The sequence below is a fragment of the Streptomyces sp. NBC_00637 genome (genome assembly GCF_045161545.1).
GTDB lineage: Bacteria > Actinomycetota > Actinomycetes > Streptomycetales > Streptomycetaceae > Streptomyces.
Window position 1 is genome coordinate 113780 of record NZ_CP109047.1, and the last position, 445772, is coordinate 559551.

General features: G+C 70.1%; 413 protein-coding genes, 6 tRNA genes and 6 pseudogenes. 227 read left to right on the forward strand and 198 right to left on the reverse strand.

All coding sequences use genetic code 11. The features are described 5' to 3' along the window. The first annotated feature begins 1204 nt into the window (after positions 1-1204). Positions 1205-3793: a hypothetical protein gene (locus tag OG440_RS38480; protein WP_406011595.1), complete on the forward strand. Its 2589-nt coding sequence runs from the start codon at positions 1205-1207 to the stop codon at positions 3791-3793. A gap of 254 nt (positions 3794-4047) precedes the next feature. Here OG440_RS38480 and OG440_RS38485 read toward each other — a convergent pair whose 3' ends face one another. The 6 genes from OG440_RS38485 to OG440_RS38510 all read right to left on the reverse strand — a co-directional run bounded on the left by OG440_RS38485 (position 4048) and on the right by OG440_RS38510 (position 8114). Next, the gene (locus OG440_RS38485) at positions 4048-4563 is read right to left on the reverse strand and encodes a hypothetical protein (RefSeq protein ID WP_331752815.1); all 516 of its coding nucleotides are present in this window, start codon (positions 4561-4563) and stop codon (positions 4048-4050) included. 91 nt (positions 4564-4654) lie between these two features. Continuing rightward, on the reverse strand, positions 4655-4897 hold the full coding sequence (locus tag OG440_RS38490; RefSeq protein WP_331752817.1) for a hypothetical protein: 243 nt from the start codon (positions 4895-4897) through the stop codon (positions 4655-4657). A 210-nt stretch (positions 4898-5107) separates the two neighbouring features. Next, positions 5108-6478: a hypothetical protein gene (locus tag OG440_RS38495; RefSeq protein ID WP_331752819.1), complete on the reverse strand. Its 1371-nt coding sequence runs from the start codon at positions 6476-6478 to the stop codon at positions 5108-5110. 288 nt (positions 6479-6766) lie between these two features. Beyond that, the gene (locus OG440_RS38500) at positions 6767-7282 is read right to left on the reverse strand and encodes a hypothetical protein (protein ID WP_331752820.1); all 516 of its coding nucleotides are present in this window, start codon (positions 7280-7282) and stop codon (positions 6767-6769) included. Then, a complete protein-coding gene (locus OG440_RS38505; RefSeq protein WP_331752822.1) occupies positions 7276-7677 on the reverse strand; it encodes an ATP-binding protein in 402 nt (133 codons plus the stop codon). Before OG440_RS38505 ends, OG440_RS38500 begins: the two co-directional genes overlap by 7 nt. After that, the gene (locus OG440_RS38510) at positions 7677-8114 is read right to left on the reverse strand and encodes a hypothetical protein (protein WP_331752824.1); all 438 of its coding nucleotides are present in this window, start codon (positions 8112-8114) and stop codon (positions 7677-7679) included. Before OG440_RS38510 ends, OG440_RS38505 begins: the two co-directional genes overlap by 1 nt. 155 nt (positions 8115-8269) lie before the next feature. On the opposite strand from OG440_RS38510, the gene OG440_RS38515 reads away from it, so the two are divergent. The 12 genes from OG440_RS38515 (at position 8270) to OG440_RS38570 (ending at position 24516) form a co-directional block, all read left to right on the forward strand. Next, complete coding sequence (locus OG440_RS38515) at positions 8270-9370, forward strand: hypothetical protein (protein ID WP_331752826.1); 1101 nt, start codon at positions 8270-8272, stop codon at positions 9368-9370. A 16-nt stretch (positions 9371-9386) separates the two neighbouring features. Continuing rightward, the gene (locus tag OG440_RS38520) at positions 9387-10052 is read left to right on the forward strand and encodes a YdcF family protein (protein WP_331752828.1); all 666 of its coding nucleotides are present in this window, start codon (positions 9387-9389) and stop codon (positions 10050-10052) included. 46 nt (positions 10053-10098) lie between these two features. After that, a complete protein-coding gene (locus tag OG440_RS38525; RefSeq protein ID WP_331753499.1) occupies positions 10099-10785 on the forward strand; it encodes a WbqC family protein in 687 nt (228 codons plus the stop codon). 291 nt (positions 10786-11076) lie between these two features. Further along, entirely contained in the window at positions 11077-12477 is a 1401-nt protein-coding gene (locus OG440_RS38530; protein WP_406011596.1) for a DUF2637 domain-containing protein, read from the forward strand. Positions 12478-12675: 198 nt separating this feature from the next. After that, positions 12676-13341 (forward strand): hypothetical protein, encoded by a 666-nt coding sequence (locus OG440_RS38535; RefSeq protein ID WP_331752832.1) that lies wholly within the window; start codon positions 12676-12678, stop codon positions 13339-13341. Next, positions 13338-14909: a hypothetical protein gene (locus OG440_RS38540; RefSeq protein ID WP_331752834.1), complete on the forward strand. Its 1572-nt coding sequence runs from the start codon at positions 13338-13340 to the stop codon at positions 14907-14909. Before OG440_RS38535 ends, OG440_RS38540 begins: the two co-directional genes overlap by 4 nt. Continuing rightward, the gene (locus OG440_RS38545) at positions 14906-16003 is read left to right on the forward strand and encodes a hypothetical protein (RefSeq protein ID WP_331752835.1); all 1098 of its coding nucleotides are present in this window, start codon (positions 14906-14908) and stop codon (positions 16001-16003) included. The genes OG440_RS38540 and OG440_RS38545 overlap by 4 nt, the downstream gene beginning before the upstream one ends. After that, a complete protein-coding gene (locus tag OG440_RS38550; RefSeq protein WP_331752837.1) occupies positions 16000-20685 on the forward strand; it encodes a helicase-related protein in 4686 nt (1561 codons plus the stop codon). The genes OG440_RS38545 and OG440_RS38550 overlap by 4 nt, the downstream gene beginning before the upstream one ends. Before the next feature lie 179 nt (positions 20686-20864). Continuing rightward, complete coding sequence (locus OG440_RS38555; RefSeq protein ID WP_331752839.1) at positions 20865-21878, forward strand: hypothetical protein; 1014 nt, start codon at positions 20865-20867, stop codon at positions 21876-21878. Further along, the gene (locus OG440_RS38560; RefSeq protein ID WP_331752841.1) at positions 21875-23296 is read left to right on the forward strand and encodes a hypothetical protein; all 1422 of its coding nucleotides are present in this window, start codon (positions 21875-21877) and stop codon (positions 23294-23296) included. The genes OG440_RS38555 and OG440_RS38560 overlap by 4 nt, the downstream gene beginning before the upstream one ends. Before the next feature lie 91 nt (positions 23297-23387). After that, a complete protein-coding gene (locus OG440_RS38565; RefSeq protein WP_331752843.1) occupies positions 23388-23912 on the forward strand; it encodes a hypothetical protein in 525 nt (174 codons plus the stop codon). A 310-nt stretch (positions 23913-24222) separates the two neighbouring features. Beyond that, positions 24223-24516 carry a hypothetical protein gene (locus OG440_RS38570; protein ID WP_406011597.1) on the forward strand — a complete coding sequence of 98 codons (294 nt, stop codon included), beginning with the start codon at positions 24223-24225 and terminating at the stop codon, positions 24514-24516. Here OG440_RS38570 and OG440_RS38575 read toward each other — a convergent pair whose 3' ends face one another. Next, on the reverse strand, positions 24517-24855 hold the full coding sequence (locus OG440_RS38575; RefSeq protein WP_331752846.1) for a hypothetical protein: 339 nt from the start codon (positions 24853-24855) through the stop codon (positions 24517-24519). Between the two features lie 433 nt (positions 24856-25288). Here OG440_RS38575 and OG440_RS38580 point away from each other — a divergent pair, with 433 nt between their 5' ends. From OG440_RS38580 to OG440_RS38635, 12 genes are all read left to right on the forward strand, one after another. Next, positions 25289-25828 carry a hypothetical protein gene (locus OG440_RS38580; RefSeq protein ID WP_406011598.1) on the forward strand — a complete coding sequence of 180 codons (540 nt, stop codon included), beginning with the start codon at positions 25289-25291 and terminating at the stop codon, positions 25826-25828. Between the two features lie 354 nt (positions 25829-26182). Beyond that, positions 26183-28063: a hypothetical protein gene (locus tag OG440_RS38585; protein WP_331752850.1), complete on the forward strand. Its 1881-nt coding sequence runs from the start codon at positions 26183-26185 to the stop codon at positions 28061-28063. A 235-nt stretch (positions 28064-28298) separates the two neighbouring features. After that, entirely contained in the window at positions 28299-29342 is a 1044-nt protein-coding gene (locus OG440_RS38590; RefSeq protein ID WP_331752851.1) for a conjugal transfer protein, read from the forward strand. Positions 29343-29405: 63 nt separating this feature from the next. Next, positions 29406-29633 carry a hypothetical protein gene (locus tag OG440_RS38595; RefSeq protein ID WP_331752853.1) on the forward strand — a complete coding sequence of 76 codons (228 nt, stop codon included), beginning with the start codon at positions 29406-29408 and terminating at the stop codon, positions 29631-29633. Between the two features lie 12 nt (positions 29634-29645). Beyond that, on the forward strand, positions 29646-30227 hold the full coding sequence (locus tag OG440_RS38600; RefSeq protein ID WP_331752855.1) for a hypothetical protein: 582 nt from the start codon (positions 29646-29648) through the stop codon (positions 30225-30227). Continuing rightward, positions 30224-31051 carry a cell division protein FtsK gene (locus OG440_RS38605; protein WP_331752857.1) on the forward strand — a complete coding sequence of 276 codons (828 nt, stop codon included), beginning with the start codon at positions 30224-30226 and terminating at the stop codon, positions 31049-31051. The genes OG440_RS38600 and OG440_RS38605 overlap by 4 nt, the downstream gene beginning before the upstream one ends. Beyond that, a complete protein-coding gene (locus OG440_RS38610; protein ID WP_331752859.1) occupies positions 31048-31899 on the forward strand; it encodes a hypothetical protein in 852 nt (283 codons plus the stop codon). Before OG440_RS38605 ends, OG440_RS38610 begins: the two co-directional genes overlap by 4 nt. Then, on the forward strand, positions 31896-34484 hold the full coding sequence (locus OG440_RS38615) for an ATP-binding protein (protein ID WP_331752861.1): 2589 nt from the start codon (positions 31896-31898) through the stop codon (positions 34482-34484). Before OG440_RS38610 ends, OG440_RS38615 begins: the two co-directional genes overlap by 4 nt. Positions 34485-34540: 56 nt before the next feature. After that, a complete protein-coding gene (locus tag OG440_RS38620; protein WP_331752863.1) occupies positions 34541-36715 on the forward strand; it encodes a hypothetical protein in 2175 nt (724 codons plus the stop codon). A gap of 127 nt (positions 36716-36842) precedes the next feature. Next, complete coding sequence (locus OG440_RS38625) at positions 36843-37664, forward strand: hypothetical protein (RefSeq protein WP_331752865.1); 822 nt, start codon at positions 36843-36845, stop codon at positions 37662-37664. A gap of 2 nt (positions 37665-37666) precedes the next feature. Then, positions 37667-38851 (forward strand): peptidase M23, encoded by a 1185-nt coding sequence (locus tag OG440_RS38630; RefSeq protein ID WP_331752867.1) that lies wholly within the window; start codon positions 37667-37669, stop codon positions 38849-38851. A 324-nt stretch (positions 38852-39175) separates the two neighbouring features. Then, complete coding sequence (locus tag OG440_RS38635; RefSeq protein WP_331752869.1) at positions 39176-40402, forward strand: MFS transporter; 1227 nt, start codon at positions 39176-39178, stop codon at positions 40400-40402. A 455-nt stretch (positions 40403-40857) separates the two neighbouring features. Here OG440_RS38635 and OG440_RS38640 read toward each other — a convergent pair whose 3' ends face one another. Next, complete coding sequence (locus OG440_RS38640) at positions 40858-41196, reverse strand: hypothetical protein (RefSeq protein WP_406011599.1); 339 nt, start codon at positions 41194-41196, stop codon at positions 40858-40860. Positions 41197-41596: 400 nt separating this feature from the next. On the opposite strand from OG440_RS38640, the gene OG440_RS38645 reads away from it, so the two are divergent. From OG440_RS38645 to OG440_RS38675, 7 genes are all read left to right on the forward strand, one after another. Next, positions 41597-42415 (forward strand): hypothetical protein, encoded by an 819-nt coding sequence (locus OG440_RS38645; protein WP_331752873.1) that lies wholly within the window; start codon positions 41597-41599, stop codon positions 42413-42415. A gap of 93 nt (positions 42416-42508) precedes the next feature. After that, positions 42509-42853, forward strand: coding sequence for a hypothetical protein (locus tag OG440_RS38650; RefSeq protein ID WP_331752875.1), 345 nt, complete (start codon positions 42509-42511; stop codon positions 42851-42853). Positions 42854-43150: 297 nt separating this feature from the next. Beyond that, positions 43151-43684 carry a hypothetical protein gene (locus OG440_RS38655; RefSeq protein ID WP_331752876.1) on the forward strand — a complete coding sequence of 178 codons (534 nt, stop codon included), beginning with the start codon at positions 43151-43153 and terminating at the stop codon, positions 43682-43684. Positions 43685-43950: 266 nt separating this feature from the next. Next, positions 43951-44310 (forward strand): hypothetical protein, encoded by a 360-nt coding sequence (locus OG440_RS38660; RefSeq protein WP_331752878.1) that lies wholly within the window; start codon positions 43951-43953, stop codon positions 44308-44310. 303 nt (positions 44311-44613) lie between these two features. Beyond that, a complete protein-coding gene (gene trpA / locus OG440_RS38665; protein ID WP_331752880.1) occupies positions 44614-45453 on the forward strand; it encodes a tryptophan synthase subunit alpha in 840 nt (279 codons plus the stop codon). Between the two features lie 59 nt (positions 45454-45512). Further along, entirely contained in the window at positions 45513-46268 is a 756-nt protein-coding gene (locus tag OG440_RS38670; RefSeq protein WP_331752882.1) for an HNH endonuclease family protein, read from the forward strand. Positions 46269-46562: 294 nt separating this feature from the next. Further along, complete coding sequence (locus tag OG440_RS38675) at positions 46563-47807, forward strand: hypothetical protein (protein ID WP_331752884.1); 1245 nt, start codon at positions 46563-46565, stop codon at positions 47805-47807. Between the two features lie 8 nt (positions 47808-47815). Here OG440_RS38675 and OG440_RS38680 read toward each other — a convergent pair whose 3' ends face one another. Both OG440_RS38680 and OG440_RS38685 read right to left on the reverse strand, forming a co-directional pair. Then, positions 47816-48202, reverse strand: a complete 387-nt coding sequence (locus OG440_RS38680; RefSeq protein ID WP_331752886.1) for a hypothetical protein — start codon at positions 48200-48202, stop codon at positions 47816-47818. Positions 48203-48268: 66 nt separating this feature from the next. After that, complete coding sequence (locus OG440_RS38685; RefSeq protein ID WP_406011600.1) at positions 48269-48784, reverse strand: hypothetical protein; 516 nt, start codon at positions 48782-48784, stop codon at positions 48269-48271. Positions 48785-49817: 1033 nt separating this feature from the next. On the opposite strand from OG440_RS38685, the gene OG440_RS38690 reads away from it, so the two are divergent. After that, on the forward strand, positions 49818-52136 hold the full coding sequence (locus OG440_RS38690) for a hypothetical protein (protein WP_406011601.1): 2319 nt from the start codon (positions 49818-49820) through the stop codon (positions 52134-52136). A 279-nt stretch (positions 52137-52415) separates the two neighbouring features. Here OG440_RS38690 and OG440_RS38695 read toward each other — a convergent pair whose 3' ends face one another. Continuing rightward, the gene (locus tag OG440_RS38695) at positions 52416-53081 is read right to left on the reverse strand and encodes a hypothetical protein (RefSeq protein WP_331752893.1); all 666 of its coding nucleotides are present in this window, start codon (positions 53079-53081) and stop codon (positions 52416-52418) included. A 114-nt stretch (positions 53082-53195) separates the two neighbouring features. Further along, positions 53196-54248 carry a hypothetical protein gene (locus OG440_RS38700; RefSeq protein ID WP_331752895.1) on the reverse strand — a complete coding sequence of 351 codons (1053 nt, stop codon included), beginning with the start codon at positions 54246-54248 and terminating at the stop codon, positions 53196-53198. A gap of 545 nt (positions 54249-54793) precedes the next feature. Between OG440_RS38700 and OG440_RS38705 the strand changes: the two genes are divergently transcribed. From OG440_RS38705 to OG440_RS38715, 3 genes are all read left to right on the forward strand, one after another. Next, positions 54794-55402 carry a BlaI/MecI/CopY family transcriptional regulator gene (locus tag OG440_RS38705; protein WP_331752897.1) on the forward strand — a complete coding sequence of 203 codons (609 nt, stop codon included), beginning with the start codon at positions 54794-54796 and terminating at the stop codon, positions 55400-55402. A 149-nt stretch (positions 55403-55551) separates the two neighbouring features. Continuing rightward, a complete protein-coding gene (locus tag OG440_RS38710) occupies positions 55552-56472 on the forward strand; it encodes a TnsA-like heteromeric transposase endonuclease subunit (RefSeq protein WP_406011602.1) in 921 nt (306 codons plus the stop codon). Positions 56473-56788: 316 nt separating this feature from the next. Beyond that, the gene (locus OG440_RS38715) at positions 56789-57616 is read left to right on the forward strand and encodes a sugar nucleotide-binding protein (protein ID WP_331752901.1); all 828 of its coding nucleotides are present in this window, start codon (positions 56789-56791) and stop codon (positions 57614-57616) included. 327 nt (positions 57617-57943) lie between these two features. On the opposite strand, the gene OG440_RS38720 is transcribed toward OG440_RS38715, so the two are convergent. The 6 genes from OG440_RS38720 to OG440_RS38745 form a co-directional block, all read right to left on the reverse strand. Then, entirely contained in the window at positions 57944-58741 is a 798-nt protein-coding gene (locus OG440_RS38720; RefSeq protein WP_331752903.1) for a hypothetical protein, read from the reverse strand. A 101-nt stretch (positions 58742-58842) separates the two neighbouring features. Further along, positions 58843-59160, reverse strand: a complete 318-nt coding sequence (locus tag OG440_RS38725; RefSeq protein WP_331752905.1) for a hypothetical protein — start codon at positions 59158-59160, stop codon at positions 58843-58845. Continuing rightward, entirely contained in the window at positions 59160-59627 is a 468-nt protein-coding gene (locus OG440_RS38730) for a hypothetical protein (RefSeq protein WP_331752907.1), read from the reverse strand. Before OG440_RS38730 ends, OG440_RS38725 begins: the two co-directional genes overlap by 1 nt. Before the next feature lie 118 nt (positions 59628-59745). Beyond that, complete coding sequence (locus tag OG440_RS38735) at positions 59746-60273, reverse strand: hypothetical protein (RefSeq protein WP_406011603.1); 528 nt, start codon at positions 60271-60273, stop codon at positions 59746-59748. A gap of 70 nt (positions 60274-60343) precedes the next feature. Next, positions 60344-60889 (reverse strand): hypothetical protein, encoded by a 546-nt coding sequence (locus OG440_RS38740; protein ID WP_406011604.1) that lies wholly within the window; start codon positions 60887-60889, stop codon positions 60344-60346. Between the two features lie 363 nt (positions 60890-61252). Next, the gene (locus OG440_RS38745; RefSeq protein WP_331752911.1) at positions 61253-62221 is read right to left on the reverse strand and encodes an AAA family ATPase; all 969 of its coding nucleotides are present in this window, start codon (positions 62219-62221) and stop codon (positions 61253-61255) included. 325 nt (positions 62222-62546) lie between these two features. On the opposite strand from OG440_RS38745, the gene OG440_RS38750 reads away from it, so the two are divergent. Beyond that, a complete protein-coding gene (locus OG440_RS38750; RefSeq protein WP_331752913.1) occupies positions 62547-62861 on the forward strand; it encodes a hypothetical protein in 315 nt (104 codons plus the stop codon). Positions 62862-63525: 664 nt separating this feature from the next. On the opposite strand, the gene OG440_RS38755 is transcribed toward OG440_RS38750, so the two are convergent. The 5 genes from OG440_RS38755 to OG440_RS38775 form a co-directional block, all read right to left on the reverse strand. Further along, the gene (locus tag OG440_RS38755; RefSeq protein WP_331752915.1) at positions 63526-64785 is read right to left on the reverse strand and encodes a hypothetical protein; all 1260 of its coding nucleotides are present in this window, start codon (positions 64783-64785) and stop codon (positions 63526-63528) included. 252 nt (positions 64786-65037) lie between these two features. Next, complete coding sequence (locus tag OG440_RS38760) at positions 65038-65781, reverse strand: VWA domain-containing protein (RefSeq protein ID WP_331752917.1); 744 nt, start codon at positions 65779-65781, stop codon at positions 65038-65040. An 86-nt stretch (positions 65782-65867) separates the two neighbouring features. After that, positions 65868-66602 (reverse strand): DUF6884 domain-containing protein, encoded by a 735-nt coding sequence (locus OG440_RS38765; protein WP_331752919.1) that lies wholly within the window; start codon positions 66600-66602, stop codon positions 65868-65870. A gap of 210 nt (positions 66603-66812) precedes the next feature. Then, the gene (locus OG440_RS38770) at positions 66813-67292 is read right to left on the reverse strand and encodes a hypothetical protein (RefSeq protein WP_331752921.1); all 480 of its coding nucleotides are present in this window, start codon (positions 67290-67292) and stop codon (positions 66813-66815) included. A 5-nt stretch (positions 67293-67297) separates the two neighbouring features. Next, entirely contained in the window at positions 67298-67777 is a 480-nt protein-coding gene (locus tag OG440_RS38775; protein WP_331752923.1) for a hypothetical protein, read from the reverse strand. Positions 67778-68396: 619 nt separating this feature from the next. On the opposite strand from OG440_RS38775, the gene OG440_RS38780 reads away from it, so the two are divergent. The 4 genes from OG440_RS38780 (at position 68397) to OG440_RS38795 (ending at position 71864) form a co-directional block, all read left to right on the forward strand. Beyond that, positions 68397-69308: a hypothetical protein gene (locus OG440_RS38780; RefSeq protein ID WP_331752927.1), complete on the forward strand. Its 912-nt coding sequence runs from the start codon at positions 68397-68399 to the stop codon at positions 69306-69308. A 526-nt stretch (positions 69309-69834) separates the two neighbouring features. Further along, on the forward strand, positions 69835-69972 hold the full coding sequence (locus OG440_RS38785) for a hypothetical protein (RefSeq protein WP_331752930.1): 138 nt from the start codon (positions 69835-69837) through the stop codon (positions 69970-69972). Positions 69973-70139: 167 nt separating this feature from the next. After that, positions 70140-71006 (forward strand): hypothetical protein, encoded by an 867-nt coding sequence (locus OG440_RS38790; RefSeq protein WP_331752932.1) that lies wholly within the window; start codon positions 70140-70142, stop codon positions 71004-71006. 129 nt (positions 71007-71135) lie between these two features. Beyond that, complete coding sequence (locus tag OG440_RS38795; RefSeq protein WP_406011605.1) at positions 71136-71864, forward strand: hypothetical protein; 729 nt, start codon at positions 71136-71138, stop codon at positions 71862-71864. A gap of 164 nt (positions 71865-72028) precedes the next feature. On the opposite strand, the gene OG440_RS38800 is transcribed toward OG440_RS38795, so the two are convergent. The 14 genes from OG440_RS38800 to OG440_RS38865 all read right to left on the reverse strand — a co-directional run bounded on the left by OG440_RS38800 (position 72029) and on the right by OG440_RS38865 (position 81708). Further along, positions 72029-72304, reverse strand: a complete 276-nt coding sequence (locus tag OG440_RS38800) for a tetratricopeptide repeat protein (protein ID WP_331752936.1) — start codon at positions 72302-72304, stop codon at positions 72029-72031. A 677-nt stretch (positions 72305-72981) separates the two neighbouring features. After that, the gene (locus tag OG440_RS38805) at positions 72982-73440 is read right to left on the reverse strand and encodes a hypothetical protein (protein WP_331752940.1); all 459 of its coding nucleotides are present in this window, start codon (positions 73438-73440) and stop codon (positions 72982-72984) included. Between the two features lie 1008 nt (positions 73441-74448). Beyond that, positions 74449-75243 (reverse strand): hypothetical protein, encoded by a 795-nt coding sequence (locus OG440_RS38810; protein WP_406011606.1) that lies wholly within the window; start codon positions 75241-75243, stop codon positions 74449-74451. Positions 75244-75373: 130 nt separating this feature from the next. Further along, entirely contained in the window at positions 75374-76657 is a 1284-nt protein-coding gene (locus tag OG440_RS38815) for a hypothetical protein (protein ID WP_331752944.1), read from the reverse strand. After that, the gene (locus OG440_RS38820; protein WP_406011607.1) at positions 76654-76890 is read right to left on the reverse strand and encodes a hypothetical protein; all 237 of its coding nucleotides are present in this window, start codon (positions 76888-76890) and stop codon (positions 76654-76656) included. The genes OG440_RS38815 and OG440_RS38820 overlap by 4 nt, the downstream gene beginning before the upstream one ends. Continuing rightward, positions 76874-78583, reverse strand: coding sequence for a DUF2637 domain-containing protein (locus OG440_RS38825; RefSeq protein ID WP_331753500.1), 1710 nt, complete (start codon positions 78581-78583; stop codon positions 76874-76876). Before OG440_RS38825 ends, OG440_RS38820 begins: the two co-directional genes overlap by 17 nt. A gap of 192 nt (positions 78584-78775) precedes the next feature. After that, positions 78776-78925 (reverse strand): hypothetical protein, encoded by a 150-nt coding sequence (locus OG440_RS38830; protein WP_331752948.1) that lies wholly within the window; start codon positions 78923-78925, stop codon positions 78776-78778. Next, complete coding sequence (locus OG440_RS38835; protein ID WP_331752950.1) at positions 78925-79104, reverse strand: hypothetical protein; 180 nt, start codon at positions 79102-79104, stop codon at positions 78925-78927. The genes OG440_RS38830 and OG440_RS38835 overlap by 1 nt, the downstream gene beginning before the upstream one ends. Continuing rightward, the gene (locus OG440_RS38840; protein WP_331752952.1) at positions 79104-79304 is read right to left on the reverse strand and encodes a hypothetical protein; all 201 of its coding nucleotides are present in this window, start codon (positions 79302-79304) and stop codon (positions 79104-79106) included. The genes OG440_RS38835 and OG440_RS38840 overlap by 1 nt, the downstream gene beginning before the upstream one ends. Then, a complete protein-coding gene (locus tag OG440_RS38845) occupies positions 79301-79495 on the reverse strand; it encodes a hypothetical protein (protein ID WP_331752954.1) in 195 nt (64 codons plus the stop codon). The genes OG440_RS38840 and OG440_RS38845 overlap by 4 nt, the downstream gene beginning before the upstream one ends. 271 nt (positions 79496-79766) lie before the next feature. Then, positions 79767-79943 (reverse strand): hypothetical protein, encoded by a 177-nt coding sequence (locus tag OG440_RS38850; protein WP_331752956.1) that lies wholly within the window; start codon positions 79941-79943, stop codon positions 79767-79769. Continuing rightward, positions 79940-80293, reverse strand: a complete 354-nt coding sequence (locus OG440_RS38855; RefSeq protein ID WP_406011608.1) for a hypothetical protein — start codon at positions 80291-80293, stop codon at positions 79940-79942. The genes OG440_RS38850 and OG440_RS38855 overlap by 4 nt, the downstream gene beginning before the upstream one ends. A gap of 493 nt (positions 80294-80786) precedes the next feature. Continuing rightward, positions 80787-81044, reverse strand: a complete 258-nt coding sequence (locus OG440_RS38860) for a WhiB family transcriptional regulator (protein ID WP_331752960.1) — start codon at positions 81042-81044, stop codon at positions 80787-80789. Between the two features lie 220 nt (positions 81045-81264). Next, complete coding sequence (locus OG440_RS38865) at positions 81265-81708, reverse strand: hypothetical protein (RefSeq protein ID WP_331752962.1); 444 nt, start codon at positions 81706-81708, stop codon at positions 81265-81267. Positions 81709-82451: 743 nt separating this feature from the next. On the opposite strand from OG440_RS38865, the gene OG440_RS38870 reads away from it, so the two are divergent. From OG440_RS38870 to OG440_RS38880, 3 genes are all read left to right on the forward strand, one after another. After that, a complete protein-coding gene (locus tag OG440_RS38870; RefSeq protein WP_331752964.1) occupies positions 82452-83264 on the forward strand; it encodes a GntR family transcriptional regulator in 813 nt (270 codons plus the stop codon). Further along, entirely contained in the window at positions 83261-83800 is a 540-nt protein-coding gene (locus tag OG440_RS38875; protein WP_331752966.1) for a GNAT family N-acetyltransferase, read from the forward strand. Before OG440_RS38870 ends, OG440_RS38875 begins: the two co-directional genes overlap by 4 nt. 110 nt (positions 83801-83910) lie before the next feature. Further along, entirely contained in the window at positions 83911-84411 is a 501-nt protein-coding gene (locus tag OG440_RS38880) for a GNAT family N-acetyltransferase (RefSeq protein WP_331752968.1), read from the forward strand. Positions 84412-84415: 4 nt separating this feature from the next. Here OG440_RS38880 and OG440_RS38885 read toward each other — a convergent pair. The 8 genes from OG440_RS38885 to OG440_RS38920 all read right to left on the reverse strand — a co-directional run bounded on the left by OG440_RS38885 (position 84416) and on the right by OG440_RS38920 (position 94838). Next, a protein-coding gene (locus OG440_RS38885) for an IS5 family transposase (protein WP_406011644.1) occupies positions 84416-85290 on the reverse strand; the annotation gives its coding sequence in 2 pieces (ribosomal slippage) (positions 84416-84915 and positions 84915-85290; 876 coding nt in all). A 631-nt stretch (positions 85291-85921) separates the two neighbouring features. Next, entirely contained in the window at positions 85922-86641 is a 720-nt protein-coding gene (gene lexA, locus OG440_RS38890) for a transcriptional repressor LexA (protein ID WP_331752972.1), read from the reverse strand. Positions 86642-86776: 135 nt separating this feature from the next. Further along, positions 86777-87250, reverse strand: coding sequence for a hypothetical protein (locus OG440_RS38895; protein ID WP_406011609.1), 474 nt, complete (start codon positions 87248-87250; stop codon positions 86777-86779). A 156-nt stretch (positions 87251-87406) separates the two neighbouring features. Next, a complete protein-coding gene (locus OG440_RS38900) occupies positions 87407-88399 on the reverse strand; it encodes a DNA polymerase thumb domain-containing protein (RefSeq protein WP_331753501.1) in 993 nt (330 codons plus the stop codon). A gap of 5 nt (positions 88400-88404) precedes the next feature. Beyond that, a complete protein-coding gene (locus OG440_RS38905) occupies positions 88405-91851 on the reverse strand; it encodes a DNA polymerase III subunit alpha (RefSeq protein WP_331752975.1) in 3447 nt (1148 codons plus the stop codon). 207 nt (positions 91852-92058) lie between these two features. Next, positions 92059-93306 (reverse strand): aminotransferase class V-fold PLP-dependent enzyme, encoded by a 1248-nt coding sequence (locus OG440_RS38910; protein ID WP_331752977.1) that lies wholly within the window; start codon positions 93304-93306, stop codon positions 92059-92061. A 126-nt stretch (positions 93307-93432) separates the two neighbouring features. Then, entirely contained in the window at positions 93433-94329 is an 897-nt protein-coding gene (locus tag OG440_RS38915) for an alpha/beta hydrolase (RefSeq protein ID WP_331752979.1), read from the reverse strand. Between the two features lie 2 nt (positions 94330-94331). Continuing rightward, positions 94332-94838 carry a GNAT family N-acetyltransferase gene (locus OG440_RS38920; RefSeq protein ID WP_331752981.1) on the reverse strand — a complete coding sequence of 169 codons (507 nt, stop codon included), beginning with the start codon at positions 94836-94838 and terminating at the stop codon, positions 94332-94334. Positions 94839-95050: 212 nt separating this feature from the next. Here OG440_RS38920 and OG440_RS38925 point away from each other — a divergent pair, with 212 nt between their 5' ends. Continuing rightward, positions 95051-95920, forward strand: a complete 870-nt coding sequence (locus OG440_RS38925; protein ID WP_331752983.1) for an RNA ligase family protein — start codon at positions 95051-95053, stop codon at positions 95918-95920. Between the two features lie 63 nt (positions 95921-95983). Here the strand turns inward: OG440_RS38925 and OG440_RS38930 are convergent, their stop codons facing one another. The 9 genes from OG440_RS38930 to OG440_RS38970 form a co-directional block, all read right to left on the reverse strand. Continuing rightward, complete coding sequence (locus OG440_RS38930; RefSeq protein ID WP_331752984.1) at positions 95984-96430, reverse strand: hypothetical protein; 447 nt, start codon at positions 96428-96430, stop codon at positions 95984-95986. Between the two features lie 137 nt (positions 96431-96567). After that, positions 96568-97476 carry a hypothetical protein gene (locus OG440_RS38935; protein ID WP_406011610.1) on the reverse strand — a complete coding sequence of 303 codons (909 nt, stop codon included), beginning with the start codon at positions 97474-97476 and terminating at the stop codon, positions 96568-96570. Between the two features lie 190 nt (positions 97477-97666). Further along, positions 97667-98143, reverse strand: a complete 477-nt coding sequence (locus OG440_RS38940; protein WP_331752988.1) for a hypothetical protein — start codon at positions 98141-98143, stop codon at positions 97667-97669. Between the two features lie 128 nt (positions 98144-98271). Continuing rightward, positions 98272-98592, reverse strand: coding sequence for a hypothetical protein (locus tag OG440_RS38945; protein ID WP_406011611.1), 321 nt, complete (start codon positions 98590-98592; stop codon positions 98272-98274). 72 nt (positions 98593-98664) lie between these two features. After that, a complete protein-coding gene (locus OG440_RS38950) occupies positions 98665-99309 on the reverse strand; it encodes a DUF721 domain-containing protein (protein WP_331752991.1) in 645 nt (214 codons plus the stop codon). Continuing rightward, a complete protein-coding gene (locus OG440_RS38955) occupies positions 99306-100694 on the reverse strand; it encodes a transcriptional regulator (protein WP_331752993.1) in 1389 nt (462 codons plus the stop codon). The genes OG440_RS38950 and OG440_RS38955 overlap by 4 nt, the downstream gene beginning before the upstream one ends. An 89-nt stretch (positions 100695-100783) precedes the next feature. Continuing rightward, complete coding sequence (locus OG440_RS38960; RefSeq protein WP_331752995.1) at positions 100784-101281, reverse strand: hypothetical protein; 498 nt, start codon at positions 101279-101281, stop codon at positions 100784-100786. Then, positions 101281-102081, reverse strand: a complete 801-nt coding sequence (locus OG440_RS38965) for a sortase (protein WP_331752997.1) — start codon at positions 102079-102081, stop codon at positions 101281-101283. Before OG440_RS38965 ends, OG440_RS38960 begins: the two co-directional genes overlap by 1 nt. A gap of 121 nt (positions 102082-102202) precedes the next feature. Beyond that, a complete protein-coding gene (locus OG440_RS38970) occupies positions 102203-103363 on the reverse strand; it encodes a collagen binding domain-containing protein (protein ID WP_406011612.1) in 1161 nt (386 codons plus the stop codon). Positions 103364-103798: 435 nt separating this feature from the next. On the opposite strand from OG440_RS38970, the gene OG440_RS38975 reads away from it, so the two are divergent. Then, the gene (locus OG440_RS38975) at positions 103799-104512 is read left to right on the forward strand and encodes a helix-turn-helix transcriptional regulator (RefSeq protein ID WP_331753001.1); all 714 of its coding nucleotides are present in this window, start codon (positions 103799-103801) and stop codon (positions 104510-104512) included. A 51-nt stretch (positions 104513-104563) separates the two neighbouring features. On the opposite strand, the gene OG440_RS38980 is transcribed toward OG440_RS38975, so the two are convergent. From OG440_RS38980 to OG440_RS38995, 4 genes are all read right to left on the reverse strand, one after another. After that, entirely contained in the window at positions 104564-105499 is a 936-nt protein-coding gene (locus OG440_RS38980) for a squalene/phytoene synthase family protein (protein WP_331753003.1), read from the reverse strand. Positions 105500-105545: 46 nt separating this feature from the next. After that, a complete protein-coding gene (locus OG440_RS38985; RefSeq protein WP_331753005.1) occupies positions 105546-106859 on the reverse strand; it encodes a hypothetical protein in 1314 nt (437 codons plus the stop codon). A 76-nt stretch (positions 106860-106935) separates the two neighbouring features. Next, entirely contained in the window at positions 106936-108303 is a 1368-nt protein-coding gene (locus OG440_RS38990) for a DUF6545 domain-containing protein (protein WP_331753007.1), read from the reverse strand. Further along, positions 108296-108892 carry an ImmA/IrrE family metallo-endopeptidase gene (locus OG440_RS38995; protein WP_331753009.1) on the reverse strand — a complete coding sequence of 199 codons (597 nt, stop codon included), beginning with the start codon at positions 108890-108892 and terminating at the stop codon, positions 108296-108298. Before OG440_RS38995 ends, OG440_RS38990 begins: the two co-directional genes overlap by 8 nt. A 909-nt stretch (positions 108893-109801) precedes the next feature. On the opposite strand from OG440_RS38995, the gene OG440_RS39000 reads away from it, so the two are divergent. Both OG440_RS39000 and OG440_RS39005 read left to right on the forward strand, forming a co-directional pair. After that, positions 109802-110749, forward strand: a complete 948-nt coding sequence (locus tag OG440_RS39000) for a zinc-binding dehydrogenase (protein WP_331753011.1) — start codon at positions 109802-109804, stop codon at positions 110747-110749. A 100-nt stretch (positions 110750-110849) separates the two neighbouring features. Beyond that, a complete protein-coding gene (locus OG440_RS39005; RefSeq protein WP_331753013.1) occupies positions 110850-111653 on the forward strand; it encodes an IclR family transcriptional regulator C-terminal domain-containing protein in 804 nt (267 codons plus the stop codon). Positions 111654-111886: 233 nt separating this feature from the next. Here OG440_RS39005 and OG440_RS39010 read toward each other — a convergent pair whose 3' ends face one another. The 3 genes from OG440_RS39010 to OG440_RS39020 are packed head-to-tail and all read right to left on the reverse strand — an operon-like array spanning position 111887 to position 114278. Continuing rightward, entirely contained in the window at positions 111887-112375 is a 489-nt protein-coding gene (locus tag OG440_RS39010; RefSeq protein WP_331753015.1) for a gamma-glutamylcyclotransferase family protein, read from the reverse strand. 14 nt (positions 112376-112389) lie between these two features. Next, positions 112390-112938, reverse strand: coding sequence for a GNAT family N-acetyltransferase (locus OG440_RS39015; RefSeq protein ID WP_331753017.1), 549 nt, complete (start codon positions 112936-112938; stop codon positions 112390-112392). 23 nt (positions 112939-112961) lie between these two features. Next, positions 112962-114278, reverse strand: a complete 1317-nt coding sequence (locus OG440_RS39020; protein WP_331753019.1) for a hypothetical protein — start codon at positions 114276-114278, stop codon at positions 112962-112964. Between the two features lie 887 nt (positions 114279-115165). Between OG440_RS39020 and OG440_RS39025 the strand changes: the two genes are divergently transcribed. The 29 genes and pseudogenes from OG440_RS39025 (at position 115166) to OG440_RS39165 (ending at position 145751) form a co-directional block, all read left to right on the forward strand. Continuing rightward, positions 115166-115585 (forward strand): ATP-binding protein, encoded by a 420-nt coding sequence (locus OG440_RS39025; RefSeq protein WP_406011613.1) that lies wholly within the window; start codon positions 115166-115168, stop codon positions 115583-115585. Positions 115586-115667: 82 nt separating this feature from the next. Beyond that, a complete protein-coding gene (locus OG440_RS39030) occupies positions 115668-116372 on the forward strand; it encodes a hypothetical protein (RefSeq protein WP_406011614.1) in 705 nt (234 codons plus the stop codon). Positions 116373-116739: 367 nt separating this feature from the next. Beyond that, entirely contained in the window at positions 116740-117984 is a 1245-nt protein-coding gene (locus OG440_RS39035) for a helix-turn-helix domain-containing protein (protein ID WP_331753025.1), read from the forward strand. Between the two features lie 124 nt (positions 117985-118108). Then, positions 118109-118756: a hypothetical protein gene (locus OG440_RS39040; RefSeq protein ID WP_331753027.1), complete on the forward strand. Its 648-nt coding sequence runs from the start codon at positions 118109-118111 to the stop codon at positions 118754-118756. Between the two features lie 128 nt (positions 118757-118884). Next, a complete protein-coding gene (locus OG440_RS39045; protein WP_331753029.1) occupies positions 118885-120300 on the forward strand; it encodes an ATP-binding protein in 1416 nt (471 codons plus the stop codon). Between the two features lie 2 nt (positions 120301-120302). Beyond that, the gene (locus tag OG440_RS39050) at positions 120303-120722 is read left to right on the forward strand and encodes a roadblock/LC7 domain-containing protein (RefSeq protein ID WP_331753031.1); all 420 of its coding nucleotides are present in this window, start codon (positions 120303-120305) and stop codon (positions 120720-120722) included. 23 nt (positions 120723-120745) lie between these two features. Beyond that, entirely contained in the window at positions 120746-121072 is a 327-nt protein-coding gene (locus OG440_RS39055; RefSeq protein WP_406011645.1) for a DUF742 domain-containing protein, read from the forward strand. Beyond that, positions 121050-121667 (forward strand): ATP/GTP-binding protein, encoded by a 618-nt coding sequence (locus OG440_RS39060; protein WP_331753035.1) that lies wholly within the window; start codon positions 121050-121052, stop codon positions 121665-121667. The genes OG440_RS39055 and OG440_RS39060 overlap by 23 nt, the downstream gene beginning before the upstream one ends. After that, the gene (locus OG440_RS39065; RefSeq protein ID WP_331753037.1) at positions 121664-122878 is read left to right on the forward strand and encodes a cytochrome P450; all 1215 of its coding nucleotides are present in this window, start codon (positions 121664-121666) and stop codon (positions 122876-122878) included. The genes OG440_RS39060 and OG440_RS39065 overlap by 4 nt, the downstream gene beginning before the upstream one ends. 9 nt (positions 122879-122887) lie before the next feature. Beyond that, positions 122888-124123: a cytochrome P450 gene (locus tag OG440_RS39070; protein WP_331753039.1), complete on the forward strand. Its 1236-nt coding sequence runs from the start codon at positions 122888-122890 to the stop codon at positions 124121-124123. A 430-nt stretch (positions 124124-124553) separates the two neighbouring features. After that, positions 124554-125327: a hypothetical protein gene (locus OG440_RS39075; protein WP_331753041.1), complete on the forward strand. Its 774-nt coding sequence runs from the start codon at positions 124554-124556 to the stop codon at positions 125325-125327. A 257-nt stretch (positions 125328-125584) separates the two neighbouring features. Then, positions 125585-126019 (forward strand): hypothetical protein, encoded by a 435-nt coding sequence (locus OG440_RS39080; RefSeq protein WP_406011615.1) that lies wholly within the window; start codon positions 125585-125587, stop codon positions 126017-126019. Between the two features lie 47 nt (positions 126020-126066). Further along, a complete protein-coding gene (locus tag OG440_RS39085) occupies positions 126067-127881 on the forward strand; it encodes a glycoside hydrolase family 15 protein (protein ID WP_331753502.1) in 1815 nt (604 codons plus the stop codon). Positions 127882-128062: 181 nt separating this feature from the next. Beyond that, positions 128063-128518: a hypothetical protein gene (locus tag OG440_RS39090; protein WP_331753047.1), complete on the forward strand. Its 456-nt coding sequence runs from the start codon at positions 128063-128065 to the stop codon at positions 128516-128518. Positions 128519-128537: 19 nt separating this feature from the next. After that, positions 128538-128792 carry a helix-turn-helix domain-containing protein gene (locus OG440_RS39095; RefSeq protein ID WP_331753049.1) on the forward strand — a complete coding sequence of 85 codons (255 nt, stop codon included), beginning with the start codon at positions 128538-128540 and terminating at the stop codon, positions 128790-128792. A gap of 99 nt (positions 128793-128891) precedes the next feature. Further along, complete coding sequence (locus OG440_RS39100) at positions 128892-129884, forward strand: hypothetical protein (RefSeq protein ID WP_406011616.1); 993 nt, start codon at positions 128892-128894, stop codon at positions 129882-129884. A gap of 81 nt (positions 129885-129965) precedes the next feature. Then, positions 129966-131465 (forward strand): amino acid permease, encoded by a 1500-nt coding sequence (locus OG440_RS39105; protein WP_406011617.1) that lies wholly within the window; start codon positions 129966-129968, stop codon positions 131463-131465. Further along, positions 131462-132862 (forward strand): glutamine synthetase family protein, encoded by a 1401-nt coding sequence (locus OG440_RS39110; RefSeq protein ID WP_331753053.1) that lies wholly within the window; start codon positions 131462-131464, stop codon positions 132860-132862. The genes OG440_RS39105 and OG440_RS39110 overlap by 4 nt, the downstream gene beginning before the upstream one ends. A gap of 37 nt (positions 132863-132899) precedes the next feature. Beyond that, positions 132900-133793, forward strand: a complete 894-nt coding sequence (locus OG440_RS39115) for a hypothetical protein (RefSeq protein WP_331753055.1) — start codon at positions 132900-132902, stop codon at positions 133791-133793. Between the two features lie 138 nt (positions 133794-133931). Beyond that, entirely contained in the window at positions 133932-135047 is a 1116-nt protein-coding gene (locus OG440_RS39120) for a hypothetical protein (protein ID WP_331753057.1), read from the forward strand. A gap of 179 nt (positions 135048-135226) precedes the next feature. Further along, positions 135227-136099 carry a class I SAM-dependent methyltransferase gene (locus OG440_RS39125; RefSeq protein WP_331753059.1) on the forward strand — a complete coding sequence of 291 codons (873 nt, stop codon included), beginning with the start codon at positions 135227-135229 and terminating at the stop codon, positions 136097-136099. Next, complete coding sequence (locus OG440_RS39130) at positions 136096-136695, forward strand: GntR family transcriptional regulator (protein WP_331753061.1); 600 nt, start codon at positions 136096-136098, stop codon at positions 136693-136695. The genes OG440_RS39125 and OG440_RS39130 overlap by 4 nt, the downstream gene beginning before the upstream one ends. Further along, on the forward strand, positions 136692-136874 hold the full coding sequence (locus OG440_RS39135) for a hypothetical protein (protein ID WP_331753063.1): 183 nt from the start codon (positions 136692-136694) through the stop codon (positions 136872-136874). The genes OG440_RS39130 and OG440_RS39135 overlap by 4 nt, the downstream gene beginning before the upstream one ends. Before the next feature lie 86 nt (positions 136875-136960). Further along, entirely contained in the window at positions 136961-137806 is an 846-nt protein-coding gene (locus OG440_RS39140; RefSeq protein ID WP_331753065.1) for a hypothetical protein, read from the forward strand. After that, positions 137803-138372, forward strand: a pseudogene (locus OG440_RS39145) (TetR/AcrR family transcriptional regulator); the annotation flags it as partial. The gene OG440_RS39140 and the pseudogene OG440_RS39145, both read left to right, overlap by 4 nt. Before the next feature lie 641 nt (positions 138373-139013). Beyond that, positions 139014-139286, forward strand: coding sequence for a tetratricopeptide repeat protein (locus OG440_RS39150; RefSeq protein WP_406011618.1), 273 nt, complete (start codon positions 139014-139016; stop codon positions 139284-139286). Between the two features lie 73 nt (positions 139287-139359). Further along, positions 139360-141708 (forward strand): Helicase associated domain protein, encoded by a 2349-nt coding sequence (locus tag OG440_RS39155; protein WP_331753068.1) that lies wholly within the window; start codon positions 139360-139362, stop codon positions 141706-141708. A gap of 150 nt (positions 141709-141858) precedes the next feature. Further along, a complete protein-coding gene (locus OG440_RS39160; protein WP_331753070.1) occupies positions 141859-142674 on the forward strand; it encodes a hypothetical protein in 816 nt (271 codons plus the stop codon). A 323-nt stretch (positions 142675-142997) separates the two neighbouring features. Then, entirely contained in the window at positions 142998-145751 is a 2754-nt protein-coding gene (locus tag OG440_RS39165) for a Helicase associated domain protein (RefSeq protein ID WP_406011619.1), read from the forward strand. A 529-nt stretch (positions 145752-146280) separates the two neighbouring features. On the opposite strand, the gene OG440_RS39170 is transcribed toward OG440_RS39165, so the two are convergent. The 4 genes from OG440_RS39170 to OG440_RS39185 all read right to left on the reverse strand — a co-directional run bounded on the left by OG440_RS39170 (position 146281) and on the right by OG440_RS39185 (position 151011). Further along, positions 146281-146688, reverse strand: coding sequence for a thioesterase family protein (locus OG440_RS39170; RefSeq protein ID WP_331753073.1), 408 nt, complete (start codon positions 146686-146688; stop codon positions 146281-146283). Positions 146689-147123: 435 nt separating this feature from the next. After that, positions 147124-147666: a GNAT family N-acetyltransferase gene (locus OG440_RS39175; protein WP_331753075.1), complete on the reverse strand. Its 543-nt coding sequence runs from the start codon at positions 147664-147666 to the stop codon at positions 147124-147126. After that, a complete protein-coding gene (locus OG440_RS39180; protein WP_331753077.1) occupies positions 147663-149099 on the reverse strand; it encodes a hypothetical protein in 1437 nt (478 codons plus the stop codon). The genes OG440_RS39175 and OG440_RS39180 overlap by 4 nt, the downstream gene beginning before the upstream one ends. Positions 149100-149676: 577 nt before the next feature. Further along, complete coding sequence (locus OG440_RS39185) at positions 149677-151011, reverse strand: XRE family transcriptional regulator (protein WP_331753079.1); 1335 nt, start codon at positions 151009-151011, stop codon at positions 149677-149679. Positions 151012-151283: 272 nt separating this feature from the next. Between OG440_RS39185 and OG440_RS39190 the strand changes: the two genes are divergently transcribed. Genes OG440_RS39190 through OG440_RS39230 form a run of 9 tightly spaced genes read left to right on the forward strand, consistent with a single transcriptional unit; the run spans position 151284 to position 173056 of the window. After that, positions 151284-156044: an FkbM family methyltransferase gene (locus OG440_RS39190; protein WP_331753080.1), complete on the forward strand. Its 4761-nt coding sequence runs from the start codon at positions 151284-151286 to the stop codon at positions 156042-156044. Beyond that, complete coding sequence (locus tag OG440_RS39195) at positions 156037-160281, forward strand: amino acid adenylation domain-containing protein (protein ID WP_331753082.1); 4245 nt, start codon at positions 156037-156039, stop codon at positions 160279-160281. The genes OG440_RS39190 and OG440_RS39195 overlap by 8 nt, the downstream gene beginning before the upstream one ends. After that, positions 160278-165785, forward strand: coding sequence for an amino acid adenylation domain-containing protein (locus OG440_RS39200; protein WP_331753083.1), 5508 nt, complete (start codon positions 160278-160280; stop codon positions 165783-165785). The genes OG440_RS39195 and OG440_RS39200 overlap by 4 nt, the downstream gene beginning before the upstream one ends. After that, positions 165782-167227, forward strand: coding sequence for a condensation domain-containing protein (locus OG440_RS39205; protein WP_331753085.1), 1446 nt, complete (start codon positions 165782-165784; stop codon positions 167225-167227). Before OG440_RS39200 ends, OG440_RS39205 begins: the two co-directional genes overlap by 4 nt. Next, complete coding sequence (locus tag OG440_RS39210) at positions 167224-168162, forward strand: phosphotransferase (RefSeq protein ID WP_331753087.1); 939 nt, start codon at positions 167224-167226, stop codon at positions 168160-168162. The genes OG440_RS39205 and OG440_RS39210 overlap by 4 nt, the downstream gene beginning before the upstream one ends. A 56-nt stretch (positions 168163-168218) precedes the next feature. Beyond that, complete coding sequence (locus OG440_RS39215) at positions 168219-169805, forward strand: hypothetical protein (RefSeq protein ID WP_331753089.1); 1587 nt, start codon at positions 168219-168221, stop codon at positions 169803-169805. Positions 169806-169830: 25 nt separating this feature from the next. Continuing rightward, positions 169831-170541, forward strand: a complete 711-nt coding sequence (gene ureA / locus OG440_RS39220; protein WP_331753091.1) for an urease subunit gamma — start codon at positions 169831-169833, stop codon at positions 170539-170541. Beyond that, entirely contained in the window at positions 170538-172196 is a 1659-nt protein-coding gene (locus tag OG440_RS39225; RefSeq protein WP_331753093.1) for an urease subunit alpha, read from the forward strand. The genes ureA and OG440_RS39225 overlap by 4 nt, the downstream gene beginning before the upstream one ends. Before the next feature lie 26 nt (positions 172197-172222). Beyond that, entirely contained in the window at positions 172223-173056 is an 834-nt protein-coding gene (locus OG440_RS39230; RefSeq protein WP_331753095.1) for a 2OG-Fe(II) oxygenase family protein, read from the forward strand. Positions 173057-173071: 15 nt separating this feature from the next. On the opposite strand, the gene OG440_RS39235 is transcribed toward OG440_RS39230, so the two are convergent. Together OG440_RS39235 and OG440_RS39240 are read right to left on the reverse strand one after the other, a co-directional pair. Then, positions 173072-173809, reverse strand: a complete 738-nt coding sequence (locus OG440_RS39235; protein ID WP_331753097.1) for a phosphotransferase — start codon at positions 173807-173809, stop codon at positions 173072-173074. Between the two features lie 394 nt (positions 173810-174203). Further along, positions 174204-174899: a tyrosine-protein phosphatase gene (locus OG440_RS39240; RefSeq protein WP_406011620.1), complete on the reverse strand. Its 696-nt coding sequence runs from the start codon at positions 174897-174899 to the stop codon at positions 174204-174206. 1463 nt (positions 174900-176362) lie between these two features. On the opposite strand from OG440_RS39240, the gene OG440_RS39245 reads away from it, so the two are divergent. Next, complete coding sequence (locus tag OG440_RS39245; RefSeq protein ID WP_331753101.1) at positions 176363-176950, forward strand: phosphotransferase; 588 nt, start codon at positions 176363-176365, stop codon at positions 176948-176950. Between the two features lie 156 nt (positions 176951-177106). Here the strand turns inward: OG440_RS39245 and OG440_RS39250 are convergent, their stop codons facing one another. Further along, on the reverse strand, positions 177107-177484 hold the full coding sequence (locus OG440_RS39250; RefSeq protein ID WP_331753103.1) for a MerR family transcriptional regulator: 378 nt from the start codon (positions 177482-177484) through the stop codon (positions 177107-177109). 384 nt (positions 177485-177868) lie between these two features. Then, entirely contained in the window at positions 177869-178447 is a 579-nt protein-coding gene (locus OG440_RS39255; protein ID WP_331753505.1) for a Crp/Fnr family transcriptional regulator, read from the reverse strand. Between OG440_RS39255 and OG440_RS39260 the strand changes: the two genes are divergently transcribed. Together OG440_RS39260 and OG440_RS39265 are read left to right on the forward strand one after the other, a co-directional pair. Continuing rightward, entirely contained in the window at positions 178331-178774 is a 444-nt protein-coding gene (locus OG440_RS39260) for an HAD family hydrolase (RefSeq protein ID WP_331753506.1), read from the forward strand. The two genes, OG440_RS39255 and OG440_RS39260, sit on opposite strands and share 117 nt — an antisense overlap. 180 nt (positions 178775-178954) lie before the next feature. After that, positions 178955-179122 carry a hypothetical protein gene (locus tag OG440_RS39265; protein ID WP_331753107.1) on the forward strand — a complete coding sequence of 56 codons (168 nt, stop codon included), beginning with the start codon at positions 178955-178957 and terminating at the stop codon, positions 179120-179122. Positions 179123-179189: 67 nt separating this feature from the next. On the opposite strand, the pseudogene OG440_RS39270 reads toward OG440_RS39265, so the two are convergent. Next, positions 179190-179507 (reverse strand): annotated as a pseudogene (locus tag OG440_RS39270) (DMT family transporter); the annotation flags it as partial. A gap of 508 nt (positions 179508-180015) precedes the next feature. Here OG440_RS39270 and OG440_RS39275 point away from each other — a divergent pair. From OG440_RS39275 to OG440_RS39330, 12 genes and pseudogenes are all read left to right on the forward strand, one after another. Continuing rightward, positions 180016-182010: a copper resistance protein CopC gene (locus OG440_RS39275; protein ID WP_331753507.1), complete on the forward strand. Its 1995-nt coding sequence runs from the start codon at positions 180016-180018 to the stop codon at positions 182008-182010. Between the two features lie 639 nt (positions 182011-182649). Further along, positions 182650-183348: a DUF3105 domain-containing protein gene (locus OG440_RS39280; protein ID WP_331753111.1), complete on the forward strand. Its 699-nt coding sequence runs from the start codon at positions 182650-182652 to the stop codon at positions 183346-183348. 47 nt (positions 183349-183395) lie between these two features. Beyond that, positions 183396-184073: a DUF305 domain-containing protein gene (locus OG440_RS39285; protein WP_331753508.1), complete on the forward strand. Its 678-nt coding sequence runs from the start codon at positions 183396-183398 to the stop codon at positions 184071-184073. A 61-nt stretch (positions 184074-184134) separates the two neighbouring features. Further along, the gene (locus tag OG440_RS39290; RefSeq protein ID WP_331753114.1) at positions 184135-184611 is read left to right on the forward strand and encodes a DUF2752 domain-containing protein; all 477 of its coding nucleotides are present in this window, start codon (positions 184135-184137) and stop codon (positions 184609-184611) included. Between the two features lie 881 nt (positions 184612-185492). Then, positions 185493-186213: pseudogene (locus tag OG440_RS39295) on the forward strand (tRNA-dependent cyclodipeptide synthase). A gap of 89 nt (positions 186214-186302) precedes the next feature. Beyond that, entirely contained in the window at positions 186303-186677 is a 375-nt protein-coding gene (locus tag OG440_RS39300) for a BlaI/MecI/CopY family transcriptional regulator (protein WP_406011646.1), read from the forward strand. Further along, positions 186674-187675 (forward strand): M56 family metallopeptidase, encoded by a 1002-nt coding sequence (locus OG440_RS39305; protein ID WP_331753116.1) that lies wholly within the window; start codon positions 186674-186676, stop codon positions 187673-187675. Before OG440_RS39300 ends, OG440_RS39305 begins: the two co-directional genes overlap by 4 nt. A gap of 76 nt (positions 187676-187751) precedes the next feature. Continuing rightward, positions 187752-187967, forward strand: a complete 216-nt coding sequence (locus OG440_RS39310; RefSeq protein WP_331753119.1) for a hypothetical protein — start codon at positions 187752-187754, stop codon at positions 187965-187967. Positions 187968-188441: 474 nt separating this feature from the next. After that, positions 188442-188756: a MerR family transcriptional regulator gene (locus OG440_RS39315; protein WP_406011647.1), complete on the forward strand. Its 315-nt coding sequence runs from the start codon at positions 188442-188444 to the stop codon at positions 188754-188756. 167 nt (positions 188757-188923) lie between these two features. Then, on the forward strand, positions 188924-189079 hold the full coding sequence (locus OG440_RS39320) for a hypothetical protein (protein WP_331753121.1): 156 nt from the start codon (positions 188924-188926) through the stop codon (positions 189077-189079). 486 nt (positions 189080-189565) lie between these two features. Further along, positions 189566-190534: a prolipoprotein diacylglyceryl transferase family protein gene (locus OG440_RS39325; RefSeq protein WP_331753123.1), complete on the forward strand. Its 969-nt coding sequence runs from the start codon at positions 189566-189568 to the stop codon at positions 190532-190534. A 422-nt stretch (positions 190535-190956) separates the two neighbouring features. After that, positions 190957-193695: a lysylphosphatidylglycerol synthase transmembrane domain-containing protein gene (locus OG440_RS39330; protein WP_331753125.1), complete on the forward strand. Its 2739-nt coding sequence runs from the start codon at positions 190957-190959 to the stop codon at positions 193693-193695. 437 nt (positions 193696-194132) lie between these two features. Here the strand turns inward: OG440_RS39330 and OG440_RS39335 are convergent, their stop codons facing one another. From OG440_RS39335 to OG440_RS39375, 9 genes are all read right to left on the reverse strand, one after another. Further along, entirely contained in the window at positions 194133-194306 is a 174-nt protein-coding gene (locus OG440_RS39335) for a DUF6529 family protein (protein WP_406011621.1), read from the reverse strand. Positions 194307-194380: 74 nt separating this feature from the next. Continuing rightward, positions 194381-194908 carry a hypothetical protein gene (locus OG440_RS39340; RefSeq protein ID WP_331753127.1) on the reverse strand — a complete coding sequence of 176 codons (528 nt, stop codon included), beginning with the start codon at positions 194906-194908 and terminating at the stop codon, positions 194381-194383. 861 nt (positions 194909-195769) lie between these two features. Then, entirely contained in the window at positions 195770-196408 is a 639-nt protein-coding gene (locus OG440_RS39345) for a class I SAM-dependent methyltransferase (RefSeq protein ID WP_331753129.1), read from the reverse strand. A 41-nt stretch (positions 196409-196449) separates the two neighbouring features. Beyond that, positions 196450-197013 (reverse strand): TlpA disulfide reductase family protein, encoded by a 564-nt coding sequence (locus OG440_RS39350; protein WP_331753131.1) that lies wholly within the window; start codon positions 197011-197013, stop codon positions 196450-196452. 68 nt (positions 197014-197081) lie between these two features. Beyond that, positions 197082-197375, reverse strand: coding sequence for a hypothetical protein (locus OG440_RS39355; protein ID WP_331753133.1), 294 nt, complete (start codon positions 197373-197375; stop codon positions 197082-197084). Next, on the reverse strand, positions 197372-197605 hold the full coding sequence (locus tag OG440_RS39360) for a hypothetical protein (protein ID WP_331753135.1): 234 nt from the start codon (positions 197603-197605) through the stop codon (positions 197372-197374). The genes OG440_RS39355 and OG440_RS39360 overlap by 4 nt, the downstream gene beginning before the upstream one ends. Further along, the gene (locus OG440_RS39365) at positions 197602-197895 is read right to left on the reverse strand and encodes a glutaredoxin family protein (protein WP_331753137.1); all 294 of its coding nucleotides are present in this window, start codon (positions 197893-197895) and stop codon (positions 197602-197604) included. The genes OG440_RS39360 and OG440_RS39365 overlap by 4 nt, the downstream gene beginning before the upstream one ends. Further along, a complete protein-coding gene (locus OG440_RS39370) occupies positions 197892-198614 on the reverse strand; it encodes a peroxiredoxin family protein (RefSeq protein WP_331753139.1) in 723 nt (240 codons plus the stop codon). The genes OG440_RS39365 and OG440_RS39370 overlap by 4 nt, the downstream gene beginning before the upstream one ends. Beyond that, positions 198604-199620: a cytochrome c biogenesis CcdA family protein gene (locus OG440_RS39375; protein ID WP_331753141.1), complete on the reverse strand. Its 1017-nt coding sequence runs from the start codon at positions 199618-199620 to the stop codon at positions 198604-198606. Before OG440_RS39375 ends, OG440_RS39370 begins: the two co-directional genes overlap by 11 nt. Positions 199621-199767: 147 nt before the next feature. Here OG440_RS39375 and OG440_RS39380 point away from each other — a divergent pair, with 147 nt between their 5' ends. After that, entirely contained in the window at positions 199768-200544 is a 777-nt protein-coding gene (locus OG440_RS39380) for a cytochrome c biogenesis protein CcdA (protein ID WP_331753143.1), read from the forward strand. A 169-nt stretch (positions 200545-200713) separates the two neighbouring features. Beyond that, complete coding sequence (locus OG440_RS39385) at positions 200714-201274, forward strand: helix-turn-helix domain-containing protein (protein ID WP_331753145.1); 561 nt, start codon at positions 200714-200716, stop codon at positions 201272-201274. 198 nt (positions 201275-201472) lie between these two features. Here the strand turns inward: OG440_RS39385 and OG440_RS39390 are convergent, their stop codons facing one another. The 3 genes and pseudogenes from OG440_RS39390 to OG440_RS39400 form a co-directional block, all read right to left on the reverse strand. Next, complete coding sequence (locus OG440_RS39390; protein ID WP_331753521.1) at positions 201473-201883, reverse strand: hypothetical protein; 411 nt, start codon at positions 201881-201883, stop codon at positions 201473-201475. 427 nt (positions 201884-202310) lie between these two features. After that, positions 202311-202859, reverse strand: a pseudogene (locus OG440_RS39395) (class I SAM-dependent methyltransferase); the annotation flags it as partial. Positions 202860-202886: 27 nt separating this feature from the next. Then, positions 202887-204113 (reverse strand): Ig-like domain-containing protein, encoded by a 1227-nt coding sequence (locus tag OG440_RS39400; protein ID WP_331753147.1) that lies wholly within the window; start codon positions 204111-204113, stop codon positions 202887-202889. Positions 204114-204347: 234 nt separating this feature from the next. Between OG440_RS39400 and OG440_RS39405 the strand changes: the two genes are divergently transcribed. From OG440_RS39405 to OG440_RS39430, 6 genes are all read left to right on the forward strand, one after another. Further along, positions 204348-204941, forward strand: coding sequence for a TlpA disulfide reductase family protein (locus OG440_RS39405; RefSeq protein WP_331753149.1), 594 nt, complete (start codon positions 204348-204350; stop codon positions 204939-204941). 101 nt (positions 204942-205042) lie between these two features. Then, positions 205043-206701 carry a cytochrome c biogenesis protein ResB gene (locus OG440_RS39410; RefSeq protein ID WP_331753151.1) on the forward strand — a complete coding sequence of 553 codons (1659 nt, stop codon included), beginning with the start codon at positions 205043-205045 and terminating at the stop codon, positions 206699-206701. Further along, entirely contained in the window at positions 206698-207780 is a 1083-nt protein-coding gene (gene ccsB, locus OG440_RS39415; RefSeq protein ID WP_331753153.1) for a c-type cytochrome biogenesis protein CcsB, read from the forward strand. The genes OG440_RS39410 and ccsB overlap by 4 nt, the downstream gene beginning before the upstream one ends. Before the next feature lie 314 nt (positions 207781-208094). After that, the gene (locus OG440_RS39420) at positions 208095-208490 is read left to right on the forward strand and encodes a hypothetical protein (RefSeq protein ID WP_331753155.1); all 396 of its coding nucleotides are present in this window, start codon (positions 208095-208097) and stop codon (positions 208488-208490) included. 108 nt (positions 208491-208598) lie between these two features. After that, positions 208599-209720, forward strand: a complete 1122-nt coding sequence (locus tag OG440_RS39425) for a sulfite exporter TauE/SafE family protein (protein ID WP_331753158.1) — start codon at positions 208599-208601, stop codon at positions 209718-209720. Between the two features lie 12 nt (positions 209721-209732). After that, on the forward strand, positions 209733-209996 hold the full coding sequence (locus OG440_RS39430) for a heavy metal-associated domain-containing protein (protein WP_331753160.1): 264 nt from the start codon (positions 209733-209735) through the stop codon (positions 209994-209996). A 101-nt stretch (positions 209997-210097) separates the two neighbouring features. Here OG440_RS39430 and OG440_RS39435 read toward each other — a convergent pair whose 3' ends face one another. From OG440_RS39435 to OG440_RS39450, 4 genes are all read right to left on the reverse strand, one after another. Beyond that, on the reverse strand, positions 210098-210337 hold the full coding sequence (locus tag OG440_RS39435; RefSeq protein WP_331753162.1) for a hypothetical protein: 240 nt from the start codon (positions 210335-210337) through the stop codon (positions 210098-210100). Between the two features lie 51 nt (positions 210338-210388). After that, positions 210389-211135: an isoprenylcysteine carboxylmethyltransferase family protein gene (locus tag OG440_RS39440; RefSeq protein WP_331753164.1), complete on the reverse strand. Its 747-nt coding sequence runs from the start codon at positions 211133-211135 to the stop codon at positions 210389-210391. A gap of 208 nt (positions 211136-211343) precedes the next feature. Further along, positions 211344-211676 (reverse strand): zf-HC2 domain-containing protein, encoded by a 333-nt coding sequence (locus OG440_RS39445; protein WP_331753166.1) that lies wholly within the window; start codon positions 211674-211676, stop codon positions 211344-211346. 27 nt (positions 211677-211703) lie between these two features. Further along, a complete protein-coding gene (locus OG440_RS39450) occupies positions 211704-212087 on the reverse strand; it encodes a DUF2933 domain-containing protein (protein WP_331753168.1) in 384 nt (127 codons plus the stop codon). A 105-nt stretch (positions 212088-212192) separates the two neighbouring features. On the opposite strand from OG440_RS39450, the pseudogene OG440_RS39455 reads away from it, so the two are divergent. Then, positions 212193-212426: pseudogene (locus OG440_RS39455) on the forward strand (hypothetical protein); the annotation flags it as partial. Then, positions 212311-212673 (forward strand): organomercurial lyase, encoded by a 363-nt coding sequence (gene merB, locus OG440_RS39460; protein ID WP_406011622.1) that lies wholly within the window; start codon positions 212311-212313, stop codon positions 212671-212673. The pseudogene OG440_RS39455 and the gene merB (OG440_RS39460), both read left to right, overlap by 116 nt. Before the next feature lie 78 nt (positions 212674-212751). Here merB (OG440_RS39460) and OG440_RS39465 read toward each other — a convergent pair whose 3' ends face one another. The 10 genes from OG440_RS39465 to OG440_RS39510 form a co-directional block, all read right to left on the reverse strand. Continuing rightward, the gene (locus OG440_RS39465; RefSeq protein ID WP_331753170.1) at positions 212752-214344 is read right to left on the reverse strand and encodes a class I adenylate-forming enzyme family protein; all 1593 of its coding nucleotides are present in this window, start codon (positions 214342-214344) and stop codon (positions 212752-212754) included. Continuing rightward, positions 214341-214913, reverse strand: a complete 573-nt coding sequence (locus OG440_RS39470; protein WP_331753172.1) for a YgaP-like transmembrane domain — start codon at positions 214911-214913, stop codon at positions 214341-214343. The genes OG440_RS39465 and OG440_RS39470 overlap by 4 nt, the downstream gene beginning before the upstream one ends. Further along, entirely contained in the window at positions 214910-215182 is a 273-nt protein-coding gene (locus OG440_RS39475; protein ID WP_331753174.1) for a hypothetical protein, read from the reverse strand. The genes OG440_RS39470 and OG440_RS39475 overlap by 4 nt, the downstream gene beginning before the upstream one ends. A 97-nt stretch (positions 215183-215279) precedes the next feature. After that, positions 215280-215567 (reverse strand): DUF1416 domain-containing protein, encoded by a 288-nt coding sequence (locus tag OG440_RS39480; protein WP_331753176.1) that lies wholly within the window; start codon positions 215565-215567, stop codon positions 215280-215282. Positions 215568-215605: 38 nt separating this feature from the next. Beyond that, the gene (locus tag OG440_RS39485) at positions 215606-216445 is read right to left on the reverse strand and encodes a sulfurtransferase (RefSeq protein ID WP_331753178.1); all 840 of its coding nucleotides are present in this window, start codon (positions 216443-216445) and stop codon (positions 215606-215608) included. A 278-nt stretch (positions 216446-216723) separates the two neighbouring features. Continuing rightward, positions 216724-217095, reverse strand: coding sequence for a DUF2933 domain-containing protein (locus OG440_RS39490; RefSeq protein ID WP_331753180.1), 372 nt, complete (start codon positions 217093-217095; stop codon positions 216724-216726). A gap of 176 nt (positions 217096-217271) precedes the next feature. Beyond that, entirely contained in the window at positions 217272-218951 is a 1680-nt protein-coding gene (gene murJ / locus OG440_RS39495) for a murein biosynthesis integral membrane protein MurJ (protein WP_331753182.1), read from the reverse strand. 223 nt (positions 218952-219174) lie between these two features. Beyond that, positions 219175-219390 carry a hypothetical protein gene (locus tag OG440_RS39500; RefSeq protein WP_331753184.1) on the reverse strand — a complete coding sequence of 72 codons (216 nt, stop codon included), beginning with the start codon at positions 219388-219390 and terminating at the stop codon, positions 219175-219177. Continuing rightward, positions 219387-220355, reverse strand: a complete 969-nt coding sequence (lgt, locus tag OG440_RS39505) for a prolipoprotein diacylglyceryl transferase (protein ID WP_331753186.1) — start codon at positions 220353-220355, stop codon at positions 219387-219389. Before lgt ends, OG440_RS39500 begins: the two co-directional genes overlap by 4 nt. 156 nt (positions 220356-220511) lie before the next feature. Then, positions 220512-220877, reverse strand: a complete 366-nt coding sequence (locus OG440_RS39510) for a hypothetical protein (RefSeq protein WP_331753188.1) — start codon at positions 220875-220877, stop codon at positions 220512-220514. 312 nt (positions 220878-221189) lie between these two features. Here OG440_RS39510 and OG440_RS39515 point away from each other — a divergent pair, with 312 nt between their 5' ends. From OG440_RS39515 to OG440_RS39565, 11 genes are all read left to right on the forward strand, one after another. Next, the gene (locus OG440_RS39515) at positions 221190-221483 is read left to right on the forward strand and encodes a metal-sensitive transcriptional regulator (RefSeq protein WP_331753190.1); all 294 of its coding nucleotides are present in this window, start codon (positions 221190-221192) and stop codon (positions 221481-221483) included. 28 nt (positions 221484-221511) lie between these two features. Then, the gene (locus OG440_RS39520) at positions 221512-221742 is read left to right on the forward strand and encodes a heavy metal-associated domain-containing protein (protein WP_331753192.1); all 231 of its coding nucleotides are present in this window, start codon (positions 221512-221514) and stop codon (positions 221740-221742) included. Then, complete coding sequence (locus OG440_RS39525; RefSeq protein ID WP_331753194.1) at positions 221739-224273, forward strand: heavy metal translocating P-type ATPase; 2535 nt, start codon at positions 221739-221741, stop codon at positions 224271-224273. Before OG440_RS39520 ends, OG440_RS39525 begins: the two co-directional genes overlap by 4 nt. 28 nt (positions 224274-224301) lie before the next feature. After that, positions 224302-225018, forward strand: coding sequence for a response regulator transcription factor (locus tag OG440_RS39530; protein WP_331753196.1), 717 nt, complete (start codon positions 224302-224304; stop codon positions 225016-225018). Beyond that, positions 224999-226447, forward strand: a complete 1449-nt coding sequence (locus tag OG440_RS39535) for an ATP-binding protein (protein WP_331753198.1) — start codon at positions 224999-225001, stop codon at positions 226445-226447. Before OG440_RS39530 ends, OG440_RS39535 begins: the two co-directional genes overlap by 20 nt. A 282-nt stretch (positions 226448-226729) precedes the next feature. Next, a complete protein-coding gene (locus tag OG440_RS39540; protein ID WP_331753200.1) occupies positions 226730-227059 on the forward strand; it encodes a hypothetical protein in 330 nt (109 codons plus the stop codon). Positions 227060-227367: 308 nt separating this feature from the next. Next, entirely contained in the window at positions 227368-228015 is a 648-nt protein-coding gene (locus OG440_RS39545) for a hypothetical protein (RefSeq protein WP_331753202.1), read from the forward strand. Further along, positions 228005-228349, forward strand: a complete 345-nt coding sequence (locus OG440_RS39550; RefSeq protein WP_406011623.1) for a hypothetical protein — start codon at positions 228005-228007, stop codon at positions 228347-228349. The genes OG440_RS39545 and OG440_RS39550 overlap by 11 nt, the downstream gene beginning before the upstream one ends. After that, on the forward strand, positions 228339-229298 hold the full coding sequence (locus tag OG440_RS39555) for an FAD:protein FMN transferase (RefSeq protein WP_406011624.1): 960 nt from the start codon (positions 228339-228341) through the stop codon (positions 229296-229298). Before OG440_RS39550 ends, OG440_RS39555 begins: the two co-directional genes overlap by 11 nt. Further along, complete coding sequence (locus tag OG440_RS39560) at positions 229253-230833, forward strand: 2Fe-2S iron-sulfur cluster-binding protein (RefSeq protein WP_331753204.1); 1581 nt, start codon at positions 229253-229255, stop codon at positions 230831-230833. Before OG440_RS39555 ends, OG440_RS39560 begins: the two co-directional genes overlap by 46 nt. A 620-nt stretch (positions 230834-231453) precedes the next feature. Continuing rightward, positions 231454-232188: a hypothetical protein gene (locus tag OG440_RS39565; RefSeq protein WP_406011625.1), complete on the forward strand. Its 735-nt coding sequence runs from the start codon at positions 231454-231456 to the stop codon at positions 232186-232188. Positions 232189-232417: 229 nt separating this feature from the next. Here the strand turns inward: OG440_RS39565 and OG440_RS39570 are convergent, their stop codons facing one another. Continuing rightward, entirely contained in the window at positions 232418-234118 is a 1701-nt protein-coding gene (locus OG440_RS39570) for a VanW family protein (RefSeq protein WP_331753208.1), read from the reverse strand. Between the two features lie 513 nt (positions 234119-234631). Further along, positions 234632-235054, reverse strand: coding sequence for a heavy metal-responsive transcriptional regulator (locus OG440_RS39575; protein ID WP_331753210.1), 423 nt, complete (start codon positions 235052-235054; stop codon positions 234632-234634). A gap of 128 nt (positions 235055-235182) precedes the next feature. Here OG440_RS39575 and OG440_RS39580 point away from each other — a divergent pair, with 128 nt between their 5' ends. The 4 genes from OG440_RS39580 (at position 235183) to OG440_RS39595 (ending at position 239000) form a co-directional block, all read left to right on the forward strand. After that, positions 235183-235392, forward strand: a complete 210-nt coding sequence (locus tag OG440_RS39580; RefSeq protein ID WP_331753212.1) for a heavy-metal-associated domain-containing protein — start codon at positions 235183-235185, stop codon at positions 235390-235392. Next, positions 235392-235949, forward strand: a complete 558-nt coding sequence (locus OG440_RS39585; protein ID WP_331753214.1) for a hypothetical protein — start codon at positions 235392-235394, stop codon at positions 235947-235949. The genes OG440_RS39580 and OG440_RS39585 overlap by 1 nt, the downstream gene beginning before the upstream one ends. A 134-nt stretch (positions 235950-236083) precedes the next feature. Further along, complete coding sequence (locus OG440_RS39590) at positions 236084-238396, forward strand: heavy metal translocating P-type ATPase (RefSeq protein WP_331753216.1); 2313 nt, start codon at positions 236084-236086, stop codon at positions 238394-238396. A 406-nt stretch (positions 238397-238802) separates the two neighbouring features. Continuing rightward, positions 238803-239000, forward strand: a complete 198-nt coding sequence (locus OG440_RS39595) for a hypothetical protein (RefSeq protein WP_331753219.1) — start codon at positions 238803-238805, stop codon at positions 238998-239000. Between the two features lie 105 nt (positions 239001-239105). Here the strand turns inward: OG440_RS39595 and OG440_RS39600 are convergent, their stop codons facing one another. Next, a complete protein-coding gene (locus tag OG440_RS39600) occupies positions 239106-239489 on the reverse strand; it encodes a metalloregulator ArsR/SmtB family transcription factor (RefSeq protein WP_331753221.1) in 384 nt (127 codons plus the stop codon). Positions 239490-239613: 124 nt separating this feature from the next. On the opposite strand from OG440_RS39600, the gene merA reads away from it, so the two are divergent. From merA to merB (OG440_RS39615), 3 genes are all read left to right on the forward strand, one after another. Beyond that, entirely contained in the window at positions 239614-241056 is a 1443-nt protein-coding gene (gene merA / locus OG440_RS39605) for a mercury(II) reductase (protein ID WP_331753223.1), read from the forward strand. 17 nt (positions 241057-241073) lie between these two features. After that, positions 241074-241517 (forward strand): MerR family transcriptional regulator, encoded by a 444-nt coding sequence (locus OG440_RS39610; protein WP_331753225.1) that lies wholly within the window; start codon positions 241074-241076, stop codon positions 241515-241517. Positions 241518-241592: 75 nt separating this feature from the next. Next, entirely contained in the window at positions 241593-242234 is a 642-nt protein-coding gene (gene merB / locus OG440_RS39615; protein WP_331753227.1) for an organomercurial lyase MerB, read from the forward strand. 168 nt (positions 242235-242402) lie between these two features. Here the strand turns inward: merB (OG440_RS39615) and OG440_RS39620 are convergent, their stop codons facing one another. The 4 genes from OG440_RS39620 to OG440_RS39635 all read right to left on the reverse strand — a co-directional run bounded on the left by OG440_RS39620 (position 242403) and on the right by OG440_RS39635 (position 248432). Then, a complete protein-coding gene (locus tag OG440_RS39620; protein ID WP_331753229.1) occupies positions 242403-242834 on the reverse strand; it encodes a hypothetical protein in 432 nt (143 codons plus the stop codon). Then, entirely contained in the window at positions 242831-244972 is a 2142-nt protein-coding gene (locus OG440_RS39625) for a site-specific integrase (RefSeq protein WP_331753231.1), read from the reverse strand. Before OG440_RS39625 ends, OG440_RS39620 begins: the two co-directional genes overlap by 4 nt. Further along, complete coding sequence (locus OG440_RS39630) at positions 244969-246771, reverse strand: hypothetical protein (RefSeq protein WP_406011626.1); 1803 nt, start codon at positions 246769-246771, stop codon at positions 244969-244971. Before OG440_RS39630 ends, OG440_RS39625 begins: the two co-directional genes overlap by 4 nt. A gap of 92 nt (positions 246772-246863) precedes the next feature. Further along, positions 246864-248432 (reverse strand): integrase, encoded by a 1569-nt coding sequence (locus OG440_RS39635; protein ID WP_331753235.1) that lies wholly within the window; start codon positions 248430-248432, stop codon positions 246864-246866. A gap of 89 nt (positions 248433-248521) precedes the next feature. On the opposite strand from OG440_RS39635, the gene OG440_RS39640 reads away from it, so the two are divergent. From OG440_RS39640 to OG440_RS39670, 7 genes are all read left to right on the forward strand, one after another. Continuing rightward, positions 248522-248809: a hypothetical protein gene (locus OG440_RS39640; protein ID WP_331753238.1), complete on the forward strand. Its 288-nt coding sequence runs from the start codon at positions 248522-248524 to the stop codon at positions 248807-248809. Then, on the forward strand, positions 248806-249273 hold the full coding sequence (locus tag OG440_RS39645) for an NUDIX domain-containing protein (protein WP_331753240.1): 468 nt from the start codon (positions 248806-248808) through the stop codon (positions 249271-249273). Before OG440_RS39640 ends, OG440_RS39645 begins: the two co-directional genes overlap by 4 nt. 98 nt (positions 249274-249371) lie before the next feature. Further along, complete coding sequence (locus OG440_RS39650; RefSeq protein ID WP_406011627.1) at positions 249372-250085, forward strand: MFS transporter; 714 nt, start codon at positions 249372-249374, stop codon at positions 250083-250085. 162 nt (positions 250086-250247) lie between these two features. After that, a complete protein-coding gene (locus OG440_RS39655; protein ID WP_331753243.1) occupies positions 250248-251633 on the forward strand; it encodes a site-specific integrase in 1386 nt (461 codons plus the stop codon). Further along, on the forward strand, positions 251633-253411 hold the full coding sequence (locus OG440_RS39660; RefSeq protein ID WP_331753245.1) for a hypothetical protein: 1779 nt from the start codon (positions 251633-251635) through the stop codon (positions 253409-253411). Before OG440_RS39655 ends, OG440_RS39660 begins: the two co-directional genes overlap by 1 nt. Then, positions 253408-255585: a site-specific integrase gene (locus tag OG440_RS39665; RefSeq protein ID WP_331753247.1), complete on the forward strand. Its 2178-nt coding sequence runs from the start codon at positions 253408-253410 to the stop codon at positions 255583-255585. Before OG440_RS39660 ends, OG440_RS39665 begins: the two co-directional genes overlap by 4 nt. Before the next feature lies 1 nt (position 255586). Continuing rightward, positions 255587-256084, forward strand: a complete 498-nt coding sequence (locus OG440_RS39670; protein ID WP_331753249.1) for a hypothetical protein — start codon at positions 255587-255589, stop codon at positions 256082-256084. 622 nt (positions 256085-256706) lie between these two features. On the opposite strand, the gene OG440_RS39675 is transcribed toward OG440_RS39670, so the two are convergent. The 4 genes from OG440_RS39675 to OG440_RS39690 form a co-directional block, all read right to left on the reverse strand. Then, on the reverse strand, positions 256707-256856 hold the full coding sequence (locus OG440_RS39675) for a hypothetical protein (RefSeq protein ID WP_331753251.1): 150 nt from the start codon (positions 256854-256856) through the stop codon (positions 256707-256709). Positions 256857-257085: 229 nt separating this feature from the next. After that, on the reverse strand, positions 257086-258342 hold the full coding sequence (locus OG440_RS39680) for an MFS transporter (RefSeq protein ID WP_331753253.1): 1257 nt from the start codon (positions 258340-258342) through the stop codon (positions 257086-257088). After that, positions 258339-259478, reverse strand: a complete 1140-nt coding sequence (locus OG440_RS39685) for a PLP-dependent cysteine synthase family protein (RefSeq protein ID WP_331753255.1) — start codon at positions 259476-259478, stop codon at positions 258339-258341. Before OG440_RS39685 ends, OG440_RS39680 begins: the two co-directional genes overlap by 4 nt. A gap of 731 nt (positions 259479-260209) precedes the next feature. Further along, entirely contained in the window at positions 260210-260539 is a 330-nt protein-coding gene (locus OG440_RS39690) for a hypothetical protein (protein ID WP_406011628.1), read from the reverse strand. Between the two features lie 299 nt (positions 260540-260838). Here OG440_RS39690 and OG440_RS39695 point away from each other — a divergent pair, with 299 nt between their 5' ends. From OG440_RS39695 to OG440_RS39720, 6 genes are all read left to right on the forward strand, one after another. Then, the gene (locus OG440_RS39695) at positions 260839-261072 is read left to right on the forward strand and encodes a hypothetical protein (protein WP_331753259.1); all 234 of its coding nucleotides are present in this window, start codon (positions 260839-260841) and stop codon (positions 261070-261072) included. 194 nt (positions 261073-261266) lie between these two features. Next, positions 261267-261659: a hypothetical protein gene (locus OG440_RS39700; RefSeq protein ID WP_406011629.1), complete on the forward strand. Its 393-nt coding sequence runs from the start codon at positions 261267-261269 to the stop codon at positions 261657-261659. Positions 261660-261825: 166 nt separating this feature from the next. Next, positions 261826-262434 (forward strand): carbonic anhydrase, encoded by a 609-nt coding sequence (locus OG440_RS39705; RefSeq protein ID WP_331753263.1) that lies wholly within the window; start codon positions 261826-261828, stop codon positions 262432-262434. An 80-nt stretch (positions 262435-262514) separates the two neighbouring features. Continuing rightward, complete coding sequence (locus OG440_RS39710) at positions 262515-263987, forward strand: SulP family inorganic anion transporter (protein WP_331753265.1); 1473 nt, start codon at positions 262515-262517, stop codon at positions 263985-263987. 146 nt (positions 263988-264133) lie between these two features. Further along, a complete protein-coding gene (locus OG440_RS39715; protein WP_331753267.1) occupies positions 264134-264640 on the forward strand; it encodes a hypothetical protein in 507 nt (168 codons plus the stop codon). A 24-nt stretch (positions 264641-264664) separates the two neighbouring features. Further along, positions 264665-266590 (forward strand): copper resistance protein CopC, encoded by a 1926-nt coding sequence (locus OG440_RS39720; protein ID WP_331753269.1) that lies wholly within the window; start codon positions 264665-264667, stop codon positions 266588-266590. A 227-nt stretch (positions 266591-266817) separates the two neighbouring features. On the opposite strand, the gene OG440_RS39725 is transcribed toward OG440_RS39720, so the two are convergent. Next, positions 266818-267561 (reverse strand): CbtA family protein, encoded by a 744-nt coding sequence (locus OG440_RS39725; protein ID WP_331753272.1) that lies wholly within the window; start codon positions 267559-267561, stop codon positions 266818-266820. Positions 267562-267577: 16 nt separating this feature from the next. Next, positions 267578-267802: a CbtB-domain containing protein gene (locus OG440_RS39730; protein WP_331753274.1), complete on the reverse strand. Its 225-nt coding sequence runs from the start codon at positions 267800-267802 to the stop codon at positions 267578-267580. Between the two features lie 252 nt (positions 267803-268054). Here OG440_RS39730 and OG440_RS39735 point away from each other — a divergent pair, with 252 nt between their 5' ends. After that, positions 268055-268645 carry a histidine phosphatase family protein gene (locus OG440_RS39735; protein ID WP_331753276.1) on the forward strand — a complete coding sequence of 197 codons (591 nt, stop codon included), beginning with the start codon at positions 268055-268057 and terminating at the stop codon, positions 268643-268645. Here the strand turns inward: OG440_RS39735 and OG440_RS39740 are convergent. From OG440_RS39740 to OG440_RS39785, 10 genes are all read right to left on the reverse strand, one after another. Next, on the reverse strand, positions 268634-269659 hold the full coding sequence (locus OG440_RS39740) for an NlpC/P60 family protein (protein WP_331753278.1): 1026 nt from the start codon (positions 269657-269659) through the stop codon (positions 268634-268636). The genes OG440_RS39735 and OG440_RS39740 overlap by 12 nt on opposite strands. A gap of 138 nt (positions 269660-269797) precedes the next feature. Next, positions 269798-270700 (reverse strand): M56 family metallopeptidase, encoded by a 903-nt coding sequence (locus tag OG440_RS39745; protein ID WP_331753280.1) that lies wholly within the window; start codon positions 270698-270700, stop codon positions 269798-269800. Beyond that, entirely contained in the window at positions 270697-271065 is a 369-nt protein-coding gene (locus OG440_RS39750) for a BlaI/MecI/CopY family transcriptional regulator (protein WP_331753511.1), read from the reverse strand. The genes OG440_RS39745 and OG440_RS39750 overlap by 4 nt, the downstream gene beginning before the upstream one ends. A 99-nt stretch (positions 271066-271164) precedes the next feature. Next, entirely contained in the window at positions 271165-271893 is a 729-nt protein-coding gene (locus OG440_RS39755; RefSeq protein WP_331753282.1) for a DUF1775 domain-containing protein, read from the reverse strand. After that, a complete protein-coding gene (locus OG440_RS39760; protein WP_331753284.1) occupies positions 271830-272555 on the reverse strand; it encodes a hypothetical protein in 726 nt (241 codons plus the stop codon). The genes OG440_RS39755 and OG440_RS39760 overlap by 64 nt, the downstream gene beginning before the upstream one ends. Positions 272556-272660: 105 nt before the next feature. Beyond that, positions 272661-273116 (reverse strand): DUF3093 domain-containing protein, encoded by a 456-nt coding sequence (locus OG440_RS39765; protein WP_331753286.1) that lies wholly within the window; start codon positions 273114-273116, stop codon positions 272661-272663. Positions 273117-273231: 115 nt separating this feature from the next. Further along, positions 273232-273900 (reverse strand): thioredoxin domain-containing protein, encoded by a 669-nt coding sequence (locus tag OG440_RS39770; protein WP_331753288.1) that lies wholly within the window; start codon positions 273898-273900, stop codon positions 273232-273234. After that, entirely contained in the window at positions 273897-275927 is a 2031-nt protein-coding gene (locus OG440_RS39775) for a cytochrome c oxidase assembly protein (RefSeq protein WP_331753290.1), read from the reverse strand. The genes OG440_RS39770 and OG440_RS39775 overlap by 4 nt, the downstream gene beginning before the upstream one ends. Beyond that, positions 275917-276546 (reverse strand): copper resistance CopC family protein, encoded by a 630-nt coding sequence (locus OG440_RS39780; RefSeq protein WP_331753292.1) that lies wholly within the window; start codon positions 276544-276546, stop codon positions 275917-275919. The genes OG440_RS39775 and OG440_RS39780 overlap by 11 nt, the downstream gene beginning before the upstream one ends. Positions 276547-276613: 67 nt before the next feature. Next, a complete protein-coding gene (locus OG440_RS39785) occupies positions 276614-277285 on the reverse strand; it encodes a hypothetical protein (protein ID WP_331753294.1) in 672 nt (223 codons plus the stop codon). Between the two features lie 283 nt (positions 277286-277568). On the opposite strand from OG440_RS39785, the gene OG440_RS39790 reads away from it, so the two are divergent. Further along, positions 277569-278582 (forward strand): cation diffusion facilitator family transporter, encoded by a 1014-nt coding sequence (locus OG440_RS39790; RefSeq protein ID WP_331753296.1) that lies wholly within the window; start codon positions 277569-277571, stop codon positions 278580-278582. Positions 278583-278756: 174 nt separating this feature from the next. On the opposite strand, the gene OG440_RS39795 is transcribed toward OG440_RS39790, so the two are convergent. Then, positions 278757-279122: a peptidoglycan-binding domain-containing protein gene (locus OG440_RS39795; protein WP_331753298.1), complete on the reverse strand. Its 366-nt coding sequence runs from the start codon at positions 279120-279122 to the stop codon at positions 278757-278759. 417 nt (positions 279123-279539) lie between these two features. Here OG440_RS39795 and OG440_RS39800 point away from each other — a divergent pair, with 417 nt between their 5' ends. The 3 genes from OG440_RS39800 to OG440_RS39810 are packed head-to-tail and all read left to right on the forward strand — an operon-like array spanning position 279540 to position 281244. After that, a complete protein-coding gene (locus OG440_RS39800; RefSeq protein WP_331753300.1) occupies positions 279540-279875 on the forward strand; it encodes a metalloregulator ArsR/SmtB family transcription factor in 336 nt (111 codons plus the stop codon). Beyond that, positions 279875-280612, forward strand: a complete 738-nt coding sequence (locus OG440_RS39805; protein ID WP_331753302.1) for a cation transporter — start codon at positions 279875-279877, stop codon at positions 280610-280612. The genes OG440_RS39800 and OG440_RS39805 overlap by 1 nt, the downstream gene beginning before the upstream one ends. Next, positions 280609-281244, forward strand: coding sequence for an isoprenylcysteine carboxylmethyltransferase family protein (locus OG440_RS39810; RefSeq protein WP_331753304.1), 636 nt, complete (start codon positions 280609-280611; stop codon positions 281242-281244). Before OG440_RS39805 ends, OG440_RS39810 begins: the two co-directional genes overlap by 4 nt. 202 nt (positions 281245-281446) lie before the next feature. On the opposite strand, the gene OG440_RS39815 is transcribed toward OG440_RS39810, so the two are convergent. Further along, positions 281447-282070: a DUF305 domain-containing protein gene (locus OG440_RS39815; RefSeq protein WP_331753512.1), complete on the reverse strand. Its 624-nt coding sequence runs from the start codon at positions 282068-282070 to the stop codon at positions 281447-281449. A gap of 110 nt (positions 282071-282180) precedes the next feature. Next, the gene (locus OG440_RS39820) at positions 282181-282855 is read right to left on the reverse strand and encodes a DUF3105 domain-containing protein (protein WP_331753306.1); all 675 of its coding nucleotides are present in this window, start codon (positions 282853-282855) and stop codon (positions 282181-282183) included. A 1601-nt stretch (positions 282856-284456) separates the two neighbouring features. Between OG440_RS39820 and OG440_RS39825 the strand changes: the two genes are divergently transcribed. The 7 genes from OG440_RS39825 to OG440_RS39855 all read left to right on the forward strand — a co-directional run bounded on the left by OG440_RS39825 (position 284457) and on the right by OG440_RS39855 (position 291329). Then, positions 284457-285185, forward strand: coding sequence for a tRNA-dependent cyclodipeptide synthase (locus OG440_RS39825; RefSeq protein ID WP_331753310.1), 729 nt, complete (start codon positions 284457-284459; stop codon positions 285183-285185). Between the two features lie 89 nt (positions 285186-285274). Then, positions 285275-285652 carry a BlaI/MecI/CopY family transcriptional regulator gene (locus OG440_RS39830; RefSeq protein WP_406011630.1) on the forward strand — a complete coding sequence of 126 codons (378 nt, stop codon included), beginning with the start codon at positions 285275-285277 and terminating at the stop codon, positions 285650-285652. Beyond that, positions 285649-286632, forward strand: coding sequence for a M56 family metallopeptidase (locus tag OG440_RS39835; RefSeq protein WP_331753314.1), 984 nt, complete (start codon positions 285649-285651; stop codon positions 286630-286632). The genes OG440_RS39830 and OG440_RS39835 overlap by 4 nt, the downstream gene beginning before the upstream one ends. An 83-nt stretch (positions 286633-286715) precedes the next feature. Then, positions 286716-288722 (forward strand): copper resistance protein CopC, encoded by a 2007-nt coding sequence (locus tag OG440_RS39840; RefSeq protein WP_331753315.1) that lies wholly within the window; start codon positions 286716-286718, stop codon positions 288720-288722. 640 nt (positions 288723-289362) lie between these two features. Beyond that, the gene (locus OG440_RS39845; RefSeq protein ID WP_331753319.1) at positions 289363-290055 is read left to right on the forward strand and encodes a DUF3105 domain-containing protein; all 693 of its coding nucleotides are present in this window, start codon (positions 289363-289365) and stop codon (positions 290053-290055) included. Beyond that, positions 290052-290783: a DUF305 domain-containing protein gene (locus OG440_RS39850; protein ID WP_406011631.1), complete on the forward strand. Its 732-nt coding sequence runs from the start codon at positions 290052-290054 to the stop codon at positions 290781-290783. Before OG440_RS39845 ends, OG440_RS39850 begins: the two co-directional genes overlap by 4 nt. A 69-nt stretch (positions 290784-290852) precedes the next feature. After that, positions 290853-291329: a DUF2752 domain-containing protein gene (locus tag OG440_RS39855; protein WP_331753321.1), complete on the forward strand. Its 477-nt coding sequence runs from the start codon at positions 290853-290855 to the stop codon at positions 291327-291329. Between the two features lie 519 nt (positions 291330-291848). On the opposite strand, the gene OG440_RS39860 is transcribed toward OG440_RS39855, so the two are convergent. Continuing rightward, positions 291849-292325, reverse strand: coding sequence for a heavy metal-responsive transcriptional regulator (locus tag OG440_RS39860; RefSeq protein ID WP_331753323.1), 477 nt, complete (start codon positions 292323-292325; stop codon positions 291849-291851). 86 nt (positions 292326-292411) lie between these two features. Here OG440_RS39860 and OG440_RS39865 point away from each other — a divergent pair, with 86 nt between their 5' ends. After that, positions 292412-293389 (forward strand): alkylmercury lyase family protein, encoded by a 978-nt coding sequence (locus tag OG440_RS39865; RefSeq protein ID WP_331753325.1) that lies wholly within the window; start codon positions 292412-292414, stop codon positions 293387-293389. A 5-nt stretch (positions 293390-293394) separates the two neighbouring features. Here OG440_RS39865 and OG440_RS39870 read toward each other — a convergent pair whose 3' ends face one another. The 4 genes from OG440_RS39870 to OG440_RS39885 all read right to left on the reverse strand — a co-directional run bounded on the left by OG440_RS39870 (position 293395) and on the right by OG440_RS39885 (position 294919). After that, positions 293395-293817 (reverse strand): hypothetical protein, encoded by a 423-nt coding sequence (locus OG440_RS39870; RefSeq protein ID WP_406011632.1) that lies wholly within the window; start codon positions 293815-293817, stop codon positions 293395-293397. Between the two features lie 234 nt (positions 293818-294051). Then, complete coding sequence (locus tag OG440_RS39875) at positions 294052-294354, reverse strand: hypothetical protein (protein WP_331753329.1); 303 nt, start codon at positions 294352-294354, stop codon at positions 294052-294054. Further along, the gene (locus OG440_RS39880; RefSeq protein ID WP_331753331.1) at positions 294351-294644 is read right to left on the reverse strand and encodes a hypothetical protein; all 294 of its coding nucleotides are present in this window, start codon (positions 294642-294644) and stop codon (positions 294351-294353) included. The genes OG440_RS39875 and OG440_RS39880 overlap by 4 nt, the downstream gene beginning before the upstream one ends. Beyond that, positions 294641-294919 (reverse strand): hypothetical protein, encoded by a 279-nt coding sequence (locus tag OG440_RS39885; RefSeq protein WP_331753333.1) that lies wholly within the window; start codon positions 294917-294919, stop codon positions 294641-294643. Before OG440_RS39885 ends, OG440_RS39880 begins: the two co-directional genes overlap by 4 nt. A gap of 383 nt (positions 294920-295302) precedes the next feature. Between OG440_RS39885 and OG440_RS39890 the strand changes: the two genes are divergently transcribed. Continuing rightward, complete coding sequence (locus OG440_RS39890) at positions 295303-295932, forward strand: class I SAM-dependent methyltransferase (protein ID WP_331753335.1); 630 nt, start codon at positions 295303-295305, stop codon at positions 295930-295932. Between the two features lie 9 nt (positions 295933-295941). Here OG440_RS39890 and OG440_RS39895 read toward each other — a convergent pair whose 3' ends face one another. The 6 genes from OG440_RS39895 to OG440_RS39920 are packed head-to-tail and all read right to left on the reverse strand — an operon-like array spanning position 295942 to position 299013. Then, positions 295942-296604 carry a TlpA disulfide reductase family protein gene (locus OG440_RS39895; protein ID WP_331753514.1) on the reverse strand — a complete coding sequence of 221 codons (663 nt, stop codon included), beginning with the start codon at positions 296602-296604 and terminating at the stop codon, positions 295942-295944. Beyond that, a complete protein-coding gene (locus OG440_RS39900) occupies positions 296601-296876 on the reverse strand; it encodes a hypothetical protein (RefSeq protein WP_331753337.1) in 276 nt (91 codons plus the stop codon). Before OG440_RS39900 ends, OG440_RS39895 begins: the two co-directional genes overlap by 4 nt. Further along, entirely contained in the window at positions 296873-297094 is a 222-nt protein-coding gene (locus OG440_RS39905) for a hypothetical protein (protein WP_331753339.1), read from the reverse strand. Before OG440_RS39905 ends, OG440_RS39900 begins: the two co-directional genes overlap by 4 nt. Further along, a complete protein-coding gene (locus OG440_RS39910; protein ID WP_331753341.1) occupies positions 297091-297390 on the reverse strand; it encodes a glutaredoxin family protein in 300 nt (99 codons plus the stop codon). Before OG440_RS39910 ends, OG440_RS39905 begins: the two co-directional genes overlap by 4 nt. Then, positions 297387-298049, reverse strand: a complete 663-nt coding sequence (locus OG440_RS39915) for a peroxiredoxin family protein (protein WP_331753343.1) — start codon at positions 298047-298049, stop codon at positions 297387-297389. Before OG440_RS39915 ends, OG440_RS39910 begins: the two co-directional genes overlap by 4 nt. Beyond that, positions 298039-299013 (reverse strand): cytochrome c biogenesis protein CcdA, encoded by a 975-nt coding sequence (locus OG440_RS39920; RefSeq protein WP_331753345.1) that lies wholly within the window; start codon positions 299011-299013, stop codon positions 298039-298041. Before OG440_RS39920 ends, OG440_RS39915 begins: the two co-directional genes overlap by 11 nt. Positions 299014-299165: 152 nt before the next feature. On the opposite strand from OG440_RS39920, the gene OG440_RS39925 reads away from it, so the two are divergent. The 4 genes from OG440_RS39925 (at position 299166) to OG440_RS39940 (ending at position 301948) form a co-directional block, all read left to right on the forward strand. Further along, complete coding sequence (locus OG440_RS39925; protein ID WP_331753346.1) at positions 299166-299936, forward strand: cytochrome c biogenesis protein CcdA; 771 nt, start codon at positions 299166-299168, stop codon at positions 299934-299936. A 50-nt stretch (positions 299937-299986) separates the two neighbouring features. Next, positions 299987-300364, forward strand: coding sequence for a hypothetical protein (locus OG440_RS39930; protein ID WP_406011633.1), 378 nt, complete (start codon positions 299987-299989; stop codon positions 300362-300364). Positions 300365-300473: 109 nt separating this feature from the next. Then, complete coding sequence (locus tag OG440_RS39935) at positions 300474-301676, forward strand: sulfite exporter TauE/SafE family protein (protein WP_331753350.1); 1203 nt, start codon at positions 300474-300476, stop codon at positions 301674-301676. A 2-nt stretch (positions 301677-301678) separates the two neighbouring features. Then, on the forward strand, positions 301679-301948 hold the full coding sequence (locus tag OG440_RS39940) for a cation transporter (RefSeq protein WP_331753515.1): 270 nt from the start codon (positions 301679-301681) through the stop codon (positions 301946-301948). Positions 301949-301966: 18 nt separating this feature from the next. On the opposite strand, the gene OG440_RS39945 is transcribed toward OG440_RS39940, so the two are convergent. Further along, a complete protein-coding gene (locus OG440_RS39945; protein WP_331753352.1) occupies positions 301967-302398 on the reverse strand; it encodes a heavy metal-responsive transcriptional regulator in 432 nt (143 codons plus the stop codon). A gap of 114 nt (positions 302399-302512) precedes the next feature. Here OG440_RS39945 and OG440_RS39950 point away from each other — a divergent pair, with 114 nt between their 5' ends. The 5 genes from OG440_RS39950 (at position 302513) to OG440_RS39970 (ending at position 308149) form a co-directional block, all read left to right on the forward strand. Then, entirely contained in the window at positions 302513-302722 is a 210-nt protein-coding gene (locus tag OG440_RS39950) for a heavy-metal-associated domain-containing protein (protein WP_331753354.1), read from the forward strand. A gap of 491 nt (positions 302723-303213) precedes the next feature. Continuing rightward, positions 303214-305526 (forward strand): heavy metal translocating P-type ATPase, encoded by a 2313-nt coding sequence (locus OG440_RS39955; RefSeq protein WP_331753358.1) that lies wholly within the window; start codon positions 303214-303216, stop codon positions 305524-305526. Between the two features lie 700 nt (positions 305527-306226). Further along, positions 306227-306811: an MFS transporter gene (locus OG440_RS39960; protein WP_331753516.1), complete on the forward strand. Its 585-nt coding sequence runs from the start codon at positions 306227-306229 to the stop codon at positions 306809-306811. A gap of 56 nt (positions 306812-306867) precedes the next feature. Next, positions 306868-307431 (forward strand): class I SAM-dependent methyltransferase, encoded by a 564-nt coding sequence (locus tag OG440_RS39965; RefSeq protein WP_331753362.1) that lies wholly within the window; start codon positions 306868-306870, stop codon positions 307429-307431. A 25-nt stretch (positions 307432-307456) separates the two neighbouring features. Beyond that, positions 307457-308149: a class I SAM-dependent methyltransferase gene (locus OG440_RS39970; RefSeq protein WP_331753364.1), complete on the forward strand. Its 693-nt coding sequence runs from the start codon at positions 307457-307459 to the stop codon at positions 308147-308149. Between the two features lie 37 nt (positions 308150-308186). Here OG440_RS39970 and OG440_RS39975 read toward each other — a convergent pair whose 3' ends face one another. Continuing rightward, positions 308187-308621 carry a DUF6300 family protein gene (locus tag OG440_RS39975; RefSeq protein WP_331753366.1) on the reverse strand — a complete coding sequence of 145 codons (435 nt, stop codon included), beginning with the start codon at positions 308619-308621 and terminating at the stop codon, positions 308187-308189. 700 nt (positions 308622-309321) lie between these two features. Here OG440_RS39975 and OG440_RS39980 point away from each other — a divergent pair. From OG440_RS39980 to OG440_RS40005, 6 genes are all read left to right on the forward strand, one after another. Then, on the forward strand, positions 309322-309870 hold the full coding sequence (locus tag OG440_RS39980) for a PH domain-containing protein (protein WP_331753368.1): 549 nt from the start codon (positions 309322-309324) through the stop codon (positions 309868-309870). Beyond that, a complete protein-coding gene (locus tag OG440_RS39985) occupies positions 309867-311114 on the forward strand; it encodes a PH domain-containing protein (protein ID WP_331753370.1) in 1248 nt (415 codons plus the stop codon). Before OG440_RS39980 ends, OG440_RS39985 begins: the two co-directional genes overlap by 4 nt. Positions 311115-311500: 386 nt before the next feature. After that, positions 311501-311857: an SH3 domain-containing protein gene (locus OG440_RS39990; protein ID WP_331753372.1), complete on the forward strand. Its 357-nt coding sequence runs from the start codon at positions 311501-311503 to the stop codon at positions 311855-311857. A 317-nt stretch (positions 311858-312174) separates the two neighbouring features. Beyond that, positions 312175-313347 carry an MFS transporter gene (locus OG440_RS39995; RefSeq protein WP_406011634.1) on the forward strand — a complete coding sequence of 391 codons (1173 nt, stop codon included), beginning with the start codon at positions 312175-312177 and terminating at the stop codon, positions 313345-313347. Further along, positions 313344-314324 carry an L-histidine N(alpha)-methyltransferase gene (gene egtD / locus OG440_RS40000; RefSeq protein ID WP_331753377.1) on the forward strand — a complete coding sequence of 327 codons (981 nt, stop codon included), beginning with the start codon at positions 313344-313346 and terminating at the stop codon, positions 314322-314324. The genes OG440_RS39995 and egtD overlap by 4 nt, the downstream gene beginning before the upstream one ends. A 140-nt stretch (positions 314325-314464) precedes the next feature. Further along, positions 314465-315763, forward strand: a complete 1299-nt coding sequence (locus tag OG440_RS40005) for an MFS transporter (protein WP_331753379.1) — start codon at positions 314465-314467, stop codon at positions 315761-315763. A 391-nt stretch (positions 315764-316154) separates the two neighbouring features. On the opposite strand, the gene OG440_RS40010 is transcribed toward OG440_RS40005, so the two are convergent. Next, positions 316155-316964 (reverse strand): hypothetical protein, encoded by an 810-nt coding sequence (locus OG440_RS40010; RefSeq protein ID WP_331753381.1) that lies wholly within the window; start codon positions 316962-316964, stop codon positions 316155-316157. A 324-nt stretch (positions 316965-317288) separates the two neighbouring features. Between OG440_RS40010 and OG440_RS40015 the strand changes: the two genes are divergently transcribed. The 9 genes from OG440_RS40015 to OG440_RS40055 all read left to right on the forward strand — a co-directional run bounded on the left by OG440_RS40015 (position 317289) and on the right by OG440_RS40055 (position 324972). Further along, positions 317289-317729, forward strand: coding sequence for a hypothetical protein (locus tag OG440_RS40015; protein WP_331753383.1), 441 nt, complete (start codon positions 317289-317291; stop codon positions 317727-317729). A gap of 64 nt (positions 317730-317793) precedes the next feature. Next, positions 317794-318075 (forward strand): hypothetical protein, encoded by a 282-nt coding sequence (locus OG440_RS40020; RefSeq protein WP_331753385.1) that lies wholly within the window; start codon positions 317794-317796, stop codon positions 318073-318075. A 360-nt stretch (positions 318076-318435) separates the two neighbouring features. Then, on the forward strand, positions 318436-318801 hold the full coding sequence (locus OG440_RS40025; RefSeq protein WP_331753387.1) for a hypothetical protein: 366 nt from the start codon (positions 318436-318438) through the stop codon (positions 318799-318801). Positions 318802-319008: 207 nt separating this feature from the next. Next, positions 319009-319728 carry a hypothetical protein gene (locus tag OG440_RS40030; RefSeq protein ID WP_331753389.1) on the forward strand — a complete coding sequence of 240 codons (720 nt, stop codon included), beginning with the start codon at positions 319009-319011 and terminating at the stop codon, positions 319726-319728. Next, a complete protein-coding gene (locus tag OG440_RS40035; RefSeq protein ID WP_331753391.1) occupies positions 319725-320609 on the forward strand; it encodes a hypothetical protein in 885 nt (294 codons plus the stop codon). The genes OG440_RS40030 and OG440_RS40035 overlap by 4 nt, the downstream gene beginning before the upstream one ends. Before the next feature lie 85 nt (positions 320610-320694). Further along, complete coding sequence (locus OG440_RS40040) at positions 320695-322233, forward strand: hypothetical protein (RefSeq protein WP_331753393.1); 1539 nt, start codon at positions 320695-320697, stop codon at positions 322231-322233. Between the two features lie 114 nt (positions 322234-322347). Then, positions 322348-322713: a hypothetical protein gene (locus OG440_RS40045; protein ID WP_331753395.1), complete on the forward strand. Its 366-nt coding sequence runs from the start codon at positions 322348-322350 to the stop codon at positions 322711-322713. Between the two features lie 280 nt (positions 322714-322993). Then, positions 322994-323695: a nuclease-related domain-containing protein gene (locus OG440_RS40050; RefSeq protein ID WP_406011635.1), complete on the forward strand. Its 702-nt coding sequence runs from the start codon at positions 322994-322996 to the stop codon at positions 323693-323695. Positions 323696-323739: 44 nt separating this feature from the next. After that, complete coding sequence (locus OG440_RS40055) at positions 323740-324972, forward strand: ATP-grasp domain-containing protein (RefSeq protein ID WP_331753399.1); 1233 nt, start codon at positions 323740-323742, stop codon at positions 324970-324972. Between the two features lie 53 nt (positions 324973-325025). Here OG440_RS40055 and OG440_RS40060 read toward each other — a convergent pair whose 3' ends face one another. Together OG440_RS40060 and OG440_RS40065 are read right to left on the reverse strand one after the other, a co-directional pair. Then, complete coding sequence (locus tag OG440_RS40060; protein ID WP_331753401.1) at positions 325026-325475, reverse strand: hypothetical protein; 450 nt, start codon at positions 325473-325475, stop codon at positions 325026-325028. After that, on the reverse strand, positions 325472-326770 hold the full coding sequence (locus OG440_RS40065; protein WP_331753403.1) for a hypothetical protein: 1299 nt from the start codon (positions 326768-326770) through the stop codon (positions 325472-325474). The genes OG440_RS40060 and OG440_RS40065 overlap by 4 nt, the downstream gene beginning before the upstream one ends. A 470-nt stretch (positions 326771-327240) precedes the next feature. On the opposite strand from OG440_RS40065, the gene OG440_RS40070 reads away from it, so the two are divergent. Further along, a complete protein-coding gene (locus OG440_RS40070) occupies positions 327241-327498 on the forward strand; it encodes a hypothetical protein (protein WP_331753517.1) in 258 nt (85 codons plus the stop codon). Positions 327499-328374: 876 nt separating this feature from the next. Here OG440_RS40070 and OG440_RS40075 read toward each other — a convergent pair. After that, positions 328375-328845: a hypothetical protein gene (locus OG440_RS40075; RefSeq protein ID WP_331753405.1), complete on the reverse strand. Its 471-nt coding sequence runs from the start codon at positions 328843-328845 to the stop codon at positions 328375-328377. 314 nt (positions 328846-329159) lie between these two features. On the opposite strand from OG440_RS40075, the gene OG440_RS40080 reads away from it, so the two are divergent. The 4 genes from OG440_RS40080 to OG440_RS40095 all read left to right on the forward strand — a co-directional run bounded on the left by OG440_RS40080 (position 329160) and on the right by OG440_RS40095 (position 333097). Further along, positions 329160-329441: an HU family DNA-binding protein gene (locus OG440_RS40080; RefSeq protein ID WP_331753407.1), complete on the forward strand. Its 282-nt coding sequence runs from the start codon at positions 329160-329162 to the stop codon at positions 329439-329441. Positions 329442-329588: 147 nt separating this feature from the next. Continuing rightward, positions 329589-330374, forward strand: a complete 786-nt coding sequence (locus tag OG440_RS40085) for a hypothetical protein (RefSeq protein ID WP_331753409.1) — start codon at positions 329589-329591, stop codon at positions 330372-330374. Between the two features lie 477 nt (positions 330375-330851). Continuing rightward, positions 330852-332519, forward strand: coding sequence for a hypothetical protein (locus OG440_RS40090; RefSeq protein ID WP_406011636.1), 1668 nt, complete (start codon positions 330852-330854; stop codon positions 332517-332519). Continuing rightward, on the forward strand, positions 332516-333097 hold the full coding sequence (locus OG440_RS40095) for a hypothetical protein (RefSeq protein ID WP_331753413.1): 582 nt from the start codon (positions 332516-332518) through the stop codon (positions 333095-333097). The genes OG440_RS40090 and OG440_RS40095 overlap by 4 nt, the downstream gene beginning before the upstream one ends. 628 nt (positions 333098-333725) lie before the next feature. Here OG440_RS40095 and OG440_RS40100 read toward each other — a convergent pair. Both OG440_RS40100 and OG440_RS40105 read right to left on the reverse strand, forming a co-directional pair. Continuing rightward, positions 333726-334385, reverse strand: coding sequence for a hypothetical protein (locus OG440_RS40100; protein ID WP_406011637.1), 660 nt, complete (start codon positions 334383-334385; stop codon positions 333726-333728). Between the two features lie 210 nt (positions 334386-334595). Further along, entirely contained in the window at positions 334596-335993 is a 1398-nt protein-coding gene (locus tag OG440_RS40105) for a hypothetical protein (RefSeq protein WP_406011638.1), read from the reverse strand. A gap of 739 nt (positions 335994-336732) precedes the next feature. Between OG440_RS40105 and OG440_RS40110 the strand changes: the two genes are divergently transcribed. The 4 genes from OG440_RS40110 (at position 336733) to OG440_RS40125 (ending at position 341497) form a co-directional block, all read left to right on the forward strand. Beyond that, positions 336733-339327: an MXAN_6230/SCO0854 family RING domain-containing protein gene (locus OG440_RS40110; protein WP_331753419.1), complete on the forward strand. Its 2595-nt coding sequence runs from the start codon at positions 336733-336735 to the stop codon at positions 339325-339327. A 609-nt stretch (positions 339328-339936) separates the two neighbouring features. After that, on the forward strand, positions 339937-340734 hold the full coding sequence (locus OG440_RS40115) for a hypothetical protein (protein WP_406011639.1): 798 nt from the start codon (positions 339937-339939) through the stop codon (positions 340732-340734). After that, entirely contained in the window at positions 340734-341171 is a 438-nt protein-coding gene (locus OG440_RS40120) for a hypothetical protein (RefSeq protein WP_331753423.1), read from the forward strand. The genes OG440_RS40115 and OG440_RS40120 overlap by 1 nt, the downstream gene beginning before the upstream one ends. Beyond that, positions 341168-341497 (forward strand): hypothetical protein, encoded by a 330-nt coding sequence (locus OG440_RS40125; protein ID WP_331753425.1) that lies wholly within the window; start codon positions 341168-341170, stop codon positions 341495-341497. The genes OG440_RS40120 and OG440_RS40125 overlap by 4 nt, the downstream gene beginning before the upstream one ends. A gap of 224 nt (positions 341498-341721) precedes the next feature. Here the strand turns inward: OG440_RS40125 and OG440_RS40130 are convergent, their stop codons facing one another. The 6 genes from OG440_RS40130 to OG440_RS40155 all read right to left on the reverse strand — a co-directional run bounded on the left by OG440_RS40130 (position 341722) and on the right by OG440_RS40155 (position 347802). After that, positions 341722-342141 (reverse strand): hypothetical protein, encoded by a 420-nt coding sequence (locus OG440_RS40130; protein ID WP_331753427.1) that lies wholly within the window; start codon positions 342139-342141, stop codon positions 341722-341724. A gap of 51 nt (positions 342142-342192) precedes the next feature. Beyond that, positions 342193-342801 carry a hypothetical protein gene (locus OG440_RS40135; protein ID WP_331753429.1) on the reverse strand — a complete coding sequence of 203 codons (609 nt, stop codon included), beginning with the start codon at positions 342799-342801 and terminating at the stop codon, positions 342193-342195. A gap of 187 nt (positions 342802-342988) precedes the next feature. Next, positions 342989-343621, reverse strand: a complete 633-nt coding sequence (locus OG440_RS40140; RefSeq protein ID WP_331753431.1) for a hypothetical protein — start codon at positions 343619-343621, stop codon at positions 342989-342991. A 98-nt stretch (positions 343622-343719) separates the two neighbouring features. Next, positions 343720-345465, reverse strand: coding sequence for a VWA domain-containing protein (locus OG440_RS40145; RefSeq protein ID WP_331753433.1), 1746 nt, complete (start codon positions 345463-345465; stop codon positions 343720-343722). 35 nt (positions 345466-345500) lie between these two features. Then, entirely contained in the window at positions 345501-346844 is a 1344-nt protein-coding gene (locus tag OG440_RS40150) for an AAA family ATPase (protein ID WP_331753435.1), read from the reverse strand. A 523-nt stretch (positions 346845-347367) separates the two neighbouring features. Beyond that, entirely contained in the window at positions 347368-347802 is a 435-nt protein-coding gene (locus OG440_RS40155) for a hypothetical protein (protein WP_331753439.1), read from the reverse strand. 475 nt (positions 347803-348277) lie between these two features. On the opposite strand from OG440_RS40155, the gene OG440_RS40160 reads away from it, so the two are divergent. Next, positions 348278-348715, forward strand: a complete 438-nt coding sequence (locus OG440_RS40160) for a hypothetical protein (RefSeq protein WP_331753443.1) — start codon at positions 348278-348280, stop codon at positions 348713-348715. A gap of 496 nt (positions 348716-349211) precedes the next feature. Here OG440_RS40160 and OG440_RS40165 read toward each other — a convergent pair whose 3' ends face one another. Then, positions 349212-349415 carry a hypothetical protein gene (locus OG440_RS40165; RefSeq protein ID WP_331753445.1) on the reverse strand — a complete coding sequence of 68 codons (204 nt, stop codon included), beginning with the start codon at positions 349413-349415 and terminating at the stop codon, positions 349212-349214. 438 nt (positions 349416-349853) lie between these two features. On the opposite strand from OG440_RS40165, the gene OG440_RS40170 reads away from it, so the two are divergent. The 3 genes from OG440_RS40170 (at position 349854) to OG440_RS40180 (ending at position 356135) form a co-directional block, all read left to right on the forward strand. After that, positions 349854-354134: a DEAD/DEAH box helicase gene (locus OG440_RS40170; RefSeq protein ID WP_331753518.1), complete on the forward strand. Its 4281-nt coding sequence runs from the start codon at positions 349854-349856 to the stop codon at positions 354132-354134. Further along, complete coding sequence (locus OG440_RS40175; RefSeq protein WP_331753447.1) at positions 354131-355348, forward strand: hypothetical protein; 1218 nt, start codon at positions 354131-354133, stop codon at positions 355346-355348. Before OG440_RS40170 ends, OG440_RS40175 begins: the two co-directional genes overlap by 4 nt. Positions 355349-355880: 532 nt before the next feature. After that, positions 355881-356135 (forward strand): hypothetical protein, encoded by a 255-nt coding sequence (locus tag OG440_RS40180; protein ID WP_406011640.1) that lies wholly within the window; start codon positions 355881-355883, stop codon positions 356133-356135. 197 nt (positions 356136-356332) lie between these two features. Here OG440_RS40180 and OG440_RS40185 read toward each other — a convergent pair whose 3' ends face one another. Further along, positions 356333-356833, reverse strand: coding sequence for a hypothetical protein (locus tag OG440_RS40185; protein ID WP_331753453.1), 501 nt, complete (start codon positions 356831-356833; stop codon positions 356333-356335). A gap of 584 nt (positions 356834-357417) precedes the next feature. Here OG440_RS40185 and OG440_RS40190 point away from each other — a divergent pair. Together OG440_RS40190 and OG440_RS40195 are read left to right on the forward strand one after the other, a co-directional pair. Then, on the forward strand, positions 357418-358608 hold the full coding sequence (locus OG440_RS40190; RefSeq protein WP_331753455.1) for an MFS transporter: 1191 nt from the start codon (positions 357418-357420) through the stop codon (positions 358606-358608). Further along, entirely contained in the window at positions 358605-359333 is a 729-nt protein-coding gene (locus OG440_RS40195; protein WP_331753457.1) for an HAD-IA family hydrolase, read from the forward strand. The genes OG440_RS40190 and OG440_RS40195 overlap by 4 nt, the downstream gene beginning before the upstream one ends. 93 nt (positions 359334-359426) lie before the next feature. Here the strand turns inward: OG440_RS40195 and OG440_RS40200 are convergent, their stop codons facing one another. Then, positions 359427-360299 (reverse strand): hypothetical protein, encoded by an 873-nt coding sequence (locus OG440_RS40200; protein ID WP_331753458.1) that lies wholly within the window; start codon positions 360297-360299, stop codon positions 359427-359429. A 1432-nt stretch (positions 360300-361731) separates the two neighbouring features. On the opposite strand from OG440_RS40200, the gene OG440_RS40205 reads away from it, so the two are divergent. Together OG440_RS40205 and OG440_RS40210 are read left to right on the forward strand one after the other, a co-directional pair. Beyond that, a complete protein-coding gene (locus tag OG440_RS40205; RefSeq protein ID WP_331753460.1) occupies positions 361732-362472 on the forward strand; it encodes a hypothetical protein in 741 nt (246 codons plus the stop codon). A 547-nt stretch (positions 362473-363019) separates the two neighbouring features. Then, positions 363020-363466, forward strand: coding sequence for a hypothetical protein (locus OG440_RS40210; protein ID WP_331753462.1), 447 nt, complete (start codon positions 363020-363022; stop codon positions 363464-363466). Between the two features lie 119 nt (positions 363467-363585). On the opposite strand, the gene OG440_RS40215 is transcribed toward OG440_RS40210, so the two are convergent. From OG440_RS40215 to OG440_RS40230, 4 genes are all read right to left on the reverse strand, one after another. Next, on the reverse strand, positions 363586-363963 hold the full coding sequence (locus tag OG440_RS40215; protein WP_331753464.1) for a toxin Doc: 378 nt from the start codon (positions 363961-363963) through the stop codon (positions 363586-363588). A gap of 4 nt (positions 363964-363967) precedes the next feature. Next, positions 363968-364219: a hypothetical protein gene (locus OG440_RS40220; RefSeq protein ID WP_406011641.1), complete on the reverse strand. Its 252-nt coding sequence runs from the start codon at positions 364217-364219 to the stop codon at positions 363968-363970. A gap of 197 nt (positions 364220-364416) precedes the next feature. After that, the gene (locus OG440_RS40225) at positions 364417-365514 is read right to left on the reverse strand and encodes an SAV_2336 N-terminal domain-related protein (protein WP_331753468.1); all 1098 of its coding nucleotides are present in this window, start codon (positions 365512-365514) and stop codon (positions 364417-364419) included. Positions 365515-365930: 416 nt separating this feature from the next. Continuing rightward, positions 365931-366791: a DnaB-like helicase C-terminal domain-containing protein gene (locus OG440_RS40230; protein WP_331753470.1), complete on the reverse strand. Its 861-nt coding sequence runs from the start codon at positions 366789-366791 to the stop codon at positions 365931-365933. Positions 366792-367898: 1107 nt separating this feature from the next. Here OG440_RS40230 and OG440_RS40235 point away from each other — a divergent pair. Continuing rightward, the gene (locus OG440_RS40235; protein ID WP_331753473.1) at positions 367899-368726 is read left to right on the forward strand and encodes a GP88 family protein; all 828 of its coding nucleotides are present in this window, start codon (positions 367899-367901) and stop codon (positions 368724-368726) included. Positions 368727-368805: 79 nt separating this feature from the next. Here OG440_RS40235 and OG440_RS40240 read toward each other — a convergent pair whose 3' ends face one another. Continuing rightward, positions 368806-369480: a competence protein CoiA family protein gene (locus OG440_RS40240; RefSeq protein WP_406011648.1), complete on the reverse strand. Its 675-nt coding sequence runs from the start codon at positions 369478-369480 to the stop codon at positions 368806-368808. On the opposite strand from OG440_RS40240, the gene OG440_RS40245 reads away from it, so the two are divergent. Beyond that, positions 369436-369756 carry a hypothetical protein gene (locus OG440_RS40245; protein ID WP_406011649.1) on the forward strand — a complete coding sequence of 107 codons (321 nt, stop codon included), beginning with the start codon at positions 369436-369438 and terminating at the stop codon, positions 369754-369756. The genes OG440_RS40240 and OG440_RS40245 overlap by 45 nt on opposite strands. A gap of 4 nt (positions 369757-369760) precedes the next feature. Here OG440_RS40245 and OG440_RS40250 read toward each other — a convergent pair whose 3' ends face one another. From OG440_RS40250 to OG440_RS40305, 12 genes are all read right to left on the reverse strand, one after another. Next, complete coding sequence (locus OG440_RS40250) at positions 369761-370213, reverse strand: hypothetical protein (protein WP_406011642.1); 453 nt, start codon at positions 370211-370213, stop codon at positions 369761-369763. 534 nt (positions 370214-370747) lie between these two features. After that, positions 370748-370996, reverse strand: coding sequence for a hypothetical protein (locus tag OG440_RS40255; protein ID WP_331753483.1), 249 nt, complete (start codon positions 370994-370996; stop codon positions 370748-370750). A gap of 214 nt (positions 370997-371210) precedes the next feature. After that, a complete protein-coding gene (locus tag OG440_RS40260; protein WP_331753487.1) occupies positions 371211-371582 on the reverse strand; it encodes a hypothetical protein in 372 nt (123 codons plus the stop codon). Between the two features lie 209 nt (positions 371583-371791). Continuing rightward, positions 371792-372088 (reverse strand): hypothetical protein, encoded by a 297-nt coding sequence (locus OG440_RS40265; RefSeq protein WP_331753489.1) that lies wholly within the window; start codon positions 372086-372088, stop codon positions 371792-371794. Further along, the gene (locus tag OG440_RS40270) at positions 372085-372780 is read right to left on the reverse strand and encodes a hypothetical protein (RefSeq protein ID WP_331753490.1); all 696 of its coding nucleotides are present in this window, start codon (positions 372778-372780) and stop codon (positions 372085-372087) included. The genes OG440_RS40265 and OG440_RS40270 overlap by 4 nt, the downstream gene beginning before the upstream one ends. Before the next feature lie 200 nt (positions 372781-372980). Then, positions 372981-373478 carry a hypothetical protein gene (locus tag OG440_RS40275; protein WP_331753491.1) on the reverse strand — a complete coding sequence of 166 codons (498 nt, stop codon included), beginning with the start codon at positions 373476-373478 and terminating at the stop codon, positions 372981-372983. Positions 373479-373538: 60 nt separating this feature from the next. After that, the gene (locus OG440_RS40280; protein WP_331753492.1) at positions 373539-374147 is read right to left on the reverse strand and encodes a hypothetical protein; all 609 of its coding nucleotides are present in this window, start codon (positions 374145-374147) and stop codon (positions 373539-373541) included. Positions 374148-374249: 102 nt separating this feature from the next. Then, positions 374250-383615, reverse strand: a complete 9366-nt coding sequence (locus tag OG440_RS40285; protein ID WP_331753493.1) for a hypothetical protein — start codon at positions 383613-383615, stop codon at positions 374250-374252. A gap of 143 nt (positions 383616-383758) precedes the next feature. After that, positions 383759-384115 (reverse strand): hypothetical protein, encoded by a 357-nt coding sequence (locus OG440_RS40290; protein ID WP_331753494.1) that lies wholly within the window; start codon positions 384113-384115, stop codon positions 383759-383761. A gap of 508 nt (positions 384116-384623) precedes the next feature. After that, a complete protein-coding gene (locus OG440_RS40295; RefSeq protein ID WP_331753496.1) occupies positions 384624-386873 on the reverse strand; it encodes a Helicase associated domain protein in 2250 nt (749 codons plus the stop codon). Positions 386874-387204: 331 nt separating this feature from the next. Then, entirely contained in the window at positions 387205-388032 is an 828-nt protein-coding gene (locus tag OG440_RS40300; protein ID WP_331753497.1) for a YgjP-like metallopeptidase domain-containing protein, read from the reverse strand. Positions 388033-388273: 241 nt separating this feature from the next. After that, positions 388274-389017: a hypothetical protein gene (locus OG440_RS40305; RefSeq protein ID WP_331752690.1), complete on the reverse strand. Its 744-nt coding sequence runs from the start codon at positions 389015-389017 to the stop codon at positions 388274-388276. A 916-nt stretch (positions 389018-389933) separates the two neighbouring features. Between OG440_RS40305 and OG440_RS40310 the strand changes: the two genes are divergently transcribed. The 4 genes from OG440_RS40310 to OG440_RS40325 all read left to right on the forward strand — a co-directional run bounded on the left by OG440_RS40310 (position 389934) and on the right by OG440_RS40325 (position 391775). Beyond that, positions 389934-390009, forward strand: a tRNA-Glu gene (locus OG440_RS40310). A 314-nt stretch (positions 390010-390323) separates the two neighbouring features. Further along, positions 390324-390399, forward strand: a tRNA-Glu gene (locus OG440_RS40315). Positions 390400-390423: 24 nt separating this feature from the next. Next, positions 390424-390498 (forward strand) — tRNA-Arg (locus OG440_RS40320). A 389-nt stretch (positions 390499-390887) separates the two neighbouring features. Beyond that, positions 390888-391775 carry a hypothetical protein gene (locus OG440_RS40325; protein WP_331752689.1) on the forward strand — a complete coding sequence of 296 codons (888 nt, stop codon included), beginning with the start codon at positions 390888-390890 and terminating at the stop codon, positions 391773-391775. 346 nt (positions 391776-392121) lie between these two features. Here OG440_RS40325 and OG440_RS40330 read toward each other — a convergent pair whose 3' ends face one another. After that, positions 392122-392553 (reverse strand): hypothetical protein, encoded by a 432-nt coding sequence (locus OG440_RS40330; protein WP_331752688.1) that lies wholly within the window; start codon positions 392551-392553, stop codon positions 392122-392124. Positions 392554-393587: 1034 nt separating this feature from the next. Between OG440_RS40330 and OG440_RS40335 the strand changes: the two genes are divergently transcribed. Continuing rightward, the gene (locus OG440_RS40335; RefSeq protein WP_331752686.1) at positions 393588-394280 is read left to right on the forward strand and encodes a hypothetical protein; all 693 of its coding nucleotides are present in this window, start codon (positions 393588-393590) and stop codon (positions 394278-394280) included. Positions 394281-394688: 408 nt separating this feature from the next. After that, positions 394689-395885, forward strand: coding sequence for a hypothetical protein (locus OG440_RS40340; protein WP_331752685.1), 1197 nt, complete (start codon positions 394689-394691; stop codon positions 395883-395885). Between the two features lie 534 nt (positions 395886-396419). Here OG440_RS40340 and OG440_RS40345 read toward each other — a convergent pair. Beyond that, positions 396420-397517, reverse strand: coding sequence for a helix-turn-helix domain-containing protein (locus OG440_RS40345; protein WP_331752684.1), 1098 nt, complete (start codon positions 397515-397517; stop codon positions 396420-396422). A 12-nt stretch (positions 397518-397529) separates the two neighbouring features. Beyond that, positions 397530-397820, reverse strand: coding sequence for a hypothetical protein (locus OG440_RS40350; RefSeq protein ID WP_331752683.1), 291 nt, complete (start codon positions 397818-397820; stop codon positions 397530-397532). A gap of 1111 nt (positions 397821-398931) precedes the next feature. Between OG440_RS40350 and OG440_RS40355 the strand changes: the two genes are divergently transcribed. Further along, positions 398932-399645 carry a hypothetical protein gene (locus OG440_RS40355; RefSeq protein WP_331752682.1) on the forward strand — a complete coding sequence of 238 codons (714 nt, stop codon included), beginning with the start codon at positions 398932-398934 and terminating at the stop codon, positions 399643-399645. 762 nt (positions 399646-400407) lie between these two features. On the opposite strand, the gene OG440_RS40360 is transcribed toward OG440_RS40355, so the two are convergent. Continuing rightward, the gene (locus tag OG440_RS40360) at positions 400408-400716 is read right to left on the reverse strand and encodes a hypothetical protein (RefSeq protein WP_331752681.1); all 309 of its coding nucleotides are present in this window, start codon (positions 400714-400716) and stop codon (positions 400408-400410) included. Between the two features lie 962 nt (positions 400717-401678). Between OG440_RS40360 and OG440_RS40365 the strand changes: the two genes are divergently transcribed. Together OG440_RS40365 and OG440_RS40370 are read left to right on the forward strand one after the other, a co-directional pair. Beyond that, positions 401679-405338 carry a hypothetical protein gene (locus OG440_RS40365; protein WP_331752679.1) on the forward strand — a complete coding sequence of 1220 codons (3660 nt, stop codon included), beginning with the start codon at positions 401679-401681 and terminating at the stop codon, positions 405336-405338. A gap of 39 nt (positions 405339-405377) precedes the next feature. Then, the gene (locus OG440_RS40370; RefSeq protein ID WP_331752678.1) at positions 405378-406316 is read left to right on the forward strand and encodes a hypothetical protein; all 939 of its coding nucleotides are present in this window, start codon (positions 405378-405380) and stop codon (positions 406314-406316) included. A gap of 117 nt (positions 406317-406433) precedes the next feature. On the opposite strand, the gene OG440_RS40375 is transcribed toward OG440_RS40370, so the two are convergent. Together OG440_RS40375 and OG440_RS40380 are read right to left on the reverse strand one after the other, a co-directional pair. Then, positions 406434-406565 (reverse strand): hypothetical protein, encoded by a 132-nt coding sequence (locus tag OG440_RS40375; RefSeq protein WP_331752677.1) that lies wholly within the window; start codon positions 406563-406565, stop codon positions 406434-406436. Continuing rightward, the gene (locus OG440_RS40380) at positions 406562-406807 is read right to left on the reverse strand and encodes a hypothetical protein (protein ID WP_406011586.1); all 246 of its coding nucleotides are present in this window, start codon (positions 406805-406807) and stop codon (positions 406562-406564) included. The genes OG440_RS40375 and OG440_RS40380 overlap by 4 nt, the downstream gene beginning before the upstream one ends. Before the next feature lie 212 nt (positions 406808-407019). Between OG440_RS40380 and OG440_RS40385 the strand changes: the two genes are divergently transcribed. Together OG440_RS40385 and OG440_RS40390 are read left to right on the forward strand one after the other, a co-directional pair. Then, on the forward strand, positions 407020-408039 hold the full coding sequence (locus tag OG440_RS40385) for a transcriptional regulator (protein ID WP_331752676.1): 1020 nt from the start codon (positions 407020-407022) through the stop codon (positions 408037-408039). A gap of 307 nt (positions 408040-408346) precedes the next feature. After that, on the forward strand, positions 408347-408856 hold the full coding sequence (locus OG440_RS40390; protein ID WP_331752675.1) for a hypothetical protein: 510 nt from the start codon (positions 408347-408349) through the stop codon (positions 408854-408856). A gap of 617 nt (positions 408857-409473) precedes the next feature. Here OG440_RS40390 and OG440_RS40395 read toward each other — a convergent pair. From OG440_RS40395 to OG440_RS40405, 3 genes are all read right to left on the reverse strand, one after another. Beyond that, entirely contained in the window at positions 409474-409983 is a 510-nt protein-coding gene (locus tag OG440_RS40395) for an HD domain-containing protein (protein WP_331752674.1), read from the reverse strand. A gap of 67 nt (positions 409984-410050) precedes the next feature. Continuing rightward, positions 410051-410599 carry a hypothetical protein gene (locus OG440_RS40400; RefSeq protein ID WP_331752673.1) on the reverse strand — a complete coding sequence of 183 codons (549 nt, stop codon included), beginning with the start codon at positions 410597-410599 and terminating at the stop codon, positions 410051-410053. An 87-nt stretch (positions 410600-410686) separates the two neighbouring features. Beyond that, positions 410687-411172 carry a hypothetical protein gene (locus OG440_RS40405; protein WP_406011585.1) on the reverse strand — a complete coding sequence of 162 codons (486 nt, stop codon included), beginning with the start codon at positions 411170-411172 and terminating at the stop codon, positions 410687-410689. A 761-nt stretch (positions 411173-411933) separates the two neighbouring features. Between OG440_RS40405 and OG440_RS40410 the strand changes: the two are divergent. Further along, positions 411934-412738 (forward strand): annotated as a pseudogene (locus OG440_RS40410) (SAM-dependent methyltransferase). Positions 412739-412783: 45 nt separating this feature from the next. Here the strand turns inward: OG440_RS40410 and OG440_RS40415 are convergent. The 13 genes from OG440_RS40415 to OG440_RS40475 form a co-directional block, all read right to left on the reverse strand. Next, on the reverse strand, positions 412784-413533 hold the full coding sequence (locus OG440_RS40415; protein WP_331752670.1) for a TniQ family protein: 750 nt from the start codon (positions 413531-413533) through the stop codon (positions 412784-412786). Between the two features lie 321 nt (positions 413534-413854). Continuing rightward, positions 413855-414820: an endonuclease domain-containing protein gene (locus OG440_RS40420; protein WP_406011584.1), complete on the reverse strand. Its 966-nt coding sequence runs from the start codon at positions 414818-414820 to the stop codon at positions 413855-413857. A gap of 533 nt (positions 414821-415353) precedes the next feature. Continuing rightward, positions 415354-415908 (reverse strand): hypothetical protein, encoded by a 555-nt coding sequence (locus OG440_RS40425; RefSeq protein WP_331752668.1) that lies wholly within the window; start codon positions 415906-415908, stop codon positions 415354-415356. A gap of 135 nt (positions 415909-416043) precedes the next feature. Further along, positions 416044-416169 carry a hypothetical protein gene (locus OG440_RS40430; RefSeq protein ID WP_331752667.1) on the reverse strand — a complete coding sequence of 42 codons (126 nt, stop codon included), beginning with the start codon at positions 416167-416169 and terminating at the stop codon, positions 416044-416046. A 285-nt stretch (positions 416170-416454) separates the two neighbouring features. Beyond that, complete coding sequence (locus OG440_RS40435; protein ID WP_406011643.1) at positions 416455-416754, reverse strand: hypothetical protein; 300 nt, start codon at positions 416752-416754, stop codon at positions 416455-416457. 623 nt (positions 416755-417377) lie between these two features. Then, the gene (locus OG440_RS40440; RefSeq protein ID WP_331752665.1) at positions 417378-417974 is read right to left on the reverse strand and encodes a DUF262 domain-containing protein; all 597 of its coding nucleotides are present in this window, start codon (positions 417972-417974) and stop codon (positions 417378-417380) included. Positions 417975-418104: 130 nt separating this feature from the next. Next, positions 418105-418290: a hypothetical protein gene (locus OG440_RS40445; RefSeq protein WP_331752664.1), complete on the reverse strand. Its 186-nt coding sequence runs from the start codon at positions 418288-418290 to the stop codon at positions 418105-418107. A 301-nt stretch (positions 418291-418591) separates the two neighbouring features. Beyond that, the gene (locus OG440_RS40450; protein WP_331752663.1) at positions 418592-418861 is read right to left on the reverse strand and encodes a hypothetical protein; all 270 of its coding nucleotides are present in this window, start codon (positions 418859-418861) and stop codon (positions 418592-418594) included. A gap of 270 nt (positions 418862-419131) precedes the next feature. After that, complete coding sequence (locus OG440_RS40455) at positions 419132-419383, reverse strand: hypothetical protein (protein ID WP_331752662.1); 252 nt, start codon at positions 419381-419383, stop codon at positions 419132-419134. A 108-nt stretch (positions 419384-419491) separates the two neighbouring features. Beyond that, on the reverse strand, positions 419492-419755 hold the full coding sequence (locus OG440_RS40460; protein WP_331752661.1) for a hypothetical protein: 264 nt from the start codon (positions 419753-419755) through the stop codon (positions 419492-419494). Positions 419756-419838: 83 nt separating this feature from the next. Next, positions 419839-420030 carry a hypothetical protein gene (locus OG440_RS40465; protein ID WP_331752660.1) on the reverse strand — a complete coding sequence of 64 codons (192 nt, stop codon included), beginning with the start codon at positions 420028-420030 and terminating at the stop codon, positions 419839-419841. 277 nt (positions 420031-420307) lie between these two features. Continuing rightward, positions 420308-420877 carry a hypothetical protein gene (locus OG440_RS40470; protein ID WP_331752659.1) on the reverse strand — a complete coding sequence of 190 codons (570 nt, stop codon included), beginning with the start codon at positions 420875-420877 and terminating at the stop codon, positions 420308-420310. Positions 420878-421145: 268 nt separating this feature from the next. Next, the gene (locus OG440_RS40475; RefSeq protein WP_331752658.1) at positions 421146-422876 is read right to left on the reverse strand and encodes a hypothetical protein; all 1731 of its coding nucleotides are present in this window, start codon (positions 422874-422876) and stop codon (positions 421146-421148) included. 325 nt (positions 422877-423201) lie between these two features. Between OG440_RS40475 and OG440_RS40480 the strand changes: the two genes are divergently transcribed. The 12 genes from OG440_RS40480 to OG440_RS40535 all read left to right on the forward strand — a co-directional run bounded on the left by OG440_RS40480 (position 423202) and on the right by OG440_RS40535 (position 430562). Beyond that, positions 423202-423277: transfer RNA gene (locus tag OG440_RS40480), tRNA-Ala, on the forward strand. 197 nt (positions 423278-423474) lie between these two features. Further along, a tRNA-Trp gene (locus OG440_RS40485) sits at positions 423475-423551 on the forward strand. Between the two features lie 132 nt (positions 423552-423683). Beyond that, positions 423684-424241 (forward strand): hypothetical protein, encoded by a 558-nt coding sequence (locus tag OG440_RS40490; RefSeq protein WP_331752657.1) that lies wholly within the window; start codon positions 423684-423686, stop codon positions 424239-424241. 203 nt (positions 424242-424444) lie between these two features. Further along, positions 424445-424789: a hypothetical protein gene (locus OG440_RS40495; RefSeq protein WP_331752656.1), complete on the forward strand. Its 345-nt coding sequence runs from the start codon at positions 424445-424447 to the stop codon at positions 424787-424789. 68 nt (positions 424790-424857) lie between these two features. Beyond that, positions 424858-425088, forward strand: coding sequence for a hypothetical protein (locus tag OG440_RS40500; protein ID WP_331752655.1), 231 nt, complete (start codon positions 424858-424860; stop codon positions 425086-425088). 114 nt (positions 425089-425202) lie between these two features. Beyond that, positions 425203-425928 (forward strand): hypothetical protein, encoded by a 726-nt coding sequence (locus OG440_RS40505; protein ID WP_331752654.1) that lies wholly within the window; start codon positions 425203-425205, stop codon positions 425926-425928. A 130-nt stretch (positions 425929-426058) separates the two neighbouring features. Further along, positions 426059-426334 (forward strand): hypothetical protein, encoded by a 276-nt coding sequence (locus OG440_RS40510; RefSeq protein ID WP_331752653.1) that lies wholly within the window; start codon positions 426059-426061, stop codon positions 426332-426334. Positions 426335-426693: 359 nt separating this feature from the next. After that, entirely contained in the window at positions 426694-427176 is a 483-nt protein-coding gene (locus OG440_RS40515) for a hypothetical protein (RefSeq protein WP_331752652.1), read from the forward strand. Between the two features lie 891 nt (positions 427177-428067). Beyond that, on the forward strand, positions 428068-428310 hold the full coding sequence (locus OG440_RS40520; protein WP_331752651.1) for a hypothetical protein: 243 nt from the start codon (positions 428068-428070) through the stop codon (positions 428308-428310). A gap of 445 nt (positions 428311-428755) precedes the next feature. Beyond that, a complete protein-coding gene (locus tag OG440_RS40525; protein WP_331752649.1) occupies positions 428756-429436 on the forward strand; it encodes a hypothetical protein in 681 nt (226 codons plus the stop codon). Between the two features lie 31 nt (positions 429437-429467). Further along, complete coding sequence (locus OG440_RS40530) at positions 429468-429704, forward strand: hypothetical protein (RefSeq protein WP_331752647.1); 237 nt, start codon at positions 429468-429470, stop codon at positions 429702-429704. Between the two features lie 222 nt (positions 429705-429926). Beyond that, complete coding sequence (locus OG440_RS40535; RefSeq protein WP_331752645.1) at positions 429927-430562, forward strand: hypothetical protein; 636 nt, start codon at positions 429927-429929, stop codon at positions 430560-430562. A gap of 140 nt (positions 430563-430702) precedes the next feature. Here OG440_RS40535 and OG440_RS40540 read toward each other — a convergent pair. After that, a tRNA-Met gene (locus OG440_RS40540) sits at positions 430703-430777 on the reverse strand. A gap of 484 nt (positions 430778-431261) precedes the next feature. Between OG440_RS40540 and OG440_RS40545 the strand changes: the two genes are divergently transcribed. Further along, positions 431262-431822 carry a hypothetical protein gene (locus OG440_RS40545; protein ID WP_331752643.1) on the forward strand — a complete coding sequence of 187 codons (561 nt, stop codon included), beginning with the start codon at positions 431262-431264 and terminating at the stop codon, positions 431820-431822. Positions 431823-432910: 1088 nt separating this feature from the next. On the opposite strand, the gene OG440_RS40550 is transcribed toward OG440_RS40545, so the two are convergent. Both OG440_RS40550 and OG440_RS40555 read right to left on the reverse strand, forming a co-directional pair. Next, positions 432911-433456 (reverse strand): hypothetical protein, encoded by a 546-nt coding sequence (locus OG440_RS40550; protein ID WP_331752641.1) that lies wholly within the window; start codon positions 433454-433456, stop codon positions 432911-432913. A gap of 3078 nt (positions 433457-436534) precedes the next feature. Next, positions 436535-437746: an endonuclease domain-containing protein gene (locus tag OG440_RS40555; protein ID WP_331752639.1), complete on the reverse strand. Its 1212-nt coding sequence runs from the start codon at positions 437744-437746 to the stop codon at positions 436535-436537. Between the two features lie 718 nt (positions 437747-438464). Here OG440_RS40555 and OG440_RS40560 point away from each other — a divergent pair. After that, a complete protein-coding gene (locus OG440_RS40560) occupies positions 438465-439217 on the forward strand; it encodes a hypothetical protein (RefSeq protein ID WP_331752637.1) in 753 nt (250 codons plus the stop codon). Between the two features lie 51 nt (positions 439218-439268). Here the strand turns inward: OG440_RS40560 and OG440_RS40565 are convergent, their stop codons facing one another. Next, positions 439269-439667: a hypothetical protein gene (locus OG440_RS40565; protein ID WP_331752635.1), complete on the reverse strand. Its 399-nt coding sequence runs from the start codon at positions 439665-439667 to the stop codon at positions 439269-439271. Between the two features lie 146 nt (positions 439668-439813). On the opposite strand from OG440_RS40565, the gene OG440_RS40570 reads away from it, so the two are divergent. Beyond that, positions 439814-440287: a hypothetical protein gene (locus OG440_RS40570; RefSeq protein ID WP_406011583.1), complete on the forward strand. Its 474-nt coding sequence runs from the start codon at positions 439814-439816 to the stop codon at positions 440285-440287. A gap of 54 nt (positions 440288-440341) precedes the next feature. On the opposite strand, the gene OG440_RS40575 is transcribed toward OG440_RS40570, so the two are convergent. From OG440_RS40575 to OG440_RS40590, 4 genes are all read right to left on the reverse strand, one after another. Next, a complete protein-coding gene (locus tag OG440_RS40575; RefSeq protein WP_331752631.1) occupies positions 440342-440992 on the reverse strand; it encodes a hypothetical protein in 651 nt (216 codons plus the stop codon). 75 nt (positions 440993-441067) lie between these two features. Beyond that, positions 441068-441781, reverse strand: a complete 714-nt coding sequence (locus OG440_RS40580) for a hypothetical protein (protein WP_331752629.1) — start codon at positions 441779-441781, stop codon at positions 441068-441070. A 265-nt stretch (positions 441782-442046) separates the two neighbouring features. Next, a complete protein-coding gene (locus OG440_RS40585; protein ID WP_331752627.1) occupies positions 442047-442529 on the reverse strand; it encodes a hypothetical protein in 483 nt (160 codons plus the stop codon). A 115-nt stretch (positions 442530-442644) separates the two neighbouring features. After that, positions 442645-443418: an RNA ligase family protein gene (locus OG440_RS40590; protein ID WP_331752625.1), complete on the reverse strand. Its 774-nt coding sequence runs from the start codon at positions 443416-443418 to the stop codon at positions 442645-442647. Positions 443419-443835: 417 nt separating this feature from the next. On the opposite strand from OG440_RS40590, the gene OG440_RS40595 reads away from it, so the two are divergent. Next, entirely contained in the window at positions 443836-444366 is a 531-nt protein-coding gene (locus OG440_RS40595) for a GNAT family N-acetyltransferase (RefSeq protein WP_331752623.1), read from the forward strand. Between the two features lie 179 nt (positions 444367-444545). Here OG440_RS40595 and OG440_RS40600 read toward each other — a convergent pair whose 3' ends face one another. Continuing rightward, positions 444546-445172, reverse strand: a complete 627-nt coding sequence (locus tag OG440_RS40600; protein ID WP_406011582.1) for a hypothetical protein — start codon at positions 445170-445172, stop codon at positions 444546-444548. Between the last annotated feature and the right edge of the window lie 600 nt (positions 445173-445772).

Genomic DNA, 445772 nt, shown 5'->3' on the forward strand with positions numbered 1-445772 from the left:
CCAGTTACTTGCACTGCAACGCTCACACGAACGATGTTGCGATCAACGCATCCTTCTTCCGCTCCGTTCAACAGCCCCACCCTCGCGCCCTCTACTCCGGTATCACTAGACGACTAGGGGACAGAGATGCACAGACAAACCGGAATTTCCCAGCTCAACCGCCATGGAAGGCGGCCCAAGCGACACGCCAACATCTAGTGACGCCAGGACTTTTCAAGATCCGGTGCGATATGGTTTGAGCCACACTCGATCCACCGTGTTTCGGAGCCAGCAAATGTCGCTGACAGGTCCTCACCTCAGCACTAGCTCAGTGGCAACCGCCGCAGGTCTGAGCGAGTCATGGGCATGGAAGGCTCGGGACCAGGGGGTAATCAACGAGCCTCACTTTGAAGAGGACGTCGTTGCTCTCCGGGTCTACGCCTTCGTCTCTCAGATCGTGTGGCCGGGAACCCGCCGGCCTCGTAGTGCCCGCCAAGCCCTTGAGCTCTGGCAAGCATCCGCAGTGGAAGCGGCTCGCCAAGCTGCTACCGACCACGCCACCACGTCCGAAACGGCACTCTGGGTGCTTGAGGACTCGGTGCACCTGGTGACCACTCCTGCGGAGCGGGCAGCCTTTGACCTGCAGTACCTCAACGGCAGAGCCGCATTCCGCATCCCCATCGGCTTTTGGGTGGCCGAACTGCCCGATGCCATAGACAAGCTCGGCCCGCGCCGAAGGCGCGGGTCTTCAACCAAGGCGGCCTCTTAGATGCAACGCCGCCTACCTAGTCCGCCAACGCGATGGTCGTCCCGAACAAACGGAGATGGCCCGGCCCGGGATCTGCGGTCCCGGGCCAGTCGCGTTGTCAGCGCCTGGGATCTGCGGTCCTAGGCCTTTTCAACAGTCAAGGAGTTGATAGCAACCCGCCGCATTCCTAACTAGACGACGTCGAGCGCTCAACTGATCCCCTACGCATCCGGGAGTCGAGCGTCGGTGAAGTGCGCCTTCCTACTTCCTTGACTGGAGCAGATCATAGCTACCCGTTCGAGGGCTGGCTCAGTCATGCCTGAAACAGGCTACCGGCATCAGCCCAAAACGTCTAAAAGTAGACCATCTGCGGCTCAACGTCGATCTAAGTCCGCTGGCCGCGCTTCGAAGGTCCCGTCATGGGCGGGCCCCGTCCCTAAGGGGATTCCAGGTCTTCCGCTGGAGTTGGGGCCAGACATGCGGGTGCCGCTGCGTGCTGCCGTCCTGGCTCTCCTGGCTCATCCGCAGCTTGTTGGCCAGAAAGACGTCGTCCGCCTGGGCGCGGTGGTCTTTCTGGCGAAGGCGGCTCACCGGACGTGTCGTGTGGCGATCACTGCGCGGGAGCTCGGGCGCTGGCTCGGCGTTCACAAGTCCACAATCGATCATGAGGTGCTGCCGGCCCTCCGCAAGGCAGGTCTGATCGCGCCGATCGTGGTGGAAGAGCAGGACGAGCCGCTTGTGTCGTACTTCCGGGTGATGCCGCTGTGGGAGGCGCGGGGTGCGACGGGCTCGCCTTTCCACCTGCAGAAGCCCGAGTTGGCGACGCTGCTGCGGTTCATCGAGGGCTTGTTTGCCCCGGGGTGGGGGCCGGCCAGTAAAACTCCGCCGGGGCTTCTGGCTGCGCGGCAAGCTCGCGGAGCGGCGACGGATCGTCTCGCGATGTTGCTGTTGGCCCTTCACGCGCGGCCGGATGGTCGGGTCCCTCTCACGGGTGGGCGCCTGGCGCAGCGGGTGGAGAGCTATGGGCGTGCGGTAGTCACTCTGGCCCGGATGTTGGCCTGTGAGGTGCCGTCAGCGTCGCTCGCGTTGAAGCGCCTTGAGAAGGCGGAGCTCGTCGTTCTGACGGCTGGGGCGGTGGAGCGCCTGCGGGTGCCTGCCATCGCTGTGGCCCATCGTGCGGCGGCCGCGTCGAAGCACGACGCAGGAGCCCCTTCCCTGAAGGGATCGCTCGAGCCGCCGGCTCCTTCGCAGGCGCCGGGTCCGACGTCGGTGTGCGAGCACTGCCGCGACGAGGAAGCGCGGGAGACGTTCCCGCTGGAGGGAGACGGGTGGCGGCAGGGGTCCTTCGAAGACCTTGGCATGGAGCATTTCGCCGGGGAGGCAACTGCACACGGGGGTTTCCACGGACAGGAAGCCACTGAACTCGCAGGTCAGATGCTTAATTCGCTTCCTGAGGACGAGTCGGAAACTGCTCACTTTCACGCCGACCACGCTCTTGGGGCTGATCTACTTCCTCAACCTGCGGACCATTGTGGGTTTTCCGGCGAAGCCGTTGGGGGCGGAGGTGATCTCCCGGAGCGCGCGTGCACGCGTGAGGAGAGCTCTCCGGGACGGCCTCCCGTGCCTGGTCGGGCGGCAGACCGTGGAGCTGCCCGAAGCCCGCTTCGCGGGGAAAAGCCCGATCAGTCCTCGTCTCGGTGGCATGTTGATCCTGCGGCGGCCAGTGGCGTGTTGGAGGCCTGGCGTTCGGTTTCGGGCGGGCCTCCGCCGGTGTGGGCCACGGTCCCGAAGCAGCTGGCAGACGTTCTGCGGCCGGTCGAGATGATCTGGGGCCGGTTGGATCGGATCGGCGCTCGCTGGCGTGTTGAGCAGGCGGTTCGGGCGGAACTGGAGGCTCTTCGGGGAGTGTTCGGTCCTGGGGTCGATGCGGAGCGGATCCTCAAGCGTCGGCTGGGCCGGCGGCTAGCTGAGCAGGGAGAGAAGGTGGTGGTGGATCCGGCTGGCTGGCTGATCCGGTGGGCGCTGCCGCGGCGGGCGACGTGCCCGGATGCGCGCTGTGATGACGGGCATCGGATGGACACGGGGAGCGACTGCGAGGCCTGCGGGATGCTGCACGTCGACCGGCGGGCTCTGCGTCAGCGGGCGGCGGCACAGGTGGCTGCTCGCCTGGCAGTATCCGTTTCTGACCAGTTGCCGCGGGCGGCGTTTGAGGAGGAGTTGCGTCAGGAGTGGCAGCGGCAGGGCTGGATCAGGGCGGCTCAGCATGAGCAGGATGCCGAGGCGCGCCGGGCCCGTGAGGCGGCTCGGGCCGCGCGGCGGGCCGAGTTCGAGGCGGCTGAGGCGGCGCGAAGGGAACTCCCGTGCGCGGGCTGTGGGCGCGAGCGCGCCGGGGGACTGTGCGGGATTTGCGCCGACGGCCGCGTCGTGGAGGAGTCGGTCGGTGAAGCAGCTGAGATTGCGGTCGCCGCTTGGGCACACGACCTCGATGCGGAGCGCAGGCAGCTGATCGCGAGGAAGACCGAGAGCCAGGTGCGGGCAGAGGTCGAGGCGAGTACTCAGCGGGGCCGGGCGGAGGGCGCGTTCGAGGAGACCGTGTCCCTGATGGGCAAGCTCGCGGCCGAGTTGTCCCTCGCGCAGGTTCGTCGGCAGGCGCTCGGTCATCTTGCGTGGACGGATGAGGCGCGTGCGGAGGCGGAGTCGGCGTATGCCGCGCAGATGCGGCGCCGGCATCTGTTCAACACCCGCGCTGATGCGGAGGAAGCAGCTCAGGAGGCCAGCCGGGCCGCCCGATGGCGGACCGCGGAGTACCTGCTGCGGACCCGGCTGGGAGCCCTGCGAGCCAGGCCTGCGCGCGTCAAGGAGGAGCGGGCAACGGATCCCTACATCCAGCAGGCCGACAGCGTCCGCGCCCAGCTGCGCCACACACAGCCGGCCGCGGACGCTGATCGAGGAACGAGCGGGCACGGGGAAGCGGGTCTGAAGGCTACTGCAGGCTGCGTCGACGAGGACCCGTACGCGGCCGGCGCCGCGCGTGTTCGGCAAGCCCTGGCCGGGGCCCGCGCATGACTGCCGTCAGCAAGGGGACCGCGCTGGGAAGTCCTCGGCCGGTTCCGGCCGGTTCGCTGCCGAGTAGCGACGGCGTCTTCTCCCCGGCGCCTGCCCCAGACCCGACGGCTCGGGCACGGATAGTTCGACCACGGCCTCTGGCGCGTCCTGGCATCACCCGCCGAACCGGGCCTGTCGTTCGCCGCGTTCGCGATGGCCTGTCCGGCGCCATGGCCGTTGAGTACAGCAGCGCGTGCGCGGTCTGCGGTAGGGCTTCAGCCAGCCGGGCTGGTAGCGGCGGTGAGGCGGGCGTGGGTGTAGCGGAAGAGCCGGTCGACGTGCTCGCGCAGCAGGGCGGGGTCGGCGCAGCAGACGGTGGCCAGGGAGGGCGCACCATCACGCGTCGTCGGATAGCGTCCCTGGTCTCCGACGGCGTCGATGTGGTCCAGATCCCGGATGAAGGCCACGACGAGGTTCTGCTCGGGGCCTCCGGCGACCAGGTCGTCGCCCTGAAGCTGCAGGGACGCCAGCAGCCCGGTGAGGCTGTGGGTTCGCGCATGGTGGGGGCCATGGAGAGCCTTCAGGGCGAGTTCGGCCAACTGCCGGGCGAGGAAGAACGCCGGCTGCGGTGCTTGATGCTCAATGGCCGCCAGCACCGCGGTGTAGAACTCGGCGATCGTGTCGTGATCCGGGTGCACGCAGTGGCTGCGCGACAGGCAGAGGGCGTCGGGTCCGTTGTGGTCGGTGGTGCCGGTGGCGCCGAACGGGCTCTCGTAGCTCGGGCAGTTCATAGTCGGACATTGTCGGCGGGCTCCCCGCTCGATGGCGACCGTGCTTCCCAGTCGGGCTGCGGGCTCGTGAGGCCGAGCGTGAGCGGCGCGCTCACGGGGTGAGCAGGTCCTCGGGGCCAGCGGCCGGGGGCGTGGTGGTGAGTGCGTAGAGCTCCATCTCCACCAGCCCGTCCTGGGTTGGGCGCGGCTCGCGGCGCACGGACACGTCGTAATGGCCGACCAGCAGCTCCTTCACCCGCTCAACCGTCTCGGTGCTGCTCGCGCTCACGTAGATCAGAGCCAGTCCGTCCGTACGAAGCGCACCGGTGCACTCCGCTTCCGTGGTGCTGTGCACGTCATCGCGCCTTTCCTCGGGCCTTGGCTACCTGACTGCCAGACGTACGAGGGGCCCGCAGAAGTTCGCGGGCGGGCGCGAGATCACCCGAACGTGGGGGAGAGGCGGCCCCCCGCGGCCGCGGGGGGCCGGTCTACGGCGTGCGGATCGACCCTGCCTTCCCGCACCAGGTCCTGATGCCGCAGACGGTGTCGAGCCGGAGCCGGGGCGCTACGGCGTCGGTGATGGCGGGGGACCGAGCGTGAGGCCGGTGCCGGTGAGCAGGACGTTCAGCTGGTCGGGGAACTCGCGCATCTCTTCCAGGAACGACAGCCAGACGCTGTCGCGGGCCGGGCCCAGGTGGGTGGTGGTGTGGTAGAGCGCGGCCAGGTAGGCGGGCATGTTCCGGCCCCAGCACTGGCTGTTGTCCCACCAGGCCCTCAGCAAGGCCTGCAGACTCTCCAGCGTGAGGAAACGGGCACACGGCAGCACCGCCGTGCGGGCGAGGTACTCGCCCTCGTCGTAGGTCCGGGCTCCGGTGAGAATCGCCGGCAGATGCGGCACGAAGTAGGGGTCGGGGCGGACGGCAACCACCTCGGCGCGGTGGTTGGCCATAAGGGAGGCAAAGGCGGTCTCGAGCGCCGGCAGGCTCTGGCGGACCTCGGCGTTGCTCACCAGGGCCAAGGCACGGGCCTCGTCGGGCAGCAGCGCGCCCGGGCGCTCAGCGGTGGGCAGCGCGGCGATCCGCGTGTTGTACAGGGTGACCAGCGGCTGGGGCAGGTGGCTCCAGAACGCTGGCAGCGTGCCGAGCCGGCCCAGCGCGGCAAGTTGGACCCCCGGGTCGGCGCGCGCGAGGCGGTCCATCTGCTTGGACAGCGCCCGCTGGGCGAGCTCGGCGTCGCGCTCGGCGAAACAGCGCAGGCAGCCGGCCATGCGGTCGGAGAGCTGAGCGGCCCCGATGGCGATGCTCGCATCGTCGACCTGCAGCAGGGCGAACTTCGCCGCGAACTCCACCACTTTGGCCTTGGCGGAGGGGCGGACCCGGTCGAAGAAGGCGTACGTGAGGTAGTCGGGGTCGAAGACGAAGCCGGGATCGGCGACGTGGGCGGCGAAAGCGTCGACGATCCGCCGGCCCTGGCTGGGCGGGTGGATCAGGACGGCTTCGAGCGCGACCGCCAGGTGGGCGCGGGCGTACTCCACGGTCGGCTCGAACAGTTCACCCAGCGGCCGCAGCGACGGATGAGCGCACAGATGCCGGTCCTCGCGCAGCCTCTCCAGCTGCACCCGCTGGGTGAAGTCGAGCAGCTCCAGCTTCTCGGCCACCGCGAGGATCGTCTTTTCGACCCCGAGCATGATCTGGACGGCCTCCGGCTGCGGGGCCTGCTGGGCGCGCTCCACGTCCGCGACCACGTCCGCGGCGGCCGCCTCGCCTTCCTCCTTGAGGATCTGTGCCTTGGTGATCAGGTCGGCACACACGGCGGTCCAGGTCAGCACGATCGCACCGCGCGGGGCACCGGTGGTGTAACAGCGGTAGGCCTCCTGCACCAAGGGCCGTACATCAGGGTTGAACACTCGGCTGACCCGGTCTTCGAGATCGATCATGTGCGCGGACCTTCCCCTGTTGTTGGCCGCACCGGCGGCCCACGGTCGGCCACATCATGACAGCGCTGCCGCCCACTGCAGGGGACGTCCCGTGCCCCTGCCGTCGAGCCTGGCCGAGCGGGCCTCAAGATCCCTGGCGCAGCATCGGGGGATGGGTCGTCCGGGGCGGTTGCAGTCCGATGACCCGGACCTGGATCTGCTCGTCTCACCCTCGACGAGCCCGGCCGCAGGGTGCTCGCGCACTGCCCTGGACGACCAGTGCGCCGCCGGCATGCCGGCAGCACTCCGTCACACCTCGTCGTTCACGTCCGGTGCAGTCGCGGGGTCAGCGGTGCGGACGCGCCCGAACAGCAGCCTGTCACTCGCGATCGCGGCGTCCAGGTAGGCGTCGATCTCGGCCGGCCCGGCGGACTGCGCCAGCATGTCCAGACCGAGCAGCAGGACAGCCTCCCGGTTGCGGGCCACCAGCGCGGTCCAGTCCGGGCAGGTCGGCAGCCGCATCGGTCCAGGGGCACCGGGAACGTGCAACAGCACCTGGCCGTCGTCGATCTGCAGGCAGCGACCGGCGTCCGGGACGATGTCCCGGGCTGTGCCCAGTTTCGCGAAGCCGTCCGCAAGTTGCCGCATGCGGGCCCCGACCACCTCGGGCGTGGCGTGGACGACGGTGGACGGGCTGTGGGTGATCAGGATGTGGGCGATCTCCTGGCCGTCCGGCCCGCTGCCGGGCCAGGTCCAGGCAGCGAGCGAGACCAGCAGCCGAGGATGCGGGCCGGGACGCGTGCCGGGGGCCGGGACGCTCAACATGACGCCATCCCGGGGACCTTGAACATCGACCAGACGACCTTCCCGCTGGGGCTACGGTCCTCGACGCCCCAGCCGTCCGAGATCGCATCGACCAGCACCAGGCCGCGCCCGGAGGTGTCCGTGGAGGACGCCGCACGGGCCCGCGGCTGCTGATCGCGGCTGTCGTGCACCTCCACGCGTACCTCGTCGTCGTCGGCGTTGATCCGCAGCAGGAAGCCACGTCCCGGGGCCGTGCCGTGGAGCACGGCGTTCGTGGCCAGCTCCGAGACGCACAGCCGGACGTCATCGGCGCGAGCGGTGCGTCCCCACCCCTGCAAGGCGCTGGCGGCGAACTCCCGTGCCTGGCGGACGGATTCCGGCCGGGAAGCGAAGAGCTGCTCGGTGGTATCGGTCATCACGGTCCTGAGGTCTTGGCGTCCAGAACGCGGGACGATCCGCGATCGTGGCGCTTGGCAGATCCGCCGGGACGCGCGTTGAGGTGTGCAGGGCCGGCGTGGCGGATCAGCAGAAGGCGGGCGCCGGCCGCCTCGATCTGCCGGCTGCGTGCGTGCACTATCGCTCTGGGGCCGATGTGCGAGGCGGCAGGAGCGACAACGCCGTAGACGTCGGGCAGGGCAAGCACGTCCAGCAGTCCGGTGAACGCGGCCGAGGACGGGCCGGCGACGGCGTCGCGGTCGGTGAAGACACCGGACAGCTGCAGCTCGTGCCGGTCGCAGTACTCGGCGAGCGACGCTGTCAGCGCGGCCTGTCGCGCCGCGGAGGCCCGGGCGAGCCGCAGGAACCCGTAGACGACGGGGCCGCTGACCGGGCGCTGCTCGGTGAGGGGTTCCATGCTCGAGACCGTCCCGGGAAAGTCGACGACTGTGGGCTCCTTGAGCCTGACGGGCGGCCAACTCGATGCCAATCAGCGGCCGTTCTACTTCCGTTCCACTTCCGTCCCACCAACTGCACGCATCTGCTTCGATGACCGGTGGAAGGGAGCAACGCGTGGCCACCGTGCACCACTGGACTGGCCTTGAAGCCAGAGCCCTGCGGCGGGCCCTGCGGCTGAGCGTGCGGGCCTTCGCCCAGAGCCTCGGCGTGGCGACAGCGACCGTCTCCAAGTGGGAGAGCAAGCTCGCGGCCACCGAACCCAGACCCGACACCCAGGCCATCCTCGACACGGCCCTGGCCCGCGCGGACGCCTCGGTACACCTGCGTTTCGAAACGCTTTTGTCGGAGAGTGCCGGTGCTGCGCACAGCATCGGCCGGCGCGTCACCGCAACGGGCCCCCGGGCCTGGGAGTACGAATCGTGGGCCGACGACCTCGACCGCGTGGTCGTAGCCCTGTCCCGGCAGAACTTCGCGTTCGCCGACAGCCTGCTCAACCGGTGGCTGACCCGCTACACGTCCTCCGAGCTGGACGACAAGGGCCTGTATCTGTTCGCCCGCTCGACGGCCCTGCTCGGCGACCTCAAGCGCGACCAGGGGGCGCTGCTCGGCCCCCTGTCGGCCCAGCAGTCCTACGCCGGGGCCCGCGCCGTCTTCACCCAGCTCGACATTCCCCGGCGCGTCGCCCAGCTCGATCTGTCCCTGGCGGTTGTCACGGAGATGGCCGGCAAGCTGGAGATCGCCGCCCGCCAGTACGAGATCCTCGCCGTCGACGACCGGCTGTCGGGCCGCGACCGGGCCCGCGCCCGGTTGTGGGTGGGAACCTCGCTGAGCAAGGACGGCCAGCACGACTACGCGACCCGCGTCATGCAGGCAGCGACCCGCGACTTCGAAGACCTCACCGAACCCGACGACTGGTCGGTGGCCCACCAGAAACTCGCCCTCGCCCGCCGCGGTGCCGGCGACATCACGCAGGCCCTGCACTTCATCGACATCGCCCGCACCAGCGGGACGACGGAATCACCGATGCAACGCGTGCGCCTGGACACCGCTCATGGCCACATCCTGCTCTCCGATGCGGCAACCCGGGATGATGGACTCCTCGTCCTCGACCAGGCCGCCAAGGTGGCCGCGCAGTACGGACTCGTGCACCAACTGCGCAGCATCGAGGGCATCAGGGCCATGAGCGAGGGGCCGACCGGGCCCCGGCAACGGTGAGCAGGGAGAAGACCGCGTGACCAACGACCAGCAGACCATCACCGAGGACCAGTGGCACAAGGCCGCGCTGATCTGGTCCTTCCACCAGATGCACCACCCGGTGGGGCCCGTCGACGCGGCGATCGGCCTGGGCAGTCACGACCTCGGCGTCGCCGCCTACTCCGCCGAGCTGTACCGCGCCGGGCTCTTCCCCACCCTGGTGTTCACCGGCGCCAACAGCCCCACCACCGCCAAGGTGTTCCCCCGCGGTGAAGCCGTCCATTTCCGTGAGCACGCCATCGAGCTCGGCGTACCTGCCGACGCGATCCTGCTGGAACCCCACGCGGCCAACACCGGCCAGAACATCACCCTCTCCCGCGAGGTCCTCGCCGCCGCCGGCATCCACCCCGCCACCGTGCTGCTGGTGTCCAAGCCCTACATGGAGCGCCGGTCGTACGCGACCGCCCGCAAACTGTGGCCCGACGTCGACATCATCTGCGCATCCGAACCGCTCGAGTTCGACGACTACCTGAAGAGCATCGGCGACGACAAGCTCGTCCTGGACATGCTCGTCGGCGACCTCCAGCGGGTGATCGAGTATCCGGCGCTCGGCTTCGCCGTCGAGCAGGAGGTCCCCAAGGACGTGCATGCAGCGTACGAATCCCTCATCCGCGACGGCTTCACCAGCCGCCTCATCGCCTGACCTTCCCGAGCCGGGAGGGCTGTGCGCCATCCACCAGCCCAACTGGCTGCCCCGGCTGAGCACACTGGCCAAACTGTTCGCGGCGGACTACTGGATCGTCCTCGATTCGGTCCAGTTCGCCCGCCGCGACTACCAGCACCGCGCCCGCCTCGCCGCTCTCGACGACCCGGCGCGCCAGCAGTGGCTCAGCCTCCCCACGCGCCTGCCCCACGGACGCCCCACCCTCATCCGTGACGCGCGGATCGCCGACGTCGACCTGGCCCGCCGGCGGACCACCGGGATGCTGCGCCAGCACTTCGCCGCCAGCCCGCACTGGCCCGCCCTTGCCCAGGCCCTGGACCCGGTGATGGACGCCTTCGCCACCGGACGCACCGCGGCGGTCGCCCAGACCTCCACCAGCGCCCTGCTCGGCCTGCTCGGCTGGAAGGGCCGCATCCTCACGAGCAGCCAACTGCCCTCGCGCACGGGACGCTCCGAACGCCTCGCCGACCTCGCCGCCGCGACCGGCGCCCGCTCGTACCTGTGCGGAACCGGCGGCATGACCTATCTCGACCCCGCACCCTTCTCCGCCCACGGCATCACCGTGACCCCCTTCCGGCCACCCGTGATCAGCAGCGCGCCCTCCGACCGCCGGATCAGCGCCCTGTGGAGTCTGGCGACACTCGGCCCGGACCCCGTCGCCGCCCTGCTGCGCACCGTTGCAGCCGGCCACGGTGCCCTCCAGCCCGTCTGATCCGCTGCCCCGATGCGGCACGAAGAGCGGGGGCGGCAGAACCCCCGGGGCGTTCCAGGCCGTCGATGGGCGCAACGCGACGACCGGCGCTGGGCCCTGGACCTGGCGGGGCCAGCCCCCGGGACGACCGCGGGCCACCTGAGTCGGCGGCAGCGCGCCGCCCAGTGACCCCGTACGCGGCCCAGCTGCGACTCGCCAGCCGGCCGTCCGCAGCGGCCGGGGACACGAGACCTTATCCACAGGCGGCGGCACACACACTTCCTTGATCCGCAAATGAGGGGAGTGGGCGCTGTGGAGCACAAGCCAGGACGTGTCGTGCTGAGCCGGGTACAGCGCATCCTGGTCGCCATCGTGATCACGGGCGCGCTCGTCATCGCCGCGATCGGGTTCAGCGGCTCGTACGCCGCCGTCCGCGACCTCGCCGAACGCAAGGGCTTCGGTGAGTTCGCGCAGGTCTTCCCGATCGGCGTCGACGCCGGCATCGCTGTACTTCTCGCCTTGGACCTGCTGCTGACATGGGTACGGATCCCTTTCCCCATGCTGCGCCAGACCGCCTGGCTGCTGACCGTGGCGACGATCGCCTTCAACGCAGCCGCGGCCTGGCCCGATCCGATCGGCGTGGGCATGCACGCCGTGATTCCGATCCTGTTCGTGGTCACCGTTGAGGCTGCCCGTCACGCGGTCGGCCGCCTGGCGGCGATCACCGCCGACCGGCACATCGAAGGCGTGCGCGTGTGGCGGTGGCTGCTCGCGCCGCTGCCCACGTTCCTGCTGTGGCGGCGCATGATGCTGTGGGAGATCCGCCGCTACGACGACGTGATCCACGCCGAACAGCAACGCCTCGTCTACCAGGCGCGCCTGCGCAGCCGCTTCGGACGCCGCTGGAGGAGCAAGGCACCCGTCGAACAGCTGCTCCCGCTACGCATCGCCCGGTTCGGAGTACCGCTCGATGAGGCGGCCCGCAGCCTTCAGCGCTCCGCCCACCCGTCCCTCGAACCTGCGCGGCCGGCCGAGGAGACCGAGCCCGCCGAGCCGGTCATGGACACTGCTGCCCTCCCAGGCCCCCACAGCGCGCCGCCCGAGGAGGAACTCCCACCTTCCGCCCCGTCTCACTCGCCCCCGGCCGAGAGAGGTGAAGCTGACGAGGCTCCGCACGCCACGCCGACGGCGGCCGACGGCGCGCAAGGCACCTCCAGCTCCGACCCACAGCCCGCACCCGAAAGGCCCGAGACGGGGCCCGACCCGTCGCCCTCAGACAACACCCCTCGCGAGCCCGACCCCGCCACCACCACCACCCCAGGTGACCACCAAGAGACGGCAGCCGACCCATCGGACGTTCACGGTCCGGACGATGAGCCGAACGCGCCCCCTGCACAGGCGGAGCAGGAGGACGAGGCACAGCCGGGGGAGGAGGCACCGCAGGACGAGGCACCGCCAACCGACGAGGAAACCGAAACCGAGCCCGCCCCAGAGCCGGACCCTGAGCACGTGCGTGCGGTCGCCGCCCTGAAGACGAACGCCGAAGCGGTGCGCTACGCGATGAGAATCCTCAACACCAGCAGCACCCCACGGGTCGTCGACTGGCTCGGCGTACACGGTCGTGTCGTCAACCGCGGACAGGCCCACAAGATCACCCAAGGGCCTCAGCCGCCCCAGACGCAACACCTCAAGGTCGTGCAGAAGGCCTCGTGACCCCCACGGGCGGAACAGCACGACAACCAGAAACCGAATGCGCAGGCGGTGCCTCCGTCCCGCACAGGGGAGGCGCCGTCCGTGCATCCTGAACCGCTCGCGCGTGCGTCTGCGGCGGCGCTCTCTCCGGAGGAGGCGAACCCCTCGCGGCCGTATCCTGGCATTACGAGGCAAATACACTCTACGTGTGGCTTTTGTATGGGATGCCAGAATCACGGCGACAGGAAACTCGCCGAGGCGCTGAGCCTGGCGGGCCGCACACCGACGGGTCTGAACCTCATCGTGGATGTGCTGAGCAACCAGCTCCACAAGGCCTCAATCGAAGCAAGCAAGGACCAGACGTCCCACTTCGTAGGCGACGTCGGCGAAGTGGCACTTCGCACGATCCTGGAGACCAGCGGGCATCAGGTGCTTCTGGCGGCCGACCGGCACGCGGCGCGCCCTGGCCGCAGGCAAGCTCTTGACCTGGTCACCCATCACACGGCGAGGATCGTCAACGAAGTCAAGACCGTCGCGCACAGCCAGCGTCCCACACACGCCAAGAAACTGAACTTCCAGGGGATCCCCAGCCTTCAAAAGCCCTCCATGTCCAGGAACGTGGACGGATCGCGACAGGGATCTGCCCAGTACGTGGCGCAACGCCTGGGAGAGGCAGTCATCACGTCCCAGGACCAGGGTGCTGACGGGGACGGGCAGGTAGTCGTCCACAAGATCGACCTGAGGGTCATGCGGTACCAAAGCTGGAAAGTCGAGGGCAGCGGCAGAGTCGGAGATCCACTCTGCCCGCCGACCGACTGCATGGACGAGGTCGCCGCGGCGCTGCTGGCGCTGGCGGATCGCGACGAGAAGGGCCCGGAGCCGTGACCTCCACCGCTCGGCAGCCGCAGCAACGGCCGCGGCAGGACAGCCCCTGGACCGGAATCGACGGAGCGGTCAGAAGTGGACAACTGCGCTCCTATCCGCCAGGAGATCCCGATGCCGTCCGCGCGCTCTTCTCGCAACTGCCGCAGACATGGATCGACTGGACCCGCCGGTACGGCGCTCTCACCAGCAAAGACGGCCGCAGACACCTACTCGGCAGCCCCAAGAGCGGCCCTGCACACCTCGACGTCGCCGCCACGACCCGCTTGCTGCGGCTGCTGAATCAGCTGCCGCAAGAGCTGCTGCCGATCGAGGTCCTTCCGGACCGCCAGGTCGCCTGCGTGATCACGACCGACAGACGGGCGCCGGTGATCCTGCTGGATCTCGACGACATCGAAGCCGGCCCCGTTCCATGGACGCCTTCCCTGACCGATTTCGTCTACGAGTGGCGCAACGACCTCTCCTCCGTCGCGACGGTGCTGCGCCACCTCAAGGACCAGGAGCGGGACGTCCGCGAAGGCCGCCGGGCCAAGGACCAACTGGACCGGCCCGGTGAGTGGACCGTCACGCGCCTGTGCAGCGAAGACGTCGTCCTGGCGGTCCTGCGCAGCTGCCACAACCGCCTGCACAACCGGCACGACATCTCCGTGTTCGCCACCGCCGAGCTCTCTTCGTTCGCCCCAGGCGCGAGCGTCCGCGCGGCGCTGTGTGCCGTGCTGTCGGACGCCTACCGGTCGGGCGGACCCCTGGCCGCCGCCTTCGTCACCAAGCGCAGCGAGGGACCCATTCCCGGGCCGCTTCGCCGGTGGGCCGCCGAGCGCGGCGTGCGCCTGCCCAGGCGCGGAGGATGGGACGCCGCCACGGGGGAGCGCCTGTACTCGCTGGCAGCCGACCTCACCACCGGCACCCGCGGCCTCCTTCCGTTGGAGGGCCTGTCGACCGGCGCCGTCTGCTTCGCCGTGGCCTCCGGCATGTGGCAGCCCGTGGCCGTTGAGGCGCTCCTGCGCTGGAGCGCCCGTCCGCAACGGATCCTGACCGGCGCCGTCGACGTCACCGACCGTCTGTCCTGGCTGGTTGCCCAAAGAGTGTGCCGGGCCGCGCTGACGGTCGCCGCGGCCAGCCGGCGCATCGCCCGCGGCGGCCAGCCCTTCGCCAGCGACGATGACGACACCACAACGCCCGTCAACGTCACCTTCCTCGACCCGATCAACGGCATCGACCCGTGCCTGTCCGCCGTGACGCTGACGGTGGAGGAAGGCCACACGGCCTCCCTCGGCTGGGCCGCCCTCACCGGCGCGGAACCGCACACCCGGAGCATCACCGCGCATGTGCTGGCAGTAGAGAACGACCTCCTGCCGACACATCTGCCGGCCCTGTCCGACAAGATCCCGCCAGGACACGTGATCATCGTCCCAGCAGACGCCAACACCTCCACCGACCCAGCCGTTGCCAAGGCTCTCGAGCAGGCACGAGCGGCAGACCGGACAGTGCTGGCTTCCCCCGACTACACCAGCACGCTGGACAGCCTCGCCGACACCGCGATCCTGCGCGCCCGGACGGCACGGACATGATCGCCGTGCTGCACGCCGTCGCACGGGGACCGTGGCCAGGGGACCCCGCCCCGGACCTGGACGGTTTCCGTGACGCCGTCGAGGTCCTGCTCGCGATGCGCCGACGTGTCACCACCGAAACCGCCAGCACCGATGACCTGCGCCGCTACCGGCTCGCCTCGGCGGCCGCCGAACGCATCGCCCGCCAGCGTCATCAGCCTCGCCTCGCCGTCGACGCCGGCGCCCTCGCCACCGCCCTGGGCGCTGCGGGCACCGTGTACCCGCCCGAAGAACTCCCCGAACACCTCCCACGCTGGCTGCCGCGCCTGGAGAGCAGCCCCGCCGTTAAACGCTTCCTGCAGGACACCGCCGGGCGGGGAGAAGGGCTGGTGATCTCCGTCCAGCCGATGGCGCCGCAGGACACCCTGGTGACCCTCCGAGCGCTCGAATCCTCCCGCCTCCCCGGCCAGGGGCCTGAGCAGGCTGAAGCCGCCGAAGCCATCGAGCGCCGGCATGCGGACCTGCCGCCCATGTACGCCGACGACCCGCGCCGGCATCAGCAGGCCGATGCGCTGTGCCAGCAGATCATCGACGGCCTGCGCCACGGGCAGCCTGTCCCTATCGGCATGACCGCCCCGCATGACGTCATCACCGAGGTACTGCGCGATCTCCAGGGCCCCGCAGTCCCGCCGTCCTTCGTGCGTCTGGTCCAGGTCGACGGCAGCGAGAGCGCACCCTTCCCCCTCGGTCTTCCGCTCCGCCCGCCCGCCAACGGCACGCGCACGCTGCGCCTGGGCCTGATGAGCATGCGACACATGGATCTTGACGAGCACGTCAGCGGCTACTGGTTCCGCAACCGGCTGGTCTCGGTGGCCGATCGGACCTTCGCCGAGATCGAGGACTTCTGCCACTGCGACACCCTGGACCGGCTGCCGGAACTGTCGGAGTGCGGCATCAACCGGCTCGAGATCGTCCACACCGGCTTCGAGCCTGCCGTCATCGGCTTCTACCGGGCAGTCGCCGCGCATGTGCAGACCCAGCCGCTGGCAGTGATCCCCTACTACGCCCGGCGCAGCGGATACCTTCAGGGCGCGACGTGGCTGGAGGAACCGTGACCACCGTCTGGACCGTCGCCTGCAAGGACTGCGGAACCCCCGTTCCCTACTCCGAGGATGCCCGCACCGAAGCCCTCCAGCGCGGCCACTCGCCTCCCGAGCGGTGCGCGGCCTGCAGGCTCAAACACCGGCGCGACACCTCCCGCCTCGGCGCGGCCTATCTTGATCTCGAACCCGGCCGGGCGGTCCCGCCGGCAGGGCTCAAGGCCGGCCGCCTGGGGCGCCTGTCCCATCCCGAGCGCCCGCACACTGATCAGCGCACCGAGCCGACCCCGATAGGGGAGGACGAGTTCGGCATCAAGGACGAGCACATTCGTACCCTGCTGGAGGGACTGGGTACCCACCAGGTCGCCATCGTGCAGGCCGGAACCGGGTCGGGGAAGTCCACCTTCCTGCCCTGGCGGCTGCTGGTGCCACCCGACCCGTACCCCCGCGACCACCTCACCCGACACGGCCAGATCGTCGTCACGCAGCCGCGGATCGACGCCTCCACCAGCATCCCCGAACACGTCGCCAAACGGCTTCACGGATCGCGGGCCGGACCCGGACTGGACATCGGCTACCGCAACAGCAAGACAACCGACAAGGCCGACGCCGCCAACCGACTCCTCTACCTCACCGACGGCACGCTGGTGAACATGATCCGCCGCGGCGAGATGCACTCTGTGTCCACCGTGGTGATCGACGAGGCACACGAGCGCAGCCTCAATATCGATCTCATTCTCGCCCTCCTGCGCCGCGAGATGCGCAGCCTTCCTCACCTGCGGCTGCTGATCGTGTCGGCCACCCTGGACCAGCGGACCTTCACCGACTTCTTCGCCCCCGACTACGACGTGCTGTTCCTGGAGATGCCCAGCAAGACCCTCCATCCGGTGTATGAACGGTGGCGGGCCGACGCTCCCATTCCGCTGAAGGAATGGCCCGTGAGAATGCCGGATGAGGTCGCGCGCCACGCTGTGGAGGTCCTGCGCTGGATGGCCTACGGCCACCGTCCGGCCGACATCCCCGACTCCGTTCCGGCCTACGACGGTGACGTCCTGTGCTTCCTGCCCGGCAAGCGCCCGATCGCCAACGCCATCGCCGAGATGCAGCGTCTGCTGGACGAGGACGACGAAATGGCGCCGCTGGCGCCGCAGATCGAGATTCTGCCCCTGCACTCCGAACTGCCCAACCGGGAACGGCGACGTCCCCTGGACCGCACGACGCGCAAGAAGGGAGTGCGCTGGCGTGTGGTCGTCTCCACCAATCTTGCCGAGACGTCCCTGACCATCGACGGCATCCGGCACGTCATCGACTCCGGACTGAACAACCTCACCACCTGGGACCCGGACACCGCCACCGCCACGATGCACCCGGCCCCCCACTCTCGGGCCGGCCTCCTGCAGCGCCGCGGCCGCGCCGGCCGCACTGCGCCCGGCGTCTGGCACTGCCTGTTCACCCAGGAGCAGTTCGCGACCCTCGCCTACGAGACCGCACCCGAGATCAGCAGATCACCGCTCACTGCCGTGATCCTCAACGCCTCCACGGCAGGCGTCTCCGATCCCCAGTCCCTGCGGTGGCTGCCCCCCGGCCCGTCGCCCGCCGAACTCCATCGCGCCCGCGCCGACCTGCTCACGCTCGACGCAGTCACCGAGACCGGCGACCCCACCGCCTTCGGGCGTGAAATCAACGCGATCCGCGGCGAGTTCATCGACAGCACCATCCTCGTCAACGCCGACAGCGCCGGCTGCCTGGTCGAAGCCGCCACCGCCCTCGCCCTCAAAGCCCCCAAGCTCAAGGGACGCTCTCTGCTGCGCTGGGACACCAGCTGGCCGGCTCCCGCGAAAATCCACGTCGATGACATCCACCAGGTCCTCCTCGACGAGTGCGCAGACGACATCGAGGTGGCCTGCCGCGTGGCCTCCTATTGGGAACAACAGCCCGCCCACGACCGGCGGGCGTGGTGCGCTCGCTACTACGTAGACCACGACTACCTGACCACCCTCGCAGAGGAGCGCGCTGCCCTCCTGAGGGGAATGCAGTCGAAGACCAGAACCGAGCAGGCCCGGCAGATCGACCTGGCCCTGCTGCCGAGGCTGCGGGCCGTCATCGCCTGGTCCAGCCCCAACGCCGTGTACACAACGGCGCAGGACGACGAAGGACAGATCATCCTCGAGCCGTTCCAGACCGCGCGCAGCGATCCAGAGTTGATCCGAGCCATGCACCACGGAGCCCGCCCCACGATCGACCCGCGCTCTCGCGCAGCCGTACGACCACCCCACCACCTGGTGATGCTCGACCGGTCCCGCCGCACCCGCTGGACCAGCCCACTGCGCGAACCAGAGACCGTCCAGCAGGGATCGATCTGCGCCGCCGTCGACCCGGCCCTGCTGAAGCCCACGGGCAGCCTCCTCGGGATCCTCATCGACGTACCTCTAGGAGAACGGCATCCGCAGCCGCTCCACCTGCCCGGTGACCGCTACCGGGCCGCACTCGACCGCGGTGCCGTCCAACTTCTGCAGAGCCTTGCCCCCCTGCCCGACGAGACCATCAGACTCGACGCCGGCAGTAAGGAAGAGGCCCTCCCCGACGACCCCATCATCCGTCCCGCCGACCGCGAGCCGGACGACCTGAGCGACCTGAGCGCCTTCCCCGACGAGCCGGCCTACCAGCCGCCCCCCCCCGAGGACCCGCAGCCCAAGCAGGCCGAGCTGCCGGCAGCTCAACTCGCCGACGGGGTCGACGCCGAGGGAACCGTGAACGTACGGGTCACCCACACACACGGCCAGGTCGTGCACGTCGTGCCGGACCGGACCGAGGAGGAGCTCGAGGAACTGGAGACCGCCCACCCGGTCGGCACGGACTTCACCGTGACGATCGAGGCGACCCGGACCTTCCCCCGCGACAGCCGGCCCCTGCTGCAGGTCCGCGACCCCGCCACCGGCCAGCGCCTGGTCCTCGACGGCGGACATCTGGGGACAGGCCTACGGTTCGTGCAAACACGCCAGTTGCGGCCCGGCACCGTCCTGCAACTGACCGCAGAGGGGTACGACCACGAGAGGCTGATCCCCTACCTGGGACAGACGACCGCCACCATCGGCGCCCTGACACGCCTGTCGCTCCTCAGCGGCACTCCGCGACAGCGGACCGGCGCCGACGCGGACCTCGTAGACGCCGACGAGGGAAGACTCTGGGTACAGATCGTCACCGAAGAGGCCACCCCCGCCCCGCCCCCGCTCGTCGTCTGGATCGACGCCGGCAGACTCCCAGCCCTGCCCGAAACGCTGGTCATCGGCCGACGCGTGCGGGTCAGCCTCTCCTGGAGACGGCCCTCAGCCTTCGCCGACGTCAAGGATCTCCGCATCAGCCCCACCGCGTTCCCCCCAGGCCCCTGGGAATGGCAGGCAGATCGGATCGTCATCACCGGCCCCCCGACTGCCACGGACTGGCTCAAGGTGCTCGCGTTCTGCAACACGGTGCCCGACCCGGCGGACGCAGCGCGACTGCGCAGCTCCCTGGAACGGGCGATTGTGCGAGTTCTGACCCCCTGGGCCGAAGTGATAGACGAGGACGCCGTCGAACGGATGCGCGAAGAAGGTCAAACCGAGGTCGAGGTAACCGAGAGCGACGACCGCGGAGTCACCGTCCGGCTCTCATCTGGCAGCACCAAACGCGTCCCCACCGGGCAACTGACCTGGGCTGGACCGCCACCCCGCCACGAGATCGGCGCCATCGTCCAGGCGTACGTCACTGAGGCTGACCCCAGCAACGGGGAGGTCCGCATTGAACTCCGGGATCCGGCAAAGGACCCCTTCCTCACGATGCGCCAAGAACAGATCGTCACCGGCACCGTCACCTCCCGTACAGGCAGGGACCAGCGCGACTTCCTCGTCGAGACGACCGGTACCGGCATCCGCGGCTACCTGCGAGGCAGCAACGCGCCCAGTGTCGAGGTGGGGGACACCGTGCCGCTCCGGATCACCGCAGTGCGGGCGGAGAAGCGCTCACTGGAATTGAGCGGCTGGCTGTTCGATAAAACTCTGCCGCTCCCGCGACAGGCCGAAGACCTCTGGCGCAACGACGGACAGCCGGACTGGAAACCCCTCGCCCGGCTGCTGCCGGCCGACATCCGGCTGAGCGTCATCGACGACGATGACCCACGGGTTCGCATCTCCGCCAGGGACGACGACGCCGGGCGACGCGCCTTCGAGACCGTGCAGTCCGTCCTCGGCGGGGTCGTCAAAAAGGTGGAGGTGCCGCATGTTGGCCGCCTGAAACAGCGCCAGGCGGAGCTGATGCAACGGTTCGCCCCACACGCCGCGCTGGCCCCGCGTCCCACGCGTCGCAACGGCCGGACGGTGCACATCGTGGTCGTCGCGGCAGATACCAGCGCCACCCTGCAGCAGGTGGTGGATGACCTGCGTGCGGCATACCCCCGGCAGTGGGTGTGGGTGTCCGAGCGCTACCGACGTAAGACGCAGCAGTGGAAAGCCGCATCCGACGCCGTCCGCGGAAGCGATCTCAAGGTCCACGTATCGGAGGACCGAACCGCCGAAACCGGTGAACTTCCCTGGTGGCGTACCGTCCTGACAGGAGACAGGGCCTCCGTCGAGAACGCCCAGACCATGATGCGTGAACACTTCCCGCTGCCCACGGTTGGCACGTGGCGCGAAGACACTCGCATCCGCATCCTCGCCAACTGATGAGGGCGGCTCGGCGCCTGCCTTGCGCGCTGGCGCTCGCTCGATGGCGCTCGTGCTCGAACGCCACGAACGGCCCGCCCAGTCGCCGCTGGCACTGCTGAAGCCACTGCAGGAAATGTCTCGCATGGAACATTTAAATTTGTCTCGCACGGTACATTTAACGGTGCTACGGTGCCGCCATGAGCTCGAACTCCCAGCGTCCTCCGACGGCCACCGCGGCCGTCTACTTTGACGACCCCGAGACCGCGTACGACGCGCTGCTGGCCTGGAGACGCGAACGAGGTCGGCTCGAAGCCCGCCGCGACCCACTGGTGCTCGGCGCCCTGCGGGTCTTCCCCGAACACGGCGGAGAGGCCGTCACCGTACGAGGCACCGGCCTCAGCCGGGGCGCCATTCGGCGGATCAAAGAGGCCGGGCGGGACACGCCTGCGGTGACCGAGCCGCGCTGGCCCAACGTGGACCTGTACGCCGAGGTTCTCCTGGTCCAGGCCGACCGGCTGAGTCCACCGCCCGAGACCGAACCGGAGACCACCGAGCAGTACACGCTGCGCCGCGTCCAGCAGGTGGGCCTACAGAGCCTCGCCCGGCGCATTCGCAAAACACCTCCCGACGACCTCGAACTGCAGGGCCTGACGGCCGACCTGCTGTCCGAGGCGGCCGAGATGAGGTCCGGCGCCATCGACACCTACGAAGGCTCCCTGCGCCGGTCGGCTCAGGAACAGCAGGGCAACTCCGTCATCGCCGATCTCATCGAGACCGCGGTGGCACAGATCACCGCCTACCGCCTACGCGGCGACGACGCCACGGAGGATCTCGACTCCACCCTCGTGGCGAAGGCGCGCCAGCGCATCGCCGAACAGCAACGCAAGAACCTCGCCGAGCTCGCCGGCAGCGACCGGTACGCGCACGCCATCACGCAGGGCACGATCATTCACGGCACCGCGGCCCGCGACGCCACCGCGTCCGACGTGCTCCGTGCGGCCCGCCGCGTCCGCGACCTGGAGCAGGAACTGGCGCAGATCCGTGAGGACCTGCTGCAGGGGCCGCCCGATGCGGAACCCGAGGACGAGCCCCGCCGCGACGCGCTGCGGGCCGTGGCCGCTGCCGATCCCGACGTACGACAGGCCATGGCCACGGTCCTCGGCGCCGAAGCCACTGAGGACCTCCTCGCCGACCAGGGAGACGCCGCATGACCCTCGACGTCCACGCCGTGCACGATGTCCTCTCCGTCACGCCGTCCCCCGCCACCCTCGCCGCGATGCCCAACTGGGTGCGCCCCAGGCAACACGATCCCGCCCTGCGCGACGGCCTGAGCCTTGCGCAGTACCTCATCAACATCGCCAGGTGGGAGGCACGTGAGTCCGGCGCCGACGACCAGCTGGACGAGGCGGTGGCGCGCACGATCCTCACCTACGGCGCTGTCGCCCACCCCGGCACCGCGCCCTTCACGGCCAACGCCGCCGCCGGGACGACGCTGTTCGCCGCCCGCCTGGCCGCGGAGACCCTGCGCCTCGCGTGCCGGGCACACCCCGAGGCCCGCGCCGACGCCACGCTCTCCCGACTGTTCGACACCGCGCTGGGCCAGCTGTTCACGAACGGCCGGCCCGTGTGCCCCAGCGGTGACCCCCGCCCCGGACTCGCGCTGCTGCGTCACGTCAAGGGCCTTAGATACGACCATGACGTTCACCCCGCGCTTGAGGCCTTCGCCCGGGCTGCGGCCTGCAAAGGCCCTTTGTATCAAGGCCACTTGCGCAAACTGGCGGATGCGGTCGCCCGCCAGCACATGCGCACTGAGCGCAGGATGGGGCAGTCCTCCCTCCTCGCCAAGGCGTTGACCGCTCTCGTGCCCGCCACCCGTGCCGAGGACGGCCTCCCGCACGCCGCCGAACCGAGCCAGGAGACGCAGGCCGACGCAGCACTGTCGGCGCGGCCCGGGGAAGGCACCGGCCACGAGCCGAACGCGGAGCCGCCGCGGCCGCCACGGCCGGAGCGGCCCGACGAGATCTACCTGTGGCGCCTGTGCGAACACCTGGCAGACCATGCGCCCCGTGTCCCCCGGCAAGGCCGGAACTGGCTCCAGCAGGCCCGGCGGTGGGCGCAGAGCCCGGCCCAGCCCGGCACGGGTTACCTCCTCGACGCGCCCACCATGGACCTGTACGACGTCGTCGAACAGGCGGGCCTGCCCTTCCCCACCCACGAGGAACTCGATGCCGCCGGGGCGCGATGTGACAACGCACTCGCCGTCGTCCTCGCCGGCTACGCCGTGGTCCGGTTGCGGGAGCGGGGTCACTCGGCGGGGACGGGGCGGTCCATCGGCGCTCTGCTCTCAGGCGCGGGCCAGGACTCCGTCGATCACACCTTGAGCCTCCTGATGAACCAAGATCCGCACGGCTTCTGCCGGCTGCTGCGGCATCTCGCCGACGCCCCCGGTTGGATCGATCTCCGCACCCTGGCCGCCGTGTCCTACATCTCTGCAGACCTGGGCGTGGTCGCCCGGCTTCACGCGAACCCCACGGGCCACTGGCCCAGCGCCGGGGCGAGCGGTGCATGGGAGCCGATCGTCCACCTCACCCGCGAGTACCACGCCACCCGCGGCCGGCGGGCGACGTAGACCGGAGATCGGGTTCCAGGGACGCGAAGCTGTTTCCCGGTGTGCTCGTGGTGTGGGTGCGGCAGCTCCCGGCTTCGGTGAAGGTGGAGATGTGAGCATCAGGAGCGAGCACCCGGTGGGCCCGGACCAGATTTATGCGGCCCTGGTCGCGCTGGGATGCGCGCCGGTCCTCGATCCCGAGTTGTGGCCGCAGGGACCGCAGGAGGAGGACCGCCGACGGTTGCTCGGAGTCCTGCTGGCCACGACCGAGTTGGAGATCACCGCCGCGACCCGGCTGGGAAGCGACGAGGACGAAGCCGAAGTCCTGCTTGGCTGGACTGGGCAGGTGGGGCCGGAGTCCGACCTGACCGCCAACGTCCTGGTCAACCGGCTGCACCGCACGGGCGTGCAGCTCATGGGGCTCGAAGAGGAGGAGACTCCCGCTGGCCGGATGGCGGCGACTATGGCCCTGGTGGCCGCGGCGGACACCTTCGGCGCCCACCTTCACTTCCAGAGCGGTGACGTGGCAGGTGTCCGGCGAGCCCTCGGCCGGGCTGAGACGTCCGTGATCGAGCTCCAGCAGGGCATGCACGACCTCCGGGTCGCGATCGGCGACTCTGAAGAGGAGCAGGAGTGAGAGGCCGGCTGTTGCCCTTGACCGGCAAGGGAATGGGCGTCGCTACTGAGCGCCGGCGAGCCGCGGGTGCCGGCTCGGTGCAAAGACCGGCCGGGTGTGCGGGGCACCCGGGGCGACGCCGATTCCGCAAGGAGCCCCGGGCTCAAGGCGATTACCCGCCCTGCGCCGGTGGGCGCACCAGCGCATGAGCCGTCCACGGAAGCTGGCGGCCGTGGTTGGCCACGAATCCCGCCCGAGCGTAGAACCGGGTCAGCTGCGGGAGGCTGGTGGCTCCGAGATCCAGTACGGGGGTGAGGGCCATCCAGTGCCCGTGGAGGTCAGCGATTGCGCACAGCGCAGCGAGCACGCCACTGCCTACGCCCTGGTCTCGGCGGGCTTCGGGGAGGGCGATGGTGTTCACCGTCACGATCCCGGGATGGCGCTCGTAGCTCTGGGGCAGCCGCAAGGCGACGACCAGGCGCAGGCCCTCCGTCTGCTCCATCAGGTCCTGCGCGAGTTCCCGATAGGGATCGCCGTCAGCGTCTGGAGCCGCGCTGGCGGCCTCATGTCCGATCACTATCCGGCCGCCGCGCGGCAGTCGACTACTCGTGTGCAGCTGATGTGATCAAGCCTCCAACAGAGTTCTCGCGCGCTCCGTGAGTAACGGCATCAGGCGCTCTCGCCAAGTGTCGAGACAGATCATGCCGCTGGACATGCCGCCGTGGGCGTAGTCCGCCCGGTACACGGACGACTGTGGCTCCCTGTCGAGGTCTACGCCTGCAAGCTCACTGAAAGCTGTCTGCAGACGGGTGACCACCTCGTCGACCGAGGTGGGGACGTCAGCGCCAGACAGGTGATTACGAAGGGCCCGCCAGAGGTGGGGGTCGCCGCGAAGACCCCACCCTTCCGGTTCGGGATCGAAGAGGTCGGCCATCTTCACGGCCCCTGCGTCGTCGTTTGCCATGGTGGCAGTCTCGCAGAGCTGCGTTCATGACCAGGGCGGGAAGGTACCGGTGCCCGGCCAACGCCTATTGGCGCTACTCGAGGCCCGGGGTCCACGTCCTTGCTGAACCTGAAGTCCGCCTGCCCTGGGACCAGATCAAGGACGCTGAACCGGCCCACGCACCCGGCATGACCAACGTCCTGCCGGCGAACGTCAGTGACCTGCGCTTTTCATCAACTCCCGGACCGTGGTGAGAAAAATGGATAAGCTGGCCGCTCTGTGCGGTTTGTGTCCCAGCTGACGCAGCCTGTCGCCGTCAGATGCCGCTGGACCCCGCGGACCTTCATCCACCGCACATCGCTTTAGACACCACAGCCCCCTTACACAGGGCCCCGTTGCCGTCGGCACGGGGCCCTTTTGCATGCCCTCAACCACCCCCGCCTGGAGGCACCCCGTGGCCGAGCCGCACTTCACCGACCCCGAACTCACCGCCATCTGGAACTTCCTCAACTCCACCCCGCCAGCTACTCCCGCCCTCCTCGGCCGACCTGCCCAGCGCCGCACACCCGACGCCCAGGACATCGCTGCCCGAGAAGGCCTCGACCTCGGACCGGAACTGCAAAGCCTCGCCCGCCAACCTCGAATGACGCCGCGCGCCAAAGCGCCGCGACGGCCGCACGATGTAGAGCGCTCCCGCGTGATGCGACTGATCGCCAAACTCGCACCGACGATGCGCCACGCACAGCTGCAGGAGCGCACCACCGCCTGGCACGGGCTCGGGCTGACGACCCCGGAGCTGAAGACCTGGATGCGGGCTCTGGGCGTGGACGGCGCTGCGACCGTCCAGGCCTGCCGCGCCTGGAACATTGGCTTTGCTGCCCTCGACGTCATCCTGGACGGGCGCCAGGTACGCCGCCGCCTGCGCGAGGGCGCCACCGTCACGGCGGTGCTGGCCCTGGCGGCCGAGCGCGGCATTGACCTCCGTCGGAGCTGACGAAATCGGCGAAGCCGGCTGGCGGACACCTGAACCCTGGCATCCAGGGAAGGCACGGTTCGCACAGCGTGGTCGCAACCACTGCACGGGTAGGGCCGTTGAAGTCGGCGAGCGCTCGGTCTTTGGTAACCGGCAGGTCGGCGAATTCTGCGCAGATCCGAGTGCGCCGAAGCCCCGTGCTGATGGCGGGGGACCACCGCGCTCGCCTCCTGTCCCCGGTCCTGCACGAGACCGGCCGGCCCTTGCCGCTCCGAATGCAGGGCTCTGTCCACAGGCTGATCTTCCTACCGTCCCCGCGGATCGTCTCCCGCCCTTCGGTGGGAGCAGGACGTGTTGTGGAAGGGACGGTGGGGCGTGGCGCGCACAGAGTTCGACCGGCAGCTCGAGCAGGGAGTGGAGGAGGCGGGCGCGGTCGTTGCGCGGTTCCTCAGCGGCGCCCCGCTGGACGGCGAACCGCGTCCGCCGGGAGGCCTGCCCCGTGGCGTGATCGCCCTGATCCGGGTGCTGGTGACGGCCTGGGTGGGGTGGGCGGCGTGGATGTGGTGGTACGTCAAGGACCACGAGCGGGTCATCTACGTGTCCGCCGGCGCGGCCGGCCTGCTGCTGCCGGTCGTCGTGATCGCCGCGGTGCGCGGCCGCAAGCGGCGCCAGCACCAGCGCAGTCTGGTGTACCCGATGGCGCTGGCGCTGAAGGAGCTGCTTTCACCCTGGGACGAGCACCACCGGATGCGTGCGGTGACGATTCCGCTGGACCGGTCGTTCGTCGCGATCAAGCTGCCGGACGGTTGGCACGACCCGGGCGCCTACCGGGACCAGATGCGTGACCTCGTCCAGCAGCGGATGGGCGGCCTGTGGGCGGGGGAGTGGAACCTCAAGAACCATCCCTTCAACGTCGTCTTCACTCCGCACCAGCCCAAGCCGAAGCCGGAACCGCCCGAGACCGTCGACTTCTTCTCCGAGGTCATCCAGGACGCGATCGCTGCGTGCAAGCCGGGCCAAATCGTTCTGGGCCTGGACGAGCACCACAAGCCGTTCATCAAGGAGATGACGGGTGAGACCGCCATGTGGGCCCTGTCCGTCGGCTCCGGCGGCGGTAAGTCGAGCTTCCTGCAGATGGTGATCACCCAGCTGGTGCGGCAGCGGGCCACCGTGCTCGGCGTGGACGTGAAGATGGCATCCATCATCTGCTTCCAGGGCGTCGAGGGCGTCCACCTCTACACCGACCCCGGCAACATCGGAGACATGCGCGCCGCGCTGACTTGGGTGGCGAAAGAGGTGCAGGCACGGAACTACCTCAAAAAGCAGAACCCGAAGAAGGACTTCGACCGGCTCACCGTCATTCTCGAAGAGGGCAACGAGTTCGGTGACGCCTCCAAAGAGTGGTGGAACGAGAACAAGGAGAAAGGCGACCCGGCCGCGGACCCGATCTGGGGGGACATCGCCTCCATCATGCGCATGGGCCGCCACGTAAATGTGACGATCATCGGCGTCTTCCAGGACCTTCGCGAGGCCGCCGTCGGCAACCGTGGCCTGCGCAACATGTTCCGCTTCCTCATGCTGGGCAACTTCAACGCGAACCAGTGGCGCATGATCGTCAACACCTCCCCGGTGCCCGAGTCCGTCGACCGCGCCGGCCGCATGATGGCGATCGAGGGCAACCGCAGGGTGTGGATCCAGGTCCCCTACGCCGACCCGGACGCCTTCCGCGAGCACTGCCTCGAACTGCGCACGAAGTACGGCTACTCGACGGACGACCTGTACGGCACGCCGCCGGCCGCCAGCCCGGAGTCCCTGCCGTCGCTGCTGCAGACCTCAACACCGCTGTTCACCAAGAACTCGGGCGACGACGCAACCGCACCCGCGATCGAGGCCGGGCCCAGCACACCCGCGGTGGACGCGGCGGAGCGACCGACGCTGGTCAAGGGCGGTCCGCAGGTGCCGGGTGACCCGGCGCAGAGCAAGGAGGAGCCGGGCGAGGAACTGCTGTCGCTGGCCGAAGTGGCGCGGCGCCTGGCCGCGGACGGCATCAAGGTCAGCCCCGAGCTGATGCGCCAGCACAAGCGCCGCCGTGACGACTTCCCCGCCGGCACGCTGGTGGACGGCAAGGAACTGTTCCGTCTGAGCGACCTCGCCGTCTACTACGGGCCCGACGACGCCGAACCGGAACCCGAGAGCGAGGAAATCGACGAGGTGGAAGACGAACTGGACGACGAGGCGGACGACGAACTCGACTGACACCGCTCTGCCGGAAGGGGCCTACGGGAGGAATCCCGTAGGCCCCTTCTCTCATTTCCGTGTGGCGGCCGGATTTCCACAGGCCCCCGGCGGCGGGCGACAGAACTTATCCACAGGCCTCCGCTCTTAGCGTCCTGGCAGTGAGCTTCCCGCATTCACAGACGGCGGCGTGACGTGCCGTCACGCCTTTCCGCGCGGAAGCCGGTTACCGCGAAATGCTGCCGAGGAGTACGGGATGAGCGTGTTGCGGAAGATGCTGAATCTTCCCGATAAGGAGACCAAGGACGGTGAGGAAGGGCACCCCGATGCCTCCGCGAACGCGGCCGGACAGCCGGAGACATCCCGCACCGAGGAGGGCAGCGCCCAGGCCCGCACCCCGCCGGCCCTGGGATGGGCGGAGGAACAGGAGTCGTCCGGGACGCTGTTCGCCCGCCGGGCCGGCCGTGTCACCGTCTGGGCCGTCTTCGCACTGCTGGCCTTCACCGGCCTGAGGACCCTGGTCTTCCCCTCCGACCCGCCGACCGCTCCCGCCCAGCCGAACGCCGAGGCCCAGGCCCGCAAGGACGACGTCCCCGAAGCCGAAGCCCAGCAAGTCGCCGCCCGCTTCGCCCGCTCCTACCTGACGTGGGACTCCCGCAACCCCGACGGGCGGGCCAAGGAACTGGAAGTCGACCTCGCCAAGGGCATCGACCCCAAACTCGGGTGGGACGGCTCCGGCTACCAGCTCGTCGCCCAGACGATCCCCGGAGCTGTCACCCAGGCCGGCCACAAGCGCGCACGCGTCACCGTCGACGTCCGGGTCAGCGTCGTCACCACCTCCGGCGGCAAGCAGCAGACCGTCTCCAGCTGGCGCGGCCTCGAAGTCCCGGTCGCGCAGGCGTCCGGCCGGGTCGTGGTCACCGGCCAGCCCGCCCTGGTCGGCCTGCCTGAGGCCGTCACCTACAAGGCAGCCGACGAGGCGGAGAACGACACCACCCTGGCCTCCTCCACCCGCGAGACGGTGACCTCCTTCCTTGAAGCGTGGGCCGAGGGCAGCCAGGACCAGGCCGCGGCTCCCGGCGCCGACATTCCCGGCCTCGGCGGCGACGTCGCCTTCGCCTCCATGGATTCCTGGTCCGTCGACGTCGGAAGCGGTGACCAGCGCACCGGCACCGCGTCGGTGCGCTGGAAGGTCGGCGGCGCCCACTTGCAGCAGACGTACCGGATCACCGTCACCAAAGTCGCGGCCGGCAGCGCCAGCCGTTGGCAGGTCTCCGCAGTCACCGCGAAGACCTCGTAGCCGCCCGCCGGCCACGCCGGCCAGCCCACACACCCACCGCTACAACCAAGGAGTGGATCCGTCATGGGCGGAAACAGCTTCGTCGATTACGCGCTCGCCATCGTCGCGTCCCTCTTCGGCCTGGTGCTCGCCTTCCGAGGCTTCATGCACTGGATGAAGAAGGAATGGGGCGCCCTCGTCACCCACATCGCCGGCGCCGCCGTCGTCGCGGTGATGATCTTCACCCCCAACCAGGCCGTGACCATCCTCAAGTTCGTGGGCGCCAAGATCGCCACGATCTTCACGGGCTGAGGGGCGGCGATCATGGCGCGCTCCTCCTCCACCCTCACCCGCCACTGGGACCTCGAGACCCGCCAGCACGAACTGCTCGGTCTCGACCTCGGGGAAGGCATCCCCCGCACCACCCTCAAGATCGGCGCCCTCATCCTGCCCGTGTACTGGGGAGCCTGGTTCCTGCTGCTGGGCTTCCCCACCCCGCCCCTGGTGCCGTTCTTCGTCATCCCGCCCGTGGCCGTCACCTACATCGGGGCGAAACGGTCCGTCACCTACTGGCGGCGCACCAACCTCCTGCTGTGGGGGGTGTGGCTGAACTACCTCAACCTCGGGGTGCGGCCCGTCATCGGCCGCGGCCGCATCCCTTCCCCCCGTCTCGGCGTGCGGCTTCGCCTGCAGCGCGTGGCCGAACGTGCGCCGCAGCTTCGTGAACTGGCCGCCTTCGGGCCGCTGTTCACCCCCGACCCGGAGCAGGCAGACCTCGCCGAGTCCTGCGGGCGACCCGCCCACCTGCGCCCGCGGCTGCGCATGTACGGGCCCGACGCCGTCGGCAAGGCCCGCGCCAAGACCGCCAAGAAGGGCCGCCGTGCCGCAAGGAGGAACGCCAAGTGACCACAGAGACCCAGACCTCCATGCCGATCGAGGCCCTGCGCAACTCCGTACGCCTGCACGACCCGTACACCCTCACCGCCCTGGACCAGGCCGGCACGCCCCTGCTGGGACTTGCCGCCGGCGACCGGCCGGTGACCCTGCCGGACGGTGCCGACCACGTCCTGGTCGCCGCCGGGGCAGGCGGAGGCACCACCACGTTGCTGCGCAGCCTCACCGCGCAGGTGCTGTGCCTGGGCGCGCACGTCGACGTCATCGACCCCACTGGCAGTGCCCACCGATGGGCCCGCCACCTGCCGCGCGTCACCTACCACTCGCGTATCGCCGCCATCCACGACCACCTCCAACTCACCCTCGCCGCCCTGCAGGACGGCACCTCCGCCGTGGACGGCGGCTGGGCGGGCCGCCGGATCCTCGTCATCGAGAACACCCGCACCGTCACCTACGCGCTGCGCGAGTACTGGAGCCACAGCCGCCCCGACAGCCAGCTCGAAGAGGCACCCGGCGTCGAGGCCCTGGCGATGCTGCTGGCCGCCGGAGGGTCCTTCGGCATCCAGGTCTTCGCCGGGAACCCCCACGGCGACATCCCCGGCCTGGACGAGATCCGGGTGTCCGACGTCTTCCCCGTCCGCGTCCTGGCCTACGGCGGCGCCACCGTCTGGCAGCGCGTAGCCCCCGAGGTATGGCCGGTCCCGCCGGCCTCCATCACCCCTGGCCGGATGCACGTCGTCGCCAACCGCACGGTCACCGCCTTCCAGGCCCTGAACCTCACCGACGACGAGGCCCGCGGCTTCGCCCACGGCCTGACCCCCCGGGAGTCCGCATGAACGACCACCTGCGCGCCTGCCTCGACGCCGCCCTCGCCATCACCGGCCGCCACCGGCCCACCGAGCCCGGCCCCGAGGTGATGCTGCGCCGTGGCCCCGGCCAGCGCCCGACCCTGGCCACTGAACGCGGCAGAGTCCTGGTCGGCGTAGCAAGAGACGACGAGCCCGTCGTCCTGGACGAGAAGGCCGGCCACCTTCTGGCTCTTGCCGCGCCCGGCACCGGAGCAAGCTCGCTCCTGCGCACCGTCGGCGCGCAGTTCGCGGCCGCCGGATACCGCCTGGACGTCCTCGACGCCACCGGAGGCGAGCAGTCCTGGGCCCACGGCCTGGAGACGGTCACCTACCTCGATGCCCCCGATGCGATCCACCACCACCTCTTCGATCTGGCCGCGCAGGTCCGCGACGCCGTCGAGCGCCAGCAGCCCCTCGCACCGCGCGTGGTGCTGGTCGAGAGCTACCCCACCACCAACTCCCTGACCCAGCTGCGCCGCACGCCCGAGCCCGGCGGATACGCCGCCGACGCCCTCGCTCACGTCCTCGCCCACGCCCGTGTCGCCGGCATCCGGGTCCTCATGGCCTGCCGCCACATACCCCCGAACTTCGGCCACGTTGCCCGGGACCTGTTCACCACCCGGCTGCTGGCCAGTTCCGACCCGCGCTCCTGGTACCTGGCCGGTACCGCCGACCAGCCCGTTCCCGACCAGGGCGACCCCGCCCCCGGCAGTTGGCAGCTGATCACGCGCGCCGGGCCGAAGCCGGTGCGGGCCGCCTACCTCACCGACACCGACGCCGCCCGCCTTGCCCGCCATCCGCACACCGGCACCCACCCCGAGGAGAAGCAGCCGTGAGCTCCACCACCAAGGCCGCCAAGAAGTCCGTCTCCCGCGTCGGCCGTCTCCTCGGCGTCGGTGCCGAACGCCTGATGCGCGAACCCCAGCTCGTCGCCATCGCCGACGGTCTCGTCGTCACGGACGTCGGCGCCGAGGCCTGGTTCACCCTCAGCGCTTCCAACACCGACCTCATGCCCGAGGACCGCCAGGACTTCGAGCAGGACGCCGCCGCCCTCGCCCTCGCCAAGGTGCTGCCCGGCTACGACTGCCACCTCAAGATCATCTGGTCCCGGCTGGACGGCGAGGTCTACCGCGAGGAAGCACGGCGCATCTTCAGCGCCGGCGACGTCGAAGCCGTCGCCGAGATGTGGGCCAACCGCCTCGACTCTCTCGACCTGCCCCAGCGCCACCTGCTGCTGGGCGTACGGATCGCCGAGCGGGACTCCGCCGCCCGCGCCAGCGCCAAGAACACCGCCAGCGGCGCCCTCGGTATCGGCCACACCGGCCTGGACACCACCGAACTCGCCCATCTCGACGCGCTCACCCGCCAGTTGGAGCGCCGTCTGGAGGCCACCCCGTGGCGGGCGAGGATCGCGCCGGCCGAACTTCTGGCCTGGGCGGTCTCCCGCGAGAGCTTCCGCCCGCAGCCCGCCCCGCCCCACCTGCCCGTCGTCACCGGCGCCTCCCTGGTGCGCCTGACGCAGTCGAAGATGATCCCGCACAGCGACCACGTCCGCCTCCTCGACGCCCGCGGCGCCACCGCCGCCTGGGTGAGCATCCTCGCGATGCCGGCGTTCCCCGAGGAGATCGTCACCCCGGGCGAGCAGGAGTGGCTGCGCTGCCTCAGCGAAATCACCTACTCCCACCCCGAGTCCGGAGAGGACGCCCTGGTCTGCCCGGAGGCCTCCGTACGGTTCTCCGTCTGGCGCAAGGCCCAGGCCATCAAGTCCGTCGACAAGCAGCGCACCAGCGCCAAGGAACAGCGCAAGTCCGCAGCCGAAGGCTCCGCGGGCGAGACGTTCGCCGAGACGGAAGAGACCGAAGCCGTCATGGACGACCTGCGCCGGCAGATGTCCCGCGACGGCATGACCCTGCTGGAGGACCACCCGCGCCTGGTCGTCTCCTCGACCGAGTCGCTGGAGGACCTGCGCGCCCGCTGCGACGCGGTCATCGCCCACTACGCCGGCCTGTCCATCGACGTCGTCGTCGCCACCGAGGAACAGCGCGAGCTGTGGCTGGAGTCCCAGATCGGCGACATGCTCCGCGTCCTGGACCTGGGCCACATCCGCACCACCGACGCGCTCGCGGCGAGCATGTGGTGGGGCGGCTCAGAGGCCGGCGACGACGAGGGGCCCATCGCCGGCCTGCTCACCGGCACCACCCCCGGGGTGTGCCGCATCGACATCACCGCCGGCTCGGCCCGCGGCGACGCCACCACCACGGCGTACGTCGGCAGGTCGGGCCGCGGCAAGACCACCAGCATGATGCTGGCCACGCTGGTCGCCGCCCTGAAGGGCGCCTTCGCGTTGATGCTCGGATTCAAGGGTGACGAGGCGGGCATCGTCCGCGCCGGCAAGTACCTCGGCCTGGACTCCCATCACGTCACCTGCGGCGTCGAAACTCCCGGCGTGGCCGACGTCTTCCGGCTGCTGCCCAAGAACGACGCCGTCCTGCAGGTCGTGTCCCAGCTGCTGATCATCCTTCCGGAGCGGATGCGGGACGCCGGCATCGAGACGCACCTGCTGCGCGCGGCCAACGCCATCGCCGGCCACGAAGATCCCGCGACCTGGCGCGTCATCGACCTGCTGAAGAACGGACCCGACCCGCTGTCCGCCGAGGCCGGCCAGGCCCTCGCCGAACTCTCCCGCACCCAGCTCGGCGCGCCGCTGCTCGGCCAGCCGCGCGAGGGCGCCTCCCCGCTGCGCCCCGAACCCGGCCTCTGGCTGGTCCAGGTACCCGGCCTGACGATGCCGCAGGCCGGCACCACGCCGCGCGACATGACGATGACTGAACGGGTCTCCCTTGCCCTGATGCGGGGTCTGATCGCCTACGCGCTGAGCACCTCCGCCCGGCCCGACCTGCGCAACCTGCCCAAGGTCGTCGCGATCCCCGAGGTCCACGTCCTGACCGGCACGGATGACGGCCGCCGCTTCGTCGACTACATCGCCCGCACCGGCCGCGCCCTGGACACCTCCCTCGCCATCGACACCCAGGACCCCAAGTCCCTCCTCGGGCTCGACGGTGTCCTCGAGGCGATCACCACGGTGTGCGCGTTCGAGCAGTCCACCCGGGTCCAGCAGGACGCCATGGCCGAACTGCTGCGCCTGCCCGTCTCCGAGGCCACCCGCGCGCTCATCCACGGCGTCGGCAAGGACGCCCGGGGCTCCATCCGGCACGGCCACTGCATCATCCGCGACCGCCGCGACCGGGTCGCCACGATGCAGTGGGACGCCCCCTCGTACGAACTGCTGCGCGCGCTGTCGACCAACCCCAAGGACCAGGCGGAGGACTTCGGCACCGCCGAGGTCTCCGAGCCGGCCGACGCCGGGGCGGACGCGAACTCTGTCCACAACGAGGGCGAGGAAGGGTCGGAAGCCGCATGATTCCCGTCCGCAGCGGGTCGGCTGACGCCGACCGCTCCCCAAGGAGGCAGCCCGCCGTGACCACGCCACCGCGCGCGCCGTCCGCCCCCGCCAGCCCGTCCGACACCGCCGAGCCGCAGGAGATTCCGCGTCCCGGGCGGCTGTCCCGCGAACGCACGGGGGCCGCCCTGCGCACGCTGCGCCGCAACCTGCGCTACTTCAGGCTGCGGCTGACGTTCGCGCTACCGCGCCTGCGCACCCTGATGATCCCCGTGGTCGGCCTGCTGGCGACCCTGTTCGTCCTGGCCCCGGCCGCGGCCGCCGACGGCCCGGACGACTACAAGCCGGGCGGCATCGGCGACATGATGCCCAGCCCCTTCAGGCCCCCAGGCCAGGGCACCCTCTTCGAGACCTACGACCCGGACGTGTACACACTCGACAAGCAGCTCTCCGACGACCTCACCGGCGGCGACCTGATCGACGGCTGGATGCACGGCCTGGGCAACATGCTCCTGGGCCTGCTCACCCTCGTCGGCCGCGGCACCGTCGTGGTGGTCGGCTGGGTCTTCAACGTCACGTCGCTGCCCGAGATCGAAGAGCCGCTCGCACAGGCCATCGGCGCGGCCGCCGACCCCATGATGCAGATGTTCCTGCCCACCGCCGTCGCGGTGGGCGGCTTCCTCGCCTGGGCAAAGCGGAGCCAGACCTCCCCGCTCGGACAGCTCGCCTGGGTCGCCGCGTCCGCCGCGATCGCCACCACCTTCCTGCTCGCTCCGGCCACCTGGATCAAGGGCGTCGACAACGGCCGCCAGCTCGGCGCCGAGGTCGCCATGACGTCCATCAGCGGGGGCCTGGCCGGGGACACCAACTCGGCCATGCCCTTCAAGACACCAACGCCCGCCTGGTCGGACAACGAGAAGGACAACACCGTCCGCAAGGCCGGCGACGCCGTATGGCGCACCTACGTGGCCACCCCCTGGTGCATCGCGGACCTCGGCTCCATCAACGCCTGCAAGAAGTGGGGTGGCGAAGTCGTCAAACGCGGCACCGACATGGACAAGCGCGAGGACTTCCTCAAGAACACCCTCACCACCGACACCGTCGGCTCCGAAGCCGTCGAATGGCGCCAGGGCCACACCCCCGGCGGCCGCATCACCGTGATCATCGCGGCGATCATCTCGTGCGTCATCTTCGCCGCCCTCTGCCTCGGTCTCGCCTTCGCCACCCTCGGCAGCCTGCTGGGCGCGCTGATGCTCCTCGTCTGCGGTGTCGCTTTCGCCACCCTCTGGTGCATTCCAGGCAAACCACGCCAATGGGGCGTCCAGTGGTTCGAGACCCTGGTGGGTCTCGTCCTCGTGTCGTTCACGGGCACCATGTGCCTCGGCGCCGTCCTCATAGTCTCCACCGCGACCCAGGGCATGCTGCCCACCTACGGCTGGCTCATGGTCAGCGCCCTCAACTGTGTCTGCGCTGCGATGGGCATGCAGGTCAAGGGCCGCCTCGACGGCATCGTCTCAGCCGGCGGCGCGCAGATGACCGGCCGCGGCGCCCTCGCCGCGGTGAGTCGCTGGGGCCGCGCCCGCCGCCTGCGCCGGGCCGTGCGCGGCCTTCGCCGCCGCCGCGGAGGCGGCATGGGCGACATGGACCGCCACCCCGCCCCGGACGACGACAGCACCTCCGGCTCGGGCTCCGGCTCCGGATCGGGCGGCGGATCGGGGGGCGGCTCTGGCGGCGGATCGGGCTCCACCCGGCCCACGCGGACGCCTCCGTCGCGCACGTACCCGCCTCCGCCCAGTTACCCGCCGCCACCGGCTCACCCGCCCACAGCGGGCACACCGAGCACGCCTGGCGGACCCACCGGCCCGGCCGGCACCGGACCCTCCGGCCGTCGCTCCCGCACAGGCACCGGACCTGGCAGCCGCGGCCCCGGACGCACCGGCGGGCCCGGGGGAGCCGGAACCACCACGACCGCAGGCGGCTACACCGTCCGACCCGGCTCGATGCGCCGCCCCGGCCCCCCGCCCCCGCGACCCCCGCGACCGGGTGGCAGCGGCCCGGTCATCACCGGCACGGTCATCAACCGCCCCACCGGCTCGACCGGGTCGCCGAGCCCGGCCGCCGGCCGACGGCCCTACACGCCGCCCGCGCCCGGCCCGTCGCGGTCCGGCGGTCTGACCCCGGCACGCCCCGGAGGCCTGCCCCGGGCCGGCGGAACCCGTCGCGGCCCGTCGCTGCCCGGCCGCTCTTCCTGAGCTGGCCACACCCCTGCCCGCACACGAGACCCCAGGCGGTCCGGCCTTGGAGCCGGACCGCCCTCGGGGCCATCTCGCCCTGCCCGCCAGACCGCCTGCCCGTTGACCCACCCCTACGGAGCACCCCGTGACCGACAGCAACGACACCCCGCGCTCCGAGCCCCGCCGCCCCAGGCCCACCGGCCGCGCGAAGGTGCCGCAGACCGCCACCGAGTGGCGCGAGGCGCTGCGTAAGGAGGAACTCCCTCCGGAACTGGCCGAACTGCCCTACCTGCGGCGCCGCAGGGCCAAGAAGCACTGGCGCTCCGCGATCCGCGACGAGCGCTCGGAGTGGATACGCCAGCAGCGGCGCAACACCCCCACGCCCCTCGTCGTGCCGGTCCTCGCGCTGCTGGTGGCCGCCGCCGTCCTCGTCGGCTCCTGGCTGTGGCCCGACCACGATGACAACAGCGACAACGTCCAGTCCAAGCCCACCCCCACGGCCCAGGCGCCGCAGCCCGACGACACCGAGCCTGCACCCTCGCCCACCGCCAGCGCCCCCGAGATCGCCAACACTCCGGACGCAATCGCCCGGGCCTTCACCCTCGCCTACACCCTGCGCCGCCCGGTCCAGGACGCCGACCACACGGCGGCCGTGGAACGAGCCGCCCCCTACGCGTCGACACCCCTGATTGAGAACCTCAAGCGGCACGACGACCGCGACTTCAACGAACTCGTGGCCTCACAGGCCACCGAGGCCAAGCCCACCAAGGTCGTCATCGGGCAGCCCAGCGACGCCCAGCGGCCGGCCGTCGACACCTCTATCCGCGTCTACCGGCAGGCAGACGTCACTCTCTCCGTCACCGGTACCGACCCCTACACCTACACCCGTCACCTGACCCTCGAGATCGCGCGCGCCGACGCCGCCAGCGACTGGATGGTCACGCGCGTCCTGGGCCTCGAGGAGTAGCGGTGGACCAGGAACAGCTCATCCGCGCCGCCGTTCAGTCCGGGGCCCTCAAGAAGGGCGTCAAGGTCAAGGCCGGCATCATCGCCCTGGTCCTCCTCATCGTCGGCCTGATCCTGCTGGGCGGCTTCCCCGCGGGGCAGGCCTCCGCCGCCACGTGCGAGGACACCGGCCCCGGTACCGCCGACGCCTCCGCCGAATCCGACACTGGCGGCGGCGACGCCACCGGCTCCCTGCAGGAGCAGCGGCTGACGTACGCCAAGACCATTGACTCGGTCGCCAAGAAGCACAAGCTGCCCGGCCGCGCCACCCTCATCGCGCTGATGACGGCGATGCAGGAGAGCAGCATGCAGAATCTCGCCCACGGCATGGGCGACTCGGTCGGCCTCTTCCAGCAGAGGCCCTCCATGGGCTGGGGCACCAACTCCCAGATCAGGACGCCGTCCTACGCCACCGAATCGTTCTTCCTGGGCCGCGGCACCAACCCCGGCCTCGTCGACTTCAAGAACTGGCAGAAGCTGCCCCTCGGCGACGCCGCCCAAAAGGTCCAGAAGTCCGGCCACCCCACTTTGTATGCCGGCCATGAGACGGCGATGCGCAAGCTCGCCAGGGAAGCCGGCATCGATGTCGACCGCGGCGGCTCCACCACCGGCGACAAACCCGGCACCACCACCGGGGGAGCGGGCACCAACGACCCCGTCACCAGCGAGAACACGTGCGGCGTCACCACCACTCCCGGCGCCACCACAGGCAGGGGCGGAACCTTCAGCGACGGCAAACAGACCTGGAACCTGAGCAACCCGCGCACCGTGAACGAAGCCATTGCCTGGGCCAAGTCCCACTCCGGCGCCGGGTCCACTTCCAACTGGTACCAGCGCTGCCTGGCCTTCACGGCCATCGTCTACGGCTGGTCGTTCTCGGGCGTCGACTACGCGATTGACCACTTTTCCGTGGTCCCCAAATCCATGCAGCACCGCGGCGACCGCCACCCACCGCCCGGCGCCCTCATGTACTGGGACACCGGTCACCGCGCCGGCCACATCGCCGTGTATCTCGGCGACGGCAAGGTCGCCTCGAACGACATCCTGCGCCCCGGCTACATCGATGTCGTCGACGCCGGCCTCTTCGAAACCAAGTGGGGCGCCAAGTACGTGGGGTGGACGCCTCCCTACTTCCCCAAGGCCGGATAGCCCGCATGCGACAAGGACTCGCAACCGGCACAAAAGAGAGCTAGTTGGCACCAAGGTCGCCGGGCCTCGCGATCCCTCATGGTCAGGATGCCGGGCACCGCACGGGCGGGCAACCACCTGTACGAAAGTGCCAACAATCCTTCGGATTCGACCGGCGGCCAGAGGAATCGCCTCTGGCATAAGTCCTGTTCAGAGCCTCGAAGTGGTGCCAACTCCGAGTCCTCGTCATACCGCAGTCGCGCGCCTGCTCCGGCGGGCGCGCCCTCGACCCCGTGCCGATGCCGACGCACCGCCGGACGTACCACGCAGAGGACGACCCCCGCCATGACCACCGCACCCGTCCTGCCCCGCCAACAGGACGTCCGCACCGCCCGCTACCGCGACATTCTGACAACCCGCTACGTACCCCGACTGCTGTCCGGCGCCGTGATCGGCCACCTCCCTGTCGCCATGGCCCCAGTGGCTCTCCTGCTGGCCGCCCGCGCCGACGGTGCCACACTCCAGACGTCCGGGCTCCTCGCCGCCGTGTTCGGGCTCACCGCCGCCCTCGGCCAGCCGGCATGGGGACGGCTGCTCGACCGGCGCGGCCACCTGAAGGCCGTCGGCGCACCCGCGCTCCTGTCCGGCGCCGCATTCACCCTCCTGGCCTTCGTACGGCCCGCGGACCATCCGGTCCTGGCGGCTGTCCTGACCGCGGCCGCCGGACTAAGTACGCCCCCCACCGAAGCCGCTCTCAGAGTTGTCTGGCCGGCCATCCTGCGCCATGAGGCGGAGCGCCGCGCCGCACTTGCCCTCGACGCCTGCGCCCAGGAAGTCGTCTTCATCGTCGGTCCGTTGCTGGTTCTTGCCCTCCAGCCCGCAGGGCCCGTCCTGCTACTTTCCACCACCGCGGCCGCCGGCCTCGCCGGCACCGCCCTGCTGCTGTCCGCCTCGCCAGCCCGGACCTGGCAGGCCACCGTCGCCCACAGCACCGACTGGCTCGGCCCGTTGCGGGCACGGGGACTGCAAGCGCTGGCCGCAGTCCTCTTCGGCGTCGGTATCACCCTCGGATCCCTGAACGTCTACGCCGTCGCCGCGGCCGAGAGCCACGCCGCGCCCCACGCGGCCACGCTGATCCCTGCGGCGCTCGCCGTCGGCAGCCTGCTCGGCGGTCTGTGCTACGGCAGCCGCCGCTGGCCCGGCGCACCGGTCACCCAACTCGGCATTCTCGGCGCAGGATTCCTCACAGCCGCCCTGCCGCTGCTCACCGATCCCGCTCCTGGGGTGGCGATCGCAGCTGCTCTGCTCCCCGGTGTCTTCCTCGCCCCCCTTCTCGTAGTCAGCTTCCACACGTTGGATGTGCTGGTGACGGAGGGAACGCTCGCTGAGGCATCGGCATGGCTGGTCGCCTGCCTCGGGTTGGGCCAAGCCGCCGGTACGGCCTTGTCCGGACTCGTCTCCCACCAGGCTCCCGAAGCCGCTGCCGCTGTCGGTGTGGCAGGCGCCGCTGCCAGTTGCGTGCTCCTGGTGCTCACCCGCCGCAGTTTCCTCCCCACTGGCGCAAACTGGTAGCCGACACACGAAAGCAAGCCCGCCGTTGCGTGCTCCCGCACATGCAGCCCTCGGCGCGAGGAGCGTCCGACACGTCCCAGAAGTGCTTCTCAACTGGCTGCGCAGACCGCGGGTTCAGCGCTAGCGTGGCCCACGGCCGGTGCGCTCCCCCCGTGGCGCGCCGGCCTTCAGCTGCCCTGCTCGACCTCGGACACAGGCCCAGGGTGAGATCCCCTTTGCCTCAGCGCTTCCCCCTGGGCGGCCGGCCGTGGTGAATCAGGCTGTCAGCGCTGGGACAGAACGAGGGGCTCCTCCACGTCACACACAGTGCAACCGCTGCTCAACGTGCACGTACGCAGCGGCATCCCGATATTCGGGATGCCGCCGCGTGCTCCGTTCTGGCGCTGGGTGGGCGGAGGCCAGGGAGTTAAAGCGCGGATGCCCAGGTACTCAGAGGCCGGCAGGCGCGCTGGGGGTCAGAAGTTCCCCGACCAGATCCAGCCCTTCATGCCGCTCGTGGAGCCGCTGAGGACCTCGCCGTAGTACCAGCGGTTTCCCGCCTTCGACTTCGCGCTGCAGGTGATGTAGAACTCGCCCGCGCTGTCGAGGTATCCCTTCTTCGAGTAGCTCGATCCGGGGCCCGAGCGAATGGTCGGCCACTCCAGGTTGGGGCCCCACACACTGTGGTTGGCGTCGTTGCGGGTACAGGCCGAGGAGCCGACTGCGGAGGCCGGCGCGGCCACCGCGGCGACTCCGCCCAGCAGCAGCGCCGTTGCCGCTGCCGCGGTTGCAGTCCGGCGAATGAGAGGTCGCATCAGGTTCCCTTCGGTGAGCGTGCGTCGGACGGCCGACGGAACGTGAGCTGCCCCTGGGGGAGGAAGTGCGTCGACCGCGAAGATCGTGCGGTGACGTGCCTGTGGATAGCGGCTTGGTTCGCACGGGGAGTCGCTGGCGCGTCCCGTCAGGCTGCCGCTGCCGTTGAGGGCATGCCGCGGCATGTAATCGGCCTCGGCTGCGAGCCGGCGCGCTCTCCAGGTTTCCCTCTCGCACGCGTCGCGGCGGCAGGTGGCGGGATGGAGCAGCGGCCGGGAGGCGCCGGACTTTATCCACAGGTCGTGGCGCCCAAGATCAGGCCCATCAGCAGGTACTCCACCACAGCGCTTCCTGCGCTGATCGGTGACCCTGCCGTGCCACCAGTGGAGGCTGATCTTTCTCATGCGCAATACCCGTACACGCGTGCTGCGTAGCGTCGTCGCCACGGCCGCGATCGTCGCGGCCTCAGCGGCGTTCGCCGCGCCGGCTGCCTCGGCCGCGGAGGGCACCGTGGGCGCGACGGCGTCGGCCACGGTGTCCGACGACCCCCTGCTGGACGTCCAGCTGGACGTGTCGGCGGGCGCGACGACCTCGCCCGACGACGGGGAACCGGGGACCGATCCGACAGACCCGCCGACCACGGACCCGACGGATCCGCCCACCACCGATCCGACCGAGCCGGGGACGGACCCGACGGACCCGCCCACGACGGACCCCACGGACCCGCCCACGACGGACCCCACGGACCCGCCCACGACGGACCCCACGGACCCGCCCACGACGGACCCGACCGACCCGCCCACGACGGACCCCACGGACCCGCCCACGACGGACCCCACGGACCCGCCCACGACGGACCCCACGGACCCGCCGACCACGGACCCCACGGACCCGCCCACGACGGACCCGACCGACCCGGGAACGGATCCGTCCACTGAACCCTCCGCCGATCCGACCACCGGCACGGGGAGCGGAGACTCGAACTCCGGCACCGGCGCGGGGTCCGGCTCAGGAAACTCGGACGCCCAGGGCGGTGCCACCGAGGAAATCAACGCGAGCGACACCATCACCCCGGCCGGCAGCCTCGCGCACACCGGCTCCGACGGTGACGAACTGATGACGCTGACGGCCGCTGGGCTTCTCGCTGTCGGAATGGCGTCCGTGGGTGCGGCCGGCTACGGCCGGCGGCGTGCCAACCGCCAGTCCGCCGACAACTCCTGACCCCTGAACTCGCACCGGTGGCACCGGGGACACCGCTCGTGTCCTGGTGCCGCCGAGTACCCGCCTGCCTCGCAGGCCGGAAGGAGCTCACTGATGATCGACATACGCCGGGCCGCCGCGGTGGCCTTGTCCACGTCCCTGCTCGTCGGCGGCGCCGCGGCGCTCGCCCCGGCCGCCTCGGCGGCCACCGCCTCCTCGTGCACGTACAACGTCGCCGATCACAACGCCTCCGTCGACGGCAATGGCGTGAACTACCGCACGGGGCCCGCGGTCTCGACCGCAAGCAAGGGCTTCCTCTACACGAACGACAAGCTGCGCATCTACTGCGGCAAGGGCAACTGGTACTACAGCAAGCTCCTCAAGCGCAGCAAGAGCGGCTTGAAGGCCGGAACGCACGGCTGGATCCGCAAGGACATGTTGCTCGAACTCGCCGGCTGACGCCGCCGGCACCCGGCCTTCTGCGAGATCCCAGAACCCGTTCACTCTCCCACGGCCATGTCCACCACATGGCCGGCAGGACACGGAGATGGGAACCCGCAGGTGAAGAGCCCTCTGCCGAGCCAGGAGCGGCGCTGCGGCAGAGGAAGTAGACACCCGCCGGGACGACCAAGACACCACCTGGTCAGAGCGATCTCAGTCGACAGCCCGACGCGGAACCTACGCCCGCTCGCTCCCTATAACCGGCCTGGGCCACGTCCGGCCCGCCGACCCCACTCCTTCCCTGGAGGAAGACGCATGCCCACGCTCAAGCACGCCGCCGTCACCCTGCTCGCGGCCGCCGCGGTCACCGGAACCACACTGGCCACCGCCGGACCGGCCTCCGCGGCCAGCTACTCCTGCAAGACCAGCAGCCACACCGTCGACGACCCGAGCTATTCCGGCCCCGACTCCGACAACTGGGACTTCGACGTCAAGCTCTGCGCGAGGCGCTCCGGCGGCTACATCTACACCACGGCCACGGTCTACTGGGACGGCCCCTACTCGGACAGTACGAACAACATCTACACCTTCACCAACGCGCGCTTCCACCTGCAGACCAAGAAGTCCGTGCGCGGCACGGACCCGGTCGTGAAGTCCGCGAACTACAACGGACTCGAGGGCGCGCTCGAGAACAGCAGCAGCAACGGCAACGGGTCCTACAAGACGGGAACCCTCCGGTACAAGGCCGGATCGGGACGCTACCTCGCCGACGGCTACATCCAGCTGGACTGGTCGGGCGACGGCAAGGGCTACCGGACGACCCAGTTCACCGCATCCCCGACCGTGTAGACGTCACCCCCCGCCCCGCGTCTGCATCCGCGCCCAACAGCTCAATGCCCTCTGCAGCAGCTACAGCTGCGCGCGGGCAGCGGGGGACACCTGCCCCTCCGGTGCCCCCGCTGGGGCCGCTCTCAAGGAGAGCGGCCCCGCAGGGGACCGACGCTCGGACCACATGACCAGACCGATCCGAACACCGCCGGCCGCAGTGATTTCCGGCATGCCACGTTCTGCCGCTCCCCCGAGAAGCGGCACCCATCACGCTGAGAGGGACTTCCGTGAAAACCGCAAACAGGCGCCGCCTCGCCACGCTGACCGCCGCAGCGGCTCTCCTCGGCGGCGGCGCGGTGATTGCCGCGCCGAGCGCGTCGGCCGTCGGTTCGTCGGCCTGCCGCTACAACATCACTCCTGACATCCACAAGCTGCTCATCGATGGCCTCAACTTCAGGACCGGCCCCGGGACGAACTACCTCGCCAAGGGGCTCCTCTACAAGGGGGACAAGTACGTGCCCCGCTGCGGTGTCCGCGTGAACAACAAGGCCTGGATCTACGTCAAGCTCACCCAGCGGTCGAAGAGCGGTTTGAGGGCGGGCACCTGGGGCTGGGTACGGGCTGGCCACACGATCAGTCCGGCGTAGCCGCGGACGCTTGCTTCCCGTGTGATCCCGAAGGCCATGTCGGGATTCGCGCGGCCGGTGTCCTAGTCGTGCCGGCTACGACACCGGCCGCGGAAGCCGCACGAAACGCCCCGCCTCCCCGATCAGTCGAACAAACGCCCCGAGGAGAGCGGCACAGGGGCGGGAACGCACCGACCGACCGACTCAGGGCCGTCCACCGCCGCTATCGGGGACGCCCGTTGCCATGGCCTGCCTCCCCTTCTGCGCGGCCGCCACGCCACCGGCGCGCTCTCCTCGACCCCCGCCCGTGAAAGGCGCGTCCGCATGACCGACCTCACCCCCGCCGCCGCGGCCCTCGATCGCCTCCTGACCGGGCGCCGTCGCCCCGCCCTGGGAGCGTTCCTTCCCGCCAGCTTTCCCAACTGGACTGCCGGCATCGAGGCCCTTCGGGCGTTCGCCCGGCACGGGGCCGACTTCCTGGAGATCGGTGTCCCGAACCGTTCCCCCGCGTTCGACGGCCCCGTGATCACTGCCGCGTATGCCCAGGCCCTGGACCAAGGCGCCCGCATGCCGCACCTCTTTTCCACTGTCCGTCTGGCAGCGTCCACCACGGGCGTTCCCGTTGTGGTGATGAGCTACTGGAACCCGGTCGTCCAGTTCGGCGTGGAGAGCTTCCTCCGCTCACTCGCGCAGGCAGGAGCAGCCGGTGCCATGATCCCTGACCTGCCAGAGGCGCAGGCAGAGGGCTGGCACGCGGCCGCCACCGCAGCCGGCCTGCACACCCCCCGGTTCGCCCCCCGTCAGATCGACGACCCAGCACTGGAGCGCGTCGCCAGCACGGCCTCCGGCTGGGTCTATGCCCCGGCAGCCGACGCCCCCACTGGTTTCCAGGGCGACCTCGACCTTCCCGGGCTCCGCCGTTTCACCACCCGTCTGCGTCAGCACATCGATCTGCCCGTCGTCGCCGGCATTGGCGTCAGTACGCCGCTCCGCGCTGCCCAATGCGCGCCGTACGTCGACGCCGTGGTCATCGGATCTCCCCTGGTGCGCCCCCTCCTTGACCATCCGGGCCGGGGAGGCGGACTCGGCCAAGCCCTGGAGCAAATCGAGGCCTTTGCGGGTGCCCTGCGCGCACCTGCCGCCTTCCACGCCTTCCCCGCGTAATGATCACAGGGACCGACTCCGGCCGGGCCGCGGCCGCACTGAGAGGAAGCACCCCTCCCTTGAGACTCCGATCGGCCACTCGGGCCCTGGCGGCAACTGCGCTGGTTGCCTGCGTGCTGGGCGGATGCGCCCCCGACAGCAGCGGTTCCCACCGCACTGCGGCCGCCGCGGCCGGCCCCGCCGCCGCGGCGGGAACCGCGCAGCATGCGCTCGACGAGCTGCCCGTCCGCGTGGCAGCACCGATGACCGGATACGACCGCACCGGAAAGTTCGGGCCGGCCTGGTCGGACTCAACGACCGCTCCGGGATCGCACAATTCCTGCCGAACCCGCGACGATCTGCTCCGCCGTGACCTGACCGGCATCCGGCTCAAGGACGGCTCCCGGTGCGTAGTTGCCTCCGGCGTACTGAACGATCCCTACACCGGCAAGCACATCGCCTTCCTACGCGGCCCGGGCACCAGCACCGCCGTCCAGATCGACCATGCCGTCGCGCTCGGCGCCACCTGGCGAACCGGCGCCGCTGCCCTCTCGCAGGACCAGAGGGAGAACCTCGGCAACGACCCTTTGAATTTGATCACCACCTCCGGACCCGTCAACGCGGCGAAGTCCGACCAGGACGCGGCAGCCTGGCTTCCGCCACGTGCCGCTTTCCGGTGCACCTACGTCGCCCGCCAGATCGCGGTGAAGGCGAAGTACGACCTGTGGGTCACTGCCGCAGAGAAGACCTCGATGACCCAAGTGCTCACCACCTGTCCGGACCAGGCCCTGCCCACCGACACCTCGCCGGAGGTCGTCGTGCCTCAGCCGCAGTAGAACAGGAGACGCCGTGCCCACTCAGCGTCCCGTCCCCCGCGGACGGGGTGAAGGTGCCCCACGCCGGCCCCGTCCCGAGCCTCTCTCGCCCCCGCCCGAGTGGCGCCGGGACAAGCTCTTCCTCGAGCCGAGCGTTCCGCCGGCCAGTACAGATCCGGACGACGCCGAACACGACAATGCCCCGTACCCGACGATGCCTTCCTCCCGGCGACCGCAGCGCCGACCGTCTTACCGCTGAGCGACGGTGACTCACCCATCCACCCACCCACCCGACGACCAGCAGAAGGAGCCGTCGTGCCCCACGCCCGCCGCCCCGTCGCCAACGGCCTCAGTACCGATCACCCCGCACCGCACCTGCCGTTCGTCGACGACACCCATCTGCACCTGGGGCACGACGACGCGGCAGGCCCCCGCGCGGCGGCCGTGAGGCACACCCTTGTCCCGGATCCACTGCGCCCGGAGCTGGTGTGGTCGATACGCACCCATCCCCGCCACGGCCGGTCCGTCCTGCTCCACCAGGACCCACTGACCCCAACGGTCCACCCGGCCGACGAGCCGCTGCTGCTGAGAGCGGGCGGCTACACCTGGGACACCACTGGGTGGCACCGGCCCGGACACCTGTGGGACGCCACCACCGGCACCTACCAGCGCCAGCCCGTACCCGCCGCCGTGACCATCACTGCCGCCCAACTCCTCGAGAGCCAGGACATCCGCCCGGACAACGGACATATACAGGACGTCACGTCGTTCGACTCTGATCCGCCTGCCCCCGGGGACTGGACCGACTCCCTCGCGCTGTGGGCACGGCGGCGCACCGGCACGACGGACGGTATTCCCCTCCAGCAGAGCATCGTGACCTTCACAGCGCCCGAGCTCGATGCGGAGCACCTCCTCGGCGTTCCGCAGGTGGCGGCCCTCGCCGGCATCACCGCTTCAGCCCTGCGCGCCTACATCTCCCGCGGCGTGTGTGATGTACCGGAGCCCCAAGTCACCCTCGGCCGAAGGGACATGTGGTCCCGGCCCGTCGCCCAGAACTGGGCCGAAGCCCGCCAACGACCTGCACCGCCACCTCCGCCCGTGCCGATTCTTGAGCTGCCGGCCGGCGCTGACGACGTCCGCCGGAACCTGCAAGAGCGGTTCTTCACGACCCTGTGGGCCAGCCCCGCCCGCCGCCGCTGGACCCCCCAGCACCGCACCCCCGAGGCGGTGCGACAACTCGCGGGCGAACTCGCCCAAGACGCCGCCCTGAGCCTGGGCGACATCGTTCCCCTGACAGCACTCGCGGCGAGCGCCGCACGGGCCGCGCTGCACGATCTGGCAGGACCACGCCGGCAGATCACCGCGCCCGTGGCGCGCATGCTCGCTTGGCTCGAAGGACACGATCCCGCCCTCGCTCACGCCACCGTCGAGGAGATCGTCGCCGACGCGAGCCGACGCCTGGACCTGGCCGACAGCGCCGCCCGCCAGGCCGTCATCGACGCCTGCACCCGCCACGCCCTCCGTGCTCCATCCGCCGCGCACCCGTCGCCCCCGCTGTGAGCCGGACGTCAGCGTGAGCGCCTCGCCGCGGCCTGAGCCGGCGGCCCAGGCGCGGACGGGCACTCCAACACGGGAAACGCCTGATAGGCCTCGCCGGCCGTGAACACCACCAGCACCTCCGAGCCGGCCCAGAACGGGCTCACGTCGATCCCCTGGTCAGCCTCCAGGAACTGCAGCCACGCCCGCACCGCTGGGAGGCTTGCGCGATACGCCGTCAACTCCCACGGGCCGGTCGCCGGCCCGCGGCATGCGGCCCGGGAGAGCACCGCGTGCGGGCGATCCGGGCTGCTCGCGGAAAGCGAGGCACCGTCGTAGACCAGGCGAACGCCCTCGAGCTTGCGCCCCGCCACGTCTGCCAGAATGCGGCTGAGGTCCTCAACGGTCAGCTGCGCCATAGGTGTTGCCTCCCTTCCCGTGCCGAGGGCCCGGCTTCTCAGCGGCCGCGCTGCACAGCACCTCCCTTACGAGGCTCGCGCCAGAATGTCGGCGACCGGGTCCGGCGTGTGGGCGTACCGGTCCTCGTCCGCTTCTGCCTTCTGCGCGATCTTCCAACCGCCGTCCTCCTGCACCAGCCGCAGCGCGTACCGGAAAGCATCGCGTCCGGGCCGCTTGCAGGTGGCCAAGGCGCCCTTGCCCGCTGGCTGTCCAGCGGAGGCCTTCACGTCCTGGACCTTGCTGATGGTGACCGTGAGGGCCGAGCTGTCTGGGTCCTGGTCCTTGAAGTAGTCGGTGTAGTCCGCGGTGCAGCCATTGAGCGTGCCGCCGTCGTCGCTGAAGTTGGGCCGGGCGGCCTTGGCCTCCAGATTGCACATCTTGTCCGGCTGAGCCGGCTTGGACATCCACGCGGTCATGTACTGCTTGGCGACAGCGGAAACCTCCTGTGTCGTCTGCGCAGCCTTGTCACTGCCGGAGTCCTTGGCGTCGTCGCTGGAAGCCCCGCACGCGCTGAGCGCGGCCGCGGCCACAGAGGCGCTCACCAATACGGCGGTTCGACGTCGCAGTCGTCCAGTCACGGCGTGCTTCCTCCTCACATCGCAGGCGGCCAGGCCAGCCTGCAGGGGTTAGATCATCGCGGTATCCGACCTTTTCACGAACGGTCGTTTGATACCGCATCGATTGCTCAACCCGGCGCGTGGAGAAGCTGTGAGCACCGCGTCGACTGTGGGATGCGGGAAAGTGGGCGGCCGCCGGATCTCCCTCACGCACCAGAGCCGCGCCTTCTTCAGCGCCCGCGGATACGAGACCGGTCAGGCACTCCTCCAACCCGCCACCATGGGAACGTGCGTACCTGGCGAGCGCTTACAGCACGACCCTGATCTGGAAGAACCAGTCCGCAGGCATTGCGGTGCCGGAGACGACAGCACGAGGCAAGTCCTGACGGGCGTGCTCGACGAGCGACGAGGCGGCCAAGGCGGGCAGGTCAGGTGTTGGGAACAGGGTCAAGGGACCACCCTCTGCAGGGAGCGTTCGGGATACCATCGGGCAAGCGCATATCACCGTGAAGCGTGCCTTGCCCGGACCCACCTCCGGGCTGTGGTGAATCCAGCTGCCGCTGGGAGGTGACGCAGCGGTGATGCCCGGCGCCTTCCGTCGTCCTTTGACCGCCCCTTGCGCACTCTGGCGTTTGTCGTGGTGGGACGGCATGACGCGGAGCGTGCAGGAGCCGTCTTGTCATCGAAGAACATCACCAACCGCCAGCAGATCGCCAGGGCACTCCACAAAGCTACGGGCTGCGGGTACCAGCAGGCTCTGGAGCGCGTCGTCCACGCCGCTGAGCGCAACCTGCTGCCTCCGGTCCTGGACGCGGCCGGTCGTGCGGAAGCCGTCCGCATTCTCACTGACCCGACTGCGGCCGGACCCGTCCGGGGCCCCATGCTCGCGAAGGACTATCTGAAGGCCCTTGTTGAGGAGTTCCGTCTCCTGGGGTGGGGTGCTGGCGACCGTGGTCCGGATCTGGATTGTTTCGGCCTCACGACTTACGCAGGACCCGTCGCAGGACTGAGCTTGTCCGTGGGCCGCGCAGACGGCGACGCCGGCAGCGATGAACTTGATCCGGACGACCCGGAGCAATCTGACCTGTCCAAGCCGCTGTACCTGATGTCGATGTGCCCGTCGGGCAACGCCACGGTCGAGGACTTCGAGGACGGCCTCGCAGACTGCTCCACCGAAGCCGTCGTCGTCACCGCGCGCCGTATGGACACCGAACTCGGAAAGACGCGGCTCCGCAGGGTCCGGGGCATGGAAGCGGGATCCACCACCCCGTGCCCGATCTGCGGAGACCGGTACCCCGAGCACCATTTGCTCAAGAACTCGCACAGCGCCGATCCCGTGTGCCCCGCCTGCATCTTTGACGGCGACCAGCGCTACCGCGCCGACCTCCCGTACCTCGCAGTAAAACTCGACCAGCTCCTCAACGACGACCTGGCCGCACCGGCGGGATGGGACGCCGTCGCGGCCGTTCTCGCCCTGACCTGCGGACCCCGCCTGGGCACCCGGCTCGACCGAGCGCTGAAGGAGCGCGGCGGCTGGCCGTTCGTCATGGAACGCTGGGGTGAGCCTCTCCAGCGCTCCTGGATCTGGCTCCCGCCACCCGCTCACCGCCACAAGGCGTTCAAGCACCTGGGCGCCGGCGCGACCCTGGCCGCACTCGTCGACGCCGTCGACCGCCACGACCCCACCGCCCGCGCATCTGCGAAGGCCCTGTGCCGGGATTCCGGAGTGCGCTGGAGGGACGCCCTGTGGCCCGTCGCGATCGCCTACGCCGTGGCCTTCACGACCCAGGGCTATGAGCGCGACCGCCACCGCACCCCCTTTCACGTCGTCCACTCCTTCAGCGACGGACTCGAACAGACCATGAGGCCGTTCGCCGTCACCGGGGACGCCTCGAACGTCGAGTACGGGCTCGAAGCGCTCCTCAAGCACCAGCTGCTCCCGATGCTCCTCGGGCACAGCCTTGACGAAGAACCCGACGACCCCCGCCGACGGTACGGAACAGAGCCCGACGACGACCGCCCCGCCCGGACCCCCGCCGATGCTCACCTCACCCACAGCATCGACCGCACGAATCAGGTCGCCGTCGTCCTGGGCAAGATCCCTTTCACTCCGCCCGGTGTTCCGAGCTGGGACGGATCAGCAGTAACCGGAGCCCATGCCGAAGGCCTGGGCAGCACCGCGCCCGCGAACGACCTGTGCCGTGCGGTCCGCGACGAAGCCCGCCAACAGGCGGCTGAAGCCCTCTACGACCTCGAAGGATGCGACGCGGTCGACGCCGAACAGGCGTGGGCCCGCAACGGCTGGTGGATTCCCTCGGATGACGCCCCCCACGCGGTACGTCAGGCGCAGCACTTCCTCGGCACGAAGACCAGGGTGCACGCGCTGTGGTTCGGTCCCGACGGACAGCTCCCCGAACCCGTGCAGATTTGCGTCGACACCACCAGCGTCCATACGCACAGCAGCGGTCCCCGGGATATGCCGTGGCTGGAGGTGTGGGACGGCCATTCGGTGTTCGGGCTGACGCTGTCCGACATCGCACTCGTCCGCCGAGCCGAAATCGGAGACGAACTCACCCAGGTATGGCTGTCCCACAACCTCTCTGACCGCGAGGACGACGTAACGGTGGAGGAAACCACTCCTGGCACGACGGACGGGCCGCTCCCCACCCTCGATGAACTGTCCCTGCTGACCAACGAGTTCCTGCATCTGGCAGGACACCGGCTCGGCGCGGGCTGGAAGAATGTCGACGAGAAGGCATACGCCGCCCACCAGCGCCTTGAAAAGGCTCTGGAAGCCGAATACACCGGGTTCCTGGCCACGACCGTCAAGGTGTGGATCAACCTGTTCGACACCACACACCCCTGCCCGAGCGGCCGGAACCAGGCATTGCCCGGGTACGCCACGACCGGCAAGCCCTACGAGGTGGAATTCCACGTCCACGCCCACGACCCGTCCTGCGGCTGCGGCCAGGAGTACGGCTTCGGCGACTTCTCCGACCGCGTCTGCCAGCTCCTGATCGTCCTGTGCCTGTACGGCGGGGTGATCGAGGTCCACCCCATGATCGAGGCCGCCACCGCGACGGATACTCCGGACGAGCACCAGGTCGCGCTGCGCGACATCACCTGGGAGGTCGACGGACCCGACGGCTACGACTTCCGGGAGGTCCAGCGCCGAGTGATCCGGGACGTCACCGACGCCGAATCGAACCTGAACACCGACACCAACCCGACCTACATTCCGCCGTACATGGTCGCCGACGGATGGTACCTGCCCGCAGGCGGCACCTCGATGATGTTCCACGGGCGCCGACACGGAGACGAAGACGAGACGGACTAACCACAACTGTCGGCAGGAACGGACCAGGAAACCGGTGTTGTCAGAAGTTGTGACAACACCTGATCCGGCCCCTGTACGGGAGCGAAGATGACGTTGCCTGGGAAGGTTCAGCTTCCCGGGCAACGCCAGAGAGCAACAGGTCTCAGCCATCGTCGGTCCAGCTGTTCAGCGCGGCAGGTCTAGGTTGTGAGGGGCAGGATGCTCCGCCTCTCTGTCCCACTTCCTGTCCGGGCTGCACGGCGTGCCCGACGAGTGACAGCCGGCCGTCGAAGACGTCCGTCAGCGGCGAGCCTCCGCAGCCGCCTTGAGCTTGGCCTCAACCTCGGGCGGTAGCGGGAGAACCGGCACGGCGGCCGGGTCGGTCGGCCGCTCCTCCTGAAAGCCATCGCGCCCGGCGACCATCGACCAGTGGCTGACCTCGCGAACCTGGTGGGCGGAGACCTCCCACAGCGAGTAACCGGCGCCCATCGAGTCCGCTCCGCCCATGTCGAACCAGTTGATCCGCATGTACCCGCCGTACAAGGCCAGCGCCGTCGACATCCACTGCATCGACACCGGGTCGATGTCGCAGGCCCACCCGTCGCGGTACGGGTGGGTCCGGTACTCGAGGTAGCCGAAGCCGTCGCGCCGGGCGAACGCCGGCAGCGGGCCCGACGCCGGCACACTGCCGCTGCCATCGCTCGTCAGGTACATCTCGCGCGCCGCACACCCGGGGTCGTCACAGGACACCTCGGTGTCGGACAACCGCAGCCACAACGCCACCTGCGCGTCCTGCCCGTTCTCGGTGGGCAACGACCACACCCGCTCGCGGCACTGCGACGCCTCATGATCGCGCAACCGCCACTGATCGGGGAGCTCATGCGACAGCCGGTGCAGGTAATGGCCGACCAAGCGCCACCCCTCCTCGGCCGACGGGCTGATGACGTGGGCGGTCTCGGCAGTCATGCCCGGATTCTAGGGCCGGCGCCGGCGGCCCCTGGCCCGTACGCCGAGAACGCTACTCGCTCGGGGCGTTGCACCAGGAAGCTGCCCGGCAACGTCGAGCCACTGTCTTTGCGGTCACGAGCCTGTCCCATCGCCCCCGTTGGCACCGCGGACGCCCTGCCCGTCGGGCTGCACGATCCCCGCAGCAGCCCGGACCTGCCGCAGCAAGGCGCCGGCCTGCTGCTCGTCACCCGGGTCGAGGTACAGCAGCCGCATCAGGATCATCTCCGCGGTGTTCCACCGCTTCTGCCGGTGCGCGACCAGCGCCAGACCGAACAGCGCCCTCAGCAAAGGCCGGTTGGACTCCTCCCGCCACAGCAGCACCGGGCCCGCATCAGAGGCGCCGCCGTACATCGGGAAGTGCAGCGGCACCTCTGCGACGGCGAGGGCGCACTCGTACCAGCGCCGCGCTTCCACAAGAACGCCGCGATGCCCCTCCGCTCCGCGTTCCCTGGCGGCGGCAAGGACGAGATCGGACTGCAGCACGAACGCCTCCGCAGCTGCGGGCTGCTCCCTCACCAACTGCTCCAGCCGCGCGGCCGCCTCGCCGGGCGCGAGACCGCGTAGTCCCTCGCGGGTGGCAGGCGGCAGAAGGTGAGCGTCCGGGAGCCGGAAGGCAGACCGGACACCTTGGGTGAGCACGTGGCGCTTCCACCGGTCCGGCTCGTCGACCGCCTCCAGCAACGCGGGGTCGATCTCCTCGAGCTCGTCCTCCTCGTCCGAACTGGCGCCGTAATCCAGGGCTTCCACTCCGGCCGCGGCGAGGAAGGACGGATCGAACTCGCTGCCGCACGGCTCCGGTTGCCCCTGGTCGCGAGCCCGCCCAGCCGCCTCCATCGCCTCCCGGCACAGACCGGAACGCAGCAACGTCATCGAGACCGGGTGGTAGGCCTGCGGCCACATGTGCGCGCCGATCCCCGGCCCCCAGTACTCGATGTCCTGGCGCAACAGAAACCGCAGAGCCATGTCGCAGCCGGCCCCGTCGAGCCGCGGGCCCTGCTGCATGATCCGGTCGGCCTCGCCCTGCACCGTCGACAGTGCTTTCTGGTAGCCCATCTCGGTCTCGTAGTCGAGCCGACGGGCGATCCGCGAGAAGTGCGTGGGGGAGGTGCGAGGGGTTGAAGACATGGCGCTCTCCTGATCACGGTCCCGCGGACCGCACCGCCCACCTCGGTGCGCCGACAGGACCGTCAGGCCGGGCGCGAACACTGCATCTGCTCTCCGGGGCCGAGCACCGGCTCGGTTCACCCGTACGGCCAACGGTGGGTCAGGCCGACAGGCGCACGCCCCCTGGGACGCGCTGCGCCCAGCGTAACCGCGTGATACGGGACCGCGCAGCCAGGCGCAGGAAGTTCCCACCCCCGCGATGGGACGCCCCGATTTGAAGAGGTGAGTTGGGAAAACGCAGATCGAGGTGTGCTCGCCCCTGCTCGTCGATCAGATCCGTACCGGAAGAGTGAGACGACACGTGACGATCCACGTCGTTGGAGATGACAGGGCTGCTCAGTGACTTGCGCGGCTCGGTGATGAAGCGCAATCGCTAGACGTATGCAGCCATAGCCGTTGTGTTCGGATCTGCCGGAGCAGCCTGGGCGCATGGCAGATCATGGCCTGGATGATGCGAGTACGATCCGCCATCAGCACCACACGATGCATGAGGAGAGGTAACTGCCATGTCCGAAGGCGAATCAGCAACCACGGAACTCAAAACGCAGTACGCCGCTCAGGTGGCTACGGACCTCGAGCGCAACACCAAGGATCAGGAACGTATCGCCGCCGAAGTATCCGTGCTCCAGGAGCAGTTGCTCGCCCTGCAACGTGACCATGCCCTGTTGGTCAACCTGCAGCATGCGCTGAGCGGCGAGCGCCCCGCGGACGCCGGTGCACGTTCAGAGGAGACTGTCACGCCTTCGGTACCGCGGCAGGCTTCGGCCGAGCCCACGCCGGCCAGGCAGAAGAAAGCCGCTGCCCCGAAGCGTGCCAAGAGCCTCGATGCGAAGGCGCCCACGATCGGTGCGAAGCAGCCCACTCTCGTGGAGCTCATCCGTACCCATCTCGGTCAGCAGTCCGAACCGCGGTCCTCCGCGGAAATCAGCACCGCGCTGGCCCAGGCCCATCCCGACCGTGACATCAAGCCCAAGGTCGTGCGCACCACGGTCGAAGGACTCGTCGCCAAGGGGCATGTCCAGCGCATCAAGCAGGGCTCGTCGATCTACTACACGGCCTCCGAGACTGCCCCGGCCGACACCTCGCCGAAGCAGAAGGACCTGGTCACTGCTTGACGCGAGAAAGTGCAGACCCCTGCACCATGGGTTCGGCGAAGCACGGCGCAGCGGGAATTCGGCTCTGCAAGCATGGAGCGGTGACACGAATGAGGCGCCACCAGCCGCTCGATGGTGTACAGCTCGGACTGCGGTACGAGGAAGGGCGAGTGGCACAGTGGATGCCCCTGGCAGACGTTGACGTCCACGAGCTGGCCCGCGCCCAGCCATGGCGACGCCAGCTCACGCACCGAGGCGAGGAGCTCCACCTCGGGCAGTACGCCGCGATCAGCACCGGCCAGTCCGGGGCAGCCACGGACGGTATCTGGGAACGCCTGACGCTGGCGGACTTCGACCCCACCGTGCGGTCCATGATCGGCCAGCCGTTCAAACTCCGCGCCGAGGAAGGCCCCGGGAAAGCCGGCTACATCCCCGACCTGATGCTGATCAGCAACGACGGCAAGGTCACCATCGTCGACAGCTCTCCGACGGCCGGGGAGCTGTGCCCCTCGGAGCGGGTACTGGACTGGGCCGAGGCAGTTGTCCGGGCCCGCGGTTGGAACTATGAATGGTGGGCGGGCCCCAAGGACGCGCAGTACCACACCAACATCAAAGCCCTGCGCGGCTTCTGCCGACCTATGCACCAGTCCCAGCAGGCATTGATCGAACCCATGCTCGCCCTGTGCGCCGACGCTGAACTCCCCATCGGCGCAGTGGAAGAGAACCTTGCGAGCGAGAAGATGCCTAAGGCCATGGTGCGGGGGGTGATCCAGCACCTGCTGTGGTGGGGCGACCTGACAACCGACCTGCACCGCCCGATCACCGCCTGCACGCGAGTACGCACCGACGCGGCGGCCCGCAGGCCCGCCCCGGACCAATGGGATGTTGGGACCCGTTTGATCCTTGGATACGACCGCGGCACCATCGTGCACTGCGGCAGCGCCCAGTTCGTCGTCGATCTGGACCCCAAACTGTTCGGGCAGGGCGAACGCAACTTCAGCCGCCAGGATCTGGCCGCGGCGGCTACCGCCTTCCCCACCGCCTACCAGCGACCACTCTTCCCGACCCAGCCCTTCACCGTGCCCCGCTGACCGGAGATCCCGGCCACGCGCCACGGGCCTGCGCTGAGGACCGCACCGCTACGGATGATGGATTCGGGGCTTGTCGACCCGGTTTGGGGCAGCATGGCGGCCGCTCGTTTTTGGTCGGGACCGCCGAGACGCCTGGTGAGGGATTCGGGCACCCCGCACCGTCCAGTGGGGAACAGCGCTACCCTCCAGTGCCTCGCCCTCGCCGAGACCGGGTGGGCCAGGTCGAGGCGCTGTTCGCCGCCCAACTCCGTCCGCCGCGCAGCCCCGAGAGGCAGGCGGCGCCGAGCGGTGCGAGGATGCTCTACCGTGTCTCGCCATGACGGTATTGATCATCGGAGGCAGCGGATTTCTGGGCGCCGAGCTGGTGCGTCAGGCGGTTGCGGCTGGCCATGCGACGGCCGCTACCTTCGCGACCAGGCCCGTCAGCACCCCCGGGGTCGCATGGCACGCCGTCGACCTTCGGGACCCCGAGCGCGTTGACGCAGTCGTCGCCGAGACGGCCCCGCACCTTGTCGTCAACGCCACGAGCGGCGATTCGGACTGGGCGGTCACGGCCGAAGGCCCGGTCCGCCTGGCGATGGCTACGGCACAGCACGGCAGCCGCCTGGTCCACGTGTCCAGCGACGCAGTGTTCTCCGGCGCCCGCATCCACTACGACGAAACAGATCTTCCCGACCCGGTCACGCCGTATGGTGCGGCGAAGGCCGCAGCCGAGACAGGCATCAGATTCGTGCACCCGGACGCCGTCATCGCACGCACCTCGCTGATCATCGGCGACCGACGGTCTGTGCATGTACGCGCGGTGCACGAACTGGCTGCCGGTACCCGGAGCGGGGTGCTGTTCACCGACGACTTCCGCTGTCCGGTGCATGTCGCTGACCTGGCTGCAGCCCTGCTGGAGCTCGGCTTCGGCGACTCGCACGGGGTTCAGCATCTCGGGGGAGCCGACGCCCTGAGTCGTCATGACCTGGGCGTCCTCATCGCTGAGCGGGACGGGCTCGACGCCTCCAAGCTGCCCGCGGGCCTGCGGGCCGACGCAGCGATTCCAGGGCCGCTCGACGTACGCCTCGACAGCCGTGCGACCCAGCGCAGACTGCGCACTACGTTGCGCGGCGCCCGCCAGTTTCTTGCCGCGGGAGCATGACGCTTCCTCCAGGCGCATGGGGAGGTCCTCGGGTGGGTTGGAGGGTCAATGGGCGCGGGGGCTCATAGAACGTGGTGCTGCCAGGGGAGCGTCAGGGGCTCTTCCGCCCGGTAGGCCGCTCCGGGTAGTCGCTGCACGGCTTCATGTCCGGGATGCGGTCCGGGGGCGGCGGGCGGCCTCGCCCCCTGATGCGGCGGCCTGTTGGACGAAGCTGTCGAGGTTGTTGGTGGGCCAGCGTGACGAACGAGGTCACGGCCGCCGCCTCGTACTAGCTACCGGCGACGACCTGGAAGCGGCATTTCGATCCGCACCGGTGACGGGGCGGGCTCAGACCATTGCGGGCGGAGTGTCTGCGGCGATGGCCTCCACCCAGGTCGCCAGCGCGGCTTCGTAGCGGCACCTGGTCGTGTGCGAGGCCGCGTGGAGTTCGGCCAGCCGGGGCTCGAAGGCGAGGATGTTGGTTTCGACCGACTCCGGCATGCCGGCGATCAGCTCACGAGGGGTGCGGCCGCGTCCGGGTGCAGGGGTGCGACGCAGGGCGCTGGCGATGAGGATGCGCAGGGACTCCTCGCTCATCGTGGGCACCTGGGGCGAGGGCCGCTGACCGAGTTCCTGCAGCACAGTCTGGTGCATGAGCCGGTTGTAGTGGGCGTCATTCAGGGCGTGGTGCTGGGGTGTGGTCTGTTCGGGGATGTTGGTGATGCCGAAGTCCTCGATCGGGTCGGCGATCTCCCGCACGCGCTGGGGGACTGCGGCGGGCATGAGGTCCCAGTCGTGGTCCCACAATGCGTGGATCCGGATGAGGTCTCCGGCGCCGTAGTACGCCCACATCCTGGCTTTCGGGCCGTCGGCGTAGTACGCGGCCACCTCTTGGCGGATCTCGCCGATCGTTTTGACGTCGGGATGGCTGACGTCCAGGAGTCCTGCTGGGGTGCGCGGCAGGTGGGGCCACACCTGGGTGCGCAGGAACGTGTCGGCGAGGAGAGCGTCGAGGTCGACTTCGGCGTTCACCGCGTAGTAATCGTTGCCAGCCGTGTCACACAGGCCGACGGATATGAGTCCGCGTGGAGTGACGTCCTTGCGGACGAACTCGCAGTCGCCGTAGGTATCACGCAGGTTGAGCAAGGGTTCCTTCTCTCAAGTAGGTGGGGCGGGCGCCGGTGCGCGCGGCGCGGCTCAGCACGACAACAGCGGGGGGCCGGTCGCCACGGCGGGGCGTCGCGGGGTCACCGGGCGGGAGAGCTCGGCGGCCTGCTCGCAAGGCGCCCGGCCCAGATCCGGAAGTCTTCCGACGGGCGGTAGCCGGCTGCGTCCATCAGGCGCCACAGGGCGGCCGTGGGCACCAGCACCCGCTCGGCGCAGCCGGAAACGAGCGGGGCGCGGAATCCGATGGCAGGGCCCAGATCGCGGACGAACCAGAGCAGGTCTCGGCCACTGCGGCGCACCCGGATGTGCGCGGTGTCGTAGCGGACCCTGGTTGTCGTCAGCCGGCTGGCCTGGCGGCTCGGCCGCATGCCGCCATGGTGAGCAGGGCTGGTGCTCATCAGTAGCTGAACTCCCCGGTGCGCAGGTCGATCGTGAGGGTGTCGCCGTAGTCGGGGCGCACGGTACTGGCGTGGTCGGCGAGGACGCCGGGCAGGTCCTGTTCGTCGACATCGAGGTCGTCAAGGTCGAGCGTGGTGACCGTCCCGTCGAAGTGCACGAAGTCGACGCTGTAATCGTCCCAGAAGGTGCCGTTGTCGTAGACGCTGGAGTCGAAACGGATTTCCGCCACCGGCCAGGGAGACTCCAACAGGCCGTCGACGAGGGCCCGGTGGGCGCCAGCACGGAGGAGACCGAGGAGCCGTGCCTGGTACCGGGGCACCTGGCGGGAGATCGACATGGCTTCGACGCGGTGCAGCCACGAGGTGTTGAGGGAGTCGAGGAACCTGCAAAGACGTTCCTCGAACTGAGGGTCGGCGGTGGACGGGAGGTCGAGCGGCGGACGCTCGATGGCAGGTGACAGGGGCATGCGTGGGCCTTTCGGTCTCACGGGCAGAGGGCGCCCTTCCACCAGCGCGCATCGTGGCGTCGGGGCGGCAAGGGGAGAGGTGGACGGCGCAGGGCGGGGCACCGTCCCGGTGAGAAAGTCAGTTCCGGTGACCGGTGTTGGCGGCCAGCCAGGCGGCGAACAGCTCGGCCATCCGCTCGCTCTCGGCGGCCAGGCCCGTGCCCACGGGCAGGATGATCTCCCGACGGTCACCGGCGTGCCTGATCCCGCCGTACCAGGAGGAGTCGTGCATCCACGCCGGGTGCGTGGCGCTGTGCGTGGTCTTCGCCGGACCCCAGATGCACCGGTAGAAGTGAGCCTCAACGTCCCCGCGCCGGTAGACCACATGGTTGTTGCCGCTGTCGTCATGCTCGACCTCGACGACGATTCCCCGCGCGGCGAAGGCAGCGGTGAGCGTCTGGGACGCCGGAGTCTCGTCGACCTCCGGCAGGGAGATCAGCCGACGGCCCAGATTGGTGATGAAGGGATGGTGATCCTGGCCCCGGGCACCCTGTTCACCCCGATCGGTGAGGTAGGTGACCAACCCGTCGCCGACGAGGGCCTTCAGCGTCGGCCAGGGCGTCTCCGTGTCGATGAGCCCGGCCTTGCGAGCGACGGTCACGCTCATGAGCGCTCGGGCCTTGGCAGCGGTCAGCAAGGCGAACCGCCCGGACTCGGTGAGGCGATGACGGACGCGGTCACTCCCGTTGTCGGCAGGGACGGGCTCGATCCAGCAGCGGCGGGCCAAGCCGGCAAGGGAGCGAGCTGCGATGTCGTCGGGGAGCAGGAGGTCGGGATCGCGCAGGGCTGCCAGCATCCACTGCCGCTGGCGGGAGTTCGCGGCCGGTGTCGTGCGACTTGCCGTGGGGATCGTGCTCATCAGCGGAGTTCTCCTTGAGGGGGTCAGAGGTACAGGGCGACGCGCGCCACTCCTTTTCGACGTTCATGTCGAAGGTCACGGCGTCGGGCCGGGGCTGCCCGGTGCCGGCGAAGTGCTCCTTCAGTGCCTCGCGCAGTGCCTCGAAGGCGTCGTCATCGGCGCTGAACGGGACGATGTCGGCGATGCGGCGTCCGTTGCGCTGGCGCCCGCAGAGCTCGCACAGCCGCGTGGACTGCGGGTTGTCGTGGCCGCAGGGGTGGCGGCGGCACTGCCACAGCAGGCGGGCAGCACGGAGTACCTCGCGGACGGTCGGCTCCTGTTCGGGCGTTGCTGCCTGCAGGACGAGCTCGACGGTGCTGGGCATGAGGGCCTCCAAGACGAGAATGGGATGTACTCAAACTCGAAAGGCGCGGCAAGACATACGAGTCACAAAGACGTGATGGGTGCGAGAGTCTGCTTCGTCGGCCCGGCGGCCGCGCGAGTCGCGGTCACCCCTTCAGCTGATGCAGGTGCGCGAGGGCGTCCCGGTACTGCTCGTCGGATATCTCGCCCGCCTCGTACGCGGTCTGAACGGAGTGGAACAGCACATCGAGAGTGGTTTCCACGGCTGATGCCTTTCGCTCTGGCGGGGCGGCTGGTGGCGCCGCCCCGTATTTGCGGACGGGGAGTGGAACGGCGGCCGGGGTAGGTGCTGTGCAGCTCCGGCACCCCGGCCGCCCGGCGCCGTTCAGGCGACTCCGGCCAGCTCCTCCATCGCCTTGCCCCGCCGCTCGATGTACAGGGCGAGATTGATGGTGCTCTCGCCGTCGTCGTCCGCAATGAGGAGGTCTTCGATGAAGCGGTCCTTGACCTGTCGCCACAGGGCCTTGAGATCCCCGACGGTGGCGTCCGCGCGGCGGGCCTCGGCGATGAGGTCGGCGACCGGGGTGAGCGGGGGAAGGGGTTCACCAGCGTCCAGCCACTGCCTGACGTCGGCTGCGAACTCGGGTCCCGGGCGGTTGACGACTCGGTCGGCCAGATCGACCGAGAGCGCCTTGGTGACTTCGAGCGTGTGGTCGGAGTGCATGATGCCGACGAGGTTGAACTCGTGCTCTGCGCCGTCGCGGTGCTCGGGCTTGCCCGCGAACCGCCGCATGACGCTGCGGCCGTGCTCGTCGATCTCCACCACGTGGTCAGTCTTCGTTCGCATCGTGACGATGACGTGCCCGGGGTAGCGAAACAGCGCGTCCCACATGCGGCGCTCGTACGGCCGGACTGCGTTCCAGCCGGCGTTGTGGCCGCCAGGCCCCGGCTTGGCGGCCTCGTTCGCCTGGTCACGGATGCCGCCGTTGCCCGACCAGAACAGGGAGTACGAGTCCACGATGACGGTCTCGTATCCGAGTGCCTGACACTCGGCGAGCGCGGCCACCAGAGCTTCCGCCGAGCAGAACGTCAGCGGCGGGCAGAGATCGAAGTCGAACTCGTCCGCGTACTCGGCGGCCTGGGGGTGGACTGTCTCGATGACCGCCGTCGACTTACCAAGAGCCGACGCGAGAACCAGGGCGGTGTACGTCTTGCCGGAGCCAGCCCCTCCCAGGAGCGCTGCGCGGGCCCGGGTCTGCATCTTGACCGCCCGGCGGAAGGCATATTGGGGATGGGCGCCGCGCAGCCGCTCTGCGATGGCCGCCTCCTGCGGCGTGATCGTGATGTCGGTCAACGACTCTCCCGGAGCGCATCTGCGATCGGATGGGGGCGGTCCCCGCTCACGGCACGACGAAGCCGCACCACCGGGAATCCAACCCCTTTGACTCGTATAATTTTACCAGCTTTCCGTGGTGAAATCGACTCATCTCCGCAGGTCAGATGTCGGATGGCTCTGAAGATTTCAGTAGCGCAAGATTCATTTCAGTGGAAATTTCAGTAGCGCACGAAAGACTTCAGTAGGTTCTTCAGTAGGGCACCGAACAGTTCAGGAAGTCGTGGTGGCTCCTGGCCCCCGTCGGTCAGGCGCGCCCGTCGAAACGTAGGGAGAATGCCCAAGCATGGGACACGTCGTAGGTGACATCGAGAAGTACGGGCGCGCCGTGAAAGACGGCGAGATGATGTTGCAGGAGGCCGTGTCTGCGCTGGTCGCCGCCAGCAAGGGAGGCCTGGCCCCTCTTGGAGCCGCTGACCTCTTGGCGAGCTGGGAGACCGCCCGCTCCGAGTACGCAGAGGTGGCCCCCGATGTTCTGCCCGAGGACCCCGACGAGCACCTGGCGTTCGTGAAGCAGTACGGCGAGCGGTCCCGGGCGAGGATTGCTGACCTGGACTTCGCGATGAAGAACGGCATCGCCCCCGCCCGGCTCCAGGACTGACCGGTAGGGGTACAGCGGTTTGGCGACGGGCTGCACTGAACTCTTTCGTGCAGCCAACATGACCGCGGACACCGCACGGAACACTTCAGTGGCCAGCTCACAGCCGTGCCGACTGAAATCTTCGGTGCGGTCCAACATCAGATGCCAGATGACTCTCAGGAAGTCGGTAGGGGGCGGAAGGGTTCTCCCGGCGAGCACCGACGACCTCTGTCAGGTGCACCGCGGACGGATCAACGACACGAGCCGTGCCCTGAGGTCCGAATCCGGGCGTGATCCGCTGGCGGTGTTGTCCTGCGGGGTCGAGGAGTAAAGACGCGCCGGCGGTAGCGAGCGGGCGTTGCTGTCGGTCTCGCCCGGGGCGCGCTGCCGCGGCCCTGCTGTGTATCGCCAACGACCCCCGACTGGACTGGCGGGATAGCAGTTCCTGTACTCGCATGAGCGGGCGGTGGAGCCGGACCCACCCGCGGCAGAAGACAGACCGGTGCCAACGGCACGGGCACTGAAATGTCTGCAGCTGCAGCCCCATCTTGACCGGACGCACGGATCATCCCAGTGCCCACATCAGAGAGTCGGCTACTCCAATACGCCGGGCCCGGCACACTGAAGACCCCGACACAAAGGAGTGGGGGTGCCAGCATGCGCCGGCACCCCCACTCCTCGTCCGCTACAGCAGCCGGTAGGGCCGGCCGTCCTCGGTGAACCCGTCAGGTCCACCCTCGGTCCCTTCCCCCGCCTCGGGCTGCTGGCGCGGCCTCTTGAAGTCCTCGAGGGTCTCGAAGAACCAGTAGGGCCTGCCCAGTTCGTCGTAGGCGACGGGCTCGACCACCCGGCCACGAGCGAGGGCCTGCTCGAACTTCTCAACCGTGGGGAAGCCCAGGTGCTCGGAAGCATGCGGCACGTAGTACCGCCAGCGCCCCCCGGTGGCGGGGTCGACAGCCACACGCTCGCCGGACGCAGGATCGGGCTGCTCCACGGGACACGGATCGATGGTCGGCTCCACCGGTGTCCACCGGCCGGGCCCCTTCTGCTGGATCTCCGGGACCAGCGCACCGTCCTTGTCCATGTAGCCGATGGCCTTGAGGAACGCCACGACGACCTTGCGCGGGTACTTCGGCCGGGGGCCCTCCGCCTCGGGGACGGCGACGCCCATGTCCTTGGCGACCTTGCGCAGTGGCGACGGAATGACGGGGTGGTAGCCGTGGGCACCCCGGCCACGCGGTGCGCTGTGCCACTTCTGCGGCGTTCCGCGGGCCACCCCGGCCATCTTCGCGATGTCGCTCAGGCTCAGCAGGTCATCCGGCTTGCCCTGCAGACCGACCGGGACCCTGGGTGCTTCGCCGGCCTTCGGCGCCGTCGCCTTGTAGTCCTCAAGAGTCTCCCGGAACCAGAAGGGGCGACTGAACTCGTCGAAGCCGTCCGGCGCGACCATCTCGCCTCTGATCATGGAGGCGTCGATACCCTCTGCCGATCCCAGCTCAAGAACCTCTGCGGCGTGCGGCACGTAGTAGCGCAGTCGGCGCCCGGTCTTCTCGTCGACGGTGAAGGGCCGCTCCCCGGAGCCGGCCTCCGGCTGCTTCACCGGCCGCGGATCCAGGGTGGGCTCAACCGGCTTCCATCCCCTGGCCCGTGTCGCTTGCACCACAGCACCTTCCTTGTCCATGTAGCCGGTGGCCTGGAGGAAGGCCACGACGACCTCGCGGGGGTACTTCGGCCGGCTGCCCTCCGCCTCGGGGACGTCAATGCCCATGGCCTCGGCGACCGCGCGCAGCGGCGACGAGACGACGTGCTGGCCGGCGCCCTGGCGGGCGGGCGCCTCGTGCCACCTCTTCGCGGTGGGCTGGCCGACCCCCGCCAGCGCGCCGATCTGGGTGAGGTTGAGCAGGTCGTCCGTACGGGGCGCTTCCAGTTCGTCGTCCTGGGGCATCAACAGTCCTTGTCTCGTATAACTAAGTCAACAGCGAGGGTACGTTAAGTTATCCGCGTCAAATAGCTGGGCGGCGTCCCTCGTTCGGGCGTCCCACCTCCCCCTGATGTGACAGCAGCCCGCGGCCGCGCGTGCGCGGTCCGGCGGGCCCGTGGTCTCCGACTCAGCCCTGGGCGGCAAAGACGCTGCCCAGGGCGCTGCAGCAACGGCTCAGACCGGCTTTCGACTCCCCGGCCGGCCATCGCGAGTACCTCAGCGAGCGCCGGCACTACGGGCCGCGAGAAAAGTCCGGAACGGGCTCACGATTCCGTCGTACAGCTCCTCATCGCTGGTGTTGGCGGGGTCGGCGGCGTGGAAGAAGCCGACGTTGCGCAGCTGGGCCGGCAGGCCCCTCATGAAGTCGACCTTGTCCCCGTATCCCACGAGCGCGAAGAACATCGACTCCTCCGCCTCCTGGAAAGCCTCAACGGCCGCCGCCGGGTTGTTCGGCCGGCCGTCGGACTGGAAGACAACGAGCGCGGGTGCCGTGGCGCCGGAAGCCCGATAGTGGGCGACCGCGGCGTTGATGCCCCGCTCGTAGTACGTGCGCCCCATGTGGCCGATCGCCTCGTGCGCGGCCTGGATGCGGCCCGCGTAGTCGTCGACGCTGACGACCGTCTCGCCGTCGAGACCGGTGGAGAAGAAGAAGACCGGCACGCTGCCGTCGTCGTCGAGGGCGCGCGACAGGCCCAGGACCTGCTCGCCCAAGTACTGCATCGTGCCGTCGTCGTAGTGCTTGCGCATCGAACCGGAACGGTCCATGACCAGGTAGACGGCCGCCCGCTGGGCGGTCAGGTCGAACTTCGACAGGCTGTGCGCGGCCTTCCTGGTCAGGTCGGGGACCGTGCTGCGCCGCACGACGGCAGCCTGGACCGGCTCAGCCGGAACCGGCTCGGCGACGGTGGCCTGCGCTGCCGCGGGAGCGGAGGACGAACGGGAGAAGAGCTTCTTGAACACGGGGGGTTCCTTTCGGGTCGGGGGGCGATGGTGTTCGGCGGGATGGAGGATGAGCGTGGCGCGGCCGGGCTGTGGACAGAGGTGTCTCAGGTGCGCATGCGGTGCCGGTCGGGTGCGTAGAGGTCGGCGAAGTGCGCCAGGTGGTCGCCGATGCCGCGGGCGTCGGCGACCGGGTGGTGCAGCCCGGGCCAGACCTCGCGGGCCAGCTCGGCGTACGCCTTCCCGGCCAGGACCGTCACCGCCGCGCCGCTGAGGGCCAGGTAGTGGGCCTGGCGCCGGAGAACCTCGCCGGTCACCGTGCCCTTACTGCCGGCCTTCAGGTTGTAGTGGAGGATGTGGTCGTCGAGGCGTACCAGCCCGAACTTCGCCGAGAGGACGATGAGTTCGGAGGAGTCGCTCGCGCATGCGAGCGCGGCGCGGCGGGCCGCCAGGTGATATGAGCCGGTGTACATCTCGCCGGCCGGGGCTGCCGCGACGTCCCTCTTGGCCGCCGAGCACGGAACCACCCAGAGGCGGGCCGGCGGCTCCTGGAGCGCGCGGCTGCGGCCGGCGGCCGTGATGCGGCAGCGAGGCGCGCGGCTGTGCACGGCCACCCTCTCGGCCTCCGGCAGGACGGGCAGATCGTCGACCAGACCGAGCGCGGCGAGACCGACTTGGTCGGCCCTGGAGAGCGCAGGGGGAAGATGCCCCGCCTCGTGGAGCGCGGCCGCGTGCAGCGCGGAGCGCTGGCTGGCGGTCAGCGCCGCAGGCTCGGGTGGGCGACGCCGCTCCTCGCGCGGCACAACTCGCTCTGGACGGGACAGCGCCGTAGGGACGGACATCCTGCTCCTTGGCCGGTCGATGGAGGTCCTCCCGGTGCGCCCAGTCGGGACGCAGGGAGGTAGGCAGTTGCGCTGTTCGACGTGACCGTTGCCGGAGCGTCCCCTTCGAGGCGTTCAGGCGGAGGCAGCACGTACTGGGTGGACGACGGGACGCCGTCCACCGAATATGACTCGTATAAACTAACCATGCCCGAAATGGGCGGTCAAGTTTTACGCGTCAATATAGGTGTGTGGTGGTAGGGGCAGGTCACGCAGGCTGACTGGCCGGCTCGACCGCACTACGGTCACCTTCAGCGCGGGCCCCGAGGGCGACTCCCCGGACATCTGGTCCGTGCCCGCGGCGCCCGGTCCAGGCGGCCAGTGACTGCTCACCGGCGGGAGGTCCGTCTCTGGCGCAGCAACGAGGTAGTGGAGCTCAGTTCCGCCGACTCCCGCCGGGGTGCCCGGCGACACTGCATCACGGCTGGGTTCTGTCAGATCGCCGTGCGGAACCGGCTGGCAGGCGTAGTGCCATGTGTGCTCGGTGACGTCCACCCTCGCCACCCCCGGCCGCTCGGCGGCGAGCACGTACTCGACCCAGACCAGCTCGGGGGAGTCGAGCTGGTGAGTGGTGAAGGCGCAGATCTCCCGTCCGTCCTCACCCGGGGCGTAGGCGGCGACCGACCAGCGCACACACTGACGAGGACTCACCCCATTCACCCCTTCTCCGCCAGGAGAATGCGCTCGGCTACCCACCGCGCGCAGGCCTTGCACAGATTCGGTTCCTCGCCGGCGACGGTGAGCAGCGACGCGACCCCGTCGTAGAGCCCGGCGACGGTCTCGTCGAGTCCCGAGGCGAGTGCAGTCGCCATGAGCAGCGAGCCGTCGTCCTGCAGCACGCGGACGCTCTGCTCATCGACCCGCAGCGTCAGTGGGTGCGGAGCCGCGATCTGACCGGAACTGCTCCACGTGACAGGCAGCCCGTCGAGCATCAAGGCCCCCACGAGCGCGTCCGTGCGGTACAGGGCGGAGTACTGGCGGCACCCGGCGGCGGAGGCGCTGCGCCACGGAGCCGGATGCCGATGCGCGGGGACGCTGACCGCGTTCCCGGCGAGCCGGTCGAACTCGTCGGCCCAGGCCCACAGCGTCGTGGGGGCCTGGCGACGGGCGTCAGGCGCAGCGGTCCAGAGGTTCATGCTGTTCCTCCTGGCGGAAGTAGGGAACGGAGGGGAGAACGGCGCGGTGCGCAGGCCTCAGGGCCGCGCCAGGGGTGAGGAGGATGCAGAGGGAGGACCGGGCGATCTCAAGCCCTCGCGCGGTGGTGCGGGGGCCGGGTCTGCCGTCGGTGCACGCCCCGCCGCACCGTTCGCACAAGCCGGACGAAGTCACCGGCGCGCACCAGTGACAGCGTGTCCGGGCTCGCGCGCCGTACGGCCTGGCCAGGAGGGGGTAGCGGGTCAGGCGGGTGCAGTCGCAGCAGGTGTAGAAGCCCAAGGCGTTGAGCCCGGGTTCGGTGATGGTGTAGCGGCGGGTGGCGCTCGTTTTCGTGGCCAGGCCTCGCTCCACCAGGGAGTCCAGGATCCGGGCCGTGTTCGACAGGGTGCCGATCTGCCAGCAGTCGCCCAGCCAGCTCCCGCCGTTAACGCGGGCGAGGCTCTGAAGCGCCGCATGCTGGCTGCGACCGAGCGGGCGTTCCGTACGCGGCACAACACCTCCAGCACATAGTCACCTCTTATTGACTCGTATAGTTTGACAGAAATGCAGATATGAGTAAAGTATTGGGAGTCAAGAGTTCGAGTCTGCGCAGGGGGAGACATGGCAGATACCGGCCGCCAGAGCATGCGAGGGGCGCTGAGCCGAGAGATCGCAAGCACCATCGGCCTGTTGGCCGACGAGCACGACTTCACTGCGATGCGGCGCTACAGCAGCTTCACCTTCGACGACCACGCGACCTACCTCCAAGAGGTAGAAGCGCTGCTCAGGACATTCGCTGCGACGGGCAAGCACACGACGGTGGCACTGTTCGACCCGCAGGAGTACGCCGAGTTCTGTGCTGACACAGGTCTGGAACCGGACGCCACGTCCAGCCGCGCCCGCTTCACCGCCGAGCTCGCCACCACTGGCCCCAGCGTCCCCTATGAGGGCCAGCCCTTGGACGAACTCATCCCAGCCCTGGTCGACGAAGCAGCCCGCCACGCCACGTGGGAATTCGCATCCGAATTCCTGGCCAGCATCGGCAACTGCGCCGGCTGCGGCGAGGACATCGGCCGAGCGGCCTTCACCCGCGCCAGGGACCTCCTCGTCCGCATCCTCGACAGGGCCTATCCCGGTCACCAGCAGCTCGTCTGCAGCGTCGCCGGAATGGCACCGGAAACCCTTGTCTACAGCCTCCACGCGGACACGGACCCGGACCGGGCCGCCCATGTGGACGAGGCCGAAGCCGTCGTGTTCGCCACTGTCCTGGCCGTCGGCCTTGCCACCCACAGCCCCGGCGGACTCGTCATGCGGACCAGCAGCACGGACACCACGGACCGCATCTACGGCTGGCGCCTGCGCGGAGAAGGACTCGAACCTCTCACCGCCGCAGAGGCCTTCGACGCCTACTGCACCGACATCGTGACCGGCGAGCTCATCGCCCCGGAATCCGGCGTCGACTACTGCTCCCCACCGGACCTTGGTGACGACCTGGACCACGGAGGTACGGCCACCGGCCCCCACGTCCACTGAACGGGACCAAGCCCGGCCGCTGACGCCGCTGTCCACAGGCTCCCGTCACCACCATGACGCTGCCCCTCCAATGCACCAGCCCGCCCGGCTCCTCAACCGCAGTCCCCAGAAAGAGAGATCACCCGCCTGTGCACAGCGCGACCCGCCCGTTTGTTCTCGCCGCCACCGCCACGGCCCTGGCCGCCGCCCTCACAGCCTGCAGTTTCAGCGACACGGAGAACGCCTCGCCGCCGCCGCTGAAGCACGGCAAGGTGGTGGACAAGCGCGGACACGACTCCTACACCACCGACATCTACCGGGACGTCTATCGGCAGACCAACTGCCGGACAGTGAGCACCAGCGCCCTCACGATGTCCCTCACCGCAGCGGCTCGATCACCGGCGGGTCCGGCGGAGGCAGCACCAACACCAGGCCCCAGACCGCCAAACCCGCTCCTCCCGTCAAACCCGCCAAGCCCGGCAAGGGCGGCGACGGCTCTCCCCGTAAGGGCGCCCCGCGCACCAAGCAGGTGTGCGACCGGCAGTACATGGGCCGAAAGAAGACCGGCACCCAGTTCCACGAGGCTGTCTGGAAGGTTCAGATCCAGAAGGGCAAGCGCACCGGCTGGAAAGAGATCCCCACCAAGGCCGAGTGGGACGCCATCGACCGCGGCGACCACATCTGAATCTGACAAGCCAGCGGGGCGAGCGACCTTCATGTCGCTCGCCCCGCAGCTGTTGAACGCCAGGACTCTATCCACAGGCCCGCAGCCACATCGTGACGCTGCCCGCACTCCGTGCAGGCCGCCGGCCATGCCGGCGACACACCTCCGGTGGAAGGCGCCGTACGGCCATGGTCTCGAGTCAGTTCTTCCTGCCGGTCATCGGCACCTTGTTCGCCGGGTACTGCTTCACGTTGTTCTTCCGCGCGGCGATGCGCTGCGAGTTCTCGGCCATGTGCGTCAGCTTCCTGGCCTTCGTAGTCGGCTGCACACTGATGGCGCGGCCCACGCTCCTCGTGAATCTGTCCCAGAAGCTGGCGGATGCGGTGTTCGGATCCCTCGTCGACACCCCGGAGCGCACCGCGTCCACGCCGCACCCCGCCCCGGCTGCTGCCGATGCCGGCCTGCCTTGGGCACGTATCGCCCTGTGGGCCGGCATCACAGTCCTGGCCGTGCTGGTCGTCCTGACCCTCGGCCGGCTCTACCGTGAGATCTGCGCCTACCGCCGGAAGTCAGCCGAACTGGCCCGGCGTCGCGCGGATGTGGAGAAGCGCCACGACGGCGTTCTCGACGCCTACGCCGAGATCCAGATCAACCTCTTGGACCACCTCGACCGCATCGCGCTGACCGACGTGACCGTACGCCAGACCGCCGACCTCATCCACGCTCTCGACACCGCCCGTGACGCCCGAATCCCCACCGGCGTCCAGGGACTCGATGCCTACCGCAGGGCGGTCACCGCCCTCGAACTGGCCTGGAAGACCGCAGACAGGCACGCCCGGGTCACCGGAGCCGACTACCTATCCGAGCCCCAGCGCCGCAAGGTCCGGCACGCCCAGGCGGCACTGGCCCTTGCCTCCGATCCGCGAGGCCACGCCCCACAGCGTCATCTCGCCCTCCAGCGCGCGGTCCGCCTGCTCGAGCACATCGTGCCCGTACCGAGGGAAGCGGTCGCCTCCCTCGAAACCCGCACCCGCCCCGTCCTGACCAAGGACTGACTCCGCGGCACCAACCCCTCGGCACCCAGCCACTTCCCACGAGAGGACGCCATGAGTTTCATCCGGCTCCAGGACCCCCACGGGACCGTGACGTTGCCAGGCAGGGCACGCCCCCGCCTTCTCCGCCTGGTGCACCACCTCGCCTCGGACTTCCTCCGCCGGCAGGCCGTCGGCACCACGCTCGTCACCCTCCACGACCTCCTGCCCGACCACCATTACCTGAGAGAGTTGTCCCACCACGGCGCCGCGGCCGCCCGTTTCAGCCGGGCCTACTCCGAGGCCCTGTGGAGCGTTCTGGACGAGCCGATCGTCGCCTACCGCGGACAGACCATCCGACCGCTGACGCTGATCCTCAACACCGCGATGGAACTCGGCAGCGATCCCGTGCGGCTCGCCGCCCGACTGCACGGGCAGTGTGAGATCAACTGCTGGGCCAAGGGACCCCACCGGCGCTGGCTGGCCAGCGTCATCCGGGACGGCCTGCGTACCGGCCTCTATCCCGACGGCTACGGCTGGGAGAACGTGCAACGCTTCCTCCAGGAGCGCGACGATTTGCCTGTCGTCGCTTCCTACAGTGAGGACTTCCCTACCCTCTGGACCGCCGCCGACCCTGACGCCGGCACCACCGCGCTCGAGGATGAGGGATGTGAAGCAGTGTGGGAGAGCCTGCCAGCCCAGCAACAGTGGCATTGGGGAATGCACGCGCTGGACTCCCGGCGTGAGGAACGACTTGAGATCACGCCGGACTGGGCCGACTACCGATTCGGCGCCGGAATTTCCCTCGGCGACATCCTCGCGCCCGACAGCGCATCCCGCCTTGACCGGGCGTTCCAACTGGAACCCCATCCGTCCTGCTGACAGCGCACGAAGATGACGCCACAACTCCGACCCGACTGAAAGAGTCCGGATGTCCCGCCGCGTCACGGTGTACCTCGACCGCGAAGCCCTTGCGCGAGCGGTGCTCACCCTGCTGCTTCCGGTCCAGCCTCCGCCGGCGCAGGGGTTCCTGTAACGCCTGTCGGTCATGCACGGCCCCGCGCCCCAATCCACCGTGCCATGCCTTCGTAGGCGTCCAGGGTCCGACTGTCGAGGCCCAGGTGGTTACGGAGATCGTCGCCGAGCTGCTGGTAGAGCCTGGCAGCCTCGCGAAGATCGCCTTGCTCGCCAGTTAGCTCTGCAAGGTCCGTCCGCAGTTGGATGACGTCCGGATGGACGGGGTCGTGCTGTGACTGCAGGATCTCCAGCCGTCGCTGGGTTTCCGAGATCTGATCTTCACCGGTCATGGTCACCCCGTCCATCGTTGAGTCCCTCGTGATCGCCGTTGGTGGTGGCCGACGAGGTCTTGGACTCTGCCCCGGGCTTCTCGGCGGCCGATGCCTCGTTGCCGCTCAGCGACAAGTACACCCGGTTGCCGGCCCCCGGCGGGGCGGGCCGCTTGGTGAGGCGGCCCTCCTTGTGCAAGGCCCTAACCGCGCTCTTGATACTGGGCACACTGTGACCGGAGAGAGCACTGATCTCCGGAGCCGTGGCCTCACGCTTCTCCTGCAGAACTGCAACCACAGCATCCTTGGCGGTCCCAGCGGGCCGCGGACCGCCCGTCCTTGCCGCGCGTCTCGGCTTTCGACTGCGGACGCGCACAGGGCAGTCCGCCGACAACGGGCACCGGCCGCACACCGCTGCAGCCGCATCGACCAGGCCCGAGTTCGGCGCACCGCTTCGAGAGTAAAGCTCGTCAAACGGCTCCCGCTGGTCCACACACGCCGCCAGGCCGCTGCCCTCCGGCAGTCTGGGCGGCTTCCCCAGAGTGGGAAAGGCGGACGGTAATTCCTGCATCTGTTCTCCTCCCTGGAGAGTCGATCTCTTCAGTGGCATCCGGGCGGAGCCACGGCAGAAGGCGGGCCGTTGGACGCCTGTAACCCATCGCGACGGCCGCGTCGGAGGCCCGCGCGTCGTAGGGACGGCCCTGGGTGACTCGCTACGTCGGATCATCGAACTCGCCACTCTCCGTGGGCCTGGCAGACATGGCCGCCGAGGTGATCTCGTCGCGTGGGAGGTCGCTGCCCGGGGCGTGCGGGCACGAGGGACAAAGCACGTACAGGATCCGCAAGTTGACGCCCTGGTGGTCCACAGTGATCTCGTTCTCGCGGACGGAGACCATCAAGGTGGCAGTGCCGTCCGCGACGTGAGGGCACCGGTCGGCCAACCGGAACCAGATCTCCATCAGGGACCGCACCGCCCACCACTGCCGGCGGAGCCACACTTGGTGCGGCTCGGTCGTGGTGCCGGGCGTGCTGACGTGCCCGAAGGCGTTCGTCACGCAGCGGACCTCCGAGGCCGGAAACGAGCCGTAGGAATACCAGCCGTCAGCCTTACGGCAAATCCAGCGCTCGACGTGGATGGTACTGACGGCGGCGGGGGCGCTGGTAATGGGCATACAGACTTCCTTCTGAGCGCGAGGAATCGACCGTCGGCCCTCCAGCGGGCGGCCCGGAATGTCATCGTGGCGGCACCGGAAATGCGTGGCCCGAGAAAAGGTCAGGGTTCACGGCCCGGCCACCTGTCACAGTTTTTTGACCGTGCCTGGCCTCGTGGGAAGCCACTACCAAATACGAGGGCAGGCAGAACAGCTCTCGCCATCTATGAAATGATAGTTTTCGGTGATCGGCTTGCCCGAGGCGCGCCGTGTCTGATGCGCGATTTCCCTGGATTCCATCGCATGGAAAAAGCTGCACCGATCCGGCTTCCCTTACATATCAAACATTCACCGCTGAGCAGTGACGTTTGGGCGCGCTCTGGGCGATCCGCAGCACCGTCCCTCAGCTGCCGGCCAAACCCTTCAGCCACTCCACGAATTGAAGAAGGAGCAGAAGGGCGAAAAAGGCGACCAGACAGCTGAGCCGCGGTCGACGCGGCGCACGCTGGAAGTAGACACGCTCCTTGGGCGGCACGTCCTCTTCGTGAGCAACGCGGTGGTGCCACACCTGGTGGTCGCTTGCCCGTCCCTCGTCGGAGGACTCGTGGGGTTGGTTGCACCTGGAGCAGGTGTATCGGTACATCGGCGGCCTCGGCAGGAGTGGGATCTTGCACCCGAGGATGCCGAAGGATGTGCCAGGAGTCTTGTGGATCGCATGAAACGGCGCAGCAGAACCATCTACAGACCGGCTGTAGATGACCGTAGATGGGCGTAGATGAGGTGTAGATGTTGCAGGTCAGAGCCTTGTAGATGGCCTAGGTAGACGGTTTCACCTGCTCACGGCGTGGCGGGGGAGCGCCGGCCAGATTCGGTCACCGGCAGAGCACCGCGCGGGCCCCGCGGGGCCCTCATCCGGCGGGGTGTAGGACGCCCCGACCCGGGGCGCAGCGGGGGGTGCGAGGGGGCCCCCGCAGCGGGGGTGCGACGAGGGCCGGACGGGGGCGCTCAGACACCCCTGCAGCACGGGGTTCACGGACCCTCGGGCGGCGTTCCTTCGTGGGGTGTCTGGGGGGTAAGCGCCAGCACCATCGATGGCGGCATTCGCGGAGTGCGACCGAGGGCCTTCTCGAGCTCGTCGTAGCGGACTCCGATGGTGTTCTTATTTCTGATGTTGATGCCCTTCTTGTTCACCGGAATCCCCAGTCGCTCACAGTCGGCCCGCAGACGGGAAACGTCCCATCCGAGAAGACGATCGTGCTTCTCCTGGGCGGCCTGAAGTAGGTCCACCAGGTGAATTCCCTTGCGTCCCAGCCGATAGCTCAGCGCGACGCTGTACTCCACGTACAGCGGCAGCCAGTCGTCGAGAGGCAGGGGCGAATGCTCCGGCTGCTCTCCGTCCTCCCCCAGAAGTTGATCTTGAGGGGTGGCGCTGGCTGCCTCATCCGCGCTGCCACCTGGGCCTTTGTCTCCGCTCGAAGCAGCTCCCAACTCCCAGGCCTTCCACAGGAAGGTCCCCACCACCACAGGCATGCCGACCTGGGGCATGGCAGGTATGGCTGTCCCGGCGCCGAGGACAACGAAGACGGCCAGCACGATGTGCTCGCCTCGCTCTTTGCGGCTTCCTTCCCGGGGGACGGCGTAGCGAATGACCCAGCCGATAGCAGGAAGGGTGCCGCGTTCCAGACGGTGGGCAGCGCGTGCCCATGGCCGCTCCTTGAAGACCTGGTTCCAGGTGCGGGGCTCGGGTTTTCCGGCTGCTTCGGGAGATGGCGCAGCTTCCTTCTGCTGCTGCGCCATCTCCGCATCCCACAGCAGCCGGACCATGTACTGCCACGTACGTCTGGCTCCGGAGGCCAGGCGCCTACCCGGCAACGTCTTGGATCCCGGCTGGGCATCTGCCTGCGCTGCGGCGCTGTCCGGCACCGAGGTCTCGCCTGACCCGCTTCCCATGCCGCTACACCAGCCCCACGGACTCGCAGCCCAGAGTGATGAGGTTCTGGGGCCAAGCCCAGTCACCACCCGCCGCGGCGTACAGGGTCGCCGCTATGAAACCGCAGATCACAGCCCGCTTGTTGCTGTGCTTCCGCAGCAGAAGGAACAGCGTGATGATGATCGCCAGCGCGCCGTACCCCCAGGAAGCGGCCTGCTTTTCCGTGAGAGAAAGGATGAAATCGGACGGCCCCTTCCAGCCGGCCGCCTCATAGAATCCACTCGCGGCGAATCCCATGATGATCAAGATTTCCGTGTTGACCCACCGCACATATTTGTTCTCTCCGCCAGCCTTCAAGTAGAACACCAGGAAGGCCGTGATGATGGCAGCGAGCCCTGCCGCCGTGATTGTCCCAAGGTTCAGGCCGCCGCCAAGGTCCGCGGCAATCACTACCTGATGTTGAGCCATGTGTTTTCCTTCATTAGTGGAGCCGACGTGCACAGGTGCGTTGGAAAGGCTCGTAATAGCCAGGGCAGAAATCGGAATGCGCAACACCCATGCGAGCGGTGGGTAAAAGTGCTGCGTCTTCGCGATGAGGAAGAGGCACGGCAGCAGGGTGAGGACTCCCCAGCCCCAGATGTCGCCGTCGAAGCTGGACAGCTGTTTGCTCAGCTCATCGACGAGTCCCGACTTCCAGGCCACGAGGGCCGGTGTGCCCCAGCGCAGAACCCACCAGACCCGCCTCGGATGCCAGCCGGACTGATGCAACTGGGCCGCGTGAAACGCAGTTTCGATGGGCCCGGGCGTCGTCGCATGAGGGTTGGGGGCCCGCCGGAACGACCAGAGGCGACGGCCTGCGCCGTCTCCTTCGTCGCTCTCGTCCGGCTCGGCCTGGTCCTCGGGTTCGTCCGGTGCGTCCTCGCCGTCAGTTTTAGCAACCTCGCCCCCGCGGCTATCAGGAGGGGGTGGAGGCTGAGGGGCACCCGCGGCCGCGGGGCCCGCGTCGTCGTAGATTCCGCCCGAGTGGGTGTCCCAATGGGCTCGGTCGTCCTGGTAGAGCGGATCCCACCAGTCGTCCGTTGCGGGACGCCGAAGCGGCACCGAGGGGGCGCTCTCCGGCCTGTTTCCGGCGCTCTCGCCGGGCTCTGGCCCCTCCGGGGCCGCAAGGGCTTCAGGAGGCGCCTGAGGGGCCTTCTGGGGGCCTTCTGTAGCCGCTGCCTGCGGCTTCTCGGCGTCGTTCAGCGCGTCATCGATTGACGCCAGGACCTCGTCGACCCGGTTGGCGGCGTTCGCCTGATCTGTCGTCACGGCAAGGGCTCCCTTCGCCACCCGTATCGGGCGATCGCTTCCTTCATGCGTTCGCGAGCCTCGAGCTCGTCCTGGTGCAGCTGTGCGGGATGACCGTCGCGTTCGTCGCCAGTCCGGCTCTCCGCAACGGTCATTTCCGCTTCGTTCGGTAAATCGGCAGGCGTCCGGGACGGGGAGCGTCTGGCCGGCAGGTAAGTCACGGTCACGTGCTCCGGCTCACTGGGCTCGGTCATCGCGGGTACTCCCCTCCGGCTCGGCTGCGTCAACGGCTTCCTGAAGGGCCTTGGTGAGCCAGGCCGGGGACCTGCCCTTGCTCTCGGCGAAGTCCTTCTGCGTCAGGTACGGGTTCGCGGCCTTGGCGAGCCGCCACTCAGTCACTGCTTCGGCCCGCTCCCGCTGACGTTCGGGATCGACGGTGGCGCGAGCCGAAGTCCGCCGCCGGCGTGCGTACGTGCGGCTCCTCCTCTTCTCGTTCACGCGCGGCGTCCCGCTTTCACGCGGCTCCCCGTTCACGGAGTCGTCCGAGCCGCGCCCCTCGGGACCGGTGCCGGAGTTCACGCGTGAATCACGCGCGAACTCGTCGTTCACGCGCGGCGTCCCGCTTTCACGCGGCTCCCCGTTCACGGAGTCGTCCGAGCCGCGCCCCTCGGGACCGGTGCCGGAGTTCACGCGTGAATCACGCGCGAACTCGTCGTTCACGGCCCCCTGTGCGAGCGTGAACGCGCTGTTCACGCGTGAAGCGAGCTGGCCGTTCACGGCCCACCCGCCCCGGTTCACGGCCTGCGGTTCACGCGTGAATTCACGCCAACCCGCATCGCCCCGTGAAACGTTCACTGGGACCGTGACCTGGCCGTTTACGCGGTCAGGGTCGCTCACGCGCCCTGGGTGCGCCGACGGCGTGAACGCGTAGGCGTGTACATCCCGAAGGCGTGAATTCACGTCGTCCGCCGGTTTCACGGACGTGCCAGAACCCTGCTTCCACGACCCGTTCACGGGGTCCTCAGCAGAGGCGTGAATCGGCGGCGCGGCGTTCACGGCAGGGTCTTTCACGCCTCGGTTCACGCGCTCCTGTTCACGCGCATCCGCGGCGTTCACGGGCAGCGCCACCGGCTGGCCGTCGGCGGCCGCGTTCACGCCACCGTCCGAATCTCCTTTCACGGACGCGGCGGCCCGTTCCCCTGCGCCGTCATCAGACACATGGGGGGAGGCGACCTCGAGCGCCGACTGGACGTACGCGTCGAGCACAGCACCGTCGTCCTGCTGGACGGTGCGTTCCCGGGCCGCCGAAAGGCGGACCCCGTACCGGGTCAGCCGCAGCGGCAGGAGCATCTCGACGGGAGCCTTGCGCCGCCAGGCGCGGCCGAAGCGGGCCCGCAACCGCGCACGGTAGACAAGCCGTTCGATCTCACGGCCGATCGCATCGTCGTAGCTGCGGATCTCCCAGAGCTGCATCCTGCGCCACAGCAGGAACGTAGGCGCCGGCGAGAGCAACCATCGCACGACCCGAACCGGTTCCATGTACCTGCCAGCCGTGATCTTGGCGATCCTGCCCACGGCATGGCGGGCAGCCTCGACCGCCACCACGAAGAGCACCGGAATCACACCGTGCATGGCGACACCGAGCGGGTCCGGCCAGGCCGCCGCCGCATTGAACGCGATGGTCGCGGCGGTCAGCAGCCACGCGGTCTGCCTCAGGAGGGGAAACGGCATGCGCAGCCACGTCAGCAGCAGGTCCAGAGCGAGAAGCACGAGGATCCCCGCGTCGATCCCCAGGGGGAACACATGGGCGAACTGGCCGAACCCTTTGCGGATCGCGAGCTCGCGCACGGCCGCGTACGAGCCGGCGAAGCCAATGCCGGCGATCACGACAGCCCCGCCGATGACGATGCCGGCGATCACGCGCTGCGCCTTGTTGAGCGGTGGCAGTTCGGACTCGGCGGCGGGGGCCGCCGGGTGAGAAGGCGGCGTGGGGGTGGTGGTCAACGTACTTCTCCTGTGCGGTGCGAAGGCGGGCGGGGACTGCGGGGTGAGCCGCAGTCCCCGGCTCGGTGTTGCTCACTCGTCGTCGCGCGTGGCGCGCAGGAGCCGTCCCGGGGGCGGCCGGTTGGATGAGGTGGTTCAGCCGGCTTTGCGCTTGCCGATGCTGCTGAGGGCACCGATCCGTCCGACGGCCTTACGGGCCTCGGTACGGGTGGTCTCGGTGCGATCGGGAGTGACCTTGGCGGAGTCGGGCTTGCCGCCGAAGTGGCGGCCCCAGTCCATGGCCATTAGCGCGACCTCCCCAGGAAGCGACGCTGCTTCGGTTCCTGGTGGCCGGTGCGGAAGTCCTCGCCTCGGTTGGCCGCGGTGCGGGCCGAGTCGCGGGTCTTGCCGAACGTGTCGCCGCCGCCGCCGTGCTGGCTGAACGGGTTCCACGCGAACCGGGGACGTTCCGTGCCCTTCGCCATCACCGCACCCCCTTCGCAGCGAGGTGGGGCGCGCGGGTGACGCTGGCGGCTGCCTCGTAGAGAGCGGTCTCCACAGTCAGCGCCACCGAAGGATCGGCAGGCGGGACGGACAGCGGCGGCAGGAAGTAGCCGTTCTCTCCGGCCCTGGCCGCGACCATGTCGCGGTAGGTGAGGCGCAGGACCTCCGTGTTCACGCTCATGCCGCACCACGCCCGGTCAGGCGAAGCGTCTGCGCCTCGGCGTACATGACATCGCGGCGGGCGGACAGCACCCGCTGCAACTGTGCCTGGTACGGCGTGGGGGTGCCGCGCCGCACGGCGTCGCTGGCGCTGCGGCCGCGGTTCGGGCCCAGAGCGCAGGCGGAACCTGCCGGGGCCGTAAGGTGATTCATGCTTCGTGTTCTCCTCGGCTAGTGAGGGAATGCGGACGAAGCCCCGGCCTGGTGGCCGGGGATGGGGGAGCCCTCCGTCCAGCGCTGGAATCGCTGGGTGCGGAGGGCTTCTTCTGTGGCCGAGCCTCGCTGCGTGAGACGCTCGGCACGCCGGGCTCCACGTCCTGGTGGCGGTCCGGTTCCGGGCCGCTTGGGGTGGCTCATCGGCTACGGCGACCAGCAGCGGCGTCCGGGAAGGGGCAGGGCAGACGGAGGAGCCTTCGGCCAGGTGTCACGAACTGCTCTCCGTGCGGCGGGGATGCTTGGCTCGGGTGGCCCGGGCTTCGTTCGTGGCCTGCGTGCGGATGTCCTTGCCCTTCTTGTAGTCCGTCGCGCAGTCAGCCAGCGTCGTGCGGTCGGTCAGAATCCAACTGGCCTCCCACTTGCGGGAGTTGTCAGGCGTACTCATGACGCATCCTCGTCCGAGCACTCGGCGCGGACGAGAACGCGAGCGCTACCGCAGTCGCCGACCGCGATGCGCAGGCGGCCCTCGGTCGTCACGCCCGGAGCGTTGACGGCGCGGGCCAGGACGTTGATGAGGTCCGCCGGCAGCGGCTGATCCAGGTCCACCGCGATATCGGCGTGCACGGACGCCGCACCGCTGATCACGTCGAGCAGGCTGGCGACGACTTCCTCCCCCTCAGGATCTGGAACGTCGGGGTGGGAAGGCGGCGTGGCCGCGGGAATAGCCTCGGTCAGCAGCCCGGCCAGCGAGGACCGCAACTTCAGGAAGGCCAGGACCACCTCGTCGCGCGTCATGTCCGTGAGCGGCAGGCCGAGCGCCTCGTTGAGGGTTTCACGTGCGTCCTCCGCCGCCTGGACTCGACGTTCGGCTGGGCTCCGCGCGGGGTACTGGTTGCGGGCTAGCGCTGCGAACGCGGCGAGACTCGTCGGCGCCAGGGCGCTGGCATGCCGGGGCCTCACCGCACCCCCCGCTGCCCTGATCTGTGGCTGGTTGGACTCATCGACGGCACCCGTGTTGGGCCGTGAGGCGGGTACCGTGCAGCGACCTCCGGCTGCCGGAGGCGTTTCGGGGCAGGGCATCGTGGAACTCACGCGATCAACTCCTGCAAGGTCTGGAAACGAAACTGGCGGGTTGGTCCGCTGACGGCCGCACTACGGCTGAACCACCGCCGGGTGGAGGCGACCTGAAGTCCTCAGATGGCTGAAGGCACCTGCCTGTCAGCCCGTATCAGACCGTTCTTCATGGCCACTGCGAGCTGTTGCCGCAGCGGACGATGATGTGTGCAGGTCAGGCCGACGCCCGGCGGGCGCGGTTGCGGGCGGCCCGGCGCCTCATGGCGCGGCGCTCGTCCTCGCTCAAACCGCCCCAGACGCCGGATTCCTGACCGGACTCGAGCGCCCACTGCAGGCACGGGTCCTGGACGGGGCATCGACGGCAGACGGCCTTGGCTTCATCGATCTGCACCAGGGCGGGACCGGTGTTGCCGATGGGGAAGAAGAGCTCGGGGTCCTCTTCGCGGCACACTGCGTTATGGCGCCAATCCATGGCAAAACTCCCTATATCGGGTGTGGGTCACGCAGGCCTACTGGCCTGCGGAGAAGACAGGGGTGGCCTTCCGGTGGGCCGTCGTCACGGCGAAACCGCGGCAGCGATCGCGACCGGCACCGGGACCGGTTCGCGATCGCTGTGCGGACCGCCGCCACCTGCGTCGCCTGAGCGGCCGCTAGGTGAAGGGCGCTGACATGGGCTGAACCAGACGGACCTGTCAGTGGTGACAGGGCAGCTGGCCCGGGGCCATGGTGGCCGCGGCGGTGATGTAGCCCAGGCTGGCGCCCCAGCCTCCGTGGCCGTGGGTGAACTGACGGACCAGGACGTAGCGGTTGTCCGAGGGGTGACAGTCGAGGAACTCGGCCTGGTCGGCTTCCGCCATCAGTCCCTTGACCGAGCCGTTGGCGTTGCGGAGGTACAGGCCGCCTGTACCGGGGGCCGGCGCGATCGTCAGCGACGCCGCCGGTCGGACGGTGGTGTTCGGGTACTCGGTGATCCGCGCGGTCTCCAGCTTGCCGGTTGCCGGGTCGATCCGCTGCTCGGTGTAGGAGCGGGTCGGCCCCGGTGCCGGTGTGGCCGCCTGCGCGGAGTTGGCCGAGGCGGCCAGCCCGAGCGCGCCGACCGTCGCGGAGACCACCGCTATGCCAGCGGAGCACTTCATGTTTTCTCCAGCTTCTTCCGCAGATACCCGCGATCGGGTGCCTGGGAGGGGTGAACGTTCGTTCGCGGCTTGATCGAGGCACCTGCGGTGCCCGTTCGGCCTGGCGGGGGACTACCAGTGGCCGAAGCCGCCGGTGTTCGCTGAGTTCAGGAACACCGGCGACTGCGATTACTGGTGCGTGCGCGGCGCCACCGCGCGGTGATCTCATCTGGACGCGGGCCGGTCCTGCCTAGGGAGATCCGTCCCAGGCGGTCGTTCGGCTCAAGGCCGCGTCGTTCTTTTGAGCCGGTTGCGCGATACGTCGTGGGCGGTAGCCCTTTCTCGGCCGGCTGGTCTCCACTCGCCTCGGCCGGGATGGTCACGGCCGTCCTGCTGCGGTGGATCACTCTTTGTAGTTGTGAAGAGACACCCCACGCCGTCGTTCCGCTCGCTTTGCGGGGCGAAAGAACTTCAGGCGGAACAGATGCCACAGGCGAACGAGTGTGCGAATCAACGCGCATACGGCATGTGGCGTATCTGTCTCTTCCGGGGCGAATCTCCCGTTCCGTCGCAACCTGACATGTCAGGTTGCGACGATCAAGACGTTAAGGGGTCGACTGTCGAGCCGTCAAGACCTGACATGTCAGGTTGAGTTGGAGGTGGCTGTCCGCCACTGAGATCAGGCCGCACAGGCGCTGTACCTTGGCCAATCTGTCTGCCCTGTGGGATCGGACCTGACGTGTCAGCTTGTAATGTGTGCGCCCATGACGACGACGAGCCCGCCTGGCGCGGAGGACCGGTGGACGATCGAGACGGCCGCCGCCAATCTGCGTGACCGGATTCGGGCTGGGGAGTTCCGGCGGCCCGAAGGCTTGCAAGGACAGCTGCCGCCCGCCGGCACTCTGGGTAAGCACTACGGACTGAGTCGCAACGCGATGAACAGCGTGATCGCGAAGCTGCGCAGTGAGGGCCTGGTCGAGACGCGGCCAGGAGCGCGAGGCGCAGTGGTCCGTGACTGGCAGCCGCTGGTATTCCTCCCGCAGCAGGAGTTCGAGGCCGACACTGGCCCGGACGCCGACCTGCTCACCCGGCTGGTCGAGGCAGCTGCGCGCAAAGGTGAATCCCGCATAGAGTCCGTCACCGCCGAGCCGGCCGACGAGCGCATCCGGAACAGGCTCGGCCTACGGCCCGGCGAGCACGTTGCCGTACGCCGGCGGACAAGCGTGGTCGACGGAGTCCCGGCACTCACCGACGACTCCTACGTGCCGTTGCGTCTAGTGGACGGGTCTGACTGGATGCTCCCCGTCAACGTGGCCCGCGGTACCAACAAGGTGCTGGCGGAGCTGGGCTACGAACTGGTGCACGCAGTAGACGAGTTGAGGCCACGCAACACCACCGAGGAGGAGAACCACCGGCTCGGACTCGGCGCCGGCGGTTCCGTCCATTGCATCGAGCTCCTCAGCACGGGACTCGACCGCTCCGGCATGCCGGTGCAGGTCACCATGCTCACGCTCCCCGGGCCGCGGAACACCGTGGTCTACGAACGCCGCAGACCGCCTGGCGAGGCCGCCGAGTGAGAATCACCAGAGCCACCCTGGCTGACATTCCTCGTCTCCAGCAGTTCCGCACAGATGCAGCCGCGTGGCTGGCTGGCCAGGGAAGTGACCAATGGTCGACTCCCTATCCAGAAGAGCTCCTTCGTCAAAGCATCGCGGCAGGCGAGGTCTTCCTCGTCCACGACCTCGTCAGCACCGACCCGGTGGCAACCGTGACGCTGGACGCCAAGGCCGATCCGGTGCTGTGGACACCAGAGGAGATCCAGGAGCCTGCCCTCTACGTGCACAAACTCACGGTCGCCTGCCCCGGGAGCCGTCGTGGGCTCGGGAGCCGCATCCTGGACTGGTGTGGTGACCAAGCAGCGCGCACGGGCGCTCGCTGGCTCAGACTTGATGCCTGGACGACCAACACGCGCCTGCACGCCTACTACCGCGCCCAGGCATTCACCCATGTCAGGACCGTCTACGCCGATGAGGCCTACGGTTCGGGCTGGGTCGCTCAACGCCCGGCGGCGATCAGCCGCACCTCGCTCTTCGACGGGACTGAGAGTCTCTAGCCGGCCAGTTCCCTCTCCGGGCGCGTGCGGTGACTCCTGCTAGGGCGTGTATCGAAAGTGGATCAAGATAGTCGTTTTAGCCCTGGTATGTGTCATGCGATGCTCAGGTCATGACTGATCAACGCGAGGTTGCCATAGTCCGCTGGCCAGGTCAGGCGCCTTCCGCCCAGGATGGGCTGGCAGATCTGCTGGCGGCCTACCATCTGCAGACGCAGGCCGAGAAGGGCGAGGCCGTCGCCGGTGTGGATGGGTTGCCGGAGCGCTACCGGGTAGAGATCGCGGATCCACAGGCCGTGTTCGTTGACGATGTCGTGCTGCTGGCTTTGAGCGGGAACACTGCGGTGGGCTGCCTGGTGGTGACCGCTTCTGTCGACGGACGGTCCGAGGTCAAAAGGCTCTGGACAGACCCGGCGTTCCGGGGGCGGGGCATCGCGTCCAGCCTGGTCAGCGCCGCGCTCGTGCATGCTGCGGAAAGCGGCGTCAGCGCGGTGCGGCTGTCGGTGTGGAAGTGGCGGGCAGGCGCGATCGCCCTGTACGAGCGGCTCGGATTCACCGTCACCGAGTCGTGGGACGAGCGGGACCAGCTGGTCTGCATGGAACGAGCCGTGTGAGTGGTCACAGCCATTCGTTGATGGCCGCGACGAGGACGGTCGCCTCGTAGCGGACCGCGAGCTTGTCGTACCTCGTGGCCACGGCGCGGTGCCTTTTGAGGCGATTGATGCCGCACTCCACTGCATGCCGAGCCTTGTAGTCCGCCAGGTCGAACTTCGGCGGCCGACCGCCGCGGGAGCCGCGTTTCTTGCGGTTGCGGGCCTGGTCGGCCTTGTCCGGGATGGTGCAGCGGATACCGCGTCGGCGCAGGTAGGCGCGGTTCTTGCGGGAGGCGTACGCCTTGTCGGCACGCACTCGATCGGGGCGAACACGCGGCCTGCCCGGCCCCAGCCGGGGGACCCGGATGCGGCCCAGGACGACCTCGAACTGTGGGGAGTCGCCGCGCTGTCCGGCCGTGACCACGATCGACATGGGCTTCTGTCCCTGCTCGACGGCCAGGTGCAACTTGGTGGTCAGGCCGCCGCGTGAGCGTCCGAGTCCGTGATCGTCCGGCTCGGTGGCGATTCCGCCGGGCGGCTCCTTCTGCAGATCCCCCTTTTCCGCGCCCCGGCGGCATGCTGGTGGGCGCGCACAACGGTGGAGTCGACGTTGATGTCCCAGGCAATCAGGTCCTTCGCGTCAGCCCGGGCCTGCAGTTGAGTGACGATCCGCTGCCAGGTGCCGTTTCGCTGCCAGCGACGGAACAGGTCATACACCCGGCCCCACGGCCCATACTCCTCGGGCACGTCCCGCCAGGGGATGCCGGTACGGACCCGGAAGCGTATGCCGTCGATCAGCTGCCGCCGGGTCCATATCGGCGGCCTACCGGGCCTCTTACCCATGGGCAACAGCGGTTTCAGCACTGCCCACTGTGCGTCGGTCAGATCTCCACGCGCCACGGCCAAGATCATCCCACCGCATGATCCACTTTCGGCACACGCCCTAGCGCCACCTGGATGAATTCATGATCCACCGGCCCGGAGCTGGATCGGTCACCTCGTGCAGGGCCGGAACTCGTCGATCGTTGACCGGAATCGTGTCTCCGTAGGTCCAACTGGAGAGCTCGCCGTCGTGGTGCAGCCCGTACACGAACGCGACTGGGTGGGATGTACTGCGAGCGGCCGCCACCGTACTCAGCAGGCCGGTGACTAGCTCGCCGCCACGTGCGGCTGGACAGGTGGCCACCTGTATCCACGGCCCGTCAGCTCCCAGGAACCGGCCCATGATCCGGGCCGGTTCCCCGGTGATGGGGGCGGTGGGTTCTCCACCAGATGGCGGGCCCCAGAGGTCAACAGCCACCAGGTGATCGGCACGAAATAGCCGGTCGCCAGCGACTCGCAGCCATGTCATAGCGCACATACGCGTTGCGTTCCTTTCCCGGTCGGGAAGCGGAACTTACGGTCGCGCCGCTGTGGACAGAGACGTCGGAGTCCCTAGCTGCCATCGGCGCGAACCCATTCGGTGTGATCAAGGCACTGGCATCTGGTGCGAGCGAGCTGAGCGTCGGGGTGACGGAGGCTGCCGCTGGTCCTACAGTCTGCGCAGGACTGCGGTGACCTTGCCCAGAAGGGTGGCGTACGTGCCGTCGATCGGCGTGAAGACCTCGTTCTCGGGCATGAGCCACACCTGCGAGCCGGACCGCTTGAGCCGTTTGATCGTGGCCTCGCCGTCGATCATCGCCGCGACGATGTCGCCGCTGACGCAATCGGCCTTTAAGCGGATGACCACCTGGTCGCCGTCGAGAATGTGGGCGCCGACCATCGAGCAGCCGGACACGGTCAGTACAACCAGGTCACCGTACTCGCCGGCGCCGACGATCTGGCGGGGGAGGGCGAGGACGTCCTCGATGTGTTGCTCGGCCAAGCTGGGGGTCCCGGCTGGGATGCGGCCTACGAGAGGTGCGTGAACAACCGGCGGAGCTTCCTCGGCAGGGGCGCCGTCGGCGGGCCCGGACCCGGTGTCCGCTGTGCGGGTGAGGGCGGGGTCCACGGGCACGTAGGTGCGCGGCCGGGTTGGATCGCGGCGCAGGAAGCCCTTGCGCTCAAGCATTCGCACTTGGTGGGTTACTGATGAGGTGCTCGCGAGTCCGACCTTCTCACCGATCTCGCGCATCGAAGGGGCGTATCCGCGCTGGCGAATCGACTCCGCGATGCAGCCCAGGACTTCGCGCTGACGGCCGGTCAGCCCGTCCTCGCCCTCCTCGACGCCGGGCGGGCGGCCAACTGACCTCTCCGCGCGCTCGTCCCCCATCGACGTGCTCCTCTCGTGATCAACCGGGGGAGACGCTACCTCGAACCTCGCGCCCAAAGTACAGATGTTCGCCATCCGGCCGAGCAGCGGATTCGTACTTTGCAAAGTATGTTCTCGACGCTCATCGCGGACCGGTCAGAACTGCGGGTGTATGTGAAAGCGGGCGCCGGCCTGACGGCCGTTCGCGGCGGCGTTGTACTCGAACGGCAGGTACGCGCGGGCTCCAGTTGCCATGCGGAGGCCGACGCCGGGATGCCGTGCGGGGATGTCGCGGTCGCTGTAGGCGTAGGCGCTGGTGATCTGCGGTGCCAGCCCGGTGCTGAGCAGGGCGGCGAGGTAGAGCTCCGCGCGGGCGGGTGTGATGGCCTGATTCGCTCCGTACAGCGCGGGGAGCGGGGGAGGAGTGGCCGGGCGGGCTGCCGTTTCTGTCTGGGAATCGCCGCTGGTTGCGGCGGACGTGGTGATGGCCACCCACAAACGGGCTCCGCTGGTGAAGGTGATCAGCAGCCCGAACGGGCGCGTCTTCTCGTTCCACGCCTCGGCGGCGGTGATGTCCGGTCCTTTCGACAGGGCCTCGACACACAGATCCTGGACCTCTGCAGGAAGCACGGCGGTCTCTCCTTGGTCGTGTGGGTGTTCGAACACTGTATCGGTGGTCTCTGACACTCATGCCGCTGAGCTGGGCCTTCGCTCCATTCTGGCTGGGTAGGCGCTCCGGCCCTGGCCTGGGGTGGTGCAGGTGTTGGGCCCCTGCGTACGGCGGAGTTATGCCGACGGCGAGGCGAGTGCGGCAGGCATGAGGGCGCTCTCGCCGAAGCGAGCTCGGACGCGGTCGGCCGCGGCTTCGAGTAGCAGTTGCTTCTCCGCGGTGGGGTCGAGGCTCAGCTGGCGGTGTGCGTGTTCGCCTGGACTGAGGGCTTCGGCGCGCAATGCGATGGACCGTACGCGGGCGCGCTGGAGGGCGAGGAGTTCGTAGAGGGCGTATGCGTGGTGGGTCAGCGGCGTGGTGTGGCTGGTGGGTTCGGGAATCGTGCGGCTGCGGGTGGTGGCTGAGTCGTCGGCGTACCGGACGGTGAGGGCGAGCCGGCCGGCTGCGGTCTGTTCGGTTCTCATGCGGGTGCCGAGTCGGTCTGCCAGGGCGAGCAGGGCGCACCGGTGCTGGGCGGGGTCGATCTCGTCGTGAGGGAAGCGGTGTTCTGTGCTGAGGCTTCGGGCGACGGGTTCGGCTACCACGGGGCGATCGTCACGGCCGTGGGAGTGCTCGTGCAGGGCTCGGCCGGCGGCCGCGCCGAGGAGGCGTTGCAGGGTGAGGAGAGGGGTGTCGGCGACGTCGCCGATGGTGTGCAGTCCGTGGCGTGCCAGGGTGCGGGCGGTCGCGGGGCCCACGCCCCAGAGGCAGGCGCTCGGGCGGGGCCGCAGGAATGCGCGCACGGACGCCGGATCGGACCCCACGACGGTGATCGACCCGCGCGGGGCGGCGGCGGCCGCCATGGCGGCGAGCATGCGGTTGGGCGCCGCCCCGACCGTTGTGTGGACGCCGAACCACGCGAGGGTTCTGATCCGTGCCAGGTCGCCGAGGCCGCGGGGGCCGCGTTCGAAGTAGGCGGTGGCGCCGGTGATGTCCAGGTCGGCGCTGTCGGGGGGCAGGGCCTGCACGTGCGGTGTGATGTCCTGCAGCAGGGACACGAGTTGGGCGTGCAGGTCGGGGTCCTTGCCGGGCAGGTGGAAGTGTGTGTGGAGCACGTAGCGCTGCCGCATCGTGATCACCCGGCGCTTCCGGGGCTGGTGTAGCCGAGCGTGGTGAGGTCTGCCGACCGGGTCCCTGGGGGCTCGAGATCCGCAAAGGGGTGAAGGCGCGCGCCGGCGGTGCCGTTGGCCAGGGTGTACTGCGGCGGTTGCGGCGGGGTGGGCTGCGGCTGGCTGCGGCCGAGGATGCGCAGGGCTGCTTCGGGGCCTTCGTCGCGGCGCACGGCGGCGAGCTGGTCCAGGTCCCAGACCATGGCGCCGACCACGGTGCGGCGCGGGCCGCGGCGCTGCACACTGCCGCGTACGAGGAGCAGCCCCGAGTGGAAGACGGTGTGCGCGCAGGCGGCGTGGGAGTCGTCGAAGAAGGCCACGTCGACCATGCCTGAGCCGTCCTCCAGGCTCAAGAAGATCACGCGCCTGCCGGAGGCCAGGGGCGGAGTCTGGGTGGAGGACCGGACACCGGCGACGAGAACGGGCTGGCCGGCGTGCAGGTTCTGCAGGTGGGCGGCGTCGACGGCGCCGATCTCACGCAGCAGGCGGTGATGGTGCTCCATGAGGTGGCGGGAGACGTCGGCGGACAGGACCGACAGCTCGGCGCCGAGGGCCTCCCGGTCGGTCATCTCGGGCAGTCCGCTCGGCTCGGCTGTGGTCAGGGTGCCGCCGAGGGCGAGCTGTCCGTCTCCGGGCCGGATGCGCTGATGGCGGTGGAGTTCAGTGATCTGCAGCAGAAGGTCACGTCGGGTGAGCGGGCCGCGCAGCGCGTCGAGAGCGCCGACCTCGGCCAGGCGCTCGGCGGTGGGCCGGGACGGGCGGGCGCGCTGCCACAGGTCCTGGAGCGAGGTGTACGGCTGGGCGGTGGCGATCCGTTCCGCTTCGCCGGCGGCGATGCCCTTGAGGGTGGTGAGGGCCAGCCGCACGCCGAGAGTTCCGTCGCCGGTGGCCTCCACCCGGTGGCTGACCTGGGAGTGGTTGACGTCGACGGGCAGGACCGGCACGTTGTGCCGGCGCGCGTCCGCGATGATCACCCGGCGCGGCCACATGCCAGGGTCATACTCCAGCAGCCCGGCGTAGAACGCGGCCGCGTGGTGGGCCTTGAGCCACGCCGATTGAAGAGCCGGCACCGCGAACGCCACGGCGTGCGCTCTGCAGAAGCCGTAGGCGCCGAAGGCCTCGAGGACGTTCCAGACCTTGTCCAGGACGGCACGTTCGTATCCGCGTGCCTGGGCCTCGCGCAGGAACCAGGCTCGGACCTTCGGCAGGCGGTCCTTGTCGCCGAGCGCGCGGCGGGCCAGTTCCGCCAGGGCCAGGTCGCATCCGGTCAGCACTTCGAGGATGCGCAGGATCTGCTCGTGCCAGATCACCACTTGATACGTGTCCCGCAGGACGGGTTCGAGGTCCGGGTGCAGGACCTCGGGCGCGGCGCCGTGACGTGCGGCGATGAAACGTTCGGGCATGCCCGAGGCGACGGGGCCGGGACGGAACAGGGAGATGTCGGCGATCACGTCCTGCGGGGTACGCGGCTGCAGCCTGCCCACCAGGTCTCGCTGGCCAGGACTCTCCAGTTGAAAAAGTCCTATTGTGTCACTATTTTGGATTATTTTGAACGCCCAGAAATCGTCGAGCGGGACCTGCTCGCCGTCGTCGAGGTCGACCTCCTGGCCGGTCGTCCGCCCGATCTCCTGGACGGCGTACGCCATGGTTGACTGCATACGAACGCCCAGAACATCCAATTTTAGGTTGCCTAGATCCTCTACGTCCTCTTTATCGGCCAAAACCATAGGAAGTCTGTTTTCTGGCGTGGGCTGCACCGGCAGGCGGTCGAGCAGACTCGCGTCGGACAGCAGCACACCGCACGGGTGCATGGCCATGCCTCGGACCAGTCCGTCGAGCCCCTCCGCCAGCTCCCACAGCGGCCCGTACCGGCCGGCCTCGGCGGCCAGCGCGCGCAGCTCCGGCAGCTCGGAGAGGGCCGCGGTGATGTCGCACGCTCGGATGTGCGGAAACGACTTGGCGATGCGGTCGATGTCGGCTGGCGCAACACTCAATGCGGCTCCGGCATCCCGGAGGGCGTGGCGGGCGCGGTAGGTCTCGGGCATGCCGGTCACGGCGACGCGCTCGGGGCCGAACCGGGCGAGGATCTGGTCGTAGACCTCCAGCCGTCTGGCGGACTCCACGTCGATGTCGATGTCGGGGAGCGAGGCCCTGCGCTCACTGAGAAACCGCTCGAAGAGCAGGCCGTGGCTCAAGGGATTCGCCGTGGCGATGTACAGGGCGTGGTTGACCATGGAGCCCGCCCCGGACCCGCGGGCGGCCACCCGGATCCCGAGCTCCTGCCTGGCGTCGGCGACCACCTGAGCGACCGCCAGGAAGTATCCCTCATACCCGAGCCGCGTGATGACCTGCAGTTCCTCGGCCAGTCGTTCCATGGCGGCGGGGTCACGGTCCAGGCCGCGGCGCACCATGCCGGCTTCGCAGCGCTCCCGCAGCAGCCGTGCGGCACCGCCGGGGCCGGGGACGGCGCCCACGACCTCGGGCTCCGGGAAGTGGGGGTGGCCCAGGCCGAGGTCGGCCTTCGCGTCCACCTGGCACTGGGCGGCGGTCTGCGCGGTGTCGGCGAGCAGGCGGGCAGCACGATCCGGGCCGGCTCCCGCAGCCTCGGCGATCCGGCCGGCGACAGCGGTCATCGCGGCGGGTCCCTTCAGCCAGCGCTCGCCGCTGTCCAGCCGGCGCCGGTCGATCGGCTGCAGCAGCCGGGCGGCATCCAGGACGTCGGCCAGGCGGTGCTGATCAGCGTCCGCGTACCGCACGGCATTGGAGACGACAACCGGGATCCCGAGCCGGTCGCCCAACTGCAGCGTGCGTGCCGCAAGCCGGAGCGAGCCCGGCCCGGTGCCCGCCAGCCCGTACCACAGCACCTCCAGGCGCAGCGCCGGACCGCACAGCTCCCGCCACGGCGCGAGCAGCCGCTCCGCCACGTCCGGCCGGCCGGCGGCGAGCGCGCGCACCGGTTCCGACACCGGGCCGAGCAGCACCGTGAGTCCGTCGACGCCCCACGCGGCCAACGCCTCGCCCGGCAGCACCGGCCGGCTGCCGCCGGTCGCCGCGTGCGCCGCGGAGGTCAGCCGGCACAGTCGCGCCCACCCAGTCCTGTTGCGGGCCAGCAGAGTGACCCTCAGGGGCGGCTCGGCGATGAACGCGCCGCCGCGCACCGGGGTGCGGCGGCGTGCCTCACGTCTGGGGGGAGCGAACGGGGCGACGGCGAGGTCTATCCCGAACAGCGGCCGTACGCCGGCGGCCGCGCAGGCCTTCGCGAAGCGGACCACGCCCGTGGTGGTGTCCCGGTCGGTCAGTGCCATCGTCGTGATGCCCCGCTCGGCAGCCCGCTGCACCAGGTCGTGGGGCAGGGAGCCGCCGTACCTCTGGGAATAACCGGAGGCGACGTGCAGGTGGGCGAAGCCCTCCATGGCGTCCTCCGCTCGTGCCCATCGTCATCGCGCTCCTCGGGACCCCTCCCTGATTCGAACGTTCGTACGATTGAGGTTAGCGTGCGAGACAGCAGTTCGTAAAAGGGGCGGGTGCGGCGTTCACACAGACGCAGGCCCCTCCCAGCGGCCTTTGAGCCGAACTGGCGGATATCTGCGGGCTGTTCGGGGACTGCCGGGCGCTGCAGGTCAGGAGGCGACGGTGGCGGTGATGTCCCGGCAGAGGGCATCGACGGCCTGGCGGGTCACGTGGCCGACGCACACGATGTGTGCCCGCATGCCCTCGGGAGCGAGGTGATAGCGCCGCACGACCGCGGGGGAGGGGCGGTCGAAGGTGACGGTGAGGGAGTCCGGGAAGCGCTGCGGTCGCGCGCCCGCATCCTCCAGCCGCTCGGTGGCGTACTGCGCGACGTCCAGGCACCGGCGGACGAGGCCGCGCACCCCCTCGTGGCCCAGGGAGCGCAGGCGGGCCCACAGGGCCAGGGCGGCCAGGCCGCTGCGGGAGCAGCCGAGCGTGTGGTTGACGGCGCCGGTGTACTCGGCGTCGGGCGTGTGCCACGTAAGACGCCGCTGGCTGAGAACGACACCACAGGCGAGCGGCGAGCCGAGGATCTTGTGACCGGAGATCGACAGGGAGTCGGCCCCGGCGGTGAAGTCCCAGGCGGGCCGGGAGGGGGCATGCGCGGCTACAAGGCCGCCACTGGCTGCGTCCACGTGCACGTAGACCTGCCCGGCCTCGGCCGCGCTGCGCCGCAGGCGGGGGACGTCGTCGACCGCGCCCTGCATCGTGGTGCCGACGGTCGCCACGACGATCGCGCCGGGACCGCCAGCGAGATCGGCGCCAGCCCGTTCGTGACGTGCGGCGTGACGCAAGTGGTCGATGTCGGTGGTGCCGTCAGGGTGCGAGCGCACGACGACCCGCCTCATGCGCAGCAACTCGGCAGCCCTGGCGACGCAGTCGTGGGCCTGGTCGCTGGCGTAGACGGCAGCGTGGGGAAGGACCTGGCGGGCGGTGGCGAGCCCGTAGAGCACGGACTCGGAACCGCCGGCGGTGATGTAGCCGTACACCTCGTCCGCTCGGGCGCCGGCTGTCTCGGCGAAGAAGTCGATGACGGCCCGCTCGTACGCCTTGACGTGGATGTTGCTGTGGTCGCCGCTGTCTGGATCGCCGACGTTGTTCAGCAGGACTCCCAGGCCCGGGCCGAGCTGCCGGCTGAGGTCCCAGTCCAGGTTGCCGGGGAAGCCGAGAATGCGCGGCTGCTGGCTGTGCAGCTCGGCGAAGAGACGGTGAAGGTCCGCGGTGTCGGAGTCTGCGTCATGGGCAGCGCGGCCTATCGCCAGAGGCTCCTGCGAGGGCACGGACAGGGCCGGCTCGGGCGTCGTGGCTGTCCGCAGCAGGCTGTCGTCGGGGGAGAGGGGGGCGGTCTCGAGGGACATCGCGCGCTCCGGAGTCAGGAGGAGGCCGGCGGTAGGCGCCGGTCGCCCAGGAACCTGGACGACGCGACGATCTTCAAAGAGGTCACCTGTGGACAGGCGGCCGCCGCCGGCGCCTCCCGGCAGCGGTCAGGCCGAGGCGAGCGCTCTGCGCCGACGGCGCAGCAGGGCCCGCCAGGGGTGTGCCGTCCTCAACGCGGCCAGGCAGGCCTCCTCCAGGGCGGCCAGGACGGCTTCGGGGTGCTGGGTCGGGAGCCGGTGGCTGCCGTCGGGGACCACATGGACGCGCGCGGTAGGAATCTCGCCGGCCAGTCGCAGCGCGTGGACCGCGGGAATCATCTGGTCCGCCTCGCCGACGAGGATGTGCACCGGAATGCGGGACAGCGCCCGCAGCCGGCCCGCGACGTCGTGCTGCATCAGGGCCTGGAACCACAGGGCCGCGACGTCGATGGGCGGCTGCACGTACGGTCGCGGGCGGATCTTCGTGCGCACGTACCCGGCGGGCCGCGGTGCCCGCAGGGCGACCGCGGCCATGGTGTGCCGGGTCAGCCCGCGCAGCCGCCTGGGGAAGGGATGACCCGGCGCGGACGTGTCGAGGCCGCCGCTCGTCGTGGCAGCCAGAACGACAGCAGCAACCTTCTCCCCGATGAGATGGGGATGCTGCGCCGCCAGCCCCAGCGCGGACATCCCGCCCATCGAGTGCCCCACCAGGACAACCGGCAGCCGGCCGGGGGCAGTCGCGGCGATGACCGCCTTGAGATCGTCGGCGAGGAGCGCGGTCGACGGCCGGGCACGGCCCTGCGACGAAGCACCATGACCGCGCTGGTCGTAGCGCACCACACGGGTGCGGCCGGTCGGCAGCTGGCGCACAAGCTCGTCCCAGGTCGAGGCGGCGGCTTGCCAGCCGTGCGCGAGGACGATGACGAGCTCGGGATGGGGCGGGCCATCGACGTACAAGGCGAGACGGGCGCCGTCGGGACGTTGCAGCTCGGCAGGGCCGGACTGGAAGGGGGCGGTGGTGATCACAGCTATCGCTCCACGGTCAGCGTGATGTCGAGGGTGGGCCCGTGCGCCGGGGGGATGACGGCGCCGCGGCGGCGGAGGATGCGCAGCATCCGCCGGTTGGTTGCGCCGGTCAGAACCGAGACGGCGTGGCAGGAGGGATCGGCACGCGCCGCGTCCAGCGCGAGGTCCGCCAAGCTGCCACCCAGCTGCTGGCCCTGCCATGCGTCGTCGATGAGCAGAGCGAGCTCGCGGACCGTCGGTGTGCTGGTGTGCAGCAGATGGGTGACGGCGATGACCACTTCGTCTGAATCGGCCGGGGTGGTGACCCAGGTGGAGCCGGCGTCGAGGAGGTGCTGGTACTCGGTCTCCTTGAGGCTGCTGCGGGCGCATTGGTAGCGCGCGAACCTGGTCGCGAGCGAGCAGCGGTTGTGGAGGGCGTTGATGGCGGGCAGGTCCTCCGGAACGGCCGGGCGGGTGGAGGACGCAAGGACAGCCGTGGGCGAGGGCTGCTGAGTCTGGGGCGGGGGCACGTTGGATCCCTTCGGTTCGTCGCGGCGGGCTGGGGGAGTGGGCCCGCCGGGGCGTGCAGCGGGTAGTGCTCGGCCATGACGTTGCTCCGGGCGCCTTGTGGACAGAGTCCGCAGCCGTGGGCGCTGCTGGATGGATCACCTGCCGCGTGTAGGCCCGGTGTGGGTGTTCACGCCGGAGTGCACTGCAGTGGTGTGGGGAGCAAGGTGAGGACGTGGAGTTTCCCGTGTCGCTTGCGCTGGCCCAGGCGGTGGCTTCAGCGCCGGCCGGGACTGGCTGGTGGGCGGAACCGAAGTTCGACGGGCATCGGATGGCGGTGTGGCGGTTGGAGGAGACCGTTGTCCTGCAGTCCCGCACCGGCAGGGACGTCACCTCGCAGTGGATGGACCTCGCGACAGCCGCGATGCGGCTCCGGCCGGGCACCGTGGTCGACGGGGAGGCCGTCGTCTACCGGGACGGCCGCATCGACTTTTCCGCCGCGCAGTCTCGGGGCGCTTCCACTCCGGCCCGGGCCCGGGCGCTCGCTGCAGAGCATCCGGCCACGTATGCCGCCTTCGATCTCTTGCTGCACCCCGACCGCGGCGACGTTCGCCAGCTGCCCTGGCTGGACCGGCGTGCCCTGCTGCTGGACCTCTTCGAGGACCTCGCACCGTCACCGCTACAGGTCGTGCCGGCGTCCGACGACCGCGACGTTGCCGCGACCTGGTACGACGCCCTTCGCGCCCAGGGCGTGGAAGGGCTGGTCTGGAAACACGAGCGGTCCATCTACAAGGGCGACCGCCGGGTGTGGTTCAAGCAGCGGCATGCCCACACCGTGGACGCCGAGGTTCTCGGCTACACAGGACCGGTCACACGCCCCCGTCACCTTGCTCTGCGGCTGCCCGACGGCCGAGTGGCGCTGTCACAGACACTGCTCGGCCCGCTCGCCACGCAGTTGACCGCCCGGCTTGCGCCATCGGCTCCCCTGCGGCAGGCCCGAACGTCAGAGGGTGACACGTACGCCGTCGCGGCCCCGGGGCTAGTGGTTGAAGTACTGGCCGGCACCACGCGTCACGCCGTCGTCACCGTGACACGACTGCGATGAGTGACCACCGAGCGCTCCGCGCGCAGCTCTGGAGCGCGCTGCGGAGTCTCGACGCCAGCGTTGTCAGGTGCCCGAGCGCAGAAGGGGCACAATCTGATCCCGCAGCGCCGGGTCGGTGTCGAGGGCCCGGCGAAGCCTGATGGGGTCGGCGGCCGCCAGGTACGCCCTGTCGGTGACGAGTTCGCTGAGGAGGCCGCCTGCTGCTGCATGGGTCGCAAGGTGATCACGCACGTAGAGATCGGCGTTTGCCCAGTCGTGGCGGCTCTCTCGACCGGTGCGTCCCCTGAGATCCATCAGCGCCAGGGTGATCGACCGCTGCGCGTCCGGCACGGCCTCGGGACGAAGTTCGTCGGCGAACGAGGCGTGCCCCAGATGGTAGACAGACCGCTCGGCGGGGTCGAGTTCCTCAACGAGGAACTCTGCCGCGGCTTTCACTACCCAGCCGAGATCGGCATAGGCGACCCTGTGGCCGACGGCGGACGCGGCCGCCTTCCATACGTGAATGGGCATCCCGGATCCCTGTGCGAGGGCCAGAACCCCCAGGAGGAGCCGGCCATGAGCCTCGCGCTCGCCCAGAGCCTCGCGCAGGGCCCAGCGAACCGCCGGGCTTACAGGATCAGCGTCACGTGAAGCCGAGAATGCGTCCGTCACACCGTCACCTGTCCAGCCTGGAGATCCAGTGAAGCGCGCCCGCAGCCGACGGGCGGCATCTGCAGGGCTCTCACCGGCTGGAGCCCTTGGCCGGCCTGCGCTCCCCCAGCATGCCGCTCTGCACGTTCCCTGACTGTCGCGTCCAGTTCGGGGTCCCGAAAGGACCTTGCCGCAAGGCAGTCGGCGACGAGGAGGTCGAGCGCGCGCGCATGGTGGGGCTCGGCGTCGGCCCGCTCAGCCAGGGTGTGCGCGAGTTCGGTGAAGTCCGGTCGCCTCAGCCGGATCGCGGCCATACCGATGACGTTGCGCCATGCGGGCTCGTGCGCCATGGACGACATCAGCAGCCGCCGATCGTCCTCCTCTGCCCATTGGCTGAGGTAGAGGGCCCCGAAGTAGTCGCGGACGAGCGGATGTACGAACGCGAGCCCGCCGTTCGGGGTTGACTCCAGCGCGCAGGTCTCCCGCAGCAGGTCGTGGAGTACCTCCTCTGTGGTGCCGGTGAGTTGATCAGGCATGAGCCACGGCCTCCAGGGGGCGATGGCTGCAACTGCCTGCACCGGGCTGACGGAGTCGAGGCTGCGCTCGATCAAGTGGAAGGCCAGAAGCTGGAGGAGTTGGGCACTTCGGCCGTCGGCCGGGTTGAGGGGGCTGGACCCTTGGGGGAGGCCGGCACTGGTCGGGGGCACCCGAATGGCCAGGTTTTCGCCGAGGAGCGCGTACAGGGGCCACGCGCCCTGGGGGAAGTGCCCGCGAAGCCTCTGGTGCAGGTCGCACAGCACATCACACAGAAATGCGCTGGTGAACAGTGCAGCAAGCTTCGGACGTTGACGAACCTGCGACAGGAACATGACTTCATCGGCGTCGGATCCGGCATCCGGATGGGCCAGAAACCAGTCCGAGATCATGCGTTCGGGATCTGATGCCGCAGGCAAGGGCATGAAGAAGCCTTCCAGAGCTCGAGGTCGAAGCCACACTAAGGCTGGAGCGGCACGACAGACCGTCCATCTCTAAATTCCCTGAGCCTCGCCTTCATGTCAAGTTTAACGAGTCGAATTTAGATGGATCGTGGAGGTGGTTGGGTGGAGCTGTCTGTTCTCAGCGGTCCCTGCCGGGCCGGGGCACCAGACGCAGCGACAGCTGTCTGTCCGGGTAGAGGGGCACTTCGGCGGCCACCTCCGGGGACAAGGTGTCAGCGCGGACGATCAGGCACGGCCCTTCGTACGCGAAGCGCGCCCAGCGAACGGCGGCGCGGCGACTCCACTCCCAGCGCAGCACCCCGCCCTCGTGGGAGCAGACGATCCAGTCCAGGTGTCCGTCCCGGTGCCGAAGCCACAGCAGGAACAGGATGAGGCCCACGGCCCCCTCAACGCCCGCCCACGGCACCAGCAGCGGGCGGCCCATCGGTGAGGCCCAGGCCAGCAGCAGCGCCAGCACGGCACCGGTACCCCACGTGGCCCACACGGCGAACGGCCGCCGCGGCATGAGGCGGAAGCCGGGGACCAGGACTGCGATGAGAAGCCCGCACGCCACATACAGCGGCGCGTGTCGCCCGCTCGCCGCAGCGAGCGTCACACAGAATCCGGTGCCGCAGAGGAGAGCCCCGAGCGCTGTCCGTTCGCGATGACGGGCTGGCCCTGGTGCCTCATCCAGAGGAGCTGATGCCGTCGTCGCAGTCACCTTCGGGTCGGGTGAAGAGGTGCTCATGCCGAGGCCGTCCCTTGGCCGCCGCGGGGGGAGCGCCTCAGCTCGGCAATCTCGGCCTCCAGGAGCTCCAGCCGCTTGTAGAGGTCGTCGAGCTCGTCGTCTGTGATGGTGGACGCCGTACGCCGCACTGCCGGCCTGTCGTCCTGGCCGTCGGCTGGAACCTCCTGCAGCAGCCGGATGCCACGGCGTGCAAGCAGGCGCGTCACACCGGCGTCACTCGACGACGGTGTCGCCTCGCACGGCTGCTGCTGCACCAGGCTCAGGAGTTGAGCCCTGACCTCCTGGTGGGAGGGCATCGATTTGGACGCGTCGAGCATGTTCGGAAGTCCGTTCTGTGCGAAGTTATGGGCGGCGCGTGCGGGCCGTTCGCGGTCAGATGCGGCGGCCGGCTACCCGCTTTCGTCAGGAGGTCGTCCGTCGGTCTCCTCCGCGCGGCCAGGCGGCACCGGGCCGGTACGTCGGTGGCGAAGACCTGCACGGGCCTGCAGGTACATCGTCGGAGGACCGCCAGGCTCCAGACGGTCGGCCTGGGGCGACCGGGCAGCCTCTTCGGGTGCGCTGGGACGCGGTGAGCGGTCGGCCGCTCGGCGGCCGGCGCCGGGCTGCTGAACCAGGATCTTCCGGATAGCCTGCCGACCGGTCAGCTCGTTCGCGCGCCGGATCAACTCGGCGCTGCCCAGACGGGCTTGGGTGGCCCATGCGGTGGAGTCCGCGGCGACGGTGAGGCACCCGCTGTCCTGGTCGTACGACACGGGCCTGACGTGAGCCGCGAGCTTTGTGCCGGCGATCTCGTCCCACTGGTCCGTGACCGACCCCGCGGCCGCCGGCTCCTCCCAGCCGCGTTCGGTGAGCAGCCGGGCGATGGCCTCACCGAACGCCATCGGGTCCCGGCCGTCGCGGCGTGCTGCCGCCGGCTTGCCGCGCCGGACTGTGCGGGCGACGGGTCCCTCGTCGCCCCGCTTCTGAGCGGCCAGACGGGCCGCTCGCAGGGCGATGCGAGCCAGGTCCGCGCCACTGGGCTCCGGTCCGCTCATCGCGTTCCTCCCCCCGCGTGCAGCACGAGCCGGTCGGTTCCGCGCAGACGCAGGACCTGGTCGACCAGGCGGTGCGTGTACAGGCGCCGTGCGTACGCCTCCCCGCACATCTCGATGGCTGTCTCGACCAGGGCAGGGTCCCGAAGGGCTGCGCTGCGAAGGTCGATGACTTCCTCCCGGGTGAGCTGGGTGAGGTCCGCCTGGCCGTCCTCATCGAGGGCGAGCGAGGCGAGCGAGTGATCCTGCTCGCGCGGAGGCTGCAGGCATGCGAAGGCCTCCTTGACCTGACGCGCCAGAGCGCGGCTGGAGGGCGCCTGCCACTCACCGGACCACTCGGCATGCCGCTGCGCAGCAGCCTGCGACGAGTCACGCCAGGCTTCGACGAGCACCGCTCGCTTGGCCGGGGTGTCGTAGAGCTTGTGGGCGCTGCCGAGTCGGTAAGCGAGGAACCCGGAGGGCCGGTTGACGCGCTGTGCCGGTGCCAACTGGCTCAGCAGGGCGATCACTTCGTCAGCGGTCCAGCCCGTGTCCGCGACATGCCTGACGATCCATGCGATCCGCGCCACGGAGGCGCGGTGCAGCCAGCCGACACGCTGAATGAGCTCACCGGCGAGCTGGAAACGGCGACCGGTGCGGTTCAGCTTCCGACGAGGGCTCTTCTCGGTGGTGGTCTGCTTCATCCCTCCGAGCTCGTTCTCAGGGGGGGAGGAGAGATCACCCGCAGAGGAAAGACTAGAAGTACCAACCACCATTGGGGTGCAACCCGCCCGGCCCGAAGTAGGCCTACCGGCCCGGCGGTTGGTGACCTTTGTCCGCTTTTTCGTGATGGGGCGGCGGGCCTTTTTGTACAGCTTCTTCATCAGCGGAACGCCTTCGGGAGCGAGCCCGCGGACCGAGCGGATCAGACGGTCGGAGGGACCGGTGCGCAGCCCCACGGCCTCGTCGAAGACGCGGGGAATCGTGCGCAGGAACTCACTGGCGCGACCACCGACGCCGGCGATTCGCGTGCCCTTGGAGCCGTACGTCAGCAGGCCTGTCTCACGCAGGATGCGCAGGTGGTACTGGATGGTGCGCTCGGAGAGCTTCAGCCACTCCATCAGACGGGCCACACCGGGGCGGCACACCTTCAAGTGCGCCATCGCCCGGGCCACCCGCAAAGTGGTGTCCCCGACCCTCCTGGGGCCGTGAGCGCGGTCGCGGGCCTGGTACTTGCTGTGCTCGTGGAACCAGATGACCGCCTCCAGCCAGGCGTCACCATGGGGTGCAATCCGGCCGTCGGTTGAGCAGAGCCACTGACCTGACGAGGCCACGGTGAAATCAGCGGCATCGGCCGCGCGCGGGCTGGTCTGCGCGGACGACGCGGGATGTGCAACGGGCGTAGACAAGGGAGATCCAGGGTTCTGGGTGCGCGAGAGGGACCCGTGGCGGCACGGGCCTGAAGAGGGCAGCCGGGCGCGCGGGGGCGCCCGGAGGTTCAGCAGTCGAAGGCGAGGGCCATCTGGAGCGGCTCGTCCTGCTCGGACTGAGCCGAACCGTGAGAGGAGCCGGCCTCAGGAGTTCCGGGCCTCTGCCCGGGCACGCCGTGGTAGCCGGGCATCCCTTCGTGGATGGGATTGCGGCACACGTTCCGAACGACCACGGGGGAACGCGCCTCCTCGGCAACGAGAGCCATGAGGCGCCGGACGTTCTTGGGCGACAGCTTGGTCACGGCGCGCACGCGCCGGTAAGAGGCACCCTTGGAGATCATATTCATGGCCAGCAGTTCGCGGTGCGCCCGGTCTTCGTTGTAGACCGGCCAGAGCCGGGCCGGCTGCACGGTGACCGACGTGGACTCGTTCTCCGCGTCCTGGTCCGAAACCGCGTCCTCTGCTGCTGCGTCGGCGGCGGCCTGCTGGGCAGCCAGATCCTGCAGGTCGGCGGCCAGTGTGTCGAGGTGCTCCGGGTCCGTCGGCGGCTCTTGGGGTCGGGACATCAGGCACCGCCCTTAGCTGAGACGAGGTCGGCCTCGACGACGACGCGCTTGGAGTGGCCGGTGGCGGGCCAGCAGGTCACCAGGGTCAGCTTCGCCGTGGTGGGCGTCGCGGCCGGTCGGCCGGGAACCTGCGCGATGACGTCGACGTCGGTGGGATTGACCGTGAGGGTCCGGGCCACGGAGTAGGTGTAGGTGACGCGGTGGGCGGTGGTGACCGTGATGGTCGCGCCCTTGGTGATGCGGTCGATGTTCCGGAACGCCGGATCACTCACGCCCGACCGGTGGCCGGCGAGGGCGAAGTTGCCGATCTGGCCGGGCTGTTCGGTGCCCGGGAAGTGACCGACGCCGGCGCGCAGTTGCCGGTCGGTGATGCCTTCGTAGACGGGCTGGGCCCAGTCCTTGCCGAGGGCGGGGATCCGCAGCACCTCCGTGATGCGGCCACCGGGACCGGTGCCGGGTGTGTCGCCGACGGCGTGACCCTTTTCGGCGGTGGGGTTGCTCGCGCCCCAGGTGTTGAGCGTGCGGGTGGCCGCGGCGCGGGCCTCGCTGGTGCGGTCTTTGGCGGGTGAGTTCGGGTTGGCGGTGCCGGTCAGGGGATCGGGGCTGGCCGCGGTAGCGGTGGGGTGCGGTGTCGCCGCGTCGGCGGTGGGGGAGTGGCTTGCGCTCAGCGACCAGGCGAGAGCGGCGAGGCTGAGGGCGCCCGCAGCGGCGACGGTGATCGTGATGCGGCGCGCGGCGGGTCGGGAGGTCGGCAACTCGCGCGGGGATTCGGCGTCGGACGAAGCGTTCGTGCGGTGCATGAGGGGTTCCTGCGAGTGAGATCGGCTGAGGCAGGACGGCGGGACGGCGACAGGTGTATGCCGCCGCCTCCCGCCGTCGTCAGGCCGTCGAAGGGACATATGACGCAGGGATACGGGCAGATCAGGCGCCGGTCTGCGGCAGTACGGAGATCGTCACCGGGCGGGGCTTCGGCTTCGGCTGCGCCGGGATCCTGACGTCCTTGACCGCGACGGCGGCCGTCTTGCCCGCGGTGACGGTGACGTGCTGATCGGCGGCGAGCTGATAGCCCTCGACGGCCTGCACCTCGTGCACGGTGTACGTGCCGGGTTCGAGATCCTCGGCCTGCCAGACGCCGTTGGCGCCGGTCGTTCCGGACGTCACCGTCTTCCCCGCCGAGTCGTGGACCTCGAAGGCCACACCACGGAGGGTCTTGCCCGTGTCCGCCGCGGTCTTGGTCACGGCCAGAGCGCCAGTGGGGGTCTTGGCCTTGAGCTCCAGCTGGGCCTGAGCAGCCGAGGTACCGCCGGCGAGGAGCAGGCGCTGCGCGGTCGCGTTGCGCGGGGCGAGAGCGCGCAGTTGGGTGGCCGGCAGGGACTTGGCCAGGGCCTTGAGGTCGACGGTGCCGGCCGCGGACGGCGTGATGGACGTCGTGGCGACGCCGTCGGCGTTCGTGGTCACGCTCCCGGCCTCGGCCCGTGCGCCAGAGACGTCCAGGTCCAGCTTGATGCCAGGCAGCGCGTGACCCGAGGCAGAGGTCACGCTGAGCGTGACCGAGGTCTTCACTCCGGGCTTGAGGGTGCTGTCCGCCGAGGCGATGGCGACCTTGTAGGGGCCGGCGAACATCGCTGCCTCGTTGAGGTAACCGCCGGCCCACTTCTTCGCGGCCGGGTCGACATTCGGGTAGCTCAGGCGCTCGAGGGCACGCTTGCCGTCGGGCAGCGCGTAGGTCGAGCCGGCGTCGAGGTAGGAGTAGACGACCGCGTCAACGGCGGCCGCCTGGTCGTCGTAGGTGGTCTGCCCGTACTTCGACAGCACGTACGCGGCCCGGGCAAGGTCGGCGGCCGAGGCTTGCTTGCCCGTGGCCTTCGAGGTCCAGGCGGTGACGGCCGTTGCGCTTCCGTAGCCGCCGGCGGCGTCGGGGCCGGCGAGTTCAGGGTCTGCGCAGTACGCCAGAACCTGCGATGCGGGCACGTTGTACGCGCCGATGTGGGAGGCGTTCGGCACGCCGGAGCCGTCGGGGATCAGGTAGCCCGGCCCCCACCGGTCCGCTGCCGTCGCATGCGGCGCGAGCAGTATGCCCATGCCCAGCGCAGCCGCCGTGCCAAGTACGATCGGATACCGATGCCGGCGAACATGCTGCGCCGGCGTCGACGATGATGTAACACTCATCCACGTCTCCCCGTGAGGCGATGACGCCAGGCCCGGTCACTGTTGGCCTAGGAAACCTTTTGACCGGGCCAGGCGCAGTCCACGCCGCCATGACGCGACGCGAACACAACTAACCGTGAGTGACTGAGGGTGAAACCAGTCCACCGGTTGGAGGACGGCACTCCGTCACCGAGCAGCGATCATGCTGCACTAAACCCACTGGTGTCAATTGTCACCACGGCTTTCGCTGAACCCTTCGCATCAGCTACAAATGTCACGGCCCTCTGGCGTTGATACCGCCCGCGGGCGCTACTCTGCTGTCCGCGCGAACGCGGGTTTACCGATCGAAGAGCAGGAGACCGCCCGTTCATGGAGAACACCACCGAGCTGGAGGGCGTCGCGGCCGCCCTTGCGGCAGTCAGGGCGGAGCTCGAAGGGCTGGGCCACACCCTCGACGTGATCCCGTTTGACCGGCTCGCCTACAAGACAGGCATCGCCGAGTCGACCATCCGCAAACTGTTCGCGGGCGAGCCCGTGAGCCCCAACGAGGTCGACCCACCGTTCAAAGACCGCCTGCAGTTCCTCTTGGAGACCCGGCACCATCCCGAGGGACGGCAGTACACGCGCGCTGAACTGGCGGAGGCCGCGCATGTGGACAGGTCGATGATCAGCAACCTTCTGAACGGCAAACGCCAACCGGGGTTCGAGACCAGTAGAGACCTGGCGAAACACTTCAAGGTCCCTGGCTTCTTCTCGATCGGTCCCGAGGAGGCACTCCTCGCGGCGCTGGAACCGGTTCTGGAGCAGGCTCGCATGCTTGCGGAGCTGAAAGGGCACCAGGTCGAGCGCGTCGCCCTGCGAGGGAGCCCGGCCGGCAGCGACGAGCTGGCCCGCGAACTGAATGCCGCCATTCACCAGGTACTGGCGACTGCGAAGACCATGAAACAGGCGCCACAGGATCCGGACGACGACCCAGAGCTGCGCGAACTCACCGACACGATGCGCTCCCTGCCACCAAGCAGCCGCAAGGGCGTCATGGGCATCCTCCGCAGCGCGGTAGGCCTCGCCAGAAGGAACGACTAGCGAGCGCGACCGCGCGCTGCCCTGCAGGGCGAAGCGCGGTCGGCCACTGAGCTACTGGGCCTGGCGCTGCTGGGTCTGGGCGTGACGGTACTGACGGGCCAGGACTCGCAATGCCGCCGGCGTTCCCGGCCCCGCCTCACGGAGCAGGAGGCTTCCTCCCGCCTGCCTGACCGCCAGGAGCCGAAGCTCCTGCACGTCGATCAAGGCGTCGAGGAACGGCCGGTACTCGGCCGTCACGAGAGAGGGCAACGCCCGGCATTCGGCGAGGGCCTCCTCGGCGCGACCGGCCTGTGCGACGACCAATTGCTCCAGCGCCGGCACGCACGCTTCCGACTTGCTGCGCACGTCCTCGAACTTCAGGCCGTTCCGGTCCAGTTCTTCCTGCGGAATGCCGATGCGGCCCTGATCGGCATCCTCGGACAGGTCCGCCAAGAAGTCGCAGCGCTGCCAGCCTTCGATCAGGGCCCGGCACCCCCTCACGAACGGCTCGTCCGCTCCGGCGTCAGGATCGGGGGCGAGCAGCGAGGCGGTGAGCATCAGAGCGGGCAGCGAGTAGCTGTCCACGTACGCCTGGAAGTCAGCCTCGGAGTCGAAGCCTGTCCAACTGGCCTCGACCGCGGCGCCGTCGAGGAAGGCCCGCACCCGTGCCGCCATGTGCGGGTGACGGCGCGCCATGTCCCAGAGTGCCAGCAGGACGGGTTTCTCGGGTGGCCTGCTCCCTTCGAGCGCGGCGGTGGTCTCCTCGTCCCAGTGCTGCAGGGCTGCCTGACGGGCGTCTACCTCTCCGGTGTCGATCAGCTCGTCGGTCGCGTGCATGTATGCCACTGCGGCGATGACGGGCGGGTGAAGCTGAGCAGGCAGCAACAAGCGGGCTGCGACGTACTCGTGGAGGGCGAACCTTCGCACGAGCCTGCGCTGGACGTCGTAGGCCCGCCGCTGTCGCGGATCAGTAATCCCAGCCTGTGTCAGGGCGGCTGCCCAGCGCATCACGATGCTCCTGTCTCCGACGGTTCGGTATGGCGCGTGTGCGCCGTCAGCGGTTCATCAGCACCCTGGCTGCCTGCAGTAGGACACGAGGGCGGGTGAGTGCGCGCGGGGGCTTTCGCATGTGGACGACGTCCATGAATGCCCTGTTGACCTCGGCATCGCGCAGAGAAGCCAAGATGATCTTGTCGCCTATCCAGCGCAGAATGGGGTAGCCGGCGGGGTATGGGCCAGTGACGTGAGGTTGGGCCAGGTCCGCGGTGGTCGACACCTCCCATGCGGCGTCCACGAAGCCGGCGGCGCGGTGGAAGTATCCCCAGGCTGGCTCCTGAGGCGATGCTTCGGACCGCAAGTACGCCGCGAGAGCTGAAGCCTGGAGAGCCGCGAGCGTGAGCCCCTGCCCGTAGACCGGATTCACGGAGGCCATCGCGTCGCCCAGGACGACCAAGCCGCCGGGGAACCGACTCACGTCGCCGAACCGGCGACGCTGGCTCTCGCGGAAATGGAAGGTGTCGACGTCGCTCTGCAACTCGCAGTGCGCGGCGACCTCCTGCAGCGGGGCAACGCAACGGCGCATTCGGGCAAGGAACTTCTGCGGGTCCTTGCTGGGCCGGTAGGCGGCGTAGCCAGCCAGGACGACCGACCATCGGCTGTCCTCGATTGCCGCGAGAGCACCCGGCTCGCAGATCGTGGGCTGATAGCTGCTTTTCGGGCCTGGCGAATTGTGCGCGATCACCGTTCCAGGGAGTTCGCTGCCGCGGCGGAACGTGGCCGTGGCGTAACCGAGGTCGATTCTCATCCGTTCCAGCGGGGGCACCGGCCACCCCGCATGCTCGAGCCACGTACTCAGACGGCTTGAGCGTCCCATGGTGTCAGCGACAAGGTCGGCCTCCAGGGTGGTCGCGGCTTCCTCCCCGGCTGGGACGTAGCGGACACCGCACACGCGGCCTCCCCGGATGACGAGGCCTTGACCACGGCCCGCGACGACGCGGACGTTGGGAAGCCGCTGCGTACGCTGACGCACCGCACTCTCGATGAACGGGCGTGAAGCACCGAGCATTTCGAGATCGTCGACGGCAGGACGAAGCACGCCGTCGACGTAGAACTGAACTGCCTGGCCTCTGCCGACCCGGGCGCCTTGGTCAGCCAAGTCCGTGATGATTCCGGGAAACCAGCGCTCCAGTTGGACGTGCCCCATCGCAAGCAAGGCGTGCAACTGCTGCCGCTGCGGCGCGCCCGGGCCGGTGGACCCCTCGTCGAGCAGATCTGGCTCCACGATGACGACGTCATCGGCGAAGTCGCTCAGCGCACGGGCAGCCAGCAGGCCCGCGAAACTTCCCCCAAGAACAACTGCCCGCTGCACGGGGCCCCCCTCCGAGCCCTTGACGGCTCAGCTCCGCTGTAGTGTCTGTCCGCCACGAACGGCGGCCGCAGCGACACTACCTTGCCCCCGCAGACGCCTGAGCCGCTCCAGCGCCTTGCTTCAGAGACTCAACTACCTGCAACGATGCCTCGACCAGGGGGTGGTCGAGCGCCCGGGCCACGCGTACCAGGCGCGGTCGTTCGTTGGCAGCAGGAGTCTTCTTCCCTGGCACGTCGTGCGCAGGACTCGGGCCATCAGGCACGGGAGCGACAGCGGTGCTCGTCCCCTCCGTGCGAGCGTTCTGTAGCCGCTCTACTGCGTCTCGCAGGACGGCGGCTGTCGCAGCGGCTTCCAGCTCGACCTCGGACAGGCCCTTTTTGCCCAAGCCGAACTTGCGCCGGAGTTCGTCCGCCTTCATGGCCTCTTGGTACAGGGACCTGACCGAGTCCGCAGGCAAGGAGCGGACCCAGGACCCCCGTTCCAACTCCCGGATACCGTCGAGGATCTCGATAACACGGCGGGTGAGAGTCCAACGGACGTTGAGGAGACGATGAGGCCTGAACCGCACGTGATCGGCTGACGGGCCCGCAGCGCTGCTACCTCGCTGCCCCCACGTGGAACCGAGCGACAACTCTTCATCAACGCCCGCGACGACCAGCTCCCACAACGGCTGAAGACCCGCGATGTCCCGGCGCTCCCCGACCCACTTACTCACCACAGCTCCGCTGACTCCGTAGCAGGTCATGACGGAACCCACGGAGCCAAAAGCAGACCCCATCACCCCCACGCCGTCGAGCTGGTGATGGCCCAGGGAAGCAGCGACGATCGCGGGCGCCGAGCAGACTACGTATCCGAACGTCACGAGCATGCTCGCCCCGAACCAGCGAACAGCGTGCATGATCGCCTCGTCGTCGATCCGCGCACGCCGTGAACGACGCCAGATACTCACCGTTCCGCAGGTGAGCATCGTCAGGAACACGGTGAGGAAGAAGAAGACGTGCGGGTCGTCCACCTGCTCGGTATTGAACTCCAGCGGCACAGCGGGCCCCTCCAGATCGGCACCAAAAAAGGCGATGATCATGACGGTGAGGGAGAAGCCGTAAGCAAGCGACCAAGCCGTGATCGAGCGACGCGCCCGCCACGGCACGCCCGGGCGGGACGGCGTCCACAAGATCGTCAACAGGTGATTTGTTCCGAAGCAGCACAGGATGCCGACATAGATCGGCAGGGTAGGGAACCAAGGGTGGCCAAGGGCCGAACCGAGGCTCCGGTACCCCCACGGAGAGGCCACCACGTAGACGATGCCGCCCACAGCATGAGTGGCGGTCTGCAGGGCAAACGAGGGGCTGGGTGCCCGCAGGAGGGCGAAACCCTTCCAGAACGCGATCGACAGATGGAGGGACGCAACGAGGAAGTAGATGGCGGTCGCGCTGCTTTCAGACACCAGTCCTCCGGTGCGTGAAGGTGGTCGTGAAGCCGTGGGCCTCAGGCTGGCGGAACGCGATTTTGCGGTCCAGCATCACCGTGGCGAACGCCTCAACCTTGCGTTCGATTCGCGAGTCGTAGTGGGACCGCTCGAAGAAGGCGGTGACCGCCTCCGGGTTGAGTGCCGGCGCGAGTTGAAGCGCCAGATCCTTCGGCAGTGGGCTGCCGGAGCCAGTCTCGAGGGGCGCTGCAGCGTCCTCCGAATCACCGAAGAGGAGATGCCCCAATTCGTGGGCTATGGCGTTCAATTGCGTCAGTTCGCTGGCGTTCACATCGATCACGATGAAGTCCCGCTCAGGAGTGGCGATACAGAACGCGCTGACCCTCGACGGCAAGACGAGGTACAGGACAGTGATGGGCTTCCCGCGCCGATGAGCCACCAGCTCAACCAGGCTGTCGATGTCCTGAACGCCCATGAGGCCGAAGTCCCGGCGAATCAGCCGGGCGACGGACTGCGTCTCGCGCAGTATGGCGAGCTGATCCCAGAATCGACCGGTCCAACGCGGCCCGTCCGCTTGGCGGCCGCACGACCTCACCGTCGACTGCATGCTCCAATTCCCCCTCTAGTCCGGTCCGCCGCGGCTGCCCGCCAGCCGGGCCCGCAAGGCTCATCTGCGGACCGAATGGTGCAAACGTTCTATTTTCTGAATCCTGACGGATCTGGTTCGGTGTACAGCTGTGATGAGTGGAGGCCGTGGCTGACAGCTGTAATCGGCCGCCCGGGGAGGAGGTTGGCCGATATCCGATCGAGTACGCCGCGGACAGAGCGCGGTCGCGGGGCCAAGCGTGCCTAGCTGCCGGGTGCCCCTTGCCGCAGCGCGATCCGTAGGAGCTAGGGGCCGGCCGGTCGAGTCCTCCGGGGTAGCGAGTGTTCGTTGGTGCATCATCGTGGAAGGCGGCTCGGTGCGGTTGCGAGGTGGCTGCGGAGAAGGCGTTGCGGTTCCAGGTCGCTCCGTACCTGCGTTCACTGACCGTCATCTGCGCTCCCTGCCCCCGTGCCACGTCGTCCCGTAGCGACCACCCCAGTCAACTCAAACATATGTTCTATTTACACCTCGAGTCGACGGGCCGTGGCGAGGTCGCGCCGACGGGTTGGTCGCACTCTGCGCGCGCAGCTGATCCGGCGGAGGTCCTGCGACCAAGCGCAACCGCATGATCACTTTGCGCGCGAAGCGGCCTCACTATGTCCTTACGGATCGCAAAAACGCAAGCATATATTCCATTTCCCGCGAGGCGGGAAAGTGTCGGCTACATGTTTCCCGCCACACGGGAAACGGCGCACCCTTTTCCCGTGTAGCGGGAAAGCGGGCGACAAAGTTGCGCGTGGAGTTGCTGTGAATAAGCTGTGCGAACGCGGCAAGCCATCGAGGCGGCCTGACCTGGGGTGGGACCCGCTCTCGGGTTGGCATAGCCTGTCCGTGCATCCCGCAGCTAATTGAATGTTGAAAGAGGATTCTGTGCGCGCCATCACCATGAAGGACTTCGGGGACCCCGACGTTCTGCAACTCGAAGAAGTCCTTGATCCTGAACCGCGCGGACCGCAAATCGTGGTCAACGTATCCAGAGCGGGTGTTAACTACGCAGACATTCATGTGAGGGGCAATACCTACCTCGCGCCGGTCGACCTGCCTTACACGCCCGGTAACGAGGTGGTCGGCACGACAGCCGACGGACGTCGAATCGTCGCGCTGACCCGCGGCGGCGGCTACGCCGAGAAGGCCCTCGTCCACAAGCGCCTCAACTGGGAGATCCCCGATGGGGTCACCGACGAGCAGGCCGTCCCCCTGGCCCTCCAGGGCAACACAGCCTGGCACCTGTTGTTCACCGTCTGCCAGATCAAAAAGGGCCAGAAGATCGTCATCCCAGCCGCAGCTGGCGGCGTCGGCTCCATCGCGGTCCAGCTCGCCCGAGAGGCCGGCGCCCAGGTCATCGCGCTCGCCAGCACCGAGGAGAAGCGACAGCTCGCCCTCGACCTCGGCGCGCACACAGCGATCGGCTCCGGCGAGAGCGACCTGACCGAGCGCATCAAGGAGGCCGCCGGCGGACCGGTCCATGCCGCACTGGAGATGACCGGAGGCGCCACGCTGCACCAGACGGTTGCCGCCCTGGCCCCCCGAGGACACCTCGCCTGCTACGGGTTCGCCAGTGGTCAGCTCACCGACGTGAGTATCCACCACCTGCTCGAAAACTCTCTCACCGTCTCAGGCTTCTGGCTCCCCCACCTGTACACGGACCGCGAGGTGTCACTCGAGTTCTCCATGAAGGGTCTCTTCGCCGCAGTCGCCAACGGCACCCTCCGCACAATCACCGGAGGGACCTACCCGCTCGGCCAAGCCGCCCAAGCCCACCGTGACCTGGCTGGCCGTCAGACGACCGGCAAGCTCAGCCTGGACACCTCCAAGTAGGATCCACTGTCATGGGCATATGCGGGGGCCCGCACGCCTCCGCATGCTCTACAGGAGTGCTCCTGTGGGAGGGGCACGCCCCCCACAAGGGAGTTCAGGGATGGCCGCGCAGAGTGCTCGGGGTACCAATCACGCAGAACGCGTATTTGCGGTAACGCAGGCCTTCATCGACCACGGTGGAGACCCGCTGGGCCCAGGCGAGATCTCGGCAGCCACCGGCCTCAGCGACTCGGCGGTCCACCGCATACTTCAAAGCGGCGTCTACACCGGAATCTTCGTCCGTATTAGTCGAGGGAAGTACAAGCTCGGCGCCCAGGCGGCGGAACTCGGCTTCCACGCCCTCGAAGACGACCACGACCTCAGCGGCACCGAGGCCAAGGAGATACTCGAACGCCTCCGTCTCAAGACGGACGGAGGCCTCGTCTTCCTCTACATGAAGGCCCCGTTCGGCTACGGCCGGCAGTGCTACGACATGGCAGTTGGCGATTCCGACCTGGTCGAGCTCGGGATGACCCCCCGGGAGGTTCTCTCGGTCACCCGCTCCCTGCGCACCGGGGCCTCAGGGCGCACCATCCTCGCCTACATGAGCGAGCGCGTACAGCGCCTGGTTCTGGACGAACCGGTTCCCGAGGAAGCCGGACCCGGCGTCTACACCGACAACGACGAACTACTCGCCTCGCTGAAGGAAGTGCGAGACCAGGGCTACGCCCTCGGACTCCAGGAATGCATGAAGGGCTGGAACTCCTGCGCTGCCCCGATCCTCTGGCAGGGATCCATCCAGGGCGCAGTACTCCTCCTCAAGCCGGCCTATGTCATGCCCGAGGCCCCACAAGCCGTGATCGACGCGACCGTTGACGCAGCCGCACAACTCAGCAGCCTCAACGGGGGATGGCCTGCGGACTAACGCGGTTGCGACGTCCAGGGTCCTAACCCGCCGGTGACGCTGCCCAGCGCAGGTTGAGCTTCACGGGCCAGGCGGGAAGTCTGGACGCTTTGCCGCTCCCGGCCGACAGGGAACCACCGGGGCATCGGCCGCCCAACGCAGAGGGCCTCCTTGTCGATCTGCGTACACCGCCACTCAGGGCTGTGATCTCCGACGGCGTTCGAGGTGGCCCCCCTCCTCGAACGCCGCTTCACCTACTGGGCCAGCCCTGCAGCCAGATCCGCGGAGATTCGCGCGCACCGGGCGGCGTACGCCTGAAGGTGCTTGGCCGCGAAACCGGTGGGGTCCCAGTTCTCGGGCCGAACCTCTCCGTCCGGCCAGATGTACGCCCAGCCGCGCTCACCGGTAGAGAGCGTCACCTCCCTCAACTCGTATCGGTCGTCCTCAAACGCGTCGAGAATTCCCCATTCTTCGTTGCTGAGGTCGATGAGCAGCATGCCGGCCGCCGCGCCTCCGGCCGCGTGCGGAACGAGCCCGGGGTAGACCCGCCCTTCGAGCGCGGCGGCGCGCCACCCAGGCGCGGAGGCTGGCGAGTGAGCGGGTACTCGCCCCAACAGGGCTTCAAGGACGGCGTCGAACTGAAGCGTGCCGTAGCAGAACAGCACGTCAGGGCTTTGCGCCAGTCGGTCTCGGCGGTCAGAGGTCTCCGGAGCCGTGGCGGGCTGGGTGATCATGTGCGTCATGTGCGGTCCGGTTGTCAGCGGGGGGAGGGCAGGTACATCGCGTCGTAGACAGGCGACTCTGGGGCGTGTCTGATCGGCCCCATAATCGTGTACCCCCATCGAACATAGGCATCGTGGGCTGGTTGGTTGTCGACGATGCACGTCAGGACCGTGGCACTCTCGGCCCGCCCAGCGATCACCGTGTCGTGAATCTGCCGTCCTAGACCCTCATTCTGGTATTCGGGGAGCACCATCAGCTCACGCAACCAGAAGACCTGGCCGGTATCGGCGAGTTCGCGCAGTCCCCTGGGTCGCTGGTCGCCCAGTGTTGTCCACCACGGCTTGTCCGCGGGGAGCGTCGCGCCGTGAACGTAGCCGATGATCCGGCCGTCCTGCCGAGCGGTTACCGCTTCGAACCCCTCGTTGTCGAACGCAGCCTCCAGTCGGCTACGGAAGGAGCCGACGGAGAAGAAGGGATCACCGCTGTACGGGGCGACGTCGTACACGCGCGCATAGACGCCGACGAGTTCATCTGCGATGCCCTTGGCCGACGTGCCGTCGTGCCGGTGGTACTCCGCATCCACTGTGTGCACTCTCCTTTGTGCGCTCACGCCACGTAAGCGCGGATCTGTTCGAGTAGGTCCCCTACTCCGGGGCTCTTGCTGTGGAGGGCCAGTCCGTCATGAGCGATCTTCAACTGTCCAATAGCCCTCGTGGAAGACATGCCGCCCTCGACGAGGCGCAGCGCCTCTGTGGTGGCGGCCACACTGTGGTCGACGTCTCCGATGCTCAGGGCCGCAACGGACAAGCGGCCCAGGCACATCCCTCGGTTTCGTGAATGGGCTACGTCCTGGAGTGCTTCCGACTCCGCCAGGAGCTGCTGCGCGCGCGGGCCCTGTCCGAGGTCGAGACGGCACATGCCTTCCAGGCACGTCAGCTCGGCCAGGTTCAGGAAGGTGGACCAGTCGGGGTCGCGTTCGTCGGGACCGCGCTCCCAGTCATGCCAGGCCCGCTTGATGGCGGCCTCGCAGTTGAACCGGTCCCCGACGCGGGCGTACCCCTGTGCTTCACGGATCGCCAGGAGGGCCATGACACGTGTGGGCGCCTGCCACTCTTTGGCGTGGGCTTGGGCGAGGCGGGCGTAGCGTACGGCCTCGCGCCCCTTCCCCTTGAGATCCACGGCCTGGCGCGCCATGTTGCTGAGTGTGCGACTTGCGAGGACATCGTCGCCTGTGATCATGGCCGCGTTCAGGGCCTCGCTGAAGTACTGGCGGGCTTTGACGTGGAGGCCGGCGTCGTAGCAGAACCATCCGAGAGACGTCGTGTACTTCCCGGCGACGGCGTGGAGCTGGCTTTCCATCCTCTCGTCGTAGACGCCGTGGTCGATCATGCGGTGGAGCCAGAACAACTGCGACTTGGCCGGTCGCCAGAGACGATTGCCACCGAATTGCTGGTCGATGGCGTCCAAGTCGTCAGCGGCTAGGCGCAGTGACTCGACCTCCTCATCGCTGATGCGCCACTCCGTCGAAGCAGCACCGCCTACGGGGGTCTCGGCAAGCCAAGGAGGCGGCGTCTGATCGTTCATCGGGTCGCCGGCGCTGCCGACAGGTGGTTCCGTGGTGCCGTTCTGAACGAGCAGGGGTACTGGCGAAAGGGTAGGTGGGCTGGTCGATGTGCCGGGCGGTCTGAGGCCCAGGGACTCGACAGGACGGCCGTAGTAGGCCGACAGGACTTTCCGCGCAGCTGCGTGGGGCCACGGCGGCGGGTTGTTGTTCTCCCACTTCTTGTACTGCCGAAGGCTGACTGTAAGACGCTGCTTGATCTCACCGTCCTCGAACAGGCGCGCGGCAAGGTTTGTGAGGCCCTCGACCGCCTCTTCCTGTGTCTGGTTGAGGCTGATGCGTAACCGCTTCATCTCGCGCATGGGGCACCCCTCGCCCTTCCTCTCGGCCCTCACCGTAATGGCTGGGAGCCGGACGGGATGAGGCATCGTCAACTCACAGCCCACGCCAGCGCAGAGGGGCATGCGAAAGGGCACTCTGAGGACACCTAACGGGCTCGCAGAAGGCACGCAAAGAGACCTGTTCAGGGTTTCCGACTTTCGCTGCACTAGGTCACACCGCGAGCACAGTGGGTGCTGGGCAGTGATTTTGGAGGGCTCATGGAGACCCGCACCGAGACCGGCGAGAGCAGCGAGCTGTCCGCCTGGCTTGCCGCGGCGACTCCCGACCCGGAGCTGTCACTCGACCGGTGGGCGCTGCACCCGCACCTTCCGCGCCGCCTTGACTGCGGGGTCCTCTTCGATGTCGTGCTGGCCAAGCAGGCTCTTGTCCAGGCGACCTTCAGTATCCTTCAGCGCTACGAACAGCCTCTCGGCCCCGCCGTGGTCTTCGGGAACATCGGCTCCAGCGCGATCCTCGTACCCCCTGGAACTGCAGAGCGCTGGCGTCCACTGACGGCCACTTCCCGATGGCCTGATCGGTTCCCCCGCCCGGTCTGCCTCGGGCGACGGGGCGGGCACAAAATTCAGGTGCCCGCCCCGTCGCCGCTGCCGAATAACACGACGGCCCTGTGGCTCGAACGGCCGGCTGACGACCTCGTGCCTGGACGAGGGCCCCTGCTTACCAGCCCAGCCCCACTAGCGCGTTGTCTGACCGAAGCCAGCACTCTCCTCGCGCCCGACCCGGAATCGACCTCCATGCGCAGAGCTGTGTCCGCCGGCCGGTTGATTCTGCGCTCCCCCCAGAGGACGTGATGACGACGACAGCCGTACGGCCGCCCGCCGAAGCAGGCCCCCGCGGACGCGACACGATGACAGCGACCGTTGAGATCGCCCAGAGGCAGCGAGGTGAGGAACCACCTCCCCAAGATGCCCGTCATGTCGGCGCCGCGCGGCACCTGGTCGCCGCATGGCTGGGCTATCTCCTGCTGTCAGGCATGAAGGACCCGGTGATGCTCATCGTTTCGGAGCTGGTCACCAACGCGATCGTGCACGGGCGGGGCTCGCAGGTCACGCTGACGATGCAGCTGGAGGACGGCGAGCTGTACGTAGCCGTGGACAATGACGGGCCAGGCAAGCCCGCCCTGCAGCACGCTGATGACGATGCCGAACATGGCCGCGGTCTCCAACTCGTGGAGTGGTGCACCGTAGAGCAAGGTGGCGCATGGGGAATCAGCGACGGTGGCTCCATGGTCTGGTGCCGCCTACCCGCCAAAGGAGAAGGCCTGTGATCTCGCTGGCCATCGTCCACCAATACCTCGATGCTCGGACCGAAGAGTCTGGTGGCGAACTATCCCCCGGACCGGGGCACCTGTGAGCCGGCGACAGTTCAACTGGAACGGCATGCGCGTGCCTTACATCACCCAGTGGACTGCGGAGACCGTCGACCAGCCAAAGATCATCCGCATCTTCGCGCGAGGCGGCGAGGGTATCGGGTATGAGGACGAGCACTCCGTGACCGACCGCCGTGACGAGGCTCTGTGGGTGCGTTCCGGCCTCGGGCAGGGCCGCGGGCGTCCCGACTTCGCCCGGATCAGCTCACCCCGGCAGAAACGAGCGATCCGGTACAGCCTGTGCCAGGTGTGCGGAAAGGCGGTCCTCAACTGCCGGGACGACGAACGGACCCTGCACTTGCTGGGTGGTTCTACCCCGATTGCTGAGGGGGAGACCACCGCAGCGCCTCCCCTTCATCCGCTTTGTGCCGTTGAGTCGGTAGAAAACTGCCGTTTCCTCCAGCGCGGTTGGGCTGCGGCGCTCGTTGAATACAGCCCGCTGTGGGGCGTGGCAGGAGTTGTGTATGACCCGGTGACGCTGGATCCGCTCCCCAGCCCCGGGCGGCGGCCCAATGACCTCACCCATGTCCACATCGGCGACGAGCTCATTCGGTGGACGCTGGCCAACTTCACCGCGGTCAGCCTCCATGGCGTCACTCCTGTGTCCCCAGAGGAGCTGCACGCGATGGCATCGGAGGATGCCCGGCGAGCAGTGACTGGTGGTCAACGAATGGGCACCGCATAGCCTCTGCTCGGCGACCGAGATGTCCTCTCACCGTCAAACTCCCTGTGTACGAGAAGAGACACTCAGCAGGCGGAGCAGTGCTGGGGGCACGTCTGCTCGGCCCTCCGAACACCCCAGCGGATCCCTGCTACCTCCCCCGACCTTTCCACGCTGCGGTCCCGTCCTCCAGGTCGGGTAGATCAGGGATCTGTGGGTGACCACTGACGACCTCGCCGACTGCCCGAGGATCTGACACATCTCACCAGCCTGGATCACGCCGACCCAGGAGCGCGACAGCGGCCTCCGCCAAAGACGAAGGCCGCTGACCGCATCTGCCGGGTCTACGTCCCGGTACCGTTCTGTTGTCGACGCAGAACGGAGCTTCAGTATGCCCGAAGGCATGGACACTCACATCGGTGCACGCGTAAAGGTCGCCCGAATCGCGAAAGGACTCACCCAAGAGGAACTGGCAGGGTTCCTCGGCCGGACAGAGAACTGGATGTACGGCGTGGAGGCCGGCCGAAACCCACTCGACCGCTACTCGCTGATTACCGCCATCGCAGAGCACTGCGATGTCGACGTGGTCTGGCTACTCGGCCAGCCCTACCGGTTGCAGCGCAACGGCGGGAACGTGGCCCACAGCCACATTCCGGCCATGCGGACCAGCATGCGCCGATCCGGGCTCATCCTCTCCGGGCATCCGGGGCTGAAGCCCCAGGGAATCCCCGTCCCCCTCACGGACATGCGGGCGAAGTCCCGTCAGGCCAACGTGGCCAGGCAGAACGCAGACCTTCCGAAGGTCGCAACGTTGCTGCCTGGCTTGATCGAGGACCTGAACACCGCCCTGCTCGTCTGCGAGGGCAACGACAGGGCGGAAGCGCTCCGGCTTCTGGTGGATGCTGCGCGCACGGCCAGGATGGTGCTCAACCAGCTCGGCTATCCCGACTTCGCATGGTCCTCCGCTGAGGTCGCTGCTACCGCCGCGACCCAGCTTGATGACCCGCTGGTTAAGGCCCAGGTTGCCTGGGACCGCTGCGGCGCTCTCCTACATCAGGCCTCGCTTCCGGAGACTGTGGCAGTCGCCGAAGCGGCACTGTCCGACCTGGAAACGCTCGCCTCGGCGCGACAGCCGACGAATGAAGCACTGTCCCTGCGGGGAGCGCTACACCTGCGCTGCGCGGTTGCCCACGCCCGCGGAATCAGGACCGAAGACGCCTGGTCGCGCATCGACGCGGCCCTCGAAGACGCCGACCGCCTCGGTCCCGAGTGGTACGACCTGGACGCGCACACGGTGTTCGGCAGGGGCACCGTCGCTGTGCACGCCGCCGAGGTCGGAGTCGAAATCAACGAACCTGACGCCGGCCTGTCCAAGGTGCGCGACGTCTCGGTAGACGACGTCCCCAGCAAGGAACGGCAGATCCACTACCAGATCGACAAGGCACGTGCTCTGGAGCGCATGAACCGGCTGCCCTCCGCAGTCACGACCCTGAAGCAAGCGGCGTCAGCCGCCCCCTTCTACGTGCACGCTGACCCGATGGCTCGCGCCCTGGTGAGGAACCTGGCCGCCGTCGGCGTTCCGTCGCAGGCGACCGTCCTGTCGTCCCTAGTGCGCAGCATGGAACTGGTGCACTAGCGCCAAAAACCAGTGCTGTGACGGGAGTTGAAAAACTACCCTGAAAATTTTTCAGGGTCGCGAGCGCTTTCATGGCCCATCGTGATGTGTCGTCGCTGACGACACATCACCACAGGGGATCGCCATGTCGCCGCAGCCCATCAACACCCAAGACGCCGCCGCCTGCGGTGCTGCATACACCAGCATCCTCGAGTGGCCCATCGCCCCTGGGCACAGGCACCGGCCCAGGGGCGGCTGCACCTGCGGCGAGCCCGGCAACTGCCCCGGATCCGGCGCGCATCCACTGCCCGGCCCGCTGACCCCCAGCCCCGCGAGCGGACTGGCCGACGAGCTGAACGCGTTACCCGGGGCCGCACTGATCGCCCCAACCGTCGCCTTCGATGCCCTCGTGCTGCCGAAGTGGACTGGTCTCTGTGTAGAGATGTGGCTCGACCGCAACGGCAAGGCCGTGCCGTGCCTTCTGCAGGGTGAGGATCACGCGATCTTGCTCGTGCTGCCTGCCACAGGCCGGTATGCACTGCCCGAGGGCACAAGCCCCTCGACAGTCGAGATCAGGTCCGGCCCCGAGCAGTGGGTCGCCCTGCCGCCTTCCCACGGCATCCGATGGGAACAACCACCGTGGCACGAGCAAACCCATCTTGCTCTGCCGCTGATCCATGGCAAGGACCTGCTGGTTCCCCTACAGCAGGCCCTGCGAGTGGCCGCCGAGGACAGCAGTGGACTGAGCCGTGCGCGGTGTGTCCGCGGTCGCTCCGCTCCCACCGCTACCTAGACCGCCGCCGGGGCGTGTCTGGAGACCGCGAACGCCTTCCCCCCGTAGGCCGCAGCTGGTTCAGAACCCGTCCCGGCGGCCCCCGCATACGACGCGCAGCCGAAATTCCGCACTCTCGTGAGGACCTGATGAGCGATCTGATACTGGCTGCCAGCGCCGCTGTGGCGTTGGCAGCCGGAGGAACCGGTACCTGGCGCTTCCGCCGGAAATGGCGCGGTGCACAGGAGCAGGCCGAGGAACAGGGTGCCCGTAGTGATCGGCTTGCCCAGCAGGTTGCAGCTGCGGTGGGGATCTTGCAGGAGCTGACGTCGTCGGTCCTCCCCACGGTAGGCGCGAGGGCGGCCTCCGGCCAGGACGTCAGCGCCAACCTCGTCGTGCCGGATGCCCTGCTGGGCACTGCGCTCGCTGATCGGCTGCACGAACTCGCCACGCAGCTCGTGGCCAGCGTGGAGGAGGTACGGACTGGGATTCAGCTCGCCGCTGACCACCAGGCTGAGGGGGTTCGCGCGATCGCGGACCAGCGTGTTACGGCTGCCGAGGCCGCGGCAGAGCAGGAGATCGCGCGTATCCAGTCGAACGCCGATCACGCTATCGCCCAGGCACGCCGCGGAGCCCAAGAAACAACACGCGCGGCAATGCGGAGCCTCACGACGGGCGTGGTGGTGAAGGCCTCCCGGCTCACCAAGGAAGTCCGCGAGGGCGTGCGCCGCCACCACGGCGACGACGCCTATGAGACCTTGGTGGAACTCGACCACCTGGCGCAGCAACTGCTGCTCACCGCCCAGGGGTACGGAATTCTGGCCGGTGACAGGCCATCCCGACGTTACCCGACGACCTCGATCACAGAGGTGATCCGTGCGGCGATGGGCCGCATTGAGGGTTACGCGCGTGTGCAACACCACGAGCAGGACGTGGCGGTCGAGAGCCGCGCAGTTGAGGCGGTCATTCACACACTCGCCGAGCTCATGGACAACGCGCTGCGCTACTCCCCTCCGACAGCGAACGTGTACGTGAGCGTGGAGCAGGGGCATCATGCATGCCTCATCCATGTAGACGACGCCGGGCTGCGCATGAACGAAGAGACGCTGCTGTGGGCCAGCAGGATCATGTCTGGCGAACAGCGCGATGACATCACGCAGCTGGGAGCGGAACCGCAGACTGGCCTGCGCGTCGTCTCCGCGCTGGCGGAACACTACGGCTTCCGCGTCGACCTTGCCGCGCCGAACAGCTATCAGGGCACGCGGGCAACGCTGGTACTGCCGAAGGACCTGGTTGCCGCACCCGCTCCCAGCAAAGTAGAGACGGCTCTGGCTGTGGCTCCCGTGCGTGGTGACGCGGCGGAGTCGACTGCAGCTTCGTCGACAGCTGCAACCACAGCCAGCGGGCTGTCCGTCCGCCAACGCGGCACACGCCGAATGCCCGCTCCGGTTGCGCTGGCCGAACCGGTGGTTCCCGGAACGCCAAGCGTCGCCGCCGCCTGGGCCGCCGGGTCTCGGCAAGGTCGCGAAGACAACGAACTAACCCCCACCGACGAAGGACACTGACGATGGCCGATACGCACAGCAACGCACTGGGATGGTTGCTCGACCAGGAGCTCGGCGAGGTCGACGGCGTGAAGTGCGCCGTGCTCGTAAGTGGTGACGGCCTGCTTCAGGCCCGCACGCGGGGGATCGAGCAGGACTACGCGGAGAAGCTCGCCGCTTTGAGCGCACCGCTGCGCGCCGCCGGAAACGCGACGAGCAAGCACATCGGCGGCGGGGGCGTGAGGCAACACCTCATCGAATTCGCGGCCTGCTTCGCACTGACGACCGCTGCCGCGAACAACGCGATGCTCTCCGTGGTCACGACCGGCACCGACGCTGATGTCGAACTCATCACCCGGCACATGGTTCAACTCGCCGTGAGGCTGGGCCACGCGATGGAGGTCGAGGAGCGCCGGCCCGTGGAAGTAGGAAGTCCGACGTGACGGGCCCGCGGCGAGACCCGGACCTGGTCCCCCTGTACGTCCGCACCGACGGGCGTCTTCGCCCCCGTGAGGACGTGCGCGTGGAAACCGTGGTCGTCGCCGCGCCAGGCCCCACCGAGACTCTCAGCGTGGACGCCCGCCGCGTGATGCGGCTCTTCGCCGACGGGCGGGGCGGCCTGGCGGTGGCGGACATCTCGTTCGCCCTCCACCTGCCGCCGTCCACGGTGCGCATCCTCGTCTCCACGCTGATGGACAGCGGCCACCTGGCCAGCCCGGCTCCCGCTCACAAAACAGGGCCCGACACCGACATCATCCAGAAGGTACTTGATGGACTCCGACAACTCGTGTGACCGGCACGTCACCTATGTACCCGCCACAGCGATCCTGTCGGCCAAGATCGTCATTGCTGGATACTTCGGCGTCGGCAAGACCACTTTGGTCGGCAGCGTCTCCCAGGTAGAGCCGCTGCGCATGGAGGAGTCGATCACCGAAGCGAGCGTCGGCGTGGACGACTTGCGCCGCACACCCCACAAATCCGACACCACCGTGGGCATGGACTTTGGACGGATTCACCTTTCCGACCTCGTCCTCTATTTGTTCGGAACGCCCGGGCAAACACGGTTCCGGGTCATATGGGAGGGGCTGACCGAGGGCGCGCTCGGCGCGCTCGTCCTGGTGGACACCCGCCGCCTCGACGACTCCCACGAGGTCCTGGAGTTCTTGGAAGAGCAGGGCATTCCGTATGCGGTCGCTATCAACACCTTCGCCGACGCCCCTGAGTATCCCCTTGAAGAGGTCCGCCAGGCCTTGTCCCTGGAGGACCACACCCCACTGACGACCTGTGACGCCCGTGACCGCCGGTCCTGCGTGCTCGCGCTTATCACCCTCGTCGAATACGTCAACGACCGCCGCGTCACCGTCCCTCTCGTGGAGTCCCGCTCATGACCACGATCGACCTCGGCACCACCAGCAAGCCCACGCGGATCGCGCTCTACGAAGCCGAGTTCGCGGATGACCCCCACGCCGCCTACACACGCATGCGCCGGGAAATCGGCCCCCTGGTCCCCGTCGACCTCGCCCCCGGCATTCCCGCCACCCTGGTCCTTGGCTATGCCCAGGCCCGGCGCATCCTCAACGACCCCCTGCACTTCCCCGCCGACCCCCGGGTATGGCAGCAGAACGTGCCCGAGTCTTGCCCGGTCAGGCCCATGATGGAGTACCGACCCAATGCTCTGCGCTCGGCCGGCGCCGAGCACACCCGCTACCGGCAGGCGAACACGGCCAGCCTGGACGCGGTCGACCAGCACAAACTGCGCGAGCTGGTGGAGACCGTCGCCTCCGACGCCATCGGCACCTTCCGTGGCGCCGGACATGCCGACCTCCTCACCCAGTACTCCTTCCTCATCGCCTTTCGCGTCCTGAGCTCTCTTCTGGGGTGCCCCGACGAGATCGGAGCTCGGATCGCGGAGGGCATGGCCAAGATCTTTGAAGCGGTGGACGCCGAACGCGGCAACCAGATCCTGGGGCAGGCCGTGTCCGACCTTGTCGCGCTCCGCCGACAGCGCCCGGGCGACGATGTCACCTCCCGCCTGGTCGCTCACCAAGCCCGCCTGACCGACGAGGAGATGGCCCACCAGCTCGTCACGCTGTACGGAGCCGGCATCGAGCCCCTGACCAACCTCATCAGCAATACCATCCTGAAGATCCTCACCGACGAGGACTTCTCCGCCGGCCTGCACGCCGCGCACTCCACCGTCCGAGAAGCCCTCGACACCGTGCTGTACACCGACCCGCCACTGGCCAACTTCTGCATTTCGTACCCGCCGTACGCGATCGATGTCGACGGGTTCCTGCTGCCCGCCCATCAGCCCGTCGTGATCTCCATGGCCGCTGCCAACAATGACCCAGCAGTCATCGGGGTTCCCGGAGCCGAGCAGCTCATCGGCAACCGCGCGCACCTGTCGTGGAGCATCGGCCCGCATACCTGCCCCGCCCGCTCACACGCCTATCTCATCGCTCAGACCGCCATTGCCTACCTGCTGGATGCCCTCCCCGAGATCGATCTCGCGGTGCCCGCCAGCGACCTGAGGTGGCGACCGGGTCCGTTCCACCGCGCCCTGGAGTCCCTGCCCGTGCGGTTCCCCACCGCTGCCTGAAGGAGTCAGATGTCCCAGCAGTCCCCCCTCGTCCTGGACCCCAACGGCGCGGACCGGCAGGCGGAATACCGCAGCCTTCGGGCTGGAGGCTCGGCCATCAAGGTCGACATCCTCGGTGTATCCGCATGGTCGATCTCCGACCCCAGCCTGCTCAGGCAGATGCTGACCAGCCCCGATGTCTCCAAGGACGGCCGCGCGCACTACCCGGACTTCGAACAGACCATCGCCTCCTGGCCGTTGTCCCTCTGGATCGCCGTCAAGAACATGTTCACCGCCTACGGCGGTGACCACCGCAGGCTCCGCCGGCTCGTCGGCCCCGCCTTCAGCGCGCGCCGGATCGCTGAACTCGCCCCCACCGTCGCACGCACGGTTTCCCGGCTGATCGATGACTTGGCCTCCGGGACCGATGGACAGGTCGTCGATCTGCGCGAGCGACTGGCCTACCCCCTGCCCATCACCGTGATCAGCCATCTCATGGGTGTGCCGGACGATCAACACCTTCACTTCCGGCAGGTTGTCGACGGTGTCTTCGACACCACGCTCACCCAGGATGAGGCCGCTGCCAACACCGGCCGCCTCTATCAGCTCCTCGACCACCTGATCGCCACCAAACGCAGCACGCCCGGCGACGACATGACGTCAGTGCTCATCGAGACTCGCGACGATGAGACCGACGCCCGCGGCTTCACCGACCAGGAACTCCGCGACACCCTGCTCCTGATGATCAGCGCCGGCTATGAGACGACCGTGAACGTCATCGACCAGGCCATCGTGGCGATGCTCACGCACCCGCGCCAACTCGACCGCGTCCGCGCCGGTGAGTTCACTTGGGAAGACGTGGTCGAGGAAACGCTCCGGCTCGAACCCGCCGTCAAGGTTCTGCCACTGCGCTACGCGGTCAACGACATCCGCCTCCCCGACGGGCAGACGATAACCAAGGGCGACGCCATCCTCGCTGCCTACGGAGCCGCCAATCGTCACCCCGACTGGCACGGCGACAACGCCGACGCATTCGATGTCACCCGCCTCAACAAGGAACACCTGGCCTTCGGCCACGGTGTGCACTTCTGCCTCGGAGCTCCCCTGGCCCGCCTCGAAGTCGCCGAGGTCCTCCGCCAACTCTTCGACCGGTTCCCTCACATCCAACTCGCCATCCCCAGCCACCACCTGCGCTCGCTGGAGTCAGCGATCAGCAACGGCCATCAGGCACTGCCCGTCCACCTTGGTACGCCGGCCTGCGCGTAGCACGGCCCCCTGCCGCCACCGCCCAGCACGACGGGTGGCGTGGCGGCCGGGGGAGGCGCCAGGAAGAGGGCTAGGGGCACCTCTGCCGCCGATGGAGGCCCATATGTATCGAAATAAGAATTTATGGCGGGCCATCATCTTTGCCGCCGCGATGGCCACGGTGATCACGGCCGCATCGCTGCGAACCCCTCTCTGACACCGTCACCCGAGGAACTTCCACATGCCGAGACTCACTAGCCGAGCACCGAGCGAACCTCTCGTCGAGCGCGTAGCTGTTGCGATCGACAGAGCGCTTGGACCGGCCATGGACGCGAGTCCGGCGTACCACCTTGGCGCACGTCACAGCCGACGGAGTCACAACTGCGCCAGCGAGAGAGGCCCACAGTCAGCGCGCGACGTTCTCGACGCGAATCCGACAAGAGGAAGATCCATGCGTAATACCCCGGGCCTCCCCGACGCACCCATCGAAGCCACTGAGCTCGACCGGCGCAGAACCGCCGCACGCGCCATCAATGACGCGATGTATGCGGCCGAGATCCGCTCTCTCTGCAACATTGGTCGCACTAAGTACAGCTCGGCCGTGACCCTGCTCCTATTGCCCAACGACCAGGACAAGACCGCCTTCCCTGATGGCATGGCACTTCCCGACCCGTCGGCCGCCAGCGTTCTGAAGAACGCTCTGCACAGCATTTCCGTCGACGCCGACATCACAGCCGAGGCGGTCGGACCTGAACCTGCTCTGCGAGTCGAACTCAGGACCAGCGATGACGCGCTGCGTCTCGCGCAGTGGACCATGGACAACCTCCCAGCCCCGCATCTGGCCGCGTACCAGTTGCGTTCAGCTCTGGCGGCCCATGGCATTGCCGCCAAGGGTCTGCACATCACCTGCGAGAAGGTCGCTGTCGGGTATCTCGCCGTCCATGATGCGGCCTTGCTGGGCAGCATTCTGTACGCCGGCCAGAACGCCAGCCCCGATCCGGACGACGACTGGCACGCCGTTGAGTACCTGGCCAACCGCACCGCCGCCATCCTGAGCGCTGCAACAGGAGAGGTCGTCATGGTCATCGCCGACCCGGCCTGCAGCAGCTGCTCGCTATCCCGTCCGCATCGCGTCAACGTCGGCGCCCTCACGGTATCCGCAGCCCAGCGCCTGACCGCGGCTGTTCAAGCGGCACACGACTGCACAAACCCTCGGCCCGGCTGACAGCCCGCCCTGGCGCTAGCCCGAGCAGTTCGTCACGACACCCCCGACGGGCGCCCCCGATCCTGTGATCCCTGCAAGTCACGGCTACCCCACGCAAGTCGGCTCCCGTCCCCGAATCAGAAGCGAGAATCCCCGTGTACGAGATGCGTCCTGTGAGTCCCGCGAATGGGGATCAGGTCGCCCCGATGATCGCCGCGAGAATGCGGTGGCTCCAATCTCGTGGCAAAGACTCCTACGGCAGTCCTGACGCCTTGGCCATGCTCATCAGAGAGCCGGACGACACCTCCTTGGTTGTGGCCCTCTACGAGGACGACCAAGTCGTAGGGTGCACGGCCCTCCTGACCAATCCAGTGCTCGGCCTCGGATGGACAACTGAGGAACGCCAACAGCCCAGTCTGCTCATGACCATGACGCATACTCACCCGGATCGGCGCGGCGACCGCATCGGACTGCTCATGACCATGTGGGTGTGCGACTTCGCGGCACGATTGAGTGAACCGCGGTCATGGGTCCGCTGCCATGTTCCAGACCGTGGCCTTGCCACCCACTACAGCAACGAGATGGGCTGGCAAGAGGTCCGGGCCCGCACGGACCAACAGGGCAGTCGCGTCTACCTGATGCAATGCCCGGCCGCCCCGAAGGATGGGCTGTCGGCGTTCATCTGCAGTCGCGTGGCGGTGGGGAAGCGATGACCTCGTTATCAACCTCGGCTGGCCACCCCCAAGCCGTGCCAAGCCAGATGACCCCACGAATCGAAGACTACGCACTCATCGGAGACATGCAGACCGCTGCCCTGGTCTGCCGGGACGGCACGGTGGACTGGCTCTGCCTGCCCCGCTTCGACTCCCACGCGATCTTCGCCGGCCTGCTCGGCACCGAGGAACACGGCTTCTGGCGACTCGGCCCCGCGCACGCCTCCGACACGCCCCCACCGCGAGCGGCCCGACGCAGCTACCGCGACGATTCGCTAATCCTGGAATCCGAGTGGGACACCCCCCGCGGCACGGTCCGGGTGATCGACTTCATGCCCCCGCGTGACGGCGCACCGCAGCTGATCCGGATCGTGGAGGGCGTCTCGGGCCGCGTCCCGATGCGCTCGGCGCTCCGGATGCGCTTCTCCTACGGCCGTGTCGTCCCGTGGGTCCACAAGCACGAGGGCCGCACGGTGGCAGTCGCCGGCCCCGACTCCGTGTGGTTCGACACAGAGGCCGAGACATGCGGCGAAGCACTGACCACGTACGCCGACTTCACGGTCGCCCCCGGTGAGCGGATCGCGTTCACCTTGTCGTGGGAGCCCTCGCACAAGCAGCCGCCGCCGCTGCCAGAGCCGGAGCAGTCGCTGCAGGCCACGGAGGACTTCTGGCGGGGGTGGGTCGAGCACTGTACGTACCACGGCCCCTACCGCGAGGCCGTGATCCGCTCGCTGATCACGCTCAAGGCGCTGACCTACGCGCCGACCGGCGGCATCGTCGCCGCGCCCACGACCTCGCTGCCCGAGGAGATCGGCGGTGTCCGCAACTGGGACTACCGCTACACCTGGCTGCGCGACGCGGCGATCACGCTGTCCTCGCTGCTGCGCACCGGCTACCGCGAGGAGGCCCGCGCCTGGCGTGAATGGCTGCTGCGCGCGGTCGCTGGCGACCCGGAGAACCTGCAGATCATGTACGGCATTGCGGGCGAGCGGGAGCTGGGCGAGGCCGAGCTCGACTGGCTTCCCGGCTACGAGAACTCCAGCCCGGTCCGGGTCGGCAACGGCGCGGCCCATCAGCTCCAGCTGGACGTGTACGGCGAGGTCACCGAGGCCCTGCACCTGGCCCACACGACGGGCCTCGCGCGCAACGACTACGCCTCCCTCCTCCAGCTCAAGCTGATCCGCTACCTGGAGCAGCACTGGGACGAGCCGGACGAGGGCATCTGGGAGGTGCGCGGCCCGCGCCGCCACTTCGTGCACTCCAAGGTCATGGCCTGGGTCGCCGTCGACCGCACGATCAAGCTCATCGAGTCCGGTGACGCGGACGGCCCGCTGGAGAAGTGGCGCGAGCTGCGCGACGACATCCACCGGGACGTGTGCGAGAAGGGCTACGACAAGGAACGCAACACCTTCACGCAGTCCTACGGCTCCAAGGAGCTGGACGCCTCCCTGCTGCTGATTCCGCAGATGGGCTTCCTGCCGCCGGACGACAAGCGCGTGATCGGAACCATTGAGGCGATCCAGCGGGAGCTCTCGACCTCGGATGGCTTCATCCTGCGCTACCCGACCTCCGGCGCGAAGGCGGGCCTGGACGGCCTCCCCGGCGACGAGGGCGCCTTCCTCGCCTGCTCGTTCTGGATGGCCGACGACCTCGCGATGATCGGCCGCGTCGACGAGGCCCGCAAGCTGTTTGAGAAGCTGCTGTCCCTGCGCAACGACCTGGGCCTGCTGGCCGAGGAGTGGGACCCGCGCCTGAAGCGCCAGGTCGGCAACTTCCCGCAGGCCTTCAGTCACGTCCCGCTCATCGACACCGCACTGCGGCTCACTGCATCCTCGCGTACGCGCCAGGGCGGACAGCGATGACGACTCTGGACCTGATGTACCTCACGGTACTGATTCTTCCGGCGGTCCCGCCGCTGCACACCGGTGTCCGCCTCGAACAGGCACAGTTCCACGGATCCTTGGCTCGGTTCGACAGCCACCGCTCGCAGTTCTCGCTCGCTCCCGGCAGAGCTGTTGACGCGACCACGAAGGGAGATCGAGCGTGAGTACCCGCGTGGGGACAGCACCGCCCGCCGCTTCGTCGGTGCTCACGACTGAGGGAACCGCCGAGGCCGCCCGCCGTCTTCGGGTACTTCGAGAGGAATCCGGCGCGGCCGCCACGGCAGGCCTGATCAAGCCTTATCGAGTGGCCCTGTACGTCCTCGTGGAGCCCGGTAGGGATCCGGCGGACAGGTTCGCCCTGGCGCAGGTCCGCGCGGTCCGGTCGGGGTGCGAAGTCGTCTATCGCCTTTGCGACAGCACCGGAATGACCGACCCGTTCACCCGGCCAAGCCTTGCCCGCGCCTATACGGCGGTCCGCCGTGGCGAGATTCAAGGCATCGTGGCGGCCTCGCGGACGGACATCTCCACCTCCAACTGCCACTACGAGCAGGAACTGCGCCGGCTTCGCACCTTGGACGGCTTCCTTTTCCTCGCCCTCGACGAAACCCGCGCCTGAAGTCCTCACCGGAGCTCACATGCCCCCCACCAGAGCACCTTTCGACCCACCGCTGGACCTGCCGCGGATTCCGCCTGGAGTGCACCTCCAGGGTGATGAGGCTGCGCTGTTCGAGGTAAAGGTCGTCAAGGCCTATACCGAGAGGTTCGCGTCCATCCGGGACATATGTGCGGAGACGGGTCGGTCGTACGGCTCGATCCACAAGCTCCTCGCTGCCCACGTCACCTTCAGGGGGCGCGGCTACGCCCACCCGACTAAGAAGGGCGCGTCATGACGCCGCGGGTCTACGGGGTGCGGTTCGGCATGTGTCTAACGCACCTGCAGGCAATTGCGGCATGGAGCGGCCGCCACCCTGCGTGTCGACAGGCCGGCGGTGACGCTGATGCGGGTCTCTGATTTTCATCCCGCGGGCTTCGACGCCGAGTTACGCCCAGCACTAGACGACATCCGTATCGGCAGATGGCGCTCCACCCGCGAACTGCTCGACAAAACCCCCTCATGGGCTCAGCGCACGTTCCGAAGCCAGGTGTTGGCTTCCGCCGCGGCGCAGTGCGACGCCGTGGAAGCATGGGGGCGCGAGAGCCGGGACCACCAGTACCGCATGATGTGGGCCCGAGTCCTCGTCCAGCGCGCCCTCCACGCCCACAGCCACGGGCAGCGGCACGAAGCCCTCCTCCTCGCAAATGCGGCTCGGCAAGCGTGCGAACTGGCGTCCACCTTCATGCCCGATGACCCGGTGCCGTGGGTGGCATGGCTTGCGCTGGCAACGCTCGACTCTCCACACCCGTGGGAGAGGCGACCGGAGAACCAGGAGAGGTGCTGGGAACCGGGCATCCCGCCAGGACCCTGGGGCCTGCTGTGGCAGGCCCATCGGCGGGATCCGTTCAACCGAGAGGCCTGGCACCGCGGTATGCACGCCTTGCTCGCCTATGAGGACAGCACACACATTGCCGTCCGCTTCAGCCACTGGGGGGCGCAGCTCGCTCCTCGCGGGTCGGCGGTCAACGTTCTGCCGCTGTATACCCACTTGGAACGCTTCCGCCGCCGAACCAATCGTGCTGAGACGCCCCGCCTGCACTGGGCCCCGTCAGCGATCTCCTTTTACACGTTGCGCGCCCTTGAGGAATGGTTCCGCCACGCGGACGTCACGACCAGGTCGCCCCTGGACCTCAATTACCTCGCTCAGGCACTGCACCACGGCGGTCACCCAGCACGCGACGTGTTCGAAGCGATCGGAAGCTGCGTCACGCGGACCCCCTGGCAGGACGTCGCTCCCGACGGACGCCACTGGCAAGAGGAGTTTCTTCAAGCTCATCATCTGCAACTCCGCGAGAGCAGACCAACCCGCCCAAGGGGCTCCATGTGATCCGCAACCGCCCGCCCCGCGCCCCGCCGCCCAGAAAACGACCCCCGTCCCCCGTCCCCGCGCCACTTGGAGGTATCACCCGTGTCTGCCGCACCGCCCCCATCTGCCGACGAACAGGTTCTGACGAACCTCGGCTATAAGCCTCAGCTCGCCCGCCGGATGAGCGGCTTCGGGAACTTCGCGCTGAGCTTCTCCGTCATCTCGGTGCTGTCCGGCTGCATGACTCTGTTCTATTTCGGCCTCAACACCGGCGGGCCCGCCGTGATGATCTGGGGCTGGACCGTCGTCGGGCTGATGGTTGTCTTCGTCGGTCTGGCCCTCGCCGAGGTCACCAGCGCCTACCCCACTGCCGGAGCCCTGTACTTCATGGCCGGCAAGCTCCGCGGCCCCCGGTGGGCGCACTACACCGGCTGGTTCAACTTGCTCGGGTTGCTGGGAGGCATGGCCGCCGGCCCGTACGGATGCGCCTTGTTCATCGGGGCCTGGCTCAACTTGAGCTACGGGTTCACTCCCACTCCGGTGAAGACCTTCCTCATCTTCGCCGGTCTGCTGCTCCTGCTCGCTGTGATGAACCTCTTCGGCGTGCACCTGGTCTCCATGCTGAACTCGATCAGCGTGTGGTGGCACCTGGGCGGAGTCGCCGCCATCGTCGCCGCCCTCGTGTTCATACCTGACCACCATCAGTCGGCCGGCTTCGTCTTCGGCGAGTTCACCAACAACACCGGCTGGGGCAACCCCCTGTACGTTGGGCTGCTCGGACTGCTCCTGGCCCAGTACACCTTCAGCGGCTACGACGCCTCCGCCCACCTGTCGGAGGAAACCGAGCGCGCCCAAACTGCCGCGGCCAAGGGCATCGTCCACTCCATCGTCTGGTCCTGGGTCGCCGGCTTCATCCTGCTCGCCGGACTGCTCTTCGCGATCCAGGACTACAACGGAACAATCAACAGTGCGACCGGCGTCCCCCCTGCCCAGATCTTCCTCGACGCCCTCGGACCGTCCATGGCAAAGATTCTCCTGCTCGTGGTGATCATCGCCCAGATCTTCTGTGCCAACGCCGGTATGACCTCTGCCAGCCGGATGATCTTCGCGTTCTCCCGCGACGGCGCCCTGCCTTTCGCGAGGAAGCTGCGGCGGACCAGCCTTCGCACCAAGACCCCGGTCAACGCCGTGTGGCTGGCCGCCATCGTCCCCCTCCTGCTGGCCGCGCCCGCGTTGTTCTCCACCACCGCGTACACCGCGATCACCACCATCAACGTCATCGGGATCACCCCCGCCTACGCCATTCCCATCTTCCTGCGGCTGCGCCGCGGCAAGCAGTTCAAGCCCGGCACATGGCACCTGGGCCGCTGGAGCAAGCCGGTCGGCTGGATCGCCGTGACCTGGGTTGCCTTCGTCACCGTCCTGCTCTGCCTGCCCTCGATGTCCCCCGTCACCGTCGACACGTTCAACTACGCGCCCGTCACCCTCGTCGTCATGCTCGCCCTGGCCTGGGCGGCCTGGCACTGGGGCCTGCGCCACGACATCGTCCCCGAGTACGGCACCGCCAGCGAGCGCGACCGGATGGCGGAGGACCTCGTATGACCGGCCCGACCTCCAACAGGCCCAGCACAACGCCGAACAACCCAGTCAACGGCCTCGACCAGCTGTCCACTCTGGTACGGGATGGCGTCGTCACCTCGGTGATGCTCGCTACCGCGAGCATGCAGGGCGGACTCAAGGGCAAGACGTACGACGCCGCGCACTTCCTCGACGAGGTCGCCGTACACGGGGCCTCCCTGTGCGGGTACCTCCTCGCCACCGACGCCGACATGCACCCCTTGCCCGGCTTCGGCATCGCCTCCTGGGACACCGGGTACGGCGACATGCGGTTCGTAACCGATCTTGCAACGCTGCGCATGCCGGCGTGGTTGCCCGAAACGGCGCTGGTGCTCGCGGACCCCGTCACCGATGACCAGGAGCCTCTGGCCGTCGCGCCCCGCCACATCCTCAAGCGGCAGCTGAGGGCCCTGGACGAGCGCGGGATCGCTGCCAGCGTCGGGCTGGAGGCCGAGTTCGTCCTTTACCGCGGCACCCGAGACACTGCGGCCCGCGCGGGACACCAGGACCTCAAGCCGCTGTTCGCGGGCAGCCGGGACTACAGCCTTCACCAGCCTCCCCTGTTGCGCAGGTACCTCACCGGTCTGCGGGCGGCGCTGAGCGGGAGCGGTCTGCGGCATGAAGCCTTCAAGGGGGAGGGTGCCTCCGGGCAGGTCGAGATCACCTTCCCCCATGGCGCGCCCCTGCACGCTGCTGACCAGCACATGCTGCTGCGCCACGCCGCGGCCGAGATCGGCGCGGCACACCGCGTGCTGCCCCTGTTCATGTCCGCCCCCGATACGGGGGTCGGCAGCGGCCTGCACGTCCACCTCTCACTCCACGACACCGAAGGACAACGGCCGCTCTTCGACAGCGACGGGACAGACCTGTCCGAGGCAGCCCAGCACGTCATCGCCGGGCTCCTCACCGCGCTTCCGTTCCTCGCCCCGCTGTGGGCCCCGACGGTCAACGCCTACAAGCGCCTCACGCCCGGCACCTGCGCGCCGGTGAACTACAGCTGGGGATTCGACAACCGCACCTGCGCCATTCGCATCGTCGGCACCGGCACCCGGCGCCATCTGGAGATCCGGCTGCCCGGAGCAGACGCCAACCCCTATAACGCACTCGCCGTAATCCTGGCGGCCGCCGGCTACGGCCTCGACAACAAACTCGCCCCACCCCTACCGGTGGACGGCAACGCCGTCACCGACTCCGCCTTGCCCCCAGTCCCGCGCTCACTGGACGAAGCCCTGCAGCTCATGTCCGCCAGCGAGCTCGCGGGGCAGCTGCTCAGCACCGAGGTCGTCCAGCACTACGCCCTGGCCGCTCACCACGAAGCCGAAGCCCACCGTGTCGTGGTCAGCTCCGAGGAGCGGCGCCGCGAAATCGCTCTCCTCTTTTGATCCGCCCCCCATCCAGTCCTCCCCGGAAAGGGAACGCATGACCACAGCCGACACTGCTATCGAGCTCACTGCGCTGCAGTGGAACGTGATGGTCGGAGGCATCGACGGCGACAACGAGGGCCGGCGCGTATCGCAGGTGGCGTTTTTGGAGTCGCATCCGCAGCTCGACCTGCTGTGGATCATGGAAGGCACCGGCTGGCATGAAGGGTGTCGCATCCACGAGGTTGAAGACGCCACTGACCTCACCGCACTGCCACGCGTGACGTCCCGCATCGGCGACCAGGTCAACCACAGCATCATGTTCTACAACGCCGAGAAACTCACTCCCCTCGGGAAACCCGGCGAGCTCGCGCGGGGGGCCTTCCACCACGGCACCGTTCGAGCCGCATTCGATGTCGATGGCACTCCCCTGCTCGCCCTCGGCACGCACCTGGCGTACGCCAACCCGGAGGCCCGGCTGGCCGAATCCCATTACCTGGCCGACTACGGAGGACCGTTCCCCGGCTGGCCCCAGGACAAGGTCCTACTCATGGACGCCAACGCCCCGGACGACAACGACCCGGAGCTGAGGGACTGGTCGCGGGTCCCGCGTTACCTGTGGCACCGGTACCGCAAAAGGCTCCCGGACGGCAGCTGGGGCGGGTGGGACCGAGACGCCCGCCGGCTGCTCCTGGACTCCGGCTGGCGCGACCCGCAGAACTATGTGCGCGAGCAGCGAGAGGCGACCGTCGGCTACTGGTACGACAACGAGAAGGTCCCTCTCCGTCTCGACCAGATCTTGGTTACGGGCCCTCGCATCGAAGTCGTGGACTACCGCACCCTCAAGCCCGAGACCCCGGACTTGACCAAGCTCGCCGACCATCTGCCCGTGCGGCTCGGCATCCGCCTGCACCGCGACCCCCACCCCCCGCAGAGTAGTGGCCTCTCATGATCAGATCCACGGCGCCCGCCTGCGGCACCTCCCTCGCTCTCGTAGTGGCGAGCAGCTGCCGCTGACGAGTCTCGGTGCCTCGTGGCAGCGGCGGGCGCCAGCACCCGATGTCCCTTTCTTCGAATCTCAGGAGGCTATGTGAAGAAGAAGAGCGACGACCGACTCCGGCTCGTCAACGCGAACGTGGAGCACTACGGCGGTCCCGACCCGGAGCCGGGCGTCTTACCGGAGACGTTTTTCCAGGTAAACAACGAGGTCCTCATCCCGCTGGAGCCGGACCTGCTCGCCATGACCGAGCTGACGCATGCGCAGACCCGTCCCGGCGCCAGTCCCGACGAAGTCGAAGCAGCCGATCGACGGTTCGACACGCAGCAGACTCTCCTCAACATGGAAGGTTTCCGCGCCGAGATGGGCGTCGGCAACAATCCGACGGGCTGCCTTGTCCGTCGCGGTCCTTTCCTCTTCGGAGCTGATGCCCAACGTCCCGTCCTCGGGCACAACACCCCGCCGACCGTCCTCACCCTGCGTGTGCCCGGAGCGGCAGCACCGATCCACGTCGGTGTCGGCCACTACTCGTTCAACTCGCCACTGGACCGCAACCGCGAGGCCTTCGGCTTCACCCGGCTCGTAGACAAGGTGAAGCTCGACCGCAGGCCGCCGACCGAGGAAGAGAGGTCGGCCGCGGCGCCGGAGGAGTCCTCTGATCCGGGCTGGTCCGCGTGCTGGCTCCTGTCGGACACGAACGAACTGCCCGAAGAAGAGGGGGAGTTGGTGCCACACCCCGACTGGCTCTCGGTCACCGACGATACGCACCGAGTGCACCGCGCCGAGCTACTGCCGGATGGCACCTGGCGCGGCTACACGAACGTGGACCAGGTCATGCACAACTGCCGCATGTACGACGCGGCGCGCTGGGCGGCGCACCAAGGGCAGTTGCAGGCGCTGGCCCCGACTGCTGGCCGGGCCCGCCCGGACCAGGGCGGCCCGTGCCGGATCGACCACGTCCGTATGGACGCCTTCACCATCCAGGCGGTGGAGGAGGTCCACGTGATCCCGATGGACGGGCTCAGCGATCACGACATCGTCGTGGTCGACGTGTCGAAGCGCAAGCTCGTCGAGACCCTCCTGAGGCGCTCGGTCGAGCCGCTGCCGGGATGGCGCAGGCAGCCGCTCCTGCCGAGGGTGATCACCCCGGCCCGCGCCGCAGTGATGCATGGCCTGACAGGAAACAGCCCCGCTGCGCGAGCGGCCTGACCACCGCACATCATTCGCCCGGCACACGCAGCCCCTGTGCCGGGCGACGACGGCCCCTCCGAGGACCCGTTGATCAGTATCCGACCGCAGAAAGACTCCAAGCCGACCGCGCCCACCCTGTCAACTCCCCAATGAGGCCCCGCCCCCGCACCCCGTCTGCCCGATAAGAGAGCAATCTCGTGACGACCTATCCCGATCAGCCCTTTCCCGGCCCGTCCCCGGAGGAAGAGGCCCTTTTCGCGGCGGCCGCCGCCGGCTACGCCCACTACCGGCCCGGGCTGCCGGACGAGGCAGTCGGCCTGCTGGCCGACACCCTCCGCGAGCGGCGCGCTCCAACGCTGCTGGACCTGGGCACCGGCACTGGGCAGGTCCCCCTCGCCCTCCTGGCCGCCGTTCCCGGCCTCGCGCACATCGAGGCCGTCGACGTCAGCCGACCGATGCTCGACCAGGCCCGCGCCGTCCTCACACCAGCGCTCGGCCGCTGCACGCTCACCCTCATCCACTCGTCGGCTGACGACTACGCTCCGCTGGCCCCGCTGCCCGGAGAAGCGGTGCAGGCTCCGGACTTGGTCACCTGCTGCCGGTCGTACCACTGGATGAGCGGTCCGGACGTCCTGGCGATGGCGGACCGGGTCGCCGCCCCCGACGCCACGATCGCCATCATGGGCGACGGAAGCCTGTGGACGCACCAGTCGGACTGGACCCGGGCGTTGCGCGAACTGATCCAGCGCTACCTGGGACCCGGCCGCCGGGCAGGCGCCCGCGGCGACTACGCCGAGCCCCGCCGCTCGTTCGAGGAGGATCTCGCCGGATCAGCGTGGAGCGACGTCACCCACCACCAGTTCCGTGTGACCCGCACCTGGACGCCGGAGGACGTGCTCGGCTACCTGCGGACGACGTCCTTCGCGGGCGCCGACCTCTTCGGAGAGCGTCACGCCGCCTTCGAAGCCGACGCCCAGGCGCTGCTGGACCCTCATGCAGGTGAAGGACTGCTGGTGGAGGACGCTGTGTTCACGATCCTGCTGGCCCGACGCCCCGGTGGTCTGTCATGAGCGGAACGGATCTCACGCCCGTGCCCGAGCAGGGCAAGGAGTTGCTGCCGACACGGATCGCTGCCCTGATTCACGGCCGCATCGAGGACGGCACATATCCGGCGGGCTCGGTGCTTCCTCCGCGCCCTCGTCTTGTAGAAGAACTCGGCGTCAGCCGCTCGGTAGTCGATCAAGCCTGCCGGGCCCTGAGAGAACGCGGGCTCCTGGTCAGTGTTCCTGGACGGGGGCGCGGGACGGTGGTCGTCGATCCGCTGAACCCGCCGACAGGACCGGAGATCCTCGCGCGAAGGAGCGAGGGCGAGTGCGAGACATGGCCCGGCCGGGACTCGACCCGCAACACGGTCGCCCGCATCACGCGGGCGGTCAGGACACGGATTGCCAACGGCACGTACCAGCCGGGTGGGCGGATACCGACCGTGGCCGAGCTCGCCGAGGAGTTCAGATGCCGAACGTGGCTGGCCAGAGGCGCAGTTGACGTACTCAAAGGGGAGGGACTCCTGTACTACCGCAGGCCCAAGGGTCACTTCGTGTGCCCGGATGTCGCAGGAGCGAGGAACGCGGTGAAGACAACGTGCCATCCCGGTGGTGGCGAGTGAGCGGGGGGCGGCACACGGAGCCGCTGGCTGTCCATCTGATCCTGCGCCGCGACACGAACGAAGGGCCGGAGGTGTTGCTGTCGCGGCTGGCCAGAGCCGTGCACGCGGGGGGCCTGTGGCATCTCCCCTCCGGACTTCTCAAGATCCGCAACATCCACCACGAGATCACTATGGGCTGACCGCCCGGCTTCCCCTATCACCCGTCTCCTTCCTCTGTCTCTTTTCACAGAAAGACGAGCGCCGAATGCTTCATGTCGGTTTCTCCTTGACCACCGGGGAACTCTCCGGTGGCGGCCGCCCCAGCGAGGACCACATCGTGCAGGCCCCGGGAGCGGTCATCGTCCTGGACGGCGTCTCGACCGTTTCGGACGAGGAACCCCGCGGCGGATGGTACGCCGAGGTCCTCGGCAACCGGGTGGCCTCGGTCTTGGCCGCAGGCCCGGACGCAGACCTGCGTCTCGTGCTTGAGCAGGCCATCGCCGCGATCGTCAGCGAGCACGGACTGGTCGCCGGATCTTCCCCGGCTGCCACCGTCTCGATGGTGCGGCACGGCGGCGAGACGATCGACGCGCTCGTTCTGGCCGACACTCCCGTCATCGCGCGCACCGTTCACGGGAAGTTCGACCCCGTGCGCGACGAGCGCCTTGCCCAACTGGTCTCCGGGCGCCCCGAGTACGAGGAATACCGGAGGTGGCTGCTGGCCGGCCGCGGTTTCGGGGCGCCGGAACACCGAGCCCTGCTCCAGAAACTCCGCACCCATCAGATCCGTCACCTCAACAACGGTGCACCGGGCGGGTACTGGGTCGCCGAAGCCGTCCCGGAAGCCGCCCGCCATGCGGTGGTGCGCTCCTGGCCGACCGCCGACATCGCCGACATCCTCGTGATGACGGACGGAGTGAGCGCCGGTGTCGAGGAATACGGGCTGTACCCCACGTGGGAGGACCTTGCCCAAGCCTGCCTCACCGGCAGCCCTGCCACAGTCGTCCGCGCGATTCAGGACGCGGAGGCGGACGATCCCGACGGTCGGCGTTGGCCGCGCTACAAGGTCTCGGACGACAAGGCGCTCGCCTTCCTTCGGTTCGCCTCCGTCGACGGTGCGGTCGACGCATGAGCGGCGGCACCGCGCCGCTCCGTCAGCGACCGGCGGGGGCCCGGTTGAGCGTCCGGGAATCCGTGCTGAACGTCGCGCTCGGCATGCACGCGGAGGGGACGTGGCGGCGGACCGCGATGTGGCAGATAGCGGCCGCCGCAGGCGTGTCACGGCAGACCCTCTACAACGAGTTCGGTGACCGGGACGGCATCACCCGGGCCCTGCTGGGGCGTGAGACCAACCGGCTTTTGGACGGAACGGGTCAGCGGTGGCGTCAGGCCCGCGGGAGGGGCGCGGAGCACGGCGACTGCCTCGCCGCGGCGATGAGCTGGTTTCTCGCAGTCAGTCATTCCCACCCCTTGCTCCACGATGTCCTCACCGGCCATGGCCACGGGACAGTAGGCACGAGTGGTGGTCGAAGACTGGTCGATGCCCTGACGGACCTCTGTCGCCGCCTGACGGACGCCGCCTGGCCCGGCAGCCAACCCGGCCGTCCCGACCGGCTGCGGGCCGTCGAGGCCGTCGTCCGGATGACGCTGTCCTATCTCCTCGTTCCGGCCGAAACCCATCAGCAGGCGTGTGCGCAGATCGCCCACGCCGCGCGGACCCTCCTGCCGGTAACCGGGTCTGCCCTCGGCCCGGCCGGAGGCGGGACCGGTGACCCCGCATCAACCACCTGGTACACAGCTCGCGAAAGAGAACACCTCCTGATGTCAACAGCGACGGCGCCCGACGAAGCACTGGCCCAGGCCGAACTGGCCTACCGAGACGGGCAGTTCTACGAAGCCGAAGCCATATATCACGAACTGCTCGGCAGCTTCCCTCGGGAGAGTCACCTGTTCGCGAAGGCGCTGCGTGGCCGGGCCCTCGCGCTGCACGGGCTGGGCCGCTTCCACGACGCGGAGCAGGAACTGCGGCGGATTCTGCTCGCTTGCATACACGAGCCTGAGGGAGAACGCTCGACGCGCTCGGCCACCTTGCGGCGGCCGTCTGCGAGCAGGAGCGGTTCATCGAGGCCGAGGCTCTGGCGAGAGATGCCGTCCGGCGAGGCGAGTCGGCGCTCGGGCAGCGGCACGAAGCAACGCTCTTGGCCCTTCTCTCCCTGGGGCGGGTCCTCGCGCACACCGCGCCGGCGGAGTCTGAACCGTGGATTCGCGAGACCCGCGAGGTGATCGCGCGTGCCCTGGGCCGGTCTCACCCGGTCACCTGGTCTGCGCAGCATCTGCTGATGGCCACCCTGCGCGCGCTGGGCCGGTGGGACGAGGCGGAGCAGGCCGCCGACGGCTTGATCGTGATGCGGGAGCGTCATCAGGGCGCCGGTCATCCGTACGCGCTGCAGGCCCGGTGCGATCTTGCCTTGATCCTTCACGCCGCCGGGAAACAGCTCGAGGCGTCGGCCGCCGCTGACGACGTCGTGGACGTGAGCGTGCGGGCCCTGGGGCCGCAGCACCCGGTCACCGCCCGGATACGTCAGGACCACGCGACGATCACCGGCCGATAGCCGGCGCCCCTACTGCCGTACGCCGCCGCCGCGGCATCCGGTCCTGGACCGGCAGCACCTGCAAGGAACCCTGTTGCTGATATCCCCAGTCCCTGAACTATGGCCCCACCAAAGAGAAGCGGTGGCCGCAACGGTGGGCGAACTGACCACCAGCGAGCGCGTCACCTTGCCGATGGCCTGCGGAACCGGGAAGACCCGGACCGCGGGCGAAGTGGCCCGCCTGGTCGTCGACCCCGCCACCGGGCGGGTGCTGTTCGTCGCCCCTCTCCTGGAACTGCTCGCCCAGACCCTGCGCGAGTGGCGCCGGGTGTTCGGTGACGAGGTGCTGGGCCGAATCACCGCAGTCTGCTCCGACCCTGCCGTTGTCGCCGACCACCGGCCTGAACTGGATGCCGAGCGCGTACTCGTCACCTCCGACCCGGCCGAACTCGCCCGCCTCTTAGACTCCGCGGGCCGGGCCACCGTGGCCTGCACCTACCAGAGCCTCGGAGTGGTCACTGCCGCGCACCGGGACCATGGGCTCCCGCCCTTCGACCTGGCGATCGCTGACGAGGCGCACCGCACGACGGGGCTGGCGGACCGGCAGTGGACGGCGTTCCACGACAACGCCCGCATCGCCGCGCGCCGCCGCCTGTATCTGACCGCGACCCGGAAGATCGTTGCGGCGGGCGGCGATCACACGGTCAGCATGGACGATACGACGGTCTACGGAAACGCACCGTTCAAGCTGTCCTTCTCGCGCGGCCGCGAACTTGGGCTGCTCGCCGATTACCAGACCCTGGTCTCCGTCGTCACCGATCAGCAGATCCGCGCCGCCGCATCCACCATCCGCTCCCGCCCGGAGTTCCTCCAAGTCGGTGACTCCGCACTGTCGCCGTCTATGCTCGCCACCCAGATCGCGGTGCTGCGGGCCGCACGTGAACACGGTATTCGCAAGATGCTGACGTTCCACAACCGAGTGGCCGACGCTCGCTGGTTCGCAACCACTCTGCCCCTCACCGCCGGCCTCCTTGCCGATGGCGACCGTCCGGCGCGGATACGGGCCGACCATGTACACGGCGGACAGAGGCTGGCCCAGCGCCGCCGCGTTCTCAGCCTGCTGCACGCCGACGACGACGTGTTCACCCTGGTCAGCAACGCCCGTGTCCTGGGCGAGGGCATCGATGCCCCCGCAGTTGACTCGGTGGCCTTCATCGACCCCCGCCACTCAGCGATCGATACTGTTCAGGCCGTCGGCAGGGCGCTTCGCCGAGGCAATCACCAGGGGCCCAAGACCGCCTACATCCTCGTCCCGGTCCACCTCGGGCCGGGGGAATCCCCGGAGACAGCCCTCGACTCCTCCGCCTACGCCTCCGTGTGGCAGGTCCTGCGCGCCTTGTCCGCGCACGACGATGAGTTCGCCGCGCGCCTGGCCGGCCTGCGCCGCAAGCTCGGCTCCCTCAACGGCCGCCCCCTGCCCACCCGGAACCAGCTTCCTGAGTGGCTGCACATCACGGGCGTGCCCGTACCGCCCGGATTCGCGGACGCCATCACCGTTCGGGCTGTGCGCTCCAGCACCGAGACGTGGGAGGAGTTCCTCGGCGCCTGCGCCGCCTACAAGGCCGAGCACGGCGACCTTCTCGTGCCCCATATGTACGTCACAGCGGGCGGCTTTCCCCTCGGGCACCGGATGAATTACGAACGGAGGCTCTACAAGGAAGGATCGCAGCCCCCTGGGCGGCGGGCCGCACTCGAAGAGCTTGGCGTCGTCTGGGACGCCTTGGATCACCAGCGGCGGCGGGTCCTCGATGAACTGCGCGCCTTCAAGGAGGCCCACGGGCATCTGAACATTCCGAAGGGCTACGTCACACCCGGCGACCATCCCTTCGACCTGTACCGCGCGGCATGCTGGCTGCGTGCCCGGTACGCCGAAGGCCTCCTCGATGCCGACCACGTGAAGGCGCTGAACGAACTCGGCATGGCGTGGGAGAACCGGCGGGACGCAACCTGGTCCCAGTTCCTCGCCGACCTGGACGTCTACCAGCGTGCCCACGGCCACCTCGATGTCCCGCAGACCTACCAAACTCCCGGCCCTCACCCCCGCAACCTGGGCAGACAGGTGGCTTCTTGCCGCAGACGCAAGATAAAGGGGGCACTCAGCCCTCAGGCTCTTCGGGACCTGGAAGCGATCGGCTTCATCTGGAACGCCGACAAGCACCGCTACCAGCTGTACGTCAGGGCGCTTGAAGCCTTCAAAGCCGCCCACGGGCACGCCAATCCCGCAGGTGGCTACGTCACGCCGCCGCCCGAAAGCATCCCTCTTGGCGGATGGCTCTCCAGACAAAGACAGAAGGCGCGCACCAGCAGGCTGCCTGCCGAATACGTCCGGCAGCTCACCGAGCTCGGTGTCCGACTCCCTGTGACCGGATCGGCCAAGCAGTGAACTCCGCGATGACAAGCCGTCGCCCGCCGCCGGTCAGCCCCGATGCCACCAGGGCCTGGCCGCCTCACGTTGGGCCCGCTCACGGCCCTACCGCTGCCGTCACCCCTTGACGCACATTCCCGTACAACCCTGACCACAACGAGGAGAACCATGCTGACTGTCATGAGCCAGAACGCCCAGTACAGAGCAGACCAGGACGGTCGCTGGGAAAGCCTGATCAAGGTCATCCACGGTGTCGGACCGCACCTGCTCCTCCTTCAGGAGGTCGACTGGCTCGCCGACCCCGAAAAGGCCGAGGCCGCGGAGCAGGCGCTCGGCATGAGCCTGGTCGTCGCGCCGTCCCGGAACCTGAACACCGCGGTTGCCTGGGACCCGACGGTCCTGGAACACCTGGACACGGAGACCAAGTTCTCCGTCACCGACATGCACCACGGCTACTGCGCGCCCCGTTTCAATCCCCTGGGCCTGGAGCGGCAGCTCCCGGCTCCGCTGGTCGCGATCAGTACACACCTGACCCCGTACTCCGCCGAAGTCGCCGCGCAAGAGGCCCAGTTACTGATCGCCCGGGCCTACCGGTACGGCGGGATAGGCATCGTGGCCGGCGACATCAACCACTGCTCGCTGGAGGACCCGGAGATCGACTGGGAGGCCGTCCAGCCGTACCACCGCACCTCCCGGTGCCTGCCCCGCGACAGTGCGGACGAGCCCTGGCGCGGCAACCGCATCGTGGGCAAGAAGTTCCGGGACGGCGAGTTCACCGACGTGGGCGGCCACTTCAAGGACCGGCAGGCGACCGGCAAGGCCGGATTGCTGCGGGTCGACCAAGCGCACGTCACTCCTGCTCTGCGTCCGGCGCTGCGGTCGTACAAGCGAGTGGACCTGGGGTCCGCCAGCGACCACTACGGCATCAGCTGGGAGCTCGACCTCGAAGCAGTCGACGCCACCCTCATCCGTACCCACACCTGAGCCCGGCCTGCGCCACCCGGCGCGGACGGTATGAGGCCAGCCGATCCCTCACACGCTCGCCGGTACCGGGGCGCACCTGCCGGTGTGCTCAGAACGCATACTCCCGCGGGAGGAACACGGCGTCCTGTTCGGGCGTGAAAGCACGGATGCCTGTACTCCGCCTCAGCGGCATCCGGAAGCAGACCGACGGCGCATACGGCTCCTCGGCGGAGGGCGCACCGGCCACCACTGCTTGACCAGGCCACAGCTCCGGCCTGCCACCACACGACAGACAGCGCCGGCCCGGCGCCTGCATCACAGCATCGAAACGAGAGAAAGCGAACGTGGCCGTGACAGCATCACCCCTGTGGGATCACCAACGAGAGGCGTTGGAAGACCTCAGGAAAGAACTCTTTTCGGCGAGGCGCGTCACCAACGTCATGGCGTGCGGCACCGGGAAGACCCGGGTCGGAGCCGAAGTAGCCAAGGTGGTAGCGCCGTCCGAGCAGGTGCTGATTGTGGTGCCCACACTCGACCTGATCGCCCAGACGCTCGCCGCCTGGCTGGAGGCGCTCGGACGTAAGGCGCTTGGCCACATCATCGCGGTGTGCGGCGACAGAGAGGTCACGGAACGCGACACAGCCGACGACCTGAGCGCCCTTCAGATTGAGGTCACCTCCGACCCCGGCCACCTGGCCGAACTGCTGCGCACGAGGAGGGGACGCAGCACCGTGGCCATCACCTATCAGAGTCTGCCCAAGCTGGTCGCAGCACACCAGTACCGGGGTGTGCTGCCGTGGAAGCTGATCGTGGTCGACGAGGCTCATCGTTCGGTTGGGCTCAAAGACCGACAGTGGTCGGCCATGCACGACGACGAGCTGATTCCCGCAGTCAAGCGCCTCTACATGACGGCGACGCCGCGCCTGGTGAGCGTGCGCGAGGGCCAGGAGTCCGAGGTTGTCAGCATGGACGACGAACGGGTCTTTGGCCGCGTCGGGCACCGGCTGAGTTTCGCGACGGCCCGGGAGCGCAAACTCCTGGCCGACTACCGGGTCATCGTCTCCGTCGTCACAGACGAGGAGATGCACCGCCTCGCCACCGAACGCGACGGCAGCACCTTCCTGCAGCTCGGGCGGTCCGCGATATCCGCGCCCATGCTGGCACGTCAGGTCGCGGTTCTGCGGGCAGCACGCGAGTTCAAGGTCCAGCGCATGCTCACCTATCACCGTCTGGTGGCCGACGCTCGGTGGTTCGCCCAGACTCTGCCCGCAGCAGACGCGTTGCTCGGGCCGGCAGACACGTTGACGACGGGCTACGTCCGCGGTTCCCAGACCCGGGCACAGCGGCGCGTGGAGCTCGCAAAGCTGGCGGACAAGAGCCTGGACCGGGTGGTCATCTCCAACGCGCGGGTCCTCTCGGAGGGGTATGACGCGCCGGCCGTTGACGGCGTGGCCTTCATCGACGCACGCAAGTCCACGATCGACACCGTTCAGGCCGTCGGCCGGGCGCTGCGGCTGGGCGGCAGTGCCGACAAGACCGCGTACATCTTCGTCCCGGTCCTGATGGAACCCGGCCAGGACCCCGTCAGTGCCCTGCAGGACTCCGCCTACGGTCCTGTCTGGCAGGTGGTGAGTGCGCTGGCCGCCCATGACGAAGCTCTCGGTGCGGAGCTGGAGGCCCGGCGCCGTGAGCTGGGCAGGGGGTACCAGCCCTCCCGGGAGATCCTCGCGGATCTGCCGGAGTGGCTCCAGGTCCACGGCATCCCGGTGCCTCACCGGTTCGCTCAGGCGATCACGGTGAAGGCGGTCCGCTCTACCACCGCCTCGTGGGAAGAACACGTTGGGGCCGCCGTCGCCTATGCCGCCGAGCACGGCGACCTGCTGGTCCGCAGGGACTTCGTCACCGAATCCGGGCTTGCCCTGGGACAGTGGGTCCAGTGGGTCCGCCAGCTCCGCAGCACCGGCAGACTCTCGCCGGCCCGGCATGCGCAGCTCGAAGCAATCGGCATGGTCTGGGACGCCCTCGACGAGAACTTCACACGGCGCCTTGAAGCCGCGGCTAAATACCGCGGCGAGCACGGTGACTTGCGCGTCCCTCGCAGTTACGTCACCTCCGGCCACGACCCAATTCGCCTCGGCGCATGGATCAACGGCCTGCGAGGCCGGCAGGACAAGCTGCCCGCTGAACAGCGTGAGGCACTGGACGAGCTGGGCATGGTGTGGTCCGTGTTCGCGGAGGAGTGGAAGCAAGGCATCGAGGCAGCCCGCGCATACCATCAACGCCATGGTCACCTGCGCGTCCCACGCACTCACGTCGAAGACGCCGCGGACGGTTCGGAGGGCTTCGCCCTGGGACTGTGGCTGACAGGCAGGCGTGACCAGCGCAAGCAGATGACCCCGGAGAGGATCGCCGAACTCGACGAACTGGGAATGGTCTGGAAGCTCCAAGAGGACACGTGGCGCCGCAATTTCGAAGCGGCACGGGCCTACTACGCCCGTCACGGCACCCTCGATCTGCCGACGCGGCACATCGAGCAACTACCCGACGGTGAGGTCGACCTCGGCGCATGGCTCTACCGGCAGCACGCCGAAATCGAAGCTGGCACGCTCAGCGCCGAACGCGCTGCGGCACTCGAAGGCCTGGGCGTGAAATTGATGCGGCCCTTCGAACGGGCCTGGCGGCAAGGCGTCACCTTCGCACGCCTCTTCCACGCGGAATTCGGCCACCTGAACGTTCCAGCCAGGCATACAATGACCGGCCCCGATGGCGCAGAATGCAGATTGGGAGCCTGGATCTCAAAAGTGCGGGACCGCAGAATCCGCGGAAAACTGACAGAAGAACGGATCTCAGAACTTGACGCGCTAGGAATGATCTGGGACGTCAAGGAGCTCGCATGGCGGGAAAACTACGACGCGGCCAGAGAATACTATCGCGCCCACGGAAATCTGGAGGTCCCCTCGAAGTACGTCACCGAACCCCCGAGAGAGCTGCGCCTCGGCGGCTGGATCACCCGTCAGCGAAGCGACTTCAAGAACGGCAGACTCACCGCGGAACGCATCAAGGACCTCGCAGAGATCGGCATGCGGTGGCCGAAGTGACCGTTCCGCCACCAGTAACCTGATTGGGCGAACGCGCGCCCGCACCACCGGCCGCCACCCTGACCGTACGGTTCCCGGAAAGCTCGTACCTGAGGCACAGCACTCCACCAACTGTGTGCCCCCGGAGAGAGTCGGATGTGATCTCCGTGGAGCGCCAACACCTGGGTCGTGAGTGGCATCCCGCGCCATCACAGAATGAGGGACGGGATGCGGGGATCCCATCGCGGATTGTCGCCGACCTCGGCCACCGATTCCGATCCTCCTGTACGAGCTACCCTTCGACGTCCACGCTGGTGGCCTGTTCCTGCCGGAGGCGCGTAGGCCGGGGCAGGCCGTAGCGGCGGTCGCAGTCCACCAGCAGGTGGGCACTCGGTGAGCCATGCGGGCAACGCTGAGAACAAGGTAGAGCGGCCCGCTCGCCCCTGGCAGGCGGCTGGCCCACTTCGGAGTGGAGGCGCCAACGCGGGTGACGGAGGCGTCGGTTCCGGGCCCGGCCCGGACTGCTGATCCCTGGAAGCAGGCCGACTGTTCACTCCGCTTTGTAGCGCGCGAAGAATTCGGCCTCGGCCTCTGAGATGCGGCGCGGTGCACCCGTCTCCAAGTTGTAGGCGGCGATCTTGGTTGTCGCCTCGGCGTATATGTTCTCAGCGTCCCGGATGGCATACCCCAGCTCGAGCCGCGCGCCACGGCAGGTGACGACCCAGACATCCACATGTACGGGCTGGTCGCGGTAGTCCAGTGGCGCCTTGTAGTCGATGAGGGACTGCTGAACCACGAAGGCATGCCGCCTTCGCTCAGCCTCGTCCGCCGGCAGCAGCTCCTGAATCATCCTCGTACGTGCTTCCTCGAGGTAGGTCAGGTAGCAGGAGTTGTTGACGTGCCCGTAGCTGTCGGCGTCGGCCCAACGCAGCGGGAGCGGATAGGTGAACTTGGCCATGAGACTCTTCCTGTGCAAACGACGGGTGCGTAGCGTAGCGGAGGGACACGACCGCTCGGGGACGTCCAGGAGGTCGTAAGACTTTGGGGCTTACCCAAAGCCTGCTACCGGTCCAGGTCAGCAACGCGGTAATCCGCACGTGTATGTGACGGCCGCCTCCGTGGCGGACGTCGAGCGCATCGTCCCCCGACTTACCGCTGCGGGGGCGCCGGCTTCGTGTGGCACCAACGTCATTGTCTGGGAAGGCCATTCCCACACGACGAGCAGGTACCCCCTTCGACAGGGTCCCGGAACGCCGTACTCCTGGCCGACGTCGCGGTCGCCCTGACCGGTGGCACTGGGCATGTGGTCTGGGCCCGCATCAAGGCAGCCACCATGGCCGCTGCAGGAACCGGCGGCAGCATCACCTCAGCAACGGCATTGGGTCAACGCAGCTCAGCGAGTTGCGCCAGCGTCCCTCGTCGGCGGGCAGGCGTGCTCCTGGGGGAGGTCCTTGTGCATGGCTCGGTTCACGTCAGGATTTCTGCCTGGGGCGTAAGAAGGCACGGGCACGTATCCGCACCGTTGGTATAGCGCGAGCGCAGCATGGTTGCGGGCGCCGGTTTCCAGAAGGATGCGTGATGCGCCGCAGGAGGCGGCGTGGTGCTCCAGGTGTTCGAGGATGTGTCGGCCCAGCCCCTGCCCGCGTGCTGCAGCGGCCACGTACATCCTTTTGATCTCTGCCGTGTTGGCATCGAGGAGTCGGACCCCGCCGCAGCCCACCGAGACGCCCTTACGGTGAGCTATGACAAACAGACCCCGCGGAGGGTGAAATTGCTCTTCCGGCGTGTCATCCGGGTCGTCAGCGAATCCGTAGGTGGCGAGCTGTTCGAGGTGGAGGGCCTGTGTAAGGCGGCGTGCCTGGGGATTGCTGTAGGGAACGATGGTCAGCGAGGGCAGAGCGGCTGATTCAGGGGGCGCAGGGCTCAGATGGGTCATGGAGCCGATAGTGCCCTTTCGACGGCGTTGAGTGCATCAGTGCCGTCCTGGGAGTGAAGATGCCTGCCCGCCTGTCGGCGGAGTCGGTCAAGCAGGTTGCGGCATCGGATCGACTGGATGTCCGGCACGCGGTCGGCCAGGCGGAGCAGGGTGCGGGACGTGGCTTCGGTGTCTCGGCTAAGGAGATGCGCTCGGGCGAGGTGGACTCCGTGGAGAAGGGCGGAGCGTCGAAAGCCGGTGGCTGGTCCGGTTTCGGTGAGTGGTGAGAGCAACTCGGTGGCTTCGGCGAGCAGGCGTTTGGTGTGGTGGGGCTTGACGGCGGCGAGTTCGACGAGGGCGTGGCCCGTTTCGGCGGCGACCTGTTCGGGGGTGAAGTAGTACAGGGCTGGAGGGTCGTCGTCTCGGCGGTGCTGCAGGAGGTCGCGGCATCGGTCGGTTGCGGTGCGGAAGGCGTCGATGTCGCCGGCGGCTGCGTGTGCGGTGGCCAGTCGGCCCCATGCCCGGGCACGGACGATCGGCAGGCTGCGGGCGCTGTGTTCGACGGCGGCTTCGGCGAGGCGCAGGGCAGCTGAGGGCCTGGCGCAGGCGGCGTATTGGTAGGAGAGCATCCCCAGCACGTTGGTGACGGCGTCACTGTCGCCTGCGTGGCGGGCGAGGCGGATTGCGATGAGCTGATAGCGCTGGGCGGCGGCGGTGAGGTCGGCATCGAAGGCCATCCAGCCTGCCAACTGGGCCATGCCGCTGGCCGTGTTGAGGAGGCGGGTGCCGATGTCGGTGGTGTAGCGACTGTGGCGCAGCAGGTCCAGTACGCCGGCAAGTTCGATCCGTACGTAGCGCTGGGAGATCGCGCCGCCTCCCGCCGTGTCGTCGAGGCGGCGCAGACGCCGTAAGTGGGCTTCGATGACGTCCATGAAAGGCGGAATAACCTGCTCGGGGCCCGTGGCCGGGAGGGTGTAGAGCGGCACTTGGCGGGTCGCATCCCAGACGGCGCTGAACAGTCGCTCATCGGTGGCCGGTTGGAGGGCGGCCTGGTCACGAGGCCCGGTGGCGGTCCACGCAGCAGCCGTGGCCAGGATCTCCGTCAGGGAGCGTCGGCCGAGCAGCTTCTCCGTTGCGGTTGTCTCGGAGGCCGCAGGGCCGCGCTTGCCGCACCACAGGTCCGTGGCCGTGTAGGGGATGCCGGTCGCTTCGGTGAGAACCGAGGCGGTCAGGCGGCGGACGATCTCGGACCGGGGCGCTCCGCCGCGGAGCCAGCCGAAGGCGGCGGTAAGGTGCAAGGTGGGCTCGCCGATCACGTCCAATCGCCGGTTGAGGACGCGCACGAGCTCGCGTGGTGACCAGCCAGCACGGTGAAGTGCGTCAGCGAGTTCCTGGTTCTGGGGGCGTCCGCCGGACGCCGCGTGGTCCGGCGTTGTGTCGCGGAGAGTCGTCACCTGCGGACGGTATGTCAGCCCGCCCTGCTCGGGAGCGAATTCGCATCTTTTCGCACTCGCGCCCTGACGTTCGCAACGTTCGCACTGATCAGCCCTGCCCTCCCGCCTGTCCTCGCGGTGTGCTGGAGCACCCGTCGACGCCATCCCGCCGACGGACGTCATCACGGCAACCCACGACGTCCCAGCGCCCCGCCATCCGGTCCCGCTGCGCGGCACGGGCAGGCGGCGTGCGCTGGCCCGATCTTCAGAAAAGGTGAACGGTGCGCCAATGCGTGAGTTCAGCGGCGAACGTGCCGCGCTCTTTGCTCTCCGAATCGCCTGTCCTCTCCTCAAGTTCGACAAGAGCGTGAGTGAGTGCCCCGCACCACCGCATCATCCCGCCCGGCGAGAGCCCAATGGTGCTAGCTGGCGGGCGTCGTTTCGTGATCGGCGCGCGCGAGCGGCGGCCCTTCACACGTCGCCGCAGGAGGTCGGGTACGTGAAGCGCTCGGCACGCCTATCACCATGTCGTCTTGCCGCTCTTCCAGGATCTGCAGCGCGCGTCTGGCTGGCAATCCCCGCGAAAACCACTGGTGTGTCAGGCAGCAGCGAGGGCCAGCAGCTCAGGCACTCCTTCGACGCTGGAGTGGTCCTCGAAACGAGGAATGAGTCCCTGCACCAACTCGACGCACCGAGGGGCGCCGATTCGCTGGGCGACTTGGAGTGCCTCCAAAGCGGCGGCTGCCGCGCGCTCAGGCTCTCCCAGGTTGAGGTGGCTCTTGGCCTGATAGGTCAGGAAGACACCGTGAGTCTTGGCGCGGCGGGTGGGCAGCAGTTTTTGGCCCTCCCGGATGAGTGCATGCGCGCGGCGGGTGTCCCCGAGGTCGAGCAGGGCCTGACCGGAATCGACGGCCAGGTCGGCGGGGGACATCCAAGCGCACCATGGGGGCACGGGGTCGCCCGACGACATGTCGAGAAGGCGTTCGGCTGCGGTGAGGGCCCGCAGTGTGGCCCGTCGCTCGCCTTGTGCGGCCAGGGCCCGCGCGAGCCGGAGTTGGAGCAGGGACTGGGCAGCCGGATGCCGGGTCCCGGACAGAGCTCGTTCGAGAATGCCGGCGGCCGTGCCAGGGTCGTCGCGCCAGGAGGCCTGGTAGGCGAGGTCGCCGAGCAGAGCCGCGCCCATGTCTCGGTCGCTTCCGGCGTGGGCGCTATGCAGTCCGGCGATCCAGTACTGGCTGGCTTCGGCGTGCAGGCCATGGTCGAACCGGTGCCATCCCACTGTCTGCGACAGGTTTGCGGCGAGCGCGTGGAGTCGCAGTTTGACCCGTCGGTTGTACCGGCCTCCTTCGATCAGGTCTGTCGTTGTGGTCAGGAGCGCGTCGATGAGGGGCGCGGTGTGCTGGCGCTGCTCCGTTTCCTGGACGGTCAGGCGTGCGCTGGTCTCTTCGAGCAGGCTGACCAGGTCGTCCCCGACGGGTTTGCCTTCGCGCCCAATGGGCTCGCCTGTGAGGGCCCCGGCTTCGGTGGACGCCCAGGTGCTGGCCAGCGTGATCAAGGCGCTACCGGAGATCGCGGTCAGGAAGGTACGGCGGGAGGAGCGTTCCATGGTTGTTCGCAATGCCTCTCGGAGGGCTGGCGCCGGGCTGGCTTGACCGAGGGGGATCACCATGCCGCCGACGCCCGGCAGCCAGTGCGGCCAGGAGCGTGGATCCACCGCCCCACGAGGGATCTCCAGTACCTCGGCGATGTACATCTGCGAGTCGGCATCGGGTGTGACGCCGTCGACTTCCCACTTCCGTACTCGCTGCTTGTCAGTGCCGGAACGCAGGTTGCGCCTCCGGGCGGCCGCCCGAATCTCGTCCGCGAGTTCCACGCGGTTGAGGCCCAGGGCCATCCGGGCGACGGCCAGCGGGTGAGGTGTGAGCTCGTCCACAGCCAAATCCTCTCAGGAAGACCTGACTTGAGAGTAGGGCGAGCACCGCGGGGACTTCCGCGGGACTTCCGCCAACTTCTTTCGCAGCTCGCACAGTTGACCGACACTCGATCACCCCGGCGATCTGGTGCGTTCCCGACGGCAGTCGGGCCTACGACCGAACCAGAACGCGGCAAAGGCATTGCAACGTTCCGTTAGCCCGGAAGCTCCGCCCTCTCAGCACCAGGTCCCGCAACCTTTCGCCATCCCACGTCTCGACTGGAGAAATCCTCGTGACCGGTTTGACGTACGACCCCCAGGACGCCGCGCGAGCCAAGTCCGGGCCACACCTCATCGGTTCGCCGGAAGCGTTATGGCGCATTTTTGAGCGCGCCGAAGTCGCTCATTCGCGGCCGTTTCCCACGGGCGCCGGCAGCCGCACGTCGCCGACGACGGACATGGCCCTGTTCCTGGGGACAGTGTTCGCTACCGTACTGGCGCTCAACTTCAGTCCGCTGGAGCCCCTTTCCGTGGCCTTCGCCGAGTCCGGACCCGGATCAATTCGGCTCGCCAGGATCCGGATAGCCACTCAAGCCCCTCTCGGCCATCAGCTACCGCGCTGGGAACCACCGGCCTCCACAGGGACAGCCAGCGGCGCGCTCGATGACCTACGCCGGCTGATCGAAACCAGTGTCACTCCCGGTTTCGTTCTCGCCGCTCCCGAGACTGCGATCGGGGCAGAACTTCCAGCCGACCTCCCGCTGCGCTGCGTGGCTCGGATGACAGAGGACGGGGTGACGTGGTGGCTTGACGCACGTCGCGAGATCGCCGACGAGGCGCTGCTGAGCGCCCTTGCCGGACAAGCGAGCAGGTTGATGCAGGCAGCGGGCGAGGATCCGGACGCGACGCTCGGGGCCTTGGTACAGGGACTTCGTCAGACCACCTTCGAGGTCCGCGTGGTCGCCCCCGGCCGGTTCACAGAGCTCGAAAACGCGTTGCGCGTCTGGGGCGGCGAGATCGGCCTCCCTCTCACCGTGTGGCATGCAGAACGGGACGATACCCAGGTCCGCGAACCGGTCACGAGCCCGCTGCAGCCGTGGGGCGCCAACCTCATGGTCGTCGCCCGTGACCTTACGGGCCTGAGCCTGGTGCCCTCTGCGGACGGTCCGCCCACCAACAGCGGCCTGACCGGACGGCTCCCCGACGGGAAGGCGATCGCCGACCTCCACCCGAACGAGACCCGCGAACTGTTCGACGAAATCGTGCTGCGCTCCCGATATCTGCGAGGTGGCATCGAGATCCACGATGGCGACCTGGTCGTGGACGTCGGCGCGAACATCGGACTCTTTACGCTGTATGCCGCCGCGCAGGCCGCGGATGTTCGTATCCATGCCTTCGAGCCCGTTCCCGCCGCGGCCGACGCACTGGAGGCCAACGTGCGCGCCTACGGCATTCGGGCGCACGTGGAGAGGTCGGCGCTCGGCCGCCACGCGGGTACGGCGGCGTTCACGCACTACCCGCAGTCGTCCCTCCAGTCCGGGCTCTACACGGATCCGGATATCGACGAGGCGATCGTCCGCGGATACGCGCGTCATCGGGCGGGCGGCCTTCCTCCGGTACCTCTATCGTCCCAGGACATCGCGGATGCCCTCGCTCCGGAGCTGCATGGCCGGCTCTCGGACCGGCAGCAGCTGACGGTTCCGGTGCTGCGTCTGTCGGACTGGATCCGTGACCGGGGGGTCGTCCGGGTCCATCTGCTGAAGGTCGATGCGGAGCGGGCCGAGGAGGATGTCCTTGCGGGCATTGACCTGGAGCACTGGCCGTTGATCGATCAGGTCGTCGTCGAGGTCCATGACATCGCCGGGCGGGTGGAGAGGCTGCGCGCCCTGCTTGCCGGGCATGGCTTCGGCACGCTCGTGGAGCAGGACGACCTGTTCGCCGGCTCGGAGATCGTGATGCTCTACGCGTGGCGGCCGCAGCGCGGGAGCCACGCTTCGGCCCCGTGGGCCGTTCGGCAGATCGAGGCGGCGGAACGCTGGTCGGAGCTGTCCTCGCTGCCGGTGGTCGTCACGGTGGCACCGGGCATGCCCAAGGCGGACGTCGAGCAGGTGCGGCGGGAGGCGCAGGCGCGCGGGCTGGCGTGGACGGCGCCGCCGGCCGACGGTTCGCTTCTGGGCTGGGCGGAGGCGGCGCTGCGGCGGATGACGGCCGGGGACCGGCCGGTGGCCAAGGCCGTGGTGGTGGACGCGGACAACATGCTGTGGGGCGGGGTGTGCGGAGAGGTCGGACCGGAGCACGTCGACGTCGGCGGTCCGTTCCGTCTGGTGCAGGAGTTCGTCTCCGAACAGGCCCGGGCGGGGCGGATGCTCGCGCTGTGCTCGCGCAATAACCGCGCCGACCTGGAGGCCGTGTTTGCCGCGCACCCGGACATGCCGCTGACCCTGGGCGACTTCGCATACGTCCACGCCTCGTGGGGGGCGAAGTCCGACGCGATCGCGACGATCGCCGACGAACTCGGCTTTGCCGTGGAGAGCCTGGTGTTCATCGACGACAGCCCGGCCGAGCGGGCGGAGGTGGCCCATCACCATCCCGGTCTGACGGTGGTGGAACTACCGGACCACCCGCAGGGCTTTCTTGAGGCCTTGCAGGCAACTTGGCAACTGGCTCTGGACGTGCCCTCCACGGCGGAGGACGGCATCCGTGCCGGCGGGGTCGCCCAGGAGGCCGAGCGTAAGGGGGTGGCTGCCCGGTCCGCCAGCCGGAGCGCGTACCTGCGCGAGCTCGGACTCGTGATCGATGTCGCGGATGCCGCGGCCGGTGACGTTGACCGGATAAGTCAACTGGCCGCCCGTACAACCCAGTTCAACGTGGGACTGCGCCGCCACACACCCGTCAGCGTGCGTGCGCTCATCGCCGGCCCCGCGGTGACCGTGATCGTACGTGTCCGGGACCGGTTCGGTGACTACGGCGTGGTCGGCTTCGCGGCGGCCGCCGTCGTAGACGGCGCGCTGCGGGTCGGTGACTTCTTCCTCAGCTGCCGGGTCATGGGCCGCAACGTCGAGTGGTACTTGCTGCGCGCGCTGGGGGAGCGGGCCGTCGCCGCTGGAGTGTCGGGCGTCCTGCTGGAGCCGGTCACCGGAGGGCGCAACGTGCCCGCGCGCGCCTTCGTCCATGCTGCCCGCGCACGTTTTGCCGTGGGTGGACAGAGCGAGGAAGCACTGCTGGACGCAGAAGGACTCGCGCAGCTCGACTGGCAGTTGATCGACACTCCACAGGTCCAGGCACCGCCTCGGGCCGATGGGCCAGCGCCCGTGCCGTCCGAGGCTTCCCGGGTGCGCTGGCCTGTCTCGGCCGTACCAGCGCGACGGGCCGCCACCACGGCGACTCTCCCTACCGCGCACAGGGAGTTATCCACGGTCTACATCGCCCCCGAGACGGCGACCGAACGGCACATCGCCGCCGCGTGGGAGGACGTTCTGGGCGTACGGCCGATCGGCGTGGTGGACGATCTGTTCGCGCTGGGCTGCGACTCGCTCACCGCAGCGGTCATCTGCGCCCGCCTTCGCCGGGACGGTCTTGATCTGGCGCTCTCGGACCTGCTGCGTCAGCCCACCATCCGGGGTGCTTCCCGTCTGGCGCGCCCGCTCTCGCTGGCCGGGCCCGCCGCCGAGGACTCTCATCAAGCGACCGACGACGCTCCGGCACCGGCGTCTCCGGGACAGCTACGGATCTGGGCCGCCGAGGCGATCGGCCAGCGTGGCAACGCCCAGGTCATCCCGGCCGCGCACCGCATCACCGGCCCCCTCGACACAGCTCGGCTGCGCGAGGCCTTCACCGTCATCGTCGGCCGCCACGAGGCACTGCGCACCGTGTTGACCGAACACGAAGGACAGCTCCGGCACCGCCTTCTGCAGCCCGCCGGATTCGACCTCGCAGTCGTCGACCTGACCGGCCTCTCGCCGGGGCGCCGCGAGGAGGAAGCCAACTGCGTGGCGCAGCAGTTCTTCGCCGCTCCCTTCGACCTGGAGCAGGACATCCTGATCCGGGCGGCCGCGGTCCGTCTGGACACGGAGGATCACCTGCTGGTCGTCGCCGTGCACCACAGCGCCTGCGATGGCTGGTCGATGGACGTGATCCACCGCGACCTGAGCGCCGCCTACGCTGATCCGCCCGCGCTCGCCGCCCCGCCGCCAGCACCGTTTGCCGACTACAGCCGCACGGTTGCCGACCGTGACCGGCGCGGCGAGTTCGACACCGGGATCGACCACGTCCTGGCCAAGGTGGCCGCCGTCCCTTCCGGGCCGTGGTCCACCGCGAGCGGCCAGGATGTCTGCCCGCGCCACCTCCGGTTCGTCCTGGGGCTGGATGTGGTGCGACGGGTCCGTGCGACGGCGCAGGCACGTTCCACTTCTCCCTTCCACCTCTACCTCGCCGCCTACCAATTGCTGCTGGCTGCCGCGGCCCGAAGCGAGACAGTGGTCAGCGGCGTCCCGGTGGCCAATCGCACCGATCCGGCATACGACGAGACTGTCGGGTTCTTCGCCAACCTGGTGCCGGTACCGCTGCAGATCGACTGGTCCGCCACCGTCGGCAGCCACCTCACCGCCGCCCTCACCGCCAGCGTCGAGGCGCTGAAACTGGCCGAGGTGCCCTACGGGCTGCTCACTCACGTCCGGCCGTCCACAGGAGGGCTCTTCGACAACCTCTTCACCTTGCAGCCGCCCCCGGAACACGGTCTTGACCTGCCCGGCTGCGTAAGCGTCTGGGCCGAACCGGCCCTGTGGCCGCTTCCTTTTCCATTCATGCTCGACATCCAGGAGCACCCCGGCGGCGCGAGCGGCCTGCTGCGCGTCGATGCCCATGCCGTGATGCCGGCGAGTGCCGAATGGGTCGCTGAGGCCTATCCGCTGGTCGTCACCGCGGTGTGCACGTTGCCGGGACTGCCCTTGGAACAGCTGCGCGCCGTGTTGCGGCCACCAGGCCCGGATGTCCGGCGGCTCGTCCAAGCGCGGCTGCGAGCCCTGACCGGACGGGAGGGCGCTTCCGATGCCTGACGCACCCAACTCCCCGGGGACCGCATGGGAGATCCATCTTTCCGCTCAGAGCACGCGCCGCCCGGCTACGGCTCCCCAGCACCTGCGCGCTGCCGCGCTCGGGACCGCTCTGCTGCGTCTTCGCATCTGCGGGGACGTGGACACCACACGGCTACAAAGGGCCACCGAACAGGTCGTGGGTGCGCACGCCGCGCTGCGCCAGCGCCTTCAATTTTCCGGGGCCGGCGTGGAGGTGTGCACCGCTCAGCACACCACCGGCACGCCAGCAGCCGGCCGACACAATGCCGCGCCGCTCGCCCGCCTGTCGGCCAGTTCCGACGGCACGTACCTGGAACTGCGCCCAGCCGCGGGCGTGGTGGACGGTCCGGGGCTGCTGCGCACCGCGCAGGCCATCGCCGCCGCATACCACGCCCCGGGCGAAACGCTCGCGTCTCATCCGGCGCCGGAGAGGGTCGAGGCCTTCTTCGCCGACCTGCTCACCGACCCTGAGGGACAGCCCGGCCGCAACTTCTGGCAGCACCACCCGCCCCTCGGCGCCAGCGACATTGCCCGCGCCCTGACACTGCGCCCGATGTCGACAAGGCGGCACCGGTCGAGCGTTCCGGTTCCGATTGACGGGACGACCCTCGGCGGCCTGCGGGCCCTGGCCGGAGCTTCAGGCGGCAGTCTGGCCGAGGTCGTGGTCACGGCGTGGCGCCTGCTGCTCGCCCGATTATCCCCGAACGAAAGCGGGGCGCTCGCCGTGTTCGTCTCAGGTCCGACCAGCCAACTCCCCGACACGATCGGGGTGCTGGGCCGCTACGTGCCGGTCCCCGCGGTCCCGGAGACGCCCGCGCAGCTACTGGCCGACCGGGTGCGCGACACCGCTGACGAGATAGCCCGGGTCACCGCTTACGGGGACTTCTTCGTCGCTTCAGGGAAGGATGAGGCGTTCACGGTGGGCTTCCGCCACCTCACCACCCCGGACAAACTGGCCCTCGGTCCGAGTGGGCATGCGGTGGTCGAGGCCGTGGACGCCCCGCTCGACCGCGTCGCCATCGAAGTGCAGTCTCTGCAGCGCGGACGCGACCTCGATCTGTACGTGACCGTGGACACCGCGGCGGGCGGCCCGGACGTCGCCGGTCGGCTCGCGGACTGGCTCGGCCAGCTCCTCTCCCGGATGGCCCAGCCCTCGGCGTCGATCCAGCTCGCCTCCGGCATCGCCCGTCTCTCGACGGGCGGCAGCCGCCTCGCCGGCCCCGAACACCCGCTGCCGGACGCAACGGCGCTGGACGCGTTCAATGTCCAGGCCGCACGAACGCCCCAGGCATGTGCGGCCACCGATGACCGCACCACCGTGAGCTACCGGCGGTTGCAGGCTGACAGTGCCACCCTGGCCGAGCAGTTGGCGGCGGCCGGCGTCGGCGACGGCGACCTCGTGGGTGTCCTGATGAGCCGTCGAGCGGGACTGCTGACCGCGCTGCTGGCGGTGTGGCGGTGCGGGGCGCACTACGTCCCGCTCGACCCGGCGCTGCCTCCGGGCCGTATCCGCACCCTGCTGCGTGAGGCCGCACCCCGCCTCGTGCTGACCGACGCCGACACTGCCGATCAGCCCGCCCTCGCGGACGTCGACGGGCTGATCACGCTGGACGTCGGCAGGGCCCTGCGGGACGCGTCCCCCACTATGCAGTGCGCCCCGCCGCCGTCCGGCGCCCGCTCTCAAGGGATCGCCTACCTGATCTACACCTCGGGTTCGACCGGGCGCCCCAAGGGCGTGCCCGTGACCCATGCCGCGCTGATGAACTACCTGTGCTGGGCTGGCGAGCGCTACAACACACCGGGCGGCAGCGGCACGGTGGTCCACTCGTCCATCGCCGCCGATATGACGGTGACCAGCCTGTTCCTGCCCCTTATGACCGGGCAGTGCGTCACGCTCGTGCCGTCCAACGACCCTCAGGCCCTGGGCCAGGTCCTCACCGGGCTACGAGACATCAGCCCGTTGAAGGTGACCCCGGGTCTGCTGCGCCTGCTGCCCCAGCTGCTGACCGGCGAGCAGATGGCGCGCTCCGTGCAGCATCTCGTCGTCGGCGGCGAGCAGCTGACCGGTCCGGTGTTGCAGGAGTTGGACGCCCCAGGACTCTTGGTGACCAATGAGTACGGGCCGACCGAGGCAACCGTCGGATGCACCGCCTACACCGTCCGCCTCGGCGAGGCGGTACCCGATCCGGTGCCGATCGGCCACCCTGTGTGGAACACCACCGTCGAGCTGCGCACTCCGCGCGGCGATGACCTGGTGCTGCCCGGCTGCGCCGGGGAACTGGTGGTGCTCGGCCCCCAGGTGACCGACGGATACCACCAGCGGCCGGAGGAGACCGCCGCCCGCTTCATCACGGCCGACGGCGCCCGCGCCTACCGCACCGGTGATCTGGCCCGCCGACGCCCGGACGGCCAACTGGAGATGCTGGGACGGATCGACCAGCAGGTGAAGATCCATGGGTACCGCGTCGAGCCTGGCGAAATCGAGGCCACCCTTACCCGCGACCCGCACATCGCGCAGGCCGTCGTCCTCGCCACTCCTCCGCAGAGCGACGCCTCGCCGCTCCTCTCCGCTTTTCTCGTCGCCGCCCCGTGCGCGAACGCCCCGTCCGTCGTCGAGCGGGCCCAGGCCCTGGCGACCGACGAGCTGCCCTTCTACGCGCGGCCCGACCGCTACCTGGTCCTGCCCGAGTTGCCGCTGCAGCCCGGCGGAAAAGTCGACCGCCGCGCCCTTGCCGCCATGACACCCGCTGCCGAGGACGGCCCACCGCTTGAGGGCGGCGACCCGGGGATGGGCCTGATGGCCCAGCTGTGGGAGGACGTCCTTGGTCGTCCGCCCGCGAGCGCGGCGGCGAACTTCTTCGCGGACGGCGGCAACTCCCTCAGGGCGGTGCTCTTCGCACGCCGGGCCCAACGCGCCGGCCTGCCGCTCACCGTGCACGACGTCCTGCAGCGGCGGACCCTCGGCCAGATCACGGCAGCCTGCCACACCGCGGTCGGCGCCGCCACGACCAGCGCACCCGCCGTCCCCGGTCCGATTCCCCTCTCGTCCGTCCAGGCCGCGGTGCTCACTGCCCGCGCCAGCGCCGATCACTGGGCGCTGCGCTACGTGGACGACGCGCCGGACACCGAGATCGATCCCGCCCGGCTGGAGGCCGCGCTCGCCGTCCTCGTCCGGGCGCACCCGGCGCTGCGTTCAGCCTTCACCCACACCGAGTCAGGCTGGTCCGCGAACCTGCGGGCGCCCTCAATCGTCCCGCTCGGTCTGCTTCGGCTCGACGACGTCCGCACGCCTGCCGAGCAGGAGAGGCTGCTGCGCGCCCGCCTCGACCAGGCGGAGCAGCACCTGGGTCTAGCCGGTCCGCTCTTCAGCCTGCTCCTGCTCGAGGACGGAGTGCGCCGTGCCCGCATTGCGTGGGTCGTCCATCACCTCGTCGCCGATCTGGTGTCCCTGCAGATCCTCACCGAGGAGCTGTGGCACGCCTACGCTCATCCCGCACCGCCCGGGCTGCTGCGCGACGACGGCTACCTGGCCTGGCTGGCTGCGGCGGGCACACGCCCTGGTCCCGCCTTTGCCGCGGGGGCCTGGACCTCCGAGCCGCGGTGCACGACAGCCAGCCGGCCCGGCTCGCGCGCGTGGGAGGCTCTCGTCGCAGCCCGCCAGAGGGGTCCCCGGTGGCCGGTGGCCCTGCTGGCTGGTGCCCTGCTTGCCGCGCTGGCCGACGTCCGCCCCGACCTCCCGGCCAGCGTGTGCGTGGAACTCCACGGCCGCGACCTGCCCGGACATGACCTGGTCTCAACCGTGGGCTGGCTCACCACCTTCCGAACCCTTCACGCGCAGCAGCCTCTCCTCGCCGACCCGTCGGCGCTGATGGCCGCCCTGCACGGCCAGCTGCACGCGTCGGCCCCGCCAGCCGGACTGCTGCCGCCGGTCGCGTTGAACTACCTCGGCGACCTGGCGCCGGGCAGCGACGTCGACCTGCCCCCTGTCGAAGCCGGCGTGCCGCTGTTCGGGCTGGAGGTCGTCTGTTTCACCCGGGCCGGTGCGCTCGAGGTCCGGTGGCGGGCATGTCCCGGCTGGATGCCGGAAGCCACCCTCGCCCGACTCACCGAGGCCTTCGCCCGCCATGCCGCGATCGCCTCCGGGCCGGCCGACACCAGCACTCTCCCGCAAAGGGACCTTGACCGGATCACCGCTGCCTTCGGAGGAGAGGGAACATGAAAGCTTCCATCGCCGCGCTCTACCCCGCCACACCCGCGCAACAGGGCTTCGTCCTGGGCACCCTGACGAACCCCGGCACGGCCGTCTTCACCGAACAGACGATCTTCGAACTGAGGGGCCAGCTTGACCCTGCGCGGCTGCAAGGCGCGGCGGACGCCCTGGTCGCCGACCACGAGATCCTGCGGACCGGTTTCGCTTGGGACCTGGCCACCGACCCCCACCAAGTGGTGCTGGAAGAGGCGCCGTTGACCGTCGAGTTTCTCGACAGCAGCACCAGGACACCGCCGCAGCAGCAGGCCGTCCTGACTGCACTGGCCTACGCCCAGCACGTCATGCCCTTCGACTTCAACAGGCCTCCGCTGCTGCGCCTGGCCGTGCACACGCTCACCCCCGCCCGACACCAACTGGTATGGACCCACCACCACTCCATCCTGGACGGCTGGGCCCACCTGCTGCTGGTCACCGAACTCCTCCACCACTACAACACCCGCGCGGCGCCCTCCCCTGGTCTGCGATCCTTCGGCGCGTACGCCGAGTGGCTCACGGAACTGCCCCGCGAGGCCGCCCAGACCCACTGGACCAGGCAGTTGGACGGCTACGCGCCGCTGGCTCCCCTCGCTCCGCAACGACCACAGGCCGGGACGGAGGCGGGCCGCTTCGGGCAGAACACGCGCGTGCTGACCGGGCAGTGCACCGAGGCACTCACCTTCTTCACCCAGGCTCACGGCATTACCGAGGCGGCCGCCCTGGTCGCGTGCTGGAGCCTGATCGCCGCCCGCTACCGGAACCGGGACGACATCGCCGTCGGCGTGACCGTCTCCGGGCGCACCCACCCCTATCCCGACGCGGAGCGTGTCGCGGGCCCGCTGGCCACGACCGTTCCCCTGCGCACGTCGCCGGACCCGCACGAGCACGTCGGTGCGTGGATCAGCCGCGTGCACACCGACCTCGCCCACGCCGATCAGCACAGCCTCTGCTCCACCGCCGAGCTGTACACCTGGGCCAAGGTGCCCGAGGGGCAGGCGCTGTACGACAGCGTTATCGCCATCGCCAACTACCCATTCGATCCGCCCACCGGCTCACCGGATGGCACCGAGGAGGATGGGCTCACGCTCGAGACGGCTGCGATCCGGGGGCAGGGCGGCCGCACCCGCCAGGCCATGACCCTGGTTGTCGAACCGTCCGACGGGCTGCGGCTGCGCCTGGTCAACGACCGTGCCCAGGTGACAGACAGCCAGGCCAGCGCCGCGCTCGAGGCGCTGTGCGCCCTGCTGGAACACCTCAAGCCGGGGACCGACGCCACTGTCGCCACCCTCACCGGCGCGCTGAGTGCTCTCCCCGTCTTCACCGAGAGGCCGCCTCGGATAGCCGACGGTGTCACCCCCGATGACCAGCGCGCACGCGAGCCCCTCGTGGACGTCATTGCCGGGCACTTCAGTGAGCTGCTGGGCCAACCGGCGGGCCCCGACACCGACTTCCTCCAGGCCGGCGGTCACTCCCTGCTCGCCCTGCGTCTGGTCACCAGCCTGCGCAGCGCGCTGGCCGTCGACCTCACCCTCAGCGCCGTGTTCGAGGCCCCCACCCCCGCCTCCTTGGCCCGGCACGTCCTCCAGCTCATCGCGAAGGCAACGGACGGGCCTCCGCCTCCACTGCCGAACCTGCCCGCCTTCAGCGAGGAGGACGACCAGCCGTTCGCCCTGACCGGGATCCAGCAGGCGTACTGGGCCGGACGCCGCGTCGACTTCCACCTCGGTGGCGTCGACTCTCACCTCTACACCGAAGCCGACGTCCCCGACCTGGACCTGAAGCGGCTGGCCGCTGTCTGGCAGCTACTGATCGCGCGGCATCCCATGCTGCGCGCCGTGATCACCGCCGACGGACGCCAACGCACCCTGGCCGACGTCCCGCCGTACGACATCCGCACCTGGGACCTGCGTCAGGCGCCCGACGCCGAAGGTGAGCTGCAGCGCCTGCGCGAGCGGCTCTCCCATCCACGCCGGGACACGAGCGTGTGGCCGCTGTTCACCGTCGAGGCCGCCCTGCTGCCCGATCAACGGACCACCCGCCTGTTCCTCAGCTTCGACCTGCTCATCGGCGACGCCCTGAGCTGGCAGATCCTCTACCGCGAAGCCCGCACCCTCTACGACCAGCCCGCCGCCAAACTGCCCGAACTGCACACGACGTTCGCTGCCTACGTAGGCCACCAGCAGGCCATCAGCGCCAGCAGCCGCTACGCCCGAGACCGGAAGTTTTGGCGCGACCGTCTTACCGCGCTGCCCGCCCCACCTCCGCTGCCCGTCCTCCGGGCCGCAGATGCCCCGGCCCGGTTCACACGCGAGCAGATCACCTACTCCCTCTCCGAGCTCACCCAGCTGCGCGCGGTCGCCGCCGCCCACGGCGTCACCCTGTCCGCGCTGCTGCTGGCCGCGTTCAACGAGACGCTCCGCCGCTTCACCAACAGCAGCCAGTTCCTGATCAACGTCACCGTCTACAACCGGCCTTCCATCCACCCCCAGATCAACAGCGTCGTCGGAGACTTCACCTCCACCGTCCTGACCAGCGTGGACCTGTCCGGCGCCACATTCGCCGACCGGCTGCGCGCCCTGCAACGGCAGCTGTGGGCCGGCCTCGATCACGCCACCTACAGCGGGGTTGAGGTCCTGCGCGACCTGCGCGAAAGGACCGAGGCGGGCGCAGGAGCCCCGGTCGTGTTCACCAGCACGCTCGACCTCCAGCTGCCCGGCACGCCGCCAGCGCCGCTGCCCGGCAGCATCGTCTACGGCATCGGTCAGACCCCGCAGGTCCTGCTCGACTACCAGACCTACGAGGCCGCCGGCCGGCTGGTCATCAACCTCGACTCCGTCCGGGGAGCACTGCCGGACGCCTTCGTCGAGGCCATGCTCGACGATCACGCCGTCGTGCTGCGCTGCCTCCTCGACGACCCCACCGCCCCTCAGCACCCCCGTCTCGTGGCCCCGGACGCAGCGGCCTCGCTGCCTGCCGCGCTGGGCGGCGACCAGCTGCTGCACGAGCCCTTCCTGGACCGCGTCCGTACCCAGCCCGAGCGGACCGCCCTGATCTGCGACGGCCAGCACTACACATACGCCGAGCTCCACGCCCAAGCCCGCACCATCGCCGACCAGGTCACGGCGGCCCGGCCGCAGGGCGAACTGATCGCGCTGGTCTGCGACCCGGGCTGGCAGCAGGCCGTCGCGGCCCTCGGGGTGCTCCTGGCCGGCTATGCGTACGTCCCCCTCGACGCCTCCTGGCCCGAACAACGGATCGCGGATCTGCTCACCGCGACCGGCGCCCGTCTGCTACTCACGCACCGCACCGCGGCCGACCGGCACCCCTGGCCCGACGATTCGGATGTCCTCGTCGTCGACTCCCCGCCCGCCCACGCTGAGGCCACGCCGCCGGAAGGGGCGCCGCCGCGGCTGCGGCGGCCCGAGGATCTGGCCTACGTGATCTACACCTCGGGCTCCACAGGCCAGCCCAAGGGCGTGATGATCTCCCACCGCGGTGCGCTGAACACCGTCCTCGACATCAACACCCGCTTCACCGTGACCCGTGACGATGTCCTGCTGGCCGTCTCGCCGTTCACCTTCGACCTGGCCATCTACGACCTGTTCGGCGCTCTCGCCGCCGGCGCCACGCTCGTCGTGCCGACCCGCGAGCAGCGCGCCGACCCGGTCGCCTGGGCCGATCTGATCCGCCGAGAGCGGGTCACCGTGTGGAATTCCGTCCCCACCCTCGCCAGCGTGCTCCTGGAGAGCGTGCCCGAACGCGACGAGTCCCTGAACACCGTGCGGCTGTTTCTGCTCAGCGGCGACTGGATCCCACTCGACCTGCCCGACCGGCTCCGCGACCAGCTCGGCGGGTGCCAGGTGGTCAGCCTCGGCGGCGCCACCGAGGGCTCGATCTGGTCCATCCTGTACGAGATCGGTGACGTCGACCCCGAGTGGGCCAGCATCCCCTACGGCCGGTCCATGACCGGCCAACGAGTCGAAGTCCTCGATGAGGACCTGCTGCCCTGCCCCGCCTGGACACCCGGGCAGCTCCACATCTGCGGCCACGGCACCGCCCTCGGCTACTGGAACGCCCCCGAACTAACCGACGCCGCCTTCGTCTTCGACGGCCGCACCGGCCGACGCCTGTACCGGACCGGCGACTGGGGGCGGCTGCGGCCCGACGGCACTATCGAGTTCCTCGGCCGCCGCGACGACCAGGTGAAGATCCGCGGCTACCGCGTCGAGGTGCGCGAGGTCGAAGCAGCGGTACTCGCGCTCGACGGCGTCGAGCAGGTCGCCGTGGTGATCACCGGCGAACGCACCGAACGGCGCCTGCATGCCTTCGTCGTCTCCAGCCTGCCGTCGGCTGAACTGCGTACCGCGCTCGCCGAGCGCCTGCCCACCCACATGCTCCCGGCCACCCTCACCCCGCGTCCCGAGCTGCCCACGACCGCCACCGGAAAGATCGACCGGGCCGCCCTGGCCCGCGAAGCGCTCACCCTCATCCCTCACCAGGCCGCACCCGGCCCCCGCGCACTCGGAGACGGGGAGCTGACGAGTCTCCTGCACGGGGCGCTCACCGCTCTGCTGCCAGCGCCCGCAGGCCTTGACGAGGACCTGCTGAGCATGGGCCTGACCAGCATCGACGTCATCCGCCTGGCCAACACCGTGGAACAGCACGGCATACCTCGCCCCGGTCTCGCGGCGTTCTACCGCACGCCCACGCTGCGCACCCTCCTCCAGGACACCGGCACCCCAGCCGACGGCGGGCATGCGCCCGCAGCCACGCAATGGAGCGAGTGCGCCCAGCTCACCGGCCCAGACGAACGGGCCGCCTTCCGCGCCGCCCGTCCCGCCTACCCGGCCGCCCCCACGCGACGGATCCTTCCCGACGTGACCGCGTACACGCAGGAGGTGCGCCAACAGCGCTTCACCCCGCGCGAGTTCACCCGCCGATCGGTCAGCGCCCAGGCCTTCAGTCACCTGTTAGACAGCCTGCGCCGCGTCGAGACTCCCGGCCGTAGCGGGTTTCTGTATCCCTCCGCCGGCGGCCTGTACAGCGTCCACCTCTATATCCACATCCGGCCTGGCCGCCTGGACGGTCTGGATGGCGGGGTGTACGCCTACCACCCCGAGGCACACGACCTGGTCCCCCTCGCGCCGGGCGTCGACCTCGATCCGGCCACCCTCCATCTGGGGCCCGTCAACCGGCCCTTGGCCGAGACCGCGGCCTTCACCCTGTGGCTGGTCACCCATCCCGCCGACTCCGCACCCCTGTACGGCGCCGACGCCGAACAGCTCGCCTTGCTGAACGCCGGCTACATGGGACAGTTGCTGTGCGAGAGGGCCCGTGAGGCAGAACTTGGTCTCTGCCCGGTCCACGGCACCGACTTCGACACAGTGCGCTGGCTGCTGCCCGACGGTGACCGGCTCGTCCTCCTGCACACCCTCCTCGGCGGCATCCCCGCCACTCGGCCCCAGGAGCAGGAATGACGCATCCCGCATCCGCGCCCACGTCACAGCTGTCTGGTCCGGTGCCCGTGATCGTGGAGACGGCACCCCTCTCTCCCGGCCAGGAACGACTCATCGACACCGAATTCCTCCGCCCCGACGGAGGCTGGCCCGCCCCGGGCGAGGCAACCCGGCTCCGGCCGATCGACACCGCCGCCATCCGCATCGACGGCCCGCTGGAGCACGACGCGCTCCAGCGCGCCGTCTCGGCCCTGATCCGACGACAGCACGCCCTGCGCACCTGCCTGCACCGGCTGCCCACCGGCACCGCGGTCCAGTTCGTCGCCGAGCACATGCCCGACCGGATCGGCCACAGCACCCTTGCCCCCGACACCGAGCTGACGCCGGACGTCCTCGCGGCCCAGGTGCCTTCGCCGCACGTGGACCCGCGCACCGACCCGCTGTTCCGGGCGCACCTGGTACGGCTCGGCGCAGAGCAGCACGTCCTGCTGCTGCAGATCCACCACTTCGTCAGCGACGGATGGTCCATTGGCGTGCTGTACCGCGACTTGTCCGCGCTCTACAACGCCGCCCTGGCTGGTCGGCCCGTCCAACTACCTCCCCTGCCCCGCACCTTCGCCTCCCTGAGCCGGGACATGCACCGCGAACGCCGCAGCCCCGTGGCGGAAGCGGGCTTGAACTACTGGCGGCGGCGCCTGGCCCTGCCCCGGCCGCGGCTCGCCTTCACCGACGAGAGCTCCGCCCCCTACACCGGGCTGCGCCGGGTCGACGTCGAGTCCGTCCGTGTCCCGCCCACCGTGGTTGATGCTCTGCGTGCCAGCGCCCGCACCGGCCATCAGCGCGGTCCTGTGGCCGGCCCGTTCCTTGCCGCGCTCGCCCTGGTCCTGCACCACCAGAGCGCGGCCACCGACATCCGCATCGGCATGATGATCTCCAACCGGGCCCGGCCGGAGGCCGAACATCTGATCGGGTACTTCGTGAACACCGCGGTGATCCGGCTCCGGCTCCACCTCGGCCAGACGGCCGCGCAGCTGGTGGGCGCCGCAAACGCCGCAGTGCGCGAGGCCCTCGAGCACCAGGCCCTGCCCATTCAGGATGTCGCGGCCGACTTGGGCTGCCACGCCGCCGACGGCGCGCCTCTCTATCAGGTCACCGTCGCGCTCAACACGATGCGGGCCGGCTCCCTCACGCTTGACGGAGCGGACTGCCAGGACCTCGACCTGGACCGGCCCGGTCCCCGCGATGCTCCCACCAGCATCGACCAACGCTGGGTTCTTCAGGAGCAGGCCGGCGGCCTGGCTGGCACGCTCACCTGCCAGAGCGCCGCCTTCAGCCCATCCCGGATCCGCGTGTGCCTGGACAATCTCGACCGGGCCCTGCGAGGTGTCGCGGCCCCGCAGCGCACCCTGGCCGAGATCATCGCCTCCTTCCACCCCGATCCAAGGCCGGGAGTGTGCCCATGACCGCTCCGGCCAGCGACGCCTCACGGGCCGCCGCCGACGTGGCCACGCTCCTTGAGGGCTACGGTCTGCCCGCGCCGATCGTCAGCGCGCTCTCCGGCGGCATGGAGAACGTCCACTACCGGGCCGAGACCCCCCGCGGGCCGGTCGTGGTGACGGTTCTGTGCAAGAAGACCCGGCAAGAAGCCGAGCACTACGTGCGATTCCTGGAAGGCCTGCGCACTGCGGGCGCCCCCGTGCCGCGCCTGCGGCCACTCGTGGAGGGCGGCTGGGTCAGCGAGCACGCCGGGCATCCCGTGATCGTCGCCGACTTCATCGACGGCCGTCAGTACGCCGTTGTGCCGCCACGTCTGGTCGAGGCGGCCGGCGCCGCCCTGGGCCGCGTGCACCGCCTCGCCGCTCACGTCGACTGCCCGCTGCCCCCGAACCTGCGCCTGGGCGCCGACGAGGCCGCCCTCCTCGCCGAGCTACCCGACGACGACTTCGCCAGGTGGGCCCGTACGACGCTGCGCGAGACCGACTACGTCACCCGGCAGACGGGCCCCATGGTCGCGGTCCACGCCGACCTGTTCCCCGACAACATCATCGTCCCAGCCGGGCAGGGCCGCGACGTGGTCTTCATCGACTGGGAAGACGGCTCCCGGGACTTCCCCACGATGGACGTCGGTATGGCACTGCTGGGGCTGTGCTGCCCCGACGGCTTCTGCCTGCCGCGCGCCAGACGTCTGCTGCGCGGCTACGCAACAGGCAGCGGCCACCACCTCGACCCGAGCCTCGTCAGGGACTGTGCCCGGTATGCGGCCGTCCTCGTGTCGCTGCGCCGCTACCGGTGGCAGCACGCCGGCCACCTGCCCGCCGACACCGCCCGTACGCACACCGCCCTGATGCGCCCCGTCACCGAACTCCAGCAGATGGGGGAGGAGATGGACCAGCCCTGACCTCGCCGTACTGCCCTGTCCGATCCCGCCCGACCACCTGTGGAAGGTGAACCCGCATGTCCCGCGCTGAAGTCCTGGTCATCGTCCCGCCCAACTCGAACACCGTCATCGACGGCCGACTGCTCACCGTGACCCGCCCCGAAGAACACAGCGACTGGTCGGACTTCCTGTGTCTGGGAGCGCTGTCCCTGGTGAGCGCGTTAGCGGAGAACCCACAGATCTCGCCCGTCTACATCGACGGCACGGTTATCACACTCGACGAGGTCCTCGCCTACATCACCGACCACGCCGAGCGCATCCTCGCGGTCTGCGTGGGCGTGCTCACCGCCAACTTCGAGGCGGGCGTCCTCATCGCCCAGCACGCCAAGACCACCGACCCGCGCATCACCACCATCGCCGGCAACGACCACTTCAGCTCCCTGTGGTCCGAGTGCATGACCGCGGCTCCCTGCCTGGATTACGGATTCGTCGGCAACGAAGTCGTCGGCCCCTTCACCCGCCTGATCGCCGCCCTACGGGCCGGAGAAGGAGTCGAGCCCGAGAAGCTGCCCGGGCTGGTGTACCGCACCAGCGAGGGCCCGCGTCTGACCCAGCCGTCACGGGAGCCCGTCTTCACCGGCTTCGACTACGGCCACGTCGACGGCGCCTTCCAGCACACCGCGCTGTACACCGGGAACTTCCAGGGCCGGATCGCGCCGCGCGTACACGAACTCCTGGGCCGGAAAGTGACCGCCGGAGTCCCCGTGGAGATCGGCCGCGGCTGCGTGAAGTTCGCCGGCAACGACGCCTGCACGTTCTGTTCCATCCACGCCGGACAGCTGTGGCGCAACCAAGTCGGCCCCCACGAGGCCTGGGCCGTCCTCGAGGCCGCATTCGCCGCCGGCTACGACTACCTCTACCTGACCGCGGACGAACTGCCCATGACGTTCGCCAAGCTGCTCACCGCGATGGATGGCACCCGGCCGGGCTGGTGGTCCGCCCTCGGAGAGGAGGAACGGCCCGTGCTCGTCGGCTACGGACGGGCCGACGGTATCGCCGACCCACGTCGCACCGCGCTGCTCACCGGCCTCGGCGTCCGCCAGATCATGATCGGCATGGATGCGGGCGCGCCCCTTTCACTCGCCGCGATGAACAAGCCCCTGGGCGGCCGCCGCCGTGACGTCCTCGCCGAGGCCGAGACCCTCTACCGGCTCAACTCCACCGCCATAACGGTCGCGCGCGAGCACGGGCTGCTCATCCGCGCCGGCTTCGTCGTCGGCCACATCGGCATGACCCGCCAACTCCTGGCGGAGAACGTGGAACGCATTCTGGCCCTGATCAGCGAAGGCGCCACGACCGGCGTCTTCTCCGCCGTCGACGTCGAGGTCCTCTCCCCCCAGCCGGGCGCCCGCGACTACACCTACCTCACCACGCCCCAAGCCGCCCAGGCCGCGGCCACACACCTGGGCCTGCCCATCGCCGACGACCCGGTCCTCAACGAAGTCGCCCGGCGCTGGAGGGGACAGGCGGTCGTGCCGCCCGAGGACGCCATGCGCGATTACGCCCACGCCCTCATGCCCGGCCTCGACTTCGACGAACTCGCCCAGGCCCGCACGGCTATCCGCCAGCACGCGAAGGCATGCGGCGTCGTCATCGGCGAATAGCCCTCTCTGTCCCCCAGGAGCAGGAATGCGTCTGACCCCGACCGAACTCGACCGGCTGCAGCTGTATCTGGCGACCCTCCTTGCCCGGGAGCGACGGGCACGCGGCGTACGGCTCAACGTCCCGGAGGCGACCGCGCTCATCGCCCACGCCGCCTGCGAGGCAGCACGGGACGGCGCCCGCCTCGCCGAGGCCGTGGCCGCGGCCCGCCAGGTCCTCACCGCCGCCGACGTGCTGCCCGGCGTGCCTCAGGTCCTGAGGGAGATCCAGGTCGAGGCCGTATTCGACGACGGCACCAAGCTCATCGTCATCACCGACCCGATCCCCGACCCGGAGGCCGCACAGGCCGTGCCGGGAGCGATCCTGCCAGGGGAGCCGTTAGCCGTCACCTTTCCCGATCCCGTCCAGGTCGAGGTCACCAATACCGGCACCGTGGCGATCACCGTCACCAGCCACTTCCACTTCTTCGAAGTCAACCGGGCGCTCGCCTTCAACCGCCGCGCCGCCTACGGACGCCGCCTCGCCCTGCCCGTCGGCGAGGTCACCGTCTTCCCTCCGCAGTCCGCCCGCAGCGTGACCCTGACCCCGATCGGCGGCGACCGCATCATCATCGGCTTCGCAGGCCTGGTCGACGGCCCGCTGGACGCCCCCGGGCAACTACAAACCGCCCTCCAGCGCGCACACGTCGCCGGCTACCTCGACACCGGATCCAGAACCGCCCAGGAAGGCACCCCATGAGCACCCGGCTGCACGGCCCCACCACCGGAGACCGCCTCCAGCTGGCCGACACCGGCCTGCGCCTGCGCATCGAGGCCGACTCCCAGCGCCCCGGCGACGAATTCATCACCGGCTACGCCAACACCGCCCGCGACGGCATGCACATGAAAGCCGAACCCACGGACGCCACCTGCGACCTCGTCGTCTCCAATGCCGTCCTGGTCGACCCCGTCCTCGGCGTGCGGAAGGCCTCCATCGGCATCAAGGACGGCCGCATCCACGCCATCGGCCGCGCAGGTAACCCCGACACCCTCGACGCGGTCGATGTCGTCGTGGGCACCGGCACCACCGTCATCGCCGCCGAAGGGCTGATTGCCACCCCCGGCATCGTCGACACCCACGTTCATCTCGTCTCCCCGCGCATCCTCAACGCCGCCCTTGCCGCCGGCGTGACCACGGTCGTCTCCCAGAACTTCGGCCCGACCTGGGGCTGTGGCGTCACCACGCGCACCGAACTCCACCACGCACTGCGCGCGTTCGACGCCTGGCCCGTCAACATCGCCCTGCTGGCCCGCGGTTCCAGCTCCCACTCCGGCCCCCTCCACCAGGCCCTCACCGAAGGAGGGGCCTCCGGCTTCAAGGTCCACGAGGACATGGGCGCCCACGCCCGCGCCCTGGACACCGCCCTCACCGTCGCCGACGAATACGACGTCCAGGTCGCCCTTCACAGCGACACCCTCAACGAAGCCCTCTACGTCGACGACACCCTCGCCGTCATCGCCGGCCGCACCCTCCACGCCTTCCACGTCGAAGGCTGCGGCGGCGGCCACGCCCCCAACGTGCTCCAGCTGGCCGGTGTCCCCAACATCATCGGCTCCTCCACCAACCCCGGCCTGCCCTACACCCGCGACACCGCCGACGAGCACCTCCACATGATCGCGACCGTCCACCGGCTCGACCCCGGAAACCCCGAGGCGCTGCGCCTGGCCGCCGACCGCATCCGCCCCGGCACCCTGGGCGCCGAAGACGTACTGCACGACCTCGGCGTCATCCCCATCACCTCCTCCGACTCCCAGGCCATGGGCCGCATCGGCGAAACCGTACGCCGCACCTTCGCCGTGGCCGCCAAGATGAAAGCACTCGACGCCGAACCAGCCTCGGACGACAACGAGCGCGTCCTGCGCTACCTCGCCAAACTCACGATCAACCCCGCCCTCGCCCACGGCATGGCCCACGAGATCGGAGCGCTGACCACCGGCCGGCTGGCCGACATCGTCCTATGGGACCCCGCCTACTTCGGGGCCAAGCCCCACCTCGTCCTCAAGGCTGGCTATCCCGCGTACGGCGTGACCGGCGACCCCAACGCCTCCACCGAGAACTGCCAACCCCTCGTACTCGGACCGCAGTTCGGGGCCTTCGGAGAGACCGCCGCCGACCTCTCCGTCGCCTTCGTCAGCCAGGCAGCCCACGACAGCGCCACCGACCAGCTGCCCACCCGCCGGCGCCGGGTTCCCGTGCGAGACACCCGCGGCATCGGCCTGACCACCATGCTCCGCAACGACCGCACCGCAGACGTCCGCGTCGAGGCGTCCACCGGCCGCGTCAGCCTCGACGGAACCCCGCTCAGCTCCCCGCCCGCCGACACCACCCCGCTCAGCCGCCTCTACTTCCTCTGACCCGCCTGACCTGACAGGAGAACACCGTGCCTCACACCACCCTCGCAGCCAGCCTCCTCGCCGACGCGCGCGCGACGGTCGACCTCGCCCCGGAGGCGGCCGCAGCGCTCACCGCGCTGCGCACCGAGGCCACCCGCTTCTTCACCCTGGACGAGGCGGCCAAGCGTGCCCACGGCAGCGCCGACTTTAACTACGGCTTCCGCCCCTACGGCCGGCAGTACTCCGTCAGCCCCGACCGGCCCGACATGAACGAGTCATTCACCTACTGGGCGAACAACCCCGCCACCGTCCCGCATCACGACGACGAGACCATCGCACCGTTCCTGAAGGCCCTCCGGGACTACTGGGCCGTCGTCGCCGAGATCACGTCCACCGTCCTCGCCGACCTGTCCGGCCACTACGGGCACCCACCGCACGCCCTGCCGTTCGGCGACTACTCCTACCTGGAGATCAACTGGTACCACCCCAGTGACCGCGACCTGCTCCAGGACCGGCACGAGGACGGCCACCTGCTCACCCTCGCGATCGCCGACGGCCCCGGCCTGGAGATCGAAGTCGACGGTGCCATGGAGCCCGTCCCGGTCCACGACAACCGGCTGCTGGTGATGCCGGGCAGCCTGCTCACGGCCATGACCGGGGACGACGTGCCCCCGCTTTACCACCGGGTCCGCAATCACCAGCTCCCTCGGCGCATGACCGTGCTCTTCCTGGCCAACCCGCCTCTGAACCAGCCCGTAGCGCCCTACGTGACGCGGGAGAACAGCCCGAGGGATATCAGCGAACTTGCCCGCACCAAGGGAGCCATGTTCGGGCTGCCGACAGCACCCAGCAATCCCGCTGCGGCGGCCTCGCCCCGCTGACCAGTCTGTTCGTCGTCAGACGAGCGCCGCGTCGAACACGTCTCGGTGGGCGTAGGTGAAGGCGTGCTCCCGCCGGCTCCACTCGATCCTGTCGCCCAGCACGTCCGGAGCGGCAGGCGCTGTTTCCGGCTGAGCCAGGAACTCGGACCAGAACCGGACGTTTCGCACCTGGCGCTCGAGGATGCAGTCGACCAGAGCATGCCGCTCGGCCTCACCCAATCCGTAGGCGTCGGCGATGAGCCGGACCTGTTCCGCTTGACGCTCAAGCGGCATGCGCTGTTTGGACGAAATGGACCACGTCCAGGAAAGGTACCCGAGATCTTCCAGGCGACTGCCCGGCGCGGCCTCGGACCAGTCGATGATTGCCGCAGGCACGTCGTCCTGGAAGACGAAGTTGTTCGGGCCCGGATCGTGGTGGCACACGACGTCGAAACGGCCAGCGAGTTCACTTCCGTGGGTGGCGTCGTGCGCCTTTCGCAGCAAAACTGCGGCGGCTCGCACCTGGGCATCAGCCCACGGCTGGAAGCGTGAAGGAACTTCGCCTTCGATAAAGCCAAGCAGATCCATTTCGTCGACCTGCCCGAGATACTTGGGGGCATTGTCGAAGTCCTGCTGTTCGAACAGTTTCAGGAGGCGAGCCACGAATTCTGAGGATTCCGTCGCAGGCTTTCGCACGGTGTCGTCTACCCGTACCACACCCGCCGCCATTCGGCCGCCTTCAAGGGCAACCGCACCGGCCAACGCATCACTCATGGCTGCCACTCCTGCACATTGATCATCAAAAACCACGCGGGCACCACGCAGCACTCATTTACGTCGGAGCACGAGAGCCCGTCCTGCAACCCGAGCGATGCTAGCGGAGCCAGAGCCCGCGGCAGCGAGAGGATCGCAGAAGTGGGTGCAGAGTGATGAAACTGCGCCGCTTTCAAGATCAGGCCTGGCTATCCCTGGACCGCAGATGACGACGCCGGATCGAACTGTCTCTTTGTTTGTCCAGGGCGAATGGAGCGGGAGTCTCCTGGTCGCACCCGTCGCCTCCTCCAGCGGGCTCCCGCGGAGGATGGCTCAGATTCGTCGGTCGTCCGCATCGGGGCGTAACACAGGTGCCCCCGGCGATCACGCCGAGGGCACGCCAGCAGAGACGAGGTCAGGGCAGCAGGAGAGAGCGGAGTGAAGCCACGTCCTCGGAGGTGACTCCATGAGCCTTCGCGTAGGAGGTCAGACTGCCGTGTGTGCTGTTGATCGCTTCCATGGCCGACCGGAGGAGCTCTGCGGTCACAGGGTGTGAGTACCGGGTAACTCCTTCCTCGTCGGTGAAAGGTGTGGGACCGGCCGTCAGTGCCAGCTCGATGTTCGACTGGACGAAGTGCTCGACGATGTCAGGCCACGGGGCCCCGAGGAGGGACTGGATCACGGCGACCGCGAGGCCTGTCCTGTCCTTGCCCACGGCGCACTGGATGATCGCGGGTAGGGCGCCCGGGCGGATCAGGTGGTGCACCAGGTGCCCGATCGCCGGCCCTGCGAACACCGCCATGAAGGGGTACAGCTGTGCGGGGTCGACCGGCCAGGACTTGCCCTCGAACCCAGAGAAGTCCGTGAAGCCGAGCTCCACCAGGCCCGCACGGTCGGGGAGCGCAGGAAGGGAGACCCATTCAATGCCTGCCCTATGAGTGTTGACTGGCCATACGGCTGTCTCCGCATTACCGCGAAGGTCGACGACGGTGCGAATGCCGAGCTGGCTGATGCGCTCTGCACCCTCTTCTGTGAGCCGGTTCAGAGATCCTGACCGGTACAGCTGTCCGGTTCGCAGCGGGGGTATTGCGGCGTCCCGGAAGTTGCGCACGTTCGGTACGTTGAGCGCGTGGCTCTGGGGTGGGTGACTTGCCGACTCTTCGGGTATTCGTGGGCGCGTCATGCGGCAAGAATAGCGAGAGAAACTGTCTTTGTCGCCAGCGAAGTTCCGCCATTTCCCATTTTCGATGCTGACCACTAAACGCTTTCCAGCGTCATAAACCGATTGTGGGAGCTTTTTTGAAGCGCATAGGAGTACGCCGGATACTTCTGTGCGCCCTCCATGGCCACCCGTTGCCACGGTTCGGCCGGAGGTATGGGTGTCGCGATCAAGGCAGTGCGCTCAGGGCGTATCGGCATACCCTCACGTGTGGGTACCTGAATGGACTGAACTTGCTGACGCCATCAGTGCGAGCGGCCCGAATGCCCGCCTTGGGCTATTTTCTCCGCTGATGGTTCGCTGCGTGCGTGCTGGGCCGTCGCCCATCGGGCCGGGCGGTTCGACTACGGCCGCACTCGTCTGTCTGCTGGCTACCGTCCGTTGGCGAACGCGCGACCGGACGCAGACGCGGCGCTGAGGCACGGATGCACCACCATTACCCACACCGGTGTCCGTTCTCAAAGGTGCTGATGCTAGCCGTCGATGTGTCGAGTCAGGGGCCCGCCATCCAGGTCGCCGCGCTGGTCGGCACTCCCGTTCGGGCAGTTCAAGCCATCTTGGGCGGCGCCCAACTTCGCGGTGCAGCCACTTAGTTCCAGAATCCTTTCTTCTGGATTCTTCCGAGGTCATCGGGCCACGGTGCCGCAGTCTGCCCGCCGTCGAACGGTCGCTCGGATTGTCCGGATCGCAGCCCCGGGCTCAGCCGATTGTCAGTGTCGTACCCGAAGGTTCTTCCGCACCCCACACTCACGCCTCGTTGCCGTCTGGACCAGCACCACCGATGTCTCCGAGCGCAACACCTCAGATCCGGAGGACCCTGTTGACGGCCGCCAAGGCGACGAATAGTTCGTGGCATCGGCGTGCGGGAGGTCGCCACCGCCGCATCGCTGACACGGCGTGCCGAGCGCCACCGGCTCCCCGGCCGCTGGCGCGCTCTGGCCGCCACGGGCGCGTTCATACCGGCCGTGGCCAGCCCGCGTATCGGATGCGATGTCGGCCGCCCATGGCAATCGCTCGATCAGGTGACGACCCCCTGAGCGAGTGATCGAACAGCGCATCACGGTCGCATCACCCAGTCCCCGCAAGGGGCGCCTCGGATTCTCGAACTTTTGACCGACGCGTCGCCTGCCATTGCCCGTAACTGCCCTTCCAGCAGGCGAGTTGTCGTGTAGCCGAGCTGCTCACCCTTCCCAGGAGGAACTCATGAATCCCGTCCCCGCCCTCGCCTCTGTTCCTCCTGCTTTCGAACAGCAAGCCCGGACCTCCCCGTCCCCTTGGACCCACCCGGTGCACAGTGTTGACGCCGCTCGTGCGTTCGCCGCGGATCCGTCACGCCCGGAACCGAGGTGGGGGGCATGAGCGTCGCAAAGCCGATTCCGTCCGCTCTGCTGAGGTGGGCCGAGAGCGTCGTAGGTCCGGTACACGTGGTCCGCGATGTCTCTCACGACCGCGTCAACTCTCTTGTGTGGAAGCTAGGTTGTGACAGGGGGGCTGTTTTTGCGAAGGTGGCTCCGAGCCCGAAGGCATTCGCCCGCGACACCCGCGCCTTGCGGGAAGCAGCGCCGGGCATGGAACCGGGCACCGCGCCCCTACTGTTGGCGGCCGACCCCCTCCAGCAGGCCCTGTTGCTCTCCCCGGTGCCCGGACACATGGTGAAGTCGCTCTCCCTCACCCCCGCCCAGCAGCGCTCACTGCACCGGAAGGCTGGGCGCTGGCTGCGGCGCTTCCATGGCGGCCCCGGCGAGTTGTCGGCCCAGGACCGTGCCGATGCCGCCGCCGAGGTCGCCCGTGCCGCCGCCGGCGGAGAGAAATACCTGGTCCGGGCCGGGGGCCTCATCGACCCGGAAGGGCGCCGGACCGTACGGTGGCACGCCGCCGCGCTCGACAGCCTCGGTCAGCTGCCCGCTGGATACGTCCACGGCGACTTCCTGCCGATTCACTAGGCAAGTGGGTTGTCGGGATCAAAGTTGTCGGGTTCGGGCCGGCGTGTCCGGCACCCTGCGACTCGCGGGGGACCCTTGAACTGTGTCTACCGCTGCGTAAGCCGGGGACAACGGGCCACCGCTGGCGCTACACGTCCTCGATGAGCGCGCAGACGGTTACCGGCTGTGCGTCGGTGCGGGCGTCGGCCGCTGCCGGGTCTCGGCGAGGGCCTGGCGCAGGGCCAGCAACTCGGTGACGATGCCGTCGATCTCAGCGATCCGGTCGTCGAGCAGGTCGCGGACGGTGGCGCACGGAGGGGTGCCGCCGTCGCGGTTGGCGAGTACAACGCGGATGCCGTCCAGGTGCAGGCCGAGGGTGCGGGCTCGGCGGATGAAGGTCAGCAGCTCGACCTCGTGATCGGTGTAGAGCCGGTAGCCGGCCCTGGTCCGCTCGGCGGCGGGCAGCAGGCCCCCGGCCTCATACGCCCGCACCGCTTTGCGGGTCAGTCCGGCGGCTTTCGCGGCTTGCCCGATGGTCAGTCCCGTTGGCGCCATGGCGTGCCTCCTCCCTTCCCTTCCAGTGTTGACCTTCACCCAGGGGTCGGGTTCTAGCGTCGTGGGTGTGGGGGCAAGGGTCGTGACGAGTGAGGTGATCGCCATGCCGTTCCGTGAGGGTGAGGTCTTCCGCTGTCCGGATGCGGATTGTGGGTGTGAGCTGACCGTGACCAGGGCGGCTCCGCCGACGTGCACCGGTCAGCAGAGCCCGACGTGCTGCTGCGGCAAGACCATGGTCAAGAAGACCGAGTAGGTATCTGCAGGGGCCAGCGCACCCCTACGATGCCAGGTAGCCCGCCTCGGTGGCCTCCCCCGTACCACCGGGGGCGCGGTTTCGCCCCGTGCCGTGCCACGGTCGGGAGCGCCTGCTTCGCGCCCTCGGGGTTATCCGGCTTCGTCGAGCAGACGGGCCGGGTCCAGGACGGTGACGCGGCCCCGGGCCAGGCGGAGCAGGCCGCGGTCGGCGAACTCGTGCAGGACCTTGGTGGTGGTTTCCCGCGAGGTCCCGGCGAGCGCGGCAAGCTGTTCGTGGGTGAGCGTGATCTGCGGGTGACGGGTGCCCGGCCGAAATTTACCAGCCGGAGTGTCGGTGCGGCTGGCGAGCGTGGTGGCGAGGCGCTGGGGCACGGACTTGAAGACGCCCAGGATCTCGGTGATCCGGGCGGCGATCCGCGCATCGGACAGCAGGACCTGGTGGACGTCGGTGCGGCTCATCACGCACACGGTGACGTCGTCGAGTGCCTCGGCGAAGTTGTCGTACATGCGCTGGCCGAGCAGCGCCATCTCGCCGAAGATCGTGCCCAGCGCGCCGCCGCCCACACCGCCGCGGCGGTCGGCATCGATCAGGTGCACGCCGAGGTCCACCCCGTCCACAAGGCCGCCATTGTCCGCGACCTCCAGGCCGGAGAGCGGCGGGTGGCGATGGTGGGCGACGGCATCAACGACGCCCCCGCCCTGATGCAGGCCGCCGTCGGCATCGCGGGTGGGCACCGGCACCGACATCGCCATGGAATCCGCCGACATCATCCTGGTACGCGACCATCTGCACCTGCTGCTGGACGCCCACCGCATCAGCTACCGCAAGGTCAAGCAGAACGTCGCCCTGGCCTTCGCCTTCAACGGCATCGGCATCCCGGCCGCAGCCACCGGCCTGCTCTACCCGGTGTGGGCGATGATCGCCATGGCCGCCTCGGTCACCGCCATCTTCGCCAACTCCATCGGCGCCCGCCCCACCCTGCTGTTCGCCGCCATCAGCAGCGTCGGCCGCCGCCCCGCCGAACAGTGAGCTGAACACCCCACTGCCGCCCAGCCTTCGGACCCCGCCCCGGCACGCACCCGTACGCCCGCAGCCGGGCGGTGCCAACCGACACAAAGGCCGCTTGTCTTTCCCGTCTTCCGCGCCGGTGTCCGCCTCCGACCAGGCGGCCCGTCCCGCTCCGCCCCGCGGCCTGCTCGCCCTGCGGCCAGGCCATGGGCCTGAACGTCTTCACCCTCTTCACCGGCTTCGGCCTGGGCAGCCTCGCCCTCCAGGCCCTGCTGCCCGCCGGGTTCGCCGTCGCGCTCACCGTCTTCGACGCCACCGCACTGCTCGCCACCGCCCGCGCCCTCCCCCTCTTCCGAGATGAACTGGCCCGCTGACCCGGCGCCACGACGGTGGGCCGTTTCGGCTCCTTCCGTCCGGAGAGCGGCGGGCTTCAGCGGGGGGCGCCGAGCCGGACAACTGCAGGCCGATCACGCCGACGATGACGAGCGTGATGGCCACGATCTTGAGTGTGGAGACGACATCACCGAGGAACGCCATGCCGTAGATCGCCGTACCCGCCGCGCCGATGCCGGTCCACACGGCGTACGCCGGGCCGACGTCAAGCCTCTTCAGTGCGAGGGTCAGCAGCCCGAAGCTGCCGAGCGCGAACAGGGCGAAGGCGATGGTCGGCCACGGTCTGGTGAAGCCGTGCGACAGCTTGAGGCTCACCGCGAAGCCGGTCTCCAGGAGACCGGCTACCACCACGAGCAGCCAGGCCATTCGGCCCCTCCATGTGATTCGCAGTGCGGGTCGATCATCAGCAAGCATGCCGGGAAGAAAGGGGCGGAATATCGGTTCAGTCCCCTTCGGGGCGTTCCCAGGTGTCCCGAGGAGGCTGCTGCCACATGGGACAAGGCTCCGCTCTCCGCGAGTCTCCGGCGTGTCGCCGTGGGGGGGCGCTCACCGTCTTCGGCGCTACCGCACTGCTCGCCGCCGCCCGCGCCGTCCCCCTCTTCCGCGGGGAACAGGCACGTTGATGGCCCACCACGCCGGGCATCCGGCTGCGGCAGCCTCAGCGCCTCAGGTTACGGTAGCCAAGCCGGCCGGGCCCGTGGCACGGGTGTACCCCCTGGCACTGCCGGTGGTGCCGGTCGCCGGACCTGCCTTGGCCTCGATCGACGTGAACGCCTGCCTGCTGACAGACGCTCCGGTGGCCGCCGGTCCTGGCATTGCCTGACCCGGTGACGGATGGCCGCCACCCTGCTCCTACGATGCCTAGGTGTTCACGATGTGGGGCGGCTGGGTCCGCCGGAGTGTACGGCTGGTCATTGCGCTGACGTTGGCCGCGGCGGGGCTGCTGATCGGTGCCCCGGCCTCGCAGGCGCATGCGGTGTTGTTGTTCGCTTCTCCGGCGATCGAGGGGGCGGTGCCCACCGCGCCGAAGGCCGTGTCGCTGGTGTTCGACGAGCCGGTGCAGGCCGCCGGGGCGCGCACCGTGCGCCTGACGGCCTCCGCCGGCACGGCGGTGGCGGTCGGGGCTGCCGCGCGCAGTCAGGGCGGCCGGCAGCTGACGGTTCCCGTGCGCGGGACCCTGGGACCCGGCGTGTACACGGTCGAGTGGCAGGCCACCGCGCAGGACGGCGATGTGATGGGCGGCAGCTACCGCTTCGCCGTGGGCTCGGCCGCCGCCGGGCTGTCCGCCGGAGCGGCCGGCGGGCAGCAGCAGGTCAGTGGGGCGGGGGTGACCGCCGTGCTGCGGTGGGTGCTGTTCGCGGCGTTCGCGCTGGTGCTGGGCGGGCTGGTCGGTGAGCGGCTGGCCGCCCGGCACGGGATCCGGGCGCCCCGGTCATGGGCGCGAGGGGGCGCGGTCGGCGCTCTGGCCGCCTCGCTCGGGCTCACGGTGCTGATCGCGGGCGGCGGAAGCCTGGTCGAGGGCGTCTCCTCGCCATCCGCGTCGGCGCTGTTCGGCGGGCGGGCCGGGCTGCTCGCGGTGATCGGGACGGCGGCGTGGCTGGTGGCCGCCGTCGCGTTGTGGCGTGGGTGGCGGCCGGTCGCCTGGGCCGGGCTCGCGGCCGCCCTGGTGGCGGAGGGGCTGCGTGCCCATCCGGCGAGCGCCTCCTCCGTGTGGGGTCCGGTGCTGACCACGGTGCATCTGGCGGCGGCCGCAGTGTGGATCGGCGCGCTCGTGCATATCGTACGGATCGGTGTCGCGCACCGGTGGGGTGCGGGCTTCCGTGCCGCTCTGGGCTCGTACGCCCGTCTCGCCCTGGTGCTGGTGATCGTCGTGCTGTTCTCCGGCACGCTGTCCGGGCTGCTGCTGGTCTCGCCCTCCGAGCTGTGGGACACCGGCTTCGGCAAGGTCCTCGTCGTCAAGCTGTCGCTGGTCGTGGCGGTGTGCGCGCTCGCGCTGGCCGCGCGGTGGCGGATGGTCCGGTCGGCGCCGCGCTCGCTGGTACGGGTCGAAGCCTCGGCGCTGGTCGCGGTGCTGGCGGTCACGGCCTGGCTGTCGGTGACGCAGCCTCCGCGGGACGCGCAGGCCGCGTTGCCGTTCGCGCCTCCGGCTACCGGCAACGCGATCACCGTGGGCGGCCGGGCCGACCAGATCGGTATCGCCGCCACCGCGTCGGCCGGGCAGGTGGTGCTGCGGCTGACCGCGCCGACCACCGACCTCGAACGCGGCGACTCCCGCTCGTACGAGGCGTCGTTGCGGCTGGCCGACGCGGCGGGCCGGGCCCGGACCGTGGCCCTGCGCGGCTGCGGGGACGGCTGTTTCTACGCTCCCGTGGCCTGGAAGAAGGGTGCGAACCTGCTGACCGTGCGGACCGCCGCGAAGGGCTGGGGCGGCGGCGCGGAGACCCTGCGGGTGATGTGGCCGGTGCGCCCGGACGCGGCCCTGCTCAAGCAGACGGTGAAGGCGATGCGCGCGGTCGGGACGTTCACGCTGCACGAGCAGGTGGCCAGCGATACCGCCCGCAGCTCGGTCGCGCCGACGAAGCTGCAGGTCACCGGCGACCAGTTCGTCGACTCCGAGCCGTACGCGAAGGGGAGCGCGCCGCTGAGCTCCCGCTTCACCGACGCGGAGGGCAACACCGTGCTGGCCCTCGGCTTCCCGGGCGAGCGCCTGGCCCTCGAACTTACGCTGGATGAGCAGGACCGCGTCGTACGGGAGACGCTTGTCGCCCCTAACCACTTCATTCGCCGCAGCTTCACCTACCCCGAACCGGAGGGCGACCACGGGGACGGACATGATCACGAGCACGACGCCGACTCCGACGGCCGCTGACAAGGACGGGACGAGCAGTATGGCCAACGCGACGCACGCAGCCCGCCGGCTCCTCCGGCGCGGTGCGCGTCGCCCCGCGCATGCACTGCTCGCCCTGCTGCTGGCGGTTCTGGCCGCAAGCGCCGTCGTTTGCGGTCTGACGACCGCGTCCGGACCGTCCTCATCCAGGGCAGCCATGGGGCACGCCGCCATGGCCGGGGACGCCCGGACCACGATGGCGATGAAGAGCGAAGGGCCCGACAGATGTCCTTCGTCCGCGGGCGGCCCGCGCCAGGATGTCCGTTCGTCCGGCGACTGCGATTCGGTCCACTGTGCTCAGGTGTCCGGTCAGCCGCATTCCTCGTGTTGTGACAGTCCCGGCTCAAACGGCGTCAATGCCACGTCGCCCGGGGTGGCGCCGCCGACGGTTCCGGGCCTGGACGCCTGGCATCTGCCGACCACGTTCCTTCCGCACCGCCCTGGTGCCGCCGACAGAGGACCGGGGCCTCCCAATCTGCACATGCTGCAACTGCTGCGCGTCTAGAAACGTCCGGCCGACGCCCCGCGCCAGCGCGCCATGGCCTCGGCACTCCGCGCTTTGCGACCACACTGCGCAGCACCGCCGTACCCCGAGGGGGCGGCGGGGACAAGGACACTCCCATGGCATCAGCCAATTCCAAGAGCACGAACCCCGGCAAGGGCAAGAACCCGAACAGGCCCACGGGCAACGAGCCCTCGGGCAAGGACAAGGCCGCGACCCGGCGCGCCCGCATAGAGGAACAGCGCCGCGCCGAACGCGCCCGAGAGCGCCGTCACCGCATCATCACCGTCGTCGCGTCCACCGCGATCCTGGCCGGGCTGGTGGGCGGCGGCTGGTACCTGATCGATCAGGCCAACAACAAGGAGACGGCCAAGGCGGCCCCCATCTCCGGCGAGAAGAGCTGGTCGAACCTGAGCCGCAACCACGTCACCACCAAGGTCAACTACCCGATGACCCCGCCGGTGGGCGGCAACCACGCCCCGGTCTGGCAGGACTGCAACGGCAACGTCTACACGCACCAGCTGCAGAACGAGAACGCGGTGCACGCCCTGGAGCACGGCGCGGTCTGGGTCACCTACAACGACAAGGCCACCCAGGCCGACGTGAAAACTCTCGCGGCGAAGGTGCAAAAGACGCCGTACACCCTGATGAGCCCGTACAAGAGTGAGTCGTCGCCGATCACGCTGTCGGCCTGGGGGCATCAGCTGAACGTGAAGACGGCGTCCGATGCCCGCGTGAACGAGTTCTTCGACACGTACGTCCAGGGCAAGCAGACGCCCGAGCCGGGCGCGGCCTGCACCGGTGGGAAGTCCTCGTGAGCGCGGCCGACCTCGACGCGGACGAGGCGCAGGTTGACGAGGCTTACCTGGAGCAGCGGCGCAGCACGCGGCGGCTGTCTCGCCTGCTGATCGGCGGATCCCTGGCCACGGTGCTGGCCGTCGTGGCCGTCGTCGCGGTGCTGCTGTGGCCGTCCGGCAGCAGCACCGAGGCCGTACCGGCGCGGGACTCGGCGGACGCCGGCTTCGCCCGCGACATGGCGATCCATCATCAGCAGGCGGTGGAACTGTCGTTCATCGTGCGCGACCGCACCGGCAACGAGGACGTACGCCGGCTCGCGTACGACGTCATCAACACCCAGGCCAACCAGCGCGGCATGCTGCTGGGCTGGCTGGACGTCTGGGGCTTGCCGAAGTCCTCGCAAAAGCCGCCCATGTCCTGGATGAAGGGCGACATGAACGGCATGAAGGGGATGGCGGGCATGGAAGGAATGGACTACAAGCCGCACGACGGCTCCCTCATGCCCGGCATGGCCACCAACACCCAGATGGACCAACTGCGCAAGGCCGAGGGCGAGGCCGCAGAGATCCTGTATCTGCGGCTGCTGACCGCGCATCACAAGGGCGGCATCGCCATGTCCCAGGCGGCGGCCCAGATGGCAAGGACCGAGCAGGTGCGGCGGCTGGCCCAGGGCATGGTGGAGGGCCAGACGGCGGAGATGAAGCTGATGGCCGACATGCTCAAGCAGCGCGGCGCCACCGCGTGAGCGCCGCCGCGTCTCCCGGCCGGCACGCCGCGACCGCACGAGCAGTCACGTGAGGAGAACGATGGCGCACACGTGGCTTCCCTTGCGGCGTTCGGCCGGTGCCGGCTGGCTGCCGCGGATCGAGTGGGGCTGGGAGACGCGGAACGCCCGCTGGTGGGCACTGGGCGGGGCGGGCGCCGTGGTGGTCGTGGCCGGGGTGGCGATGGCGGTGTGGGGGATGTTCCCCGTCGACCTGCACGAGCCGACGCACTTCGCCGGGATCATGAGCCCGACGTGCGGGCTGACCCGCTCGGTCGTGGCCGTCTTCCGTGGCGACGTGGCGGCGGCCTGGCGTTACAACCCGGCCGGGCTGCTCATGGCGGCGGTGTCGGTGGCGTTCTTCGCCCGTCTGGTCGTGGGTTCGGTGGTCGGCCGCGGTCCGGCGGTGCGGGTACGGCCAGGTCGGCTCGGATGGACCATGCTGGGCTTGGCCCTAGTGGCACTGGAGATCCGCCAGCAGGGCCAGGCGCAGCTGCTGATGACCACCGGGCTGCGCTGAGCGGCCACGTCGGTGCGGTGCGCGCCCGTCAGGCGCGTCGGCTGACCGCTTCTCCGGTGAACTCGGGTCGAAGCCCCTACCCGGCATCGATCGGTCGTGGTTGACGAGGTGGCGCAGTGGATCTCGCAGGGGGGATCACGCTGAGCCGAGGGCTCACACGGGTGTCAGCCGGGTCGCCAGGGCCACGGGCCGACCGGTAACCGGATTCCCGGCGACAGTCGATCCAGCCGCCGGCACGGATGCGTTGGCCCAGCTCGCGCGGTCGGGTACGTCGTTCAGGTGATCGGCGGAGTGGTGCGGAGCGGGCATCATGATCACGTCCTACGGTCGGGACCGTGCTCTCCCACCGCAGCAGGCCCGCGCACCGCCGTCTCCTCGGCGCGCTGATCGCGTTGCTGCTGCTGGGCTGCGTGTCAGGCGCGCTCGCCCGTACCGGTTCGGCCATGGGCGCACCGTGCCCGCCCCAAGAAGCCGCGGCCGCTGCCGCTGGGTCCGTCGCCGTTTCGCATGAGGCTCCGGACTCCGGGGCCTCCGTTTGTACGGCCGGCGACCACTGCCTTCCCGCGCGTGCCGAAGCCGCCCCCGGTGTTCCGCTTCCCTCCGCGGACGGGGCTTGGGGAGTTGAGCCGTCGCTTGTGGCCGAGCCACGAGGAACGGGTGCGCCGTACGCCCATGGGCAGCCCGGTGCGACGAATCGCTATGCGCTGAGCGTGATCCGGACGTAGGGCCTTCCGGGGAACCCGGCACCCGTGCCCGGGCGTTGATTTTGACCCGCGCATCTCCGGCGAGCGGAGACGGCCGCTGCCTGGCGGTCGTAGGTCCGCAGCCGGGTTCCCCTGCCGCCGTGCCCACTGTGCCGTCCTACGTACGGGAAGTCCGCCGTGTCTCAAACATGCCTGCCCACACAGCCCGACCCCTCCCATGGCGCCGAGCGGTTCTGGGCCGAGCCGCTCACGGAGCGATGCCGGGCGATCTTCGAAGCCCGCACCCACGCGTGCGTGGGGATCAGCCCGTTCACCAGCTACTTCTCCGCCGAGCGGATCGCCTCCCTCGCCCGCGGGGCCCTGGCCTCCTTCGAGCGGGTGCACTTCTTCGTCCCGGACACCGCGGCCGCGTACACCCTCGAAGCCCTCGGCTACGCCCCCGACCGGGCAGAGTGGAAGGCGCGCCGCCAAGGCCAGTACGTACGGAACAAGATCACGCGGGCGCTGGCCGGGGCCGGCATCACCGAACCGGAGGGGTACCTGCTCGACGGGCAGGCGCTGTCGGCGAGCACCGCCTACCGCGACCTGCTGGAACAGGTCGAGGACCGCTACCGCTCGGATGCCGGCTTCTTCCGGGCGTGCAAGGAGGCTTCGGCCTGGACGCTTCAGCGGCGTCTGTCCTCGGGGCAGACGCCGACGCACGAGCAGCAGCGTGGTGCGGTACTTCCTGGCGGAGCTGCCGCTGTGCCTGGACACGCCTCAGATCACGGGCGTAGCGGAGTCGCTGTTCTGCTACCACCAGGTGCCGGCCTTCCTCGACGACCTGTTCCACCACCGCCTGGCGCTGCGCCCGGCCGCCGGCCAGGGGTATCTGCGCCTGCCGGAGGTGACGCGGTGAACGGCAGCACGCTCCCCGCGTGCCTGGACGCCGACCCCTGGGCGGCACGTACGATGGCGCTTAGGTTTTCGTGGGAGGAGGCGGCCGGGATGCGGGGCTTCGGCGAGCTCGAACAGGCGATCATGGATGTGGTGTGGGCCGCGGAGGGGCCGCTGACCGTGCGCGAGGTACTGGATCAGCTGAACCGTGAGCGGCCGCAGCAGCTGGCGTACAACACGGTGCAGACGGTGATGGAGATCCTGCACCGCAAGGGCTGGCTGTCCCGCGCCAAGGACGGCCGTGCTTTCCGCTACCAGGCCACCAAGGACCGTGAGGAGTACGCCGCCACGCTGATCGACCAGGTGTGGGCGACCGGCGCGGACCGTGCCGCGACCCTGGTACGGCTGTTCGAGCAACTGGACGACGGGGAAGTGGCCGAGCTGCGGGCCGCGCTCGCCGTACGCAGTGTGGGAGGCCGGTCATGAGGGTTGCCCTGCTGCTGCTCGGCTACGCCGCCGTGCTGGCGGTGCTCGGGCCCGTGCTGCTGGCCCGCACGGACTGGGCGGCGCGGGCGCCGAAGCTGGCCATCTGGGCCTGGCAGGCGCTGACCGCCACCGTCATCGTCTCCGTCGTGCTGGCCGGACTGGCGCTCGCGGTGCCCACGGTGCCGGTGAGCGCCAACCTCGCGGCGATGCTGCAGGCGTGCGTGATGGCGCTGCGGGCCCAGTACGCCGCCCCGGGCGGCGCGGCGGCCGCCGCCTCCGGCACGGTGCTGGCCCTGGTCGTGGTCGCTCGCGTCGGCTGGTGCCTGGCGGCGGCTTTGTGGCAGGCGCGCCGGGAACGCGACCAGCACGCCGCGGTACTGCGGATGGTCGGCCGCACGCGTGCCGATCTCGGCGTCACCGTGCTGGACGACGACCGGCCGGCGGTGTACTGCCTGCCCGGATACGGCCACCGCATCGTGCTGACATCGGCCGCGCTGGCCGCGCTGCGGCCGCGCGAACTGGAGGCGGTGATCGCACATGAGCAGGCCCACATCCGCCAGCGCCACCACCTGATCCTGGCCTGGGCCGAGGCCCTGGAGCGGGCCTTCCCCCGGCTGCCGCTGTTCCGCACGGCAGCCCAGGAAACCCGCCGGCTGGTGGAGCTGGCCGCCGACGACGCGGCCACGACCCGCACCGACACGATGACGCTGGCCGGGGCGCTGGTGGAACTCGCCGGGGCGGGCACGCCCGCGGCCTCGCTGGCCGCGTCCGGCGGGCACGTGGCCGGCCGGGTGCGGCGACTGCTGGCCCCGCAGCGACCGCTGCGCCGGGCAGTCGCCTGGGGCGGGGCACTGGCGGCGGGCGCCCTGCTGGCGCTGCCGTTCGTCCTGGCCGCCCAGCCCGCGGTCGCCGCGACCGGCATGACCACCTGCCCGCTGCCCGACGCACCGGTCACCGCCGTACAGGACGCACCGGTCACCCCCGTACAGACCGTGTGACCTCCCGCTCCGGCGCGAGCGTGGTCTCTGATACCTTCGCCATTACCTATGAAGCTTAGGTTTTCGAGGTGAGGGCATGGCCAGGTCCAAAACCGTCCGGAACGCGGAGACAGCACACCGCCGGGACCGGCTGATCATGTGGACGGCGCTCTGCCTGGGCTTGGGGCTCTTCGCCTCCAGCCTGCTCGGCAACATCGTGGGATTCGTTGTGCTGCCCTTCGATCCGCACCACATCTACGGGCAGATCGGCGGCGTCGCCCTGGTGCTTTTCGGCCTGACGCGGTGGCGCTGACTGCCTCCGAGTCGCCGCACGGCACCTGCCACGGCGACGACGGCGCGCGGGGCAGGACGAAGACGGACAGCGGCCACGGCACCACCGCGCACAGCGGGCCCAGGCGCAGCAGACCGGTACGCCTGCCGGTCGGTGTGCAGTCGCGCCCAGGAGCGGCAGCCCCACGACGGCCACAGCCCGGCCGCGCGTCACTCGCACGTTCAGCGACCGCCTGCTCAGCCGGCCCACGATCTCGCGTACGACTTCCATGACTCCCGCCATGAGGACGACGCTGAGCGGGTTGGGCTCCCATGCCTCACCGAAGTGCCCGAGTATCGCGGCGCGTGCCCCGCGGGTCCCGCCGCACAGCAGCCCCGTCACGCCCGCCTGGTGCAGCGGCCCGGGCAGGCCCACCGGCGGCAGCCCGAAGACGGCCATCGCCGCACCCATCGCGATCCCGGCGGCCGTCGGCGGCCCGGGGCACCGGTGCCCGTCGTGCTGCTGCCGGCCGGCCTGGCCCGCTATCCGCTTCCAGGAGGACACGGGCGTCCTGCCGCCACCGGCACGCACCCCACCCCCACCGGGCATCGCGAGTACGGCCCGGAGACGGCCGACCGGCTGCAGTTCCTCCGCCGCTGCCAGGCGGCTGGCCTGTCCCTGCGGGAAGTCCGTCAGGTCCTGACATCCTGGCACGTTCAATTGGCGGCACCGTCGGCGAGGGAACCGCCGTCATCCCTTCGCCGCGCCCCCATCCAACAGATGTTTTCGCTGGTCACGGCCGGTCCGCTGCTACGTGACGGCCGGATGTGAGTACGGACGCCAAAGGCCTGCGGCCCACTGCGGCCCGGCTCAGGCCACAGAGCCGGCACATCGATACTTCATCGGTCCTTCACGCCGTGCTCCTAGCGTCGAGCGCACCAGGAGCCACGGGACGGAAGGGACCACGGCAGGATCAAGCGCAGGACCTTCGGCGTGGCTTGACAGCGGCCACCGCCCTGCTCGGCGGCCTCGGCCCCTGCGGCGACACCACCGCCCTCGCCACGTCGTCCGCCGGACGGACCGCGGCCGAACCCTTCGCGACCCGGTCCCCGAACAACGGCCACGGCATGGACGGCATGGATCAACGCGGATAGCCGCAGGTGGAAGGGGCCCTGCCCGTGACCGGATGCGAAGTGCCGGCCGGCCGCGACGACAGGGGCGCTGCCGACACTCAGCTTCACACCGTAGGAGTTCTCGTGCCCAAGTCCCGTAAGCGGGTGCCTGACAAGCGCAAGATCCGGCAGCCGGCAACCAGCAGGCCCGGCCAGCAGGGAGGTGCCCCGAGTCGGACCACGCCGGAGCCCCCTCAGGCACGGATCACGCTTCCGCCGCTGGACCAGATACTTCCCCCGGGCATGTGGCCGCCGTCGACCGCGCCTGCTTCGGCCTCCTCCGCGACGGGTGCCCCACCGGTGCCGGTCCCGGCACCCCAGGCCACTGGGACACAAGCGGCCCCGGCTGCCGAGGTCCGGGGCGGCGGGTGCGCGGCCTGGAGGGAGGAGCTTGCCGAGAACGTACCCGGGCTGGGAGTGACGTACTGGTTCGACGCCGGACCGGATACCTGCTCCGGGCCCTGCACGATGGCGATCAGGTTTGCCGGGGTCCGCGACGGTGGTGGGCCCGGCAAGGACGCGCGGGACCGGTTCGAGCGAGTGGAGACCGTGGAAGGGATCACCCCGCGCAGCGGCCGGATATCGGTCACCGCGAAGGTGACGGACATCAACCCGGGGACCTGGCACGTCACCGCGACACCGGTCACCCTCGCACCTGCCGGACGCAGCGGCGCCCCGCGGCCAGGACCTCGGCTGGAACCGGCGAAGGTGACGGCCTCGACCCGTTTGGCGCCGCTGGTGCGTGGCCCGGGCGTGCGCCCGCTCGCCTGGCCGGCGCTGGTCGCCGCCGGTGTGGCGCTCGCCGTTGTCGTGCAGGGGCTGCTCGCCGCCCGGGCGGGACTGGACGCCGGGACGGCGGTCTTCGCCTCGCTCGCCGGATCCGTGGTGGGCTACTTCACCGCCAAGGCCTACTACATGGTCCAACACCGCCGGCACCTGAGGCAGTTCGTGGGCGCCGGTACCTGCATCCAGGGCTTCCTGCTAGGGGCGTTCGGCACCGCGCTCGCAGTTGTCGCCGCGGCGGGCATCCCGGTGGGGACGTGGCTGGACGTGGCGGCACCGGGGGTGTTCCTGGCCATGGCCACAGCCCGGCCGGGATGCTTCCTGGGCGGCTGCTGCGCGGGACGGCCCACCACCTCGCGATGGGGACTGTGGTCATCCGACCGCAGGGTGGGGATCCGTCGCGTACCCACCCAGCTCATCGAAGCCCTCCTCGCCCTGACCCTCGGCGCGGCGACGCTCGCCGCAGACCTGACGTGGCGCCCCGCCATCCCAGGCACGCTCTTCGTCGCCGCCATGGCCGCCTACGCCTTCGGACGGCAACTGCTGTTCCCGCTGCGCGCGGAAGCCCGCAAGACGACGACCGGTCGGCCGCTCACCGCGGCCGCCGCGCTGCTCGTGCTCCTGGCCGCGCTCGCGGCACTCATCCTTGGCTGACACCGGTTGTCCGCATACCCATCCAGCTGTCGACCACCTTTTCTGTCCCCTGATGGCGGAAGAATGCAGATATGAGTTCCTTCGCGCGCGCCGCGATCGGCGCCGTCCCAGCGCGCCCGGCACATGCCGGTCTCCGGGATACGGCCCTGGGCCGTGCGCGCCGCCCGTGGGCGGCGGACTCCACCCGGCGCGGACGCCGCGCCGCCACGGGACGTCACCGCCGCATCGCGGCATGCCCCGTCGCAGCTGCCGGGTGCCGCTCTTGCCCAGCCCCTCCGCCACGTCCCGGTACGTCGTCACCAGCCCTGGCGGGATCCGGGCGGCGCCCCCTCGGACACCCCGCTCCGCGAATTCGGGCGGGTGCCGCGCCGTCGTGCTCTGCGGACTCGGCCGCGCCACCCTCTGCCGAGCGGTGACCGGCGATGCGAGATCAAGGAGACGCGGCAGAGCAGCGGGGCGCGGAGCCTGCGGAGCGTCCCGGCGCCCCTGACGGGCCGTCGCGCCCGGAGACCACGGAGCCCGGCAGGCACCCGGACAAGCTCTCCGACAGGCACCCTCCGGACGCCGTACACCCGGAGGGCAAGGCTCCGTCCTGCGGCGACGGCGACGAAGAGACCCCCGCCGGCCGGGACTTGGGGGACGAGCCCCTGCTCCCCACGCGCGTGCATCGGCCCGCCGATCTCGTGCACGTGCTGCTCGGCGTGCTCGGCATCGCCGTCGTCCTTGCCCTCGCCGCCGTCGCGCACGGCACCACCGCGGGCCTGGAGCAGGACATCGGCAGGGGCGCGGAGGAGGCGCCCGACCTGCTGACGCGGTTCACCGGGTTCGCCTCCGGCGTCGCCGTCCTCATCGTCCCCGTCGCCTTCGCCGTCGAGCGGCTGATCAAACGCGACGGACTGCGCATCGCGGACGGCGTGCTCGCCGCCGTCCTGGCCTACGCGGTCTCGCTCGCCACCGACCTGTGGGTGACCGGATCCGCCCCCGGCTCGATCCAGGAGGCGCTCACCAGGAAGACCTCCGGCGGGGGCCTCACCGACCCGGTGCACGGCTATCTGGCCCCCGTCATCGCCTATATGACGGCGGTCGGCATGGCCCGCCGCCCGCGCTGGCGGGGCCTGCTGTGGGCCGTGGTGACTCTGCAGGTCCTCGCGGTGCTCGTCGGGGGCTTCGCCACGCCGTTCTCGATCACCGTCACGGTGCTGATCGGCTGGACGGTGGCCTCCGGCACGCTCTATGCCGTCGGCTTCCCGAACATCCGGCCCACCGGCCGGAACCTCCTCGCGGGCCTGCGGCGGGTCGGCTTCACCCCGGTCAGCGCCCTACGTGCCGAGGAGCCGGCGGACGCCGGCCACCAGGAGCGCGGCCGCCGCTACGTCGTCACCGTGGAGGACGGTCCGCTGCTGGACGTCACGGTGGTCGACCGGGAGCAGCAGGCGCAGGGCTTCTTCTACCGCCTGTGGCGCAACCTGACGCTGCGGGGCATCGCCGCGCGCCGCGGCCTGTGGTCGTTGCGCCAGGCCCTGGAGCAGGAGGCGCTGCTCGCGTACGCGGCCACCGCGGCCGGTGCCCACGTGCCCAGGCTGCTCGCCACATCCGAGCTGGGCCCGGACGCCGTGATGCTTGTCTACGAGCACACCGGCGGCCGCAGCCTCGACGCGCTGGCGGACGAGGAGATCACCGACGAGCTGCTGTGCGACGCCTGGCGGCAGGTGCGGGCGCTGCAGTCGCGGCGCGTCGCGCACCGCAGGCTGGTCGGCGACGCGATGGTGGTGGACCCTTCCGGCTCGGTGGCGCTGACCGATCTGCGCGGCGGCGAGATCGCGGCCGGCGACCTGGTGCTGCGCATGGACATCGCCCAGCTCCTGGCCACCCTCGGCCTGCGGGTCGGCGCCGAGCGGTCGGTGGCCGCCGCCGTGGACGTCCTGGGCCCGGACGCGGTCGCCGACAGCCTGCCCCTGCTGCAGCCCATCGCGCTCAGCCGCACCACCCGCGCCGCGCTGCGGCAACTCGCCAGGGCGCGGGCGCGGCGCGAACGCGAGGCGGTGCTGGCCGCCTCCCGGGCGGCGCACGAGGCGCGCGGGAGTACGGGCCGCGCGGTGACGCGGGCCGAGACGCTCGCCGAGAAGAGGGCCGTCGAGGAGGCGATCGAGGAAGACCGCGAGGAGGATCTGCTCGCCCGGATCCGGCGGCAGATCCTGCTGATCCGGCCGCAGGCGCCGGTGGAACCGGCCCGCCTGGAGCGGATCAGGCCACGCACGCTGGTCAGCATCGTCGCGGGCGCCTTCGCCGCGTACTTCCTGCTCTCCACGCTCACCCAGGTCAGCTTCGTGGACGTGATCGCCGAGGCGAACTGGTACTGGGTCGCCGGCGCACTGCTCTTCTCCGCGCTGACCTATGTCGCGGCCGCGCTGGGCCTGCTCGGCTTCGTCCCCGAGAAGGTGTCCTTCGCCCGTACGGTGCTGGCCCAGGTCGCCGGGTCCTTCGTGAAGCTGGTGGCGCCCGCGGCGGTGGGCGGTGTCGCGCTCAACACCCGCTTCCTGCAGCGCGCGGGGGTACGGCCGGGGCTCGCCGTGGCAAGCGTCGGCGCCTCCCAGCTGGTGAACCTGGGCGTGCACGTCGTCCTGCTGCTGGTCTTCGGCTACGTCTCCGGGACCGAACGCACCCCGTCGCTGGCCCCGTCCCGCACGGTGATCGCCGGGCTGCTGGCGGCCGCGGTGCTGGTGCTGGTCGTGACGGCGGTGCCCGCGCTGCGGACGTTCATCTCGACGCGTGTGCGGTCGCTGTTCACGGGCGTGGTGCCGCGGATGCTGGACATCGTGCAGCGGCCGCGGAAGCTGCTGACCGGCATCGGCGGGGCGCTGCTGCTGACGCTGGCCTTCGTGATGAGTCTGGATGCCTCGGTCCGGGCGTTCGGCGGCGAGCTGAGCTTCGCGAGCATCGCGGTCGTGTTCCTCGCGGGCAACGCGCTGGGATCCGTGGCGCCGACGCCGGGCGGTGTGGGGGCGGTCGAGGCGGCGTTGGCCTTCGGTCTCATCGCGGCCGGACTGGACAAGGAGACCGCGACGCCGGCGGTGCTGCTGTTCCGGCTGGTGACCTTCTGGCTGCCGGTGCTGCCGGGCTGGCTGTCCTTCACGCACCTGACGCGCAGGGAGGCGGTATAGAGGCGGCCCCGAAGGGATCGGGCGGTCTGCCCCTTCTCAGGGCCCTCCGCTTGGCGGGTGCTGCGGGCCGGGGACAGCAGGAGCCGGTGGACTCACCGTTGCAGTGGCGGCCCGGCGACACACGGCGAAGACAACCCACCCTCGGCCACCCACACGGGGGCCGACGGCACCATCAGCTCTCCTGTGCCGGGTGTGTACAACAAACCGGCGGAACTGGATCTTGGAGTGACACCGGATGACCGATGTTGTACGCGAGTCGGAGATCAAGGCGTCGTCGGAGCTGCGACGGCTGCCGCAGCTTGGGCCGTCGACGACCAACTGGTCGGGATGCCGGCTGAGCGGGCCCGAGCGGAAGGGCTGCAGTTGACCGGAGAGGGCGGACTGCTCCAGCACCCGACGAAGCGGGTGCTGGAGCAGTCCGCCCCTGGACGGCGAAATCACTGGAGCGCGATCCTCACCAGCGCGCTGCCCAGCTGCGCCTTCAACTCGTTGGCGTTGTTGCCGCGCCGCCAGGACAGACTGCTGGCGTAGTCGGGCGTGTGCGACCGGCCAAACGCGTACAGGGCGACAACGGCGGCGATCGCACCCAGGGCCAGTATGAGAGGCCGCATCGAGCGAGGCATCGGCGTGTCGGTACGTCGGTGCGTCACTCCGTCTCCATCCCGAATGACTGAGGATGCGTCGGTCAGTCGCCTTCGACCTTGTCGCCAGCCGCGTTGAGCACGTACCACTTGGCGCCGAACTGGCTGAGTTCCTCACCGTTGGTGTCGCCTGGCTTCGTGTCACCCGCGTAGTAGTACAGCGGGTGGCCGTTATAGGTGACTTCAGTGCTGCCGTCGGACCGTTTGGTCGTACCGAGCAGGGTTGCCTTGGCGTGCTTCGCGGCCTTCGGCGCGCCGGAGGCGAGCATCGGCGGCCACGCGGCAGCGCAGGTGCCGACGCAGGTCGACTTCGTCGACGTGTCAGCCTCGAACAGATAGAGGGTCGAGCCTTTCCCGTCGACCAGGATCGGGCCGTACTTGCTGGACGCGACGGCGACCGTGGACTCGGTCGCGCCCGTGCTGGACGAGGATGTGGCGGGCGCTGACGTGCCGGTGGTTGCCGGGGAGGTGGTCGGGGCCGTCGTCTTGCTGCTGCTTGAACAGCCGCTGGAGACGGCAACGAGGAGAGCGGAGGCCACTGCCCAGGTAATCGCCATGACGGGGTGCTTCATAAAGGCTCCTGAAGGGACGGAACATGCCGGCCAGGCCGGGCCGCGCGGGGCGTGGCGGCGCTGCGTCACACGGAACGCCTCTTCCTCCCACTACTAGGGGACAGCGCAAGGGGCATGTCAACGCGTCCGCTCCGCGCGCCCCACGTACGAGGAAAGGGCTCTGGCCCGGATGGACGAACCTCATGCCGGACCATGCCTCTGGCTGCCACCCGGCTGTGCTCCCAGCCGGCCTTGGCTACCTCGGCCGGGAGAGCCGCCAGCTGCGAGAGCTTGTGATCGACCGCCCGACTGCGTGTCTCCGAGGCGGCCAACGGCACACCGCGCCAGCATCATCCGGCCCTCACCTCGGGCCTCCGGATCCGTTCGGCCTGCGATTGATGCGTCTTGGCTGCTCAGCCCTGAAGCAGGGCGCGCCGAACCGGTCGCGGTTGTCCTTCACGCCCGGCAGGGCGAGACCTCCCGCAGCGGCCGACCTCCATCGCATATGAACAGCTGAAGCTGGGCTTTCGCGACCGTGAGCCGCAGGGCGGATGGCCTCCCGCACAAGTCGTGGACGGTCGGCAAGAGCGGTTCCCGCTGAGTGGCTTCGTAACCGAAAGCTGACCACTGGCCTGTTGCCGTGCATCTCGGCCCTGGCGGGCGTCCGCGGGGATGCGGGGCAGCAGTCCAGCGCGGCGGCACGGCCTTCGGCTACAGGCTGACGATGTGCTGGGCACCGCCGTATGTACTGGCCGCTGACACCGCCCGTACCTCGGCGAGCTCATTCCCGCCCTCCGCTGCAGCGCCCCCACCGGGCCTGCCCGCCGTCACTCATCCGCGCAGCCTCTCGTTCTGGGTACGGGGAGGCGCCCTGGTCTGGGCTCACGGCCGGGTGGCGCTGCCGATGATGTGGGTCGTGTCCGGGGCGAGGGGAGAGAAGGAGAACCCGAAGCGGTCGACGTGGTCGATGGTGAATCCGGCGGCCCGGATCGCGGCCTCGGTGTCCCGGTTGGGGTGGCAGCCGCCCGCGGCGCGGCGCCACAGCGGGGTGACGGCGTCTTCCAGCAGCGCGGCCCAGCGGCGTGGTGAGCGCACATGCTCGTAGAAGCGCAGCCGGCCGCCGGGGCGCAGGACCCGGGCTGCCTCGGCCAGGGCCGCGGCCGGATCGCCGACCGAGCAGAGCACCAGCGAGTACACGACGGCGTCGAACTCCCCGTCCTCGCCGGGCAGTTCACCGGCGTGCCCGGCGCGGACGGTCATGGGCACCGGGGCGGTGGCGGCGGCCTGCTCGGCTGCCGTTCGCAGGGTCTCGTCGGGTTCGAGGGCGACGACGTGGTCCACGGTGTCCGGGTAGTGGCGGAAGTTGCGGCCCTGTCCCGCGCCGACCTCCAGGACGCGGCCGGTAAGTCCGTCCAGCAGGCGGCGCCGGTGCTCGGCGCCGCCCCGGCGGTCCGCCTCCCGCGCGATTTTCAGGTAGGTCCGCGCGAACCGGGGATGCTGCAACGACTCCTGGTTGGTCACCGGCGGGCTCCTGCGGGTGGGTTGGCGTGAGACAGGCGCGGTCAGGGCGTCTCGGCGGCGATGCCCTTGATGATGGGCAGGAAGCCGCGGTAGGTGAGGGGGCCGATCGACAGGGCGGCGACCTTGCCGGTTTTGTCCAGGATATAGGTGGAGGGAACGGCGCGGGGGGCCAGCTGTTTGAAGCCGATCGCGGTGCGGCTGTCCGGGTCGTAGATGCTGGGGTAGGTGATGCCGTAGTTGCGCTCGAAGGCCTTCGCCGCGGTCTTGCTGTCGCGGATGTCGATGCCGAGGAACCGCACGCCCAGTGCCTCGGTCTCCTTGGCGAGCCGGGCCATTTCCGGTGCTTCCTTGCGGCACGGCGCGCACCACGACCCCCAGACGTTGATCACCACGACGTGGCCGCGCAGCGTCGCGATGTCGGCGTGCTCCCCGGACAGGGTGGTGCCCTTCAGGGTGGGGGTGAGGGTGCGTTCGCCTGGTTTGACGTACGTCGAGGAGCTGCCCCTCGCCGCCCCCAGGGATCCGGATCCGGCACTGTTCTGTTTCCCCTGGAGGCTGCCGCAGGCGGTGAGGGTGCCGGTGGCCAGGGCCAGCAGCCCGGTCATGGCCGTGCGCCGCGACGGCCCCGCGGGGCGGGGGATGCGGGACCGCCGCGGGGCTATGTCCGAGGTGTTCAGCGTGACTCATCCTTCTGCAGCCGTACCGTGCCCTCGGTGGAACGCAGATCCAGCTCGTGGTGGAGCAGCTGGACCTCCTCGCGCAGCCGTTTGATCTCCGCGTCCGTGGCGTCGGGCGCCGTCGACCGCGCGTCCTGCCGCGTGTCAGTGGTGTCCGAGGCGGTGTGGCAGGACGACTGCTGCGGCGTCATGTGGCAGCCGCGGCCCTTGAGCATGGGCCGGACGCAGAAGACGTACGTGAGTGCGGCGGCCGCCGCGGTGAGCAGCAGCGGCACGACGTACGCGGTCATCGCGTACGCTCCGCCGGCGCGTCGGAGGGGCTGTCGACCCTGCCCCGCAGGTCGTTGATCTCCTTGCGCAGGGCGTCCACCTCCTGCTCACGCGGATCGGTCGTGAAGCCCGCGTGACCGGCGGTCTTGTCCTGCGCGGGCTGGCGGTTGCCCTTCATCATGAACCACATCATGGCGCCCATGCCGACGGGGCAGGCGAGGGCGGGCAGGGCGTAGAGGAACTGACTCACGAGGAACTCCTGTCGGTGCTGCGGGGTGCAGGGGTCGGGCTGTTGAGGGTGCGGCGCAGGCGGCGTTCGGAGAGCCGTCCGTAGCCGAAGGGCTGTCCGTCCAGGAGGATCCCGGGGGCGAAGAGGACTCCGGCGTCGAGTGCGAGCTTCTGGCCTTCCTCGCTGCCGAGGTCGATTTCGGTGACGACCAGGGGGTGGTCGGCGCCGACCTTGGCCAGGACTTGCTTGGCGTGCTCGCACAGCGTGCAGTCGGCCTGGGTGAGCAGCGTGATCTCGCGGGCTGCGGTCATGACTTCCGCCCGGCTTTGAGGTCGGCGAGCAGCTTGTCGACCTTGACGTACATCGTGTACTTGGGGGCGCCGCCGTAGTCGGCCCGCCACTGGATCTTCCCGTCGGGGCCGACCAGCACGAAGCTGTGGCCGTCGCGGGAGTCGCCCATCATCCCGTACTGGTTGGCCTGGTAGGCCTTGGAGACCTTCAGGTCGGGGTCGGAGAGCACCGGGGTGGTGATGCCCTCGTCCTTGACCTTGCGGGCGACGAGGTTGGCCTGGTCGCTGGTGATGGAAAGGATCTCGTCGACGCCTGCGGTCTTGATCTGCTTCGCGGACTTCTCGAGGTCCTTGATCTGGTCCCAGCACGGCTGGCAGCTCAGGCCCTCCTGGAAGTACAGCAGCACGGTCTTGCCGTGCGCGGCGGCCAGGCTCTGCGTGCCGCCGGCGCTGGAGGCCAGCGAGAAGCCGGGCGCGGTCTTGCCGATGCCGGGGCTGCCGACCTCGTAGCCGCCTGCGGTCGAGGACTTCTCGGACCGGTTGAACACCGCGTACAGGCCCGCGGTGACGGCGAGTACGGCGACGACGACCAGTGCGATGGTGCGCAGCCGCCGTCGCTGCTGTTGCTGCCGTTCGCGCTCGCGCATCTGGGCCGCGTGGTCACGGCGTGCGGCCTTGTTCGCGGCCTTGGTGCCCGGCTTGGGCCCGGTCTGTGCACCGGGCCGGGTCTCAGCGCCCATCAGTGGGGGTCTCCATCGTCGTGGTGCGGTTGGGGTCGGTGGCCCCTGCCGTGGCAGAGGCGAGGTGTTCGGTATCGGCGGAGGTCCCGGTGCCCTCACAGCAGTCGGCCGCGGGAGTCGCCGTATCGGACTCGATGTCGGACTCGGACTCGGCTCCGGCGGCCGGGCGCAGCGCGCGGCGGATCAGCAGCGTCAGCAGGGCGGCGACGACGACGGCCACGGCCCAGCCGGGCACCCATGACAGCGCCTTCGTGGTCACGGAGGCGGCATGCTGCAGGTCGGCGGTGAGGGTGGCCCGCCAGCCCGAGCTGCCCATGTCCGGGCCGCGGACGCCGAGGGCGACGGTGAGCACACCCATGACGACCAGCAGCACCCCGGCGAGCAGGTCGCCCAGCGGCAGGCTGCGCTCCCACCGTCCGGCCCGCAGCCGCACCCGGCGGCTCTGCAGCACCCGGGCGGGACCCCGGTGTCCGCGCTCCCAGGCCAGGGCGATCACCACCAGCGGAGCGACCATGCCCAGCACGTACACCAGGCCCACGCCCAACGCCGCGAGGAAGGAACCGCTGGCCCCGGACAGCACCACGACGCCGGCCAGCACCGGCGCGCAGCAGGCGCTGGCGATCCCGGAGAACGCCCCCAGCCCGTACGCGGCGCCGAAACCGCCGCCCTGCGGGCCGCGCCCGGACGGCATCGGCAGCTTCGGCTTCCACCCGGCGATCACCGCCAGCCCGCCGGCCAGCATCAGCAGCCCGCCGGTCAGGTAGACCCACAGGTGGTAGCGCACCAGCACGGCCGAGATAGCGGCGGCGCCCAGCCCGATCGGCACGATCACCGTGGCCACTCCGGCGCCGAAGGCCAGCGTGGCCGCGAGGACCCGGCCGCGGGAGCGGAACCCGGTGGCGAAGTAGGCCGGCAGCATCACCGAGATGCAGCACGGCGCCAGCAGCGCCACCATCCCGCCGAGGAATGACGCCAGCAGCGTCGTCCCGAACAGCAGCTCGCCCATCCATAAGACCTTTCCGCAGGTCGCGCGCCCGAGGGCCCACGATCACCTATGCAGCTTCGGACCTAAGGTACCTAGGAGATAGGGTTCGTGTCGACCCATCGCCCCCGGGCGAGTGACCATCACGCCGGATGAGTGAAAGGTGCCGCCTTGTCCGTTGACATCAGCCAGGTGATCGGCTCGGGATCCCTGCTGCTGGCCGCCCCCATCGCGCTGGCCGCGGGCGCGATCACCGTGGCCTCGCCCTGCTGTCTGCCCCTGGTTCCGGGTTACCTCTCGTACACCACCGGCATGACCGCCGCCGACGCCCACGCGGCGCAGTCCGCCCCGGGCGGCCGGGCCAGGAGCCGGGCGCTGCTGGGCACCGCGCTGTTCATCCTCGGCTTTGCCGCCGTCTTCACCGCCTACGGCGCACTGTTCGGTTCCCTCAGTACTGTGCTGCTGGCTCACCAGGACACCGTCATCCGGGTCCTGGGCGTGTTCACCATCGTGCTGGGCCTGATGTTCATGGGCGCCCTGGAGCGCGTCCCGCTGCTGTCGCGGACCTTCAAACCGCGCTTCACCCCACGCGCCGGGCTCGCCGGCGCGCCCGTGCTGGGTGTGATGTTCGGCATCGGCTGGACCCCGTGCATCGGCCCCACACTCGCCGCCGTGCTCTCCCTGTCCATCACCACCGGCTCCGCCGGACGCGGCGCCTTCCTGGCCTTCCTCTACGCCGTGGGCGTCGGCATCCCGTTCCTGCTCTTCACCCTCGCCCTCGGCAAGTCCCTGCGCGCCTTCGACTTCGCCCGCCGCCACGCCCGCGCGGTGCTGCGCCTGGGTGGCGCCCTGCTGGTCCTGGTCGGCGTGGCCCAGGTCTCCGGGCTGTGGAGCCTGCTGATCCAGCAGATGCAGACCTGGATCAGCGGCTACGAGCTCCCACTGTGACGCCGGCCCGTCCCCGGTGATCCGTGTCCGCTCGCTCCCCGGCGGCTGCAGCCCGGGTCGGCCGCGTCGGCGCATTTGTTCGCGTTCGCAATACTCAGGAAGGAGCGCCAGTACCGGCCGGTCGCCAATTCGGAAATCGTCAGGTCTCAGCAGACGGCAGGAGAGGACCATGGGCCGCAGAGGCGACACCCGTCAGCGCATCCAGGACGTGGCCCTGGAACTCTTCGCCGAGCACGGGTACGAGAAGACCTCGCTGCGCGAGATCGCCGAGCATCTCGACGTGACCAAGGCGGCGCTGTATTACCACTTCAAGGCCAAGGAAGACATCCTCGTCAGCCTCTTCGACGACCTCGGGCGGCCGGTCGACGAGCTGATCGAGTGGGGGAAGAGGCAGCTCGGAACACTGGACACGAAGAGGGAGCTGCTCGCCCGCTACAGCCTGGCCGTGCAGGACGCGATCGTCCTCTTCCGCTTCATGCAGGAGAACCAGGCGACGATCCGCGAGCTCGGCGTGGGCGAGGCGTTCAGGGACCGGATGCTCGCCATGATCCGCCTGCTGTGCGACGGCAGCGCGGACCTCACCGCCCGTGTGCGCTGCACCACTGCCCTGGTCGCGATGCACGCGGGGGTGTTCGCCCTGGAAGACGTCGAGGGCGACCCCGAGGAGAAGCGCAGGGCCATCCTCGAAGTCGCCCAGGAGCTGGTGAGCGCGGCTCACCCGACTGCGTGACGCGTCGTACGGCAGAGGGAAGTTGACCGTGGTACGGCGTGGCGCACAGCTCGGAGGGCGGGTGGGGCCGGCTCGAACTGCGGGTGGAGCCGATCAGGCCGATGAGCTTGGCCGGTGCCGACCTTCCGGTTCCCTGTCGATCTTCGACAGGTGGCCCAGCCGGCCACGACCACGGCCCCTGAGTGCACCTCGCTCGGCTCAGGCGTTGTTCATGTCTTTGCAGCACCCCTTTGGTGCGGTCGCCCGCGCCGACGTGCGGTGGGCGGCGTGCGACGCGTCGCAGCACCGGCAGTCCTCGGCGCGCCGGGTCGGCGCTCCGTCCCGGCAGCACGTGCAGCACTCCGTGTCACGAACGGACGTCCGGTGCGCCTCGAAGGCCGCCGCGCGCTCGAGCGCCTGGACGGGCGAGCGGACACCCAGCCGACCCATTGCCGCCATATGCATGGGCATGGCCGACGTCATGGCGGGCATGCGCGAGGCCATGCCGGTGCATCCGCTCATCGCGGCCGTCGCGGGAGTGTGCGCCTGGGCGAGCCCGGTGAATCCGGCCGAGGCGGCCAGGGCGGTCGCGGCGAGAACACCGGTACGGGCGAGAAGTCGTCTGGTCATGGGACACCTTTCGGATCAATGACGGTTCGCGACCGTGTGTCGCGACGCGGTCACACTCCGGCACGCTACCTAATCCCCTAAGGCCTTTCGGTCCAGGCGGATGCTCATTCCTCCGTACGAGTGGAGTCCTGCGGCAGCCGGGGGACACCGCGCCGGAGGCCTGCCTGCGGCTCACCAACGCCCTACGACAGCACCACGGCACGCTGCACGCCCGCACGGGCCGCAGGACGTTCACGGAGCGCCGCCAGTCATCGGGCCGCGGACCACTGACCCGCGCCGGGCGCGGACACGCCGGGGGACACCGCCGCCGTGCCAGACGTGGCCCGGGCCGCTTCCGGCGCGGACCGGTCAGTACGGGCTCCTTGACCGCCACCAGGCGCTCGATCATGCCCAGGCAGTACCGCTCCCGCAGGGTCACGGTGAACCCCGTCCGCTCGGCCAGGAGGAGGGGTCGGCCTGGCCGGTAGGCGCTGGAGAGGTGCCGGAGCGGCGGTACGACGAGGCGCTGCAGGGCCCGTACGGGGAAGGCGGTGGCGAGGATGTGGTCGAGGAGCACCAGGCGGCCTCCGGGCCGCAGCACCCGGTGCATCTCGCGGACCGCGGCCCGGTCGTCGGGCATGCAGCACAGGGCCAGCGTGCACACCACCGTGTCGAAGCGGGCGTCCGGGAAGGGAAGCGCCGCCGCGGAGGCCACCACCAGGGTCACCGCCGCCGGGCAGGTAGCCGCCCGCGGCCGGGCACGCGCCAGCATTCCCGGGGACAGGTCGATGCCGACCGCTTCGGCCCCGGCCGGGTAGTGGGGCAGGTTCAGCCCGGTGCCGACGCCGACCTCCAGGACCGTGCCGCTCGCCTGCGCGCCGGCCCAGGAGCGGCCGTCGCCGACCAGGAGCCGGTCATAAGGCCGCATGCAGCCGTCGTACCAGGGCGCGTCGCGGTTCCAGCTGCGCCGCACCCGTGCCTCGCACTCCCTCGCCATACCTATGTGTATGCCCCGGCGCCTCGCTCAGGACAGCGCGCTACCGGCCTTCCAGGTGGCCCAGTCGACGTTCCAGTCGCCGTAGCCGTTGTTGGTGGCGACGGTGTCCTTGGAGCCCACGACGGTGACGGGGTCGCCGAGGCGGACGTGCTCGTACCACCACTTGGCGTCCGCGGTGCTCATGCCGATGCAGCCGTGGCTGCCGTTGACGCGGCCGAACTTGCCCTCGTTCCAGGGGGCGGCGTGGGCGTAGGTGCCCGAGGGTGTGAGCTGGACGTCCCAGTCGACCTCACCGAGGTCGTACGCCTCGGGCCCGAATATGCCCACGGTCTTCGAGTCCATATGGATCTTGGGGACCTTGCTGAGGACCACCATGGTGCCGTTCCAGGTCTCGAAGCCCGTCTTGCCGGTGGAGACGGGGAGGGTCTTGATCACCTTGCCGTTCTCGGTGACGGTCATGGTCTTCTTGTTCACGTCGGCGGTGCTGACCACCGCCTTGCCTATCTGGAAATGGGCGAGGCGCTGCTGCGTGCCGTACACCCCGCCGCCCGCGTCCACGCCGGACAGCGACATCCCCAGGGTCACCTTGGTGCCGGGCTTCCAGTACGCCTTGGGCCGGTAGTCGATCCGGTCCTTGCCGTCGCGGTCCTTCATCCAGTTCCACGCCCCCTCGACCGCGGGGGTGGAGGTGACGGTGAGGCCGCGTTCGACGGCCGCCTTGTCGCGGATGGGCTTGTTGAAGGTGATGGACACCGGCATGCCGACACCGACCGTGGTGCCCTTGTCGGGGCTGTACTCGCCGACGAAGGTGTCGCGCGCGGCGGCGGTGGTGATGGTGCTCTTCTTGGTCACCGGCTTGCCGTCCGACCCTTCACCGCGGGCGAGCACGGTGTACCGGGTGGCGGGGGCCAGGAGGGCGGAGGAGGTCCAGGTGCGCTTGTCCGTCGACAGCGCCCCGGCGAACGCGTCGGTGTCGGCGGCGCTCACGTTCACCTCGGAGAGCTTTCCGCCGTTGGCACGCACGGTCACCTTGCTGCCGGGCGATGCGGGGGTGCCGCTCGCGTCCGGCTTCACGGTGATGGAGACGGGGTCGGTCGTCGCCGTGGCCGCGGCGTGTCCGCTCGCCGCGTTCCCCGTGCCGCTGCAGGCGGCGAGGGTCACCGCGGCGACCGCGGCGAGGGCGGCGGCCTGCACCGGCGTCCGGCGAGCGCCCCTTCGTACGGCGCCGAGGCGCTCCATCAGTTGCCGTCGCATGGGCAGATCCTCCACAGTAGGTATCCCTAATCTCCTTAGGGGACGACGGTAGCGGATCGGCGGTTCCCTGTCGGCCCCGGTGATCCCCGCTCGCGGTCCGAGGGGGCGGTCGCAGGCGGGGCGGCGGCCCGTGTCACACTCCCCTCCATGTCTCCTAAGATGTTTCGGAGGAGTGCGGGGCGGTCGGCGACGACATCGGTGGACACGCCCCTGCGCGGCCGACGGTATGCAGTTGTGACCGGGGCAGGGGTTGGGGCGGGACTGCTGCTCGCCGGGTGCACGTCGGCGCCGGGAGCGGCCGTCGGCCGTAGCCCGGACACGGCCGGTGTCTCCGGCAGCGCGACGGCGTCCCCGGCGGGCGCCGGGGCCATCACCGCGATCCCGGCCGGGCGGCGTGCGGCGGCCCCGGACATTTCCGGCAAGAGCCTCGACGGCAAGCCGCTGCGGCTGTCCGACTATCGCGGCCAGGTGGTGCTGCTGAACGTGTGGGGCTCCTGGTGCGAGCCGTGCAAGGCCGAGGCGCCGAATCTGAAGCGCGCCTTCGAGAAGACCAAGAGCCAGGGTGTGCAGTTCCTCGGCATCAACACCCGCGACCTGTCGACCGGGCCGGCGAAGGACTTCGAGCGGCGCTACGGCATCACGTACCCCAGCTTCTCCGACCCTCAGGGAAAGCTCGTGCTGCGCTTCAAGGGCTCCCTGTTGCCGCAGGCGGTCCCGTCCACCGTGGTGATCGACCGTCAGGGGCGGATCGCGGTCCGCGCGCTCGGGGCGCTGAGCGAACGGGAGATCCTCGGCATGCTCGCCCCTGTCATCGTGGAAGGCCGGTGAGCGGCATGCGGACCCCGTCCCGTTCTTCCCGGCCGGACACCGCGCCCTTGGGCAGCGGCCCGCACTCCGCGCAGGATCCTTCGGACACACTGAGCGCCGGCATGTCCAGCGCACCGCGGGAGGACGCCGCGGAGCCCTCCGGCCCCCGGCTCGGCCTCCTCGGCTGGCTGCGCTGGATGTGGCGCACGCTCACCTCGATGCGCACCGCGCTGGTCCTGCTCCTGCTGCTCAGCCTCGCCGCGATCCCCGGGTCCCTGGTGCCGCAGGACTCCAGCCAGGCCGCCCAGGCCGCCGCGTTCCGCGCCAAACACCCCGACCTCACCCCCGTCTACGAGAAGCTGGGGCTCTTCCACGTCTACTCCTCGCCCTGGTTCGCGGCCGTCTACCTGCTGCTGTTCCTCTCACTGGGCGGCTGCATCCTGCCGCGCTGCGCGCAGTTCGTCAGGTCACTGCGGGCCAGGCCGCCGGCCGCGCCCCGCAGGCTCGACCGCCTCCCGGAGCACACCCGGTGGACCAGCGCCTGCCCTCCCGACGAGGCGCTGGACGCCGCCACGCGGGCGCTGCGCACGCGGCGCTTCCGGCTGCGGGTGGAGAGCGGCGAGCCGGACGAGGGCACGGACCGTCCGCCACGAGAGAGCGGGGTGGCCGGCGAGAAGGGCTACCTCCGCGAGGCCGGGAACCTGCTGTTCCACCTCGCGCTCTTCGGGCTCCTCGTGGCGCTGGCCGTCGGCGGCCTGTTCAGCACCACGGGCCAGGTCCTCGTCGTCGAGGGCGACAGCTTCACCAACACGGCCACGCAGTACGACGACTTCCAGCCCGGCAAGCTGGTCTCCGACGACGATCTGACCCCGTTCGGCTTCCGCCTGAACGACTTCTCCGGCACCTACCAGCGCACCGGTCCGCAGCGCGGCACCCCGACCTCCTTCCAGGCCCGCGTGCGCTACACCCAGGCCACGGGCGGCCCCGGGCGCGATGTCACCATCCGGGTCAACCACCCCCTGCAGGTGGACGGCAGCAAGGTCTACCTGGTCGGCCACGGCTACGCCCCCCAGGTCACCGTCCGCGACGGAAAGGGCGACATCGCCTGGTCCGGGGCGGTGCCCTTCCTGCCCCAGGACTCCTTCATCCGCTCCACCGGCGTGATCAAGGCACCCGACGCCCGCGACCGCAACGGCAAACCCGACCAGCTCGGGTTCACCGGACTGTTCCTGCCCACCGTCAACCTCTCCGCGGGCGGCTGGTCCTCGATCTATCCGGGGGCCGACAACCCGGTCCTCGTACTGACCGCCTACCACGGAGACATCGGCCTGGACGCGGGCGTGCCGCAGAGCGTCTACCAGCTCGACACCCGCCGGATGACCCAGTTCACCAAGAAGGACGGCTCCCCCTTCGCCCAGGCCCTGCGGCCCGGCGACCGCATGACGCTGCCAGGCGGCGCCGGCTCGCTCACCTTCGACGGACTCAAGGAATGGGCCAGCTTCCAGGTGGCCCACAACCCCAGCAACGGCACGGCGCTGGGAAGCTCGGTCCTCGCCGGACTGGGCCTGACCGCCTCGCTGTTCATCCGCCGGCGCCGCCTGTGGATCCGCGTCCGGCCGGCCCCCGGCACGGGCAGCGAGATCGAGATCGCGGGCCTGGACCGGACCGCATCCGCAGCCCTGGCCGAGGAAGTGGCCACGCTTGCAACGGAGTTGCGCCGCACCCTCCCCCCGAACGACTCCGCCACGCCGCACCAGCAGCAGCTTCAGGAGCAACCGTGAATCCGACCTCCCTCACGAACGAGACCCTGGACCAGCTCAGCAGCTGGCTGATCCACTCCGCCATCGCCGTCTACCTGCTGGCCTTCCTCGCCCACTGCGCCGAGTGGACCTTCGGCAGCCGCGGCCGCATCGCCCAACTCTCCGCCCAGGCCGCCACCGAGGCGCCCGCCGCCCGCACCACGGCCGCCAGCCGTACCGGCACCGGCGCGGCCACCGCGGTGCTGCCCCGGCCCGCCACCAGCCAGAAGACCAGGGACACTCCCGCGCAGCCCGCGACGGGTGGCCCCGGCGGCGCGGACGCCGACGGGCGGTCCGATCTGCTGGGCCGGATCGGGATCTCGCTGACCGCCCTCGCCTTCCTGCTCCACCTCGCCTCCGTGCTCACCCGGGCCTGGTCGGTGGCCCGGCCCCCGTGGGGCAACATGTACGAGTTCTCCACCGCCTTCGCCCTGGCCGCGACCGGCGCCTACCTCGGCCTGCTCGCCGCCCGCAAGCCGGTGCGCTGGCTCGGCCTGCCCGTCACCTTCTCCGTCCTGCTCACCCTCGGCCTCGCCGTCACCGTGCTGTACGTGGACGACGCGCAGCTGGTGCCCGCCCTGCACTCGTACTGGCTGTGGATCCACGTCTCCGCCGCGATCATCTCCGGCGGCGTCTTCCACACCGCGGCCGTGGCCACCGGGCTCTACCTTTTCCGCGACCGCTGGGAACGGGCCGCCGCAGAGGGCATGGAACCGGGACGGCTGGCCGCACTCGCGCAGCGACTGCCGAGCGCCGCCACCCTGGACAAGCTGTCCTACCGGCTGAACGCGCTGGTCTTCCCCCTGTGGACGTTCGCCATCATCGCCGGAGCGGTGTGGGCCGAGGCCGCCTGGGGCCGCTACTGGGGCTGGGATCCCAAGGAGACCTGGGCCTTCATCACCTGGGTCGCCTACGCCGCCTACCTGCACGCCCGCGCCACCGCCGGCTGGAAAGGCCGCCGCGCCGCCATCCTGGGCCTGGGCGCTTTCGCCGCCTTCGTCTTCAACTACTACGGCGTCAACATCTTCATCACCGGCCTGCACTCCTATGCCGGCGTCTGACTCCCAGTCCAAGCCCGCGCCGCCGCCGGCCCCACGGCTCCGCCGGGCCCGGCGCGGTCCTGGCCTTCCTGCCTGCGCCGGGCATCGGCATACCGTTCCCGCGCTTCCCCCTCGCCCGCCGCACGTCGATGCGGGGCGTGGACTTCGCCGGGTGCCGCGCCCAGGCCCTGACGTGGCTGGGCGGCGGAGTATTCGTCTTTGTCGGGCTGCTGCACGTCACCGGGGTCGGGCGTTGCTGATCGGCGAGCTGGGGGACTCGATCGGCGGCTGCCAACTTCCGCGATGTCCGTCCCGCCGTGGCGGGAGCCGTTAGCATGCTGATCATGTTGTCGCGGGTGGGTCCGGTGTTCTGGCTGTGGGCCAGGGTGCTGCTGGCGTGCGCGCTCACGTTCTGTCTGACCGGTGCCGCCCGCGCGGCCATGACCATGCCCGCCCCGATGGAACAGGCGCACCAGCGCGACACCTCCGGGCAGACGGCCCAGGCCATTCCCGGTCCCACCGGCATGGAGGACCACTGCCCGGCGACCGCCGACCACGCCAGCCGCCCGGCGGCCGCACCGGCTTCTGCCGCCTCGGTCGCCCTGGGCCCGGCCGACGGGCCGCACGACGCCGTCCCCGTACGGCCATGGGAGGTCCGGACCGGGCTGTCCCCGCCCCCGGTGGCGGCCCCACCCCCCGATCTGAACCGGCTGTGCGTCTCCCGGACGTGACGGAGCCCTCCCGCCGGGCGTGAGCCCGCGGGATCAGGATGCCCCCACGTCCGACTTCGGCGCGCCCACGTACGCGCGCCGCCCTCCCGTATCCAGGAGTCCCGACGCATGCCGTCGTCTGTCGCGTTGCTCATCACCGGTGCCTCCACCGGACTGTTCGCCGGGGGTGCCTCGTGCGCCGCCGTTCAAGGGGGCCTGCTGGCCGGTGCGGTGACCCGCCGCCAGTCCGCCGACCCGTCCACGCCCGCGGGCCGGGCCCGCCCCGAGCCCCGGGCCGCCGTCAATGACCGCGCCGGTAGCCCGGCCGAACCCCGGCCCCTCGTGCCGGTGGGAGCGTTCCTCGCCGGAAAGCTCGCCTCCCACACCCTGCTCGGCGCGCTGCTCGGCGTCTTCGGCGACGCCCTGCAGCCCAGTCCCCGGGCCCGGGCCGTGCTGATGCTGACGGCCGCGGCCCTCATGCTGCTGTTCGCCCTCGACCTGTTCGGCGTCAAGGCGGTGGGCCGCCTGGTGCCCAGGCCGCCGGCCTCGTTCGGCCGGGTGCTGCGGCGCAGCGCCAAGACCGACTCGATCGCCACCCCGGCCCTGATCGGCTTCGCCACCGTGCTGGTGCCCTGCGGGGTGACCCTGTCGGTCGAGCTGATCGCCATCACCTCCGGCTCCCCGGTGGCCGGGGCCGCGATCATGGCCGGATTCGTCATCGGCACCGCACCGCTGTTCGCCGCCCTGGGTTACCTGTTCCGCCGCACCAGCCGGGCGCTCTCCGGCAAGCTGGCCGTCCTCACCGGTGTCGTGGTGCTGGGAGTTGCCGCCTGGACGGTGGCCTCAGGGCTCCAGGCGGGCGGCTGGGCCACCTTCGACCTCACTCCGGGCGGCACCCCGGCCGCCGCGGCCGGAGCCGATGGCGACGAGACATCAGCAGCGGACAGGAATCCGGCCGCCGACGGGCCGGTGCGCATCGACGCCTCCGGCAAGCAGACCGTCACCCTGACCGTGACGGACTTCTACGTCCCCACGAAGTTCACCGCCAAGGCCGGGGTGCCCACCACACTCGTGCTGCACGGCAAGGACTCCGGCGGCTGCGCCCGCGCCTTCACCATCCCCGAACTCGGCGTCCAGGAGATCGTCAAACGCGACGGCGACACCAAGGTCGACCTGGGCACCCGCAAGGCCGGCACGCTCCGATTCACCTGCGCCATGGGCATGAACACCGGCACCATCACCTTCCAGTAGAAAGAACCCGAAGTGAGCCTGTTCAGCCGCAAGACCAAGACTGAAACCGAGACCGGCCCGCAGGTGGTCCTCGCCATCGAGGGCATGCACTGCACCAGCTGCGGCCTGCTCATCGACGACGAACTCGAGGAGCTCCCGGGCGTCCGCTCGGCCGGCACCGACTTCCGCACCCAACGCACCACCGTCCGCCTGGAAGAGACCGCCGCCGTGGACGCCGACGCCCTGGTCTCGGCCGTGGCACGCGCGGGCGACTACAAGGCCCGCCTCACGGCCTGACCCCCGCCCGCCGAGCGGCCCCGGGGATCGCCGCACGGAGAGGCCCGGCCGGGACTCAAGTCCCGGCCGGGCCGCGGCATATCAGTGATCAGGGCGTGAACTCATGGGTCCTGCGGCTGACGGCCGCCGGACTCGGATGCTTCCCGGTGGGCGGCCTTGAGCTGGTCGATCTCGGCGCGCAGGCGGACGACCTCCACCTCCGTGGCGCCGAGGGCTGTGGGGGTGGCAGTGCGCTGCCGGGGCTGGTTCTGCCGCGCGTACCGCTGCATCCACCACATCATCAGGCCCATCCCGACGGGGCAGGCCAGCAGGATCAGGACGACCAGAATGTATTCGGACATCGCCAACTCCCTTCAACGGACGGCGGATCCGACGCGGGGCTTCGGGAGGGATCACGTGCCTCCGGTCCGCGATCGTGTCGTCGTACGGGGCACCTCGGGTACGTCTTCCACCTCCGGGCTCTCCTCGCGGGGGCCGCGGGTCGGCCGGTGTGCGGGCCGGCCGGGTGACCGGGGGCGCAGGGACGGGACGAAACGGGGGGTCTTGGCCGCGTAGCGTTCCCATCGGGCGCCGAACCGGGCGGCGACCTCGGCCTCCTCCCGCAGCGCCAGGCGCCGGTAGACCCAGATGAGCACGGGGAACATCACCAGCGTCGGCAGGGTCGGCCACATCAGCAGGAACCCGACCATGATGGCGAGGAACCCGCTGTACTGCGGGTGCCGGATGCGCCGGTAGGGGCCCGAGGCGGCCAGACGGCCGGCCTTCTGGGCGGCGTACAGGTGCCTCCAGCCGGAGGCGATGAGCGCGAACCCGACGATGATCACGACATAGCTGGCCAGGTGGAACGGGCTGAGGTGCGGGTCGCCCTTCCAGCCGATCAGGTCATTCCACAGGTGGCCCTGGGAGTGGCTGAACCCGAGGTTGGGGAACCAGCCTCCCAGGGGGCCGGACAGCAGGTAGACGGTGAGCGGGAAGCCGTACATCTCGGTGAACAGCGCCACCGCGAAGGCGGAGAAGCCGCCCAGCACCCGCCAGTCCCGCCCGGTGCGCGGGTGGAAGAAGCTGCCCGCGAAGACCACCAGCAACAGCGTGTTGAAGATGACGAGGGGCCACAGGCCGTACGCGTAGGTGTCGTTCATCGTGCCCTTCCCTGACATCTCTGGGGTGGACGGTCCTTCACCGCGGGTGCTGTGGGGGCCGGCCTGGTCTCACAGCCGTTCGGCCGCTCCCGGGCAGGTGCGCCTCGGCGCGTGCACGCCTCCATGCTGCGCCGGGGGTGTGAAGCGGTGATGAAGAGCGGATGCGCAGGCTCTGTGCTCTCGCCCGGGGTCCTCGGCGGGCTGTGGTTCAGCGTGGCCGGCGATCCGGGAACCGGGGCCCACCGGTGCGGTGCCGGCGGCCCTGGCCGGTGCGGCCCTCCTGGTGTGGCAGGCAAGGCCCGTGCCGGGCGGCGGAGGAGGAGCGCGGGTCCGGATCCGTGACGGCCTCCCGGGCCAGTGCGTCGCGCAGGACCCAGAGGTGGGCCGCGACCTTGGCGAGTTCGTCGTGTTCGGTCCGGCAGGCCGGGCAGGTGCCGAGGTGCGCGGGGACGGGGGCTGCTTCCCCGGGTTCGAGGGCGTCAAGGACGTAGAGGGGCAGCAGCTCGCGGATTTCCGCGCAGTCCGGGACTTGGGAGGGCATGGGCGGTGCGTCCTGTCTGCGGGTACGTCAGGGACGGGTGTCGGCCTCATCCCGCTTGGTCATGTCGACGGCGGGCAGGTCCGGATCGGTCGGGGCGCCTTGCCGTGCGCTCGCGGCCTTGAGGAGGCGCAGTTCGCCCTGGAGGTCGGTGATCTGTTTGCCGAGGTCGGCCTCGGTGGTGGCTGTGTGGGTGCCGGAGGCCTGGGTCTTGGCCCCGGTGCCGCAGGAGGCGCCCTTCTGGCCCTTCTGGTCGTTGCCGTTCATGCCGCGCATCATGAAGATCATGCTGAGCGGGCAGATCGCGAGGATCAGCAACGGCAGCGCCGCCACGGCCCAGGCGGGCCTGAGGAGGAGCAGACCGGCGGCGACGGCGCCGAGGCCGATGACGACTTTCTTGTTCAGGCACTTCATGGCGATCGCTCCTGGGTGGTGGGGCCTCGTGCTCCGTAAAGCGCGGTATACGGGACACGCTAGGCAGGGGCTGTGAAGGATCGATGAGCGTGTGATGGGCGGCCGATGTGCGTCACCGCGCAGCCAAAAAGGGGCCGTCACTTCCAACTGGTTCCGACCGATGCGGAGCCCCTCTCCCGGCGCTTCAGGGACAGGTCGAACGGTGGTGGGTGCGGTGGGGCCGTTGCTCGCACCCGGGCGGTGGGAAGCTCTTGCTCACGCTCCTGGCCACGGGCAATCCCCGTCACCACCGACCAGATGCGCGACGCTGCCGGCCGCACCGCCGAGCAGATCCGGCAGGCCCTGGCGGCCATGCCCGACACCGAGTACGACGAGCAGGGCCGCGTCATCGGCGGCGAGCTCACCCAGCGCCCGACGCCGAAATCGACGGCCGCCTGCCTACACCTGGTGCGCTCTGGACACGCTGATCTTCCCGGGCGTCCTTGGGGTCACCGCCCACGTCGAATCCCCCTGCCAGACCACCGGCATCCTCGTCCGGCTCACCGTCGCACCGGCGTGCGCCACCGTCGCCCGCCCGGGGATGTAACCCCGGCTGCCCGGCGGGGCACACGATCGACCCGACCAGGACAGGCTCGGTGCCGGCGGGCCAACGTGCTGTGTGCGGTCAGGGGAAGAGCTGATCGCGCAGCGCGGGCCTGCGCACCTTCCATGTCGCGGTGGTGGGTAGTTGCTCCCAGCGCATGACCAGCGGAAGTCCCAGGCCGGGGGTGTCGGCGGTTGCCGCGGCCCACCGGTCGGGATTCAAGGGCCGGTTGTCGCGGGTGGTGACCACCGCGACCGGGCGGTCGTCAGGATCGGCGAGAATCACGAGCTCGTCGAGTTCCTCCAGGCGCGCCAGCACGATGTCCTCCCAGGCCAGGTAGTCCGGGACGGCGGCCACCGCGTCGACGGCACGCCCCTGCAGGCGCACCGCTCCGTCGATCCGGCGCGATCCGAGGTCTCCGGTGCGCCACCAGCCGTCGTGCCATCCCTGCGCTGTCCGCTCTGATTCGGCCAGGTAGCCGGCGAACAGGCCCGGGCCCCGCACCTCGATCGCGCCCGCGCGGCCCGGTCGCCGCACCACCGCGCCGGTGCTCGGGTCGACCAGGCGTACCCGGTTGAACGCCAGGATCGGCCAGCCGACATGGCGCGCGTCGCCGGCGCGGCGTCGCGAGAACCGGAAGCTCAGCGCGATCGCTCCGGTCTCGCTCTGCGCGTAGGCCTGGGCGTAGACCGGCAGGCGCCGCCGCGAGGCAGCCAGCATCTTGTGGATGGTCCGCGGGTGGGCCGCGTCGAAGGTCGACAGGAAGATCCGGACGTTCGCGAGCGGGGCGGCTGGGTCCTCCCCCATCGACTCCCAGCGGGTGAAGACGTTGGGGAAGGTCTCGATGAGCGTGGGCCGGTGCCGGGCCATCAGGGGTGCTGCCGAGGCGGGGTCGGGATCGACCATCGCCAGGTGCGGCAGGCCGAGCGCGGCGATGGTCGCCAGCCCCGACAGGGTCCGGGCGTGCGCCGTCGTCAGACAGGTGGCGATGACGTCGCGGCGCCCCAGCATGACGCGTCCGCCGAGTACCTGCACGAGGGACTGCCCGGCCAGGCTCCCACCGGTGTGGGAGATCAGCTTCGGCACGCCGGTGGTGCCGGACGTGTGGGTCAGGGCCACCAGTTCGTGCTCGGTTCGCGGTGCCGGCGGCGGGGCTCGGTGGCCGCGGTACCGGTTCAGGGCGATTCCGCCGGCCGCGGGGCCGTCCACGCTGACCAGGTGTCGGATCAGGCCGGGGGTGGCCAGGCCGTGCCTGGTGATCGCGACGTCGTCGGCGACCGTCATGGGTCCGCCCAACCGGTGCAGCAGGGCGCGGATGGTGCCGGGGTCGAAGTCGGGTGCGAGCAACGCGGGCACGGCGCCGAGCCGCGCGGCAGCCTGGGCCAGCGCGATCACGTCGACATTGTGCGCCTTGACGATCGCGAGCACGTCTCCGCGGGCCAGCCCCGCCTGGTGCAGCGCTGCGGAGGTGTCGACGACGAGTTCGGCGAAGGCGGCGTAGTCGGTGTCCACCCCGAGTTCCGGTGCGATGCGGAGTGGACGGTCCAGCCAGAGCGGAACCCGGCCATGTGCCTGGGCGGCGGCCTCCGCGAGGCGCCCCCACGGGGCGGCGCCCGCGCCCCAGAGGCGTCGTCGTCCGGCCGGGCCTGCCAGCCACCGCCCGATGCCGGTCATGATGCGCCCTTTCCGGCCGACGCGCGGGCGCGCGGTGCCCGGTGGCGCCACATTTCCGCGTTCTGATCTCTGGGTTCCCAGGGCATGCGCATGAACCGGTGCAGCGGGCAGTGAGCGATCAACCCGCTCACCACGAGATCGACGACCGCGAGTCCGCTCACCACCGCCAGCCCCACTCCCCAGCCGCCACCCACTCCTGGGAGTACCAGGACAGCGATGACCGCGATGGCCACGCCCGCAGCGACTCGTACCACCTGTTCGGGCCGGGACATGTTCACCGGCAGGTAGCGTCGCCATCCCGTCACCGCGACCGCACTCGGCTTCACGCCACCCGGTGCCGGCGGGGCGGCCGACCGGCCTTGCAGCCCGCGCAGCCGGACGACCTCGGCTCGGGCGCGCCGCACCTGCGCGTCCAGGTCCGTGGTGACGGCCCCTGCGGGTGCGGCAGGCGAGCCGCGGCCGCCTCGGGTGGGAGCCGGATGCCGGTGTCGGCTCGTCGAGAGCACGTACGGCAGGAAGAACAGCGCCGCCATCGCGCCGGCGACAGCGATCAGTATGAGCCTTGTCATGGCGAGCGCCTATTGTCCCTTCGCCCGGGCGTCCTTCTCTCGGCCCGAAGCTGATCGATCTCGGCTTGCAGGCGCACCAGTTCCGCCTGCTTGGCCGACTTGGCCCCCGGCTTAGCGGGGTTGTCCGTCGAGGTCCGCGTCGCCTTGCGCTCAGCTCGGCGCCCGCTCCACGCCATCGCACCCATGATCAGAGGGCAGGCCACCAAGCACAGCACGAGCAGGGCGCCGCCGCCGGCCAAGCCGCCGCCCGCCGCGAGGAGATTCGTCATGTTCTTCCTGCTTTCTTTCTGGGAGTCGCGCCCGGCACGGAAGGTCGCCTCCCGCCAGGCGTCCAACCCTTTGGTACGGCCCTTTCTGACCGTCGGGTCAGACGGTGATGGCGACCTCGGTGAGGCTGCCCTGCTGCGCCACGACCGCCCGGTTGGCCGAGCCGCCGGGCACGAGCACGCGCAGCGTCCAGGTGCCGGGCGCCGCGAAGAAGCGGAACTGCCCGGTCGCCGAGGTCGGCACCTCGGCGGTGAACTCGCCGCCGTCGAGGAGGCGGATGTAGCCGGAGACCGGCTCACCGTCCCGGGTCAGTGACCCCTGGATGATCGTCTCGCTCGCGACGTCGACACCCGCAGGGTCCGGACCGCCGGTCTTCGCTCCACACATGACTGTCTTCCTTCCGCTGTCTGGCCGGATGCGTGGGGTCAGTTGGCGCCGAGCTCGATCGGCACCCCGACCAGGGAGCCGTACTCGGTCCAGGAACCGTCGTAGTTCTTGACGTTGGGCTGGCCCAGCAGCTCGTGCAGCACGAACCAGGTGTGCGCGGAGCGCTCGCCGATGCGGCAGTAGGCGATGGTGTCCTTGGACAGGTCCACGCCCTCACCCTCGTACAGCTCCTTCAGCTCGTCGTCCGGCTTGAAGGTGCCGTCGTCGTTGGCGGCCTTCGACCACGGGATGTTGCGCGCGGTCGGGATGTGGCCGGGGCGCTGGGACTGCTCCTGCGGCAGGTGGGCCGGGGCGAGCAGCTTGCCGCTGAACTCGTCGGGCGAGCGGACGTCGACGAGGTTGAGGCTGCCGATCGCCTCGACCGCGTCGTCGCGGAAGGCGCGGATTGCCAGATCCTGCTCCCTGGCCTTGTACTGCGTCTGCAGCCGCGGGGCCGGGACGTCCACGACCAGGTCGCGCGAGTCCAGCTCCCACTTCTTGCGGCCGCCGTTGAGGAGGCTGACGTCCTGGTGGCCGTAGAGCTTGAAGTACCAGTAGGCGTAGGCGGCGAACCAGTTGTTGTTGCCGCCGTAGAGGACGACCGTGTCCTCGTTGGCGATGCCGCGTTCCGACAGGAGCTCCTCGAAGCCGGCCCGGTCGACGAAGTCGCGGCGCACCGGGTCCTGGAGGTCCTTCTTCCAGTCGATGCGGATCGCGTTGCGGATGTGGTTCTTGTCGTAGGCCGAGGTGTCCTCGTCGACCTCGACGAGGACGACCTTGGGGTCGTCGATGCGGGCCTGGACCCAGTCGGCGTCGACCAGGACATCGCTGCGGCTCATGCTGTTCTCCTCCGGGGCGGTTGCGGCGGGGTGCGTACGCGGGCACGAAGGTGCCCTGATGGCGTGGGCAGGGATGACAGGTCATCGCTAGGGGTATCGGTGGACACGGGCCGGGCGAGGGCGCGGCGCACGGCCATCGAGGTGGCTCCGGACGACTGCCGCGTGGTCCGGGCCGAGGAGGTTCAGGGCGTACTCCGGCGCTGGTTCGCGGACGGTCGCGCAGTCGGGGATGAGCGGCTGCACGATCCGGGGTCTCCTTCCTGGGCGGGCGGCCGGTGTCAGGGGCGCGGGCCGGGATCGTCGGGCTTGGTGAAATCCACCGTGTGCGCAGGCGTGTCGTCGTCCGTGGTCCGCTGCTGGGCCTCCGCGGCCCGCAGAATGCGCACCTCCTCCTGGAGGTCGGCGATCTGCTTGTCCAGGGCGGAGTCCGTCGCCGTCCCGGACTTGCCCGTCGTGCCGGACATGCCGCACGCGGCGCCCTTGCCGTCCTGACCATGGCTGCCCATGCCGCGCATCATGAAGATCATGCTGAGCGGGCAGATGGCGAGGATCAGCAGCGGCAGTGCCGCCACGGCCCAGGCGGGCCTGAGGAGGAGCAGGACGGCGGCGATGGCGCCGAGGCCGATGAGGACTTTCTTGTTCAGGCACATGTAATCGCTCCGGTGGAGGGGCCGCGTGCTGCGTAAAGGGCGGTATACGGGACACGCTAGGCAGGGGCTGTGAAGGATCGATGAGCGTGTGATGGGCGGCCGATGTGCTTCACCGCCCGCCTGCGGAGCCGCCGTTTCCAGCGACTCGGGCTGCCTGCGGCCAGGGTGTTTCCCCTTCACTTCAGTCCGGTCAGGTGCCGTAGTTCGCTGATCTTCATCAGCCGGGCCAGGACGAGATAGGCCAGGCCCAGCGTCAGCGTTCCCGCGGCGAGGGTGAGGGCGGTGGGCCAGGTGCCGGTGCCCAGGAAGGCAGCCCAGATACGGGCGGCGATCCAGCCCAGGAGGGCGCCGGGGCCCGCGGCGCACACCAGCTTCGTGTAGGTGCGGCGCAGCGCCCCGTCGTCGAGGCGGCCGCCGACCCGCTTGCGCAGCAGCCGTGCGGTCAGGGCGAGGCCGGCCAGATAGGACAGGGTGTAGGCACCGGCCATGCCGGTCACGGCCCACGCCGCGGGCAGCAGCAGATGGGAAGCGGTGGCCAGGGCGATGTTCACCGTCGCGATCCAGACGGCCATGAAGAAGGGAGTGCGGGTGTCCTCGAGGGCGTAGAACCCGCGCAACAGCAGGTACTGGGCGGAGAACGGGATCAGCCCGAGCCCGAACGCCTGCAGCATGTGACCCAGCGGCTGGACGGAGGCGGCATCGGCCGCACCGTGGGCGAACAGCAGCGTGGAGATCTGCGGGCCCAGGACAAGGAAGAGGAAGGCGGCGGGTACGACGGCGACGCCGCTGACGCGCAGGGCGCGCGAAAGGTCCGCGCGCAGGTCCGGAATGCGGCCGTCTGCGGCGGCCTTGCTCATGCGCGGCAGCAGGGCGGTCACCAGGGAGACGGTGACGATGGACTGGGGCAGCATCCAGATGGTCTGCGCATAGGTGTAGGCGGTGTAGCCCGCGCCTGCCTGCGGCAGTTCCTGGTCGGCGGCGTTGGCGTAGTTGGTGACCACGGTCAGGGAGACCTGGTTGGCCAGCACGAACAGCAGGGTCCACTTCGCGGCGTGGACGCCGGGGCCCAGGCCGGTACGGCGCCAGTCGAACCGCGGGTGGAAACGGAAACCGGCGGCCCGCGCGAACGGAACCAGCGCGAGGGCCTGCACGACGATGCCGGTCGTGGTCCCGATGCCCAGCAGCCGCACCTGGGCTGCGGTGATGTCCGCCACCCGGTCGGGGACGGTCAGGAGCCCGAGATAGGCGGCGAACATGCCGATCAGGACGAGGTTGTTGAGGACCGGGGTCCACATCATCGCGCCGAACTTCTCACGGGCGTTGAGGACTTGGCCGTAGATGCTGAACAGGCCGTAGAAGAAGATCTGCGGCAGCAGGAACCGGGCGAAGACCACGGTGAGTTCGAACGCCTGGTGGCTGTCGGGGGTGTCTGGCATGTAGAGGCCGACGATCTGCGGCGCCGCCCACACCGCCAGCGCCGTCCCGGCTGTCAGCACGGACACCACCAACGTCACCAGACGCTGCTCGTACGCCTGCCCGCCGTCCGGATGCGTGGCCCGGGCCCGCACCAGCTGCGGCACGAGCACGGCGTTGAGCGCACCGCCGATCAAGAGCGTGTACAGGCTGGTCGGCACCGTGTTCGCCGTGTTGTAGGTGCTGGCCAGCAGGCCCGTGCCGAGCGCCGCGGCCTGCAGCACCTGCCGGATGAGTCCCGTCGCCCGGGACACGACGGTGCCCAGGGCCATCAGCACGGACGAACGGGCCAGTCCTCCCTTCACCGTCCTCCTCCGGCCTGCGGCATGCCGCCCCCGTGCTCGCGGTGCCGGTAGGCCCGTGCTCTTCGCCCCCTCCACCATGAGCAACCTCTCTCACAAGACCCCTGGCTCCGGCCCACCACCAGCGCGCTGCGCCAGGCCCTCCTGTGACGCCTGGAGTGGCCGGAACTTCGATGGAGACCGCGCATCCGTGTGCCTTCGGCCCAGCCACACAGCGGGGATCCGCTTTCACTCACGCCATCAGCCAACCCGCAACCAGGCTCTGACGGCGATGGAATATGCGCCGTGCGGCCGGGAGCGGCCGTCATTTCCAGTGGCTCAGGCCGATGAAGGCCAGGACCAGGCCGGTGGCCTGGGTGCCGATGTGGTGCGGGTCGAACGGCACGACGGTGAGCCCGGTTCTGGCACCGATGAAGCCGAGCGCGAAGAGGAACAGGCCGAGCGGGACCAGCGTGTAGAGCAGGATCCTGTCGCGTGTGCTGCCCGCGGTCCGCGTGCCGCGCAGGCGCAGCCTGCTCATGCCGTCGTCCTCGGAGCGGCGCGTGTTTCCTCCCGCGGGCCGCTGTCCGTGCCCTGTGCGGGTGGGGCCGCGGTCGGGTCGGTTTCGGGGGCTGCGGACGCCGCGAGGGGGGATCCGGAGACGGGAGTGGTGGTCTTCGGCAGGCCGGGCTCCTCCTGTGTTACGGCCACGGGTGCGGGACGGCTGCGCAGGACGAGGAAGACGACGGCGGCGAGGAACAGCAGCATGCTGGTCCACACGTTCAGGCGGAGCCCGAGGATGTGGTTGGCGGGGTCGACGCGCAGGGTCTCGATCCAGCCGCGGCCCGCGGTGTAGGCGGCGACGTAGAGGGCGAAGACCCGGCCGCGGTCGAGGCGGAAGCGGCGCTGTGCCCAGATCACCAGGCCGGCCGCGCCCAGGTCCCACAGTGCCTCGTAGGCGAACGTGGGGTGGTAGGTCGCGGCGTCCGGGGTCGCCGCGGGGCGGTACATCGGGTCGATCTTCAGGCCCCAGGGCAGGGTGGTGGGCCGCCCGTAGAGCTCCTGGTTGAACCAGCAGCCGATCCGCCCGATCGCCTGCCCGACCAGCACGGCGGGTGCGAGGGCGTCGGCGAAGGCGGCGAAGTCGATGCCGCGGCGCCGCGCCGCGATCCAGGCCCCCAGGGTGCCGCCGGCGATGGCCCCCCACACGCCGAGGCCGCCCTGCCACACGTACAGGGCCTCGACGGGGTTCTTGCCGGGGCCGAAGTACAGCTGCCAGCTGGTGATCACGTGGTAGAGGCGGCCGCCGAGGATACCGAACGGCACGGCGACCATGGTCACATCCAGCACGGCGCCTGCCGCACCGCCGCGGGCGCTCCAGCGGCGCTGCCCGATCACGACCCCGGCGAGGACGCCGAGGACCACCATGACCGCGTACCAGTGGATCATCAGCGGGCCGAGCGTCAGGTACGGGCTGGGCGGGCTCGGCAGGAACGCAAGAGTCATCGGATCACATCACTTGGGCTTGAAGAACGGGAGAGGGAGGGTCGCACCAGCGCGCGGTGCCGTCCGCGTTCGGCGGGCAACCGGTGGGTGGAGTCCGGGCTGCTGGCAGGACGGACAGCGCGGGGCGGTCGGGTGTCACGCCGCGGACGAGCCGAATCAGGACCCGTCACCGGAGGTGTGGCCGCCGCTCATCATGTCCGTCGTGGAGCCGCCCATCATCGAACTCCCGGAAGTGCCGCCCATCATGGAATCGCCGGACTCGTGGTCGCGGTCGGCCATCATGTCGCGCATCTGCTTCTCCGCCTTGTCGCGCTCGCCCGCGGGCAAGTGCTTCGTACAGTGCCGGATCATGGCGTTCGTGTCCGCGGAGTCGCCGGTGGCGGGTGTGGACGTGGTGGCGGTGGGGGTCGGCTTCGGATCGGTGGACGGCGAGGAGGCGAAGGCCGTGGTGGCGCCGAAGGCGCCGAGGCCGCCGAGCAGGGCGGCGGCCGCTGCCAGGCCAACGGTCTTGCGCTTGATCATGATGTCGCTCCTTGCTGATGCTTTCGTGACTGCGTGACGCCGACGCTAGGAGCGCGCTGTGAAGGATCCGTGAAGCGGCGATGTGCCGGCTCTGTGGCCTCCGGCGGAGCCGGAATGGGGCGGGTCCCTGTGGAGTTCGCATCCGTGTCCGGCACCAGACGTCGACGTATCGGGTGTGACCAGGAAGTTCATCCGCCGAGCGGGTGGCACGGCGAGGCAACGCCGACCATTGCGGAACCGCAATGACCGCTCATTGACCTATTTGCTACCCCTAGGGGGTAGGAGTAGCTTCGCGAATGAAGGAGGTGCATGATGGCGAATCCCGAGACCGAGCAGCAGCCGTTCCTGACCCCGGAGGCCGCGGACGACGCGCTGGTGCGCCTGGCCAAGATCGGCGGGCAGGTGCAGGGCGTCTCCCGGATGATCCGGGACGGCCGGTACTGCGTGGACGTGCTGGACCAGATCGCGTCGGTGCAGAAGGCCCTGGACGGCGTGTCCCGCACGGTGATGCGCAACTACCTGGAGCGATGCGTCACCGAGGCCGTCAAGAGCGACGACCCGCTCATCTACGACGAGTTGATGAAGGTGCTGTTCCGGCACCGCTGACCAGCGCGAGCAGAATGGAGGAAGGATCATGCCGAAGGCCATCATGCGGTCCGTCGGAGGCATCACCTGCGGTGACTGCCGGCAGGCCGTCGAGAGCGCGGTCGGCGCAGTGCCGGGAGTCTCGGTTGCGGAGGTCGACGTCCATGCCAGGACTGTCGCCGTCCTCTACGACTTCCCGGCTTTCACCGACAGCATCGACGAGGCGATCCAGATCGCCGGATACAAGATCAATCACAGGTCGACCAGGAGGGCGTCATGAGTGCGGCGGACATCGGGGTCCTGGCCGGAGCGGTCGCGCTGATCGCGTTTTTGGCCTGGTACTTCCTGGGCCCGAAGAAGTCACGGGAGGCCGAACTGAAGGGCGGCGTCCAGGAGATCGGCATCACGGTCAAGGGCGGCTACTCCCCGGACCTGATCCGGGTCCGCCAGGGGGTTCCGGTCCGTGTGGTCTTCGACCGGCAGGAGGGCGGGGACTGCACCTCGCGCGTGGTCTTCCCCGACTTCGCGCTCGCCGCCTCGCTTCCGGCGTTCGGTACGACCACCGTGGAGTTCACGCCGGACCGGGCGGGCCGGTTCGGCTTCGCCTGCGGGATGAACATGGTGCACGGCACTCTGCTGGTCGACCCCGGTGACGGGGAGGGTGAGGCCGCCGCGGCCACCACCGCCCCGCCCGGGGAAGCGGAGCGGGCTCCCGCTCCGGCACCCGAACCGGGGGATGCGGAACGTGAGGACGCCGAGACCGCCGAGCGGCAGGCGGAGATCACCGATCTGTCGCGGCGGGTGGCGTTCGGTGCGCTGCTGTCCCTGCCGGTCGTCGTGACCGTGATGCTGCACGAGGTCTTCGGCGTCGGGGTGCCCGGCCTGCTGCTGAACCGGTGGTGGCAGTTCGCGCTGATCACACCGGTGATGTTCTACACCGGCCGGCCGATCCACCGCACCGGCTGGCTCGCGCTGCGTCATCGCAGCGCCGAGATGAACGCGCTCATCACGCTGGGCACGTCCGCGGCGTACGGGTACAGCCTGCTGGTCACCGTGGTGCCGGGCCTGCTGCCCGAGGGCGTGCGCGAGGTGTACTACGAGGCGGTCGGGGTGATCCTCACCCTGATCCTGCTGGGCCGCCTGTTCGAGGCAAAGGCCAAGGCGGGCACCGGGCAGGCGATCCGCGAGCTGCTGAACCTGCAGGCCAGGACTGCCCGCGTCGTGCGGGACGGGGCAGAGGTCGAGATCCCCGCCGAGCAGGTCGGCGCCGGCGACATCGTCGTGGTCCGTCCCGGCGAGAAGGTCCCGGTGGACGGCGTCATCGTCGACGGCCGCTCCACCCTGGACGAGTCGATGGTGACCGGGGAGTCGATCCCGGTGACGAAGAGCGTGGGCGACGAAGTCGTGGGCGCGACCCTCAACCAGACCGGTGCCTTCCGGTTCAAGGCGACCAAGGTCGGCGCGGACACCATGCTCGCTCAGATCGTCAGGCTGGTGCAGCAGGCGCAGGCGTCCAGGGCGCCCATCCAGCGGATCGCCGACCTGGTCGCGAGCTACTTCGTGCCCGCCGTCGTCTTCATCGCCATCACGTCGTTCGCGGTGTGGTTCCTCCTCGGCCCTGATCCGGCCCTGACCCTGGGCCTGGTGTCGGCTGTGGCCGTGCTGATCATCGCCTGCCCCTGCGCGCTGGGACTGGCCACGCCGCTGTCGATCATGGTCGGCACCGGCAAGGGCGCCCAGGCGGGCATCCTGATCCGCTCCGCCGAGGCGCTGGAGACCGCACACCGCCTGCAGACGGTCGTGCTCGACAAGACCGGCACCATCACCCAGGGCCGGCCCGAACTGACCGACGTCGTCCCCGCCGAGGGCTTCACCCACGACGAGGTGCTGCGACTGGTCGCCTCGGCCGAGCACTCCTCCGAACACCCCCTGGGCCAGGCGGTGGTACGCGGCGCGTCCGAGCAGGGCATTGAGCTCGCCGAGGTCACCGACTTCGACTCGCTGACCGGGCACGGCATCACCGCCACCGTCGACGGGCGCCGAGTGCTGGTCGGCAAGGCCGGGCTGCTCGACGCGGAAGACGTCAACCCGGGACCCCTCACGGCGGACGCGGACCGGCTGGCCGCCGAGGGTAAGACGCCGATCTTCGCGGCGGCCGACGGACGGCTGCTCGGAGTGATCGCGGTCGCGGACACCGTGAAGGAGGACTCGCAGGCCGCCATCGCCGCACTGAAGCGGCTGGGCCTGGAGATCGTGATGATCACCGGGGACAACCGGCGCACCGCCGACGCCATCGCGGCCGAGGTCGGCATCGACCGGGTCCTGGCGGAGGTGCTGCCCGAGCACAAGGCCGACGAGATCCGCCGCCTGCAGGAGGAGGGCAAGCGGGTCGGCATGGTGGGCGACGGCATCAATGACGCCCCGGCGCTCGCCCAGGCCGACGTCGGATTCGCCATCGGCACCGGAACGGACGTGGCCATCGAGGCCGCCGATGTCACCCTGATCTCGGGCGCGCTGGGCGGTGTGGTCACCGCGGTCACGCTGAGCCGGGCCACGATGCGTAACATCCGGCAGAACCTGTTCCTGGCGTTCGTCTACAACACCGCCGGCATCCCGCTGGCCGCCGGGGTCCTCTACCCGGTCACCGGCTGGCTGCTCAGCCCGATCATCGCCGCCGCGGCGATGGCACTCTCGTCCCTGTCCGTGGTGGGCAACGCCAACCGGCTGCGCCGCGTCTCCCCGAGCCCGCTGCCCGCGGCCCCGCGCCCGCGGGAAGCCTCCGAGGCCCTGGCCCGGGCGGGCGCACGATGACATGCGTACGACGAAGGAAGGTGTACCCGTGAGTGCGACGGTGCTGGTCGTCGACGACGAGGCGAAACTGCGCGGCCTGCTGCGCGACTACCTGGAGCGCGACGGCTACACGGTGCTGGAGGCGAGCGAGGGCCGCAGCGCCCTCGCCCTGGCCACCGCCTCCCACCCCGACCTGGTCGTCCTCGACCTCGGCCTGCCCGGCCTGCCCGGCGAAGAGGTGGCCCGGCTGCTGCGCAAGACCAGCGACGTGCCGATCGTCATGCTCACCGCCAAGGCCAGCGAGAACGACCGGGTGATGGGGCTGCGGCTGGGCGCCGACGACTACGTCGTCAAGCCGTTCAGCCCGCGTGAACTCATCGCCCGTATCGAGGCGGTGCTGCGCCGCGCCCGCGGCCCCCGGACCGGGATGGGGCCACAGGAGGCCGCCTCGTACGGCAACGGGCGGCTGCGCATCGACACCGAGCGCCGCGAAGTGCAGGCGAGCGGCGAGCCGGTGGAGCTCACCCGCACCGAGTTCGACCTGCTGGCCGCGCTCGCCTCCCGCCCCGGCCGGGCCTGGACCCGGATGGAACTGGTGGGCCGCGTCCAGGGCCACACCTTCGAGGCGTACGAGCGGACCATCGACGTCCACGTGAAGAACGTGCGCCGCAAGCTCGGCGACACCCCGCCCTCCACGGTGATCGTCACCGTGCCCGGGGTCGGCTACAAACTGGGAGTCGAACGCGATGTGGAACGCCCTGCGTGAACTGCTGCGCGGCCGGTTCGCCCGCCGCCTGGCCCTCGCGTTCGCCGCGCTGGGCATCGGCACGGCGGTACTGACCGCGGTGCTGGTCAACACCGCCTTCACCGCCCGTTTCGAGGACTACCTCAGCCAGCAGCAGCAGACCCGGCAGCAGCAACTCGTCGCCCTCTTCGCCGACGAGTACAACCGCGATGGCATCTGGCGCCCCCGAGCTCTCGACGAGCTGGCCCCCACCGTGACCATGACCGGGTCGGAAGTCGAACTGCGCGGTCCCGCAGGACAGCGTGTGTGGTCCCTCGCCGATGCCGATGTCACTCCGGCCACCTTGGCCATGCACCGGGACATGATGGGCACCGGCGACCTCGGTCCGCCCCGCAGCCTGCCCATCAGCGTGCAGGGTGAGCGGGTCGGGACCCTTCAAGTCCGCGTCCCCCAGGGCGTGGTCCCGGCTGTCGACAAGGACTTCCAGGCTTCCGTCAACCGGCTGCTCGCCGCCGGAGCTCTCGGCGCCGCGCTGGTCGCCCTCGTCGTCGGCGTGTTCACCGCCCGCCGGGCCACCGCACCGATCGCCGAACTCACCCGTGCGGCCGATGACCTGGCGGCCGGCCAGCGCGACCGCCGCGTGACCACCATCCCGGGCAACGAGATCGGCCAGCTCGCCACCGCGTTCAACACCATGGCCGACCGGGTCGAGAAGGAGGACGAACTGCGCCGTGCCTTCGCCGCCGACGTCGCCCATGAACTGCGCACCCCGCTGGCCATCCTGCGCAGCCAGATCGAGGCCATTCAGGACGGGGTCGCCGAGGCCACCCCCAAGACCATCGACTCGCTGCACGAGGAGACCCTGCGCCTGGGACGTCTGGTCGCCGACCTGGAAACCCTGGCCTCCGCCGACGCCGCCGCCTTCACCCTGCACCGGAAGCCGGTGTCCCTGACCACCCTGGTCTGCGAAGTGACCGCCGAATTCGCAGACGCCTTCGCCGACGCCGAAATCACGCTGCGCACCGACCTCACCGAAGAAGTAGCGGCCGACGCGGACCCCGACCGGATGCGCCAGATCGTGACGAACCTGCTCACCAACGCCCTCAAGTTCGTCCCGTCCGGCGCCACCACGACCGTGTCCCTGTCCCGGCACGGGGACGAGGCCGAACTGCGGGTCGCCGACACCGGGCCGGGAATCCCTCCCGACGAACTTCCGTACGTCTTCGACCGCTTCTTCCGCGGCCGCGACGCCCGCGCCAACGGCTCCGGCATCGGACTGGCCGTGGTCGCCGAACTCGCCGCCGCCCACGACGGCCACATCACCGCCGACAGCCGGCCCGGGCACGGCACCACCTTCCTCGTCCGGCTGCCCGCCACGCCCGCCCCAGGCTCAGGCCGCGGCTTGCGAAAAGGCCTGGCAGCCGGGCCGGAAACAACCGGCCAGCCATAACGCCGAGCAGGGGCAGCGGCGCCGACAGGGCGCGGTGCGAGGGCGGTATGAACGCCCCGCGCAGGACCGTGCCGCGTCGCCTACCGGCCTGTGAGCCTTGCCACTTCATGGATCTTTCGCGCGTTTCCCCTTGAACTTCCAGTGCACTGGAAGGGTGATGCTTGGGGTGGCCAAGGTGCTTCGCGCCCGTCGGCGATCGGACGCCGAACGTGCGCCGGGGGCATCCCGGCCGTACGCACCGAAAAGAGGCCCTCAACGGGCCGTCAGGAAGGTGGAGAACGCATGAAGCATCGCACCGCCCTTGCCGTCGCAGGCGCCGTCGCCGCAGTCGGCATCTCCGTGGCCGTGGCCGCCCAAGCGTCGGCCGGAGGGGGCCCGGCGCCCACGCCGACGTCCTCGCCATCCTCCACGGCCACGCCGTCCACTCCTCCGGCACCCCGGAACGGCCAGGACGGGCAGGACGGGCAGGACGGGCAGGAGCCCAACGACGGCAGTGAGATGGGCATGGGCATGGGCATGGCCGACGACGGCATGGACAGGGCCGACGACGGCATGAGCAGGGCGGACGACGGGATGGACAGGGCCGACGACGGCATGGGTATGGACGGCTGACCCGCCTGAGGACACGCCGACGGGTTTGACATCTCGGCGCACGTGAATCAAGAATCACCTAACTCCCTTAGGAGTTTGGGTGGGTTGCGGTCCGGTCGAGAGGCGCGCGGCGCATGCGCAGGGGGCCGCATGGCCTTTGGCCTCCCCGCAGCCACAGGCGTGAGCGGGCCCGCAAGGGCCCGACGCCTCGTCCCGCAGTAACCCGACCGAAGGGCGCGCCGACGATCGGCCGCATGCCCGCACCGGGCACTCGCGCCCCCGCACACCGTACAAAGCCCTCAACGGGCTGTCATGAAGGTGGAGAAAACGTGAAGCAACGCACTGCCCTCGCCGTCGCCGGCGCTGTCGCCGCACTCGGCATCTCCGTGGCCGTGGCCACGACGGCATCCGCCGGAGGCGGTCCGGACACCGCCTCCCCGACGCCGAGCACATCGCCGTCGGCGTCCGCCTCGCCCACCCAGCCGGCGCAGCCGAACGGGACGAACGGTCAGACGTCCGGCAACGGCCAGTCCGGCATGAACATGGGCGGCGGCATGAACATGAACGGCCAGTCCGGCGGCAGCAGCGGCATGGGCATGGACGGCATGGACATGGGCGGCGGCATGGGCATGAGCGGCCAGTCCGGTATGGGCATGGACGGCATGAACATGAGCGGCGGCATGGGCATGAGCGGCCAGTCCGGTATGGGCATGGACGGCATGAACATGAGCGGCGGCACGAACATGAACGGCCAGTCCGGCATGGGCATGGACGGCATGAACATGGGCAGCGGCATGAACTCGGGCACCAACGGCCAGACGCCCAACTGGTACACGACGCCGCCGGAGTGGTGGACCACCCCGCCGACCTGGTGGAAGGACCAGTCCTCCAGCGACGGCAAGGACAGCAAGAGCAGCTCGGACACCCAGAGCAACAGCACCGACAGCATGGGGATGAACAGCGGCAATGGCAGCTGAGCCGCCCGTGTCGGCCCAGGACAGGGAACAGGACACCAGGACCGCCGTACGCGTCGCGGTGGGCGGGGCTGCCTTGGCGGGTGCCATCCTGCTGACCACCGGTCTGGTCGTGGGTGCCGGAGGGACGGCTCAGCCCGCGGCCGCCGCGGCACAGCCGACGCCCAGCGCGTCCGCATCCGCGGCGACCCCGGTGACCCGCAGCACCGACTCAGGCTGCCCCGGCGAGGGCAAGTCCGCGACGGCCTCCGCCGCACCTGCGCCGGGCGCGGCCGCGTCGGGTACGACGACGCAGGCCATGCCCCAGCAACCCATGACGCGCAGCGGTGGCAGCTGAGGCGCGTGAGGCGCGTTTCCCGGTGATGGGCAGCGCCGGCCACCTGATCGTGGTGTCCGGCGCGCCCGACCTGCTGGAGCGCGCCCAGAAGCTGCTGGCAGAGCTGGAGTCGTGCTGGTCGCGGTTCCGCCCCGACAGCGAGGTGAGCCTGCTGAACTCCTCGCCCGGCCGATGGGTCCGGCTCTCCGTGCCCACGGTGGCGCTGATCGGCCGGGCCGTCCAGGCGTGGGGGACGACAGGCGGCCTGTACGACCCGACCGTCCTTTCCGCGCTGGAAGCAGCCGGCTACGACCGCAGTTTCGAGACCCTGACAGATGACGCCCGGCCGGGTGCGGACGTGGACGCGGTTCCGGCTCCCGGGTGCGCAGGTATCGAGATCGACCACGACCGGGTGCGCCTGCCGCCCGGTGTGCGCCTGGACCTGGGCGGCATCGGCAAGGGATACGCGGCCGACCTGGTCGCCGACGAACTGCTGGGCTGGGGCGCGGAGGGTGCGTGCGTCAACCTCGGCGGAGACGTGCGGGTGGCCGGTCGGGCACCCGGGCCCGGGGGCTGGGTGGTGGCCGTGGACGACCACCTCCACCCCGACGAGGACCTGTCCTGGGTCGCCCTTTCACATGGGGCGGTCGCCAGCTCCACCCGGCTGCGGCGCCGCTGGCAGCGGAGCGGCCGGGAGTTGCACCATCTGATCGATCCGAGCACCGGCCGCCCCTCGGCGTCCTCCGTGGCCGCGGTCACCGTGGTGGCCGCACAGGCGCACTGGGCCGAGGTCCTCGCCAAGGCCGCGCTGATCGCCGGCCTGCCGGCCGGGAGCGAACTACTGCGCTCCCACGGCGTCGCGGGAGTGCTCGTCACGGGCGACGGCACGGTACACCGGGCCGGCCCATGGGAAAGGTACGAATCTTGGACCCCAAAATCTGGTGGTACATCGCCCGCGCCAGCGGGCTGATGGCCTGGTGGCTGCTGTCCCTCACCGTGGTGTGGGGACTGCTGCTCTCCAGCCGGATCCTCGGCCCCCGCCGCCCGGTCCCGGCCCGGCTGCTGGACCTGCACCGGTTCCTGTCCGGGATGTCGGCGGCCTTCGTCCTCGTCCACCTGGTCGCCCTGCTGGCCGATGAGTTCATGGACTTCGGGCTCCCGGAACTGCTGGTGCCCATGGTCTCGCCGTACCGCCCGGGCGCGGTGGCCTGGGGCGTGGTCGCCATGTACGTGATGGCCGCCATCGTGGTGACGTCGCTGGCCAGGCGCCACCTGCCCCACTCCGTGTGGCGGTGGGTGCACTACGCCACCTTCGCTCTTTTCGTCCTGACGACCGTGCACGCCTTCACCGCCGGAACCGAGGCGACCAACCCGGCCGTGCAGCTGACGGGCCTGGCGTTCGGCGGGGCGTTCCTGTTCCTGGCCACCTACCGGTTCCTCACGTGGCGGGAACCGTCTGCTTCGAGCAATGCCGCGACTCGATCCACGTCCGAATCCGAGGGCGGTGAGGTGGGTCCGACCCCGCCGCCACTCACCCGTGACACGCTGCGGGACCGGCCGGTCCTCGTGAAGGAGCTGCGCCACGCTGCCGACGGCGTTCTCGCCGTGCGGCTCGCCGCCGACGACGGCGGCCGGCTGCCCGCCTGGGAGCCGGGCGCGCACATCGACCTGGTCCTGCCCTCGGGCACCGTCCGTCAGTACTCGCTGTGCGGCGATCCGGCCGACCGAGACATCTACCGCGTCGGCGTGCTGAAGGTTCCTGCCGGGCGCGGCGGGTCGGCGGAGGTCCACCAGTTGCGGGCCGGGCAGAAGATCGCCGTCAGGGGCCCCCGCAACAGGTTCCCCCTCGTCCTGACCGACCGCTACCTCTTCATCGCCGGCGGCATCGGCATCACCCCCCTGCTCCCCATGATCCGCCGCGTGGACGCGGCCGGCCTGGAGTGGCGGCTGATCTACGGCGGCCGGTCCCGCACGTCCATGGCCTTCACCGAGGACCTGCCCGCCCTGGGCGGCGACCGCGTCCGGCTGGTGCCCGAGGACACCGACGGCCTGCCCGACCTGGACGCCGTCCTGGCCGACGCCCGGCCCGGGACCGCCGTCTACAGCTGCGGCCCCGAACCGCTCATCGCCGCCCTGGAGAAGATCATGGCGGCGGACTTTCCCCACCTGAACCTGCACATCGAGCGTTTCGGACCGGCCAAAACCACCACGGCCGCACCGACCTCCCAGGCAGCCGCGCCGGAGTTCGAGGTCGAACTGGCCCGCAGCCGCCAGGTGCTCCCCGTCCCCGCCGACCGCAGCCTCCTGGACGTCATCCGCGACGCCGTCCCCGACGCCGCCTCCTCCTGCGGGGAGGGCTTCTGCGGCACCTGCAAGGTGACCGTCCTCGCCGGCACCCCGGACCACCGTGACGAGGTGCTGGCCCCCAGCGAACGCGGACGCACCGATGTGATCTACCCGTGTGTCTCACGAGCCCGCAGTTCACGCCTCACCCTGGACCTTTAGACCGTACGCAGTCGCCCTCGGGATGCTTGGGAGGACCGAAGTCGCTGGTCACCGTCCTCCTCTCGACGGCACGGTCACGGGCATCCCCGCAAGCCGGTCCGAGCAGCTTCTCGACGCGGCGCTGCGACTACGCCAGTCGTCCGCCCTGCCGCAGCAGGAGACCACGTCGTCGGTCGCCACACCTGGGAGCCCGGGCGGCCCCGCCGCCGGTCGGGGCACCTTTTCGGAGCAGGCCAACCCCGGCGCGGTCCCTGAGGCTCTGGAGAGAAGCGGGTCGATTCGCAGGGCACCGCGGATCGAACCCCGCTCCCAGCAGGGCGATTGCGGCGCATGCGCCCACGGGTGAGTGTTCGAGCGGCGGCCGCAGAGCGTCCGGACATCAGGCGCGTCCTCTGCTGGGCAGGGTGCGCGAAGGGGCGTGCGCGGGCGCAGAGCGGTTCACCGGCCGTGCGGGAGGAAGGGGGCGCACTCCAATGCCCTAAAGGGGTTAGGAGTATTCGGGTGTGGTGCCGGGGAGCCTGGGACGGGACGCCTGAGGGTGCGCGGCGCTGGACCCGCCGTGTGGAACCGCGCTGCCGGCGGGCGGCCGGGCCCGGTCAGTGCGGTGGAGGGGAGTAGCTATGGGTGTAGTGGACAGTACGGCGGTTTTGGCCCATGCCTCCTCCGCGCACGGGTCCGTCATCGCCGGGGTCGTGCTGGTGACGGCCGCCACGCTGGCCGGGGCGTGGCTGTCCCGGCGTCGTTCCGGGCAGCAGGCGGCGTGGCTGGCCGCCGCGGCCGGGGCGCTGCTGGTGATCTCGGGCGTGCATCTGCTGCCCGACGCGTGGTCTGACGCCCCCGCCGCCGGAATCCCCCGGTGGGCCGTGCCCACCATCGCTCTTGCCTCTTTCGCCCTGGCCGGGCTGGTGGCGCGCAAGGGCTGCCCGTGCGACCCGGAGAAGGCGGGCGGCCTGGGCACTGCGGCCGCGCTGACTGTCCACCGTTTCCTGGAGGGTTCGGCGCTGGCGCTGACCAGCACGCTCACCGTTGCCGGCGCCCTGGCGGTGCATGCGCTGGCCGAAGGACTCGCGGTCGGCGCGCTGCTCCACGCCCAGCCGCGGCGGCACCTGATCGTCTGGCTGTCCGCGATGTGCCTGGGCCCGGTCGCCGGAGCGGCCGCGGTCGGCCTGCTCCCCGCCGCGGCCGAGACCGCGCTGGTCGCACTCGCCGCCGGGGTGCTGGCCCAGGCCGCGTGGGTGAGCCTGAAGGCGGCCGTGCACCTGAGTCCCGGTGGCAGGCGCCTGGGGCGCCGCCCGGCTGCGGTCGGGCTTGCCGCCGCCGCGGTCACCGCCCTGGCCGCCCTGGTGTCGGGCTGATTGCTCGGCATCCCGGTCTTCGGGCGCGGACCGCCGCCTGGAGCGGAGAAGGCCTCCTGCGCCCGGGACGCGGACAGCGGGGAGCGGGGAGCGGGGCCGCAGCGGAGCCGCGGTGCAAACCGGGGGCTCGGGGGACGGACGCATCACACGCCCGGAGCCGGGCCAAGCCGTGGCCGGGCGGCGCAGACGGCCGGGTTTCAGGCCGGGCCGCCCTGCCGGATTCGCGGGGTCAGCCGCAGGTCACCTCGTCGCGCGGGACGTAGTGCGTGCGGTACGGTTCCCGCTTCACTTCCCGGCCGTCGTTGTAGAAGACCCGCTGCACGGTGACGTCGAAGCCCTCCAGCGGGGTCTGCGGCTCGCAGCCCTTCGCGGTGCTTACCCTGTCGACCGGCTGCTTCACATGGGTGCGCGGCCCCTTGACCGACTTCACGTCGCCGTACTTCTTCGTGCCGAGGAAGGTGACGGTCACGGAGGTGTCGGTGGCCTGGGCCTGGATGTAGACGGCGTGGCCGGAGTCGTTGTTGAACCTCAGGTCCAGGCTGCCCCAGGCGACCGTCGCCTCACGGCCCTCCGGGTAACGCTCGATGTAGAAGGAGTGGGCGCCGTGTTCCACAAGCTTCAGCCCGGCGAAGTACGCCGCGTTGTAGACGGTGGTGGCCACGGTGGAGACACCGCCGCCGGACGCCCTGGCGAACTGATCGTTGAGGATGATGATGCCCTCGACGAAGCCGTTGGCCTTGGTGCGCTCGCCGACGGTCCGGTTGAGGCTCCAGGTCTGGTTCGGCAGGACGACAGAGCCGTTGATGAGTTCCGCCGCCCGGCCGATGTTCTTCGTGCGGTACGCGGCCGGCTCGAAGTTGACGGTGAAGGAGGACATCTTCTCCTTCAGCCCCAGCTGCGCGGCGTTCTGGCGGGTCACCGTCGGCTGGGTCTTCTTCGGGGCCACTTCGCCGGTGCGGGCGGTGCCCGACTTCGTGAGCAGCGGCAGGACGGCCTTGCCCAGCGCCTTGTCCGTGACCTCCTGGCCGGGCTTGCCGTCGGCGTCCACCACGACCTTGTCGCCGTCGAGCCGCAGCTTGGCGTCCTGGGCCTTGACGGTGATGCCGGCCAAAGGGCCGGCAACCGCGGGGGCGTCGAGCAGGCCCTTGGCGTCGAGCTTCGGCGTCAGCTCACCGGCGCCGTCCGGCCGCATCTTCAGGTGCTCGCCCAAGACGGTCTGGCTGATCGTCAGCCGCTTGCCGCCAGTGGTGAGCGTGACGGGTGCCGACATGGCCGGGCTCGCGAACTCGCGCACCGCCCGCCGCGTCTCCTCGGCGGTGACCTTCGGCCTGGTCTCGCGGGCGGGCAGGGCAGTGGCCGAGTCGGCCTTGCCGCTGAGGAATGCGGTTCGCAGGGTACCGACCGCGGCGTCCACGTCCAGGGCGTACCCGCTGCGCGGGGTGACTTCCTTGACCTTGCCCTTGTCGAACGTCACAGCGCCGTCGCGGACCTTCTGATCGAGTGTCTTCGCCAGCTTCTCCAGAGCGGCGCGGGCCTTGCCCTCGTCGACGCGTACGACCGGCTCGAGTTCACCGCCCGAGCGGAAGAGTCCGCCGATCACGGTGAACGGATCGGCGCCGGCGCGCGTTGCCCGGTCGGCGATCTGCCGAGTGTCGAAGCTGAGTCCGGCCTGCCGCGGATCGACCGTGCCGCTGCGGCCGCCGACCTTCACGGCCAGCTCCTGCGAGCCGGGCGCCGACAGGTGCTTGTCCAGCTTCTGTATGGCCTCGGCACGGCTCAGGCCCCCGACGTCCACACCACGCACCGTCGTGCCCGCGTCGATCTCACCGCTCGTGAGCAGCAGCCCGGCGAGATACAGGCCGCCGATACCGACGGTCAGCGCACCGCCCGCCAGGGCGAGGGGCGGAACGGAGGGTATTCGGCGGCGCATGGGTCTCCCTGGGATCGGACGGCAGGACGGCGCACCCGATGACACAACGGCGCGCAGGGAAAGCTCATCAAGTTACCCATAGCGGGCCAATGAATGTATATGTGACAGGTCACCCTGGATACTCCGGAGCGACGCGAGCCCCTCTGACCCGCGACAGAAATTCCCCAGTCGACGAGATCTTGCGCCGGGTGCGTCACGCGGTCACAGGCAGGGAAGCCCGGGCGCTGGCAGTACCGGCCTCCTGCAGCCCTGCCAGGTGCTCGTGCGGGCAGGCGGACAAGAGCCGCGTGCCGTCCACGCCGGAGCGGCGTGCGCGGGAGGGGTCCGGACTGCGATGTTCATCAAGTACGCCCGGGCCGGCGGCAAGGACCACGAGACCCCGCGCCCGCAAGGGCGGCATGCGCCGAACATCCTCATCGGCACGCCGCTCGCTCTTGCGCGCCGGGCCTTGAACCGATGCCGGTCGGCACACACCGGCGGGCGCGGGGCGGGGCGGGACCTCCACGTGAACGCCTACGCCCCGGCGGGCTCGGTCTCCAGGATCCAGCAGACGCTGGCGGTGTCGTGGTCGGCGTCGCTGTCGGCCGGCCCGCCCCCTTCGGCGTGGTTGATCAGTGTCTCCAGGTGGGCTTCGAGGGTGACGAGTTCGGTGATCTGGGCCCGCACCTGGTCCAGTCGTTCGCCCAGCATGCGCCGGACGTGGCCGCAGGGGGCCTCCCCTCCGTCGCGCACCGTCAGGATCTGACGCACTTCCCGCAGGGACAGGCCGGCGGCCTGGCAGCGGCGGACGAACTGCAGCCGGTCCGCGGTCTCCGGGCCGTACTCGCGATGCCCGCTGGGGGTGCGTGCCGGCGGCGGCAGGACGCCCGCGTCCTCGTAGAAGCGGATGGTCTTGGTGTTCGTCCCTGTGAGCTTGGCCACTTCGCCGATCTTCATTCGCTTCCCCTCTTGAACTTCCAGTGCACTGGAACGGTGAGGCTAGCGTGCACTGAGGTGTTCCGGCACCCCACGATCACCGAATCACTGGTGAGCGTGGCCACATCGAGAGATCGCGGAGCAACACGATGAGCGAGTCCACCTACACGGTCACCGGCATGACCTGCAGCCACTGCGCCGATTCGGTCACCAAGGAGATCAGCGGCATCGCCGGCGTGCAGAAGGTCGATGTCGATGTCGACGCCGGCCGTGTCACCGTGTTCAGCGACGGCCCCCTGGCGGCGGCGGACATGGCGGCGGCCGTGACGGAGGCCGGCTACGAGCTGGTCGCCTCCTGATGGCGGTTGCCAACCCCCTGGACGGCATGAGCACGGCCGCCAAGATCTCCGCCTACGGCCTGGCGCTCACGGTCGTCTTCGCGCTGGCCTGGGCGCTCGGCAGCACGGCCGGGCCGTTCGAGGAATCCGCCTCCGCGCAGCAGGCCACCGCTGCGCATGACGGCATGCGCTCCGACGGCGAGAGTGCGGGGGCCGCCTCCAGTACACCCACGCCGGCGCCGAGCAGTGAGGCGCCGTCGCAGCAGCAGCCTGGCGGTGCGCCCGCGCAGCAGTCGCCGGAACAGCCACCGCAGCAGCCGCAGACTCCCCAGCAGTCGCAGCCGCAGCAGCCGCAATGGGTTCCCGGACACTGGATGCCCAGCACCTGGATGCCGGGCCAATGGGTCGGCGATCAGTGGCGGCCCGGGCACTGGATGCCGCCGCGGTGGATTCCCGGGCAGTGGAAGCAGACCGGTTCCGATTCCGCGGCTCAGCCCACCACGCCCGTCCCCGGCGCTACCGCCGGGTCCACACCCGCGGCACCGGGCAGCGACATGCAGGCCGAGCCGATGCCCTGACGGAAGGGATACACGTTGACGGCTGCGGGAGGTCCGGTGCCCGGCATGTGCCGGGCACCCGCAACCCGCCCCAGGATCCACGCCCCACCACTAGGAAGGACCACACCGATGAGACGAGAAGGAGGAGGACATCGATGAGCCCGACCGCGCTGGATGAGACTCTCCCGATACCGGCCGCCCAGCAGATCGAACTGTCGATCGGCGGGATGACCTGCGGCTCGTGTGCCGCGCGGATCGAGCGCAAGCTGAACAAGCTCGACGGGGTGAGCGCCACCGTCAACTTCGCCACCGAGAAGGCGAAGGTCGCCTACCCGGCCCAGCTGCCCCTCGCGGACCTGGTCAAGGTGGTCGAGGACACCGGCTACACGGCCACACCACCGAAGCCGAAGAACACCGCACCCGCGGCCGGGCCCGCCGGTGAGCTCGGTGACGAGAGCGGCACGGGCGAGGAGGAGTACGACGAGCACACCCGCTCACTGCGGCAGCGGATGCTGGTCTCGATCGTCCTGACGGTCCCGGTGATCGCCATGGCGATGGTGCCGCCGCTGCAGTTCGCCAACTGGCAGTGGGCCTCCCTGGCCCTGGCCGGACCGGTGGTGGTGTGGGGCGCGGCCCCGTTCCACAAGGCGGCCTGGGCCAACGCCCGGCACGCCGCCGCCACCATGGACACGATGATCTCGCTCGGCGTCGTCTCGGCGTTCCTGTGGTCGCTGTACGCGCTGTTCTTCGGCGGCGCGGCCACCCCGGGCCTGACCCACAGCTTCTCCCTCAGCGTCGACCGCTCCATGGCCGGCAGCAACATCTACCTGGAAGTCGCCACCGCCCTGACCGCGGCGATCCTCGCGGGCCGCTTCTTCGAGGCCCGCTCCAAGCGCCGCGCCGGAGCCGCGCTGCGCTCCCTGCTGCAGATGGGCGCCAAGGACGTCGCGGTGCTGCGCGACGGCCGCGAGGAGCGCATCCCCGTCGAACAGCTGGGCGTGGGCGAGAGGTTCGTCGTCCGCCCCGGCGAGAAGATCGCCACCGACGGCGTCGTCGAGGAGGGCACCTCCGCGGTGGACGCCTCGATGCTCACCGGCGAGTCCGTCCCCGTGGAGGTCGCTCCCGGCGACCCGGTGGTCGGCGCCACCGTCAACGCCGGCGGCCGGCTCGTCGTCCGCGCCACCCGCGTCGGCGCGGACACCCAGCTCGCACAGATGGCCAGGCTGGTGGAGGACGCCCAGACCGGCAAGGCCGAGATCCAGCGCCTGGCCGACCGCGTCTCCGCCGTCTTCGTGCCGATCGTGATCGCGCTGGCCGTCGGCACGCTGGCCTTCTGGGGAGGCGGCGGCGCGGGCGCGGCGGTCGCGTTCAGCACCGCGGTGGCCGTACTGATCATCGCCTGCCCCTGCGGGCTCGGCCTGGCCACCCCCACCGCGCTGCTCGTCGGCACCGGCCGCGGCGCCCAGCTCGGCATCCTCATCAAGGGGCCCGAGGTACTGGAATCCACCCGCCGCATCGACACCGTCGTCCTCGACAAAACCGGCACCGTCACCACCGGCAAGATGAGCCTGACCGCCGTCCACACCACCGACAGCGTCGACGAGGACGAGGTACTGCGGCTGGCCGGCGCCCTGGAGTACGCCTCCGAGCACCCCATCGCCAAGGCCATCGCTTTCGGAGCCGAGGACCGGGTAGGTGACCTACCGCCGGTCGAGGACTTCCTCAACCTCGAGGGACTCGGGGTCCAGGGCACCGTCGAGGGCCGCAAGGTGCTGGTGGGCCGCCCCAAGCTGCTGGCACAGTCCGGCGCCGACCTCCCCCAGGACCTCGTGGCCGCGCAGAAGGCCGCCGAGGCGCAGGGCCGCACCGCCGTCGCGGTGGCCTGGGACGGCGAGGCCCGCGCTGTCCTGGTCGTCGCCGACACCATCAAGCCCACCTCCGCCGAGGCCATCCGGGGCCTGCGCGACCTCGGGCTGCGACCGGTGCTGCTGACCGGCGACAACGAGACCGCCGCCCGCGCCGTGGCCGCCGAGGTCGGCATCGACGAGGTCATCGCCGAAGTCCTGCCCAAGGACAAGGTCGACGTCATCACCCGCCTCCAGCGCGAGGGCCGCGTCGTCGCCATGGTCGGCGACGGCGTCAACGACGCCGCCGCGCTCGCCCAGGCCGATCTGGGACTTGCCATGGGCACCGGCACCGACGCCGCCATCGAAGCCAGCGACCTCACCCTCGTACGAGGAGACCTGCGCGCCGCCGTCGACGCCATCCGCCTGGCCCGCCGCACCCTGCGCACGATCAAGGGCAACCTGTTCTGGGCTTTCGCCTACAACATCGCCGCCCTCCCGCTGGCCGCCTTCGGCCTGCTCAACCCCATGATCGCCGGTGCGGCCATGGCGCTGTCCAGCGTGTTCGTGGTTTCCAACAGCCTGCGCCTGCGCGGCTTCCGCAGCGCCTCCGCCACCGAGTAGAAGTGACCACAGCCCACCCGGAACCTTCACGCATACGGGCCCGCCGTCATCGGATGGTCTTCGGTACGGGGCGTGCGGCTGGCAAGACAGCCGCACGCTGCTGGTCGAAGACTGCGGAGGAGATGACGGCGGGCCGCGCGCGTCGGCGGACGACGAAACAGGCAGCACGCTCCACGCCAGGCAGTCGTGGCGTCACCTTCGGCCGCTGCTTCTTCCGCCGTACGGGCCCGAAGAAGCAGCGTCGCTCTGCGCACGCCCGCCGGCCTTCTCCTCGGAACACTGAACCCGCCTGGCGCGGCAACCGAAGACCTGTCTGTACAGCGGCGTGACGCCGCGCTGCTGGTGGCCTTCCACACCTGCGCGCGCTGCAGGTCACCGGCGCGATGCTGCGGGACTGACCCGCGCCATGCACCGCACCGCCCCCGTCCTCCTCATGGCCGGTCTGCTTCCCCTTCCCACGCTCCTCGCTGCCGACGCGCCCTCGGCCGCCTGGGGCCTGTGGGGCGCCGTCGCCATTGCCGCTGCCCTGGTCCACGCCGCCGCCGACACCCTCCGCGACGTCCCCCGACCCGGAGGGAACGTCCCGACCCGGAGCGGGCCGTGACCGGCCAGGGCCCGCCCGGAACGCCGACGGGCAACCCCAGCCGCCGCGTGCCGCGCGAGCTGGATCCTGCGGCCCTGCAGGCCGGACCGATCCTGCCTTTGCTGGTCAGGCGCGGTCGGCCGGGGCGATGCGCGGGCAGCAGTCCAGTGCTGTTGCGTTGTCTGCGGCCAGGGAGCGGGCCAGCACGACGAGGTCTGCGACACGGGGGTCGCCCACGGAGTAGCGCAGCTTCTTGCCGTCCCGGCGGGCGGTGATGTAGCCGCAGTCCACGAGGCAGGACAGGTGCACCGAGACGCGAGGCTGGGAGATGCCGGCGTGCTCGATGCAGTCGGCACTGGTGCGCTCGCCGCGCAGAATGAACTCCAGCAGCTTGAGCCGGGTGGGGTCGGACAGGGCCCGGAAGAAGCGGGCGGTGGTGTCCAGGTGGGTGCACGCGACCTCAATGTCGGCGGCGGGGCCGGTGTTCACGGAGGCGGGGGTGGATGTCACGGGCGGGGCCTTTCCGCATGCAGCTATTCGCCTATCCGTATAGTACGGTGCCAATCTGGCATTCGGCAAGCCGCATAGAAAGCGGGGTCCGGGAGGCCGGGTCCCGCAACGAGGAGGCAGCGCAGTGACCGGTACGGGAACAGGTTTTGATCTGGCCGTGATCGGCTCCGGGTCGGCGGCGTTCGCCGCCGCCATCGCCGCGACCACCAAGGGCAAGAGTGTGGTGCTCGTCGAGCGCGGCACCACCGGCGGCACCTGCGTGAACGTCGGCTGCGTGCCGTCCAAGGCACTGCTGGCCGCCGCCGAGGCCCGCCATGGCGCCCAGGTCGCGGACCGCTTCCCCGGTATCGCCGCGAGTGCTAGCCCGGTCGGCTTCCCCACGCTAATCAGCGGCAAGGACGCGCTGGTCGCCCAGCTGCGGGCGGAGAAGTACACCGACCTGGCGGCCGAGTACGGCTTCGAGATCGTCCACGGCACCGCCACCTTCACAGGGGAGCCCGGCGGTCCGGTCCTTGAGGTGGCTCTGAACGGCGGCGGGACACGGCGGATCGAGGCAGCCCACTATGTGATCGCCACCGGCTCCGCCCCGTGGGCGCCGCCCGCCGACGGCCTGGAGCGGGCCGGGTACCTGACCTCGACCACGGCGATGGAGCTGGACCGCCTGCCGGAGTCGATGGTCGTGGTGGGCGGCAACGCGGCCGGCCTGGAGCAGGCCCAGCTGTTCGCCCGCCTCGGCACCCAGGTCACGGTCATCGAGGCCCTGGAGCGGCTCGCACCGTTCGAGGAGCCCGAGATCTCCGCCGCCCTCGAGGCGGTCCTCGCCGACGAGGGCATCGCCGTGCACACGTCCGCCGCCCTGACAGGGGTGCGCCGCGACGAGACCGGCTACACCCTCACCGCTACCACCAGCCATGGCGGAAAGGATCTTTCCCTGCGGGCCGAGCAGCTCCTGATCGCCACCGGCCGCCGCCCGGTCACCGCCGGGCTGAACCTGGACGCAGTGGGCGTGAAGACCGGGCCGCGCGGCGAGATCGTCGTGGACGAGTACCTGCGCACCACCGCCGAGCGGATCTGGGCCGCCGGGGACGTCACCGGCCACCCGCAGTTCGTGTACGTCGCCGCCGCCCACGGCACCCTCGTCGCCGACAACGCCTTCGACGGGGCGCAGCGGGACCTGGACTATGCGGCGCTGCCGCGGGTCACCTTCACCAGCCCGGCCATCGCGTCGGTCGGGATGACCGATGCCCAGGTGGCCGAGGCCGGCATCCCTTGCGATTGCCGCACCCTGCCGCTTCAGTTCGTGTCCCGGGCGCTGGCCAACCGGGACACCCGCGGCCTGGTCAAGCTCGTCGCAGACGCGCGCACCGGGCGTCTGCTCGGCGCGCACGTGTTCGCCGACGGCGCCGGTGACATCATCACCGCAGCCACCTACGCGATCACGGCCCGGATGACCGTCAATCAGCTCGCCCACGCCTGGGCGCCGTACCTGACGATGGCCGAAGGGCTCAAGCTCGCGGCCCAGAGCTTCACCTCGGACGTTGCCAAGCTGTCCTGCTGCGCCGGCTGAGAGACCGGAGACTGATCATGAACGGGAAGCAGACGCGGCCGATGACCGTCGGTGAGCTCTCCCAACGCACCGGCGTCACGGTCAAGACGCTGCGCGAGTACACCGACCTCGGGCTGATCTACACGCTGGGCCGCAGCCCGGCCAACTACCGCCTGTTCACCGCCGATGCCCTGTGGTGCGTGCGGTGGATCGGCGAACTACGCGGCCTCGGGCTGACCGTCGCCGAGATCCACGAACTGACCACCACCTACCTGGAGCACACCGGCCGGCCGTTCGGCCCGGCGTTGGCGGAGCGACTGGAGGCGGCCCGGGAACGGCTGAGGGCCCGCATCGCCGCCGCCGAGCAGACCCTCAACCGGATCGACACGTTCGAGAAGACGCACCGCGCCGAGCTTGCGGACGCGGGCGGGAGCGCGGCCTGCTGGGCGGACGACCCGAGGGGATGCGGCGTACGTTCTTGACCCTCCCCCCCCGGGGTCAGACCCTACGGTCCAGGCATCGGACACACCCATCCACAACCCTGGAGGGAACCCGCCATGGACACCGACACCCAGCAGTTCGCCACCCGCTTCGTCGCCTCCCTCACCAGCTCACCCGGCCTGCACATGTGGCTCGTACGCCCGCTGCAGACGCTGCTGGCCACCGGCGAGCCGGTCACCATCACCGCTCTCGCCGCCCAGGCCGGCCGCCCCGAGGCCGAGATCCGCGAGGCACTGGCCGCCATGCCCGACACCGAGTACGACGCCGAGGGCCGCATCATCGGCTTCGGCCTCACCTTCAACCCCACCCCGCACCGCTACGAGACCCGTGGTCACACCTTCTACACCTGGTGCGCCCTGGACACCCTCGCCTTCCCCGCAGTCCTCGACCACACCGCCCAGGTCACCTCCCCCTGCCGGGCCACCGGCGAACCAGTCCGCCTCACCGTCACCCCCGACGGCGTCACCAACGTCGAACCAGCCACCGCCGTCGTCTCCCTGGTCACCCCCGACGCGCCGACCTCCGTCCGCGCCTCCTTCTGCAACCAGGTCCACTTCTTCGCCAGCGCCGACGCCGCGAAGGACTGGCTGAGCGGACATCCCGACGCCCGGGTCCTGCCCGTCGCCGACGCCTTCGAGATCGGACGGCCCGTCGTCGAACAGATCCTGGACAGCAGCACGTCCCACGGCTGCTGCTGACGCCGCCAGGGTCCGTTGACACGGTGGCTCAGGAACCCGCTTCCCGGACGCAGCGTAGGGCGATGCCGCGCCCGACGGCAGGGCACGCTCCGGGCAGCATCGCCCGCACGCTCCCACCCGATGCCACCGGCCTCACATCAGGCGCGGCTGGACGTCACCATGCGCTGGCTATGAACTGCCAGTTCCTCGCGGGCCGGGCAGCCGTGTGACCTGCTGAGCCGCAGCGAGTTCCTCGCGTGCCTGCTCCAGCTCCAGCGACAGCTCGGCAGCGGCCCGCACCAGGGCGCGAACTCGTTCTCGCTCCGAGGCGAGATCCGCCTTGGTCTTCGCCAAGGCTTCCCGCAGCACGGCGTTCTCCTCGGCCATGTTCTGGACGACCTGCGGGGTGAAGTTCTGGGCCTTGGCCCGCGCCCGGAACTCATCCACGAGATCCTTGTGATCTCCGTAGACGATGTCGCGCCGCAGCCCGCACTCGGTGATCAGCTCGGTTCCGGTGAGCTTGCCGGTCGTCGAGCGCAGCGGTGTGCCAGCCAGGAGCCGTTCCGCGGCGGCTCGTATCTCCTCGCTCTCCGCATCCCGGTCTCTGTTCCTTCGCGTCATGCGACCCGGCCGCCTTCCCCGTCGAGAGCGTCGGGCCGCGATGCCTCGTGCCATTCGATCACCGCGCGGATCTGCTCCGCCTGAGCGGCGGCTCGGTCCCGGCGCGGACGTGGAGTCATCGGATCGCGGGCTTCCCGCTCCAGGACGGGCAAACGCACGCGGCGTTCCGCGATGTCCCGGTCGGTGTAGGCGAGGTTGGCGCAGGTGCTGCGGCACAGCGATTCGTCGGGCCCGTCGTCGGCGGGCAGCCCCAGCAGCAGCTTCTCCTTGCGGCACGCAGCGGTTTCGGCACGATGGACGCAGGTCATGCCTTCGCCGTGGTGGATGTCGGTGTCGCTTTGCTCAAGGAGCCGCTTGACGCTGGCCTGCGCGCGTACGGTGCGGCCGAGGAAGGCCGCGGCGCCTGCAGATCGGCGTCGGTACTCGGCTGCGGCCGGCCCGCTGACGTGCTCGTTGTCCTCATCCAGACGGGTCCAGTCGTCCTCGGACTGCTCGAGGACCATCTCCAGTCGCTCCACTGCGACGTCATCCAGCCAGGAATCGTCGCCGTGGGCGGCGTAATTCAGAGTGACCTTCGTCTTGAGATGGCCGTACTGCAGGGCGGCGGCGATGAGGCCGCGGGGGCGGCGCACGATGAAGTACGCGAGGGTGCGGCGGAACCGGGAGGCGTGCAGATGCTTGACCGGGTCGGGCGGTATCGCAGCGGTGCCGCTGACGGACGTGAAGGTGGAGTTCACCCAGTCCTGCAACCGCTTCAGCTCCGTGTTGATCTTCTTGGTGTCCCAGGTCCGCGCGCCCGCACGGCTCTTGCGCCCGCCGCTGCCCGGCAGACGGGTAGGGAACAGCAGGTCCGTCTCGTGCAGCGACTCCAACAGGACGACGGCCTGGTGCACCGGGCTGACGACGGCCCAGGGACGGGCTGCCGGCCGCTGCGTCTCCGCCGCGTTGCGGTCGTACCCCTTGCCCCGGTGCCCGAGCAGCAGCAGTTCCCCGGACTCGACGTCGTCCGCCCGGCAGCCGCGACGCAGATTGGCCACCTCACCAGGGCGCATACCAGACAAGTACGACACTATGGCGAAGCATGCCGCAGTCACGACCCAGACGAGGGCGGGGAGTTCGGACACCGTGAGCGGCCGCTCCCGCCAGGGACGACCGTCGATCCGTCCCGTGATGCGGCCGATGAAGAAGTCCTCGGCCACCGGCAGCCCGGTGGCCTCGGCCAGCGACCGGGAGGCTGCGGACACGGAGTCGGACAGCGCGGGCAGCCCGATAAGGCAGGCCAGATACTTGAAGTCGATGGCGCCGGGGCGCTCCGGATCGCCGGGCAGTTCCTTGCCCTCTTCACGCACGGCCTGGAGGAAGAGCTTCATCCGCTCGGCCTGCGGCAGCCCGTCGTACCGGCGGTGGCTGAGATGGCCGCCCGTGTAGAGCTGCCGGAATTCCCGCCATGCGTCGCGGACGTCCGGCCCGATGTCCTCGACGATGCGCAGAGCCCAGTCCAGCAGCGCGGTCATGGTGGCGGCTTCGATCCTCGGGGTCTTGTTGCCCCGGCCGGTCTTGATGTCCTCGGCCAGTTCCCCGGGGGAGCGGCCCTGCCACGGCACCGTGACGGACATGCGGTGTTCTGACGGCAGCTGCGGCGCGTAGGCCCAGACGGCGCGCACGACGCTCAGGAGCTGACGGCGCGTGTTGGTACTGGCCTGGATCGCCCGCACGTGGTCGAGGTACCGGTCGAGATCGTGATCGGTCACATCCTGAAGCCGGGCAATGCCGCGATGCCGCAGCCAGGTCGCGAAGACGCGCAGACGCTTGAACCACAGGAGCACTGTGGCGACGCTGGCCCGCTCCAGTCCTGTGATCCTGCTCAGGAGCGGTGGATAGGGGCAGTCGAGCACCGCGAGGGTGAACACCTTGAAGTCGTCCACCAGGGCGGAGGGGAATGTCGACCAGTACAGCATTATGGGCTGGGTGTGCTGGTCCGGCTGTGCCTCGGCCAGGGACCAGGCCCAGTCCGCGAACCGTGACAGCGACGCCGGATCGATGCCGTGCCACAGCGGGCGTGCGCGAAGGACGACGACGTCCGCAAGGTGGTGCAGCAGTGAAGGCGCGACCGCCTCGTCGCTCAATGGCGTGGTCATCGCAGGTCCATCCGTCCGCTCATCAGGTCGTTGATCATCTGTGTCTGCGGCTCGGTGAGGTCGCGGCGTGCCTTGTTCTGCTCCGACTCGCGGTAGTGGCCTACCAGGTCCTCCAGGCGTTCCTGGTGCACCGCGTGTCGCGCCTTCCACGTTGCAGGATCGACGTGGGCCCGCAGGATGTTCAACTGGTCCAGGGCAGCGATCTGCAAGGGCAGCTGGTGCGGGAGTGCTCGGGCGTTCTCGCACCCCAGGCAGGCCAGGAACGATTCCGCACAGGGTTCTCCCGGCTCCGTGGTCGGGCTGTTGAGGTGGTCGACACATCCCGTCAGCACGGTGTCCTGCTGGCCGGTGACCAGGCGTTGCAGAACCTGCGGGTCCAGGTCTGCCTCGCGGGCTGCTCCGTCCAGATCGGTCGCGGCACGGGCGACCAGCGAGGCTGTCAGGACGGGGACGCTGCGCCGCTTTCGGGCCGTGGCCACCTGAGCGCGCAGTGCGTCGGCGACAACGGTGCGGGACTGGGTGACCACTGTCTTACTGCGTGCCAGGTAGTGGTCGTTCATGGTGGACCGGGTGTGTGCGACCGGGCGGCGCTTGCGTTCGATTCCGGTCTGCCGAAGCCGTCTGGCCTCCACCGGCTCGATCCCCTCCGCCGTGGGCTCCTTGGTGGGAAAGCCGTGCTGAGCGGACCATCGGGCGATGTTCTTGGCGTCGGCCCCGCGCGTCCAGCGTCCGTCTCTGGGGGCGCCCGTCGCGCGGAACCCGGCCAGAGCCAGGTCATGACCACCGTGGCGGCGCGCGACTTGCGTCAGCTCCAGGAGCAGCTGGTAGACCCGCAGCGGGGAACGGAAGAGCCGAGGCTCTGGATCATCGTCGACCAGGAGCGCGGCCAGGTTTTCCGGCACGTCTTCCACGGGGGTCACCATGTGCTCGCGCTCCGGGCCCCGCCGGGGTTTGGACGCTTCGATCAGGGCAACTCCTGGGATGCCTTCGATCCCGGCGTCCGGCCGGTAGTGCGCTGCGGGCCACGCGGCGACCGTGCCGAAGTTCTCCGCCGTCAGCGCAGTCAGCAGCAAGCAGAACGCGGTCAGCTCCTGGGAGTTCAAGCACAGCCACGGGGCGATCCCGCGAACCCCGCCTGCTCTCCGCACCGCCGGCACCGGCCAGCCACCGGCCGTGCGCGGAAGGTCCCCCGTGCGGTCGAAGACGTCCAGCAGGCTCGCGAGTCGATGATCTGAATCCTCGGGCAGCACCCGTCCGGCGCGAAAGCGCGCCAGGAGACCCTGCCCGGCACGTACCCGGTCCCGCGCCACCCGGATGTCGTGCCGCAACGCGGTCATGATCCGCTGCATGCCCGCGTCGTCGTACGCGGGCACATCCGCGATGTCCGTCACCTCTGGCAGCGGCTGCTCGTACAGTGCCGCCCGTACTTCGTCCGGCAACTGGTCGTCGTCGCGCCACAGCAGACGCAGCCGGTAGAGGTGATCCCGTTGAGTGGCGTTGTTGCGCCCCTCCATATGCGTCCACAGTGCCCGTACATGGTCTGCGGTGACGTCGCCCGGTCCCTGAACGGGAGGTTTCTGGGCCGCGAAGAACCGGGCCAGCCAGGACAGCACCGCATAGATGCCCTCGGCAGCCCTGAGCCGCGTCATCCCCGAACGGTTCGAGGTCCGAGCGGCAAAGGCCGACGCCAGCCAGCGTTGCAGGCCCCCGGCGATCACTACTCGCCGGCCCTTGGGGTCGTGGATGTCGGCGAAGTCGAACACCCGCGAACGCGCACCCGACTGCTCGATGAAGCGCACTGCCGTACCGCCCGATGCCTCAAGCATCCGCTCCGGTGGCTGCCACCCAGTCGGTGGCATGGCCGCCTGGCGTCCGCCCCGTCTCCCGGCACTCATGCGTGTCCCTCGGCCGTCGGCTGGGCACCAGGACGGGCGACACCCGTCAGCGTCCGCCCGCCCCGCTCGGCCACCGTACGGATCAACGCCTCTATGCCCTTGGCCTCGTCGCCGTCCAGCAACTCCATCAGGTAATCGACCTGAAGCGCGGTGAACGGCCCCAGATACGTGTCCCGCGTGGTGGACGGGTCCGCATGCCCCATCAAAAGCGACAGTGCGTACCACACACCGCCGAACATCTCCCGTATATCCAGCAGTTCCTGCTCGGTGAACCCGTCGAGGTGCGGCTGCCACACCGCCGACAGCAACGAGTACCACTTGAGCGCGAAGGAGTGCCGGCACATATGCGGACGGCACCACAGCGGCACCAGCCCCTCCCCGCCCGCCTCCGTCCAGACCCGCTGCACCCGCTCGTTGGCGGCGGTGAACGTGTCCTCCCAACCCTCCACCTTCTTCGGCAGTCCGTTCGGCGAAAGCCACACGGCCAGCGGCTCGAGTCCGGATGCGGTCCGACGGAACAGCAGACGCCTCTCATCGGGGCCCAGTACGTCAACCGACAGCGAGCCCCCGCCCTCCAGATACAGCACCCGGCTTCGGGCGTTGTAGCCGCTGACCACCCGCAGGTACGCGAGCCGCTCATAGGTACCCCGCCGTTGGGCCCTGCGTATCGCCTCCGTCCGCGAACCCTCCAACGGATCGGCGTAACCCTCGACTTCACGCAACACCGCTCGCGGAATCCGGTACCACCGGCCCTCCTTCGCCCCCTTCAGGCACGCCGCAGCCAGCCAGGCCCGCGAAAGACGCGCAGTTGAAGAGCGCGGCAGCTCCACGTCAAGGACGCTGCCCCACTCCTGAAGGCGCAGCCCGGTGCCGTACAGGCCGTCGACGAACGCCGCGTCGCGATCCTCGTTCGGCCCGCGCCAGCCGGCCCGCCGCGCGCCGTCGAAGCCGTAGCCACACAAACCGACGTCACGCCACTGCTCGAAGGGCACCCGAAGCATCCACTTCACCTGACGACGGCGCGAGCCCGTCGGCCGGATGCCCTCCCGCCGACGGCCCCCGGGACCGAGTTCCTGCCCGGACCGGCCGCTGGTCCCCGACGCCGGCGAGATCCCCGTCACCGGGTTGAGCAGCCCGTACTTGCCGGAAACCCACGTGTAGAAGGTGTTCAGAGCGGCCCGGTCGGCGTCGAAACTCCCCGCCATGATCCGCTCATCGTTGCGCACGTCCGTGAGCCGCCAGTCCTTGAACGCCTCCACATCCCGAGCCGTAGCCTCACGCCAGCTTCTGCCGAACACCTGCAGGAAGTTCAGCCACACGACCAAGGTGTACGCGTACCGCCGCCAGGTTCTGATCCCGCGCCCCACCATCGGCGAGACACGAAAGAACAGATTCACGCCCGGATCAGTAAAGCCCGAGACCGTCACCAGCACCGGCGTGCCATGCTGAGCTCCGTTTCGCGCCGCCCGCTCATGGAGGTCGCCGAACCCCTCCAGCACACCCCCGCCCAGGCCCGGCGGCGGCTTCAGGAAGTCGTAGAACGCAACACTCCAACGATCCAACACTTCTCCCCCAGAAGATCCATGAGCAAAACGGACGACAACTCTGGACAGCCTAGAGAAAGGAACGCAACTGGCTGCTCGACGCCGGCCCCATGGTCCAGGTGTTCGGGGCGATCGATCTGGAACGCGCCCGTCCGCACGCCGCGGTCGCCGACGTCGTCCCCCTCGCCTGCGGATCCTGGGTCGGCCGCCCCGACCTTCAGCACGCGTTCTTCGAGGGCTACGGCCGACCGCTCACAGCCAGGGAGCAGTGGGCGCTGCGCTGCCTGTGCGTGCTGGATGCGGTGAGCGCCATCTCGTGGGGCGTCCCCAACGGCGACGATGAGATCGTCGCCCGTGGGCAGGCCACGCTGGCCCGGCTGGAGGTGCAGGCCGCGTGAGCGAGCAGCAGCACTTGAGTCCCGCGAACGCCATGGTCCTGCTCCAGCGTGACGACGGGCGGATCCTGGCGGTGCGGCACAACGACACGTCCTCGACCTGTCCGGACCAGGTCACCGTGATCGGCGGCAAGCTCGAGATCGGCGAGTTCCTCGACGAAGCCGCAGTGCGCGAGCTGTACGAGGAGACCGGCATCCGTGTCGCCACCCAGGACCTGGAGATCTGCCAGACGGTCCACTACCTCGGTCCCGACGGGGCGCGGGTGATCGGTGTGGTGTTCGCCGCGCAGCGGTGGCATGGAGAGCCGCGCAACGCCGAACCGGACCGGCACAAGGCCATCTTGTGGATCGATCCCGGCAACCCGCCCACGGACTGCCACCCCTACACCCGAGAGGTCTTGGCGAACTTCATCGCGGGGCGGCTGTACGGCAACATCACCGTGCCAGTGAGCGGCGGTGGAGCATGACGGCCTCTCCTGATCCCGCCCCGCGCCCGACCGTCGTCTCCGCTCCGCCGCAGGCCGAACCCCAATCTCTGTGGCGGCACCGGCCGTACCTGCTTTACGTGGCAGGCGAGGCGACCAGCGTGGCCGGATCGTCGGTCAGCGCCGTGGCCGTGCCCTATCTGGCCGTGGTCGAGCTGAACGCCTCCACCGCTCAGGTGTCCGCGCTGGTATTCCTGTCGCAACTGCCCAGCCTGCTCTTCGCGTTGCACGCTGGGGCGCTGGCCGACCGGCATCCCAAACGCCCGCTCATGATCGGCGGTGACCTGGTGTGCGTGCTCGTCCTGCTCACTCTGCCGCTCACCGCCGCATTCGACTGGCTCACGTTCCAGCAGCTGGTAGCGGTCGCCTTCGTCCAGGCAACCGCCGGGGTCGTCCACGATGCCGCCGCCATTGCCTACCTCCCCACCCTGCTGGACCGATCGCTGCTCCAGCAGGGCAACAGCCGGATCGGCGGACGGTTTTCCCTTTCCGCCACGGCCGGCAGCAGCCTCGGCGCGGTGCTGGTCTCCGTCCTGGGGGCGCCCCGCGCTCTCGTCGCGGACGCCGTCTCCTACGCCGTCAGCGCCTGGTCCACGACGCGGATCCGCGTCACCGAACCGCCGCCGTCTCCGCGGACCGGAAGTGCGCGACTGCGTACGGAGATCGCGGAAGGCGTGCGGTACGTGTTCGCGGACACGACCCTGCGCACTCTCACCCTCACCAACTCGACCATGAGCTTCGCCCTGGGCGTGCTCAACACCGTGTGGGCGCTGTACCTGCTTGTTCCCGCTTAACGACGGTGTTGCTTACCGTCTGATGCCCCGTCTGACCTGCTCGTTTGCTTGTTGCACACAGTCGGGTTGCATTGATACTCATCGGCCATGCACCAATCGATGTACTCATCAGCAGGCTGGGAATCCTGGGGACTTGCGTTCAGGCCGGCGATCCCGGAGGGGATGCCGTTGCTGTTCGACGACGACCTTCTCTTCGAAGACAGCAACGGCATCCGTCCCACCACCGTGATCAACTGCTGGGCCTGCGAGCTGCCGGCGAATGGATGCCCATCGCCAAATTCGTGGCCCTACTACGTGCGTACGGTGCGTGAGTGGCTGGAGTTCATATCCAGGCACGGGGTCGCCCTGTTCGACTCGCGGCGTCGCCTGAAGGCAGCGTTGAGCGCGTACTCCGTCTATCGAGCCCAGGGCCCCATCAAGCACCGCTTCGAGGCGTCCACGTGGAACCAGAGCATGGGCATCCTGGCGGGGTTCTACAAGTGGGCGAAGGACGAGGAGTACGCAGACTCCGAGCCGTTCACGTACCGGCAGGCGGTCTGGGCTTTCAAGGGGCAAGTCCGTCGCGGGCGGGTCAACCAGTCACGGCGGCGCCAGGCGAAGCCTCACGTGACGATCAAATATCTCGACGACGACTTCACGGACATCTTCCTCAAGGCGTTGGCGGGATTGGATCCTGATGGGGAGCGGGATCTGCGGTACCGGGGGCGAGAATTGGCCCGGAACTCAGCGGTCGGCCGAATGATCGTCTCGAGCGGGCTACGCAGCCAGGAGTACACGTACCTGCTGGTCTGCGAGGTGCCCGTGCTCCCCTCGCGGCGGACTACGGTGCCGGTGTCGTTCCCGGTCCCTTCCGGTGTCACCAAGGGAAGCAAGTACCGCGAGTCGTGGATCGACTACAACTCGCTGGCTGAGCTGCACTCCTACATCACTCTCGACCGAGCAGCTGCGACGTACGGATCGTCGTGGCGTCCGCCGGCCCGCTGGGGAGAGCCGCTGTTCGTAACGGACGCGGATCAGCGGGGCGGACGCGTCAACGGGGTCCGTGTGCAGTGGAGTTCGCTCGGTCCTGACGAGCGGCGGCGTCTGGTCGGTCCGGAGGGTGGTTCGATGCTGCTGTCGGTGTGGGGCCAGGGACGCCCGTTCACCGGATGGTCCACGGTCTTCGCCCGGACCTCCGACCGCATCCGCGAGCGATATGAGCCACGCTTCCCGCACGTCAACCCGCACCGGCTGCGTCACACCATGGCCATGGCGACCATGGCGCGGCTGATGCGCGGCTGGTACGAGCAGGCTGCTCGACAGGTCCGCGACACCGATGACGATGCCGCCCTGGCGCACTACCTGCGGACCCAGGAACCGCTGCTGATTCTGCGCGATCTGCTCGGACATACCACTTCACTGACCACGGAATCGTACCTCCACCGGCTGGACGTACTCCGCCTGTTCACCTCCCTGTATCGGCGGGTCGGCAAGGAGTACGGGCTGTTGGACGAGGACGTCGAGCTGGAGCTCGAGACTGAGTTCGACGACGAACCGGCGGTGGTCTGATGCCGGCCACCGTCACCCTTGACCCGCTGGGTGTGCACTGCATCTTCAGCGACGGGTCGGAGTACCGCCGCCGTCTACGCGTGCGGCGGCCAGTGGAGCTCCCGGGGCTGGCGCGCACTCTGCTGGAGGGCGCCACAGATCTTGTCCATCCGCATGGGCAGGTCGACAGCGCGGGAGGCTTCGACCTCTACCTCACGGCCGTCCGCGGCTTCACCGACTGGCTGGTCGAGTTCGGGTTCTCCGGCGGGGCATCCGACCTGACGCGCGCACTCCTCGCCCGGTACTGGCGGCAAGGGGTGCGATCCTCGCAGGAGAGCGCACTGCGGGCGATGTTGCGCTGCGCGGATGACCAGGAGCAGATTCTGGTGCCGGATGTGCGCGCGTTCGTCGATGGCCGGCTGTTCAACACCGGCGAGCGCTACGGCTCGCACCAGCCGTACAGCGAGGCCGAATGGGCCCGGCTCATCCGTACCTGCCGGGACGAGGTCGATGGCGCCTTCCGCGAGTTCTGCGCGGCCCGTGAGCAGGCTTCGTCAGCCGACGGGCCAGGGGCTTCGCTCCGTGAGCGCGCTGCCCATCACTGGCTGGTGCTGAACAACGGGCCCGACCCGCTGGTCAGCGAGATGGCAGGGCGCGGCTCGTTCCCCTTCCGGCAGAGATACGGGGTCGGTCTGCGCGCGGTGCTGGATCCGCTGATCCCGACCCTGGACGTGATCATCGCCTATCAGCTGCTGTTCGGCGCCTACACCGGGGTCGTGCCGGACGGGATCGCGGACCTGGGGCTCGACGACATCGAGTGGGCGGGTGACGAGAAGATCCTCCTCAGTTACGTCAAGGGCCGCACGGCGGCGGAGAGCCTTGCTCTGTCACGTCAGGCCACTCGCCTGCTGGAGCAGTGGCTCGACCACTCCGCGGTGGCCCGCCGCTTCACGCCCGAGGAGTTGCGCCAGGAACTCTGGGTGCGTTTCACGCCGAGCGGCACATGGGCCGGAGAGCGTTGGCTGGCCAAGCCACCCACGCGCCTGTCCATATGCGGCTGGGTCAAGCGGCGCCAAGCAGTCGACAAGGACGGGCGCCCCACGCAGATGAGCGGTGACGACGGCCTCCCCCTGGCCCTTCACCGCCACCGCATCCGCACTACCCACGACGCGCTGAAAGACCGGTCACACTGGCGGGGCAGCCGCCGGACCACACTCGATCCGAACCGGTCCCCCGGCGTTGAGGGGGACCACTACCTGACGAACACGACGCCGGCTCAGCGCGAGGCGGCGGAAGACATCATCGCCCAGGCCCAGGAGGACCTCGTGCGCCGGGCGCTGCCGCCCTTGGTGCTGGCCACCGCCGAATTGGCCGACCTGGTGGAGAACTATCCCAAGCACATGAAGCGACTCGGCCTGGACGACAACGCCTTGGCGCAGCTCCTGTCCGGGGAACGCGACGTATTCACCGCCGCATGTGGAGATCAACTATCGGGACTCCACGGGCCGAAGGGCAAGCCCTGCCCGGCACGCCCGTGGGTGTGCCTGCTGTGCCCGCTGGCCTTGTTCGCCCCCCGCCATCTGCCGAACCTGCTGCGACTACGGGCGTTCTTCTCCCGCCAGTGGCAGCAGATGACCACCGCCGAGTTCATCCCCGTCTTCGGCCCGTACACCCACCGTCTCGACGAGATCCTGACCCCCGACCGGTACTTCTCCGAGCACGCGCTACGGGCAGCCGCTGCCGAGGTCACCGACTCCGATGCCGAGCTTCCCCTGCGACCTGAGGAGCACACCGTATGACCACCCTGCACCGGCCCACGGGCCTCGCGGCCACCTTTTCGCGTTCCGTCTTTCGAGGTGAAGACGTCTGCGCTGCGGCGGGTCTGCCGGTCCACGGCGCGGGCCCGCATCCTCACTTCGACGACGCAATCTGGGACTTCACCGGTGTCATCGGAATGCCGCGCTACCTTGCGCGGCACGCGCGGATCTTGTCCTTCACCGAGATCCTCAATCCCCAGTGGAGGGAACTCGCGAAGGAGTTCATCTTCGCCAGGCTCGCACCGGACCACCACGCTGTGCGGGAGCTTCCTCACGCCTACCGAACGCCCGTGCAGATAGCCACGGTGCACGGGCGGCTGACCATGCTGACCGGCTGGCTGAACTGGCTCACCGAACAGGGCGTGGACGATCTCAGGGAGGTCACCCAGCAGCACTGTGCCGCCTACCTGGAACTTCGCAAGAAGGTACGGGACAAGCACGGCGTCGTGATCCGCGACAGCAGCCCCGGCTACCGCATGGACGTAGTGGCGGTCATCCAGGAGCTCGGCTACTACACCGAATTGTTCTCCACCGGCGGCTACGTGTCGGGCTTCCGCCCGTGGGGCCGACGCACGGCATACTCCGTCGCCGGGATGGTCCCTCGGACGGGCAACACGACACCGCCGCTGAGCAACGACGTCTTCCAACCGCTGGTCGCAGCGGCCCTGTACGTGGTGGAGGTGCTGGCACCGCACGCCATGGAACTCCAGGAACAGCTGCAGGAGATGGTGCCGAACCGGCCGGGCCGCAACAGCGGGCGTCCGACCTGGAAGGTCGAGGTCTCGCAGGCCATCGACCGGCACATGCAGGAGGCCGATCCGTTCGATGTCGCCCTCGATCACGTCGTAGCCGAGCGGTTGGCGGACGGCTGGTCTCCGGACGATCCGCTGCTACGGGTGAACCTGATCTCCCTCGCCCACGAGACCGGACGGCACGCCTTCCACTACACGTGGCTACCCACCCTGCGCGGCCAGCTGGAGAAGGCCGTCAGGGAAGTCGGCCTGTCCAAACGCTGGGGCCGGACGGCCGCCCTGGTCGAACGCGCGGACGGACGGGGCAGTGTCCCCTGGACCCTGCCGGTGAACACCACCGAGGCCCGGCTGCAGCTCTCCCGGGCCCGCACGGCCTGCCTCATCGTGCTCGCCGCGCTGACCGGAATGCGAAAGAGCGAACTGGCTGAGCTGACCCACGACTGCCGGCAGCCTCCCGAACAGCTCGGCGAGGGCCGCCTCCGCTACCGCTTGAAGGGCAAGATCATCAAGGGCCGGAAGCTGGGTGGTGAACACGACCAGTGGGTGACCATCAAGCAGGCGTACGACACCGCCGGCGTAGCCGCCTCGCTCGCCGACCCGGCGAAGAACACCGGTCACCTGTTCAAGTCGCTCTCCTTCTTCACCCCGTATGAATGGTTCCTGACCTGGGTCAATGGCCCGGAAGGTCGCCGCCTTGGGCTGGCGCCGATCCCCGAGGTGCCAGTCAGTCTGCGGATGCTCCGGAGAACCCTCGCGGTGGAAATGGCGCACCGGCCCGGTGGTCTGCTGGCCGCCAAGATTCATCTCAAGCATATTTCCGTGGTCACCACCGAGGGTTATGCGGACCGCCCCGGTGGGGCACAGTCGGTGCTGATGGCCGAGTTCGGCCAAGAGGAGCGGGAGCACAAGATGCGTGTCGCCCTCGACGCATTCCACGACTACCAGAACGGTATCCGGCTGGCGGGGCCCGGCGCCAGCGACCTTCTGGACTTCTTCGCGTTCGTCGACGAGCAGCTGGACTTCTCTGGGGCGCCGAACATCAAACGCAGCGACCAGGAGGTGACGAACCTGCTCGCCAAGCGGGCCAAGTCCCTGCACCTGGGGCCGGCGAACTACTGCTGGTTCCTCGATCCGTCCAAGGCGCTGTGCCTCAAGCTCGCCGGAGCCCGCGCCCACGGGGCGACAGAGCCCTTGATCGGTATGTGCGATTCAGCGCGGTGCCCCCAGGCCACCCACCATGCCGGGCACCGCCCGGTATGGGCGGCCAGTGCCGACAGCAAGAAGGTCTTCATCGCCACCATCGGACGCGCACAGCGGACGGAGAAGGCCCGGCTGAGTACGGAACTCGCCCGCGATGAACGGGTGCTGGCTGAGATCGACGCCCTCTGCGGAACGGGGGCATGACGTGGCCCGCATCAGTGACGAGACCCGGCGGAACAACGAGATGGCCATTCGGCAGGTCATGGAACGGCTGCTTGCCGGTGACGTTCCCGCGGGCAGCAAATACGACATCAAGACGCTTGCGGCCCAGGCCGGGGTCGCCCGCACGGGCTTCTACCCCAAGAAGAACCGCGACGGCTCGCCACGGCCTGGGCCCTACCAGCACCTTGCGGAGGAGTTCGAACGCCGGCTGGCCGAGCTCCGGGAGCAGGGAGTTGTCCCGGACCCGCGGGCCGCACAGATCGAACGCCTCAAAGAGCAGGTCGCCGGGCTCAAGGAACGCCTGGCCGCACGCGACGCGCAGATCGACGCGCTCACCGACTTCAGACAGCGGGCGCTGTCACAGATCGCCGCCCAGTGGACGGAGATCGAGCGCCTACGCGACGTCTTGGCCACGCCGTCGAATGTCCGGGCCCTGCCGAAAAGTTCCCGACCAGGTGCTCCATACGGATCATGTAGCTGACCGCCTTCTCTGGCTTCGGTCCCCGCCTAGCTTCTGGTGTAGCCGAAGCAGATGAGCGTCGACTTGCCCTGAGTCTCCAGGTCGAACCGCTAGCCCTGGGTGTCGATGAGCACCACGTCCGGCTTGGTGAAGGGCGTGTCGAGCACGGTCCAGGTCTTGCCCGCCCGGGCGCCGCCCCCGACACCTCAAAGGGCTTGCTTCCGCTGTTGCCTCCCGTAGCCCCGTCACCGCAGGCGGACAACGTCAGGGCCGCGGTCGCGGGGAGCGCCACCGCGATCAGAATGGTCTTGCGTACGCGTGTCATGAGAGGCCGGCCCGGCGGGGTCGAGATGCCGAGCGACGAAGGGCAGCCTTTCTGTGCACCTGAGTTGTTTAGGTACACAGGAAGGGCTCATGGCAGTCATGGCCGCGTGATGGCGGCGCCCTGCCGTCGGTGCCGGGTGCGAGGGCGTTTAGGCAGCGGCGGAGGCCGTGGGCTTCGGGGCGTCGGTGAGGGCACAGACGTTCATCCCGGCTGCCGCCACGGCCGGCTGAGCCCCGACGACCAGGGGCAGCACGAGCACGGCACCCGCCACCAGGCTCACCGCCCAGGCTGACGCGCGGCCCAGCGGCCACTGCGGGCTCAGTAGGCGCCGCACCCGACGGCGAACTGGCCGCTGGAAGCGGCGAGCGACGCCGTCGGGCTTCCGACGGCGGCCATCTCCACCAGCGCCCCGGCCAGCGTCAGAGCGCCGGTGCGGGGCGTGGCCTCGGCGTCGGCGGCCATCTCCATGAGGCGCCGGTCTCGTTCGCCGCCGACGTGAAGAGCGCAACGCTGGGGAACGCCCGTTGCAGTGCCTGCGCATAGGCCAGCACCAGGTGGGGCCGCTGCCGGATGTAGGCCCGCTCGTGGACGATGACCGCCTCCAGGGCGGGCCGCTCCAGGGCCACGCGCGGCCGAGGTCAGCACGATCCGGTGCCGGTGCCCGGGCCGGCAGTGCCGCCCGCGCCTCCCTCCGGGGTCAGGCAGGAGCGAGCTCCGTCTCTCGGACCGTCAGTCGTCCGCTGCGTGCGAGCGCGGCGATCGATGCCGCGCAGGCGAGCCCGGTGGCGGTCAGCGCTCCCCAGGCCAACCACAGCGCGTCCTGGCGTACGGCGAAGTCCCACAGGGCGCCCGTGGCGAGGTTGCCGAGGGTGATGCCGAGGCCGGAGACGGTGTTGTAGAGGCCGTAGTGGGTGGCGACCAGCCGGTTGCCGCAGAGCGTGACGACGGTGTCCATCTCGAACGGGTAGACCACCGCGCTGCCTGCCGCGAGCAGGGCGACCGCGGCCACGAGAGCGGCGACCACCGTGGCGGTGGCGTGGTGCGGGGTGAGGGCCAGTGGCAGGAAGGCCAGCCCCATGGCGGCGATTCCGCGCACCAGCGCCTCGTGGGCACTCCAACGGCGCTTGGCCCAGTTGGTCAGTCGCAGTTGACCTGCGACGGCGACGGCGGCCGAGATGACGAAGAGGCCGCTGGTGAGCGCCGTGCCCTGCGCTCCGAGGGCGTCGGAGGCGGCCAGGGGCAGGGCGAGGTAGACCTGGAAGGTGAGCACGTAGGAGCCGATCATGGCGGTGGCGAAGAGCAGAAAGGGCCGGTTCGCGACCACGATGCGCCACTGTGTGAGCACCCCCTCCCGCGCGGCCGCGGTGTCCGTGGTGGTGCCGCGGCGTTTTGGCAGGGCTCGCCATTGCAGCAGGGTCAGCGCGGCGAAGATGGCGGCGGCGACTGTGCAGACGAGGCGGAAGTCGGCGGCCAGCAGGGCGAGTCCGACGAGCGGGCCGAGGAGCATGCCGGCCTGGTAGTAGACGTTGAAGGTGGCGAAGGCGTCCACGCGGCGCTCGCCCGCCTCGGCGGCGAGGTAGGCGCGTACGGCGGGGTTGAACAGGGCGCCGGCGAAGCCGGTGGCGGCGGAGGCGGCGATGAGGGCGGGCAGGTTGTCGACCCAGCCGAGCAGGGCGAAGCCAGCCGTGCGCAGCAGGCAGCCGGCCATGATCGGGGCCTTGTAGCCGTAGCGGTCGGCGAGGGTGCCGCCGATGAGGAACATGCCCTGCTGGGAGAAGTTCCGTACCCCGAGGACGAGGCCGACGGCCCAGGCGGCGAGGCCGAGTTGGCCGGCTAGGTGGGCGGCGAGGTAGGGCATGAGCATGTAGAAGGCGAGGTTGATGGCGAACTGGTTGGCCATCAGATGCCGTGCTGCGGGTGGGAAGGAGCGGGTCTGGCGCCAGAGGTTCTTCATCGCGTCGCTCCGGCGAGCGCGGGTTCGCCCGCGGTCGTGAGGGGGTCGGTGACGTGGGTGCAGCGGGTCCAGCGGGTCACGACCTCCATGCCGGGGTGATCGATCTCGTCGGGGTCGTCGGGCGGGAGGTGGCCCAGCAGGCCGTTTTCGCGGCAGTAGGTGTCGTCGAAGACGGTGCCGACGTAGCGTTGCGGGCCGTCGGGGAAGACGGTGACGATGCGGTCCTCGGCGGGCAGGGTGCGGGCCAGCCAGCGGGCGACGAGGGCGACGGCGCCGACGCTCCAGCCGCCGGTGGCGTAGTGGTGGCGGGCCAGACGGCGGGCGGCCCAGACGGCTTCGGGGGCGGCGACCCAGTGCACCTCGTCGAAGAGGTCGTAGGCGACGTTGCGGGGGTAGATGCTGCTGCCCAGGCCGCGCATCAAGCGGGGGGCTGCGGGCTGGCCGAAGATCGTGGAGCCGGTGGTGTCCACGCCGACCACGCGCAGGCGGGGGAAGTAGCCGCGCAGGACGGAGGCGATGCCCGCGGAGTGGCCGCCGGTGCCGACGGAGACCACCAGGGTGTCGATGCGGCCGAGCTGGGCGACGAGTTCGAGGGCCAGCGGGGCGTAGGCCGCGACGTTGTCGGGGTTGTTGTACTGGTCCGGGCACCAGGCGTCGGGGTGGACGGTGAGGAGTTCCTCGACGCGGTGGCGGCGGGCCTGCTGCCAGCCGCCTTCGGGGTGCGGGGTGGTGACGAGGTCGACTTCTGCGCCGTAGGCGGTGAGCAGGCCGGTCATCAGCGGTTCCATGCCGGGGTCGGAGACGACGGTGACCGGGTGGCCGTAGGCGGCTCCGGCCAGGGTCAGGCCGAGGCCGAGGGTGCCGGAGGTCGACTCGATGATGCGGGCGCCGGGCAGCAGCTGTCCACGCTCACGGGCGGCGCGGACCATGTGCAGGGCGGTGCGGTCCTTGATGCCGCCGGGGTTGTGGCCTTCGAGTTTGGCCCAGAAGCCGCGTCCGGCGGCGGTGAACGGTTCGCCGATCCACAGCACGGGGGTGTCGCCGACGAGCCCGGCAGGGGTGTGCAGTGGGTGTTTGGCATCGGCGAGCAGTTGGGCGGGGGAGTGGGGGACGGCGGTGCGGGTGTGGTGATTCATGGCGTGCTTCTCCCGCGGCCGACGGACATGCGCGGTATCGGCCACTGTGGTTGAAGGAGGCTTGAGGTGGTCGGCTGCCGCACGTCAGATCGGCGGGCACGGGCGCCCGCCGCTGATGGTGCGGCTTCAGCGACCGGTCACGTCCTCCACACGCCCAGGCGGGCTCGTGCCTGACCAGCGGTGGCCGCTTTGCGTGCCAGCTCCGGAGGAGGCCCGCACGTCACGGGACGGAACCTGCCGTTGTCCATGGTGGGCGGCAGCGCGTCGTCCACGGCAGGGACGGGCGAGGTGATGCCCCTCGGTGGCTGCACTGTCGGCCCGTCACCGCCCCAGCAGTGCGCTTGGTCGCCCCCCGACGGGCTTGCCGGTCGCGTCGCCGGAGTATCCGTCGGCGCAGATGCCGTCCTGCATGACGATACAGCGGTCAAAGGGGTGTCCGCCCGGGCGGTCCCCGTGAACGTCGGTCCGTGAGCGCACCCGAGCAGGTGCACCAGTGCGGCGAGCAGCACCACGAGCGCCGCCCCGGCCCGTGGCCCGGGGCGGGAAGCACGAAGAACTGACCTAGCCGCCATGAACACAGACGGTAGTCGATCATGTGCATAAAGTTCAGGTGAGGGTGTCTCCCGCACGTCGGGCGAACGCCTTGAGGGGCGCTGCGAACATCCTGGACGGCCCGCTGCCGCGGCTACCGGGCGGCCGACTGCGCTGCGTCCGCGACTGGATGCGCCTGATCACCGGATCGGGTGAATCCAGCGCCCGAACGCCGCCTTCGGGGTGCGGTGAACCACCGTGCCGGGGTTGTCTGGCACGGAGAGCACCCGGGAGATCCGATGCGGCAGACCCTCAGTGACCACCGGCCCGCGGCACGCCGCGGGCTGGGCGCTGTCGTGCTGCTGGTCCTGCTGGCGTTTCTGCACGCCACCTTCAGTCCCGGGCCGCGGCACCTGTCCGCCCTCGACCTTGATGGCTGCCTGCAGCGGCGGATTGTCACGACCTCGACAGCGCAGGACTGCCAGCGGGTACCGGCCGCCGTGCTCACCGCGCCGGATAGTGGCGGCCATCACCACGACGGTGATGCCTCGCAGTCCTGCGACGCGTCCGCCTACGGGCCGCGCCAACTGACAGCCCCTGTCACCCTCCTGGCCATGCCTGCGGGGCCCGCGACCGCCGGGCCGAGTGCGATGGCGCCGGCAACATCTCCTGACAGAACACGCTCCTGCGCGCCCGGTGCGGCCACCGGCTCCGTCGTCCTGCGCTGCTGAGAGGCCCGGGCCGCGCCGCTCCGGTCCGCTTCGCCGGCCGGGACGCGGCTGCGGCCTGCCGCGCCCACTCCTTTCGGACAGCACGCAGGAGCCTTGCCATGCCCATCGATGTCCACGCCGCTGTCGGCGCCCTTGTACGCGCCGAACTCGCCCGCACCCACACCCCGTGCACGCAGCCCACCACGCCAGAGCGCACCCACCCGCCGGTTGCCGCTCAGGTTCTTCCAGCCACACCCAGCGCCTGGGCGACGACCGCCCCGACAACGGCACGACCGAACTCCCGCAGGCGCTTCACCCTCGCGTTGCGCCGCCTGGTCACGATCTTCGGCTAGCGATGCCGGTGGGCCCCGACCTCATCGGCGCCCTACATCGGGCGAGCCCGAGTGAACCGGCTCATTGCTCTTGCAATGAGGGGCCCAGTGTTGGCCAGATCACCTTCTTCACCCAGGAGTTCGGCATGTGCGAGCCTTGTCGGCCGGTAACGTTTCGATGTCGGCGAAAGCAAACCTTCGGGGGTTCAGTGGTGATGCGGCGAGTGTCAGCGGTGGTGGTCATGCTGGCCGCTGCCCTGCTGATGCACTTCGCCACCCCGCACCACTCGGCCACCTCCCCGACCCTGGCATCCTCCCTCGCGCCTGCCGTGGAGCCGGAGGCGAGGAAGCTCCAGGGCCCGTCATCCGTCTCCCGCGCGGGCGCGGCGTCCCAGCACCACGACGAGATGGCCGATGTCATCGCCCGGCCCCCGCGGGCGGTGGGGCCTGAGGCGGAGCCGCTCGTAGTCGACACCGCCACGACCGGCGAGATGGTCATCTCTCCCGCCCCCTCCGGTACGGCGCAGCCGCGTACGGCAAGAGACGCCTGGAACCCCGGCGCCGCAATCGCACCCACCCTGAGCACTCTGCAGACGTTCCGCTGCTGATCCCCAGCGTGCGCTGCGGCCCTCACACGGCCGGCACGCCGGATTCCTCATGAGGCGAGCGGCCCAACACCGCTCCCCGTGACTCCGCTGTGCCCTGCCTGGCCGCGCCCGCACGCCCTCTTCGCACCCTTACCTCCGTAGGCCCACGAAGAGCACGAGGCCGATCATGCAAACGCTCATCGAGCACGCCCGTACGTTCCCCGCCAAAACCGCCGACCAGCAGGAGGAGTTCGCACGGCTCGCCCACGGGCAAAAGCCCCAGGCGCTGTTCATCTCCTGCTCCGACTCCCGCGTCATCCCCTCCCTGTTCACCGGCGCCCGGCCCGGTGACCTCTTCGAGCTGCGCACCGCCGGCAACATCGTTCCCCGCTACCGCGCCCAGGCCGCCTGCGGCGTCGCCGGCTCTCTCGAATTCGCCGTCCAGGCCCTGCAGGTTCCGGACATCATCGTGTGCGGCCACTCGCACTGCGGCGCCGTCCAGGGATTGATGCGGGAACAGAACGTGCAGACCATGCCGCTGGTGCGGCGCTGGCTGGCCTGGGCCGGCTATCGCAGCGGCGGTGACGAGCCCTGGCAGACCCGGGGGCTGGGCGAGGATCCCACCGCGGTCACCCAGCAGCATGTGCTGACCCAGCTGGAGCACCTGCGCAGCTACCCGTTCATCGCCCGGCGCATCGCCTCAGGGCGGCTGCGGCTGCACGCCTGGTACTACACCGTCGAGACCGGCGAGGTCCTGGCCTGCGCGACGGGCCGGCGCACCTTCAAGCCCCTGTGACCGGTCCGAGCACGGCCCCGCACGTGTCCGTTCCGGTCGCACCTTCCCGCGACGTTCCTTCCCCCACCTGAGAGAACGCCATGACCTCACCGATCTCTTCGCTGCGCGGCACGCTGCGCAGCGACTTCACCGCATCCCTTGTCGTCTTCCTCGTCGCCGTGCCCTTGTGCGTGGGCGTCGCCGTCGCCTCCGGCGTCCCGGCCGAACTCGGCCTGATCACCGGCATCGTCGGCGGACTCGTCACCGGATTCCTGCCCGGCAGTAGCCTGCAGGTGTCCGGCCCGGCCGCCGGAATGACCGTCCTCGTCTTCACCGCCGTCAAGGACTACGGACTGCCCGCGCTCGGCGTCATCGTCCTGGCCACCGGCCTGCTCCAGCTCACCCTGGGTGCCCTGAAGTGGGGCCGCTGGTTTCGGGCCATCTCGCTGTCCGTCGTGCACGGCATGCTCGCCGGCATCGGACTGGTACTCATCGCCGGCCAGCTGTACGCGCTCGGCGACCGCAAGGCACCCGGCAGCGGCACCGCCAACATCGCCGGCCTGTACGACCTCGCCGTCGACGTCCTCATGTCCAACTCGTCTCTCACGGCGGCCGCCATCGGCGCAGGCACCATCGCCGTGATGACGCTGTGGAAGAAGCTCCCCGGCCGGGCACAGCTGCTGCCCGGCCCGCTGCTCGCGGTCGGTGCGGCCACCGTCGCCACCGTCCTCTTCGACCTGCCCATCAAGCGGGTCGAGGTCAGCGGCCTGGCCGAGGCCGTCCAGGCGCCCGCCCTCGGCGAGTTCGGGCGTCTGACCGACGTGGGCCTGCTGGCCACGATCGTCGCCTTCACCCTGATCGCCTCCGCCGAGTCCCTCTTCAGCGCGGCGGCCGTCGACCGGCTGCACGACGGGCCCAAGACGAACTACGACAAGGAGCTGATGGCCCAGGGCGCCGGCAACACCCTGTGCGGGCTGCTCGGCGCCCTGCCGATGACCGCGGTGATCGTCCGCAGCGCCGCCAACGTTCAGGCGGGCGCCCGCACCAAGCTCTCCCGGATCCTGCACGGCGTATGGCTGCTGCTCTTCGCCGCGCTGCTGCCCGACGCCCTCGGCATGATCCCCACCGCCGCCCTCGCCGGCGTCCTCATCCACGCCGGCTTCAAGCTCCTGCCCATCAAGGAACTGGGGCCGCTGTGGCGCGAACACCGCGGCGAGGCCCTGGTGCTGGTCATCACCGCCGGGGCGATCCTGGTCACCAACATGTTCGAAGGCGTCCTGATCGGACTCGGGCTCGCCGTGGTGAAGACGGCCTGGGAGACCTCGCACGTCCACATCGACGTCGACGACACCGCCACGGACGCCGTACGGGTACGGATCGCCGGCCACGCAACCTTCCTGCGGCTGCCGCGCATCCTGGACGCCCTGGAGGCACTGCCCGCCGACCGGCCCGTCGAGCTGAACCTCGCCGGCCTGCGCCACCTCGACCACGCCTGCATGAGCGCCCTGCAGAACTGGACCGACCAGCACAACGCACCCACCGTCCAGCCCGAGCGCACACCCGTCTCGGCATGAGTGTGGGCCCGTGGGGCGGTGTCCCAGCCGCCCCACGGGCTCGCGCCTGTCATACGGGTGAACACCCACCGGCGTTCACCCGTACCCCTAGTCGACCGTCAGTCCCCCCGAACGGGCAGCAACAGCCTGGATACGGAGCAAGCGACGTGCCCCACCAGCAACCGCGATCACGTACCGGCCGCACCCCCTGCGCCGCCCGTCTGGTGCGCGGCGCCGCCGTCGCCGGGAGCCTGGCCCTGCTCCCCCTGACCGCGGCCTGCAGTGGCGGCGAGGGCGAGGCGGCCGACGGGAGCAAGGCGTCGAAGAGCCCCGCGATATCCGCTGTGAAGGCCGGGGTGGTGGCGCCCGCGAAGGTCGAGGTCATCGCGAGCCTGACGGGCTGCAAGCCCAAGATCCGCATCGAGGCGGACGAGCTGCGCCAGGGTGTCTGCCACACCAAGGCGGTCGACTACCTCGTCACCACGTTCCCCGAGGAGCGGTTCAAGGAGACGTGGCTGGAGTCCGCCTCCATGTACCGGGCCGACTTCCTGGTGGGACCCCGCTGGATCATCAGCGCGAAGATCGACGCGCTCAAGAAGTTCCGCACCCAGACCGGCGGCGACATCGTCAGCTACTCCGGCATGGGACCCAGCACCGCACCCAGCCCGTCCTGACACCGCCCCGGAGACCTCCCTTTCATGCACTCAGGATCGCCTCCCGCCAGGAGGCCGCTGACCGCCCTGGCCCTGCTCGGCGCGGTGATCGCCCTGCTCCTCGGCGGGGCCGGCCCCGCCTCCGCGCACGCCGTGCTGACCGCCTCCGACCCCGCGGACAAGGTCGTCCTCAAAACGGCACCGCGGCAGGTCACCCTCACCTTCACCGAGTCGGTCAGCTTCCGCGACGCCTCTCTGCGCGTGCTGTCCCCGGACAACGAACGCGTGAACCCGCGCCCCGCCCAGCACGCCGACGGCAAGAAGAACACCGCCCAGGTGACCCTGCAGAACAAACTCGCCCAGGGCACCTACACGGTGGCGTGGCGCGTCGTCTCCGCGGACAGCCACCCGATCTCCGGCGCGTTCACCTTCTCCATCGGCAAGCCCTCCGAGACCGCCGTGGTCGCCGTGGCCGACTCACCGGACGACACGGCGGCCAGCCGCGTGTACGGCATCGTCCGCTACGTCGCCTACAGCGGCCTCGCTCTCCTCGTCGGCGTCGCCGCGTTCGTCCTGTTCTGCTGGCCCGCCGCGAGCGCGGCCCGCCCGGTACGCAGGCTGCTGGTGGCCGGATGGGCGACGCTGCTGGCGTCCACCGTGGCCCTGTTGCTGCTGCGCGGCCCCTACGAGGAAGGGAGCAGCATCAGTTCGGCGTTGGATCTGTCCCTGCTCGGTCGAAGCATCACCGGCAGGACCGGGACGGCGCTGAGTCTGCGGCTGGTGCTGCTGGCCCTCGCCGCGGTCCTGATGTGGCGGACGGCCGTACGAACCGGCATCAGGGAGGAGGGAACACAGCCCAGGCCGACCGGTTCCGGTGCACGTTGGGCCGGTGCCGTGCTGGCCGTCGGGCTGGCGGCGACCTGGGCCGCCGCCGAACACGCCTCCGCCGGCATCCAGGTGCCGCTGGCCGTTCCTGTCGCGGTCCTGCACCTGCTGGCCATGGCCGTCTGGCTGGGTGGCCTGATCACCCTGCTGACCGTGCTGCGCAGGCGAGTCACGGAGCGCACCGAGATCCCCGTCTCTGCTGTCGTCCGCTTCTCGACGCTGGCGTTCACGGCCGTGGTCGTCCTGGTCGGCACCGGGCTCTACCAGTCCTGGCGGCAGGTCGGTTCTGTGGAGGCGCTGTCGACGACGTCGTACGGCAGGACTCTCGTGCTCAAGACCGTCGCCGTGGTGGTGATGGTGTGCGCGGCGTCCTTCTCACGGCAGTGGGCCGCGCGTCTCGTCGGCGGGACTGCGCAGGCCGCCGATCAGCAGCAGGTGCCCGAGCCCGAGCGTGTACCCGTTGCGCAGGCTGTCGGCGCCTCGGTTGTGCCGGGAACCACCGGGTCCGACAGCACCGCGGACGTACCCGCCGAGCGCGAGTCCTTCGGCGACGCCGGGCAGCCGTTCTCCGTCGCCGATCGTCAGCGGCGGAGTCTGCGTCGCACCGTCGCCGTCGAGGCCGTACTGGGTGTTGTCGTTCTGGCGGTCACCACCGTGCTTACCGGCAGCCAGCCCAGCCGGGCTGCCGCGGAGAGTGCCGCGGCCCTCGCCGCGCAGCAAGCCCCGGCGAAGCTCGTCGTCGTTCCGTTCGACATGGGCAAGCCCAACAACCGTGGCAGGGTGCAGATCACCCTGGCACCGGGACGCGTGGGTGAGAACACGGTCGAGGCCGTGGCGTACGCGTTCGACAACGGCATCGTCACGATCCCCGAAATCCGTCTCACGCTGACCCACAAAGAACGGGGAATCGGCCCGCTCGACGCCAAACTCAAGGACCAGCAGGGCTATTGGGCCGCCTATGACCTGCGGGTGCCCATGGCGGGCGTGTGGACGATGAACGTCACGGTACGCGCCACCGACGTCGACCAGGTCACGGTCACCAAGACGGTGACCATCACGGATGTCACCGACACGAGCACTTCCTGAGCCGGTTCTCTGACGGCTTGTCGAGAGGCGGTCTAGCGTTGCCGGACACTGGCATGCCGGCACCTGGACCAGTGGGGCCATCACCACGGTCGACGGTTCGACTCTGGCCCGGGCCGTGAGGATCAGCGACTTCTCCTCAAAGACCGTGTATGCGGCGTCCTGAGAACGGTGGCGGATGGGATCCGGCGGGCGCGCCCCCGGTGGATCCCACCGCCGTTCATGACAGGTCAGGCGACCGCTTCCGGGACTCGGCTTCCCACGGGCCTCGGTTCGAGGGCCCGTTCGGCCAGGTATCCGAAGAGAAGCCCGAATCCGGCCCACAGCACGGCCTGGATGCCGATGGAGGCGAGCCGGAAGTTCCACAGGTCCGTGGCCGGGAACCCGGAGGGCGTGTTGTCCCCTGAGGGCAGGATGACCATGGCCACGCTCACGGCTGCCGTGAAGGCCAGGCCGGCGGCGATGGAGGCGTTCCAGTTGCCCCACTGGGGTGCGAGACGGCGCCCGAGCAGGGTTGCCGCGACCCCCAGTAGGACGGTGAGCGCGATCATCAGGAAGAAGAGCGCGGTGCGCTTGCCGATGGTGTCCGGGTTGCCGACCGCAGGCGGGTTGGCCGGGTACTTGAGCATGGGCACCAGATAGGCGAGCAGGAACGCGCCGAGTGCGGTGAGCGCCGCGGTCGCCCGGATGGAGAACCGGCCGATGCGGCCCAGCGCGAAGCAGAAGGCGAGCGCGGCGATCCCGCCCACCGCCACACCGAAGACGAGCACGCCGGTGGCCAGACCGGCTGTGGACTGCAGTGTCCGGCTGACCAACTCCTCGCCGTGCTCATGGGAGTTGGCAGACTCGAACGCGATCGCCGCGTCTACCGGTCCTTCGCCCATCAGGTAGGCGAAGACCAGAGCCGGGAGCGCGGCCGCGATCCCGGCGAGCATGCCGCGCACCAGCAGGGTGCGCACGATGGCTGAATTCACGATCGTTCCGCCCGTCTCAGTGGCAGGGGAAGCCGAGCAGATGGCGGGCGTCGTGCACCCACTCGTGCACGCCCTCGCCGGAGACGACGGCCGTTGCGCCTTGCTCCGCGCCGACGAAGTACAGCAGGACCAGCATCAGGATGCCGAAGAACACCGCCCATGGGGCGATCGCCTTCAACGGCAGGGGAGTGAGGGTGATTTCGGAGCCGGTGGGGGCAGGGGCGGCAGTGGACTGTGCCATGGCGAGACCTCCTCGGGAACAACGCGTCCCGCGATCGTGTGGAGCACGCGACGACGGCGTTGGGTCTGACTCACCACCACCTCGTTGCCGAGGGGTGGCACACAGTGGCGCGACCGTGCCGGGCTTGCACCGGACTTCCGTGCTGCCGTCGTCCTTGTCGTTCGAGATGGTAAGCGCAGGATAAGGATCAGCCAACATGGCGTACGCCACCTACGATGGACCGACCGTGGTGAACAGGGCGAAGGGGAGCGCATGACTGTCCGGCTCACGCTGGTGTGCGCCGCCGCACCGGTGGGGCGCGAGATGCGCTTCGGGGACGTGGAACTCGACGAGAAGGCGCTGCGGCAGGCACGGGAGGCCCGCGGTTCCCTTGAAGCGACGGGCTCGCCGTATACCGCGCCTTCGCAGCGATGCCGGCAGACGGCACGCGCCCTGGGATGGGGCGAGGTGGTCGCGGAACCGTTCCTGCGGGACCTGGACATGGGCCGCTGGCAGGGGCGGACCCTCGACGAGGTGGCGGCAGAGGATCCTGCCGCGTTCGGCGCCTGGATGATGGACCCGGAGGCGGCCCCGCACGCTGGTGAGTCGGTGGAGGACCTGTGCCGCCGGGTGGCTGGCTGGATGGACGGCCTCGCGGACGATTCCGGCAGGGTTCTGGCCGTGGTGGAGCAGGCCGTGGCCCGGGCCTCGGTGCTCAACGCCCTTGCGGCGCCTGTTCGGTCGTTCTGGCGCGTCGATGTTCCGCCCCTGGCCGTGGTGCGGTTCACCGGCCGGGCGGGCCGGTGGAACCTGCGGATGGGAGCCCTTGCGGACGACAACGATCAGGCGGCGTCAGGGGCGTGACGCGGCGTAGAACGGCATGCTGTCCACGTCGGCGATCTCGATGTTCTTGCCGGTGCGGGGCGCGTGGATGGCCTTGCCGTTTCCGACGTACATGCCGTTGTGCTGGCTGTTGTTGTACCAGTAGATGATGTCGCCGGGCTGGAGGTCGGCGCGGGCGACCTTGGGGGTGGCGTTGTACTGCTGCACGACGGTGCGGGGCAGGGAGACGCCCGCGGCGCGCCAGGCGGCGCCGGTCAGGCCGGAGCAGTCGTAGGAGTTGGGGCCGGTGGATCCCCATTCATAGGGCTTGCCGAGCTGGGCGTAGGCGAAGTCCAGGGCGGTTTTGGCGCGTCCGCTGGCGGGTCCGTTGTAGGTCGCGGTGCTGTCGCTCGTGCCGGATGCGGCGTCGTCTTTGTCCTGGGCTGCCTGCACGGCGGCGCGCTGCTGGGCGGTGAGGTTGTTGAGGAGGGTGCGGGCCTGGCGCAGTTTTTCCTGGACGAGGTTCTTCTTCGCGGCGGCCTCGACGCGGAGTTCTTGCAGATCCTTAAGGCTCTGGGAGGCGGTGGCGCGTTCCTGGGCCAGTTCGCGCTGCAGGCTCTGCATGGCCTTGAGGGCGTCGGACTGGCGGTCTCCGGTCCGGCCGAGCAGTTCGGCCTGCTCCAGGAAGGACTCGGGATCGGAAGACAGGAAGAGCTGCACGCTCGGGTCCAGGCCGCCGCCACGGTACTGGGCGGCCGCGAGTGGCCCCATCTTGGCCCGCAGCTCGTTGATTTCCTGCTGCTTGCGGGCGAGGCGGTCCTGCGCCCCGTCGACCGCGGTTTCGAGGGTCTTCTGCTTCTCGCGGATGCCGTTGTACGCCTCGGTGGGCCCTTCGGCCTCCTCGTAGAGCTTCTCGACCCGCTTGCGGACCTCCTCGACCGTCGGCTCGGGCGCCGCCTGGCTCTGGGTGGGCAGCAGGCTCACGGCGCCCGCGGCTATGCCCAGCGAGGCGATGCGGGTCCGGCTGGGCGGCTTCGGCCGACGGTGGGTTCCCATTACGCGGTGACTCCTTGGGACATGAGCCGACGAAAGAGGGGCCGCCGGGCTACCGGTACCGGATGTACTGATGAACTTAGTAGATTCGTAGTTCGGTTCACAACGCAACTGTGATGTCGCAGCGGTGTGAGTCGTGCCTCAGCCGGCCTGTACGCCGCAGGCGATGACCAGCGGCACCAGCGGGGTCGTGCCCGCGGCCACGGTCATACCGGCCCGCAGGAAGAGATGCGGCCTGTGCTGCGGGCCCAGGATGCGTCGCATGCGGAGCATCGCGGTGTGTCCGGACGCCGCGAGCGCGCCCTTCGGGGTGGCCGCCCGGGCCAGTTCGACCAGGGCGCCCGCCAGTGCGTCGCGGCCGTGCGTCCGCAGAGCCCGGTCGTCCGCGGCCATCTCCAGCAGCGCATGGGTCTGTTGGTGGATCTCACGGGCCAACGGGACGCCACGAAAGACGTATCGGAAGGCGTCCGTGACGGCCAGAACCAGATGGTGGCGCCCGGCGATGTGCCCGCGTTCGTGTTCCAGTACGGCGCCGAGCTGGGCCGGGGTCAGCCGGCGCAGGGCCGCGTCGGTGACGACGATGCGGGAGCCGCGGCCGGGCAGGCAGTAGGCGGCCGGCAGGTCGTACGGCAGCACGGTCACCCCCAGCTCCGCCACATGCCGTCCGACGAGGTCGACGGCATGGCGGTGCCGTGCCCTTGCCCGTCGGTTCACCGCCAGCCGGCAGCCCAGGCAGGCGAGGAGGGCGGCCAGCACACCGGCGGGCCACAGCAGCGCGAAGCGGTCTGCGGCGGCGGACACCGAGCCGCCGTGGACTCCGCAGGAGCGCAGCAGGTCGACGACGACGATGTGCAGGTGCTCGGACGGCATGGCCAGGCCGTAAAGGGTGAGCATGACGGCGAGGGCGAACGAGAGGCCCAGCGCCAGCCATACGGCAACCGCCAGCACCGGGGCCCGGTGGAGCCGGCTCGCCCGTACCAGCACCCGCGGGCCGGCCCAGGCGACGCATGCGGCGTAGGCGGCCAGCGACAGGGATGTGATCACGTCCCGGCGTCCCCGCGGGCGCTGTCCAGGGCTTGCCGCAGGGCCGTGATCTCTTCCTCGGACATGCCCTCGACGAAGTGCAGCAGGGCGGTTGGCCGGTCCTTGCTGACGCCGAGCCCGTCTTCCATCAGGGCCGCCGCATACGCCTCACGGCTGCGCTCGGGGGTGTAGAGCCAGGCGCGTCCCTCTTTGGTGCGCAGCAGCCAGCCCTTGCTGTGAAGGATGCCGGCGACGGTCATCACCGTCGTGTAGGCGACCGGGCGGGTCGTGTTGATGTCGTCGCAGATCTCGCGGACGGAGGCCGGCCGCCGCCATGTCCACAGCCGGTCCATGATCTCTGCTTCCAGATCGCCGAGCCGCCGCATCGTGTCAGGTCCTTCCACCCAGGTCGCCCGGTCATCGTAGACGCGAGTGCCGATGCGGTGATGCGCCCGGGACGGCCGTGGGCGCATCACCGCGCTCTCTCAGCTCTGTGCCGAACCCTTGCGGCGCGTGACCAGCCACCAGGCCCCGGCGCCGAGGAGGGCCAGAGCCGCGAGCACAGCGCCGATGACGACCCCGTTGGACTCGCTCTCGTCCTTCTTCGGTGCCGCGGCCGTCTCGGAGGCCGCGGCCGGGCTGGCCGATGTCTCAGCCGGCGGGGTCGGACTCGGCGTGGGACTCGCGGACGGGCTGGGGACGACAGGCTTGGCGCCCGGCGCGGCTGCCTTCAACTCCAGGACCGGGGCAGGCTGTTCGGGCTCGGCTCCGCCGTCGGACAGTTCGATCCAGCGGGAGATCTTGCCGTCGCTGTAGGTCTCGACGGTCTTGAAGGCGATCTCCTTCGCGTCCGGCAGCTGCCGCACCTTGATTTTATGCTCGGCGTCGACGCCGGCCTTCAGCGCCGGGCCGCCGACGGTGTACCCGTCATCGGTGGCCTTCAGCTTCCAGCCCTTGGGAGCCTCGTCGAGCGTCACGTCGGCAGGGGCGATGTCCTTGGGCAGGACGATGCGCAGTTCGGTGAAGCCCGCGTCGGCGGACTCGGCCTCGGAGACGAAGCTGAGGGTGACGTTCTCGGCGAGGGCCTGCGGGGTGTCGGCCTCGACCTCGGCGTGGGCGAAGGCCGGACCGGCCAGCGCCAGGGTGGCCGTCAGCGCGGCGGCGCCGGCGAGCGTGATGCGGCGTGCCGTTCGGGCACGGTAATTCGTGGGCATGGGGAACTCCTTGCCGATGGTGCCGGGCGGACCGAAGCCGCAGCCCGGTGAAGGGGACATTGCGGGACGTGGGTGCGTCCCGGTGGTCCCCTGCGCACCAGCGCGTGTTCCAGGGTGTACGTCCAAGCGGGCGGCGGGAGTTCGAGGCAGCCGGCCAGGCGCAGGACGGGCGGCTCGGTCGGCACAGGGTTGGGCAGGGGCGGCAGCAGGCGGGTCAGGAGGGCGGCCGCCACCCGGTGCAGGGTGCGGGTGGCGGCCAGCGCCGCCGCGATGGCCGTATCCGCACGGTGAAGGAGCCAGCCGGCGGCGAGCGCGGCGGCCACATGAGCGGCCGTCATCGCCGTCGAGGAGTGATGCCAGGCGTGCCCGTCGCCCATGGCCATGGCCGCGTGGCTGTCGCCCGGGCCTGACATGTGACCGCTGTCGGTGTGGTGGGTGCCGCCGAGCCAGGTCAGCGCGAGATGGAGCGAACCCTGAGCAGCCAGCGTGCAGGCGGTGACCGTGGCCAGGGTGAGACGGCGCCGTGCGAGCGGCCACAGAAGGACGAACTGCGCGACGGCGAAAACGCTCACCAGGCGCCAGGGCACCGCGCCCTCGGCGACCGCGTGATGGCCCAGGGCCGCCAGCACGCTCCCGACCAGCGCGAACAGCCCGGCCCGCACGCACGCCCCGGTACCACTCGGCCGCTCACCCGCGGTCCGGCCGTCCCGCCCGGCCACACGGTCACCTGGCACGCTCGCCCCCTCTCCCCCTCTCGCCTCGTCCTGTCAGACGCCGTCGCGGATCGCTTCGGCGAGCCGGTCCGGCGTGCGCGTGGAGAGGTAGACGTACGGCGTGGGGTCCTCGGGGTCGACGACCTCCACACGCACCGCGGTGGTGATGTAGCTGCGCATCACCATGTGCGCGCGCAGGTCCGCCTTGTACGTCCGCCACGCCCGCGCCTCCTCGCCTTCGAGGACCTCGGGCTCGCCGAGCGCGGTCAGGGGGATGCGGGCGTCGCCGACGACGAGCAGGCCGGCGACGACCCGGATGCGCATCGATCCCTGGTTGCTGACCACGAATCCGCCCAGCACGGTGCCCGCCAGCAAGCCGGTCAGGGCGCCGATCAGGCCGTAGGGCAGGAAGATCAGGGCCAGGGAGACGCCGAAGAGAAAGGCGATGAGCCACCAGACTCGCGGGGCGGTGAGACGTTCGTCGTAGGCGGGGGCCTTGGTGGTGGTCACTGCGGTCACCTTGTCATATACGTCGGAGCTGTGCGGTGTGTTCACAGCGCAAGGAAGGCGCTGGCGCGCGGGCAGGGGCTGATGAGGCATCGCATGGGGCTCGGTCCTCCCACGCTCAGTCGGACAGCCGGCCGTCGATGAGGGCCTTGAACGCCTCGTAGGAGGCCGGGGCCTTGACCATCTCGCCGTCGACGAAGAACGTGGGCGTGCCCCGCACCCCCAGACCGAGTCCGTCGCGCTGGTCGTCCTGCACACGGCCGGCCACTGCCGGGTCGGCGAGGGCGGCGTCGAACTTCTTCATGTCCAGGCCGAGTTGCTTGGCGTAGCCGCGGAAGACGTCCTGTTTCCAGTCCTGCGACTCGCCCCACTGCTTCTGGGTGGTGAAGAGCTTGGTGTACATCTCCTCGAACTTGCCCTGCCGGGCCGCGGCTTCGGCCGTGCGGGCGGCGAGTTCGCCGTTGCGGTGGCCGGGCATGGGGAAGTAGCGGGCGACGAAGGTGACGCGGTCGCCGTACTCCGCACGCAGCTTCTCCACGGCCGGGTAGTACGCGCCGCACGCCTCGCACTCGAAGTCGAGGAACTCCACGACGGTCAGTTCGCTCTTTGCCGGGCGGGTGAGGCGATGGCTGCTGTCGCGGACGGGCAGTGCCTCGGCGGCGGGCTGCACGTCCAGGCCACCCGTGCTCTGGTTCTCCGGGGCGAGCAGCACATAGGAGGCAAACGCCAGGGCGAATCCCGCGACGAGCACGGCGGCGGCGATCAGCTGCTTCTTCAGTCGTTTCACGATTCCTCGGCCTTACGGGAGTTGACGGTCCGGCGGTCGCGGGCGTGCAGGCCCGCGAGGTAGGCGTTGTAGGCGGCGAGCGGGTCGCCCGCGTCGGCGCGGTCGATCTGCCGGTCGACGCGGCGGGCCTCGCGCTGGTCGGAGCGCACCCACTGGATCGCCAGGATGATCGTGGTGAGCAGGACGGGGATGTCACCGGTGGCCCAGGCGATCGCGCCCGCGTTGTACTGGTCGTCCATCGGATACTCGACCCAGGGCCTCTCCAGCTGCGACCACCAGCCTTCACCGATCAACGCGGTGGAGCTCATCAGCGAGATGCTGAACCAGGAGTGGAAGGGCATCGTCAGGATCAGCGCGAAGAGCCGGCCCAGGTGGGGCGGGCGGCGGGGACCCGGGTCGATACCGATGATCACCCAGAAGAACAGCAGGCCCACTGCCAGGAAGTGCACCAGCATGACCATGTGCCCGAGGTGGCTGCGCATCAGGGTCTCGAACAGCGAGGTGTAGTACACGACGAACGCGCTGCCGATGAACAGCACGCTCGCCACCACGGGATGGGAGATCACCTTCACATAGCGGCTGTGGAGCAGCTTGAGCAGCACCTCGCGCGGACCGCCCGGTTCGCCCTTGAGCGCGGCGGGCAGCGCGCGCAGCGCGAGGGTGGCCGGGGCGCCGAGGACCAGCAGGATCGGCACGGTCATCGCGAGGATCATGTGCTGGCCCATGTGGACGCTGAAGAGCACCTTGCCGTAGACGGCGAGCCCGCTCATGGACGCCAGCACGGTCACCGCCAGCCCGGCCAGCCACGAAACGGTGCGCCCGACGGGCCACTTGTCGCCCCGGGCCCGCAACTTCCGTACGCCCGCCAGATACAGCAGCGCGGCCGCGGCCGTGCCGAAGGCGAACAACGGGTCGAAGTGCCACTGGGTGAACAGCGGTGTCCAGGGGAAGTCGCCGAGCGGCGGCGGCATGGGGAAGCCCAGCAGTTCCTCGGTGGGCGAGACCTCCCCGCCGGAGCCCGGGGCCGGGGTGCGCGACAGGCCCACCGCGAGCCCCATCGCCGCCGCCATCAGCACCAGTTCACCGGCCGCGAGCCGCACGAACGCACCCCGCCTGCCGTCCGCAAGCGCGGGCAGCGTGCGGCGGCGGTGCCACAGGCCGATGCCGCCCAGCGCAGCCAGCGCCACCGTCTTGGCCAGCACCAGCAGGCCGTACCGGCTGGTGAACACCTCGGCGGGGGACGGCAGTCGGACCACCGCGTTGACGAGACCGCTGGCCGCAACCGCCAGCAGCGCCCCGGCGGCAAGCGGGCTGAAACGCCGGACCGCGTCCGCCGCCCGCTCCTCCCGGCGCGCGGCGACGACCAGGACGAAGACCAGCCCGCCGACCCACACGGCCACACCGGCCACATGCAGGGCGAGACTGGCGACGGCCGCGTCGTGGTTGCCGGCAGCGGAGGAGTGCCCGGTGAAGGCGGGCGGCAGCAGCCCGGCCAGCGCGAGGACCAGCATGAGGCGGGCCCAGCGGGCGGTGCCGATGCCCACGCACAGCGTGGCGATCACCCCCGCCGAGGCCGCCATCAAAGCGTATGAGCGGCCCTGGGCGTCGGTGGTGACGAAGTCCGCCACGATCGCGGGGGAAAGCATCTTGCCGACGGGCTGGGCGAACAGGTCAGACAGGGTGAACACCAGCGCGGCCGCCGATGCCACGGCCCAGACTCCGGCCGCCGCGGCGGCCCAGGTGAGGTAGCGCAACTGCGTCGCCGTAAGCCTGCGACCGCCGGGCAGGAGGACGGCCACGAGCAGCAGCGCGCCCACGGTGGCCACGGCGAAGGCGTCCGTGAGGGTCCGGGCGACCGGAAGCCCCCAGGTCGTCAGGCCCCCGGCATCCTCGATGCCGGGGATGGCGGTCGCCGCACCGCCGCCGGCCCAGACGGCGACAACGGCCGCGGCTACGGACGCGAGTGCCCCGCCGGCGAGGACCACCGGCAGCCGGCTCGCCCGTGTCGGGTCGGCGTCAGTCGCCATGGCGGGCCTGCCTGTGCCGACGGAGGTAGAGGCCGGCGCCGAGGGCGGCCGCGGCCAGCACGCCGGCTCCAGCGAGGAGGGGCGTCGTGGATCCGGACGAGGTGCCGGCGTCGGCGGCGGCGTGCTCCGCCTTGGGCGTCGACGCCGTGGGAGGCGCGGCGGCTTGATTCGTGGGCGTGGGCGTGGGCGGGGAGCTGGGGGCGGCCGTCTCATTGACGGTGAAGGTGTACGAGCCGGAGACGGGGTGCCCGTCCTTGGAGACGACCCGGTAGCCGACCGTGTACCGGCCTGCCGTGGAACCTGACGTGAGCGCGAGGGTGACGGCCTTGCCGTCGGCCTGCGGCTCGCCGTCGGCGACGGATGTTCCCGCCGGGCCGGTGACGGCGACCTTGGCGTACTTCTGGGTCATCGGATCGCTGAAGGTCAGCGTGAGCTGCGGGGGCAGCCCGGCGAGCGTGGCGCCCTTGGCAGGGCTGGACGCTTCGAGGTCGGTGTGGGCGGCGGCCTGCGGTGCGGCGACGGCCAGGGCCGCGAGGGCGGCGGGTACCACGAGGACGCGTGCCGTCCTACGGGCGGCACGCCGGTCGGTGGCGAGCATGAAGGCGGGGCTCTCTGTCATCCCCGGCGGCGCGGGCCACCGGGACGGGCGGGGCCGGCCCGTCGAACCGGTCCGCGTGTCCTACCCGTCAGGGCAGGCAGGGACCGCCGATCGGCAGGGGCCGGCGAAGGGCGAGGGGGCTGTTCCCACGACGTGGGGGAGCCCGGCCCTCGTTGAGCCGCGCGAGCATGGCCGACTTCAGCGGCGAGGCGCTCTCGCGGACGCCGGTCTGGGGACCCGTTCCGTGGGCGAGGCCGAGCAGCGGCCAGACGAACAGCAGCAGTCGGCGTACGGCCATCAGTAGCGGCCTGCCCTGCCACAGGAGCTGCTCGGTAAGGCCCAGCAGACGGGCGGCGAGCAGCAGGGTGACGAGGTGTCCGGCGAGGAGCACGGCGGGCGGCGGGCCGGCGGCCGCGCCGTGCTCGATCAGCCAGGACAGAGCGCCGGGAGGGCCGTCCTGCGCCGTGATGGCGGCGCAGGCGCCGGGCAGCGAGTAGGCGGCGTGGAAGGCGAGTTGCGCTGCCGCGAGGGCGATGAGCAGTTGAGTGTCGGTGAGCCGCCGCCGCGTCAGGACGACCGCGCCGGGCACTGCCATCAGGACCATCGCCGCCACGACGGCCCACCGCGGAGCGTGGCCCTGTGACAGCAGGTGCCCGGCCAGTGGCAGCAGCACGCACAACGCGGCCAGCGCCGCGGCCCTCGTCCCGCGCAGCACGCCGGACGCCGGGGAGGCGGCGCGGTGCATTTCGAGCGGTCGCATGACGGTGCGGCTTTCAGGGCTTTCCGGGTCGCGCGGGCGATCACGGAGAGGGACGGGACGGCAGGGGCTGTAGTCGGCAGCGTACCCGCCGCCGTGTGCCGGGTTCGCCGCCGGGTCGCCCCGGTGGACACCGGCCTGCCCACCCTCGGAGCTGGTTGGTGTTTCCCCAGGTCAGGGGCGTGTTAACGGACATGACAACGGTCACCGATGCAGCCTTTGGTGATTGCCGGGGCCGTGGGTTTCACTACGAGTCAGGCATCCGTTGCGAGGGGGAAGGCACAGCATGAGCGAGCAAGGTCACGACGATGGCCCGGGGCATGATCACGGGGCGGGCGGGCACGCCGGGCACTCCCACGGGGTGTCGGCGGACGCCGACCGCCGCTGGCTTGCGATCGCGCTGACGCTGATCACGGTGTTCATGGCCGGCGAGGTCGTCGTCGGCATCATGGCCAGTTCGCTGGCGTTGATCTCGGACGCGGCGCACATGCTCACCGATGCCGCCTCCATCGTGCTCGCTCTGATCGCGATGCGGCTGGCCGCCCGCCCGGCCCGCGGCGGCTACACCTACGGCCTCAAGCGCGCCGAGATCCTCTCCGCCCAGGCCAACGGCCTGACCCTGCTGCTGCTCGGCGCCTGGCTGACCTACGAGGCGGTGGAGCGGCTGATCGACCCGCCCAAGGTGGAGGGCGGGCTGATGCTCGTCACCGCGCTCGCCGGGATCGTCGTGAACGTGATCGCCACCTGGTGCATCTCCAAGGCCAACCGTTCCTCCCTCAATGTCGAGGGCGCCTACCAGCACATCCTCAACGACCTGTTCGCCTTCATCGGCACAGCGATCGCCGCCCTGATCGTGGTCCTGACCGGCTTCGCGCGGGCCGACGCCATCGCCACGCTCGTGGTCGTCGTCCTGATGGTCAAGGCCGGGTACGGACTGCTGCGCGACTCCGGCCGGATCTTCCTGGAGGCCGCCCCCGCCGACCTCGACCCGGACGCCCTCGGCGACAAGTTCGTCGCCCAGCCCGCCGTCGTCGAGGTCCACGACCTGCACGTCTGGCAGATCACCTCCGGCCAGGCCGCCCTGTCCGCCCACATCCTGGTCGATCCCGGCGGCGACTGCCACGCCGTCCGCCGCGACCTGGAAGAACTCCTTCAGAACGACTACGGCATCACCCACACCACACTCCAGGTCGACCACGTCCCCGACCCCGTCCTTCAAGTGACCCGGCCCGGCGATGACCCGGCGCACTGCGAGGACCCGCACGGCCCCGTCCACCGGAGCACCCCGCACGCGCACTGAACCGTCGGCTCGGCGCCCCGCTCAAGCGGTCCCGCACTCCACGAGCCCTCGCGGTTGCAGTAGCTCAGGGCGGCGGCGATCCGGCGTTCCTGCTTGGCCTGCCGCCCTCAGTGACTTCACCGGGTCGGGCCCGCGATGTCCTCGCTCGTGCGGGCCTGACCGATGACGGGTTACTCAGGCCGGATAGGGGTCGTAGCAGTCCAGGGCCGGGTGATAGAGCACCTGCCAGGTGCGCGCATCGATGACGCCGCTCGGCGGCAGGCCGTGGCAGCCCTGGATCCACACGATCTTCTTCAGCATGACGGAGCCAAACACCCCATCAAGGGTGAGCTTGGGCGGCTGGCCTCCCCACACGTTGCTCAGGCATTGAGCCTGCTTGACCGCGGCCCCGGTCTGACCGTACGTAAGGGCGGGCCGAGACGTCGCTGAGATGTAGGAACACTTCTCGGGGACGGCTGCGGCGCCCTGCGGCACAGCCAGACCCAGCAACGCGGCTGTGCACAGCGCCGCGCCCAGGGTGACCAGCCTGCGCTGTCTCATGCCGCTCCCTCCGGCCCGGCAGCTTGCTGGGCGCCCGGGCATCCGAGGTCGAAGAGTACGCCCCATTTTCCCCACATTCGGCCAGGCCCGCGAGTTACGACCGGTACCGATCGCACACTGATCGCGGTCATGCACCAACGCTTCCCGAACGGCACATCTGGATCCGCCCGACCCGCAGTTGATGAACGCGGCGTAAGCCACACGGGCCATGAAGTCTTGTGCGGCAGGTGCGCTCGACGGCCGGTCCGCGGAGGGCAGGGACCATCGCCCTGGCCGACAGCCCGGAAGGTGCCGGATGGCCGACGTGGCGGATCGTAGCGACGCGGACGAGCCTGTCGGGGGGAGGTTGCTCCCTGCCGCACCCGCCAGGGTTAATACAAGACTTTCTGAATTCAGGATTTCCTGTATCGTCAAGGGGTGCTGTCCATCGCCACTGACATCGATGCGCTGGCCCGCTTCGGCCGCGCACTCGCCGACCCGATCCGCTGCCGCATCCTGCTCATCCTGCGCGAGGCCCCGGCCCACCCGGCCGATCTCGCCGACAAGCTAGAGATCTCCCGCACCCGGCTCTCCAACCACCTCGCCTGCCTGCGCGATTGCGGCATCGTCGTTGCCGTCCCCGTAGGCCGGCGCGTGCGCTACGAGCTGGCTGATGCCCGCCTCGGCCACGCCCTGGACGACCTGCGTGGCGCCGTCCTGGCCGTCGAGGCGGACCGCACCTGTCCGGACGCCGACGAGAAGGACTGCTGCTGATGTCCTTGCAGGTATCGCTCGGCCCCAGCCCGGCCCGACGCACCCAACTGGCCCGGCGCATACGGCTGCTGGTCGCCGCCACCATCACCTACAACGTCGTCGAGGCGATCGTCGCGATCACCGCCGGCACGATCGCCTCCTCCACCGCGCTGATCGGCTTCGGCCTGGACTCGGTGATCGAGGTCTCCTCTGCCGCCGCCGTCGCCTGGCAGTTCTCCGCCCGCGAGCACGCCGTCCGAGAAGCACGCGAGAAGACCGCGCTGCGGATCATCGCGGTCTCGTTCTTCGTGCTCGCCGCCTACGTCACCGTCGACTCCGTCCGCGCCCTGGCCGGCACCGGCGAGGCGCAGCATTCGACTGCTGGCATCGTGCTGGCGGCCCTGTCCCTGGCGGTCATGCCGTTCCTGTCCGCCGCGCAGCGCCGCGCCGGACGTGAACTGGGCTCCGCCTCCGCCGTCGCCGACTCCAAGCAGACGCTGCTGTGCACCTACCTGTCGGCCGTGCTGCTGGCCGGCCTGCTCGCCAACTCTTTGTTCGGCTGGACGTGGGCCGACCCGATCGCCGCCCTGGTGATCGCCGCCGTCGCGGTCAAGGAGGGCCGGGAGGCGTGGCGCGGCGACAGCTGCTGCGCGGTCCCCATGGGCCCGATGGCCGATACGGAGCAGGACAGCTGCGGTTGCGGCCCCGGCTGCTCGTGCTGCGGACCGCAAACGCAAGAGGAGGCGACGGCCCGATGACGGGCTGGGCCTGGGCGGCTCTGCTGCTGTACGGAATCTGGCTGCTGTCCGCCTTCGGGGTGCGCGCGGTGATCCAGCTCCGTCGTACTGGCGACGCCGGGTTCAGGGGGCTGTCGGGCCGGCCCGGCTCGGCCTCCTGGTGGGCGGGTGTGCTGTTCGTCGCGGCGCTGCTCGGAGCGGTGGCCGCCCCCGCGGCGACGCTCGCGGGACTGCCGCTCCTTCTCTCCGAGGCCCGGCCGGTGTATGCCACCGGGGCGGCGATCACCGTCCTCGGAATCGTCGGCACGCTGGCCGCCCAGACAGCGATGGGCGCCTCGTGGCGGGTGGGGGTGGACCAGGCCGAGCGCACGGCGCTGGTCACCAGCGGTGCCTTCGCCCACGTACGCAATCCGATCTTCACCGCGATGATGGTCAGCGGCGTCGGCCTGGTGCTGATGGTGCCGAACGTCCTCGCGGTCGCGTCGCTCGCCGCGCTGGTCGTCGCCGTCGAACTGCAGGTGCGCATCGTCGAGGAGCCCTACCTCCAGGCGGTGCACGGCGCGGCCTACACCGAGTACGGGGCGACGGCCGGGCGCTTCGTTCCCGGCCTGGGACGGCTGCGCCCGGGGACGCCGGGCCCGGACAGCGGGTGACGTCCAAGGCCGTGCACGAACCAAGAGGAGCCCAGACTCCGGCTCGCCGGAGACTCGCGGGTGTCCTGAAGTCTGTCAGCGGCAGCCCGAGCAGCCAAAGAGCGTCCGCGGATTCGCCCTCCTCCGGCCGTCCGAACAGTGCCCACGGCCTGGGTGCTGCCGTCCGGCCCGGCCGGACGGCAGCACCCCTGAGGTCAGGCCGTCACGCTGTCGCGCCGCGTTCCTTGAGCATGTCCGCCATCAGACCCACCTCGGCCTGCTGCCCCTCCACCATGCCCTGCGCCAGCCGCCGCACCTGCTCGGTCTTGGCCATCTCGGCCGCCGCCTCGGACATGCCGATGCCCCCCTTGTGATGCGCGGTCAGCAGCTGGAGATAGAGGATTTCCGCGGCCTTCCCCTTGGCCTCGCCCAGCTGGTCCATCTGCGCGTTGGTGGCCATGCCGGGCATGAGCGAACCGTCGTGCGGCTTGTACTCCATGCCCTCCATGCCCTCCATGCCGATCATGTCGTGCTCCATCCAGGACATGGGCCCCTCCTGAGAGGACTTCGGCAGGTCCCACACCTCCAGCCAGCCCAGCATCATTCCGCGCTGGTTGGCCTGCGTGTTGATGACGTCGTACGCGAGCCGGCGCACGTCCTCGTCGTCGGTGCGGTCGCGCACGATGAACGACAGCTCCACCGCCTGCTGGTGATGCACCGCCATGTCCCGGGCGAAGCCCGCGTCCGCGGACTGCTGGGACGGCACGGCGTCGGCGGAGCCGGCGGTCGGCCACAGCAGCACCGCGACGACGGCCAGTACGGCGGCGAGTGCCCCCGCGGCCAGCATCGCGACGGTGCGGCTGCCCTGCCGCCGCGCACCGGGCGCTGCATCCAGCTCAGTCTCGTGGGCCAGGTCCTCGTCTGTGCCGGTGCCGTTCATGCGCATGTCGTTCACGCTCACGCGGACTTGCCTCCGGTGCAGGCGGCGCCCGGTTCGGGGGTCTGCTTGCCCTGCACGTACTTGTCGAGGAATTCGGCCACCCGCGGATCGGATTCCTTCTTCACGTTCAGCTGGCGGCCCCAGGCGGTCAGCGTGATCGGCGAGGACTGCGCCTTGAGCGGGCTCATCAGCGTGTACGGGGTCTTGGCGACCTTCTCGGCCAACGCCTTGACGTCCGCCTGGGCGGCGTTGCCGTTGTAGGTGATCCAGACCGCGCCGTGCTCCTGCGAGTGCACGGCGTTCTCGGCCTGTATCTCCTGGGTGTAGACGTCACCGTTGCAGTTCTGCCAGACCTGGGAGTGGTCGCCGCCCGCGGCCGGCGTCATGGGGTAGTCGACCTTCTTGTCGACGTGGTTCTGGGTCAGCTTCGACCAGGTCTTCTCGCCGGAGACCGGGGCCGCCTTGGCCTGTTCCTTGCCGTTGGCGGCGTCGATGAGGTACCAGCCTCCACCCGCGAGCCCGGCCAGGATCGCGGTGGACGCGACGATGGTGATGATGCGGTTGCGGCGCTCACGGGCCCGCTCCGCGCGGCGCTGTTCCTCTATCTTGGCGCGGCGGGCTGCCGTCCTGTCCTTGTTCGCGTTCTTGTTCTTGCCCGTGGTGTTCTTGGTTTTGGGGTTGCCGGAGCCCATGGAAAGGTCCCTTTCGTGCAAGCAGAATCGACGGATGCGATGGCGAAAAACGGGCATCCGGTCTAAGTCCGCAGCACTTGCAGGGTGTACAGGTCCGGCGCACGCGGCGCCGCTGGGCGCTTCCTGACCGCAGCAGCCGGGAAGGCGGCCGGCCGTACCTCCACGCGGGCAGGCCATGCCTGCGGCAGGGGGTGGGGCACCGGTCCAGTGGTTGGGGTGTCCGCCGCAGCCTCAGTGCCGCACCGGCCGTGGCCGGACGAGGCACAGGCATGCTCGGGGATGCCGCCGTCCAAGGCGCCGTACGCGGACGATACGGCCAGAGACTGTGGGACGTGGCCGTGCGTACACAGGCACGCCACGCCCAGCACCGCGGCCAGGGCCACCAACAGGCCCAGCACCACGGAACCGGCTGCCCGCCGTGAACTCATCGTCAGGCCCACTTCCGGAATTCTTCCGTCTCCCAGCAGGTGAACGTACGGCGGGTGAGGTGGTTCTGGTCGGCCCGGCGGCTCCCGACGTTCCATCGACGGTCTTCCAGGGCCGATGCGAGGACAAGCCGTTCGCCAGGGTAGCCGAGGACGAACACGGTGTGGTGCTTGAAGCGGGACATCTGGACGGCCCGGTCTTGGCACACAGATCGTGTCCGGTACTCCCGCCCCCACGGTGACGGGAGCACCGGGGCGGTGCCCCGATCAATCCGCTGGCACCGACGTCGTCGGCCCAGTGTGGGGACGGACGGGGGTCATGACCGCGAGGAGCAGTGACCTCGGCGCCCCGATTGCTGTCTCGCGCCCACACCACACCGGCGCGGCGCCGACGCCGGTATACAGCGAGTCGGTCTCCGCCCCTAGCGGACGTGGATGAAGAGCTGCGGGCGCTGCGTTGGTGGCGGTCGTGTGGGTGCCTCAACCGCCCGAGCCTGGGTAGCGGTGGCGACCGTATCGCTGCGTGGTGTGGGCCGTCCGGGTGATTGGTGCTGTTGAGTGGATCGGACGCTCGAGTTTCCTCTTACGGTCGTGTTGTGCGCCCGCCCTGTAGCAGTGCCCTGCACCGCAGCCTTCTCGGTGTGCTGTTGGCCTGGCTGGTGTTGGGATGCGCATCGACTGCGCTCGCAGGGGCCCGTCCGGGCGTCGACGGGCGGTGCTCTTCCATGGCACGGGAAGCCGCAGTCTCGGCCCTCTCCATGAGTCCCCGGCACGCTGACGTCCGGGCCGGAGCCGTTTCGCGTAAGGCCCCGGGCGCGGGGGCTTCCACCTGTATGTCGGGCGGGCACTGCCTCCCGGCTTGTGAAGGAACCGGGCGCGTTCTGCTGCCCCTCGCCGACGACGCTCAGGCCGGCGATCCACTGGTACCCGTTGACGTGCCGGCACCGGGGTCGGCACAGATCGCCAGCCGACCCGGCGCCCCGAGTCCCTATTTACTGCGCGTGATCCGGACGTAGGACTCCCCCCAGGGACTCGGCGCTGATGCTCGCGGCGTCGCACTCCGGTGCGTCTCCTCGTGAGTCCTCGCGCCTGTGCGGACTGCCGCCGTTGACGGCGGCCCCCCTTTGAGTCCCCTGCTGCCGTGCCCTCAAGCCCGCGTCACATGGGGAGTTCACCATGCCCGAAACACGTCTGCCCGCAGAGTCCGACCAGTCCGACGGGGCCGCCGCGCGGTTCCTCGTAGAGCCGCTCACCGACCGGTGCCGGGAGGTCTTCGAAGCGGGCGCCCACGCGTGCGTGGGGATCAGCCCGTTCAACAGCTACTTTTCCGCCGAGCGCATCGCTGCCCTGGCCCGCTGGGCGCTGGGCGCTTTCAAGCGGGTGCACTTCTTCGTCCCGGACACCGCCGCGGCGTACACCCTGGAGGCGCTCGGGTACGCGCCGGAGAGGGCGGCGTGGAAGGCGCGCCGTCAGGGCCAGTACGTACGGAACAAGATCACGCGGGCCTTGGCCGCGGCCGGCATCGACGAGCCCGACGGGCAACTGCTCGACGGGCAGGCGCTGGCGGAGAACGCCGCTTACCGGATTCTGCAGGAGCGGATCGAACAGTGCAGTCGAGAGGATTCCGTCTTCTTCCGGGCCTGCCTGGGGGCTTCGGGCTGGACGCTGGAGCGGCGGCTGCCCGCCGGACAGGAACCGACGCATGAGCAGTTGTGCAGCGCGGTGCGGTACTTCCTGGCGGAACTGCCGCTGTTCCTGGACACCCCAGGGATCACGGGAGAGCCGGCCTCGGTGTTCTGCTATCACCAGGTGCCGGACTTCCTCGACGATCTCTTCCGCCACCGCTTGAGCCTGTGTCCAGCTGATGGGCAGGGCTTTGTGCGCGTGTCGGAAGTGACGCGCTGAGCGGGAGCGCACGCACCGTGTGCCTGGACGGCGCCCCCTGGTCGGCAAGTACCATGCTGCTTAGGTTTTCGTGGACGGAGGCGGCCGGGATGCGGGGATTCGGCGAACTGGAACAGGCGATCATGGATGTCGTCTGGGCCGCGGGCGCGCCGGTGACGGTGCGCGAGGTGCTGGAGCAGCTGAACGGCCAGCGGCCGCAGCCGCTGGCGTACAACACGGTGCACACCGTCACAGAGATCCTGCATCGCAAGGACTGGCTGTCGCGTGCCAAGGACGGGCGGGCGTTCCGGTACGAGGCGACGAAGAGCCGGGAGGAGTACGCGGCCTCGCTGATCGACCAGGTGTGGGCGAGCGGTGCGGACCGTACCGCGACCCTGGTCAGGCTGTTCGACGAGATGGACGCCGGCGAGGTCGCCGAGCTGCGGGCCGCGCTCGCCGCACGGAGCAGCGAGGGGGGTTGGCCATGAGAGTCGCCGTCCTCCTCCTCGCCTACGCCGCTGTCTTGGGCGTCCTCGGTCCCGCATGGCTCGCCCGCGCCTCCTGGACGTCGCGGGCGCCGCGGCTGGGGATCTGGGCCTGGCAGGCCCTGACCGCCACTGTTGCTGTCTCCGTCGCGCTGGCTGGGCTGGCCGTCGCGGTGCCGACCGTGCCGGTCAGCGGCAATCTCGCCGAAATGCTGCAGGCGTGCGTGATGGCGCTGCGGGCCCAGTACGCGGTGCCGGGCGGGGCGGCGGTGGCGGCGAGCGGCACGGTGCTGGCGCTGGCCCTGGTGGGCCGCGTCGGCTGGTGTCTGACCGCCGGTCTGGTGCGGGCGCGGCGCGAGCGGTCCCGGCATGCTGCCGTGCTGTCACTGGTCGGCAGCCACCGGAGTGACCTCGGTATCACCGTGCTGGAAGACGCTCGCGCGGCGGCGTACTGTCTGCCCGGCCGCGGTCACCGGGTGGTGCTGACCACGGCGGCGCTGACGGCGCTGGAGCCGAAGGCGCTGGATGCCGTGATCGCTCATGAGCGGGCGCACATCCGGCAGCGGCACCACCTGGTGCTGGCGTATGCCGAGGCGCTGGAGCGGGCCTTCCCCCGGGTGGCGCTCTTCCGTACGGCCGCCGGTGAGACCCGGCGGCTGGTGGAGATGGCCGCCGATGACGAGGCGACGGCGCGTTCGGGCGCACTGACCCTGGCCGCGGCCCTGGTGGACCTGGCCGGTGCCGGGGCGCCGGTGGCTGCCCTGGCCGCGTCCGGCGGGCACGTGTCCGGGCGGGTGCGGCGCCTGCTCGGTCCGCGGCGGCCCCTGCACCGGGCCGCCGCCTGGGCCGGTGCGCTCGCGGTGGCCGCCGTGCTGGCACTGCCGCTGGTGCTGGCCGCGGAGCCGGCTGTGGCGGCGACCGGCATGAACGCGTGCCCGCTGACCGAGGCCCCCGTCGCCGCGGCCCCGCAGATGCCCGGCTGAGCGAGCGGAGCCCGTCACACGGCCGGTCTGGCCGGGCTGGTAGGTTGACCGCCACGCTCTCCTAGTGAACTTAGGTATTTGGGATGTGTGGTGTACGGGCCCGCTGGGCCGCTCGTCTGGCGGCCGCGGTGCTGCTCGCTCTGGCCGGACTGCTGTCCGCGACCACGTCTGCGCAGGCTCACGCGGTGCTGCTGTTCGCCTCCCCGGCCATCGAGGGTGCCGTGCCGACGGCGCCGAAGGAGATCTCCCTCGTCTTCGACGAGCCGGTGCAGCCCAGCGGGGCCAGGGCCCTGCGGGTGTCGGCGCCGGACGGGAAACAGGTGACCCTCGGCAAGATTGGCCGCAGCGAGGGCGGCAGGCAGCTCACAGCGCCGGTCCGCTCGACGGTGGCACCCGGTGTGTACACGGTGTCCTGGCAGGCGATCGCGCTCGACGGCGACGTGATGGGCGGCACCTACCAGTTCGCGGTCGGGTCCGCGACGGCCGCTCTCGCGGTCGGCGGATCCTCGGGCGGACAGCAGGTCGCCGGGGCTCCGGCGACCGCTGTGCTGCGCTGGGTGCTGTTCGCGGCGTTCGCGCTGACGCTCGGCTCGTTGGTGGGTGAGTGGCTGACGGCCCGGCGGCGCGTCCCGGAGAGGGCGGCCACGGTCCGGTCCTGGATGGCGCCCGGGGCGGTGGCGGGCGTTGTGGCCTCGATCGGACTAGCGCTCCTGATCGCCGGGGGCGGCAGCCTGGTCCGCGGCGTCACCTCACCGTCCGGGGCCGCGCTGTTCGACGGGCGGCCCGGCATTCTGGCCCTGGTCGAGATCGCCGGCTGGCTGGGCTCCCTGATCGCCCTGCAACTGAGGCAGAAGCAGGCGGCGGTCGCCGCGCTGTTCACGGCGGTCGTGGCAGAGGGCTTGCGGGCACATCCGGCGGCCGAGTCCGCGGTGTGGGGGCCGGTGCTGACCACCGTCCATCTGGCCGCGGCGGCGGTGTGGATCGGCGCGCTCGTCCATGTGCTGCGGGTGGGCCGGGCCTGGCGGTGGGCGCCGCCCGCACGGGCCGCATTGCGTGCCTACGCCCGCATCGCGTTGGCGCTGGTCGTGCTCGTGCTGCTGACCGGCACGCTGTCGGGCCTGCTGCTGGTCTCCCCGCTCAAGCTGTGGGACACGAACTTCGGGCGGCTGCTCACCCTCAAGCTGGCCCTGGTGGCGGGCGTGTGCGCCCTGGCGCTGGCCGCCCGGCGGCGGCTCGCGAGCGGTGCGCCGCGTCAGCTGGCCCGCGTCGAGGCGTCCGCGCTGGTGGCGGTGCTGGCGGTCACCGCGTGGCTCGGCGTGACGCAGCCGCCCCGGGACGCGAACGCCGCCCTGCCGTTCGCCCCGCCGCCGAGCGGGAACGCGATCACCGTAGGCGGGCGGGCCGACCAGATCGGCATCGCCGCCACCGCGAGCCAGGGGCAGGTCGTCGTACGGCTGACCGCCCCGGACACCGACCTCGACAACGGCGGGACGTCGGACCTGTCCTACGAGGCCGGGCTGACCCTGACCACGCCCGGCGGCAGCAGCCGCGCGCTGGCCGTGCGCGGCTGCGGCGAGGGCTGCTTCTACGCACCGGTGACCTGGCGCAACGGCCTGAACCTGCTCACCGTGCGGGCCGGCGCCGACGGCTGGGGCGGCGGGCGGGACACGCTGCGGGTGATGTGGCCGGCGCGCCCGGACGCGGCCCTGCTCAAGCAGACCGTGAAGGCGATGCGCGATGTCGGGACGTTCACGCTGCACGAGCAGGTGGCCAGCGACACCGCCCGCACCGCGGTCGCGCCGACGAAGCTGCAGGTCACCGGCGACCAGTTCGTCGACTCCGAGCCGTACGCCAAGGGAAGCGCGCCACTCAGCTCCCGCTTCACCGACGCCGAGGGCAACACCGTGCTGGCCCTCGGCTTCCCGGGCGAACGCCTCGCCCTCGAACTTACGCTGGACAAGCAGCACCGCGTCGTACGGGAGACGCTCGTCGCCCCCAACCACTTCATCCGCCGCAGCTTCACCTACCCCGAACCGGAGGGCGACCACGGGGACGGACATGATCACGGCGACGCGTCCGGCGGACAGTGACGAGGACGGGACGAGCAGCATGGCCAGGGTGACGCGAGCGGCCCGCCGGGGACTCCGGCGCGGTGCGCGGCGCCCTGCGCACGCACTGCTCGCCCTGCTGCTGGCGGTCCTCACCGCGAGCGCGGTTGCCTGCGGTGTGACGACGGCTGCCGGGCCGTCCTCCTCCATGGCCACCATGGGTCACACATCGATGGCCGGGGACGTCCGGGCCGTGATGGCCGTGGAGAGCGGCGGGCCCGACACGTGCCCCTCGCTTGCCGGCAGCCCGCACGAGGACGTCCGTTCGTCCGGCGACTGCGGTTCGGCCCACTGTGCTCAGGCGGCCGGTCAGCCCCGTTCCTCTTGTTGCGACAGTCCGGGCCAGAACGGCGTCAGCACCACCGCGCCGGACATCGCGCCCCCAGCGGTTTCAGGCCCGGACGCCGGGCACGTGCTGGCGGCATCCTTGCCACGCTGCCCTGGTGCCCCCGGCAGTGGGCCAGGGCCTCCCGACCTGCACCAGCTCCAACTGCTGCGCATCTAGGCGCATCCAGCCGACGCCCGCCCCAGTTCGCGACGGCCTCGGCATTCCGCGCTCTTTGACCACACAGCGCAGCACCGCCGTGCCCCCAGACGGGACGGCGGGGACAAGGACTTTCCCATGGCATCCGCCAAGAGCACGAACCCCGGCAAGGACAAGAACACGAACAGGCCCTCGGGCAACAAGCCGTCGGGCAAGGAAAGGGCCGGCGCCCGACGGGCCCGAATAGAGGAGCAGCGCCGCGCCGTGCGTGCCCGTGAGCGCCGTATCCGGATCATCACCATCGTCGCGTCCACGGCGATCCTGGCCGGGCTGGTGGGCGGCGGCTGGTACCTGATCGACCAGGCCAACAACAAGGAGAAGGCCCAGGCGGCCCCCATCTCCGGCGAGAAGACCTGGTCGAACCTGAGCCGCAACCACGTCACCACCAAGGTCAACTACCCCATGACCCCGCCGGTGGGCGGCAACCACGCCCCCATCTGGCAGGACTGCAACGGCAACGTCTACACGCACCAGCTGCAGAACGAGAACGCGGTGCACGCCCTGGAGCACGGCGCGGTCTGGGTCACCTACAACGACAAGGCCAGCCAGGCCGATGTGAAGACCCTCGCGGCGAAGGTGCAAAAGACGCCGTACACCCTGATGAGCCCGTACAAGAGCGAGTCGTCGCCGATCACACTGTCGGCCTGGGGGCATCAGCTGAACGTCGCGTCGGCGTCCGACAAGCGCGTGAACGAGTTCTTCGACACGTACGTCCAGGGCAAGCAGACGCCCGAGCCGGGCGCGGCCTGCACCGGTGGGAAGTCCTCGTGAGCGCGGCCGACCTCGACGCGGACGAGGCACAGGATGACGAGGCGTACCCGGAGGAACAGCGCAGCACGCGCAGGCTGTCCCGACTGCTGATCGGCGGAGCCCTCACCACGGTGCTGGCCGTCGTGGCGTTGGTCGCGATGCTGCTGTGGCCGTCCGGCGGCAGTGGTGCCGTGGCTGTGCCGACGCAGGACTCGGTGGACGCCGGCTTCGCCCGCGACATGGCGATCCATCACCAGCAGGCGGTGGAACTGTCCTTCATCGTGCGCGACCGCACCAGTAATGAGGACGTGCGTCGGCTCGCGTACGACGTCATCAACACCCAGGCCAACCAGCGCGGCATGCTGCTGGGCTGGCTGGACGTGTGGGGCTTGCCGAAGTCCTCGCAAAAGCCGCCCATGTCCTGGATGAAGGGCGACATGAGCGGCATGAAGGGGATGGCGGGCATGGAAGGAACGGACTACAAGCCGCACGACGGCTCCCTCATGCCTGGCATGGCCACCAACACCCAGATGGACCAGCTGCGCAAGGCCAAGGGGAAGGCCGCGGAGATCCTCTATCTGCGGCTGCTGACCGCGCACCACACTGGCGGCATCGCCATGTCCCAGGCGGCGGCCCAGATGGCGAAGACCGAGCAGGTGCGGGATCTGGCCCAGAGCATGGTGGACAGCCAGACAGGGGAGATCAAGATGATGGCGGACATGCTCAAGCAGCGCGGCGCCACCGCGTGAGCGCCGCGGTGTCTCCCGGCCCGTACGCCGCGACCGCACGAGCAGCCAGGTAGTCAGGTGAGGAGAGCGATGGCACACCCGCGGCTTCCGTTGCGGCGGTCGGCCGGTGCCGGCTGGCTGCCGCGGATCGAGTGGGGCTGGGAGACGCGGAACGCCCGCTGGTGGGGGCTGGGTGCGGTAGGTGCCGTGGTGATTGGGGCCGGGGTGGCGATGGCGGTGTGGGGGATGTTCCCCGTCGACCTGCACGAGCCGACGCACTACGCCGGGATCATGGCGCCGACCTGCGGGCTGACCCGCTCGGTCGTGGCCGTCTTCCGCGGCGACGTGGCGGCGGCCTGGCGCTACAACCCGGCCGGGCTGCTGGTGGCCGTGGTGTCGGTCGCCGTCCTGGCCCGCCTGGTGGCGGGTTCGGTGGCGGGGCGCGGGCCGGTGCTGCGGGTGCGGCCGGGCCGCCTGGGGTGGACCGCGCTGGGTCTGGCCTTGGTGGCACTGGAGATCCACCAGCAGGGCCAGGCGCAGCTGCTGATGACCACCGGGCTGCGCTGACCAGCCACGTCGGTGTGGTGCGCACCCGTCGGGTGTGCGTCCGCCGTGCTGGAGACGGTGCGCAGGTCGGTGGCGTCGTCCACCGCGAGGCGGCAGCGGCGCCGGTCGCCGGTCAGGTGCCTGCGGGCCTGGTCGACCGCGACCGCGCGGAAGCCGTCCGGGATCAGCGGGGTGCCGTAGCCGGAATCGCAATTCAGTTCGACCACTTCCGCTCCGGGCGGCAGTGGACCGCACGTCGGCTGGAACAGGTTCGGCGTCTCGTCCACGCGATGGAGCCGCTTCAGGCAGGGTTGTCGACCGGTGCCCTACCTGCACGCCTGCCAGGGGCCATTACGTCTTCTGGCCGGGCCGAAACGGCAGGTGTGGCGGGTGGAGGGGCCTATCTCGCCTGTGTTCACGGGCTCGCCTACCGTCCGTAAGCCGCCCGAGTCGGCCGCTTCCTGCCTGGCACCGGCCGACTGCCGTAGGAGGCGATCAACAGGCCGCAGTGGACCGCGCGCTTTCAACGGGATGTGACCGTCATGAACGCGGGACCTGGGACACGGGGGTCGCTGCGCCGTCGGGCGCTGACCTGGCAATGCGCCCTGTGTCCTCAGCTTGGGTCTCGCCGGGTACTGCCGGTGAGGATGGTGCAGATGGCGTCCTGGTCGCAGGCGCCGGGGTTGGTGGTGGCGGCGCGCGCAGCGTCTGGCGGGTGGCGGCAAGTTCGGCCATGCGCCGGTCGATGTCGTCAAGGTGCTCGGTGATCAGTGCGGTGACGTGGGTGCAGGGGGCGTGGCCGTCGTCGCGGAGGGTGAGGATCGAGCGGATCTCGGCGAGGGTGAGGCCGGCGCGCTGGGCGTCGCGGATGACCGCGAGGCGGGTGACGGTGTGGTCGGGGTAGTCGCGGTAGCCGCATGGGGTGCGTGGTGGGGCGGGCAGCAGGCTGCTGTCCTCGTAGAAGCGGATGGTCTTCGTGGTCAGCCCGCTGCGGGCGGCAAGGTCGCCGATACGCATGCTTCCAGGCTAGCCCTTGACCTTCCAGTGCGCTGGAAGGTCTACGGTCGGACGGTATCGAGTGATGCCCTGGGAGGACGAGGCGGATGCGGGTCACGGTGCTGACGGTGGCGGACTGCCCGAACGCACGGCCTGCGGTGGAGCGGGTCACCGCTGCACTGGACGGCCGGCCGGCGGAGGTGGAGCTGGTCGAGGTGGGCGATGCGGCCGAGGCCACCCGGCGGGGCATGCACGGCTCGCCCACCATCCTGGTCGACGGGACCGATCCGCTCGCGTCGCCGGGCACGCTGCCCAGCATGTCGTGCCGTCTGTACCGGGACGAGGACGGCACGGTGTCCGGGGTGCCGAGCGAGGAGGCCCTGCGTCAGGCCCTGGCCGGGGCAACCGGGTGCGGTCAGGGTTCTGCGGTGTCGGACTGCTGCGCGCCGGACGGGATGGACGTGGTCGGCCGGGCCGGCCGGGGTCGCCGTGCGCCCGCCGAGCGCGGCCTGCGGGCGGTGCACCAGCAGGTGCTGCGGTACTTCGCCACCACCGGGACCGCTCCCGAGCCGCAATCGCTCCACGCGGGGGCGGCCGGGACCGGCCGCAGCATCGAGGGGGTGCTGGCCGAGCTGGCGGACGAGGATTTCCTCACCCTGGACGACGCCGGGCGCATCCGTGCCGCCTATCCGTTCTCCGCCGTCCCCACCCGGCACCGGGTCCGCATCGCCGACCAGGTGGAAGTGTGGTCGATGTGCGCGATCGACGCCCTCGGCATCCCCGCCATGCTGGGCCAGGACGTGGTCATCTCCTCCACCGACCCGGTGACGGATGAGAGCGTCACCGTGACGTCGACCGCCGGGACCATGCGCTGGGAGCCGAGGGACGCAGTGGTGGTCGTAGGGCAGCGCCCCGGGGGCGGACCGGCGGCTACCGCCTGCTGCGACGCGCTGAACTTCTTCACCTGCGCCGAGACCGCCCGCGCCTGGCTCGGGCGGCAACCGGACGTGTCCGGCCGCATGGTCGCCCAGGCCCAGGCCGAGCGGATCGCCCGGCAGACCTTCGGACCGGTGCTGGCCCCCTGATGCCGTCAGACCCAGGCGGCCCCGTCGTCGGGCCTCTCGGGCAGCGGCCGGCTGATCCGGTCTTGGGGCAGGACCGGCTTGGGGCGGCGCGGTTCGCGCACCCCCATCCCGCCCGGGCCCGCGCCGCCGGTATCCGGGCAGACGGGATCGAGCCGCAGCACCCGCAGCGCACCCGCCGCCCAGCCCAGCACGACCGCCGCGGCCACGGCGCCCAGCACGGGCAGCAGACCCAGAGCGCCGCCGGCCACCACCAACGCCACAACCAGCAGCCACGCCGCAGCGGTGCGCCGCATGCACAGCCGATAGGTGATCACGGTGCGGCCCAGCCGGGCGATCGAGCGCGGCCCCTGCCACGCGGTGCACGGCCGCCGGCCACACGGGGTGCAGGCCGTACAGCGGCCCTTCGGCTTGCAGGACTTCCTCGACACGGCCGCCTCCCACATAGCGGACCTAGGCTCACCCCCAGAGTGGAGGGCGCGTGGCAGGGGCAGCAACCCTTCGCCCGCTGTTGCATCGGCCCCGTGCGCGGGCTGTCACTCGGTCCCGTCGTCTGTCCTCGGAGTCGACGGCGTCCCGGTCACGCAGCGGACGTAGGCCCCACCCCTTGCACGCCGACGCCGCCCCCAGCCGGTGTCCGCGCTACTCACCGCTGCGCTCGCCTGCTATCGGCCGGTGACGTCGAGTTCCGCATACATCCCGGCCAGGTAGTGACCGGGCAGGTTGCACACCAGCTGGTAACGGCCGGGGTGCACGGTCAGGGTGGTCCACCCTGCGGCACCGGGAGGGAGGCCGTCGCCCGCGCCCGCCCGGCAGCTGCGGGAGACCTCACCGAGGCTGCCCGCCTCGTCGATCTTCCCGTCCGGGTGGGTGGGACGCTCCCCGATGCTCCGGCCCGGTGCCAGCGGCAGCACCACCACCTCGTGCGTCATCATCGGGCCGGCGTTGAACACCCGCAGCGAGATCACGCCGCTGAGGCCGTGCCCGGGTGGGCCACCAGCCGCATCATGCCCATGCCGTATCGGCCTGGAGTGCCGCCCATCATGCCCGGTCCCATGTCGCTCTCGGTCACCTGCACCACATGGCCCGGCAGGGCGGGCACACCGCAGCGCGCACCTGACGCCTGCCAGCCCGCAGGAACCGCACCACGCAGTGCGCCCGTGGCAGCGAGCGACAGCGTGGTGGCGATGCCCAGCACCAGTGCGGCAACCGCCCCCGCGATGACCATCCACATCCCGCGTCGGCGGTGCGCGCTCACCGGTGCTCCCGCAGCAGTTCGAGGCGGCGCTGGTAGTCGTCGTCATCGATTTCTCCGCGGGCGAACCGCTCGGCGAGCAGGTCCTCGGCCCGTCCGCGCCCCCACCCCGTCTGGTCCGAGGTGGGGGGCCGACCGGGCTCGTGGTCGCGACGGGCGCTCGTGAAGTAGTGGACGAGCGCAACCACCCCGGCGATCAGCAGCGCCCAGAACAGCACCGTGATCACGGTCATGAAGAGCCAGCCGGTCCAGCCCCAGCCGCCGTCGTACCACATCATGCCGATCACCTACCCAGCGTGTATCTCCTCTCTCCAGCATGCCTCCGAAGCGACTTAGGTGCCGGGCGGCCAGGTCTCTTCTCGCCGGGGCCGAGCAGCCCCGGAGCTCCGTCCTCTTCGGCTGACTGCACCCTGCGCGACTGCACGACGTCCTTGGCGCTCCCCGCACCACCCGGTGCCTGGGCACGGACGGCGTCCGGGGTTGTCATCGGCCATCGTCCCGGGGATTACCGTCGAGATGGGGTATCGATCGGTCTGTGTGCGTTGCGTGCCACTGCTGCCCGGCGCGGTTACGGAGGTGCTTCCGGCATCGTTCTGCCCCGCGGAGGGCGACAGGCCAAAAACCGGCTCGATCCCGTCCCATCCAGCGAGAGGCGCTCCCGATGTCCAGCACCAACGATCGCTCCGCGCGGCTACGTCGCTACTGGGACCGGCACGCCCGCTCCTACGACCGGCAGATGGGCTTCTTCGACCGGCATCTGTTCGGCGACAGCAGGAGGTGGATCTGCTCCCAGGCCACCGGGCACGTCCTGGAGATCGCCATCGGCACCGGCCTCAACCTGCCCCTCTACCCGGCCGACACCGACCTCACCGGGATCGAGTGGAGCCCGGCCATGCTGGACATCGCCCGCCGGCGTGCCGAGCAACTGGGCCGCGCCGTCGAGCTGCGCGAGGCCGACGCCCAGGCTCTGCCGTTCCCCGACGCCTCGTTCGACACCGTCGTGAGCACCCTCTCGCTGTGCGCCATCCCCGACGAGCGGCGGGCGGTCGCCGAGATGGTCCGGGTGCTGCGCCCCGGCGGCCGCCTGCTGCTCCTCGACCACGTCATCAGCTCAGCCTGGCACGCTCGCGCGGTACAACGTCTCCTGGAACTGGTCACCGTCCCGCTGGGCGGCGAGCACTTCCGGCGCCGCCCGCTCAGGCACGTGCAGGCCGAGGGCCTTCAGATCGAGCAGCGGGACCGGTTCAAGCTGGGCATCGTCGAGCGCATTACCGCACGCAAGCCCGCCTGACGCCGACGATCACCGTGGTGACGGGGCGGCCGAGGGAGTCTCGGCTGCGATGCCCTTGATGATGGGGAGGAAGTCACGGTAGGTCAGCGGGCCGATGGACAGTGCGGCCACCTTGCCCGTGCGGTCCAGAACGTAGGTGGTGGGGACGGCTCGGGGGGCGAGGCGCTTGAAGCCGATCATCGTACGGCTGTCCGGGTCGAAGACGCTCGGATAGGGGATGCCGTAGTCGCGCTCGAACCCGATGGCCGCGGACTTGCTGTCGCGGATGTCGACGCCGAGGAACTCCACCCCCAGCGGCTTGGTCTCCTTGGCGAGGCGCGCCAGCTCCGGAGCCTCCTCGCGGCAGGGCGCGCACCACGAGCCCCACACGTTGATCACCACGACATCGCCGCGCATCCGCGCGATGTTGGCATGCTCACCGGTCAGAGTGGTGCCCTTCAGGGTGGGTGTGAGGGTGCGCTCGCCGGGTTTGAGGTAGTTCGAGGAACTGCCTTTGGCCGCCCCGGGGTTCGTCCCTCGGCTGCTGCTGTCCTGGCCCTGAAAGGTGCCGCAGGCGGTGACCGTGCCGGTGGCGGCCAGGGCGAGGAGGGCGGTCAGGGCGGTGCGCCGCGAGGGTCCCGCGGGACGGGGGATGACCGGGGACCGTCGCGGCCGTATCGGTGTGGTGCTCAGCGTGGCTCACCCTTCGGGAGTGGGCCGGATGCCCGTTTGCCGCCTGCTGCCCGCAAGTCGAGTTCGTGGTGCAGGAGTTGCACCTCCTCGCGCAGCCGCTTGATCTCCGCGTCCGTGGCGTCCGGGGCGGTGCTGTGGGAGGAGGTTTGCGACTGGGTCTGCTGCGGCGTTGTGTGGCAGCCGCGGCCCTGGCGCATGGGCCGGACGCAGAAGACGTACGTGAGCGCGGCGGCCGCCACGGTGGCCAGCAGCGGCAGGACGTACGCGGTCACGGCGTGCGCTCCCGGTCCTGCGGGCCGGGCTGCGGCGTGACTTTGGTGCGCAGGTCGGCGACCTCCTTGCGGAGGAGATCCAGTTCCTGCTCACGCGGATCGCTTCCGGCCGGTGGGGCGGCCTGGTCCTTGCGGCCCCCCTTCATCATGAACCACATCATCGCCCCCATGCCGACGGGACAGGCCAGGGCGGGAAGGACGTAGAGGAACTGACTCATGACGAACTCCTGTCAGAAGTACGGCGTGCAGGGGCCGCCGCGCTGGTGAGCGCACGGCGCAGGCGACGTTCGGAGAGCCGCCCGTAGCCGAAGGGTTCGCCGTCGAGGAGGATGCCGGGGGCGAAAAGCGCGCCCGCCTCCAGCGCGAGGCGCTGGCCCTCGGTGCTGCCGAGGTCGATTTCGGTGACGGTCAACGGGTGATCGGCCCCCACCTTGGCCAGGACGCGCTTGGCGTGCTCGCACAGCGCGCAGTCGGCCTGGGTGAGCAGCGTGATGGAGCGCGGGGCGGTGGTCATGACTGCCGCCCGGACTTCAGGTCGGCGAGCAGCTTGTCGACCTTGACGTACATCGTGTACTTGGGGGCGCCGCCGTAGTCGGCCCGCCACTGGATCTTTCCGTCGGGGCCGACCAGGACGAAGCTGTGGCCGTCGCGGGAGTCGCCCATCATCCCGTACTGGTTCGCCCCGTACTCCTTGGAGACCTTCAGGTCGGGATCCGAGAGCACCGGGGTGCTGAGGGCGTCGTCCTTGACCTTGCGGGCGATCAGGTTCGCCGGGTCGGTGGTGACGGAGACGATCTGGTCGATGCCGGCGGCCTTGACCTTGGCGGAGGACTTCTCCAGGTCGCGGATCTGGTCCCAGCACGGCTGGCAGGTCAGGCCCTCCTGGAAGTACAGCAGCACGGTCTTGCCCTTGAAGGCGTCCAGGCTGGTCACCTTGCCGGTGCTGGAGGTGAGGGTGAAGCCGGGGGCGCTCTTGCCGATGCCCGGGCTGCCGACCTCGTAGCCGGAGGCCGGGGCGTCCTCGGACTTGTTGAACACCGCGTAGAGCCCGGCGACCACCGCGACCAGGATGACGGCGAGCACCGCGAGATTGCGCACGCGGCGTCGGTGCTGCTCGCGTTCACGGTCTTGCGCGAGCTGTGCACGCCGTGCGGGCTTGGTGTCAGCGGCCATCGGTGCGGGTCTCCATCGTCGTGGTGAGGTCGGCGCTCCCGGTGACTTCCGCGGGTTCGGGGGCGGCGGGGACGGTCTCGGGAACGCGGTCGGTGACCGGTTCGGGGCCGGGCGGTGTGGCGGGGCGCAGGGCGCGGCGGATCAGCAGGGCCAGCGCCGCGGCGGCTGCGAGGGCCAGGGCCCAGCCGGGCAGCCAGGCCAGGGCGTGGGTGGCGGTCGAGGCGGCGTGCTGCAGGTCGGCGGCGAAGGTGACCCGCCAGCCGGAGTTCGGCATCGACGGACCGGTGATCGCGAGTACCACCGTCAGGACACCCATGCCCACCAGCAGGACGCCGGACAGCAGGTCCCCCAGCGGTAGGCCGCGCTGCCGGCGGCCGATGCGCAGCCGCACCCGGCGCCCCTGCAGGACGCGGGCCGGGCCCCTGCGGCCGCGCTCCCAGGCCAGGGCGATCACGACCAGCGGGGCGACCATGCCCAGCACGTAGACGAGGCCGACGCTCAGCGCGGCCGGAAAGGACGCGGTGGCCCCGGACAGCACGGCGACTCCGGCCAGTACCGGCGCGCAGCAGGCGCTGGCGATGCCGGAGAACGCGCCCAGCGCGTAGGCCGCGCCGAACCCGCCGCCCTGCGGTGAACGGCGGGACGGCATCGGCAGGTTGGGCTTCCAGCCGTACAGCACCGCAAGACCGCCGAGCAGCATCAGCGCGCCGCCGGCCAGGTACACCTCCAGGTGGAAACGGACCAGGGCCGCCGAGGCGGCCGCGGCGCCGAGGCCGATCGGCACGATGACCGTGGCCACCCCGGCACCGAAGGCCAGCGTTGCCGCGAGTACCCGGCCGCGTGAGCGGAAGCCGGAGGCGAAGTACGCGGGCAGCATCACCGAGATGCAGCACGGCGCCAGCAGCGCCACCATCCCGCCGATGAACGACGCCAGCAGCGTCGTACCGAAGAGGAGCTCGCTCATCCACAAGCCTTTCTGGGCAGCGAGTACCACCCCAGGCTGCAATCACCTAGGCGGCTTAGGACCTAAGTTACATAGGAGGTAGGGTGCGTGTCGACCTGCCGCTCACACCGGCCCTGCCACAGGTCCGGAACGCATATGGGAAGGGCACAGCCTTGTCCGTCGACGTCAGCCAGGTGGTCGGCTCGGGATCCCTGCTCCTGGCCGCCCCGATCGCCCTGGCCGCCGGGGCGATCACTATCGCCTCACCGTGCTGCCTGCCGCTTGTGCCCGGCTACCTCTCGTACACCACCGGGATGACCGCCGCCGACGCCCAGGCGAACCAGGCCGATGGGCGGACCAGACGGCGGGCACTGCTGGGCACGGCCCTGTTCGTTCTCGGCTTCGCCGCCCTGTTCTCCGCCTACGGCGCGCTCTTCGGCAGCGTGAGCACCCTGCTCTTTGCCCACCAGGAGACCCTGATCAAGGTCCTGGGCGCGCTCACCATCGTGCTGGGGCTGATGTTCATGGGGATCCTGGAGCGGATCCCGCTGCTGTCGCGCACGCTCAAGCCGCGCTTCACCCCGCGCGCGGGACTGGCGAGCGCGCCGCTGCTGGGGGTGATGTTCGGTCTGGGCTGGACCCCGTGCATCGGTCCCACCCTGGCGACGGTGCTCTCGCTGTCGCTGACCACCGGCTCGGCCGGGCGTGGCGCGTTCCTGGCCTTCCTGTACGCGCTGGGCATCGGCATCCCGTTCCTGCTCTTCACCCTCGCCCTGGGCAAGTCACTGCGAGCGGTGGACTTCGCCCGGCGTAACACCCAGGCCGTGATGCGCCTGGGCGGCGGACTGCTCGTCCTCGTCGGACTCCTGCAGGTAACCGGGGTCTGGACGCTGATGATCCGCCAGATGCAGAGCTGGATCAGCGGCTACCAACTGCCCCTGTGACCGCCCGGGCAGTTCCAGGCGCCGCTAGCATGCCCCTTGTGACGCCACGTGTGAGTCCAGTGTTGCGGCTGTGGGCCGGGGTGCTGCTGGCGTGCGCGCTCACACTCTGCCTGACCGGTGCCGCCCGCCCGGCCATGACGATGTCCGGCCCGGTGCGCCAGGCGCATCAGATGGATGCCTCCGGACAGGCGGCCCAGACCGTGGCCGGTCCTGCCGCAGGCATGGAGGACCACTGTCCGGCGGGCGCCGACCACGGCGCCCGACCGATGACCGCACCGGCTTCCGCCACTCTGGTCGTCCTGGGCCCGGCCGAGGGGCCGCGTGACGCGGTGTCCGTACGGCCGTGGGAAGAGCGGGCGGGGCTGTCCCCGCCCGCCGAGCCGGCTCCTCCACCTGATCCGAACCGGCTGTGCGTCTCTCGGACGTGACGGAGCCCTCCCGCCGGGCATGAGCCCGCGGGATCAGGCTGCCCCACGCCCGACTGCGGCGCGCCCACGCACGCGCGCCGCCCTCCCCTTAACTCAGGAGTGCCGACGCATGCCGTCGTCTGTCGCGTTGCTCATCACCGGTGTCTCCACCGGCCTGCTCGCGGGCGGTGCCTCGTGCGCCGCAGTCCAAGGGGGCCTGCTCGCGGGGGCGGTGACCCGGCGCCGCCCCTCGGCAGCGCCGCCGCCCCGTACTCGCTCCTCAGCCTCCTCATCCAAAGCCGGTTCGAAGGCCAAGCCCGCACCGAAAACCCAGACCGCATCGAGAACCAAGGCAGGAGGGGAAGACCTCGTCGCCGGCCCGGCCGAGCCCAAGCCACTGGCCCCGGTCGGAGCCTTCCTCGCCGGAAAACTGCTCTCCCACACCCTGCTCGGCGCGCTGCTCGGCGTCTTCGGTGACGCGCTGCAGCCCAGCCCCCGCGCCCGGGCCGTTCTGTTGCTGGTCGCCGCGCTCATCATGGTGCTGTTCGCCCTCGACCTGCTGGGCGTCAAGGCGGTCAGCCGCCTCGTACCCCGGCCGCCGGCATCCTTCGGGCGGCTGCTGCGCCGCAGCACCAAGACCGACTCCGCCGTCACCCCGGCGCTGATTGGCTTCGCCACCGTTCTGGTGCCCTGCGGGGTGACCCTGTCCGTGTCGCTGATCGCCATCACCTCCGGTTCCCCGGTGGCCGGGGCCGTGGTGATGGCCGGGTTCGTGGCGGGCACCGCACCGTTGTTCGCGGCGCTGGGCTACGTGTTCCGCCGTACCAGCCAGGCGCTCTGGGGACGGCTCGCTGTCCTCACTGGCGTGGTCGTCCTCGGCGTCGCCGCCTGGACGGTCGTCTCCGGCCTGCAGGCGGGCGGCTGGGCGACCTTCGACTTCACGCCGGGCGGCAACCCGGCCGCCGCAGCGGCTCCCGCCCCGTCGGACAGCACGGAGGAGGGGAACACGGCGGCGGCGGAGCGGAAACCGGCCGCCGACGGGCCGGTGCGCATCGACGCCTCCGGGCAGCAGATCATCACCCTGACCGTGACGGACTTCTACGTACCCACCCAGTTCACCGCCAAGGCCGGCGTGCCCACCACGCTGATCCTGCGGGGCAAGGACTCCGGCGGCTGCGCCCGCGCCTTCACCATCCCCGAACTCGGCGTCCAGGAGATCGCCAAGCGCGACGGCGACACCAACATCGACCTGGGCACCCGCAAGGCCGGCACGCTCCGCTTCTCCTGCGCCATGGGCATGCAGACCGGCACCATCGACTTCAAGGCGGCGTAGTGATGGGCATCTTCCGCAGCAAGAACAAGAAGGACGACACGGTCGGGGGCGGCCCGCAGGTCCTCTTGCGGGTTGAGGGTATGCACTGCGCCAGCTGCGGGCTGCTCATCGACGACGAACTCGAAAAGCTGGCCGGTGTCCGGTCGTCCACCACCGACGTCCGGGGCGGGCGCACCACCGTACGTCTGGAAGAGGGCGCCACCGTGGACACCACCGCGCTTGTCGCGGCGGTGGAGGGAGCAGGCGACTACCGGGCCAGGGTCGCCGAGTGAGACGGGAGCCCGGTCCGTTCAGGAGGCGGCGGAGGCCGCCTCCTGGCGGCCCGGATCCGATTCGAGGATCCAGCAGACGCCGGCTTCGTCGTGGTCGGTCGGCTCGCCTTGGTCGGCATGGGCGATCAGACCTTCCAAGTGGGCTTCGAGCGTGATGAGTTCGGCGATCTGGGCCCGTACCCGCCCCAGCCGGTCGTCGAGGAGTCGCCGGACATGACCGCAAGGGACCTCGCCCCGGTCGTGCACCCCCAGAATCTGGCGGACCTCCTGCAGGGACAGGCCCGCGGCCTGGCAGCGGCGGATGAACCGCATCCGGTCCACGGTCTCCATGCCGTAGACACGGTGGCCGCTCGCAGTGCGCTTGGGCGGCGGCAGCACGCCCGCGTCCTCATAGAAGCGGATCGTCTTGGTGTTGACCTCTGTGAGGTCGGCCACCTCGCCGATTTTCATCGGGCCTCCTCTTGAACTTCCAGTGCACTGGAAGTGTAACGCTAGGGATTGCTGAGGTCCCCTGCCCCGGCGACCGCCGAGTGCCGGCGGTCGTGCCCGATCGAGGAGCGCACGATGAGCGAGTTCACCTACACCGTCACGGGCATGACCTGCAGCCACTGCGCAGACTCCGTCACCAAGGAGATCGGCACCCTCTCCGGGGTGGAGAACGTTGACGTCGATGTGGACTCCGGTCGGGTCACCGTGTGCAGCGCCGAGCCGCTGAACACCGACGACATACGGGCCGCCGTGACCGAGGCCGGATACGAACTGATCGCCTCCTGACACCGTCGCGGACGCGGGAAGCACAGCGTGAACACCACAGCCAAGATCTCCGCCTACGCCCTGTCGCTCGCCGTCGTCTTCGCGGGCTCCTGGGCGGCGGGCAGCGCGGCCGGGCCCTTCGATGCCGCCGCTTCTTCAGACCAGCCGGGCGGCTCCGCGCACCCGCCCGGCAGCGGACACGGCGAAGACCGTACGGGCGCCGGTACACCCAGCCCGACGCCGACGCCGGCCGTCTCGGGTCCGCCTTCGCCTTCCCCGACGCAGGTGGAGACGGATGCGGTGACCCCGGAGACCGGGCGGCCGGACGCCGTTGGCTTCGCGCCTGCGGAAAGCCCGACGAGCGGTTCGCCCGGGCCGGACAGTCGGAACCCGTCGCCCAGCGCAACAGATCCCGCCCGCGAGGCGAAGCACCCCAAACATCACGAGCACCACAAGCATCACGAGCACTCCAGACATCACGCGCACGCGGAGCCCGCCCGAGGAGGACACCGATGAGCTCGACGACTGAGGACGAGGCCCTGGCGGCGGCCAACCAGCAGATCGAACTGGCCGTGGGCGGCATGACCTGTGCCTCGTGCTCCGCGCGGATCGAGCGCAAGCTGAACAAGCTCGACGGCGTCAGTGCCACGGTCAACTTCGCCACCGAGAAGGCCAAGGTGACCTACCCGGTCCAGCTGACGGCCACGGATCTGATCAAGGTGATCGAGGACACCGGCTACACCGCCGTGCTGCCGAAGCCGAAGACCTCGGCGCCGGAGGCGGCCGGTGAGACTGTTTCGTCGGGCGAGCCCGAAGAAGCGGAGGCGGAGTACGACGAACACACCCGCTCGCTGCGCGAGCGGATGCTCGTCTCGGTCGCCCTGGCCGTGCCGGTGATCGCGATGGCGATGGTGCCGCCGCTGCAGTTCACCTACTGGCAGTGGGCCTCGCTGACCCTGGCGGCGCCGGTCGTCGTGTGGGGCGCGTGGCCGTTCCACAAGGCGGCGTGGGCGAACGCACGGCACGGCGCCGCCACCATGGACACCCTGATCTCGCTCGGAGTGGCCGCAGCCACCCTCTGGTCGCTGTACGCCCTGTTCCTCGGCGACGCGGGCGCGCCCGGCCTGCACCACGGCTTCGACCTGACCGTCGACCGTGACATGGCCGACAGCAACATCTACCTCGAAGTCGCCAGCGGACTCACCGCGGCGATCCTGTCCGGCCGCTTCTTCGAGGCCCGCTCCAAGCGCCGGGCCGGAGCCGCGCTGCGCGCGCTGCTTCAGATGGGAGCCAAGGACGTCGCGGTGCTCCGCGACGGCCGTGAGGAACGCATCCCCGTCGAGCAGCTGGGCGTGGGGGACCTATTCGTCGTACGCCCCGGCGAGAAGATCGCTACCGACGGCGTCGTAGAGGAAGGCACCTCCGCGGTGGACGCCTCCATGCTCACCGGCGAGTCCGTGCCGGTCGAGGTCGGCATGGGCGACGCGGTGGTCGGCGCCACCGTCAACGCCGGCGGACGCCTGGTCGTACGGGCGACCCGGGTCGGGGCGGACACCCAACTGGCGCAGATGGCCAAACTGGTCGAGGACGCCCAGACCGGCAAGGCCGAGATCCAACGGCTCGCCGACCGGGTCTCCGCCGTCTTCGTCCCGATCGTGATCGCCCTGGCGGTCGGCACCCTGGCCTTCTGGCTGGGCGGCGGCGCCGGCACCGCGTCCGCGTTCAGCTCCGCCGTCGCGGTGCTGATCATCGCCTGCCCGTGCGGGCTGGGGCTGGCCACGCCGACCGCGCTGCTGGTCGGCACCGGCCGGGGCGCCCAGCTCGGCATCCTGATCAAGGGGCCGGAGGTGCTGGAGTCAACCCGCCGTATCGACACCGTGGTCCTGGACAAGACCGGCACCGTCACCACCGGCCGCATGAGCCTGACCGGCGTGCACGCCGCCGACGGCGTCGACGAGGACGAGGCCCTGCGGCTGGCCGGCGCTCTGGAACACGCCTCCGAGCACCCCATCGCCAAGGCCATCGCCCTTGGCGCAGAGGACCGGGTCGGCGACCTGCCCGCGGTCGAGGACTTCACCAACCTCGAAGGACTCGGCGTACGCGGCACGGTCGAAGGCCGCACGGTGCTGGTCGGCCGCCCCAGGATGCTGGCCGAGGCCGGCGCCGAACTTCCCGAGGAACTCCAAGCGGCCCAGAAGGCCGCGGAAGCTCAGGGCCGCACCGCCGTCGCCGTCGCCTGGGACGGGCACGCGTGTGCCGTCCTGGTCGTCGCCGACACTCTCAAGCCGACCTCGGCCGAGGCGATCCAGCGTCTGCGCGATCTCGGGCTGCGGCCGGTCCTGCTGACCGGCGACAACGAGACCGCCGCACGGGCCGTGGCCGCGGAGGTGGGCATCGACGAGCTCGTCGCCGAGGTCCTGCCCAAGGACAAGGTGGACGTGATCGCGCGGCTGCAGGACGAGGGCCGTGTCGTCGCGATGGTCGGCGACGGCGTCAACGACGCCGCCGCCCTCGCCCAGGCCGACCTGGGCCTGGCCATGGGCACCGGCACCGACGTGGCCATCGAGGCCAGCGACCTCACGCTCGTACGCGGCGACCTGAACGCCGCCGTCGACGCCATCCGCCTCGCCCGGGCCACCCTGCGCACCATCAAGGGCAACCTGTTCTGGGCGTTCGCCTACAACATCGCCGCCCTGCCGCTGGCCGCCCTCGGCCTGCTCAACCCTCTCATCGCCGGTGCGGCGATGGCGTTCTCCAGCGTCTTCGTGGTCTCCAACAGCCTGCGCCTGCGCCGGTTCCGCACCGCAGCCGTCCCGCATGACTGAAACGGGGCCGGCTCACCGGGCCGCGCGGGCGGCGCCGTGCACTGGCACAGCGGTCCGCACACCCGGCTGCTCCCCGGTCGTCCGCGGTCGGGGAAGGCGGCCAGGAGTGGTCAAGTTACTCAAAGTTCGGTGGCGCGCGAGCACTCATGCTGCTATCCCACGTGGAGCTGGGTTAAACCGGCCACGCCGAAGCCGCCCTGGACGGGCTGGACGAGCACGAGCCTCACAGCGCACAGATGCGCACCGCCCTGGCCTTGCTGCGGCTCGCCCAGCACGACCCGCAGGCCGCGGTCGCCGCGCTTGCCCCCCGTCCTGGACGGTTCGGTCGTCCGAATCGGTGTCCAGCCGTCCTGGGTGGTGGAAGCACTCCTGCTGGCGTCGGCCGCACGTGACGCGGTCGGCGACGAGGACGCCGCCGGGCGTGCCCTCCAGGTCGCCGAACCCGACCGCGCGCTCGTCCCGTTCCTTCTTCACCCCGTGCGGGGACGGCTCGAGCGGCATGCCCGGCATGCCACTGTGCACGCTGCCCTGATGGTCGGAGGCTCAACCACCGACGAGGCCGGTAGTGTGTGCTTCCTCACAGGCCAGGACAGGGATGGCAACACGATGCGCCACTGCAAAGCGACATCGACCACGCCGTCGGCCCCTGCGTAAAGCAACACGACCTGCGGGGGACAAGGTCATTGCGGAAACAAACCTGCTGCGTGAACTCCGCTTCACCCCAACGGCCTTCGGGCTGGTCATGGGGGCCGCCACCCTGGGCAGCTGCGCCGGCGCGTTGCTCGCCCCGCGCATGACCCGCTGGTTCGGGCCCGGCCCGATGATGCTCGCCGCGCTCATCCTGACCCCGCTCACCCAGATCCCGTTGCTGATCGCGTCCTCGGGTCGCTCCTGGCAGGTCGCCATCGGCGCCGCGCTCGCCGTCCAGCTCTTTTGCGCGGCGGCGGCCGGCACAACCCAGCGGTCCATCCGGCAGATGATCACCATGCCGCGTATGCAGGGACGTATGCAGGCGGTAAGCAGTTGGCTGACGGGAGGTTCGCGACCCTTCGCCGCACCCCTTGCCGGGGCAATCGGCACCCTGCACGGAGTGCGCAGCGCCCTGATCGTCGGCACCGTTCTCCTCCTCGTCCCGGCCGCCGTCCTGGCACTCTCCCCGGTGCGCTCCCTGGGCGCCTTGCCTGTGCCGGCACCCGATCCTGCTGGCGATCCCCCGTCACCGGCTGATGTTCCGGCCCCCTCCCACGAGCGCGCCCCGCTGACGAAGGATGGAGACAGGCCGTGACGGAAACCGCGCCTCCAGGAGGCCCGAGCCGCCTACCGGACCGAAGGGACAGACACATGATTACCTCCCCCGTCGCCTATTGGGAGCCGTTGTGGGCCGCCGGACGCCGCTACCGGCAGATCACCGACACCGAAGTCCAGCTTCTTGCCGAACATCTCGGTCCGGGACAGGGACGGCCGGCACTCGACGTGGGGTGCGGTGATGGCTCCCTTGCCCGCCATCTGCACGATCACCTTGGCTACCGGACCACCGGCATCGACTGCGCGCCCAGCGCCATCGCCACCGCCACGGCGGTAGGCGATCACCCCCAGTTCCAGGTCATGGACTTCGCCACCGATGATTTGAGCTCTCTGCCTGATCCGGCGTACGCGCTCATCACCTGCCGGCTCGCCTTCCGGTTCATCACCGACAAGGGCGCCTTCCTGGACCGGGTCCGCCAACTCCTCGCCCCTGGCGGGACTTTCTGGGTGGTCACCGAGCTCGCCGAACGGCGGGCCGACGACGATCCCCTCAAGAGCCTGGGCATCACCACGTCCGACGTCGAACTCCTCACCTCCCGCTGGTCCACCGCGACCATCGTCGACCTCGACCGGCTGGCCTGCTTCGCCCTGCACCCGTAGTCCCCTTCGATCGGAGAAGACCACCGTGACTAGCGAGCAGAACCTGGCCGCGTGGACCGCGTACGGCAGGCACCACATCGACCGCGGCACCGACATTCCCGATGCCGACCGCATCAGCTGGGGATTCTGGCCGATTGGCCCCGGTGCCGAGGTGATGGGCGACCTGTCCGGAAAGCGGGTCCTCGACCTCGGATCCGGGATGGGCAAGTACGCCGCCCATCTGGTGCGCGAGCACGGCGCTGTGGTCGACGCCGTCGAGACGTCTCCCACCCAGCACGAGCGCGCCGTCACTCGGCACGGCACCCTGCCGAGGCTGAAGCTGATCCATGCCGACGCCATCGAGTACCTAAGGCAGGCCGAGCCATATGACGTGATCTACTCGATCCACGCCTTCGGCTACATCGATCCGCACCAGCTCCTCCCCGCTGTAGCCGACGCCCTGAAGCCGGAGGGCCGTCTGTTCTTCTCCGTTCTGCACACCAATGCAGCTGGCCGCGGCCCCTTTCAGAGTGTCACCGCCCACCCTGAGGTCCTCCCGCTCGCCGGCGGGGAGCCCCTGTCCGTGCAGATGTGGGTGCTCGGCCCAACGCTGTGGGAGGACCTACTCGTCGAATACGGATTCCTGGTTGACAAGATCGACGTCCTCGACGCGCCCGAGGACAGTAACCCGGTCTCATGTCGGCTCTTCCGAGTGCACCGGTGTGGCCGCTCTAGGTGACTCCCGGGTCCCGTGCTGTGTGTCCGGACCCCCCGCCTCAGCCTTGCCCACGCGGCACGAGGCGCAGGTGCGCGGCCGGGCTGGGTGGTGCTTCGGGCTGCGGTGCGCGGGCCCACCCGTGGGCGCGCATGGTCTCAGTCTCCCAGCCCTCGAACAACTGGGGGAGTTCCTCCGGATCGCGGTCCGGGTCCCGGTGCCAGCGGATGAAGGCGCGTGCGGCGGGACGAGTTACGTCGCAGGCCGGGCAGAGCTCCATCCACACGCCGGTCATCAGAGGGCCGTTCCAGTGCAGCAGGAGGTCGCCCTTGCAGCGAGAGCAGGGCCGGGCCGGCCGCTCGTCTTCATCCCGGTCCACGGCCGGACGTAGACGGAGGAGTTCTTCGTCGCTGACGTCGTCGAGACTGCCGTCGGCGTTGCCAATACGAAAGAAGGAGCCATCGGGGCGCACCACATAGCGCCAGGTGAACGACATACGAGCCCCCTTTCGGGGTGGAGCGTGACGCGAACGGCCACAATCCGCCCGTCCTCTCGTCAGCGTCAAGGGGTCGGCAGAATGCCGCTGTTCGACGCCGACCTAGGGAACCCGGCACGAAGACGCCGCTGCAGCAGGCGGTCATGTTGGCGCGACCAGGAACAGGTCGCAGCTGGGTCATGGACGGCACGCCAGTCGGGGCGGGTGGAGGAGGCACTGCGGTCCTGTATCAACACCCGGGGGCCTCATCGTGGCCGTGGTGATGGTGACGGACGCAGGACGTAGGCCAGCACCGAGTAGCCCAGGCCGCCCGACAGGAGGCGGCGAAGTGGCAAGCAGGCGCCTGCAGCGGGACATGCTAGTAGCGTCCCGCTGCGCAGCGCCCGGATCACCTGAACCGGCGCCGCAGCCCTGGAACGTGCAGCCAGCACACCGTCGGCGGAGAGCCTCGAGGAAGAAATCGACCCAGTTGGAGACAGCGCCGCTCCAGGAACCTCCTGGAGGGCTGACATCCCCCGAGTATGGCTCGTATAACCTGCCGCTAGGTGTACGATTGGGTAAATCGTGTTAGTCGTCGTATTGCGGGCCGGGCATCTCTGCCTCATCGAGTCCGAAGGCACGGTGGCTTCTCACCTGAGCACTCCATCAGCAGCAAGGGAGTGCCAGACCCTTTCCGCGCACGGACAGGAAGCGAATTCAATTGATCACCCCTGAGCAGCCGTTCACTCTTCCTGACGCAGAGCTGACCCGGCATCCGCAACGCACCGTGGCTGTCAACCGTGTGGCATCCGCTCTCGCCGTTCTCAGCAGCAGCGCACTGCTGGGCGGGCTGGCCGCTGGCGTCGCCACCCTCGCCTACACCGTCGTGATCAAGACACGAGACTGGCACCACGTACTGGACTGGTGGGACCCGAAGATGGCACTCATATGCCTGCTTCCCCCAGCCGTCTATGCCTGGCGCTGGAACCGAATCAAGGCCGACTGGCAGTTCCGCGGATACCACCTGGGCAACGAAGAGCTCTACGTCCGAAACGGGCTGCTGAACCGGAGTCTCAGCGTCCTTGCCTACGCCCGGATCCAAGAGGTCACTGTCTACTCCGGTCCCATCCAGCGCCGCTTCAACCTCGCGACGCTCACGGTCCGCAGTGCCGGTGGCAGTGACGTCATCGCCGATCTCGATCCCGTCGTCGCCCAACAACTGCGCGACAGGCTCACCGAGCTCGCCCGCTTGCGGAGGGAGCCGGTATGAGCCAGCCCATCGAAGGCCGCCTCCACCCAGTCACCCCACTACGGCGCAGCTGGGCCGTCCTTCTTGCCCTCGGCACGCTCGTTCATCAGCAGCATGACCTCTTCAGCGTTGGCACCACCGGTACAAAGGGCAAGATCGACGTCCCCCTCTGGGCAGCCTCGATCGGCGTGATCGGGGCCGTCACGATCGTCGTTGGCTGGTTTACCGCCGCCTGGTGGCACAGCCGCTACAGCCTTGACGGCGACATACTCAGTTACCGCAGCGGCCTACTCTTCAAGGTCAGGCGCCACTGCGAGCTCGACCACGTACAGAGCGTCGACATCGTCAGGCCCTTCCTCGGCAGGCTCATCGGTGTCTGCACCCTCCGAGTCGTCATGTCGGGCACCACTATGACTCTGTCCTACCTCACTCTCAATCAGGCGAGGGCGCTCAAAGCGCGGATCCTGGCAGAGGACACAACCGACGAGCTGCTGTACCGGGTGAACACGAAGGAACTCGCGCTCTCCCTGCTGCTCGACATCGGCACGAACATCCGCTCGCTCTTCCTGGCAGCCGCAGGGCTGCTTCCGTTCATCCTCTCTGGTGAACCCCTTGCCCTGTCGACGCTGATCGCCTTCGTCCCAAAGGTCTGGCGGCTCACCGGCAGGCGACTCTTCGCCTACAGCGGATGGTCCGTCACTCGCATCGCCGAAGGCAGCTACCGTGCCGATTACGGCATGTTCGATACGCGTCAGTACACCTACCGCGATAGCCGCATCGCCTCGATCGAGCTCCATCAGCCCATCCTGTGGCGAAGGTTCGACTGGGTCCAGGTCAAGGTCGCTGTCGCCGGTGCCTCCACGCCGGGCATCCTATTGCCCGTCTGCCCCCGCACGGTCGCTGACAAGCTGGTCCTCCACCTCCTCGGATCGGACGCCCTGACCCACCTCCAGGACCCGATTCCGGCACCCCCCGGAGCGAGGAGGGCCACCCCCTTCCACAGGGCCCTCGGATACCGCCTTGACCAGCGATACTTCACCGTCTGGAGCGGGCTCTTCCTCCGGAACCTCACCACGGTGTGCCCCGCCGCACGAGTCCAGACTGTCTCCGTCGAGCAAGGTCCCTGGCAGCGCAGGCTAGGTCTGGCCAGCGTCCACGCCCATATGGCGGGCGGAGAAAGCGTGGTGGCGGCTCACCGCACCAACGCCGAGTCAGCCAGACTCACTTCCCGTCTCTACGCGGCATCCACGCATCCGCACGCGTAGTCGGCTGGCATCGCGAGCTGCCGGTCTCCTGCCCTTGGGGCACACGCTGATTGCCGCCTCACCCACCCAGCAAGCCGAGCCCCTCCCGCATCAACGGTGCCGAGCTGAGTGTCCCGAGGCGAGCATGTGCCCTTCACCGGCGGTTCAGCTGCGGGGACCCGGTCGAACCTTGCTGTCACCAGTGGCCATGTAGAGGTCAAGGAAGGCAACTGCCGCGCAGCAAGGCGTAGGCCGGCCACCCGGGGGCGGCACTTCCCGGAACTTATCCACAGGTCAGCGTTCGTAGCTTCTCGGGTGTCAGCGCACCAAAGCGCACGCGGAGATCCGCCGAGCGAGCGCCTCTTCGAAGTGCATTCGTTATCGACGCCCAGAGTGAGAGAGGCACCATGCAGACCACGACCACCCGGCGACGCCTCGGCATCACGGTCGCGACCGTCGTGATGGGAGCGGCAGCATCCATCGCCGCGGTACCGACTGCGGCTACCGCCGCCGAGATGCCGTGCAAGCCGCGCGTCTACTACGAGATCAACTCCAACGGTGTGAACTTCAGGACCGGGCCGTCGACCGCCTACAAGTCCAAGGGGCTGCTGTACAAGCACGACTGGGGCAAGAAGGTCGCCACCAGCGGCTCCTGGATCAAGCTGAAGCTCGGCCAGAAGTCCCGGACCGGGATCGCCAAGAACACCACCGGCTGGGTCGCCAAGAAGTACGCGTACGACTGCGTGCCGATGCAGTTGGACTGACCACTCCGCCGGCACGCAACTGCTGCCGATGACTCCGGCCAGGGACCCCCGCCCGGCCGGATGAGGCCGAGAGCGCCGACTGCGCCCGGTGCATGGCCCCGCTCGGACCGTCCTCCGCACAGCGGGGCCCTCGGCCCACGGGTGCCGCCGACCACCCCCCGGTCGGCGGCACCCCCCTTTTCACTCCGGCACGTGTGCCGCCAAGCACCCCGCCATCAGCAGGAGTCAGTGTGTCCACGACAGCTATGCCGTCCGCCCAGCCGGACCAGGCTCAGCGAACAGCCGCCCGCACGTGGCCACCAGCAATCTGGACGCTGATGGCAGGCACGTTCATCGTGCGCGGCCTCGGCTTCACCTTCCCGTTCCTGCCCTACCACCTGACCCGACTCGATCTTCCGACCTCGTCCGTGGGCGCCCTTCTGGCAACCTTCGGATCGGGCTGGCTGGCAGGATCAGTCGCGTGCGGGTGGCTGGCCGATCGCCTCGGCCGCCGCAACACCCTCATCGGCACCCTCCTGCTGGGCGCCGCTGCACTTCCGCTGCTCGCCCAAGTACGCGCCACCCCCGCTCTGTTCGCCGCTACGTTCGTCGCCGGCGCTGTCTACGACGGCTCGCGCCCCGTCTTCACGGCCGTGATCGCCGATGCCTTTCCCGACGACGACGTTCGCGCCTCCGTAAACGCATGGCGCAACTTCACCGTGAACGTCGGCGCGGCCGTCGCGGGAACCGTCGGCGGGGCACTTGCGGCTCCCATCGGCATCCCCGCCCTCATCTGGATCAACGCCGCCGCCTGCGGCGGATTCGCGCTCGTCGCCTGGCGCTTCATCCACTACCGCGAGCCTGCCGCCGCCGCCGGGCCTCCCAGGGTGGCGGCCGCCCTCGCTGACCGGAGCCTGTGGTGGCTCATTGCCGCCAGCCTCGCCGCCCTCACCTGCACCGCCAGCCTCTTCTCCGCGCTGCCGATGCTGATGGAACGCGACGGACTGTCGGCCGCCGACTACGGCTGGGCCCAGGCCGCCAACGCCGGCGCCGTCCTCGCCCTCTCGCCCCTGCTGAACCGTTGGCTCGCCAACCGCGCCGCCCGCCCCGCACCCATGACCGGCATCCTCGCCCTCAGCTCGTTCCTCCTCGCCGTGGGTGTCGGCGCCTCGGGATTCGTCTCCACGACTCTCGGCTACAGCGCGACCGCAGCTCTTGCTGTCCCCGGAGAGATCTTCGCTTTCGTCGCCGCGGCCGACATCCTCCACCGCATCTCCCCGCCCGCCGCACAGGGCACCTACGCCGGGATCTGGGGAACCACTCTCGCCGGTGCCGTCATTGTCGCCCCCCTCCTGGCCACTTGGGCGCTCACCCACGGCGGCAACGCCGTGGTCGGAGCCGCCACCTTCGCTGCCGGCCTCCTCGGCACCGCGCTGTGCTGGCCGCTCGCCCGCGCCGTACGCCACACCACCCGCCTGGGGCCCAACCACGTCAAGGAGCCCACCCCATGAGCCCTTTCCACATCACCCGCACCCTCCCCGCAGCAGGTTCGGTCACCGCCTTGCGCATCGATGTGCTCGACGGCCTGACCAGCAAGCACAAGACGCTCCCCCCGAAGTGGTTCTACGACGCCCGCGGCAGTCAGCTCTTCGAAGACATCTGCGAACTGCCCGAGTACTACCCCACGCGCACGGAACGCGCGCTTCTCACATCGCACGCCGGCCATATCGCCGCGGCAACCGGGGCACGCACCCTCTGCGAGCTCGGATCAGGGACATCGCAGAAGACCCGAATCCTCCTGGACGCCATGCCGCGCCTGCACACCTACGTTCCCGTCGACGTCAGCGAGAGCGCCATCACACAGGCCCGCCAGACGCTCCTGCGTGACCGTGCCGACCTCCGCATCCACGCCGTGATCGGCGACTTCACGCCCCCCTTCGACCTCCCGGACACTCCGGGGCCCCGCCTGACTGCCTTCCTCGGCAGCACGATCGGCAACCTGCTGCCAGGAGAGCGCGCAGAGTTCCTGGCCGCCATCCGCTCGCAGATGGCCCACGAAGACGCCCTCCTGCTGGGCATGGACCTCGTCAAGGACGAGGCGCAGATGGTCAACGCGTATAGCGACGCGGCCGGAATTACTTCAGAATTCAACAAAAACGTACTTGCCGTCATCAACCGCGAGCTCCGGGCCGACTTCGATCCCGACGCCTTCTCGCACGTCGCCCTGTGGAACGGCGACTACGAACGGGTGGAGATGAGGCTGCGCTCGCGTACGGCCCAGACGGTGAGGATTCCCGCCCTCGACCTGGTCGTGGACTTCGCCGAGGGAGAGGATCTGCGCACCGAGACCTCGGCGAAATTCCGCGAGGAGGCCGTGCGCAGCGAACTGGCCGTGGCCGGAATGACGCTGACGCACTGGTGGACGGACCCGCACCGTCTCTACGCCCTGGCGCTCGTCGTCCCCACGCCAGACCCGACCGCACACTGACGGCTCTGGCCACCGGCGACCCGCGGAGTCAGCTACCGCCCCTGACGTGGGTCGGAACCTCCCGTCACCGCAGTCCCGGCAACCCTTCCGCACCGGCGCGCCGCACACGGCCCCGCCGCCCTCGCACCCAGGAGAGTTGAGTGTCCACCACCGCCGCGCCGACGGGCCGCCCCCGCTCCGCCCCGGAACGAGCGCGACCGGCCACCCGCTGGACGAAACAGATCTGGGTGCTGATGGGCGGCACCTTCCTCATCCATGCCGCAGGCTTCGCCTACCCGTTCATGTCCTATCGCCTGACCGAAGCGCACATTTCCACCCACACCATTGGACTGATCCTCGCGGTGTTCGGGACAGGTGGCCTCATCGGCTCCATTGCCAGCGGGTGGCTCGCCGACCGCTTCGGCCGCCGCAACACCCTCATCGCCACCCTGCTCCTGGCCGCCGCAGCGCTGCCCGTCCTCGCCCAGACCGACGCGGCATCCGTCCTCTTCATAGCCGCATTCACCTCGGGCCTCGTCTACGACGCCTCCCGACCGATCTTCACCGCCGAGATCACCGACACCTACCCCGACGACCCCGAGCGCGCCGCTTCCGTCAACGCCTGGCGCCACTTCACGGTCAACGTGGGCGCGGCCGCCACTGGCAGCATCGGTGGCCTCCTCGCGGGCGCCGCCGGAATTCCGGCTCTGATCTGGGCCAACGCCGCAGCCTGTGCCCTCTTCGCACTCCTTGCCTGGCACGTCATGGAGCCCGACCGACCGATGGCCACCGCCGCACCTCAGGCCGCCCCTGGGACTCCCTACCGCGCCGCGGCCACCGACACAGCACTCTGGCTGCTCCTCGCCGCCAGTCTCGCCGCCCTGACCTGCGCCTCGGGCCTGTTCTCTGCGCTGCCGATGCTGATGGAACGCGACGGCCTGTCGGCCGCCGACTACGGCTGGGCCCAGGCCGCCAACGCCGCCGCCGTCCTCATCCTCTCGCCGCTACTCAACGGTCGGCTCGCCCGCCGGGCCGCCCGCCCCACCCCCATGACCGGCCTCTTCGCCCTCAGCTGCCTCATCCTCGGGGGGAGCATGGGCGGAGCAGGCCTCGCCTCGAGCACCCTCGGCTACAGCGCCACGGCAGCCCTCGCCGTGCCCGGCGAGATCGCCGTGGTCGTAGCGGCATCCGACATCCTCGCCCGCATCTCGCCTCCCACCGCCCGCGGTCTGTACGCCGGACTGTGGGGAGCAACCCTGGCCGGCGCGTCGATCATCGCCCCTGTTCTTGCCGCCTGGGCCATCTCGCACGGAGGCGGCACGCTCGCCGGCGCCGCCATGCTCAGCGTCGGTGTCCTCGGTGCCGCCGTGTGCTGGCCCCTCACGGTCACCATCCGCCGCTCTCAGCAGCACACCGCCCACCCGTCCCGCCCCGGTGATGGCCTTCCCTCGAAGCAGTGAGAGCAGTAGCCGCGGCACGGCTCGAGCCGCGAGCATCCGACTCCGACCGTCCTGTCGCGCGAGGCTGCGAAATCCCGGCCCCACCGCCCACTGAGACTCACCCCCCCACAGGAGGATCATGTCAACGCCACCCCGCGAGACTGCTCACCGGCGACGCTGCGCAGCCTGAGGAGATGGAGTCCGTGGCCGAGCCGCTATGGGCCGGCCTGTTGTAGTTCGAGGAGCGCGTGGCGGCCGTTTCACCTGCGGTGTCAACCTGGCGCCTGCACCCTGGCCAGCTGCGGAATACCGCCCAAGTTGAGTCAGATCTGAGAAGCGGAATGCGTACCTGCTGAACGGTCCGTCACTGCGGCCACGTTCTTTGTGGAAGCGACGCGCTTTGTCACTGGTGTCAGCGCGGCCGCGGTCGGCGGCCGCGCTGCAGCGCGCTTCGAAGAGTAAGACCGAAGCGCGTACGCAGGCGCCGCAGCTCCCACGCCGACAGCGCGGTTACGGACAGCGGAGGGCCTATCAGGAACAGCATCTCGACCGCGGCCGGCGCCGAGACAGGGGAGGAGTCGACGAGCTGGACGCCGAACATGACCCACACCAGAAGGGGCGACAGGAGCGGCGGAAGTACCTCGTGCACGTCCGCTGTCCGGAAGACGTAGTGGACGCAGAACGCGGCCGAGGCGAGGACGAACGGCACCGCGAAGACGACTGCCGTCAGGCCGAGCACGAGGACGAGCAGTTGGCCAACGACACCGAACTGGGCTGCGAACCGGGCGCCTCCGCTGTCCTGCAACACCAGGTAGAGCGTCAGCACGGCGAGGAACAGGGATCCGAAGCCGGCCATCGGGCCTGAAAGCCGGCGCCAGTACATGGCGCGCGCCGGCGGACGCGCGGCTAGAACGAACAGCCCGAGCACGAGCGGCCCGACGACCACGAGCATCGCGGCACTGATCAGAATGCCGGCGAACTCGTCCTTTGCCACCTCCGAGAAGGACTCCTGCAGGGGGTAGCTGTAGATCAGCCACGCCGTGGCGGCGATACCCGTCACAGTCCGGGCCAGCTGCGCGGTCTCGATCGCCTTGTCAGAAATCAGGTCGCGGCGTGATGGGCGGAACAGTCGGGCTGCGAGCGCGAAAGGGAGTGCCCAGAGGCTGGTTGTCCGGGGCGCGCCGATGGAGTGATTGCGCCGGCGAGCGGTGTTGGTGTTCATCTCGACCCCCGTGGGTGGTGTGGGCCGGCGGGGAGTCTGCGGCTGCCCGCACGGTGGAGTTATTGGATCAGGTATGCCGGCGTGTGCCAGCGGGCGGCCGTCTCCGGCGCTGATGGCCTGCGGCTCTGCGCTTCAGGAGCACAGGGACGGGCGTCCTGTCCCTGATGAGGTGAGCCGATGCCGCGCCCCCGGCCACGGGGGCACTGAGCGGCCAAGACGGCCTCGAACTGCGCCATAAGCGACGCGTAAAACTTGACCACGATACCAGAAAACGATAAACTATACGAGTCAAACAAGGATTTGTCTTAGCTTTTGAGGGGACCCATGACGACGACCACCACGGACGTGCTCCCGCTCGCTCAGGACCTCGACCGGTCGCCCGACAACCCGCACGCGTTCCACAACCAGGTACGCAAGGCGATGGCCACCGCCTTCGAGCTCTTCCATCACGACCTCAAGGGCCAGCCGACGGCCGAGGCCCTGATGAAGATCACCCGCGACGACATGATCCGGGCCGCGGACCGCGTGACCCAGCGCACCGGCGGCGCGGTGAGGATCAACCCGCCCCGGAGCGACGAGAGCGAGAACCTGGTCCGGCTCTTCCTCCTCGCGATCTGGCAGGGCCGGAACGGAATCCCCGCAGACGTCAGCGGGACCGTCACCGCGGCCGTCCTCAGCGACGCGCACGTGGTCTCGGCCATCCCGGTCCTCCCGCCGTCCGTCAGCGGCGACGGCGTCTTCATGTACGTGCAGCAGCGCAAGTGACCCGCCGGGGCCGGGACGACGTCCCGGCCCCAGCCCCGCACCTGAGTACCCGAAGCGAGCGACCATGGGCGACGGATTCAGCTTTCTCATCCTCATCGTCGCGCGCCCCGGCGGCTTCCTGGCCATCGAGCCGATCTACGAGCTCACCGCATCCCACCCCGACAAGGACACGGCCCGTGACCTGGTCTGCGAAAAGCTCACCACACGGCTCAACCGCCATCCCTCGGAGATCCGTCTCTTCCGGGCCGCAGCCGAATCCTGGCCACTCAAACCCGACGTGAGCGGCTACACCATCTCGATCTCCCTCCCGCCGGAGGAGCCCAAGATGCATACGCCCTCGGCCTGACCGTTCCGCCGACATCGTCCCCGAAGGGCCAGACCGCGAAGGGGCCACGGCCGCCCAGGCCCTCATCCGGAGTCCGCCTCGACGCACCAGCCAACGGCCCGCCTGCACGCCCTGAACGGCGGCTGCAGATCAGGCGCTGGCCCTGCCAGTTTCCCTCCCTCGGCAGATCGCTCACCGTCGAGGCCTGCCCCGCGAAAGGACCGAACTGTTCGTACGATCGCCCGCAACGCGACCCGCATCATCGCCGCACTGCGCCCCCAACTGACCACCGTCACTCGACACCACGGCGCCAACGACCTCACCGGCACCCCTGTCGCCCCGGCAGAGGCCTGGGACATCTACAACAACCCCACCAAAGACGTGCGGCCGCTGCTGCGCGAACTGGACCGGCAGACCGGCATCTACGAGATCCGCGTCAGCGGCCGACTGCGCTACGAGCTGCGCCGCCCCGCCCCCAGCTCGGCCCCGCAGATCCACATCGTCGTCGACCGGGACCCGGACGGCGAAACCGGCATCACCGTCTACCTCGACGGCGTCGAAGCCACCGGCTCACACGTCGTCGTCCACCATGTCGATCCCGGAGCCGACGGAGCCGACCACGCCTGGCTGGATGAGCGCATCACCACGGGCAGCGCAGTCCCCGAGACCGTGCGGAACAAGATCGCCGAGCTCGCCTCCGCATACCACCGGGACTCGGGTTGTACGCACCCCACGCGCGACGGCTGACTACGCGGCCCACCTCCACCGGAACCCGAACTCGCCCCAACCCCCTCGCCGCAGGTGGCTTACCTCCACCGAGGTCACCGATGCCAGCCGTCCTGGCGACGTCTCCCACTCACACCCGACAAAGGGAGCAGCGGCACAGCCGCCGCTCCACCACGGCGCCCCTCGTCCCTTCCGAGGGGCGCCGTGCCACCCACAAGGAAACCCATCGTGCTCACCCGCCCGCCCCACGACCGGCCCGTTCTCCCGGGCCCGAACACCTGGCTCTACGACGCCCACTCCTACGACGGATACACCGAACTGTCCACGACCTACCCGGACATGGAGACTCTCGACGGGACCAGCCCGACCCTCCCCGGCCACCAGCCGGCGTGGGCCGTCATGCACAACCCCACCACCGAGGGTGTCGCCTACCTCTGGCTCTGCCTGACCGAGGTCAACCAACCCTGGTACGGAGAAGGCGAATGCGGCGCCTGGAAGATGGCCTTCGACCGCGAGAGCGCCGAGATACAGGCAGCTCGCCACGCTGCCTACCATGACCAGGCGGCGCTCGCCGTCTACCTCAACGACGCGAGCCAACCCCCCACCACGGTGTTCTCGCCGTCCAGGGCGCAGGTCGAGACCGCGATCCAACGTGCCCAGCGACACGGACCCTGCTCCGTGCAGGCCATCACCGACGCCCTTCTGCGCATGCGCGCCGCGGCCGGCTGCACCACGGTCGACCGGCAACAGCTTCAGTGGCGGCTGAACCAGCTCGCCCTGCACAGCCGAGTCACGCTGCACCAGCAGCAGGAATGGCGCGCACTGACAGGCGTGTCCTGGCCGAGCCGCACCAGGCACGACATCCTCTACGCAACGCGTCAACAGGCCGAAGAGTGGCAATCCGCAGCACGTATCCAGCGCGCCTCTGCCCATCTGGAGGCGGCGTGAACCCGGCCGTCCAGCAGGAGCTCGACCTGCCGCACGACACCGAGTGGTGCCAGCGCTGGCGGGAACGCACGCCAACATGGCGGCGGAGGAGCGACGGTGGCTTTGATTCCTCCGTCTACCGGGTGATCCAGGTCGCCGAGGCGCCCGCCAAGCGCTTCGTGATCAAGCACCATTACAGTGCAAGCTGGCCAGCGGTACGCCTCGCCTACGCCCTGCAGCGGGTGGATCAGCCGCCTGGGCCCGGCGAGCCGGAGGGCGGTCGCCTCGTCGGCGTTGTCGCCCTGGGCATCCCGATGAACAGCGCTGTCCTGGACGTCTTCCCCGACCTCCGCCATTTCAGAGAGTCTCTCGAGCTGAGCCGCCTGGTCCTGCTCGACGAATGCGAGTCCAACGCCGAGTCGTGGACGTGCGCGCGCGTGTTCGCCGCCGCCGCGAAGATCGGACTCCGAGGCATCGTCGCTCACGCAGACCCCGTCGCACGCACCCGCATGACCCCCGACGGACCGGTCCTGATCAGCCCCGGTCACATCGGCCACGTCTACGGCCACGCGCAGGGTTTCGCCTACCTCGGCCGCACCCGCGCCCGCCGGCTGACCGTGCTGCCCGACGCCACTGTCCTCAGCGACCGCGCGGCCAGCAAACTGCGGCGAAACGAGCCTGGTCACAAGGGAGTCGAGAACAGGATGCGAGCTCTCGGCGCCCCTGCACGCAGAGCCGACGAACCAGGCGCCGCCTACCTCCCCCGGGCCCTGGAAGCGATCGGCGCGACCACCATCGACCACGGCGGAAACCACAAATACGCCCGCACGATCGGCCCTGGCCGTACCCGCGTCCGGCTCGCAGGGACGCGCTATCCGGTGCCTGCGAAGGCCGACACGTGATGCGGGTCCTCCGCCCTCCGGCCCAGCCCACCCTGACGACACCCTGCCAGGCGTCGACCGCCCCCGACCAAACGGAAGTTGAGCGATGACACCGCCAACGCCGCCCATCAGCCTGGCCCTGCCCAGCGGCGGCACGCTGACCGTCCGCGAAACCGCCCTGGACCACGGCCGTCTGAAGCTCACCGTCCGGGGCCCGCACACTCGGGGAACGTTCATCATCGCCCCCGAAGCACTGCGCGGTGGCCCCGTAATCCCCGCTACCGTCCGCGTGCAGTACGGCGAGGGCGCTCCACACGGCCGGTACTACCAGCCGCGCGACGACGAACCGGTCATCCACGGTGTTCGGATACACGGGGACACATCCCGCCTCGACCCGAAGCAGATACCCAAGCAGCACTTCCTGGGCCAGTACGCCACGTCGACAACCAACTCGAGCACGGCGAGAATCCCCGACGCCGCCCGCGCCCGCACCGAAGCGGTCGTCCGACGTCTCCTCCAGCATTGGCAGTCCCGCCCAGACCACCACGCACTGCTCCACGCCGCCGCCCGCGATCACGCCGCCGCGCACGCCGCCTACGAAGACGAAAAGGCCGCACTGCTGGAAGCCGAGGTGGAGGAACTCGAACAGGCCCGCGCCGCTGCCCGCCGGAAGGTCAACGCCCTCACCGGCCTGATCCGCCGGCACCAGCCGCCACCCCGCGCCGTCAACGACACGCCCCTCAAGGTGCCGTTCGCCGACCGCTACGGCGCGCGCCTCGGCGTCCTGACCGTTCGGGAGCAGTCCGTGAACTCCCTGCCCGGCCGCGTCGTTTACACCGTCACCGGCGGCCGAGTGCACGGCACATTCACCGTCGGCCCCTACCCGCACGGTGACACGGTTCTTCCCAACGGCATTTCCATCGACTACGGCTTCCCACGCAGCCGCTTCAGCCGCGACAACGACCACGAGCCGACCGTCAACGGCGTCCGGCTGCACGGGGGATGGAGTCACAGCGGCGATCCCAGCGCCATCACCCCATCCACCCCGCCCCGGCTGCCGGCCCGCGTCCGCACCGGACCCAGCACCGCCTGCTCGGCGCCCGAGGCCACGCAACGGCGGGCCTCCGGTGTCCTGCGTGCCCTGGCCCTGCTGTACCTGGCCCGGTCGGACCACGAGGCCCTGCGCGTGGCGGCAGGAAAGGAACGCGCCTCACAGCTCCTTGCCTGCACCCGTAAGCGCCTGAAGGAACTGCGAGCTCAGCAGCACCGCAAGACGGCGGCAGCGCGTGAGCACCGTAACCGTGCCGAGCTCTACCGTGCGGTGCTCACTTCTCCTGGTGTGCCTGCGGACGGGCGTGCTGTCCTCGCGTCGGCGCCAGCTCCTGCCACGGCCGACGCGAGCGGGGCGGATACATCGCCGTGCGCGGACGCGGGGCCGCGCATCTCCTCGACGCTACCGAGGAGGCCCGGGCCGACCTTGTCGAGAAGCTCACCCGTATCCAGGCCCTCGAAGCCCTTGAAGCCAAGTGGCGAGCCTGGAACACCCGCCGCCCCATCCACCGCCGGCGCCGACCGAGGCCGTCCGCGATCCGCTCGGCGTTCCACGGCCTCTGTCCACAGGGCGGCGTTCGTAACGTTCCGGTGATCGTTCCCCAAGACCTCCACGGCCAGGTGAGCCATGCCCACTTTCGGGCCGGCGCACGGGACGTGACAGGCCCGGGACCGGCGACATGAACCACCACCGAGAACGGAAGGCACCATGCCTATACCCACCCGGCTCAGCCGTATGGCCGCCGTCGGCGCCCTCGGCGTCTCGCTGATCGGCTCCGCGCTGGCCATCGCCCCGTCCGCGCAGGCCGCGGACACCAGCACGACCAAGATCTCCTGCAGCGCCGTGAAGGTGCGCACGAGCCCCTCCAAGACCGCGTCCGTCAAGGGCATCGCCTACAAGGGCGACAAGATGACCTACAACCAGTGGGTCTACAAGGCCAGCCAGCGGACCTGGTACACCAAGGGCGTGGTGAAGCAGCGCTCGGACGGGGCCAAGATCAGCGGCTACGTGATCTACCAGTGCGCCAACCCGTACGGCACGAACGGCGCCCCGACACCGCCGATCCCGAAGTAGCCGTGCTCGGCTGACGGAACGCGACTGACTGCGCTGGCGGGGTGCCGCGGCTACACGCGGCTCCCCGTCAGCCAGTCAAGTCCCGGCCCTGCCTTTCCCTCCCGGCCGCCCGCGCAAGACCCATGTCCGCTGCCCGGAAGGCGTGCTCACGAAGAGAGGCGGCCGGGCCTGCATCCCCGGCCGGTTCACGCAGGCATTCACCCGCCCCTTCCGAGAAGGAACCCGCATGTCCCAAGCTGGCCACAAGCGGCGCCGAGGTCCTGGAGCCAGCGCTCAGCGCATGGCCGACAGCATCCGAGCCGCCGAGCGCCGCAAGCAACACCGCACAGCCCTCTGGGCCGTTCCCCTCTTCGTTGCACCTGCCGCTGGCGGGGTCGGCTACCTGACCGCGTCCGTCACGAGCGCTAACGCGGGCCTCTCCGTTGGCCTGGTCCTCACCGTGCTGGCCCTGCGCCGTCTCTACCGCAACGGCGGCAGCACCTGGGCCCGCGGCGCGGCCGGCGAACGGCGGACCGCACGCATCCTCCGGCCTCTGATCTGGCTCGGCTTCGGCCGGTGGGCCGTTATCCACGACTTTCTGATACCCGGCGCCAGAGCCGCCAACGGCGACCATTTGATCTTTGGACCGTTCGGCTTGTACTACTGCGACACCAAAGAGTGGGGCGCCAAGAACGCCAGGGTGACCCTCGACCGCCAAGGCCGCCTGTGGTACGGGCGCTACCCGCAGCAAAAGACCATCGAGACCGTGCTGTGGGAAGCCAGCCGAACCTCCCAGGCCCTCGGCCACCCCGTACCTGCGGTCATCGCTGTCCACCACGCTCCCGTCCCGCCCGGCGGACTGATCAGCGGCGGAGTCGTCATCATCCAGGCCAGCGAACTGCGCCGCTTCCTGCGGGATCTGCCCCGCGAACCCGGCTGGAGCCGCGCCCGCATCGCCTCCGCCTACCGGCACGCCCGTCACGTCCTTCGCCCCGCCGCCTGACCGCCACCCTACCCGATTCCGCCCCACAGCCAAGGAGAAGGACCATGAGAGTTGCGATCGTCGACGGCTACTCCACCGGCGCCGTCCTCCCGCGCCGCCTGCGCGACAACGGAGCGGAAAGCCTCCACATCCGCTCCTCAGCCACCACCCCGGCCTACCTGCTGCGCTCCTTCCAGCCGGCCGACTACACCGTCGACCTCGGCTACATCCCCGACGAGGTCCTCCTCACCCGCCGCCTCGCGCATGAGGGCGTGAACCGGGTTATCGCCGGCAGCGAGTCCGGCGTGACGCTGGCCGAGACCCTCTCCCTCCGCCTCGGGCTGCCCACGAACACCGGACGACTGCGCGCCGCCCGACGCGACAAGGCCCTGATGGGACAGGTCATCGCGGAGGCCGGACTGGCCACCCCCCTGGCCGCCCTGGCTTCCTCAGGCGCGACAGGTGCCGCCTGGTTCACCGATCACGGCCTGGCCCAAGCCGTCGTGAAGCCCCTCAGCAGCGCCGGCACCGACAACGTCCACTTCTGCCGAACCGCTGACGAGGTCGCACTGGCCTGCAGCGCCGTGCTCTCCAGCGCCAGCCTCTTCGGAGTCCAAAACCGCGCCGCGCTCGTGCAAGAACGCCTCCACGGCCAGGAGTTCTACATCAACACCGTCTCCGCGCACGGCCTGCACCGCGTCGCGGAGATGTGGCGCTACACCAAGCGCGAGGGCGCGGCCGCCACGCCCGTCTACGACTTCGAGGAACCCGTCGACACCAACAGCGCCGAAGCGAAGATGCTCAGGGACTACACGTTCGCCGTCCTCGACGCTCTCGGAATCCGCAACACCCCCGCCCACACCGAGGTCATGCTCACCGATCGGGGACCGGTACTGATCGAGACCGGTGCCCGGCTCGGCGGAGCCACCGCGCCTGATGTGATCGAGAAGTACTCCGGCGTCTCCCAGACCTCCCTCGCCGCAGCCACGATCGTCGACCCCTCCACGATTTTCGACTTCGACGACCGCAAGACCACCTGGTCCGGCGCAGTGCGCTGTGTGGAGTTCATCAACCACCACGCCGGGACAGCATCAGCCTCGGTGATCGACAAGGTCGCCTCACTGCCCACGACCGTGTCGGTAGTCCCCTCCGTCACCCCCGGCGACCGGATCGAGCCGACCACCGACCTGCTCACCTCTCCCGGGTACGCGTACCTGGCTGCCGATGATCCCGCCGACGTTCAGCACGACTACGAGCAGCTCCGCGGGTGGGAGGAGGAAGGGCTGCACACCCGGTGACCCAGCCGGGCGAACGCCGCCGGCGGCTGAGCTGCCAACCGGGCCCCTTCGGCCTACGCATCCGGATCCGCGGCGCAGGCCGTGACGACTCGCGTTCCCAACGGGGTCCGGCGCACGGGCCGGTGTGGGGCACGATCCGTGGCGAGCCCGTAGCGCACCAGGACCTGGACTGCGGCCGTCGTGAGGTCGACATCGCCCGCCCGGCCGCCGCCGTCCCCATTCGTCAGAGCCAGCAAAGTGCGGCGCTGAGCCCTGGTCAGGGCCGCCCACCGCCCCGAATAGGTGATCTTCCAGCAGGCGACGCCGGAGGGTCCGAGCGTGTCTGCGTTGCTCAGCCGGAAGCCATCGGTGTCCTCACCGTAGACCCAGCCCGCTCGCAGCATCGATTCCACGAGCCTCCTGCTGACGGTCTTGTGGAGCTGTCCGTCGGAGGCGCTGCTGGCCTGCCGCAGGCGCAGACGCTCGCCCGCGGTCGGCTTGCGCGGTGAGTCGGGCGGCGTCATGCGGCCCCCTTGAGCCGGTCGGCCACCGCGGGCACGTTCGCTGGCACCGTGCCCGCCAACTGCCGGTACTGACATTCCCGTTCACGGTGGTGTGCGGCAGCCTTCTCGGCGCAGGCTTGGGCGGCACGCAGCTCCCGGAGTGCATCGCGGGTCTCCGTGAGCAGGCCAGGTGCCGCGTCCTTGGCCGCGGCAAGCCGCAGCCCTTCCACATCGGACCGCGCCAGGTAGCGCAGCGCCACGGCGCGCAGCATCGCGGATGCGCGCCGGCCGGTCGGCGGTGAGGCCGACATACGGGCCCGCACGCCCGTACGCGCATGGGCGGGCAGGTCAGCCGGTGCTGTCGGGGTGATGCCAGAGGACGTCTCGCGGTCCCATATGCCCCCGATGACCACGCCGTTGATGGACGGTTCGTGGTCATGTTTGTGCGTGAACGGTGAATTGGTACGGACGTGCCCGTACGTCACACGCAAGCCCTGCGGAAGCGGCAGAGGGCGGAAATGGTCGCGGCTCACAGTGACCCGCCCGTGGAGGCGCGCGCCTGCCACCTCGTAGACGACGCTGCCGGGAATGACCTCGTTGACCGCGACCTCCCGCACGGTGAGGACGCCCAGAGGGGCATCCGTGCCGTCGACGAGCGGCACCCTCACGGGCGCTGGATCAGCCTGCCGCACTGCGGGCAGCCGGCGCCGGAGAATCCCGTTGAGGACGTTGATGCGCGCCCGTGCCTGCCGACGCTCCTCCTGCAGCCGCTCCACTTCGCGTTCCTGGCCGGAGGCGAGAGCGGCCTCGTGCTCGGCCAGTTCAGCGGCCATCGGCCGCGCGGCCGCGCGGACCAGATCCTGGCGGTGGGGGAGCGAGGTCCAGTGCTGCAGGATCCCCCGCACTACCTCTTCCGTTCGACGCCTGACCCCGAAGGTCAGGGCACGACGGATGCCGTTGTCACGCAGGCCGGTCGCGTAGGGCCCCAGGAAGTAGCCCGAGGGTGGGTCATCGGGGTTGATGGCTTCCGTCCAGCCGTGGACACGCACGTTGTAGACGACCGGCTCATCGGGACGCGGTGTGCTGTAGTAGTCGCCCACCGGGCCGTCACCCTGGCCGTACTGAACGGTCACCGCGCTCGGCAAGACCGTCCCGTCCTTCATGACGTCGGGGACGACGACGAAGGTGCCGCGGACGTGGCGGCCGCGGACCGAATACTGGACGCGGCCTTGCCTCAGGGCCGTCACTTGCATGGTCAGTTCACCAACCGCCGGAGGGGCGATCTTGGCAGGCATTGGCAGGGGCAGCAGGTGCATGTGGCTCTCCTCATGGCATGAAGGTGTGACTGCGAGCCGCGCAGCGTCGTTCCCAGGCGGTCAGGTCGGCCGCGGACCGCACAGCCCGGAATGCCAACCCGTGCGTGGGCAGAGGGCGCTGACCGGCGCTCAGCCACCCCGCGACTGCTGCGAGGAGGCCGAGGCCGTCGGCGGACTGAGCCGATCCGCATCACGGGAAGCCGAACCCTGCGCCGCGCCTTGCCGTTTCACGTGTGCTGTGGGCGATCCGGTGGCGGGCGCAACAGGGCCAAGACAGCGAAAGCCTGGCCCGCCCGGGGGAGGGGCGGGCCAGGCGCTGGGGCCGCCCGGAAGGGACGGAGCATGCCGGGCGGCGGTCCTGGAGGGTGAAGCCTTCGTGACTCTCATAACGTATCCACGGATCGTCAAATGTGCAAGTTATACGAGTCGAGAAAGGTTGATTGTCTGGGGTGTGTGCGATCTTGGACGTCATGGACGAGATGGCGATGCGGAGGGTCTACGGCGCCGAGCACGACGACCCCGGCCCGCGCAGCGACCGCGCGTACCGGGAACTCGTCGGAGGCCCCCTCGACGGCCTCCTGCTGGACGTCACAGGGTGGAGCGGCGCCGCTCTCGACGCCGACGTCGCGCTGGAGACGGAGCTCGGCGCCCGCCCCGGCGGCCGGTCCGTCTACGCTCCGCGCCCGGGGGACCGGCGCTACTGGGACTGGCGGGCGGACGCTCCCTGACATCGCCGCCCCGCGCCAGGCACTCTGCCGCCGCCTCCTCGACGGGATCGGCGACAAGCTCACCCGGAAGAACGGTCGGAGCCGCGGGTAGAGCCGGAGCTGTATGGGCGATCTCTCGCGGCATGACCGTTCCCTGGAGCGCCCTGCGAGGATTGATCATGGCGAGGATTTCCAGCGCGAGATCGGCCGGCAGGCCCGTCAGGTGCAGGTCCACGGTGGACGCGTCATCGCTCAGCGTGGCATGGCCCGATGCAAGAGCAGCCGTGAGCCCCATGGCGTAGCGGCCGCCGGCCCAGTACGAGCGGTCCCGGTCCCGGGACTGGTGCGAGGGCGTCCCGCCCGCGGCCGTGAGTCCGGGAAGGACGCCTTCCATCCGACGGTTCAGTGCGATGCGCGCTTGCCGTTCCCGCTCTGCCTTCGCGGCGGCATCCAGCGCGTCGCAGAGCGTGGCGCGGTACTCAGGCACGAACCGCTTGATGATGTCCCGGGCCGCATCGGCCGGAACGCGGTCCATTGACACCCTGACGGAAGGGGCGCGCCAACCGCAGTACTCGCGGGGGTAGTCACCGCTCACGGTCAGCATCCGGCCTGCGCTCCCCTTACGGTGGCTGCCTTCGTGGCGGAGGTTGATGCCCATCCCGCTCGGGTGCCGGAGGTCCACGGACACGTAGTGCCAGGAGTTGGCCTCATGGCTCCATGAGCCTCCTTCAAGCCCCGAGGCGTTGAACGCCTCGGCGAGGGCACGGCCCAGCGTGTCACTGAAGCCCTGCCGCGCCTGCATCTCAGCGGTGATCCTTGTCAGCTCCAAGGTCTCTCCTCGTACGTAGGACCTGTCGCCTGCGGGCGCCGTACAGGTCTCCTCAGAAGTCCCCGCCGTCAGACGACCGCGGTGTACGCGTGCCGGTCGCGCCTGTAGCGCTGCAGCAGAGGCAGCTGCCCGCCCGTCTGGAAGAGCCGCGGAGGCCACGGCGCCGAACGCTCACCCTCGGCCTGGGCCCGGGCATAGGCGAGCGCCTCCGCGAACGCCGAGAGGTACCCCTCCATCTCCCGGTGCCGGCGCAGACGCTCGAGCAAGGTGACCCCCGCCCGGACGTACTGGTCGCGGTAGCGGTTGAGCAGGAAGCGCCCCGCCCACAGATGCGTGGCAGCCCGGGCGCCTGCGGCGCGCTCGGTCACGTCCAGCTCCCGCGGCTCGATCACACTCGCCGGCACGAGGTCGAGGTAGGCCAGGTCGGTCCGCTCGGCAATGACACGCCAAACCCGTTGGTCCGCCTGCGGCAGGGTGTCGGGGAGGGGGGCGGTCCGGCGTGCCGGGCGGCGCAGGGAGCGGAGCAAGGTCAGTATCACGAGGAAAGGGGTCCTTGGAGAATCGGGGCGGGGTGCCCACGGGCAGGGATGTACGGGGATGTCCACGCCGGGGTGCGCGCACGGCATCGATACCCGAGAGCAAGAAAGTGACTCGTAAAATTAATTGCAACTTGACCAAATGTCAAGTTATACGATACGAATGAGTTCGGAAGATTGCCGTGTGCTGCACATTCGCGGAGCTGCGGCAGTCGACAGGGACGGACTGCCCGGGCTCGCTGTGCGGCAGAATGTCAGTGGCGACTGGCAGCATGAGGCAAAGACAGCCGCAAGGCAGACAGAACAACGGAGAGCATATGAACCGCAGTGAGCTGGTCGCCGCCCTGGCGGAGCGCGCCGAGGTGACCCGCAAGGACGCCGACGCCGTTCTGGCCGCGTTCGCGGAGACCGTCGGTGACATCGTCGCCAAGGGCGACGAGAAGGTCACCATCCCCGGCTTCCTGACCTTCGAGCGCACCCACCGTGCCGCTCGCACCGCGCGCAACCCGCAGACCGGTGACCCCATCGACATCCCGGCCGGCTACGGCGTGAAGGTCTCCGCGGGCAGCAAGCTCAAGGAAGCCGCCAAGGGCAAGTAGCCGCACGACCGGGCGGGAAGCCCGCAAGTCGCGACCGGAACCGGGGCGCCGCCAGGAAGGCGGCGCCCCGGTGGCGTTCCGTCACCACCTATCAAATCTTGGTAACTATCTTGGAGAACTCTGGGAGTTCTTTGGTAAGATCGAGTTATGGACAGGGTGCTGGACGAGCTGGAGCAGAACATCGCCGAGCTGCGTCACCAGATGCGCACTGCCGCCATGAAACGAGATGACGAAGAAGTGGGTCGGCTCCGTGGGCTACTCCGCCGCTCTGAGGCCGCATGGGAAAGCCTCCTCGGCGTCGCAGATGCGACGTCCCGACCCTCCGCCGTTCCCGGACTTCCGGCCCGCACAACGCGCGAAGGCGTGCTGGACACCCTCGCCCTGATCGGCGTACCTGCCCCGCAAAAGATGATCCGGGCGGTACACCAGGCCTTCTTCGGCGCGGATCTCGCCACGACGACCTTGGCGACCCTGCGCCGGGACGAAGAACGCAGCTTCCTCAGCAGCGCCAGCCCCCGCACCTATATCTGCCCCGCCCTCGTCGCCGGACAGCTCACGCCCGTGCGGTCCATCCTTGCGATCTCCGACTGGCCCCTGGCCAAACGGATCCGCGTGAGCAGCTCCGAGCGAGTCGACTTCCTCACGATGCTCCTTCGTCTCGCGGAGACCGCCAAGGCGAGAGCGGCAGGCGAGAACCCCGTCGATCCCGCAGTCGACGAGCTCCTGCGCAGCCTCGCACGCGGCCTGACTGGACCGCTCCCCGAGGGAGGTCTCGCCCCCCTGGCCGACTGGATCGCCAGAAAGATCCCCGTGGAGCTCAAGGCACTGGAGCCGGACGACACCGCCGCCCGCACGCAGGCAGCCCAGACGGCAAGCCACCTGCCCGCCGCTCAACAGCTGTTCGGCGCGCCTTCTGCGCGGCCCGACCGTTGAACCCCCGGATCCGCGACGACTATGAAAGGTCAGGACACGATGTCCGAAGTACGCCTTGCCGGCTGTGACGGCTGCATCGGCAGCAACCGGCCCGGCTACATCGTGGCCTGGACCGAGGAAGGCGGCGTCATGAAGTCGAAGTGGCTCCGCTGCCCGAAGAATTGCACCTCCGAGTCCCGCGCTGAGGTGATCGCGCGCCAGCAGCGTGTGCGCGCCGAGGCCGAAGCGGCCCAGGCAGCCGAATCCGCAGCTCCGGCCCCATCGGGGCCGCCAGCGCCGCCACCGGTTGCACATCCCGCAAGCCCTCGACCCGCATCGGCGCATGCAGGCCGCCGGGCCACCAGGCCCCGCCCGTCCTCGCGCCCAGCCCCGGCGGCTGCGGCAACTCCCCGCCGGTGGCCAGCCGTTGCCCTCGATAGTGGCGCGAGCGGCTGGAGCCTCGACATCGCGCAGATTCCCGCCCCGGCCGGCAAGAAGTTGACGGACTGGTTCGCATGGCTCGGAACAGGCCTTCCTCTGCGGGTCGACCGCGTCCACGACGCCGGACGCGGAAGCGACGGCCTGGTCTGCCTGTCCGCCACTGCCCTCAAGGTCCTTGGGCTGCCCGCTGCCCTGCCGAGCACGGACAAGGCCGCGACTGCACTCAAGAAGAAGCTCACGACGGCGGCCGCCAGCGCGGGCATGGAAATCTCGCAAGAGATCGGCCCCATCTTCCACGTCTTCCGCCGCTCCGGATCCCCCGGCGGCCCGAAGACGTCAGCCCGTGTCGTCGTCACCCCGTGGCTCGGCCAGGGGACCGAGAAACAGCAGACCACCAGCGAGATGATGGCCCAGCTGGCGCGGACTCCCAGCGGGGAACTCGACGCAGCCACCCTTGCCCGCCGCATCCGGACCTACGTCGCCGACCTCGGTGTCGCTCCTGGCGTCACCCCGGCCACCACCAGCAAGCTCCTCCTGGAAGCCGTCCGGCCGCGAGCGGAGTGGTACCAGGACGACGACGGGAGCTGGAAGGACGACCGACTCCGCCAGGGCGCGCTGCCGAGCGGCGACGTCTGTGTGCCCCCGGCAGCCGGTGCCCGCCATCCCCTCACACGCGGTCTACGCGACCGCAACGAGGCAGTGTGCGAGGAGGAGGACTACCACTACTGGAAGCGCGATCTGACCGACGCAGAAGCTGCAATGCCCTATGCCGTGGCCTGCGACGTCTGCGCCTCGTACCTGTCGGTGACCCAGTCCTTGCCCCTCCCCGTGGGCCCGCTTGAGTACGACTCCGACCCGACGTGGGACAGCAAGAAGGGGGGCCTGTGGTGGTGCGACTTCACCGAGATCGAAGTCGATCCGCTGCTGCCTCACCCCGCGACGTTCCACGGCCTGGCGCCGACCGGCCCAGGCTGGTACGCCACGCCGACAGTCGACTACATGATCCGGGACTACGGGTTCGACCCGTCGACCATCACGGACGCCTACATCTCCCGCCTCACACTGCCGGCCCTGAAGGAATGGACGGTCCGGCTGCGCGAGGCCTACAAACGCCTCTACGCCATCCTCGGACTGACCGACGGGCAGGACCCCGAGGAGTATCTCGCCGCATACGCCGCCCACAGGCAGATCAAGGACGGGGACTCCGACGCCCACGACGCCCTGGTCCTCGTCGGCCTGTACAAGGCGGTCTACAAGGGAGGCATCGGCAAGTGGGTCGACTCCGCACTCCACCTGGACGACGAGGCCTGGCTGGCGAAGGTCGTCGCCAACTGGGCCTACCGTCCCGAGATCCGCTTCCACATCGTCGCCGCAGCCCGCATCGCCAACCACCGGCGCATGCGCAAGACCTACAAGAAGACCGGACAGGCCCCGTTCGCAGTCAACCGCGATTCCTTCCTCTTCGCCGTCAAGGAGCCGTCCCCCCTCGAACTGCTGACGCCTCCCGAAAACGGCAAGCCGGTCCTTGGTGTCCTCCGGCTGGGCATCGGGCCCGGTCAGTTCAAGCACGAGTCGACCATCCCCATGGCTGCCCTTCAGGCCGCCATGGGGAACGACGAGCACCCGTCACGGCTCACGCACCACTACGACACCGCCGGACGCCCCCTCACAGAGACAGGGCAGGATACGGATGCGTCCAACGATCAGGCTGAGGAGTCGCTTTGAGCGGCCAGGACGAAACGGAAACGCCGGAGACCAGCGCCAACGCCCGGGTCAAGGAACTGCTGTTTCCTTCCCGGCCGGCGCCGTCCCGAGTGACCACTCAGGCCGCGCATGTCCTGAAGCGCAAGTTCAACGGAGACACTGCGGCGATGGCGGCCGCGTACAACGTCACCCCCCGTGCCGTCCGGCGGTGGATCGACGGCACCCGCAAGCCCGTCAAGCACGCCGACCGCCTCTACCGTGACGCCGTCGAAGTCCAGACCACCAAACGAAGCCGCGACCGACGGGCCCGACAGATGGAGAGACGCCAGGAACAGGGGCTGCCCTCCGGGGTCGGCGCCATCGTCAATCGGGCCACCGCCTTCGAGATCCGCGGCTCCGACGCCGTGCGCGCCCGCGACATCTCCATCAGCTTCTCCAGCAGCGACGTGGCGAAGCTCGCCCGTGCCACAGACGAGGAAGAGATCAACCAGGTCGTCGCCGAGGGCATCGCCCGCTACATGAACGGTGGCATGTACGCCGGCTTCAGCCCCGACGACTTCAGCTTCAACCTCGACGACGTCATCTTCAAGGGCGTCTAGGCATCCGCCACAGCGGGCGCCCAGGCACGCAACAGCCCGGGCCCGACTGACGCCCTGATGATCGTCGGACCCAAGAGCGATGTCAGTGGTGCCCGAGAGACTGAACGGATGGAGACCCGCGGCCAGGCAAGCCCCGAACCAGATCGCCGGATGCTCCCTGCACTGCCGGGGAGCGACGAGCCGCTGGGGGAGATCCGGTGGGATTCGTGGGAGTCGGCACCAGAACCCAGCCACCTCGCCTCCTCTTGTCCGACGTGCGCCTTTCCCGGGCCACTTTCCATGGCATTCGGACGGACCGAGTACACGCCCGAGACGGATGTCCACGTACAGCGGTCCGCACCTGACCAGGCTTCCCAGTGGGTCCGGGCTCGGGGCGAGTCGTACTGGTGCCGGACGCACTGGGCCGTTCGCTGCCCTCAGTGCGATGAGATGCGGATCTACTGGATGGCGACCTGGGAACAGATCCTCTGCCGGCCGCCTACGACTGAGCGCGCCGTCCCGCCTACCTCGGACAACGTCCTCTTCTGACGGCTGCTTGGCGCTGCACGGCTCCCCGTTCCGCAGGGCACGGCGAACCGCACCCGTTCTCGCTATGAAACGGAGGCCCTCAACTGCATGCCCAAGAACATCAGTTGCCGTCCTGAACGGCCACTTCGTCTAGCTCAGGCAGGCCTTTCCCCCTCTGCGAAAGTGATTCCGCGGTTCCGATGCCGTGGTTCAGGCCGGCGCGGTAGATGTCTCCCACCGTGGTCACCTGCGCAGCCAACCGCTCATACTCCGCCAAGGCATCCTCGCCCACCGCGGACGGTGGCCGACGGGGGACCGGGATCCCCAACTCGACACTCCAGTCACGGATTCCACGGATGGCCTCAGACGAGGTGTGCCAGCAGGCGCACAGCACCCGATCGGCCAAGTCGCCGGGGAGCCGGAGCGGGATGCTCTCCGGATATCCGCCATCGTGAGACCCCGGCCACCGATTGCTGATCCGGGCCTCCATCGGGACCTCGGGCCAATCGCGGTTCCAGCCTCGCCTGGCCAGCTCGTGACGTATGCCGTAGGCGGCAAGGACATCGACGACGTCGAGGAGCTCTCCCGCCTCGCGGAGCCGGTCAACATGCTCCCTCCACCGCTGGCGCACATCCAGCGCCTGATCCCGCGGCAGTCCTTGGGCCCTCCACCGCGACTCGGAGGACAGCATGATGCGGTGGCGCTTCTGCCGGTCCAGGGCCTTGGTCATCCGCTCTCTCGTGCCGAACTCAACCCAGGCCGTGGCCGGCTTCATGCTCATCGTCGGCACGGACAGCCTCACCCAGACTTGTACTTTGCACAGGACGATGGCCCACCGTACTGGCGGCAGTTGCTTTCGGACCACGGCGCGCCCAACTCTTGGGCATACCGTGTGGAGGCATGCCCGTTTCGTCCCTATCGGCCTTGTCCTGAGCGGATGGGCAACCCCGTGGCCCCGGACCAGCGGCTCCGTGGCCACGGGGTTCGCGCACTAATGCGGCAGGTAGGTGAGGACTTCGGCGTACACGTCGACATCCCGTGGAACGAGGCGAGGCTTGCCGGGGTCAGTGGCGGGTGGGTGCTCCAGCAGTGCCTGGAGGACGGCCTCCGGTTCGGGAACGGTCTGCCCGGGGAGAAGGGCGAGGACCTCGCCGAAGCCGGTGATGGTCCATCCCCGGTCGCTGTACCAGAACATCAGGAGGCGGCTGGCTCCGTACTCGGAGGGGAGGCAGGGGTGGCCGCCGACGTAGAAGTGGCCGCCCAGGCCGCCTCGGTCGTCGAAGTCGAGCTCGTAGTCTGCGGACTCCTCGCCGGCGGTCAGCGTGAAGCCGGCGCCGATCAGGACATCGGCGACGGCGGCGATGTATCCGGCCTGCAGACCGTCGCGGCATCCGCCCGAGGGCCCAGACGGAGGGAGGAGGTGGGGCGACGCCCAGGTGATGATCGAGCTCCGTGCCATGACCCATGGCTCTTCCCCTGCCGCGGTCCGGATCTCGTCGGAAAGGAACTCTTCGGCGAAGGCGCGGGCCGGCAGCGCTCGCAGGCCGCTGCCCCTGCACGTGCCGCAGATGCAGATGCTGCGTTCGCCGCGGTAGGCGGGGATGTGCGACGAGTGGTCCGTATCCAGCGCTGACAGCAGCCCGTTGGCCTGGCAGGTGGTGCATGCCGCAAGGCTGGTGGGTTCGGCGCCGCCGAGAGCGTGGGCGAGGAGGGCTCGGGCGAGTTCGTCCCGACCGCGGACGTCGGTCGCGCGGAAGAAGCCGTAGGTCAGTGGTGTGCCCCAGGGCCGCGGGTAATGCACGTCGTCGAAGTACAGATCCTCGGGCGTGTGGATGGTCAGCTGGTGCCGGGGCGCACGGGTGGGGGCTCGGCGAATGCGGTACACGAGGTCGTCGACCGAGGCCGGGCTCCCGTATGGGTGGCGGAGGAGTTGACGCATCGGTCCCGCGAAGGCCTCGACGAGTGCGCAGGCGAGGGCCGCTGCGTCCTTGCTCTGGAGGCCCCGTTCTACGGGGGAGAGGGGGAAGTACCGCAACTCCCGCGGCAGTGCCACCGGTCCATCCGGGCCTGGAAGGGGGGCGCCGGCTGCGATGTGGAGTTCTTCGTACAGATCCCGGGCGTGGTGCTCCGCGGGCCAGCCGTCCGCGCGCGAGGCAGCCACGTGGTGCTTCAGCCGCTCCCGCCAGGTAACGGAGAGGTCGGACGCCTTGGCGAGCTCCGCCAGAGCCGTCCTGGCTTCACCCGGACGAGGTAGGTCGCGGTGCCGTCGCCGGACCTGCTGCAGAGACTGGCCGTAGGTGAGTGTGGATCCGTCCGCGCTCTGCAGTTCTCGCGCGCGCTGCTGTGCGGTGGTGCGCTTCTTGGGCATGCCGTACTGCTCCTCAGCCACGGCGCGGCATCGTTGAGCCCCACATCGCGCGCCGTCGGCTGTCGCATCACGGGCATCAGAGAATGCACGGGGTCCGCAAACCCTTGCCGCCGACGGGCCGTTGCGGATGTGGACGCAGCGACAGGCGGACGTGGCAGTACGTGTCTGGCCGAGTGCCGATGCTACCGGTTCCGGCGGCCCGGGCGCCCCGCCTCCTCCGCGCGACCACCACAGACCAACTCCCGCTAAAGCGACTCGTAAAACTTGCGCATGCACTTCTTTGTGCGTATAGTTGCTGTTGTCGATGAACGAGGGCTCGCCCTCAAGTCGACCGACTCCTCGCAGAGTTGGCGTTTCCTTCGTGCCGTGCGGACTAGCCCCGCATGGCACACCAAACCCGCGTGCCAGCAGAACGGTGGTTGGTAGGCTCGGCAGGCGGGGCGGCTCCACAACGTGCTTCCTTCTCCCTTTCGGTTGAAAAGTCTCAGCGCGTTTACTTCCCGCCCCGCGCCGCTGCCGCTCCCCGCCGTTCTGCAGGCACTGCGGACACGCAGGAGCCCCTCAACCCGGCGGTAATGCTGGTGAATCGGGCTCACCGCGTTGATACGTTCAACGGCGCCCGAGCAGCCCCACACACGCTGCGCCACCTCCTGCGGGAGAGGGGCAAGCCATCCCGCCACTACGGCCAACACCATCAACACCGCGTCCGGCAGGCAGCGGTGTCCGCCGGCATCCACCGCGCGGACAAAGGGAGGACCAGATGACGACGATCACGACCACCGCAACGACCAACACGCGCCGCAGCCTTGGCGCGGTCCTGCTGTCCAGTCGTGGCGCCGTCTATCTGCCCACCATCACCGCCGAGCCCACCGTCGACGCGATCGCCGGCGTCGCCCTGCTGGAGACCGACCTCGTCGAGCGCGGCTACCTGCTCTCGGCCGGTCTGCGCCAGGCGCTGACCGCGCTGGACACCGAGGCGCTCGCCACGGCAGGCCAGAGCCTGCTGACCGACATCGACGCCGCCCTCGGCTCGGACCGCAACCACACGCCGCTTTTCCGCGGCTTCCCGCGCACCACCCCGCACGACACGTTCGCCCTCTACGTCGACCGTGTCCTCGCCCTCCTGCTGCAGGCCCCGGAGCAGCCGTGCGTCCTGTGCGGCACGAACGGCACCGTGCACGCGGTGTCCCCGTGCGCGCACCTCGTGTGCCGGTCCTGCTTCGACGGCGCGGACTACTCCGCCTGCCCCATCTGCAACCGCAGCATCGACGCGGACGACCCGTTCCTGCGCCCGGCCCTGCCGCGCACCGTCGCCAGCACCCGCCGGGCCCTGCCTCAGCGGCTGCGCGTGCTTACCTTTGGCGGAGACCTGGCCGCACGCACCGCCGACGCCGGCGGCGAGCTGTCCACCCTCCTCGCCCGTGCGGGAGCGCTCAGCCCGCAGGACACCGAGGACCTCATGGTCCTCCTCGACGAGGCCGGCGACCGCTCGGACCTGGCCTGGCTCCCGGACGTCATTCCCGGCCGCGAGACCAAGGCCCGCGTTCTCGCCTGGCTCCTCGCCGACAAGGACGCGTACACGGCCACCCTCCCGGCCGTCACGGCCAGCATCACCACCGCCACCGACGTCCTGCGACTGCTCGTCGTTCTGTCCGGCGGTGATGCCGGGCTCGTCGAGATCCCGCGCTTCACCGCTGTCCCGCGCCCCCTGCGCCGAGCTCTGCTCATGGCCCTCAACGGGCTCGACCCGGTGCTCGTCACCGAGGACATGAAGCGGCACCCGGCCGCATGGAAGCACGCAGCCGAGCGCCTGCACCCCTTCGAGTACGCCCACCGCTACCCGAAGGCGGCACTCGCCGTCGCAGCGCTGCGCGAATTCCTCCTCACCGAGGACACCCTCTCGCAGACCCTGCGCACGGCCGCCCGCCGCAGCACGGCTACGACCCTCGACGCCGGCACGGTCTCCCTGCCCGTGTGGGCCTCCCAGGTCGAGACGGCCCTGGCCGACGGCCAGGTGGAGCGCGCCGTGCCGCTGATCGCCCAGCGGCCGGGCGAGTTCGTGCGACGCCTCGACCACATGCTGCGCCTGGCGGACCCGGCCGCGGCCGAGGCCGTCCTGACGGCGCTCGGCAAGGCGGTGCGTCAAGCATCTCCGGCCGTGCTTCTGTCCGCCCTCGGGGCGATCCGGACCCGCTCCCGTAAGGGCGATTCGCGGGTCTTCTTCCCGAAGGGCAGCGACGCCACGGCGCATATCGTTACCGACGAGCGTGCACCGCTGACCACCTCGGTCACCGACCGCACGGTCGGCATCCTTACCGGCGAGGTCCTGCGCCGTGCCGCCGAGCTGGCACCGGTCGATGTCGCCGTCGTCGACGCGGCCCTGGACGGGGTGATCGCGCCGTTCGCCGAGCGGACGGCGTCGCGCTCCCTGGTCACGCTGCCGCGCGGCAGCGAACTGCCCATCCCGCAGGGGCACACGGTGCGTCTCTTCGTCCACTGGATGGAGAGCGCGACCTCCGGCGTGACGGACCTCGACCTGTCCGCCGCGATGTTCAACGACGGCTGGGAGCACATCGGCACCTGCGACTACACCAGCTACCGGTACTTCGACGGTGCCGTCCACTCCGGCGACCGCACGAGCGCACCGGCTCCGGAAGGCGCGAGCGAGTTCGTCGACCTCGACCTGGACGAGCTTGCCGCGCGCGGCGTCCGCTACGTGGTCGGAACAGTCTTCTCCTACAACAACGTGCCGTTCGAGGAACTGGCCGACGCCTTCGCGGGCGTGATGGTCCGCGACGAGCCGGGGGAGACCGGGCCGGTCTTCGATGCCCGGCAGGTGGAGCAGCGGTTCGACCTGACCAGCAAGGCCCGTGCCAGCGTGCCCCTGGTCATCGACGTCAACGACCGCACCATGCGGTGGCTCGACGTCGTGCAGGCGGTCACCGGCTCCAACCACGCCGTGCACCGTCACGCGGGAGCCATCGCACTCCTGGGTCAGGCCCTGACCGGCCTGTTCGCCTCCGGCGCGAGGATCGGTCTGGGTGAGCTGGCCGTCTGGCAGGCGGCCGCCCGATCGAAGACAGTCATCGTCCGTCACACCGATGGGTCCGCGAGCATGTATCAGCGCGGTGCCGACGAGGATGCCCTCACGTTCGCGGCGCGGATCGGAAGCCCCGCCCGCGATGCCGCCGTCGAAGGGGACCCGCCCGCCGCGCAGCTGGCCTACCTGATGCGCGGAGACACCCTCCTGGCGGCCGACGCCGAGGTCTACGCCCTTCACCCCGCCGGAATCGACACGGGGGCCGTCAGGCTGATGTCCGCGCCCGATGTCGTCACCGCCCTCGCGGCGAAGTGAGTGCCTGGGGCGAAGCGTCTCCGATGTGGGTCGGGCGGCGCCCGCACCTGCGAAAGCACGGCGCCGCCTCAGCGCATACCGGCCGCACTCACACTTACTGGCTCGGCTGGCCCATGTCGGCCGACAGGTCCTTGTGCCGCCGTCACCAAGACTGACGAAGGAGTGAGAGTGCTCTGTCCGTGAGATCGAGATTCTGACGGACGGCGCGCATGCCGGGCAGACCGACAAGATCGGCGTGCCGTACACGAGCATGTCCGGGCAGTGGCCGCCGGGCTCAGCCCGTTCGGTGAGAAGCGTTTCACATCCGCTGATCCCTGACGTTCTCTGATGGGTGGCAGAGTCGTTCAGCTGCGCGACGGACCTGGCGAACGACGGAAATCCGGAGGCTTCCCCTCGGTCCTGGAGAACGAGCGAGCCACCGTGACCTGCAACACCGGGTTTCCTCCAAGCGCGCGTCCATCGCCTTCGGCAAACCCGTCGTACGTACGGTGCTTGAGGACGAGGAACGCCCGCGGAGGTGGTGCGGTGACCTCCTGGGTCAACGCACGTTGGAAGCGGTCACGCGGCGACCTCTGCCCCGACCATCAATCCCACACCCAGGAGCCCACCGTGTCTGAACCCACCCCCCAGCGCCTGGCGGCGATCACCGTGTACGGCGACCGGGCCGCCGCCGCACTCCAGCAGGTGACCTCCTACCTCGAAAGGGCCGGGGTCGCACCCGAGGAGTCCCAGGAGTTACTCGCCCTCATCCAGGCCGGCGCCGTCGAGGGCGCGCAGGGCGGCGTCCTCGAGCTCGCCGAGCGGCCGCCCCAGGACAGCACCGCGCCGGCCGGGCAGGGCTGGGCAACTGCCGTGCAGGCCGCGGCCGCCGAGCTCGCGCACATCGCCGACCGCACCATTACCCGCGCCAGGCCGGCCGCCCGGCCCGCGGCGCCAGCAGTACCCCCTGCCGCGAGCTTGCTCACTCCGATCGACGAGGCTTCGCAGGAGCAGGTAGAGCAGGTCCTGGCAGTGGCCGAGCGGATCTTTACCGAGCTCACGGGCCGAGCTGACTACAGCCGTGAGGCGTCGCTGGAGACCCTGTCCGTCGTGCTGACCGCGGTCGCCGCCGAGGACCAGGCCGGCTACGCCGCGCAGCTGGAGGACTTCGCGGCCTGTCACCGTGATCGGCTGACGGAGCTGTACCGCAAGTACGGACCGGGCGGCGAACTGGCCGTGCTGGAGCGCAGTGGACTGATCGACCAGCCGGAAAGCATCGTGATCTGCGAGCGCCTTGACGCCGCACCGATGTGGCTTCAGGGGGCGTGGGACGGAGAAATGGAAGAGTTGATGCTCGAACGCTTCACGGAGCTATGGAGGTTCGGGTGTGACACCCCGCGACGCACCCAACCGTCGAAGCCACGCTGATGGCACAGGTGACGATCGCGGACCTGCTGCGGGTGGTCGCCGCAGTCCCCGGATGGCGCGAGCGTGGATCCAACGGGGTGCGCCTCGTCTACGACGGCAGCTCCGTCGCGCTGTCCACGATCGACCGGCCCGACGACGTGCTTGCGCGGGCGGAGACGCGCGGACACGCCACGCAGGCGTGGGAATTGACCATGTACGCCACCAGCCTGCCGGGCGTACGAATCTGGCTGACCTCGCTCGACGGGGACCAGCTGGTCGACGTGTCCCCGTTCTGGGCCGGCACCCCTATCCTGGTGGTGTTCACCGCGAGCGGTGGGCAAATGGCCTTCCCCGTCATCGACTGCCCGACCGCCCGCTCTGCCGGTAAAGCGGTAACCGTCGGTCATGCCCCGGGCGGGGCCGCTGCCGTGTCCGAGACGGAAGGGACCGCCCAGTGACCTCCGAGCGCGAAGCGATGGTTGCCTTCCTGCGCGGCCGGTATGCCGAGGGCATCCGCATGGCGAACGACATCGCAGGTGTCCTCACCGCCCAGGGAGCCGAAGGCCGAATGGGTCTGACGCCAGCACAGGCTGATACGCAGGCACGGCACGGCGTTCATGCCGCCGAGACGCGCTCTCGCTTCCTCGAGGAGACCGTAATCCCGCACCTGGGGACGGATGGCCCAACGGGGCGGATCGCCGAACTGCAACTCCATCTGCTGGTCGACGAACATCGCGGGGCACCCGGCCATGACGAGCGCTGGCGCCTGCACCCGCTTCCCTGAAGGCCATCGGAAACAGGAGTTGTGTGAAGGCCTGGCGGCCATCACACACGCACTACGCGAAGTAACGTCGCTGCTCGCCGAGTTGGACGCCAACTACTGATCATCCGACTCGGGCAAGGACCAAGCCGGCCCGCGGTGCCTTCGATCCCGGGTTCTCGCGCAGCTTCGGACTCTCCCAGCCTGTGGGGCTTAGGAGCGGTTCACGCTCCTGGGCCCCGAAGGGTTCAGCGGGGCGTGCGCGCAGCCTGGAAGCGCCGGACGACTCCCCGGGCACAGACGCCGACCAGCATCCCGAGCCCGACGATGACGAGCACGCCGAACAGTCGCTCCGCCAGTAGCGATGTGCCCATCAAGACCTGCCACAGGAAGGGCAGCACCAGCGCGGTCAGCCGCAGTGGGCGCAACGTCCGCGACGTGGCCTGGAGGCCCTGAAGCTGCTCCACGGGGTGCGGGGCGGTCGCGAATGCAGTGATGCCCCCGCGTCCGGGAAAGGTGATCGCCAGGCCCGTCAGGAACGGGACGAGCAGTGTGACGACAATGTCGAGCAGGGCGAGTGGCACGAGAGGGTCTCCCCCGGAGGTCAGCAGCAGTTGGCGAAGCGAGATGGCGAGGGGCCGTGTGGATTGCCGGTCGATCTGCGGCATCGGGCCCTGGAGGTGCAGGAGGGCGCCGGCGCGGACCGGTGCCCTGCCCGTTCACTTGTTGGCGAAGCGCCAGATGAACGGGTCACTGTCCTCTCCAGCCCAGTGGACCTCTACCGTCTTCGAGTTCGCCGGGATGAGGTAGGACTCACACAGCGTGTGGCTCTCGCCCCTTTTCCAGCTGTCGATGTCGTAGGGGTCGTCGCAGCCCGGCCCGTCGTCCGTGGCGAAGAGCAGGAGAGCACCGCGCTTGCCGTCCGCCCAGATGGTCGTGCCGTCGCTGGCATTGAAGGTGTCCGTGACCGTCGGGCCGGCCTTGTGGGTGAACTTCACGTGGGCGACCGCGAGGGCCATGCCCTTGGCGTCTTCCTTGTCCGCCACCACCTGCTGGGCCTCGGACTCAGTCCCGACGTCCACCTTCTCGGCAGTCACCTCGTAGGTGACTGTGGTGTCCCCTTCCTTCACCGTGCCCGTGGCGCTCTGGCCCACACCAAGGTCACGGTTGTCAGCCGGTGACGGAGAGGAGACGGACCCTTCGGACGGGCGGGACGGGGATGAACTGGCGGACTCGTCGCTGCCATTGCCGCCACCGCACGCGCTCAGCGCGAAGGCGAGGGCGGCGACGGGCACGGCGAAGCGAACGGCGTTCTGTCGAGTGGGCACGGGGATCTCCTGGCGGTGGGATCGCGGCCGCGTTCAGCGGCCGGACCAGCGGTCAGTGACACCGTGAACCCTCAACCCGGCAGCCTGTGGACAGAGCCCGGTGCTCGCCCCGTCAGCACAGCACCGCTGGCGGTAGCGGTGGACGCCGCTTCGAAGCCCTGGCAGTCGCGGGCAGGCGGCTGGGATCTCATGCGGCGGCATAGCCCAGGGCAGTGACAACCGCGCGGACACATGCGCGTGTGTCTTCTTCGTAGTCGGAGAGCCGAGCGGCGGGATATCCAGGCGCCTCGTACACGAGCGTGACGCCGGTGCCGGTCACCAGCCGCGCCCGCCAGCCGCCGTGGACGCGCACGGCGTGCTCGATGTTGGTGCGGTAGTCGACCAAGACGTACGTTTTCGGACCGCCGGCCGGCTCGAGGTCGCCAGCGATGACGCCCACGGCTCGCCGCGGCTTGCCCGCGAAGCCGGTCTGAATGGGAATCCCTTCGGTGTCGAGCAGGCGGCGCAGCAGCCGGTCTGCGCGGCAGTCACAGGCCTCGAGCACGCACTGCTGCGCTTCGGCCCACGTTCGCAGTGCGAGGAGTGCTTCCTTGAGCGGCGCCATCTCCCGCTGGCCGATGAGCGTCAGGGGATCATCGTCATCGTCGGCCATGTCCCACAGGGCCTCCGCGGCCCGGCACTCGTGCAGCAGCGCATGCAGTTGCAGCCGAATGTGCACGAAACAGGCCGGCACCTTGCCGTTGCCGAGCCCGCCGAGCGCATCGCCCGCGCCAAGGGTCCGGGCAGCCTCAACAGCCTGCGCCTTGTTCTGAATCTCCAACCGTGACAACTCCTTCCAATAACAGTGAGAACAGCCCCGCTCCGGGCCGGAGTCGCGCGTGGGGGTGCTCCGGCCGGAGCAGAGAGGGGGCAAGGCCGTCAGGCGTCGCGGATGGCGGATACCAGGACGGCGGCCAAAGCGCTGGGGATGTCCGAGACCGAGCTGACGTCGACGCGATGCGCGCCGGGAAGCACGTTCGACCGTGGGTCGAGGCAGAACCACAAGACGTGCACCCCTGCGGCCGCAAGGCGCGACAGGACCCGGGCGCCGCCACGGCGTTCCCGCGTCTCCCAGTGCCCGTCGGAGACGATCACCAGCAGCCGGGCGCCATTGGGGCGCGACAGGCCCAGTGCCCCGTCCAGGGCCCGCGCAGCCTCGGTGAAGCGGTGGGTGCCCTGGTTCGCGGAGAACTCAGTCACCTTGGCCGGTGGCTGACCGGGAGCCACGATCGGCGTGACGGAGGACCCGAACGCGACCGTCCCCGCCTTACCCGCCACGGTCCGGGTCCCGTGCGCGAAGATCCACGCCGTCGAGGCGATGACCGAGGTGTACGCGGCCATCGACCCGGACACGTCCACGGCCACCCCCACGGCGACGGGCGGGTCCTCAGAACGCTGTCGGACGATGGAGCGGAAGGGCCGCGCCGTCACCGGGAGTCCCATGGACCGCTGCGCTGCACCGAGCATCGCATCACGGCCTGAGAGGCGGCCCGGCGGCATCGCGGAGGCCACCCGGGTCCGCACCGGTGCGCGGAAGCGAGCACGGTCCAACGTCTTGCCGAGATGCCGGGCTGCGGACCGCTCGTCCGGCCGGGGAGCCCGGCGGCCGAGAACGGGGTTCTCTTCCGGGTCCGGCTCGTCGGACGGGGCGGGAGCGAAGACCCTCTGGGCGGCCTGCCTGGCATCTTCCCGGGCCGACTCCTCCTCGCGGAGTGCCGCCTCCCGACGTGCCGCTTCCGCCTGCCTGCGCTGTACTTCCTGCGGATCTTCCATGGCGCCGGTCGCGATCCGTGCGGAGGTAGAAGCCGCGTTGGTGACGACGGCGACGGCCGCCGAGACTGCATCGGTCTGATCCTCACGACCGCTGCCGTCAGCAGCAGGCTCGCCGGCCGCGCAGCCGACGCCGGGCAGATCGTCGTCCTCGTCGGCGCCGACCACCTCGACCCACCGACGTGCGATGGCGAGCAGGCCCTCCTGGTCACCATCCTCCAGCTTCAGCATCCGGCGCCACAGCGTCCGCAGCTTCGCAAGGTCGGGGGTCCCAAGGACCTTCCTGGTGGCTTCCAGAACGGGCTTCACCTCAACAGCGGTCAGCACGCCTGCGTCGACGCGGGCCAGAACGAGCGCTGCCGCGCTCGCCGCCTGCCAGCGGCTGGACACGGCCGACTCGCGACGGTGGCCCGGCAGCACGATCGTGCTGGCACAGGCCCGAAGGAACACCTGGTCGTCCGGCCGCTCCTGGAGGTGACGCCACTCGATTCGCGGCTCCTCCAGCATCACGGCCGCCCGTTTTACGGCGCGCCCCGTCGAAGGCGGCCAGTCGCCCCAGCGGGTGCTGCGGGCGTGCGCGGCCTCGTGCCCCGCCATGCCGATGATGACCGGGTGCCGCAGACGGCCCGCGAGGCTCTGCGGGTCGACGTCGTCCGGGTGCGTCTCCTCGTCCAGGGCGACCGTCCCGTTGATGGTGACCTTGATCAGACGCGGGTCGAACCACGCCGGTGCGTCGACGGGCCCCTGGCCCCACACCATCGTGAACAGGACGTCGTCTCGGTCAGCGAGCTCGTTGATGATCTCGCCCAGCCGCAGTGACAAATCCCTGCGAGCCTCTGCCAGGTCGGCATCCACCTCCGTGGGCGGCGACTGCCTTGCGTCTGCCTTAATCACCGGCGCCCCCGGGGAGCGCGGGAGCCCAGCGTGAGCGGGACAACTGCCTTATGCCGCTCCCCGAGCACCTCCTTGAACTCCGTGCGGTCCTGCGCCGGGACCTTCCGGAGCAGGCTCGAGACGGCGAACTCCTCACCGAACCGGGCGGCCGTTGCGACGAACGCCATGGCGTCGCGCAGCTGCGGCACCCAGCCGTCGTACGTCCCGAGGTCTGTGCGCTCGGTCAGGTTCTTCGCCACGGTGACGAGCCAAGCCGGCGTGCCCATGTCTGCGGCGAGATCCCAGTCCGTGAGGACCTCGACGTGGTGGTGGAAGCGGCTCAGGAGGGCGTCACTGAGCTGAGCGCCCGGTACATCGGGGTTGTAGGTACCGACGACGAACCACCCGGAACGGACCGGAATCGGGTCGAGGCTCGGGTTCTGAGTGATACGCAGCTCCCGGCGGCTGCCGTCCATGAGCTCGTACAGCACGGCCAGCTCCCGCGGATCGATGAGCGCGATCTCGTCGACCAGGAGCGGAACGTCGTTGACGACGCTTCGCATCAACGGCCCGGGCTGCCACTCGAAGGTGCCCTGCACCGGGTCCTGCACGAAGGTGCCGAGGAAGTCCATCGCGGTGGTCTCGGCGGTCCCTACGATCGTCTCCAGGCCCGAGTGCCGACCGTCGACCGCGTCCATGGCGAAGGCGGCCTCCGCCATGGCGGTCTTGCCGGTGCCCGGCGGGCCGGACAGAAGGACATTCTCGCTGTGGCTGCGCGCGTCGCGCAGGAAGGCCAGGTCCTCGACCCCGCCGAGGAGACGGGGCTGGTAGACGGAGCCGTTGGGGCGGGTCTGCGGGCCCACTGGCGGCAGCGACACAGCAGGGGCGGGGGCGGGCGTACGACGCCGGGGAGCAGCGGACTTACGCTGAGCGGCCGCGTGCGCCGACCGCAGCTTCGACTCCATCTGATCGGCGGCCGAAGGCGCCGGGCTCGCCCCCGTCAGGGTGGCGTGCGTGGTCACCGCCGCGAACCGACTGGCGACATCGCCGATGTTCTCCTTGAAGTCGCCGGGGGCGATCAGATCGGCGGGGATGGTGAACTCGACGAAGTCCCGGCTCAGGTAGTAGCCCTTCTTCTCCTTGGCCCTCGTCAGGTTCACCGCTTCCCTGATGACCTTCTCGGGGTCAGCAGGGTTGACGTTGGTGCCGAGCTGACCGGCCTGGCCCGTGCGCCCGTGACGGGTGAGCATGACCGGACTTGGAGAGAGGACGGCGAAGAACTGGTAGTACTTGTCGCTTCCGCCGCTGTCGTTGTGCAGTTCCCAGCCGTACGCGGTCACCGCATCGCCTGTCGTGGGCAAGGGCGATCTCCTCTTTAGCAAGTGAGCACGCACCCGTGCTGCGGGCCCGCACTGTCGGGGGCTTCCGCTGCTACAGGTGCTGCACAAGGGCGGTGGATCGAGAGAGGGGCGAAATAGGCGCCGCCAGGCAGTGCCCTACGGGGTGACCGAAGGGCAGGCATCGATCCGTGAATGAAACTAATTTACACCGAGAGGCGCCTTGTGTGCAAGTTATACGAGTCGTTAAGGCGGAGTTGAGTTGAGGCGGTGGAAGGTGACTGCGCCAAGCGCCGTACACTCAACGCCCATTCGAAGTGACCGGGATCCAAGAAGGGCCTCAGCCGTGCAGAGACAAACGACGGGTGGCGCAGCGGCTGCCGGCGTGGAGCCGATCTATGCCGACCTCGTCCGCGAGCGCGGCGACGTGCCGGCCGAAGCGCGACGTGTCGCGGACAGGGCGGAGCGGGACCTCAGACCTCTCCTCGACTTCCGCCTGGCGCCGCTTCCTGCGTCCGCGCGCTGATGGGGCGTCCGCGGTGGAACTTCAGTTCTCCAGCACGGACCGAGATCCCACGCCTGCGCAGGAGTTGCGGCTTCGGCAGATGCCTTCGATGAGCCGCATCTGAACCGAGGCTTTCTCGTCCCACTGGCACCGCCGCCGCTCGCGTTCGCGACGCAGATCGCGGTCGATGGGAACGAACGGCGAGCCGGGGAGCCCGGGCCAGCAGTTGCCCGACACCGGATCAAAGATCATGTTTCGGTAGCCGAGCCAGTTTCTGTGGTGACGCTCGCAGAGGTACGAGGGTGCCCGCACGGAGAACCTCTGGTCGGGAGGGTCGAGCTGGTTGGTGCTCATGTGCCGCATGCGGCGCCACTCGGCTCCCTCCCAACGGTTCCACCGGGCACGCACCTCATCGGGGATCGCTTCTCCCAAATAGGTCTCGGGTGCGCCGGGGTGCGTCACTTCAGGCTTGGTCAACAGTCCTCCTGTGGGTACGCCCTGCGGGTCGAGCCTGGAGTGCCCGACCGTGCAGGGCAGGTGTGAATCGCTGGGTAGCGGCACGTCTGGCCAGGAAAAGGATGAGGTTCTCCTCCCTGGGTGAGCGATCATCGCGATGATAAGGACTCGTATAGTTTGACAATAATTGTAGAGATGGGTAAATTATACATCGAGGGGTGGGGGTCGCCCCTCTGAACCATCACGAGAGCGTAGGAGGAACCCGATGGCGATGCGCCTGAGCGTCTACATGGGCAACAAGCCCCGCGCAGTAGCCGCTGTCGGCCTGCGCCGATCGGCCGCGAGTGGATTCCACGCGAGCGGGCCGAAGCGTAAGCGAGACCGGCGGGCAGCCAAGAACGCCGCCATCCGCGATTCGCGTATGGCGGACTGACCCTCACCCAGCCGCCGAGCACTCGCCAGAGCAGACTTTGCCTCCCGAATCAGGAGACTGACCGTGCCGCATTCCGGACTGCTGCCCCTCCCGGGCGTCCTGGACCCGCACAACCCGCTCGTCGACGAGCCGACCTGGACCTACCCGTCAACCTGCGCCGGCGGCGGCGGAGTCGCGCGGCTACGTGTCTGGCCCACGGATCAGAACGGGCACCTCGCGATCGTGACCGAGAAGTCGATGGGCGTCAGCATCACCAACGCCGCCGAGGACATCTACACCAAGCTGGCCGCCGCCCACCCGGGGCCGCTCATTGTGCTTGAGCACTGGCCCGCAGGGGACGGAGCGCCGTACGACCGTCTCGACCAAGTGCACGCCCCCCAGGGAGCTGGGCCTCTTTGGCTCGCCATCTGGCCCGTCCCACCGGAGAACCCCCGCTTCAACGCACACGAGGAGTGGATGCACGCCTTCGGGACCACCCTCCTCACCGCCCGTCGTGCCTGACCCCTCGACTCCAGGAGCCTGTTCCGCGAACGTGACCACCTGACACAAGCTCAGCCCCGATCTCCACTCCGCGGGCTACGGTCCGAGCGACCGCATTGTCCCCCTCCACACGTACTCCACCGATGTTGAAGCGGAACTGCGGCGCGCAGTCGACCTGTTCAACAAGGACGAGGAGTTCCTCGACGGCAAGGACCTGGAGATCGCGGCCGGCTACCGCTACCGCGGCCTCCGCGCCTCCCCCAAAGACCACGGTTTCAGAGCGCTCCTCGACGACGGCGGACCCGCTCGCTGTGGGCGAGCAACGGGAGGCGGATCATCCCGCACACCGGGCCGTCTCCCGTCTCGCCAACCGTGCCGAGGCATCGCGCCCCCTCGGCCACTGGTGGACTACAGGACGACATCCGACGCTGTCACGCGGGAGGGCTCCTTCGCGTGCGACCCGCTCACAGGCCAGGCCGGTCAGGCCCGCACCACGGCGTCGACCATCAGAACGTGGTCATCGAACGGGCCCGCCTGGGCCGAGGTCGTCCATCACCCGCGAACGCAGCCGCCGGTACTGGCTGATCAGCGCGGACAGGGCCTCATCGAACCCCTCCGCCTCCTGCAACGCCTCCTCGGGCAGCACCTCGGCCGTGGCGTAGCCGAGAGCGGGGGTGCCACAGAGGTGGCCGCACAACGCCTCAAGACGGTCCAGGAGCATCGCCCGCCGTTCCTGATCCGGAGTGAGAGCTCTCCACCACGAATACCGTTCGCACGCCGTGGCAGGACGGTCCGGCAAGGACCGGCGAATCGCGGATCCACGCTCCACGAGAGTGACCCACACCGGATGCCTCAGCCGATCCCGCAGCTCCCCAAGACGCTGCTCAGGCAGGCTTGCCGTCGTCACCGCAGTCATGGACGACACTGTCGCACCGAGGACTGACAACCCGTCCGGCCCAAGGCCAGCGTCCGTCCGCGCCCGCCGGCTATCTCCACACCCTGCCGGATTACTGCACTCCAGTCGCCTGTTGAGGCTATTGAGGTCGGCCTGCGGGTCTGCGCTCTATCCACAGCCGCGCGACCCTAGCCTGCCCATGATTCGACCGCCGCTCGCGGGGGAGCGGCGGCATCCAGCGACAGGAAGCAGGAGCTGTTCTTGGTGTTCAGGGGTCAGACGTCCGACAACCACCAGACCGCTCACCTCACTGATCACGACGTACGAGCAGGCCAGAACGCGCCGGATCCACGGGTCGACTGGCGCGCTGGACTCAAAGATGCCGCCGACGCGAAGACCTTCGACGCCGACCTCGCGGCGGCCGTTGAAGACCAGACTCGTCGCGGGCGGCTCGACCTGCGCGAGTTGCGGCAGCTCTTGCTGGAGACCAGCCGCCATCCGGGCTGGCGCCAGGCCAGGACAGCCGCGCTCGCGTACTTGTCCGAGCGCCCAGACACCGCCCAGCGGCTTCTGTTGCTGCACACGCAGCTGGAGTCCTGGCCGCCGCCGGAGTTTCGCGATTGGGTCCACGCTGACGCCCCCCTCACGCAGATGTACGAGGCGAGCGTCCGCATCGGCCCCAGCAGCTCCACCCTCGACGGCCCCGCCCGAACAGCCGGAGGACGCCGCCAGGCTCGACAGCAAGCCGTCCTGGCGCTGCTCGCGCACCTCGCGGGTTGCACACCGGCGAGCGCCTCGCCCCAATACCCGGCCGAGCCGCAGCACGGCCGCTCACCTGACGCACAGCAATCCGCCATGCAGCAGCTCCAGGACCACCAGGCCGCGACAGTGACCGGTCCAGACGGCAACCTTGAGAACGATCTCCTCACACGTGCTGAGCTCGGCACTCTGACCAACGCGGAGGTCCAGCACCTCCTGTTTGACGCAACAGGGCCAGCGTGGAACCGAATCCGCCGCGCCGCCCTGGACTACGTCGCGAAGACCCGCGCCTATGCCTCGACCCTGCTTCACGAGAACGGCGAGCGCTTCGGTGACAACGCCCGCCTCGCCTTCGAAGAGTCCCGTCTCGACGAGGGAAGCGACCGGCAAACCTGCACAGCCGTCGCCATCCTCACCAGCGACTCTGGCACATGGCGCGGGCCGAGGCAGACAGCTAGTCGACGACGATTCGCCCGCCACTACGCGAGTGTGAGCCTGCTCGCGCAGCTGTGCCACCTGCCCGAACCTCGTACCCGTCTGCCTGAGCCGGACCCCGACCCGCTGTTCGCCACGACCCAGGCACAGCCGAACCCGGTGAACGTGCTGGACACACGTGCCCAGCAGGGACTGATTACCCCTCCCACCGCCGAGATCACCAACCGCGCGCCGGGCCAGGGCTACACCTGCACCTACAACTGCCGCTACCGGCCCTCCGACCGCACTGTCACCGCGTCGGGATTCGGTACATCCAAGGACACCGCCCGTCGAGCGGCCGCGCACGCCCTGCTGCGCCAACTTCACCACGCTGCACAGCAGCTCCAAGAGCGCCCTCACGTCCCCAGGGGCCGGCGAGCTGTGAGTACATCGCCGACCACCGCGCGGCCACTGGACACGAACACCCGCGGTTCTGACGCGGAGGCGGACCTCACCAGACTGTCTGCCCAGGACGTCATCGCGGAGGCGCTCGCGGCTGGATGCGCCGTGAGCTTTGCCCCCGCCACCCCCACGCAACCGGCGTCCCTGGTCGTCTACCGGACGGACGGCGCGCCCATGCCGAGCGTCCCTCTTCCCACGCCGCTTGATCAGACCCAGCAGCCGATGCTGCTCCCCGCCACCACGAGCCGCCAGCAGGTGAGCGGCTGGCGTATGCCGATTCGGGCCGCAGTGCCGCTCCTCCTCAAGAGCACCCGACCGCAGGCGTCGTGGCACCCCTCCGCCGAGGTTTGGGCGTACACCGCGCGACTGGCCCTGCACCTCATCGCCGCCGAGCTCGTCTACCCATCCTTCAGCGAGCATGGCACCGATCAGTGGCGGATCGGCCCACTGCCTCCCGAAGCGCAACGCACCGTAGCCGACCTGTCGAAGAACCTGCCCGCCTACGCCTACACCGTCATCGCCGGCAACCAGCCCACCGCCCCCGGCCGAGCAATCACGGCCTTCCTTGACGCGGTGGCCGACACCTTCCTTCGCACGCCCGCCGCGGAACACCTCGCCGGCCAAGCCCCCTACAGCACGGCCACCCCGCACACTGCGCACCAGGACACGAGCCAACTGCGCGACTGGACCGACACTCTCGAAGAGAGCATCGACTCCGGCCCGGTCCCTCCGCTGCAGCTCCACATCGGCGAACCCGACGACACCCACGCCGAACAAGGCCACCTCACCGCACACCTATACCTCACGCGCACCGACAACCGAGCGGCCGATCCAGTACGCGCCAGCCGCGTGTGGGCCGGTACCGCCCGACTGCCCGGCCACGACCGCCACCAACTGGCGCGCCGCATTGCCCGCACCCTGCGCCGCGCGGCGCGTATCTGCCCTCCGCTGGCCGATATGGCCGCCCAGGAACCGCCCACCCGCCTCGCGCTGGACACGGCCGGTGTCAGTGCCTTACTCGAAAACGAAGACGAGCTCGCCACCCACCACATCACCATCGTCTGGCCGCCTCGCCTGCACAGCGCTCTGACCGCGTACACCACCATCGGAGGCAGCACGTCGGCAACCACCTCCGACCAGCGATTCGCGCTCGGAGAGCTGCTCGACTTCCGTTGGCAGATAGCGCTCGACGGTCACGCCCTCACCGAGGCCGAGATGGACGCCCTGGCCGAGGCAGCACGCCCCCTCGTCCGGATCCGAGATCAATGGGCCCTGCTCACTCCGCTGATGGCGCGCCGCCTCAGGCACCGTCAACTGGCCCCGCTGGCCGGCGCGGACGCACTCACCGCGACCCTCACCGGCACCGCCCCCCTCGACGGCCAGGACGTCCCCTGCACACCAGCTGGCGCCCTCGCCCAGGTCGTGAGCACACTGCGCCGCCACACCACGGCAGCCATTGAGACAACCCCCGCTCCCCACGGCCTCGCCGGAACCCTGAGGGACTACCAGGCACGCGCCCTGTCCTGGCTGGTCCATCTGACCAAGCTCGGCTTCGGCGGCTGCCTGGCCGACGACATGGGGCTCGGAAAGACCCTCACCGCCATCGCTTTCGTGCTGCACCGCCACGAGAGCGGAGACGCATCACCAACCCTTGTCGTCTGCCCGTCGTCACTCATCACCACGTGGGAGCGAGAAGCGGCCCGCTTCGCTCCCGGCGTGCCAGTGATCCGCTATCACGGCACCACCCGCCAGCTGGGCCGCCTTCCCGACGGCGCGATCGTCCTCACCACCTACGGCATCCTGCGTGCCAACGACCCCGGCCTGCGCGGCCGGACCTGGGGTCTCGTCATTGCCGACGAAGCACAACACGCCAAGAACCGCGCCTCCGCGACCGCCCGCAGCCTGCGCGCCCTGCAAGCCCGTACGCGCCTGGCCCTCACCGGAACCCCCGTCGAGAACAACCTCAGCGAACTGTGGTCGCTTCTCGACTTCACCAACCCTGGCCTTTTCGGGACCCATCGCTCCTTCCGGGCCCGCTTCGCCAACGCCGCCGAGCGCGACACCACCAGCCCTCAAGCCCGCCAACTGGCCGGCCTCATCCGTCCCTTCCTCCTTCGCCGCACCAAGGCCGACCCGGACATCGCACCCGAACTTCCCGCCAAGGTCTACGCCCAGCGCATTGTCCAGCTCACCTCCGAACAGGCCGCTCTCTACGAAGCCGTGGTCCGAGAAACCATGGACGCTCTCAGCGGCGCCACCGGCATCCGCCGCAAGGGACTCGTCCTCAAGCTCCTCACCGCCCTCAGGCAGATCACCAACCACCCCGCCCACTACCTGCGCGAACAGCCGCCCACAGCCGGCCGTGCCGTTGAGTACGCCACCCGCTCAGCGAAACTCGCCGCCCTCGACGACGTCCTCGCCCAGATCCGTGACCAGCAGGAAGCCGCACTAATTTTCACCAGCTACGTCACCATGGGTCGACACCTGCAGGCCCACCTCAGTCACCGCGGGATCCCGTCAGAGCTCCTGCACGGCCGCCTGGACGTCACCGAACGCCAGCGCCTCGTCGATGCCTTCCAACGCGGCGACAGCCCGGTCCTCATCTGCTCCATCAAGGCCGCAGGCACCGGATTGACCCTCACCCGGGCCAGCCACGTCATCCACTTCGACCGGACCTTCAACCCTGCCGTTGAAGATCAGGCAACCGACCGAGCCCATCGCCTGGGCCAGACAAAGACGGTCACGGTGCACCACCTGCTGACCGAAAGGACCGTCGAGGACCGAATTCACGACCTGCTCGATCACAAGCGATCCCTGCACGACGCCGTCCTCCAATCCGGGGAACGCGCCCTCGCCCAGCTCACCGATCAGGAACTCGCCGACCTCGTCACCCTTGGAGACTCCCGATGACCGCCGCCACCCAACCCAGCACGGACGCCTGGCGCCGCGCATGGCTGGGCGCTTTCCAGACAGCCGCACCTCTCAGCCCCGTCGTCCAACAAGGCCGCCAACTCGCCGACAACGGAGCCATCACAGACCTGAGCATCGCTGCCGGCGCCATCACCGGCCACCCACACCCGCCAGCCCGCGCCCGAGCCATCCGGCCCCGCATTAACGTAATGACACTCAACGACACGGAATGGGACCGCATCGGCAGAGCGATCGCCGCGCACCCCGACCTGGCCGACTCCACGCGGAACGGCATCCTCAGCGACGAACTCCTCGCACCCGACAACACCGGGGGAGTCGCCCTCATCCCCCACGCCCGGGAGATCGCCTTCACCTGCGCCTGCACCAAGCCGCCCAGAACATGCGAACACACCACCGCCCTCGGCCATTTGACGGCGGACCACCTCCTTACCATGCCAACCGACTTGCTCACCCTCCGCGGCGGCTCACTGCACCTGCTCACTCAGCACCTGCGCGCCCACGAACACGCGGCCCGGTCCCCACGCCGGAACCCACCCACCCCACGAAGGACATCCCCAGCAACCAGCACCGCTCGAACCCAACCAACGCGCAGTCACCGGCCGACCCTGCCGCCACTGCCGAAACTCACCTCGCCCAGCACCACGGCGCTGGCAACGATCAAAGAAGAACCACCAGCCCCCGCACCACCGCTGTCCATCCTGCGCGCCATCGTCCAGGACGCCGCCCACAGGGCCCAGGAACTGCTCAAACAGCCGCAACACCACTCGGAGCTCGACCCCTATACCGATCTCGTGCGCCTGGCCTCCACCCCACACGGCGCCCCCCACTTGGCGGCGATCGCTGAACAGCTCGGCCAAACACCCTATGAGACGCGCCGCCTCGCCGACGCCTACACCCACGGCGGCACAGCCGGCGTTGCTGTCCAGCTCCATCGGACGGCCGTGGCCCCCGAGACCCTCGCGGCCGCCGAAAGCTGCATCCAGCCACTCCGTCCAGCCCCGCTGACCGCCGTCGAGCGCGACCACAACCACCTCACCGATCCGGCCGCGCGAGTCCAGCTCCGCTACGGCCCGGACGCCCACTGGCACCCCTACTCCGACCGGCACGGGACCTGGTGGCCCGCTCCGGGACACCACCTTGACCCGGCCCTCGCCTACCGTGCAGCACTGGCCGCCAGCCGCTCCCGACGGTGAACCGACGAGCGGAGCAGCCGGCCCGGTCAGAAGCTGTCCACTGCCCCGCTGTGGCAGGCCCCCGGAAGCGATCACATGTGCGCCAGCGTGCGCGTCCCCGTCCCGGGAACCGACCAGCTGGTGTGGGCCCAGATCGACCCGGAGCCGTTCGAGGGACGCCCGTTGTTGAGCCAGGCCGCAGCTGCCAGGTTGTGCCGATGGTCGATCGACTGGGAGCGCAGGGACCGCTCGAAGTTGTACTACAAGGGAGGCCGTTCCCCGAGCATCGCGGCCGCACGCTGGGAAGCCCAATGGGTAATACGACGGCTGCTCACCGACCCGTACCGGGCCAAGAGTCCCACGACGGGCGAACCCTGATCACTCCCCGCTGAACATGAGTGGCGCAACGATGCCCCTGAGGAGATTGGCGACGTTCGACAGGTCCGGGTGGGGGAGAAACCCGTTGGGCTCCGGTAATTGGCGGACGCTAGCGTTCGGTGTCCGCAGCAACGTGCTCCGACGGTCTGAGGAGAGTGGGAGCAACATGGGGACTATGGAAGACCTTTTGGCGGCGCGCGCCGATGTGGTGGACCTGCTCCGCGCGTCGGGTTGGGAGCCGAATACTGTCGGGGTTCCGGCCGAGAACGGTGTCATCTTCTTCGTCACCAACGACTGGGACGGGAATGCCTACATCGAGCCGGCTGACCGTTCCTACACGATCCCCGTTCCCCCTGAAGTCCCCACGGACGTTGCAGTTGCACTGTGCGAGGCCGTTGCCGCTGGGTACGCTTCACAGCGGGAGTCGTAGGCGATCTCCACACCCGGAAAACATTCCCGGGAACGCCACCCAGGGGACCGACGGGTTAGGAGAAGACCCAGCGCCTGTTGCCCGCCGTACGGCGGGCGGGAGGTGTCGGCGGCCGGCTCACGCGTGAGTAGCGGGTGGCTGTGGCGGATCGGTCATAGGTCGGCCGGTGGGGCCGCGGCACCCCTCCAGTACAGCGACTATGGGGCCTCGGGAGCGACAGTTTCCTGAGCAGCAGCGACCGCGTCAGCTTCCTGGGAGAGGCTCTCGCGCGCCTGCTTCAACAGGGTCTCGGTCTTCCTCAAATCGGCGCGGGTGTTCTTCAACTTGGCGGCCTGCTTCTTCTCCCGATCGCGCAACTCCGCGATCCGCTGTGTCAGCCGTGCAATGTCGGCGGCGGCGATCGTGGCCCTCGGACGCTGCTTTGCCCGTGGCGTTCCGGTGCGGCGGGTCCCCTGACGCGCCTTCAGCGCGACGAGGAACTCATCGAACTCGGATCGCACAATGAACTTGGTGGGCCTCTCGGCAGAGCCGGTCTCCACCACGATCTTCGGGAAGTCAGCATGGCGCCGCCCCCAGTTGGTGACGGCGGCGCGGGTTACTCCGGCCTGCTTTGCCGCACCTGCAAGATGGATCAGTTCGTCCTCACGCCCCTGGAATTCCGGGCGAAGCCACTTAGTTGGCGGGGTGGAATCAGGCAACGGGGAGGCTCCTCATTCTGGGCGAGGCTGCACTCTGCAACCGATATCAAATTTACCAAAATTGCGCTTCATGCGCAAGAAATACGAGTCAATATAGGCTTGGTGCGGGTGGGGTGGCAGAGGAGCCGTGCAGCAGTGAGACGGCTTTTGCTGCCCACGGAGCCGGCGGTGCGCTGGACGGAATCGGGGGTCCCCCCGGAGAGGACGGACCTCTCGGCAGGATTCAGCGACGGTTCGCCCGGGCCCGATTCCGTCGTCGGTGCACTGGGCCGACGAAGCAGTCGGCGCACTCGTCTGGGGCAGGGGACCGCCGAGCCCGAGAGCCGGCCAGCTCTGGTAGGACGACTGCCCGCCAGTCGTGCCGTCCGCCCCCTCACGCCGCCAGCGGCCCAACTGCGGCAGGGCCCGCGCAGACCTTGTCCACAGGCAGGGCGCTCGAAGATCTACGCACTTTCGGCCGCACGCCGCAGCCACTTCGGCGAGCTCCCTGTCTGCGAGGTCACGATGACGCACCACGAGAGGTCTCTCCCTCACCGCCACCGCTGGCGTCCTACGAGGACGCCGGAGAGCGACGGAGGCATGAGATGACCTCGCCCGCCGCACTCACTACCCGCAACCACACCGACCCGCAGGTGGTATCCGCGCGTCGGCTGCTCGTCGCGGTATTTGCAGTGCTCGGCATCGTCATGGCGGCGTGGGGCGCACGGATGCCCGCCGTTCAGTCCACCGCAAACGTCGGTCCTGGACAGCTGGCGTTGGCGCTCCTGGCCGCAGCGGCCGGCATGGTCATCGGTCTGCAGGCCGGCGGACGGATCGCCCAACGCCGTGGCCCCGCAAGTCTGCTGATCGCCCCCACCGTCGTGTTCGGTCTGTCGCTCGTCGCACTCGGCCAGTGCCGGTCGCTGCTCTCCCTGAGCCTGGTAGCGGTCATTTTCGGCGCAGCGCACGGACTCCTCGACGTCGGTGCCAACGCGGCCGCCGTCGAGTGCCAGAAGGCCGCAGGTCGCCCGATCATGGTGTCGCTCCATGCGAGCTATAGCTTCGGGGCACTCTCCGGAGCCGCGCTGACGGCGGTGAGCACGGACCTCTCACACGAGCTGCTCTTCGCGATCGTCGGAGTGTCGACGGCATTTGCAGCCCTCGCTGCGGCGCCCACCGTGCGATCAGTGGCCGGACTCGCTGACGCGGCCGTGGTCGGTTCTCAGCCCAGTCCCATCCCCGAGGCACCGCAGGGAAGAAGCCTCCCGCGTCGCTCCATGTGGCTCCTAGGCGGACTCGCGGCGGCATGCCTCCTGGCGGAAGGAGCGGCGGCGGACTGGTCAGCCGTGCACCTGCGCGGACTCGGCGGATCGGAAGCGATCGCAGCCGCGGCCTACGCGGTCTACAGCGGCGCCATGGCAACCGGACGCCTGTTCGGCGACCGCCTCGTCGCACGCTTCGGGCCAGCCACCGTTGTACGTGCCGGTGCGGCCCTGGCCGCCGTGGGCCTCGGTGCAGGAACGGCAGCCGGATCCCTCCCCATGGCCCTTGCCGGATGGACCGCACTCGGACTCGGCCTCTCCACCGCGGTCCCGTCTCTGATCACAGCCGCCGGCCGAGGAGGCCCCCGAGCGGTCGGCACCGTCGCCGCGACCGGCTACCTCGGTTTGCTGGCCGGTCCCGCCGTCATCGGCCTGCTCGCCTCACTCACCACCCTGCCCACCGCTCTCGCCCTCCCCGTCCTCCTGGCGGCCGTCGTCGCCGCCGCCTCCCGCCGAGCCCTGGAGCACGCATGAACACCCCGCTGGTACCTGCCCTGCCCCGAACTGAGTTGCCGGACCTGGAGGCCGTCCTCCTCGACTACAACGGTGTGATCGGACTTCAGCCCGATGCCGATGACTGGCGCCAGCTCGCCACGCTCGCAGGATGGCCCGAAGGCACCACCGAGGACTTCGAAGCCGCCTTCTGGAAGCGACGCACCCCCTACGACGAGGGCACCATAACCACCTCGGCCTTCTGGAGCAGGCTCCTGCGCGGCGACCGCACGGCCCCGCCCGGCAGCGCCCTGCTGGACGCCCTGCGCGAGACGGACACCGAGATGTGGACCCGCACGGACTCAGAGGTCCTCCGGATCCTGCACGCTGCGCAGACCACCACGGGTGTACCGATGGTGCTGATCTCCAACGCCCCCAGACCGCTGGCCGACCGGCTCGACGAGAGCGAATGGTGCGCCACACTCATGTCACGGGCGCTCTACAGCGCTCGGCTGGGCGTCAACAAGCCTGCGCCACGCGCCTACGAGGCTGCCCTGGCCGCAGCCAACTGGCCCGCTCCGGAGCGGACTTTGTTCGTCGACAATCTGCTGGAAAACTGCCTGGCGGCGGCCCGGCTCGGCCTGCGGACCCTGCACTACAAGGGCGATCCCGGCGACCTCGCGCGTCACCTCCTGCCGAGGCGCTCCGCGACTGCCCAGCCCGCAGCCAGCGGCATCGCGGCCGCCAGCACGGTCCTGGCGGACTGAGGCGACAGTGCCGCGCCGCAGCCCTCATGGGCCGCGGCGCGTCACTCTGCCCTCTGCCGGCGCCATCCGGGCAAGCCGTACGGCGGGTCGTCGCTACCGACGCTGGTAGGTCTCAGAACCGGAGTTCACGTAACCGCGGCCGCCGCAGTGACCGCAGGCCGCTACCGACGCCTCCTTCACGATCCCCACCCAGAACTCCACCTGTTGGGTCCAGGCCGCAAGGGCCTCCGCGTAGGAGTCACCGCCAACGCGATTTGGAATGGGAAGAGTCAGCTGCCGGGTGACGTACTGGGGCACATGCCGGCCACTCTTGAGCTCCTGGCCGCGCCTGCCGAGGTACGGCCGCCAGGAACTCTTCGGCGGGTCGAAGGGGACCTTGAGGCTGACGTACACGCCCGGCTTGTCCTGGAAGTTGTCGAAGACGTGCTCGACTCCCGGCATGGTCTTGAATTCGGCCATCAGGTGCGTTCTCAGACCAGGGATGTGGCCCGGAACGAGGTGCCGATATTCCGGCCGGGTACTGAGCTCATACGGCAACTGCGCCACCCACTGCGGCTCGTCGGGGCGGGGCGGCTCGCGACCGACGAGCACCGTCACCGGCCCGTCGTAGACGTGCTCCACGACAGCGGACGGCACGGTGACCGACGAGTAGAGACCGTACAACTCGTCTTCTTCCCCATCCCGCGCACGACGGGCGAAGTCTTCGACCGACAGTTCGGCCGGATATCGCACCGACAAGGCGTCCGAACGGTCGAGTTGGTAGCGGACTGTCTTCGGGCCGGGCTGGTAGCGGCCGACCAGACGCTGCGCCTCGGATGCCACCGCCCACCAGTTTTCGGAGAGATGGGTCATCGGCTGGCCGTCGGCGAACATGCCGAGGTGCTCGGTGTTGAAGGCGAGACCCTTCGGGGTGGGCAGGCTGTAGAGCCAGCGGCCGTCGGGGTGAGCGATGGCGTACACGGTCACGGTCGGTGGGACCTTTCAACGGGCCAGGCCTGACTGGTGAGCTGGCCACCAGAGGCGGACGGCGAAGCTACGCAGCTGGAGGCGGAGCCCCGTCCGGCGTCGAGGGGGTCTGTCCTCGAACGGCATCCGCGCGGGCGTCTTCCGCCGTGTAGCCCGAGCCGCATGTGGGACGGCAGTACGAGCCGGCGGGCGCCCCGCACTCCTCACATCGGTCGGTGAAGTCCTGCGGGCGGAACGGGCCCAGTGCCTGAGACAACGGCAGCGCCTTTCAGGAGACTCAACACCGTCGCCCTAATTTACTCGTAATGTAATCTGTATGCAAGTTTAACGAGTCCAACTATGTTCTGATTACTCAGGAGTCACTACATGCCTGCCCCCAAAAGAGAACGGGCCGCTCGCGCTCGTGCCTCGGGATACGCCACCTGGCGGCCAAGCCGCCGATCGCGCCAGGGTGATGGAGGTCGCGGCGCCGTCGGCTTCCCCGGGCACCCCATCGGGAGCCACGATCACTGCTGGTGCGGCAAGCTCGGCAACCATGATTGGCCGGGCAAGGATATTGGCACGCCTCACCCGCCTACCCCTCGTCCGTAAGGCAGTTAATGCCGCGGAGGCGATGGGTCGATGGATGCGGCGCATCGTGTAGGGGGCGTTGCTCCTCTCCGTGCGCTCTGCGTTGCAAGGTTCGTTTCAATTCCCATTGCAGAGTGCGTTGCGCCTGGCGTTGCAGGATCCGTTGCACCTCGCGTTGCATGGTTCGCTAGCGAAGCAGCCAAGGCGGAGGCGTCCACACAGGCGCTACGCGACTCGTATAACTTGAGCTTAGGGGTAGAAGCGGGTAAACTATCTGTAGAAATTGGTGTGATTCTCCCCGGGGGCCCAGGATGGCGAAGGAGTAGTCCGATGGCCGACTCGATCGTGCAACCGCCTCCGGTGCCCTTCAAGGTGGGGGGCACCCTGTTCGTACGCTTGCCGCGCATTGGGCTGTGCCGCATGGGCAGTTGGGGCTGGGAGACGAACCCTGAAGGTGTCCTGGAGACGGAGCGAGCGATTCAGGCGAGGCGGTGACAACGCTGCCCCAAAGGCAGCGGTGCTGTACCGCGCATAGCTACCTGATCCGGCTAAACCGGCGAGCCCGCCGAGGCTCAGGCACTGGCGACCTGTTCCACCAGGGCGGCAGCACTCACCGCGTGGACATCCAGCGGACCAGAGAGCGGGACATTCGCGAGGTGACCTGACCGCTTGTCCCTCCGCCAGCTCGCCCCAGACCGCACACGCCTGCCACAGCTGATCCGGCTCGCATCACCGCGTTCAACTCGACTGCCATCCAGAGAGCGTGGAGTGCCTCTCTGGCCTCGTCCGTCCACGACCGGAGGACGGGACCGCCCGTCCTGAAATGCCCACCAAGCCGCCCAGCAGGAAAGGACTCTTCCCCATGCCGACGGACCAGGAGATACGCCCCGCGGAACGGGCTGCCTCCGAAGCGATCGCTGCGTACGTAGGCGCTGGAATATTGACCCGGACCGAGGCCGACCATGTGCTCCGCAAGCGGCTGCGTAACGCAGAGAGGGTCGTCCGCGCGAACTGCGCCGGCTCCTTCGGGAACGCGTGGTCCTTCGGGGCCCAGGTGCGGCAAGCGCGTGAGGAATGGCTGACCTCGTCCGGCAGGATCACGCGCCGCAGGAAGCTCGCAGCGCTCGCCCAAGCCGAGGTTCAGCGCGCCGTCTACATGGTCGTACGCGCCGAGTACAAGACGCCTCAGCAGATCGTGGAGGAAGACGCGGCGGCGCCCGTCCTGGCGACGGCGCCGCAACTCCTCCACCAGATTGCGGAGGACCAGCAGGCGAGGCGCGCTGCCGAGGGTTGCGCCAACCCGACCCCGTCGTATGCCCAGATCCTGCCCGTGAACGGGCGGGTGGTCATCCAGGCAGGGTGCGAATGCGGTGGCCGGCACTGGCGCACCCTCGACCTTGGGCCGGAATGCTCGCTCGCCGATGCAGAACGCCGGAACCTTCCGCTCCTCGGACCATCAGCGCTTCTGCGCGATCAGGGCGTCCGTACCACCGCCGAATTCGAGCAGCGCCCGCCGGATGCCGAGTGTGCCTGGCGTCTGCGGGCGGACGCGCGTCCGGATTCCTTCGTGGTCGCCACCTCCACCCGGGGTGCTCGCTCGTGACGTCTACACAACATCAGCAGGCCGCCGCCGACTCGTGCCGCGGGCAGGAGATCGGCGACGTGGAGTCCCCACGGGAGGCGTGCCCGCCAGCCCTCACGACAGCATCAGGCGACTACCCGAATAGCCAATCCGACGCCTGTCTGCCAAAGGGCCGGTCCTTGCTTCTCACGGCTATCCCGTACACCAGTTGGCTGGTGTACGCGCTCGACAAGGCCGCGGCCGATGAGCACCGAGCCCTGTACCAGGCGCGCCTGGCGGACGCTGTGGCGATCCCGTTGGTTGTCACCCGCTACCAGTGCCCGCACTGCCGCAGGACTCGGGCCAAACGGTCCGCAGCCGAGTCGCACATGGCCCGCTGTTGGCAGAATCCCGCCGTCCGAGCGTGCACGACCTGTGAACGCTACGACCCCGGTGGAGACGCCTGCGGCTGCGAGCCAGGATGCAACTGGGGCGCGCCGGGACCGATGCCTCCCTCCTGTGGCGCCGGTGTCCCCCTCCCTGAGAGCTACCGCCCCGTCATCGACTGCCCGTTGTGGGAGCGGCGCTCATGAACGCTGACCACCGGTTCGACTTCGACAGGGAGGGGCGCCGGCTGCCCGCGGGGCACTGGATCGACCTCCTGTTCCAGTCGACCTGGTGGCAGGACCAAAAGCAGGCAATCTGGCGGCTCGACGAGCTGAGCGCCGTGCGATGCGGCCGCATCTACCGATTCATCGCCCGCCAGGAGGACGGTGTCGCGGAACATCTGGCCTGGGAGGCGACACGAGCTCCCGAACCGACTGCCGAAGCCGCGTTCGACGCCTACGACCGCGGGCTGAACGCGCTACTCGAGACGGTCAGTGAAGCGGGCTGGATCCAGCGCGCCGAGCCCATGACGGCCCTGCGGCGACGCATGCAGGGACTCCCGGCCACAGAGGGCACTTGCTTCTGCGGCTACCCCGTGGCCTTGGGATGGGACCACTCAACCTGCCATGCAGGCATGGAGATCGCGTAGAGCGGTCAGGACAAGCCACAGCGGACGCCGCCGGTACTAGGAGGACCGAAGGCGTAGTCCGCCGTCGCCGGACAGGGTGAGGAAGCGCCGACGCCACCGCGCGGCGGCTTCGACGAGCGTTAGAGGCGCCAGGAGCGGATCCGGTCGGCGGCGCCGAATACGTTGTCCTTGCCGGCGATGAGGTCCTTGCACAGTTCGACGAGTTCGCCGTAGGGAGAGTCGAGCCCCTCGCCGCTGGCGTGCATGTAGGCGATGGTGATAGCGCACGCAAAGCGAACGTTGAGGGCGGGCAACGGCTTCAGGAGCAGCAGCGTGTGCAGCAGCGCGGCCGCGCGCCAGGACGGGTCCGGGTCGACACCCAGGCGGGGCGGGTCGACACGGTGCCGCGCCACGGCGGCCACGAGAGCCGAAAAGTCCGCGATGTGAGGCTGGTCGGGAATGGCTGCCTCATGCTGCTGCAGGAGCCAAGGCACGTCGATGTGGATGGCGGGAGCCATTGACTCAGGCAGCCCTATCTGTCGCACTCGGAACTGGGCCGTCGTCGATGCCAGCGGCGGCGATGGCCTCGGCGAGATCCGGATCGGCGAAGACCCGGCGGAACTTCAGTGCCCCGGCGCGCAGAGCGCGCTGGTGGGCGATCGCGTCCCTGGTGGAGGCCTTCACGAACGCTTTCAGCGTCATGCCCTGCTCCCGGGCGGCTTCCCTGAGAGCCTCGAGTTCGGCGTCGTCGAAATCCACGTTGAGTGCAGCCATGCCCACAGGGTACTGCGCGGGTACCCAGGGCTCAATCATCCCAGCTCAGCCCGGACGGCTCGGGTACCTGAGAGGTACCCGAGCCGGGCAGCGGCCCACCCGTATGGCGCTTCGCGATCAGACGATCCCACCTCCGCCTGGCGCCTGCCTCGGTCACGACGGGACCGCCACCGACGGCGTCGACGCACGAGGCAGACCTAGGCCGTGCGCAACCGGTTCAGGCTCGCGGTGCTCAGGAAGACGAAGGCGGGGTCGAGTACCGCGGTCTCCGTGAGGCGGGCAGCGGCTGCCTGGGCGAGAACTCGGACTTCTGCGGGCGCAGCCCCCGGGGCAGCAACGACCTCGGCCGCGGCGTGGGTGAGCGCGGCGACGGTCCTCCCGAACAGCGACTTCGGCAGCGTGCCCAGCAGCAACTCGCACACGCCGTCCCGGAACGCATAGCTGCCCGGAGAGTCGGGGATGGCGCGGAGCATTCCGCTGAGGATCACTTCGGCGAGGTGGCTGCGCTGCGCCTGCGGTTCGACAGCGGCCTGGACCAGGCGCATCACGGGCAACTCGGCAATGCCCACTGCCAGATGCCCAGAAAGACGGAAGGCCTCGGGAGAGGCGAAAGCGCGAAAGCGAAGGACAAGCTCCTCAGCCGAGAGGTCGGCGGGGCACACGCGCGGTCCCTCGTACGGCGCGGGCATGGGCGTCACGAGCCCCACGGAGGCAGGAACCTCAGCGCCCTCTGGCCCTGCGGCGAGGCGGAACCAGTGGGCAAGCCACTGAGGGGAAGCCTCCATGATGGGGATGGGCAGCCCGCCAGCTTCACCCTGATCGTGCCAGGTCGAAGGTTCGTATGGAGTGAAGCGGAGAGCGGCATTGGGAGAGCCGCCTGCCGGAGTGAGGATCGTCCCGGGCGTGCCCTGGAATGCGGTCTGCCTCCACATGCGTTCCGGCAACGGCTGCACCACTGCGACCAGCCGTCGGCTTGCCCAGTCGTGCAGCGTCTGGAACCAACGGACACCCTCGGGACCGGGGCGCCACTGGGGACCCGCGCAGTCACTGAGTACCAGCGTCACCGCATCCGCCTGTTCCCGGTGATCCCGCACGGTTCCGTCGGGCGAGAGGTAGGACACCTCTATCGCATCGAAGGTGCCAGCTTCCGCAGCCAGGTGCTTCAGGTCGTGTAGCAGCGGCTCCCACAAGGGCATCGTCGGGCCCGTGTCGGCGACGATCTGGAGCCGTACTCCAGAAGGCGAGCTACCAACGGTGAAACTTGGCGACTCGGACGTGGCGGGCATCGTCGGCATGGGGACCCCTTCCGGAAGTAGTAATCCACAATTTACCCATCACTCCATGATATGTCAATTATGCGAGTCTTATGGTGTTGGGGTGTTGCCCTTCTGGCCCGGCTGGATCAGCCGGACACGGTCTGGACGCGGCGGAACTCCACTTCCGTCCAACCGCGCGGCGCGGGCAGCGACGGCGCGCACTCCCCGCGGAGCCAGCGGCTCGCAGGGAGGGCCATGGAGACCTCCAGTGCACTCAATCCGCTGTGCCCGCCGGGATCAGCCTCGCGATCTACGTTCGCCGAGTCCTTCTGCTGCCGCTCATCGCGCCCCGTCCGGATCCGCCCCTTCGCCAGCTCTGGCTCGCAGTCGCAGGTCGGCGGGCGGCCGGCGCCGCCACGCCCCCGTGTCCCTGTATCACTGGCGAGCGCGGCACTTCAGGTGGCGGTGATCATTCGGTGGTACTCGGGTTCGAAGCGGACGGTCGTGGAGCCAAGTGCGGTGCCGTCCGGGCGAGTGACGTGGAGGGTGACGGGGTCGGGCCCGCCGGGCACGGGGGCCAGGCGATGAGGGCGTAGAAGCAGGATGACGTGGTCCGTGTACTCAAGGGCGTGTTGATCACGTAGATCTCCGAGGCCGGGTGTGCTTGCGCTCGGCGGGCCGAGGTGGGCGGCGGCGATGACTGGAACGTTGAGGGTGCGGGCGAGGCTGGCGAGCGCCGCGGCGGCCTCGCCGGGCGGTGCCGGTGTGTCGGTGCCCGGATCGGCCGCCAGGGCGAGGTCGTCAACCAGCAGCAGGCCCGCGCGGCGGCGGACGGCGTCGATGCGCACACGAGCGAGCGTGCCAGGACCCGGAGCAGTGAGGTACAGCGGCAACCTCCGAAGCCGATCGGCGGCCTCGGTCAGGGACACAGGGTCGGCGGCGTGCTCGGCGGCGGGACCAAGATCCTGCCCGGACTCGGCGGCAAGCAGCATCAGCCCGGTCTGCTCGCGGTTCGACTGAAGTTCGGCCAGGACCACGGGCAGGCCGCGGTGCGCGTTGTGCCGGGCGAGGCTCAGCATCAGCGCGGTGGAGCCGGCCATGGTCTGCCCGGCCACGAGGGTGAGAGTGCCGGGTTTCAGCGGCCCCAGCGCCCTGTCCAGCCCAGGCAGTCCTGTTTCCGCCTCACGTTGCTGAGAGGCCGTGCCTGAGCTGCGGGAAGTGCACAAGGAGGCGAGCGCCGCGGTGTACGGGATTCCGGCCCGAGCGGCCAGTTGCCGGGCTCGCGCTGTGAGGCTGCCGTTGGTCTTGCGGCCCATGAGAGATCGTCACCTTCCGGCGCACGCCCACGCTGCGCGCCGTGGCGTGCGGGACGGCGTCGCTGCACGGGCCCTCGTCCCTTGCGGGGATGCCGGTATCCGTGTCCGGCGGACCTTTGACCTGGTGTGCCGGCGCTGCGTGGGAGCGGCCGCGGCGGTCTGGGTGCGTGCGTGTCCAGCACCAGCAGACGACGATAGCCGATCGCGGCCGCCGGGGCAGCCGCGATCGGCCGTAGCAGGTGGAGGGACAGGCAGGGACAGAGTCTGAGGGTTGACGACAGCGGTCGGCTCCGCCCGTAGGCCCCGGTGGAGATGTATGGCGTGCGACCGTCGACGCTCCCGGGCCCCTGTCATACGACGCGCCTGCACGAAAGAGAGCAGAGTTCGACTCGGACAACTGAGCCTTGATTGCCGGTGGCGCGTGGTGTCCCCCTGGTCGGCCTGTTCTCCGTCCTGTGTCCACAGGCCACCGCTTTCAAGATCACCGCATGCCTGCTGACCGGACGTTCCAGGAAGAACTCAAGAAGAACCAGGGCCTGACCCGGCTCGCCTGCGGACGGCTGCTCGGCGGCCCTGGCAGCTACGCGGCCGCGGAGCGGCGGCCAACGATTCCTCTGCAGGCCCTACGTCGGGTCAAGACCGCCCTTGAGCTCGCCGAGGCCGCTCACCCGCGCTGCGATCACGCGTTGCTGCTGCAGCGCGGCGCGGCACTGCGGACAGTCCGCGGAGCTGTGCGAACTGAACCACCCGGCCGTAGTTGTCCGGCGCGAGTCGGCTGCCGCGTCGAGTCTGGCCGCGGCAGGCTGCCCGACCTGACGAGGCCGTGCGCCCGCGCGCCGCCTGGCCGTGTCCCCGGCTGCATGACGGGCCCTGCGTTCTTGGCCCGGCTCCTGCGGCCAACCGCTCGCCGACTCGCCGGCACCGGGAGGACCCCGCGCACATTCACCACGCCCCACACGTCCACGGCGACCAGACCATCCCCGAGGCCCTGCCCACCCATCGTCCGTATCCCGACGGTCCAACACGGATCCCGCAGGTGTACAGGCCCAACTCACCCAGGCGCCCCATCACGCCGGGCCATGACCAGCCCACGACGGGAGGACAGCTGTGAACGGCACCACTAAGCCCTCCGCGGCCGAAACCGAAACGACAACAGAGCAGGCCGTACCCGTGCGGCCCAGGTTCCTGCTGCTCCCGATGCGCTCGAGCTGCGCGTCGGAACGCATCTACAAGTGGACTCTGCCGGCTCACCAAGGCACGCTGCCCGACGGGCGTACCTACAACGCGTGCCCCACAGCTGGGGTCTGCGCTGACCTGTGTTACGCCAAGGCCGGCCACTTCCAACGCGGCACCGTGCTGGCCGCCCACCAGCGCAATCTGCAGTACGTCATGGACGACCTCGCGGGCTGGGAAGTTCAGATGACCGAGGAACTGCAGCACCGCCGCTACCGCGCACCCGACGACCGCACGGTCCACGTGCGAGTCCACGACGCCGGCGACTACTGGTCGCTGCCGTACCTGCAGGCGTGGCTGAGAATCTTCCGAAGCGCCCCGCACGTGACCTTCTACAGCTATACCAAGCAGGTCTCGCTCATGGAAAAGTGGGTGCGGCCCGATCCCCCGGCGAATTTCCGGTGGCGCTACAGCTACGGCGGCACCCAGGACGAGCTGATCGACCCGGAACGGCACCTTCACGCGGACGTCTTCCCTGATGAGGAGACGCTCGAGGAAGCTGGCTACACCTCGCAGACGCCATCGGACCTGCTCGCCGCCTACGGACCCGAGACGCTTGGCATAACAGCGAACAACATCCCCCATCTCAAGAAGCGGCAGGGCGGAAGGACCTTCCGCGCGCTACAGCGCACGGCCAACGCGGAGAAGCGCGGCAACCGGTCGAGGAGCGGGCCCAACTCCCGCCGACCCCAGAGTGACTGAACCCGCCGCCGGTGCGCCGGCCCTATCCGGCCGGAGCGCCGGTGAGGCAGTCGCGCCGATCCCGGGACCCCCTGGCTACTCATGGCCGGGGGGTACCGGTTGATTCCCCAGTGCCTGCGGCGTAGTCGGTGGCGGCCTGGACGTCCGTCGGGGTAGTCCAACCGTCGAAGCGCCCTCCGAGCCCGGCCGTCGTCCGCGGTACGAGGCGACCGTGCAGCATGGCGGTGACGAACTCAGCCACGGACATGTCCGTGGCGTGGCTCCAGCCAGCGTGAAACGGACCATGCCAAGGAGGGCTTGGCTGGCAGACTTCGGAACAGCACTCGACGCTGAAATGGCTGACCAGCTCGTACGTTCGTGTCCACGAACCCTGTGGCGACGCGGGCCGGCGCAGGCGCACGGCAGGAACCCGTTTGAGCCAATGGGTAGCACGGTGGGTGAACCAGACCACACCAACGCCATCGTCTTGGTAGCCGCGGGTACGGGTGAGTACGTCGTCGAGGGAGGCAGAGGACACCTGTGCTTCAAGAGCCGTGCGGCGGCCGTCGGGCCCAGTCACGAGCACATCGGCCCGCCACCCACGGTGGGCAGCGGTGACCTCAAGCTCCGCGCGATGTCCAGCTGTTCGAGCGGCAGCGGCCAAGGCCCGCTTGAGACTGCGGTGCTCTTCCGTTTCTCCACTGGCCGGGCAGACGGGGGAGCGGCGATCGTGAGCGAAGAACCGGCTTCCGGTGCCGGAGACCTTGGCATGCATGGGGCGGCCGCAACCGGTGCAGCTGAGTTCGGGACGGGGACGGACGCGGTGCACGGCTTCCCAGGGCAGGGCACATCCGAGCTGGTCAAGCGTCACGTCGAGCACCCCACGGTCCGCGAGATGCGAGGTCAGCGGCATATTGAGGACCTCTCAAGGAACGTGATGGGAGCCGTCCAGGTTGCGGCCTTGAACCGATCGGAGCGGATCTTCGCGCGCCCGATGGCAGTGATCTGCCGGCACGACGCAGGCGAAGGGGCGGAAGCTAACGGCACGTAGACCTTCACCTTCCAGCCGCATCGCGTATGGGACCGGGCGCCCCATCAGGCGATCCAAACGAGGGAACGCGTTGAGGCAGTACCTGTTGCATCCTGATCGAGGAGCCGCACTCGTCGCACATTGTGCGGATGAACGTGCCGCGCTCGTCGCCCCGCAGCCGCGCTCGACCTTCAGCGCCGCAGGCTTCGCACGTTGTCTGCGATTCGAGCACCGCAGCGTCGATCAGCGCACCGGACACGTCGGCGAACGCGCCGTCGAACTCGCCATCGGCGTCGAACCGCTCTGCTACATGCAGGCGCAGTCGGCCGAACGCGGTGCCGATCTCCTCAACTTGGTAGTCCGAGGCGAGCATGGCCAACTCGCCATGCAGCCGAGAAAGCAGCGGCACCCAGCCCGGTCCTACAGCATCAGCGTGGGCCGGGATCTGGCCGTCCTTGGCGGGAGTTTGCTCGCTCATGAACTTCATGGTGACCCATGGGTCTGACACCGCGTCCGGTGTTGTCTGGCGATCTACCTCGGCCGTCCCGCTGGCGGCCCTGCCGGCCAAGCGGCAGGAGCGCAATCCGGCCGGCGCGCGGGGCAGGCCTCGACGCTCGGCCCGCCGTCAAACTGGCGCCTCGATGCCGCTCTGACGTGGCTGGGGGAGCCGTGGCTGCACCTCGGTCTGCTGCTCGTCCTCAACGGCAGGAAGCCACGGTGCAGGTCTGCGACCCGAGGGAGGAAGAGGCTATGGGCTTGGCCATCGCCTACTTGCTGGCGCCGGCCTGGAGTTTCGGGCTGGAAGCGGTGTACCCGCCCGAGCGCACGCTCGGGTTTCGTGCGCCCTTCGGTGACGGTGCCGTGCTCGGCGATGAGTACGCGCTATCGAATCCAGAGCGATCCAGTGGACGTCCAGCCGGTGGAGTCGCGGGTTGAAGCCGGCCACCCTGGAACGGGACGAAGACTGCGCGGCGGGGCAATGAGCCGGGTCGTCAAGGGGCCGCTGTGGGAACTACCGCTGAGCAGTCTTCTGGAAGCCGGGGATGCCGTCGTACGGGCCGCCGACGCGCTGCCATGCCGCGTACGCCGCGAGCGTCTTCGTGCCCCAGTGCGACAGGATGATCCGGCTGGCCCGGTCCAGGTCCCGGCTCACCGCGCTCTCGCTGAGCATGAGGTGGTCGGCGATCTGTGTTCGCGGGATGCCTGCCGCGAGAAGTTCGATTGCACGTCGGGCGCGCGGGTCCAGGGCAATGTGCGTCATCAGGCGTCTCCGTTCGTGGGTCCTCTGTCGGGCACAGGCGGATGCTCTGAGCAGTGGTAGACGGGCCCGGTCTGTGATCCACGAACGGCCCATCCGACCGACATCAGCAGCGCCCGGAACTTGGCGTAGTGCATCGACGGACACTCGAAGGTGTTCTTGCACTCCGGGCCGATGCACTGGACCACGGTGCGGCGATGGCGCTGGGCGGCGGCCATCAGGGCCTTCCTTCCGTGAAGAGGCTGCGCCGGCGTCGGGTCTCGGGGACGCGGGCGTGGCACCAGGCACAGCGGATGGTGCCGGTCGCGCGGCGGAGACCCCAGTGCCGGCCGTCGCTGGTGCTCGGGCAGCGGCAAGTGACGCGTAGGACGTCCAGGGCTTCCACGGCCTTGACGGCGAGCGTGCAGTTCCAGCTCTGTCCGTCGCCTTGGAGGCCCGCGATGCGGCGGGCGTGCGCGGCGAGGGCGTCGCGCTCGTTGCGGACGACGGCCAGTTCGTTGACCATCGCGCGCACGAGGATCGCGGCCGCGGTCTCACCGATGCCGTCCAGGTGTTCGGCGACCTTCTCCGGGTCGAGGGGGGCGGTCATCCGGTCCACCTCTGGCCGTTGCGGACGAGGAGCGTGAGCGGGCGTACGGGCGCGTCCTCCGGGTGGCCGCCTTCGGCGGCGTACGGCTGGCCGTGCCGGGTGAACGTGCTGTCGGCGCCGGATGCCCACGGCCAGCCCTGCGCCTGGTCGTCGGGGTGGGCGCGGGTCCAGATGTTGCTGCGGGCGTCGAGGACGACGTCCCCGTGCTGTCACTCCTCGACGACGGTCTCGGCGGGGAGTTCGACCCGAGCGGTCACGACCAGCCGCGTGCCGGGAGGGAAGTCCTTGGCGTCGGCGACGAACCCCGGACCGGACACCTGTCCGTCGCGGCCGGTGCGCCTGTTCGCCGGGCCCCAGTAGTAGCCGAGCAGCTTGCGGCCGGTTGAGTTCTCGCGGGTTCGGCGCATCGAGTCGATGACGTACGTCGGGAACAGCGTCAGGACCATGGTGGTGGTTGCCGGGTTGCCGACTGAGAGCCGACGGCGCGGGATCAGGTCGTCGCTCATGACGTCTCTCCGCCATCCTGGTCGGCGGGGCGGGCGAGCAGCCACGGCCGCTGGTCGTGCGGGCCGTAGCGCTCGACGGTCCAGCCAGCCGCGGTGAAGGTGGCCGCGTAGGCGTTGACCTGGCGGTGTCGTTCGGCCGCCCGATCGTCGCTGCTGGGCCGGTCCGGGTCCGACAGGTCCGCCTCGGGCATGCGGTGGTCGACGCGCACCGTGCCGTCAGGGCCCTGGTCGACGCGGTAGCCGGGGGTGATGACCGAGCCGTACGCGTTGTATCCGGCCGGGGTGTGGTGGCTGACCAGCAGGAACTTCCCGGCCGTCTTGGTGAGTTCGGCCTGCTCCTCGGCGGCTTGCTGGTGCTTGCGGGACAGCTCCAGCGCGGCGGCGCGTACGTCCTCGGGGACGCTGGTGGCGGTGATCTGCACGTACGGGTCGGGGTCTTCCCAGTATGTTCCGGTGTCGTTGACCCACGTGACGGTGACCGGGATCGGGTTGTCCATGACCGCGAGGTCGTGCCAGTCCCCCCACGTGCTCGGCGGCTGCTTGCCACAGGCGGCGTGCACGATGCTGACCTGGCCCTCCTCGACCGTCAGGAGGTACTGGTCGTCGGCCGGCTTGCAGGAGCATTCGTGGGCTGCGAGGTCGGGCCCGTCGTCGTCGGGCCCCGTGGGGGCGAAGTCGAGTGTCGGGGGCATATCTGCCTCTCCTGTGAGCTGTGTTGACGCTGTGCTGAAAGTGCTGGCTAAGGTGGGCCTCGCACGGAGCGCGTCCCGCAGGTCGGGGCCGCTCCTTTTTTGTGCTTGCGCGCGTGAAAGTTGGGCGTGCTCCTTGCCTGTGGCCCGTTTTGACCGGGGCCGAAGTCCTTCGCTGGGCCGCGAAGTGGCAGCGGCGCTGGTTACGGAAGGCGGGAGGGGTGAGGGCAGGGCTGGGTGACGTCCAGAGTGGCGGGGTAGCCAAGGGCGATGAACCACCCGGCGAGCTTCTTGGCCAGGTCGGGGATGTAGCAGAGGTTGGCCCAGCCGGTCGCGTCCTTGATGCTGCCGTTGAGGACCAGGTCGTGGTGGAGCTGGCGCAGCGCGGTCTCCATGCGCGTAGTGCCGCGTTCGGGGCCGCCGTTGCGGGCTGCCCAGACGAGCCGCTCCTCGGGGGTGTCGTCGAAGGTGCAGAACCCGAGCTCCTTGAAGAACTCCATCAAGTCGGTGGTGAGGGCGTAGCCGTAGTAGTCGAACGAGTCCCGCCCGATCAGGGCATCCAGGGACTCGTGCCGGCCGGGGCTGACGGTCTCCTCGTACTGGATGGGGTCCCCGGACTTGTCCATGGGCAGCAGTTCGAGGAAAAACCTGCGGACGACGAACCTGTAGGGGGCGATGATCTTGGGGATCTTGGGGGTCACGGGAACTCCGGTTGCGCGTGGGGACGGTGAGCGAGGGGGCTGGCCTCCCGTTTCTGGCGGTCAGACGAGGCCGAGGGTGGGAAACAGGAGGAGGGTGGAGAGGTCGAGGACGCCACCGGGGTGCGCGCGCAGCAGATGGGGGTCCTTGCGCAGGTGGATCTCGTCGAGGCGGGCGCGGACGTAGAGCCGGAGGCCGTCGATGCTGGGCTCGGGATCCGGGTCGACGATGGTGGCGAACATTCCCTTGCCGGTGAGGTAGACACGGTCACCGGGATGGGCCGTGCTGAACAGGGCCCGGCAAAGGCGGCCTTCCGCACCCTGATAGCGCCCGACGATGTCGGCAAGGTCGCGGTAACGCCGCGCCTCGTCCTCGGTGGCGTCACCGGTGAAGACGGTACGTTCGAGGGCGACGAGCTGGTTACGCCGGGCGGGGAAGTCGGGGAAGGCAGGAGCGTCGCTGTCGGTGGCGAGGAGGGCGACGTGCTCTCCCCAGATCGCATCGGTGTCCTCAGACGCGGGGAGCTCGGACGTGAGGATGGCGACGTGCTCGCCGGCTACGTCGTAGACGCGGCGGACGGTACCGGGCCGGCCGAGATGGTCGGTGACGTTCTTGCCGAGCCAGGACGCGTCGTCGAGGTCCGTGACAGTGGGGATGAGGCTGTTGCGCATGGGTGCCGCCTCCTCAGGGGGTCGCGGTGGGGCGTGAAGGGCGGGCCACCGCCCATATGTAATAATTTACACACAACTAAGGTAGATGTCAAACTTTACGAGTCATTTAGGTTCTGATGTTGAAGGCCATGGGAGGTCAGGCGCCTCAGTGCCCGGCTCGGCGGTCTGTTCGAACTCGCGCGACACCCACAGCTCCGCCGACTCCTCCGACCCTTGTTCGGCCTGGTCGAGCAGGGCGAGCGCCGCCGCGCCTGCCTCGATGGCGGCGGCCAGGTCGAGCCAGTACACCCCGTACCGCTCATTCACTGATGTGCACAGCGCGTGCCACGTCTCAGCCGTGGCATCGGTGAGGTTCGCCGGGATCGCCGACAGGGCGTTGTCGGCATCCGGCGTGATCGGCTTCTCAACGCCGTTGACGTTGTAGGTACGCGTCACACGCCGTTCGTCCTTGCCCGTGCCCTTATCGAGGCGCACCGAGGTTGCCCCGGGACGGTGGCGGGTGACCACGTGGCCGATGTACGCGGCCGACAGCACGGCCGCCGTCTCCGCGTCCAGTCCCTCAGCGCTCAGCGCCTCCCACACGGTCAACTCGTCAGCCGTGGGGGTGGCGGACCGCTCGGCCGCCGCCTTCTCCGCGGCGGCCCGCAGCGCGGCGGCCTGATCGGTGGCGGCCTGCTCCGCGTCCACTACGGCCTGCGCCTTCTTCTCCTCCCCGGGCCAGGTCTCCCCGGCGGAAAGCCACCGATAGGGGGAGCCCTTCACGGCCGCGTGCCGGGTGTCCGTCTGCGGCTCCGTGACGGCGTTGATGCGCATCGCGTTGGACCACATACGCAACGCCCGCTCTCCCTCGTCGGTGAGACCGAACGTGCGCACCCCGGGAGCAACGGCGAACACCTTCACGAACCCAGCCGCCCACAGGCGCGGAACTAGGGTCTTCCTGATCTTCTTGGAGACGTCGGCACGGTCCGGGCTGATGTCGTAGGCGGTGAACCCGTCAGCGGTCTCGCGCACCTTGCCGTCACTCATCCACCCCAGCGCCCGCCACTGGTCGCGGGAGAAGTTCAGCGCCTGGGCGGCGTCGATGTCCTCCGGCGTCATCACGTCGGCGTCTTCCCTCGCGTGCGCGTCCAGGTGGGTGCGGGCAGCGTCGGCCGCGTCCTGCTCGTTGGCGTAGACGTAGGCGTCGACGACGTCTACGACCGCGTCACCGAACTTGTTCAGCCCCATGGAGACGGGGCCGTGTCGGTCACACTCGGCCACCCACTTGGAGCCGATCAGGTCGAGGGCGACCGCCCGCGCGGGGGCGGGGGTGTTGTACGCCTCCCCGACCTTGGGCAGGTCGACGGCCGCCGGAAGGTCGGCGACGGCGACGCGCCCCCGCTCCGCGGCGTGGTCCGCGCACAGAAGCGACGTCGGCCGATAGGCGACCTTCCAGCGCGGCCCGGTCGCGGTGCAGCCGTAGCCGGCGCATGCGCCCGGCTCGGCGGCGGTTACCGTGCGGTCGGCGTCCTCGGGGCCGGCGGCGAACGGCTCCGGCTCCGGCTCGGTTTGCCCGTCAGCGTTGCTGTCGTCGGTGGCGGCCGGCTGGCCCTGGCCGGTTTCCTCGGGCGGCGTCCACTGGGGGAACGTCTCACCGCGCTCCATGGCGGCGGCGTGGTCGCGGACGATGTCTCGGACGCTGTCCGCGTACGGCGCGTCATTGATCACCGAACAGGCACCAATGCGCGTGTTGTCCGGCGCGATGACCAGCCACGGCCGATCCTCGCCACCCTCCTTCGACACCACATAGACAGCTCCGCGCGTCACCGCGTTCCAGACGCTCGGGTTGACCCGCTTCACCGTGACGCGACGCTTGCCCGAGCCCATGATGATTTCCTCCGGGCCGTGCTGCGACATGACCAGTCCGTCGTCGCGGCGGTCCTCCTCCGCCGCCTGCCGCTCCTCGGCCTCCTGCTGAATCCGCGCCCACTCGGCCGCCCGCTCCTGCTCGGCCTGCGCGTCCCGCTCCGCCTGCTCCGCCTCAAGCCGCTCCCGCGTGGCCTGCACCTCCTCGGCCCACTGCTCTACCTGCCGCATCTGCGCGGCACGGCGGCGCTTCTCCTCCGCCCCGTACGGCAGCGGGGTAAGGCCCCTGGCGCGATCCCGCGCCGTCTGCTTGCTGGTGCGGCCGGTGTGGTGAAGCCGCACTCGCGCCCGGTAGGCGGCCCGCTCGTCCGCGTGCAGCAAATCGGGCGCTGCAACGCACCAACGGTGCGCGGTGACGCCGTCGGGGGTGACCGTGACAGGGCCGCGCCGACCGGCGCGGGGCACCGCGATGTAGCCGCCGGACGCCAGCAGCTCGACCAGGGCGGCCCGCACCCGCCGGCCCCGGCCCTCACGGCGGCGGACGACCCCGGACGTGTCCGCGTGCAGGTCTCCCGCGTACGCGGCGGCCAGGACATCGGCCAGCCCTACGCACCAGCCCATACGCGGCAGCTCGGTTCGGCCGTTGCTCTCATCGAGCCACTGGTCCGCGCCGCTATCACCCGCCTCTGAGCCGGCTGCCTCGGCCTCGGGCTCCGCCTCGACGTGCGGGCAGGCGGGTACCGGCCCGTCCATCGCCCGCTCGATGGGCCGCCCGCACTCGCAGGCTCCGACGCACGTAGTGCCCTGCCAGTCCTTGGCAACCGGTTCCAGCGGGGCCGGAGGCTCAGGTGCCGGGATCCCCTCGGCCCCTGGGTACTGCTCGCGGAGGTAGGCGAGCAGGAGCGGCAGCCACCCGCCCCGGTTCCGCTTGATTCCGAAGAGGTGACCGACGGTTTCCCCGAACACGGCGGCGGAGACGACGGGGGCCACGATGTCCGCAAATTGTCGACAGATACTCGTCCGCGAACCCTCGGCAAGCGCCGCGTAGTCGCGGGGGAGGGTGACCAGGGCGGCCACCTGCTCAAGGGTGAACCGGCCGCCCTTGTGCCCGACATCCACCGACCGGATGCGCGAGGTGACACCCGGGATCACGCGGCCCATGACGAACGCGTTGCCCCCGCTGGTCTTGCGCGCGCCCCGGGTGATCACCTCAAGATCTGCGGAGAGCCCCGTCGCCTGGTCGGCCGTGATCGTGATCTTGGGTGCAACCGGCCCGGAGTTGTACCGGCCGAACGTCGCCATCATGAACGCCCGACGGCGCGTCGACGGCGACCCGTACGCGGCAGCGTCGATCTCCTCCCACGTCACCGACACAGCCGCGCCGAGCTCGCTCTCCCCAGCGCAGTACAGCTCTTCCGCGATCACGTCGCGGATCTCTTCGGGGAGTTGGTTGGACTGCTCGAACAGGATCGTGTGAAGCGGCGCCCCACCGTGCAGGAGGGCGAGTGCCCAGATCATCGGTTCGAGCATGAGCCCGGCCGTCTCGGCGCCGGGCATGTCGGCGACGAGCGAGCGGATCTCGTCCCAGGTGGCGCCCGAGCGGGGGCCGAAGTGGTCGTAGGCCTCCGGCCCGCACTCGCACTCTTCATCGGTGACGCACGTGCAGCCCGGCCCGTCGACGATGTAGTTCCCGACGGCCGCCCCGGCCTGCTCGATGGCGTCGGCCAGGGTGGCGACGTTCTCAGGCAGCCGTCCGGCGCGCTTCCCGGCGTTGGTGAAGTCGATACACGGCGAGGACCCGATCAGGATCTGCGTGTGCCGGAACACGGGGTGTTCCGGGTCGATGCTGCGCACGTCCGCGCAGATGGCGTGGCAGCCAGCCCGCGAGGCTGTGGCCGTGGCGTCGCGGCTCGCGTCAATGCACAGCATGTCGACCGTGGCCCCGAGGATACGGCGGATCCCGACGCACCAACCACCGCAGCCACCGAACAGATTCACAGCGCGGGGGGCGTCGCCCTCGGCGGGGGCGAACAGCCACCGCACCGGCCCTGGCCCGGCCAGCCTCACCAGGTCGGCGGCGTCCTCCTCCGACGGGTGCGCGGCGACGAAATCGGCGTACGTCCAGCCGTCCAGGTCGTCATACGTGAGCGGCGTACGACCCGAGGCGGCGAAGGTGTCCGGCACCCGCACCGGGCGCAACTCCTCGGTCTCCGGCGTCGCCTCGCTACCCTCGCCCCCCGAGCCGGCGCGCCCGGCGGGGGTAGCGACGGCGGCGGCGATCAGGGCGGCGGCCACATTGTCCCGCTCCGCGCTCTGCTTGGCGTAGTGCTGGGCGGCACGCTTGGCGGCGGAGGCTGACGTCTGCGGATAGTGCTGCCTGCGGTGTGCCAGGGCGGCGGCCTCCGCGAGTTCTCCGCACTCTGCGGAGTCGTCACTGCTGACGGTCTCGACCCAGCCGCACACACACCACGACTCGGCCCAATCCCGCCCCGGGCCGCCGGGGGTCGTCACCGTACGGTGCGCCACCCCCTCGGCGACGGCGGCGGCGTGGGAGCGCAGCCGTTCCAGCATGGGCGCCCACGAGGACATGTAGTCGTCGACGGCCGTGCACGACGCGACCAGCACCAGGCCGCCGTCACCGTCCTCGGCCCACACCTGCAACGGCGCCAGGTCGCCAGAGGCGGAGCGGCCCTCCCACTCGCGGCGCACGGTGTACGTCTGGCCCGTGGCGGCCCGCAGGTGCCACGAACGATCTTCCCGGTAGGTGATGGCCTCACCGGGGCCGACGTCGGGCAGGATCCACTCCCCGCTGCGGTAGTACATGCCCCGCGCCGCCTCGAACGCGTCAGCGAGGATCCCGCCGGACTGCTCGGCGTGCTCCGCGACCAGAGCGAGCGCCGCCACCCGCCCCTCACCCTTCCCGAGGGTGATCACGTCCCAACGCCCCGCCTCGTCGGTGCCGCGCCACAACGCCCGCCAGATGACACCGCGCGCGCCCTTCCCCTGGCAGTCGTGCGAGATCTCGTACTCACCCACGACCAGGCCCGGCCCGGTCACGGTGAATTCGTAGGTGGACGGCTCCCCGTTCCGCTCGTGCGGGATGACGGTCAGCGCGTCGACATCGACGGCGAAAGCACCCGCAGCTGCGTCGCTATCCGCCACCCCCGGGCCGGCGAGTTCGGTGAGGGTAGCGACAGCCTTACGGGCGGCTTCGTTCGCCCGCTCCGCCGCTTCGGCGGCGTCGGCGGCGGCCGGACCGTACCCGGCGGCGCCCGCCACGGTGGCGGCTTCGATGGCTGCCGACGCGTGGTCGGACGCGCGCCCCGCGTATTCCTCGGCGGCCTGGCGGTCGCCAGCCTCGGCGGAGCGCTCCGCGTCCTTGGCGTCGGACTCGGCATCGAGCCGGGAGGAGAACGCGGCCCGGCTCGCCCGCACCGAGGCGACCAGGGCGGCACGGTCGGCGCGCATGTCGACGGCCAGAGCGGCGGCCCCGTCCTGCGCCTTCTTGTCGCCGCCCCGCTCGCGCACCGCCGCGCGGGCTTCCCGCTTCGCACGGTCGTCGCCGTCGGCCGCGCCCTGGGCTATGAGCGCATCGGCCAGAGCCTTGGACGGCCACGGCGCCCGCTCGCCGTTCTCCAGAGCCTCAGTGAGCAGCTGCCCGCACAGCTCCGCCGCACGATCGTCCCACTGCTGCCAGTGCAGGGCGCACGTCTTGGGGTCGCCCTTGGCCAAGTCGCGGGCGAGGCCGACCACATCGCGCCCGGAGAACCGGCCGCCCCCCTGGGCGTCGTCCAGGATCCGGCCGGAAAGGCAGCGGGCACAGGCGACGAACCGACCGAGTTCGCAGCCCTGATCGGTGACCACCGACACCCAATAGCGGGCACCGGAGCGCTTCGCGCTGCACTTGCCGACGTAGGGCGCGGACATCGCGCAGTACGCGTCGGCGTCGGCCGCCGTGTCGTCGTCGGCACACACGGAGACCACGCGGAGACGGGAGTTCGCCACGCCTTCCAGGGCGAGACTCCACACCTTCCACTCGGCGACGTACCGCCGGTTGTCGGGCCCCTTGCGCACCCAGTCCTCACCCGTGCGGCCCTGGCGGCCGTCGGAGGCGGTCAGGTGCTCGAACCCCCAACGGCACTCGGCGACCAGGCCCACGGCGCCGAAGCGGCGGACCAGGAACACGCCGGGCTCAAGCTCCACCCGGTCCGGCGTGCACTCGAACGCCGGAGCCTGCGCCGTGTACTGCCCGTACTTCGCCCACAGGGCGGCGAACCGAGTGCGGGTGGCGGAGTCCTCACGGATCCGGGCGAGCACCTTGGTGAGGGGGCGGTCCTCGACGTTGGCGGCCCACCAGTACGAGCCGTCAGCGTCGTGTCCGGCCTCCCACTGATCCTCTTCCGGGCGGCAGTAGGTGACGGGCCGGATCCGGAACGCGTGCCCGGCCGCCGTCGTCAGCACCCAACCGGAGGCGGGCTCCCGCCCGTCCAGGAACGACACGGCCGCGATCGACTCGCTCTCTTCCAGCGCCGCCGAGAGCTGGGCGGCGACGACGTCGTTACCGGCCGCCGTCTCCGGCTGCCCGGCGTCGCCGCCGGTGCAGGGGGACACGGCCGCCTCAGCCGCCGGCTCGGCCGCCGTACGCCGCGCCAGATCATCGGACGCGTCGGCGACCTCGGCGACCATGACGGCCGCCCGCTCCCGCTGCTCCTCGGCCAGCTCACCCTCCGACAGGGAAGTGATCCGCTCGCACTCCGCGATGGGCGTCGACTCGGGGCTCTCCTCGGCCGCCGTCTCCTGCTTGGTGAGCAGGGCGGCCACCTCGCGCGCATAGTGCCGAATGAGCTTCCGGCCGTCGGCCGTGCCGTGGGCGTGCCCGATGATCGGCGCGGAGACCGCCGACCCGTCACGAACCGGCGTCATGTCGTACACGGTGTTGGGCGGGGTCTCCTGGCACATGCCGGCCCGGTCCTTGGGCTTGCGGTGGATGGCGTACACCCGGCCGCCGCACTCCCACTCGCCCTTACGGCCGCCCGGCGTGACGGGCGAACCCTTCGGCTGACGCACCCCACGGGGCGCAAGCTCGATCGCCGCCGTACGGGCGTCCACCGCCTCACGGGCCCACAGCGACGACAGATCCGTCGCCGCCACGGGGTCGACGCCCGTGCGGTCATGCCGCGCGACCCCGGCCGCCGGGGTCGGCTCCACCGGCTTGCACGTGGCGTGCCACTCCGAGCCGTCCGCCACCGTCGACCCGCACCCCTGGCAGTGCGAGACCACCGGCGCGGCCTCCACTGGGATGCGCCAGCCCTGGCACGCCTCGGCGCCGTCGGCAGAGGACAACAGCACCCCCCGCGACCACCGGTCACGGCCGACCGCGGCGCGGAGCCCGGCCGCCTTCAGCATGCCGTTGATCATCCAATCGGTTGCGTTCACCAGGGCGCCGACATGCGCGCCGTGGCCGTCGACCACGGGCACCGTCGGCTCGTGGACGGCGCCGCACGCGCACACCAGGCGCAGCCCGGCACCCCACGGCTTGAAGTCCGTCACCTCAGCAGCGACGGCCGCCGGACGCTCCCCGGCGGGCAGCGCGGCGCACGCGGCATGCCGGTCCTCCTCCGCCTTCGCGGCATCAGAGAACGCGCACCCGTACAGGTTCAGCGTCTCTTCACGACCGGACTCGGCACGGGCGGCGGCATCCTCCATGCGCGCGCACTCGGCCACGTAATCCGACAGGGCGCCCGCCTCGCGGTAGATCTCTGCCGACTCCGCATAGTGGGCGGCGTCCCGCTTCGCACGGTTCACGTCGTCGTACGCCTCTTCACAGAAGCGGACGGCCGACCACACCTCCTCAGCGAGCGCGTCACCCTCCCGCACACGGTCCCCGCACGCCTGCGCCCGCTCCACATCACCGGCGGCGAGCGTCACAGCCACATTCACACGGACACGGGCCGTCGCCAGCCGCTCCACAGCCGCCGCCCACTCGGACTCCGCACGGCCGGACTCCGCGCGCTCCGCCCGGGCGTCATCACGCCCGGCCAGCCCGGCACGCTCGGCCGCTGCCCGCGCGTTCGCCCGCTCGCCCGCGTAGTACGCATCCCAGTACAGGGCGTTGTGGAAGTCCCGAACGCCGTTGTACGCGGCCTGAGCGGTCTCGAGTGCCGCCCACTCGGCGGTGGCGTGCTCGGCAAGCCGGGTCGGCTCCCCGTAGCTGTCGTGAGGGTACTTGGACCAGCCGGCCAGGCACTTGCGGTCGTTGGCGGTACCGAACCCCTGCGGGTTCTTCCGGACGGCGGCCGCCGCCTTCCGCAGCGTCTCGGCGCCGCGCCCCTCGATCCGGTCGACCACGGCCAGCGTGAACGCCAGCGCGGCGGCGTCGACACGGCCACCGGCAATCAGTGACGCGGAGGTGTACCGCGAGGGGAAGTGAACCGACCGATCTGAGTGCTTGGACCTCCCCCAGGCGTCGTACTGCGCCACGAACGACCGCGACGGGTCACCCTGCCCCGCGTGCTGCACGCCGTCGTGATCGGTGTAGCCGTCGAACCACGCACACCAGTCACGCGAGGAATCCTCGAACATCGCGATCAGCCCGGCGTAGCCGCGCGCCGACGGCTCACGGCCCGACTCGGCCAGCCGCTTACGCCACCCGGCCTCCCGGGCGTTCAGCCGCTCCTGCGCCTCCTCAATGATCGGAGCGGCGAGCGCCTCCCGCTCCGCACGCGCCACGGCGTCCGCGATCGCCTCCCCGGCCTCCTTGACGTGCTGCCCGGCCAGCACGATCACACGCCGCCACGACGCGCACCCCCGCGCGTCATCGCCGTTCGTCTCGGCCAGCCAAGCCCGCGCCGCCTTCACGGCGTCGACGGCCGACCGCTCCGCCGTCTTAGCTTCCGCGTAGGCAGCAGAGGCCAGCTCTACCGCCCGTGCGCCCGTCGGCGTGGAGCCGTCGAGGGCGTTGAACCGGTTACGCGCATCGCACAGGGCGGCACTCACCTTGGCCACGGCGCCGTCCATCTGCCGGACCCATTCCGCAGCGTCCCGCCCCCACACCGTCCGGCCCGCGGCCTCCTGCTCACGCGAGACGACGCGCACGGCCTTGATGGCCTCACGCACGGCCTTGAACCCGCCGGTCGAGGCGGACGCCACGAGCTTGCCCGTCGCCTCATTCCACGCGCATACCTGCTCTGTCTCCTCAACCCCGGCACGCGCCATCACCAGCCCGGAGAACACCACTGCACGAACCCACAGGCGACCGGTCCAACGGCGCTCCGCGCGCACGTCCCAACCCAGCTCTGCTGCCTCGTGCACCAGAACGCCTGCATTCCTGGGCATGTCTGCCAGCACGGCCGCGACCGCTTCCGCACCGATGGCGGCGTCGCATCCGTCGCAGCGTCCCGCGCGTACTTCCGTGCACTGGCACGCCGGGCACAACTCCGCCGCGGTCTCCTCCTCCGCGAGGGCGGGAGCATCGCCGTGTTCGGGGTCGATGGCCTCGTCGCGGACGTAGGGGGCGCCCGTCTGCTCGCCGGCGCCCATGGAGTCGGGGCTGCTGGTCGGGGTGGCGGGCTGGCGGGCGTCTGCGGTGCGCAGGGCCTCGTTGGTGTACGGGTCGGTGCTCATGAGTGCCTTCGGGGAGGAGGGGCCGCCGGCGGTTGCGCGGCCGGGGTCACTGAAGCGGGGAGTGGCCGGTGGCCTCGCGTTCTCGCGAATCTGGGCGCCGGCGGCAGTCGGCACATCGCCCTCAGCCTGGGAAGCGTTGTCCTTCACGGTCGCCCCTGCAGGGGCATCACCTGAGGGACGCGCGAGAGAGCGGCGAGTTCGTTCCGGGCCCTGCGCGAAAGTTCCAGTACTGCGGCGGTGTCGCCGGCTGACAGGGCCATGGCGCACTGGCCGATCCGTTCGTCAGCCGTGTACGCGACCTCTTGTGCGTCTGCATCCTGCGGGTTGGCCTCCGCATGCTCCGCCGCCGCCTGGGCGGCGTGCCTGCACATCAGCACGGCGGGGTCAGACGCGAAGGCGCGCAGGGCTTCCGCCTCCACGCGTGCCCGCTCGACATCCGCTACGACGGCCGCCGCTACCGCCGACGACGGCGTGACGTTCGGCGTCTTCGCACTGCTCATGGCCGTCCCCTTCGGAGGAGTGGTTGGTGGTGGCGGGGTCACCCCCCGTCCACAGGTCATAAATTTACACATCGCCGAGATTTAAGTCAATTATACGAGTCATAAGGGATGGAGCTGGGGTGGGGTGGGCTTCGCGATGGGGCGGAGGCTCCTCGGCTCACGGCGGCGTGCTGGCCCTGGCCTCGTGGTAGATGGTTGGTGGCGAGTTCGCCGGTGACGGAAAGTGCAATCCAGCGTGCGGGCGAGGCTGGGGGCGTGGTGTCCCTCGAACGCGACGACGTCAGCAGCGCCGTCGGCGTACGCATGGCCTGCTTGCCGTTCCACGCAGAGGAGTTCGTCGACGAGGCCGACAAGAGACTCAGGCGCAGTCGAGGGTGAGGGCCGGGCAGTGGCGTCGGCCAGCAGGATGAGCCCGTCCGTGGTCGCGTACGGGAGCCGGCAGACACACCCCGGCGGCTGGCGCCCTTGCTGGGGGCCTGGTGGCGCATGGCGCCATCGAGATGGCCCGTTAGTCCTTCGTCCAGCCGGGGAGGGACTCCAAGCGACTGCGACGATCGTCGGGCAGCTTCCCCTGGCGGATCAGCCTCCTCTGCTGGAGCATCCACCTGTAGATCACCACGCCTTTGATGGCCTGGTCGAAGGGAACCTTGACGTCGCCGTGTTCGGCGGCCCATGCGGCAAGGATCTCGAAGCTGGCCTCCCACAGCGCAGCCATGCCGTCCCAGACCCACTCCGGACGCTTCTCCAGGGCCTCGACCTGCCAGTCGGGGACGGTGCCCTTGCGGTACGCAGTGCGCTTCACCGACACGGCGTGCCCAAACGCGACGGCCTTACCGTGTACCTCCACGCTGTAGGTCTGCGGTACCCGGGCGTGCCCGTTTTCGGCGATGTAGGCGTCTAGAAGGCTGAGGAACCGCTCGAACTTGGCGTCGTGTACGTGCCACATCCAGCCCGGGAGTGCCTCGTAGTGGGCGATCTCCTCGGCGTCCATCTGGTCAGCCCGGTACCGGTTGCGAGCCAGGGTGACGAAACTGTCCAGCCGGTAGCCGGTCTTGGGGGAGGCGTAGCCGCGCGGGACCGCCGCGTGCCCGTGCTCGGCGACGAACTCCTCCAACTCGGTCAACCCGCGTTCGCGCTTGAGCAGGGCGAGGTTCCACGTCCATCCGGGCAGGGCGTCCAAGAGTGCGGCACGCGTCGGCAGGAGCCGTCCGCTGGCGTAGAGGCCGCGCTGCCGCGCCGTCCAGCTTCCCAGAGTCCCGGCGGTGGGGGAGGTGGACACTGCGGCGTGGCCGTGCTCGGCGGTGTAGCGCTCCAGCAGCCCGTAGAAGTGGTACCAGTCCTCGGTGGTGTGTTCGAGGACGTGGACGGCCAGTGCCTGCGCGAAGCGGGCGTCGATGTCCGCCCCACCGTAGAGCTTGACCCTTTCCGGCAGCACCGGCCGTGCGTTGGCGGCTTCGTACTCCCCGGCGCTCAGGTGGCGGCGGGCGGAGGTCAGGGCGGCGTCCATCCGCTCGTCCTGGTCGCGCAGCGTAGCCAGGACCCGCCACACATGCCGGAAGGAGCTTGCCTCCAGAACGGCCTGGGGATTCTCGCCCGGGGCGAGGTAGACGGGGAGCAGAATCAGCGCCGGGCGGTCGTGGTCTGGGTGCAGCCGCAGTGCGCGGCCGACCGCTTGGATGATGTCGGTCTCGGAACTTTTCGGGTCCACCAGGCAGATGCCATCGACGCTGCTGACGTCGACACCCTCGGCCAGCGTGCGGCAGTTGTTCAGCACGACGCGCCGAGCCGGTCCGGGATGGGCGAGCGTCTGCAACTGGGTGAGCCGCTCGGCGGAGGGGGTCCCGCCGTCGGTGTGCAGCGAGGTGATCTCCACGTCCGCGGTGGCGGCACCGATCGTGCCGAGAGTTGCGGAGAAGCGCTTGGAATGAGCCACGCGGCTGTGGAACGCGATGATGCGGTGAAGGTCGTACTGCCGCATGGCGCGCGCCACGGCGATCTGGGCGGCCGTCGTCGCGGCATCGCCGGAGCCGGGCCCCGTTTGCAGCGCGTCGTTGGACAGGAGGGCTTTGTGCACGTCCTGGTCTGAGACCAGGACGATGGCGACCTCGTAGTCCGCGAGCAGCTTCCGCTGGATGGCCTGGCCGAAGGTCAGTTCGTGGACGCGCTTCCCATAGGACTGGTCGTCATCCATCGACACAACGTCGGCAGTGCCGTCAGAGCTTTTGTGGACTACAGCGGTTGCGGTCAAAGACAGGCGGAAGTCCACAGGAATGCGGGTGTTGTCCAGGACGACCGAGAAGGCCTTACCCGTCCGCCCTGCAGTGTGGTGGGCCTCGTCAAAGATCGCGAAGTCCAACGTCGGCAGCGGACGCAGCGCGTAGGCCTCAGCGACCCGTTCGGCCGAGTGGTAGGTGGAGATCAGCAGCCTTGTGGCTGCGCCCGGGCCCGAGGAGACGAATTCGGCGATCCGTTCTGGGTCGACGGTCACGGGTACACCGGCACCACCGATGGTGACGTCGGAGCAGACGATCAAAGCTTCCAGCCCGCCGGGGCAGTCCTCTGCCCATCGCCGATACGTCTGCTCGGCCAAGGCGAGTGTCGGTACGACGACCAGCACCACAGCGGCGGAGCGCTCCAGGGCGGCATGGCGTCCGACGAGGGTCTTGCCCGTCCCGCAGGCCATGACGACCAGGGCGCGGTCTCCCCGGTGATGCCTGATCGCCTGGAGTGCCTCGCGCTGGTGCAAGCGTGGATGCATTGGTGCCGCTCCTTTCCTTGGTGGTGGACCACTGGGCGCGCTTCGGGTGGAGGGTCGGGGTGGCGGCTGCCTCCGGAGGCGAGGGGGGCGGCGGTGCGGTGGGCACCTCCTTCCGATCTCTAATTTACACATTCACCCGATTGATTGCAACTATACGAGTCATTATGGAGATAGTCGACTGATGGCTGGGTGTGCCGGCGACGTCGGAGGCTGACATGGTGTCGCATCCGCCCGCCGCCAACACAAGATCGGGCTTGGCGAGATGGCGGCAATGCCGTATGCAAGGCTCGGGTTCCCGAGAGGTCCGCTGGTCCCGGTCCGACGGACAGGCCTAGGACGGGGTGTGGATGTCGCCCATCCACACGCTGCGACCCTGCTGGTGGAGTTCGCGCTGCGTCTGGCGGGCACCGATCTCCGCACGCTCAAAGGCGCGCCAGAACTCGGGGCCGTGCGCCCGGCCTCCAGGCCGAAGGGCGTGAACGAATTCATGCGTGAGAATGTGACGTACCAGGGTGGGGCGGAGTTGGAAGGCCTGCCAGGCGATGCGGATCTGGTCGTTCGCCGGGTCGGCTTTTCCTTCGTGGACACCCCAGCGAGTGCGGCCGATGTCAGCGACGCGAACGGCCGGCATGGGGCGACGGCCGCCGGTCATGCGAGTCCACAGGGGCTCAGCCTGGCCTTCGAGCCACGCGGCGCCTTCGCGGATGTACCAGTCGATGAGGGGCTTAGCACCGTGCCGCACGGCCGAGCGGTCGAGCTCGAGCCACCTGCCGCGCCAAGTACCGCGTTCGCTGACGTGGCCGTGGTCGTCGACGTGACGCACCGTTTCGGCGGGGTTGTCGACCAGGCGCAGCCGGTTGGAGTGGCCCAGCAATAGAAAGCCGGAGCCGTTTATGAGCTCCTTGACCGGGATCTCGGGGATGTTCTCCCTGGCCTTCACGAGCATGGACCCGATCCGGTGACGGTTGGCAGCCAGCAAAGCTGTGACGTCGTTGGGATTGCAGGTGGCGGGGACATGCAGGGTGATGCCATTTTCCCCTGGGCGGATGGTCATGCCGACGGTCTTGCGACGCGTGCTGATCTTGATGATGGCGACCTGGGCTGTGAGGTGTGGGTGTGCGTCGAGTGCGGAACGGACGGCGTCGGCGGTTGTTGTCATTGCGGTGGCTTCCGTCTCGGCGATTGATGGTGGACGAGGTAGGGCTAGAGGTGCGGGTTGGCGGCTTCTTGGTTTGTCCTCGGCTCCGGTGGGCTGGTGGGCGTCACTCCGGGCCTGGTGCCTGGCCGGCGCCCCGGCCCCGGTGGGCGTCACCCCGGTCCCGGCCCTCCGGCCCGGGTCCGGCCTGCGCCCCGGCTCGCCGCCTGCCGGCCCTGGCCGGGCCCGTGTCCGGCCCCGAGGGTTAGGGGTGTTCGGGGGTGGTGTGGGTGGTGAGGGCGTCTTTGATGGGGTTGAGGGCGAGGGGGCCGTGGAAGATCTGCATGTTGATGGGGCCCTTCACGCGGCGGTTGGCGGGGTCGTAGGGGTAGATGCGGACTTCGGCGTTGAAGAGCGCGGCGAGGGTGTGGGTGACGTTCAGCAGGTCGCGTTCGTCGGGGATGTTGTCCCAGCCCGGCTCGGAGGTGAGCAGCAGCCAGCGGCGGCCGTCGCCGAGGGGGTTGCGCCCGCATTCCAGGGTGAACGGGGTGAAACCCCAGGTGTTGTCGAAGTGCTCCCAGTAGTCGTCGACGGCCGCGACGGGGTGGGTGGCGTAGGGCTCGCGGTGGATCTGCGCGTCCGGCTCGTTGAACATCCAGGAGATGCGGTGCGGCTTGTCCCACAGGGAGGAGACATTCAGCAGCCGCTCCTCGGGCGCGGTGACGGTCCAGACCTCCTCCTCGGTCCACACGCCGCCGTCGTGGGCGGGGAGTTCCTTGGGGCCGACTCCCGCGACCACGGCGGTCGCGGTGCCGTCGCCGTTGGAACGCAGCCAGGAGTAGCCGGTGCAGTTCTCGAAGCCCTCACCCGGGTGCCAGGTGGGCGCGTCGGCGAACGCGTCGTCGGGGAAGAGCAGCAGCGCACCGACCATCCCGGCACGCCTCTTGGGGTTCTTGCCCCACGTGCTGTTGACGGCGTGCTCGATGTGGCGGCGAACGCTGCGCTTCACGGGTTCCTCCTGGGTGTGTCCGACCAACTATGCAATAGTTTACACATATTCGTCAGGATGTGCAAACTAAGCGAGTCAATAAAGCGTGAGTGTGTGATGAGGCATGGACGGCGTCGGCATCGCATTGCCTCCGGCCGAGCGCCGGGGTGCTGCCCGTGGCCGTACGCCATGCCTCCCCGTGATGCCCCGGCCGCCATCGCTCGCACGCCTGAGCCGGGGGGTTCGCCGGCGCCGGGTGCCCGCCCGCCGGGAACGGGCTGCCGTAGCGCCCTGGGTCCGCGCTGTGCGCCCGGGGCTCCACCGTCAAATGCCTCGCCTGAACACCGCGACGGCAGGCCCGGGTTGTGGTGTCCCCGCGACCGGTCCGGCGCGCGAGGGGCGTCAAGGGGGCGTTCCGCTGCGGGTCCGCCTGCGCGGGGAGCGCACCGCTGTCGGGGGACTGATCCCGCCCGGGCGGTAGCGGCTCGCCGGGGCCGGCGCGGCTGCGCTCGGCGTTCAGGGCGGCCGCGTTCCGGCCACGGCCTGGAGCGGGCATGGCGCCCAGGCGAACGCGCGCTCGCCCCGCGCCCGACCGGCAGCCACCAGGCCACCCGCACAAGCAGCCTCCTTATGGCACGACTCGTAAAACTTGCGCACAATGAAGGGGTGTAGTAATCTAGAGGTGTTGGCGGGGGAGGTGAAGTTTCCCCAGCGGATCCGCATCCCGCCGCACCGGCTTCCGGGCTCCTGGGGAGGGGTTCGGAAGTGACCCGCTGCCGGGTCGGTGAAGGTGACGTACTGGCCTGCGGGCCAGCCTGATCCGGTCCCCGGCCACGGCAGCGGCTCCGGAAGTCACGTGCTGCCGGGCGGGGAAGGTGACGTACTGGCCCTGAGGGGTCTACCTGATCCGATCCCCACCCGGCATCCACGCCCCCACGCCCCTGTGGAGTAGCTCGGCTTATCTCGCCCCGTTCTCAGTGGGGAGACCGCGGGTTCAAATCCCGCCGGGGGTACGCAACATCAGACCTGCTGCCCGGCCGCTTGCGCGGCGGGCAGCGAAGCGCCGCACCATTCCGTCCCCCTTTCCGGGGGATCGCCGTGTGCGGCACGGCACGGCCGGCTCGCCCCGAAGGGGTTGCTGTCCGGGCTCAGAACACCCTCTGACAGGCCGCTGCGGCCCCGGGACCCGCTTCGCGCGGACGCCCGGCGGCAGGCCTGTGATGGCTCTGGGCCCGGTACTCCCCAAGAGCGCCGCCCGCACGGTCCTTGCCTCCCATGCAGCCCGGAGGCAAGGAACCCGCTGGTCCCACCTTGAGTTGAGGTCCACACCCTCGTGGAGTAGTCCGGCCTATCTCGCCCTGCTTTCAACGGGGAGACCGCGGGTTCAAATCCCGCCGGGGGTACGCAACCGCACGCTGCGCATTTCGGCTTCTGTCGTTCAACGGATAGGACACCGGACTACGGATCCGGAGATCGAGGTTCGAATCCTCGTAGGAGCACCAGCCCGCCCTGGAAATCCCCCTCCGGGGCGGGCCCAGATCACCAGCCCCGTTCCCGGGGCTGCCGTACTCCGAGCCCCACCCCGCCCCCGGGGAGGGGCTCGGGACCGGCTCGTGTTTTCCCACACCACGAGCCGCGTGTGCAGGGTCCGCCCTGCCACCCGAACCGCCCGCGTCGACCTCATCCACCGACTCGGGCGGTTCGGCGTTTCCCGGCACCACGGCCCGGCAGGACAGCACCGCTGCGGGACAACGCGAGGGCGCAGCGGTCGCGTTGGAGCGCACGGCGTGACCACAAGCAGCGGGCTGTTGCCGCCAGGGCGGGTGATCGAGGCCTGAGGCGTCGACTGCAAGGATCGAGGGGCATGAAAAGGTGAAGGAGACTGACGACGATGCCGAAGAAGCGCAAGAAGGACCGCAAGGCCCCCCAGAAGCGAACCCTGGTCCGGACCGCTCCAGCCCAGCCCGCAGACCTGGAGCTGGTGGACTGGGACGACGCCCCGGAGGAGGACATCGACATGCCCGATGCCCTCGCCGAACGGTTCCCCGCTCCTATCGACGCGGTGAAGGCCGTACAGGCCGGCGAGCGCGTGGAGTGGACGGGCAGCATCGACGGATCGACGATGCGCCACCGTGTCCTGATGACCGATGACGGCACCGCCGCCGTCGAACAGGCCGTTTTCGTCGGTGGCCCTCTCGAGGAACTCCTGCTGTGCGCCTGGCACCAGGCGGGGGAGCAGGGCCGGGAGCTGCTTGAGACCGGAGCGCTCGCCGCACTGGATGACCTTCACACGGTGGTCCGGCCGGTCCTTGAGGCTGAGATCCGCGAGGTTCGTCCTGACTACACCGCCGCTGTTCTGCAGTCCTTCCGCGAGGAGCCGGAACCGCACGGGCCGGGCATGCCGGTGTTCGGGTGGCGTCTTCTCCACCCGGTCGGCCCGGACACCACCTGGGAGGACACCCGCGATACCGCCGCATGGAACAGCTCGCAGACCATGTCCGGCTGGCTCCACTACTACGACCGCGTCCCCGAACTCCAGCGGACCGGACTTGCCAGCCTCCTGCGCAAGCACGGTGTCCCGACCGTGCTCTGCGCGGACTGCGGCCAGCCCATCACCGACCGCCACCCGCGGTGGACCGGCGTCTGGGTCACTCCCGACAGTGAGTCCGGCCCCGTGTGCGGCGACCCCTACGCCCGTCGGGTCGCTGCCGAGCCTCTGCTCGGGACGTTCACCGACCAGGACTTCGGCACCCCGCACCGTCCCGCTGCGAACACGTGACGGTGACCTCCGGTCTGACCGGGCGCCATCTGCACTGCCAGCATGGCGCCCCACAACCGCTCGCGTCGCGGGCCCAGCACCAGGGCGGCCAGCGCGGCCAGCGACGAGGAGACAGCGATGACCGTGTGGCCGCGCCCGGCGGCGTTGCCGCGCATGCGGGACACAGCCGCGCCGGCACGGCCGTGGATGCCCGGCGCCCGGCCGCCACCCATGCGCGCCGGGGCCTGTACGCCGTAGCCGCCCGGGCCTGCTGCTCGCCGATTCGGGCGTGCCTCGGTCCGGGCTCTGCGGTGTCCCCAGTTGGTGGCCCGCCGTGCGACGTCATTCGCCGGCCGGGGTGGGGTGGTCAGTCCTGGGCGAGTTCGGCGAGGATGCCGATCGCTTTCCCGGCCGCCGCGCGACGCTCGGCCGCGCTCATCTCCAGGCACGGCGTGAGCACCGCTTCGTAACCGCGGGCGTAGGTGTCTTCGCCGAGGTAGAGCCTGAACATCTCGCTGAGCGGCCCCTCGTCGTCGGCCTCGTCGGGGATGGTCCCGTACGTTTCCATCAGAGCCTCGCCCGCCCACCGGCCGAGGCTGGCCGTGCTGGTCGCGTCCGGCGCGAGACGGTCGAGCCACACGTCCTGACACGGTACGCAGCGCTCCCGGGCCGCGGCATACAGCAGGGCGATCAGTTCGTGGTCGACGTCCTGTTCGGCGGCCGCGGTCCGCATGGGCGGCGGCGGGATCGGGTGCCGTTGGGGATCGGCTGGTGGGTGGCTGTGTCCGGTGATGGTCAATGACGCCTCCGCTTGCGGGCCCGGCCGTTCGCCAGAGCGTCTCGCGGGCCCCGTACCTCGTCCAGGAGGTCATCCCTCGAACGGGTGACACTCTGCCGGTTCCGTGAACTGGCCTCAGGGGCGTTGCTGCGCCCGGCCGTTGTGCGATGGCGCCTGCGTGGCCGTCTGGCCCCGCGGCGCCCGGCCGGCTGGTTCCGGCGGAGGCCGCCCACTACCAGAGGGCATGGGCCCGGAACGCCGGTCACGGAGCGTCCGGCGGCACTACTCTGCCCGCTCATGACGTCCCTGTTCCCGGCAGCTGTCGGCGAGATCCCCCGGACCGTGGGCGTGCGTGCCCGTTCCCGGTCCGCAGCCCCGGCACCGGTTCCCGCTCCCGTGGCGGCAACGGCGCCGCCGAGCGATGCCGTCACCCATGTGCACTGCTGCGATCCAAACCGGTCATTGTGCGGACTCGACTTGACCGGCGTGGGGCCCGCGAAGCCGGGCGAGCAGGAGTGCGTGGTCTGCGCCGACCTCGACGAGACCGACGCGGACTGCCCTCTCTGCCCGGCCGCTTGACCCCCTGCCCGGCCCCGCGGTGGGGCGGCGGACCGTACGCCCTCCCCGGCCCCGGAGTGAGCACGTACAGGCGGTGACCGGGTGCGCCCTCACCGGCCTGGCCGAGCGGCCGGCCGCGGGTGCCGGGCTTCGTCAGCTCGCTCTTCCGGAACTCCTGTACCGGGCCCGGGCCCTGACGGGGATGCGCCGTGCCCCCCGTCCTCCCGAGCCGGATGTCTCCGCCTGAACACCGCCTCAGCGCACCGGAGTTGTGGTGTCCCCCTGACCGGCCCGGGACGGCGGCCTTGTCCGGTGAGCGACCACGCACTGGAGGCGGGCTGTCCGTGCCGGTTGGGGCAGCGGCCGGGGTGATTACACTCGCCCACACATCAACGACTCGTTTAATTTGACTCAAAGTGGCGAGTGTGTGTAAATTATGTCTTGTTGGGCGGGGGTCGGGCAGGCTTCCGGATTCGTTGAGGCGCAGGAGGGTTTCCATGGACCATGACGCGAGGGTGATCGACTGGGCCCGTGGCGCGACGTACGCGTGTCCGCGCTGCAACCACGACACGGTCGGCGTCTTTTCCAGCTGGGTCGTGTCTACCTGCTGCAACTGCGGTTCGCGTTTCGCCCGCTTTCCCCGCCTGCAGCGGTTCCTGCGTCATGTGGGCGTCACGTGTGAGGTGTGCACCGCGCGGCACCCCGTTTCCGTTGACGGCGAGCCCTACGGTTTCGTACGGCGGCGTCACGCGGGTGTCGGCACCGGCGGGTCCTTCCTGTTCGAGGCATGGCTGCATGACACCGACGAGGTCCCGGACCACCGTGACCGCGTCCGCTACGTCAACACCCGTGACAGCCGTGCCGACGCGCTGGCGGACATCGCCCATCAGCGCAGCTTCCTCGGCCGCGACGAAGACGACCTCAGCCCCGTGCTCGCCGTCGTCGCCGATGAGCAGTTCGACAAGATGTACGGGCCGGGCCTCACCGACGCGCAGACGAGTCAGCTCATCAAGGGCTCTCTGGAGGTCTACGGCGTGGGCATTCTGCGCCCCCACCCCAAGCACGGTCGGTTCCACGCCGACGCGGACACCTTCACGTGGGGCTTGATCGCTCCCTCCGGGCTGGAGGGCCTCTACACCCAGGCCCGCCACCTGCCCGAGGCGCTGGTCGCGCACGCCCCGCAGATCTGACAGGCCGACCAGGCCGACCGCGCCCGGGCGCCAGAGTCCGCCCGGGCCAGGAGGGCACGGTGACCTGGCCCCGTCGGCCCGGGATCACTGCCCCGATGCCGACCGCAGTCCGCCGCATCGGCTCTCCCTGTCGACGATGGCCTGCGCCGCCGTCGACGTGCCCGCCCCCTGCTTCTGCCTCTTACCCACCGCGCCGTCGTTCTGCCGCACCCGCCCGGTCGGTCTGCCATCCCGCCGACGGGCTGTACGGCCCCGCCCCCGAGCCGGGACCGCTCGGCGTCTTGGGGAAGCAGGGAAACCCGCGGGCTCCGGCCCATGGCGGGGAGCGCCGGCCTCTCGCCGGCGACTGCCTGCGCACCGCCGACCCGTACCGGGCCTGAGACCGGCCTCTTGGAAGGACTTGCTGTGATGACCGTTTCGACGACCGCCCCCGAGCTGTTCCCGGAGCAGGCCACCGCCCGGACCGGGAGGCGGGAGCGGAGTGTCCCCGGGGCTGCGGCACAGACGCCGGAGACGGCGCCGGAGGGCACCCCGCACAACGCGCGCCGGCTGATCGGCGCGGACGGCACCGGGCGCGCGTACGTGAGCGCGAACGGCGCTCGGATGCGCATCGAATCGGTGGACGGCCGTCTGGCGTACACCCTGCCCACAGTGCCGGACGACGCGCACCAGGGAGCCAGGAACGGCTTTGCCGAACGGGCGCGGGAGCTGGCGGGGGAAGTAGCCAAGCGCGGTGAAGGCACCCCGCAGTGGGACAAGCACCCGCTGGACATGTGGGCGGGCGAGCCGCAGGAGTTCAAGAAATTCGGCCCGGCCGGCTACGCCCCGGGCGCGATGCTGGCATGGACCGTGAACGGAGTGTCGTACACCGGCCAGGTGTGGGCGAACCGCGTGCAGTCCGGGAACTGGAACGGCGGCCGGGGCGAGACCTCGGCGGTCGTGGTGGCCACGGTCGACGGCCGCCGGGCACGGCGTGACGAGGCGGTGTGCCTGCCGCTCCTCCACGGCCGCAAGCACGCGCACGCCTTCGTGGCCACTGCGCACGGGAACGCCGATGCCGAGGTGATCGCCCCGCAGTGCGCGGCGGACGGTCTGTTCGACGTGGTGACCACGGCCGGCGACCCGATCGAGGGATGGGAGGCGGAGGGCGGTTATGCGCCGACCGGCCTTCCGGCAGAGCCTGCCGACACCGACGAGCCTGCCGCGGCCGTGACTTCGGGTCCTGCTGACGCTCCGGCGGAGGTCCCGGCCGGTGAGCACTGCCCGCGCTGCGAGCGCAACGCGCTGTACGGGATCGAGTGCGCGTACTGCGGCCACGTGATCATCACGGCCCTGCTGAGGATGGTCAAGCCGTGTCACCCCCCGGCCTGGTTCGAGGGGTGCTGTCCGGTGTGCTTCACCGCCGATCCGGAGGTGTGGGAGGTGCACGGCCGGTTGCTCTGCACCGTGTGTGCGGAGGGCCGTAGCCGGTGGGGTGACCGGGTGAAGGCTATGCCGGGGTGGCGTGAGCGCGCCCGCCGTGTGCTGGCGTGGGCCGACAACCCGGGCGAGCTGTCGTACGCCACGGCGTACGCGGACGGCACCGAAGAGGGACGGACCGGCTGACGGCAACCGGCCGGCCCGCCGTACGCGAAGCGGGCCCCGGCCCACGGCGGGGAGTTCGCCGAGCGGCGAAGGCCGCTGCGCCGCGCGGTAGGGCCCCGGGTCTGCACTGTGCCCGGTACTCCGGAGTCGGATGCCTCTCCTGAATATGACGTCGGCGCGCCCGAGTTGTGATGTCCCCCTTGCCTCCTCCCGCGATGGCGGCCCGATCTGGCTGTGCGTCGCGGCCCGCCTCCTTGCCGAGGCCGGGCGACGAGAGGTTACCGAGGCGGGCGCGCCCGGGCCCGGCGCGCGAGCCAAGGGCGAGGTCCTGCTCACGGTCCGGACCGGCCGCGGCCCTTGACCCGGCCTCGTCGCCGAGCAGGTCGTGCGCACCCAGCCCCGGCGCGCGTTCGCCGACCGCTACCGGGACCGCCCCGACCATCTGCGGCCGAGCCCGGCAGCGCCGCGCGCTCTGCGGCCGCCGAGACCGCCCGTACGGTGCGGCCGACTTCGTGGTGGCCGCGACGGGATGCTGGTGGTCTCCTCGCCCCGGGCTCAGGCGGGCTGGAGCTCCCGGTTGCGGCGGGCGCGGCCGGACGGTGCGGGCGGACGCGGCCGGGCAGGAGGCTTGACGCCGCGGGCGCCGGGCGGAGGCGGGTCGGTGAGGTGCTTGCACTGGAGCACGTGGAGAGTTCCGTCGTCGCCGACAGCGATTGCGTCGATGCCGGTGTCGGGGGCGGCGCCGTTGCGGCGGGCCTGGGTGCCCAGGAGGTGCGTGAGACCGGCGGCGAGGACGGTGTGCTGGTCGGCGACGGCGAGGCGGTCGAACACGCGGGCGGCGGCCTGGGCCCCGCTGGCCTGCCGCTCGCCGTGCCGACCGTCGGTGTGGGCGTGCGTGCCCTCCGCCGAGTGCAGCGGGATGATCCCGGCGCCGTCGCCCGCCGGGACGGCGGGCGGACTCAGGTAGACCCGGCGGGTCCACCGGGCAGCCCGCCGTTCCTCGGCGGCCGTGGGGCCGAGCTCGGCCCGCGGAAGCGTTCGGGTGCGCGCCCACGCGTCCTGCCAGGGCCCCATACGGCGGGGATGGATCCCGCAGCCGCGCAGGAAGGCCTCGCACTGGGTCCAGTTGGCGGGACCCAGGCCCTCGCGGCGGGTGATGCGCCAGGCGGTGGTCAGCGGCAGCAGCAGCTCACCGTCGGCCTCCTCGGTGCCGGCGCGGTCCTGCAGGACGCGCAGGGGCGGGGCGCCGGCACGTTCGTAGGCGGCGACGAGGGCGGCCCGGAAGTCGGCGTGGGTGCGGATGGCGGACACGGAAGGAGCCTGCAGCGCGGCGAGGATGCCGCGTTCCTCGGCGCGGGCGCCCCGCCACACCTTCAGCACGTCGCGCTCGTCCTCGACGGCGGCGCCGCAGGCCCGGACGAAGGCGGCCACGACGTGCTCCTGGGGCACGGTGCGCGGGTCCACCGCGCGCTTGAGGGTGCTCGCAGAGACGGCGCCGGTGTCCTCGAGTTCGGCGGTACGGGCGGCCAGCTGGGCGAAGGAGAGCCCGCTGCCGTCCTTGAGCGCGGCCAGGAGGGCGATGAGGTGCCTGTGGCGCCGGCCGGTACGGCGTACGGAGCGGCCGGCACGCGGGGACGGAGTCGGTGAAGTCATCGAAGCCACCTCCTACTTGCCGCTGTCGGCGCCGGCGGCCGCGCGGACGGCCGTGGCGGCGAGCGCGGTGAGCAGACGCCGTCCTCCGCCGGCGGCGGCGATGGTGGCCGCCCCGATCGCGCCGCACCCCGCGAGCAGGGTGAGCACATCGCTGACCGGCATACCGGCGAGCGCGAGACCGGCGCCCAGGAGCGGGAAGACCGTGATGCCGCAGATCTGCGCGGTGGTGAGCGGACGAACTACGGCACGCGAGGGCTGGGGCTCGGGCTGGGGCGCGGGCGCGCCGGAGTGGTACGTGGACACGACGGTGGATCCTCCCTGACGGGTGGGCCCCGGGGCGCCGGCCCGCGAACGGAGTCCGGCGGCCGGGTGACGGGGTGCTACTGGCCGCAAAAACCGGTGTGCCGGACGGCAGTTGACGGCTGCCCTCCGCCGGTGCGGAAGAGGATGGCACGTCCCGCCCCCACCCCGCGCGCCCTAAAAGCCCCACAGATCCCAATTGCGTGTTTGCTGGTCCGCGGACGTTTCAGGTACGCCTCCGGCCGACGCCTACGAGCGCCTGGTGTCCCCGCCCACCACCACCAGCACCTTGTCCACCGCGCTCCGCAGGCGCTGGTCCGCGGACGTTCCAGCCTGCCTTGCCCGCAGCCCGCCGGGTGATGATGCTGCGTCACAACCCGGTCGTCGGCGCGGCGTCGGGGCCCGGACCGGATGGTCCGGGCCCCGACGCAGCACCGACCCCCGGGTTCCCTGACCCGCTACTGGCCGCAAACCGACGCGACAGGGATCACTTCCGCACGTCACGGTGACGCGTGCCCGCGGACACGAGGACCGGCTGCCACCACGGAGCCGGTCCTCTCGCACACCACCAGCCGCGCCGCCGTACCGGTCGGGGCACCGCTCCCGCAGCCCTCCCGTCCGGCGGCAGACACTCCCTCGAACGCGCCGCCCGGGCCACAGAGACCAAACAGCATCGCGGGGGAGCCGGCGTCGTCCGCGGGTCCAGCGCCCGCCTTCCACGTGGCGGCCGCGCGCCTGCCCGACCCCGCCTTCCTGGGCGATCCGGCCGGACAATGGAACGAGTTGGCGGCGCCACCCGGGGGAGTGGACGCGGGGTGGTCTGCTGCTGGCCGCGATCGCTCCCCGTACCCCGCGCGCGCCGACGGTCCCGCCTGGCCCGACGCCGACGGCACAGCGCCGCGGGCGCGCGCCGTGCCGTCGGCGGGTGCGAGGGGCGCGCGGGAAGGCCTGCCGTTTCCGCTACGATGCCGACCGGCAGGACGCGCACCGCCTACCGCCGCCGCTGCATCCCCGCCCGCGCCGGGACAGCTCAGACGGCCAAGGTCCCCACCCGGGCCCGCGACACCCACCCGCACGACTGCGGGCAGGCGCGGGGTGCCCGGAGAGAGACGTCATGCCACGCAACCAGTCCCGCGCCGGCCAGCGCGCCCGCGCCGTGCAGAAGACCACCGGCGCCAAGGGCAAGTACACCGAGCTGCTGCGCGAGGAGACCCGCCCGCGGTCCGTCCCCAGGGAGCCCGTCCACGCCGAGCCCGCCCGCCGGCTCGCCGCCCACCTGCGCACCGACCTGGGCGCCGACGGGGAGAAAGCCGCCCGCCTCGTGGACGAGGCCCTGGCCTGGGCGCTGAAGGACAGCGGGCTGAAGCAGACCCTGCGCCGGATGCCCGTCAATTCCGCCGCCCGCGCGCGCCGCGTCGCCGCTCTGCACGAGCACGCCGCCGGCGAGGTCACGCTGCACGACGCCCCCCTCGTCCAGGTCGTGTACTCGGTGCTGGAGACGGCCGCCGAGGAAGAAGTGAGCGCGGACCTGCTGCGCGCGGCCGCGGACGTCCTGGACCGGCTCGTCGGCGCCAGCCACATCTGCAATCCCGCGATCTACGGGGTGCGGGCCGACGGATGGCTCACCGAGCCGAGGATGTGGGATCGGGTGTACACCACGACCGCCCCGGTCGCCGTCGTCGCGGCGGCGGCCCTGCGCACGATGCGGGAAGCCGCCGGCATCCCCGACGAGGACGAACTGACCGACGCCGACTGCATGTTCACCCTTCAGGAGACAGTCCGCTTCGCGCGTACCGCCGCCGACCTCGCCGTCCGCCCGGCGGCCTGACACACGCGGCCGGACGTGCTGCCCCGCGCCACGCCCGGCACGGGGCAGCAGGCCCGGTCACTCTCATCGGTTGGCGTACGGCCTGCCGTCGGCTCCGCACAGTGCCGCGCTCGCATCTTGCCTCGCACCGGACGGCTCGCACCGCCGCCGGTCATCCGCCGCGCCGGATCGGCGAGTGAGGGCCCGGACCGGCGCGTCGGGGGCGCCGTCCGCAGTTGTCCGACGCCGTCCGATTCTGTCCGGCGAAGACTGCCCCCGGCCAGCAGCACCTGTCGGGTCTGCGTCCGGCTGCCTGTGGTGTCCCGCTTCTGACCTGCACGTTCGCGAGCTGGGCGTGACAGGCGGCGGGCCCGCCCGGACGTACCGCAACCCGTCCTCGCGGAGCCCTGCCGAGCTCGTCGGAGCTGTCACCGGTCCGGCCGCGGCCGCGGCCGCCTTCCGTGTCGGCTCCACGACCGCCGGCGGGACCGGGCCGTTCCCAGCACGCGCAGGCCTCGCCCCGCCGCACATCGCCGCTGGTGAGGGGGTTATCCAGAGTTGTTCGGGGGTTGTCCGCCCGCCCGTTGAACACCTTGGCCCGACGCCGCGCACCGCAACGCCCCTCTCAGCACGCCGACGGCATACGGCCCTGGACCGCGGTTCCCGAGCGGGTGTTGCGGGCTGCGCAACACCACGGGCCGTGCGTCGAGTCGGCACCCGCCTGGCAGACCACCCGCCCGTGTACTGCTGCGTGCTGCACCCCGCGCTGAAGGGCCGCTGCTGCTACCCGGTGTACGGGACTTCGTCGTCGCCGGCGCCGGCGAACAGCCGCATGAACAGGTCCACCCGGCCCGCCGCGTTCTTGGCCTCGCCGTACGCCTCCAGCGCCTTGCCGAGGCGGCCCATGACGTCGTCGTCGACCAGGCCGTCGGTGAAGGCCGGCCCGGGCGGGAAGAGCCGGTCGGCGTCCGCGTCTTCCTGGCGCAGCCGGGCGAGGTTGGCGTCGTGGATGCGGGCGGCCGCCGCTTCCCACGCCAGTTCGGCGGCCTCGCGCGCCGGGCTCTGCACGTGCCGGCCGTTGGGGGTGTCCACCCGGCCACGGTAGCGGCCGTCCCGGGGTTGGCTGTCCGATCGGCGTCGCCTTGACTGTGTCGGGCTCGTGTGCACCGCTCACCGACGTCTCGCGGGTGCAGCTGGACGTCCGGCACCAGATGCTCTTGCGCAAGCTGTTTCAGCGGGACGTTTTGCGGGAGTATGCGTCCGCGAGTGGGACCGGCCGGACATAACCGGCGAGCTTGCTCGTGAGGTGCCACACCCGGTCGTCAGCCTCACAGCGGTAGCAGCGATGCTCGCGCCGTCGGCGTCCTCGCTTCGGTGCCGCTTCGTTGAGAACGGCCGATGCCGCGGCCAGGGTCGGGTAACAGCCCTTTCCGCAGCAGCACTTGCTGTCTACGGGCCGGTGGCGAACTCCTGGGGGAAGTGTGCGGTGGACGGCGAAGTGCTCCAAAGCCGCGATGGGGGTGCGTTGCCACTGCCCGGACCCCGGGGCAAACAGCACGTACAGGTTGCCCCTGTTGCGGTCCCTTTTGTGCCTGCGGCGATCCACGGTGATCATCACTGCTGCGCCGGAGGAGTGGAAGGCCTCGAGGCGGCCGCGCAGAGGGTGGCTGAAGATATCCACCCGCCAGCCGGCCCGGCGCAACAGGGGCTCGTATACGGCCACCTGCTCACCCGGCGTCTTACCTGCGGCCACATCAGGTATCGCTGGCACACCGGGCGCTGGAGCGGGCGCAACGCTGTCCCGTGCCGCCTGCTCGTCCGGGGTGAGCTGATTTTCGCGGACAAGGGCACGGGACAGATGGAAGGAGATACCGGGAGGGCGAGGTGTGGGCGGGCGAGGACTGCCAGTCACGCCGATCCCCCTGACCCCAGCTCCGTCGCGAATCTCTTTACTACACCAGTCCGTGCCGCTGTCGGGCCCGCTCCGCCTCTCCCCACCGGCGGGCTGCGCGGTTCCGGCCCGGACGCCGCCCGCCGGGCTCTACGGTGCACCGGTGAGCCATGAGATGCCGCCGGCCGGCGGGGACGAACTGCCCGAGGTCGACGAGGTCCTGGCCGCCGCCCTGACCGCGCAGGGCGCACCGGGCGTGCGGGCGCTGGGGCTGCTGCGGGACGCGCGCCGGATCCTGACCGGCGGCTTCCTCCAGCGGCCGGCCGAAGTCGCGGAGTCGTGCCTGCGGGGCGCCGCGGACGCCCTGCTGAGCCTGCCGGGCGCCCCGGTTGCGGTGGGACTGAAATCGGCGGCCGCCGGACTGCTGGCCGCGGTCGACGACCTCCCCGCCCCCGGCACCGCCGGCGCGTCCGACGCTCCGGCCGCCGCGCCCGCGACAAACGAGTCTGCCGCTGCCCTGGCCTGCCCGGTGCCGGACGGGGAGACGGACGCCGCCGACGGTGCGGGCCCGGACGGCGCCGGCCGCGCGGGGAGAGCGCGGGTGCGGGAGGCGGCCGAGGTGCTGCGCGGGCAGCTGCAGCGGCCGGGCGGCTACCACCGGACCCGGGCGGCGGGGATCGCCGAGCGCCTGATGGGCGTCGTGCTCGGCAGCGCCCAGGAGCGGGCCCTGGACGTGTGGGGCGAGGTGTACGGGAAGACCTCCGGCACCCTTCACGGCAACGCCGCCGACCCCGCCCGCGCCGCCTCGCTGTACGCGGAAGTCCTCGCGGCGGCACGGGAATTGCTGGTGCCGCTGCCCGGCCGCGCCGCACGGGTTCTCGAGCTGGCCGCGCTCACCGACCCGGGTGAGAAGGAGGCGCGGGAGCTGGCCGGCTGGGCGGACCCGCGCGCCGAGGCGTACTTCTTCCGCTCCGGCCCGGCCGCCGCCTGGCTCGAGGTCCTGAACGAGCACGCGCCGCACCTGCTCCTGGCCGACGAGGCGGCCGGCGTCTGGCCGGCTGCCCCGTTCCTCGAGCACCTGGCCGCCGTCGCCCCGCAGGCTGCCCGGCCGTGGCTGGCCGGCCACGCCGTCCAGCTCGTCGCCGCCGGCCCGTATGCCCTCGGTGCGCTGCTGCGCCTGGCCGACGCCGGCGTCCTCGCCCCCGCCGGCGTCCGGCTGCTGCTCCCATACGTCACCGCCTCGTCCCCGGCCCAGGCGCCGGACGAGGAGGCGAGCCTGTCGCGCCGGATGGCGGCCAGCTGGGCGGGCAATCTCCCGATGGCCGCACGGGACGGGGACTGGCTGTTCGTCGTCGAGGAGCTGCTGAAGGACACCGTCGACATCGGCCACGCCGGCTACCTGGCCTTCGAGACCGCGCGCCGGCGCGCACGCGCCAACCACGAGCCGCTCCCCGAGCTGACCGAGGTGCTTCAGCGGGAGTGGGCCGCCCGCCTGCCCGAACACGACATCACGGGCCTGCTGCGGGAACTGGTGGTGACCGTCCACGGCGCCGCCGGCGGGCCGTTCCGCTGGGCCCGCCCGGCCCGGTACGCGCTGGCGGGCCTCCTGCGCCGCGACATCGAGGCGCCCGTCAAGAACCCCTGGCACCCGTACGTCGACCTGGACGAGGTCCGCGTCCTGGACGCCAGAGTCTTTCTGGGCCCGGTCCTCGACATGGGCCCGCTCCTGGCCCGGGCGGTCCTCGACCTCGCCGCAGCGGACGCCGCGGCCGGTGTCCCCCTTGCCGAGCGGATGCGGGCGTGGCCGCGGATCACCGCCGCGGATGCGCACCTGCACGACCGGGTGCTCGCCGCCCACCTGGCCGCACACCCGCCCGCCGCCGACACCGACTCCGCGGGCGCGGGGGAGTGGTGGGAGCGGGCGGTCGAGGCCACCGTGCGGCTGCTGGCCGGCCGCCCGACACCGGAAGGCGCCCGGCTGGCCGCCCTCGTACTGGACACCTGCCCGCCCGAGCGGGCCGGCCTGGACCAGCGGGCACGCGCGGCACTCGGCCCGGCCCCTGCCGCCGACGAGATCGACCAGACCCTGACTGCAGACGCCGACCCCGACCAGTCCAGCGGCCGGATCGAGCCGCTCGCCTCCTGGCTGCGGGTGTGGAACTGGTCGCCGGTCCTGCCCGCGCCGCTGCTCACCGACTTCGCCCCGCTGCTCGCCGCGCTGCACCGGCTGAAGCCGACCGGTCCGCCGGACCCGCGTACCGCCGCCCGCCCGCACTCGCGCCATGACACCGTCGTCGCCTTGGAGGACCTTTTGGAGCTGGCTGCCGCAGCCGGCCCGCTCGCGGCCGCCGCCGCCCTCGCCGGTGCCCCGGACGCGGGCGCCGACGGCTACGCCCGCGTGCTGCAGCGCCTCGTGCGGGCCAACCCGGCCGCCTGGACCGCCGACGTCCCCCAGGTCCTCGCCGCCCTGGCCCTGCCGGAGCTCTGCGCGTTCTACCTCGCCGCCACCGCGACCGCCGCGCGCCACCCTGACGCCTTCCCCACCGGCCCGGCCGAGGCCGTCCTCGCCGCTCTCACCCTCAGCCGCGCCCTGCCCGCCCCCGCCAGCCCTCATGTCCCCGACGCGGCGGAGTTCGCCGGCCGGGCGTGGTCCGGTCTGCTGAGCGTCGTGTGGCGCACCGGTGGCGACCTCGACGGTGACCTGCCGGCTGTCCTGGACCGCTTGCGCGGCCTCGCCGAGCCCCTCACCCGGCCCGCCGCCCCGCCGCCGCCCGCGTCCAGCCCGGCAACGTCCGCTCCCAACACAGCCGGCCCGGCCGACGACAAGGCCGGCGGGGAAGAGGAGGAGCTGCCCGCGGGCCTGCTGGACACCCACCCGGCGGTGCTCGCGCTGGACTGCCTGCTCGACTACGCCGCCGGCCAGGCCATCAAGGACGGCCAGATGCCCGGCGACGTTCTCCGCCTCGTCGCCGACGTCCTGGCCGCCCGCAGTGGCGACGAGGCGGTCGCCTCCGTGATCGGCGCGCACCTGCCACTCCTGCACCGCCGCGCCACCGCCTTCACCGCCGCCCACCCCGAGCTGTACGCCCTCGACCCCCAACGCCCCTCACCGGCCGCCGCGTGGCTGGACCGGGGAAGGTCTGATCCGCTGCTGCTCGCCGCCCTGGACCGCGGCCAACTCCTGGCCGCGGTGCGCGCGAACGTGTACGGCGCGGCTTCCCGCGTCGCATTCGCTCTCCTGCTGGAGGAGCCGGCCAACCTGCTCGGCGACCCCGCGGACACCTGGCGCGAGTTGGCTGCCGGCCCGGACGGCCCCGCGGCCGTCTCCCATCTGTTCCTGCCGCTCGCCTTTCCCTTGCAGGGACGCCCGCGTGCCGGCGACACCGGGCCGGACCCGGCCGCCCCAGCCCCCGAGGACATCGCGCGCGCGTGGTGGACGGCGGCGCTGGAGGCCGACCTTCCGCCCGGAGCGCTCGCTGGTGCCGGCTGGTTCACCCTCTCCGCCCTCACCGACGAGGTATGGCTGCCCCTGGCCCGGCGCAGCGCCGAGCACACCCCCGCCCAGGACAATGCCGACAAGGTCGCCGCACGCGCCGCCGGCCACCCACGCAGCCCCGACGCCCTGCTCCTGGCCGCGCACCTGCTCACCCGCCCCGCCCCCGGCCCCCTGTACGACGCCGACGTCCGCCGGCACGCCCGCACCCTGCTCCAGGCCACCGCAGCACTGCCCGAGGCCGAGCGCCCCGCCGAGACGGAACAACTGCGCCGGGCCCTGGTCGAGGCCGGCGAGGTGGACCTGGCGCAGACGACGGCGGCCGGCTGACCGACCCCGCCCCGCGGCGGGGTCGGGAATGATCGGGGGATGACCGACGACCACCCCGCCGGCCCGGCCCCCGAGCCGGCGCCGCACCCCCACGGCCAGGACGAGCTGCACGCCCTGCGGGCTCCGCGCCGGCTGAGCGTGGACGACCACATGTTCACCGCCCCCGGGCTGCCGGGGACGTTCCGGCTGCAGCTGTTCACCGCTGACGGGGCGCGCCCGGTCGCGGTGGCGACCCAGATCGCCCTCGCAGAGGGCATGAGCCTGATGAACGGGGCGGAGAGGTTCGCGGGCGCGGTGTGGGAGCGGCACTGCCCTGACCAGGACCTGCCGCCGGTGTGGGTGGAGCGGCAGATCTGGGCGGAGCGCTCCCGCCAGGAAACCCGCTTCAGGCGCGTGGTGTTCACCGGCGCCGACCGCTACTGCCCACGGGGCCCGAAGTGGTCGGTGATCACCGATGAGGAGCTGCAGGATCTGATCGGCGCAACCGTCGCCACGGACCGCGGCGCCGGCTACGTGCCGCGCCCCGCCGAGCCGGAACCACGGCTGGTGTTCGCCGAGTTCGCGGTGGCCCGTTTCGCCCGGCCGCGTCCGTTCCGCGAGCCGGCATGCATGCCGGCCGGGGTGCCCTGGTGGCGGCGCTGGATGCGTCAGATCCTGCCGCGCCGCGGGGCCCGTGCCTGCTGCTGGTACCACGGCGGCGACTGGCACACGGTCAACGCGATGGCGCTTGAGGTCCTCCAGCGGGCCCGCGCGCAGTCCGTGGAGGCCGACGACATGGAGGAGTTCGCCACCGCCCACGCGACCGCGGCCGGCGCCACCGGGTGGGAGACCGAGGCGCTGGCCACCCTGTTCAACACGGGGGACGCGATCCAGCCCTCCAGCGGCACCGGCTACATCAACGGCCAGCACCGGGCCCAGGCCATGCTGGAGGCCGGCGTACGGCGCACCGTCGTCCTGCACCACGTCGACGAGCCGTAGCCCGGCCGCCGCCCGGCTTCCCTACCGCCCTCGCGCGGCAGGCGCGCCGGGCACTGGGCGCCGGCGGGTTCGACGCCGCCCGCACCTGCTGCTGGGCCGGTCGAGGACGCAGGGCGGTCAGATGGCGTCCGTGGTGGTCCGGGCCAACTGCGGGTCCACCGCGTAGACGGGGGTTTGGCCGGGCCGCGGGGGGAGGTGCTCGTTGACCCAGGTCCCCTTCACCCGGGTCCGGCGCCGAGTGAACGTCACGCCCTCGATGGCGTCCGGCCCGTAGACCGGGCCGGAGGGCCGGCCACCACCGCGCACTCGTCGGCATTCACGCCCGGCTCGCTGATCCGCAGGGTGCCGCGGCCACCGCCCCCCGAGTGTCCCCAGTCGTTGCCGACCGCCCGGTATCGCAGGCGCTTCACGGCAATCCGCGGCGCGCCGCTCGATTCCGAACGCCATACCTTCAGCACCTGCCGGACCGTGACGTTGCTGCTTTCCACCACGTCAATATTCGACAGCCCTGGTCGAGTTCGGGGCCCGGTCCCCCCTTTCTCTCAGCGAGGCAGCCAGTGCCGCTCGACGACCGGGTCGCCTCCCTGGTACCGGTGCCACACCAGGGGACCGACGCCCGCTCAGGCGGGGATCCCGGGCCGTGACGGCGCGCGCACGGCCGGCTCGTGCGCCCTGTCCGGCCGGCCCGCCCGGCCGTAGCGTCATGACGAGGCCGCGGCTGCTCGCCAGCGGCATCCAGGGGAAGGGGCCGGGTGTGGAGCGACGGAGTGTGCTGGCGGCGGGAGTTGCGCTGGGGGCGGGCGTCTTCGTCGGCCCGGTGCCGGCGTGGGCGACCCCGGCGCCGCGGTTGTCCGCCGACCCCGGCGCCGCGGGCCGCCGGCTGTTCGCCGCCGGCGCCTACGCCCGGCTCGACGAGGTGCTGCCGCAGCTCCTGGTCGGCGCCGCCCACAGCATGGAGCAGGGCCCGGCCGGCGCCGCCCGGGCCGCTGACGTGTGGGTCCTGGCCTCCCAACTCGCCGTCAAGCACGGCCGTACCGAGGCCGCCGGCGTCTACGCGGAACGAGCTGGCGCCGCGGCCCGCCGCTCCGGCAACCCGGTGGTGCTCGCAGCCGCCGCCCGCGCGGCCGCGACCCCGCTGCGCCGGACCGGCCGAACGGCTGGGGCCCTGCAGCTGCTGGAAGAGGCGCGCACCCACCTGACGGCCGGCTCCCGGCCCACGGCCGCCGAGCTCGACGCTGCGGGCATGGTGGAGCTCACCGCCGCCTACACCGCGGCCCAGGCCCAACAGCCCTCCACCGCGCGCGACTTCGCAGACCAGGCCGAACAGACAGCCGCCCGCCTCGCCCGCCACCCGAACACCGCTGCCAGCCGCCCCCGGGAGCTGACCGCCGGCCAGTGCGCCCTGTACCGGATCGGGATCCACCGCCGCCTCGGCGACGTCGACACCGCCCTCGCCCATGCCCGCCGGCTGCGCCCCGCCCAGCTGCCCACCGCCGAACGCCGCGCCCGCGCCGCCACCGACACCGCCCGCGCCCTCCTTGACGCCGGCGATGCAGCCGGCGCCTTCGCCCAGCTGCGCCTCGTCGAACTCGCCGCCCCTCTGGAGGCCCGCCGGCCCTCGGTCCGCACGCTGACCAGACAGGTCGCCGAGCTGCGGCCCGATCTGCCGGGCCTGAGTGACTACGCACACCGCACTGCGGTGTCCCCCCTCTCACCTGCATAAGCGCCACCCGCGAGCCCGACAGGAACCGCCCGGCCGCGCCCGGGCAGGCACCGACCGAAGGCCGTCACGGCACTCGGCCCGTACGGCTTCCGCCCGGCAGCCGGCGACGCGCGCCCACGCGGGGCGCCGAACCCCTCAGCTCCTGGCCGGCCCGCCAGCGACGTCTCACTCCGCACCGTCGGGTGTTGCAGGGGGAGCTGCAACACCCCTACGTCCCTCCGGGCGGCGGGTGTTCGCCAAGCTCGGCGCGGAGGGCGGGACCCGGCGGATACTGCGGTGAGGCGATCCGAGCGGCGCGGAGGAACAGGTGACCCAGGACGAGATCCGCCACCCGGCGCTGACCGGCGGGCCCTGGCCGGTGATCGGCGTATGGGTACGCCGCGAGGACCGGAGCCCGCGGGCGGCGTCCTGGCGGCCGGCCCCGCGCGTCGTGCTGGAAGACGTCCTCCTGCCGTGCACGTGGCCGGAACTGGAGCGCCTCGCCGAGATCGCCACCGGCCTGAACCGGGCCCGGGTGTACGTGCGGGACCTCGGCGGCACCGAGCCGGACCGGCGCCTCGTGCTGTGCCTGCGAGGAGCACCCGAGGCAGTTCGGATAGAAGGCCCCCTGGCCCCCGTCGCCGAGACCCTGGCCGCCCGGACCCGCGCCGCCGCGCTGCGCGTCGCCGCGATACACCGCGAGGCCGGCCACCCGGAAGAAGCGCAAGCGTGGCGCGCCCGGGCCCGCCGGATCCTCAAGGACGGCCGTGCCGCCCGCCGCGGCCGGAGCCTGCGGGCCACCTCAGCCGGGCTGCCCACCCTCGGTAGGCGCCCCTGAGCCGGCCGCCCGTACGCTGCTGATCGGTGGCGGCGGGACCAGCCTGGCCGCCGGGGAAGACGCCAACGTCGCAAGGTCGAGCAGGGTCGGGGGCTGACCGGGTCAAGCCGCGCCGGAGCCGGGCCACCTCGTGCGACTCCACCCGCAACGCCCCCGCCGCCACACCGCCCACCAACCGGCTGCGCCGAACGGCACTCTGCTGCGCCGGGTACGCCGGTGTGGGCACCTGCGAGGTGCTGGGCGTGGCATCCCGGGGCCGGGGTGTCCGTCGCCGTCGCCATAGTGGTGTCCGTGCCACAGCCGGGGCCGACGCCGACCCAACCGGGGACGCCCGGCGCTGGCAGCGGGGGCCGGCCGTTGCACGCGGCGCCGGCGGCCAGGAGGCGGGAGAGGCTGGCCCGCTGGTCCTCGATGCCGCGGTGGCCGCGTTCGACGTCGGCGAGCACGTGGCGCAGAGCGCAAGTGCGGGATCACGGTCTGCCCGTGGTGGCGGTCCGGGCGTGGCGGGACCGCGGCCCGTACCGCTCCGGTGTGGAGATGGTGCGGCGAGTCGGGCAGGGGTGCTCGGTGTGCGCGTCGTGGGTTGGGCTGGTGTCCGGGCGACGGGGCGGCCTGGGTCAGCCGCTGGTGAGTTCGCTGGTGAGGGAGGGGTTGGCGATGGTGATGATGGTGCGGATGTCTGCGGGGTCTGCGGCGGCCCACAGGGTGGTGCGGGCGGTGCGGTACTTGGCCGTGAGCCGGTCGCGTGTGACAGCGGGCAGCAGGGCGGCGCGGTCGGGTCGGCTGTTGTCGGCGTTGTCGGCGATCTTGACGAGGGTGGCGTCGGGGTCGGCGGTGATGCGGCGGATCTTGTCCTGGTAGGAGGTTCCGGGCTGGTTGGTGACGGCCTCGACGATGTCTACGACGCGGTCGGGCACGCCTGCGGCGCGGAGCTGGCCGGCGGTCAGGCTGGTGTCTTCCAGGGTGTCGTGGAGCAGGCCGGCCATCTGCAGTTCGGGGCCAAAGGGCGCCAGCGCGGCGGCTACGGCCCGCACGTGGCCGATGTAGGGGGCGCCGGTCTTGTCGGTCTGATCGGCGTGGGCAGTCTCGACCAGGTGCTCGACCTCGGCGAGTGTGATGGTGGTCATCGGGCTTGTCCTAACGGTGGTGTGTGGTGCGCCGGTTGCGTGGTCGGCGCGGTTACGCCCGCGGCGGCTAGTCCGACACGCGGCGGGCGATGACGACGAGTTCGTCGGGGGAGTGGGCGCTGCGCTCGACACGGACCTCGAGGGGGCCGAGGCCGCGGTAGGACCGGTTCTTGCCGGTGCGGATGTCCGAGGCCCACACGTCGGCGGTGGTGCGCTTGTCCTGCGGGAGTTCTCGCAGGGTCACCCAGGTTCCCGGGGGAGCCGATTGCAGGTTACGGATGCGTGCCTGGCGCACGTCCCGCGCCGAGGGCGGCTGTCCCTCGGGCAGGACCATGTCCAGGGCGAGAACCTGCGAGGCGTCCTCCGGCGGGTTCGGGTCGTCGGCCTGCGGTAGGCGGCCGACCTCGCCGGCCGCCACCAGCTCGCGCGCGGTGTGCTCGTCCAGCGGCACGTACGCCATCGAACTGCCGGGGTCGAGCCAGTCGCTCGACAGGTACCGGTGGTAGCGGAACTCGCCGCGTGCGGGGTCATAGACGTAGATGCGGCCGTGCCGCTCCACCGCCACCCACAGGTCCTGGTCGTCCTCGCGCACCAGCATCAGGTTGTCTCCGACCACAGCTGACCTCCTTCGTCAGTCAACTCACACAATCATCTTAGGCAATCTAAGTTTATCTTAGATGGGTGGTGGGTGCAACGTGTGCCGTCACCGCTGCTTGACCATGACCGGCACGCCGGCCAGCGTCGCCTTCCTGCCGAGTCCCCGCGGGGTCTCCAGCGCCGCCGAACGCTCGTGCATCTGCCTGCGTGCGGCGAGCCGCTCCTCCGTCGGCCGCTTGGGGTCGCGCAGCACCTCGTAGTCGACGTGGTTGAGCGCCTTGACCCGCATCGACTCCTCGGAATGAGCCTGCAGTTCAACCGTCTCCCCGCTGGGATGGCGGGCCAGGAAGTGCACGCCCTTGTACATGGCGCCCTCGGTGTAGGAGTGGTCCGCCTGCGTGACGGTCCACCCGCGTTCCTGCAGCGAACTGGCCAGCTTCTCGGCGTCGCTGAACACCGTGCGCGGCGTGCGGCTGACCATCGTGTACCGCACGACATCGGTCATCTGCGCCAGGTGCTCGGCGGGGGAATGCCAGGGATTGGCCGAGTGCCGGTCCGCGACCTTCCGAGCCAGCGACTGGGGTGACTTCATCCGGTACTCCAGGCCATCGGCCCGCGTCCCCGCAGGAAGCGACTCCAAAACATCCCCGGTGATGGCGGGCTCCGCAGCCCGAACGGCCTTGACGCGCGCGACAACAGGGCCGGCGACCGCACGCCCGTGAGCGTCGTACAACTCACCCGCCGAACTGCCCCCTGCCACGGCATCCGGCCTGCCGGCCACGGACTGGGGCGCGAGGTCGGCCGCCCCCAACTGCTGCAACCTCTTGTGATTCAGACACCGCCGCCCCCCTCGTGCCTTCGACTGACACACGCTGGCGCACCTCCAGTACTTGATGACTGCCGTACGACCACCCGCGCGGAAATCCACCGAAGCCGACGGTGTCCAGTCGCCAGCACCGCAGCGTGATCGTCCTGGCAGCGTCACCCGGACGTCCTGTGGACAGAGATCTGCGGCCCGGGAGACGGGCGAAGCAGGGGCGGCCGGCTCGGCTCGGGGGAGTCCGGCGGCCGGCGCCGGGGTGGGTACAGGGCGGCGCCGCAGTGGCTGATCCTGGCGCCGAGACCTTGGCCGCCTCGGCGCGCTGCAATTGCAGGCGGGCAGGCTACCCACCGTGTCCTGCTGACCAGCGGGAAGCCGCGAGCGGGGACGCAGACGCGTGCCGGGAAGCGGCGGGCCGTCTACGGTCAGGCGCATGCCGGCGAAGGGGATGCGTTGTGGGTGAATGGGCGGAGCCCTCGGAGGAGTTGGCCGCCGGGCCGGCGTTGGGGCAGGACCGGGCCCACTGCGCGCGGATGTACGACTACTACCTCGGCGGGAAGACCAGTTACGCCGTGGACCGTGAGGCGGCCCGCGCCGTGGTCGAGGCGTTTCCCGCGATCGAGGTGGCCGCCCGGACCAACCGCGCCTTCACACACCGCGCGGTGCGGTATCTGGCGCAGCAGGGGGTGCGGCAGTTCATCGACGTGGGCGCAGGACTCCCGCTGGCTCCGCATCTGCACGACGTGGTCCAGGCCGTCGCGCCCGATGCGACGGTCGTCTACGTCGACAACGACCCCATCGTCCTCGTCTACGCCGACGAGCTGCTGTACGGCAGCGCGGAGGGGACCGTCCGCTGCGTGGAGGCCGACGCGCGGCGTGCTGGCCGCGGTCGAGCGGACCGGGAGCGTCGACTTCGGCCGGCCGGTGGCCCTGTGCCTGCACGACCTGCTGCCGTTCATCCCCGAGGACCTGGATCCGTACGCCGTCGTGGGCCGGCTGCTGGAGCGGCTGGTCCCGGACTCGTATCTGAGCCTGACGCGCTGCACCGGTGACTTCGCCCCGCACGCGTGGGAGGCGGTCGCCGGTGCCTACGGGCGGCGGGGCATCGCGCTGCAGCCCCGGTCCAGGGCCGAGGTGCTCCGGTTCTTCCGCGGCCTCGACCTTGCCGGTCCCGGTCTCGTCACGGCGCACCGGTGGTGTCCCCAACCCGCGGCCGGTCCGGGCCTGGTCACCGACCGGCAGGTCTCGCTGTATGCCGGCGTGGCCCGGAAACCGGCCGCGCAGCCGGTTTCCATCGGCCCGCCCGGATGCCGTGGCGCCCGGGTGGGCCGGCGGTGACGGACTGCAGCGTGGCGCCGCGGACCGCCTTGCCCGGCCGCCGGGTTATGCGTCCGGCGTCGCAGCCGCGTCGGAGTGGTGGTCGCTGCTGAGGGCCGTCTCGAGCGCCTCGAACAGGGCGGGGTCGGCGGGCAGGGGGCGGCCGTCGGCCGGCCAGGGGGTGTCGAGCAGGATCCAGGGGGAGGGCGCCGGGCCGGGCCAGTCGAGGTCGCGTTGAGGATCGGTGTCCACGCGCGAGGGCGGAGCGTCGATGTCGATCAGGCGCACTCGCGGGTCGCGGAGGGCCAGGGCCAGGGCCAGGCTGGAGCTCGTGCGGGTCTTGCCCTCGCCGCCGCGTCGGATCGTCTTGCTGTTCAGGACTTCCTCGGAGGTGCGCCGCAGGGCCTCGTAGGCGGCGGCTGCGGCCGTGCCGATGGTGGCGGGCGGGATGGTGAGGGCGCGGGCCTGGGCGCGGGACATGCCGGTGGCCGCGCACAAGGCGTTCACGGTGTCGTCGGGCAGGCCGTCGGCGAGGTCGGCCAGGCGCTGGGTGGCGGAGGCGCCGGGCTCAAGTCCGAGGAGTTCCATGGCCCGGTGGCGGTGGGTGCCGGCAGCGGCCGCGACACGCTGGATGTAGCCGGGCAGCGTCTCCCCGGGCCGGGGCAGGGGAGCGGACGGGATCCGGGCCGGCGTGCCCTGCTGCTGGGAGGCGCGGGCGGTGACGGCCGCGCGGGCCTGCTCCAGGGTGGTGCCGGGGTTCTCGCGCTGGTACTCGCGCACGGCGCGGGCGAACTGCCTGTTGCGGCGATGGGTCATGGCGTCTCACGTCCCTTGTCGGCCTGCTGCCCCACACGCGCCGGCCGGTCCAAGGTGAAGGAGGCCATGGCGAAGATGCTCGCGCGAGTCTCAGACGTCTGCGGTCCCCTCCGACGGTGTGGGCGTCGAGGTTGCGGACCGGGCGCGGCGCGGTTGCCCGATGATGCACCGCCATCGTAACGGCTGCCGCGGACTCCCACGGGGAGAGCGCCGCGCCCCGTTCGGGGTGGCGGCCCGGTGTGGGGATGGTGGCGCGGTCGCCATCCGTCCGGCCGGGCGGCGTACGGCGGTTGGCCCCGCCCTCGTGGCTGTGGGCGGGGATCAGGCGGTGTAGGGGTCGAGGCCGGTGAAGGCGATCTTGCGGGCGTCGCGGCGGCGGTCCTGGGCACGGTCGGGGTGGAGCAGCTGCAGGTGCGCGGCGGGCGGGTTGTCGAGGTAGTCGGCCCAGGGGCAGCCGGACAGGTGGGGGCAGCCGTCGATGGAGGAGTTGCACGGTTGGCAGAGCAGCCCGCGGACCAGTCCGGTGAAGTGGTCGTGGTCGATGTAGTTGCCCCAGGCGTCGCTACAGCCGGCGCAGAGCGGGCCGAGGGTCTCGACGAGCCGGCGCCGCAGCCGGCCCTTGGCGGTGCCCGGGGTGATGGGGGTCGGCCACTGCCCGAAGTCGAGGCGGGCCGGGCAGCGTTCGGCGCGCGGGATGGCGGCGAGGTCGGCGACGGAGTCGTCGCCGAGGGCGGCCTCCCAGCGCCGGTCGCGTATCTCCAGGCCGTCCGCGACCGCCAGGTGCCCGGCGGTGTTGGGGCGGATCGGACCGTGGGGGTCGGGGAAGTAACCGCCGGTCCGCCCGTCGGGATGGACATACAAGTGCTGCACGTGGAGGACGCGGGCACGGCCGGCGTGCGTGTGCAGCACGCCGCACGCCATCCGCTCACCGAGGCGGAGATGGAAGAGGCCGTCGTCGCCGCGGACCGCACGGGCGCCGGTCCAGTTGCCGGGGCGGGGCCGGTGCCCCTCTGTGCAGGGCCGGCGGTGGTCGGGCAGACGCAGGAGGTCTTCGACGTCTTCGTAGGAGTGGGTGAGCGCTCGCCGCCACAGCATCGTCTCCCGCCGTCGCTCGGGCAGTTCGTCCAGCGTGCCCGCGACCGTCGGCTGCCGGATGCCGCCTGCGCCGGCCTCATCCAGTCCGTCCGGCAGCCCCGGGCATTCCGCGGCGGGCGAGGCAGAGGCGGCAGCCGGCCGGTCACGCCGCGCGCCCGGCCGGCGCCACAGGCTTCTCATACGGGTGAACACAGAGGGAGCTCCTCTCGGCGAGCGGCCCGGGTGACCGTTTCCTGAACAGGTGAGGCGGCGCTGGTTCTTGGCGCTCGTGGCTGCCGGTGGGATTCGGGCATGCTCGGCGGCCAGCGCTGTGGAAGTCGGCCGCCCGGTGCGAGCCCGCCCTCCTGCTTTCCTCCGCGGTGCGCTGGGGGTTCAGCCCGGGGCGCGGGGCCGGCCGGACAGCGCTCGGCTCGTCGGCGACCGCGGGCTGGAGACGCAGGGGCGCCGTCCCGGCAAGGCCGTCGTGGGCAGCACCGCCGCCCCGGTCTACGCCCGGCTGGCGAGCGGGGCCGTCGCGGGAGTTCACCCCCGGCCTCTCGGCGCGGGCCCTGCGCGGCGACGGTCACCCGGCCAGGCCGAGCCGGCGGCGGCCGCGCCTCGTGGTGTCCCCTCTGCCGGCGGGGCGCCGTGACGGCCGACAGCCTGGTCTGACCTGTGCTGACAGCTATTGCTCGGCCTGCTGAGGCCGGGCACCGTAGCGGCGCCCGGCGGGTGGGGATTGCGGGTCAGCCGGTCGGCTGGGGGCGGTGGTCGCGCAGGTAGACGGCGAGTCGCTGGCCCCAGGCGGCGCGGCTGATGGCGCCGCGGCTGACCTGCCAGCGGAAGTGGGCGGCCAGATTGGCCTGGCCGGGCCAGGCCGGGCGCCACTGCTCGCTGTCCTGCTCGACGGTTCGGGCGCCCTCGGGGTAGGCGTCGGTGAACTGCGCCCACACGACGGCCTGGCGGGCCTGCTCGGCGGCGTGGCGCAGGAGCTGGGCCGCCTGGGCTGCGGACAGCGTCCATCCGGTGATCTTCTTGCAGCAGCCGCGGCCCACGGTGAGCGCCTGGCCGGTGACGGGGTTGGTCACGTCGTACAGGTGCTTGAGCCGACGCGGGCAGTGATCGCAGCGCTGCCCTTCCTTGCTGCTGCGGATCGCGGTGAGGTGCCAGTCCGTGGTGCCGATACGAGCGCTGATCATGGCTGGAGACTCCGGTAGCGGGGGCGGGGGGTGTGCGAGGTCCTGGTCGATGACGGCGGCCCTGCCGTGTTCGGCCTCGGCACCGCGTTCGTGGGTGGCCATGCCGGTCCTGCCGTAGCCGGGCCGTTGCCGCAGGTGGCCTCGCTGGTACGGCAGTTCAGCGGGGGAGTCCGGTGAATGAGGGCCCGGGCTTCGCCGCCGTCCCGGAGGACACACGAGGCGGCGTGGCGGGGCCGCTCACTGGAGGCTGGAGAGCCATTCGACGAGGACGCCGAGAGTGCACAGGAAGGCGGGAACGGCGAAGAAGGCGAGGATGCCCTTGAGGATGTCGAGGGGGGACTCGTCAAGGTACTGGGACTTCATCCGGGGGCTCCCTGAGGTGAGGCGACATCTATAATTTACACATCAGCTCAAGTTGTGTCAATTTAACGAGCCTTTATCCCGCATGGTTCCCTTAGGCGGTACGCGGGCGCTCTGGCCGGCGGCCCGGGGGATCGAAGTCTCCGCGCCTGGACGCGCGCACCGTGTGCAGGTCGGCCGGCGCCGTCGTCGCCTGGCCGTCGGGCCGCCGACACCGTCCGCGCGCTGGTGGCCCGCAGCCGACGTGCCGCGTGCCCGGCGTTGGAAGGGCTGGCTGCGCGGCGGGGGTCAGAGGTTGTGCCGAGTGCGGTAGATCTTGATGAGTTCGGCGGTGGCGTGCCGGGCCGCTGCGTCTTCGGTCTCGCCGTTGTCGCAAGCCTGCAGGTAGTAGTTCCTGGCCTGGGTCTTCATTCCGGGCATGAGCAGATATGCCAGGACGGTCTGCCAGTCGTGGCCGGGGAGGTTCCGCGCGACGGTGTCGTGGATGGCGGCGACGATGGCGTGGGCCACGGCGTTCTCGCCGGTGATCTCAGGCAGGCTGCCGATGTCGGCGTGGCCGGTGTTGAGAGCGGTGGTGTAGCGGACCACGAGGCCATGCATCGGGCCGCGTGCGGGCAGGGGTAGCTCTCTTCGGGCCGCTGGTCGATGCGGCCGCTGCCGGGGGTCGGGGTGGTGGTCCCCTGGCCAGGGTGAATCGGGTGTCCCGCCGAGGTCGGGCGCGGGCTCGCTGCGGGCGTCCGGGGACGGCGTCCATGCTGCTGAGAGGCCGAAGTTGCAGCGGAGCGCAGGAGGGCGATGACGTCGCTCTGCGTTCGGTGGGGCTGCTCTTCCCAGTCCCACAGCCCGTGCGGGCTGTCGGTCCCGAGCTCGTCGAGGAGAGCTGCGAGCGCGCCGGTGCTGACCAGTCCGGGGGTGCCCTCGGGAGTCTCCCCGTTGGTGTGGCCGATCACCTCGGCCACGGCCTGCGTGATGCGCAGAGGGCCGTCCGTCACGCGGGGCCAGCCCATACTGCGCGGCGCCCAGCCGACCGAGGCGAGCAGGTCGGCGGCCAGGTGAAGGGCGGCTTGCTGCATGTTCGGCAGGTGGGAGAGGTCGCTGTCGGTGGCACGCGTGAACGGCACTTCGGATCCTCCGGTGGCAGGGGGGCGTCTGGGCCTTGCGAATAGGGAGAAGGCCTGGCAGTCGGCGTCGACCAGCCCGGGGCGGGCTGGTCAGGTCGCGGCGACGCGGGCGGCGTTCGCCATCGTTTCGTCGGTCTGCGGGGTGCCGCCGCCGTTGACGAGCAGATACAGCGCCGCTTCCTCCTCCACGGTCGCGCATTCCTTGGCCTCGGCGATCAGCAGCGAGCAGTAGCGGTCCATGAACCGTTGGCCTGCGTCGGACAGGCCGCGGAACCGGACGTAGGGGCCGTCCTCGGTGTCCTCGGTGGCAGCAACGAGATCGGCATCGAGCCACGAGGCCGGGATGGCGAACTCGTTGTGACGCCACATCAGGGCGGTGGTGAGGCGCTGCTTCCCGTCCACGCACGCCCACAGGGCTTCGCCGGTCTCGTAGACGTCCTCGCCGCCGTGCGCCTTCACCCAGGCGGGGTTGGTGCGATCGGAGAGGATGACGACGCCGGGAGGCAGCCCGCGCAGCCAGGACTGGACGAGGGCCATGCGCTGGTCCTCGGTCCAGACGTCACCCCGCTGGTAGGGCGGGTTCAGGTCGATCATGCGGTCTTCCATCCGGTGCACCAGATCGCCGAGCGTGAAGTACGTCGGGCGGAGGCTGATGTGGTCGAACGGGACGGCCGTCTGGCGTGTCATGGTCTGCCTCTTTCCTTCTTCAGGATGTCCACGACCTCAGCGAAGGCGGGAAGCCCTTGGCGAGGGAAGAGCTGCTGGTCTGAGCCCGGCGGCGCTGTGCCGCCGGGGCTGCCCGCCCGGGGCGGGCAGCTCAGGAGTCCCGCAGGGCCTCCCACGCGCAGGAGCTGCAGCTCCAGACCTCGTCCGAGGGCTCGCCGAGCCCCACGGCGGTGGGGTGCTCGTCCCGCTCGGTCGCCTCGCCCTCGCAGCCGGGGTAGTTGATCTCGCACTCGGCGACGGTCGACAGCATGTCGTTCAGCGTCTTCACGTTGCTCATGAGATCCCCCTGGAGGCGTGTGGTCGGCGGCGGTGCGGTGTGCACCCCCTTGCTGCAATCCATAATTTACACAAGATTCGGAGAATGTGCAAATTAAGCGAGCTGGAATGGTTGGTTATGGAGGGGGTTGCAGTCGAGCGGGGTCGGGGGCTGACCGGGTCGAGCCGCGCCGGAGCCGGGCCGCCTCGCGCGACTCCACCCGCAACGCCCCCGACGGCCTGCGCCAGCGGTACCGCGCGGATCGGGGCGCTGAGGGGTGTCCGACGGGCAGCGGCGGCCGGATGGCCGCCCTCAGCGGTGATCAGAAGCCGCCGAAGAGCGCGGCCCGCCTCCGGTCCTGCTCCTCCTCCCAGGCGTACTGGTCGTTGGTCTCCGCGGCCCGGAGCCAGCCGTTCTCCGCGTCGGCCTCGAGCTTGTACCAGCGGTAGTCGTCCAGTTCCTCGCGGGTGAAGGTGTCGCCGTCCAGCTCGGGGATGAACAGGGACACGGCGACGTCGGTGTCGGGGATGCGGGCGGAGGCGTCGGCCAGGGCGTGCGGGGCGCCCTTCTTCGCGGTGTTCAGGCCGGGCATGGGGTCTGTCTCCTCGGTGGAGCGGGGCCGGGCGCCGGGGCGGGCCCCGGGGCTTCGGGCAGTGGTCGGGCGGGCGGCGGCGTCTCCTCGACGGCCTGGGCGTCGGGAGTGAAGCGTTCGGGGGTGTCCGTGAACGCCGTCTCGTTGGGGGGATGGGGCGGTGTGGCCGGCCTGCGGCACCGTCAGCCGGTGGCGACCGGCGGTCTACGGGCCGGGGCGGTTACCTCGGGTCGGCGTCGTGGGCGCGCAGGTCGCCGACGCGCTCGTCGGTCACAGCAGTCCCTGCGGGTCGGCGAACAGGGCGGCGGTGCGCGCCCACTGGTGGCGGTCGCCGTGGCCGTCGGGGATGAGGACCGCGTTGCGGGAGGCGGCGATCAGCTGGGCGCGGCGGATCCCGTCGAAGCCCAGCTCGGCGACCGCCGTCTGGCGCATCTGGACGGCGTCGTGCGGGGTGACGAGGGAGCCCGTGGGTAGCTCGGACAGGTAGATGGCCTGACCGGCGGGCGTGAGGGTGGTGTCCATCGTGGGCTCCGTTCGGCCGGGTGAGGTATTCGGTTGGCGGGCGCGTCAGGAGGGGCTGACGTTCTCCCGGCGGCGGGTGAGGGCTGCCCGCGCGGGGCGGGCGGCCCGTCAGGAGTACCGTGCGGTCTCCCACAGGCAGGAGCCGCAGCACGGTGGGTTGGTGCCGCGGGCGCGCAGGTCGCTCAGCGCGTCGGACCACCAGGAGCGGACCGGCCCGCGCCGTCTGTCCAGCGACCATGCGGTGTAGCGGTACGGCTCTTCGATGGCGACGACGCCGACAGCCGTGTAGCCGGTGGTCAACGTGGCGGCGCAGATGAGCCGCAGGGTGTCGTCGCCGTCGACCGGGAACGCTTCCAGACTGGCAGTGATCATCGGGGCAGCTCCTCCTGGCGCGGGATACGGGGTGGTTCGGCTGCTGGACGCTGGGGGCTGCCCGCGCAGAGGCGGGCGGCCTCTCAGGAGTCCCGCGCGGCCTCCCACGCGCAGGAGCCGCAGTACCAGACCTCGAGCCAGTCGTTCGGCTCGCCCAGGGCGACGCCGGTGGGGTGGACGTCCCGCTCGATCGCGGTCCCCTCGCAGCCGGAGTAGCCGATCTCGCACTCGGCGACGGTCGACAGCATGTCGTTCAGCGTCTTCACGTTGCTCATGAGATCCCCCTGGAGGCGTGTGGTCGGCGGCGGTGTGATGTGCACCCCCTCACTGATCTATAATTTACACACATTCAGGAGTATTGGCAAATAAAACGAGTCGTCAATGTTTGCGCGGGTGGACCGCGGGTCGATTCCCGCTGGCAGGGGCCTTCTTGGCGGGCCGGAGAGGCCACGGCACCCGGACGGCGGGGCTTGATGGCGCTCACCGTTTCCGCACCGCTGTATCAGGATTGCGTGCGTCGGCGGCCTGGGCCGCGGTGTCGGGTTCGTCGTGTCAGGGGGTTCGCGCGGCTGTGTAGCCGCTGATCCTCTCGGTGTCGTGGTGCATGAGCGCGGACAGGGCCTCACCCGCCCAGAGGGCGAAGGTCAGCGCGATCTCGCGTGCGTCCTGCACCTCGTGGCCGGGGCGGAGGTAGCCGAGGTAGGCAACGGCGAGGCGGGTCAGGTGGTCGGCGGCCGTGGTCTGGGACCGGGCGGCGATGACGGACGTGATCTCCATGGCGGTCGGGCCGGCGGGGTGCGCGTGGCGCTGCTGCGCGCAGACCTGGTCACCGAAGTCGCGCAGCCAGCGCTCGAACCGGTCCTGGTCCTGGCCGAGTTGCTGGAGACGGTAGCCGCACCACTCGGTCGCCAGCCATTCGGTCAGCAGCAGTGAGTCCTCGCGGAGGGTCCCGGCGGTGTGCCAGGCCTGCAGCGCGGCCGTGAGGGCGCGGGACATTTCGAAGTCGGCGGGAGGAGAGCCCTGTTCGTCCTGGGGGCGGTGAGCGGCCTCACCATGGGCGGTCATCTTGATCAGCAAGAACGCGGTGGCGCGCGGTTCGGGACGAGTGGTGGCGTCAGGCACGGGGGACTCCGGTGTGGTGTCAGGGGAGGGACGGCGGTGAGCAGAGAGACGCTTCGCGGACGAAAGCGGTCAGTCTGGTGCGCCTCGTCGGGGGTGAGGCCCGAGCGGGTCGGGCAACGGTCCGTACGTCGGGCGTGAACACCGTGACGACGGGCCCGGGTTGTGGTGTCCCCGCCCACGGCGGGCGGTGCTGAGGGCGCCCGCGCGAAGAAGTGCGGGGGAGGGCCGGCGGCCGGGGCGCAGCGGCCCGGGTCCGGCCGGTACCCGCTCAGTCCCGCGCGTGCCGGCTGGGTCGGGGCGGGTGGTGGCGGCCGCGGCCGCGGGCGCGGCGCTGGAGTTCGTCGCGTACGTACGCGCAGGCCTCGGCGGCGGGCAGCCGCGCGGTGCGCGAGGTGATCGGCTTGTCGTCCGCGGCCAGTGCCCAGGCGTCCGGGTCGCCGAGGTGCATCAGCCGCCTGCCGGCCAGTCCGGTGGCCGCGGCGATGCGCGCGCGGTCTCCGGCCGGGTCTCCGGGGACGATGAGCCGGCCGCGGGTGACGGCACGCAGGCGGGGCAGCACCTTCTCCCACTCCCGCGCCCCCGAACGTGGCCGGTCCGCCGCGGCGCTGGGGTCCTGGCCGGCGACGGCGGCGTCGAGCAGGACGGCGCCGGTGGCGGCGTCGACGACGGCGACCTCCACGAGCACTTCCGCACCCGGCTCCGCCCCGGCTGTGTCCCCGCCCGGGCCGGGCGCCGGAGCGGCCCGGGTGCACAGCACGACCGCGGCGCCGTCTTCGAGCAGCGGCCGCGCCCACCGGGCCCTGGAGCCCCAGCGGGTGCCTCCGATCTGGATGTCGCTGTGGTGGCGGCCGGCCAGCGGGTCGCCGCGCAGCTGCGCGGCGACGTCCTCGGCGGTCGGCCCGCCGTGCTCGTCGTGGCTCCAGTCGAGCTCCCAGGCGCCGGTGAGGTCGTCGAAGTGCGCCCAGACGTCGACCTGGTGGCGGTCGGCGAGGGCGGCGGCGAACTGGTGGACGGTCTCGGCCCGCTCTGGGACGCGGGAGATGAACTCCCGCAGGGGGCTTACCTGTCCGGCCCGTACGGCGCGGACCGCCTCCCAGTCGACGCCGGGCATCTCGCGCAGTGCTTCGACGTCGCGCTGGGTGTAGTACGGCACGTCGATCCACCGGCGCCGCCCGACCTTGACCTGCTCGGTGCTCGTGGGGGTGATCCAGCCGGCCTTCACCACGAGTGTCCAGTCGCTGGGGCGGATCTCAAGCAGGCCGGCCGCCTCGTCGGAGCGCAGCAGCCTGTCGCCGGTGATGCGTTCGCGCAGGTCCTCGTCGGCGGCGAGCGCGTCCAGGCCCTCGACCGGATACCGGCCGCCCAGGCCGGCGGTGATCCGGCCCTCACGGGCGACCTTCTCCAACTCGGCCTGGCTGAAGCCGATCCGCGCGGCCTCGGACGGCGGCAGGCTCACCGCGCACCAGGCCTTCCACTCCTGCTCGCGTCGCGCCTCCGCCTGAAGCCGCTCGCCGATGACGGCGGCCAGCGCCTCACGTCCGGCGGGTGTCAGGCTGCGGGCGTCCTTCACCGAGTACAGGGGGCCGTGGTAGTCGCCGACGACGCGCAGGTGCCCGCGCTCGGCCAGTGGGGCGACGTCGGCGGCGGTGACAGCGAGAGCGGTCACCTTGGTGAGGATCTCCTCGGCGAGCCGGTAGGCGCCCAGGCCCTGGCGGTCGGCGATCGCCTCGCGCAGCTCCTCCACGCGGCCGGCGACCTGGTCGGCCGCCTCACGGCTCCAGCCGCGGGAACTGGTGCACTCGGGGACGATCCCGAGTTCCTGGCCGCGGGTGACCATCCACGGCTCGACACCGAGCTCGGCCGCCAGCTGCCCGCGGTTGACCACCGCCGACCTGCCCGCCTTCGCGGCGGTCCGCGCGCCAGCCGCGCCCGGCACCCTCGCAGCACCGGCCGCCTCCGCCAACGCCCCGCTGCCCGGGGCCTTCTGCTGCTGCGTCACATCCCACCGCCTTCACCGGAGTTGGCGCCCGCAGGGCGCTGATGCCCTGGGACCGTACTCCTCGCACACCGCGCTGCGCAACTTCAACATGGCCTCTGACCAGCTATTTTGTATCTTGCAAGACGCAATCGGGGGAGTGCTGGGGAGAGGATCGGCGGCCGGTCGGGAGTGATGCCGCGAAGCTGCGCCGGCCGTGAAATTCTCACCACTCACGACTCGTAAAGTTTGCGCTCAGTGCTTAATCAGTGGTAAACTATAGCTATCAGCGGGGGCGATCGAACCCGCTGATGCCGGGCAGCAAGGAGCGGCCGATCCGCGTTGCCAGGCAGGTCCGTAGCTCAATCGGTAGAGCGTCCCCTCAGCAAGGGGAAGGTAAGGGGTTCAATTCCCCTCGGATCGCGAAGTGCTGGTGTGCGCCCCTCCAGAGGCGCTGCCCCGTTGAGAGGGCGCACACCGGCACGTGTACGGGCCCGACCGGCTGATCCCCGGTCGGGTTGAAGAGTGGGGGACGCCCTGCTTGGGACGTTGGTGTAAGCGCACTCCCCGTGTGGGGAAGAGCGGGGGTTGCGTCCCGCACGTCCATCACCCACTTCACCGTGGGGGTGTAGCTCAGAGGTTCAGAGCGCCGGTCTCCAAAGCCGGATGCCGCAGGTTCGATTCCTGTCACCCCTGCCACCCACCGGCGCCGTGTGGCGCCGCCCCGGACCGAGATGCCCGCCGTCACGCGTGAGCCCGGTCCGTAGACACCCGCCGAGCCGAGCCGCAGCGAACGCCTGCCTGCGCCGTGCTCTGACCGAGGAGGTCCCCTTGGACATCACCGAGCCCGTCACCGAGCCGACTTCCTCCCTGGCCCCGGTCCACCCACCGCTGGACCGGCAGGCAGTGCTCGACGTGCTGGACCGTTCCGAGGACCCCCTGACGATCCGGGAGCTGATCGTCGCCCTCTACCGGTCCGTCCGGCCCGGCGAGGCGTGGCGGTACAAGGACATCGAGCGCCTGCGCACCGCGGACCGCTACCGCAAGCTGATCCAGTCCATGATCCGCTCCGGCGCGCTTGTGAGGACCGGGTGGGGCTCCCACCACATCGTCAGCCACGCGCAGTTGCGCCGCTGGCGGGGGGAAACGACAGGGGAAACACGGTTCACGGTCGTCGCCCTCAAGCACGACGAAGTCGATGAGTGGATCATCGTCGCCTGTCTGCGGGACGTCGTCATGCGTGACGACCAGTGGACGCCCCTGCCCACGGAAGCGAACTGGTCGCGCTACTGCGGCACGTTCGAGGCCGCCGACGGCGAGGAGGCCGTGGAGGAGGCACTCGCCGCCTGGAGGGCTGAGGAGGACGACGAGGACGACGAGGACGAGTGAAACCGCTTCGGCGGTGTGTCCCCCTCGTACGTCCGCCTGATGAGCCGCTGTCGCGCCGATCCCGGTGCACAGAGGCGATGGCCCCTGCCGGGGCGCGATCGCCCAACCCCTGGCTTCCTCCGGGACGTTCACGTCTCGGAGGAAGCCGGCTGCCGCCAGCCTGGCCGGCACCCCCGGCCCGGACATACCCGAAGGAGCGCCCCGTGGCCCGCTACCGCAACCGGCCGAACGCGATGCTCGCCGCGCCGATCGTCACGCTCCCCACCGCGATCGCCCGCCACGCCTGCGCCGACCTCCTGGACCGATGGGACCCGTACTGGCACCGCCTGGCCCACCTCATCACCCCGCAGCTGTTCCCCGGCAGCGCCCGCCACACCCTGACCCTGGCGCCTACCGACCTCCACGACCTGCTGACTGTCCTGCTGGACATCGTCCTCGACTTCTACGCAGGCGAACTCTCCGCCGAGAAGTGCGGCTTCACCGAGGCCGACATCAAGGAGGCCATCGACCTCCATCACCACCACTACGGGCCGATCTGGGACTACTGACCGGCGCCTTCCGCCCTGCCCGCCCCGCATCACTCGAACTCTTGCCACGTCCGGCCCTGGAGGCAGTCATGGAGTACCTGTATGTCCGCGTGAGCGTGTTCGGTGTCAGCCGAGCCGATCTGCGCACCGAGAACCCTCTTACCGAGGAGGACATCCGCAGCGCCTACGCGGAGCAGCCGGTGTACATCGACAAGGACCCCAAAAGCGTGACCGTGACCTTCGACGACGCGGGGCCGGTCTGCACGTACTTCGCGCAGCGCCCGGCCGACTGGGCCCCACAGAGTGACCACCGTCGCTGAACGCCTGAGGTGCCCGGCAGTTCACCACCCCATAGCCGCTGGAGCCGGCGCTGAACGGGTCCGCCCGCCGTTCGAGGCCAGGCAGCCCGACGACCCGTCAAGGAGCTGAGGATCATGTCCGAATCCGCCCTGCCCGCAGCCACGCTGGAGCAGTGGACGGCCGCCGTCCAGTCCCAGCAGGAGACCGCCCGCGGGTTCGCCCGCGCCGTCGCGGACGCCCTCACCGCACGGGTTCCGTCCGCCGCGTACCTCGTGTTCAGGACGGACTCCGATCTCGACGCTGACCTCGACGACAACCTCTTCCTCGACAGCATCCGCGGCGCCGACGGGCGCGTCCTCACCGACTTCGGTGACCCGGCGGCAACAGCCGTCCTCGCCGGTCTCACCACCATCGTGGGAGGAACGAACGGAGAGGAGGCCTGGGCGCTCCTGCACGCGATGCGCCGACTGAGGGCAGCCGGAGGGGTGTTCGACCTGCTGCCGGACGACCTGATCGACCCCGACCGGGACGAGGAAGGGGGCGCCCCTTGCCTCATCCTGGCGCCGTCCGGATTCCCCCAGCACTGGGACTGGGACTCCGGCGATCCCACCAAGGGATTCGGCATACGGCTGCTGCGCCCGTACTGCGCCCCGCGCTCCGACGACCGCACCACCGCGCCGGCGGAGGCCGTGGGCGACGAGTACGTGACCCTGACGGTCGTGGTGAGGCAGTCAGGCGTGGAGGGAGACCCCTGCGACGTCCTGCTCGGCGAGCATCCGGATGTGCTGTTCGTCGGGCACCAGGACGGCGTCACGCTCACGGCCTGCGCGCTCGGCGCGGAGCCGGGCAGCTGGCCCTGACCGCGGCCGCATCGGCGCCCCGCCCGGGCAACTGCCCCCGTGCACCGTCTACTTCGCAGGCTTCCGCCGTCCCGCGTCCCAGCGCCTCACCCCGCGCGGGCGCCGGTCCTCCACCCCGGAGAAGAACCCCATGGTCACCATCGACGACCTCGATACCCGTGCTGCCGTCTTCGCTGCCGCGGCTGCCAGTGCCTACTGGGTGACGACCAATCTGGGCCATCACACGGAGGTCTGGCACGGCGGCTACGAGTACATGGTCGAACTCGACCATGAATGCCGCTGCCTGGCCCGCATCACCTACCGCTACGGCTGGGGCGGCACCGAGGTCATCACCGGCGCCAACGCGACCCAGGAGCAGCATCGGGGCGTCGTCAAGGCGTTCCGGGCCGCGCCGCCTTCCCACTGACCCGCTACGCCAGGGCACTCGGGCCGGCGACGTTCTGCGCGGCGAGCACCCGGATGAGCTTCGCGGGCACCAGGACGGTGTCACGCTCACGGCCCGCCCGGCGCAGAGCCGGGAAGTCCGCCCTGACCGTCCCACGCCGTCACCGGCGCCGCGCACGAGCAAATGTCAGCCGGCATCCGCGTGCCGGCCCCGGACGCGGGCGAAGCCGGCCGGGCGCCTCGCGCAGGACGAAAATCTGCGCGCCGCGCCCGCAGGTCTCGGCTGCTCTACGGGCCCGGGGTCCCGGCCGGCTCGGCCGTGCACGACCGGCACCGACCACGCACCCCTGTTCCACCTCCACCGGAAGTGAAGGAACCTCCATGCCCGACACCGCCGACCTCCAGATGATCGTCTACGCCGCCTGCGACGAGGACCGCGCCCGGATCCTCGACGTCCTCGGCGAGGGGGAGATGACCTCCGACTGGGGCAGCGGCTCCACGCCCACCTCCCTCGACCTGGGTCACTGCTACGGAAAGCGGGAGGCCGTACTCGGCGCGAACGCCGAGCTCGTCGACAACCTCCGGGCCGCCGCACCGACTGCGGTCTTCGAGGCGTGGCAGGACCCCTACGGCAGCACCGGCGGCGAGTACGTCGCTCACGTGCCCGGGATCGGCACCTACACGGCCGACTGTGACGGCGCGGGCGAGCCGTACATCCACGCAGGCGTGCTCACCCGCACCCTGTCGGAATCCCCGGAAGGGACCACCATCGCCGAGTGGCTGTCCGGCGCGGGGCGGGACGTCCTCGGCACCGTCGTACGCGCAGCGCTGAAGGCCCACAAGGACGCCCTCGCCGTCGTCTGACCCGCGGCACCCGCGGCACGGTGCGGCTCGGCCGCGCTCGACCGTCGAAGGCCTCGCCCGCCCACCCGCGCGCGAGCCCCGCCGTTGACGACCGGCGCCGACCGGCCCTGTTCCGTCCCCCACCGGCAAAGCGAGAGGCAGCTCATGGGAGTCGGCTCCTTCCATACCCGGGCCGAAGGCCCTGCAGGCCGCATTCGAGCGGGCCCGCGACGACGCGGCCCGCGAGCACGGCACCAGCCCGTACGCCAGGACCGTCTACAGCAAGACCGAGGTCGAGCTCTTCGACGAGCCGCCCCGCCCCGAACGCGAAGCCTCGCTGCGCGCCGGCGAGTTGATGAGGCTCCACGGCTACGACACGGCCTCACCGGCCGGCGCGCTCCCGTTGACCACCGGCGGATCCGCGCCCGCCTGGCTGCTGTTCGGCCGCGTCGTCATCTGATCCCCGGCCGTCGGCACGGCCCTTGGGACATCCCGGGACGCCCGTGGTGTCCCCCACCGGGCCTGCGGTGATGCCTCAGAATCACCGTCCCGGCCAGGCCCGTGCTGCGGGCCGTCACGTGCGGGCCCACCCCGATGACGCCGAGCCGGAGGCTTTCCGGTGGCCGCTCTGCCCGCTGAAGCCCTACGGCGAGGAGGGGCCGATCCGCCCAGGCATCCCCGCCGATCGGAACGCCCGCGTCCCGCCGATGGCTTGCCGCGGCGCGCTGGCCGGGGTGCCGCGGTGACCGAGTCCGGTGCCGTGCGCGCGGAGGGGACCGGCGGCAGCGGCGGCCGGGCCCCGGTCCGTGTTCGCCGCGTCAATGACTCGTAAAATGTGACACGACGGCACGAGTAGTGTAAATTACGGGTTACTGGTTGTGGGGCTGTGCGCGACATGAGGGAGGGGCTGGCGTGACCAAGGAGCAGGTGGGCCTGGAAGTTGAGCAGTGGCTCAAGGAGATAAAGGCCAAGCGGGCGATGGACCAGAGCGTACGGGGCCTGATGGAGGACCTCGCCCAGAGGTTCGGCTTTACGGCGCAAGACGAGCGGGACCTGGTCGACGGTGTACGCGCCCAGATGAGGGCAGGCACCCTGGACCCCCTCATCGCGGAAGAGCAGGTCGCCTTCATACGCTCGCTGCGGGTGACGGAGTAGCCGACGGGCGCTTGGGGCGGCTGGCTGGGCTGGTCGCCCCCACCGCGTGGGCACGGTGGTGTCCGTGATCCGGCCTCAGGTCTGCCCTGCCTCCGGCTGCCCGCGCATGTGCCGGTCGAAGCCGCCTTCGCCCCGGTTGTGTCGCGGCTGCGGCGACACCGCTCGGCGGTGCCACACCGTCCTGTTGACTGCCGCCGTAATCCACCACCCCGACGGCTCGGCATCCGACCGCCGCGCCTTTCGTACCGGGCTGTTCCGGCGGCCCCTCCCCATCCCGCAGCCCTGGAGCCGGCGCTCACCGCGTCCGCCCGGTCGTGCGGCTTCACCGCGGCCTCCACCGAGGAAGCCATCGACCTTCACCACCACCAAGCCGGAACCGCCAGGTGAGCCCTCAGACCGGCAGGTCCGCCGCATCCCTCACCCCCGCTGAAAGGAACCCGACGCTATGGTCCCGCACGCGATCACCCCGGGAACGTTCATCGTCCGCGGCGACGGCAGATTGGACCGCGTCACCGGCACCGAGCGCCGCCACGGTGAGCTCGCCCGGCTCGTCGTGGCCGACCGGTCCTGGTGGGCCGCCGACGAGTGCCGTGCCGCCACGCTGCACGATTTCCAGCCCGCCGGACACTGCTACGAGGACCACGGCGCGGCCACCGGACGCAAGGGATTCACCATCGCCTGCTCGTGCACCCAGCTGTGGGGCGGCTCGAACTGGGTCAGGACCCCGTGCTGCCAGAAAGGCCGGCGCGGCGTCGAGGCCGGCGACACGGTCATCTGCCCCGGCTGCGGCTGGTACTGGGCGGTGTACATCGCGCCCGGCGGGACCCGCTGGGTTTCCATGGGCTTCGGCAAGACCATGCAACGGCAGTACACCCGGGGCGCGACCGGCCGCGCCATCGGCACCGCCCAGTACGACGTTCTTCAGTCGCTGGCCTCCCGCAACGGGGGCGAGTGGTGGCCCGGCTGCGGCTGGTACTCGCGCAACACCTCGACGACCGTGCGGCATCTGGAAGGCCTCGCCCGCGCCGGGCTTGTCGAAGACGTCCGCAAGGCCGGGGAAGGCGTGTTCTTCCGCATCACCGACGCCGGGCGCCGCGAGCTCCCGCGCTCCCTGCGCAGCCGCTGACCCGCACCGACCACCACGGAAGGGGGCATCCATGCTGATCAAGAATCCGGAGATTGTGGAGGCCCAGTACGAACTCCAGGCTGCCGAGCGTGAGTTGCCGGTCGGCGATGCTTATGCCTGTAGTGCATTGCTGGCCCTCATTGAGATTGAGCACCTCTGGGTCGAGGCTGACGGTCCCTGCTTTTGCTCGGATGGTTCTGGGAAGCCGCATCAGCACGCCAGAGGGTTCGTTCCCGGTCGGCGTGTAGCGGTGCCCATTCAGCCCTGATCAGACGGATCTCACCGGCCGATGCTCTCCCGGTGACCGCCGACGAACTCATGCCCGCCTGGCTGTTGTTCGGCCGCGTCGTCATCTGACCCCGCCCGCCGGTCACGCGGGTCGCTCCTTGAGGCGCACCGGAAGCCCGTGGTGTCCCCCTTCTGACTTGCAACGACCATCCGCCCGCTGTGCGCCTTTGCCGGACGTGCCCGGCTCACCCTGGAGACATCCGTGATCGCCCTGACCCCTCACGCCCGACTCGTTGCAGACCTCGTCGCGCCCCTGCGGCACACCCACGGTCTTGGAGAGGCCACCGGTAGCGACGTCGTCGGCCTGGTCCCCGAGCTGCCCGGTCTGATCGAGGCGGCCCACCGGCGGGTGCGGGGCATGCGCGCCGCGGTCGTCGAGTTCACCGGTTCCGGTGAAACGGTCCCCTGCGCCGCGCTGCGTTCCGCCCCGGGTCCTGCCGAGACGGCCGACTTCGTGAACCTGTGGGGCCTGGCGCTGGAAGCCGTCGAGGGGAAGCCGAACAGTGTTGCCGAGGCGATCCGGTGGTCGAAGACGCCGACGGACGAGCGGATGCAGCGGGCCTACCCCGGAGTGCGGCTCACCTCCGCGCCGGCCGACGGACAGGGGTACGAGTTCACCCTCCACGCCCGCGGCGAGGATGCCGTGCGCCAGCTCGCCGCGCTGCTGCGGGCGTCGATCGCCGCCTGGCCCGAACCCGACTGGCCGGCCCAGGTGCGGCGGGAGGCGTTCCTGCGCGCGGCATTCGAGGCCCATGCCGAAGGCCGCACCGGTGAACTGCGCCGTCTGATCGACGACTTCGCCGACACCACTGGCACCGACCCAGACACCACCGGCTGACGCGCGCCCATCTGCGTGCCGGCTGCCGCTGTGGACCGGGATGACGCTGTTCCGCACCGCGCAGTCCAGCTCGGCGATCCTCACGCTGGCGCAGACGACTCCGGCCCCCTCCGACAAGTCGGAGGGGGCCGGATGTTCAGTAGCGGGGGCAGGATTTGAACCATGCGACCTCTGGGTTATGAGCCCAGCGAGCTACCGAGCTGCTCCACCCCGCGTCGGTGCGCCCAGCCTACGTCATCGGCCGCAGCCGGGCGCGGATTTACCCCAGCGGAGGTGTAGCGCCCGCGGCGCGGGCCGGTCTGCGGTGCCGGTCCGTTCCGCGCGCCTGCCCGCTCAGGCTCCCTGCGCCGGCGAGAGCGCGGTGTTGCGGCTGCGGCAACACCGCTCTTCCGTGCGCCCCGTCGGCCGTGTCCCGGTCTCCGGCCCCTGCCGGCGGGCCGGAGACCGGTCAGCCCGGACGAACGGCTGTTCGGCAGTGTTCGGCCATGTTCGCTGATATTCGGCGGTGTTCACCGCGATGCCCCGCAGGTCCGCTCCCTTTCGGCGGTGCCAGCCGAGCGGCGGCCGCGTCGCCGGAGCATTGGAGCCGTCCGTCCGCAGTCCCGAACTGCAACTATTGCGGCTCGTATAATTTGACATTAGCGCATGGTTTGGGTAATTTTGCCGGTGTTGGGATGGTTGCGACCGAGGGAGCTTGTGATGACCGAGACTGAGACCGGCGCCGGCACGGTCACCGCTCCGAAGGTGCAGCCGCTGCGGTTCGTGGACGGGGACAGTGTCCGGTCCCCGCAGGGCGCCACCTGGCGGCGAGGCCTGCGTACGCCGGGCCTGTGGGAGCAGTTCCCCCTTGCCCCGGAAACCGGCACGCGGACCGACGACCAGGTGCGAGCGGCCCTGGGGGGCCAGGGCGAGTGGCTGTTCGTGCCCTTCCTGCCGCCGGTGAACACGCAGCTGCCCGGGACCGCGTGCGCCACCCCGGAGCAGATCCGCGACCTGGTGCTGCGCCCGGCGTCTGGCGCGGTCATGTACGCGGTCAGCCTCGGCCGCGCGCAGGCCTTCCTCGGGAACGAGCAGGGCGTCCCCCGGAAGGACGTGCGCCCCGATCCCCTCCGCCTGGCCGACCTGCGCGCCACCCTGCAGGGCGTCCGCACGAGGCGTGCCAGCGCGGGCATCACGTTCCACCGGCTCGGCGGTCGCGCCTACGTCCGTTACGCCACCGGCAGCACCCTGCACACCCACCTCTACCTCCTCACCCGCTGAGCGGGCGCCCGGGCCCGCCCGTACCGGCCCGGTGGGTGACGAGATGAACCGCAACGCCGTCGGATCCGAGGTGGTCTGACGGCTCGGCCCCCACACCCCCGGTCCTGGCCACGGCGACGGCACCGCGGCGGTACGGCCCCGGGCGGGGTTACGCCGGGACGGCCTACCGCGCCCGGCGGACGGGGGAGCGGCTGGGGCCGGCCGACCACGTGCACTCGCTCGGACCGCCCGCCCGTTCCCCAGCATCCGCTGATCTTCCCCGTGGAGGGGGCCCGGCACGAGGCGGTCAACGCCGCGGTGTTGCTGCGCCGGCCGCTGCCGATGTCCAGCGAGGCGTCCGGATCGGCTCCGCGCGGATCGGGTCAACGGCCGTGACCAGGCGCCCGGCCACGGCACCCCCGGACGTGCGTGCGCGACTGGTCGGCGGTGCGCGCAATCGTGCTCGTCCCGTGCATGGCTGGGGCATCATGAGGGACGCATCGCACCTTCCTTGTCTGGAAGGCACCGCGGGCCCCTTGTGCTGAGGAAAACCGGAGGGGACCGCACTGCTCCCGCCCGACTCACAGCCGGGCGGGAGCAGCCAGCATCCGTTCATGGCCTGGCGGAGTCCGGAGCGACGGCTCTCCCGGCCGGCGACGTCGGCGTCGTACGCCCCGACCGGCTTGGGCGGCCGCCGCTCGCTCCCGTCGTGCTTGCGGTATCAGGCACGTCCGGTACGCCACCCGGCAGCACCCTGCACCCGCACATCCACCTCCTCACCAACTGACCGGCCGGGGCGCGCCCCGTTCCGGCCGCGTCATCCCCGGCCCGGGCGCAGGGAGGCGTCGGCCGACGCCTCCCGAGCCTGAAGCGTCGGCCGGCCCGCCGTACGGACAGGTCCTCTCCCGCGCAGGCCCTCGCGGGGAGTTGCGGGCCAGCTGCCGTCACCCGGTCCCGGTCCCTCAGCGTTCCTGCGCACCAGCGCCTGCGCCGCCGGGCGGGTGGTGTCCCCTGCCGTTTCGGCCGCCGGCTGCTCACTTCCAGCGGCGCGTACGGACCGCGAGATCCGGCTGGCTGCCGGCCGCCGAGGGGTACCCGTGCGAAGAGGGTCAGGCGGGCAGCACGTCGAGGTTGCAGACACTGCAGTGGCGCCCGCCCCCACCGGGGCGGAACAGGTTTTCCAGGTCTCCGGGGGTGACGGGCAGATAGTCGCTCGGAGCCGTGGGGCTGTGGCGTGGGCACAGCAGATGGACACGGTTTGGCGAGAGGTAGGCCACGACCTGATCAGGTGCGGACGCCGCAGGGAGCGGGATCCGGTACGAGGGTTCGCGGTCTGGTGCAGGGGTCGCCGGGATGTGGGCGACGGCGTCTGCGATCGCCTTCGCACACGAGGGACAGAGGATGAAGGCGCCGTCAGACGTCACGTCGATCAGGTGCAGCGCCCACTGCTCCACGGTCTTGTAGCAGGCGTTGCAGCGCATGTTGTCGCCCGACTCGATGGCGATGAGGGTGGAGTCGGTCAGGACGACACCGGGGCGGCTCTCCGGCCCGGGGTGCTCGCCGTCACGCACGCGGTTCAGGGCTTCGTGATAGCCGATTCCCTCAGCCTGCTGGAGCTCCCTGGCTCGCTGCTGGGTGGTGTCGCGCCTGGTCACGATCGTCTCCTTGAAGCCGGCCATCGTGCCCACGCCATCGGCCGGTGAAGGAAGAAGAGGATCGGCCTGTTCAGAAGATCTGGATCCCGAAGGACCTTCTCCCGGGACTCACGCGGCGTGGGCGCGCGACAGCGGGATGGGCGTTCAGTTCGCCTAGGGCATCACCGTAGCCGACGGCGCCGACAGCGTGCTGCTTCACCCGCTGCTCCCGGGCGCCTCGTGCAGCGGCCGGTACCGCGGCCCGGCTGCAGCGCTGCTTGCGCACGCCGAGACGGCCCGCCGGGTGTGCAGCGCGGCCGCGGACAGTGTGAAGGGGGTGCAGCGTGCTGCAGGAGTCGGCCAACGGGGCCACAAGGCTCTGGCGTCCGGCGCTTCTGGGCCACGTCCGTGAACGGGCTGCCGGCCCGTGCGGTCTGTCGCCGGCGGGCGATGCCTTCCTCGTCGCGTCGGGCGGGCGGATTCGGCCTGCTGGCGCGGCTCCTCGGCCTGCACACGTACACCGCCGGGAGTTGTCCGGAGTTGTCCAGGAGTTGTCCGGCCGGTCCGGCCGGTCCGGCGACTCAGCCGCGGCCGGCCCGTCCGGCGGCCGGACCCGCCAGGTCTTGGTGCCTCGGCCGCCACTGCCCTTTCCGGGCCCCACCGCCCTCCGCTCCGGCCTCGGGAGAACAGGCCCGGCTGGCCGGCCAGTTGGTGGTGTCCCTGCGTGCAGGGTGTCACGGCCGTCGTCACAACTCCCCGTCACGCCCCCCGTGACACTCACCGGATTTCTGCTCTGACCTGGGCAGATGTGCATCCGTGGGGATGGCGGCCCGAAGGCGTGACAACGTGACACGGCCGGCGCGCGCCGACCCCTTGGGCGCGGCAAGTGGTCGGTGCCGGCCAGCCGTTCCGCTCTCGCCCGCCTCGGACTGAGCGGGCGCGGCAGCGTTCCAGCGGCGATGCCCGGTCTCGGGTACGGCCGCCCCGGGTGGCCGGAGGCCGCGGCCCGGGAGTCGGCGATGGCCGGCGCGCGATCCGAACCGGAGCCGGGGGCGGGCGGTTTCCCGCAGTTCTGTCCCGCTTCCGCCGCGGGCATGACCTCCTGGCCCGGCGCGGCCTACCGTGGGGAAGCGGCTCTCCTGGACTGCGGGTGAAACCAGGGCCGCGGGCACTCCAGCCGCTTAGCGGCCGACTCTTTGCCGAGGGGGAGCGCCCGCGGTCCGGTGCGGACGTCTTGCCGACGGAGGCGGATGGCACGGCCGCGTTCGCCCGGCACTCGCTGCTGCACCTCGTCCTCCCCGGGGTCGTCCCGCCTGCTGCAGCGCTGCTTCCGACCGCCCGGGCCGCTGCACTGGAGGAGGGTGTGCAGCGGCCGCGGCGGGGTGAAGCGGCTGCACGAGCCGGCCGGTCCGCTGCTGCATGCTGCCGCGCTGCCTTCGCGTGCCGCTGCACGGACGTCTGAAGCCCGGCTGCTGCTGCACAAGTTCGTGCGGCAACCCGCTGCTGTCCGCCGGCTGTCGACAGCGCCTGCTGCTCGCCGGTACCGCTGCAGCCTGCTTCCCGGCCGCGTCCGGGTGGCGGCCGCCGACCGGCTCGCCAGGCGGCACGGGCCCAGCCGGCGGATCTGCGGGCGCGTGGGTGCTCGAGGACTGCCGGCCTGCGTACGGCGCTCGCCGTCACGCCGGCCGGGGGCCTGTCGGGGGTGTGGTGCTGTCCCCGCCTCCAGGACCGGTTCCTGTTGTCACGCCCTGCGTCACACTCACCCGTCACGGTGCCTGTCACGCTCGACAGAACTAGCGTCTGACCTGCGCGGATAGATCCTCCCGGCGCGCCGACGGCTCAGGCGTGACAGCGTGACATGCAGGCGAGGGGAAAGCCGTACGCCCGGCAGGCTCAAGCGCCTGCCGCGGCGGAGCGCGCCGGCGAGCCGGACGGTTCGACGGGCGCGGCGGCCACCGCGAGGTACTTACGCCCGGACCCGGTCGTCGAACCCTTCGAGGCCGGCCGCTTGAGGCCGGCTGGCCCGCCCGGGCGAGAACCGCGCAGCGAACCAGGTCCGCGCGGGAGTGATCACCCTCAGATGCAGCGGCGGCTTCTCCCGGGGGCGTGCTGCTGCGGGTGGTGATGCCGTGCTGCCCGCCGATGCTGCATGCGCGTGCTGCTCCGGAACTTCTTCGTCCGCTGCACGCCCTGCTGCCCCCGTGGGCTTCTTCCCCGTGCTGCTGCAGCACGGGGGCACGGTGGGCGGAGGGCGCTGCACAGCCTGCCGGGGATGCCCGCCCGGGCAGCGTGCTGCACCACCTCTTGCTGCACAGCCGCGCTGCACCGGCTTGTCGGCCGGGCCTGTAGCCGGCACCCCCGGTCGCGGAGGACCGTGTCCCGAGGAGCGGGAAGAACAGCTGGTGTTCGAGGAGTTCGCGGTGGCCCGCCTCGCATCAACGGCCGGCACCGGGCCCAGGCACTGCTGGAGGCGATGGTGCGCCGCGCCGTCATTCCGCGAACCGTCCCGCCTGTGTAGTCGTCTCCCGCTCCGGCGAGGCGCCCGCTGCTGCTTACCGCGCCCCGGACCCGCTCCAACCGGCGGCCGGTGCCCGGCACCACGAGCCGTCAGCCCGTGGTGTCCCCCTCCTTGCTGTGAGGGTCCCGGGGCGGCCGCGTACAACCAGCCCTGCGGCACGGCCAGTTCCTGCGGTCCGACCGGACGGAGCAAGACCCCAACCGATTGTGACGCGTAAAACTTGATGATCTCGGAAAGTCGTGTAATGTGGGGTCTGTAGCCCCTGGGTTGCTGTCACTGCGGTGCACGATCTGCAAACAGTCCGCGGGAGTGCTTTCTGTCCTTCATGCGACAGAGGCGATGGCCAGGCATCCGGATGCCTGGCCTTTCCGCTTTTCCGGCGGTCCGCACGATGCTGAATCACAGCACCCTCGTGCCCCACGTCCGCACCCCGAGCGAGGGCCGGCCGACCAGGAGCACGATGCCGACGTCGACTTCAGGTCCTGCACGCAGGCGCGGGCCAGGACCTGGAAGCGGGCGAGGGCCGGCCACGCCGGGCGCCGCCCCTGCTGCCGGGGGCGCCCGGTCAACGGCTGTGGTGCCTACGCGCTGAGGCCTTCGGTGCCGCGGCGCATCTCGGCGAGCACGCCGTCGACGAAGGCGCCGACGAGCGAGACCGCTTCCTCGGCGGTGACGGCGACTGTCCACTGCCGTACCGGCGTGTGAGAGGCACACCGCAGCGCGTACCGGTACACGCCGGGCTCGTCGTCCAGGGCGCGCACCGACGGCTGCTGCCGGCAGCGCCCGTGCCGCTGGCTGCTCTCCACATGCAGGTGCACCACGCCGGCGTGGAACCGGGAGGCAAGGGTCCGCTCTTCGCGGCAGCCGCGGCACTGCAGCAGGTACTCCGCACCTCCCTCGCGCAGGAACCTGTCCGCGAAGCCCACTCCCTCGCTGGTGTTGCAGCTCATGCACAACGGGCCGCGCACGAAGCCGTGTCCTTCTGTGTGGCAGTGGTCCCAGACCGACGCTTGCATGAGTCCGCACAGCCGGCACAGGTAGTCCCGGGGCGACACACGGCGCTGGCGGGGGGAGTCGTACAGCACGCCGTCGAGCTGGCCGGTGTAGGCCGGGAATGCCGCGGCGGAGCACTCGGGGCAGCGGGTGACGTAGCCCGCCGGTGTCGGGGTACGCCACTGGCCCCAGCCCGGGCTCTGCGCGCCGCAGGAGCAGCAGGTCCGGAACGTCGCGGTCATCTCCGCCTCCCGCTCCTGCCAGCGGTCCATCATCTGCACGTAGGAGCGGGGCGCGAGCCAGCTCTGCCCGGACCACCTCAGCATCTGCAGGGGCAGCGTGCCGGCGACGATGGGCTGGTTGCCGACCGCGACGAACATCTCCCATGTCAGGGTGCCGGGCAGGCCGTTCGCACCGATCACCTTCCAGCTGTCCAAACCCCAGTCCTCCTCCGTCTGCTGCTTCCGGGCCAGGTGGTACATCCAGGTCGCCACCTGGTGCCGCCAGTTGAGGATGGTCCCGTTCAGCAGCTCGGGGTAGGCGGGGAAGCGGACTTCGACGACGTCGTCGAAGTCCACCGCCATGTCCGCCAGCAGCTGGCCGACGCGGCGGACGTCGCGGTCGTCGAACCCCCAGCGGTTGTTGTGCTTGTAGCGGCGAAGGGCGAGGTCTCCGAAGAAGACATGGTCGTGCTGCTGGAACCGGGGGGAGCGCCGGAGTTCCGCATGGGCGAGGGGGAGGCCGGCGTTCTCGGTCAGGTCCGCGAAGAGGGCGTGCGCGCCCTGAGTGGTGGTGAACATGGGCGCAGGCTCGGCGTGGTGACCTGTGGACAGGGTCCGCCGCCGGCGGGCGCGAGCATGGTTCTGGCCCGGGGAACCGGTGGCGTGGTGTCCCCTCACCGGTCGGCGCCCCGGAGTGTCACGGCCGCTGTCACGCCGCGCGTCACGCCGCCTGTCACACCCCAGCGAAAACGGCTGTGACCTGCAGAAAAGACGGAATGAGGCAGTGTCGGCGGCGGTGCGTGACAACGTGACGTCGGCCCGTCCGGGGCCTGCGCCGTCCGGCCGTGAGGAGCGACCGCCAGAACCCGGCCCAAGCCGGGCCGGGACGAGGCGGGGGCGCTGAAGGCCTCCGTGTATGGGCGCGCAGACCAGGGCACCGGGTGGGGCGGATCAGCGATCCCGGCTCCAGGGCGTGGGGCGTCATCCGGCTGTACGAGGACGACATGTCCTCGCGCGGGCCGGGCGCGCGGTTACTCCGCGGCCTGCAGCACGCCCAGCAGCCGAGGCAGCAGGTCAGGCCGTGCAAGCGCGCTACGACAGCGCGCTGTTCGGACATGCTGGCCTGTCGTGCTGTTCTGACGCGCAGAGCACTCACGCGATGAGGACGTGCTGGTCATGCGTGATCGAGAGGTGGTCTCTTTCGGTCGGTTGTGGTCGGCGGTGCGGATTCGCTGACCTGCGCTGGGCCGTGCGGCTACCGTCCCGGGGCGTGACGGTGACGAGGAAATCGCGGCTGGTGCCGACCGGAGACTGCTTCTGCGGGTGCGGGGGAGAGGCGGAGATCGGCCGCTGGTTCGTGCGCGGGCACGACATCACGGCGGCCGCGGCGCTGCGGGCCGTCGAAGGCTTGAGCCTGCCGCAGCGGCTGGTGGCGGCGGGCTTCGGGCCGGAGCGCTCGGTCGTCGAGGAGGCGGTAGCGAAGGCGGATTGGGCGCGGTGCGCGGGGTGCGCGTACGCCGGGACGGCGGCAGGGCTGGCCGCTCACCTGCGGGGCGGCGGGTGCGCCGCCGAGCCGGACGGCCTGGGGGAGCCCGCCGGGCGCGAGACTGAGCCCGCGGAGCCGGTCGCCCGCGCGGGGCGTGCCGGCCCTGCGGCGGCCGGCAGCGCGCCGCCGGTGCGGGCGGAGACCGGCGCCGCGCAGGGCGTGCTGCTACCGGGGGCGGACGATCCGGCGTGGGGCGAGGTGCCGCTCGCGTGGCGCCAGAGCCTTCGGATGCCCGCGCACCAGCTGGTGACGCCGGTGCAGGGGGCGCTGGCGAAGCCGGACGGCCGGCGGCTGCTGGGCGCGGTAAGGGCGGCCGCCCGGATGCGGATGACCGGCGCGCACTGGCATCTGTTGCTGATGGCCCGGCGGGAGGACTTCGGCAGCCCGCGCAGCCGGCGGGCCGACGCCGTCTTCGAGGCGCTGCAGCGGCTGGTGGCCGAGCACCTCGCGCCCGCCGCCGAGGAGGGGCCGCCCGGGCCCGGGGACACGGAGCCGGCCGGCTGACCGCTCGCCCTGCCCGCCGGTCCTGCTGCGCCCGGGCAGGCGGTGGCGGGTTCAGGCGCGGGGACTGACGGTGATGGTGAACTCGGTGCCGTCGACGAGCTCGACGCCGGCGGTGGTGGTGCCAGGAACGGTCCGGGCCCGGGCGATACCGGCCTCGCCGGCGAGCCAGGTGCTGATCCGCTCGGCGAGCGCCTGGTGCACCGCGGTGCCGGGGGCGGCAGGGGCCGGGGGGACGTCGTCGGTGGAGATGGTGACGGCGATCAGAGGGCCGCCCGCCAGCCGTACCGCGACGGCGGCGGGGGTGCCGGGGTGGATCACGGCGTCGGCGACGTCGTCCTGGCCGGCGAGCCAGGTGCGCACCTCGCCGGCGGTGGCGGCGCGCAGGGACGCGTCGCGCTCGGCCTCCCGCCGGCGCGCGGCGTCGATCTCGGCCTGGGGGAACAGGGACATGGAGGACCTCCGGGTTGCTGTCGGGGGAGGGCCGCCCCGTGGCTGGACGGGCGCGGCTGTGAGGTTCGGCGGGCGGCCGCCGTCTGATGGCTGGTTAGGCTGCGGTGCTGGTCAGGACGGTGGTCACCGAAGGGCGGGGAACGGGCGTGGGGGAGCGGGAAGAGGACGGTGTGGAGGGTGAGGCCGCAGCGGTGGAGGCCGCGCTCGGGCTGGCCGGGCAGACGGTGCCGTCGCTGCATCTGCCGCCCGCCCGGGCGGTGTTCCCGGCGGGGCTCGTGCGGCTCGCCACGGTTGCGCCGGGCCGGGAGCGGCTGCGCCTGATGTTCGCCGAGCATCCCGGGCTGGTGCTGTGGCTGGAGAACCGTACGGACGGCCAGCGGGTCCTGGCGGCGGTGGAGCTGGAGCACGCCCGGGAGGCGCCGGACGGCCAGGTCGCCGAGGAGGCCGTCCGGCGTGCGGCGGGCCCGGAGCGGGCCGCCTTCCGCCGCCGGTGGGCCGAGAAACGGCGCCGTGACTTCGACGAGCTGCAGGCGTACCTGGCCTCGCCCGCGCACCTCGCGGCCAGCGACCAGGCCCGCGCGGCGATGCTGGACGCCTTCCGCCGCCGGCCCGGCCGGTAGCCGCGCCGCCCGGGATCCGGAGCCGACGGCCCGGCGGCGCGCCCGGGCACCAGGTCAGCGCCAGGGCTCGCGCAGAGCGCCGGACTCGACGCCTTCGACGGCCTGTTCCTCGGCGTCCTGCCAGGTGGCGGCCCGGACGGTGACGCTGAAGCGGCCCTTGGTGTCGGTGAAGGCCCAGGGCCGGTCGTAGAGGTCGACCCGGGTGCTCTCGCCGGCGACGACGCCGGCGACGTCGAGCGAGGTCGTGGCGCCGTGGTGGCCGATGATCCCGAAGACGGTGAACGTCTTCGCGGCGGGCGGCTGTTCGCCGGTGTCCGGCCCGGCCCCGGCGGCCGGGGCCGGGTGGGCGAGGGCGTCGAGCCAGGCCCGGGCGGCGTCCTCCCAGCAGCGGTCGGCGACGAGGCGGGTGAACAGGTCCGGGAAGCCGGCCGGTCCGCCGCGGCCGGGCTCGGCACTCATCTGCCGGGCGAGGCCGGCCGCGTCGTCGGCGGGGACGCAGAGGTGGGGCAGATGCGGGTCGTAGGCGGCGACGTCGAAGCGGGTGCCGGCGGGGGCGCCTATGCCGCGGACACCGTGGTCGAGGACGTAGGCGAACCCCTGGGCCCTCCCCAGCTCGGTGAACGGGCCGACGCGGACGGTGTCGTGGCCGGGCTTGGTGACGATGACGCTGAACGGGCCGCTCGGAGCGGCGGGAGCGGTGGACATGGGGCGGAGCCTTCCGAGTGGAGGGGGCGGGGTGGGGCGGCCTGCGGGGCCGCCCCCGGGGGCGGGTGCTGCTCGTCAGGAGGCGGGGGAGAAGCGCTCGATGTGCGCGAAGACCACGGTGTCGGCGGCGTGGTGGTCGAAGCGGCGCTCGCCGCCGTGGAAGGTGAACTTGTAGGTGCCCGGGGTGACGTCGACGACCGTGTACCTGCCGAGCCGCTTCTGTCCCGGGTGGCCGCCCTTGGCCTTCCAGTCCTCGAAGTCGGCGATCGAGTACGCCCACAGCTCGGTGCTGATCCGTGCCAGGCGCGCCTCGTCGGGCAGGGAGGGGACGTCGTTGTCGTCGCGGACCGGAGCGGCGATGACGTAGCTGTCGGCCCCGTCGCGGTATAGGCCGGGACCGGTGTTGCTCACGATGCCGAAGGCGCATCCGAGGGCCGCCATCGCCTCGATGACCTGCTTCTTACCGAGGGCGGTCCCGTAGTCGGCGCCCGCTTCGAAGTCGACGTTGTAGACGTCGCGCAGGTCGTCGGTGACGATCAGCTTCCCGGAGGGCACGTCGAGGGTGGTCTCAGTGGTGATGCCCATCGGGTAGGGGCACGGGTCCTGGACGTGCACGGTGCCCTCGCGCAGGACGTACGTCGGCATCTGGTCGCAGCTGGCGCAGCTGAAGCGGGCGCCGATCACGATCGGCTCCCCGCTCCTGGCCCCGATGAGGACCTCCACGGTGTCGGCGCGCCGGGGCAGGAGGTCGTGGCCGTTGGTGTCCAGGGGAGTCTGGTCGGTCGGCATAGGTCCGCTCCTCGGTGCTGTGGGATCGCCGGGCTGCTGCCCCGTGCCGCTAATAGATAATTTACACACTATGCGGCTTATGTGCAAATTAAACGTGTCGCGTTGCCTTGGGTCGGCTCATCGGTGCGGGCGGGTTCCTCCGCCGCCTGCCGGGCCGGGCGGAGGCCGCCCGCGTGCCGCCCGTGGTGTCCCCCTGCCGGCCTGCGGCGCTGGCGTCGGACTCACGGGCAGACGCCTCCAGTTGAGCGTTGCCGCGCGGGCCTGGCTACGCCTCGGTGTGGGCGCTGAGACGCTCGGAGGCGTCGGGCTGCCTGAAGAAGGCGCTGATGGCCTCCTCGTGCCGGTCGAGCAGCTCCTCCAGCCCGCTCGGTCGCTGGGCGAGCGTCTGGAGACCTGGGCTCTCGAACTTCGGTGGGGCGTCCGCGCGGACGTCGCAGAAGTCCGCGCTCTCGCATCGGGCCGAGAAGGCGAGCAGTTCCATGAAGTCATGCTCGGACAGCTCTGCCGCTTCCTCCTGGTCCACGTAGTCGGCGGGGGCGAGGTGGCGCAGGACGCCGGTGACGGCTGCGAGCAGGTCCGTGCTGATGAACTGTTGGCCGGCGAAGGCGTCCAGGGCTTCGGCCGGGCGCATCGCGTCGACGTGGCGGAGCAGTTGGTGCTCCGGCCAGTAGGCGGCGTTCCTGCGGGCTTCGACGACCAGCGCGTCGTACAGACGCCGGGCGAGAGTTTCGGCGGTCTGGGTGGTCACGGTGCGGTCCCCGATCGGTCGGTGTCTCCGGCCGTGTGCTGCCGGTCGGGCGGGTGGAGGGTGAGGGAAACGGGACAGGCCCGGCCGCATGGGGTGCGGCCGGGCCTGAGGGGGTTCACCGCTTGGTGCGGCTCTTGAAGGTGCGCGCGTAGTCCTCGAAGCGGGCCTTGGCGATCACCGAGCGGTCCGCCGTGCGCAGCACGATGCCCTCGGGGCGGCCGGTGCCGCCGTCGTCGAGCGCAGCGCGGGTCGCGGGCAGCCGCTCGGCAAGGAAGTCCTGCATCTCCTTGAGGCCGGTGGGCAGTTCGCTGGACGGGAGGCTTCCCAGACGCGGGGTGAGCGCGACCGCGTTCTGCTCGGCGGCGGCGCTGAGCTCCTGCTCGGTGTGGAAGCGCTGGCCGCCGTTCTTACGCCAGGCGGAGATCGCCTCGACCGGCCGCGTCAGCACGTCCGGGGCGATGCTCACCGCGTCGAACAGGCGGTAGCCGACGGCCTGGGAGCCGGTGTACTCGGCGCTGGCCCGGGTGATCTTGCCGCCGCTGTGCATCCCGTAGACCTCCAGGTAGTACACGCGCAGGCCCGCCTCGGGGGCGGTGATCCGGCCGGCGAGGCCGCGCAGGGCGTCGACGATGCCTTCGGCCGGGTTCGCGATGAAGTCGCCCCGCGCATGCAGCAGGTGCTCGCGGTTGCCCAGGACGTAGTCGCCGTTCGGGGCGACGATGATGCGTGCGTTCGTGCCGTCGACCTTCTCGGTCAGGTAGACCTCGCCGCTGAAAGCGACGGTCTTTTCGAGCAGACGCCCGCGGTCGATCTCGTGGTACGTGTCGATCTGCGGGTACTTCGTGGCCGAGTTGAGGGCCTTGAGGTCGAGGGTGCGCAGGTCAGTCAAGGTGCTCCTCCGGAAGGTGATGAGGGCCGGCTGACAGCGCCAGCATGTATGTACTAATTTACTCACCTAGGGATCGTGAGTCAAATTTAACGCGTCAATATGTGGTGATTGGCTCGCGCTGTGTCTGCCTGTGAGCCGGACAGGGGCGGGCTGCCGGCCCCCACCGTTCACACCCCGGCTCACCTGCACCGCCTCGCCGGGCTGGGCATGTCGAGCCCGGCGAGGCCGCTGTCACGCAGCGCGTCACGCTGCCTGTCACACCCCGCGAGAAAGGGCCCTGACCTGCGGAAAAGCAGGATGAGAGAGAGTCGGCGGTGTGGCGTGACAGCGTGACACCGGCCGATGCCCGGGAACGCCGCCGGCCGGCCGCGGAGGTGACCAACGCGCCGTGCGGGGCGGGGCGTTCATACTGGCGGGATGTCTGCCCCTGTGCTACGCCGGGCCACCTCGGCCGATCTGCCGTCCGTGCTCGAACTCCTCGGCCAGGAGTGGCCGGAGGAGAACAACGCCAGCCGGTGGGGCGAGTACCTGCAGGAGCAGGAGGAGAGCGGTGACGCTCACGCGGAGTACGGGGTGTGGGTGCTCGACGAGGGCGGCACGGTGGCGGCGGTGGCCGCCGCGAAGTTCCTGCGCCGCACGCGCTACAGGCAGGCGGCCGGCCGGGCCTGGCCGGTCTACCTGATGTACCTGGCCACCCGGCCCGACGTACGGGGCGCAGGGCATGGGGCGCGGCTGGAGGAGTTCGTACTGCGGGAGCTGGCGCGGCACGGGTACCGCGGCGCCTACCTGCTGGTGGACGCGGGCAAGCCCGGCGGGGACGGCGCGCTGCGCTTCTGGGAGCGCCAGGGATGGACGCGGGGGGATGCGGCCGACTCTCCGAAGACGCGCGTCCTGATGACCAAGCAGACCGCTGCCCCGCGGCCGCCGTCGGCTCCTGAATCGTCCTGAACAAGCCGGCCCTCGCCTGCCGCACCGGGGCCAGCTCGAAAGGCGCTCCGCACGGTTCAACGACCGCGCCGCCGACACGTCATGTCCGGCGACGGGCCGAAGGCCCCACCAGAAGCCCAGCAGCACGCAGGGAAACGGCCGTCAACCCGTTCCCAGCGCAGTCAGCCCGTGGTGTCCCTCTACTGACCTGCGGCGTTCTCCCGGGCGAGACGCTCGGCGTGGGCGATGCCGCGGGCAAGGCCCGCGCGCCAGATCTCCCCAGTGGTGGTGACGCGGGCGGAGAGCCGTTCGTACTCAGCGAGCGGCCCGACGAGCTGCTCCCGGCCGGCCTCGTCCACGCGGACGCGAGGCGGAGTGATCCCGGGGTTGTCATCCCGCCACCGGCGCAGCGCCGCGATCGCCTCGCACGACGTCGCCCAGCATGCCGCGACGGTGCGCTCGACCAGGCCCCCGCCCAGACGGGCAGAAACCCGATCCGGGAAACCGCCGTCCCTCGAGCCCGGCCACCGCCCCTGATCCCACGCGTCCTCCGGCGCCGCCGGCCACTCGCGATCCCAGCCGCGCGCCCGCAGCTCCTCGAGCACCCCGAACTCGACCAGCACGTCCCCGGTATCCAGCAACAGCCCCTCCGCACGCAGCCGCTGATGCTCCCTCCGCCACCGCGCCCGAACCCCCGCCGCCGCGCCCCTCGGCAGCCCGTACGTCCCCCATTGAGGCGCTGACGACAGCACCGCCGCCCGCGACTTCTCAGCCTCCAGCAGCTCCTTCAGCCGGGCCTGCGTCCCGCACTCCGCAGCGATCGTCACCGGATATACCGCCGCTCGACGCATCCCGCCCTCACCCCTCGGTAACTTGCAAGTCTCGACACCGTACGCCCCGCCACGACTTCACGAGCACGCGCCCCAACTGGATCTCTGTCCAACGAGCCTGAAATGACATCACCCGGCCGCACTCACACCGCCTGGCAGGAGTGCGGAGCACTCCAAGATCACCACCCCAACACGGTTACACCACGTGACCAACAAGCAAAGCCACCACACACCCCAACAGCAAACAGCCCTCCATCCCCCAACTCCGGAGCGCAGCGGAGGAGTTGACCACCCACCAACCACGGGAGCGCGGAGCGCCCCCGCACCCACTCCAACTCGGGGGCGCCAGCCCCCGAACACCACTCCCGCAACACCCCAACTCCGCAGCGCAGCGGAGGAGTTGCCACCACACACCACCCAGGGCGCGGAGCGCCTCACCCGGCCACGCCGAGGGCGCCAGCCCTCGGCCCCCACCCCCGCCCACCGACCCCGGCGGGCCGGAGGCCCGCAACTCCCGTGCGAAGCACGGGAGTTCGCCGTACGCACCTGCGAAGGGCCGAAGGCGCGAGCCCCCTGGCCGAAGGCCAGGGGGTTACC

Bases quoted from the DNA above. Each gene is read 5' to 3' on its own strand.
- OG440_RS38480 (WP_406011595.1), top strand. From the start codon at position 1,205: ATGCGGGTGCCGCTGCGTGCTGCCGTCCTGGCTCTCCTGGCTCATCCG.
- OG440_RS38485 (WP_331752815.1), bottom strand. From the start codon at position 4,563: ATGAACTGCCCGAGCTACGAGAGCCCGTTCGGCGCCACCGGCACCACC.
- OG440_RS38495 (WP_331752819.1), bottom strand. From the start codon at position 6,478: ATGATCGATCTCGAAGACCGGGTCAGCCGAGTGTTCAACCCTGATGTA.
- OG440_RS38500 (WP_331752820.1), bottom strand. From the start codon at position 7,282: ATGTTGAGCGTCCCGGCCCCCGGCACGCGTCCCGGCCCGCATCCTCGG.
- OG440_RS38505 (WP_331752822.1), bottom strand. From the start codon at position 7,677: ATGACCGATACCACCGAGCAGCTCTTCGCTTCCCGGCCGGAATCCGTC.
- OG440_RS38510 (WP_331752824.1), bottom strand. From the start codon at position 8,114: ATGGAACCCCTCACCGAGCAGCGCCCGGTCAGCGGCCCCGTCGTCTAC.
- OG440_RS38535 (WP_331752832.1), top strand. From the start codon at position 12,676: ATGGGATGCCAGAATCACGGCGACAGGAAACTCGCCGAGGCGCTGAGC.
- OG440_RS38545 (WP_331752835.1), top strand. From the start codon at position 14,906: ATGATCGCCGTGCTGCACGCCGTCGCACGGGGACCGTGGCCAGGGGAC.
- OG440_RS38555 (WP_331752839.1), top strand. From the start codon at position 20,865: ATGAGCTCGAACTCCCAGCGTCCTCCGACGGCCACCGCGGCCGTCTAC.
- OG440_RS38560 (WP_331752841.1), top strand. From the start codon at position 21,875: ATGACCCTCGACGTCCACGCCGTGCACGATGTCCTCTCCGTCACGCCG.
- OG440_RS38575 (WP_331752846.1), bottom strand. From the start codon at position 24,855: ATGGCAAACGACGACGCAGGGGCCGTGAAGATGGCCGACCTCTTCGAT.
- OG440_RS38590 (WP_331752851.1), top strand. From the start codon at position 28,299: ATGAGCGTGTTGCGGAAGATGCTGAATCTTCCCGATAAGGAGACCAAG.
- OG440_RS38595 (WP_331752853.1), top strand. From the start codon at position 29,406: ATGGGCGGAAACAGCTTCGTCGATTACGCGCTCGCCATCGTCGCGTCC.
- OG440_RS38600 (WP_331752855.1), top strand. From the start codon at position 29,646: ATGGCGCGCTCCTCCTCCACCCTCACCCGCCACTGGGACCTCGAGACC.
- OG440_RS38610 (WP_331752859.1), top strand. From the start codon at position 31,048: ATGAACGACCACCTGCGCGCCTGCCTCGACGCCGCCCTCGCCATCACC.
- OG440_RS38635 (WP_331752869.1), top strand. From the start codon at position 39,176: ATGACCACCGCACCCGTCCTGCCCCGCCAACAGGACGTCCGCACCGCC.
- OG440_RS38640 (WP_406011599.1), bottom strand. From the start codon at position 41,196: ATGCGACCTCTCATTCGCCGGACTGCAACCGCGGCAGCGGCAACGGCG.
- OG440_RS38645 (WP_331752873.1), top strand. From the start codon at position 41,597: ATGCGCAATACCCGTACACGCGTGCTGCGTAGCGTCGTCGCCACGGCC.
- OG440_RS38650 (WP_331752875.1), top strand. From the start codon at position 42,509: ATGATCGACATACGCCGGGCCGCCGCGGTGGCCTTGTCCACGTCCCTG.
- OG440_RS38655 (WP_331752876.1), top strand. From the start codon at position 43,151: ATGCCCACGCTCAAGCACGCCGCCGTCACCCTGCTCGCGGCCGCCGCG.
- trpA (WP_331752880.1), top strand. From the start codon at position 44,614: ATGACCGACCTCACCCCCGCCGCCGCGGCCCTCGATCGCCTCCTGACC.
- OG440_RS38680 (WP_331752886.1), bottom strand. From the start codon at position 48,202: ATGGCGCAGCTGACCGTTGAGGACCTCAGCCGCATTCTGGCAGACGTG.
- OG440_RS38695 (WP_331752893.1), bottom strand. From the start codon at position 53,081: ATGACTGCCGAGACCGCCCACGTCATCAGCCCGTCGGCCGAGGAGGGG.
- OG440_RS38700 (WP_331752895.1), bottom strand. From the start codon at position 54,248: ATGTCTTCAACCCCTCGCACCTCCCCCACGCACTTCTCGCGGATCGCC.
- OG440_RS38705 (WP_331752897.1), top strand. From the start codon at position 54,794: ATGTCCGAAGGCGAATCAGCAACCACGGAACTCAAAACGCAGTACGCC.
- OG440_RS38715 (WP_331752901.1), top strand. From the start codon at position 56,789: ATGACGGTATTGATCATCGGAGGCAGCGGATTTCTGGGCGCCGAGCTG.
- OG440_RS38725 (WP_331752905.1), bottom strand. From the start codon at position 59,160: ATGAGCACCAGCCCTGCTCACCATGGCGGCATGCGGCCGAGCCGCCAG.
- OG440_RS38730 (WP_331752907.1), bottom strand. From the start codon at position 59,627: ATGCCCCTGTCACCTGCCATCGAGCGTCCGCCGCTCGACCTCCCGTCC.
- OG440_RS38735 (WP_406011603.1), bottom strand. From the start codon at position 60,273: ATGAGCGTGACCGTCGCTCGCAAGGCCGGGCTCATCGACACGGAGACG.
- OG440_RS38740 (WP_406011604.1), bottom strand. From the start codon at position 60,889: ATGCCCAGCACCGTCGAGCTCGTCCTGCAGGCAGCAACGCCCGAACAG.
- OG440_RS38750 (WP_331752913.1), top strand. From the start codon at position 62,547: ATGGGACACGTCGTAGGTGACATCGAGAAGTACGGGCGCGCCGTGAAA.
- OG440_RS38755 (WP_331752915.1), bottom strand. From the start codon at position 64,785: ATGCCCCAGGACGACGAACTGGAAGCGCCCCGTACGGACGACCTGCTC.
- OG440_RS38765 (WP_331752919.1), bottom strand. From the start codon at position 66,602: ATGTCCGTCCCTACGGCGCTGTCCCGTCCAGAGCGAGTTGTGCCGCGC.
- OG440_RS38775 (WP_331752923.1), bottom strand. From the start codon at position 67,777: ATGAACCTCTGGACCGCTGCGCCTGACGCCCGTCGCCAGGCCCCCACG.
- OG440_RS38780 (WP_331752927.1), top strand. From the start codon at position 68,397: ATGGCAGATACCGGCCGCCAGAGCATGCGAGGGGCGCTGAGCCGAGAG.
- OG440_RS38785 (WP_331752930.1), top strand. From the start codon at position 69,835: ATGGGCCGAAAGAAGACCGGCACCCAGTTCCACGAGGCTGTCTGGAAG.
- OG440_RS38790 (WP_331752932.1), top strand. From the start codon at position 70,140: ATGGTCTCGAGTCAGTTCTTCCTGCCGGTCATCGGCACCTTGTTCGCC.
- OG440_RS38800 (WP_331752936.1), bottom strand. From the start codon at position 72,304: ATGGACGGGGTGACCATGACCGGTGAAGATCAGATCTCGGAAACCCAG.
- OG440_RS38805 (WP_331752940.1), bottom strand. From the start codon at position 73,440: ATGCCCATTACCAGCGCCCCCGCCGCCGTCAGTACCATCCACGTCGAG.
- OG440_RS38810 (WP_406011606.1), bottom strand. From the start codon at position 75,243: ATGGTCCGGCTGCTGTGGGATGCGGAGATGGCGCAGCAGCAGAAGGAA.
- OG440_RS38820 (WP_406011607.1), bottom strand. From the start codon at position 76,890: ATGACCGAGCCCAGTGAGCCGGAGCACGTGACCGTGACTTACCTGCCG.
- OG440_RS38830 (WP_331752948.1), bottom strand. From the start codon at position 78,925: ATGGCCATGGACTGGGGCCGCCACTTCGGCGGCAAGCCCGACTCCGCC.
- OG440_RS38835 (WP_331752950.1), bottom strand. From the start codon at position 79,104: ATGGCGAAGGGCACGGAACGTCCCCGGTTCGCGTGGAACCCGTTCAGC.
- OG440_RS38840 (WP_331752952.1), bottom strand. From the start codon at position 79,304: ATGAGCGTGAACACGGAGGTCCTGCGCCTCACCTACCGCGACATGGTC.
- OG440_RS38845 (WP_331752954.1), bottom strand. From the start codon at position 79,495: ATGAATCACCTTACGGCCCCGGCAGGTTCCGCCTGCGCTCTGGGCCCG.
- OG440_RS38850 (WP_331752956.1), bottom strand. From the start codon at position 79,943: ATGAGTACGCCTGACAACTCCCGCAAGTGGGAGGCCAGTTGGATTCTG.
- OG440_RS38855 (WP_406011608.1), bottom strand. From the start codon at position 80,293: ATGACGCGCGACGAGGTGGTCCTGGCCTTCCTGAAGTTGCGGTCCTCG.
- OG440_RS38860 (WP_331752960.1), bottom strand. From the start codon at position 81,044: ATGGATTGGCGCCATAACGCAGTGTGCCGCGAAGAGGACCCCGAGCTC.
- OG440_RS38865 (WP_331752962.1), bottom strand. From the start codon at position 81,708: ATGAAGTGCTCCGCTGGCATAGCGGTGGTCTCCGCGACGGTCGGCGCG.
- OG440_RS38870 (WP_331752964.1), top strand. From the start codon at position 82,452: ATGACGACGACGAGCCCGCCTGGCGCGGAGGACCGGTGGACGATCGAG.
- OG440_RS38880 (WP_331752968.1), top strand. From the start codon at position 83,911: ATGACTGATCAACGCGAGGTTGCCATAGTCCGCTGGCCAGGTCAGGCG.
- lexA (WP_331752972.1), bottom strand. From the start codon at position 86,641: ATGGGGGACGAGCGCGCGGAGAGGTCAGTTGGCCGCCCGCCCGGCGTC.
- OG440_RS38900 (WP_331753501.1), bottom strand. From the start codon at position 88,399: ATGCGGCAGCGCTACGTGCTCCACACACACTTCCACCTGCCCGGCAAG.
- OG440_RS38905 (WP_331752975.1), bottom strand. From the start codon at position 91,851: ATGGAGGGCTTCGCCCACCTGCACGTCGCCTCCGGTTATTCCCAGAGG.
- OG440_RS38910 (WP_331752977.1), bottom strand. From the start codon at position 93,306: ATGTCCCTCGAGACCGCCCCCCTCTCCCCCGACGACAGCCTGCTGCGG.
- OG440_RS38930 (WP_331752984.1), bottom strand. From the start codon at position 96,430: ATGCCCATTCACGTATGGAAGGCGGCCGCGTCCGCCGTCGGCCACAGG.
- OG440_RS38935 (WP_406011610.1), bottom strand. From the start codon at position 97,476: ATGATCTCGGACTGGTTTCTGGCCCATCCGGATGCCGGATCCGACGCC.
- OG440_RS38945 (WP_406011611.1), bottom strand. From the start codon at position 98,592: ATGCTCGACGCGTCCAAATCGATGCCCTCCCACCAGGAGGTCAGGGCT.
- OG440_RS38950 (WP_331752991.1), bottom strand. From the start codon at position 99,309: ATGAGCGGACCGGAGCCCAGTGGCGCGGACCTGGCTCGCATCGCCCTG.
- OG440_RS38960 (WP_331752995.1), bottom strand. From the start codon at position 101,281: ATGTCCCGACCCCAAGAGCCGCCGACGGACCCGGAGCACCTCGACACA.
- OG440_RS38965 (WP_331752997.1), bottom strand. From the start codon at position 102,081: ATGCACCGCACGAACGCTTCGTCCGACGCCGAATCCCCGCGCGAGTTG.
- OG440_RS38970 (WP_406011612.1), bottom strand. From the start codon at position 103,363: ATGGGCATACTGCTCGCGCCGCATGCGACGGCAGCGGACCGGTGGGGG.
- OG440_RS38975 (WP_331753001.1), top strand. From the start codon at position 103,799: ATGGAGAACACCACCGAGCTGGAGGGCGTCGCGGCCGCCCTTGCGGCA.
- OG440_RS38980 (WP_331753003.1), bottom strand. From the start codon at position 105,499: ATGCGCTGGGCAGCCGCCCTGACACAGGCTGGGATTACTGATCCGCGA.
- OG440_RS38995 (WP_331753009.1), bottom strand. From the start codon at position 108,892: ATGCAGTCGACGGTGAGGTCGTGCGGCCGCCAAGCGGACGGGCCGCGT.
- OG440_RS39005 (WP_331753013.1), top strand. From the start codon at position 110,850: ATGGCCGCGCAGAGTGCTCGGGGTACCAATCACGCAGAACGCGTATTT.
- OG440_RS39010 (WP_331753015.1), bottom strand. From the start codon at position 112,375: ATGACGCACATGATCACCCAGCCCGCCACGGCTCCGGAGACCTCTGAC.
- OG440_RS39020 (WP_331753019.1), bottom strand. From the start codon at position 114,278: ATGCGCGAGATGAAGCGGTTACGCATCAGCCTCAACCAGACACAGGAA.
- OG440_RS39025 (WP_406011613.1), top strand. From the start codon at position 115,166: ATGACAGCGACCGTTGAGATCGCCCAGAGGCAGCGAGGTGAGGAACCA.
- OG440_RS39035 (WP_331753025.1), top strand. From the start codon at position 116,740: ATGCCCGAAGGCATGGACACTCACATCGGTGCACGCGTAAAGGTCGCC.
- OG440_RS39040 (WP_331753027.1), top strand. From the start codon at position 118,109: ATGTCGCCGCAGCCCATCAACACCCAAGACGCCGCCGCCTGCGGTGCT.
- OG440_RS39045 (WP_331753029.1), top strand. From the start codon at position 118,885: ATGAGCGATCTGATACTGGCTGCCAGCGCCGCTGTGGCGTTGGCAGCC.
- OG440_RS39050 (WP_331753031.1), top strand. From the start codon at position 120,303: ATGGCCGATACGCACAGCAACGCACTGGGATGGTTGCTCGACCAGGAG.
- OG440_RS39060 (WP_331753035.1), top strand. From the start codon at position 121,050: ATGGACTCCGACAACTCGTGTGACCGGCACGTCACCTATGTACCCGCC.
- OG440_RS39065 (WP_331753037.1), top strand. From the start codon at position 121,664: ATGACCACGATCGACCTCGGCACCACCAGCAAGCCCACGCGGATCGCG.
- OG440_RS39070 (WP_331753039.1), top strand. From the start codon at position 122,888: ATGTCCCAGCAGTCCCCCCTCGTCCTGGACCCCAACGGCGCGGACCGG.
- OG440_RS39075 (WP_331753041.1), top strand. From the start codon at position 124,554: ATGCGTAATACCCCGGGCCTCCCCGACGCACCCATCGAAGCCACTGAG.
- OG440_RS39080 (WP_406011615.1), top strand. From the start codon at position 125,585: ATGCTCATCAGAGAGCCGGACGACACCTCCTTGGTTGTGGCCCTCTAC.
- OG440_RS39085 (WP_331753502.1), top strand. From the start codon at position 126,067: ATGACCCCACGAATCGAAGACTACGCACTCATCGGAGACATGCAGACC.
- OG440_RS39095 (WP_331753049.1), top strand. From the start codon at position 128,538: ATGCCCCCCACCAGAGCACCTTTCGACCCACCGCTGGACCTGCCGCGG.
- OG440_RS39110 (WP_331753053.1), top strand. From the start codon at position 131,462: ATGACCGGCCCGACCTCCAACAGGCCCAGCACAACGCCGAACAACCCA.
- OG440_RS39115 (WP_331753055.1), top strand. From the start codon at position 132,900: ATGACCACAGCCGACACTGCTATCGAGCTCACTGCGCTGCAGTGGAAC.
- OG440_RS39130 (WP_331753061.1), top strand. From the start codon at position 136,096: ATGAGCGGAACGGATCTCACGCCCGTGCCCGAGCAGGGCAAGGAGTTG.
- OG440_RS39150 (WP_406011618.1), top strand. From the start codon at position 139,014: ATGGCCACCCTGCGCGCGCTGGGCCGGTGGGACGAGGCGGAGCAGGCC.
- OG440_RS39160 (WP_331753070.1), top strand. From the start codon at position 141,859: ATGCTGACTGTCATGAGCCAGAACGCCCAGTACAGAGCAGACCAGGAC.
- OG440_RS39170 (WP_331753073.1), bottom strand. From the start codon at position 146,688: ATGGCCAAGTTCACCTATCCGCTCCCGCTGCGTTGGGCCGACGCCGAC.
- OG440_RS39175 (WP_331753075.1), bottom strand. From the start codon at position 147,666: ATGACCCATCTGAGCCCTGCGCCCCCTGAATCAGCCGCTCTGCCCTCG.
- OG440_RS39195 (WP_331753082.1), top strand. From the start codon at position 156,037: ATGCCTGACGCACCCAACTCCCCGGGGACCGCATGGGAGATCCATCTT.
- OG440_RS39200 (WP_331753083.1), top strand. From the start codon at position 160,278: ATGAAAGCTTCCATCGCCGCGCTCTACCCCGCCACACCCGCGCAACAG.
- OG440_RS39205 (WP_331753085.1), top strand. From the start codon at position 165,782: ATGACGCATCCCGCATCCGCGCCCACGTCACAGCTGTCTGGTCCGGTG.
- OG440_RS39210 (WP_331753087.1), top strand. From the start codon at position 167,224: ATGACCGCTCCGGCCAGCGACGCCTCACGGGCCGCCGCCGACGTGGCC.
- OG440_RS39215 (WP_331753089.1), top strand. From the start codon at position 168,219: ATGTCCCGCGCTGAAGTCCTGGTCATCGTCCCGCCCAACTCGAACACC.
- ureA (WP_331753091.1), top strand. From the start codon at position 169,831: ATGCGTCTGACCCCGACCGAACTCGACCGGCTGCAGCTGTATCTGGCG.
- OG440_RS39225 (WP_331753093.1), top strand. From the start codon at position 170,538: ATGAGCACCCGGCTGCACGGCCCCACCACCGGAGACCGCCTCCAGCTG.
- OG440_RS39235 (WP_331753097.1), bottom strand. From the start codon at position 173,809: ATGAGTGATGCGTTGGCCGGTGCGGTTGCCCTTGAAGGCGGCCGAATG.
- OG440_RS39245 (WP_331753101.1), top strand. From the start codon at position 176,363: ATGAGCGTCGCAAAGCCGATTCCGTCCGCTCTGCTGAGGTGGGCCGAG.
- OG440_RS39250 (WP_331753103.1), bottom strand. From the start codon at position 177,484: ATGGCGCCAACGGGACTGACCATCGGGCAAGCCGCGAAAGCCGCCGGA.
- OG440_RS39265 (WP_331753107.1), top strand. From the start codon at position 178,955: ATGGGCCTGAACGTCTTCACCCTCTTCACCGGCTTCGGCCTGGGCAGC.
- OG440_RS39275 (WP_331753507.1), top strand. From the start codon at position 180,016: ATGTGGGGCGGCTGGGTCCGCCGGAGTGTACGGCTGGTCATTGCGCTG.
- OG440_RS39280 (WP_331753111.1), top strand. From the start codon at position 182,650: ATGGCATCAGCCAATTCCAAGAGCACGAACCCCGGCAAGGGCAAGAAC.
- OG440_RS39290 (WP_331753114.1), top strand. From the start codon at position 184,135: ATGGCGCACACGTGGCTTCCCTTGCGGCGTTCGGCCGGTGCCGGCTGG.
- OG440_RS39300 (WP_406011646.1), top strand. From the start codon at position 186,303: ATGCGGGGCTTCGGCGAGCTCGAACAGGCGATCATGGATGTGGTGTGG.
- OG440_RS39305 (WP_331753116.1), top strand. From the start codon at position 186,674: ATGAGGGTTGCCCTGCTGCTGCTCGGCTACGCCGCCGTGCTGGCGGTG.
- OG440_RS39310 (WP_331753119.1), top strand. From the start codon at position 187,752: ATGGCCAGGTCCAAAACCGTCCGGAACGCGGAGACAGCACACCGCCGG.
- OG440_RS39325 (WP_331753123.1), top strand. From the start codon at position 189,566: ATGGCGATCAGGTTTGCCGGGGTCCGCGACGGTGGTGGGCCCGGCAAG.
- OG440_RS39330 (WP_331753125.1), top strand. From the start codon at position 190,957: ATGCGAGATCAAGGAGACGCGGCAGAGCAGCGGGGCGCGGAGCCTGCG.
- OG440_RS39335 (WP_406011621.1), bottom strand. From the start codon at position 194,306: ATGCGGCCTCTCATACTGGCCCTGGGTGCGATCGCCGCCGTTGTCGCC.
- OG440_RS39340 (WP_331753127.1), bottom strand. From the start codon at position 194,908: ATGAAGCACCCCGTCATGGCGATTACCTGGGCAGTGGCCTCCGCTCTC.
- OG440_RS39350 (WP_331753131.1), bottom strand. From the start codon at position 197,013: ATGACCGGGCTGCTGGCCCTGGCCACCGGCACCCTCACCGCCTGCGGC.
- OG440_RS39355 (WP_331753133.1), bottom strand. From the start codon at position 197,375: ATGACCGCGTACGTCGTGCCGCTGCTGCTCACCGCGGCGGCCGCCGCA.
- OG440_RS39365 (WP_331753137.1), bottom strand. From the start codon at position 197,895: ATGACCGCAGCCCGCGAGATCACGCTGCTCACCCAGGCCGACTGCACG.
- OG440_RS39370 (WP_331753139.1), bottom strand. From the start codon at position 198,614: ATGGGCGCTGAGACCCGGCCCGGTGCACAGACCGGGCCCAAGCCGGGC.
- OG440_RS39375 (WP_331753141.1), bottom strand. From the start codon at position 199,620: ATGGGCGAGCTGCTGTTCGGGACGACGCTGCTGGCGTCATTCCTCGGC.
- OG440_RS39385 (WP_331753145.1), top strand. From the start codon at position 200,714: ATGGGCCGCAGAGGCGACACCCGTCAGCGCATCCAGGACGTGGCCCTG.
- OG440_RS39390 (WP_331753521.1), bottom strand. From the start codon at position 201,883: ATGACCAGACGACTTCTCGCCCGTACCGGTGTTCTCGCCGCGACCGCC.
- OG440_RS39400 (WP_331753147.1), bottom strand. From the start codon at position 204,113: ATGCGACGGCAACTGATGGAGCGCCTCGGCGCCGTACGAAGGGGCGCT.
- OG440_RS39410 (WP_331753151.1), top strand. From the start codon at position 205,043: ATGTCCAGCGCACCGCGGGAGGACGCCGCGGAGCCCTCCGGCCCCCGG.
- OG440_RS39420 (WP_331753155.1), top strand. From the start codon at position 208,095: ATGCTGATCATGTTGTCGCGGGTGGGTCCGGTGTTCTGGCTGTGGGCC.
- OG440_RS39425 (WP_331753158.1), top strand. From the start codon at position 208,599: ATGCCGTCGTCTGTCGCGTTGCTCATCACCGGTGCCTCCACCGGACTG.
- OG440_RS39435 (WP_331753162.1), bottom strand. From the start codon at position 210,337: ATGTCCGAATACATTCTGGTCGTCCTGATCCTGCTGGCCTGCCCCGTC.
- OG440_RS39440 (WP_331753164.1), bottom strand. From the start codon at position 211,135: ATGAACGACACCTACGCGTACGGCCTGTGGCCCCTCGTCATCTTCAAC.
- OG440_RS39445 (WP_331753166.1), bottom strand. From the start codon at position 211,676: ATGCCCTCCCAAGTCCCGGACTGCGCGGAAATCCGCGAGCTGCTGCCC.
- OG440_RS39450 (WP_331753168.1), bottom strand. From the start codon at position 212,087: ATGAAGTGCCTGAACAAGAAAGTCGTCATCGGCCTCGGCGCCGTCGCC.
- OG440_RS39465 (WP_331753170.1), bottom strand. From the start codon at position 214,344: ATGACCGGCATCGGGCGGTGGCTGGCAGGCCCGGCCGGACGACGACGC.
- OG440_RS39470 (WP_331753172.1), bottom strand. From the start codon at position 214,913: ATGACAAGGCTCATACTGATCGCTGTCGCCGGCGCGATGGCGGCGCTG.
- OG440_RS39475 (WP_331753174.1), bottom strand. From the start codon at position 215,182: ATGACGAATCTCCTCGCGGCGGGCGGCGGCTTGGCCGGCGGCGGCGCC.
- OG440_RS39480 (WP_331753176.1), bottom strand. From the start codon at position 215,567: ATGTGTGGAGCGAAGACCGGCGGTCCGGACCCTGCGGGTGTCGACGTC.
- OG440_RS39485 (WP_331753178.1), bottom strand. From the start codon at position 216,445: ATGAGCCGCAGCGATGTCCTGGTCGACGCCGACTGGGTCCAGGCCCGC.
- OG440_RS39490 (WP_331753180.1), bottom strand. From the start codon at position 217,095: ATGTGCCTGAACAAGAAAGTCCTCATCGGCCTCGGCGCCATCGCCGCC.
- murJ (WP_331753182.1), bottom strand. From the start codon at position 218,951: ATGGTGGAGGGGGCGAAGAGCACGGGCCTACCGGCACCGCGAGCACGG.
- OG440_RS39500 (WP_331753184.1), bottom strand. From the start codon at position 219,390: ATGAGCAGGCTGCGCCTGCGCGGCACGCGGACCGCGGGCAGCACACGC.
- lgt (WP_331753186.1), bottom strand. From the start codon at position 220,355: ATGACTCTTGCGTTCCTGCCGAGCCCGCCCAGCCCGTACCTGACGCTC.
- OG440_RS39510 (WP_331753188.1), bottom strand. From the start codon at position 220,877: ATGATCAAGCGCAAGACCGTTGGCCTGGCAGCGGCCGCCGCCCTGCTC.
- OG440_RS39515 (WP_331753190.1), top strand. From the start codon at position 221,190: ATGGCGAATCCCGAGACCGAGCAGCAGCCGTTCCTGACCCCGGAGGCC.
- OG440_RS39520 (WP_331753192.1), top strand. From the start codon at position 221,512: ATGCCGAAGGCCATCATGCGGTCCGTCGGAGGCATCACCTGCGGTGAC.
- OG440_RS39525 (WP_331753194.1), top strand. From the start codon at position 221,739: ATGAGTGCGGCGGACATCGGGGTCCTGGCCGGAGCGGTCGCGCTGATC.
- OG440_RS39535 (WP_331753198.1), top strand. From the start codon at position 224,999: ATGTGGAACGCCCTGCGTGAACTGCTGCGCGGCCGGTTCGCCCGCCGC.
- OG440_RS39540 (WP_331753200.1), top strand. From the start codon at position 226,730: ATGAAGCATCGCACCGCCCTTGCCGTCGCAGGCGCCGTCGCCGCAGTC.
- OG440_RS39550 (WP_406011623.1), top strand. From the start codon at position 228,005: ATGGCAGCTGAGCCGCCCGTGTCGGCCCAGGACAGGGAACAGGACACC.
- OG440_RS39565 (WP_406011625.1), top strand. From the start codon at position 231,454: ATGGGTGTAGTGGACAGTACGGCGGTTTTGGCCCATGCCTCCTCCGCG.
- OG440_RS39570 (WP_331753208.1), bottom strand. From the start codon at position 234,118: ATGCGCCGCCGAATACCCTCCGTTCCGCCCCTCGCCCTGGCGGGCGGT.
- OG440_RS39575 (WP_331753210.1), bottom strand. From the start codon at position 235,054: ATGAAGATCGGCGAAGTGGCCAAGCTCACAGGGACGAACACCAAGACC.
- OG440_RS39580 (WP_331753212.1), top strand. From the start codon at position 235,183: ATGAGCGAGTCCACCTACACGGTCACCGGCATGACCTGCAGCCACTGC.
- OG440_RS39585 (WP_331753214.1), top strand. From the start codon at position 235,392: ATGGCGGTTGCCAACCCCCTGGACGGCATGAGCACGGCCGCCAAGATC.
- OG440_RS39590 (WP_331753216.1), top strand. From the start codon at position 236,084: ATGAGCCCGACCGCGCTGGATGAGACTCTCCCGATACCGGCCGCCCAG.
- OG440_RS39595 (WP_331753219.1), top strand. From the start codon at position 238,803: ATGCACCGCACCGCCCCCGTCCTCCTCATGGCCGGTCTGCTTCCCCTT.
- OG440_RS39610 (WP_331753225.1), top strand. From the start codon at position 241,074: ATGAACGGGAAGCAGACGCGGCCGATGACCGTCGGTGAGCTCTCCCAA.
- merB (WP_331753227.1), top strand. From the start codon at position 241,593: ATGGACACCGACACCCAGCAGTTCGCCACCCGCTTCGTCGCCTCCCTC.
- OG440_RS39620 (WP_331753229.1), bottom strand. From the start codon at position 242,834: ATGACGCGAAGGAACAGAGACCGGGATGCGGAGAGCGAGGAGATACGA.
- OG440_RS39625 (WP_331753231.1), bottom strand. From the start codon at position 244,972: ATGACCACGCCATTGAGCGACGAGGCGGTCGCGCCTTCACTGCTGCAC.
- OG440_RS39640 (WP_331753238.1), top strand. From the start codon at position 248,522: ATGGTCCAGGTGTTCGGGGCGATCGATCTGGAACGCGCCCGTCCGCAC.
- OG440_RS39655 (WP_331753243.1), top strand. From the start codon at position 250,248: ATGCCGTTGCTGTTCGACGACGACCTTCTCTTCGAAGACAGCAACGGC.
- OG440_RS39660 (WP_331753245.1), top strand. From the start codon at position 251,633: ATGCCGGCCACCGTCACCCTTGACCCGCTGGGTGTGCACTGCATCTTC.
- OG440_RS39665 (WP_331753247.1), top strand. From the start codon at position 253,408: ATGACCACCCTGCACCGGCCCACGGGCCTCGCGGCCACCTTTTCGCGT.
- OG440_RS39675 (WP_331753251.1), bottom strand. From the start codon at position 256,856: ATGGAGATGGCCGCCGACGCCGAGGCCACGCCCCGCACCGGCGCTCTG.
- OG440_RS39680 (WP_331753253.1), bottom strand. From the start codon at position 258,342: ATGAAGAACCTCTGGCGCCAGACCCGCTCCTTCCCACCCGCAGCACGG.
- OG440_RS39685 (WP_331753255.1), bottom strand. From the start codon at position 259,478: ATGAATCACCACACCCGCACCGCCGTCCCCCACTCCCCCGCCCAACTG.
- OG440_RS39690 (WP_406011628.1), bottom strand. From the start codon at position 260,539: ATGGCCGCCACTATCCGGCGCGGTGAGCACGGCGGCCGGTACCCGCTG.
- OG440_RS39695 (WP_331753259.1), top strand. From the start codon at position 260,839: ATGCCCATCGATGTCCACGCCGCTGTCGGCGCCCTTGTACGCGCCGAA.
- OG440_RS39700 (WP_406011629.1), top strand. From the start codon at position 261,267: ATGCGGCGAGTGTCAGCGGTGGTGGTCATGCTGGCCGCTGCCCTGCTG.
- OG440_RS39705 (WP_331753263.1), top strand. From the start codon at position 261,826: ATGCAAACGCTCATCGAGCACGCCCGTACGTTCCCCGCCAAAACCGCC.
- OG440_RS39710 (WP_331753265.1), top strand. From the start codon at position 262,515: ATGACCTCACCGATCTCTTCGCTGCGCGGCACGCTGCGCAGCGACTTC.
- OG440_RS39720 (WP_331753269.1), top strand. From the start codon at position 264,665: ATGCACTCAGGATCGCCTCCCGCCAGGAGGCCGCTGACCGCCCTGGCC.
- OG440_RS39730 (WP_331753274.1), bottom strand. From the start codon at position 267,802: ATGGCACAGTCCACTGCCGCCCCTGCCCCCACCGGCTCCGAAATCACC.
- OG440_RS39735 (WP_331753276.1), top strand. From the start codon at position 268,055: ATGACTGTCCGGCTCACGCTGGTGTGCGCCGCCGCACCGGTGGGGCGC.
- OG440_RS39740 (WP_331753278.1), bottom strand. From the start codon at position 269,659: ATGGGAACCCACCGTCGGCCGAAGCCGCCCAGCCGGACCCGCATCGCC.
- OG440_RS39750 (WP_331753511.1), bottom strand. From the start codon at position 271,065: ATGCGGCGGCTCGGCGATCTGGAAGCAGAGATCATGGACCGGCTGTGG.
- OG440_RS39755 (WP_331753282.1), bottom strand. From the start codon at position 271,893: ATGCCCACGAATTACCGTGCCCGAACGGCACGCCGCATCACGCTCGCC.
- OG440_RS39775 (WP_331753290.1), bottom strand. From the start codon at position 275,927: ATGGCGACTGACGCCGACCCGACACGGGCGAGCCGGCTGCCGGTGGTC.
- OG440_RS39780 (WP_331753292.1), bottom strand. From the start codon at position 276,546: ATGACAGAGAGCCCCGCCTTCATGCTCGCCACCGACCGGCGTGCCGCC.
- OG440_RS39785 (WP_331753294.1), bottom strand. From the start codon at position 277,285: ATGCGACCGCTCGAAATGCACCGCGCCGCCTCCCCGGCGTCCGGCGTG.
- OG440_RS39790 (WP_331753296.1), top strand. From the start codon at position 277,569: ATGAGCGAGCAAGGTCACGACGATGGCCCGGGGCATGATCACGGGGCG.
- OG440_RS39795 (WP_331753298.1), bottom strand. From the start codon at position 279,122: ATGAGACAGCGCAGGCTGGTCACCCTGGGCGCGGCGCTGTGCACAGCC.
- OG440_RS39805 (WP_331753302.1), top strand. From the start codon at position 279,875: ATGTCCTTGCAGGTATCGCTCGGCCCCAGCCCGGCCCGACGCACCCAA.
- OG440_RS39810 (WP_331753304.1), top strand. From the start codon at position 280,609: ATGACGGGCTGGGCCTGGGCGGCTCTGCTGCTGTACGGAATCTGGCTG.
- OG440_RS39815 (WP_331753512.1), bottom strand. From the start codon at position 282,070: ATGCTGGCCGCGGGGGCACTCGCCGCCGTACTGGCCGTCGTCGCGGTG.
- OG440_RS39820 (WP_331753306.1), bottom strand. From the start codon at position 282,855: ATGGGCTCCGGCAACCCCAAAACCAAGAACACCACGGGCAAGAACAAG.
- OG440_RS39825 (WP_331753310.1), top strand. From the start codon at position 284,457: ATGCCCGAAACACGTCTGCCCGCAGAGTCCGACCAGTCCGACGGGGCC.
- OG440_RS39830 (WP_406011630.1), top strand. From the start codon at position 285,275: ATGCGGGGATTCGGCGAACTGGAACAGGCGATCATGGATGTCGTCTGG.
- OG440_RS39835 (WP_331753314.1), top strand. From the start codon at position 285,649: ATGAGAGTCGCCGTCCTCCTCCTCGCCTACGCCGCTGTCTTGGGCGTC.
- OG440_RS39840 (WP_331753315.1), top strand. From the start codon at position 286,716: ATGTGTGGTGTACGGGCCCGCTGGGCCGCTCGTCTGGCGGCCGCGGTG.
- OG440_RS39845 (WP_331753319.1), top strand. From the start codon at position 289,363: ATGGCATCCGCCAAGAGCACGAACCCCGGCAAGGACAAGAACACGAAC.
- OG440_RS39855 (WP_331753321.1), top strand. From the start codon at position 290,853: ATGGCACACCCGCGGCTTCCGTTGCGGCGGTCGGCCGGTGCCGGCTGG.
- OG440_RS39860 (WP_331753323.1), bottom strand. From the start codon at position 292,325: ATGCGTATCGGCGACCTTGCCGCCCGCAGCGGGCTGACCACGAAGACC.
- OG440_RS39865 (WP_331753325.1), top strand. From the start codon at position 292,412: ATGCGGGTCACGGTGCTGACGGTGGCGGACTGCCCGAACGCACGGCCT.
- OG440_RS39885 (WP_331753333.1), bottom strand. From the start codon at position 294,919: ATGATGTGGTACGACGGCGGCTGGGGCTGGACCGGCTGGCTCTTCATG.
- OG440_RS39890 (WP_331753335.1), top strand. From the start codon at position 295,303: ATGTCCAGCACCAACGATCGCTCCGCGCGGCTACGTCGCTACTGGGAC.
- OG440_RS39905 (WP_331753339.1), bottom strand. From the start codon at position 297,094: ATGAGTCAGTTCCTCTACGTCCTTCCCGCCCTGGCCTGTCCCGTCGGC.
- OG440_RS39910 (WP_331753341.1), bottom strand. From the start codon at position 297,390: ATGACCACCGCCCCGCGCTCCATCACGCTGCTCACCCAGGCCGACTGC.
- OG440_RS39915 (WP_331753343.1), bottom strand. From the start codon at position 298,049: ATGGCCGCTGACACCAAGCCCGCACGGCGTGCACAGCTCGCGCAAGAC.
- OG440_RS39920 (WP_331753345.1), bottom strand. From the start codon at position 299,013: ATGAGCGAGCTCCTCTTCGGTACGACGCTGCTGGCGTCGTTCATCGGC.
- OG440_RS39935 (WP_331753350.1), top strand. From the start codon at position 300,474: ATGCCGTCGTCTGTCGCGTTGCTCATCACCGGTGTCTCCACCGGCCTG.
- OG440_RS39940 (WP_331753515.1), top strand. From the start codon at position 301,679: ATGGGCATCTTCCGCAGCAAGAACAAGAAGGACGACACGGTCGGGGGC.
- OG440_RS39945 (WP_331753352.1), bottom strand. From the start codon at position 302,398: ATGAAAATCGGCGAGGTGGCCGACCTCACAGAGGTCAACACCAAGACG.
- OG440_RS39950 (WP_331753354.1), top strand. From the start codon at position 302,513: ATGAGCGAGTTCACCTACACCGTCACGGGCATGACCTGCAGCCACTGC.
- OG440_RS39955 (WP_331753358.1), top strand. From the start codon at position 303,214: ATGAGCTCGACGACTGAGGACGAGGCCCTGGCGGCGGCCAACCAGCAG.
- OG440_RS39965 (WP_331753362.1), top strand. From the start codon at position 306,868: ATGATTACCTCCCCCGTCGCCTATTGGGAGCCGTTGTGGGCCGCCGGA.
- OG440_RS39975 (WP_331753366.1), bottom strand. From the start codon at position 308,621: ATGTCGTTCACCTGGCGCTATGTGGTGCGCCCCGATGGCTCCTTCTTT.
- OG440_RS39985 (WP_331753370.1), top strand. From the start codon at position 309,867: ATGAGCCAGCCCATCGAAGGCCGCCTCCACCCAGTCACCCCACTACGG.
- OG440_RS39990 (WP_331753372.1), top strand. From the start codon at position 311,501: ATGCAGACCACGACCACCCGGCGACGCCTCGGCATCACGGTCGCGACC.
- OG440_RS39995 (WP_406011634.1), top strand. From the start codon at position 312,175: ATGGCAGGCACGTTCATCGTGCGCGGCCTCGGCTTCACCTTCCCGTTC.
- egtD (WP_331753377.1), top strand. From the start codon at position 313,344: ATGAGCCCTTTCCACATCACCCGCACCCTCCCCGCAGCAGGTTCGGTC.
- OG440_RS40010 (WP_331753381.1), bottom strand. From the start codon at position 316,964: ATGAACACCAACACCGCTCGCCGGCGCAATCACTCCATCGGCGCGCCC.
- OG440_RS40015 (WP_331753383.1), top strand. From the start codon at position 317,289: ATGACGACGACCACCACGGACGTGCTCCCGCTCGCTCAGGACCTCGAC.
- OG440_RS40020 (WP_331753385.1), top strand. From the start codon at position 317,794: ATGGGCGACGGATTCAGCTTTCTCATCCTCATCGTCGCGCGCCCCGGC.
- OG440_RS40040 (WP_331753393.1), top strand. From the start codon at position 320,695: ATGACACCGCCAACGCCGCCCATCAGCCTGGCCCTGCCCAGCGGCGGC.
- OG440_RS40045 (WP_331753395.1), top strand. From the start codon at position 322,348: ATGCCTATACCCACCCGGCTCAGCCGTATGGCCGCCGTCGGCGCCCTC.
- OG440_RS40050 (WP_406011635.1), top strand. From the start codon at position 322,994: ATGGCCGACAGCATCCGAGCCGCCGAGCGCCGCAAGCAACACCGCACA.
- OG440_RS40055 (WP_331753399.1), top strand. From the start codon at position 323,740: ATGAGAGTTGCGATCGTCGACGGCTACTCCACCGGCGCCGTCCTCCCG.
- OG440_RS40060 (WP_331753401.1), bottom strand. From the start codon at position 325,475: ATGACGCCGCCCGACTCACCGCGCAAGCCGACCGCGGGCGAGCGTCTG.
- OG440_RS40065 (WP_331753403.1), bottom strand. From the start codon at position 326,770: ATGCACCTGCTGCCCCTGCCAATGCCTGCCAAGATCGCCCCTCCGGCG.
- OG440_RS40070 (WP_331753517.1), top strand. From the start codon at position 327,241: ATGGACGAGATGGCGATGCGGAGGGTCTACGGCGCCGAGCACGACGAC.
- OG440_RS40080 (WP_331753407.1), top strand. From the start codon at position 329,160: ATGAACCGCAGTGAGCTGGTCGCCGCCCTGGCGGAGCGCGCCGAGGTG.
- OG440_RS40085 (WP_331753409.1), top strand. From the start codon at position 329,589: ATGGACAGGGTGCTGGACGAGCTGGAGCAGAACATCGCCGAGCTGCGT.
- OG440_RS40100 (WP_406011637.1), bottom strand. From the start codon at position 334,385: ATGAGCATGAAGCCGGCCACGGCCTGGGTTGAGTTCGGCACGAGAGAG.
- OG440_RS40110 (WP_331753419.1), top strand. From the start codon at position 336,733: ATGACGACGATCACGACCACCGCAACGACCAACACGCGCCGCAGCCTT.
- OG440_RS40120 (WP_331753423.1), top strand. From the start codon at position 340,734: ATGGCACAGGTGACGATCGCGGACCTGCTGCGGGTGGTCGCCGCAGTC.
- OG440_RS40130 (WP_331753427.1), bottom strand. From the start codon at position 342,141: ATGCCGCAGATCGACCGGCAATCCACACGGCCCCTCGCCATCTCGCTT.
- OG440_RS40165 (WP_331753445.1), bottom strand. From the start codon at position 349,415: ATGCTCCTGGACCGTCTTGAGGCGTTGTGCGGCCACCTCTGTGGCACC.
- OG440_RS40175 (WP_331753447.1), top strand. From the start codon at position 354,131: ATGACCGCCGCCACCCAACCCAGCACGGACGCCTGGCGCCGCGCATGG.
- OG440_RS40180 (WP_406011640.1), top strand. From the start codon at position 355,881: ATGGAAGACCTTTTGGCGGCGCGCGCCGATGTGGTGGACCTGCTCCGC.
- OG440_RS40190 (WP_331753455.1), top strand. From the start codon at position 357,418: ATGACCTCGCCCGCCGCACTCACTACCCGCAACCACACCGACCCGCAG.
- OG440_RS40195 (WP_331753457.1), top strand. From the start codon at position 358,605: ATGAACACCCCGCTGGTACCTGCCCTGCCCCGAACTGAGTTGCCGGAC.
- OG440_RS40205 (WP_331753460.1), top strand. From the start codon at position 361,732: ATGCCGACGGACCAGGAGATACGCCCCGCGGAACGGGCTGCCTCCGAA.
- OG440_RS40210 (WP_331753462.1), top strand. From the start codon at position 363,020: ATGAACGCTGACCACCGGTTCGACTTCGACAGGGAGGGGCGCCGGCTG.
- OG440_RS40215 (WP_331753464.1), bottom strand. From the start codon at position 363,963: ATGGCTCCCGCCATCCACATCGACGTGCCTTGGCTCCTGCAGCAGCAT.
- OG440_RS40220 (WP_406011641.1), bottom strand. From the start codon at position 364,219: ATGGCTGCACTCAACGTGGATTTCGACGACGCCGAACTCGAGGCTCTC.
- OG440_RS40225 (WP_331753468.1), bottom strand. From the start codon at position 365,514: ATGCCGACGATGCCCGCCACGTCCGAGTCGCCAAGTTTCACCGTTGGT.
- OG440_RS40230 (WP_331753470.1), bottom strand. From the start codon at position 366,791: ATGGGCCGCAAGACCAACGGCAGCCTCACAGCGCGAGCCCGGCAACTG.
- OG440_RS40240 (WP_406011648.1), bottom strand. From the start codon at position 369,480: ATGCATGCCAAGGTCTCCGGCACCGGAAGCCGGTTCTTCGCTCACGAT.
- OG440_RS40250 (WP_406011642.1), bottom strand. From the start codon at position 370,213: ATGAGCGAGCAAACTCCCGCCAAGGACGGCCAGATCCCGGCCCACGCT.
- OG440_RS40255 (WP_331753483.1), bottom strand. From the start codon at position 370,996: ATGACGCACATTGCCCTGGACCCGCGCGCCCGACGTGCAATCGAACTT.
- OG440_RS40260 (WP_331753487.1), bottom strand. From the start codon at position 371,582: ATGACCGCCCCCCTCGACCCGGAGAAGGTCGCCGAACACCTGGACGGC.
- OG440_RS40265 (WP_331753489.1), bottom strand. From the start codon at position 372,088: ATGAGCGACGACCTGATCCCGCGCCGTCGGCTCTCAGTCGGCAACCCG.
- OG440_RS40270 (WP_331753490.1), bottom strand. From the start codon at position 372,780: ATGCCCCCGACACTCGACTTCGCCCCCACGGGGCCCGACGACGACGGG.
- OG440_RS40280 (WP_331753492.1), bottom strand. From the start codon at position 374,147: ATGCGCAACAGCCTCATCCCCACTGTCACGGACCTCGACGACGCGTCC.
- OG440_RS40285 (WP_331753493.1), bottom strand. From the start codon at position 383,615: ATGAGCACCGACCCGTACACCAACGAGGCCCTGCGCACCGCAGACGCC.
- OG440_RS40290 (WP_331753494.1), bottom strand. From the start codon at position 384,115: ATGAGCAGTGCGAAGACGCCGAACGTCACGCCGTCGTCGGCGGTAGCG.
- OG440_RS40295 (WP_331753496.1), bottom strand. From the start codon at position 386,873: ATGCATCCACGCTTGCACCAGCGCGAGGCACTCCAGGCGATCAGGCAT.
- OG440_RS40300 (WP_331753497.1), bottom strand. From the start codon at position 388,032: ATGACAACAACCGCCGACGCCGTCCGTTCCGCACTCGACGCACACCCA.
- OG440_RS40325 (WP_331752689.1), top strand. From the start codon at position 390,888: ATGCCGAAGAAGCGCAAGAAGGACCGCAAGGCCCCCCAGAAGCGAACC.
- OG440_RS40335 (WP_331752686.1), top strand. From the start codon at position 393,588: ATGGACCATGACGCGAGGGTGATCGACTGGGCCCGTGGCGCGACGTAC.
- OG440_RS40340 (WP_331752685.1), top strand. From the start codon at position 394,689: ATGACCGTTTCGACGACCGCCCCCGAGCTGTTCCCGGAGCAGGCCACC.
- OG440_RS40345 (WP_331752684.1), bottom strand. From the start codon at position 397,517: ATGACTTCACCGACTCCGTCCCCGCGTGCCGGCCGCTCCGTACGCCGT.
- OG440_RS40355 (WP_331752682.1), top strand. From the start codon at position 398,932: ATGCCACGCAACCAGTCCCGCGCCGGCCAGCGCGCCCGCGCCGTGCAG.
- OG440_RS40370 (WP_331752678.1), top strand. From the start codon at position 405,378: ATGACCGACGACCACCCCGCCGGCCCGGCCCCCGAGCCGGCGCCGCAC.
- OG440_RS40385 (WP_331752676.1), top strand. From the start codon at position 407,020: ATGACGAGGCCGCGGCTGCTCGCCAGCGGCATCCAGGGGAAGGGGCCG.
- OG440_RS40395 (WP_331752674.1), bottom strand. From the start codon at position 409,983: ATGACCACCATCACACTCGCCGAGGTCGAGCACCTGGTCGAGACTGCC.
- OG440_RS40405 (WP_406011585.1), bottom strand. From the start codon at position 411,172: ATGAAGTCACCCCAGTCGCTGGCTCGGAAGGTCGCGGACCGGCACTCG.
- OG440_RS40415 (WP_331752670.1), bottom strand. From the start codon at position 413,533: ATGACCCATCGCCGCAACAGGCAGTTCGCCCGCGCCGTGCGCGAGTAC.
- OG440_RS40425 (WP_331752668.1), bottom strand. From the start codon at position 415,908: ATGGCCACCCACGAACGCGGTGCCGAGGCCGAACACGGCAGGGCCGCC.
- OG440_RS40430 (WP_331752667.1), bottom strand. From the start codon at position 416,169: ATGAAGTCCCAGTACCTTGACGAGTCCCCCCTCGACATCCTCAAGGGC.
- OG440_RS40440 (WP_331752665.1), bottom strand. From the start codon at position 417,974: ATGACACGCCAGACGGCCGTCCCGTTCGACCACATCAGCCTCCGCCCG.
- OG440_RS40445 (WP_331752664.1), bottom strand. From the start codon at position 418,290: ATGAGCAACGTGAAGACGCTGAACGACATGCTGTCGACCGTCGCCGAG.
- OG440_RS40450 (WP_331752663.1), bottom strand. From the start codon at position 418,861: ATGCCCGGCCTGAACACCGCGAAGAAGGGCGCCCCGCACGCCCTGGCC.
- OG440_RS40455 (WP_331752662.1), bottom strand. From the start codon at position 419,383: ATGGACACCACCCTCACGCCCGCCGGTCAGGCCATCTACCTGTCCGAG.
- OG440_RS40460 (WP_331752661.1), bottom strand. From the start codon at position 419,755: ATGATCACTGCCAGTCTGGAAGCGTTCCCGGTCGACGGCGACGACACC.
- OG440_RS40465 (WP_331752660.1), bottom strand. From the start codon at position 420,030: ATGAGCAACGTGAAGACGCTGAACGACATGCTGTCGACCGTCGCCGAG.
- OG440_RS40500 (WP_331752655.1), top strand. From the start codon at position 424,858: ATGGAGTACCTGTATGTCCGCGTGAGCGTGTTCGGTGTCAGCCGAGCC.
- OG440_RS40505 (WP_331752654.1), top strand. From the start codon at position 425,203: ATGTCCGAATCCGCCCTGCCCGCAGCCACGCTGGAGCAGTGGACGGCC.
- OG440_RS40510 (WP_331752653.1), top strand. From the start codon at position 426,059: ATGGTCACCATCGACGACCTCGATACCCGTGCTGCCGTCTTCGCTGCC.
- OG440_RS40515 (WP_331752652.1), top strand. From the start codon at position 426,694: ATGCCCGACACCGCCGACCTCCAGATGATCGTCTACGCCGCCTGCGAC.
- OG440_RS40525 (WP_331752649.1), top strand. From the start codon at position 428,756: ATGGTCCCGCACGCGATCACCCCGGGAACGTTCATCGTCCGCGGCGAC.
- OG440_RS40530 (WP_331752647.1), top strand. From the start codon at position 429,468: ATGCTGATCAAGAATCCGGAGATTGTGGAGGCCCAGTACGAACTCCAG.
- OG440_RS40545 (WP_331752643.1), top strand. From the start codon at position 431,262: ATGACCGAGACTGAGACCGGCGCCGGCACGGTCACCGCTCCGAAGGTG.
- OG440_RS40555 (WP_331752639.1), bottom strand. From the start codon at position 437,746: ATGTTCACCACCACTCAGGGCGCGCACGCCCTCTTCGCGGACCTGACC.
- OG440_RS40565 (WP_331752635.1), bottom strand. From the start codon at position 439,667: ATGTCCCTGTTCCCCCAGGCCGAGATCGACGCCGCGCGCCGGCGGGAG.
- OG440_RS40575 (WP_331752631.1), bottom strand. From the start codon at position 440,992: ATGTCCACCGCTCCCGCCGCTCCGAGCGGCCCGTTCAGCGTCATCGTC.
- OG440_RS40580 (WP_331752629.1), bottom strand. From the start codon at position 441,781: ATGCCGACCGACCAGACTCCCCTGGACACCAACGGCCACGACCTCCTG.
- OG440_RS40595 (WP_331752623.1), top strand. From the start codon at position 443,836: ATGTCTGCCCCTGTGCTACGCCGGGCCACCTCGGCCGATCTGCCGTCC.